Annotated in this window: 418 protein-coding genes, 4 tRNA genes, 3 rRNA genes, 6 pseudogenes and 1 riboswitch (2 of these 432 only partly in view); of the genes and pseudogenes, 290 read left to right on the top strand and 141 right to left on the bottom strand. The window is 60.5% G+C overall.

Annotation, left to right across the window (positions count from 1 at the left end; translation table 11 throughout):
* The 4 genes from FNU76_RS18710 to FNU76_RS18720 all read right to left on the bottom strand — a co-directional run.
* Positions 1–552 carry the 5' portion of a DEAD/DEAH box helicase family protein gene (locus FNU76_RS18710; protein WP_144279601.1) on the bottom strand. 114 nt of this gene lie to the left of the window's left edge, so 552 of the gene's 666 nt are visible here — the first part of the coding sequence; it begins with the start codon at positions 550–552; its stop codon lies off the left edge, out of view.
* Between the two features lie 9 nt (positions 553–561).
* Positions 562–1,059 carry a siphovirus Gp157 family protein gene (locus FNU76_RS18715; protein WP_144279602.1) on the bottom strand — a complete coding sequence of 166 codons (498 nt, stop codon included), beginning with the start codon at positions 1,057–1,059 and terminating at the stop codon, positions 562–564.
* A gap of 18 nt (positions 1,060–1,077) precedes the next feature.
* Positions 1,078–1,224: a hypothetical protein gene (locus FNU76_RS24175; protein ID WP_179958187.1), complete on the bottom strand. Its 147-nt coding sequence runs from the start codon at positions 1,222–1,224 to the stop codon at positions 1,078–1,080.
* Between the two features lie 145 nt (positions 1,225–1,369).
* Positions 1,370–1,609: a hypothetical protein gene (locus FNU76_RS18720; protein ID WP_144279603.1), complete on the bottom strand. Its 240-nt coding sequence runs from the start codon at positions 1,607–1,609 to the stop codon at positions 1,370–1,372.
* A 280-nt stretch (positions 1,610–1,889) separates the two neighbouring features.
* Here FNU76_RS18720 and FNU76_RS18725 point away from each other — a divergent pair, with 280 nt between their 5' ends.
* The gene (locus tag FNU76_RS18725) at positions 1,890–2,144 is read left to right on the top strand and encodes a hypothetical protein (RefSeq protein ID WP_144279604.1); all 255 of its coding nucleotides are present in this window, start codon (positions 1,890–1,892) and stop codon (positions 2,142–2,144) included.
* 316 nt (positions 2,145–2,460) lie between these two features.
* Here FNU76_RS18725 and FNU76_RS18730 read toward each other — a convergent pair whose 3' ends face one another.
* Positions 2,461–3,189 carry a LexA family transcriptional regulator gene (locus FNU76_RS18730; protein ID WP_144279605.1) on the bottom strand — a complete coding sequence of 243 codons (729 nt, stop codon included), beginning with the start codon at positions 3,187–3,189 and terminating at the stop codon, positions 2,461–2,463.
* Positions 3,190–3,550: 361 nt separating this feature from the next.
* Here FNU76_RS18730 and FNU76_RS18735 point away from each other — a divergent pair, with 361 nt between their 5' ends.
* The 10 genes from FNU76_RS18735 to FNU76_RS18780 are packed head-to-tail and all read left to right on the top strand — an operon-like array spanning position 3,551 to position 9,130.
* Positions 3,551–3,766, top strand: coding sequence for a hypothetical protein (locus FNU76_RS18735; protein ID WP_144279606.1), 216 nt, complete (start codon positions 3,551–3,553; stop codon positions 3,764–3,766).
* On the top strand, positions 3,763–4,593 hold the full coding sequence (locus FNU76_RS18740; protein WP_144279607.1) for a replication protein: 831 nt from the start codon (positions 3,763–3,765) through the stop codon (positions 4,591–4,593). Before FNU76_RS18735 ends, FNU76_RS18740 begins: the two co-directional genes overlap by 4 nt.
* Positions 4,594–4,598: 5 nt before the next feature.
* Complete coding sequence (gene dnaB, locus FNU76_RS18745) at positions 4,599–5,984, top strand: replicative DNA helicase (RefSeq protein WP_179958188.1); 1,386 nt, start codon at positions 4,599–4,601, stop codon at positions 5,982–5,984.
* Positions 5,981–6,913 (top strand): DnaB-like helicase C-terminal domain-containing protein, encoded by a 933-nt coding sequence (locus tag FNU76_RS18750; protein WP_144279609.1) that lies wholly within the window; start codon positions 5,981–5,983, stop codon positions 6,911–6,913. The genes dnaB (FNU76_RS18745) and FNU76_RS18750 overlap by 4 nt, the downstream gene beginning before the upstream one ends.
* Positions 6,910–7,341, top strand: coding sequence for a recombination protein NinB (locus FNU76_RS18755; protein ID WP_223879090.1), 432 nt, complete (start codon positions 6,910–6,912; stop codon positions 7,339–7,341). The genes FNU76_RS18750 and FNU76_RS18755 overlap by 4 nt, the downstream gene beginning before the upstream one ends.
* A complete protein-coding gene (locus tag FNU76_RS18760; RefSeq protein WP_144279610.1) occupies positions 7,338–7,646 on the top strand; it encodes a nuclease domain-containing protein in 309 nt (102 codons plus the stop codon). The genes FNU76_RS18755 and FNU76_RS18760 overlap by 4 nt, the downstream gene beginning before the upstream one ends.
* Positions 7,643–7,858, top strand: coding sequence for a hypothetical protein (locus FNU76_RS18765; protein WP_144279611.1), 216 nt, complete (start codon positions 7,643–7,645; stop codon positions 7,856–7,858). Before FNU76_RS18760 ends, FNU76_RS18765 begins: the two co-directional genes overlap by 4 nt.
* A gap of 23 nt (positions 7,859–7,881) precedes the next feature.
* Positions 7,882–8,322 carry a RusA family crossover junction endodeoxyribonuclease gene (locus tag FNU76_RS18770; protein WP_144279612.1) on the top strand — a complete coding sequence of 147 codons (441 nt, stop codon included), beginning with the start codon at positions 7,882–7,884 and terminating at the stop codon, positions 8,320–8,322.
* A complete protein-coding gene (locus FNU76_RS18775) occupies positions 8,319–8,522 on the top strand; it encodes a hypothetical protein (protein ID WP_144279613.1) in 204 nt (67 codons plus the stop codon). The genes FNU76_RS18770 and FNU76_RS18775 overlap by 4 nt, the downstream gene beginning before the upstream one ends.
* Positions 8,522–9,130: a hypothetical protein gene (locus FNU76_RS18780; RefSeq protein WP_144279614.1), complete on the top strand. Its 609-nt coding sequence runs from the start codon at positions 8,522–8,524 to the stop codon at positions 9,128–9,130. The genes FNU76_RS18775 and FNU76_RS18780 overlap by 1 nt, the downstream gene beginning before the upstream one ends.
* A 159-nt stretch (positions 9,131–9,289) precedes the next feature.
* Here the strand turns inward: FNU76_RS18780 and FNU76_RS18785 are convergent, their stop codons facing one another.
* The gene (locus FNU76_RS18785) at positions 9,290–10,990 is read right to left on the bottom strand and encodes a hypothetical protein (RefSeq protein WP_144279615.1); all 1,701 of its coding nucleotides are present in this window, start codon (positions 10,988–10,990) and stop codon (positions 9,290–9,292) included.
* Positions 10,991–11,575: 585 nt separating this feature from the next.
* Between FNU76_RS18785 and FNU76_RS18790 the strand changes: the two genes are divergently transcribed.
* Together FNU76_RS18790 and FNU76_RS18795 are read left to right on the top strand one after the other, a co-directional pair.
* Positions 11,576–13,012 (top strand): GGDEF domain-containing protein, encoded by a 1,437-nt coding sequence (locus FNU76_RS18790; protein ID WP_144279616.1) that lies wholly within the window; start codon positions 11,576–11,578, stop codon positions 13,010–13,012.
* Between the two features lie 386 nt (positions 13,013–13,398).
* Positions 13,399–13,758: a hypothetical protein gene (locus FNU76_RS18795; RefSeq protein ID WP_223879091.1), complete on the top strand. Its 360-nt coding sequence runs from the start codon at positions 13,399–13,401 to the stop codon at positions 13,756–13,758.
* Between the two features lie 278 nt (positions 13,759–14,036).
* Here FNU76_RS18795 and FNU76_RS18800 read toward each other — a convergent pair whose 3' ends face one another.
* Positions 14,037–14,501, bottom strand: a complete 465-nt coding sequence (locus FNU76_RS18800; protein WP_144279617.1) for a hypothetical protein — start codon at positions 14,499–14,501, stop codon at positions 14,037–14,039.
* Between the two features lie 494 nt (positions 14,502–14,995).
* Here FNU76_RS18800 and FNU76_RS18805 point away from each other — a divergent pair, with 494 nt between their 5' ends.
* Genes FNU76_RS18805 through FNU76_RS18830 form a run of 6 tightly spaced genes read left to right on the top strand, consistent with a single transcriptional unit; the run spans position 14,996 to position 20,517 of the window.
* Positions 14,996–15,532, top strand: coding sequence for a hypothetical protein (locus tag FNU76_RS18805; RefSeq protein WP_144279618.1), 537 nt, complete (start codon positions 14,996–14,998; stop codon positions 15,530–15,532).
* Positions 15,447–17,348, top strand: a complete 1,902-nt coding sequence (locus FNU76_RS18810) for a phage terminase large subunit family protein (RefSeq protein WP_144279619.1) — start codon at positions 15,447–15,449, stop codon at positions 17,346–17,348. Before FNU76_RS18805 ends, FNU76_RS18810 begins: the two co-directional genes overlap by 86 nt.
* Before the next feature lie 22 nt (positions 17,349–17,370).
* Positions 17,371–17,583, top strand: coding sequence for a phage head-tail joining protein (locus FNU76_RS18815; protein WP_144279620.1), 213 nt, complete (start codon positions 17,371–17,373; stop codon positions 17,581–17,583).
* Positions 17,584–17,609: 26 nt separating this feature from the next.
* Positions 17,610–19,052, top strand: coding sequence for a phage portal protein (locus FNU76_RS18820; protein ID WP_179958189.1), 1,443 nt, complete (start codon positions 17,610–17,612; stop codon positions 19,050–19,052).
* On the top strand, positions 19,049–20,170 hold the full coding sequence (locus FNU76_RS18825) for a head maturation protease, ClpP-related (protein WP_144279622.1): 1,122 nt from the start codon (positions 19,049–19,051) through the stop codon (positions 20,168–20,170). The genes FNU76_RS18820 and FNU76_RS18825 overlap by 4 nt, the downstream gene beginning before the upstream one ends.
* Positions 20,170–20,517 (top strand): head decoration protein, encoded by a 348-nt coding sequence (locus tag FNU76_RS18830; protein WP_144279623.1) that lies wholly within the window; start codon positions 20,170–20,172, stop codon positions 20,515–20,517. Before FNU76_RS18825 ends, FNU76_RS18830 begins: the two co-directional genes overlap by 1 nt.
* Before the next feature lie 67 nt (positions 20,518–20,584).
* Here FNU76_RS18830 and FNU76_RS18835 read toward each other — a convergent pair whose 3' ends face one another.
* Entirely contained in the window at positions 20,585–22,819 is a 2,235-nt protein-coding gene (locus tag FNU76_RS18835) for a hypothetical protein (protein WP_144279624.1), read from the bottom strand.
* Positions 22,820–22,890: 71 nt separating this feature from the next.
* Here FNU76_RS18835 and FNU76_RS18840 point away from each other — a divergent pair, with 71 nt between their 5' ends.
* The 14 genes from FNU76_RS18840 to FNU76_RS18905 all read left to right on the top strand — a co-directional run bounded on the left by FNU76_RS18840 (position 22,891) and on the right by FNU76_RS18905 (position 30,618).
* Entirely contained in the window at positions 22,891–23,886 is a 996-nt protein-coding gene (locus FNU76_RS18840; protein ID WP_144279625.1) for a major capsid protein, read from the top strand.
* A gap of 4 nt (positions 23,887–23,890) precedes the next feature.
* On the top strand, positions 23,891–24,190 hold the full coding sequence (locus tag FNU76_RS18845) for a head-tail joining protein (RefSeq protein WP_144279626.1): 300 nt from the start codon (positions 23,891–23,893) through the stop codon (positions 24,188–24,190).
* Entirely contained in the window at positions 24,187–24,735 is a 549-nt protein-coding gene (locus tag FNU76_RS18850; protein ID WP_144279627.1) for a phage tail protein, read from the top strand. Before FNU76_RS18845 ends, FNU76_RS18850 begins: the two co-directional genes overlap by 4 nt.
* Positions 24,722–25,282 (top strand): hypothetical protein, encoded by a 561-nt coding sequence (locus FNU76_RS18855; protein WP_144279628.1) that lies wholly within the window; start codon positions 24,722–24,724, stop codon positions 25,280–25,282. The genes FNU76_RS18850 and FNU76_RS18855 overlap by 14 nt, the downstream gene beginning before the upstream one ends.
* Complete coding sequence (locus FNU76_RS18860; protein ID WP_144279629.1) at positions 25,272–25,748, top strand: phage baseplate assembly protein V; 477 nt, start codon at positions 25,272–25,274, stop codon at positions 25,746–25,748. The genes FNU76_RS18855 and FNU76_RS18860 overlap by 11 nt, the downstream gene beginning before the upstream one ends.
* The gene (locus FNU76_RS18865) at positions 25,745–26,017 is read left to right on the top strand and encodes a PAAR domain-containing protein (protein ID WP_144279630.1); all 273 of its coding nucleotides are present in this window, start codon (positions 25,745–25,747) and stop codon (positions 26,015–26,017) included. Before FNU76_RS18860 ends, FNU76_RS18865 begins: the two co-directional genes overlap by 4 nt.
* Before the next feature lie 80 nt (positions 26,018–26,097).
* Positions 26,098–26,292, top strand: a complete 195-nt coding sequence (locus FNU76_RS18870) for a hypothetical protein (RefSeq protein ID WP_144279631.1) — start codon at positions 26,098–26,100, stop codon at positions 26,290–26,292.
* Entirely contained in the window at positions 26,292–26,657 is a 366-nt protein-coding gene (locus FNU76_RS18875) for a GPW/gp25 family protein (RefSeq protein WP_144279632.1), read from the top strand. Before FNU76_RS18870 ends, FNU76_RS18875 begins: the two co-directional genes overlap by 1 nt.
* Positions 26,654–27,547, top strand: coding sequence for a baseplate assembly protein (locus FNU76_RS18880; RefSeq protein ID WP_144279633.1), 894 nt, complete (start codon positions 26,654–26,656; stop codon positions 27,545–27,547). The genes FNU76_RS18875 and FNU76_RS18880 overlap by 4 nt, the downstream gene beginning before the upstream one ends.
* Positions 27,537–28,163, top strand: coding sequence for a phage tail protein I (locus tag FNU76_RS18885; RefSeq protein ID WP_144279634.1), 627 nt, complete (start codon positions 27,537–27,539; stop codon positions 28,161–28,163). Before FNU76_RS18880 ends, FNU76_RS18885 begins: the two co-directional genes overlap by 11 nt.
* Before the next feature lie 7 nt (positions 28,164–28,170).
* Positions 28,171–28,785: a phage tail protein gene (locus FNU76_RS18890; protein WP_144279635.1), complete on the top strand. Its 615-nt coding sequence runs from the start codon at positions 28,171–28,173 to the stop codon at positions 28,783–28,785.
* Between the two features lie 51 nt (positions 28,786–28,836).
* Positions 28,837–29,157 carry a hypothetical protein gene (locus FNU76_RS18895; protein ID WP_144279636.1) on the top strand — a complete coding sequence of 107 codons (321 nt, stop codon included), beginning with the start codon at positions 28,837–28,839 and terminating at the stop codon, positions 29,155–29,157.
* On the top strand, positions 29,157–30,071 hold the full coding sequence (locus tag FNU76_RS18900; protein ID WP_144279637.1) for a hypothetical protein: 915 nt from the start codon (positions 29,157–29,159) through the stop codon (positions 30,069–30,071). The genes FNU76_RS18895 and FNU76_RS18900 overlap by 1 nt, the downstream gene beginning before the upstream one ends.
* Before the next feature lie 4 nt (positions 30,072–30,075).
* Positions 30,076–30,618 (top strand): hypothetical protein, encoded by a 543-nt coding sequence (locus FNU76_RS18905; protein ID WP_144279638.1) that lies wholly within the window; start codon positions 30,076–30,078, stop codon positions 30,616–30,618.
* 45 nt (positions 30,619–30,663) lie between these two features.
* Here FNU76_RS18905 and FNU76_RS18910 read toward each other — a convergent pair whose 3' ends face one another.
* Entirely contained in the window at positions 30,664–30,981 is a 318-nt protein-coding gene (locus FNU76_RS18910) for a hypothetical protein (protein WP_144279639.1), read from the bottom strand.
* Between the two features lie 213 nt (positions 30,982–31,194).
* Here FNU76_RS18910 and FNU76_RS18915 point away from each other — a divergent pair, with 213 nt between their 5' ends.
* Both FNU76_RS18915 and FNU76_RS18920 read left to right on the top strand, forming a co-directional pair.
* Positions 31,195–32,364: a phage tail sheath C-terminal domain-containing protein gene (locus tag FNU76_RS18915; RefSeq protein WP_144279640.1), complete on the top strand. Its 1,170-nt coding sequence runs from the start codon at positions 31,195–31,197 to the stop codon at positions 32,362–32,364.
* 11 nt (positions 32,365–32,375) lie between these two features.
* Entirely contained in the window at positions 32,376–32,879 is a 504-nt protein-coding gene (locus tag FNU76_RS18920) for a phage major tail tube protein (RefSeq protein ID WP_144279641.1), read from the top strand.
* An 8-nt stretch (positions 32,880–32,887) separates the two neighbouring features.
* On the opposite strand, the gene FNU76_RS18925 is transcribed toward FNU76_RS18920, so the two are convergent.
* Positions 32,888–33,547, bottom strand: a complete 660-nt coding sequence (locus FNU76_RS18925; protein ID WP_144279642.1) for a hypothetical protein — start codon at positions 33,545–33,547, stop codon at positions 32,888–32,890.
* A 103-nt stretch (positions 33,548–33,650) separates the two neighbouring features.
* Between FNU76_RS18925 and FNU76_RS18930 the strand changes: the two genes are divergently transcribed.
* The 8 genes from FNU76_RS18930 (at position 33,651) to FNU76_RS18965 (ending at position 39,935) form a co-directional block, all read left to right on the top strand.
* Complete coding sequence (locus FNU76_RS18930; protein ID WP_144279643.1) at positions 33,651–33,977, top strand: phage tail assembly protein; 327 nt, start codon at positions 33,651–33,653, stop codon at positions 33,975–33,977.
* A gap of 93 nt (positions 33,978–34,070) precedes the next feature.
* Positions 34,071–36,461: a phage tail tape measure protein gene (locus FNU76_RS18935; RefSeq protein WP_144279644.1), complete on the top strand. Its 2,391-nt coding sequence runs from the start codon at positions 34,071–34,073 to the stop codon at positions 36,459–36,461.
* A gap of 9 nt (positions 36,462–36,470) precedes the next feature.
* Complete coding sequence (locus FNU76_RS18940) at positions 36,471–37,385, top strand: phage tail protein (RefSeq protein ID WP_223879092.1); 915 nt, start codon at positions 36,471–36,473, stop codon at positions 37,383–37,385.
* Positions 37,360–37,566, top strand: a complete 207-nt coding sequence (locus FNU76_RS18945; RefSeq protein WP_144279645.1) for a tail protein X — start codon at positions 37,360–37,362, stop codon at positions 37,564–37,566. Before FNU76_RS18940 ends, FNU76_RS18945 begins: the two co-directional genes overlap by 26 nt.
* Before the next feature lie 2 nt (positions 37,567–37,568).
* A complete protein-coding gene (locus FNU76_RS18950) occupies positions 37,569–38,612 on the top strand; it encodes a phage late control D family protein (RefSeq protein WP_144279646.1) in 1,044 nt (347 codons plus the stop codon).
* A gap of 69 nt (positions 38,613–38,681) precedes the next feature.
* Positions 38,682–38,930: a hypothetical protein gene (locus tag FNU76_RS18955; protein WP_144279647.1), complete on the top strand. Its 249-nt coding sequence runs from the start codon at positions 38,682–38,684 to the stop codon at positions 38,928–38,930.
* On the top strand, positions 38,927–39,448 hold the full coding sequence (locus FNU76_RS18960) for a lysozyme (protein WP_144279648.1): 522 nt from the start codon (positions 38,927–38,929) through the stop codon (positions 39,446–39,448). Before FNU76_RS18955 ends, FNU76_RS18960 begins: the two co-directional genes overlap by 4 nt.
* Positions 39,438–39,935: a hypothetical protein gene (locus FNU76_RS18965; RefSeq protein ID WP_144279649.1), complete on the top strand. Its 498-nt coding sequence runs from the start codon at positions 39,438–39,440 to the stop codon at positions 39,933–39,935. Before FNU76_RS18960 ends, FNU76_RS18965 begins: the two co-directional genes overlap by 11 nt.
* A 91-nt stretch (positions 39,936–40,026) precedes the next feature.
* On the opposite strand, the gene FNU76_RS18970 is transcribed toward FNU76_RS18965, so the two are convergent.
* The 4 genes and pseudogenes from FNU76_RS18970 to FNU76_RS18980 form a co-directional block, all read right to left on the bottom strand.
* Positions 40,027–42,036 (bottom strand): methyl-accepting chemotaxis protein, encoded by a 2,010-nt coding sequence (locus tag FNU76_RS18970; protein WP_144279650.1) that lies wholly within the window; start codon positions 42,034–42,036, stop codon positions 40,027–40,029.
* A 222-nt stretch (positions 42,037–42,258) separates the two neighbouring features.
* On the bottom strand, positions 42,259–48,099 hold the full coding sequence (locus tag FNU76_RS18975) for a calcium-binding protein (RefSeq protein ID WP_263405631.1): 5,841 nt from the start codon (positions 48,097–48,099) through the stop codon (positions 42,259–42,261).
* Positions 48,100–48,252: 153 nt separating this feature from the next.
* A pseudogene (locus tag FNU76_RS25315) lies at positions 48,253–49,218 on the bottom strand (zinc metalloprotease); the annotation flags it as partial.
* Positions 49,219–49,224: 6 nt separating this feature from the next.
* Positions 49,225–49,959 (bottom strand): hypothetical protein, encoded by a 735-nt coding sequence (locus FNU76_RS18980; RefSeq protein ID WP_144279652.1) that lies wholly within the window; start codon positions 49,957–49,959, stop codon positions 49,225–49,227.
* A 231-nt stretch (positions 49,960–50,190) separates the two neighbouring features.
* On the opposite strand from FNU76_RS18980, the gene FNU76_RS18985 reads away from it, so the two are divergent.
* Positions 50,191–50,853: an SOS response-associated peptidase gene (locus tag FNU76_RS18985; RefSeq protein ID WP_144279653.1), complete on the top strand. Its 663-nt coding sequence runs from the start codon at positions 50,191–50,193 to the stop codon at positions 50,851–50,853.
* A gap of 299 nt (positions 50,854–51,152) precedes the next feature.
* Here the strand turns inward: FNU76_RS18985 and FNU76_RS18990 are convergent, their stop codons facing one another.
* The 9 genes and pseudogenes from FNU76_RS18990 to FNU76_RS19025 all read right to left on the bottom strand — a co-directional run bounded on the left by FNU76_RS18990 (position 51,153) and on the right by FNU76_RS19025 (position 56,968).
* Positions 51,153–52,196, bottom strand: coding sequence for a tyrosine-type recombinase/integrase (locus FNU76_RS18990; protein ID WP_144279654.1), 1,044 nt, complete (start codon positions 52,194–52,196; stop codon positions 51,153–51,155).
* Positions 52,197–52,258: 62 nt separating this feature from the next.
* Positions 52,259–52,399 (bottom strand): annotated as a pseudogene (locus tag FNU76_RS25320) (helix-turn-helix domain-containing protein); the annotation flags it as partial.
* A 240-nt stretch (positions 52,400–52,639) separates the two neighbouring features.
* On the bottom strand, positions 52,640–52,876 hold the full coding sequence (locus FNU76_RS19000) for a hypothetical protein (RefSeq protein WP_144279656.1): 237 nt from the start codon (positions 52,874–52,876) through the stop codon (positions 52,640–52,642).
* Positions 52,877–53,056: 180 nt separating this feature from the next.
* On the bottom strand, positions 53,057–53,713 hold the full coding sequence (locus FNU76_RS19005) for a hypothetical protein (protein WP_144279600.1): 657 nt from the start codon (positions 53,711–53,713) through the stop codon (positions 53,057–53,059).
* Positions 53,714–53,733: 20 nt separating this feature from the next.
* Positions 53,734–54,399 (bottom strand): AAA family ATPase, encoded by a 666-nt coding sequence (locus FNU76_RS19010; protein ID WP_144279657.1) that lies wholly within the window; start codon positions 54,397–54,399, stop codon positions 53,734–53,736.
* A gap of 8 nt (positions 54,400–54,407) precedes the next feature.
* Positions 54,408–54,905 carry a siphovirus Gp157 family protein gene (locus tag FNU76_RS19015; protein ID WP_144279658.1) on the bottom strand — a complete coding sequence of 166 codons (498 nt, stop codon included), beginning with the start codon at positions 54,903–54,905 and terminating at the stop codon, positions 54,408–54,410.
* 18 nt (positions 54,906–54,923) lie between these two features.
* The gene (locus tag FNU76_RS24180) at positions 54,924–55,070 is read right to left on the bottom strand and encodes a hypothetical protein (RefSeq protein ID WP_179958193.1); all 147 of its coding nucleotides are present in this window, start codon (positions 55,068–55,070) and stop codon (positions 54,924–54,926) included.
* 145 nt (positions 55,071–55,215) lie between these two features.
* Entirely contained in the window at positions 55,216–55,455 is a 240-nt protein-coding gene (locus FNU76_RS19020; RefSeq protein WP_144279659.1) for a hypothetical protein, read from the bottom strand.
* 796 nt (positions 55,456–56,251) lie between these two features.
* On the bottom strand, positions 56,252–56,968 hold the full coding sequence (locus FNU76_RS19025; RefSeq protein ID WP_143856554.1) for a LexA family transcriptional regulator: 717 nt from the start codon (positions 56,966–56,968) through the stop codon (positions 56,252–56,254).
* Between the two features lie 81 nt (positions 56,969–57,049).
* Between FNU76_RS19025 and FNU76_RS25325 the strand changes: the two genes are divergently transcribed.
* The 12 genes from FNU76_RS25325 to mauJ all read left to right on the top strand — a co-directional run bounded on the left by FNU76_RS25325 (position 57,050) and on the right by mauJ (position 63,620).
* Entirely contained in the window at positions 57,050–57,244 is a 195-nt protein-coding gene (locus tag FNU76_RS25325) for a Cro/CI family transcriptional regulator (RefSeq protein WP_143856555.1), read from the top strand.
* A gap of 233 nt (positions 57,245–57,477) precedes the next feature.
* Positions 57,478–57,693 carry a hypothetical protein gene (locus FNU76_RS19035; RefSeq protein ID WP_143856556.1) on the top strand — a complete coding sequence of 72 codons (216 nt, stop codon included), beginning with the start codon at positions 57,478–57,480 and terminating at the stop codon, positions 57,691–57,693.
* Positions 57,690–58,520: a replication protein gene (locus FNU76_RS19040; RefSeq protein ID WP_144279660.1), complete on the top strand. Its 831-nt coding sequence runs from the start codon at positions 57,690–57,692 to the stop codon at positions 58,518–58,520. The genes FNU76_RS19035 and FNU76_RS19040 overlap by 4 nt, the downstream gene beginning before the upstream one ends.
* A gap of 5 nt (positions 58,521–58,525) precedes the next feature.
* A complete protein-coding gene (gene dnaB / locus FNU76_RS19045) occupies positions 58,526–59,911 on the top strand; it encodes a replicative DNA helicase (protein WP_179958194.1) in 1,386 nt (461 codons plus the stop codon).
* Complete coding sequence (locus tag FNU76_RS19050; RefSeq protein WP_223879093.1) at positions 59,908–60,339, top strand: recombination protein NinB; 432 nt, start codon at positions 59,908–59,910, stop codon at positions 60,337–60,339. Before dnaB (FNU76_RS19045) ends, FNU76_RS19050 begins: the two co-directional genes overlap by 4 nt.
* Positions 60,336–60,644: a nuclease domain-containing protein gene (locus tag FNU76_RS19055; RefSeq protein WP_144279662.1), complete on the top strand. Its 309-nt coding sequence runs from the start codon at positions 60,336–60,338 to the stop codon at positions 60,642–60,644. Before FNU76_RS19050 ends, FNU76_RS19055 begins: the two co-directional genes overlap by 4 nt.
* Positions 60,641–60,856, top strand: coding sequence for a hypothetical protein (locus FNU76_RS19060; RefSeq protein WP_144279663.1), 216 nt, complete (start codon positions 60,641–60,643; stop codon positions 60,854–60,856). Before FNU76_RS19055 ends, FNU76_RS19060 begins: the two co-directional genes overlap by 4 nt.
* Positions 60,857–60,879: 23 nt before the next feature.
* Positions 60,880–61,320, top strand: coding sequence for a RusA family crossover junction endodeoxyribonuclease (locus FNU76_RS19065; RefSeq protein ID WP_144279664.1), 441 nt, complete (start codon positions 60,880–60,882; stop codon positions 61,318–61,320).
* Complete coding sequence (locus FNU76_RS19070) at positions 61,317–61,532, top strand: hypothetical protein (RefSeq protein ID WP_144279665.1); 216 nt, start codon at positions 61,317–61,319, stop codon at positions 61,530–61,532. Before FNU76_RS19065 ends, FNU76_RS19070 begins: the two co-directional genes overlap by 4 nt.
* Positions 61,532–62,140 carry a hypothetical protein gene (locus FNU76_RS19075; protein WP_144279666.1) on the top strand — a complete coding sequence of 203 codons (609 nt, stop codon included), beginning with the start codon at positions 61,532–61,534 and terminating at the stop codon, positions 62,138–62,140. The genes FNU76_RS19070 and FNU76_RS19075 overlap by 1 nt, the downstream gene beginning before the upstream one ends.
* Before the next feature lie 116 nt (positions 62,141–62,256).
* Positions 62,257–62,640: a hypothetical protein gene (locus FNU76_RS19080; RefSeq protein ID WP_144279667.1), complete on the top strand. Its 384-nt coding sequence runs from the start codon at positions 62,257–62,259 to the stop codon at positions 62,638–62,640.
* Positions 62,637–63,620, top strand: coding sequence for a methylamine utilization protein MauJ (gene mauJ / locus FNU76_RS19085; protein ID WP_144279668.1), 984 nt, complete (start codon positions 62,637–62,639; stop codon positions 63,618–63,620). The genes FNU76_RS19080 and mauJ overlap by 4 nt, the downstream gene beginning before the upstream one ends.
* Before the next feature lie 430 nt (positions 63,621–64,050).
* Here the strand turns inward: mauJ and FNU76_RS24705 are convergent, their stop codons facing one another.
* Positions 64,051–64,947, bottom strand: coding sequence for a PEP-CTERM sorting domain-containing protein (locus tag FNU76_RS24705; protein ID WP_223879094.1), 897 nt, complete (start codon positions 64,945–64,947; stop codon positions 64,051–64,053).
* Here FNU76_RS24705 and FNU76_RS19095 point away from each other — a divergent pair.
* The gene (locus FNU76_RS19095; RefSeq protein ID WP_144279669.1) at positions 64,940–65,302 is read left to right on the top strand and encodes a hypothetical protein; all 363 of its coding nucleotides are present in this window, start codon (positions 64,940–64,942) and stop codon (positions 65,300–65,302) included. The genes FNU76_RS24705 and FNU76_RS19095 overlap by 8 nt on opposite strands.
* Before the next feature lie 163 nt (positions 65,303–65,465).
* On the opposite strand, the gene FNU76_RS19100 is transcribed toward FNU76_RS19095, so the two are convergent.
* The gene (locus FNU76_RS19100) at positions 65,466–66,413 is read right to left on the bottom strand and encodes a sensor domain-containing diguanylate cyclase (protein WP_179958195.1); all 948 of its coding nucleotides are present in this window, start codon (positions 66,411–66,413) and stop codon (positions 65,466–65,468) included.
* A gap of 258 nt (positions 66,414–66,671) precedes the next feature.
* Between FNU76_RS19100 and FNU76_RS19105 the strand changes: the two genes are divergently transcribed.
* From FNU76_RS19105 to FNU76_RS19115, 3 genes are all read left to right on the top strand, one after another.
* Complete coding sequence (locus FNU76_RS19105; protein ID WP_144279671.1) at positions 66,672–66,881, top strand: hypothetical protein; 210 nt, start codon at positions 66,672–66,674, stop codon at positions 66,879–66,881.
* 125 nt (positions 66,882–67,006) lie between these two features.
* Positions 67,007–67,366: a hypothetical protein gene (locus tag FNU76_RS19110; protein WP_223879095.1), complete on the top strand. Its 360-nt coding sequence runs from the start codon at positions 67,007–67,009 to the stop codon at positions 67,364–67,366.
* A 487-nt stretch (positions 67,367–67,853) separates the two neighbouring features.
* On the top strand, positions 67,854–68,273 hold the full coding sequence (locus FNU76_RS19115) for a hypothetical protein (RefSeq protein ID WP_144279672.1): 420 nt from the start codon (positions 67,854–67,856) through the stop codon (positions 68,271–68,273).
* A gap of 3 nt (positions 68,274–68,276) precedes the next feature.
* Here FNU76_RS19115 and FNU76_RS19120 read toward each other — a convergent pair whose 3' ends face one another.
* Positions 68,277–68,831: a hypothetical protein gene (locus tag FNU76_RS19120; protein ID WP_144279673.1), complete on the bottom strand. Its 555-nt coding sequence runs from the start codon at positions 68,829–68,831 to the stop codon at positions 68,277–68,279.
* A 406-nt stretch (positions 68,832–69,237) separates the two neighbouring features.
* Between FNU76_RS19120 and FNU76_RS19125 the strand changes: the two genes are divergently transcribed.
* The 23 genes from FNU76_RS19125 (at position 69,238) to FNU76_RS19235 (ending at position 85,014) form a co-directional block, all read left to right on the top strand.
* On the top strand, positions 69,238–69,774 hold the full coding sequence (locus FNU76_RS19125; protein WP_144279674.1) for a hypothetical protein: 537 nt from the start codon (positions 69,238–69,240) through the stop codon (positions 69,772–69,774).
* Positions 69,689–71,599 carry a phage terminase large subunit family protein gene (locus FNU76_RS19130; protein ID WP_144279675.1) on the top strand — a complete coding sequence of 637 codons (1,911 nt, stop codon included), beginning with the start codon at positions 69,689–69,691 and terminating at the stop codon, positions 71,597–71,599. Before FNU76_RS19125 ends, FNU76_RS19130 begins: the two co-directional genes overlap by 86 nt.
* Before the next feature lie 27 nt (positions 71,600–71,626).
* Entirely contained in the window at positions 71,627–71,839 is a 213-nt protein-coding gene (locus FNU76_RS19135; protein ID WP_144279676.1) for a phage head-tail joining protein, read from the top strand.
* Complete coding sequence (locus FNU76_RS19140; protein WP_144279677.1) at positions 71,836–73,311, top strand: phage portal protein; 1,476 nt, start codon at positions 71,836–71,838, stop codon at positions 73,309–73,311. Before FNU76_RS19135 ends, FNU76_RS19140 begins: the two co-directional genes overlap by 4 nt.
* Complete coding sequence (locus FNU76_RS19145; protein ID WP_144279678.1) at positions 73,308–74,429, top strand: head maturation protease, ClpP-related; 1,122 nt, start codon at positions 73,308–73,310, stop codon at positions 74,427–74,429. The genes FNU76_RS19140 and FNU76_RS19145 overlap by 4 nt, the downstream gene beginning before the upstream one ends.
* Complete coding sequence (locus FNU76_RS19150; protein ID WP_144279679.1) at positions 74,429–74,776, top strand: head decoration protein; 348 nt, start codon at positions 74,429–74,431, stop codon at positions 74,774–74,776. The genes FNU76_RS19145 and FNU76_RS19150 overlap by 1 nt, the downstream gene beginning before the upstream one ends.
* A gap of 100 nt (positions 74,777–74,876) precedes the next feature.
* On the top strand, positions 74,877–75,710 hold the full coding sequence (locus tag FNU76_RS19155; protein ID WP_144279680.1) for a hypothetical protein: 834 nt from the start codon (positions 74,877–74,879) through the stop codon (positions 75,708–75,710).
* A gap of 78 nt (positions 75,711–75,788) precedes the next feature.
* Positions 75,789–76,784 carry a major capsid protein gene (locus FNU76_RS19160; protein WP_144279681.1) on the top strand — a complete coding sequence of 332 codons (996 nt, stop codon included), beginning with the start codon at positions 75,789–75,791 and terminating at the stop codon, positions 76,782–76,784.
* A gap of 4 nt (positions 76,785–76,788) precedes the next feature.
* The gene (locus FNU76_RS19165; protein WP_144279682.1) at positions 76,789–77,085 is read left to right on the top strand and encodes a head-tail joining protein; all 297 of its coding nucleotides are present in this window, start codon (positions 76,789–76,791) and stop codon (positions 77,083–77,085) included.
* Between the two features lie 67 nt (positions 77,086–77,152).
* The gene (locus tag FNU76_RS19170; RefSeq protein ID WP_144279683.1) at positions 77,153–77,404 is read left to right on the top strand and encodes a hypothetical protein; all 252 of its coding nucleotides are present in this window, start codon (positions 77,153–77,155) and stop codon (positions 77,402–77,404) included.
* Positions 77,388–77,936, top strand: coding sequence for a phage tail protein (locus FNU76_RS19175; protein ID WP_308418571.1), 549 nt, complete (start codon positions 77,388–77,390; stop codon positions 77,934–77,936). Before FNU76_RS19170 ends, FNU76_RS19175 begins: the two co-directional genes overlap by 17 nt.
* Positions 77,923–78,483: a hypothetical protein gene (locus FNU76_RS19180; RefSeq protein ID WP_144279684.1), complete on the top strand. Its 561-nt coding sequence runs from the start codon at positions 77,923–77,925 to the stop codon at positions 78,481–78,483. Before FNU76_RS19175 ends, FNU76_RS19180 begins: the two co-directional genes overlap by 14 nt.
* The gene (locus FNU76_RS19185; protein ID WP_179958196.1) at positions 78,473–78,949 is read left to right on the top strand and encodes a phage baseplate assembly protein V; all 477 of its coding nucleotides are present in this window, start codon (positions 78,473–78,475) and stop codon (positions 78,947–78,949) included. Before FNU76_RS19180 ends, FNU76_RS19185 begins: the two co-directional genes overlap by 11 nt.
* Complete coding sequence (locus FNU76_RS19190; RefSeq protein ID WP_144279686.1) at positions 78,946–79,215, top strand: PAAR domain-containing protein; 270 nt, start codon at positions 78,946–78,948, stop codon at positions 79,213–79,215. Before FNU76_RS19185 ends, FNU76_RS19190 begins: the two co-directional genes overlap by 4 nt.
* 293 nt (positions 79,216–79,508) lie before the next feature.
* A complete protein-coding gene (locus FNU76_RS19195; protein WP_144279687.1) occupies positions 79,509–80,186 on the top strand; it encodes a hypothetical protein in 678 nt (225 codons plus the stop codon).
* A gap of 305 nt (positions 80,187–80,491) precedes the next feature.
* A complete protein-coding gene (locus FNU76_RS19200) occupies positions 80,492–80,689 on the top strand; it encodes a hypothetical protein (RefSeq protein WP_144279688.1) in 198 nt (65 codons plus the stop codon).
* On the top strand, positions 80,689–81,054 hold the full coding sequence (locus tag FNU76_RS19205) for a GPW/gp25 family protein (RefSeq protein WP_144279689.1): 366 nt from the start codon (positions 80,689–80,691) through the stop codon (positions 81,052–81,054). The genes FNU76_RS19200 and FNU76_RS19205 overlap by 1 nt, the downstream gene beginning before the upstream one ends.
* The gene (locus FNU76_RS19210) at positions 81,051–81,944 is read left to right on the top strand and encodes a baseplate assembly protein (RefSeq protein ID WP_144279690.1); all 894 of its coding nucleotides are present in this window, start codon (positions 81,051–81,053) and stop codon (positions 81,942–81,944) included. The genes FNU76_RS19205 and FNU76_RS19210 overlap by 4 nt, the downstream gene beginning before the upstream one ends.
* On the top strand, positions 81,934–82,560 hold the full coding sequence (locus FNU76_RS19215; RefSeq protein WP_144279691.1) for a phage tail protein I: 627 nt from the start codon (positions 81,934–81,936) through the stop codon (positions 82,558–82,560). The genes FNU76_RS19210 and FNU76_RS19215 overlap by 11 nt, the downstream gene beginning before the upstream one ends.
* A gap of 7 nt (positions 82,561–82,567) precedes the next feature.
* Complete coding sequence (locus FNU76_RS19220; RefSeq protein WP_144279692.1) at positions 82,568–83,182, top strand: phage tail protein; 615 nt, start codon at positions 82,568–82,570, stop codon at positions 83,180–83,182.
* 50 nt (positions 83,183–83,232) lie between these two features.
* On the top strand, positions 83,233–83,553 hold the full coding sequence (locus FNU76_RS19225) for a hypothetical protein (RefSeq protein ID WP_144279693.1): 321 nt from the start codon (positions 83,233–83,235) through the stop codon (positions 83,551–83,553).
* A complete protein-coding gene (locus FNU76_RS19230; RefSeq protein WP_144279694.1) occupies positions 83,553–84,467 on the top strand; it encodes a hypothetical protein in 915 nt (304 codons plus the stop codon). Before FNU76_RS19225 ends, FNU76_RS19230 begins: the two co-directional genes overlap by 1 nt.
* Positions 84,468–84,471: 4 nt before the next feature.
* Positions 84,472–85,014, top strand: coding sequence for a hypothetical protein (locus tag FNU76_RS19235; protein ID WP_144279695.1), 543 nt, complete (start codon positions 84,472–84,474; stop codon positions 85,012–85,014).
* On the opposite strand, the gene FNU76_RS19240 is transcribed toward FNU76_RS19235, so the two are convergent.
* Complete coding sequence (locus FNU76_RS19240; protein ID WP_144279696.1) at positions 85,011–85,316, bottom strand: hypothetical protein; 306 nt, start codon at positions 85,314–85,316, stop codon at positions 85,011–85,013. The genes FNU76_RS19235 and FNU76_RS19240 overlap by 4 nt on opposite strands.
* Before the next feature lie 261 nt (positions 85,317–85,577).
* Here FNU76_RS19240 and FNU76_RS19245 point away from each other — a divergent pair, with 261 nt between their 5' ends.
* Complete coding sequence (locus FNU76_RS19245; RefSeq protein ID WP_144279697.1) at positions 85,578–86,747, top strand: phage tail sheath C-terminal domain-containing protein; 1,170 nt, start codon at positions 85,578–85,580, stop codon at positions 86,745–86,747.
* An 11-nt stretch (positions 86,748–86,758) separates the two neighbouring features.
* Positions 86,759–87,262 carry a phage major tail tube protein gene (locus FNU76_RS19250; protein WP_144279698.1) on the top strand — a complete coding sequence of 168 codons (504 nt, stop codon included), beginning with the start codon at positions 86,759–86,761 and terminating at the stop codon, positions 87,260–87,262.
* Positions 87,263–87,279: 17 nt separating this feature from the next.
* Here the strand turns inward: FNU76_RS19250 and FNU76_RS19255 are convergent, their stop codons facing one another.
* Positions 87,280–87,939 (bottom strand): hypothetical protein, encoded by a 660-nt coding sequence (locus FNU76_RS19255; RefSeq protein WP_144279699.1) that lies wholly within the window; start codon positions 87,937–87,939, stop codon positions 87,280–87,282.
* A gap of 103 nt (positions 87,940–88,042) precedes the next feature.
* Here FNU76_RS19255 and FNU76_RS19260 point away from each other — a divergent pair, with 103 nt between their 5' ends.
* The 8 genes from FNU76_RS19260 (at position 88,043) to FNU76_RS24185 (ending at position 94,327) form a co-directional block, all read left to right on the top strand.
* Positions 88,043–88,369, top strand: coding sequence for a phage tail assembly protein (locus FNU76_RS19260; RefSeq protein WP_144279700.1), 327 nt, complete (start codon positions 88,043–88,045; stop codon positions 88,367–88,369).
* A 93-nt stretch (positions 88,370–88,462) separates the two neighbouring features.
* On the top strand, positions 88,463–90,853 hold the full coding sequence (locus FNU76_RS19265) for a phage tail tape measure protein (protein WP_144279701.1): 2,391 nt from the start codon (positions 88,463–88,465) through the stop codon (positions 90,851–90,853).
* A 9-nt stretch (positions 90,854–90,862) separates the two neighbouring features.
* The gene (locus FNU76_RS19270) at positions 90,863–91,777 is read left to right on the top strand and encodes a phage tail protein (RefSeq protein ID WP_223879096.1); all 915 of its coding nucleotides are present in this window, start codon (positions 90,863–90,865) and stop codon (positions 91,775–91,777) included.
* A complete protein-coding gene (locus tag FNU76_RS19275) occupies positions 91,752–91,958 on the top strand; it encodes a tail protein X (RefSeq protein WP_144279702.1) in 207 nt (68 codons plus the stop codon). The genes FNU76_RS19270 and FNU76_RS19275 overlap by 26 nt, the downstream gene beginning before the upstream one ends.
* Before the next feature lie 2 nt (positions 91,959–91,960).
* Positions 91,961–93,004 carry a phage late control D family protein gene (locus FNU76_RS19280; RefSeq protein WP_144279703.1) on the top strand — a complete coding sequence of 348 codons (1,044 nt, stop codon included), beginning with the start codon at positions 91,961–91,963 and terminating at the stop codon, positions 93,002–93,004.
* Positions 93,005–93,073: 69 nt separating this feature from the next.
* Positions 93,074–93,322 (top strand): hypothetical protein, encoded by a 249-nt coding sequence (locus tag FNU76_RS19285; protein WP_144279704.1) that lies wholly within the window; start codon positions 93,074–93,076, stop codon positions 93,320–93,322.
* Positions 93,319–93,840: a lysozyme gene (locus FNU76_RS19290; protein ID WP_144279705.1), complete on the top strand. Its 522-nt coding sequence runs from the start codon at positions 93,319–93,321 to the stop codon at positions 93,838–93,840. The genes FNU76_RS19285 and FNU76_RS19290 overlap by 4 nt, the downstream gene beginning before the upstream one ends.
* Positions 93,830–94,327 carry a hypothetical protein gene (locus tag FNU76_RS24185; RefSeq protein WP_179958197.1) on the top strand — a complete coding sequence of 166 codons (498 nt, stop codon included), beginning with the start codon at positions 93,830–93,832 and terminating at the stop codon, positions 94,325–94,327. Before FNU76_RS19290 ends, FNU76_RS24185 begins: the two co-directional genes overlap by 11 nt.
* 91 nt (positions 94,328–94,418) lie before the next feature.
* Here the strand turns inward: FNU76_RS24185 and FNU76_RS19305 are convergent, their stop codons facing one another.
* Positions 94,419–96,422, bottom strand: a complete 2,004-nt coding sequence (locus FNU76_RS19305) for a methyl-accepting chemotaxis protein (RefSeq protein WP_179958198.1) — start codon at positions 96,420–96,422, stop codon at positions 94,419–94,421.
* A gap of 228 nt (positions 96,423–96,650) precedes the next feature.
* Positions 96,651–97,736, bottom strand: a complete 1,086-nt coding sequence (locus tag FNU76_RS19310) for a calcium-binding protein (protein WP_223879097.1) — start codon at positions 97,734–97,736, stop codon at positions 96,651–96,653.
* A gap of 543 nt (positions 97,737–98,279) precedes the next feature.
* Here FNU76_RS19310 and FNU76_RS19315 point away from each other — a divergent pair.
* On the top strand, positions 98,280–98,882 hold the full coding sequence (locus FNU76_RS19315) for a Crp/Fnr family transcriptional regulator (protein ID WP_308418572.1): 603 nt from the start codon (positions 98,280–98,282) through the stop codon (positions 98,880–98,882).
* Between the two features lie 717 nt (positions 98,883–99,599).
* Here FNU76_RS19315 and FNU76_RS19325 read toward each other — a convergent pair.
* From FNU76_RS19325 to FNU76_RS19335, 3 genes are all read right to left on the bottom strand, one after another.
* Positions 99,600–100,445, bottom strand: a complete 846-nt coding sequence (locus FNU76_RS19325; protein ID WP_144279711.1) for a hypothetical protein — start codon at positions 100,443–100,445, stop codon at positions 99,600–99,602.
* Complete coding sequence (locus FNU76_RS19330) at positions 100,445–100,957, bottom strand: hypothetical protein (RefSeq protein ID WP_144279712.1); 513 nt, start codon at positions 100,955–100,957, stop codon at positions 100,445–100,447. Before FNU76_RS19330 ends, FNU76_RS19325 begins: the two co-directional genes overlap by 1 nt.
* Positions 100,958–101,323: 366 nt before the next feature.
* Positions 101,324–101,590: a hypothetical protein gene (locus FNU76_RS19335; protein ID WP_144279713.1), complete on the bottom strand. Its 267-nt coding sequence runs from the start codon at positions 101,588–101,590 to the stop codon at positions 101,324–101,326.
* A gap of 159 nt (positions 101,591–101,749) precedes the next feature.
* Here FNU76_RS19335 and FNU76_RS19340 point away from each other — a divergent pair, with 159 nt between their 5' ends.
* From FNU76_RS19340 to FNU76_RS19380, 9 genes are all read left to right on the top strand, one after another.
* Complete coding sequence (locus FNU76_RS19340; RefSeq protein WP_223879098.1) at positions 101,750–102,199, top strand: phage virion morphogenesis protein; 450 nt, start codon at positions 101,750–101,752, stop codon at positions 102,197–102,199.
* 46 nt (positions 102,200–102,245) lie between these two features.
* Entirely contained in the window at positions 102,246–102,602 is a 357-nt protein-coding gene (locus FNU76_RS19345) for a hypothetical protein (protein ID WP_144279715.1), read from the top strand.
* Positions 102,603–102,630: 28 nt separating this feature from the next.
* Positions 102,631–102,894 carry a hypothetical protein gene (locus tag FNU76_RS19350; protein WP_144279716.1) on the top strand — a complete coding sequence of 88 codons (264 nt, stop codon included), beginning with the start codon at positions 102,631–102,633 and terminating at the stop codon, positions 102,892–102,894.
* Between the two features lie 86 nt (positions 102,895–102,980).
* Positions 102,981–103,289 carry a phage baseplate assembly protein V gene (locus FNU76_RS19355; protein ID WP_144279717.1) on the top strand — a complete coding sequence of 103 codons (309 nt, stop codon included), beginning with the start codon at positions 102,981–102,983 and terminating at the stop codon, positions 103,287–103,289.
* 331 nt (positions 103,290–103,620) lie between these two features.
* Positions 103,621–103,863 (top strand): DUF4224 domain-containing protein, encoded by a 243-nt coding sequence (locus FNU76_RS25330; protein ID WP_144279718.1) that lies wholly within the window; start codon positions 103,621–103,623, stop codon positions 103,861–103,863.
* A 372-nt stretch (positions 103,864–104,235) separates the two neighbouring features.
* Positions 104,236–104,562 (top strand): DUF7709 family protein, encoded by a 327-nt coding sequence (locus FNU76_RS19365; protein WP_144279719.1) that lies wholly within the window; start codon positions 104,236–104,238, stop codon positions 104,560–104,562.
* A 140-nt stretch (positions 104,563–104,702) separates the two neighbouring features.
* The gene (locus FNU76_RS19370; RefSeq protein ID WP_144279720.1) at positions 104,703–105,308 is read left to right on the top strand and encodes a YfiR family protein; all 606 of its coding nucleotides are present in this window, start codon (positions 104,703–104,705) and stop codon (positions 105,306–105,308) included.
* A gap of 7 nt (positions 105,309–105,315) precedes the next feature.
* Positions 105,316–108,096 carry a response regulator gene (locus tag FNU76_RS19375; RefSeq protein ID WP_144279721.1) on the top strand — a complete coding sequence of 927 codons (2,781 nt, stop codon included), beginning with the start codon at positions 105,316–105,318 and terminating at the stop codon, positions 108,094–108,096.
* Between the two features lie 48 nt (positions 108,097–108,144).
* Positions 108,145–110,295: a TonB-dependent receptor plug domain-containing protein gene (locus FNU76_RS19380; RefSeq protein WP_144279722.1), complete on the top strand. Its 2,151-nt coding sequence runs from the start codon at positions 108,145–108,147 to the stop codon at positions 110,293–110,295.
* 397 nt (positions 110,296–110,692) lie between these two features.
* Here the strand turns inward: FNU76_RS19380 and FNU76_RS19385 are convergent, their stop codons facing one another.
* The gene (locus FNU76_RS19385; protein WP_144279723.1) at positions 110,693–110,914 is read right to left on the bottom strand and encodes a helix-turn-helix transcriptional regulator; all 222 of its coding nucleotides are present in this window, start codon (positions 110,912–110,914) and stop codon (positions 110,693–110,695) included.
* 106 nt (positions 110,915–111,020) lie between these two features.
* Positions 111,021–111,097, bottom strand: a tRNA-Ile gene (locus tag FNU76_RS19390).
* A gap of 325 nt (positions 111,098–111,422) precedes the next feature.
* On the opposite strand from FNU76_RS19390, the gene FNU76_RS19395 reads away from it, so the two are divergent.
* Positions 111,423–112,373: a hypothetical protein gene (locus FNU76_RS19395; protein WP_144279724.1), complete on the top strand. Its 951-nt coding sequence runs from the start codon at positions 111,423–111,425 to the stop codon at positions 112,371–112,373.
* Here the strand turns inward: FNU76_RS19395 and FNU76_RS19400 are convergent.
* Together FNU76_RS19400 and FNU76_RS19405 are read right to left on the bottom strand one after the other, a co-directional pair.
* Positions 112,354–112,701, bottom strand: coding sequence for a hypothetical protein (locus FNU76_RS19400; RefSeq protein WP_144279725.1), 348 nt, complete (start codon positions 112,699–112,701; stop codon positions 112,354–112,356). The two genes, FNU76_RS19395 and FNU76_RS19400, sit on opposite strands and share 20 nt — an antisense overlap.
* A gap of 76 nt (positions 112,702–112,777) precedes the next feature.
* Positions 112,778–113,302, bottom strand: coding sequence for a hypothetical protein (locus tag FNU76_RS19405; RefSeq protein WP_144279726.1), 525 nt, complete (start codon positions 113,300–113,302; stop codon positions 112,778–112,780).
* A gap of 237 nt (positions 113,303–113,539) precedes the next feature.
* Between FNU76_RS19405 and FNU76_RS19410 the strand changes: the two genes are divergently transcribed.
* Positions 113,540–113,782, top strand: a complete 243-nt coding sequence (locus FNU76_RS19410) for a site-specific integrase (RefSeq protein WP_223879099.1) — start codon at positions 113,540–113,542, stop codon at positions 113,780–113,782.
* 72 nt (positions 113,783–113,854) lie between these two features.
* Here FNU76_RS19410 and FNU76_RS19415 read toward each other — a convergent pair.
* From FNU76_RS19415 to FNU76_RS19450, 8 genes are all read right to left on the bottom strand, one after another.
* Positions 113,855–113,931, bottom strand: a tRNA-Ile gene (locus FNU76_RS19415).
* A gap of 8 nt (positions 113,932–113,939) precedes the next feature.
* Positions 113,940–115,877, bottom strand: coding sequence for an RNA polymerase sigma factor RpoD (gene rpoD, locus FNU76_RS19420; RefSeq protein WP_144279728.1), 1,938 nt, complete (start codon positions 115,875–115,877; stop codon positions 113,940–113,942).
* A 210-nt stretch (positions 115,878–116,087) separates the two neighbouring features.
* Positions 116,088–118,019, bottom strand: a complete 1,932-nt coding sequence (gene dnaG, locus FNU76_RS19425) for a DNA primase (RefSeq protein WP_144279729.1) — start codon at positions 118,017–118,019, stop codon at positions 116,088–116,090.
* A 28-nt stretch (positions 118,020–118,047) separates the two neighbouring features.
* Positions 118,048–118,488: a GatB/YqeY domain-containing protein gene (locus FNU76_RS19430; protein WP_144279730.1), complete on the bottom strand. Its 441-nt coding sequence runs from the start codon at positions 118,486–118,488 to the stop codon at positions 118,048–118,050.
* Positions 118,489–118,582: 94 nt separating this feature from the next.
* Positions 118,583–118,795, bottom strand: coding sequence for a 30S ribosomal protein S21 (rpsU, locus tag FNU76_RS19435; protein ID WP_144279731.1), 213 nt, complete (start codon positions 118,793–118,795; stop codon positions 118,583–118,585).
* A gap of 175 nt (positions 118,796–118,970) precedes the next feature.
* Entirely contained in the window at positions 118,971–119,846 is an 876-nt protein-coding gene (rsgA, locus tag FNU76_RS19440; RefSeq protein ID WP_144279732.1) for a ribosome small subunit-dependent GTPase A, read from the bottom strand.
* Between the two features lie 4 nt (positions 119,847–119,850).
* Positions 119,851–120,162, bottom strand: a complete 312-nt coding sequence (locus FNU76_RS19445) for a 4a-hydroxytetrahydrobiopterin dehydratase (protein ID WP_144279733.1) — start codon at positions 120,160–120,162, stop codon at positions 119,851–119,853.
* 39 nt (positions 120,163–120,201) lie between these two features.
* The gene (locus tag FNU76_RS19450) at positions 120,202–121,449 is read right to left on the bottom strand and encodes a M48 family metallopeptidase (protein WP_144279734.1); all 1,248 of its coding nucleotides are present in this window, start codon (positions 121,447–121,449) and stop codon (positions 120,202–120,204) included.
* A 94-nt stretch (positions 121,450–121,543) separates the two neighbouring features.
* Between FNU76_RS19450 and orn the strand changes: the two genes are divergently transcribed.
* The 10 genes and pseudogenes from orn to FNU76_RS19500 all read left to right on the top strand — a co-directional run bounded on the left by orn (position 121,544) and on the right by FNU76_RS19500 (position 137,608).
* On the top strand, positions 121,544–122,095 hold the full coding sequence (gene orn / locus FNU76_RS19455) for an oligoribonuclease (protein ID WP_144279735.1): 552 nt from the start codon (positions 121,544–121,546) through the stop codon (positions 122,093–122,095).
* On the top strand, positions 122,092–122,577 hold the full coding sequence (locus FNU76_RS19460) for a CinA family protein (RefSeq protein ID WP_144279736.1): 486 nt from the start codon (positions 122,092–122,094) through the stop codon (positions 122,575–122,577). Before orn ends, FNU76_RS19460 begins: the two co-directional genes overlap by 4 nt.
* Positions 122,574–123,155, top strand: coding sequence for an MFS transporter (locus FNU76_RS19465; protein ID WP_144279737.1), 582 nt, complete (start codon positions 122,574–122,576; stop codon positions 123,153–123,155). The genes FNU76_RS19460 and FNU76_RS19465 overlap by 4 nt, the downstream gene beginning before the upstream one ends.
* Positions 123,156–123,175: 20 nt before the next feature.
* Positions 123,176–124,051: an Hsp33 family molecular chaperone HslO gene (hslO, locus tag FNU76_RS19470; protein ID WP_144279738.1), complete on the top strand. Its 876-nt coding sequence runs from the start codon at positions 123,176–123,178 to the stop codon at positions 124,049–124,051.
* A gap of 161 nt (positions 124,052–124,212) precedes the next feature.
* Positions 124,213–124,719 carry a Spy/CpxP family protein refolding chaperone gene (locus tag FNU76_RS19475; protein WP_179958199.1) on the top strand — a complete coding sequence of 169 codons (507 nt, stop codon included), beginning with the start codon at positions 124,213–124,215 and terminating at the stop codon, positions 124,717–124,719.
* Positions 124,720–124,957: 238 nt separating this feature from the next.
* Positions 124,958–125,635, top strand: a complete 678-nt coding sequence (locus FNU76_RS19480; protein WP_144279740.1) for a hypothetical protein — start codon at positions 124,958–124,960, stop codon at positions 125,633–125,635.
* A complete protein-coding gene (locus FNU76_RS19485; RefSeq protein ID WP_144279741.1) occupies positions 125,619–126,353 on the top strand; it encodes a Fic/DOC family protein in 735 nt (244 codons plus the stop codon). Before FNU76_RS19480 ends, FNU76_RS19485 begins: the two co-directional genes overlap by 17 nt.
* A gap of 472 nt (positions 126,354–126,825) precedes the next feature.
* Positions 126,826–127,347 carry a hypothetical protein gene (locus tag FNU76_RS19490; RefSeq protein ID WP_144279742.1) on the top strand — a complete coding sequence of 174 codons (522 nt, stop codon included), beginning with the start codon at positions 126,826–126,828 and terminating at the stop codon, positions 127,345–127,347.
* A 158-nt stretch (positions 127,348–127,505) separates the two neighbouring features.
* Positions 127,506–127,874: pseudogene (locus tag FNU76_RS25440) on the top strand (M23 family metallopeptidase); the annotation flags it as partial.
* A gap of 182 nt (positions 127,875–128,056) precedes the next feature.
* Positions 128,057–137,608 (top strand): calcium-binding protein, encoded by a 9,552-nt coding sequence (locus FNU76_RS19500; protein ID WP_144279743.1) that lies wholly within the window; start codon positions 128,057–128,059, stop codon positions 137,606–137,608.
* A gap of 85 nt (positions 137,609–137,693) precedes the next feature.
* On the opposite strand, the gene FNU76_RS19505 is transcribed toward FNU76_RS19500, so the two are convergent.
* Positions 137,694–138,170 (bottom strand): outer membrane lipoprotein, encoded by a 477-nt coding sequence (locus tag FNU76_RS19505; RefSeq protein WP_144279744.1) that lies wholly within the window; start codon positions 138,168–138,170, stop codon positions 137,694–137,696.
* 220 nt (positions 138,171–138,390) lie between these two features.
* On the opposite strand from FNU76_RS19505, the gene surE reads away from it, so the two are divergent.
* The 5 genes from surE (at position 138,391) to FNU76_RS19530 (ending at position 142,862) form a co-directional block, all read left to right on the top strand.
* Positions 138,391–139,134, top strand: a complete 744-nt coding sequence (gene surE, locus FNU76_RS19510; protein WP_144279745.1) for a 5'/3'-nucleotidase SurE — start codon at positions 138,391–138,393, stop codon at positions 139,132–139,134.
* Complete coding sequence (locus FNU76_RS19515) at positions 139,131–139,787, top strand: protein-L-isoaspartate(D-aspartate) O-methyltransferase (protein ID WP_223879101.1); 657 nt, start codon at positions 139,131–139,133, stop codon at positions 139,785–139,787. Before surE ends, FNU76_RS19515 begins: the two co-directional genes overlap by 4 nt.
* A 232-nt stretch (positions 139,788–140,019) precedes the next feature.
* On the top strand, positions 140,020–140,928 hold the full coding sequence (locus FNU76_RS19520) for a peptidoglycan DD-metalloendopeptidase family protein (RefSeq protein WP_223879102.1): 909 nt from the start codon (positions 140,020–140,022) through the stop codon (positions 140,926–140,928).
* A 19-nt stretch (positions 140,929–140,947) separates the two neighbouring features.
* Positions 140,948–141,910 carry an RNA polymerase sigma factor RpoS gene (gene rpoS / locus FNU76_RS19525; protein WP_223879103.1) on the top strand — a complete coding sequence of 321 codons (963 nt, stop codon included), beginning with the start codon at positions 140,948–140,950 and terminating at the stop codon, positions 141,908–141,910.
* Between the two features lie 73 nt (positions 141,911–141,983).
* Positions 141,984–142,862: a substrate-binding periplasmic protein gene (locus FNU76_RS19530; protein WP_144279749.1), complete on the top strand. Its 879-nt coding sequence runs from the start codon at positions 141,984–141,986 to the stop codon at positions 142,860–142,862.
* A gap of 49 nt (positions 142,863–142,911) precedes the next feature.
* On the opposite strand, the gene FNU76_RS19535 is transcribed toward FNU76_RS19530, so the two are convergent.
* On the bottom strand, positions 142,912–143,706 hold the full coding sequence (locus tag FNU76_RS19535) for a transporter substrate-binding domain-containing protein (RefSeq protein WP_144279750.1): 795 nt from the start codon (positions 143,704–143,706) through the stop codon (positions 142,912–142,914).
* 261 nt (positions 143,707–143,967) lie between these two features.
* Here FNU76_RS19535 and cysS point away from each other — a divergent pair, with 261 nt between their 5' ends.
* On the top strand, positions 143,968–145,344 hold the full coding sequence (gene cysS / locus FNU76_RS19540; RefSeq protein WP_144279751.1) for a cysteine--tRNA ligase: 1,377 nt from the start codon (positions 143,968–143,970) through the stop codon (positions 145,342–145,344).
* 76 nt (positions 145,345–145,420) lie between these two features.
* Here cysS and FNU76_RS19545 read toward each other — a convergent pair whose 3' ends face one another.
* Together FNU76_RS19545 and FNU76_RS19550 are read right to left on the bottom strand one after the other, a co-directional pair.
* Entirely contained in the window at positions 145,421–147,088 is a 1,668-nt protein-coding gene (locus FNU76_RS19545; RefSeq protein ID WP_223879104.1) for a bifunctional metallophosphatase/5'-nucleotidase, read from the bottom strand.
* Between the two features lie 65 nt (positions 147,089–147,153).
* Complete coding sequence (locus tag FNU76_RS19550; RefSeq protein ID WP_144279752.1) at positions 147,154–149,280, bottom strand: AsmA family protein; 2,127 nt, start codon at positions 149,278–149,280, stop codon at positions 147,154–147,156.
* A gap of 183 nt (positions 149,281–149,463) precedes the next feature.
* On the opposite strand from FNU76_RS19550, the gene FNU76_RS19555 reads away from it, so the two are divergent.
* From FNU76_RS19555 to FNU76_RS19565, 3 genes are all read left to right on the top strand, one after another.
* Entirely contained in the window at positions 149,464–150,291 is an 828-nt protein-coding gene (locus FNU76_RS19555) for an SDR family NAD(P)-dependent oxidoreductase (RefSeq protein ID WP_144279753.1), read from the top strand.
* 112 nt (positions 150,292–150,403) lie between these two features.
* On the top strand, positions 150,404–150,922 hold the full coding sequence (locus FNU76_RS19560) for a helix-turn-helix domain-containing protein (protein WP_179958200.1): 519 nt from the start codon (positions 150,404–150,406) through the stop codon (positions 150,920–150,922).
* On the top strand, positions 150,915–151,631 hold the full coding sequence (locus FNU76_RS19565; protein WP_144279755.1) for a nucleotidyl transferase AbiEii/AbiGii toxin family protein: 717 nt from the start codon (positions 150,915–150,917) through the stop codon (positions 151,629–151,631). Before FNU76_RS19560 ends, FNU76_RS19565 begins: the two co-directional genes overlap by 8 nt.
* 111 nt (positions 151,632–151,742) lie before the next feature.
* Here FNU76_RS19565 and FNU76_RS19570 read toward each other — a convergent pair whose 3' ends face one another.
* From FNU76_RS19570 to FNU76_RS19585, 4 genes are all read right to left on the bottom strand, one after another.
* Positions 151,743–152,309, bottom strand: coding sequence for a hypothetical protein (locus FNU76_RS19570; RefSeq protein WP_144279756.1), 567 nt, complete (start codon positions 152,307–152,309; stop codon positions 151,743–151,745).
* 9 nt (positions 152,310–152,318) lie between these two features.
* On the bottom strand, positions 152,319–153,407 hold the full coding sequence (locus tag FNU76_RS19575) for an extracellular catalytic domain type 2 short-chain-length polyhydroxyalkanoate depolymerase (RefSeq protein WP_144279757.1): 1,089 nt from the start codon (positions 153,405–153,407) through the stop codon (positions 152,319–152,321).
* Between the two features lie 175 nt (positions 153,408–153,582).
* Positions 153,583–153,837, bottom strand: coding sequence for a response regulator transcription factor (locus FNU76_RS19580; RefSeq protein WP_308418649.1), 255 nt, complete (start codon positions 153,835–153,837; stop codon positions 153,583–153,585).
* A complete protein-coding gene (locus tag FNU76_RS19585) occupies positions 153,837–154,046 on the bottom strand; it encodes a response regulator transcription factor (RefSeq protein ID WP_144279759.1) in 210 nt (69 codons plus the stop codon). Before FNU76_RS19585 ends, FNU76_RS19580 begins: the two co-directional genes overlap by 1 nt.
* 641 nt (positions 154,047–154,687) lie before the next feature.
* Here FNU76_RS19585 and FNU76_RS19590 point away from each other — a divergent pair.
* The 8 genes from FNU76_RS19590 to FNU76_RS19625 all read left to right on the top strand — a co-directional run bounded on the left by FNU76_RS19590 (position 154,688) and on the right by FNU76_RS19625 (position 164,318).
* Positions 154,688–155,746 (top strand): hypothetical protein, encoded by a 1,059-nt coding sequence (locus tag FNU76_RS19590; RefSeq protein ID WP_144279760.1) that lies wholly within the window; start codon positions 154,688–154,690, stop codon positions 155,744–155,746.
* A gap of 221 nt (positions 155,747–155,967) precedes the next feature.
* On the top strand, positions 155,968–157,476 hold the full coding sequence (locus FNU76_RS19595; RefSeq protein ID WP_144279761.1) for a hypothetical protein: 1,509 nt from the start codon (positions 155,968–155,970) through the stop codon (positions 157,474–157,476).
* Positions 157,477–157,609: 133 nt separating this feature from the next.
* Positions 157,610–158,827, top strand: a complete 1,218-nt coding sequence (locus FNU76_RS19600) for a hypothetical protein (RefSeq protein WP_144279762.1) — start codon at positions 157,610–157,612, stop codon at positions 158,825–158,827.
* Between the two features lie 110 nt (positions 158,828–158,937).
* A complete protein-coding gene (locus FNU76_RS19605) occupies positions 158,938–159,963 on the top strand; it encodes a hypothetical protein (protein ID WP_144279763.1) in 1,026 nt (341 codons plus the stop codon).
* Positions 159,964–159,967: 4 nt separating this feature from the next.
* On the top strand, positions 159,968–160,807 hold the full coding sequence (locus FNU76_RS19610) for a bestrophin-like domain (RefSeq protein ID WP_144279764.1): 840 nt from the start codon (positions 159,968–159,970) through the stop codon (positions 160,805–160,807).
* Positions 160,804–161,346, top strand: a complete 543-nt coding sequence (locus FNU76_RS19615) for a glycoside hydrolase family 19 protein (RefSeq protein WP_144279765.1) — start codon at positions 160,804–160,806, stop codon at positions 161,344–161,346. The genes FNU76_RS19610 and FNU76_RS19615 overlap by 4 nt, the downstream gene beginning before the upstream one ends.
* Positions 161,347–161,458: 112 nt before the next feature.
* On the top strand, positions 161,459–162,814 hold the full coding sequence (gene rhlE1, locus FNU76_RS19620) for an RNA helicase RhlE1 (RefSeq protein WP_144279766.1): 1,356 nt from the start codon (positions 161,459–161,461) through the stop codon (positions 162,812–162,814).
* A 445-nt stretch (positions 162,815–163,259) separates the two neighbouring features.
* Positions 163,260–164,318, top strand: coding sequence for a hypothetical protein (locus FNU76_RS19625; RefSeq protein WP_144279767.1), 1,059 nt, complete (start codon positions 163,260–163,262; stop codon positions 164,316–164,318).
* Positions 164,319–164,412: 94 nt separating this feature from the next.
* Here the strand turns inward: FNU76_RS19625 and glnE are convergent, their stop codons facing one another.
* Entirely contained in the window at positions 164,413–167,088 is a 2,676-nt protein-coding gene (glnE, locus tag FNU76_RS19630; RefSeq protein ID WP_144279768.1) for a bifunctional [glutamate--ammonia ligase]-adenylyl-L-tyrosine phosphorylase/[glutamate--ammonia-ligase] adenylyltransferase, read from the bottom strand.
* A 110-nt stretch (positions 167,089–167,198) separates the two neighbouring features.
* On the opposite strand from glnE, the gene FNU76_RS19635 reads away from it, so the two are divergent.
* The 6 genes from FNU76_RS19635 to FNU76_RS19660 all read left to right on the top strand — a co-directional run bounded on the left by FNU76_RS19635 (position 167,199) and on the right by FNU76_RS19660 (position 175,476).
* Positions 167,199–171,026 (top strand): YhdP family protein, encoded by a 3,828-nt coding sequence (locus tag FNU76_RS19635; RefSeq protein WP_144279769.1) that lies wholly within the window; start codon positions 167,199–167,201, stop codon positions 171,024–171,026.
* A gap of 13 nt (positions 171,027–171,039) precedes the next feature.
* Positions 171,040–171,897, top strand: a complete 858-nt coding sequence (locus FNU76_RS19640; protein WP_144279770.1) for a carbon-nitrogen hydrolase family protein — start codon at positions 171,040–171,042, stop codon at positions 171,895–171,897.
* 170 nt (positions 171,898–172,067) lie between these two features.
* Complete coding sequence (tldD, locus tag FNU76_RS19645) at positions 172,068–173,519, top strand: metalloprotease TldD (RefSeq protein WP_144279771.1); 1,452 nt, start codon at positions 172,068–172,070, stop codon at positions 173,517–173,519.
* Positions 173,516–173,995 (top strand): GNAT family N-acetyltransferase, encoded by a 480-nt coding sequence (locus FNU76_RS19650; protein WP_144279772.1) that lies wholly within the window; start codon positions 173,516–173,518, stop codon positions 173,993–173,995. The genes tldD and FNU76_RS19650 overlap by 4 nt, the downstream gene beginning before the upstream one ends.
* A 113-nt stretch (positions 173,996–174,108) precedes the next feature.
* Entirely contained in the window at positions 174,109–174,783 is a 675-nt protein-coding gene (locus tag FNU76_RS19655) for a GNAT family N-acetyltransferase (RefSeq protein ID WP_144279773.1), read from the top strand.
* An 84-nt stretch (positions 174,784–174,867) separates the two neighbouring features.
* Positions 174,868–175,476 (top strand): GNAT family N-acetyltransferase, encoded by a 609-nt coding sequence (locus FNU76_RS19660; protein WP_144279774.1) that lies wholly within the window; start codon positions 174,868–174,870, stop codon positions 175,474–175,476.
* Positions 175,477–175,511: 35 nt separating this feature from the next.
* Here the strand turns inward: FNU76_RS19660 and FNU76_RS19665 are convergent, their stop codons facing one another.
* Entirely contained in the window at positions 175,512–175,802 is a 291-nt protein-coding gene (locus FNU76_RS19665; RefSeq protein WP_144279775.1) for a hypothetical protein, read from the bottom strand.
* Between the two features lie 128 nt (positions 175,803–175,930).
* Here FNU76_RS19665 and FNU76_RS19670 point away from each other — a divergent pair, with 128 nt between their 5' ends.
* Complete coding sequence (locus FNU76_RS19670) at positions 175,931–176,707, top strand: enoyl-CoA hydratase (protein WP_144279776.1); 777 nt, start codon at positions 175,931–175,933, stop codon at positions 176,705–176,707.
* Positions 176,708–176,717: 10 nt separating this feature from the next.
* On the top strand, positions 176,718–177,803 hold the full coding sequence (locus tag FNU76_RS19675) for an enoyl-CoA hydratase/isomerase family protein (protein ID WP_144279777.1): 1,086 nt from the start codon (positions 176,718–176,720) through the stop codon (positions 177,801–177,803).
* 44 nt (positions 177,804–177,847) lie between these two features.
* On the opposite strand, the gene FNU76_RS19680 is transcribed toward FNU76_RS19675, so the two are convergent.
* Complete coding sequence (locus FNU76_RS19680; protein ID WP_144279778.1) at positions 177,848–178,843, bottom strand: virulence RhuM family protein/type II toxin-antitoxin system death-on-curing family toxin; 996 nt, start codon at positions 178,841–178,843, stop codon at positions 177,848–177,850.
* Positions 178,844–179,101: 258 nt separating this feature from the next.
* Here FNU76_RS19680 and FNU76_RS19685 point away from each other — a divergent pair, with 258 nt between their 5' ends.
* From FNU76_RS19685 to FNU76_RS19700, 4 genes are all read left to right on the top strand, one after another.
* Entirely contained in the window at positions 179,102–179,878 is a 777-nt protein-coding gene (locus FNU76_RS19685) for a ferredoxin--NADP reductase (protein WP_144279779.1), read from the top strand.
* Positions 179,879–180,288: 410 nt separating this feature from the next.
* On the top strand, positions 180,289–181,413 hold the full coding sequence (locus FNU76_RS19690) for an aromatic ring-hydroxylating oxygenase subunit alpha (RefSeq protein ID WP_144279780.1): 1,125 nt from the start codon (positions 180,289–180,291) through the stop codon (positions 181,411–181,413).
* Between the two features lie 120 nt (positions 181,414–181,533).
* The gene (locus FNU76_RS19695; protein ID WP_144279781.1) at positions 181,534–182,136 is read left to right on the top strand and encodes a LysE family translocator; all 603 of its coding nucleotides are present in this window, start codon (positions 181,534–181,536) and stop codon (positions 182,134–182,136) included.
* A 64-nt stretch (positions 182,137–182,200) separates the two neighbouring features.
* The gene (locus FNU76_RS19700; RefSeq protein ID WP_144279782.1) at positions 182,201–183,385 is read left to right on the top strand and encodes an O-succinylhomoserine sulfhydrylase; all 1,185 of its coding nucleotides are present in this window, start codon (positions 182,201–182,203) and stop codon (positions 183,383–183,385) included.
* A gap of 58 nt (positions 183,386–183,443) precedes the next feature.
* On the opposite strand, the gene FNU76_RS19705 is transcribed toward FNU76_RS19700, so the two are convergent.
* The 5 genes from FNU76_RS19705 to FNU76_RS19725 all read right to left on the bottom strand — a co-directional run bounded on the left by FNU76_RS19705 (position 183,444) and on the right by FNU76_RS19725 (position 190,836).
* Complete coding sequence (locus tag FNU76_RS19705; RefSeq protein WP_144279783.1) at positions 183,444–184,391, bottom strand: DegV family protein; 948 nt, start codon at positions 184,389–184,391, stop codon at positions 183,444–183,446.
* 98 nt (positions 184,392–184,489) lie between these two features.
* Positions 184,490–186,223, bottom strand: coding sequence for an ABC transporter transmembrane domain-containing protein (locus FNU76_RS19710; protein WP_144279784.1), 1,734 nt, complete (start codon positions 186,221–186,223; stop codon positions 184,490–184,492).
* On the bottom strand, positions 186,220–188,106 hold the full coding sequence (locus FNU76_RS19715) for an MFS transporter (RefSeq protein ID WP_144279785.1): 1,887 nt from the start codon (positions 188,104–188,106) through the stop codon (positions 186,220–186,222). The genes FNU76_RS19710 and FNU76_RS19715 overlap by 4 nt, the downstream gene beginning before the upstream one ends.
* Before the next feature lie 146 nt (positions 188,107–188,252).
* Positions 188,253–188,732: a hypothetical protein gene (locus FNU76_RS19720; protein WP_144279786.1), complete on the bottom strand. Its 480-nt coding sequence runs from the start codon at positions 188,730–188,732 to the stop codon at positions 188,253–188,255.
* Between the two features lie 103 nt (positions 188,733–188,835).
* Positions 188,836–190,836, bottom strand: coding sequence for a methyl-accepting chemotaxis protein (locus tag FNU76_RS19725; RefSeq protein WP_179958202.1), 2,001 nt, complete (start codon positions 190,834–190,836; stop codon positions 188,836–188,838).
* A gap of 244 nt (positions 190,837–191,080) precedes the next feature.
* Between FNU76_RS19725 and FNU76_RS19730 the strand changes: the two genes are divergently transcribed.
* Entirely contained in the window at positions 191,081–192,283 is a 1,203-nt protein-coding gene (locus FNU76_RS19730; RefSeq protein WP_144279788.1) for a glycine C-acetyltransferase, read from the top strand.
* A 55-nt stretch (positions 192,284–192,338) separates the two neighbouring features.
* Entirely contained in the window at positions 192,339–193,370 is a 1,032-nt protein-coding gene (gene tdh, locus FNU76_RS19735; protein WP_144279789.1) for an L-threonine 3-dehydrogenase, read from the top strand.
* 88 nt (positions 193,371–193,458) lie between these two features.
* On the opposite strand, the gene FNU76_RS19740 is transcribed toward tdh, so the two are convergent.
* On the bottom strand, positions 193,459–194,289 hold the full coding sequence (locus FNU76_RS19740; protein WP_144279790.1) for a hypothetical protein: 831 nt from the start codon (positions 194,287–194,289) through the stop codon (positions 193,459–193,461).
* A 496-nt stretch (positions 194,290–194,785) separates the two neighbouring features.
* On the opposite strand from FNU76_RS19740, the gene cysM reads away from it, so the two are divergent.
* Complete coding sequence (cysM, locus tag FNU76_RS19745) at positions 194,786–195,673, top strand: cysteine synthase CysM (RefSeq protein ID WP_144279791.1); 888 nt, start codon at positions 194,786–194,788, stop codon at positions 195,671–195,673.
* 249 nt (positions 195,674–195,922) lie between these two features.
* On the top strand, positions 195,923–196,750 hold the full coding sequence (locus FNU76_RS19750; RefSeq protein ID WP_179958203.1) for a leucine-rich repeat domain-containing protein: 828 nt from the start codon (positions 195,923–195,925) through the stop codon (positions 196,748–196,750).
* A 33-nt stretch (positions 196,751–196,783) separates the two neighbouring features.
* On the opposite strand, the gene FNU76_RS19755 is transcribed toward FNU76_RS19750, so the two are convergent.
* The 4 genes from FNU76_RS19755 to upp form a co-directional block, all read right to left on the bottom strand.
* A complete protein-coding gene (locus FNU76_RS19755; RefSeq protein WP_144279793.1) occupies positions 196,784–197,992 on the bottom strand; it encodes a hypothetical protein in 1,209 nt (402 codons plus the stop codon).
* Positions 197,993–198,148: 156 nt separating this feature from the next.
* Positions 198,149–198,718 (bottom strand): TMEM165/GDT1 family protein, encoded by a 570-nt coding sequence (locus FNU76_RS19760; protein ID WP_144279794.1) that lies wholly within the window; start codon positions 198,716–198,718, stop codon positions 198,149–198,151.
* 14 nt (positions 198,719–198,732) lie between these two features.
* Positions 198,733–198,908: riboswitch (yybP-ykoY riboswitch) on the bottom strand.
* Between the two features lie 51 nt (positions 198,909–198,959).
* Positions 198,960–200,180 (bottom strand): uracil-xanthine permease family protein, encoded by a 1,221-nt coding sequence (locus FNU76_RS19765; protein WP_144279795.1) that lies wholly within the window; start codon positions 200,178–200,180, stop codon positions 198,960–198,962.
* Entirely contained in the window at positions 200,177–200,812 is a 636-nt protein-coding gene (upp, locus tag FNU76_RS19770; RefSeq protein ID WP_144279796.1) for a uracil phosphoribosyltransferase, read from the bottom strand. The genes FNU76_RS19765 and upp overlap by 4 nt, the downstream gene beginning before the upstream one ends.
* Positions 200,813–200,977: 165 nt before the next feature.
* Here upp and FNU76_RS19775 point away from each other — a divergent pair, with 165 nt between their 5' ends.
* Positions 200,978–201,529 (top strand): hypoxanthine-guanine phosphoribosyltransferase, encoded by a 552-nt coding sequence (locus tag FNU76_RS19775; protein ID WP_223879105.1) that lies wholly within the window; start codon positions 200,978–200,980, stop codon positions 201,527–201,529.
* A gap of 33 nt (positions 201,530–201,562) precedes the next feature.
* Here the strand turns inward: FNU76_RS19775 and FNU76_RS19780 are convergent, their stop codons facing one another.
* Positions 201,563–202,348, bottom strand: a complete 786-nt coding sequence (locus FNU76_RS19780) for a zinc ribbon domain-containing protein (RefSeq protein WP_144279798.1) — start codon at positions 202,346–202,348, stop codon at positions 201,563–201,565.
* Positions 202,349–202,484: 136 nt separating this feature from the next.
* Here FNU76_RS19780 and glyA point away from each other — a divergent pair, with 136 nt between their 5' ends.
* From glyA to FNU76_RS19800, 4 genes are all read left to right on the top strand, one after another.
* Positions 202,485–203,729, top strand: coding sequence for a serine hydroxymethyltransferase (glyA, locus tag FNU76_RS19785; RefSeq protein WP_144279799.1), 1,245 nt, complete (start codon positions 202,485–202,487; stop codon positions 203,727–203,729).
* Between the two features lie 219 nt (positions 203,730–203,948).
* Positions 203,949–205,268, top strand: a complete 1,320-nt coding sequence (locus FNU76_RS19790; protein ID WP_144279800.1) for a M16 family metallopeptidase — start codon at positions 203,949–203,951, stop codon at positions 205,266–205,268.
* A 2-nt stretch (positions 205,269–205,270) separates the two neighbouring features.
* The gene (locus tag FNU76_RS19795) at positions 205,271–206,659 is read left to right on the top strand and encodes a M16 family metallopeptidase (RefSeq protein ID WP_144279801.1); all 1,389 of its coding nucleotides are present in this window, start codon (positions 205,271–205,273) and stop codon (positions 206,657–206,659) included.
* Positions 206,660–206,713: 54 nt separating this feature from the next.
* The gene (locus FNU76_RS19800) at positions 206,714–206,917 is read left to right on the top strand and encodes a hypothetical protein (protein ID WP_144279802.1); all 204 of its coding nucleotides are present in this window, start codon (positions 206,714–206,716) and stop codon (positions 206,915–206,917) included.
* Positions 206,918–207,400: 483 nt separating this feature from the next.
* Here the strand turns inward: FNU76_RS19800 and FNU76_RS19805 are convergent, their stop codons facing one another.
* Both FNU76_RS19805 and FNU76_RS19810 read right to left on the bottom strand, forming a co-directional pair.
* Positions 207,401–208,939 (bottom strand): hypothetical protein, encoded by a 1,539-nt coding sequence (locus FNU76_RS19805; protein WP_144279803.1) that lies wholly within the window; start codon positions 208,937–208,939, stop codon positions 207,401–207,403.
* A 221-nt stretch (positions 208,940–209,160) separates the two neighbouring features.
* On the bottom strand, positions 209,161–211,647 hold the full coding sequence (locus tag FNU76_RS19810) for an esterase-like activity of phytase family protein (protein ID WP_144279804.1): 2,487 nt from the start codon (positions 211,645–211,647) through the stop codon (positions 209,161–209,163).
* Positions 211,648–211,903: 256 nt separating this feature from the next.
* Between FNU76_RS19810 and ycaO the strand changes: the two genes are divergently transcribed.
* The 13 genes from ycaO (at position 211,904) to FNU76_RS19875 (ending at position 224,085) form a co-directional block, all read left to right on the top strand.
* Positions 211,904–213,628: a 30S ribosomal protein S12 methylthiotransferase accessory factor YcaO gene (ycaO, locus tag FNU76_RS19815; protein WP_144279805.1), complete on the top strand. Its 1,725-nt coding sequence runs from the start codon at positions 211,904–211,906 to the stop codon at positions 213,626–213,628.
* Positions 213,629–213,731: 103 nt separating this feature from the next.
* A complete protein-coding gene (locus FNU76_RS19820; protein WP_144279806.1) occupies positions 213,732–214,904 on the top strand; it encodes a benzoate/H(+) symporter BenE family transporter in 1,173 nt (390 codons plus the stop codon).
* Positions 214,905–214,968: 64 nt separating this feature from the next.
* Entirely contained in the window at positions 214,969–216,063 is a 1,095-nt protein-coding gene (locus tag FNU76_RS19825) for an aminopeptidase (protein WP_144279807.1), read from the top strand.
* Between the two features lie 180 nt (positions 216,064–216,243).
* Positions 216,244–216,696 (top strand): transcriptional regulator NrdR, encoded by a 453-nt coding sequence (gene nrdR, locus FNU76_RS19830; RefSeq protein WP_144279808.1) that lies wholly within the window; start codon positions 216,244–216,246, stop codon positions 216,694–216,696.
* Positions 216,693–217,745: a DUF2157 domain-containing protein gene (locus FNU76_RS19835; RefSeq protein WP_144279809.1), complete on the top strand. Its 1,053-nt coding sequence runs from the start codon at positions 216,693–216,695 to the stop codon at positions 217,743–217,745. Before nrdR ends, FNU76_RS19835 begins: the two co-directional genes overlap by 4 nt.
* Positions 217,742–218,848: a bifunctional diaminohydroxyphosphoribosylaminopyrimidine deaminase/5-amino-6-(5-phosphoribosylamino)uracil reductase RibD gene (gene ribD, locus FNU76_RS19840; protein ID WP_144279810.1), complete on the top strand. Its 1,107-nt coding sequence runs from the start codon at positions 217,742–217,744 to the stop codon at positions 218,846–218,848. Before FNU76_RS19835 ends, ribD begins: the two co-directional genes overlap by 4 nt.
* Before the next feature lie 37 nt (positions 218,849–218,885).
* Entirely contained in the window at positions 218,886–219,635 is a 750-nt protein-coding gene (locus tag FNU76_RS19845) for a class I SAM-dependent methyltransferase (RefSeq protein WP_144279811.1), read from the top strand.
* Positions 219,636–219,687: 52 nt separating this feature from the next.
* Positions 219,688–220,326, top strand: a complete 639-nt coding sequence (locus tag FNU76_RS19850) for a riboflavin synthase (RefSeq protein ID WP_144279812.1) — start codon at positions 219,688–219,690, stop codon at positions 220,324–220,326.
* A 75-nt stretch (positions 220,327–220,401) separates the two neighbouring features.
* Positions 220,402–221,505 (top strand): bifunctional 3,4-dihydroxy-2-butanone-4-phosphate synthase/GTP cyclohydrolase II, encoded by a 1,104-nt coding sequence (gene ribBA / locus FNU76_RS19855; RefSeq protein ID WP_144279813.1) that lies wholly within the window; start codon positions 220,402–220,404, stop codon positions 221,503–221,505.
* A gap of 81 nt (positions 221,506–221,586) precedes the next feature.
* Positions 221,587–222,051, top strand: a complete 465-nt coding sequence (ribH, locus tag FNU76_RS19860; protein WP_144279814.1) for a 6,7-dimethyl-8-ribityllumazine synthase — start codon at positions 221,587–221,589, stop codon at positions 222,049–222,051.
* Positions 222,052–222,119: 68 nt separating this feature from the next.
* The gene (gene nusB / locus FNU76_RS19865; protein WP_144279815.1) at positions 222,120–222,596 is read left to right on the top strand and encodes a transcription antitermination factor NusB; all 477 of its coding nucleotides are present in this window, start codon (positions 222,120–222,122) and stop codon (positions 222,594–222,596) included.
* 31 nt (positions 222,597–222,627) lie between these two features.
* Entirely contained in the window at positions 222,628–223,590 is a 963-nt protein-coding gene (gene thiL, locus FNU76_RS19870; protein WP_179958204.1) for a thiamine-phosphate kinase, read from the top strand.
* A gap of 3 nt (positions 223,591–223,593) precedes the next feature.
* Entirely contained in the window at positions 223,594–224,085 is a 492-nt protein-coding gene (locus FNU76_RS19875) for a phosphatidylglycerophosphatase A family protein (protein ID WP_144279816.1), read from the top strand.
* Positions 224,086–224,104: 19 nt separating this feature from the next.
* Here the strand turns inward: FNU76_RS19875 and FNU76_RS19880 are convergent, their stop codons facing one another.
* Genes FNU76_RS19880 through FNU76_RS24190 form a run of 3 tightly spaced genes read right to left on the bottom strand, consistent with a single transcriptional unit; the run spans position 224,105 to position 225,689 of the window.
* Positions 224,105–225,103, bottom strand: a complete 999-nt coding sequence (locus FNU76_RS19880) for a DUF4238 domain-containing protein (RefSeq protein WP_144279817.1) — start codon at positions 225,101–225,103, stop codon at positions 224,105–224,107.
* Between the two features lie 47 nt (positions 225,104–225,150).
* Positions 225,151–225,531 (bottom strand): type II toxin-antitoxin system death-on-curing family toxin, encoded by a 381-nt coding sequence (locus FNU76_RS19885; protein WP_144279818.1) that lies wholly within the window; start codon positions 225,529–225,531, stop codon positions 225,151–225,153.
* Positions 225,528–225,689 (bottom strand): hypothetical protein, encoded by a 162-nt coding sequence (locus FNU76_RS24190; protein WP_179958205.1) that lies wholly within the window; start codon positions 225,687–225,689, stop codon positions 225,528–225,530. Before FNU76_RS24190 ends, FNU76_RS19885 begins: the two co-directional genes overlap by 4 nt.
* A 353-nt stretch (positions 225,690–226,042) precedes the next feature.
* On the opposite strand from FNU76_RS24190, the gene FNU76_RS24715 reads away from it, so the two are divergent.
* The 13 genes from FNU76_RS24715 to FNU76_RS19945 all read left to right on the top strand — a co-directional run bounded on the left by FNU76_RS24715 (position 226,043) and on the right by FNU76_RS19945 (position 242,243).
* Positions 226,043–227,686 carry a hypothetical protein gene (locus tag FNU76_RS24715; RefSeq protein ID WP_223879106.1) on the top strand — a complete coding sequence of 548 codons (1,644 nt, stop codon included), beginning with the start codon at positions 226,043–226,045 and terminating at the stop codon, positions 227,684–227,686.
* Between the two features lie 47 nt (positions 227,687–227,733).
* Positions 227,734–234,351, top strand: coding sequence for a SpvB/TcaC N-terminal domain-containing protein (locus FNU76_RS19890; protein ID WP_223879378.1), 6,618 nt, complete (start codon positions 227,734–227,736; stop codon positions 234,349–234,351).
* Positions 234,352–234,353: 2 nt separating this feature from the next.
* Positions 234,354–235,070 carry a hypothetical protein gene (locus FNU76_RS19895; protein WP_144279820.1) on the top strand — a complete coding sequence of 239 codons (717 nt, stop codon included), beginning with the start codon at positions 234,354–234,356 and terminating at the stop codon, positions 235,068–235,070.
* A gap of 256 nt (positions 235,071–235,326) precedes the next feature.
* On the top strand, positions 235,327–235,626 hold the full coding sequence (locus FNU76_RS19900) for a hypothetical protein (protein WP_223879107.1): 300 nt from the start codon (positions 235,327–235,329) through the stop codon (positions 235,624–235,626).
* 2 nt (positions 235,627–235,628) lie between these two features.
* Positions 235,629–236,333, top strand: a complete 705-nt coding sequence (locus FNU76_RS19905) for a hypothetical protein (RefSeq protein WP_144279822.1) — start codon at positions 235,629–235,631, stop codon at positions 236,331–236,333.
* A gap of 170 nt (positions 236,334–236,503) precedes the next feature.
* Complete coding sequence (locus tag FNU76_RS19910; RefSeq protein ID WP_444542088.1) at positions 236,504–237,130, top strand: immunity protein Imm33 domain-containing protein; 627 nt, start codon at positions 236,504–236,506, stop codon at positions 237,128–237,130.
* 401 nt (positions 237,131–237,531) lie between these two features.
* Positions 237,532–237,765, top strand: a complete 234-nt coding sequence (locus tag FNU76_RS19915; RefSeq protein WP_144279823.1) for a hypothetical protein — start codon at positions 237,532–237,534, stop codon at positions 237,763–237,765.
* Positions 237,766–238,028: 263 nt separating this feature from the next.
* Positions 238,029–238,523: a HEAT repeat domain-containing protein gene (locus tag FNU76_RS19920; RefSeq protein WP_144279824.1), complete on the top strand. Its 495-nt coding sequence runs from the start codon at positions 238,029–238,031 to the stop codon at positions 238,521–238,523.
* 471 nt (positions 238,524–238,994) lie between these two features.
* Positions 238,995–239,972, top strand: coding sequence for a PEP-CTERM sorting domain-containing protein (locus FNU76_RS24720; protein ID WP_223879109.1), 978 nt, complete (start codon positions 238,995–238,997; stop codon positions 239,970–239,972).
* A gap of 167 nt (positions 239,973–240,139) precedes the next feature.
* A complete protein-coding gene (locus tag FNU76_RS19930; RefSeq protein ID WP_144279825.1) occupies positions 240,140–240,838 on the top strand; it encodes a pirin family protein in 699 nt (232 codons plus the stop codon).
* A gap of 31 nt (positions 240,839–240,869) precedes the next feature.
* Positions 240,870–241,256, top strand: coding sequence for an OsmC family protein (locus tag FNU76_RS19935; RefSeq protein ID WP_144279826.1), 387 nt, complete (start codon positions 240,870–240,872; stop codon positions 241,254–241,256).
* A 15-nt stretch (positions 241,257–241,271) separates the two neighbouring features.
* Positions 241,272–241,838, top strand: a complete 567-nt coding sequence (locus FNU76_RS19940) for an NADPH-dependent FMN reductase (RefSeq protein ID WP_144279827.1) — start codon at positions 241,272–241,274, stop codon at positions 241,836–241,838.
* Positions 241,839–241,925: 87 nt separating this feature from the next.
* The gene (locus FNU76_RS19945) at positions 241,926–242,243 is read left to right on the top strand and encodes a hypothetical protein (RefSeq protein ID WP_144279828.1); all 318 of its coding nucleotides are present in this window, start codon (positions 241,926–241,928) and stop codon (positions 242,241–242,243) included.
* A gap of 8 nt (positions 242,244–242,251) precedes the next feature.
* Here FNU76_RS19945 and FNU76_RS19950 read toward each other — a convergent pair whose 3' ends face one another.
* Both FNU76_RS19950 and FNU76_RS19955 read right to left on the bottom strand, forming a co-directional pair.
* Positions 242,252–243,568, bottom strand: a complete 1,317-nt coding sequence (locus tag FNU76_RS19950) for a patatin-like phospholipase family protein (protein WP_373279704.1) — start codon at positions 243,566–243,568, stop codon at positions 242,252–242,254.
* A 116-nt stretch (positions 243,569–243,684) separates the two neighbouring features.
* Complete coding sequence (locus tag FNU76_RS19955) at positions 243,685–244,167, bottom strand: phasin family protein (protein ID WP_144279830.1); 483 nt, start codon at positions 244,165–244,167, stop codon at positions 243,685–243,687.
* Positions 244,168–244,504: 337 nt separating this feature from the next.
* Between FNU76_RS19955 and FNU76_RS19960 the strand changes: the two genes are divergently transcribed.
* Positions 244,505–245,173, top strand: a complete 669-nt coding sequence (locus FNU76_RS19960) for a DUF8198 family protein (RefSeq protein WP_144279831.1) — start codon at positions 244,505–244,507, stop codon at positions 245,171–245,173.
* Between the two features lie 93 nt (positions 245,174–245,266).
* A complete protein-coding gene (locus FNU76_RS19965; RefSeq protein ID WP_144279832.1) occupies positions 245,267–245,539 on the top strand; it encodes a polyhydroxyalkanoic acid system family protein in 273 nt (90 codons plus the stop codon).
* Between the two features lie 70 nt (positions 245,540–245,609).
* On the opposite strand, the gene FNU76_RS19970 is transcribed toward FNU76_RS19965, so the two are convergent.
* Entirely contained in the window at positions 245,610–247,604 is a 1,995-nt protein-coding gene (locus FNU76_RS19970; protein WP_144279833.1) for an SDR family oxidoreductase, read from the bottom strand.
* Positions 247,605–247,781: 177 nt separating this feature from the next.
* Between FNU76_RS19970 and FNU76_RS19975 the strand changes: the two genes are divergently transcribed.
* On the top strand, positions 247,782–249,272 hold the full coding sequence (locus tag FNU76_RS19975; RefSeq protein ID WP_144279834.1) for a WS/DGAT/MGAT family O-acyltransferase: 1,491 nt from the start codon (positions 247,782–247,784) through the stop codon (positions 249,270–249,272).
* Positions 249,273–249,391: 119 nt separating this feature from the next.
* Positions 249,392–250,537, top strand: coding sequence for an aminotransferase-like domain-containing protein (locus tag FNU76_RS19980; protein ID WP_144279835.1), 1,146 nt, complete (start codon positions 249,392–249,394; stop codon positions 250,535–250,537).
* Positions 250,538–250,573: 36 nt separating this feature from the next.
* Here FNU76_RS19980 and FNU76_RS19985 read toward each other — a convergent pair whose 3' ends face one another.
* Positions 250,574–251,362, bottom strand: coding sequence for a tetratricopeptide repeat protein (locus FNU76_RS19985; protein WP_179958207.1), 789 nt, complete (start codon positions 251,360–251,362; stop codon positions 250,574–250,576).
* Between the two features lie 265 nt (positions 251,363–251,627).
* Between FNU76_RS19985 and FNU76_RS19990 the strand changes: the two genes are divergently transcribed.
* The 3 genes from FNU76_RS19990 to FNU76_RS20000 are packed head-to-tail and all read left to right on the top strand — an operon-like array spanning position 251,628 to position 254,024.
* Positions 251,628–252,410, top strand: coding sequence for a TIGR04255 family protein (locus tag FNU76_RS19990; RefSeq protein WP_144279837.1), 783 nt, complete (start codon positions 251,628–251,630; stop codon positions 252,408–252,410).
* A complete protein-coding gene (locus FNU76_RS19995; protein ID WP_144279838.1) occupies positions 252,407–253,189 on the top strand; it encodes a hypothetical protein in 783 nt (260 codons plus the stop codon). The genes FNU76_RS19990 and FNU76_RS19995 overlap by 4 nt, the downstream gene beginning before the upstream one ends.
* 13 nt (positions 253,190–253,202) lie before the next feature.
* Entirely contained in the window at positions 253,203–254,024 is an 822-nt protein-coding gene (locus tag FNU76_RS20000; protein WP_144279839.1) for a hypothetical protein, read from the top strand.
* A gap of 63 nt (positions 254,025–254,087) precedes the next feature.
* On the opposite strand, the gene FNU76_RS20005 is transcribed toward FNU76_RS20000, so the two are convergent.
* Together FNU76_RS20005 and FNU76_RS20010 are read right to left on the bottom strand one after the other, a co-directional pair.
* Complete coding sequence (locus tag FNU76_RS20005; protein ID WP_144279840.1) at positions 254,088–256,100, bottom strand: M13 family metallopeptidase; 2,013 nt, start codon at positions 256,098–256,100, stop codon at positions 254,088–254,090.
* Positions 256,101–256,336: 236 nt separating this feature from the next.
* Positions 256,337–256,720, bottom strand: a complete 384-nt coding sequence (locus FNU76_RS20010; RefSeq protein ID WP_144279841.1) for a 50S ribosome-binding protein YggL — start codon at positions 256,718–256,720, stop codon at positions 256,337–256,339.
* 385 nt (positions 256,721–257,105) lie between these two features.
* On the opposite strand from FNU76_RS20010, the gene FNU76_RS20015 reads away from it, so the two are divergent.
* The 4 genes from FNU76_RS20015 (at position 257,106) to FNU76_RS20030 (ending at position 260,736) form a co-directional block, all read left to right on the top strand.
* Positions 257,106–258,635 carry a methyl-accepting chemotaxis protein gene (locus tag FNU76_RS20015; protein ID WP_179958208.1) on the top strand — a complete coding sequence of 510 codons (1,530 nt, stop codon included), beginning with the start codon at positions 257,106–257,108 and terminating at the stop codon, positions 258,633–258,635.
* Between the two features lie 17 nt (positions 258,636–258,652).
* A complete protein-coding gene (locus FNU76_RS20020) occupies positions 258,653–259,408 on the top strand; it encodes a substrate-binding periplasmic protein (RefSeq protein WP_144279843.1) in 756 nt (251 codons plus the stop codon).
* Positions 259,409–259,498: 90 nt separating this feature from the next.
* Complete coding sequence (locus FNU76_RS20025; protein WP_144279844.1) at positions 259,499–260,257, top strand: substrate-binding periplasmic protein; 759 nt, start codon at positions 259,499–259,501, stop codon at positions 260,255–260,257.
* 137 nt (positions 260,258–260,394) lie between these two features.
* On the top strand, positions 260,395–260,736 hold the full coding sequence (locus FNU76_RS20030) for a zinc ribbon domain-containing protein YjdM (RefSeq protein ID WP_144279845.1): 342 nt from the start codon (positions 260,395–260,397) through the stop codon (positions 260,734–260,736).
* 62 nt (positions 260,737–260,798) lie between these two features.
* On the opposite strand, the gene FNU76_RS20035 is transcribed toward FNU76_RS20030, so the two are convergent.
* Genes FNU76_RS20035 through FNU76_RS20045 form a run of 3 tightly spaced genes read right to left on the bottom strand, consistent with a single transcriptional unit; the run spans position 260,799 to position 266,641 of the window.
* Positions 260,799–262,214 (bottom strand): efflux transporter outer membrane subunit, encoded by a 1,416-nt coding sequence (locus FNU76_RS20035; protein ID WP_144279846.1) that lies wholly within the window; start codon positions 262,212–262,214, stop codon positions 260,799–260,801.
* Positions 262,204–265,383, bottom strand: a complete 3,180-nt coding sequence (locus FNU76_RS20040; protein WP_144279847.1) for an efflux RND transporter permease subunit — start codon at positions 265,381–265,383, stop codon at positions 262,204–262,206. The genes FNU76_RS20035 and FNU76_RS20040 overlap by 11 nt, the downstream gene beginning before the upstream one ends.
* A gap of 16 nt (positions 265,384–265,399) precedes the next feature.
* On the bottom strand, positions 265,400–266,641 hold the full coding sequence (locus tag FNU76_RS20045) for an efflux RND transporter periplasmic adaptor subunit (RefSeq protein WP_223879110.1): 1,242 nt from the start codon (positions 266,639–266,641) through the stop codon (positions 265,400–265,402).
* A 271-nt stretch (positions 266,642–266,912) separates the two neighbouring features.
* On the opposite strand from FNU76_RS20045, the gene FNU76_RS20050 reads away from it, so the two are divergent.
* The 3 genes from FNU76_RS20050 to FNU76_RS20060 all read left to right on the top strand — a co-directional run bounded on the left by FNU76_RS20050 (position 266,913) and on the right by FNU76_RS20060 (position 268,838).
* The gene (locus FNU76_RS20050) at positions 266,913–267,539 is read left to right on the top strand and encodes a TetR family transcriptional regulator (RefSeq protein WP_144279848.1); all 627 of its coding nucleotides are present in this window, start codon (positions 266,913–266,915) and stop codon (positions 267,537–267,539) included.
* 121 nt (positions 267,540–267,660) lie between these two features.
* Positions 267,661–268,077: a hypothetical protein gene (locus FNU76_RS20055; protein ID WP_144279849.1), complete on the top strand. Its 417-nt coding sequence runs from the start codon at positions 267,661–267,663 to the stop codon at positions 268,075–268,077.
* A complete protein-coding gene (locus FNU76_RS20060; protein ID WP_144279850.1) occupies positions 268,077–268,838 on the top strand; it encodes an ATPase in 762 nt (253 codons plus the stop codon). The genes FNU76_RS20055 and FNU76_RS20060 overlap by 1 nt, the downstream gene beginning before the upstream one ends.
* Positions 268,839–268,893: 55 nt before the next feature.
* Here the strand turns inward: FNU76_RS20060 and FNU76_RS20065 are convergent, their stop codons facing one another.
* Positions 268,894–269,994 (bottom strand): anhydro-N-acetylmuramic acid kinase, encoded by a 1,101-nt coding sequence (locus FNU76_RS20065; protein ID WP_144279851.1) that lies wholly within the window; start codon positions 269,992–269,994, stop codon positions 268,894–268,896.
* Positions 269,995–270,165: 171 nt separating this feature from the next.
* Between FNU76_RS20065 and tyrS the strand changes: the two genes are divergently transcribed.
* The 4 genes from tyrS to FNU76_RS20085 all read left to right on the top strand — a co-directional run bounded on the left by tyrS (position 270,166) and on the right by FNU76_RS20085 (position 274,303).
* Complete coding sequence (tyrS, locus tag FNU76_RS20070; protein ID WP_144279852.1) at positions 270,166–271,452, top strand: tyrosine--tRNA ligase; 1,287 nt, start codon at positions 270,166–270,168, stop codon at positions 271,450–271,452.
* Positions 271,453–271,595: 143 nt separating this feature from the next.
* Positions 271,596–273,173: a sensor histidine kinase gene (locus FNU76_RS20075; RefSeq protein ID WP_223879111.1), complete on the top strand. Its 1,578-nt coding sequence runs from the start codon at positions 271,596–271,598 to the stop codon at positions 273,171–273,173.
* Positions 273,174–273,525: 352 nt separating this feature from the next.
* Complete coding sequence (locus FNU76_RS20080; protein WP_144279854.1) at positions 273,526–273,720, top strand: hypothetical protein; 195 nt, start codon at positions 273,526–273,528, stop codon at positions 273,718–273,720.
* 283 nt (positions 273,721–274,003) lie between these two features.
* Entirely contained in the window at positions 274,004–274,303 is a 300-nt protein-coding gene (locus FNU76_RS20085; RefSeq protein ID WP_144279855.1) for a hypothetical protein, read from the top strand.
* Between the two features lie 370 nt (positions 274,304–274,673).
* Here FNU76_RS20085 and FNU76_RS24725 read toward each other — a convergent pair whose 3' ends face one another.
* Entirely contained in the window at positions 274,674–275,270 is a 597-nt protein-coding gene (locus tag FNU76_RS24725) for a PEPxxWA-CTERM sorting domain-containing protein (protein WP_223879112.1), read from the bottom strand.
* Positions 275,271–275,514: 244 nt separating this feature from the next.
* Here FNU76_RS24725 and FNU76_RS20095 point away from each other — a divergent pair, with 244 nt between their 5' ends.
* Positions 275,515–275,919 carry an RNA-binding protein gene (locus FNU76_RS20095; RefSeq protein WP_144279856.1) on the top strand — a complete coding sequence of 135 codons (405 nt, stop codon included), beginning with the start codon at positions 275,515–275,517 and terminating at the stop codon, positions 275,917–275,919.
* Positions 275,920–275,991: 72 nt separating this feature from the next.
* On the opposite strand, the gene FNU76_RS25075 is transcribed toward FNU76_RS20095, so the two are convergent.
* From FNU76_RS25075 to FNU76_RS20105, 3 genes and pseudogenes are all read right to left on the bottom strand, one after another.
* Complete coding sequence (locus FNU76_RS25075) at positions 275,992–276,399, bottom strand: siderophore-interacting protein (protein ID WP_308418573.1); 408 nt, start codon at positions 276,397–276,399, stop codon at positions 275,992–275,994.
* A 63-nt stretch (positions 276,400–276,462) separates the two neighbouring features.
* A pseudogene (locus tag FNU76_RS25080) lies at positions 276,463–276,806 on the bottom strand (siderophore-interacting protein); the annotation flags it as partial.
* A complete protein-coding gene (locus FNU76_RS20105; protein ID WP_144279857.1) occupies positions 276,799–277,500 on the bottom strand; it encodes a PadR family transcriptional regulator in 702 nt (233 codons plus the stop codon). The gene FNU76_RS20105 and the pseudogene FNU76_RS25080, both read right to left, overlap by 8 nt.
* 478 nt (positions 277,501–277,978) lie before the next feature.
* On the opposite strand from FNU76_RS20105, the gene FNU76_RS20110 reads away from it, so the two are divergent.
* On the top strand, positions 277,979–278,707 hold the full coding sequence (locus tag FNU76_RS20110) for a 3'-5' exonuclease (RefSeq protein WP_144279858.1): 729 nt from the start codon (positions 277,979–277,981) through the stop codon (positions 278,705–278,707).
* Positions 278,708–278,730: 23 nt separating this feature from the next.
* Positions 278,731–280,752, top strand: a complete 2,022-nt coding sequence (locus FNU76_RS20115) for a UvrD-helicase domain-containing protein (RefSeq protein ID WP_179958209.1) — start codon at positions 278,731–278,733, stop codon at positions 280,750–280,752.
* A gap of 50 nt (positions 280,753–280,802) precedes the next feature.
* Here the strand turns inward: FNU76_RS20115 and FNU76_RS20120 are convergent, their stop codons facing one another.
* The 8 genes from FNU76_RS20120 to FNU76_RS20155 form a co-directional block, all read right to left on the bottom strand.
* Positions 280,803–281,537 (bottom strand): hypothetical protein, encoded by a 735-nt coding sequence (locus FNU76_RS20120; RefSeq protein WP_144279860.1) that lies wholly within the window; start codon positions 281,535–281,537, stop codon positions 280,803–280,805.
* A gap of 308 nt (positions 281,538–281,845) precedes the next feature.
* The gene (locus FNU76_RS20125) at positions 281,846–283,240 is read right to left on the bottom strand and encodes an HlyD family type I secretion periplasmic adaptor subunit (RefSeq protein WP_144279861.1); all 1,395 of its coding nucleotides are present in this window, start codon (positions 283,238–283,240) and stop codon (positions 281,846–281,848) included.
* 28 nt (positions 283,241–283,268) lie between these two features.
* Positions 283,269–285,455 (bottom strand): peptidase domain-containing ABC transporter, encoded by a 2,187-nt coding sequence (locus FNU76_RS20130; protein WP_144279862.1) that lies wholly within the window; start codon positions 285,453–285,455, stop codon positions 283,269–283,271.
* Between the two features lie 90 nt (positions 285,456–285,545).
* Entirely contained in the window at positions 285,546–290,702 is a 5,157-nt protein-coding gene (locus FNU76_RS20135; protein ID WP_179958211.1) for a calcium-binding protein, read from the bottom strand.
* A 444-nt stretch (positions 290,703–291,146) separates the two neighbouring features.
* Positions 291,147–291,728, bottom strand: coding sequence for an ATP-dependent Clp protease proteolytic subunit (locus FNU76_RS20140; protein WP_144279864.1), 582 nt, complete (start codon positions 291,726–291,728; stop codon positions 291,147–291,149).
* Positions 291,729–291,787: 59 nt separating this feature from the next.
* On the bottom strand, positions 291,788–292,879 hold the full coding sequence (locus FNU76_RS20145; protein ID WP_144279865.1) for a lipocalin-like domain-containing protein: 1,092 nt from the start codon (positions 292,877–292,879) through the stop codon (positions 291,788–291,790).
* The gene (locus tag FNU76_RS20150) at positions 292,879–295,431 is read right to left on the bottom strand and encodes an FtsX-like permease family protein (RefSeq protein WP_144279866.1); all 2,553 of its coding nucleotides are present in this window, start codon (positions 295,429–295,431) and stop codon (positions 292,879–292,881) included. The genes FNU76_RS20145 and FNU76_RS20150 overlap by 1 nt, the downstream gene beginning before the upstream one ends.
* Positions 295,428–296,099 carry an ABC transporter ATP-binding protein gene (locus FNU76_RS20155; protein WP_144279867.1) on the bottom strand — a complete coding sequence of 224 codons (672 nt, stop codon included), beginning with the start codon at positions 296,097–296,099 and terminating at the stop codon, positions 295,428–295,430. Before FNU76_RS20155 ends, FNU76_RS20150 begins: the two co-directional genes overlap by 4 nt.
* A 215-nt stretch (positions 296,100–296,314) precedes the next feature.
* On the opposite strand from FNU76_RS20155, the gene FNU76_RS20160 reads away from it, so the two are divergent.
* Positions 296,315–297,139 carry a hypothetical protein gene (locus FNU76_RS20160; RefSeq protein ID WP_144279868.1) on the top strand — a complete coding sequence of 275 codons (825 nt, stop codon included), beginning with the start codon at positions 296,315–296,317 and terminating at the stop codon, positions 297,137–297,139.
* Positions 297,140–297,155: 16 nt separating this feature from the next.
* On the opposite strand, the gene FNU76_RS20165 is transcribed toward FNU76_RS20160, so the two are convergent.
* Positions 297,156–298,091, bottom strand: a complete 936-nt coding sequence (locus FNU76_RS20165) for an ATP-binding protein (protein ID WP_144279869.1) — start codon at positions 298,089–298,091, stop codon at positions 297,156–297,158.
* Between the two features lie 161 nt (positions 298,092–298,252).
* Between FNU76_RS20165 and FNU76_RS20170 the strand changes: the two are divergent.
* A pseudogene (locus FNU76_RS20170) lies at positions 298,253–298,399 on the top strand (transposase); the annotation flags it as partial.
* Between the two features lie 186 nt (positions 298,400–298,585).
* Here the strand turns inward: FNU76_RS20170 and FNU76_RS20175 are convergent.
* Positions 298,586–299,974: a hypothetical protein gene (locus tag FNU76_RS20175; RefSeq protein WP_144279870.1), complete on the bottom strand. Its 1,389-nt coding sequence runs from the start codon at positions 299,972–299,974 to the stop codon at positions 298,586–298,588.
* A 1,023-nt stretch (positions 299,975–300,997) separates the two neighbouring features.
* On the opposite strand from FNU76_RS20175, the gene FNU76_RS20180 reads away from it, so the two are divergent.
* On the top strand, positions 300,998–301,798 hold the full coding sequence (locus FNU76_RS20180) for a transporter substrate-binding domain-containing protein (RefSeq protein WP_144279871.1): 801 nt from the start codon (positions 300,998–301,000) through the stop codon (positions 301,796–301,798).
* A gap of 226 nt (positions 301,799–302,024) precedes the next feature.
* Positions 302,025–303,014, top strand: coding sequence for an Rpn family recombination-promoting nuclease/putative transposase (locus FNU76_RS20185; protein WP_179958212.1), 990 nt, complete (start codon positions 302,025–302,027; stop codon positions 303,012–303,014).
* Between the two features lie 233 nt (positions 303,015–303,247).
* Here the strand turns inward: FNU76_RS20185 and FNU76_RS20190 are convergent, their stop codons facing one another.
* Positions 303,248–304,522, bottom strand: coding sequence for an HAD family hydrolase (locus FNU76_RS20190; protein ID WP_144279873.1), 1,275 nt, complete (start codon positions 304,520–304,522; stop codon positions 303,248–303,250).
* A 135-nt stretch (positions 304,523–304,657) separates the two neighbouring features.
* Positions 304,658–305,764: a 3-deoxy-7-phosphoheptulonate synthase gene (locus tag FNU76_RS20195; protein WP_144279874.1), complete on the bottom strand. Its 1,107-nt coding sequence runs from the start codon at positions 305,762–305,764 to the stop codon at positions 304,658–304,660.
* Positions 305,765–306,062: 298 nt separating this feature from the next.
* Between FNU76_RS20195 and dhbC the strand changes: the two genes are divergently transcribed.
* From dhbC to FNU76_RS20315, 24 genes are all read left to right on the top strand, one after another.
* Positions 306,063–307,307 carry an isochorismate synthase DhbC gene (gene dhbC, locus FNU76_RS20200; protein WP_144279875.1) on the top strand — a complete coding sequence of 415 codons (1,245 nt, stop codon included), beginning with the start codon at positions 306,063–306,065 and terminating at the stop codon, positions 307,305–307,307.
* Entirely contained in the window at positions 307,304–308,929 is a 1,626-nt protein-coding gene (locus FNU76_RS20205) for a (2,3-dihydroxybenzoyl)adenylate synthase (RefSeq protein ID WP_144279876.1), read from the top strand. Before dhbC ends, FNU76_RS20205 begins: the two co-directional genes overlap by 4 nt.
* A 35-nt stretch (positions 308,930–308,964) precedes the next feature.
* Positions 308,965–309,849 carry an isochorismatase gene (locus tag FNU76_RS20210; RefSeq protein WP_179958213.1) on the top strand — a complete coding sequence of 295 codons (885 nt, stop codon included), beginning with the start codon at positions 308,965–308,967 and terminating at the stop codon, positions 309,847–309,849.
* Positions 309,850–309,852: 3 nt separating this feature from the next.
* Complete coding sequence (locus tag FNU76_RS20215; RefSeq protein ID WP_144279877.1) at positions 309,853–310,698, top strand: siderophore-interacting protein; 846 nt, start codon at positions 309,853–309,855, stop codon at positions 310,696–310,698.
* Positions 310,699–310,729: 31 nt separating this feature from the next.
* Positions 310,730–311,509, top strand: a complete 780-nt coding sequence (locus FNU76_RS20220; RefSeq protein ID WP_144279878.1) for a 2,3-dihydro-2,3-dihydroxybenzoate dehydrogenase — start codon at positions 310,730–310,732, stop codon at positions 311,507–311,509.
* A 222-nt stretch (positions 311,510–311,731) separates the two neighbouring features.
* Positions 311,732–312,715, top strand: coding sequence for a sigma-54 interaction domain-containing protein (locus FNU76_RS20225; RefSeq protein WP_144279879.1), 984 nt, complete (start codon positions 311,732–311,734; stop codon positions 312,713–312,715).
* Between the two features lie 79 nt (positions 312,716–312,794).
* Positions 312,795–313,028, top strand: coding sequence for a hypothetical protein (locus FNU76_RS20230; protein ID WP_144279880.1), 234 nt, complete (start codon positions 312,795–312,797; stop codon positions 313,026–313,028).
* Positions 313,029–313,585: 557 nt separating this feature from the next.
* On the top strand, positions 313,586–315,601 hold the full coding sequence (gene tssC, locus FNU76_RS20235; protein WP_144279881.1) for a type VI secretion system contractile sheath large subunit: 2,016 nt from the start codon (positions 313,586–313,588) through the stop codon (positions 315,599–315,601).
* A gap of 54 nt (positions 315,602–315,655) precedes the next feature.
* On the top strand, positions 315,656–316,261 hold the full coding sequence (locus FNU76_RS20240; RefSeq protein WP_144279882.1) for an Hcp family type VI secretion system effector: 606 nt from the start codon (positions 315,656–315,658) through the stop codon (positions 316,259–316,261).
* A 24-nt stretch (positions 316,262–316,285) separates the two neighbouring features.
* Positions 316,286–316,657, top strand: coding sequence for a GPW/gp25 family protein (locus tag FNU76_RS20245; protein WP_144279883.1), 372 nt, complete (start codon positions 316,286–316,288; stop codon positions 316,655–316,657).
* A gap of 33 nt (positions 316,658–316,690) precedes the next feature.
* Positions 316,691–318,508, top strand: a complete 1,818-nt coding sequence (gene tssF / locus FNU76_RS20250; RefSeq protein WP_144279884.1) for a type VI secretion system baseplate subunit TssF — start codon at positions 316,691–316,693, stop codon at positions 318,506–318,508.
* Entirely contained in the window at positions 318,472–319,536 is a 1,065-nt protein-coding gene (tssG, locus tag FNU76_RS20255; RefSeq protein ID WP_144279885.1) for a type VI secretion system baseplate subunit TssG, read from the top strand. The genes tssF and tssG overlap by 37 nt, the downstream gene beginning before the upstream one ends.
* A 65-nt stretch (positions 319,537–319,601) precedes the next feature.
* Positions 319,602–322,223, top strand: a complete 2,622-nt coding sequence (locus FNU76_RS20260) for a contractile injection system protein, VgrG/Pvc8 family (RefSeq protein WP_144279886.1) — start codon at positions 319,602–319,604, stop codon at positions 322,221–322,223.
* A gap of 7 nt (positions 322,224–322,230) precedes the next feature.
* Positions 322,231–324,873: a DUF2169 family type VI secretion system accessory protein gene (locus FNU76_RS20265; RefSeq protein ID WP_144279887.1), complete on the top strand. Its 2,643-nt coding sequence runs from the start codon at positions 322,231–322,233 to the stop codon at positions 324,871–324,873.
* A complete protein-coding gene (locus FNU76_RS20270) occupies positions 324,870–325,940 on the top strand; it encodes a pentapeptide repeat-containing protein (protein WP_144279888.1) in 1,071 nt (356 codons plus the stop codon). The genes FNU76_RS20265 and FNU76_RS20270 overlap by 4 nt, the downstream gene beginning before the upstream one ends.
* Positions 325,937–326,494, top strand: coding sequence for a DUF3540 domain-containing protein (locus FNU76_RS20275; protein WP_144279889.1), 558 nt, complete (start codon positions 325,937–325,939; stop codon positions 326,492–326,494). Before FNU76_RS20270 ends, FNU76_RS20275 begins: the two co-directional genes overlap by 4 nt.
* A gap of 8 nt (positions 326,495–326,502) precedes the next feature.
* Positions 326,503–326,889: a DUF4150 domain-containing protein gene (locus FNU76_RS20280; protein WP_144279890.1), complete on the top strand. Its 387-nt coding sequence runs from the start codon at positions 326,503–326,505 to the stop codon at positions 326,887–326,889.
* 5 nt (positions 326,890–326,894) lie between these two features.
* On the top strand, positions 326,895–327,395 hold the full coding sequence (locus tag FNU76_RS20285) for a hypothetical protein (RefSeq protein ID WP_144279891.1): 501 nt from the start codon (positions 326,895–326,897) through the stop codon (positions 327,393–327,395).
* A 9-nt stretch (positions 327,396–327,404) separates the two neighbouring features.
* A complete protein-coding gene (tssK, locus tag FNU76_RS20290) occupies positions 327,405–328,835 on the top strand; it encodes a type VI secretion system baseplate subunit TssK (RefSeq protein WP_144279892.1) in 1,431 nt (476 codons plus the stop codon).
* Entirely contained in the window at positions 328,828–329,607 is a 780-nt protein-coding gene (locus tag FNU76_RS20295) for a DotU family type IV/VI secretion system protein (RefSeq protein ID WP_144279893.1), read from the top strand. The genes tssK and FNU76_RS20295 overlap by 8 nt, the downstream gene beginning before the upstream one ends.
* The gene (locus FNU76_RS20300) at positions 329,604–333,557 is read left to right on the top strand and encodes a type VI secretion system protein (protein ID WP_144279894.1); all 3,954 of its coding nucleotides are present in this window, start codon (positions 329,604–329,606) and stop codon (positions 333,555–333,557) included. The genes FNU76_RS20295 and FNU76_RS20300 overlap by 4 nt, the downstream gene beginning before the upstream one ends.
* A gap of 13 nt (positions 333,558–333,570) precedes the next feature.
* A complete protein-coding gene (gene tssA / locus FNU76_RS20305; RefSeq protein WP_179958214.1) occupies positions 333,571–334,710 on the top strand; it encodes a type VI secretion system protein TssA in 1,140 nt (379 codons plus the stop codon).
* Positions 334,711–334,763: 53 nt separating this feature from the next.
* The gene (locus FNU76_RS20310) at positions 334,764–335,198 is read left to right on the top strand and encodes a hypothetical protein (RefSeq protein WP_144279896.1); all 435 of its coding nucleotides are present in this window, start codon (positions 334,764–334,766) and stop codon (positions 335,196–335,198) included.
* The gene (locus tag FNU76_RS20315; RefSeq protein WP_144279897.1) at positions 335,167–336,258 is read left to right on the top strand and encodes a GNAT family N-acetyltransferase; all 1,092 of its coding nucleotides are present in this window, start codon (positions 335,167–335,169) and stop codon (positions 336,256–336,258) included. The genes FNU76_RS20310 and FNU76_RS20315 overlap by 32 nt, the downstream gene beginning before the upstream one ends.
* Here FNU76_RS20315 and FNU76_RS20320 read toward each other — a convergent pair.
* Positions 336,227–336,700 (bottom strand): hypothetical protein, encoded by a 474-nt coding sequence (locus FNU76_RS20320; protein WP_144279898.1) that lies wholly within the window; start codon positions 336,698–336,700, stop codon positions 336,227–336,229. The two genes, FNU76_RS20315 and FNU76_RS20320, sit on opposite strands and share 32 nt — an antisense overlap.
* Before the next feature lie 149 nt (positions 336,701–336,849).
* Here FNU76_RS20320 and FNU76_RS20325 point away from each other — a divergent pair, with 149 nt between their 5' ends.
* Positions 336,850–337,851 carry a nucleoid-associated protein gene (locus tag FNU76_RS20325; protein WP_144279899.1) on the top strand — a complete coding sequence of 334 codons (1,002 nt, stop codon included), beginning with the start codon at positions 336,850–336,852 and terminating at the stop codon, positions 337,849–337,851.
* Here FNU76_RS20325 and FNU76_RS20330 read toward each other — a convergent pair.
* The 3 genes from FNU76_RS20330 to FNU76_RS20340 all read right to left on the bottom strand — a co-directional run bounded on the left by FNU76_RS20330 (position 337,848) and on the right by FNU76_RS20340 (position 340,646).
* The gene (locus FNU76_RS20330) at positions 337,848–338,108 is read right to left on the bottom strand and encodes a hypothetical protein (RefSeq protein WP_223879113.1); all 261 of its coding nucleotides are present in this window, start codon (positions 338,106–338,108) and stop codon (positions 337,848–337,850) included. The genes FNU76_RS20325 and FNU76_RS20330 overlap by 4 nt on opposite strands.
* Positions 338,109–338,179: 71 nt before the next feature.
* Positions 338,180–339,847: a M28 family peptidase gene (locus tag FNU76_RS20335; RefSeq protein ID WP_144279900.1), complete on the bottom strand. Its 1,668-nt coding sequence runs from the start codon at positions 339,845–339,847 to the stop codon at positions 338,180–338,182.
* Positions 339,848–339,962: 115 nt separating this feature from the next.
* On the bottom strand, positions 339,963–340,646 hold the full coding sequence (locus FNU76_RS20340) for an energy transducer TonB (RefSeq protein ID WP_144279901.1): 684 nt from the start codon (positions 340,644–340,646) through the stop codon (positions 339,963–339,965).
* 170 nt (positions 340,647–340,816) lie between these two features.
* On the opposite strand from FNU76_RS20340, the gene FNU76_RS20345 reads away from it, so the two are divergent.
* Positions 340,817–342,070, top strand: coding sequence for a glycoside hydrolase family 5 protein (locus tag FNU76_RS20345; protein ID WP_179958215.1), 1,254 nt, complete (start codon positions 340,817–340,819; stop codon positions 342,068–342,070).
* On the opposite strand, the gene FNU76_RS20350 is transcribed toward FNU76_RS20345, so the two are convergent.
* Entirely contained in the window at positions 342,067–345,249 is a 3,183-nt protein-coding gene (locus FNU76_RS20350; RefSeq protein WP_179958216.1) for a hybrid sensor histidine kinase/response regulator, read from the bottom strand. The two genes, FNU76_RS20345 and FNU76_RS20350, sit on opposite strands and share 4 nt — an antisense overlap.
* A 516-nt stretch (positions 345,250–345,765) precedes the next feature.
* Here FNU76_RS20350 and FNU76_RS24195 point away from each other — a divergent pair.
* The 7 genes from FNU76_RS24195 to rrf all read left to right on the top strand — a co-directional run bounded on the left by FNU76_RS24195 (position 345,766) and on the right by rrf (position 352,732).
* Positions 345,766–345,915: a hypothetical protein gene (locus FNU76_RS24195; RefSeq protein ID WP_179958217.1), complete on the top strand. Its 150-nt coding sequence runs from the start codon at positions 345,766–345,768 to the stop codon at positions 345,913–345,915.
* 118 nt (positions 345,916–346,033) lie between these two features.
* Positions 346,034–347,092, top strand: coding sequence for a SagB family peptide dehydrogenase (locus FNU76_RS20355; protein ID WP_179958218.1), 1,059 nt, complete (start codon positions 346,034–346,036; stop codon positions 347,090–347,092).
* A 440-nt stretch (positions 347,093–347,532) separates the two neighbouring features.
* Positions 347,533–349,068: ribosomal RNA gene (locus FNU76_RS20360) — 16S ribosomal RNA — on the top strand.
* A gap of 103 nt (positions 349,069–349,171) precedes the next feature.
* Positions 349,172–349,248, top strand: a tRNA-Ile gene (locus FNU76_RS20365).
* Positions 349,249–349,257: 9 nt separating this feature from the next.
* Positions 349,258–349,333, top strand: a tRNA-Ala gene (locus FNU76_RS20370).
* 252 nt (positions 349,334–349,585) lie between these two features.
* Positions 349,586–352,470: ribosomal RNA gene (locus FNU76_RS20375) — 23S ribosomal RNA — on the top strand.
* Between the two features lie 148 nt (positions 352,471–352,618).
* Positions 352,619–352,732, top strand: a 5S ribosomal RNA gene (rrf, locus tag FNU76_RS20380).
* The 16S, 23S and 5S rRNA genes sit together here with 2 tRNA genes alongside, the layout of an rRNA operon.
* A 100-nt stretch (positions 352,733–352,832) precedes the next feature.
* Here the strand turns inward: rrf and FNU76_RS20385 are convergent.
* On the bottom strand, positions 352,833–353,255 hold the full coding sequence (locus tag FNU76_RS20385) for a type II toxin-antitoxin system VapC family toxin (protein WP_144279904.1): 423 nt from the start codon (positions 353,253–353,255) through the stop codon (positions 352,833–352,835).
* Positions 353,256–353,492 carry a type II toxin-antitoxin system Phd/YefM family antitoxin gene (locus tag FNU76_RS20390; RefSeq protein WP_144279905.1) on the bottom strand — a complete coding sequence of 79 codons (237 nt, stop codon included), beginning with the start codon at positions 353,490–353,492 and terminating at the stop codon, positions 353,256–353,258.
* A gap of 498 nt (positions 353,493–353,990) precedes the next feature.
* Here FNU76_RS20390 and FNU76_RS20395 point away from each other — a divergent pair, with 498 nt between their 5' ends.
* Positions 353,991–359,201, top strand: a complete 5,211-nt coding sequence (locus FNU76_RS20395) for a leucine-rich repeat domain-containing protein (protein WP_179958219.1) — start codon at positions 353,991–353,993, stop codon at positions 359,199–359,201.
* Between the two features lie 14 nt (positions 359,202–359,215).
* On the opposite strand, the gene FNU76_RS20400 is transcribed toward FNU76_RS20395, so the two are convergent.
* Positions 359,216–359,980, bottom strand: coding sequence for a substrate-binding periplasmic protein (locus tag FNU76_RS20400; protein ID WP_144279907.1), 765 nt, complete (start codon positions 359,978–359,980; stop codon positions 359,216–359,218).
* Positions 359,981–360,112: 132 nt separating this feature from the next.
* Positions 360,113–361,591, bottom strand: a complete 1,479-nt coding sequence (locus FNU76_RS20405) for an inorganic phosphate transporter (protein WP_144279908.1) — start codon at positions 361,589–361,591, stop codon at positions 360,113–360,115.
* A 410-nt stretch (positions 361,592–362,001) separates the two neighbouring features.
* Here FNU76_RS20405 and FNU76_RS20410 point away from each other — a divergent pair, with 410 nt between their 5' ends.
* The 7 genes from FNU76_RS20410 to FNU76_RS20440 all read left to right on the top strand — a co-directional run bounded on the left by FNU76_RS20410 (position 362,002) and on the right by FNU76_RS20440 (position 367,268).
* Positions 362,002–364,287: a M9 family metallopeptidase gene (locus FNU76_RS20410; protein ID WP_144279909.1), complete on the top strand. Its 2,286-nt coding sequence runs from the start codon at positions 362,002–362,004 to the stop codon at positions 364,285–364,287.
* Between the two features lie 121 nt (positions 364,288–364,408).
* On the top strand, positions 364,409–365,164 hold the full coding sequence (locus FNU76_RS20415) for an AraC family transcriptional regulator (RefSeq protein WP_223879114.1): 756 nt from the start codon (positions 364,409–364,411) through the stop codon (positions 365,162–365,164).
* A gap of 200 nt (positions 365,165–365,364) precedes the next feature.
* Positions 365,365–365,775 carry a hypothetical protein gene (locus FNU76_RS20420; RefSeq protein WP_144279910.1) on the top strand — a complete coding sequence of 137 codons (411 nt, stop codon included), beginning with the start codon at positions 365,365–365,367 and terminating at the stop codon, positions 365,773–365,775.
* A 132-nt stretch (positions 365,776–365,907) separates the two neighbouring features.
* Complete coding sequence (locus tag FNU76_RS20425; RefSeq protein WP_144279911.1) at positions 365,908–366,198, top strand: CopG family ribbon-helix-helix protein; 291 nt, start codon at positions 365,908–365,910, stop codon at positions 366,196–366,198.
* Complete coding sequence (locus FNU76_RS20430) at positions 366,186–366,476, top strand: type II toxin-antitoxin system RelE/ParE family toxin (protein ID WP_144279912.1); 291 nt, start codon at positions 366,186–366,188, stop codon at positions 366,474–366,476. The genes FNU76_RS20425 and FNU76_RS20430 overlap by 13 nt, the downstream gene beginning before the upstream one ends.
* Positions 366,477–366,557: 81 nt before the next feature.
* Positions 366,558–366,860: a Dabb family protein gene (locus FNU76_RS20435; protein ID WP_144279913.1), complete on the top strand. Its 303-nt coding sequence runs from the start codon at positions 366,558–366,560 to the stop codon at positions 366,858–366,860.
* A gap of 78 nt (positions 366,861–366,938) precedes the next feature.
* Positions 366,939–367,268 (top strand): DUF2185 domain-containing protein, encoded by a 330-nt coding sequence (locus tag FNU76_RS20440; RefSeq protein ID WP_144279914.1) that lies wholly within the window; start codon positions 366,939–366,941, stop codon positions 367,266–367,268.
* A 6-nt stretch (positions 367,269–367,274) separates the two neighbouring features.
* Here FNU76_RS20440 and FNU76_RS20445 read toward each other — a convergent pair whose 3' ends face one another.
* The 4 genes from FNU76_RS20445 to FNU76_RS20460 all read right to left on the bottom strand — a co-directional run bounded on the left by FNU76_RS20445 (position 367,275) and on the right by FNU76_RS20460 (position 371,524).
* On the bottom strand, positions 367,275–367,703 hold the full coding sequence (locus tag FNU76_RS20445) for a BLUF domain-containing protein (protein WP_144279915.1): 429 nt from the start codon (positions 367,701–367,703) through the stop codon (positions 367,275–367,277).
* 12 nt (positions 367,704–367,715) lie between these two features.
* Positions 367,716–368,441, bottom strand: coding sequence for a GTP cyclohydrolase I (gene folE, locus FNU76_RS20450; RefSeq protein ID WP_223879115.1), 726 nt, complete (start codon positions 368,439–368,441; stop codon positions 367,716–367,718).
* An 80-nt stretch (positions 368,442–368,521) separates the two neighbouring features.
* Positions 368,522–369,160, bottom strand: coding sequence for a YceH family protein (locus FNU76_RS20455; RefSeq protein ID WP_144279917.1), 639 nt, complete (start codon positions 369,158–369,160; stop codon positions 368,522–368,524).
* Between the two features lie 84 nt (positions 369,161–369,244).
* A complete protein-coding gene (locus tag FNU76_RS20460) occupies positions 369,245–371,524 on the bottom strand; it encodes an Ig-like domain-containing protein (RefSeq protein ID WP_144279918.1) in 2,280 nt (759 codons plus the stop codon).
* Positions 371,525–371,757: 233 nt separating this feature from the next.
* On the opposite strand from FNU76_RS20460, the gene FNU76_RS20465 reads away from it, so the two are divergent.
* From FNU76_RS20465 to FNU76_RS20475, 3 genes are all read left to right on the top strand, one after another.
* Positions 371,758–372,123 (top strand): hypothetical protein, encoded by a 366-nt coding sequence (locus FNU76_RS20465; protein ID WP_144279919.1) that lies wholly within the window; start codon positions 371,758–371,760, stop codon positions 372,121–372,123.
* A 61-nt stretch (positions 372,124–372,184) separates the two neighbouring features.
* A complete protein-coding gene (locus tag FNU76_RS20470; protein ID WP_144280762.1) occupies positions 372,185–372,751 on the top strand; it encodes a DUF1415 domain-containing protein in 567 nt (188 codons plus the stop codon).
* Positions 372,752–372,935: 184 nt separating this feature from the next.
* Complete coding sequence (locus FNU76_RS20475) at positions 372,936–373,142, top strand: cold-shock protein (RefSeq protein ID WP_144279920.1); 207 nt, start codon at positions 372,936–372,938, stop codon at positions 373,140–373,142.
* A 127-nt stretch (positions 373,143–373,269) separates the two neighbouring features.
* Here FNU76_RS20475 and FNU76_RS24200 read toward each other — a convergent pair whose 3' ends face one another.
* The 4 genes from FNU76_RS24200 to rarD form a co-directional block, all read right to left on the bottom strand.
* Positions 373,270–373,443, bottom strand: coding sequence for a hypothetical protein (locus FNU76_RS24200; protein ID WP_179958220.1), 174 nt, complete (start codon positions 373,441–373,443; stop codon positions 373,270–373,272).
* A 12-nt stretch (positions 373,444–373,455) separates the two neighbouring features.
* Entirely contained in the window at positions 373,456–374,808 is a 1,353-nt protein-coding gene (locus FNU76_RS20480) for a DEAD/DEAH box helicase (RefSeq protein WP_144279921.1), read from the bottom strand.
* Between the two features lie 494 nt (positions 374,809–375,302).
* The gene (locus FNU76_RS20485; protein ID WP_144279922.1) at positions 375,303–375,788 is read right to left on the bottom strand and encodes an SRPBCC family protein; all 486 of its coding nucleotides are present in this window, start codon (positions 375,786–375,788) and stop codon (positions 375,303–375,305) included.
* Positions 375,789–375,855: 67 nt separating this feature from the next.
* Entirely contained in the window at positions 375,856–376,773 is a 918-nt protein-coding gene (gene rarD, locus FNU76_RS20490; protein ID WP_308418575.1) for an EamA family transporter RarD, read from the bottom strand.
* Positions 376,774–376,966: 193 nt separating this feature from the next.
* Here rarD and FNU76_RS20495 point away from each other — a divergent pair, with 193 nt between their 5' ends.
* Genes FNU76_RS20495 through FNU76_RS20505 form a run of 3 tightly spaced genes read left to right on the top strand, consistent with a single transcriptional unit; the run spans position 376,967 to position 380,096 of the window.
* Positions 376,967–377,818 (top strand): alpha/beta fold hydrolase, encoded by an 852-nt coding sequence (locus FNU76_RS20495; protein WP_223879116.1) that lies wholly within the window; start codon positions 376,967–376,969, stop codon positions 377,816–377,818.
* 25 nt (positions 377,819–377,843) lie between these two features.
* Positions 377,844–378,614: a substrate-binding periplasmic protein gene (locus FNU76_RS20500; protein ID WP_144279923.1), complete on the top strand. Its 771-nt coding sequence runs from the start codon at positions 377,844–377,846 to the stop codon at positions 378,612–378,614.
* A gap of 24 nt (positions 378,615–378,638) precedes the next feature.
* Entirely contained in the window at positions 378,639–380,096 is a 1,458-nt protein-coding gene (locus tag FNU76_RS20505) for a hypothetical protein (protein ID WP_144279924.1), read from the top strand.
* A 15-nt stretch (positions 380,097–380,111) separates the two neighbouring features.
* On the opposite strand, the gene FNU76_RS20510 is transcribed toward FNU76_RS20505, so the two are convergent.
* On the bottom strand, positions 380,112–380,732 hold the full coding sequence (locus tag FNU76_RS20510) for a tetratricopeptide repeat protein (RefSeq protein ID WP_144279925.1): 621 nt from the start codon (positions 380,730–380,732) through the stop codon (positions 380,112–380,114).
* A gap of 439 nt (positions 380,733–381,171) precedes the next feature.
* Positions 381,172–382,617: pseudogene (locus FNU76_RS20520) on the bottom strand (DEAD/DEAH box helicase); the annotation flags it as partial.
* 476 nt (positions 382,618–383,093) lie between these two features.
* Between FNU76_RS20520 and typA the strand changes: the two are divergent.
* The 3 genes from typA (at position 383,094) to FNU76_RS20535 (ending at position 385,569) form a co-directional block, all read left to right on the top strand.
* Positions 383,094–384,911, top strand: a complete 1,818-nt coding sequence (typA, locus tag FNU76_RS20525; protein ID WP_144279926.1) for a translational GTPase TypA — start codon at positions 383,094–383,096, stop codon at positions 384,909–384,911.
* 104 nt (positions 384,912–385,015) lie between these two features.
* Positions 385,016–385,402, top strand: coding sequence for a hypothetical protein (locus FNU76_RS20530; protein WP_144279927.1), 387 nt, complete (start codon positions 385,016–385,018; stop codon positions 385,400–385,402).
* Positions 385,399–385,569 (top strand): type II toxin-antitoxin system PrlF family antitoxin, encoded by a 171-nt coding sequence (locus FNU76_RS20535; protein WP_144279928.1) that lies wholly within the window; start codon positions 385,399–385,401, stop codon positions 385,567–385,569. The genes FNU76_RS20530 and FNU76_RS20535 overlap by 4 nt, the downstream gene beginning before the upstream one ends.
* A 32-nt stretch (positions 385,570–385,601) precedes the next feature.
* On the opposite strand, the gene FNU76_RS20540 is transcribed toward FNU76_RS20535, so the two are convergent.
* Positions 385,602–386,087, bottom strand: a complete 486-nt coding sequence (locus tag FNU76_RS20540; protein WP_144279929.1) for a GNAT family N-acetyltransferase — start codon at positions 386,085–386,087, stop codon at positions 385,602–385,604.
* A 315-nt stretch (positions 386,088–386,402) separates the two neighbouring features.
* Here FNU76_RS20540 and FNU76_RS20545 point away from each other — a divergent pair, with 315 nt between their 5' ends.
* The 8 genes from FNU76_RS20545 (at position 386,403) to FNU76_RS20580 (ending at position 397,979) form a co-directional block, all read left to right on the top strand.
* Entirely contained in the window at positions 386,403–387,074 is a 672-nt protein-coding gene (locus FNU76_RS20545; RefSeq protein WP_223879117.1) for a TetR/AcrR family transcriptional regulator, read from the top strand.
* 24 nt (positions 387,075–387,098) lie between these two features.
* Positions 387,099–389,549, top strand: coding sequence for an acyl-CoA dehydrogenase (locus FNU76_RS20550; RefSeq protein WP_144279930.1), 2,451 nt, complete (start codon positions 387,099–387,101; stop codon positions 389,547–389,549).
* A 159-nt stretch (positions 389,550–389,708) separates the two neighbouring features.
* Entirely contained in the window at positions 389,709–391,187 is a 1,479-nt protein-coding gene (locus tag FNU76_RS20555; RefSeq protein ID WP_144279931.1) for an OmpP1/FadL family transporter, read from the top strand.
* A 270-nt stretch (positions 391,188–391,457) separates the two neighbouring features.
* Positions 391,458–393,827: a 3-hydroxyacyl-CoA dehydrogenase/enoyl-CoA hydratase family protein gene (locus tag FNU76_RS20560; protein WP_144279932.1), complete on the top strand. Its 2,370-nt coding sequence runs from the start codon at positions 391,458–391,460 to the stop codon at positions 393,825–393,827.
* A 175-nt stretch (positions 393,828–394,002) separates the two neighbouring features.
* Positions 394,003–395,208, top strand: a complete 1,206-nt coding sequence (locus tag FNU76_RS20565; RefSeq protein WP_144279933.1) for an acetyl-CoA C-acyltransferase — start codon at positions 394,003–394,005, stop codon at positions 395,206–395,208.
* 127 nt (positions 395,209–395,335) lie between these two features.
* Positions 395,336–395,902, top strand: a complete 567-nt coding sequence (locus tag FNU76_RS20570) for a chalcone isomerase family protein (protein ID WP_179958222.1) — start codon at positions 395,336–395,338, stop codon at positions 395,900–395,902.
* 208 nt (positions 395,903–396,110) lie between these two features.
* Positions 396,111–397,400 (top strand): NCS2 family permease, encoded by a 1,290-nt coding sequence (locus tag FNU76_RS20575; protein ID WP_144279935.1) that lies wholly within the window; start codon positions 396,111–396,113, stop codon positions 397,398–397,400.
* Between the two features lie 36 nt (positions 397,401–397,436).
* Positions 397,437–397,979, top strand: coding sequence for an adenine phosphoribosyltransferase (locus tag FNU76_RS20580; RefSeq protein WP_144279936.1), 543 nt, complete (start codon positions 397,437–397,439; stop codon positions 397,977–397,979).
* Between the two features lie 47 nt (positions 397,980–398,026).
* Here the strand turns inward: FNU76_RS20580 and prmB are convergent, their stop codons facing one another.
* Positions 398,027–398,932 (bottom strand): 50S ribosomal protein L3 N(5)-glutamine methyltransferase, encoded by a 906-nt coding sequence (gene prmB / locus FNU76_RS20585; RefSeq protein WP_144279937.1) that lies wholly within the window; start codon positions 398,930–398,932, stop codon positions 398,027–398,029.
* 202 nt (positions 398,933–399,134) lie between these two features.
* On the opposite strand from prmB, the gene FNU76_RS20590 reads away from it, so the two are divergent.
* Genes FNU76_RS20590 through ccoS form a run of 5 tightly spaced genes read left to right on the top strand, consistent with a single transcriptional unit; the run spans position 399,135 to position 404,719 of the window.
* Positions 399,135–400,544 carry a DEAD/DEAH box helicase gene (locus FNU76_RS20590; protein ID WP_144279938.1) on the top strand — a complete coding sequence of 470 codons (1,410 nt, stop codon included), beginning with the start codon at positions 399,135–399,137 and terminating at the stop codon, positions 400,542–400,544.
* Between the two features lie 57 nt (positions 400,545–400,601).
* A complete protein-coding gene (locus tag FNU76_RS20595) occupies positions 400,602–401,054 on the top strand; it encodes a YiiD C-terminal domain-containing protein (protein ID WP_144279939.1) in 453 nt (150 codons plus the stop codon).
* 55 nt (positions 401,055–401,109) lie between these two features.
* A complete protein-coding gene (locus FNU76_RS20600; protein WP_144279940.1) occupies positions 401,110–402,030 on the top strand; it encodes a hypothetical protein in 921 nt (306 codons plus the stop codon).
* A 22-nt stretch (positions 402,031–402,052) separates the two neighbouring features.
* Positions 402,053–404,530, top strand: coding sequence for a heavy metal translocating P-type ATPase (locus tag FNU76_RS20605; RefSeq protein ID WP_144279941.1), 2,478 nt, complete (start codon positions 402,053–402,055; stop codon positions 404,528–404,530).
* A 3-nt stretch (positions 404,531–404,533) separates the two neighbouring features.
* The gene (gene ccoS, locus FNU76_RS20610) at positions 404,534–404,719 is read left to right on the top strand and encodes a cbb3-type cytochrome oxidase assembly protein CcoS (protein WP_144279942.1); all 186 of its coding nucleotides are present in this window, start codon (positions 404,534–404,536) and stop codon (positions 404,717–404,719) included.
* A gap of 84 nt (positions 404,720–404,803) precedes the next feature.
* Here the strand turns inward: ccoS and FNU76_RS20615 are convergent, their stop codons facing one another.
* The 4 genes from FNU76_RS20615 to FNU76_RS20630 form a co-directional block, all read right to left on the bottom strand.
* Complete coding sequence (locus FNU76_RS20615; protein ID WP_144279943.1) at positions 404,804–407,545, bottom strand: leucine-rich repeat domain-containing protein; 2,742 nt, start codon at positions 407,543–407,545, stop codon at positions 404,804–404,806.
* Positions 407,546–407,697: 152 nt separating this feature from the next.
* Positions 407,698–408,195, bottom strand: a complete 498-nt coding sequence (locus FNU76_RS20620; protein WP_144279944.1) for a DNA-deoxyinosine glycosylase — start codon at positions 408,193–408,195, stop codon at positions 407,698–407,700.
* Positions 408,192–409,247, bottom strand: coding sequence for a DNA polymerase IV (gene dinB, locus FNU76_RS20625; RefSeq protein WP_144279945.1), 1,056 nt, complete (start codon positions 409,245–409,247; stop codon positions 408,192–408,194). The genes FNU76_RS20620 and dinB overlap by 4 nt, the downstream gene beginning before the upstream one ends.
* 14 nt (positions 409,248–409,261) lie before the next feature.
* Complete coding sequence (locus FNU76_RS20630) at positions 409,262–410,113, bottom strand: AAA family ATPase (protein WP_144279946.1); 852 nt, start codon at positions 410,111–410,113, stop codon at positions 409,262–409,264.
* Between the two features lie 402 nt (positions 410,114–410,515).
* On the opposite strand from FNU76_RS20630, the gene FNU76_RS20635 reads away from it, so the two are divergent.
* A complete protein-coding gene (locus FNU76_RS20635) occupies positions 410,516–410,953 on the top strand; it encodes a hypothetical protein (protein WP_144279947.1) in 438 nt (145 codons plus the stop codon).
* Between the two features lie 92 nt (positions 410,954–411,045).
* Here FNU76_RS20635 and FNU76_RS20640 read toward each other — a convergent pair whose 3' ends face one another.
* Positions 411,046–411,462 (bottom strand): tellurite resistance TerB family protein, encoded by a 417-nt coding sequence (locus FNU76_RS20640; RefSeq protein WP_144279948.1) that lies wholly within the window; start codon positions 411,460–411,462, stop codon positions 411,046–411,048.
* Complete coding sequence (locus tag FNU76_RS20645; protein WP_144279949.1) at positions 411,459–411,899, bottom strand: acyl-CoA thioesterase; 441 nt, start codon at positions 411,897–411,899, stop codon at positions 411,459–411,461. Before FNU76_RS20645 ends, FNU76_RS20640 begins: the two co-directional genes overlap by 4 nt.
* Before the next feature lie 122 nt (positions 411,900–412,021).
* Between FNU76_RS20645 and FNU76_RS20650 the strand changes: the two genes are divergently transcribed.
* Both FNU76_RS20650 and FNU76_RS20655 read left to right on the top strand, forming a co-directional pair.
* A complete protein-coding gene (locus FNU76_RS20650; RefSeq protein WP_144279950.1) occupies positions 412,022–412,474 on the top strand; it encodes a universal stress protein in 453 nt (150 codons plus the stop codon).
* Positions 412,474–413,346, top strand: coding sequence for a radical SAM protein (locus FNU76_RS20655; protein ID WP_223879118.1), 873 nt, complete (start codon positions 412,474–412,476; stop codon positions 413,344–413,346). Before FNU76_RS20650 ends, FNU76_RS20655 begins: the two co-directional genes overlap by 1 nt.
* Positions 413,347–413,689: 343 nt before the next feature.
* On the opposite strand, the gene FNU76_RS20660 is transcribed toward FNU76_RS20655, so the two are convergent.
* Positions 413,690–414,019 (bottom strand): helix-turn-helix domain-containing protein, encoded by a 330-nt coding sequence (locus FNU76_RS20660; protein ID WP_144279951.1) that lies wholly within the window; start codon positions 414,017–414,019, stop codon positions 413,690–413,692.
* 527 nt (positions 414,020–414,546) lie between these two features.
* Here FNU76_RS20660 and FNU76_RS20665 point away from each other — a divergent pair.
* Positions 414,547–415,179, top strand: a complete 633-nt coding sequence (locus FNU76_RS20665; RefSeq protein WP_144279952.1) for a GntR family transcriptional regulator — start codon at positions 414,547–414,549, stop codon at positions 415,177–415,179.
* 29 nt (positions 415,180–415,208) lie between these two features.
* Here the strand turns inward: FNU76_RS20665 and FNU76_RS20670 are convergent, their stop codons facing one another.
* Both FNU76_RS20670 and FNU76_RS20675 read right to left on the bottom strand, forming a co-directional pair.
* Positions 415,209–417,254, bottom strand: a complete 2,046-nt coding sequence (locus FNU76_RS20670) for a methyl-accepting chemotaxis protein (protein ID WP_144279953.1) — start codon at positions 417,252–417,254, stop codon at positions 415,209–415,211.
* Positions 417,255–417,337: 83 nt separating this feature from the next.
* A complete protein-coding gene (locus tag FNU76_RS20675; protein ID WP_144279954.1) occupies positions 417,338–418,204 on the bottom strand; it encodes an MBL fold metallo-hydrolase in 867 nt (288 codons plus the stop codon).
* A 121-nt stretch (positions 418,205–418,325) separates the two neighbouring features.
* Here FNU76_RS20675 and FNU76_RS20680 point away from each other — a divergent pair, with 121 nt between their 5' ends.
* Positions 418,326–420,029, top strand: coding sequence for a SulP family inorganic anion transporter (locus FNU76_RS20680; RefSeq protein ID WP_144279955.1), 1,704 nt, complete (start codon positions 418,326–418,328; stop codon positions 420,027–420,029).
* Between the two features lie 6 nt (positions 420,030–420,035).
* On the opposite strand, the gene FNU76_RS20685 is transcribed toward FNU76_RS20680, so the two are convergent.
* From FNU76_RS20685 to FNU76_RS20695, 3 genes are all read right to left on the bottom strand, one after another.
* A complete protein-coding gene (locus FNU76_RS20685) occupies positions 420,036–420,980 on the bottom strand; it encodes a D-2-hydroxyacid dehydrogenase (RefSeq protein WP_144279956.1) in 945 nt (314 codons plus the stop codon).
* 13 nt (positions 420,981–420,993) lie between these two features.
* Positions 420,994–421,767 carry a DUF2189 domain-containing protein gene (locus FNU76_RS20690; protein ID WP_144279957.1) on the bottom strand — a complete coding sequence of 258 codons (774 nt, stop codon included), beginning with the start codon at positions 421,765–421,767 and terminating at the stop codon, positions 420,994–420,996.
* Positions 421,768–421,855: 88 nt separating this feature from the next.
* Entirely contained in the window at positions 421,856–422,185 is a 330-nt protein-coding gene (locus FNU76_RS20695; protein ID WP_144279958.1) for an FKBP-type peptidyl-prolyl cis-trans isomerase, read from the bottom strand.
* Positions 422,186–422,306: 121 nt separating this feature from the next.
* Between FNU76_RS20695 and FNU76_RS20700 the strand changes: the two genes are divergently transcribed.
* The 3 genes from FNU76_RS20700 (at position 422,307) to FNU76_RS20710 (ending at position 426,236) form a co-directional block, all read left to right on the top strand.
* On the top strand, positions 422,307–424,526 hold the full coding sequence (locus tag FNU76_RS20700; protein WP_223879119.1) for a PhoX family protein: 2,220 nt from the start codon (positions 422,307–422,309) through the stop codon (positions 424,524–424,526).
* Between the two features lie 205 nt (positions 424,527–424,731).
* Complete coding sequence (locus tag FNU76_RS20705; protein ID WP_223879120.1) at positions 424,732–425,037, top strand: helix-turn-helix domain-containing protein; 306 nt, start codon at positions 424,732–424,734, stop codon at positions 425,035–425,037.
* Positions 425,034–426,236 carry a type II toxin-antitoxin system HipA family toxin gene (locus FNU76_RS20710; RefSeq protein WP_144279959.1) on the top strand — a complete coding sequence of 401 codons (1,203 nt, stop codon included), beginning with the start codon at positions 425,034–425,036 and terminating at the stop codon, positions 426,234–426,236. Before FNU76_RS20705 ends, FNU76_RS20710 begins: the two co-directional genes overlap by 4 nt.
* A 98-nt stretch (positions 426,237–426,334) precedes the next feature.
* On the opposite strand, the gene FNU76_RS20715 is transcribed toward FNU76_RS20710, so the two are convergent.
* On the bottom strand, positions 426,335–426,664 hold the full coding sequence (locus tag FNU76_RS20715) for a DHCW motif cupin fold protein (protein WP_144279960.1): 330 nt from the start codon (positions 426,662–426,664) through the stop codon (positions 426,335–426,337).
* 284 nt (positions 426,665–426,948) lie between these two features.
* Here FNU76_RS20715 and FNU76_RS20720 point away from each other — a divergent pair, with 284 nt between their 5' ends.
* From FNU76_RS20720 to FNU76_RS20730, 3 genes are all read left to right on the top strand, one after another.
* Complete coding sequence (locus tag FNU76_RS20720; RefSeq protein WP_144279961.1) at positions 426,949–428,571, top strand: RCC1 domain-containing protein; 1,623 nt, start codon at positions 426,949–426,951, stop codon at positions 428,569–428,571.
* Positions 428,572–428,583: 12 nt separating this feature from the next.
* A complete protein-coding gene (locus FNU76_RS20725; protein ID WP_144279962.1) occupies positions 428,584–429,999 on the top strand; it encodes a S8 family peptidase in 1,416 nt (471 codons plus the stop codon).
* A gap of 142 nt (positions 430,000–430,141) precedes the next feature.
* Positions 430,142–432,748 carry a M1 family metallopeptidase gene (locus FNU76_RS20730; protein WP_144279963.1) on the top strand — a complete coding sequence of 869 codons (2,607 nt, stop codon included), beginning with the start codon at positions 430,142–430,144 and terminating at the stop codon, positions 432,746–432,748.
* A gap of 6 nt (positions 432,749–432,754) precedes the next feature.
* Here the strand turns inward: FNU76_RS20730 and FNU76_RS20735 are convergent, their stop codons facing one another.
* Positions 432,755–433,447 carry a DUF4197 domain-containing protein gene (locus FNU76_RS20735; protein ID WP_144279964.1) on the bottom strand — a complete coding sequence of 231 codons (693 nt, stop codon included), beginning with the start codon at positions 433,445–433,447 and terminating at the stop codon, positions 432,755–432,757.
* 131 nt (positions 433,448–433,578) lie between these two features.
* Between FNU76_RS20735 and corA the strand changes: the two genes are divergently transcribed.
* Positions 433,579–434,550: a magnesium/cobalt transporter CorA gene (corA, locus tag FNU76_RS20740; protein ID WP_144279965.1), complete on the top strand. Its 972-nt coding sequence runs from the start codon at positions 433,579–433,581 to the stop codon at positions 434,548–434,550.
* A gap of 51 nt (positions 434,551–434,601) precedes the next feature.
* Here corA and alaS read toward each other — a convergent pair whose 3' ends face one another.
* The gene (gene alaS, locus FNU76_RS20745; protein ID WP_144279966.1) at positions 434,602–437,220 is read right to left on the bottom strand and encodes an alanine--tRNA ligase; all 2,619 of its coding nucleotides are present in this window, start codon (positions 437,218–437,220) and stop codon (positions 434,602–434,604) included.
* A 193-nt stretch (positions 437,221–437,413) separates the two neighbouring features.
* Here alaS and FNU76_RS20750 point away from each other — a divergent pair, with 193 nt between their 5' ends.
* Complete coding sequence (locus FNU76_RS20750; RefSeq protein ID WP_144279967.1) at positions 437,414–437,881, top strand: nuclear transport factor 2 family protein; 468 nt, start codon at positions 437,414–437,416, stop codon at positions 437,879–437,881.
* 142 nt (positions 437,882–438,023) lie between these two features.
* On the opposite strand, the gene FNU76_RS20755 is transcribed toward FNU76_RS20750, so the two are convergent.
* The 5 genes from FNU76_RS20755 to FNU76_RS20775 form a co-directional block, all read right to left on the bottom strand.
* Positions 438,024–440,786 carry a KGGVGR-motif variant AAA ATPase gene (locus FNU76_RS20755; protein ID WP_144279968.1) on the bottom strand — a complete coding sequence of 921 codons (2,763 nt, stop codon included), beginning with the start codon at positions 440,784–440,786 and terminating at the stop codon, positions 438,024–438,026.
* A complete protein-coding gene (locus tag FNU76_RS20760; RefSeq protein WP_144279969.1) occupies positions 440,783–441,220 on the bottom strand; it encodes a hypothetical protein in 438 nt (145 codons plus the stop codon). Before FNU76_RS20760 ends, FNU76_RS20755 begins: the two co-directional genes overlap by 4 nt.
* 137 nt (positions 441,221–441,357) lie before the next feature.
* Positions 441,358–443,472, bottom strand: coding sequence for a response regulator (locus tag FNU76_RS24205; protein ID WP_179958223.1), 2,115 nt, complete (start codon positions 443,470–443,472; stop codon positions 441,358–441,360).
* A 228-nt stretch (positions 443,473–443,700) separates the two neighbouring features.
* A complete protein-coding gene (locus tag FNU76_RS20770) occupies positions 443,701–444,396 on the bottom strand; it encodes a hypothetical protein (protein WP_144279970.1) in 696 nt (231 codons plus the stop codon).
* 23 nt (positions 444,397–444,419) lie between these two features.
* Positions 444,420–445,097 carry a hypothetical protein gene (locus tag FNU76_RS20775; RefSeq protein WP_144279971.1) on the bottom strand — a complete coding sequence of 226 codons (678 nt, stop codon included), beginning with the start codon at positions 445,095–445,097 and terminating at the stop codon, positions 444,420–444,422.
* A gap of 98 nt (positions 445,098–445,195) precedes the next feature.
* Here FNU76_RS20775 and FNU76_RS20780 point away from each other — a divergent pair, with 98 nt between their 5' ends.
* Both FNU76_RS20780 and FNU76_RS20785 read left to right on the top strand, forming a co-directional pair.
* The gene (locus FNU76_RS20780) at positions 445,196–447,094 is read left to right on the top strand and encodes an ATP-binding cassette domain-containing protein (RefSeq protein ID WP_144279972.1); all 1,899 of its coding nucleotides are present in this window, start codon (positions 445,196–445,198) and stop codon (positions 447,092–447,094) included.
* A 78-nt stretch (positions 447,095–447,172) separates the two neighbouring features.
* Positions 447,173–448,318 carry an MFS transporter gene (locus tag FNU76_RS20785; RefSeq protein ID WP_144279973.1) on the top strand — a complete coding sequence of 382 codons (1,146 nt, stop codon included), beginning with the start codon at positions 447,173–447,175 and terminating at the stop codon, positions 448,316–448,318.
* A gap of 11 nt (positions 448,319–448,329) precedes the next feature.
* On the opposite strand, the gene FNU76_RS20790 is transcribed toward FNU76_RS20785, so the two are convergent.
* Positions 448,330–451,923: a leucine-rich repeat domain-containing protein gene (locus FNU76_RS20790; protein WP_144279974.1), complete on the bottom strand. Its 3,594-nt coding sequence runs from the start codon at positions 451,921–451,923 to the stop codon at positions 448,330–448,332.
* A gap of 131 nt (positions 451,924–452,054) precedes the next feature.
* Positions 452,055–453,041 carry a malate dehydrogenase gene (locus FNU76_RS20795; RefSeq protein WP_144279975.1) on the bottom strand — a complete coding sequence of 329 codons (987 nt, stop codon included), beginning with the start codon at positions 453,039–453,041 and terminating at the stop codon, positions 452,055–452,057.
* A gap of 263 nt (positions 453,042–453,304) precedes the next feature.
* Here FNU76_RS20795 and FNU76_RS20800 point away from each other — a divergent pair, with 263 nt between their 5' ends.
* From FNU76_RS20800 to FNU76_RS20835, 8 genes are all read left to right on the top strand, one after another.
* Complete coding sequence (locus tag FNU76_RS20800; RefSeq protein WP_179958224.1) at positions 453,305–454,033, top strand: GntR family transcriptional regulator; 729 nt, start codon at positions 453,305–453,307, stop codon at positions 454,031–454,033.
* A gap of 163 nt (positions 454,034–454,196) precedes the next feature.
* Positions 454,197–454,571 carry a succinate dehydrogenase, cytochrome b556 subunit gene (sdhC, locus tag FNU76_RS20805; RefSeq protein ID WP_144279977.1) on the top strand — a complete coding sequence of 125 codons (375 nt, stop codon included), beginning with the start codon at positions 454,197–454,199 and terminating at the stop codon, positions 454,569–454,571.
* On the top strand, positions 454,565–454,912 hold the full coding sequence (gene sdhD / locus FNU76_RS20810; RefSeq protein WP_144279978.1) for a succinate dehydrogenase, hydrophobic membrane anchor protein: 348 nt from the start codon (positions 454,565–454,567) through the stop codon (positions 454,910–454,912). Before sdhC ends, sdhD begins: the two co-directional genes overlap by 7 nt.
* Positions 454,912–456,681 carry a succinate dehydrogenase flavoprotein subunit gene (gene sdhA / locus FNU76_RS20815; protein ID WP_144279979.1) on the top strand — a complete coding sequence of 590 codons (1,770 nt, stop codon included), beginning with the start codon at positions 454,912–454,914 and terminating at the stop codon, positions 456,679–456,681. The genes sdhD and sdhA overlap by 1 nt, the downstream gene beginning before the upstream one ends.
* Positions 456,682–456,710: 29 nt before the next feature.
* Positions 456,711–457,406, top strand: coding sequence for a succinate dehydrogenase iron-sulfur subunit (locus FNU76_RS20820; RefSeq protein ID WP_308418650.1), 696 nt, complete (start codon positions 456,711–456,713; stop codon positions 457,404–457,406).
* Between the two features lie 3 nt (positions 457,407–457,409).
* Positions 457,410–457,679 carry an FAD assembly factor SdhE gene (locus FNU76_RS20825; protein WP_223879121.1) on the top strand — a complete coding sequence of 90 codons (270 nt, stop codon included), beginning with the start codon at positions 457,410–457,412 and terminating at the stop codon, positions 457,677–457,679.
* Positions 457,680–457,763: 84 nt separating this feature from the next.
* On the top strand, positions 457,764–459,056 hold the full coding sequence (gltA, locus tag FNU76_RS20830) for a citrate synthase (protein ID WP_144279981.1): 1,293 nt from the start codon (positions 457,764–457,766) through the stop codon (positions 459,054–459,056).
* A gap of 114 nt (positions 459,057–459,170) precedes the next feature.
* Positions 459,171–461,373, top strand: the 5' portion of a protein-coding gene (locus FNU76_RS20835; protein WP_144279982.1) for a 2-oxoglutarate dehydrogenase E1 component. Its footprint extends 620 nt past the window's final position; the window shows 2,203 of its 2,823 coding nt (coding positions 1–2,203); its start codon is at positions 459,171–459,173; the stop codon falls past the right edge of the window.

Genomic DNA, 461,373 nt, shown 5'->3' on the forward strand with positions numbered 1-461,373 from the left:
GACCGTGTCGCTACCGTTGTTGATCGTGCTGAACTGGAACCGGCGATCCGTCACCACGGTGCGCAGCACGATGGTGAACAAGCCTTCCAGGGTGATTTTGTCGTCCAGCAGCTTGCCGATGGTCTTCATCTTCACCCGGCCGTATTCGTCGTTTTGGGTATGGGCCAGGATGTAGACCCGCACGTCGTCGGGCAGGTTGTTGGCGACGGTGAGGATGTCCCAGGCATGCCGGCCGATCTCGGTGTACTTGTCGAACCCCCTCTCGTTGGATCGCCGCATAAACTCGTTCGCCAGCACATACTGGAAGTCGTCCAACACGATGATTTTGCGGCTGGTCTTCTGCATCAGGTTGATGATGCGAGCGCTGAAGTCGCTGACGAAGATATTGCCGGGTTGTTTCTTCTCTCTGTCCATGCGCGCCCAGCCCGTCGCTCGGAATGGCAAGGGCTTGCGCACGGCCTGGATCAACAGCGTTTGTGCGGAATCGAGGTTGCGCAGGCTATAGGTCTTACCCGTCCCGGATTCGCCCAGGACGATGGTGGCAATACTCATGGGCTTTCCTTATCGAATGTCGAGACGGGAGCCACGCACCAGGCGGGCGCCGGAGACTTCTTCGCCGGCATTGAGGGCCGCGGCGATGAGCTTCTTATCGGGCTGGGCCGGTGGGGGATCGGGTTGGCGCATAAACTTCGCCGGGATCTGGCTGGCGGTGTCGATCACCACGCTCTGTGGGTTGTCTCGAATGGCCATCTTGAAGTACGGGCTTTCGATCACCTTGATCTGCGTGGCCTGCATTGCGCCCTTGAGATAGTCGCGCAGGTTTTCAGCCCGGCTTTCCATCGCGCGGCGGCGCTCCGCCATTTGCTTCTCGGCACCCTTGATGGCTTCGACATTGGCTTCGAGGTTGCGGATGAACATGGCGACATTGGTCGCTTTATGCTCCAGGGCGCCGGCCAATCCTTCGAGGGTGTCAGCGACCATGTCTTGCGGTAGGTCTAAATCGGCCAGCTTTTCGGCGGTCAGACGGTATTCCTTGGCGAGTACGTATAAAGCGGTCATGCATCTCCTTTTAGAAAGTCACGGTTCAAGCCAGCCGACCAGGGCGGATAGGCCGACCCAGCTGACCAGCCATAGACAGGCCCAGGCAGCGATTTGCCAGGCTTGCGGTGTGGGCTCGACAGGGGAGGTTTCCAGCGCTGGCCGGCTGGTAGAGGGTGGGATCATTGAGGGGCTTTCTGGCGGGCTAGGTAGCCCGCGATGATGTCGGCGCTGCCGCAGTGGGCACAGTCGAGAAAACCGCACCCCTGGGCATCGCCTGTGTTGTGACAAACCGTGCAACAGTGGTACCAACATAGTTCAGCCCGGACATTCATGCAGCCATTCGCCAGCAGTCGCTGTCCTCGCGCTGGCCCAGCACCTGTTCGATTTCGAGGATCTGTTCCTCGTTCAGCAGCGGCAGGATGTTGACGTCGCCCGCCATGGCACGCGTAGTGATGTATTCCTCAGCGCAGCCGGGATAAAAGGCACTGCGTGCTTCTGGTGGTGCGTAGTCGTAGGTAACTTCCAGTTCGACGCCCCGGTAGAGGACAAAGCGGGTAAATGACAGCAAGCAGGGACTCCAAAAAAATCGCCGCGCACTGCAAACGCAGCGAGCGGCGAAAAACGCCTGCGTTACCAGGCGTCCGAGGCGAAGGGGGTGAGGGGCAAGCCCTCAAGTCCGGGAACTGGTCAGTGCTACTGCCACAAAGGCTTCCGACCAGACTGGCAGCCCAATTCCCGGACTTGAAGGCACCCGACTTTCCGGGTGGTCAGCAGCTTAAGCACATTCGCGGCTGCGTCGCGTTGCTCCCGCCTAACGGCGCCCCATGTGCCATGGTGGAGGGACTTCCATGAAACAAGCCAACCGACCAATCTTCAAAAGTTCTATCGGCTCGCTTGTGCGCTTATCGTGTGAAGCGCGGCACCCTCAGCCTTACGGTGGCTGGGCGACGCGTCCGGTGATCTCGCGCCACCGGCTGGCGCTTTCCGCGTGTCCGCTACCTCATCTGCGCGAAGGGCTTTATGCCCATCTGCCAGCCAGTCCGCTCTTGCGCTTCCGGCTGTGCATCGCATCGGTTTTGGACCGTGGCGTTGTTTCCTGCTGAGTTGTGTAAAGAGCTGTACGGTTGATGTGCCGTGGTGTGAACAAGACTGTACGTTAATGAGAACTACGCAGTCAATAAAAATGTACGCACTGGAGTTAGAAATTGTGAACTTCTGGAAGGAGGAGGAGATGTTGCGGGAGGACTGCGGGAGGACTGCGGGAGGACTGCGGGAGGACTGCGGGAGGACTGCGGGAGAAGACTGGGAGAAGACAGCTACGATGGGGTAAATATGCGAGGCCATTTACAGATGGCCCCCGGAGAATTCGTCAAAGAGCCTGTTGTGCCCCGGATGTTGGACACTGCCCGTCAAGCTCAATTACATGTCGTTTTGTACCTGTACGGCTCTACCTATGACCGATAGAGCGTCTGCATTCTCTTGCTTTATCACCCAATCCGGATGTCGGACTTTATCTGGATTGTCGGAGCTGGCTCGAATTGCCCCATCCGGCTCGACGAATAGCCGTTTGAAGTAGAACGCGCCTTGGTAATCGACGGCGTAGACATAGCCGCTTCGTGGTTTGACATCATCAGTATTGACGGTGACCGTGGCCCCGTCTTTTACCTCGGGGGACATGCTGTCGCCGTCCGCAAGGATAGTGGCTAGTTTGCTCGGCTCGAAACCCTTCCGATTGCACCAACTACGACTATATCGGAGTGTTTCGCTTGTATCTATTTCCCATTGAAGCCGGTTGGTACCGGCATGTAACGTCAAGGTCAATCTCCCTACTTCTACTTCATCATCATCTAATGGGTCACCTTCGTCGTACACACGGGTGGGACGTAGCTCAGTGACGATGTTCCCTGGGCCCGGAGGTGATATGCGCTCTTCTCCAGATGCCAGCCACAGCGGATCTACCCCCAAGTACGCCGCCGCGCGAGCGCCATACATTGCAGACAGGTTTTTGGATCGGCCACTGAACCATTGGTTTACCGTCGACCGAGGCACGCCGAGATGGCGTGCGAGGTCGGCCTGAGTAACGCCAGCTTGTTCAATGGCGTAGAGCAATCGTTCGGAGAGAGTACGCATATTCGTATTATTACGCATCTTTCGTACAAAGTGGTACGAAGATTGGTGTTGTGAATATGTACATAAATATGTACTATATGTTCACAACACAAAGGTGATAGTCATGAAACGATCATTTGTCATTTCACAATTTGGGACGCAGACCGCCGTAGCACGGGCTCTTGATACGGTGAAATCAACTGTGAACAGCTGGCCGGAAGCCCTTCCGGACGCAGCCATTGGCCGAATCGCTCGCCTCCGCCCAGATGTCCTAAGAGCGTGGTGGAAAGTACAGCAAGAGTCGATCCCCGCTGAATGACCAGGGGCAATGTGAAAAGCCCCGCAGGCGTTGGCGCGCCGGGTGCGGGGCTTGGTGTTCAGGCAAAGAACGAAGGGAATTATGAAACAACTGAAGAAATTGCACCAGCGCATTGCCGACTGGCTGCGTGAACGTCGTATCGAGCGCTTCCGGGCCCTGATGGCAGCCGCCTATACCGCTGGCGATATTGTGGCTGCTCGCCGCATACAAAGCCGCTTCCTGGGCGAAATCCGGGCGCGATCGCCTGAACAGCGTCAGCGCATGGCTGCGCATTGGGCAGAGCGGGTGGCGTCATGAGTAGCGTCGTTCGTCTGGTCGATTACCGTACTGCCGAGGCCGCTGAACCGGTGCAGGAGAGGCGTATGCAGCATGGCTTCGTCGCCATCCCCACCACGGTCGAGGATGCCCTGCTGCGCTCGCCTTTGAGCAAGCAGCAGGAGCGGGTTTTCCGCGCCATCCTGCGCAAGACTGTGGGCTACAACAAGGCCTCGGATTTCATCGCCACCACCCAGTTGGCCGAGATGGTCGCCATGGACGAAGGCGACGTTCGGCGTGCCCTGATGACCCTGGAATCCATGGGTTTGATCGTGCGCGGCCAACGTCGTGCCATTGGTACTGAAATCGCGCCAAACCTTGATATATCGGGCTGGAATCTCGTTCGTGGGGAATCGCCACGTTCTATCCAGAAATCCCCACGTTCGTGTGAAATTCCCACGTCTATTCGTGGTGAATTCCCCCCCACAATAGACAACTCCAAAAGACAAGAAGAACCCCCTGTAGTCCCCCCAGCGAAAAAAGCGCCACGGCAGAAGCGGACCGAGCAGACGATGCGTGCCTGGCTGGAGACGACGAAGGCTGCTGGCGAGACGCCGATTCCCGAAGGCGACTCGGTGTTCCAGTACGCCGAGCAGGCTGGCATCCCGAGAGACTTCCTGCGTCTCTGCTGGTGCGAATTCCGTGACCGTCACTTGGACGGCGTGAAGACCTACAAGGACTGGCGTGCTGCCTTCCGGCTGTGCGTTCGTGCTGACTGGTACCGGCTGTGGGCGGAAAACCAGCAGGGTGAGAAGTACCTGACCACCGCCGGCAAGCAAGCGGCTGCCGTGCATGGGGTGGGCGAATGAGCGACATGACCCTTCCCCCACTGCCGGTGCTGTTCAGCGAACACGCCGAGACCGCGCTGATCGCTGGCCTGCTGATCGACAGCTACGCCCTGGACAACCTTGCCGACCAGCTGCTGCCGCGCCACTTCTTCCTGCCGGAATGCGCCCTGGTCTACTCGGTCATGCTGGGCCTGTTCCATGCGAATCGCCCCATCGATGCGGTGACCGTCGCGGAGGTGCTCGAACAGCGTGGCCAACTGAACGACTTGGGCGGCCTGGCTTGGTTCTCCTCGCTGGTGAACAACTCGATTGGCTCGGCCAATGTGAAGCGCTACGCCGAGATCATCGTAGAGAAGGCGATGATGCGCGGTGGCATCTCGGCTGCCTCTTCGCTGATCGAACGGCTGGAAGCGGGCGACTGGGAGCATTCGCCGACCGAAGTGCTGCAAAGCGTGGCGGCACAGATCGAATCGCTGGCGGACACCGATGCCTGCGATGCCGACACCGTGACCGCCTCCCAGGTAGCGCACAGCGCCGTGCTGGAAATCCAGGCAACGCTGGAGGCTGGCGACACACCACGAGGCGTACAAACCGGCATTGCCGAGCTGGATGCCGCACTGGGTGGCGGTTTCCGCGACGGTGACTTGGTGATCGTGGCCGGCCGGCCCGGTATGGGCAAGACCGTGCTGGCGATGAACATCGCCGAGCGGCTGGCCGAACGTGCGCCAGTAGCGGTCTTCAGCATGGAGATGGGCCGCGAACAACTGGGCATGCGCCAGATCGCCAGCTTGGGCAGTGTGGACCTGGGTGGCCTAATGCGGGCCGAGCTGTCTGAAGATGATCAGCACTGCATGGTGGCCGCGCTGGGCAAGATCGACGCGCTGAAGCTGGAAATCGATTTCCGGCCAGCGCTGACAGTTGCACAGGTGCGCGCCAAGTGCCGCAAGTTGCGTCGCAAGAACGGTGGCCTAGGGCTGATCGTGGTGGACTACCTGCAATTGATGCAACACCCCTGTGCGGAAAACCGCGTCAACGAAATCACCAAGATTAGCGGCGGCCTCAAGGCCCTGGCCAAGGAGATGCAATGCCCGGTGATTGCCCTGTCCCAGCTGTCGCGCAAGGTGGAAGAGCGTATGGACAAGCATCCGCAGATGGCTGACCTCCGTGAGTCCGGCTCCATTGAACAAGACGCCGACACCATCCTGTTTGCCTATCGAGACGAGTACTACAACGTCGATTCCGCCTGGAAGGGCGTGGCCGAGATCGGTATCGCCAAGCAGCGCATGGGCGAGTCGGGCAAGTGGGTACGGGCCGTATTCGAGGGCCAATACAGCCGCTTCCGCAATCTGTCGCAGGACTGGACGGCACCGGTGGCACCCAAACCCACCGCGCGTAGAGGCGGGTTTGCATGAGCGATACGACCGCAGCATCAAAACAGCCCTACCAACAAGCCGGCACAACAGATGCCGACAAGCAATTTACCCAAGGAATTGAGAAGCGCATGACCCGAAATAACGAACTGCACACCCTGACAACGGGACTGACGGATTTGGACGCACTGCTGGGCGGTGGCCTGCAGCCGGGCCAGCTGGTTTTGGTCGATGGTCCGCCTGGCATCGGCAAGACGGGGCTGGGCGTGGGCATTGCGCTAGCCAATGCCCAGGCGGGCGTTGCTACTGCCTACCACAGCCTCGAAAGGTCGGCAGCTCAGCTGGGGGCGCGCTTCGTGGCATCCGCAAGCGGCGTGAGCCTTTCTCAGATCAAAAGCGCACGATTATCCGACGAGGAACTCAGCCGATACCTAGCTGCAGCCGAGCAACTGTCGCCCATGCCGATGTGGTTCGTAGATCGCACGCGCCGCACGGTTGCGCAACTCACCCGAGATGCCTGCAAGCTCAAACGCGAGCGAGGACTGTCGCTGCTGGTCGTCGATCATCTCCATCTGATCGCGGAAGATGGCGCCGGACTGGCCTTGTCCTTGGAGATGGCCATCTCCCGCTTGAAGCGCCTGGCTGTAGAGCTGGATATCTGCATCGTGCTGATGGGGCATTTGCACAAGCGGCCTGCACAGCTAGACGCTTACTCCCTCCCCAGCTTGACCGACCTGCGCTACTTGTCAGTCATTGAGCACTATCCGGATGTGGTCCTGTTACTCCACCGTTCGGGGTATTACGACCCGACTGTTGATCAAACGGCGGCGGACATTGTGTTGGCGAAGCATCGGATGGGAAAAACAGGCGTGGTACTGGCAGCTTGGCAGTCGGCGTGCGCCAGATTCGTGGATGCGTCACCTGCCCACTACACATCACCCGACCAACGCTACGCGGAGTCTGCATATTGAGCGAACGCATGGAATATCGCGTGCCGGCCGAACCTGCATTGCGCCCAATCATGCTGCGGGTGTGGCAGCAGGTGAAGGGCCTGGTCGATGCTGGCGTGGTGGCCCGCCTGCGAGTGGAAGCCGGCGACGCCCGCAGCAGCGAGCAGAACGAAAAGATGTGGGCCATGCTGGCCGACGTTGCTCGCCAGGTGGAGTGGTACGGCCAGTGGCTGACTGCCGAGGAGTGGAAGCACGTCTTTTCGGCAGCCCTGGAAAAGCAGCGTGTCGTGCCTGCCCTGGAGGGCGGCGGCTTCGTCGTCCTGGGCGTGTCAACCCGCCGGCAATCGAAACGTTGGTTCAGCGACATGTTCGAGCTGATGTATGCCTTCGGGTCGGAACGCAATGTGCGCTGGTCTGCGCCGGCCTGGATGGCGGAGGCTAGCCGATGAGCATCCACAGCAAGAAACTGCGCGGCAGTGCCCAGGGCGAAGACTGCACCTTCCAGATCGCAGGCGTATGCCAGGACCGGACCGACACCGTCGTGTTGTGCCATCTGCCGGATGAAAGCCACGGCATGGGACTGAAGGCGGACGACATCAGCGCCGCATTCGGGTGCTGGGCATGCCATGACGCCATCGACGGCCGCGTACGGCATACCTTCGCACCGGGCGAGAAGGACTGGTATCTGCGCCGCGCCCAAAGCCGGACCTTGCGCCGCTGGGTAGAGCTTGGCCTGGTCAAGGTGGCCGGATGAGCCCGGACTGCCGACGCTGCGCCGAGCTATCGGTCTTCGCCAACTGCGGCGCCATCCTGCATGGCCGGGTGCGCAAGGCGGATGGCACGCCCTATATGCCTGGCTCGCTCAGCGGCCCGCCTAATCCCACCGCCTGGGCAGCCAGATGCGGTGCCTTCACTGAAACCGGCTATGCGGTCAGCCTCCCGAAAATGGGGCCGCATTGGACATGAACCCGATAACAACAGAAAGCAATATGGATCTAAAGACACTCAGTTTTACCATTCCCGGCGAGCCGCAAGGCAAAGGCCGCGGTCGTATCGTGCGCTGGGGCAAAAAGGCCGGTATCAAGACGCCGGAGAAGACCGTCGCTTACGAGGGCTTGGTCGCGCATCGCGCTGCACAAGCGATGGATGGCGCTACACCGCTGGAGGGTGCCGTCGCCGTGACCATGCACATCACCGTCTCGGTACCGCGCTCCTGGTCCAAGCGTCGCCGCGAGCATGCCCTCGCTGGTCGAGTGCTGCCGACTACCAAGCCCGATATCGACAATATCGAAAAGGCCATCTTTGACGGCTTGAACGGCATGGTCTGGCGCGACGACGTGCAAGTGGTCGAGGTCCGCAAACAGAAGCGTTATGGCGAACTATCCGGTGTGTCCGTAGCTATTCGGTCGCTTGAGGGGGAGGCCGTATGAAGACACTACGCAGCAGTCTCGCCGGCCATGCCGCGACCGGCCCGGCAGACGATACCGAACTGAAGCAACTGCGCGCCGCCGCCTGGCACAAGCAAGGCGTGCTGGTGGTGCGATTGGACGATGTTCGCGACGACTGGGATCGCCTGCATCTGAGCAATATCGCAACTGAACTGTATGGACAACGTAAGGGGGCCCGCTAATGGCAATTTTTAAGAGCGTGCCGCAAGCACTGCATTTCGCCTACACCATCGAGGCCTACGAGATTGGCGCCGAAAGCGCCATGACTAAGGCACTGCGCCGCATCATGATGGATCTGGGCATCTGGGAAGAGCCTGGCACGACGAATACCTCGGTGGACTTCAGCGGCCTGGACCGCATAGAAGTCCGGGCCCAATGCGCCATGATTCGCCAGATGGTGGACGATCATCTGCCTTGGGAAGAGCGCTGCGCCATCGTGGCCCGCTATGAGCCCGCCGAGCGGGTCGAAGAAAACGGTAAACGCCGCTTCCTGTTTTCGCCGATTCGCTACGAGGCAATCCGGGCGCTATCGGAATATCTGGCACCTTCGTTCGGCCGCTACAACCGCGACACTATCGACCTGATCGTCGCGCGGGTGTCGGATCGTCGGGTGGTGGAAGGTGGCTACCGCGAAGTGGCGGCCAAGCTGGGCATGGCGCATACGACCTTTGCCGACGTGTACAAGCGGGTACGAGGGCGGGTCATCGAGCTGGAGAACCAGGCAGCGGACAGACTGCTTGTCCGGTTTTCGCCTGAACTCGTAGAAAGCGATACTTGCTTAACAAATTAAGCCTCATGCCCGGCATGGTGTTTTTATTGCTACCACTGAAGCGAATGGACTAAAAGGGAGGCCTTAATTTAATTAGCTAAATTTAGATTAGAAAAAATATTAGGCAGGTTGAGCTTCGGCTGCCTTGCTTACCATGTTGCCGGAGCCATGGCTTTAAATTCAGATTTCGTCGGCCACTATCGCACCATGGCTAGAGTCCTCAGGGCGCAGTAGGTCTAGATATATCTTTGTTGAATGCGTTAGGACCAAACGGCTTTCAGCTTCGTCGAAACTGAGGCGCCCAATTAAAACAGTTTCAGCTATTGCTGGGCTTTTTTGCCTTAGCTTAAGATAGTTTTCCTTTACCCATGAAATAGTAACTTTTTTTAGTGCGTGGGTTGATCGATCATTTTTATTAGTGGTGAAGCCAAGCTCGTTTAAACACAAGCCAAGGATTCGGGAGTCTTTAGGATTTGGCGCTTTAGCCAAAAAAGTGATCGAATCATACAAGAGACGTCGAACCTTCAGTCTTATTATCTTCCACGCAGCCCCTGGTTTTCCTAGCCCCCAAAGTGAACCCCACAAAAAACTGCGATTGAAATTTTCTTCAAGCCCTATTGATTTTCTTATACAGGAAAGTGTGAAAAATATCTCAAAAATCAATTCCGCCACATCATCAAGAATGCCATTTAAACGGGGGCGATTATTAACTCCATGAGATAGCACCGGGTGTAATTTTTGCGAACTTATTAAATTAACTGCCTTTTCGATAAAATTGGCAGCTACGACAAGCCTATGTAGTGTATCACCGCTATATGCCTTTAGCTCGTCCATATTTTTAATGTCATGAAATGCTTGTTGAATCCGCATGAACGTTAACGACACAGGGAGGGATCGTTGCAATTGAAGATCCATTGTCAAGCAATCTTCCAGCGTGTATAGGAAGGCAGTGTAGTACGCTTCCCATTGCGTGCTCTTCCATTTGTACTGTTCCTCGGGGCTAATATCAAATGCTGATATGGAGTAGGTAGCTAAACTTTCAATAAGATTGAAATCTCCGTACACGGCTTGACTAACTGGTTTTATATAACCCAACAGTCCCGAATTGAAACCTTCGGCCTCCTCGTAAAGGAAAGACTCTCCGTGTGCAATTGCTTCAATCGTTATATTTCGCGCAAAATGCCCTATTGGAATGTTGAATACCTTGGTATTGGACATTGCATTAAAAATTTCTTGCGCAGTAACTGGAGAGGCGCCAACGATTTGTCGGCAGAATTTGCGATTTGCTATAAGTAGCAAAATGCTGCCCGCATGCTTTCCTGTCTCTGTAACATTAGAAGTAGTTATGAGCGGTTTGTTCACATCGTGGTATGGATTCGGAATGCAGTACGATTTGGCTACCAAGGATTTCGCTGATAACGCAACTTCGTGTGCAATTATCTTAAGTTCATCCTCATCGCCACGTAAAATGTAGCGATAAAGTTCCATCCTATAACGTTCTGCATTGCGCTTTCCGAATATGGCCGGGTAAAGAAACGCATAATACATCCAGGTTAGAAATGTCCCTAAGAACAATAAGCCAAATATACCCTGCCAAATACTGAGAGTGAGCCACGTGGGGCTAAGAGTCCACCATTTTTCGTTTATCCAAACTTCCGTTAATAACGTTTGCAATCCAATTATTGTCATTACGGCAAACGTAGATTTATAGAGTGGCCCAGGGGCGACAGCAATTCGAAATTTATATCGGACGTCTGTTATTGTATAAACAATCGCTAACAAAGCAACTGCTGCAAGGAATTCTGAAAATCCGAATATCTTATTGGGAGGACTTCCAGAGGGAGGAGCAAAGCAGAATGCCCAGTAGCAAACTTCCTTCATCGTAAATATCTCGAAAAAATAGCGATGGCGCTGCCATTAACATAGCGTCTCGGATAAGAGAATGCATAAGAATTGGCGTCAATCTGGTCCGAGGCTTCCCAAATCCGTACAAATAAGGTATAGTCTTGCTACTTTCCAAAGGAAGGTACGTCCAAGCCCGCCAGTTAACGCTGAGCGGGCTTTTTCGTTTCCGTCGTTGGGGTATGAGAAGAGGCGGCCGGTGCCATTTTCGACAAAACCCGCACTCGCGGCGGCCCCATGAGTGCGATCGCTACAGGCCGAACTGCACCTTAGAGTGTCTCATCGCAACGGAATCGCTTTTCTCTATGTGCGCTGTCCCACCGACCAGTGCCTGACATGCTGTTACGGTGATCATGATGATCAACGGGACCTCCCAGCATCCGAACTGAAAAAACCCATGCATACGCTCAACTTCGCATTCAGTAGCATCACCTGCGACCGCTGCACCGTCGTTGGGCAGCGCGCGTCGGGCCAGCCGTCGTCAGGCTTCGAGATGCCGCGAAGGCTCGTCGGGAAAGGGATGTCGAACAGCTGCGGCCATGAGCGCGAAAATGGGAGGCGTTCATGAACGCCATCCTCGCCCCCAACGTCCCCTTTGCAGTTCGTCTCGACACCAATGGCCGGTCGCCGACCCAGGCAATCCGTTTCGTTACCGAGTCCTATGTCCGCATGGTCCTTGCCGGTTTTGCACTTGCGCCGGCCTCTCTGATTGCCTACCTGTTCTTCTTCCAGAACCCGGCTCTCAAGTTCGAGCACCACGCGTTCCATATCGTTGCGATCGCGGTGGCCACGTGGGCAGGCCTTTTTGTGACCTACGTGACGTGGCGCTGCTACCGTGCATCTGGAGAACCTTTGCTGCGCTGGATGACGCTCGGCTTTCTCGGCTTTGCGCTGATCTATGCACTGCACGGGGCGTTCACCGGGTTCGCGGACCACAACATCTGGCTGTTCATCCTGTATGGGCCGGCATCCCGCCTGGTCATGGCGCTCCTGTTGTTGGTGGCGCTGCTGTCGTACGGCAGCACGCCAGACGCCGTGGACCGGCGCACGAAGACCCGCCCGTGGTTGACATGGATAGGACTGTTCCTGCTGGTAGACGTGGTGGTAGCAGCCGCCGCACATTCACCCATCGTCAGCAATCCTGCGCTGCGCCTCTCGATGGAAGGTGGCGCCCTCGCTATTTCCGCACTGAACGTGACGATGCTGCTGCTGCGTCGTATCCGTTCGCCGCTGATGGTGATCTTCGCCATCTCGGTCACGGCGTTCGGGCTGGCGTCGCTCGCGTTCATCCTCGCGCGTCCGTGGAACCACATGTGGTGGCTCGCCCATGCGATCTTCGCCGCCGGCTTCTTCCTGTTGAGCTATGGGGTAGTGCAGGCGTTTCACACCACGAAATCGTTCTCGACGATTTACAGCCAAGAGGAACTGATGGCGCGGCTCGCCGACGAGACGGCGCGCACCGAGAGCGCACTGCGGGAACTTCAGCGCACAAATCAAATGCTCGAGCAACTGGCTGCGACCGATCCGCTGACCGGCGCGAGCAATCGACGGCGGTTCGTGGAGCAGGTCGAAGCCGAGATTCACCGGGTCAAACGCGGCGGGGCGCCGTTCTCGGTGCTGGCACTCGATCTGGATAAGTTCAAGTCCATCAACGACCGCTATGGGCACCAGGTCGGTGACGACGTCCTGAAGACATTCGTGAAGAAATGCGTCGCCGCGATCCGGCCGTTTGACGGTGTCGCCCGAGTGGGCGGGGAAGAGTTCATGATACTGCTGCCTCAGACTGCACTCGAAGCCGCGCGCATCATCGCCGAGCGCGTGCGGACCGTCATCGCGACGACATCATTCGAGAGCGGCACGCAGCGGCTAACTGCCACGGTGAGCATAGGCGCGTCGCAGTCCGGCCTTGATGGCGACGCCATCGACGAGATTCTGCGTGTGGCCGATAAACGCCTGTACAGCGCAAAACACCAAGGTCGCAACCGTGTGATTGCAGCATAGGCGGCCCCTGGGTGAAGATCATCATGAGGCAACATGGTTGCGCTCGATTGAAGCGATAGGGCTCCTGCGCTACGCCCCTCCCCGGAAAGACGAAGCTGCTTGGTCAGTGCAGCATCTCCAGGTACCCCCAGGCAGGTCTCTTCGCTGGCGAACCAGTCGAGAAACGCATTCCAGTTGCGGGGGGAGTCACGGCCTGCTTCTGGCGCTACGATGGCACAATTGATCAGCGGCACCGATCTACATGCCAGTCGCCTTGGTCGAACGGATGTTGCGAACAGCGTACTGCTGTCTGGTGACGTCGTGCTGGATCTGGTCCCTGCTTGGCCTCAGTAATATTGTTCCGGTGGACGTCTACGCTATAACAAGTCATTGAGGAGGAGCGTGCAATGGATCTGCAAGCAAAGTATGGTGACCAGCAGCTTGAACACATCATCGATCAAGCCATGATTTATCAGTGCGCCTGCCCGGCACAGGTCGCCAGGCTGATGCTGGCATTGCGTGAAGTGAACGCTTACGAACAAATGTGCCTGAGCCGGGACGATGCACCCTTGCGTGAAACCCACCACCTGATCGCGGATGCGACCGCAGAGGCGCACGCGAAATTGCAGGAATGCTTGGATTGCGTGATGGATTTGGAAGGGTGGGATAAATCATTGATGACGATGCCGGAAGCGTTACGCAAAATCCAGGGGCAGGAGCTTCGTCGCTGGCTAGATGGTCGTCGCAGTGGTAACGAAGGTAGATAGGAAACGTTCAGCGACTCGCTGCACAGTCGCAGGTGGTATGAATGCCGATAGGCAACGCAAGGCTGTCAACGCACCAGGGCGCCGCACGCTGATTGTCGATCCTTCGGGTTACAGCTATGGTCGGTATGTGGGATTCGCGGGGGAGTGATTCCCTGGGTGCCGCGCAACGTCGATGTGATCGTTGCGCGGGGGGCGTACATGGGATGCAAGTTGGCCCACTTGTCGAAGCTGGAGCATCACTGCACGTAAGTCGAATGCGTTAGGCCTCGGCTGGCACGTTATTGCTGTACCCAACGCTGCGCGACACGACTGAAGACCCACTCGCGCTCTTTGTCGGGTTGTCCGTCCGAAACCTTAATCCGTAAATTGAGCGCCCCGTCACAGATGGCAAGGTCACCGAAATTGATGCGCACGTAGAGTTCTAAATCCGGGGAAATTTGCGAAATGGCGAGCGACTTTGTTTTGCCCATGAGGAAGGGTTGCCCATTGGGGCCGAGCTTGCCGACGAGCATGCCCATCCTTGCGCCTGGTCCGCTATAGGGGAACCAGGTATTCCCTTCGACATTCTCAATATTGTACGCACCAGTGTTATTTCGCCCGCCATCCGCGTTGCGCATGCCGTATGGCCTGTCATCCGTTCGGCAACACCACTCTCCATCTGCATGCACGTTCACGTACACGCCGCTTTGCGCCCCCGGCTTGTACCCGGTATTCACCCAACCCTTAGCCGCTTCGATCTCCATAACGACATCTCCTTCTTCAACATGGTGTGAAAAAACGGTGTAGTGCCATGCCATGGGTGACTGACAGCCCGAAGCACCTATTCCAACGTGCTTGCATCGATTGCCGGACAGCAGCGTTTTCCGGCGGAAGCGAATGACTTGAAGACTTTGCACGGGAGTGGACCGGCAGAACAGCTACCAAATCTGGTGAGGATGGAAGCCATGAAGTTTGCGAGGATGATTAGGACCGTGTTTAAAGCGGAAAGGTCTGGGGTCCCTGGAGACCTGCGGCGCCTGCGGGTCGGCATACCCGCGCGATTCAGCTAGTTACCCAGTTTTTCGTCGGTTTCGTTTCCTATTGGCCTAGTTGTGCAGAGCATCCCGCCTCTATCCCCTCAAAGCCTTATGGCATAAGGCTTTCAGCAGTTTTTCCGGTTGCGCCAGCCGGTCCGGTAGCGTCCAGCCCAAACGAATTTACCCGTCAAACCGTTTCGTTTTGAAGCGTTTGGAGTCCCATGCCCACAGTTTCCGTCGATACCCTCGCCAAGTTGCTGGATATGACCCCGCGTCGGGTCCAGCAGCTGGTCAAGGAGAACATCCTCCCCAAGCCCGCCGCCCGGGGGCAATACGAACTCGTCGCCTGTGTAACCGGCTACATCCGCCATGTGAACGGCCAGCTCAATGGTGATGTGGGCGACCTCAATAGTGAGAAGACCCGTTTAACCCGTGCCCAGGCCATCAAGGTCGAGCGCGAGAACGCCTTGGCCGATGGCGTACTGATTCGGGCTGCCGATGCAGTGCAAGCCTGGACGGAAATGATCTCCGCCGCCAAATCCCAGCTACTCAATCTGCCGGGCCGGCTGGCACCGTCCTTACTCAACGCCCGAACCGCCAAGGAAGCCGAGCGAATCCTCACCGAAGCGGTAGACGAAGCCCTCGCCGAGCTAGCCGACTGGAAGCCCGCCGATGATCCCGAACCTGCAACAAGCCTTGCGCCTAGCCTCGAAGGTGTGGGCGCCGCCGAGGCGGATCACGGTCAGCCAGTGGGCTGACGAAGCGCTGTATCTCTCGCCCGAGGATAGTGCCGAGGCCGGTAAGTTCCGGACGGATCGCGCCCCGTATCAGCGCGGCATCATGGATGCCTTTCATGCGGAGGGCATCGAAGAAGTCGCCGTCATGGCTTCCTCTCAGGTCGGCAAGACGCTGATCTTCAAAGCCGTCATTGGCTGCTTTATCGCGGAAGACCCGTCGCCGATTCTGGTCGTGCAACCGACGGTCGAGATGGCCGAGGTGTTTTCCAAGGACCGCTTGGCCCCGATGATCCGCGACACGCCGGCCCTGCGCGGTAAGGTGCTGGAAGCCAAGAGCCGCGACAGCGGCAATACCATCCTCAAGAAGAACTTTCCCGGTGGCCATATCACCCTGATCGGCGCCAATGCCCCGGCCGGTCTGGCAAGCCGCCCCATCCGCATCGTGCTATTCGACGAAGTGGACCGTTACCCGGACTCGGCCGGTACGGAAGGCGACCCGGTCAACCTGGGCCGCAAGCGCACGATTACCTTCCGCTCCCGCAAGAAGATCGGGATGTTCAGTACGCCTGGCATCAAGGGCAAGAGCCGGATCGAGCGTGCTTGGCTACGCTCAGACCAGCGCCGCTATCACGTGCCGTGCCCCCAATGCAGCCATATGCACGTATTGAGCTGGACCAATATGCTGCTCGACCCGGCCCATCCCGAGCTGGCGCGGATGGTCTGTCCGCAAAATGGCTGTGTCATCACCGACGCCGACAAGCCGGCCATGTTGGCAAGCGGCCAATGGATCGCCGGCAACCCCGCCAGCCGCATCGCCGGCTTCCACTTGAACGAGTTGTACTCACCTTGGCGCCTGTTCGCTGAAGTTGTCGCCGAATACCTCAGTGCCCAGGGCAATCCCGAGGAGCTGAAGACGTGGTGGAACACCTCCATGGGTGAACCCTACGAAGAGGCGGGCGAGCAGGCCGACGCCGAGGGGCTGGCGAAGCGGCGCGAAAGCTACGATGCCCAGACCCTGCCGGCCGATGTGCTGGTGGTGACCGCTGGCGTCGATACCCATCCCGACCGCTTGGAAGTCGAGCTGGTCGGCTGGGGGATGGGCGAGGAATCCTGGGGGATCGAGCCCATCGTGCTGCACGGCCCCACTGTAGAGCCGGATGTCTGGCAACGGCTGGATGCATTGCTGGCAACCGTGCGTTGCCAAACCGAAGACGGCCGCACCCTGCGAATCATGGCGACTTGTATCGACTCGGGCGGCCATGCGGTGCAGCAGGTGTATGAGTTCTGTACGCCGCGCTCCGCCCGCAATATCTGGGCGATCAAGGGCCAAGGTGGCGCACGGCCGGTGTGGCCCAAGCGACACAGCAAGTCGAAGAAATATCGAGGCCATACCCTGCGCATGATCGGCGTGGATACCGCCAAGGATGCCATCTATGCCCGCTTCAAGATCGCCGAGCCGGGCAAGGCTGGCTATTGCCATTTCTCCCTGGCCTACGACGAGGACTGGTTCACCCAAGCCACCGTCGAAAAGCGCCTCACCAAGACCGACAAGCGCGGCCAAGAGGTCCGGATTTGGGAGAAACCGGCCGGCGCGCGCAATGAAGCGCTCGACTGCCGGGCCTACGCCTATGCCGCCCTCCAGGGCCTGAAGATCGAACGGCGCCTCGTGTTGGCCCGCCGCACCATCGTGCCGGCCTACGAAGCACCGGACCCCGTTGTCCCACTCACGCCACCACCGCCCACCCGACCCGTCGAAACGACCGTGCAGGCGCCTCGCGCCCCACCGAGTCGTCTCCCGGCGCGGCGGACGGTGCGCTCCGGCTATCTCAAGCGATAGCCGACTCACAAGAAAGGAACCCATGGCCTTTACCCAAGCCGATATCGATACCCTGGATCGGGCCATCGCCAAGGGCGTGCGGGTGGTCCAGTTCGCAGATCGCAAGATCGAATATGGCAGTTTCGCCGAGCTGCGCGCCGCCCGTGATGCCATCAAGGCCGAGCTAGCGAAGCAGACCAGTCCAGGTCGTGCCAGGCGGGTGCTGTTCTACCACGCCGGGAAAGGCCTCGAATGAGGCGCTCCCGACAAGGCACGCAAGGCATGCTAAAGCCTGATCGCCTTCAAGCGCTGGCGACACCCTACGAAGCAGGCGGCGAAGGACGACGGGCGCGCAACTGGCAACCGTCCGATGCCGGCCCCACCAGTTCGGTACTGGGCAATCTCGCCAGCCTGCGCAGCCGCTCGCGAGCCGCCTACCGCAACGATCCCTACGCCATCGCCAGCGTGGATCGGATCGTCAGCAATATGATTGGTACCGGCATCGCACCGAAGCCCAAGCATGCCGATCCCTTCATTCGGGCGCTGTTGCAAGAACTGTGGGACGACTGGGTGGAAGAGTCCGACGCCGATGACGCCACGGACTTCTACGGCCAGCAGATGCTGGCATGCCGCACGGTCGAGCTGGCCGGCGAGTGTTTTGTGCGGCTACGGGTGCGCAAGCTCAGCGATGGGCTGGCGGTCCCGCTTCAGCTGCAAGTACTGGAGCCAGAATTCGTGCCACACACCAAGCACGAGATCGCCGCGAACGGCAATGTGATCCGCGCCGGCATCGAATTCGACAGCATCGGCCGCAGGGTGGCGTACTGGATGTACCGCAGCCACCCTGGCGAAGGCTCCATGCCGACCAGCACCTACAACGACCTGGTCCGCGTTCCTGCCGAGCAGGTACTGCATATCCGCGAAGTGCAACGCGCCGGGCAGTTGCGCGGCGTACCGGGCTTGACCGCGATTCTGGTGCAGCTGAAGCATCTGAACGAATTCCAAGACGCCGTGCTGTTCCGACAGGAAGTCGCGAACCTGTTTGCCGGCTTTATCCGCAAACCGGCGCCGGATGACGTGCCGGTCGGCCCCGATGGTCTGCCGCTGGAGCAACTGGACGACTCCGCCCCGATGGTCGGGCTGGAGCCGGGGACGATGCAGGAGCTGTTGCCCGGCGAGGAAGTGGAATTCAGCACCCCACCCGATGCCGGCAACAACTACGGTGACTACATTCGCCAGCAGTTGCAGGCGGTCGCAGCGGCGCGCGGTCTTCCGTATGAGCTGCTGACCGGTGACTTGCGCGGTGTGAGCGACCGCGTCATTCGGGTTGTGCTGAACGAGTTTCAGCGCCGCATCGAGCAGATTCAAAACAGTCTTTACGTCCACCAGCTGTGCCGCCCTGTGCGGGCTGCTTGGCTGGATGCCGCTGTGTTGGCCGGCGCGATTTCCTTGCCCAACTATCCTGCGCAACGCCGTGCCTACCTGCGTACCCGCTGGGTGCCGCAGGCATGGAAGTATCTACACCCCTTGCAAGATGTCCAAACCCGCCAGGAAGAGGTCAAGGCAGGCTTCAAGTCGCGAGACGAGGTCGCCATGAGCCTGGGCTATGACACCGAAACCATCGATACCGAGAATGCTGCCTCGCTCCAGCGGGCGAAAAACTTGGGCCTGATCTACAGCACTGATCCCGTGATTCAACCCAAACCAACGAAAGAAGCTGCATGATTCCAATCCAGCGAGCCAGCGTGCCGCGCATCTATGCCAAGGCCGACAGCGGTGAAAGTGGCCGGCCCTGGTACAACATGGCGAAAGCCGAGACGGCTGGCCAGCCCATCGAAGTGATGATCTACGACGATATCGGCGGCTGGGGTCTAAGAGCTGCCGATTTCATCCGCGAGCTGAAGGCCCTGGATGACGGCAAGTCGGCGATTACCGTGGCCATCGATAGCGATGGCGGTGACGTATTCGATGGCTTCGCCATCTCCAATGCCCTGGCCCGCCTCGGTGACCGCTGCACGGTGCGGATCGATGGTCTAGCTGCCAGTGCCGCTAGCGTGATCGCCTGCGGCGCACACCGCGTGGTCATGGCCGAGAACACCATGATGATGATCCACAACCCATGGACCTGGGCATCGGGTGACGCGGAGGAACTGCGCAAGACCGCCGATGTGCTCGACAAGGTCACCGGCGGTCTGCTGGCAACCTATCGCGCCAAGGCGCCCAAGATGGATGCCGCCACCCTGAAAACCATGCTGGACGCGGAAACCTGGTTGTCTCCCTATGAGGCGGTCGCCCTGGGCCTGGCCGACGAAATCAGCGGCACGTCACCGGTGAAGGCACGGGCGTTGTCGCCCATCTTGGCCAAGTACCGGAAATTGCCGCAGGCGCTGATGGCGAAAGACAAGCCAGCTGACCCGGTGATTGAACCGGCGCCCAAGCCGATCCAGGAGCCTTCCCCCAACGTTGCCGCCCTGGCAGCCCGACTGACCCAAGCCTGCATCCAGGCCGGGCATCCCCAACTCGCCGAGGTATTGATCGTGTCCACTGCCCTCAAGGACGAGGCCACCGTGGCCGCTGAGGTCAGCCGCATTGAAGCGGTATCGGCCCTTTGCCTGACAGCCAAACTGCCGGAACTGGCAGCCGACTACCTCAAGGCTGGCCTGGGTGCCGACGCGGTGCGCGCCCGGTTGTTCGACAGACTGGTCGCCGACGACGTGGGCGAAATCAACAACCGCGAGCCGATGCCGAGTGAGGCCACGCCGCAGGCCAAGACGCCAAATCCCACCGATATCTACGCTGCCCGCAAGGGTAAGCCCAAGGCTGACACGAAAGGATGCAAGTAATGAGAAATATCAAAGTCGAAGGGAACCATACCGGCGAATATCTGCTGTCGGAGGGTGAAGGCAAGATTTCCAGGGAAGCGATTGTGGTCGCCGCCGGTCCTTTTCTGCCGGCTGGCCAGGTGCTGGGCATCAAGACGGTCGGCGGAGAGTATGTGCCCTACAACAATGCGGCCAACGATGGTAGCGAAGTGGCCGTGGGCATCCTGTATGCCCCCCTGCCGGAATTGAACGTGCCGCGTCGCGCCGTGGCGCACATTCGACTTTGTGAGGTGTCCGCCGACCGACTCACAGGGCTGGATGCTGCGGGGTGCGCAGACCTGAAGACCCGACATGTCATCATCCGCTGATACCGAGTCGACTACTGACACGGTTTTGTGAGGTGGCAACGCAGCGTAAAAGCTGGCTAGCAGCTCGCTATTTCCACCTTTGCGCGGACTTCGCCAAGCCCGTTTCTAATATTGCATTCATCACATCATGTACATGATAGCGTTTTGAGTGCGCGTATTCGTTCGCAAAATCTACAGGCGACAGACCTCTTTGGGCGGCGATACTCGCAGCCTCGTTTACCGCATGCAGATTGGGGTAGCGAACCCCTGGTGAAATTCTCCCATTCGTAAGGATAGCATCTGACTCATTCGAGTAAGCACTGATAGGTGATCCTGGTATTTTGGCAGGGCTCGATGATTGGGCACTGTTTAAAATGGAAGGATTCTTTCTAATTTTCGAAAGTTTATCCAAGCCGCTTGCAAGTTCAGGAAATAAATTCGCCACCATCTGATTGTAGCGGCAGTCAGGAAAGTAGTTAGAGCTTCGCTCTTGCACTTGACCGGCTACTTTATCTCGCCAAATTGCAGTGCGTTTTTTCTGGTCCGCATTCAAAGTTGGCATGTAGATTTTTATTGCCAGCAGATAGATAGAATGAAAGCATTGTGACTGTGGAGTGTCGGACCTTATGGTGTTAATAACCTGCCAGGCGGAGTTTAAATTGTAGCCTATAGCGCAATCGTATTTAATTGACAGGAGTCGATTAAGCATCGTTTGGAATCTGGGATTCCAGAATTGGTCGAGCGCACGGGGGGTGTGTAATTTTAAAGCTTCGATATGAGCGAGGACATCTTGACGAGCGCGTTCAACTACGAGTTCGGATGCATCGCCTGTATTTCTTCCACTGGCGATCTTTGCTTTTGCTACGGCTTCGGCATAGGTCATTGCTGCCAGCTGGATGCTGTGTGCCAAGTCTTTAAGCGACAACTGATTGATTTTTGAGCGAGCGTCGTTAAAAACCGTAGTGTCTACTTCAATTTGAGACCGTCTTTCTGCAAGGCGCGCTTGAGCGCGGCCTTCCAATATGCGTAAAGCAGGATGATGAATCCATGATTTTGCCTCGAGCTGGGAGACGAGCAAGTCAGTAAATGTTTCCAATGTCACAGCCCCCATCAAGCGACCTAAATCGATTTCCAGAGCAGGTATATCCAGCGCTGCGATTCGATCCCGCCTGGACGGAGTGATGGGATTGCTAACCGTTACCTCAATGATCAGTTGCCCGGCATCGAAAAGGGGGAAGGCGGAAAAGTTTACCAATAAATCGGGGCGCAACTGACCAAGCCGTTTTTCGAGAGTCGCCGACTTGATCCAAAGTTGAGTTGGTTCCAATTTTTCCGTTTCGGATAAAATGCTACCGTCACTCAGCGTTGCACTAACCGTTACTGAAAATGCTGGGAGTTGAATAAACTCACTCGTGCTCAGTATCTCCTTGGCTTTCAAATGTAGCAGTGTTTCGTAGCGTAAAGCATCCGGAATAGATGGGTCATGCTGTTTGAAGTCATACCAATCCAAAGCTGTTTCAGCCTTGCTCCGGGCAATTGCTTCGGCCTCCAACAATAAAGGGTCACTCCCACTGGTTCGGCACCATTGCACCCCGACTGTTAGTCGCTGTCGAATCTCCGACGGTGACATGCCAGCAATATCTGGGTCATCAGTAAGTAAAATGATGGTCGGAACCCCTGCATCTTCGAGGAACTCGTCGTCTGCATTGATGCTTGATATCAATTTCACCCGGATAAGGCGTCCGTCCTCCAGCTTGAGCAGTGCGGTATCGGTATCATGTATCGAGACGTTGCGGATGGTCACGTTCTCAGGCTGTTGTTCGGCCGACGCCTCATAAAGGGTTCCACTGAAACCGGCGAATTTCCCGCTGCGTATACGACCAGGAAGTTGAAAAAGCCCGTCGTGCCTGAGCAAATTTAGCGCGGCAATCCTTGCCGTGATAACGAGGCAGTTATTGGGGGTAGCGCCCCGTTGATGGGCAAAGTGTGGACGTTGTTGCCGAGAGCCGGACCACTGAATAGGGGGAGCGCCAGCCTTGACCGCAGAGAGAGGGTGACCACATCCGAAACAAACACAACCGCTCTTGTAGCCCCGACGATCCTTACCAAGCTCACCGATGTAGCGGGCCGCTTCGGTATCCATTTCCTTTGCCCAGGTCATCGTTGTAGTTGATGTGCGATACGCAGGCGATTGCGCGGGGACGAGGACGGTTTGAATTTCGTGAGCCATTTCCGTGTCAGCGGCCTTACTAATTTGTAAGGTCGCAACTGTAGCAAAGGCAAAGAGCGGCAAGGATAAATTTACCGTTCCTAACCATCGCAAGCCACCGATCTCCGCCAAACCCATCACAACCAGCCCAGCCCCGCGCTGGGTTTTTTCATTTCTGGAGCTGCATGGCAGAACTTTCCATCTTTGAAGATGACGCCTTTTCGGTGTCGTCGCTCACCGCCACCATTAACGACCAACCCACCGTCCCCAGCAAACTGGGCGATATGGGTCTGTTCGACGAGGAGGGCATTTCCACCACCACCGTCCAGATTGAAAAGGACGGCGATACTCTGTCACTGGTCCCCGCCGGTCAGCGCGGCCAGCCTGGTCTGGTCGTACATGGCAGTAAGCGTAAGCTGATTCCGTTCAACACCATTCACCTGCCGCAAACCGCCGCTATCACAGCGGACGAGGTCCAGGGCGTGCGCGCCTTCGGCAGCCAGACCGAGCTGGCCGCAATCAGCGCGGTGGTCGAGAAGCGCTTGCGCAAAATGCGCAAACAACTGGATGCCACTCATGAGTATCAACGCATCGGCGCGGTCAAAGGCCAAGTGCTCGATGCCGACGGCACAGCGGTGCTGTTGGACCTGTTCGAACGCTTCGGCATTCAGCAGCAAGTGATGCCCTTCGAGCTGAGCAAGGCGGATACCGATATCCGGCTGAAGTGCGGCGATTTGCAAGACTTGATCGAGGACACGCTGGGCAATCTCACTTTCTCGGGCGTGCGGGTGCAGTGTGGCAAGAATTTCTGGAATGCCATGATCTCCCATCGGTCCTTCCGCGAGACTTTCCTGGCGACCGAACTTGCTGCCAGCCTGCGCGGCGATCCGCGCGAAGCGTTCGACTTCGGTGGCGTGAAGTTCGAGCGCTATCGCGGTCGCCTGGGCGGGGTCGGCTTTGTCGGTGACGATGAAGCCTATGCCGTCCCAGAGGGCGTATCGGAGCTATTCATTACCCGCTTCGCCCCGGCCGACTATATGGAGACGGTAAACACGACCGGCGTGCCTTACTACGCCAAGCAGGAACCCATGCAATTCGGCAAGGGCGTGCAGTTGGAAGCCCAGTCCAACCCGCTGCACCTTTGCACCCGTCCTCGCGCCGTCATCAAGCTGATCAAGTAAGCCCATGGAGGATTTCCGCGAACTGAGTGCCGCCATGGATAGCGCCTTGCTCGATGTCCTGGGCGACGCGGTGCAAGTTGATGGCAAGCCGGCACGCGGCATGTTCGCTGCCCCCTGGTTGCAACCGCAGTTCGGCCGCCTGAAGACTGCCATCGTCGAGCCGCAGTTGTCGATGCGAGATGGCGACGCGGTGGGGATCGTCAAAGGCAGCGTCGTGGTGGTCGATGGTCTTTCCTACGAGGTGGTCAGCATCGAACCGGACGGTACCGGCTGGACAGCCCTCATCCTGCGGCCTGCTGCATGAGCGAGCCGCTGAAGGTCCAACTCGACACGCGGCAGGTAAACGATCTCCTGAACGGACTCCCGCCCGCCGCGATGCAAGCCGCCTGGCGCCGAACCCTGCGCAAGACCTCGACCTGGGTAAAAAGCCAGATCGCCAAGATCGTTGCCAAGGACACCAAGGTGCCGCAGAAGGTGCTGCGCCAACGGCTCTACTTCTTCTTGCGCTCCCGCGATGCCGGCAAGGTCTGGCTGGGCCTCAATCCCCTGCAAGCCAATCGACTCGGTACGCCTCGCCAAACCCGGCGCGGTGTCACCGTCGGGAAGCATCGCTTTGCCGGTGCCTGGACGATGGCGCAGCGGGCCCCGGCCGGGCCAGTGTTCCAACGAACAGGCAAAGGCCGCTATCCCATCGCCGAGGTCAAGCTTGAATGGGATGCCCCTGGCGAAGCGGCTTTCCGCCAAGTCGCCGCCCAGGTGGAAGCCCGGCTGCTGGTCGTGCTGCAACAGGAAGTGAACTACGAACTGCACAAGGCCCTTGGCCGGATAGGACGCCATGGGACTCGATAATCTGGGCCAGTTGCACGAGGCCATTGTGGTCGGCCTGCGTACCAAGCTGGGACCGGCAGCCAAGACCGTGGAGGCTTATCCCGATATCGGTCGCCGTATCGATATCCCGGCGGTGTTTGTGGAACTGTCGGAGTTCGAGGCCGGTACCGACCCGGGCACCGGCGAAACCGCCCTGGTTGTGCATATCCAGGCACGGGCCGTGGTCGATCCCAACCAGCGACAGGCTTACCTGCTGGTGCGAGAACTGGCAGCCCGTATTGCCGTGGCGATTCAGCACGAAAACTGGGGCTTGCCCATCGGCCTGGCGACTTTGCTGCAAGCCGGCGAGGACGCCATGAAGCCCGAACTCGATAGCTATCTGGTCTGGCTGGTGGAGTGGACCCACGAGATCCATCTCGGCAAAACCACCTGGCCCTATCCCGACGAAACCGGCCTGTCCCTGCTGCTCGGCATCTACCCCGAAACCGGCGCCGGTCGGGCTGACCGCTATTGGCCGGCCGGCGAAGCCCCACCCCCTGACTGGGGAGAAAGCCACCATGTCCAATAACTACGTCATCAACGAGATCGACCGCCGCCTTGCCGTGCTGCTGGCTGCCGGCACCGTCGAGGAAGTGCGCCATACCCCACCGGCCCGCGCCAGGGTCCGGATCGGCGACTGGGTGTCGGCCTGGTTGCCCTGGACCTCGCTGGCCGCCGGGCAGGTGCGCAAATGGCGGCCGCCCAGCAAGGGCGAGCAAGTCCTGATGCTGTCTCCTAGTGGCCTACCGGAAGGCGCCTTTATCCTGCCCGGTTTCAACACCAACCAGCATGCCCAGCCCGATCAGCGCCCGCATGCGACGGTCGAGCAGATGCCCGATGGTGCCAAGGTCGAATACGACTGGCAGGCGCATCAATACTTGGTGGAAGCCCCACCCAACGGCCGCATCGTGCTGCGGGTGGGCGCCACCGAGCTGGAGCTACGCAGCGATGGCGTCACCCTGCGCACGCCCAAGTTCGAGGGGGTGCAGGCATGAGCTATGGGATTGCCGTGGTGGGCCTGGATGCGGCGGGTGGCAGCCAATTGGGTGGCGGACAAAGCTGGTTCAGCGTAGACGGTGCGCCGGCCGTACTGCTCGGCGATGCCGTCGCTGGCCATGGTCTGCCGCCACATGGCCCGTCGCCCAGCATGGTGCAGGGCTCGTCCTGGCTGACCCTCGACGGCCAGCCGGTTTGCCGGGCTGGTCATGCCGCTTCCTGTGGACATGGGTCCAGCGGCCGCACCTGGTTCACGCTGCCCGACTGAGTTGCCCCTTTCTTCCGTCTCTTCCTTACTTCTTCCCTTCGCCCCGCCTTCGAGCGGGGCTTTTGCATTCTGGAGCCCCTATGGCCAAACCCCTCACAAGCGATGCGATTCCCGTCGCCCCGCGTACCTACCACGACAAGTCCTTTAAATCCCGCACCCTGGTCCTCGAAGACGGCCGCGCCTTTATGGTCGAGAAGTCCCGCATCGTTACCGATGTCCCCGAGCTGGTCGCCTATCTGGACCAACACGACGACTTCGAGAGCGTGACTGCCTGATGGTCGCCCAGCCCTTTATCGGCATGCACCGCGACACCGGCCAGCCGATTTCGGGCCGGGAAGCCATCGTGCAGGGCATCCACGACATTTTGACCACCCGCATCGGCAGCCGCCGCATGCGGCCCCGCTACGGCTCGCGCCTGCCCGAGATGGTCGATCTGCCGTTTAACGGTGGCCTTAAGTCCGCCATGCAGGCGGAGATCGCCGAAGCGCTCAATGCGCCGCATAACTGGAGCCCGTTGCTCACCGAACCGCTGATGCGGGTGAAGCGCGTGACCCTGCGCTCCATCGTCGATGGCCGCTTCGACTTCACCATCGACGCCGAAATCAATCGCGAGGCCGTTTTGATCGAGGTGGCGCTATGAACAAGCTCATCGACCTGGCCCGCCTACCGCCCCCGGCGGTGATCGAGGAGCTGGATTTCGAGACGATCTTCCAAGGCAAGCTGGCGCGCTTTCGCGGCCTGTACCCGCAGTTCAGCGCCATCTTGGAAACCGACCCGGTGATCAAGTTGCTGGAGCTGGCGACCTACGACGAGCTGACCCTTCGCGCCCGGATTAATGACGCCGCCCAGGCGGTGTTACTGCCCTTTGCCCGAGGTAGCGATCTGGAACAGCTGGCGGCATTGCTGGGGGTGTCGAGGTTGTTGCTCGATGCCGGCAATCCGACTTCGCAGCCGCCGGTACCGGCCACCTATGAAGACGACGAACGCCTACGGCTACGCGCCCAGATGGCCCTGGAAGGCGAGACGGTAGCGGGATCTCGGGATAGCTATGTCTTTCACGCCCTGAGCGCCGACGCCCACGTAGCCGACGTGGCGGTCGATAGCCCGGTGCCAGGCACGGTGCGTGTGACCGTGCTGTCGGTCGATGGCGATGGCTCACCCAGCGCGGGCTTGCTTGTCAGCGTGGCGGCCTATCTATCCGCCGAGGACCGCCGGCCGCTCAGCGATACCGTCCAAGTGCGCGCCGCCTCGCTACGACCCTTTGCCCTCCGCACCACCCTGTACCGGCGCCCTGGTCCCGATGGCGATCCCGCTGGAGCGGCCGCCCGTACTGGTTTGGCGGCCTATCTGGCCGACTGCCGCAAGATTGGCCGTGATGTGCCGCGCTCGGGTCTGTACGCCGCGCTGCATGTGCCGGGCATCCTGCGGGTGGATCTGCAGGAGCCTGCCCTCGATCTATTGATGGCCGGCAACGAGGTGGCACTCTGCACCGAGCTGGCGATACAGGTGGTGAACAGCGATGAGCGCTAAGTTACTCCCTAGCAACGCCACTGCCCTGGAGCGGGCCGTCGCTGACAGCACGGCTTCACCCCTTGATCCGTCTGTGCTGCGCACGCTGTGGTCGGCCGACCATTGCCCGGCGCCACTGTTGCCCTACCTGGCTTGGGCGATGTCGGTCGATGGCTGGGCCTATGCCCTGACCGATGCCCAGCGCCGGCAACTGATCCGCGAATCGCTGGCCCTCCATCGCAAGAAGGGTACGCCCTGGGCGATCCAGCGGGCGCTGGGGATTCTGGGTTTCGCCGAGGCTCGCCTCATCGAGCATCCGTCCGGTGCCCATTGGGCCGAGTTCGACGTGCAGTTGATGCTGCGCAACGCCGAGGATCAAGCCGCCGTGGGCAATGCCCTTAGCGTGATTGACCTGTGGAAGCCCCAGCGTTCGCACCTGCGCCGCCTGGCTGCCATCCAGCAGGTACCGGGCACTTTGAAAGTCGCCGCCGCTACCTGCCTGGGCGAGACGTCCCGCGTCATGCCTTACCAACTCCGCCGGCTTTCCGCGCCACCCCTGCCGCTCTACCTGGCTGCCACCACCACGCTTGTGGAAGTGCTGCGCATCCGGCCGCGCGGTGCCCCTTTATCCCGATAGGAGCCCTATGGCCGATGTACAAAACTGGTTCACCTTGCCGACCGAGGCCGGGTTAGCCCGGATCGCCCAAGCCCTGGCGAAACAACAAACCATCGAATTGACCCAGATGGCGGTGGGTGATGGCGGTGGGGTGCCGGTGATACCTGATGCCAAACAGACCCGCCTAGTACGTGAAACCTGGCGCGGTCCCATCAGCCTGGTTGCCATCGATGCGCAAAACGCCGGCTGGATCACCGCCAATATCGTGATTCCCATCGATGTGGGCGGTTTCACCATCCGCGAGATCGGCCTGTTTGATTCGACCGGCACTCTCATTGCCGTCGCCAACTGCGCCGACCGCTATAAGCCTGTGCTGAGCCAAGGCATGGGCGTCGATACGGTGATGGAGATGGTGGTCGCCCTGGGCAATGCCAGCGTGGTCAATCTCAGTATCGACCCCAGCAAGACCCTGGCTTCGCGCCAATGGGTGCTGCAAGTGATGGGTCAGCAGACCCAGCTGCCACTGGGCGGTTTGCCCAATCAGATCCTCGTCAAGAAAACCGCCGCCGCTGGCGATGCCGAATGGCGCGATGTGCGCAGTTTGTTCAGCCGTTCGGAACGGTTTTTCCACGCCCAGATTTAGCCGGCGCCACGGTGCCGCGTTCTTTCTATCTATTTATCCCTTGGAGACCCGATGCCGACCTTTGGCAAATTGTGTATTCCCCGTGCCGACACCTGGGAGCCGCTCTATACCGCCCAGGCCGGTGAGCAGCCGACAATCAATATTAATATGGTCAATTGCAGTACGAACACCGTGAACGTAGGCCTAGCCATTGGCGTCGGTGGCGTGGTCAACGGTGACCGGCTGGAATGGAAAACCCCGCTCGATCCGGAAGGCATGATTACCAATGTGCTGGAGCGCAGCGGCATCGCCATCTCGCCCGGCGAAACCGTCTATGTCCGTGCCAGTGCAGTAGGCGTGGTCGATGCGCGTGCCTTTGGATTCCCAACCTGATGGGCCGCCGTATCCTTTCTTCGACCTCGGGCAATGTGGCGGCCCGCTCGGTCTTTCCTTGGCCCGCCGCGATTCCTCGCCCCGCCGCCCAGGGCGATAACACCGGCGCCTCGGCCGGCTACCTGCCGGTGTCCTGGCTGACCGATGGCAGTGCGCTACAGGTTTTCTCGTTGCCGGGCTTTGCTCTGCTCAATCCTGCGGGCATGCCGATCTGGACCAAGGTACTCAGCGATTTTCCGACTATCACCGCCTTGGTGCGCGAATCGATCTACTTCGACGCGGTCGATCAAGCAATCTGGTGTATGACCTATTTCACCGGTACCACACCGGCCACGATGTACCTCAACAAGATTGTGCTAGCGAGTGGTGCTTTGACCGTGGTCGGCAGCTTTTCGGCGCAGACCAATAACGCCTTTGCCCATAACAACCACCTGTTGACCCGAGCCGTCGAGGGCGCCGGCAATCTGTCGCTCTACAGTGTGTCCGCCACCAACGGCAATGTGTACCGCACGACGTTCCATCCCACGACGGGCGCGGTTGTGACCAGCCCGACCGTGGTGACCTCGGCGAACGGCGTGCCTTTGAACAATACGGGTAACGGATTTGCCTATGTCAGTGCCGACGAATCCCTGGTGGTGTTGGCCAGCATGAGCGTGCAGTCGGGTTCCACCAACACCGATCCCATCGTGTTACCGCTGGCGCGCAACGGTCGGCAAGCCGCTGTTATGGCGAACCAGATCGGCTTCCCGGTCAGCATGGCCAGCAATGGCGCGACATCCTTGCTGCGCCACATTGGGGGCGGCAAGTACACGGTGTTTAGTCCTGCGGGCGGTCGGCGATTGACGGGTGGCGTGTATACGCGGATAGCCCTCGACAGCTGGTTGAACCAAGTCGCTACTTTGGCGGGGATATAAATAGATGAACAAACGTGTGCATTTCCCGATTCGAACCGACGCCTCGTCCGGATTAATTACCTATCCCGACCAGATTCGCTTCTTCGCCAATGCCGACTTGGCCGCCATGCCCGGCCATATCATCGCCGATTACAGCGGCAACCATGATCTACCCCTCTACGGTCTATCCAAGCCAGCTGTCCGCCCGCTCTTGGTGATTATCCAGGTCACCAGCGACCGACCCAATCAAACCACAGTAGCCCTGGATCGCCATGAGGTGATCTGCCCGCAGGGCGCCACGCTGAGCTTTACCGCCGAGCTGCGCGGCGAGGACGGCGCGGTACTGCCGTTGAGTGATAGCTTTCGATTGCCCATCCTCCAGCAGGGTGGCCGTGAAGGCTTGCTGCTGGCGACCATGGTCGAGGGCATCGTTACCGTGACCGCGCCGTTTACGGTCCCCGGTGACGATGGCGCCTGGCATGTCGATGAGGCGGCTATCAATGCAGGATTGCCGGAAGCCGCGCAGATGCGCTTTGCGGGGATGGTGGTCAGCGTGTTCCGGCGTTAGCCCGCCAGGCGCTGTCCGCCGCGACCCGCCATGCGCATGGATAAGCTAGTCCGTATTCGCTCCCTCGCGCGATGCGAGCCATTGCGTCGCCAAATCCTCCACCAAGCGCTGGAAGTTTTCGCTTTGCGGATCGTGCCGATTCGAATCGAAGAGGAAGTAAAGGGCCTCGCTGTCCATTTCGCAGGCTGCACACTTTACGGGTGCGACATGCTCGTAGGCGCTAACGCATTGGAACAGCCAATGGGCGTGCTGGGCCACGGAGCGGGCCTCTCCCGCAAGGGCGGCGATACCGTAAGCAAAAAAGGCGTCTGCTTTTTCTCGAATATTGTCCTTGGTTTGATAGATACGATGCTTGCCAGCCATGGTGCCTCCTTGTTTCCCCCGCGGAAGCTCAGTACTTCATAGAATATATTCTACATCATAAGGGTCTGCCGCTGTGTGGCGGCGATGACCGAACTCGCACACTAGACAATCGACTCGCGGCCCGCATCCTTCATTTGGACTAACGTCCTAACAAATTCACTCCGCCCATTTTTCTCTCGCTCGCCTCGTGTGGGCTTTTCCCTTTGGAGTCTCATGCCCAGCTTGAGTTTCTTTCACGGCGTAACCGTAACCCTGGTCGATACCGGGCCGCGCCCCATCGCCATTCCGTCCTCGTCCATCATTGGCCTGGTCGATACCTTTACCCCGGCCGAAGGACTGGCCGCACCGAATCAACCCATCCTGCTGACCAGCTACCGCGAGGCCGTCCTTAAATTTGGCGCTGGTAGCAATCTGGCCAAGGCTGCGCGAGGGATCTACGCCCAGGCCGCTGCCGTGATCGTGGCGGTCGGTGTACCCAGCGTGGCCGATGGTGCCGCGCTGACCAGTGCCGTGATCGGAGGGGTGACCCAGGCCGGCCTACGTACCGGCATGCAAGCGCTGCTGGATGGCAAAAGCCGCCACAACGCGCAGCCGCGGCTGATCGTTTGTCCCGGCCATTCGGCCAAGCAGCCGGTCGCGTCCGCCATGGATAGCCTGGCGTCCAAGTTGAAGGCGGTCGCCATTGTTGACGGTCCGAATACCGACGACGAAGCCGCCGTCGCCTACTTCACCAACTTTGGGAGCAAGCGCATTTACGCCGTTGATCCTGGGTTAAGGATCTGGGATACCACCACCAATGCCGAGGTGGTCGTGCCGGCCTCGCCCTATGCGGCCGGCCTGTTCGCGCGCACCGACAAGGAATACGGCTTTTGGGCCAGCCCATCCAATAAGGAATTCGTGGAAGTCACCGGTACCGGCCGCCCGGTCGAGTTTCTCGACGGCGACGAGACCTGCCGCGCCAACCTGCTCAATGCCGCCCATATCACCACCATTATCCGCGATGGTGGCTTCCGCCTTTGGGGTAACCGCACCTTGTCGGCTGACCCTAAGTGGTCGTTTGTCACCCGCGTGCGCACGCTCGATATCGTCATGGACGCCATCCTCTACGGCCACAAATGGGCGGTGGACCGCTCCATCACCAAGACCTACGTCAAGGACGTGACGGAAGGGCTGCAGGCCTTTATGCGTGACCTGAAGGCACAGGGTGCAATCATCAACTTCGAGGTGTATCCGGATCTGGAACTGAATACCGCCAGCCAGCTGGAGCAGGGCCGCGTCTATTGGAATATCCGCTTTACCGACGTTCCACCTGCAGAAAACCCCATTTTTCGCGTCGAAGTGACGAATCAATGGATTACCGAAGTCCTCAGCAACAATAAATAAAGGAAACTGTATTGGTCCCGCAAACGCTATACAACATGAACGCCTTTATCGACGGCAAGGGCTATGCCGGCCTGGCGATGTCGGTGACGCCACCGAAGCTGAAGCTCAAGACCGACGACCACCGCCCCGGTGGCTCCGATGCCGCCATCAAGATGGATATGGGCATGGAGACGCTGGAAGGTAGCTTTACTCTGTCCGGTCTGGATGCAGGCGCACTGAAGTTCTTCGGCCTGGCCGATCAGACCGCCTTCAATGGTAGCTTTCGCGGAGCCTTCAAGGACCAGAAAGGCGGCGTGGTCGCGGCGATTATCGGCATGCGCGGCATGCTGGAGGAATTGGATATGGGCGACTGGAAGCCCGGCGAAAAGGCCGAGAACAAGTTTGGCATAGCCCTCAGCTATTACAAGCTGGAGCTGGACGGTAAGGTGATGTACGAGATCGAACCGCTGGCGTGCAAGCGGGTAATCGATGGGGTGGATCAACTGGACAAGGTCCGCGAGGCCCTGGGCCTATAGCAAGCGCCCTACAGGGAAGGCAGCACGATGTGTTTGCGGTTCAAATAGGCGGTGAGTACCGACCAACTGTGGGAGTTATCCGTGGTGTCGAATTCCATCCGAAACGCGTGGCCATTCTCCGCCCACCATTGTGCGCCGCCTGGCAAGGCGACTAACTCCTGTAGTGTTCTGACGCGGCTGAATTGACCACCCATTAAGCTCACGCGCGCCCGAAGGTCGAAAGGGAGATTGGCAATAAAGCCGAATTTAATCCAGGCCAATTCGCTATCCATTTGATTGACGGACTCAATGCGGCCCGATGCGAACATGACAATTCTTTTGATGCCCATTGCCTTTGCCGCTAAAGCCTGCCGCGCGAAAATACGGGTGCCCAAGCCGCGTTTCTGATTTTCTGCTTTAATGCTGAGCCCACTATTTTCAATCCACAGCCGACCATTCTCGGATCGGATAATACGCTTGGCGTTACCTAATAGAATGGGATGGCTGATTAAAAACGTCGCGGCATTCGTGGTAATGCTTAAATCAATCTGCGCGCCATCCATTGCTCCCGTCAATTGCGCAGCCAGAGATGTATCGAAATAAAGACCCTCGAATACGCGATTGCCGCGATACAGGATTTGCACCTTGTCGTTGAAAAGCGACTTCGTCAGATCGTCACGATTTGCCATACTTTTTCCGTCGCTACGCCATCGATAGGAAATCGATTGATCACTTCTTTTTAGCAAAGAAACCCACTAGGAACACCTGGTTTTTCACCCAAGGAATTGCATTTTGAACCAAGCTCATCCGCAAAAACTAGCCACCAGCCAAATCACCGTCAAGCTGCGCCAAGCCACCACGTTCAACGGCGTGCTGCGTGACAGCCTGACGCTCCGCGCCCCGTTGGTGCGCGATATCCGCATGGCCCAGCGCCTGGCCTCTGATGAAACCGAACGCGAAATGCAGCTGTTCGCCTCCCTGGCAGAAGTCTCGGTGGCAGAGCTGGAAGGCATGGCCTGGCGCGATTACCGGCGTCTGCAGGAGGCGTATTTTCGCCTGGCAGCCGATGACGATGCTGCCGATGCCCCAAATACGCCAGCTCATGCAACGGCTGGCTAAAGAGTTGCATTTCCAGCCGTCCGAGATTGATCGCCTCACGCTCGACGAGGTGATGTGGTGGCTTAGCGGCGAGTCGTAAAACAAGGAGACAAGATGGCGAGAGAAATCGCGCTCGGCCTGGTCATCGGCGGCGCGGTCGGCGCCTCGTTGGGTAAGGCATTCGCGGAGACCAAGGGCAAGGTCGCGGATCTGCAACGGCGCACCCAGGATGCCAAGCTGTGGCACAAGGTGATCGGCGAAACCCGCCAGCTGCAGCAAGAGTTCAACACCCTGCACCGCACCGGTAGCGCGGCAGCTGAAGGCGTGCGGCGCAAGCTGGACGGCAATATCGCCACTTTGCGCCAGGCCGGCATCGAGGTGGACCGGCTGGAGCAACACTATCGCCGGCTGGGCCGTACGGCACGCGGCTTGGAACTACAGACCGCCGGCCGACAGCGAATCGGCGCAGGCATGGAAGCGGGTAAATCCGCGATGGCCGATGCGGGCAAGTTCGCCCTGGGCATGGCGGCCCCGGTCATGGTCAGTGCCGACTATCGCGCCATCGTTCGCGATATCGCCATCAAGGGCGGTATCGCCCGCACCGCCGAGGAAGAGGATCTGTCGCGCGGCATCGTCAGTGCCTCGGCCTCCAGTGGCATGGCCCGCAACGATGTCGCCCAGGCGGTGAATGTGATGGTGGGTGGCGGGATGACGCGGCAGCAAGCGTTGGATTTCGCCCCGGATGCGGCCAAGTTTTCCGTTGGCCAGGCGTCGGAGGGCACCGACACCGCCAAGCTGATCCAGGCGCTGGCGCAGAATGCCAAGATCGGCGACCCGGAAGGCATGCGCAAAGCGCTAAACAGCATCGCTTACCTGGGCAAGACTGGCTCGTTCGAATCCGCCGACATGGCGCGCTGGTTCCCCGAGCTGCTGGCGGAGATGCAAAAGGTCGGCATCGTCGGCCAGGAATCGGTTTCCAGTTTGGGTGCGCTTTTGCAGGTGCAAATGAAAACTGCCGGCAGCGCCGACCAAGCCGCCAACAATCTGAAGAACTGGTTTTCCAAGATCGGTTCCGAGGAAACGAAGAAGCAGTACAAGGACGCCGGCATCGATTACGAGGCCAAGATGCGCGAGGCCATCGGCAAGGGCTGGAACACCGTCGAAGCCTCGTTTGTCCTGGCCCGCGCCTATGTCGAGCGCATCGATCCGACCAAGGCCAAACAACTGGCCGAGGCGGCCAAGCAGATCGCACAGCAAGACCCCACCAAGCAGCAGGCCATGCTGCAGGCGTTCGCGGAGACCATGAAAACCGGCGATCTGTTCGCCGATATGCAGGTCAAGGCAGCCCTCACGGCGTACATGCAAAACAGCGCGCTCTACGCCAATCTCAAGCGCGACTCGAAGGCGGCCAGCAAGGATATCGAGAAGGATCTCGCAGACCGCCGCGCCGGCGCCAAGCAGCTATGGAGCGAAGTTGGCCAAGCCTGGGACGATGCGGTGCGCCGTGTCGGTGATGCGCTGCAACCACTGTCCGATACGGTGGGTAGGGCCTTGCGCGGGATTGGCCAAGGCATCGGTAAGGTTGCGAGCACTGTGCCACAAGCGACCGCCGCCTTGGCGGTGCTGGGCGCCTCGTTGATTGCCTGGAAGGGCATGAAAGCCGGCGCACAGATTGGCCGCGGTGCCTTCGATCTGGCGCGAGGTGGGCTGCTGGCTGGTCGTGGTCGTCTGCCTGGCCGGCTGGGGCAACTGGCCGAACGGGCTGGTAGCGCAGTCGGTGCTGCCAATGCCCAGGCGGTGTATGTCACCAATTGGCCAGCAGGTGGCTTAGGCGGTGGCGGCATCGATCTGCCCAATAGCCGCAGGCCAGCTGGTACCCCGCCTGTCGGTCGAATGGGGCGTGCCTGGCAAACAGTACGCGGTGTAGGGGAACGGATCGTCGGTGGTGGCCTGAATCTCCTGGGCAAAGCGGGCCGCCCTGGTCTGGCCCTCGCTTCGATGGGCAGCGTCGCCAGCATGGCACCCACCCTGGGTTCTATCGCAGGTAGCGGCTCGGCGGGGTTGATTGCCACCTCCGGCGGCATGGTCGCGGGTGCCGGTGCAGCCGGTTATGGTGTTGGCACGCTAATCAACAAGGGCGTGGGCAAGGTTACCGGCGGCGGCGATGGCTGGGCGGGCGGCGGGATGTTCAAGCAGCTGCACGGCGAGGAACTGCGCCAACTCAATGCGCCGATATCGCTGGCCGAGGTCAATGCCTTGCGCGCCAAGCAGGGCAAGCCACCGGTTACCAGCCTCTCCACGGCGCGGCCTGCACCGGCGCCCAAACCGGTACCGACCACCAACCAGCAACTCACCTTCGCGCCAAACCTCGCAATTACTGTCCAAGGCGACGTCAAAGACCCGCGCGCATTGGCTGCCGAGCTGATGCCCCATCTCAAGCGGCTGTTCGAGGACTACCGTGCCCAGGTCGCACGCGGCGCCTTGCATGATGCTGCACACGTTTAAGGAATCACGATGGCACTCGTTCAAGCAATCGGCCAGGCCGCAACACGCGCGGCAGCAGCGGCCGGGCGCGTCAGCCTGGTCGCAGCGAAGCTGGCGCAAGATCCTGGGCAGGGTGCGGCGATGCTGCAGTCGGTCGGTGGGCAAGCAGTAGCCGATATCCACGCTGCGACCTCGGGCTTGTCGCAAGTACGTGGTACCGGGCAAGCCATTGCCGACGCGGATCGGTCGGCCATGGGTCGCGCCTATGGCGCCCTGGGCAATGCCGTCGTGGCGATTCAAGACAAAGCCGGCCGTATTGCGTCTGCGGTCACCCAGGCTGGCAGCGTGACGAAGCAGATCGCCAAACAGTTGGCGGAAGCGGGCCAAGCCTTGAAGCAGGCCAACACCCGCGCCCAACAGCAGCATCCCTTGGCCGCCAGCCCGGTACCGACCGCTACACCGTCGCCGACTACGCAGCGCGCCACCGTCATCGCGCCCTTCACCGGCGCCACCGGCCCGGCATCCCACCTGCTGATTCTGAGCGCGCCGAGCGATACCTTCTATTTCGGCTTGCGCACGGCCGCGCACGACAGTGTGAAACGCCAGACCGCCTACAACGTCGCCAGCCAGGACCGGCTGACCCGCCGGCCTGCGTTGCAAGCGGTCAGCCAGGGCGGCGAAACCATCACCTTGTCCGGTGCCATCTTCACCGCCGCCGATTTCGGTACGGGCGCGCCGGGCATCGGCCAACTGAACCGCCTGCGCAAGATCGGCTATGCCCTGGAGCCGGTCACCCTGACCACCGGTTTCGGTGAAGTACTGGGCCGCTGGTATCTGACCAAGATCGACGAAGAGCAGGCCGGCCTGTTGGCGAATGGTGCCCCCCGTAAGCAAACCTTTACCTTGGAGTTCCAGCGCTATGGCGAGGACTATACGAACGGCTGAGGGCGATATCCTCGATACCCTGTGCCAACTGATCTACGGCTATCTGGAAGGGACGGTGGAAACCGTCCTGGCTGCTAACCCCGGCCTGGCCGCCCAGGCTCAGCCTTATCCGTCCGGCCTGCTGATCACGTTCCCGGATCTGCCTGCCCGCCGGCAGGACGCAATCCAGTTGTGGGCTTAGGCATGAAGCCCGACTTTCAAGTGCTGGCCGACGAGCATGACATTACCGCCCTGATCCGCGACCGATTGATCGAGATCCGCATAAGCGATAAACCTGGCCTGGATTCCGACAGCTGCGAGATCGAATTGGACGACCGCGACGGCAAGCTGCGCTTTCCGCGCAAGGGGGCGGTACTGTCGGTATCGCTGGGCTGGGTGGGTGAAGGCTTGAATCGCCTGGGGCGCTATCGCGTCGATGAGATCGAAGTGAAAGGCCCACCGGCCGCTATCCTGATCCGCTGCAAGGCGGCCGATGTGAGCGAGGACAGCAAGACGCACCGGCGTAACAGCTGGGAAGACACCAGCTTAGCCACCATCGTGGGCGATGTCGCCGGCCGGCAAGGCTGGCAGCCGGTGTGTGCGGTCCAAGCGGAGATTGTGCGGGCCGATCAGGTGGGCGAAAGCGATCTGCACTTTCTCACCCGGCTGGCACGTTTGCACAACGCGACAGCGACGGTGAAGGCCGGCAAGCTGCTGGTCCTGCCGCGTGATAGTGGGCAACAGGCCAGCGGTGGGAGTATGGCCGAGCTGACCATTTCACCGGCGCAATGCCATAGCTACTCGCTGGTATTCCCGGATCGGCCCGCGCACGCCAAGGTCCGGACGCAATGGCACGACCCGAAGGTTGGCCAGCCGGTCCCACTGATCCTGCCCAACCCATCCGCACCGCCTGGCGCGACTGCAATCCACATCGACCGCCATACCTACGCCAATCCGCATGCTGCCCGCGACGCGGCGGATAGCCGGCTGGGTGCCCTCAATCGTGCCACCGCCAGCGGCCATCTGGTCCTGGCGCGCGGCGATGCCCGCATATGTGCGGAGCGTAAAGTGCGTCTAAAGGGCTTTAAACCGCAGGTGGATGGCGTGTATTTGGCCGAAAACGTCGAACACGCCTATTCGCATAGCGGCTGGATCACCACGGTGCAATTAAACGCCGGCAATGCCGGCAAGGCCCAGGTCGGCCACGCCAGCCAAACGGATCTGCCTATCCCCGCTCCACCACAGTAACCCACAACCCCAGACAGTGTGCCCCGCCGCGTGCGGGGTTTTTTATTGCCGATGCCCTTGGAGGTACCTATGCAAAATCCCACTCCACCCGACCGCTGGCGCGAGCAGGTCGATCACAAGCTGGCCGAGCTATCGAACCAAATGCAGCAAAACACCGCCATCACCAGTGAGGTGCGCGAGATCCTCGACACCGTGCGTGGCGGCATGCGGGTGCTGGAAGTGCTGGGCACAATCGCAAAATGGGTAACACCCATCGTGATGCTGGTGACCGCCGTGCTGGCCTTTATCCATCAGCTGGGCTCGGGGGATAAGCCATGAGTACCCGGCTGCGCATCCTCACCGCCAGCACTGCCGCCGTGTTGGCCCTCGCCACGCCCTTCCTTATCCAGTGGGAAGGCAAGCGCAATCGGACCTATCTCGACGTCGCCGGCATTCCGACAGCCTGTATGGGCCAGACCGGTCCGCGCGTCAAAGTCGGTGCGACTTACACCGATGCCACCTGCGAGGCCTGGCTACGCGAAGAGCTGACCGAGACCTACGCCGCTGTCAGCCGCTGTGTGCCCGTTCCCAAGACGCCTAACCAGGCAGCTGCCTTCACCGCGTTTGCATACAACGTGGGTTCTGCTGGCGCCTGCCAATCCGCTGCCGCCCGCTATGCACGCCAGGGTGACTGGGTTAGTGCTTGCCGCGCGATCCAAGTCAACGATGCGGGCGAGCCGGTGTGGTCGTATGTGACTGACCGCAAGACCGGCAAGAAGGTATTCGTGAAGGGGCTCGCCAATCGCCGTGCTGATGAACGGGCGCTGTGCGAAGGGAGAGGGCGGCATGCTGCTTAGTTTACTGCCCTGGTACTGGCGCTGGGGGGCAGTGCTGGGTTTGAGCGCCTGCTTTTATGGGCTGGGGCGCATCCAGGGCCAGCGAGCCGAGCAAACCAAAGACATGGACGTCGAGCGGTCCGCCCTGGTTCGCGTGATTCGCATCGAGCGCAAACAAGCCGCGATCAGCCAGGCCGTTGCCGAACAACACGAATCCGGCCGAATCCGTGACCGGGTCATTTATCGAAACATCGAAAAGGAGGTGATCCGCTATGTGGCGAGCCCCCAGCATGCTGTGTGCCATTTGGATTATGAGTGGTTGCGCCTCCACAACGCCGCAGCACTGTCCATCGTTCCCGAGCCCGCCGACAGCGCTGATGCGGCCGCCGGCGAATTTACAAGCGATGACGCACTCCAAACCGTCACCACCAATTACCAAGCCTGCCAAGACAACGCCCGGCAACTAGCTGATTTACAGGCTTGGGTGCATCAGCAGTTGCATCACTAGCGCGACTACCCGTCCTGCTATTGCGCCGAGGATGGCGTACAAGCGAAGGGTCGGCAAAACGCAGGCGGCTGAACAAAGGGCAAGACCGTACTTACACGTTGAAGTGCTTCACTTCCTCTCGCATCGCGGTCGCCAGCACGGTCAATCCCTGTGCCGAGGCGGCAGTTGCGGAAGCAGCTGCAGTATTTTCTTCTGACATCTGCGCCACTTGCTCCACGCGGGAGGCAATTTGGGTGCTTGCCGTCGTTTGCTCTTTCAACGCTGTGTTAATCACGCCGACGGCATCCTCGACGACCGCTGCGCTCTTCGTGATTCGCTCTATCGCACTGCGCGCCTGTTCCGCAGACGCCACCACGCTGCCTACTTTCTCCACGGTAATATTCATCCCCGCCACCGACTCGGTGGTATGAGATCTGATCTGCTCTATCATTTGCGCAATTTCCTTGGTGGCCCCGCTGGTGCGCTCGGCCAATTTGCGTACCTCATCGGCCACAACGGCGAAGCCACGGCCATATTCCCCTGCACGGGCGGCTTCGATGGCTGCATTCAACGCCAATAGATTGGTTTGGTCCGCCACTTCGCGGATCACGGCAACGATGCCGCTGATATGCTTGGATTGCTCTCCTAGTTCGCTGATCGTCTTCGCCGTCGAGCGGATGCTCTGCGCAATATCGCGGATATCGGTTGCCGTCTGTTGGATAACCAGCGTGCCTTCCTGCGACAATTTCCCTGCGTTCACAGAAGCTCGCCCCGCATCGTCGGTGTTGTCGCTGACCTGGCTGATGCTGACCGTCAATTGCTCTACAACAGCTGCCATGGCCGCAGTCGTTTCACTTTGTTGGCTGGAGGCTTGGGATACCTGCGTGGAACTGGTCGCCAGTGCTTCAGCGGCATTCGCCAACTCATTTGCATGGTCGCGGGTACTGGTGATCGTCTTCTGCAAGGATTGCTGCATCAAGGCCAAAGCGTTCAGCATCTGGCCCGTTTCGCTTTTGCCCCCGGTTTCGATGGCATGAGTAAGATCACCGGCAGCCACGGCTTGTGCTGCGGCGAGCGCTTGGCGAACGGGCCGCAAGATGCTCGCCGCGACCAGCCAGCCGATGACGGCGGCAAGGCTTGCCATTGAGACAATCGCTGCGAACAGTAGATTGCGTGTACTGCGCTGATGGCTGATCCTCGCCGCGATCAGATCGTCGAGTTGTTGCATGGCGGCATGCGTAAGCTTGAACTCAACGTCGATGGACTGGGTAAAGAACGCGATGTAGTCGGGCGCGGGATAGTCAAGCGTATCGACAGCGGCAACCTTACTCCGAGCGAGTTCAGCGGCCTCTCGGGCATTTTTACTTCCCTCGACCACCAAGGCGCCGATTTTCGCTTGAAGGTCACCGTTCGCGGCAACGGCCTTCTTCAGCGTATTCTCCATCCGTTCCGTGCCTGAGCGGGCCGTTGACAGCAGGCCATACACGACGGCTTTGCCATTCTGATCGATCTGCTTGGTGGCAAGCAGGCCTGCTCCCTTTGCGCGCAACTGGCCCAAGTTCTCCGCGAGCGTAGGAAGGTCTACATAAACCGCGCGCATCAAATAATAGGTGTCGGCGTCCGGGTCCAAGGAAAGGCCGAATTGATCCGCGATCTGTTCGACGACCTTGAGCAGGTAGACACAAAGCGCGGTGTGTTGCTGATAACTTTGCGGCACGTCAATGCTGCGCGTCGCCACGCCGCCGCTCAATCCTTGCCAATCGGCCCGCACCTTTTGCAACTGCTCCTTGAGGTCACCGGATTGGTCTTTCAGCTGGGTTTCCAGCAGGGCGAGCGTTTTCTCGACTTCCTCCTGCTTCGCTTGTCGCTTATCGGCAAGTTGGCTAGCGCCAAGAAATGCCGCCGAGAGTCCACGATGCTGTTGAACCTGTTGCAATAGATTGAGCGCGGTTTTCCCCGGACCAATGCCGAGTTGTTCGTTCAAAGAGATGTCGATAACCGTGTTTGCGTGGCTGAAATACAGATAGATTGGCGGGAGCGCCAAGCCGACTCCGAGTACCGCCAGGATGATAAATTTCTGCCACATCATCAGCCTGTCAAGAAATGATCTCAGCATTGCCATTACCTCGCTTGTTGCCTACAAGCTAGGTATAGATAGATAGGCTCTTGTCCTCAAGACAGGATCAGGCGTGCCTTGCCTGCTAATCGACAACCTCGCACCTGCCGCGCATCCTTCTCCCGCGCCCAGCGAGTGAACGCTCCCACGTTTCTGAAGGGAATCCGCAGGGCGAAACGGCATTGAATAGTCGGGCCATCAAGGCCCGACTAGTGACGCAGGGAAATGCTACATCAAACGATTTGCCGTCAGCATCGGGGCGTAATGCTCATGCGCCGGGATGGACTGGTGCAGCAAGGCTGCATCCCCTGGCGCAAACGCCGCCATCGCGTTGACCAAGCTGCTCAACTGCTGATCGACTGAGATACTTTGGCGTGCAACCATGGGAGGGCGCGGCAGGACAATATCCGCCGATCCTTGCGCCAAATCCGCTTGCAGCTTGGCCGTGACCACCTTGGCTTGGATCTGGGTATTGTTCCAGACCACGTTATCGCTGAACTTGAACTGCTCGATCCGATAGGCCAGCGCATTGGTCGCGTCGAAGTAGTTTTCGACGGTCACTTGGTCGGTCGCGCCGTACTTCAGGACCAAGTTGACGCCTACCTTCTGTACTGCGCTGATCTCGGTCGATTTGACGTCCTTGAACTGGATGGCATCGACGTTGTTCGCGGTCGTGTCGAAATCGCGGATTACATCGGCGCCGCCGCCCTTGGCTAGGGCATAGGTATCGCTGCCCAAGCCACCGTCCAGGCGGTTGGCACCGTTGTTACCTGTCAGCACATTGTTCAAGGCATTGCCGGTGCCGTTGATAGCGGCGGTACCGGGGGCGAGCGTCAGGTTCTCCAGATTGGCGCCCAAGGTGTGCGTGACGCCAGTCACCACGGTATCGCTGCCCTCGTTGGCGTTCTCGACAATCACTTCGCGGCCGTTGCTGACGATGTAGAAGTCATGGCCCAGTCCACCTGTAAGGGTGTTGTCGCCGCCACCGCCATCGAGCAGGTCATTACCCGCTTCGCCGAACAGTTGGTCGTTGCCGTTTCCGCCGCGCAGGTTGTCGTCGCCGTCGCCACCATTGAGGCGGTCGTCGCCATCATCGCCGGACAAGGTGTCGTTGCCACCCAGACCATAGATCGTGTCGTTCCCTGCGCCACCCGCCAGGCTTTCGGCGGCAGCGGTGCCATTGAGGTTGTCGTTGCCGGTCGTGGGGGTATTAGGCGGGATCAGCCGGGCAATCTCGGCGGCCGATATCCCGTTGCCACTCATGGGTTGAACGTAGGCAATCGCCGACTCGCCGCCGTTGAAGTGATTCAGCACCCGTACGCTACGGCTGGCATCGCCAATGACACCCACCATCAGGTCCATGCCTTCGCGGCGGAAGCTGAATTGATTGCGCGCCACGTCGGTAAAGATCAGCCAATCCGTGCCGCCCCCCGCGTTGTAGACCAGGTCTTCGCCCCAGCTTCCCCGGAACACATACTTGTCATTGCCGGCGCCGCCTTCCAGCCGGTCGTTGCCGCCCAGGCCGTCGAGCTGGTCATCCCCGCCAAAACCGCGTAGCAGGTCGCGCGTGGCTTGGCCCCACAGCAGGTTGTTGCCGGCATCGCCTTCGAATAGCTGGTCGTAGCCGAGCTGATAATCACGGGCCGCTTGCTTGATCTGGTCCTTACCCCACACCACGCCATCGGCAAACTGAATGCCGGCAATGGTGGAGTAGTAGCCGGCCCGGTCGCTGTCGATAAACTTGAAGTAGCTACCAACCTTGAGCGTGTCGTTGCTGCCGATGACTTCCAGCAAGAGGTTCTTGGCATTGTTGGGATCGTCGATCCGAATGCGGATATCGGCGGCCCTCAGGTCGCGCAGTTTGACGATGCCACGCAAAAGCGTGTTGGTGGGACCGCCGCCGAAATAGCTGGCGTCAGTGTTGTTGATGATGTCCTGCCCATCGCCCCGACCGAACAGATAGGTATCTTCGCCACCATAGCCTTCAAGCACGTCATTGCCGCTACCGCCTTCCAGGGTGTCGTTGCCATAACCACCTTGGATCGTGTCATTGCCGGCCAGCCCCTGTAACAAGCGGTCGCTGTGGTCGAAGTTGGTCATCACGTCGTTGTTAGTACCATTGCGTAGCGCCAGGGTATAAATCGTCTCGGGCGAAATCTCGGTGCCGTCCCCTCGCCGGATCAGGCCACCTTTGACGACACTGGGGCTCTCGTAATACCAGTAGTCGCTCAGGTGGGCCAAGTCATCCGAGCCCTTATGGCCAATGTCCAACTGGTAGCGGAAATAGCCGCGCCGGAAAATCAAATCGTCCTGGCCGACGCCTTGCCAGAGCTGGAGGGTATCGCTGCCCTTGAAGTCTCGGAGGGTATCCACGCCGCCGCCGTCCAGGATAAACAGATCACTCCCGTCCCCGCCGCTGAGGTTGTCATGACCGGCGCCGCCGATGACCGTATCGTTGCCTTCCTGGCCATCGAGCGAGTCGTCGTCGGCATCACCGCGCAGCAGGTCGGCACCCTGCCCACCATTGATATAGTCATTGCCCCCCTTGCCCAGCAGCACATCATCCAGGGTGGTCCCGGTGATGAAGTCCTGCTGCTCGGTGGCAAGATTGGCGAAATAGGCGTCGTGCAGATTGCGCGACGTCAGGCTGCTGCCATCGGCAAAGCTTGCCATCACCAGATTGTTGTAGCTGCTGGCGGCAAAGAACCATTGCACTGTGACGGTATCGGGACGGTCCTTGAAACCGATGACCAGGTCGCCCGTTTCGGCGAGGCGGGTCAGGGTCAGCTGGCTTGCCAACAGGCCGGCACCAAACTGGATGCGATCCTGTGCCTGCGTCCACGTCCCCGCGATGGTGTCTTGACCAAAACCCACATCGAATTGATAGGCGTTGTTGCCCGCTCCCCCGCTGAGTAGGTCATTGCCTGCACCGCCGATCAGCGTGTCGTTGCCATCCTCGCCACGTAGATCATCGTCGCCGGCCAGGCCGTTGAGTACATCGTCACTGGCGCCACCGATCAGGGTGTCATTACCCGCCGTGGCGGAATCGGCCAGTAGCTTTTGCTGAATGGCTGCACGGTTCCAGACTTGGCCATCTGCAAAGCGCATCTCGCTGATGGTGCCCCTTACCCCGAAGTAGTTCTGGATGGTGAGGGCGTCGGTGTTGTTGATGAAACTCACCAGCAAATCGTTGCCGGCCTGCTTCAGGCGCATATCAGCCCGCACGATATTGGCGGCGAACAGCAGGGTGTTGCTTTCGCCGATGGCGCCCTGGTCATTGATGGTGTCGCGACCATCGCCCAGGGCGAAGCGATAGGTGTCCGTACCGTCGTAACCGGCCAAGCTATCATTGCCGGCCAGGCCATTCAGCGTGTCGTTGCCCAGGCTGCCATCCAGACTTTCGGCTGCGGCGGTACCGGTCAGGTTCAGCGGGCCGGTGCGCAGTCGTGACAGCAGGTAGCCTAGTGAGACGACATCGCCGCCGAACGCAAAGTGGTCAATCGCGCCATCCAGGCCGCCCTTGATTAGCACATCATCTTGGTCGTTCAGGCGCAGGGTCAGGTCGCGACCGTTGGCGCTGACGGTAATCTGGGATCGGGCGATCTCATATAGGTTGAGCGTATCGTCACCGCCCGCATCGACGATCTGGTCATGACCGTCACCGCGCAGGTAGTGGTAGCCGTCATTGCCCAGCCCGCCTTCCAATTGGTCGTTGCCTACTTCGCCGTACAAGCTGTCGTTGCCCTGGTCGCCGATCAGGATGTCGTTACCAGCCCGACCGCTGAGAGTATCGTTGCCGCTGTTACCGTCTAGCTTGTCCGCGTAGAGCGAGCCGGTCACATTGTCGTCGGCCCGGCCACCAATGAAGTCCTCCGCCTGCTCGCGGTCGCCGAATTCGAGATTGATCGCACCGGTAAAGGCCGCGTCCATCACCTCTTTAAACGACAGGTCCAATTCGATGGGGGCGGGGTCGGCTTCAACAGCTTGTGTTGAGTCGGCAGCGCCCACGCGATTTGCCGACATGGTGGGATCGGCAGAAAGCGCAGCGATGCGGAAATTGCCCTTCTTCATTCCCCCTTGGAGGATGAAGCCGTTGCCGCCTGCCGTGAACACCAAGTCTTTGTCCTGACGTCCGATACGCAGGTTCGCCAGGGTGGCGCCCAAGACAAGCTGGTTGGCGCCGCTGTTGTCGTTGACCACGGAACGGCTGAGGGCGCCCGCAATGGCATCCGCCATCTCATAGCGGTCATCGCCGCCGCCTCCCTGAAGCGTCACACTATCGGCGTAGGCGGCGAGTGTGTCGTTACCACCTCCGCCTACCAGCCTATCGTGGTCGCCACCGGCCAGCACATCGTTGCCTTCACCACCATCCAGGACGCTATTGCTGCTACCGGTGAGTTGGTCGTTACCCGCCCCGCCCAGCAGGGTATTGCCATCGTCGGCGCTGATCAGGATGTCATCGCCTTCGCCGCCGTCAACGTAGTCGCCGCTATCGGCCGTGATCGTGTCATTGCCTTCACCGCCGTAGAGGCCATCCTTGCCGGACCCGCCATCCAGCTTGTCGTTGCCTTTGCCACCATTCAGGACATCGTCGCCAGTCTGGCCGCTCAATTCGTCGTCACCGTCGTCACCGTCCAGCTGATCCTTACCTTCGCCACCATCCAGCGTGTCCCTGCCGACACCGCCATGAAGGCCGTCATCGCCTTCCTGGCCATTCAAGAGGTCGGCTCCCTCATCACCCCACATATCATCCATGCCTTCACCGCCGACCAGGGTATCGTTACCGTAGGAGCCCTGCACCGCGTCATCGCCACTGCCACCATCGACGTAACTGTCGCCTACTTGGGCGCGGTCGGCATTGGTCGTCGCGGCAAAGACCAGATCGTTGCCATCGCCGCCATAGACTTGATTGCTGCCTGAACCGCCGGACACCACATCGTTACCCGCGCCGCCATCGACGACATTGCTATCCGTGATGGCACCATCGCCGCCCCAGACGTTGTCGTCACCCTCGCCGCCGTAGAGCGAGTCGGACCCACTGTGGCCGCCGCTCATCGTGTCGTTGCCGTCGCCGCCGAACAGCATATCGTTGTCAACATCAGGCGCTTCGCCGCAAATGCCGCCATACAGGAAATCATCGCCCGCACCACCGAACATCACATCGTTGCCCGCGCCGCCGATGAGGGTATCCTTGTCGGCGCCGCCATCGAGCGTATCGTCGCCCTCGTCGGCGCGCAGCACGTCATCACCTGCGTCGCCGGATAGTTGGTCATCGCCGCGATTGCCCAGCACGCTATCGCTCCCTGTCCCGCCCATTAGGGTATCGGCGCCATTGCCGCCTTCTGCAAAGTCATTGCCGTCGCCGGCATCGGCCAGAAAGCCGCTGCTGTTCTGCGCTTTGAAGGAATCCATGCGCATATCGAGCACGGGCGGATTGCTATTGCGGGTGGGTGTACCGGTAATGCCCCAGCCCTGATCGAAGCGGATCACCACCACATGGCTTGCTTCGCCGTACCGTTGCCATTCGAAGCGGTCGTTGAAAATACTGTTCGGCGTATAAGCCAGCGTCCAGTCCCGATAGCGCGCCCACTCCGCTTCAGAAATCCGGTTATTGGCATCTTTGGAAACACGCGGTTTCAGTAGCCAGTTGCCCTGGATATGGTCATCGCCGCTGCCGCCGAGTACATGCTTGCCGCCGTTACCGGTGTAGATATAGTCGTTGCCCTCGCCACCATCGAGCAGGCCATTGCCATCGGGTGCCAGGATAAAGTCGTTACCACCGTTGCCGTAGAAATTGACGGTGCCAGACGTTGGCACATTGTCCGTGGTCGCGGCCGGTGACCAACGCAGCGCGCTGGCTTGGGCTTCGGAGTCGCCCAGGAAGCCCAGCATATCGTTGTTGGCACGGCCGACGGTGCCGGCGTTTCTAACGGGCGCTTTGATATCGTCGGTCAGCGTGATACCGAGTTGGCCGCTATTAAAATTATGAATGGTGACGGTTTGCTTGCTGGCGACATCCGTAATAACCAAGTCGTGATTGCCCGTTTCGGGAGACCAATCGTAGGTCACGCCAGAATCGGATTCGCTGACAAAGCTACCATTGCGGGCTTCACGCGTTCCACCACGCAATACCTTGCCTAGGAAATTTACATTCCCACTGGTTTCATTGTCCGTAATAACGTCATTGCCTTCGCCGGCTTTGATGATGTAAGTATCCGCGCCTGTACCGCCCTTGAGCGTATCATCACCTTTCCCGCCGTCGATGATATTATCAAATCCGTTTCCAGTAACATCATCAGCACCGCCGCTGCCAATGACATTGTAGATTTTACTGCCGGAAGAAACGAGAATGGACCGCGTCTGTTTAGCAGTCATTAGAATAGCGATTTCCCCCGCTGAACCGGGCATTACGGATAAGTCGATATTAATCCTGCTCGCCTGTCCTCCAGCATTTCCCAGCTGGCTAAAATCAATATGATTTTGACCGTAAGGGTCCCAGATGGCCTTTCTTGTGTTTATGGATATTTTGTTGTCGATATTCCCGGGTAAATCTCCATCCACAAATTGATAGGTGGTGTCACCCTGAAAGCCAGTGCGACTGATACCGTAATATTTCTGTAGAATCTGCAGATTAAGATCCAGCGGAGCTATCGCGTATGGTGAAACATCCGTCATGACCGAGACGATGGCAGATGAATTTTCATTAGACAATAATTTTATATGGTCGTCTGCTTCATTGGTATGCGACTCGCCTAGTGCATGAAGTATTTCATGGAGAACATTTGCCTTCCATAGTGGTTCAGTCCACGGTCGCTCGTAAGCACGATCATCCATGATGATGTTGTAATAGTCCCATCGTTCTTGCTTGTCGGCAAAGCCCGCTGACTTTAACATCGAGGCTCCCCATTCTTTGATAAAAAACCGGGGGCGTATCGTACCGAACCGAATACTGGCAGTGTTCGCATCAGATTTTTGCACAAAAGTGACATTCAGATACTTTGAAATCGTATTCAAAAGGTCGGTGACTATTGCTTGCTGCGCAGCCGTGAATGTTTGAAATTGGCTTGCCTGTGACCGTGTTAGCATGCCTGAATAAAAAGTGGGCAAGCTAGACATAAAGGCGTAGGAAATCCGTGCGCCCGGTTGAAAGAGTGGGTTTAATGTTTTTCGGGTGTAATCGATTGTCATGAGGAATTAGAGAGCGAATAATCTATGAGTTTTAAGATAGCGAGCCACGTACTTTTTGCAAGCCGAGGATGTATTTTTACCTTTTTGCTCTATAATTTCTTGTGCCACATTTTTTTGACCTTCCGCTGGGGTTATCCCGTCCCAATAGCTAACACTAAAGGGGAAAAACCCCACCTCTGTAAACTCACCAGAAAGCTGCAACAGACTCAGCTCCTTACGTTCCTCAAGGAAAAATACATTTTCCTTTTCAAAAAAAGGCATTAACCATTTTTCGCGCCCCGCAAAGTCAACGCCTTTAGGCTTGTCAAACCCCCATTTGCGCTCTAAATAAAATTCAGGGAAAGGCAGTTCAATAATAATCTCTTGCTTTGGCTTCATTGTGGATGATTTAAGCACATCATTAATTTCAAATGCACCATAAATCATTCTGAAGCCGCTAGTAATATTGCTGTTTTTTATATCCCTGCCTTCATAAAGGCTTGAGCCATGAAAGTAACGAACATTTTTTAATTTGGCTGAAACGATATGTTTCGAGCATGCAACCTGTTCGCGCAGACTTGGATGTACTTTTGCTTCCTCGCCCGACCACACATCTGTTTGAAATGGTGTTCCAATCTCGCTCACATCAGGCTTAACTGATGGCACTGAACTGGCAAGTGACGAACATATTGTCAGCCCAAACGCTGCACCGTATTGGAAAAGACGCGATGCGGCCATTGACGCAATTTTCCCTTTTAACAATTTTCTCTCCTGATTAGTTTTTTGCTGTCCAGCTGTGCACTTACCCAATCCAATGAGAAGGCCCGGGCATGATACCTGCTGTCGCCAACTAGGGAAATCCGCAATAGTTAAGAGTTTTCTAATTCTCACTGCAATAGCAGACCTTGTCTAACGTCTCGCGATGATGGGAGTAGTAAGGGGCGAACAGCCGTCCACCTAACGAATGGCCTCGACATACTCTATGGTCTAAGCATGTGCGGCCGCTACAACGTCATCGACAATCCTAACGTGCGCGAACTTTGTGCCACGCTGGGTATAAAGCTTTACCCAGACACAAGGAAAAATATCGCCCCAGGCGGACAGGGGCAGTTTGTCGTTCAACGAGATGGGGAGCGCCAACTTCTCGACGGCATCTGGTCAGCGTTGATTCAGCCCAAGCCGGAGGGTAGCGGCTATCGGCCCCACCCCGACTTCAAGACATTCAACGCTCGAAGTGACCGACTAGGCACTAGCAAGCTTTGGCGTAGGCTATACACCTCCCAACGCGCCATTATCCCAACCAGCGGTTGGCATGAATGGGTAGGGAAGCAGTGCTACGAACTGAAGCCACTGGATGGGGCGCTGGCCTTCGGTGGCTTGTATCAGGTGTATGCCTTTGGTGAAGAACTTGTCCCGGCATACACCATCATTACGTGTCCGCCGCATGCTGGGCTGTCGCATATCCACGACAAGAGCCTTCCGCTCATCCTGCAGCTGGCTGACTTTGACGCATGGCTGGACCCAACATGGAAGCATCCCGAGATCTTTCAGTCGCTGATGCTGCCTAAGCTGCATGCTGGTTTACAGATCACGCCGGTTGATTCACCAAAGGCGCTGGTGCCTGTCGGGCCAATGGAGGTCGTAGAGGCGGACTGACTGTCCAATTTCACATGTGACCGCATGTGTGGAGCCGCAAGCCGATTGAAGCCACTGAACTGCGGGATACTTTCACAGCTCACTGTTTTGCTGTCGTGTGGGTCGGTCTGAAGCCTCTGACAGAAACTCGTCATGAATAGGTTTGACTGAGGCCGTGCAGGGCAGATTTCAGCAGGAAATGAACGCGGCAAACGCCAAATCATATTTACAAATCAATAGCTTACGAACCAGATCTTGAAGCCCGTCGCGTTCGTAATGCGAAGGTCGTCAGTTCGATTCCGATCATCGGCACCAATAAATCAAAGACTTAGGCCACCTTTCCGGGTGGCCTTTTTCTCGGGTATGCTAAAACTATGCTGTAGCATGTCGTCGAGCTTCGCGGCATGTTCTGCTAAATGCTGTGGCGCCAGGTGAGCGTAGCGCCTGGCCATCTCTTGCGACTTCCATCCAAAAATCTCCTGTAGCGCATAAATCGGGGTGCCGTCCTGAACAAGCCACGATGCAGAAACATGGCGTAAGTCATGCCAACGGAAGTTGTCGATGCCAGCCCGCTTCAGTGCAGCACGCCACGCCTTCGTATTGGCTTGCTTGATGGGGTTCCCCCGCCAGCAAAACACATGGGTTTCATGTTGACCGGCCCGCGACCTCAACACTTGAATCGCTGTTTCGTTCAACGGAATGCCGTGGTTCTCGCCATTCTTGAACTCCTCACCATCTACCCAGGCAACGCGCCTGTCCAAGTCCACACGATCCCACCGCAAGCCTAAAACGTTGGCTTGACGTAAACCAGTTGCCAGCGCAAAGACAACATATGCGCGTTGATGCACCGGTAATTCTTTGATCAAGGCTTGCACGCGCTCCTTGGTCAGCCATCGCACACGTCCCTTTGGCACCGGGAAAAGCTTGACTGCAGGCGCCCTTTCAATCCAATCCCACTCTCGCTCGGCTTTCCGCAGCATTGCTCGTAAGATCGCAAGGTGCTTGTTCTTCGTGCCCGCCTTGCCGGTGTGCTTTTGAATCGACTCTTGGATGTACGAACTTTTGATGGCATGCAACGCCATCCCTTCAAAAAAAGGTCGCCACCATCGAATGATGATCTTGTCATCATTCAACGATTTTTTGTGCGCCTTCTCCTGTAGCCAACGGACAGCCGCGTCATCAAAAGAACGTATTGGCCTATCGCCAATCTGATGCACCCTCCATAACTCGGCCTTCAGCCGGTCGTGGTACTCACGCGCCTGCTTCTCGTCGGCTGAGCGAGCAGAGTGTCTAACGTAAGTGCCGTCTGGTGCGACAAACCTAATGTGCCAGTTTCCGGATTTCTTTTGCTTGTAAATCGACATGAAGGGGTATCCCTGTGTGCCGTCGCTTGCCGCGCGCCGGGAATGTAATCTCCCCGGAGATATGCTGCAAGGTCGGTCTCTAAAATAACGTAGGCACGGCCAACCTTACGGCCCGGCGCCTCGGATGCTTTGATTTTGTGCCGCAGGGTCTCTGGGTGGCATTGCGCCAGTGCTGCGGCCTGCTCAAGCGTGTAGGTCCGCATCGATGCCCCTCCCTCCTCTACGAAGGCTGTACCGGTCAGGCAAGCCGCGAATGGACTCAACGACGACCGTTCCCTCCGCTGTCATCGCCTGCAGCTCCACGACAACAGCCTTCATGTCGAGGCGCAGGCAATGCGCCAAGTCGGCGGCAGTCACGCTGCTCCCAATCTGCAATGCGGCAACTAAAAGTGGCCTGGTATTCGTTCTGTTCAATGGTTTCTCCGTGTTCATCGGCTACGTCGCTAGACCGTTACCATTTGGCGGAGTGCATCGGCAGCCACGACTGCTACCGGCGCCACGTCCGCGTTAGCAATGCGGCGTAGTGCGGCGATAGCGATTGCGGTATCGCGCTGAAGGGCTTTCAGGTGCATTTCGGCGATATCCGCCCGTACTGCCAGGTTGGCGTTATGGAATTCCAGATTGATCAAGGCGTCGTCGTCCGATTGACCACCGGACAGCGGGCTGAGGTCTATATACATGGGGTAGCTTCCTGATTTGGGTATCCCGACACCGGCACGCAATCTCGTCCGGGCAGGAAAAAGCCCCCAGCTTTTCGGGCTGTGGGGGCTTGGTGAAGGGAGATGACCAATCCGCCTACGCCGTAGTCCTTTTCAGGCTAATCGGCGAATTACGGACGGATTTCGGTCTTTGAGAGGGCGTCAGAATGGGATGTCATCTTCAAAATCATCAAAGCCACCGCCGCTAGCCGGACCGGCCTGGGGAGCATTGCTCTTGCCCACCGACAGCTTTTTGAGCGCCTTGTCCTTGAGCGAGGCCTTCATTCGATCAAGCATCTCGGCCTTGGGTGCCCGGCGCAGAATCTCGGAGGCCAGCATGCGGGTATCCGGGTTGAAGACGCTGTACAGATCTATCCGGTTGGCGACCTTAATTTCTTGCGCTTGATCAAGGTATTCCTCGGGCGCTAGTTGCAGCAGCAGGCCGATGCGCTTGCCGGCCAGGTCGGGATAGGTTTCCACATCCTTCGGCACCTTGGCGCCGGCCTTGTGATCGTATAGCTCGATTGTCTGCCGCGTGGCCTGGATGCCACGTAGGGATAGGCACGTCATGATGGCGTGCAGCACATTATTGCCTGTGAGCATTTCGCCACTGGCCTTGGCCGTCCACAGCGTAATGCGCGCCTCTTGCTTATCGGTATCCTCGAAATGCAGTTCGATACCTTCGGTACCGGTGCGGCTGGATTTGACCGCAATGGCGTATTTAAAGGCGCCGATATACTCGCCCGTGGTTTGGATGCGGCTGGATTTCGCATCGGCCTTTTCGGCGGCCTTGGTGTCGAGATTATAAGAACGGGTCATGCAGATTCCTTATTGGAGTATTAGGCAGCGGGTGCATGCGTGGTCGAAATGCCGTAGTAGTCGCATAGGCAGGTATCCACAGCAGCCAGGTCGTTGTCGATCAGTTGGTCGGGGAACATGTCGGGCGGCGCCTTGACCGTGTCGCTACCGTTGTTGATCGTGCTGAATTGGAAGCGGCGATCCGTCACCACGGTGCGCAGCACGATGGTGAACAAGCCTTCCAGGGTGATTTTGTCGTCCAGCAGCTTGCCGATGGTCTTCATCTTCACGCGGCCGTATTCGTCGTTTTGCGTATGAGCAAGGATGTAGACCCGGACGTCGTCGGGCAGGTTGTTCGCGACGGTGAGGATGTCCCAGGCGTGCCGGCCGATCTCGGTGTACTTGTCGAACCCCCTCTCGTTGGATCTCCGCATGAACTCGTTCGCCAGCACATATTGGAAGTCGTCCAGCACGATGATCTTGCGGCTGGTCTTCTGCATCAGGTTGATGATGCGAGCGCTGAAGTCGCTGACGAAGATATTGCCGGGTTGTTTCTTCTCTCTGTCCATGCGCGCCCAGCCCATCGCTCGGAATGGCAAGGGCTTGCGCACGGCCTGGATCAACAGCGTTTGTGCGGGATCAAGGTCGCGCAGGCTATAGGTCTTACCCGTCCCGGATTCGCCCAGGACGATGGTGGCAATACTCATGGGCTTCCTTATCGGATATCGAGGCGCTGACCGCGCGCCAGGTGGGCACCGGGCACATCGCGGCCGGCTTTGATGGCTTCGGCGATCAGCTTCTTGTCGGGCTGGGCCGGCGGGGGATCGGGTCGGCGCATAAACTCGGCCGGGATCTGGCTGGTGGCATCGATCACCACGCTTTCCGGATTGCTGCGGATCGCCACCTTGAAGTAGGGGCTTTCGATCACGCTGATTTGGGTCGCCTGCATCGCGCCCTTGAGATAGTCGCGCAGGTTCTCGGCCCGGCTTTCCATCGCGCGGCGGCGCTCCGCCATTTGTTTCTCGGCACCCTTGATGGCTTCGACATTGGCTTCGAGGTTGCGAATGAACATGGCGACGTTGGTCGCTTTGTGTTCCAGGGCGCCGGCTAAGCCTTCGAGGGTGTCGGCGATCATTTCCGGCGGTAGATCTAGGTCGGCGAGCTTCTCCGCCGCAGTGCGGTATTCCTTGGCTAGTACGTATAAAGCGGTCATGCATCTCCTTTTAGAAAGTCACGGTTCGAGCCAGCTGACCAGGGCGGATAAGCCGACCCAGCCGACCAACCATAGGCAGGCCCAGGCAGCGATTTGCCAGGCTTGCGGTGGGGGCTCGGCAGGGGAAGGTTCCAGCCCTGGGCGGCTGGTAGAGGGTGGGATCATTGAGGGGCTTTCTGGCGAGCCAGGTAGCCCGCAGTGATGTAGGCGCTGTCGCAATGGGTGCAGTCCAGATATCCGCGCCCCAGGGCATCGCCTATGTTGTTGCAAGCCGTGCAACGGCTGTACCAGCTTGGTTCATGCCTGGCGCTCATGCAGCCATCCGCCAGCAGTAATCGTCCTCGCGCTGGCCCAGCACCTGTTCGATTTCGAGGATCTGTTCCTCGTTCAGCAGCGGCAGGATGTTGACGTCGCCTGCCATGGCACGCGTGGTGATGTATTCCTCGGCACAACCGGGATAGAAGGCGCTGCGTGCTTCCGGTGGTGCGTAGTCGTAGGTAACTTCCAGTTCGACGCCCCGGTAGAGGACGAATCGGGTAAATGACAGCAAGCAAGGACTCCAAAAAAATCGCCGCGCACTGCAGGCGCAGCGGGCGGCGAAAAACGCCTGTGTTACCAGGCGTCCGAGGCAAAAGGTTGAGGGGCGGCCCTCAAGGCCGGGAACTGGCCAGCATTTACTGCCACACAAGGCTTCCGACCGGACGTGGCAGCCCAATTCCCGGGCTTGAAGGCACCCGACTTTCCGGGTGGTCAGCAGCTTAGGCACATTCGCGGCTGCGTCGCGTTTCTCCCGCCTAACGGCGCCCCATGTGCCATGGTGGAGGGACTTTTCCATGAAACAAGACAACCGACTATCTGGCAGTGATCCAATCGGTTCGCTTGTGCGCTTATCGTGTGAAGCGCGGCACCCTCAGCCTTACGGTGGCTGGGCGACACGTCCGGTGATCTCGCGCCACCGGCTGGCGCCTTCCACGTGTCTGCTACCTCATCTGCGCTAAGGGCGTGATACCCATCTACCCGCCGGCCCGCTCTTGCGCTTCCGGCTGTGCATCGCATCGGTTTGAGACCGTGGCGTGATTTCCTGCTGCGTTGTTAAAGATCGGGCGGCGCTGGGCCTCTGGAGCCGGTGACGTGGCGTGCATCGGCTCGACAGAGTGTACTGTAAGCGCACTTACATTTTGATGCAAGTGATTTGTAAGTTAGTGGTATAAGCGGTCTGTAAGTAAATATTGCCATGCCTAGGTACGCTGCCGACTGAGCTGAACGAGCAACAAAAAGCCCGCCAAAAGGGCGGGCTGCTGAGTTAGGAAGTGGGATCGTTGCCCGCCAAGATAGGCGGATGGGGGCTATATGTCGTTTTGCACCTGTACTGCTCGTCCGAGGATGCGCAATGCATCCCCGTTGCCTTTATTGACATGCCAGTCTGGATGTCGAATCTTGTCTGGATTGTCCGAACTGATTCGGACCGAGCCATCGGCTTCCATGAAGATGCGCTTGATATAGAACTGGCCCTGGTAATCGATGGCGTACACATTGCCATTCCGAGCATTGACATCGGCCGTATTGATGGTCACCGAGGCGCAGTCTTGCACTGCGGGCGACATGCTGTCCCCGTCTGCCATGATAGTGACCAACTTGGTTGGGTCAAAGCCCTTACGGTTACACCAGCCCTTACGGAACCGGTTGGGCGTGCCTTTGGTATCTATTTCCCACTGAAGCCGGCCACCGCCGGCAGAAGCTTTTAACGTCAATCTCGCTACTTCCACTTCGTCTTCTTCTAAAGGATCCCCGTCTTCAAAGGTACGGATGGGGCGTGGTTCCGTACTGATATTGCCTTGCCCATGTGGGGAGCGCTCCCCCTTGCCGGTCGCCAGCCAAATCGGGTGCACATTCAAGTGCATGGCGGCCTTCAGCAGGTTCTCCCCTTTGATGGACTTGGTTGCGCCTGTACACCAGCCATTGACTGCAACTGATGAGACGCCGATTCGTCGGGCTAACTCGGACTGGTCCAGCCCTGCGAGTAGCAGGGCTTCGGAAATCCGATCTTTAAGTAGAGTGCTCATATAAGCAAGCTTACCAAGTAATTTCAATTTTGTGCTTATACATACTTTGACTATACGTGTAAATTCACTTATAGTTACGTCATGAAAAAAGCATTCGTCTTCTCTCTCCTTGGTGGCGCCTCTCAAACAGCCCGGACCTTGGGCATCTCACAGCCTGCCGTGACGCAGTGGTCCGAAGACATCCCTGACTCGGCCATCGGGCGCATTGCCCGGCTACGACCTGACGTACTGCGCGGGTGGTGGAAAGCAGAGCGCAAGGTGCGTCAGGTCGCATAAGTCCGCGCACTTACTCTGGGGCCGGCTTTCGCCGCTCCAAGCCATACGCCGCAGTGTAGGGCGTACTCCCCAAACAAAATACGTTCGAGGTAACCCGCGCATGAACATTTAACGGTGCCGCCTTAGGTGAGCGGATTGAGGTGCTGCTGGTACGCAGCAGAAAAGGTAAAGCCCCGCAGGCGTTAGCGCGCCTAGGTGCGGGGCTTCATGTTCGAGCAAGAACGAAGGAAATTATGAATCAACTTAAGCAATTGCACCAGCGTATCGCCGACTGGCTGCGCGAACGCCGTATCGACCGCTTCCGTGCGTTGATGGCAGCCGCCTATACCGCTGGCGACATCGTGGCTGCTCGCCGCGTACAAAGCCGCTTCCTGGGCGAAATCCGGGCGCGCTCGCCTGAACAGCGTCAGCGCATGGCTGCGTTTTGGGCGGAAAGGATCGCACGATGAGCAGCGTTGTTCGCCTGGTCGATTACCGCGCTGCCAAGGCCGTTGTGCCGGTGGAGGAGACTCGCATTCAGCATAGCTTTGTCGCCATCCCGACTGCGGTCGAGGATGCCCTGTTGCGCTCGCCTTTGAGCAAGCAGCAGGAGCGGGTCTTCCGCGCCATCCTGCGCAAGACCGTGGGCTACAACAAGTCCTCGGACTTCATCGCCACCACCCAACTGGCCGAGATGGTCGCCATGGACGAGGGTGACGTTCGTCGCGCCCTGATGACCCTGGAATCCATGGGGATGATCGTGCGCGGCCAACGTCGTGCGATTGGTACCGAAATCGCGCCAAACCTTGATATATCGGGCTGGAATCTCGTTCGTGGTGAATCCCCACGTTCTACCCAGAAATCCCCACGTTCGTGTGAAATTCCCACGTCTATTCGTGGTGAATTCCCCCCCACAATAGACAACTCCAATAGACAAGTACTACCCCCTGTAGTCCCCCCAGCCAAAAAAGCGCCACGGCAGAAGCGAGCCGAGCAAACGATGCGTGCCTGGTTGGAGGCGACCAAGGCTGCTGGCGAGACGCCGATTCCTGAAGGCGACTCGGTGTTCCAGTACGCCGAGCAGGCTGGCATACCGAGAGATTTCCTGCGTCTCTGCTGGTGCGAATTCCGTGACCGTCACTCGGACGGCGTGAAGACCTACAAAGACTGGCGTGCTGCCTTCCGGCTGTGCGTTCGTGCTGACTGGTACCGGCTGTGGGCGGAAAACCAGCAGGGTGAGAAGTACCTGACCACCGCTGGCAAGCAAGCGGCTGCGGTGCATGGGGTGGGCGAATGAGCGACATGACCTTTCCCCCACTGCCGGTGCTGTACAGCGAGCACAGCGAACAGGCCTTGATTGCTGGTCTGCTGATCGACAGTTATGCCCTGGACCGCATTGCCGACCAACTGCTGCCGCGCCATTTCTTCGTGCCGGAATGCGCCCTGGTCTACACCGTGATGCTAGGCCTGTTCCACGACAACCGGCCCATCGATGTGGTGACCGTGGCGGAAGTGCTGGAACGGCGCGGCGAACTCGATGAGCTGGGCGGTCTGGCTTGGTTTTCCTCGCTGGTGCGCAACTCGGTGGGCTCGGCCAACGTGAAGCGCTACGCCGAGATCATCGTCGAAAAGGCCATGATGCGCGGTGGTATCTCGGCAGCCTCCTCACTGGTCGAACGGCTGGAAGCAGGCGACTGGGAGCATTCGCCGACCGAGGTACTGCAAAGCGTTGCGGCGCAGATCGAGTCGCTGGCGGATACCGATGCCTGCGATGCCGACACCCTGACAGCCGCTCAAGCGGCGCACAGCGCCATGCTGGAAATCCAGGCAACGCTGGAGGCTGGCGACACACCACGAGGCGTGCAAACCGGCATTGCCGAGCTGGATGCCGCACTGGGTGGCGGTTTCCGCGATGGCGACTTGGTGATCGTTGCCGGCCGGCCCGGTATGGGTAAGACCGTGCTGGCGATGAACATCGCCGAGCGGCTGGCCGAACGCGCCCCGGTGGTGGTCTTCAGCATGGAGATGGGCCGCGAACAATTGGGCATGCGGCAAATCGCCAGCCTGGGCAGCGTGAACCTGGGTGGGCTGATGCGCGCCGACCTGACCGAAGACGAGCGCTACGGCATGGTGGCCGCGCTGAGCAAGATCGATGCGCTGACGCTGGAAATCGATTTCCGCCCGGCGCTGACGGTTGCCCAGGTGCGTGCCAAGTGTCGCAAGTTGCGTCGCAAGAACGGCGGCCTAGGGCTGATCGTGGTGGATTACCTGCAATTGATGCAGCACCCCGGCACGGAGAACCGCGTCAACGAAATCACCAAGATCAGCGGCGGCCTTAAGGCGCTGGCCAAGGAGATGCGCTGCCCGGTGATTGCCCTGTCCCAGCTCTCGCGCAAGGTGGAAGAGCGCATGGACAAGCACCCGCAGATGGCCGACCTGCGCGAGTCGGGCTCCATCGAGCAGGACGCCGACACGATCCTGTTCGCCTACCGTGACGAGTACTACCAGCCGGATTCACCCTACAAGGGCGTGGCCGAGATCGGTATCGCCAAGCAGCGCATGGGCGAGTCGGGCAAGTGGGTGCGAGCAGTGTTCGAGGGCCAATACAGCCGCTTCCGCAATCTGTCGCCGGGTTGGACGGCCCCGGAGCAACCGAAGCCGGCAGCACGCAAAGGGGGCTTCGCATGAGCGATCGCATGGAATACCGCGTCCTGGCGGAAGTGGCTCTGCGCCCCGTCATGCTGCGGGTGTGGCAGCAGGTGAAGGGGCTGGTCGATGCTGGCGTGGTGGCCCGCCTGAGGGTGGAGGCCGGCGACGCCCGCAGCAGCGAGCAGAACGAAAAGATGTGGGCCATGTTGGCCGACATCGCTCGCCAGGTGGAGTGGTACGGCCAGTGGCTGACTGCCGAGGAGTGGAAGCACGTCTTTTCGTCGGCCTTGGAAAAGCAACGCGTGGTGCCCGCCCTGGAAGGCGGCGGCTTCGTCGTCCTAGGTGTGTCCACGCGGCGGCAATCGAAGCGCTGGTTCAGCGATATGTTCGAGTTGATGTACGCCTTCGGGTCAGAGCGCAATGTGCGCTGGTCCGCGCCGGCCTGGATGGTGGAGGCCGGCCGATGAGCATCCACAGCAAGAAACTGCGCAGCAGTGCCCAGGGCGAAGACTGCACCTTCCAGATCGCAGGCGTATGCCAGGGGCGTACCGACACGGTGGTGTTATGCCACCTGCCGGATGAAAGCCACGGGATGGGTTTGAAGGCGGATGACATCAGCGCTGCATTCGGCTGCTGGGAATGCCATGACGCCATCGACGGCCGGGCACGGCATGCCTTCGCACCGGGCGAAAAGGATTGGTATCTGCGCCGCGCCCAAAGCCGGACCTTGCGGCGGTGGGTGGCGTTGGGTCTGGTCAAGGTGGCCGGATGAGTCCGGATTGCCGCCGCTGCGCCGAGCTATCGGCCTTCGCCAATTGCGGCGCCATCCTGCGCGGCCGGGTGTGCAAAGCGGACGGCACGCCCTACCTGCCAGGCGCGCTCGCCGGGCCGCCCAATCCGACCGCCTGGGCAGTTCGGTGCGGTGCCTTCACAGAAACCGGCTATGCGGTCAGCCTCCCGAAAATGGGACCGCAATGGGCATGAACCCGACAACAATAGAAAGAACTATGGATTTGAAGACACTGAGTTTTACCGTTCCTGGCGAGCCACAAGGCAAGGGCCGCGGTCGTATCGTGCGGTGGGGCAAGAAGGCCGGCATCAAGACCCCGGAGAAGACCGTCGCGTATGAGGGCCTAGTCGCCCATTGCGCTTCGCAAGCAATGAATGGCGCGGCACCTATCGATGGGGCCGTCGCCGTGACCATACGCATTACAGTCTCGGTACCGCGCTCCTGGCCCAAGCGTCGCCGCGAGCATGCCCTCGCTGGTCACGTGCTGCCGACCACCAAGCCTGATATCGACAATGTCGAGAAGGCGATCTTTGACGGGCTCAACGGTGTGGCCTGGCGCGATGACGTGCAGGTGGTTGAAGTCCGCAAGCAGAAGCGTTACGGCGAGCTGCCTGGTGTGGCTGTGTCCATCCAGACGCTGGAAGTGGGGGCCGCATGAAGATCCCCCACAACTCTATCCGCAGCAGCCTGGCTAAGCACGCTACGACCGGCACGGCCGGCGATGCCGAACTGAAGCAACTACGCGCAGCTGCCTGGCACAAGCAAGGCGTGCTGGTGGTGCGACTGGACGATGTCCGCGACGACTGGGATCGCCTGTACCTAAGCAATATCGCAACTGAACTGTATGGACAACGTAAGGAGGCCCGCTAATGGCAATTTTTAAGAGCGTGCCGCAAGCACTGCATTTCGCCTACACCATCCAGGCTTATGAGATCGGCGCGGAAAGCGCCATGACCAAGGCACTGCGCCGCATCATGATGGAACTGGGTATCTGGGAAGAACCCGGCGCGACGAACACCTCGGTAGACTTCAGTGGCCTGGACCGCATTGAAGTCCGTGCTCAATGCGCCATGATTCGTCAGATGGTCGACGACCATTTGCCGTGGGCAGAGCGCTGCGCCATCGTGGCCCGCTATGAGCCTGCCGAGCGTGTCGAGGAAAACGGCAAGCGCCGCTTCCTGTTCTCACCGGTTCGATACCAGGCAATCCGGGCATTGTCGGACTACTTGGCGCCGTCGTTCGGCCGGTACAACCGCGACACCATCGACCTTATCGTCGCGCGCGTCTCAGATCGCCGTGTAGTGGAAGGCAGCTACCGCGAAGTGGCAGCCAAGCTTGGGATGGCGCATACAACCTTCGCAGATGTCTACAAACGGGTCCGAGGGCGGGTGGTGGAGTTGGAGAATCAGGCCATGGAGCGATTACTCGAACGGTTTATACCGGAAATAGTAGAAAATGAGGTCGCGTTTTCAATCTAGAAGTGAGTGCTGGGACCAAGGAGTCCCAGCTTCACTGAACCAGCGAGAATCTTGACAAAAAGACGAATTTGCTTAAAAAATGTGTTATCGCTCATCTGAAGTCATGAATATTTTCGATGCAACTATACACCCTAAAAGTTATAGAATCTGACCTTTCACATGGAGGGTTAACTCTATTCAGTCAGCATGTTCACCATGAAAAGTTTGTGAGTGCCAATCTTCGGCTTTGCGGTGAGAATGCAATGCCCTACATAAAATCAGAAGAGCTTGCAATTCAATTTTTGAATGCAATCCTCCCGGTTTTAGAAAAAAAATATGGCAGCGGCTTCAAAGTCGAAATTGAAGCTTTTACAATGTCTATGAATTCGTCGGTCGCAAGTAGGAAGATTCGCAAGAAAGCAGAAGATGACTCAGATTTAATTGAGCAGCGACTTATAGTGAATTATTTCACCCCCCGAAGATCACCTAAATTTCCGCCCCCAGGGGACGTGGTGCCGTGAGTAAAAAAACTATTCAAATTGACAGTATCTCAGCAGAAGATCTAGGCCCTCCCGGGGTGAAGGGTGAGTTGTGTATTCTTGGTCCGTTAGGTGGAGAGCAGAAAACAGAGGAAGAGCGGCTGAATGATCAAGCTATGCGTGCTTTTACCGTTGAAGGTCTACTTTCAAAATCGGCAAGGATGTTCGAAAACATAAGAAGTAATTTTGGCCCAGAGGATGGTGAGTCATATTTCTGTACATCCGATCTTGCAGTAGGCACAAAAATAGCTGTCCCGGCTGGGGAGGTTAAATTTAAAACAAATAGTAGGGGCGAAAAATCTTCGGTACATTTTAAATGCGATGCAACCCATGCAACTGAAGCTAGATGTAAGTTTCTAACTGCTGCTTTGCCATTTTTGGATTACTTAAGTTATATCGGAAATTGTCCAGTAGACTTTGGGGCATTAAAAATTCTTGATGTTAAAAACAATTGCACCACCATCATGTATGTTTCACCATATCGCAAGACTTTAGTCAGGCCTCACGCACGGCTCGTTCACATTGAAATGGAACCAATTTACGCAATGTATCGCGAGGCAAAAAATTCAAATAGCGATTTTTACAAATTCCTTTGCTATTACAAAATCCTTGAAGGGATTTTTAAAGTATTAGGGCCGGCTGCAAACAAGCAAGCGAAAGAGTTAAAAATTAATTTGAATCAAATTAACTGCGCGGTACCTGAAGCGGAAAATATGCCGGATGATTGTCTTCCGTATATCGGAAAATCAGTAAGAAGGTTTTTTGATGAGATACTAAGGGAGTACTTCAGGAATGATGTGGCGCATTTTGTAAAAGATGATGGGGCTATCCTTAATTTGAGTAACCCGGATCATATCGATAAATTCAGTTTAATATTACACACGTGTGAATTGTGCGCACGCTTGGAGATGGAGAATCACGAGAATATTCTTAGCCAGTTGCTTAAGAGTAAATCTATGTAGCCCCTCCCTCGGTTGGAATTTAGTGCTTCCACCGCCCGTACAAAGCTGGTATAGTTTTGCTACTTTCCGAAGGAAGCCACGCCTAGGCCCGCTCAGTTCACACTGTGCGGGCTTTTTCGTTTCCGTCTTCGGGGTATGAGAAGAGGCGGCCGGCGCCGTGCTGTAACACGATGCCGACCACTTCAACGCGCAAGCTACCTGCGGTCTTAGCCAAGGCCTCTCCCCTTCGCGAGGGGCGGCGAGCCTGGCACGACAAAAATGTTTGCTATCGCCTCAGATGGCTGCACGGATAGAGCTACTGATCGCCGAGCGGCCGCGCGTCATCAATCACACTGTGTGGGCCAAGCCGACTGGTAGCAGTCTGCGACAAGGTCGCGCAACGCAACGTGCCTTTGTTCCGCAGATTGAGCACATTTATCTTTGCTGAACATTACTTCGCGGCGGCCTTACGACGACGGGCAATAGCGCCAACCATGCCTAGGCCGCCCAGCAGCATGGCATAGCTTTCCGGCTCGGGTACAGGCGCCGATATGATGCGCTGGTCATTGAGGCCGTTGTTGTCGGAAATAACCATGTAGACGTGGCCACATTCCAATGTGCAGCCTTCCGGATCGCTCCAGCGAGCAAAGGAAGTCAGCGTGTAGCTGATATCGGCTGACTGGCCGTTGGCGAAAGTACCCAGATCCACCTGGCCGAAATAGTGATCCAGCGTGAATTCCGCATAGATGCTATTGGGCTCGGTTTGGACGACTGCATCTCCCACATCGAAACCCGATTTGATGACCGAGGCCACGCCTGCGTGGTAGGTGTAGGTCTGGGCCGAACGCCATACCGACACGCCGTTGACCAGCACATCCGCGACGAAGCCAGCCTGATGGTCTTGCCGATCCAGGTCTCGGGTCCAGCCGCCCATCACGGACCTCACACCCTCAAGCGCCAGGTTGAATTTGTAGTTCCGGCTGCTACCGCTATTGTTGACGAAACTATCACTCCAGCTTGCGCTGGTGGTGGCAATACCGCCAACGCGCAAGTCCCGGACGTTGGCGGTCAATTCGCTACGGTCGTTCGCAGTGGCCACTAAATTCATGTACTTGCTGTGAGGTAGCTCACGGCCAGGGAGCTGAACGGGCGGCAGACTGGTGGCATCGACGTAACTGGAGACTGGGCCGCTAGTGCTTACGCTGGCCGGGACCAGCAAGTCGGTGCGCTCCAGGCCGGCGGTATCGTAGGAAACAGTGGTGGATACATTGGCGGCGTGGGCTGTGCCTAATATCGTGACGAACAGGCTGCTAGCGGCTAGTTGTAAGGCAAGCTTGCTTGTGTTCATTGGTATTGACTCCCTGAATATGATTTTTATGCGTGCATGCTTGTATCAGCGCGTGTGCGACCAGAGCAATGGTGCATTTGGGCTATTGCGAAGCGTATGGGGTGCGAAGTTGCTGTTCAAACAGCCTACGTTGTCGGAGGAACAGGGCGGCGATACGGTGCTTGTTGATGTGCGGACTAGCGTGGCACGGCCGGCACCCGTCAACAAGCTCAGCGAAGCCGAACGCGTGCAATTGCTAGCTGTCGCCAACAGTCCAGAGTTCGCCAGCTTGCCACCCAGCCAGATCGTGTCAACGTTGACTGAGCACGACGGGGACGCGCGCACGCGTGACGATGCCGGCACCAGAACGTACTGACTCATGCGCCGGTCAGGGGCGAAGGCCGTCGCTCTGACGATAACGTTCTGCATATCGCTCATGGTTGCTCTCCTTCGCGTGTGCAAGTGCCACCCGAAAAGCGGCATGAGAGCAAGTTATGCACATCTGTGCATTCCGGGCTTGATCGCCATCAAACATCCTGCTACTCGTTTGTTCGAAGGCAATCGCCGTAGCGACGCCAACCATCGCGCCCGGCTTGCTTGGCGCGATACATGGCCTCGTCTGCATGCTCAAGGAGTTGTGTGGGGGTATCCCCGTCCTCGGGATACAGCGCAATGCCGATGCTTGCACCGATCTCCAGCGAGTGGTTGGCGAGGTGGTAGGGGCGACCGACCGAGGCGACCAGTTTTTCCGCCATCAAGGTAGCTGGCTCAGGCTGGGAGAGGCATTTCACGATGACGGTGAATTCATCGCCGCCCAGTCGCGCCACGATGTCGTCTTGTCGCACTGCGCTGCGCAGCCGTCTAGCTACCGCCTTGAGCAGCCTGTCGCCGACCGTATGGCCGTATTGGTCGTTGACTTCCTTGAAGTGATCGAGATCAATGAATAGCAGAGCCATGCGGCAATGATCATGCTGGCTTTGCGTCAGAGTTTCTTCAAGTTGTTCCATGAAACGCGGGCGATTGATCAGACCGGTCAGGCTGTCGTGATAGGCCAGGAATTGCTGGCGCTGGTTTCTTTCCCGTCGTTTGCCGAGGTCGTGCTGGAAGGCGATGAAGTGACTGATTTTGCCGTTGGCATCGTAAAGCGGAGTGATGATCTCCTCCACTGTATAAAACGTACCGTCCTTGCGCTTGTTCACGATCTCCTGGTGCCAGACCTTGCCGGACTGGATGGTCCGCCACAACCGACGATAGAAATATCCGTCCTGTCGGCCTGATTGCAGCAGCGAGGGGGAGTGACCGACAATATCTTGGGGCGCGTAGCCGCTAAGGCGGCAGAACGCCTCGTTGACCCAGATGACGCAACCCGTACTGTCAGTGATGAAGATCGCATTGGCGATCGATGTCAGCGCAAGAGCCAGCAACGTCTGGCCGTCGGTCGGTGTATTTGCGTCGGGAATCACGGAGTTCACCTTTGCAAAGCTCAAGGAGCAGTCTACCAAGCATGCTTGCGAAATGGTAAGCCTTTGATCGCGAACATTTAGCCTCAATCGTTACATTGCTTAAGCTCAGTAAGACACCAGCCGATTTCAAAGAAAAGGTTGATCTCATCCATCCCGCGCTAGGTGCCACGCTTCTGTTGGACTTCAATCAAACTGAAGGATAGTTCTCACGTCAGAGGGAGGGACTCCATATGGGCGGGGTTCCTGCCGACCTGCGTCGCCTGCAGGTGGGGACTAGTCGTAGTGGCCGAGACCCGCGAACTGACCGCAGCCGAGTACGACGACTTCGCCAGCTACCTGTTGGCTGATCGAGAATGGTTGCCCAGTCGCACCTGCCTAAACGTCGGCCAGCGACGTAAGGTGATGGCTGTCAACGCACCAGGGCGCCGCACGCCGATTGTCGATCCTTCCGGATACAACTACGGGCGGCATATGGGATTCTCGGTGGAGTGATCCATGAGTTCCGCGCAACGTCGTGTAGTCGTTGCGCGGGTGATCAAGCCCCGCCGCCCAACAGCATGGTGTGGCTCATCCGTTGTACGCATACGCTATAACAAGTCATCGAGGAGGAGCGTGCAATGGATCTGCGAGCAAAGTATGGTGACCAGCAGCTTGAACACATCATCGACCAAGCCATGATTTATCAGTGCGCCTGCCCGGCACAAGTCGCCAGGCTGATGCTGGCATTGCGTGAAGTAAACGCTTACGAGCAAATGTGCCTGAGCCGTGACGATGCCCCTTTGCGTGAGACCCACCACCTGATCGCGAATGCGACCGAGGAGGCGCACGCAAGATTGCAGGAATGCCTGGATTGCGTGATGGATTTGGAAGGGTGGGATAAATCACTGATGACGATGCCGGAAGTGTTACGCAAACTTCAGGGACAGGAGCTTCGTCGCTGGCTAGATGGTCGTCGCAGTGGTAACGAAGGTAAATAGAAAACGTTCAGCAACTGGCTGCCCAATCGCAGTGGCATGCATGCCGGTAGGCAACCCAAGGCGATGTCAGCGTACCTGGTCGCATCAGGCTGCTTGTCGATCCTTCGGGCTACAACTACGGCCGGTATGTGGGATTTGCAGTGGATTGATTCCATCTCCGCCGCACAACTCGATATGATCGCTGCGTGGGTTTAACCGGAGCCACAACATTGAGCTTAGCATTTATGCCAATGCTGCAAGTTCGGCGTTGTTAAGGCTGGGAATCCCTGGGTTCGACCGCTCGGTTTGCCGGGAGGAGGTCACCCGGCTGAGCAGTTGGCGGCCGTAGAGGCGTCGCGACCCAGCGCCAAAACTTCTGCCACCTAGCAACGCAACCTTCGTTCATGCTGTAACCGTGCTATCGATGCGGGACCAGGCGGGCAAACGCTTGCCACAACAAGTGATCTCGGCTTGGTCTCCTGGGATCAAGATTTGAAGGGTGAACGCCATGGAGCATCGTAGAGTCATTAAACGCCCACTCTGGAAAAGATCGGATATCGATCCCACCAAGGAATGTGTGCTCTTGCTAGTGGAGGATGACGACGGAAACCGGGAATTTGAACTACGCGAATTCGCGAAGAAGGATGACCTAGTCAAGGAGGCACGCCGCATCCATACCACCGCGAAGATTCCACTGGACCTCGTGATTTCGCGCTGCGTGGTGAGCATCGCGGAAAATGTCGTCCTCGAAAGCGGCGAAGGATTTATGTTCAACTCCAACGGGGCTTGGCTCACGCTGAATGAATTCGAGGCGTACAAGAAAGAATTCTTCGCCCGCCGCGAATCGGAGTTCTGGCTGATGCGTTTGCTCTCGCGCTTGCATTCCAAATTCCTAAGGAAGTTCTGCAAAAGCCGGGGCTGTCAGTAATTACTAAGCGCCCGTCCCCCAACTGTATAGCCCATAACAACTAGCTGTTTCGTAAACCAATTCGACATCATTCCATTCGTGCCGCAGGGTTAATCCGGAAACTATTTTTTCTCCGGGAAGCACGCTTCGAAAATCCGAGTCTGAATGTTTCCCGTCAACAAGCACTTCCATGTGAGATGGTCGAATATTCTCAATTCCCTTACGAAATTGATTAATTATTTCTTTGATTTGTGATGCGTCAAGCATTCGGGGTTTGTAAGTTTCAAATTCAGGAAGAAGCCATAAATTTATAATGTTCGACAGATCATCGTCTTTTAATTCGCGCCCCCACTCCTCAAGCCAGTGCAGCTCCAAATTGGCAAGAATGACAATAGCTTCCGCCCACGAAGATATCGATGTCTTCTTAACTTCGATTATGTAGGCAGAGCAGAGAAGTTCATCATTAGTACGAATCTCAAGTGTTGGGGCTTGGAGTGAAAGCGATTTGAGAATGGCCTCTTCAAGCAGTGGCCTATTAGCTTTCAAATCGTTTAGCGTAAATGTAGTACGCATCGTCAAGGGTAGACCTTATAAAGCGATTATGCAGACAGTCGCGTTAGTTTACTGTTTGTTTCCGTAGACTGCCAATTGTCGTTTGGCCAGGATGTGGTTGATGTAGTCAATATGCCGACAGCATAATTGTAAGATGGGGAATCTCTAATTTGAAAGCGCGGAAAGCCAGGGTCCCTGGCGATCTGCGTGCTCTGCGGGTCGGCATACCCGCGCGATTCAGCTAGTTACCAAGTTTTTCGTCGGTTTCGTTTCCTATCGGCCTAGTTGTGCAGACCATCCCCCACCGCTCCCCGCAAAGCCTTGTGGCGTAAGGCTTTCAGCAGTTTCCCCAGTTGCGTTAGGCGCTCCAGTAGCGTTCAACCCAAACGAATTTACCCGTCAAACCGTTTCGTTTTGAAGCGTTTGGAGTCCCATGCCCACAGTTTCCGTCGATACCCTCGCCAAGTTGCTGGATATGACCCCGCGCCGGGTCCAGCAGCTGGTCAAAGAGAACATCCTTCCCAAGCCCGCCGCCCGTGGGCAATACGAACTTGTCGCCTGCGTGACCGGCTATATCCGCCATGTGAATGGCCAGCTCAACGGCGATGTGGGCGACCTCAATAGCGAGAAGACCCGTTTAACCCGTGCCCAGGCCATCAAGGTCGAGCGCGAGAACGCCTTGGCCGATGGCGTACTGATTCGGGCTGCCGATGCAGTGCAAGCCTGGACGGAGATGATCTCTGCCGCCAAGTCCCAGCTGCTCAACCTGCCCGGCCGACTGGCACCCTCCTTACTCAACACCCGAACCGCCAAGGAAGCCGAGCGAATCCTCACCGAAGCGGTAGACGAAGCCCTCGCCGAGCTAGCCGACTGGAAGCCCGCCGATGATCCCGAACCTGCAACAAGCCTTGCGCCTAGCCTCGAAGGTGTGGGCGCCGCCGAGGCGGATCACGGTCAGCCAGTGGGCTGACGCCGAGCTATATCTCTCGCCCGAAGATAGCGCCGAGGCCGGTAAATTCCGTACGGATCGCGCCCCCTATCAGCGCGGCATCATGGATGCCTTCCACTCGGACGGCTTCCAAGAGGTGGTCATGATGGCGTCCTCGCAGGTGGGCAAGACGCTGATCTTCAAAGCCGTCATCGGGTGCTTTGTGGCTGAAGACCCGTCGCCGATCCTGATCGTGCAGCCTACGGTCGAAATGGCCGAGGTGTTTTCCAAGGACCGCTTGGCGCCGATGATCCGCGACACACCAGCCCTTCGCGGCAAGGTGCTGGAAGCCAAGAGCCGCGACAGCGGTAACACCATCCTCAAGAAGAATTTTCCGGGCGGCCATATCACCTTGATCGGCGCCAATGCGCCGGCCGGCTTGGCAAGCCGCCCCATCCGCATCGTGCTGTTCGACGAAGTGGACCGCTACCCGGACTCGGCTGGTACCGAAGGCGACCCGGTCAACCTGGGCCGTAAGCGCACGATTACCTTCCGCTCCCGCAAGAAGATCGGGATGTTCAGTACGCCCGGCATCAAGGGCAAGAGCCGTATCGAACGGGCCTGGCTGCGCTCAGATCAGCGCTGCTACCACTTGCCGTGCCCGCAATGCGGCCATATGCACGTGCTGAGCTGGACCAATATGCTGTTCGACCCGGCCCAGCCCGAGCTGGCACGGATGGTCTGTCCCCAAAATGGTTGCGCCATCACCGACGCCGATAAGCCGGCCATGTTGGCAAACGGCCAATGGATCGCCGGCAACCCCGCCAGTCGCATCGCGGGCTTCCATTTGAACGAGCTGTACTCCCCGTGGCGCCTATTCGCCGAGGTCGTCACCGAATTCCTCAGCGCCCAAGGCAATCCTGAGGAGCTGAAGACGTGGTGGAACACCTCCATGGGCGAGCCCTACGAGGAAGCGGGCGAGCAGGCCGATGCCGATGGTCTGGCGAAGCGGCGTGAAAGCTATGATGCCCAAACCCTGCCGGCGGACGTGCTGGTTGTCACCGCTGGCGTGGATACCCATCCCGACCGCTTGGAAGTCGAGCTGGTCGGCTGGGGCATGGGCGAGGAGTCATGGGGCATCGAGCCCATCGTGCTGCACGGCCCCACCGCCGAGCCGGACGTCTGGCAACGCCTGGATGCATTGCTGGCGACCGTGCGTTGCCAAACCGAAGACGGCCGAACGTTGCGCATCATGGCGACGTGTATCGACTCCGGCGGACATTCTGTGCAACAGGTGTACGAATTCTGTACTCCGCGCAGTGCTCGCAATATCTGGGCGATCAAGGGCCAAGGTGGTGCGCGGCCGGTGTGGCCTAAACGGCAGTCGAAGTCCAAGAAATACCAGGGCCATATCCTGCGAATGATCGGGGTGGACACGGCCAAGGACGCAATCTACGCCCGCTTCAACATCGCCGAACCGGGAGCTGGCTATTGCCACTTCTCAATGGCCTACGACGAGGAATGGTTCACCCAGGCCACCGTCGAAAAGCGCATCACCAAGACCGACAAGCGCGGCCAAGAGGTCCGGATTTGGGAGAAACCGGCCGGTGCCCGCAATGAGGCACTGGATTGCCGGGCTTATGCCTATGCCGCCCTCCAGGGCTTGAAGATCGAACGGCGCCTGGTGTTGGCCCGCCGCACGATTGTGCCGGTCTACGAAGCGCCGGACCGTGTTGTCCCACTCACGCCACCACCGCCCGTCCGACCCGTCGAAGCGACCGCACGAACACCCCGCGCCCCACCCACCAGTGGGGCGAGTCGCTTGCCGGCGCGGCGGACGGTGCGCTCCGGTTATCTCAAGCGGTAGCCGACCGATTCAAAAGAAAGGAACCCCATGGCCTTTACCCAAGCCGATATCGACACCCTGGATCGGGCCATTGCCAAGGGCGTGCGGGTGGTCCAGTTCGCTGATCGCAAGATCGAATACGGCAGCTTCAAGGAACTGCAGGCCGCCCGCGATGCCATCAAGACTGAGCTAACCAAGCAGGCGAACCGAGGGCGCGCCCGGCGGGTGCTGTTCTATCACGCGGGCAAGGGGATCGAATGAAGCGTGCCCGACATATGGCTCGCCAAGGCTTCCTGAAGCCTGATCGCCTCAAAGCGCTGGCGAACCCCTATGAAGCTGGCGGCGAAGGACGACGGGCACGCAATTGGCAACCCTCCGATTTAGGCCCTACCAGCTCGGTGCTGGGCAACCTCGCCAGCCTGCGCAGCCGCTCCAGGGCCGCTTACCGCAACGATCCCTATGCCATCGCCAGCGTGGATCGGATCGTCAGCAATATGATTGGTACCGGCATCGCGCCGAAGCCCAAGCATGCCGATCCTTTCATTCGGGCGCTGTTGCAGGAACTGTGGGACGACTGGGTAGAAGAGTCCGACGCTGATGACGCCACGGATTTCTACGGCCAGCAGATGCTGGCATGCCGCACGGTCGAGCTGGCCGGCGAGTGCTTTGTGCGGCTACGGGTGCGCAAGCTCAGCGATGGACTGGCGGTCCCGCTTCAGCTGCAAGTGCTGGAACCGGAATTCGTGCCCCACACCAAGCACGAAATTGCCGCGAACGGTAATGTCATCCGCGCCGGCATCGAGTTCGATAGCACCGGCCGCAGGGTGGCGTACTGGATGTATCGCAGCCACCCCGGCGAAGGTACGGTACCGACCAGCACCTACAACGATCTGGTCCGCGTCCCTGCCGATCAGATACTGCATATCCGCGAAGTGCAACGGGCCGGGCAGTTGCGTGGCGTGCCGGGCTTGACCGCGATTCTGGTCCAGTTGAAGCACCTGAACGAATTCCAAGACGCGGTGCTGTTCCGCCAGGAAGTCGCCAACCTGTTTGCCGGCTTTATCCGCAAACCGGCGCCGGATGATGTGCCGGTCGGCCCCGATGGCCTGCCGCTGGAGCAGCTTGACGACTCCGCCCCCATGGTCGGGCTGGAGCCCGGCACCATGCAAGAGCTGCTGCCCGGCGAGGAAGTGGAATTCAGCACCCCGCCCGATGCCGGCAACAACTATGGCGACTACATCCGCCAGCAGCTGCAAGCTGTCGCGGCAGCACGTGGCCTTCCATATGAGCTGCTGACCGGTGACCTGCGTGGTGTGAGCGACCGCGTCATTCGGGTTGTGCTGAACGAGTTTCAGCGCCGCATCGAACAGATCCAGACCAGTCTTTACGTCCACCAGCTGTGCCGCCCCGTACGGGCTGCGTGGCTGGATGCCGCTGTGTTGGCAGGCGCGATTGACTTACCCAACTACCCCGCGCAGCGCCGTGCTTACTTGCGTACCCGTTGGGTGCCGCAGGCATGGAAGTACCTGCACCCCCTGCAGGATGTCCAGACCCGGCAAGAAGAGGTCAAGGCCGGCTTCAAGTCGCGAGACGAAGTGGCCCTGTCCATGGGCTACGACACCGAAACGATTGACGCCGAGAACGCCGCCTCGCTCAAGCGGGCGCAAGGCTTAGGCCTGGTCTACAGCACCGACCCTGTCATCCAACCCAAAACAACGAAAGAAGCTGCATGACGCCAATCCAGAGGGCCAATGTGCCGCGTATCTATGCCAAGGCTGGCACCGGTAACGGTAGCCGGCCCTGGTACAACATGGCGAAATCTGAGACGGCCGGCCAGGCCATCGAAGTGATGATTTACGACGATATCGGCGGCTGGGGCCTGAGAGCCGCAGACTTTATTCGCGACTTGAAAGCCTTGGACGATGGCAAGTCGGCGATTACCGTGGCAATCGATAGTGATGGCGGCGATGTGTTTGACGGCTTTGCCATCTCCAATGCCCTGGCCCGCCTGGGTGACCGCTGCACGGTAAGGATCGATGGCCTGGCTGCCAGCGCCGCCAGCGTGATTGCCTGCGGCGCCCATCGCGTGGTGATGGCTGAGAACACCATGATGATGATCCACAACCCGTGGACTTGGGCATCGGGTGATGCAGAGGAATTGCGCAAGACCGCTGATGTCCTCGACAAGGTCACCGGCGGCCTGCTGGCAACCTACCGCGCCAAGGCGCCCAAGATGGACGCAGCCACCCTGAAAACCATGCTGGATGCGGAAACCTGGCTGTCTCCTTACGAGGCGGTCGCCCTGGGCCTGGCCGATGAAATCAGCGGGACGGTGCAAGTCAAGGCGCGGGCGTTGTCGCCCGTCCTGGCCAAGTATCGGAAATTGCCGCAGGCGCTCATGGAGAAAGACACGCCAGCCGATTCGGTAAACGAACCGGCGCCAAAGCCGCCGCAGGAACCCGCCCTCAATGTTGCCGCCCTGGCAGCCCGCCTAACCCAAGCCTGTATCCAGGCCGGGCATCCCCAACTCGCCGAGGTATTGATCGTGTCCACTGCCCTCAAGGACGAGGCCACCGTGGCCGCTGAAATCAGCCGCATCGAAGCCGTATCGGCCCTGTGCCTCACTGCCAAGTTGCCGGAACTGGCCGGCGACTACTTGGCCGCTGGGCTGGGTGCCGATGCCGTGCGTGCGCGGTTGCTCGACAAGCTGATCGCCGCCGATATGGACGAAATCGACAACCGCGAACCGGCACCGAGTGAGACCGCACTGCTGGCCAAGACGCCCAACGCCACCGACATCTATGCAGCCCGCAAGGGCAAGCCCAAGGCTGACACGAAAGGACGCAAGTAGTGAGAAATATCAAAGTAGAAGGAAACCATACCGGCGAATACCTGCTGTCGGAAGGCCAAGGCAATATCTCCAGGGAGGCGATTGTAGTCGCGGCTGGGCCTTTCCTACCTGCCGGCCAAGTGCTGGGGATCAAGACCGTGGGCGGGGAGTACGTGCCCTACAATAATGCGGCTAACGATGGTAGCGAAGTGGCTGTGGGCATCCTGTATGCGCCATTGCCAGAATCGATTGTGCCGCGTCGCGCGGTCGGACACGTCCGGCTTTGTGAGGTGTCTGCCGAACGCCTCACCGGCTTGGATGTGGCCGGGCGGGCCGATCTCAAGGCGCGAAATGTGATCGTTCGTTAGACGCAGCGCCGACCAAATACATATTGCTATGAACTAATCGCCAGTTTTCAGATCTAAGCTGGAGTCTACAATTGCGCGGTCTATTCAATTTACACCCAATATGCATATCGACCATATTGCTCCTCAATTTGTTGTGGCAAAGAGTTCGCTCAGGGATTTGCTAGTGCAGCGCATGGAAACCGAGGCGCTCCCGCCAGTTGTCCAAGAAGAACGCCTTGCGATGCTTCCGTCGCCGCTCGTGGATTCCGAAGCCTTTCTGGACAAGCGAACGGGCCTTTGGCGCTATGAATTCGGCGCGCCATACACCGTGAATGGCGAGCTATTCGGGCCGCACACGTGGCCTTTCGTGGACTACTTGCACATTGCTGTCCGAACTGCTTGTGTTCATGTGCCTGGGAAAAAGCGTGACGCCTATTTTTTTCGACTGAATGACCGCGTGAAACACTGGGAAACTCTGGCCGAGATGATGCCTGGAGCACGTCTCCATTCCGCAGCGGAGACAGACTTTGAAGTCGAGGGGCTAGGAACTGGTAATAAAACCATCGACTGGGCCATTCAAGCATCGGATCGTCGAATAATCCTTGACGTGAAAAGCCGATTCATCGACCTCCTTAAACAAATAGAACTAGGTGATGAGAACGGGCTGATGCTAAAGCCAACGCATTCCCCGTCGCTGCTCTTCCGAAGTGTGGAGGACAAATTCTTGGACGCAGATCCCGATACAGTACTTCAAGGGGCATGGATCACTACACACATCAAGCAGGACCGTGTTTTGCTCGCAAAGGCCTTCGAAGACATGTCGGATTTGAAAGTCCACTTTGTAATCCTAGGTGATTGGAAGGCAGACGTGACAATACTGGTTAGGCGCGAGCAAGATAAATCATTCCTGCTTAACACCTTCAGTGCTGTTCAATCGTCGCGCTTCTTTATCTAGACGAGTAAGGTATTACCATCACCGTCATCTGATAACGCAACCCAGCCCAGCGCTGGGTTTTTTAATTTCTGGAGCTGCATGGCAGAACTATCCATTTTTGAAGACGACGCTTTTTCGGTGTCGTCGCTCACCGCCACCATCAACGACCAACCCACTGTCCCCAGCAAGCTGGGTGATATGGGCCTGTTCGATGAGGAAGGCATTAGTACAACCACCGTCCAGATCGAGAAGGACGGCGATACCTTGTCGCTGGTTCCTGCCGGTCAGCGCGGCCAACCTGGCCTGGTTGTGCATGGCAGTAAGCGCAAGCTGATTCCGTTCAACACCATTCACCTGCCGCAAACCGCCGCCATCACGGCGGACGAGGTACAGGGCGTACGCGCCTTCGGCAGCCAGACCGAGCTGGCCGCAATCAGCACGGTGGTAGAGAAGCGTTTGCGCAAAATGCGCAAGCAACTGGATGCCACCCATGAGTATCAACGCATCGGCGCGGTCAAGGGCCAAGTGCTGGATGCCGACGGCACAGCGGTGCTGTTGGACCTGTTCGAGCGCTTCGGCATTCAGCAGCAGGTGTTTCCCTTCGAGCTGAGCAAGGCCGATACCGATATCCGGCTGAAGTGCGGCGATTTGCAGGATCTGATCGAAGACACCCTAGGCAATCTCACGTTCACCGGCGTGCGGGTGCAGTGCGGTAAGAATTTTTGGAATGCGTTCATCACCCATAGGTCCTTCCGCGAGACCTTCCTCGCGACGGAGCTGGCCGCCAGCTTGCGGGGCGATCCGCGTGAGGCCTTCGACTTTGGGGGCGTGAAGTTCGAGCGCTATCGCGGCCGCCTGGGTGGTGTCGGCTTTGTCGGTGACGATGAAGCCTATGCCGTCCCCGAGGGAGTATCGGATTTATTCATCACCCGCTTCGCCCCGGCCGACTACATGGAAACGGTCAATACCACCGGCGTACCGTACTACGCCAAGCAGGAGCCGATGCAATTCGGCAAGGGCGTGATGCTGGAAGCCCAGTCCAACCCGCTGCACCTCTGCACCCGTCCTCGTGCCGTCATTAAGCTGACCAAGTAAGCCCATGGATGATTTCTGCGAACTCAGTGGCGCCATGGATGGCGTCTTGCTCGATGTCCTGGGCGATGCGGCCCAGGTCGATGGCAAGCCAGCGCGCGGCATATTCGCCGCACCCTGGTTACAACCGCAGTTCGGTCGATTGAAGACCGCCATCGTCGAGCCGCAGTTGTCGATGCGCGATGCCGACGCGGTGGGGATCGTCAAAGGTGCCGCCGTGGTGGTCGATGGCCTGGCCTATGAGGTAGTCGGCATCGAACCTGATGGCACGGGTTGGATGCGTTTAATTCTGAGACCTTGCTAGGTTCGCCTCTAAAATTTACTAAAGTAGGTGCTCCTGCAGGGTTTTGTGAAAGTTACCGGAGACGGCTATGAGCTTTATTGGATATCGCGGATACGACATTTCGCCAAATGCAATCCAAGCAATTAAGGGCGAAAGAGCTGGCTTATGGCAAGGGTCCTTTAGAATATTTAAAGGGGGAGAGCGAATTCAAATGGCGGCTATCCCCGATTGGTTTTCTGATTCAATAAAAGCTGATTTAAATGCAGTTGACATAGCTAAAGTGCTTATTGACCAATTGGAAGAAGAGGCTGCTGCGACAAAGAATGATCGATCCGATTAATGTTGAACTCGATACCCGAAAGGTAGCCGATCTCTTTCGCGCACTACCGCCCTCCGCCATGCAGGCCGCCTGGCGCCGCACGCTGCGGAAGGTGTCCACCTGGGTAAAAGGCCAAGTCGCCAAGACCGTCGCCAAGAGTACCAACGTGCCGCAAAAAGTGCTGCGCCAGCGGCTCTACTTTTTCCTGCGCTCCCGCGACGTCGGCAAGGTCTGGCTAGGCCTCAATCCCCTGCAAGCCAATCGACTCGGTACGCCTCGCCAAACCCGGCGCGGCATCACCGCCGGTAAGCACCGCTTTGCCGGCGCCTGGACGATGGCACAGCGGGCACCGACCGGACCGGTGTTCCAGCGAACCGGCAAAGCACGCTATCCCATCGCCGAGGTCAAGCTCGAATGGGATGACCCTGGCGAGGCCGCTTTTCGGCAAATTGCCGCCCAGGTGGAAGCGCGCTTGCTGGTCGTGCTGCGCCAGGAGGTGAACTACGAACTGCAGAAGGCCATCGGCCGGATAGGAAGCCATGGGACTCGATAACCTGGGCCAATTGCATGAGGCCATTGTGGCCGGACTGCGTACCAAGCTCGGACCCGCTGCCAAGACGGTCGAAGCCTATCCCGATATCGGCCGGCGCATCGATATCCCGGCGGTGTTCCTGGAGCTGTCGGAATTCGAGGCCGGTACCGACCCCGGCACCAGCGAAACCGCCCTGGTCGTGCATATCCAGGCGCGGGTGGTGGTCGATCCTAACCAGCGCCAAGCCTATCTGCTGGTGCGCGAATTGGCTGCCCGTATTGCCGTGGCGATTCAGCACGAAAACTGGGGCTTGCCCATCGGTCTGGCGACCTTGCTGCAAGCCGGCGAGGACGCCATGAAGCCCGAGCTGGATAGTTATCTGGTCTGGCTGGTCGAGTGGACCCACGAAATCCACCTAGGCAAAACCACCTGGCCTTACCCCGATGAAACTGGCCTGTCCCTGCTGCTCGGCATCTACCCCGAAACCGGCGAAGGCCGCGCTGACCGCTATTGGCCGGCCGGTGACCCCCCGCCCCCTGACTGGGGAGAAAGCCACCATGTCCGATAACTACGCCGTCAACGAGATCGACCGCCGGCTGGCCGTGCTGCTGGCGGCCGGTGCCGTCGAAGAAGTCCGCCACACTCCGCCGGCCCGCGCCAGGGTTCGCATTGGCAACTGGGTGTCGGCCTGGTTGCCCTGGACGTCGTTCGCGGCCGGCCAGGTGCGCAAGTGGCGGCCGCCCAGCAAGGGCGAGCAAGTACTGATGTTGTCCCCCAGCGGCCTGCCGGAAGGCGGGTTCATTCTGCCCGGCTTCAATACCAACCAGCACGCCCAGCCCGATCAGCGCCCGCATGCGACGGTCGAGCAGATGCCCGATGGCGCCAGGGTCGAATATGACTGGCAGGCGCATCAATACTTGGTGGAAGCCCCACCCAACGGCCGCATTGTGCTGCGAGTCGGCGCCACCGAACTGGAGTTGCGCGGCGATGGCGTCACCCTTCGTACGCCCAAGTTCGAGGGGGTGCAGGCATGAGCTACGGCATTGCCGTGACTGGCCTGGATGCAGCCGGGGGTAACCAACTGGGCGGCGGACAAAGCTGGTTCAGTGTGGATGGCCAGCCGGCTGTGCTGATCGGCGATGCCGTCGCTGGCCATGGCCTGCCGCCGCACAGCCCGGTGCCATCGATGGTGCAGGGCTCATCCTGGCTGACCCTCGACGGCCAGCCGGTCTGTCGGGCCGGCGATGCAGCTTCCTGTGGTCACTTAGCTACTGGTCGGACTTGGTTCAGCGTTGCTTAATAAGCACTCGCTTATTGATGGGAAGGGCATTGCCCGCAGATCCTAATAGGCGTGCCCCTACGTAGCATCCTTCTCATGTTTAAAAATGCAATCGAGTGTTTTGCCCGAGAAATTTATTTTTTACATTTCCAAGTATTGCGCTTCCGTCGGTGATTTAGCTGGGGATATAAAATATCAGTGAAAGCAAGCAAAGTTATACTTAAGTATAATTGTAAATTACGTAATTTTGCCTAAGAATGAATTTAGCGCAAATTAATTGTTAATTTGCCAAAAAATTAGAAATGGAAAAGTATATGCCGGTCAGCACAAGGGGGATGGTGAATAAGCGCAAGCGTGAAGAGCCAGAACAGGATAAAAAGACAGGCCCTGCAAATATGGACCTTACTGGTAAATTTAAAATACTGCCTAAAAGCTGCATAGAATCAGCGTGTCACATAATTCAGAGTATTGCAGAGAATAAATACACGCCATGGAAAAATGAGGGCACCTCCATTACCCGTACGGCAGTGTGGGCTGTTTTTGGAAATAAGATGATTTGCGTTAGCAATGGCTCGGATTTACCTAGCAAATTTACAGGGGTTACAGAATACAGTGAATTTAAAGATAAAATCATGGAAAAGCCAATTGGGCGCGGATTCATTCTTGCAAATTCCCATACAAAAGACGCGATGAGTAATATGCACCTCGGGGCTATCCTGAAAGTAAACGACGGGGATTATCATTTTTCCGATATTTCGGAGGTGGAGGGAGAGGCAGTGCGCAATATACTTGTTACGCCTAAAAGCATATTGGTAGCGCAAGCTGATGGTTTAGTAGATAAGCTTAAGAAGGTAGGTTATAAGGCTAAAAAATTCGTTCCTGGACTGTTAATCCATGAGCAAGACCCAGGTTTTTCAGAAATAAAGGCACAATTCTCGAGCAAACAAATATTTGCAGAGGATGAGCCGAAAGCCAAAAAAGCACGTGCGTAAGTTACATCCATTCTCCTGATTATGTCCCTTGCTCAGGGAGCGAAAATTTCCCCTCAACCCCAAGCGCTTGAGCTGCCAGAAACACACGAAAACCCTCCGACGCAGGTCAAATGCGCGACGATTTTGAACGGTTCATCCCACGAAGCCTGGAGTGACTGAGCAAGGGACATAATCAGGTCCATTCTAATGGCTGGTAATGATAGTTTGCATACAGAAACTGCAAGCATGATTGGATGAATTTTCTCAACTTGCAACGATTTCATGACTCCGCCTAGGCGGGGTTTTCCCTTTTTAGAGTATCACTTATGACCAATAACCAGGCTGTAATCAGTTCTATCCCAACGATTCCCCGCGCCTATCTCGATGTCGCTTTTAAATCTCGCACCCTCATCCTAGAAGACGGTCGGGCCTTTTGGGTCGAAAAGTCCCGCATCGTCACCGACATCCCCGAACTAGTCGCCTATCTGGACCAGCACGACGACTTCGAAAGCGTGGCCGCCTGATGGTCGCCCAGCCCTTTATCGGCATGCACCGCGACACCGGCCAGCCGATCTCGGGCCGGGAGCTGATCGTGCAAGGCATCCACGACATTCTCACCACCCGCATCGGCAGCCGCCGCATGCGGCCGCGCTATGGCTCGCGCTTGCCCGAGATGGTCGATCTACCGTTTAACGGCGGCCTCAAGTCAGCCATGCAGGCCGAGATCGCCGAGGCGCTCAATGCACCGCACAACTGGAGCCCATTGCTCACCGAGCCGCTGGTGCGGGTAAAGCGGGTGACGCTGCGTTCCATCGTCGATGGCCGCTTTGATTTCCTGATCGATGCCGAAATCAATGGCGAGGCTGCTTTGATCGAGGTGGCGCTATGAACAACCTCATCGATTTGGCTCGCCTGCCGCCGCCGGCGGTGATCGAGGAACTGGATTTCGAGACGATCTTCCAGGGCAAGTTGGGTCGGTTCCGTACCCTGTATCCGCAGTTCAGCGCCGTCTTGGAAACCGACCCGGTGATCAAGCTGCTGGAGCTGGCGACCTATGACGAGCTGACCCTTCGCGCCCGGATCAACGATGCCGCCCAGGCGGTGTTACTGCCCTTTGCCCGAGGCAGTGATCTGGAGCAATTGGCCGCGCTGCTGGGGGTATCGCGGTTGCTGCTTGATGCCGGCAACCCCGCCGCGCAGCCGCCGGTACCGGCCACCTACGAGGATGACGAACGCCTGCGGCTGCGTGCCCAGATGGCCTTGGAGGGCGAGACGGTGGCGGGCTCGCGCGATAGCTACGTTTTTCATGCCCTGAGCGCCGACGCGCATGTCGCCGATGTGGCGGTGGATAGTCCGGTACCGGGCACGGTGCGGGTAACGGTACTTTCGGTCGATGGCGATGGGTCGCCCGGTGCAGGCTTGCTCAGTGCGGTGGCGGCCTATCTGTCTGCCGAGGATCGCCGACCGCTGAGCGACACGGTGCAGGTGCGGGCCGCCTCACTACGTCCCTTTGCCCTCCGCGCCACGTTGTACCGCCGCCCTGGTCCCGATGGCGATCCCGCCGAAGCGGCGGCCCGTGCTGCCTTGGCGGGCTATCTGGCCGACTGCCGCAGGATCGGTCGCGATGTCCCCCGCTCGGGTCTGTATGCCGCGCTGCATGTACCTGGCATCGTGCGAGTGGATCTGCAGGAGCCTGCCCTGGATCTCTTGATGGCCGGCAACGAGGTAGCGCTCTGCACCGAGCTGGCGATTCAGGTGGTGAATAGCGATGAGCGCTAAGTTACTCCCTAGCAACGCCACTGCCCTGGAGCGGGCCGTCGCGGACAGCACCGCCTCGCCACTCGATCCATCTGTGCTGCGCACGCTGTGGTCGGCCGACCACTGCCCGGCGCCGCTCTTGCCCTACTTGGCCTGGGCCATGTCGGTGGATGGCTGGGCCTACGCCCTGACCGATGCCCAGCGCCGGCAACTGATCCGCGAATCGCTGGCCCTGCATCGTAAGAAGGGCACGCCCTGGGCAATCCAGCGGGCGCTGGGGATTCTGGGTTTTGCCGAGGCGCGCCTCATCGAGCATCCGCCCGGTGCGCATTGGGCCGAGTTCGACGTGCAGCTGATGCTGCGCAACGCCGAGGATCAAGCCGCCGTGGGCAATGCCCTGAGCGTGATTGACCTGTGGAAGCCCCAGCGTTCGCACCTGCGCCGCCTGGCTGCCATCCAACAGGTGCCCGGCACCTTGAAAGTCGCCGCCGCCACCTGCCTGGGCGAGACGTCACGCGTCATGCCTTACCAACTCCGCCTGCTATCCGCTCCCTCCCTGCCGCTCACCCTGGCTGCCACCACCACGCTCGTGGAGGTGCTGCGCATACGGCCGCGCGGCGCCCCTTTATCCCGATAGGAGCCCTATGGCCGATGTACAAAACTGGTTCACCTTGCCGACCGAGGCCGGGTTAGCCCGAATCGCCCAAGCCCTGGCGAAACAACAGACCATTGAATTGACCCAGATGGCAGTGGGCGATGGGGGCGGGGTGCCGGTGGTGCCTGATGCCAAACAGACCCGCCTCGTGCGTGAAACCTGGCGCGGTCCCATTAGCCTGGTCGCCATCGACGCGCAAAACGCTGGCTGGATTACCGCCAATATCGTGATCCCCATCGATGTCGGCGGTTTCACCATCCGCGAAATCGGCTTGTTCGATTCCACTGGCACTCTCATTGCCGTCGCGAACTGCGCCGACCGCTACAAGCCTGTCCTGAGCCAAGGCATGGGCGTCGATACGGTGATGGAGATGGTGGTCGCCCTGGGCAATGCCAGCGTGGTCAACCTCAGTATCGACCCCAGCAAGACCTTGGCTTCGCGCCAATGGGTGCTGCAGGTAATGGGTCAGCAGACCCAGCTGCCGCTGGGCGGCTTGCCCAATCAGATCCTCGTCAAAAAGACCGCCGCTGCCGGCGATGCCGAATGGCGCGATGTGCGCAGCTTGTTTAGTCGGGCGGAACGGTTTTTCCACGGCCAGATTTAGCGGGCGCTGCGGTGCCGCTTTCTTTCTATCTACTTATCCCTTGGAGCCCTATGCCGACCTTTGGCAAATTGTGTATTCCCCGCGCCGACACCTGGGAGCCGCTCTATACCGCCCAGGCCGGCGAGCAGCCGACAATCAATATCAATATGGTCAATTGCAGTGCGAACACCGTGAATGTGGGCCTCGCCATTGGCGTCGGTGGCGTGGTCAACGGTGATAGGTTGGAGTGGAAAACCCCGCTCGATCCGGAAGGCATGATCAGTAATGTGCTGGAGCGCAGCGGCATTGCCATTTCTCCCGGCGAAACCGTCTATGTACGCGCCAGCGCGGTGGGCGTGGTCGATGCCCGTGCTTTTGGATTCCCGACCTGATGGGCCGCCGTATCCTTTCGTCCACGTCTGGCAATGTGGCAGCCCGCTCGGTCTTTCCGTGGCCTGCCGCGATTCCGCGCCCCGCCGCCCAGGGCGACAACACTGGCGCCTCGGCCGGCTATCTGCCCGTGTCCTGGCTGACCGATGGCAGCGCGCTACAGGTTTTCTCGTTGCCGGGGTTTGCCTTGCTTAACCCTGCCGGAATGCCGATCTGGACCAAAGTGCTGACCGACTTTCCGTCCATCACCGCCTTGGTGCGTGAATCGATCTATTTCGATGCGGTCGATCAAGCAATCTGGTGTATGACCTATTTCACGGGTACCACGCCTGCGACGATGTACCTCAACAAGATTGTGCTGGCGACCGGAGCGCTCACAGTAGTGGGAAGCTTTTCGGCGCAGGCCAACAATGCTTTTGCCCATAACAACCACCTGCTAACCCGACCCGTCGAGGGCGCCGGCAATTTATCGCTCTACAGCGTGTCCGCCACCAATGGCAATGTGTATCGCACGACGTTCCATCCCACTACCGGTGCGATTGTGACCGGCCCGACTGTGGTGACCTCGGCGAATGGCGTGCCATTGAACAACACCGGTAACGGATTTGCCTATGTCAGTGCCGACGAATCCCTGGTGGTGTTGGCCAGCGCGAGCGTGCAGTCGGGTTCCACCAACACCGATCCCATCGTGCTGCCCTTGGCACGGAACGGTCGGCAAGCCGCCGTCATGGCGAACCAGATCGGTTTCCCGGTCAGCATGGCCAGCAACGGTGCGACGGCCTTGCTTCGCCATATTGGTGGCGGCAAGTACACGGTGTTTAGTCCTGCGGGTGGTAGGCGATTGACGGGCGGGGTGTATACGCGGCTGGCACTCGATTCGTGGTTGAACCAAGTCGCCACATTGGCAGGGATTTAAAACCATGAACAAACGTGTGCATTTCCCTATACGAAGCGACGACTCATCCGGATTAATTGTGTATCCGGACCAGATTCGCTTCTTTGCCAATGCCGATCTGGCCGCCATGCCAGGCCATATCATCGCCGACTACAGCGGCAGCCTCGATCTGCCCCTCTATGGTCTACCCAGGCCAACCGTCCGCCCGCTACTGGTCATTACCCAGGTCACCAGCGACCGACCCAATCAAAGCACCGTAGCCCTGGATCGCCATGAGGTGATCTGCCCGCAGGGCGCAACGCTGAGCTTTACCGCAGAGTTGCGCGACGAGGCGGGGGCGGTGCTGCCGCTAAGCGACAGCTTTCGATTGCCGATCCGCCAGCACGGTGGCCGCGATGGCTTGCTGCTGGCGACCATGGCGGAAGGTGTCGTGACCGTGACCGCGCCGTTTACCGTGCCGGGTGACGATGGCGCCTGGCAGGTCGATGAGACGGCTATCAATGCCGGTTTGCCGGAAGCTGCACAGATGCGCTTTGCCGGTATTACGGTCAGCGTGTTCCGCGCCTAGGCCGCCCTGCGTTCCGCCAGGAAGCGGGTTTCACCAGCATCGATGTTCAGCAGCAGGAACTTGATACGAGGATCACCCGCCGGGTAGCGATTGGCATCGCGTAAGAAGTACAGATAGCCATGCCTAGGCACGGTTTGATAGCCCGGGATAATCATCATATGGTCGAAGCGCTCGGATATCCGTGTAATGGTCTCGATCAACGACATGGCTGTCACGCGGGAACCGGCCACGGCAACGATGCCGTGCTGTTGCAAGGCTGAGATGACATCGTCGGTTGCGTCATGGGCATCAAAGATCTGCATGGGGACTCCTCCTAGGTATGGGCGGGTCACTGCTAAGCCATCAAGCAAGAGAAACACGACAAGGTCATCCTGACTCGGACAGACATGCCTCTCCTTGTCGAACACAGCACCTTCATAAAATGCATTAGCAGAATCTAATGCAAAGCATTGTCCTGCGCATCACCCAGATGGAGGAAAGCGCACCCGTCCGCGCTTGAATCACCCATGCCGTCCCTTTAACCAGCCTGCCCGCCCACTGCGGGCTTTTTCAATTGGAACTTCATGCCCAGTCTGAGTTTTTTCCACGGGGTGACCGTGACCCTGGTCGATACAGGCCCGCGCCCCATCGCCATCCCGTCCTCGTCCATCATTGGCCTGGTCGATACCTTTACCCCCGCCGAGGGGCTGGCCGCCCCCAATCAACCGATCCTCCTGACCAGTTACCGCGAGGCGGTCCTCAAGTTTGGCGCCGGCAGTAATCTGGCGAAGGCCGCGCGAGGGATCTATGCCCAGGCGGCTGCCGTGATCGTGGCGGTCGGTGTGCCCAGTGTCGCCGATGGCGCCGCGCTGACTAGCGCAATCATCGGCGGGGTGACCCAGGCCGGCTTACGTACCGGCATGCAGGCGCTACTGGATGGCAAAAGCCGCCACAATGCGCAGCCACGGCTAATCGTTTGTCCCGGCCATTCGGCCAAGCAGCCGGTCGCGTCTGCCATGGATAGCCTGGCGGCCAAGTTGAAAGCGGTGGCTATCGTCGATGGGCCGAATACCGACGATGAAGCCGCCATCGCTTACTTCACCAACTTTGGTTCTAAACGCATCTATGCCGTCGATCCAGGGCTGAAGATCTGGGATACCACCGCGAATGCCGAGGTGGTGGTGCCGGCTTCTCCCTATGCAGCTGGCCTGTTCGCGCGGACCGACAAGGAATACGGCTTTTGGGCCAGCCCGTCGAATAAGGAGTTCGTCGAAGTGACCGGTACCGGCCGTCCCGTCGAGTTTCTCGATGGTGACGAGACCTGCCGCGCCAACCTGCTCAATGCCGCCCATATCACCACGATTATCCGCGACGGTGGCTTCCGGCTATGGGGCAACCGTACCCTGTCGGCCGACCCCAAGTGGTCGTTTGTGACCCGCGTGCGTACGCTCGATATCGTCATGGACGCCATTCTCTACGGCCACAAGTGGGCGGTGGACCGGAGTATCACTAAGACCTACGTCAAGGACGTCACGGAAGGGCTGCAGGCCTTTATGCGTGACCTGAAGGCCCAGGGCGCGATTATCAATTTCGAGGTCTATCCGGATCTGGAACTGAATACCGCCAGCCAGTTGGAACAAGGCAGGGTGTACTGGAATATCCGCTTTACCGATGTGCCACCGGCGGAAAACCCCATTTTTAGGGTCGAGGTGACCAATCAATGGATCACCGAAGTCCTCAACACCAATAAATAAGGGAGGACGCAATGATTCCGCAGACCTTGTACAACATGAATGCCTTTATCGACGGCAAGGGCTACGCCGGCCTGGCGATGTCGGTGACACCACCCAAGCTCAAGCTCAAGACCGACGACCACCGCCCCGGCGGCTCGGATGCTGCCATCAAGATGGATATGGGCATGGAGACGCTGGAAGGCAGCTTTACCCTATCCGGCCTGGATGCCGGCGCGCTGAAGTTCTTTGGCTTGGCCGATCAGACCGCCTTCAATGGCAGCTTCCGAGGTGCCTTCAAGGATCAGAAAGGCGCCGTGGTCGCCGCCATTATCAGCATGCGCGGCATGCTGGAAGAGCTGGATATGGGCGACTGGAAGCCGGGCGAGAAGTCGGAGAACAAGTTCGGCATTGCACTCAGCTATTACAAGCTGGAGCTGGATGGCAAGGTCATGTATGAGATCGAGCCACTGGCCTGCAAGCGCGTGATCGATGGGGTGGATCAATTGGAGCAGGTACGCGAAGCCCTGGGCATCTGATCCCTTCGCGATGTAATTCAATGTTCATAAAGGGTGATGTTTTTACGGTTCAAATAGGCGGTGAGCGTCGACCAGCTATATGAATTATCCGCAGTATCGAATTCCATGCGAAACGGATGACCATTTTCCGCCCACCATTGCGCCCCGCTGGGCAATGCGAATAATTGCTGTAAAGTTCGGACATTGCTAAACTCGCCTGCGCTAAAACCAATGCGGGCACGGATATCGAATGGTAGGGTGGAAATAAAGCCGAATTTTATCCAAACCAATTCGCTGTCCAATTGCTCGGCCCCCTGGATGCCGCCTGCTACAGGCATGACAATCCTTCTTGCGCCCAGCGCCTTGGCCGCTAACGCCTGCCGCGCAAATATACGGATACCCAGGCCGCATTTCCGCTTTTCTTTTTTAATACTGAGCCCATGGTTTTCCATCCAAAATCGTCCATTATCAAAATGGAGGATGCGCTCGGTTTTACTGAGTAGCACGGGATGGCTGATTAAAAATGAAGCGGCGGTGGCCGTGATACGTAAATCAATCCGTGATCCGTCCATTGCCCCGGTCAATTCCGCTGCGAGGGAGGTATCGATGTAGTGCCCTTCGAACATGTGGCTTCCATCGCACACTAATCCCACTTCGTTGTTAAAAAGCGACTTCGTCAGATTGTCACGATTGTCCATGATGTTTCTGCACTTGAGCCATCGAAAACAAATCGATTGATCCTTTAATTTCTAGCAAAACTTGCTTTTCAACGCCAGGTATTTTTACCCAAGGATCCGTAATATGAACCAAACTCATTCGCAACAAATAATTGCCGGCCATATCACGGTGCAATTACGCCAAGCCACCACCTTTAATGGCGTGCTGCGCGATAGCCTCACCCTACGCGCTCCGCTGGTACGCGATATCCGCAATGCCCAGCGCCTGACGAGCGACGAAACGGAGCGCGAGATGCAACTGTTCGCCTCCCTCGCCGAAGTGTCGGTCGCCGAGCTGGAGGGCATGGCCTGGCGCGATTACCGTCGCCTGCAGGAGGCGTATTTTCGCCTGGCAGCCGATGACGATACTGGCGCCGGACCAACTGCGCCGATTGCTGCAACGGCTGGCTAAGGAGCTGCATTTCCAGCCGTCCGAGATTGAGCGCCTGCCGCTCGATGACGTGCTGTGGTGGCTGGGCGGCGAGGCGTAAAACAAGGAGACAAGATGGCGAGAGAAATCGCGCTCGGCCTGGTCATCGGTGGCGCGGTCGGCGCCTCGCTGGGTAAGGCATTCGCAGAGACCAAGGGCAAGGTCGCCGATCTACAGCGGCGCACCCAGGATGCCAAGCTGTGGCACAAGGTGATCGGCGAGACGCGGCAGCTGCAACGGGAATTCAATACGCTGCATCGCACCGGTAGTGCGGCGGCCGAAGGCGTACGTCGCAAGCTGGACGGCAATATCGCCACCTTGCGCCAGGCCGGCATCGAGGTGGAACGGCTGGAACAACACTATCGCCGGCTGGGTCGCACTGCACGCGGCTTGGAACTACAGGCGGCTGGCCGACAGCGGATCGGCGCCGGCATGGAAGCGGGTAAATCTGCCATGGCCGATGCCGGCAAGTTCGCCCTGGGCATGGCGGCCCCGGTCATGGTCAGCGCCGACTATCGTGCCATCGTCCGCGATATCGCCATCAAGGGCGGCATTGCCCGTACCGCCGAAGAGGAGAAGCTGTCGCGCGGCATTGTCAGAGCATCGGCTGATAGCGGCATGGCCCGCAACGATGTCGCCCAGGCGGTGAACGTGATGGTGGGCGGCGGGATGACGCGGCAGCAAGCCTTGGCCTACGCGCCCGATGCGGCCAAGTTTTCGATTGGACAGGCATCGGAAGGGACCGACACCGCCAAGTTGATCCAGGCGCTGGCGCAGAATGCCAAGATCGGCGACCCGGAGGGGATGCGCAAAGCGCTGAACAGCATCGCCTACCTGGGTAAGGCCGGTTCGTTCGAGTCGAATGACATGGCCCGCTGGTTCCCCGAGCTGCTGGCCGAGATGCAGAAGGTCGGTATCGTCGGGCAGGAGTCCATCTCCAGCCTGGGCGCCATGCTGCAAGTCCAGATGAAGACTGCCGGCTCCGCCGACCAGGCCGCCAACAATCTGAAGAACTGGTTTTCCAAGATCGGTTCGGAAGAAACGAAGAAGCAGTACAAGGATGCCGGCATCGATTACGAGGCCAAGATGCGAGAAGCCATCGGCAAAGGCTGGAACACGGTCGAGGCCTCCTTCGTGTTGGCCCGCGCCTATGTCGAGCGGATCGACCCGACCAAGGCCAAGCAACTGGCCGAGGCAGCCAAGCAGATCGCGCAGCAAGACCCGTCCAATCAGCAGGCCATGCTGAAAGCCTTTGCCGAGACCATGAAAACCGGCGATCTGTTTGCGGACATGCAAGTGAAGGCAGCCCTCACGGCGTATATGCAAAACAGCGCGCTCTACGCCAATCTCAAGCGCGACTCAAAGGCTGCCAGCAAGGATATCGAGAAGGATCTCGCTGACCGCCGCGCCAGTGCCAAGCAACTATGGAGCGAGGTTGGCCAAGCCTGGGACGACGCCGTGCGCCGCGTGGGCGATGCGCTGCAACCGCTATCCGATACGGTGGGTAGGGCCTTACGCGGGATCGGGCAAGGCATCGGTACCTTCGCCAGTGCGGTGCCGCAGGCGACCGCCGCCTTGGCCGTGCTGGGCGCCTCGCTGATTGCCTGGAAGGGCATGAAGGCCGGCGCGCAGATCGGCCGCGGGGCCTTCGATCTGGCGCGCGGTGGGCTGCTGGCTGGTCGGGGTCGGCTACCTGGCCGGCTGGGTCAACTGGCCGAACGGGCGGGTAACGCGGTCGGTGCTGCCAATGCCCAGGCGGTGTATGTCACCAATTGGCCGGCAGGTGGCTTAGGCAGTGGTGGTATCGATCTGCCCAATCGCCACACGCCAGGTGGCACCCAGCCTGTCGGTCGAATGGGCCGCGCCTGGCAAGCGGTACGCGGTGCAGGGGAACGGATCGTCGGCGGCGGCCTGAATCTCCTGGGCAATGCGGGCCGCCCCGGTCTGGCCCTCGCTTCGATGGGCAGCGTCGCCAGCATGGCACCCACCCTGGGTTCTATCGCAGGTAGCGGCTCGGCTGGTTTGATTGCCACTTCCGGCGGCATGGTCGCGGGTGCTGGGGCTGCTGGCTATGGCGTCGGTACCCTAATCAACAAGGGCGTGGGCAAGGTCACTGGCGGCGGCGATGGCTGGGCAGGTGGAGGTCTATTTCAGCAGCTGCATGGCGAGGAACTGCGCCAACTCAATGCGCCGATATCGCTGGCCGAGGTCAATGCCTTGCGCGCCAAGCAGGGCAAGCCCGCAGTAACCAGTCTGTCCACGGCGCAGCCTGCATCGGCGACCAAGCCGGTACCGACCACGAACCAGCAACTCACCTTCGCCCCAAATCTGGCCATCACCGTCCAGGGCGACGTCAAAGACCCGCGCGCCCTGGCTGCCGAGCTGATGCCGCATCTCAAACGGATGTTCGAAGACTACCGCGCCCAGGTCGCACGCGGCGCCCTGCATGACGCCGCCCACGTTTAAGGAAACCACATGGCACTCGTTCAAGCAATCGGCCAAGCCGCCACACGCGCAGCGGCGGCCGCCGGCCGGGTCGGACTGGTCGCGGCGAAGCTGGCGCAAGATCCTGGGCAGGGTGCGGCGATGCTGCAATCGGTCGGTGGGCAAGCGGTGTCTGATATCCAGGCAGCCACCTCGGGCTTGTCCCAGCTGCGCGGTACCGAGCAAACGCTTGCCGATACCGATCGGTCGGCCATGGGCCGCGCGTATGGCGCCCTGGATAATGCTGTGGTGGCGATTCAGGACAAAGGCGGCCGCATTGTTGCTGCGGTCTCCCAGGCCAGCAGTGCGACCCAGCAGATTGCCAAGCAACTGGCGGAAGCGGGCCAAGCCCTGAAGCAGGCCAATACCCGCGCCCAACAGCAGCATCCCTTGGCCGCCGGCCCGGTACCGACCGCTACACCGTCGCCGACCACCCAGCGCGCGGCAACCACGTCGCCTTTCACCGGCGCCACCGGCCCCGCTTCGCACCTGCTGATCCTCACTGCGCCGAGCGGTACCTTCTATTTCAACCTCAGCACCGCCGCGCACGACAGTGTGAAGCGCCAGACGGCCTACAACGTCGCCAGCCAGGACCGGCTGACGCGCCGGCCTGCGTTGCAAGCGGTCAGCCAGGGCGGGGAAACCATCACCTTGTCCGGCGCCATCTTTACCGCTGCCAATTTCGGTACCGGCGCGCCGGGTATCGGGCAACTCAATCGGCTGCGCAAGATCGGCTACGCCCTGGAGCCCGTCACGCTGACCACCGGCTTCGGTGAAGTCCTGGGCCGCTGGTACCTGACCAAGATCGACGAAGAGCAGGCCGGCCTGCTGGCGAATGGTGCCCCTCGCAAGCAAACCTTTACCTTGGAGTTCCAGCGCTATGGCGAGGACTATACGAACGGCTGAGGGCGATATCCTCGATACCCTGTGCCAACTGATCTACGGCTATCTGGATGGGACGGTGGAAACCGTCCTGGCCGCTAACCCCGGCTTGGCGGCCCAGGCGCAGCCTTATCCGTCCGGCCTGCTGATCACGTTTCCGGATCTGCCTGCCCGCCGGCAGGATGCGATCCAGCTGTGGGCCTAGGCATGAAGCCCGACTTTCAAGTGCTGGCCGACGAACATGACATTACCGCCCTGATCCGCGACCGGCTGATCGAAATCCGCGTGACCGATAAACCCGGCCTGGATTCGGACAGCTGCGAGATCGAGCTGGATGACCGAGATGGGAAGCTGACGTTTCCGCGCAAGGGGGCGGTATTGGCGGTATCGTTGGGCTGGGTAGGCGAAGGCTTGAATCGCCTGGGCCGCTATCGGGTGGATGAGATCGAGGTGAAAGGCCCGCCGGCCGCCATCCTGATCCGTTGCAAAGCGGCTGATGTGAGCGAAGACAGCAAGACGCACCGGCGTAACAGCTGGGAGGACACCAGCCTATCCACCATCGTGGGCGATATCGCCGGCCGGCATGGCTGGCAACCGGTGTGTGCCGTGCAAGCGGAGATCGTGCGGGCCGATCAAGTGGGCGAAAGCGATCTGCACTTTCTGACGCGCTTGGCACGGCTGCACAACGCCACCGCCACTGTTAAAGCCGGCAAGTTGCTGGTCCTCACGCGTGATAGTAGGCAACAGGCCAGCGGCGGGAGCATGGCCGAGCTGGCCATTTCACCGGCGCAATGCCACAGCTATTCGCTGGTGTTTCCGGATCGACCCGCCCATGCCAAGGTTCGGACCCAGTGGCACGATCCCAAGTTAGGCCAGCCGGTACCGCTGGTCTTGCCTAACCCCTCTGCGCCACCAGGTGCGACAGCGATCCATATCGACCGCCATATCTACGCCAATCCGCAGGCAGCCCGCGACGCGGCCGATAGCCGGCTGGGTGCCCTCAATCGCGCCACCGCCAGCGGCCATCTGGTCCTGGCGCGTGGCGATGCCCGTGTATGTGCCGAGCGTAAAGTGCGTCTAAAGGGCTTTAAACCGCAGGTGGATGGTGTCTTTCTGGCCGAAAGTGTGGAACACGCCTATTCGCATACTGGCTGGATCACCACCGTGCAACTGAACGCCGGCAATGCCGGTAAGCCCCAGGTCGGCCGCACCAGCCAAACGGATCTGCCTATCCCCGCGCCGCCCCGCTAGCCCGCAATCCCAGACAGTGTGCCCCGCCGCGTGCGGGGTTTTTTATTGCCGATGCCCTTGGAGGTACCTTTGCAACATCCCATCCCACCCGATCGCTGGCGCGAGCAGGTCGATCACAAATTGGCCGATCTCTCGGCCCAAGTGCAGCAAAATACCGCCATCACCAGCGAGGTGCGCGAGATCCTCGATACCGTACGCGGCGGCATGCGCGTACTGGAAGTGCTGGGCACCGTCGCCAAGTGGGTGACGCCCATTGTGATGCTGGTGACCGCTGTGCTGGCCTTTATCCATCAGCTGGGCTCGGGAAATAAGCCATGAGTACCCGGCTGCGCATTCTCACTGCCAGCACCGCCGCCGTGCTGGCCCTCGCCACGCCCTTCGTCATCCAATGGGAAGGCAAGCGCAATCGAACCTATCTCGATGTTGCCGGTATCCCCACGGCCTGCATGGGCCAGACTGGCGAGCGGATCAAAATCGGTGCGACTTACAGCGATGCCACCTGCGAGGCCTGGCTCCGCGAGGAACTGACCGAGACCTACGCCGCTGTCAGCCGCTGCATTGCCGTTCCCATGACGCCAAATCAGGCCGCCGCGCTGACCGCCTTCGCATACAACGTCGGTTCTACAGGCGCCTGCCAATCCGCTGCTGCTCGCTATGCTCGACAGAGTGACTGGGGAAAGGCGTGCCGCGCGATCCAGATCAACGATGCCGGCCAGCCGGCCTGGTCGTATGTGACCGACGCAAAGATCGGCAATAAGGTCTACGTGCAAGGTTTGGCGAATCGTCGTGCGGCAGAGCGGGCGCTGTGCGAAGGCAGGGTACGGCATGCAGTTTAGTCTGTTGCCCTGGTACTGGCGTTGGGGTGCGATGTTGACCCTAGCCACCAGTCTTTACGCGCTGGGACGCCTTCATGGCCAGCAAGCCGAACACGCCCAAGACAACGATGCGGCACGAGCCGCCCTGGTTCGCGTGATTCGCATCCAGCGCAAGCAAGCGGCGATCAGCCAGATCGTTGCCGAGCAACACGAAACCGGCCGAACCCGTGACGGGGTCGTTTACCGAACCATTGAAAAGGAGGTGATTCGCTATGTGGCGAGTCCCGATCATGCTGTGTGCCATCTGGATCGCGAGTGGCTGCGCCTCCACGACGCCGCAGCCCTGTCCGTCCTTCCCCAGCCCACCGGCAGCGCTGATGCGGCCGCCAGCGACTCTACAAGCGATGACGCCCTTCAAACCATCACCGACAACTACCAAGCCTGCCAAGACAACGCGCGGCAACTAGCTGATTTACAGGCTTGGGTGCATCAGCAGTTGCATCACTAGCGCGACTACCCGTCATTCTATTGCGCCGAGGATGGCGTATAAGCGAAGGGTCGGCAAAACGCAGGCGGCTGAACAAAGGGCAAGACCGTACTTACACGTTGAAGTGCTTCACTTCCTCTCGCATGGCGGTCGCCAGCACGGTCAATCCCTGTGCCGAGGCAGCAGTTGCGGAAGCGGCGGCAGTATTTTCTTCTGACATCTGCGCCACTTGCTCCACGCGGGAGGCAATTTGGGTACTTGCTGTCGTTTGCTCTTTCAACGCCGTGTTAATCACGCCGACGGCATCCTCGACGACCGCTGCGCTCTTCGTGATTCGCTCTATCGCACTGCGTGCCTGTTCCGCAGACGCCACCACACTGCCTACTTTCTCCACGGTAATATTCATCCCCGCCACCGACTCGGTGGTATGAGATCTGATCTGCTCTATCATTTGCGCAATTTCCTTGGTGGCCCCGCTGGTGCGCTCGGCCAATTTACGTACCTCATCGGCCACAACGGCGAAGCCACGGCCATATTCCCCCGCACGGGCGGCTTCGATGGCCGCATTCAAAGCCAGTAGATTGGTTTGGTCCGCCACTTCGCGGATCACGGCAACGATGCCGCTGATATGCTTGGATTGCTCTCCTAGTTCGCTGATCGTCGTCGCCGTCGAGCGGATGCTCGCCGCAATATCGCGGATATCGGTTGCCGTCTGTTGGATAACCAGTGTGCCTTCCTGCGACAGTTTCCCTGCGTTCACAGAAGCTCGCCCCGCATCATCGGTGTTGTCGCTGACCTGGCTGATGCTGACCGTCAATTGTTCTACCACCGCCGCCATGGCCGCAGTCGTTTCACTTTGTTGGCTGGAGGCTTGAGATACCTGTGTTGAACTGGTCGCCAATGCATCTGCGGCATTCGCCAACTCATTCGCATGGTCGCGCGTACTGGTGATTGTTTTGTGCAAGGATTGCTGCATCAGGGCCAAAGCATTCAGCATCTGGCCCGTTTCGCTTTTACCTCCGGTTTCAATGGCATGAGTAAGATCACCGGCAGCCACGGCTTGCGCTGCCGCGAGCGCTTGGCGAACGGGCCGCAAGATGCTCGCCGCGACCAGCCAGCCGATGACGGCGGCAAGGCTTGCCATCACGGCTATCGCTGCGAAGAGGAGATTGCGGGTGCTGCGCTGATGGCTGATCCTCGCCGCGATGAGATCATCGAGTTGCTGCATGGCGGCATGCGTAAGCTTGAACTCTACGTCGATGGACTGGGTAAAGAACGCGATGTAGTCGGGCGCGGGATAGTCAAGCGTATCCATGCTGGCAACCTTGCTCCGAGCGAGTTCAGCGGCATCGCGGGCATTTTTACTTCCCTCGACCACCAAGGCACCCATCTTCGCTTGAAGGTCACTGTTCGCGGCAATAGCCTTCTTCAGCGTATTCTCCATCCGTTCCGTGCCGGAGCGGGCCGTTGATAGCAGGCCATACATGACGGCTTTGCCATTCTGATCGATCTGCTTGGTGGCAAGCAGGCCTGCTCCCTTTGCGCGCAACTGGCCCAAGTTCTCCGCGAGCGTAGGAAGGTCTACATAAACCGCGCGCATCAAATAATAGGTGTCGGCGTCCGGGTCTAAGGAAAGGCCGAATTGATCCGCGATCTGTTCGACGACCTTGAGCAGGTAGACACAAAGCGCGGTGTGTTGCTGATAACTTTGCGGCACGTCAATGCTGCGCGCCGCCACGCCGCCGCTCAATCCTTGCCAATCGGCCCGCACCTTTTGCAGCTGCTCCTTGAGGTCACCGGATTGGTCTTTCAGCTGGGTTTCCAGCAGGGCGAGCGTTTTTTCGACTTCTTCCTGCTTCGCTTGTCGCTTATCGGCAAGTTGGCTTGCACCAAGAAATGCAGCCGAGAGTCCACGGTGCTGTTGAACCTGTTGCAATAGATTGAGCGCGGTTTTCCCTGGGCCGATGCCGAGTTGCTCGTTCAAAGAGACATCGATGACAGTGTTTGCATGATTGAAATACAGATAGATCGGCGGGAGTGCCAAGCCGATCCCCAATGCCGCCAGGATGATAAATTTCTGCCACATCATCAGCCGGTCAAGAAATGTTCTCAGCATTGCCATTACCTCGCTTGTTGCCTACAAGCTAGGTATAGATAGGCAGACTCGTCTCCTCAAGACAGGATCAGGCGTGCCCTGCCTGCTAATCGACAACCTCGCACCTGCCGTGCATCCTTCTCCAGCGCCAAGCGAGTGAACGTTCCCACTTTTCTGAAGGGAATCCGCAGGGAGAAACGGCATTGAATAGTCGGGCCATCACGACCCGACTAGTGACGCAGGGAAATGCTACATCAAACGATTTGCCGTCAGCATCGGCGCGTAATGCTCATGCGCCGGGATGGACTGGTGCAGCAAGGCTGCATCCATCGGCGCAAACGTCGCCATGGCGCTGACCAAGCTGGCTAACTGCTGATCCACGGACGCGACCATCGGCGGACGGGGTAGCACTTCCAGGCTGTCGCCGCTGGCATCCGCCCACTTGGCCGTTACCGCTCTGGCTTGTATGTGGGTGTGATTCCACACCACGCTATCGCTGAACTTGAATTGCTCGAGGCGATAGGCCAGCGCATTGGTCGCGTCGAAGTAGTTCTCGACGGTCACTTGGTCGGCGGCGCCGTACTTCAGGACCAAGTTGACGCCCACCTTCTGCACCGCGCTGATCTCGGTTGATTTCACATCCTTGAACTGGATGGCATCGACGTTGTTGGCGGTCGTGTCGAAGTCGCGGATTATGTCAGCGCCGCCGCCCTTGGCCAGGGCATAGGTATCGCTGCCCAAGCCGCCATCCAGGCGATTGGCGCCGTTGTTGCCGGTCAGCACATTGTTCAGCGCATTGCCGGTGCCATTGATGGAAGCGGTGCCGGGGGCGAGGGTGAGGTTCTCCAGATTGGCACCCAGGGTGTGCGTGACGCCAGTCACCACCGTATCGCTGCCCTCGTTGGCGTTCTCGACAATCATTTCGCGACCATTGCTGACAATGTAGAAGTCATGGCCTAGGCCACCTGTGAGGGTGTTGTCGCCGCCACCGCCATCGAGCAGGTCGTTGCCGGCCTCGCCGAACAGTTGGTCGTTGCCATTCCCGCCGCGCAGGCTGTCGTCGCCACCGTTGAGACGGTCGTCGCCATCATCGCCGGCCAGGGTGTCGTTGCCACCTAGGCCATAGATTGTGTCGTTGCCGGCGCCGCCCGCCAGGCTTTCGGCGGCAGCGGTGCCATTGAGGTTGTCGTTGCCGGTCGTGGGGGTATTGGGCGGGATCAGCCGGGCAATCTCGGCGGCTGATATCCCGTTGCCACTCATGGGCTGAACATAGGCAATCGCCGACTCGCCGCCGTTGAAGTGATTCAGTACCCGCACGCTACGGCTGGCATCCACGATGCCGCAGCCCTGTCCATCATTCCCCAGTCCACCGGCAGCGCTGATGCGGCTGCCAGCGAGTTTACAAGCGATGACGCACTGGGCACCGTTACCGCCAACTATCAAGCCTGCCAGGACAACGCCAGGCAGTTAGCGGACCTGCAGAACTGGATTCGGCGGCAGGAGTCGGTATTCACAATGAGATAGGAGCAGCCTCGTAAGCATACGAGGACGCGAGCGGATGCGCCTGCAAAGCCTTTTTATGCAGCTGCCGCAAATAGTTTTGAGCGTTCCGACTGCAAAGAGGCCATTTTGGAGGCGTAAGAGGACCGCTTCCCTGTGTTTTTTCTTTCTAGGCGCAATACCCGCTGCCCTTGCGTAGTAGGGCCGGTACCCTACCAAATGTCGCACCGTTAGGCTGAAGAACGGTAAATACCCGCACCGGGTAGGGATGCATAGGTACGCTACCAGACATATAAGTAGCGTCAGGTGTGTATATCCTTGGCAGCAACGAGAAGGCTACCTGGATAGCCACCCCAGTATCAGTTCAGGAGGCGCACCATGATCGACCCGCCCAACCCCAGGGATAACCATCTGCTGGCAGCTTTACCCGACGCCGAATGGCTGCGCTTGTTGCCACAGCTGGAAGCGGTCGAACTGTCGCTAGGCCAGGTACTGTACGAATCCGGTAGCAGGATGAGCCATGTGTACTTTCCCACCACCGCCATCGTCTCCATGCTGTATGTGATGGAAAACGGCGCACCGGCAGAAATCGCGGTGGTCGGGAACGAGGGACTGGTGGGGGTTTCGCTCTTCATGGGAGGGGATTCCACCCCCAGCCGGGCGGTGGTGCAAAGCGCAGGCTTAGGGTTTCGGCTACGCGCCAAGGTCATGAAGGAAGAGTTCTACCGGGCCGGACCGGTAATGCATCTATTACTGCGCTATACCCAGGCGCTAATTACCCAGATGTCGCAAACCGCCGCTTGTAATCGGCATCACACGCTCGACCAGCAGCTATGCCGCTGGCTGCTGCTTAGCCTGGATCGCCTGCAGAGTGACGAATTGGTGATGACGCAGGAACTGATTGCTAACATGCTGGGGGTACGGCGGGGGAGCGTCACCGAAGCGGCACTCAATTTGCAGAGTGCCGGGCTGATCCGCTAAGCGCGCGGCCATATCTCGGTGCTGGATCGAATGGGGCTGGAAGCACGCAGCTGCGAGTGCTACGCGGTGGTCAAGAAAGAGTACAACCGCCTACTGCCAGCTGAATTGGCGGCGTAACGACTTATCTGCAAGCTGAACAGTAAGGACCCAGTCGCCTGCATTCCGATCATATTGGCTTTAAAGCATCAAAACGTGAAACCATGCTACTCAGAAAGCAGGGAACCGGTTGGTAACGTTTTACCGTAAAATATTTCCTCCAGAAAATTGATTTCCTTATTTGAATAGATAAACGATAGAACTACCTTCCGCAAAAAGATCAGATGATCCCGACGACCGACGACCGACGACCGACGACCGACGACCGACGACCGACGACCGACGACCGACGACCGACGACCGACGACCGACGACCGACGACCGACGACCGACGACCGACGACCAGCCGCCATCCTACGAGCCCAGTTATTGGGAGATTTGCAGCGATTCGGAGCCGCCGCCCTGGAGGGATGACGCCAACGAGCTAGAACCCCCACCTTATGAAGCGGGGTATTGGGAAGCCTGCGCCGATTCAGGCCCGCCGCCTTGGTTGAATGACCTGGGCGACGAGGAGTATTTCGACGGCGATGCCAATTTTGAGCGGTGCTATGACTGAACCATCATCATAGTAAATCCCAGCGCGGATTCCTCCTGCAATGGCTTTCTACTGAATGACGCAAATCAGCGCGGCATTACCAATTCAGTAACAGCCTTTTGGAATGATGTTCCAATTTTCTGCGTTGTACTATTTTCATAGTCAAGCCGATAAAGCTCTGCACTTTGGTTGCCGGATTTTACTGCCAAAGCGCCTACGCCTTCTATATCTGCCAAGATGTAGTAGTTTGCTTCAGGGAAGATAACCTCCCTAACTTTCGCTAGCCCATAAACTACAGCGGATGCAAGAGTAAGCCCCTCAGTCCGAGCAATAAGTTCCAGATAGTCCTGCGGCAGTTGCGCATCAACGCGGGCAATATATGCGGCCTGCTCCGACTGCGGCAACGGGGCGCGGAGGCTCTCTGTATCGGCCAAGGATCGGCCATCATTCAACAGCCACGCAGGCAGCATCGACTCATCTACAAACCCCGCTGGGCTTGGGCTCAGAGGGTCGAACCAGATTTTCACGTCAGCAATTTCAGGCTGTACCGTCTTCAAGTCTGAGCCTGCAAAGAACTGCTTAGGTGCCTTGTTAAATGCCAGGGAAAAGAGTCGGCCATTGGCTAACCAGACCTCAGCCTTTAGCTTTGCCTGCTTACCTGGCGCAATCAAATTGACGCTTGCGAGAAGCGCTTCTTCGCCAGTATTGGGAAAGCGAAGGCTCTCATCAAATGCCGGCTTCCCAAAGCGCATTTGATAAAGATTCACTTCTTTGCCGTCAGCCAATCGCTGTACCTTGTTGATTGCTTCCATTTGACGCTGCAACAGGGAGGCCGCGCGCTCGTTTAGACGAGCTTTGACCTCCTCTATAATGCGAGTCTCAAATGGGCAGAAATCTGCCCGGCCTAGCAGGAAGTTGAAGATTTTTTCCATTAGTCTGAATTCGTGGCAGCGCCTGCAACACCGATTGCTGCGCCTGCTGCTCCACCCTTATATACGTTAGGAATTCGGTTCCATTGCTGAATCACTGTATTCGGCATTGGATTAGCTTCTTTCCAAGTACGCGGCATAAATCTGTAGCGGTATGGGTCAGACAAAGCATGTTCAACCTTCGTTACATAATTGCCGTTCCAAAGCGAGCGAGGTCCACCTTTTCGGTTTGGTATCCAGTGCGAAAACTCTTTGCCCCAGCCTTTGGTACCGGCAGCTCTCCAGCCAGCAGCGCCACCAATGGCTGTACTCACTAACACGCCAGACACTTCTCCACCGGTATAGGACGCCGAGCATTTATCCACCGAGCCGTTTGTACCAAGTTGGTCACGGGCCATATCGGTCAAACCAAATGACAAGGTGTCACCAAAGCCAGCAGAGAAGTCTACGACAGGCTGTGGAATCGTCGGGATGTCTTCAATTCCAAACAATCCATACGGGTCGGAATAGTGCATCGGATTGCCATACACATAGGCATATATAGTTGGCCCTGACGCAAACCGTCGTACACGCTGCCCGCAAACCTAGGCCCCATGCGGCTTTACGCCATTTTTTCCTGCCGCAGATGTTCTAAAGAGCTAAATTTTTTCCAGGGGTGCATTTTTGCCCGCCTGCGCGCAATTCGCAAGGTATTAGAACCGAGCGGCTAAGGCGAAGGTCGAGCCGCCGGCATCGCGGCGCCCGCACGTTGCCGTCGGCTTGCGTGGCGTCATTCGGGGGGATGAAGCGGAAGCGGCCCGCTTAGCGCGGCGCGGGGCCAGGCAGAGCGAGCCGCAAGGCGGCGTGCTTGAATCAGCACGCCGGGGGATGGAGGGCCGAGCCTAGCCCTTCCAGTATGGGTAGCCCACCCGGTGGTAGTACTCGTAGGCCATGCTCCGCTCATCCGAGCCGTTGCTGCTGTAGCCATCTTTACGCGGGCTACTGGCCCAATTCATGATGCCGCACACATCAGCCACGAAGCCGCGCAACACGATTTCCGGCTCCGCCAGCGGCACGACTTCCACAGCACTTAGCCCATTATCCCGTAGCCAATTCTTGAGCTGGTAATTGCTGCCCGTTGCGCTGGCCCGGTCCGTGAGGATTTTCACGGTCTGGCCTTCGTTCAACCAGCCTTATACTCGCAGCAACATCGCGTTGATCGGTTCGCCAATGTCCCGCGGGGAACCGCCCTTGCATCCGCATGGCGACGTGATGCATTGGGAACTGTTTATCAAGGGAGCCAAGGTGGGTGAATGGGATGCGCAACCGTGAACGATCTACACGCCTTGACCGACTGGTGCGATGCCTTGCTTACGAAGCTGGAGCCCGCCCAGCGACGCCAGCTGGCGCGCGAGATTGCCCTGGCGCTACGCCGCGCCAATGCCCAGCGCATCGCGCAGCAAGTCACGCCGGAGGGTGAACCGTTCGCACCGCGCAAGACCGGCAACAGCCGCGACCAGCGCGGCAAGCTGCGGCGGCCGATGTTCGCCAAATTGCGCACCCTACGATTTCTGAAGACGCAAACGACGGATGAGGCAGCTACAGTGGGATTTGCTGGACGGATCGGGCGGATCGCCAAGGTTCACCAGTTCGGCCTACGTGACCGGGTAACACCGGGCGGACCGGCAGTCCTTTATCCGGCACGCCCGTTGCTGGGAGTCAATACGGATGACTTGGCGGTGCTGAAGTTGGCCATCTTGCAGCACCTGACGAGTTGACATCGAGAACACCACCCTGCCGTGGTAACGCAGGAGGCACCAAAGCGTGAAATATCAAATCGTCGAACTCAACCATGAACATAGCGGCGGCGAAATCTTCCTTTTCCTGTGCATCGATGCACCGCGTAGACCCCTGTGGCACTTTGGCCTGGCACTTGAGGGCGTGCAACTCACTAACGGGGGAGCCATACACCAGGTCAGCAGGGAGTTTGAAACGGAAGATTTGGCCATAACGCATATGACCACCCGACTGATCGATTTGGCGGTCCACCACGCCATGGCGATTGAAGAGCTGGAACCGACCCCATTGGCGGCGGCGCATGTCGTCGCGATCTGCCGCGCCTACCGTGAAGTGGAGCCATACGGATTTGTGCGCTCAAGGGAAGCGAAGGGGCTATCCTGAAGGGGTGTTGCCGACCCTGGGGAATGGCGTGTTCAAAGTCTACTTACGCGATGCGGATAAGCTCATCAGCGAAAAAACCCTGACGCTCGATGCGCAAGCCGCCTTGCGGGCCTTTGAAACGCTGGTCAATCGTGCCGAGCTGGACGGTCAAAATTTCTGGGCCGTGCTGTCCTTGGACGGCATACCGCTTGCGCAGCACAAGTTCGATACCTCCCCCAAAAGCGCGATGTATTTTTGGCGGGGCCGCATCAATCACCTCGCGCAAAACACCGCGCTAGCCGGGCACGCCTAGCACCTGCTCGTCACGCTCACGGGTAGCGACGCCCGGCACAACGTCCACCGCATGACCATTCCCCCTGTGCCCGGCATCCTGGGCGCATGGATACCGCCCCCGACCTCAACCGCCGTTTAGAAAGCCTCCTGCGTTTCGGCACCATCGCCGAAATCGATCACGACCGCGCCCTCTGCCGTGTGCAAACCGGCAAGCTCCTGACCGACTGGCTACCGTGGCTTAGCCCGCGCGCCGGCCAAACCCGCCAATGGAATCCGCCCACCAAGGGCGAGCAGGTGATGCTGCTTTCGCCGAGTGGCGATCCGGCCACCGGGGCCGTGCTGCCTGGCTTGTTTTCCGATACCCACAAAGCCCCCAGCAAACAACCCTCGCTCCACGTCACCGCCTACCCATGAGGTCTGGGCTCTATGTAGGTGCTGACCAGGGGCAATTTCACGTGTGACTAGCGTGTGAATACACAAGCCGTTTGAAGCCGCTCTAAGCCACCGGGTGATGGTCTGGAAACCGTGGAAACCTTGCAACTACGTGGTTTTGAGCGGTTTTGAGCGGTTTGGGGCGGTTTAGAGATGGCGCCTCCGACAGGAATCGAACCTGTGACGGCGCTCCCGGCACGAATGTCAAAAAGACATACCTGCAAAAGAACACGACAGACGCTACCAATCGCAGTGCAGAGTCTGAACTTCAGCCTATGCTGTACTTTCAACCAATCACGCCCCAAGGAAGCTTATGAACGAACCGCTCTTTCTGACCGCCGAAGAAGTAGTTGTGCTAACCGGCATTGCCACAGGCAGAGGCGGCCGGACCAGGGAGGAACTTCAGTGTGACTGGTTGCGGCTCAATGCCCTAGCCCACAAGGTCAATGCCCGTGGAGCACCCATTGTGTACCGCTCGCAATTCCTTAGTAGCCCCCCTCGGGTGAAAGAAGAAAAACCTCAGTGGGTGCCTGGTGTATTGAGGTCGGGCGCGTAGTAGTGACCAAAAAAGCACCCCTGCGAGGTATGCTAATTTCTTGCTATGCCCTGGTGAGATTCAGGCAGATTGTGGCTTAGCATGCTAGGAAATACAGCGCGGCAAGCACGGTATATCCAATAAAAACAGCCACTTACCATTGACTCTCACCATTCGTAATGCGAAGGTCGTCAGTTCGATTCCGATCATCGGCACCATAGAATCAAGGGCTTAGCTGCATGGCTAAGCCCTTTTCTTATGTGCGCTCAGGATGGCGCGGTAATGCTCCCGTCTCTCCCATCCGCTGCGCCTTAGCTGCTTATGCAAGCCGCGGCGCGGCATGACAGAATCGTGTCCCGCGCCGCGCGCGCAAGCCATTTGCGAGGATAGCCCATGTCGTTCACCACCCCGGAAACCAACGATCGCCTGGCTGGCGTCAACCAGAAGATCCTGGCGGAGGGCGAGACCTTGCCCGCCGTGACGCTCAAGGACGGCAGCAAGGTACAGACGGGTACCGTCGCCACCATGCTGCATAACGTCGGACTGTATAACGAGGGCGCGCGTGGCGAGGTTGAGCGTGAGTTGGAGCTTGCCGTGGCGACACTGTTCAAGGTGGGATTATTCGATCTCTTTTCGCCGGAGGAGTGGGTCGCCGGCGACAATCCCGGCCGCCGTTTCGTCGGACTGAAGGCGCAGGCCTACCAGGCGGGCCAACGCTAAAGCGACCGGGCGTCGTTGCGGGAAATCCAGCCACTTGCCGCGATTGCATGTCCCCCAGCCGAATGGCCCCCACGTGCTAAGGTTGGAAGGCGGCGGGGGCATGCACCCCGCGCCGCGGCACGACAGGAGGACGGCTTACGGTGGGGATCGCTGCGCGTATCGTCGATTGGGTTTCGCCGCTTGCCGGTATCCACGCCAGGCGGCAAGATCTGCGCCTGCCGACGGGGCTGTTTGCCTGCTTGGTGTATGGCGCCATGCTGCCCTCCGTGACCGCCGCCCCATCGGCCATGACGGCCGCCCAATTGAAGGCGGCCTTTATCTTCAATTTCAGCAAATATACGCAATGGCCGGAAGAGGCTGCCCGAACGGATACGCCTTTTTTTATTTGCCTGCTCAATGGCAAAAGCGAAACAGGCCTGGCCATACTGGGTATCGAAGGCAAACAGTCGCAGAGCCGCAAGCTGCAGGTGCAAGTCGTCAACGAAGCCGAGCAGCTTAAAACCTGCCACATCGTCTTTCTGGAAGGTGCGGCGGGCAAGCACAAAGCCATGCTGGATGGCTTGGGGGGCGCGCCGGTGCTGACTGTCGGCGACGGCGAAGGTTTTATCGGCCAAGGTGGGGTCATCGGCTTGGTGACCGCTGGCGGCAAGCTGGGTTTCGAGATCAATCTGGCGGTCGCCAAGCGGGCAAGACTGAGGCTCAACGCTCAGTTGCTGAGCTTGGCACGCACTGTTCAGGAGCTTTGAGCCGAGCATGCCTAGCCAATTACGACAACTCTCGCTGGGTCACAAGATCGTCGTTCTCATCGTGCTGTCGACCGGTATGGCCGTTTGCGCCGCCTTTGCGCTATTCGCCTTGCACCTGATCGCGGAAAGGCAGGGCGAGACCCGGGAGCAGCTGCACAATATTGCCCGCATTCTCAGTTTTGGCAGTGCGCCGGCCTTGGAGTTTCAAGATGACCAGGCGGCTCGCGCGATCCTCACCTCGCTGCGGGCCGACCCTCATATTGTCTCGGCGCAATTGGGCGACCGTAGCGGTAAGGTATTGGCTCGTTATGGCGAACTGTCGCCGGCGGTGGACGAGTCCGCGTGGCTGGCAACCCACCTTCGCCTGCGTGTGCCGGTGCTATCGGATCGGCAAGTCGTCGGGTATCTGGAGATAGTGGCCGACCTGGGCCATATGCGCGCCAGCCTGCGGGAGGATTTCCTTTACTTGCTGGGGGCCAGCGCCACCGCCTTGTTGGTGGCCGTTCTATTGGCTTGGCGATATACCCGGAGGGTACTGGCGCCGATAGAGGATCTGGCGCAAACAGTCGATCGAATCGCCCGGGGAAGGGACTATGCCTTGCGGGTAGCCTCGCGCAGCGCCAAGGACGAAGTGGGCCTGCTGATCGATCGCTTCAACGATATGCTTGGCCAGATACAAGGCCGCGATGAGGATCTGCGCGACCATCGCGACCATCTGGAAAGCCTGGTCGCGGCCCGGACCGGTGAGCTGCAATTGGCCAAGGAAGCCGCCGAGCAGGCCAATCGCGCCAAGAGCGATTTCCTCGCTACCATGAGCCATGAAATACGCACGCCGATGAATGGTGTGCTCGGCATGACCGAACTGCTGCTGCAGACCCCGCTTAGTCACCAGCAAGCCCGCTTTGTCGAGGTAGCCAAGCGCTCCGGCGAAGACCTGCTGTTGATCATCAATGACATCCTGGATTTTTCCAGGATCGAGGCAGGCAAGCTACGGCTCGACGAGGCTCCCCTATTGGTGGCCGATTTGATCGAAGATATCGGCGCGAGCTTCGCTGTCGGCGCCCATGCCAAAAAGCTGGAATTGATCTGCGATACCGGCAATCCGGCGCTCGCCGTGATGGGCGATGCGCCGCGCCTGCGGCAGGTGCTGACCAATCTGGTCGGCAATGCCATCAAGTTCACCGAGCAGGGCGAAGTGCTGATACGGGTGGAGGCGAGGGAGGAAACGGCGGAGGAGGTGGTGTTGCGATTTTCGGTGAGCGACACCGGCATCGGCTTGTCGCCGGCACAGCACGAACGTTTATTTCAGGCCTTCAGCCAGGCGGACAGCTCGACTACCCGGCGCTACGGCGGGACAGGACTCGGCCTGGCCATTTCGCAGCGCCTGATCGGCCTGATGGGAGGACATATTCAGGTCGAGAGCGAGTCAGGGCGAGGCTCGACCTTTTATTTTCAATTGCGTATGGGCAAGACCATGTTGCCGGCCGCCTGTGAGCTACCCGGACCCGCGCTGCCGGATCTGCATGTGCTGATCGTGGATGACAACGCAAGCAACCGCGAGATCCTGGAGTTGCAACTACACGGCTGGGGGCTGCGGCATGCCAGCGCGGTCGATGGCGCGGAAGGGCTGGGCATGCTGTACCGGGAAGCCTCGCAGCTGCATGCTTTTGATCTGTTGCTGTGCGATATGAGCATGCCGGAAATGAGTGGCTTGGATCTGGTTCGGCGCATCAGGAGCAATAGCCTGTTCGATCGTCTACGGGTGATTATGCTCAGTTCGGTCAACGAAAGCCTGCTGGATACCGAGTTCGACGATATCCAGATCGACCACTTTCTCACCAAGCCCGTACGTCAGGCCGAGCTGTATAGGGCCATCCTGACGCCGAAGGACGCGGCGCACGTATCGTCGCCAGCCTCCCCGGCCGTTGCGCCCGCACCCTTGGGCATCTCCACCCGAGATTGGCGCATCCTGGTGGCGGAGGATCATCTGGTGAACCAGGAGGTAGCCCTGAACATGCTGGCCAAGCTGGGGTGCCAGGCCGATCTGGCCAATGATGGCGCGGAGGCATTGCGCCTGTGGCGGTCCGGCGAATACGACTTGGTGTTGATGGACTGCTATATGCCTTTGGTGGATGGGTTTGCCGCGACGGCGGCCATTCGGGCCGAGGAGAAAAGCGGCGGACGCCAACACACGCCTATCGTGGCGCTGACCGCCAATGCCGTCAGTGGCGATAGCGAGCGCTGCCTGGCGGCCGGCATGGACGACTATCTCAGCAAACCCTATCGGCAGGAAGAGTTGAGCCGTGTGCTGGTACGTTGGCTGGATAGGCCTGGTCCGGCCTTCAGCCGTCCGGGCAGCGATGCGAATGGCCGAGCGCATGCGGGTGCACCGACGCTGCCCGACCAGGCAATCCTGGCCGGCTTGCGTGCGCTGCCGCCCCTGACGCCCGCCACGCCGCCGCCACGGGTCGCCAGGGTATTTCTCAGCAATATGCCGGCCCTGCTCGATAGTCTGGCCACGGCCCTGGCCGGTAACGAAACCGCGGGGGTGCTTGCCAGTGCTCAGGCGCTACGCGGTTGTGCCGCAGCGGTCGGTGCCCTGCCGCTGGCTGAACTTTGCCATCTGCTGGAAACCCTCGCGGGCGGCGGCATTCCCGCCGGGGTGCATGCCTTGCTACACGAGCTTGAGCAGGAGTTCCAGCGGGTACAGCGCGCCTTGCAGGCAGTCCAGACAGATGAGGGAGCCGGCGGCCAGAGCCATGCCGGCATGCCCCGCGATGGCGTTTGATTTGCTTGCCGGTAGGGAAGCTTGCAGCAGCTTCGTCAAGGAGAAGCCATGTCGCGCGCAATACCGATTTCCCTTTGCCTGGCGTGGGCGGTGACAGTACGGGCGAATGAAGGCGTGGATCTGTTCGATCTGGATTTGAAGACGCTGCTGGATGTTTCCATCAGTACCGCCTCGCGCGTTGCCGAGCCCCGCCGCAAGGTACCCGGAACGGTCTATATACTGACGCGTGCCGATATCCGGGCGCGCGGCTATCGGCATCTGGGCGAGCTGTTGCGCGATCTGCCGGGTGTGGATCGGCACCAGAACAGCAGCGGCAGTTTCTTCAACCGTTTTGGCCTGCGCGGCCTGGTCGGCAACAACAAGCTGGTGGTGCTGCAAGACGGCGTACGCATCGGTGCGCCGGCGGGGGAGCCGCTGGTACTGGCCGATAACTATCCCTTGTATGCGGTCGAGCGGGTTGAGGTGGCCATGGGACCGGGTTCGGCGCTCTATGGCGCCGATGCGGTCAGCGGAGTCGTGCAGATGTTTTCCCTCCGGGATGCGCCAGCGGTTTCGCTGGAAGCCGGCGATCAGGGCTTTCGGCGAACAGATGCCTACTTCAGCCATGAGGGCGATCTCCGACTGCGCTTGGGCGTACATCGCCAGATCGACGATCATGCCGATCTTGCCGCGAGCTATCCGGCCTTGTTCCGGCCAGGAGACCTGCTTGATTTTACCGGTAAGGTAGTGATTCCCGCCGACCGGCGGGCTGCTTTCCACGGCCGTACGGAAAGCGAGCAGGCCATTGCCGACGTAGCGTATGGCAATTGGCGGCTAGGCTGGATCCACCAAGGTTACCAGCACCCCACCGGCTCGGGCGACCTGCCGGAGATCGTGGATTACGGCGGCTTCGGGGCTTACCAGCTGGACCATCTCTACGGCGAGCGGCAGTGGTACAAGGACGGTGTCGCCGAGGGTAATCTGCGTCTGCAGTACAGCGACTATCGGATGGATACCGGCTCGGCCTTTATCAATCGCTTCAACGGCTTTACGCCCGGCTACAAATATGCCGCCAGCCAGCGATGGCGCATCGAAGGACAGTGGCTGTGGCAATTGGGCGAGCATCGCTTGATCCTGGGTGGCGATTGGTCACGGGTCAAAGCCATCCCCAAGACGCCGGATTTGACCAGGCGCTACGATCCCGGCCGGGCGACCGATCGGCAAGGTTTGTTCTATCCGGACACCGACAACAGCTTGCCTTTGCAGATTTTCGAGTTGTCCTACCGCGCCCATAGCCTATTTCTGCAGGACACGGTAGCGTTGACGCCCATGGTGGAGTTGAGCGGCGGCCTGCATTACGGGCACGACAGCAATTACGGCACCACCCTGACCCCGCGTCTGAATCTGAATTGGCAAGCCGCCGAGCGGTGGCGCGCGGGGCTGCTATTCGGCAAGGCGTTCCTGGCGCCGTCGCCGCATTTTTCCTACGAGCATTTCGGTTCCTTCACCGGCCAGCGCGACGCGCAAGACCGCTATATCGCCAACCTGATGTTCGTACCCAATCCGGCGCTCAAGCCCGAGCGTCTGGATAGCCTGGAACTCAATCTCAGTCATTACGGCGATCGCCAGGAGTGGCAATTCGCGCTTTATCACAATCGCCTGGATGGCTTGATCTTGCCCCAGCTCAGCCCGGTGCCTGTCAGTGATTTTGTGCCTGGCGGGGTAATTCGGGCCACTGGTCAGAATGCCAATGTCGGTGATGTCCGCGCCACTGGTCTTGATGTGTTCGGACGCTGGCGGCCCATGGAGCGCTTCGATCTTTGGCTGGCTTATGGTTACGCCGATGCCAGCCTGGATAGCGCCGGCATGACCAGCCATTTGCCCTATGTGGCGCGCCATAAGCTCAAAGCGGGCTTCAGCTGGCAGCTTGGCAGCAACTTGACGCTGTCCCCCACGCTGGAAGCATCGGGGCGTAGCTATCCTTTACCCCATGCGCGTGCGGACGGGGTGGATTCGGCGCCCGGCTATGGCCTGCTGCATTTGTTTGCCCGTTATCGGCTGAATTCACATGCCGAGCTGGAGCTGAGGGTTGAGAATGTCGCGGACCGTCGTTGGTTCAATGTGGGTAACAGTACCAACGCCGGCTTTGCGGCGACGCCGCAGGATGGTCGGCGTTTGGCGCTGGGGGGCGGTGGGTGTTTTAGCACCCTGCCGCCTTAAACCTCTTGCGAGCGGCAGAAATCGCGGCAAGTACTGCCTCCTCTGAAAAGTGGGGAGACGATTCGATTCCAGCAAATAGTTTCTTACGTTCTGGCAACATGGCAGGAACAGCACGTAAGCCGTGCTTCACCACCTCGTGCCATCCCTCGATTGCTGGGGTTTTGCTAGAGTTAAATTGGTCAAACTTATGTATTTTTGTCATATGACAAGTCACTCCCAATTCCGCTCGTGGCGTGAAGAATTTTATTTGCCAAGAATTTTATCGGCATTGCTCCATTCGAGTTGAAAGTAAAGAACAATGGCTTCGTGTCCACAAGCGCCCCTTTAACCAGATGGGGGGCAGACGCCGTAGGTTTGGAACCATGCATCGAGTTGATGGGGCATGGCTGTCACCTTCTTAAGGTAGATCCAGCCCGGTAAGAGCAAGTTCCACCCCAAGCGCTGCAATCACTTTTAATACGCTCTGCAACTGCACGGTCGGCTTGCCTGCTTCGAGATCAACAATAAAGCGCACACCGACACCAGCGGCGAGCGCCAGGTCGGGCTGGGTAAGTCCTAGCTGCTTGCGAGCCAGACGCAAGGCGGAACCAAGCTGGGCTGCGGATTGAATGGGCATCATGGGCTGAATAATTTACCGATCGGGAAGCCACGCTGAACGGTTGCCCATGTGCGCTTTTAAAATGGCAACGGCTCACTTGGGAAACCAAGTAAGCCGTTGATTTTTTTGGTGGGCCCGCACGGACTTGAACCGTGGACCAAAGGATTATGAGTCCTCTGCTCTAACCAACTGAGCTACAGGCCCTGATGATCCGTTCGAAACGTAGTGACAGTTTCGAGGAGCCGCATTGTGCTGATGGAAGGGAGGGGGCGTCAAGTGTGGCCGTGCGAAAAGGAACAATCTGATTGACGATATGCTCGCTAATGTGGCGAGTTCGCAAATTTTCAACAGCGTCGCGGTAACTCCGGCATCTAGCCGGCCTGTTAAAGTGAACGTTACTACACGAAGCGGTTAGCGCGACTGTCTGCGCTTTTTCAAAAGAACGGTTTAAAAAAGCTGATAACCTGAGCTTTGGGAAGAAGCTATGTGGCCAGCGGTTCAAGTTTTACATGAAGGAGGTATATTGGTTATGGATAGTTTTTATATGCGCTCTTCAGAAGCGCTCCCCTTTTATCCTGGGGTGATGTGGAAAGGTTATGCAGTCATTGTGGACAAGTCTGCTGGGAAGCCAGTTTTAGGACTGAATCATGGGTATAGTGGACATAAGGCGGATGAATTCGAGAAAGATATAAAAAAACTATTCCCTGTCATTAATTCGCTTGTGAAAATTAAAGGTGACAAGATCACTCGCTGGGAAATTGCCGCTCATTCGGAAAGTGAAGATTTAAAAAATGCGATAATATCTGCAATAAAGAGCATGGTGGAAAAAGCTGAGGAAGAAAAGGATGGCTTCTACGTGATTCGACGCGGGGGGGAGTCATTTGCAACAAAGCAACACGGTATTGATGCTTATGTGCATGGGTTTGACAAAAAAGTGCCTTCGCTATTTGAGTTGGCAAAGCGACAGGTAAAAGAACAAATGCATGAGGATAAATTTTATGCTGCCGAGGTCATCGAATCCATGCCTACTTATGTGCTGAGCCAGATGGGACCAATTGAAAAATTTGAAAATTCTGCCAATCGAGTTAAACTTGAGCGTATCTTGTCATTGCTGGGTAATCATAAATATATATTAGTTGGAAAAGGGAGGATTCATCAAGGGAAGGCGTATTCCGCTTCTGCGTATAACGTGCTGATGAAAATAAACGAACTGTTGGATGGTAAAATGATGATATCCAATCAAATACTTGATTCGATAAGGTGGGAAATAATCGATCAATTGGAAAGCAAAATCCAAAAAAAGGGATTCTTTGGTTTTGTGGCTGCTTGGCTAAGGCATGAGTCAACAGTAAATTTGTACAAGGAAATCGTAAGTATATTAACCGTAAATCTATGTGGCACGCCTTGTGCGAAGCTAGGGCGGGCTGATGGCGTGATAGGCATCAAGCCTGCAGAAGCCTTTATTGCCTACGTTGAATAAAAGAATAAGCGGATATCAAGGTGCTGGGGCCGCCGCTGGAGGTATGTCCCGATTTCCCTCGGCAATAGGACGAGCCAGCCTCCTCCGATGCTCGCCGCAGAATAGACGTCACCAGGGGGGCCGTGCTGCGGTAATTCGACTCTGCCCTATATTCCGCGACCTTGGACAGCGTCTCCGCCAATTCTTTTTTCTGGATGGAGGCCGCCATATAGCCATTAATTCCGACGATATCTCCATCAAGAAGAATCTCAAGGATATGAATAGCCTTCTCCGGATCTGAATTTTTTAGCGCCTTCAAGATGGCTAGTCTGGCTCTTGCATCCGCCATGGACTGTGTCTCCAAGGAGAACTCATGGAACTGGTGCATGACTGCAGAAATGCAAGCGTAGGCTTTAGAGCTGGGATTACGCCGATAAGGCAGGGTTTGTGAAGCTTTTTATTAAAATACATTTAAGTATTGACCATGTTAAGCCTTTGCGTAATTTCCATGGCTTAATTTCTATTTTAAATTCCTTTGCGCGGGGAGGGCTTGAGCCAGGTTCGGTTTCGTTAGGTAGCTGGCCCGTATAGATCCAGCCATTCATCTTCAAAAAAGCAAAGCTGTAAGGAACGGCATCGTTACTGCTCTCATATTGTTGCTTCACAATTTCCTTTATTAACGGTTTGCAGGATTCTTCAATTTCGTCTCCAAAGCACCGGCGTAATTTGTGTGATCCTTCATCGCAGAAGTATTGAAAATACCGAAACAGGAAGTAGAAGAATGCAATCCAAATGGCTGTAAACAGCACTGCGGGGTTTTGAAATTCGAAGTCAAAACCAACTGCGTTGTATTTTTTGAGGGCAGTAATTTCGCCAAATTTCATCATCCAAAGTAGGATGCTTGTAGTGATTAAATTTCGGCGCTGCCTTAATAAGCCTTCATTCATCATGGTCTACTTTTTAAGTGCTTCAGCTAAAATTTGAGGCGTTTGGATTGGTTTAGTATAGTGAATTTGCTTGAGATTTATGAAAAACTAGGTCGGGGTGTCATTCCCGGTGCTCTGCGGGATAAATCTAACTAGCTATGCGCGGAGTTTTTCCGACTGTCTTCTCTCAATCTGGGTTTCTGCGGCTGATTGTGGACCAGTTTCGTTTCTTCGACTTGGTGCGAGCGTAGTCTCAAGCTGTTGATCGACAATGACGGCACTCCGCTGACAAGCACTGCGCTGCGGTCGAAGTTCGACACTGCGCGCGAAAATGCGGGCAACCAAAAGTGGCAGCTGCGCGACTTGCGCGCGAAGGCGGGCACTGACAAGGACATGGCTGAAGGTATTCGCGCGTCACAGGATCTGCTGGGACACCGGACGGAAACGCGGACTGCCGACTATATCCGGCATCGAATCGGTAAGCGGACGACGCCGACGAAGTGAAATTTGCGGAGCAAGGCCATTTTTGCGGAGCAAAAAGAACGGGGCTTCCATCACTGGAAGCCCCGTCTTTACTGGTGGGCCCGCACGGACTTGAACCGTGGACCAAAGGATTATGAGTCCTCTGCTCTAACCAACTGAGCTACAGGCCCAAAACCGTTCAATTCTCTGCGGTCAGGCTGTCCAGGAAGCTCTTCAGCCGTTCCGAGCGAGTCGGGTGACGCAGTTTACGCAGCGCTTTGGCTTCGATCTGGCGGATACGTTCCCGCGTGACGTCGAATTGCTTGCCGACTTCTTCCAGCGTGTGGTCGGTGTTCATTTCGATACCAAAACGCATGCGCAGTACCTTGGCCTCGCGAGGGGTCAGGGTGTCGAGCACGTCGCGGGTGGCGTCGCGCAGGCTGGCATAGACGGCGGCATCGACCGGGGCCAGATTGTTCTGGTCCTCGATAAAGTCGCCCAGGTGCGAGTCGTCGTCGTCGCCGATCGGCGTCTCCATCGAAATCGGTTCCTTGGCGATCTTGAGGATCTTGCGAATCTTGTCCTCGGGCATGTCCATACGCTCGGCCAGCGTGGCCGGATCAGGCTCGAGACCACTCTCCTGCAGAATCTGGCGGGAGATGCGGTTCATCTTGTTGATCGTCTCGATCATGTGCACCGGGATACGGATGGTGCGTGCCTGGTCGGCGATCGAGCGCGTGATGGCCTGGCGAATCCACCAGGTGGCATAGGTCGAGAACTTGTAACCGCGGCGGTATTCGAACTTATCCACGGCCTTCATCAGGCCGATATTGCCTTCCTGGATCAGGTCGAGGAATTGCAGGCCGCGATTGGTGTATTTCTTGGCGATGGAGATCACCAGGCGCAGGTTGGCCTCGATCATTTCACGCTTGGCACGGCGGGCCTTGGCTTCGCCGGTGGACATCTGACGGTTGATTTCCTTCAGGTCCTTGATCGGCAGCATGGCGTTGGCCTGCAGCTCGGTCAGCTTGGACTGCCTTTCCATCACGGCATGCTGATAGCGCTCCAGGATGCCGGAATAGGATTTGCCCGAGTTGATCTCGTTCTTGACCCAGTCCAGATTGTCTTCGTTGCCGGGGAAGGTCTTGATGAAATGCTCGCGCGGCATCCGGACCTTCTGCACGCAGATGTCCATGATCTCGCGTTCGTGGCCGCGGATTTCGTCGACCATATTGCGCAGGCTGTCGCACAGGTTTTCCACCTGGCGGGCCGAGAAGCGGATTTTCAGGAACTCCGCGGCGACCAGCTCTTGCGCCTGGGTGTATTGCTTGCTGTGCGGACCATGCTTGGCCAGGGCCTTGAGCATCTTGTCGAACAGGTCGCGGATCACCACGAAGTGTTCGCGCGCCTTGTTCTTCAATTCTTCCAGGTTGGCGGCGGCGGCAGCGGCGGCGGCGCCTTCGCTGTCTTCCTCGTCATCGTCGGCACCATCCAGCGCGACATCTTCCTCGCTGTCCTCATCGCTCAGTTCCGGCGGCGCTGCGGCCGGTTCTTCAATGGCGTTGGGATCGATAAAGTCGTCCACCACCTCGTCGATGCGGATTTCATCGACCAGGGCCTTGTCCACCATGCCGATGATATGGCTGATGGTGGTGGGGCAGGCGGTGATCGCCTGGATCATGTGCTTGAGGCCGTCTTCGATGCGCTTGGCGATTTCGATTTCGCCTTCGCGGGTGAGCAGCTCAACCGTGCCCATCTCGCGCATATACATACGCACCGGGTCGGTGGTTCGGCCGAAGTCGGAGTCCACCGTGGACAAGGCGGCTTCGGCTTCTTCCGCGACATCGTCGTCGGCGACGGCGGCCGGGGCCGCGTCGGACATCAGCAACGACTCGGCGTCGGGCGCCTCGTCGTAGACTTGGATGCCCATATTGGTGATCATGCTGATAACGCCTTCGATCTGCTCGGCGTCCAACATGTCTTCAGGCAAATGGTCGTTGATCTCGGCGTAAGTCAGGTAACCCCGCTCTTTGCCGAGCACGATGAGGTTCTTGAAGCGCGCCTTGCGCACTTCATTGTCGATGCGAGGTTCCGCGTCGCGCTTATCTGACTTGTCGAGCTCTTGATCTGCCGCCATCTTGGGGTATCTCGAATTGGTACGGGGAAACCGCAAATTATACCACGGATAACACCGGAAGTAAGGTGATCCATGCCATTAACGCTCACCCGGTCTAAGGCGGGCGAGTCCTGTGCTGCAAAACGCAGTACCGCCCGATGGGCGTACTACGTTGATTTTAGTGGGCGGCGCATCGCTTTGCAGGGATTTTGTCCTGCGGCAGCCTGGCGCCTATTCACCTTTGCTCATATGACTTTGCTTGATCAGTCGCTTGTACTCCTCACGCTCGGCTTCGCTCAACGCGCTGAAACCACCGCTTCTTACCTTTTCATCCAGCTCGGCCTGCCGGCGCGTCGCCTTGGGCTTCTCTACCAGTGCCAGGTAGCGCTGCAGCGCGTGCTGCCATGCTTGCGCCAAAATGGCATCGTCACCTTCGCGGTAGTTCAGCCTGCTTTGGGTAAGTGCCCGGCCCAGCATGGCATGGCATGGATCGTCGCGCAGTGCTTCCAGTACGTGCGCTGTCGTGGGTGCTTGCGGCAGGTCGGCCACATAGTCGGCCAGCCGCGAAATGGCGCGTAGCGCCGGGCTTTGCGCGCCGCCCGGCAGCTCGTTCTGCGGCAGGTCCAGGGCATACTTGGGTGCGACTATCAGTAATTGCAATAGTTCGAAGCCCAAATCACCGGTATGGCGCGTCCCGTCCGGTGGTGGTGCGCCTTGTTCTTCACGGCCAAAGCCGCGCCATTTTCCACCGCCGGCACCGTCCTTGTTCCATTTCTTGCCGCTCCAGTCGTCGCGCTTGAATCCGCCGCGTCCTTCGGGCTTGCCTTGGGTGCGGCCAGGCTGGTTCGCGTATTGCGGCTGGGCTTGCGGCGTGCCGCCGAGCAACTGGGCAATTTCGACCCCGTCGAGTCCGGCCAGTTCCCCGAGTTTCTTGCGCAGCAGCACGCCCAGGGCCGGCGCCTTGATCTGCTCCACCAATGGCCTGGCCAGATGCAGTAGCTTGGCCTTGCCCTCGTCGCTGTCGAGATCGACCTGGCTGGCGAGTTCGCGGCACAGGAACGCCACCAGGCCCAGAGATTCGCGCTCGATCAAGGCTTCGAAGTTGTCCTTGCCGAATTCGCGGATATAACTGTCCGGGTCGTGTTCGGCCGGCAGGAACAGGAAGGACAGGATCTTGCCGTCGCTGGCCAGTGCCAGGCTGTTTTCCAGCGCGCGCCAGGCCGCCTTGCGGCCGGCTTTGTCGCCGTCGAAGCTGAAAACGACCTGGTCGGCCAGGCGGGTTAATTTCTTGACGTGTTCCGGGGTGCAGGCCGTGCCCAAGGTCGCGACCGCGTACTCGACACCTAGCTGAGCCAGTGCAACCACATCCATATATCCCTCGACCACCAGGACGCGATTGACCGCGCGGATGGATTGGCGGGCTTGCGGCAGGCCGTATAGCTCGAGGCCTTTCTGGAATAGCGGTGTTTCGGGCGAGTTCAGGTATTTCGGTTCGCCCTGGTCGATGATGCGGCCGCCGAAGCCGATGACCTGGCTCTTGCCGTCCATGATGGGGAAGACGATACGGTCGCGAAAACGATCATAGCGGCGGCCGGAGTCGGTGTGGTCGATGACCAGGCCGGCTTCGTTGAGTTGCGGGTTGGTGGCGTAGTCGCTAAAGCATTGGGCAAGCGGATGCCAGTTGTCCGGGGCGTAGCCGAGGCCGAAGCGGGCGGCTACCTGGCCGCTGAGGCCGCGCCGCTTGAGATAGTCGACCGCGCGCTCATTGTGCTTGAGCTGCTCGCGGTAGAAGTGCATGGCGCGGGTATTGAGATCCACCAGGCCGGTCTGCTGGACCCGGCGCGGCGCCTCGCTGGCGTGCCCCTCGCTGCGCGGCACCTGCATCCCGACGGACTCGGCCAGCTTCTCAACCGCATCGGGAAAGCCCAGGCCTTCGTGCTCCATCACGAAGCCGATGGCGGAACCATGCACGCCGCAACCAAAGCAATGGTAGAACTGCTTGGTCTGGCTGACCGTGAAGGACGGCGACTTTTCCTTGTGGAAAGGGCAGCAGGCAGAGTAGTTCTGGCCGGCCTTTTTCAGCGGCAGATAGCGTTCGACCACATCGACGATATCGAGGCGGTTGAGCAGGTCCTGGACGAAGTCTTCGGGGATGCGGGCCATGGGCGAGGGTCTTGCTGCGCCGACGATGCTACTGGATGCGCGCCTTGACCAGGGCGGATACCTTGCTCATATCGGCACGGCCGGCCAGCTTGGGCTTGAGGTCGGCCATGATCTTGCCCATGGCGGCCACGTTGCTGCCGTGCGCGGCAAAGGCGGCGTCCAGCAGGGTGGCAATTTCGGCTTCGTCGGCTTGTTGCGGCATATAGCCTTCCAGTACGAGCATCTCGGCCTTTTCGATATCGGCCAGATCCTGGCGGCCGGCGGCTTCGTACTGGCTGATCGAATCGCGACGCTGTTTCTGCATCTTGTCGATGATGGCGACGATCTGCTCGTCGCTCAGCTCGATGCGTTCGTCGACCTCCCTTTGCTTCATGGCGGCCAGCAGCAGGCGGATGGTGCCCAGCTTGGCGGTGTCCTTGGCGCGCATGGCGTTTTTCATGTCATCGGTGATGGTCAGCTTGAGGCTCATGAGGGTCTCGCGGAAGAAAGGGAAGGTGGAAAAACACAAGGCCGCCAAAGAAGCTGGCGGCCTTGAGCGCGTTAGTACGCGAAAAACGAGCTGCTTAGTAGTACTTCTTCGGCAGCATCTGGCTGCGAATACGCTTGTAATGGCGCTTCACAGCAGCAGCGAGCTTGCGCTTGCGCTCAGTGGTTGGCTTTTCGTAGAACTCGCGTGCGCGAAGTTCGGTGAGGAGGCCGGTCTTTTCCACTGCGCGCTTGAAGCGGCGCATGGCTACCTCAAACGGCTCGTTTTCCTTGAGGCGTACATTAGGCATGAAAATCAGTCCTACTTTCTAACTGAAAAGGGTTTATCGAATTGGGAGCAGGATTTTACCAGTTGAGCAAGTTAAATAAAAGCCTGATTTGCAACGGAGTCCGAAAAAACCGTCGCCCACATCGTAAGCATAGACCCAAGGCGCCCAAATGGAAGGTGGCGAAGTACTTCCTTCCCTAGTGGGTAGGCTTCTTGCATTCGGACTGCAGCTTGCGTAGCAGCTGCAAACGTTGCGGCAGAATGTCGCCGCGCGCTTCGGCTGCGATCAGGGCGCAGTCCGGCTCGCGCTGGTGCTTGCAATCCTGGAAGCGGCACTTGCCGGCATAGCCACGTAGCTCCGGGAATAGGCTGATCAGGCGGTCTTCACGCAGATGCCGCAAGCCGAATTCCTGCAGGCCCGGCGAGTCGATCAATTCGCCGCCGTTGGGCAGGCGATAGAGCGTGGCGTGGGTAGTGGTGTGCTTGCCGGAGTCGAGCGCTTCGGAAATTTCCCGGGTACGGACCCGCGCCTCGGGCAACAGGCCGTTGACCAGGGTGGACTTGCCCATGCCGCTCTGGCCGACAAAGACGGACAAGTGGTTCTCAAGATACGGCCACAGGGCTTCGACGTTTTCCGTGGCGGACAGTTCCAGCATGGGGTACCCCAGCTGGCGGTAGGGCTCCAGCGCCTTTCTGGCATTGGCGGTTTCCGGCAGATCGGCCTTGTTGAGCAGGATCAGCACGCGGATATCGTCATCTTCGGCGGCCACCAGGCAGCGGTTGAGCAATTCCTCGTAAAAGCTCGGCACCGCCGCCAGTACCACGACGATTTGGGTCACGTTGGCGGCGATCAGTTTTTCGCGCCACTCGTCGGACCGGTACAGCAGGCTGGTGCGGGGCAGGGCGCGTTCGATGACCGCCTGCTCCTCGTTCAGCAGGCCGACTTCGACCTGGTCGCCGACGGCGAAGTCGGTCTTCTTGCTGCGGGTGGTGGCCTTGTAACGACGGCCGGCAGGCAGTTCCACCAGGAAGGATTTGCCGTGTGCCTGGATGATGCGGGCGATTTCGTTCATCGCATCAGGTCAATGCATCTAGCTTGGCGGCGCAAACGAAATCGTTGCGGCTCAGCCCATCCACCGAGTGGGTATCGTAGGCAACCCGGCAGGCGTTATAGCTGACGTGCAATTCCGGGTGGTGATCCTCGCGGTGCGAAATAAAGGCCGATGCATTCACGAAGGCCAGGGTTTCGTAGTAATTGCCGAAGCGGAAGGTCTTGACCAGCTTGCCGGCCTCCACGTTCCAGTCGCGCAGCTCGGCCAGCAGTGCCTGGGTTTCGGTAGGAGTGAGCTTGGCGACGACGGCCGGGCAGTGTTCTTGAGCGAGTGGCATGGCGGATTCCTTATATAAGCGGTGACGGTGCCGACGGGGTCAATTCGCTGCGCGCAGTGCGGCAATACGCAGGGTGGCCGGTGGGTGCGAGTCATAGAATAGCGAATGCAGCGGGTCCGGCGTAAGCGTGGCGGCATTGTCGCGATAGAGCTTCACCAGGCCGGAAATCAGCGCGCCGGCGCTGCTGACCTGTGCTGCGTAATGGTCGGCTTCGTATTCGTGCTTGCGCGAGCCTCGGCTGGCGATCCAGGCAAAGGGAAAGGTGAAGACCGGCAGTGCCAGGAAGAACAATACCAGGGCCGTAGCCGTGGAGGGTGCGGCCACGCCCAGTCCGGCGTAGAACCAGTCGGCATCCTTCAGCAGGCCGAGTACCGCGAGGGTGACCAGGCCCAGGCCATACATGGTGACGAGGCGCTTGACGATATGGCGGCGCTTGTAGTGCCCCAGCTCGTGCGCCAGAACGGCTTCCACCTCCAGCGGCTCAAGGCGTTCCACCAGGGTGTCGAAGAATACGATGCGCTTGGTCTTGCCGAAGCCGGTGAAGTAGGCGTTGCCGTGGCTGGAGCGGCGGCTGCCGTCCATCACGAACACGCCGTTCGATTCAAAACCGCACTTCTGCAGGAGGGCGTCGATCCGATCTTTCAGCGCAACGTCTTCCAGGGGTGTGAATTTATTGAAAATCGGTGCGATAAAACTGGGGTAGATCGCCATCATGGCCAGGCCGAAGGCCACCCATGCTACCCAGGCGTAGAGCCACCACAGGCCGCCGGCTGCTGCCATCAGCCACAGTACCAGCGCGATCAGTGGCAGGCCCAGCGCGGCGCCCAGCAGCGTGGATTTGAGCAGGTCGATCAAGAAGAGCGCCGGGGTGGTCTTGTTGAAGCCGAAACGGGCTTCCAGCACAAAAGTCGAGTAAAGCGAGAAGGGTAGCGACAGCAAGCCGTTCAATATGCCCAGTCCGACCACCAGCAGCAGGCCGGCGACCAGCCCCGGGCCGGCGAGCTGATGGGCGATGGCGTCCAGCCAGCGGATGCCGCCGCCGAGGGTGAAGCCCAGCAGCAACAGCGCATCCCAGGCGACGCCCAGGCGGGCAAAGCGCATCTTGGCGGCGGTATAGTCGGCGGCCTTCTGATGCGCTGCCAAGTCGATCTGGCCGGCGAAGTCGGGCGGTACCGCGTCGCGATGGGCCAGTACATGGCGCAGGTGGCGGGTCTTGAGCCAAAGCTGCAAAGCCGTGGAAAAGATCAGGAAGGCCAGGAAGATAAGACTGAAAGCGTGGGATGTCATGCCGGCGTATGCGAAAATAAGGGGATTACTGAACTCACGCCCCACCGCGGCCAGGACCTCGCGCGGCATAGGGCAGAAAGAATAGCGGCTAAGTATGGCACAAGACCCCAACCGACTCATCTGGCTTGATATGGAAATGACCGGGCTGGACCCGGAGCGCGACCGCATCATCGAGCTGGCCGTCGTCATCACCGACGACAATCTCAACACCGTGGCGGAAGGCCCGGTCCTGGTGGTGCACCAGCCCGACAGCGTGCTGGACGGCATGGACGACTGGAACAAGAACACCCACGGCAAGTCCGGTCTGACCGACCGGGTTCGCGCTTCCACCCTCGACGAGGCGGCGGCGGCGCGGCAGCTGCTGGCCTTTATCGGCGAGCATGTCGCCCGCGGTGCATCGCCGATGTGCGGCAATACCATCCACCAGGACCGCCGCTTCATGGCCCGTTGGATGCCGGAACTTGAAAGTTGGTTCCACTACCGCAATCTGGATGTCAGCACCGTGAAGGAATTGTGCAAGCGCTGGCGGCCGGATGTGGCCAAGGGCCTGAAGAAGGCCGGCCGGCACGAGGCGCTGGCCGATGTTTACGAGTCCATTACCGAACTGCAGTATTACCGCGAACACTTTCTCAAGACCGAGCCATGAATCTGCCGTCGCTGGCCGAGCAACTGGGCCATGCCCTGCTGGCCCGCGGCTGGCGCGTCACCGCGGCCGAGTCGTGTACGGGTGGGGGTATCGCCAGTGCCATTACCGAGGTGGCCGGGTCGTCGGCCTGGTTCGATATGGCCTTCGTTACCTATTCCAATCCAGCCAAGCAAAAGCTGGTGGGGGTAGGCGAGGCGACCTTGGCCGCGAACGGCGCGGTGAGCGAAGCGGTCGCCGGCGAGATGGCTGCCGGCGCGCTGCGTGAAGCGGCGGCCGACTTGGCGGTGGCGGTCTCCGGTATTGCCGGGCCGACCGGCGGCACGGCGGACAAGCCGGTGGGGACCGTCTGTTTCGGTTGGGCCGGTGCAGCGGGTACCCAGACGGAAACCCGTCATTTTGCCGGGGATCGCGCAGCGGTCCGGCAGCAAACCGTTCACTATGCCCTGGCCGGTCTCCTGGCCAGGCTGCAGGAAAAGACATGACCACTATTGTATTGGTCCGCAAGGGCAATCAGGTCGCCATCGCGGCCGACACCCAGTCGACATTCGGCGATACCCGCCTGGGCCATCTGCACGATGCCCGGCCCGACAAGATTTTCGCCTCGCATGAGAGCTTGTTCGGTATCTGCGGGGCGGCGGCGCACGACCTGGTATTGCAGGCCGCGCTGGCCAAGGTGCGCAGCCTGGATTTCTCCAGCCGGCCGGCCATCTTCGACAGTTTTCGTAAGCTGCATCCCAAGTTCAAGGAAGACTATTTCCTGAAAACCGAGGAGGAGGAAGACGATCCCTACGAGTCCAGCCAGATGACCGTATTGATCGCCAATGCCCACGGCATCTTCGGGATGTACTCGATGCGGGAGGTATATGAGTATCGCCAGTTCTGGGCCATCGGCTCGGGCCGTGATTTCGCCATCGGCGCCATGCGCGCGGTATACGAACGCCCTGACTTCAGCGCCGCCGATATCGCCCGGGTCGGGGTCGAAACCGGTTGCGAGTTCGATGTGAATTCCTCCCTGCCCATGACTTTGCGCACGGTCGAAATGACCGATGCTTCGCAATGAATCCGTAAAGAACCCACGCCATGAGCCTAGATACCCTGCAACGTTTTCTGTTCGATGCCGCGCCCGTGCGCGGCGAAGCGGTCCTGTTGGACGAAACCTGGCGCGAGGTGTTTACCCGCCGCGCCTATCCCAAGGTCTTGCAGAAGATCATCGGCGAGCTGATGGCCGCCTCGGCCCTGTTGACCGCCATGTTGAAGTTCGACGGTTCCCTGGTCATGCAGTTGCACGGCAAGGGCCTGGTCAAACTGATCGTGATCGAATGCGAATCCGATCTGACCCTGCGCGCCACCGCCCGCTGGGACGAAGAGGCGGAATTGCCGGATGTGCCGCTGGGCGAATTGCTGGGCGACGGCAAATTCGTCATTACCCTGGACCCGCGCGAAGAGGGCCAGGCCTACCAGGGGGTGGTCAGTTTGATCGGCAATAGCGTGGCCGCCATCATCGAACACTATATGCAGACCTCCGAGCAGCTGGATACGCGGCTGTGGCTGGCCTGCGAGGACGGCAAGGCCGCGGGTGTCATGCTGCAGAAGCTGCCGGCGGGGCAGGGCGATCCAAACGCCTGGCAGCATCTCACTACCTTGGCGGAAACCATTACCCCTGTGGAATTGGTGTCGCTGGCGCCGCAACAATTGCTTTACCGTCTGTTCCATGATGACGGCGTGCGCGTGATGGCCGAAGAGCGTCCGCATTTCGGTTGCCGCTGCTCGTTGGAGAAAGTGAGCAATATGCTCAAGATGGTGGGGCGCGAGGAGGCGGATTCCATTCTGGCCGAGCGCGGCCAGGTGGAGGTCGATTGCGATTTCTGCAACCAGCACTATGCTTTCGACGCGGTCGATGTCGCCCAGTTGTTTGCCACCGATGTGCCGATCGCCGCGAGCGACTCGCAGCACTGACACAGCCAGGCGACACGGATTTTGTAAATATCGGTGTCGCTGGCCGGCGGCCCTTACAGTCGCTTACATTCGCGATGGGCGCGAAATCAATGGTTTACCTCATGGACTTAGAGTGGCATCCATGCGCTGCACCCTGCGGCGAGACCAAGGAGAGCCGAACCATGAAATTGTTGCCCAGATTGATGGCGATGTCCCTGCTGACCGTCATGGTCGCCACCCAAGCCGCGCAGGCCGGCGAGCCCGCCGATGCCGCACGGCACGCCAGGCACGCCGGAGCGCATGGCATGCATGGTGATGGCATGTTCAAGGCCTTGGCCCGCGTCAAGGCCGAGTTGAAGCTCTCGCCGGCGCAGAGCGGTTTGTGGGAAGAGGCCGATGCCGCTACTCGCGATGCCCGCCAGGCCATGCGGCAAAACCACGAGCAAATGCGCGCGGCCATGCAGGCCGAGCGCCAGAAGGATGTGCTGGACCTGGCCAAGCTCGATCAAGCGATGAGCAGCCAGCACGAACAGGCGCGGCAGGGGCGTGAGGCGGTCAAGAGCAAATGGCTCGCGGTCTATGCCAGCTTGAGCGTGGATCAGAAACGGGTGGTCAGCCAGCATATCAAGGACCGCTTCGCCCGCATGGAAAAATGGCATGAGCGTAGGCGTGCGCAAAAGGCGCAATAGTCCGACAATCTACCCAACCGAACGGATCTGCCACTGCCCACCGCCGACTCTTGCCGGTTGGTGGGCTTGTTCGTTTTCGTGCGGATGTACCCAGTGCGTCTCTAGCGTGCATTTTTGACAAATGATGCCGGCCTTCCGGCAAGAGATGCTGCCGTAAGTAATTGACATAAATTGTAAAAATTGAATTTTGAAGGGATGGTGGTTAAAATTAAACGATCAGATGTGCCAGGAGTTCACCATGAAGCTTGAAGATCGGATGCGTCGTTCAATCCAGCGTCGTTCAGGCAACCTTGTGTTTCGTTCAGACCTTGCAGCGTTGGGGAGTCCTACGCAGGTGACTCATGCCCTGGGCGCCTTGGTGCATGAGGGGGAGCTTCTGCGTCTGGGAATTGGCATCTATGCCAAGGCAAAGCGCGAAGCCTATGGAGGGCGGGTGCGGCCGCTAGCGAGTCTTGAGACGATCATTCGAGAGGCCGCCCAAAGATTGGGGCTGGGACCGCATGGATCGGTATCCTCCGTGGCCGCTGGTGGGACTGAAGAGGCAATGCTGGTGATCGAGACCGACATGCCGCGGATTTCGCGCAAGCTGGTCATCGACGGGAAGATCGTGCAGTTCCGCAGCGCTCGGCGCAAGCTTCGAGACGAAGGGAGGCCTCAGCCATTGACTATTCCGACCGTTGGGGTCGCCCGCTTTGTGCAGGACCTCGCACATCGATACCAAGTGGTCTACGCCATCAATTCCATGGATCAATGGGCGGATACCGTCACACGCTTGGCTGGGGACGAAGTCAGGTCAGATCCTACCGAGGATCTCCTGGTTGCGTTGAAGCGTGCCGGGAAACTCTCCAAGAAGGATGTCGCGACACTGGCGGTCAATTACTGGAGGGAGCGCAAGCACGGTGTTCGATCCGTTTAAGAATTTCGACCAGGCGGGCTACCTGCAGAACCGGTATGGCGAGAAAGATCCGGAGATTGTTCGCCAGCTGGAGCACACACTGTTTCGAGCGGGGCTGGACGATGCTCTGGCCCATGTGGCAAAGCGACGAACGCTGTATTACAACGACTTTCTAACTGTTCATCGTATTCTATTCTCTGAGTTCTATCCTTGGGCCGGCGACGACCGTGCGGTGACGGCCCCCGACATCGCCGTTAAAAAAGGCGACACGCTGTTTTGCCATCCACTCGATTCAAGGCGGGCCGTGGAGGAGGGGTTGCGCATAGGGCAAGATAAAGCCGCTCTGCAGCAGCACTCAGGCGAGGTAATGGGCTGGTTCGCCTATGGTCACCCGTTTCTCGATGGAAACGGTCGTACGATGCTGATTATCCACAGTGAGCTTTGCCATCGTGCAGGCTTCTGTATCGAATGGCAGCGTACGCGCAAGGCGGACTACTTGACGGCGTTGAGTGCTGAAATCTCCTCTCCTGGACGGGGTCATCTGGACCGCTATTTGCAGAACTTCATCGGGGCATCGCGCGATCGCTGTCAGTGGGGAGGAGCCATTGACGGCATTCAGGGATTGGATGGGAGCATTGTCCAGGACACGGTGGACGGAGAATATTCCGATGCAAGGGTGGTGCAGAAGTACCAGCAGTTCGAGATGAACCGGAACCACTCGATTTCTGGACGACGCTGACCACCAATCAGGGTTGCCTCTGTACCGCCGCGCCTAAGTGTAATTTTGTAGCGCCTTCACAAGTCAAGCCGCGCCGATCAGCATAATTACCATCCGCACCCTTCGTGGGCGGCAGATGATTTTGGTAATCAATTTTGCTACCATCTCTCCTTACAAAAATATGCGCACAACGCCCGACGAGGCGGATTGAACGCGCAAAATGGTCAAAAATAACAAGGAGTAGGAAAAAATGTCGCGAACCCCACAGATACGTCTCTGCCACGTCCCAGTAACATCCTGAAGCTACTCTTTCCTACCGCCCTGAATTTATTTTCAGCGACGTAGCGCAGCCAGCGCTGCGCCGTGCTGGTCGGTGCGCATCGAACCGTTTTTGCTGGCTGTCTTGATCAATTTCAGGATGGCGGCGCGCGGACGCATGCCGGATGCAAAGGGGGAGCGCTGAATCGCGCCGCCAGGCGCCAAGGTCCATGCCGTGGCCTTATTCAGTGTTGCGCCAATGTGTCTTTCCGATGAATCAATTGGAAGGAATGGCTTGGCTAACTTTAAAAAACTGATTGGCTGCTCCCTGCTATTGGCGAGTTTATTCGGCCAAGCTCAGCCTATCGAAACGGCGGTGGCGGATACTGCCGCTTCAATCAAAAAGACCCCTTGCCCAAAAGGGGAATTCAAAGATTTTCTGCGTGCCTATTCCGAGGATATCCGGGTTCAACAGGCTTTCACGCATTTCCCGCTACGGAAGCAGCGTCTGGACTTGATGGCCGAACCGGAGCCCAAGCCGGTGCTCGAATCGCTGCGTGCCGACCGGGTCAAGTACCCCATTTTTCCCACGACGGCCGAGCGAAGATCCAAGTCATTGAATTTACGTATCGATCGGCTCGATGCCAGTCACGTCAAGGTCTCGCTGACAAAGCCGGATACCGATTACCAGGTGGTCTATCGCTTCAGCAAGGCTGGCTGCTGGCGATTGAACGCCATTGAAGATTGGTCGCTGTAAGGCGCCATCGGCGAAGCCTCGCCTGAATCATGAATATAAGAACGCAATAGATCAGCAAACGTCCTGCCGGTTGGTAGGTGGGACGGAGGCTTGTCTCAAAACGTGGTTACGTCAATCTCCGGAGGAAAGTAATGCCTTTTAATAATACGATGAACACCATGCTGCCATCCCAAAATGGGGTGAATCCGCATGTCACCGGCAATTATGGTGAAAGCCGCAGCGGCGGTCCGCACGGCGGTACGGATTTCAACTACGTGGGTGGCCAGACCGGCACCAACCTTACCCATCCGACCATCAACGCGCCGATCGATGGGACAGTGACCTTCGTGGGCGGCCAGTACGGCACCATCAAGATCCGCGATGCCGACGGCAATAGCCACGAGATTCTCCATACCAATTCGCAAAACGTGAGCGTGGGCGACCAGGTCAGCGCCGGCAATGCGATCGGTACCATGGGCGGCAAGGGCCCCAATGGCGCGAATCAGTATGCCCAGCACGTCCACTATCAGATGAAGGATCCGCAGGGCCGCCGTATCAGCCCGCAGGAGTGGTGGGATAACCACGATAGCGGCACGGACGACGGTGCCGGCGGCGCCGGAAATGGCGAGGGCGCGCCGGGCGGACCCGGCAGCGCCGGTGGCGCGGCGGGGCGGGCGGCTGCGTTCCGCCGCGCCGCGACCCTTTGGTGTTCGACCTCGATGGTGACGGCGTGGAAACCACCAGCACGCGCGATGGCACGATCATCCTGTTCGACCATGATGGCGACGGAATCAAGACCGGCACCGGCTGGGTCAAGCCCGACGACGGCTGGCTGGTGCTGGACCGCGATGGCAACGGCGCCATCGATACCGGCCGCGAGCTATTCGGCGTCGATACCCGCAAGCAGGATGGGCAACTGGCCAAGGACGGTTTCGATGCGCTCAAGGATCTGGATGCCAACCGCGATAACAAGATCGATGGCGCGGACACCGTTTTCGCCAATCTGCGCATCTGGCGCGACCTGAACCAGGACGGCATCAGCCAGGCCAATGAGCTGAGCACGCTGGACGCCAACAGCATCGTCTCGGTCGGGGTCAACTCCACGACCGTACGTACCGACCTGGGCAACGGCAATATCCAGACCGCGGCTGGTACTTTCACCCGTAGCAACGGTACCACCGGTACCACCGGCGAAACGGATGCCACCGTTGCCAACCTCGACCTGCTGGTCAATACCTTCTACCGCCAATATACCGACCATATCGCCCTGAGCGAGCAGGCCAAGGCGCTGCCGGCCCTGCGTGGTTCCGGCCGGGTGCGCGACCTGAGCGAGGCCATCAGCCTGTCCGCCGAGCTGGGCAATTGGGTGCAAGGCTACACCCAGCAGACCACCCGGCAGGGCCAGCTCGACCAGCTCGACGGCTTTGTCGAGAAATGGGCCAATACCTCGGATCTGAAATCGCTGCAGGCGCAAGCCACGGCGCTGGCGGGCCAGGGTGTCACGCTGGAATACAAGCTGGCCGGGCTCACGGCCGGTACGCCGCAATTCACGGATTTCGTGCGCAAGCTCGGCATCGTGGAACGCTTTATGGGCTTCACCTATGGCGGCGTGAGCGGGCAGGCGCGCTTTACCGTTCTGGACGCAACTTCGGGCCGGCTCACCGTCACCTTGGCGGCCGAACAGATCGCCAATATTTCGCTGGCTTATGATCGGTTCAAAACCGATATCTACGAATCGCTGCTGCCGGCGACCCGGCTCAAGCCTTTCGTGGATAGCCTGGAAAGCGCCTTGATGGCGGATACCCTCAGCTTTACCGGTCTCGAAAGCCAGTTCAGCCAGGCCATTACCGCCCGGGGCCAGCAGGGTCTCATCGACCTGGTCGAATTCGTCAGTGCTTATGGCTACGATAGGCTGGCCGACCTGGGCTGGGATGCAAGCGGTTTCCTGCTCGGCCAAATAAGAAAGGCGCCCGAACTGGCTGCCTTCTCGGCGGAGCTGAGCAGCTGGACGGTACGCCTGGCCGGCGCCACCGAGCACAATCTCAGCGGTTCTTCACGCTCGGACCTGCTGGTCGGTACCCGTGATGCCGATACCCTGTATGGCCGGAACGGTAACGATCTTTTGCTGGGGGGCAACGGCAACGACCAGATCATGGGCGAGAACGGCGCCGATACGCTGGACGGCGGCACCGGGAACGACCACCTCAACGGCGGCAACGGTGCCGATACTTATCTGTTCGGCAAAGCCTCCGGCCAGGATGTGATCAACAATAACGACAGCGATGCGGCCGGTACCCAGCCCGACACCATCCTGCTGGGTGCGGGCATCGTCCCGGCCGGCGTGACCCTGACCCGTAGCGGCGACAGCCTCTTCCTCAGCCTGAACGGCAGCGACGACCGGCTGGAAGTACAGAGCTATTTCAACCAGGATGGCAATTCCGCCTACGCCTTGGATCGGATCAAGTTCGCCGACGGTACCAGCTGGGATGTCGCCACCATCAAGCGCATGGTGCTGCAGTCCACCGACGGCAACGACACGCTGACCGGCTATGCCGGCAACGACACCCTCGTCGGCGGCGACGGCAATGACACCCTCAATGGCATGGCCGGCGATGACCAGCTCAGCGGCAATAGCGGCGCCGACAACTTGCAGGGCGGCGACGGCAACGATACCGCCGAGGGCGGCGTGGGTGCCGACCTGCTGTATGGCGGCAGCGGTAACGATGTTCTGCGGGGCAACGAGCACAACGACAATCTGCAGGGCGATGCCGGCAATGACACGCTCGAGGGTGGCAGCGGCAACGACCACCTCAACGGCGGTGCGGGCGCCGATACCTATCGCTTCGATATCGGCGGTGGCCAGGACGTGATCGGCAACCACGATAGCGACGCCTTCGGTACCCAGATCGATACCCTAAGGATGGGCGAGGGCATCTCGCCGGCCGGTGTCACCCTGACCCGTGGCGGCGATAGCCTCTTCGTCAGTGTGAACGGCAGCGATGACAGGGTGGAAGTGCAGAGCTACTTCAACCAGGATGGCGGGGGCAGCTACGTACTCGACAAGATCGCGTTTGCCGATGGCACCAGCTGGGATATCGCCACGGTCAAGCGCATGGTGTTGCTGTCCACCGACGGCAACGATACCTTGGCGGGCTACAGCGGCAACGACACCATCGCCGGCGGTGACGGCAATGACGGCATCAACGGCATGGCCGGCGACGATCAGCTGGATGGCGGCGTGGGTGCCGACACCCTGCAGGGTGGCGAGGGCAACGATGCCGAGCAAGGTGGTGCCGGCGCCGACATGCTTTACGGCGGCATCGGCAACGACTTGCTGCTGGGCAACGAGCACAACGACAATCTGCAAGGCGATGCCGGCAATGACACGCTCGACGGCGGTAGCGGCAATGACAACCTCAACGGTGGCGCGGGCGCCGATACTTATCGCTTTGGTCTGGGCGCCGGGCAGGACACGGTCAACAACCACGACAGCGACGCCTTCGGTACCCAGCCCGACACCATCGAACTCGGTGCCGGCATCACCCCGGCCGGGGTGACCTTGACGCGCAGCGGCGACAACCTGATCCTCAGCCTGAACGGCAGCGACGACCGGCTGGAAGTGCAGAGCTACTTCAACCAGGATGCCGCCGGCCCTTACGCCGTGGACAAAATCAAGTTCGCGGACGGCAGCAGCTGGGATATTGCGACCGTCAAAACGATGGTACTGCAGTCCACCGTCGGCAACGATACGCTGGCTGGCTATATCGGCAACGACGCCATTACCGGCGACGACGGTAACGACAGCATCAATGGCATGGCCGGGAACGATGCGCTCAATGGCAATAGCGGTGCGGATACGCTTCAGGGCGGTGAGGGCGACGACACCGTAAAGGGTTGGAGCGGTGCCGACCAGCTGTACGGCGGTAACGGCAACGACCTGTTGTCGGGCGATGAGCACAACGACAATCTGCAAGGCGATGCCGGCCAAGACACGCTCGATGGCGGTAGCGGCAACGACAACCTCAATGGCGGCGCGGGCGCCGATACTTATCGCTTTGGCTTGGGCGGTGGCCAGGATTCGATCAACAATCACGATAGCGACACCATCGGGACCCTGCTCGACACCATCGAACTGGGCGCCGGCATCACCCCGGCTGGGGTGACGCTGACCCGCAGCGGCGACAGCCTGGTGCTCAGCCTGAACGGTAGCGACGACCGGCTGGAAGTGCAGAGCTATTTCAACCAGGATGCCGCCGGCCCCTACGCCGTGGACAAGATCAAGTTCGCGGACGGCAGCAGCTGGGATATTGCGACCGTCAAAACGCTGGTACTGCAATCCACTGCCGGCAACGATACGCTGACTGCTTATGCCGGCAGCGACACGCTTGCCGGTGGCGACGGCAATGACAGCATCAATGGCATGGCCGGCGATGACCGGCTCGATGGCGGCAGCGGTGCCGATACCCTGCAGGGCGGCGAGGGCAATGATGTCGACCAGGGTGGTACCGGTGCCGACCAACTGTACGGCGGCAACGGCAACGATGTTTTGTCGGGCAACGAGCACAACGACAACCTGCAAGGCGATGCCGGCAATGACACGCTCGACGGCGGCAGCGGCAATGACAACCTCAACGGCGGCGCGGGCGCGGATATCTATCGCTTCGGCCTGGGTTCCGGGCAGGACAGTCTCGGCAATCACGACTCCGATGCGGTGGGTACCCAAGCCGACACGATAGAACTGGGTGCCGGGATCACCCCGGCCGGGGTGACGCTGACCCGCAGCGGCGATAACCTGATCATCAGCCTGAACGGCAGCGACGACCGGCTGGAAGTGCAGAGCTACTTCAACCAGGATGGCAACGCCGTGTACGCGGTGGACAATATCAAGTTCGCCGACGGCGCCAACTGGGATATCGCCACCGTCAAACGCATGGTGCTGCAATCCACCGAGGGCAACGATACGATGATCGGTTACGCCGGCAACGACAGCATCGCCGGTGGCGACGGTAGCGATGCCCTCAATGGCATGGCCGGTGACGACCAGCTCGATGGCGGCGTGGGTGCCGATACCCTGCAGGGTGGCGAGGGCAACGATACCGAGCAAGGCGGTGCCGGAGCAGACCAGGTTTCCGGCGGCGCCGGCAACGACCTGCTGCGGGGCAACGAGCACAACGACAACCTGCAAGGCGATGCCGGCAACGACACGCTCGACGGCGGCAGCGGCAATGACAACCTCAACGGCGGCGCGGGCGCGGATATCTATCGCTTCGGCCTGGGTTCCGGGCAGGACAGTCTCGGCAATCACGACTCCGATGCGGTGGGTACCCAAGCCGACACGATAGAACTGGGCGCCGGGATCACCCCGGCCGGGGTGACGCTGACCCGCAGCGGCGATAACCTGATCATCAGCTTGAACGGCAGCGACGACCGGCTTGAGGTGCAGAGCTACTTCAACCAGGACGGCAACGCCGTGTACGCGGTGGACAATATCAAGTTCGCCGACGGCACCAACTGGGATATCGCCACCGTCAAACGCATGGTGCTGCAATCCACCGAGGGCAACGATACGCTGATCGGTTACGCCGGCAACGACAGCATCGCCGGCGGCGACGGCAACGATACCCTCAATGGCATGGCCGGTGACGACCAGCTCGATGGCGGCGTGGGTGCCGATACCCTGCAGGGTGGCGAGGGCAACGATACCGAGCAAGGCGGTGCCGGCGCCGACCAGGTTTCTGGCGGCAACGGCAACGACCTGCTGCGGGGCAACGAGCACAACGACAATCTGCAAGGCGAAGCCGGCAACGACACGCTCGACGGCGGCAGCGGCAACGATAACCTGACCGGCGGCAATGGTGCCGATACCTACTTGTTCGGCAAGGGCTCCGGCCAGGATAGCCTCAACAACCACGATAGCGACGCGATCGGTACGCAGGCCGACACCGTCCTGCTGGGCAGCGACATCACCCCGGCCGGCGTGACGCTGACCCGTACCGGCGACACCCTGGTCATCAGCCTGAACGGCACCGACGATAAGCTTGAAGTGGCGAACTACTTCAATGCGGATGGTGCGTCCGCCTACCGGGTCGATTTGATCAAGTTCGCCGACGGCACGTCTTGGGATTACGCCACTACCAAGAGCAAGGTCGTCCCTGTTACCCCGGCCGCCAGCATCACGATATCGGGCACGGCCGCCAATGAACTGCTGAATGGTGGTTTGGGCAACGATACCCTGTACGGTCAAGTCGGCAACGACACGCTGGATGGTGGCGCCGGTAATGACCATCTCGATGGCGGCGCCGGCAACGATACCTTCCTGTTCGGTCGCGGCGCAGGCAAGGATGTCGTCAATGCCCATGACAGTACCGTCGGCAAGCTGGATACCGTGGTGCTGGGTGCAGGCATCCTGGCCACCGACATTCTGCTGGTCCGTGAAGGCGATGCGCTGGTCCTCGGCATCAAGGGCACGTCCGACAGCCTGCGGGTCAACAACTACTTCAACCAGGACGCGGCAGGCGGCTACCAGGTCGATCGGATCAAGTTCGCCGACGGCAGCAGCTGGGATGTGGCGGCGGTCAAGGCCAAGGTGCTGGAGGCCAGCAGCGAGAACGACACGCTGTACGGTTATGCCGGTAACGACGCCTTGAATGGTCTGGCCGGTGACGACCAGATTTCCGGCAAGGCCGGCAACGACACGCTCGATGGCGGTAGCGGCGAGGATCGCTTGAACGGCGAAGACGGCGACGACCAGCTGTTGGGTGGTAGCCAGAACGACACCTTGGACGGCGGCAACGGCAACGACCAGTTGCTGGGCCAGATCGGCAACGACACCCTGTACGGCCAAGCCGGCAGCGACACGCTGGACGGTGGCGCCGGTAATGACCAGCTGGACGGCGGTGCCGGCAACGACACCTTCCTGTTTGGACGAGGCGCGGGCAAGGATGTGCTGAATGCCTATGACAGCATTGTCGGCAAGCTGGACACCATCGAACTGGGCAGCGGCATCACGGCTGCGGATATCCAGCTGGTGCGCGAAGGCGATGTGCTGGTCCTGAGCATCAAGGGCACCTCGGACAGCCTGCGGGTCAACAATTACTTCAACCAGGACGCGGCAGGCGGCTACCAGGTCGATCGGATCAAGTTCGCCGACGGCAGCAGCTGGGACGTAGCGGCGGTCAAGGCCAAGGTGCTGTTGGCCAGCAGCGAGAACGACACGCTGTACGGCTATGCCGGCAACGACGCCTTGAACGGTCTGGCCGGCGACGACCAGATTGCCGGCAAGGCCGGCAACGACACGCTCGATGGCGGCAGTGGCGAGGATCGTTTGAACGGCGAAGACGGCGACGACCAGTTGCTGGGCGGTAGCCAGAACGACACGCTGGACGGCGGCAACGGCAACGACCAGTTGCTGGGCCAGGTCGGTAACGACACGCTGTCCGGCCAAGCCGGCAACGACACGCTGGACGGTGGTGCCGGTAATGACCAGCTGGACGGCGGTGCCGGCAACGACACCTTCCTGTTCGGCCGCGGCGCAGGCAAGGATGTCGTCAATGCCCATGACAGTACCGTCGGCAAGCTGGATACCGTGGTGCTGGGTGCAGGCATCCTGGCCACCGACATTCTGCTGGTCCGTGAAGGCGATGCGCTGGTCCTCGGCATCAAGGGCACGTCCGACAGCCTGCGGGTCAACAACTACTTCAACCAGGACGCGGCAGGCGGCTACCAGGTCGATCGGATCAAGTTCGCCGACGGCAGCAGCTGGGATGTGGCGGCGGTCAAGGCCAAGGTGCTGGAGGCCAGCAGCGAGAACGACACGCTGTACGGTTATGCCGGTAACGACGCCTTGAATGGTCTGGCCGGTGACGACCAGATTTCCGGCAAGGCCGGCAACGACACGCTCGATGGCGGTAGCGGCGAGGATCGCTTGAACGGCGAAGACGGCGACGACCAGCTGTTGGGTGGTAGCCAGAACGACACCTTGGACGGCGGCAACGGCAACGACCAGTTGCTGGGCCAGATCGGCAACGACACCCTGTACGGCCAAGCCGGCAGCGACACGCTGGACGGTGGCGCCGGTAATGACCAGCTGGACGGCGGTGCCGGCAACGACACCTTCCTGTTTGGACGAGGCGCGGGCAAGGATGTGCTGAATGCCTATGACAGCATTGTCGGCAAGCTGGACACCATCGAACTGGGCAGCGGCATCACGACTGCGGATATCCAGCTGGTGCGCGAAGGCGATGTGCTGGTCCTGAGCATCAAGGGCACCTCGGACAGCCTGCGGGTCAACAATTACTTCAACCAGGACGCGGCAGGCGGCTACCAGGTCGATCGGATCAAGTTCGCCGACGGCAGCAGTTGGGATGTGGCGGCGGTCAAGGCCAAGGTGCTGTTGGCCAGCAGCGAGAACGACTCGCTGTACGGCTATGCCGGCAACGATGCACTGGCTGGTCTGGCCGGTGACGACCAGATTGCCGGCAAGGCCGGCAATGACACGCTCGATGGCGGCAGTGGCGAGGATCGCTTGAACGGCGAAGACGGCGACGACCAGTTGCTGGGCGGTAGCCAGAACGACACGCTGGACGGCGGCAACGGCAACGACCAGTTGCTGGGCCAGGTCGGTAACGACACGCTGTCCGGCCAAGCCGGCAACGACACGCTGGACGGTGGTGCCGGTAATGACCAGATGGACGGCGGTGCCGGCAACGACACCTTCCTGTTCGGCCGCGGCGCAGGCAAGGATGTCGTCAATGCCCATGACAGTACCGTCGGCAAGCTGGATACCGTGGTGCTGGGTGCAGGCATCCTGGCCACCGACATTCTGCTGGTCCGTGAAGGCGATGCGCTGGTCCTCGGCATCAAGGGCACGTCCGACAGCCTGCGGGTCAACAACTACTTCAACCAGGACGCGGCAGGCGGCTACCAGGTGGATCGAATCAAGTTCGCCGACGGCAGCAGCTGGGATGTGGCGGCGGTCAAGGCCAAGGTGCTGGAGGCCAGCAGCGAGAACGACACGCTGTACGGTTATGCCGGTAACGACGCCTTGAATGGTCTGGCCGGTGACGACCAGATTTCCGGCAAGGCCGGCAATGACACGCTCGATGGCGGCAGTGGCGAGGACAGGCTGAACGGCGAGGACGGCGATGACCGGCTTCTGGGCGGTAGCCAGAACGACACGCTGGACGGCGGTAATGGCCACGACCAGTTGCTGGGCCAGATCGGCAACGACACCCTGTCCGGCCAAGCCGGCAACGACACGCTGGATGGTGGCGCCGGTAATGACCAGCTGGACGGCGGTGCCGGCAACGACACCTTCCTGTTTGGACGAGGTGCGGGCAAGGATGTGGTCAATGCCTACGACAATACCGCCGGCAAGCTGGATACCATCGAACTGGGCAGCGGCATCGCGGCTGCGGATATCCAGCTGGTGCGCGAAGGCGATGTGCTGGTCCTGAGTATCAAGGGCACGTCCGACAGCCTGCGGGTCAACAGTTACTTCAACCAGGATGCCGCGGGCGGCTACCAGGTCGATCGGATCAAGTTCGCCGACGGCAGCAGCTGGGATGTGGCGGCGGTCAAGGCCAAGGTGCTGTTGGCCAGCAGCGAGAACGATACGCTGTACGGCTATGCCGGCAACGACGCCTTGAACGGTCTGGCCGGCGACGACCAGATCTCCGGCAAGGCTGGCAATGACACGCTCGATGGCGGTAGCGGCGAGGATCGCTTGAACGGCGAAGACGGCGACGACCAGTTGCTGGGCGGCAGCCAGAACGACACGCTGGACGGCGGTAATGGCCACGACTTGCTGCAAGGCCAGATCGGCAACGACACGCTGTCCGGTCAAGCCGGCAACGACACGCTGGATGGTGGCGCGGGTAACGACCAGCTGGATGGCGGTGCCGGCAACGACACTTACCTATTCGGCAAGGGTGCCAACGCCGATGCGCTCACCAACTACGACTCGACCGGTCTGGACAACGACAAGGTGGTGATCGGGGCGGGCGTCCGGGCCGACCAGGTCTGGCTGCAGCGCGTGGGTAACGATCTGCAGCTGATGCTGATCGAGACCAACGACAAGCTCAATCTGCGTAACTGGTATAGCGGATCGGCCTACCACGTCGATAGCATCGAACTGGCGAGCGGCCAGCGTCTGCTGGAAAGTCAGGTGGATGCCATGGTCTCGGCGATGGCGGCATTCGCGCCGCCTGCGCCGGGCGAAAGCGCCTTGCTGCCGGAGTACCAAGCGGTCTTGAACCCGCTGATTGCCGTCAACTGGAAGTAAGCTAGACGGTAATAACTGAGCCCCCGGTCAATCAGGCCGGGGGCTTTTTGTTGCATATCACCGATTCTGCTCGGCGATGTGCCACCTATATGGCAGGCACCACCCGGCTCACCCGGCCACGGGTAATGACCCGCACCTTCTGGCCTACCGCAAACGAAATATCCGCTTCCTGTACCACGGCGATCACTTCGCCGTTATCCAGCTTCAGTACCAGCTCCAGGCCGTCCTTGGTATTGACGTCCTTGCCCACCGCATTGCCGACGGCACCGCCGACCGTGGCGCCGAGCACGCCGCTGACCACCGCACCGTTGCCCTTGCCGATATTGCCGCTGGCCGCGATGCCGCCGATCACGGCGCCGATCAGGGAGCCCAACTCGCTATCGTCGGGCCGGATCTTTACCGGGCGGGCCGCTTCAACCGTACCGGCCCTGACCTTGGCTTCATTCATGGCTTCGGAAGGAGAGTAGTAGTTGGCCGTACGGCTGTTGGCACAACCACTCAGGGAAAGTGCCAGGCCAAGTACTGCGGCACCGATCAGGCGCGGGGAGGGCTGGATGTTCATGATGGAAGCCTTGTGCGGGTAGGGTGTCGGGATGCAGGGATTATCCGCCAGGCGGGCGGGACTGGGGAAGGTCACTATTGACGCAGCAAGCCGAGCGCTCTGCCATCACGGCGTGCTTTCCGGCGGGATGGCGGCAACGGTAGAATGCGTTCACACGGCGCGGCGCTGCAATTTCCATCGATAACAGGCTAAACCGCCTGAAGCCGCGCAAGGGAGATGCATGAAGTTCCTCTTGAGCAATGACGACGGCTATTTTGCGCCGGGACTGGCCGCGCTTGCCGCGGCGCTCGAACCCCTGGGTGAAGTCAGCGTGGTGGCTCCCGAGCGCGACCGTAGCGGTTCATCCAATTCGCTGACCCTGGATCGCCCCCTCAGCCTGAAGCGCGCGCCGTCGGGTTTCCATTATGTGAATGGTACGCCGACCGATTGCGTCCATCTGGCCGTCACCGGCTTGCTGGAGGCGGCTCGGCCGGACGTGGTGGTATCGGGTATCAACCACGGCGCCAATATGGGCGACGACACCATCTACTCCGGTACCGTGGCGGCCGCGACCGAGGCCTATCTGCTCGGCATTCCCGCTGTCGCCATTTCGCTGGCGAAGCACAATGCCGCCCATTTCGACACCGCGGCGCGGGTCGCTGTCGAGCTGGTCGCGCGCATGCAGCGCGATCCGGTGCGGGGTGCGGTATTGCTGAACGTCAATGTGCCCGATATTCCGTACGAGGAATTGCGCGGGTGGCGGGTCACCCGCCTGGGGCGCCGGCACAAGGCGGAACCGGTGATCAAATCGAACAATCCGCGCGGCGACACCATCTACTGGGTCGGCCCGGTGGGGACGGCCCAGGATGCGGCGGAAGACACCGATTTCTGGGCAGTCGCCAACGGCTATGTCTCCATCACGCCACTGCAGATCGATCTGACCGCGTACAAGCAGCTTGAATTCTTTTCCGCGTGGCTGAAATGAAACACGATTTTTCCGGCATAGGCATGACCTCGGCCCGCACCCGCGGGCGCCTGGTCGAACGGCTGCGGCAGCAAGGAATACGCAGCGAGGCCGTGCTGGCGGTGATGGGCAATACGCCGCGCCATATCTTTGTCGACGAGGCGCTGTCGCATCGTGCTTATGACGATGTGTCGCTACCCATCGGCTTGGGCCAGACCATTTCCCAGCCTTATATCGTGGCCCGCATGGTCGAATTGGCGGTGGGAGCGGCCCGCCGCGATAAGGTCCTGGAGATCGGTACGGGCTGCGGCTACCAAACGGTGGTTTTGGCGCAACTGTTCAAGACGGTTTATTCGGTGGAACGTCTGGCCCAGCTACTCGACAAAGCACGTACAAGATTGCGCGAGTTGCGCATAAGTAACACCCGTCTACGCCATGGCGACGGCTTCGTCGGCATCGCCGAAGCGGCCCCCTTCGACGCCATCATCATGGCTGCCGCCCCCACCTACGTACCCGAAGCCCTATTGGCCCAGCTGGCCATAGGCGGGCGGATGATTTTCCCTATCGGGAATGTCGATCAGGAATTACGAATAATTGAGCGCACCGAGGAAGCCTACATCGAGACAAAGCTGGAAAAAGTCCGCTTTGTGCCCATGCTTCCGGGCCTTGCTTAGCTTCAGTAAAACTGTCATCGTCGCGTTGTCGGCTCAGGGCCACTCGCTACAAGATTCCATATGAGGGAGTAACGAGTTGAACGTTCGTCGTACCACAGGTCTGGTCTCCGCCTTGCTATTAGCCGCTTGCGCGTCGGAGCCGGTTCGTTCCCCCGCTCCTGTTGTCGACCGGACCCGCCCGGGTTCCGCTGTTGTACGTCCCGCCCCTGTACAAACCACGGGCAGCAGACCGATGTCGAGCGCGCCCGATGCGCGCGGCAAGACCTATACCGTCAAAGCAGGCGACACGCTGTATAGCATCGCCCTGGAAAATGGCCTCGATTACAAGGAAGTGGCCAGCTGGAACCAGCTGGCCGACGTCAACCTGATCAAGATCGAACAGGTGTTGCGCCTGACCGATCCCAACGAAGCGGCCACGCCGGACGGCGCCCGCGAGCGTGATACCCCCGATGGCGTGGTGATCAAACCGCTGAAGCCGGAAGGCACGGGTTCGCTACCGACCCCGCTTCCCGCCCCGCTCCCTCCTCCGCCCAAGGTCGATGCGCCGGTCGCCATCGCCTCGGTTGCTTACCCCAAGGCACTCAAACTCTCCTATGGCGCCGATGCCGCGACGGTTGCCCGTCAGGCAGAAGGGCCATTGCAGTCTCCCGCCGCTGTGAAGCCGGCCGACATCAAACCGTTGGATAAACCCAAGCCGGAAGCCGATTCCAAGCATGAGGCTAAGGTTGATCCCAAGCCTGCCGATAACAAGGTCCTCAACCCCGCCACGGGAGAGGAAGAAATCAACTGGGCCTGGCCCACGGTAGGCAAGCTGGTCAGTGGTTTTTCCGACGCCAGCAAGGGTCTGGATATTGGTGGCAAGCAAGGCCAGCCGGTTGTCGCGGCTGGTTCGGGCAAGATCGTCTACGCCGGTTCCGGCCTGCGCGGCTACGGCAAGCTTGTCATCATCAAGCACAACAAGACCTATCTGTCGGCATATGCGCACAACAGTCAGTTGTTGGTGAAAGAGGGGGATAACGTGAAAAAGGGAGACAAGATTGCCGAAATGGGGAACACCGACGCAGAGCAGGTCAAGCTGCACTTCGAAATCCGGCGCTTTGGCAAGCCGGTTGATCCATCCAAATACCTAACGGCGGGGTAGGTGCTAAATGAACGACTCCATGGATACCATCGAAGAAGAGCTGGTTGACGAAGACCTCCTGGACAAGGAGGACGACGACGCCGCGGAAGAGGTTGAAGCCGAAGTAGACGATCCCAAGCAGGAAGAAACCGGTCGCTATCCGGTCGAATCCACCGGGGATGTAACTCAGATCTACCTCAACGATATTGGCCAGAATGCCCTGCTCACGCCCGATGAGGAGCGGCGGCTGGCCCGTTTGGTGGTATTGGGCGATTTCGATGCCCGGCAGAAGATGATCGAGCACAACCTGCGCCTGGTGGTCAACATTGCCAAGCACTACATCAACCGCGGCATGGCCCTGCTGGATCTGATCGAAGAAGGCAATATCGGCCTGATGCATGCCTTGGAGAAGTTCGACCCGGAACGTGGCTTCCGTTTTTCCACCTATGCCACCTGGTGGATACGCCAAAGCATCGAGCGGGCGATCATGAATCAATCCCGCACCATTCGCCTGCCGGTGCATGTGATCAAGGAATTGAACGTCTATTTGCGCGCGCAGCGCCATCTGGAAGCCCAGATGGGGCGCGATCCCACCATGGAGGAAATCGCCTACCAGGTCGATAAGCCGGTGGAGGATGTGCGGCGGGTAATGGGCCTGAACGAGCGTATGGCCTCCCTGGATGCTCCCCTGGATATCGACCCGATGTTGTCCATCGGCGAATCCATCCCGGATGAGCAGCAGGAAGGCCCGGAGATGGTGCTGCAGAACGCCGAGGTGCAGCGATACGTACGCGATTGGCTCAAGCAGTTGAACGATAAGCAGCGTATGGTGATAGAGCGGCGCTACGGTCTCAACGGCTACGATATCTGTACGCTGGAGGATCTGGCCGCGCATCTGCAGCTGACCCGGGAGCGGGTAAGGCAGATCCAGATCGAAGCCTTGGAGAGTCTACGTCGCCTGTTGCGGCGGCAAGGTGTGTCACGCGACGTGCTGCTGGGCTAGGCCAGGCCGCTGGACGGCGGCGACCGGCCCATGGCGGGCGGGTCGCCGTCTGATTTGTCGGCGGGAATGCGAAATGGCGATAGACCAGGGAATAAGGCTGCTCATCCTGTTATGCCTCTGCGGCGCCGGCTGGTCCGCACGCGCCGAAACGGTTCCCTATCCGTGGTCCGGCTCGGTGGGCGATACCCGCGATGTCTATCCGCTCAAGCTATTGCAATTGGCCTTGGACAAGGCTGGAACGACGCAGTATTCACTGCGCCCTACCGATATTCCCATGCTGCAAGGACGCGCCCTGGCCGAGCTGGCCCATGGCAGCAGGATACGCGTGGGCTGGGGCATGACGTCGATCGAGCGCGAGTCCGCACTGCTGCCGATTCGCGTTCCGATCTTCAAGGGCCTGGTCGGCTGGCGCTTGGCCTTGGTGCGCAAGGATAGGACCGATTCGTTGGCCGCCGTGCAGGATTTGACCAGCCTGCGCCGCTTTGTCGCCGGTCAGGGGCATGACTGGCCGGATACCGAGATTATGCGCAGCAACGGGGTGCGGGTGGTTGGCGTGCCCCTCTACGACAGCCTGTTTCGGATGCTGGCCTCGGCACGCTTCGACTATTTTCCCCGTTCCGTCCCCGAAATCTGGGCCGAAGCGGAGCAGTACCGCAAGCTCGGGATCGTGATCGACCCGCACTTGCTGGTTCGCTATCCCACCGCCTTCTATTTCTTCGTCAACAAGAACGATACCGCCTTGGCCGATACCCTCCGCAGCGGGCTGGAGCAGGCTGTTGCCGATGGCAGTTTCGATCGCTTGTTCTGTGCACATTACGGCCAGCTGATCGCCCAGGCGAGACTGGAGCACCGCCAGGTCGTCGAGTTGAACAACCCCATCCTGCCGCCGGAAACACCCTTGGCACGCAAGGAGCTGTGGTTCCGGATCGGCATGTGCGCCACCGGCAAATAAAAATGCCGGAGCATCTGCTCCGGCATTCTTCAGCACCTGACGGGACGGATCAGCGATTGATCTTGAATGAACGCGGGATCTGTACCGGCGAATTGGCGCCGAACCAGCGTTCGTAGATCTTGGCGGCCTCGCCGCTGCTTTCCGCATCGGCCAGCGCGTCGTTCACCATCTTCTGCAGGCGCTTTTCACCCTTGCGGATGCCCACGCCCAATGCTTCGGAAGCGACCGGTACGTCCGGTACTTCGAATTCGCCGCGGTTGGGCAGCTTGGACAGATTGCCCAGCAGGGTCGCCTCCGGCCCGGAGACGGCTTCGCAGCGGCCATCCTGCAGGGCAGCGAAGGACTCGGCATAGTCGGCCGGCGCCACGATCTTCACCTTCTGCGAAATATCCTGCAGGTAGCGGGCATTGGTGGTGCCCTTGGGGGCGCAGACGGTGAGCATGTCGAGCTGCAGCAGATCCTTGAACTTACCCTTCTTGGCCAGCAATTTCTGGGTGGAGACATAGTAGCCCACGCTGAAATCCACTTCCTTTTCCCGCTCGGCGGTCTTGGCCAGGGAGGCGAAGACCAGGTCCACGCGGCCTTCCTTCAGCGCCTTGATGCGGTCGGCCGGATCCACCGTCTTGAAGACGGGCTTGAGGCCGAGTTTGCGCGCAACGAAATTGGCGAAATCGATGTCGTAGCCGGACACGGTGCCCTTGGCCTTGTCGAAGAAGCCGAAGGGCGGCGAGCTGTCGCGTACGCCGATGACAACTTCGCCTTTTTCCTTGATCTTGTCGGCATCGTCGGCGACGACCGGGAGGGCGGCGACGGTGGCCAACAGGGCTGCGATAAATTTGTTCATTTTGCTCAGATCCTTGGGTAACTCGTTATATGTATTGCTCTTTTTGTCGTGCCATTGCTAATGCGAATGGCATCATGGATTGGTAATTCTAACTGTTTGGAATATCAGTTTCTACTGATTTATAAAATTATATTAGTTGATTGCCGATCCATATCACCGTTTCGAAGCATCGCCGGATTTCGCCTTGCCGGACTAGCTTGCTACAATCATCGGCCCGGTCGCGCCGACCTGGCGCCCGATTTATTCTTTGCGGAGTCCTGCATGCTCACCGTCTATAACACCCTCGCCCGCGAAAAGCAGGTATTCACACCCATCGAACCCGGCCGGGTGCGCATGTATGTGTGTGGCATGACGGTGTATGACCTCTGTCACGTAGGCCATGCGCGCATGCTGGCTGCTTTCGACATCATCTACCGCTGGTTGCATGCCTCCGGCTACGAGGTGACCTATGTCCGCAATATCACCGATATCGAGGACAAGATCATCAAGCGCGCGGCCGAGCAAGGCATCAGCGCCGAAGAACTGGTGGAACGCACCATCGCCGAAATGCATGCCGACCTGTCGCAGCTCTATCTGCTGCCGCCCACGCATGAACCCCGCGCCACCCATCATGTGGACGGCATGGTTGCCATGATCGGCAAGTTGATTGCCAACGATAAGGCCTATGCGGCGGCCAATGGCGACGTCTACTACGCCGTGCGCAATTTTGCCGGCTATGGCAAGTTGTCCGGCAAGTCCCTGGATGACCTGCAGGCCGGCCAGCGCGTAGAGGTGGACCCCCACAAGCGCGACCCTCTGGACTTCGTGTTGTGGAAGGCGGCCAAGCCAGGCGAGCCGTCCTGGGCGTCCCCATGGGGCAATGGCCGGCCTGGCTGGCATATCGAATGCTCGGTGATGTCCGAACATCATCTGGGCAGCCATTTCGATATTCATGGCGGGGGAGAGGATCTGCAATTCCCTCACCATGAGAACGAAATCGCCCAGAGCGAGGGCTGCCATGGCCATCAATACGTCAACTATTGGATGCACAATGGTTTTCTGCAGTTCGACGACAAAAAGATGTCCAAGTCGCTGAACAACTTCTTCTCCATCCGCGATGTATTGAAGGCCGTCGATGGCGAAGTGGTGCGCTTCCTGATCGTACGGGCGCATTACCGCAGTCCCCTGAACTATTCGGAAGAACTGCTGCGCGATGCCAAGGCCGGCCTGGATCGGCTCTACACCGCGCTCAAGGCCACGCCGCCGCAGGAACGGATCGCCATCGATTGGCAGAGCAACTATGCCCTGCGTTTCAAGACCGCGATGGACGACGACTTCAATACGGCCGATGCGGTGGCGGTACTGTTCGAGATGGCGGGCGAACTGAACCGCAACCACTCGGTGGCGCTGGCTGCTCAGTTGAAGGGTTTGGCGAATATTCTGGGCTTGTTGCAGCGTGAACCCACCGAATACCTGCAAGGTGGCCCGGTGGTGGCAGGGGATTATGGCGCTGAACAGATCGAAGCCTTGATCCAGGCCAGGCTGGCGGCTCGGGCGGCACGTAATTTCGCCGAGTCTGACCGTATTCGCGATGAATTGCTGCAGAACGGCGTAGTGCTGGAGGACAGCGCCCAAGGCACCACTTGGCGCCGGCAATAAACGCGGTACCTAATGAAAAACGCCATACCGGTCTTGGCCGGTATGGCGTTTTTTCTTGGCAGGCGCTAGCGGGACGCTAGTCCTCGCGCACGATGCCCTGTTCGCCCAAGGGCTTGCCGGCCTCGCCGGAGGCGATATAGTCGGCCAAGGAATCGAGATCGATCGGTCCGACATGGCGATCACGGCCGTGCGTCAGCATCTTCGCACCATCTCCGCCGTCGGCCAGGAAGGTGGGGACCGCAATGCGGTACAGCCGCTTGGCGTCCCATGCCGCGCCGTCGATGCGGAGGGAGGCCACATCCACCCGCTTCCCGGCGGGTCGCTTGGCTGACCAGCGATAGGCCACATTGCTGGAGAACTGCCAGGCGTACATCTCGCCCTTCGCATCGAATTGCTGCTCCAGCAGGCTGAGCAGTTCCTCGCCGGTCAAGCTCAAGGTAATCAGATTGTTATTGAAGGGCTGCACCGTGAAAAGCTGGCCGTAGCGGACTTGGCCCTGTGCATCGGGACGCAGGTCGGCGCGCAAGCCGCCCAGGTTGACCAGGCCGATCTCGGCTGCACCGTAGCGCGCATCGCGCATGGCGGCCAATTGTGCATTCGCCACCATCCGTCCCAGCGCCGTATTGCCCCCTGGCGTGGCTTCGCGGCTCATGGCGGCCGGCAATTTGCCGATTATCCGCTCCTCTAGCGGCTGGGTGAGGGCGGCGTATTTGGCGATCAGGTCCAGTTGCGCCTGGTCGGCCGGGCCATCGGCCCGTACCACCAGATTCTCGGCACGGTGCTTGATCACATCGCCGCTACTGCGATCCAGGCTCAGGTCGATCTCGGTCAGCACGCGGCCGAAGGAGTAGGCACTGGTGACCCGCTTGCCGGACAATTCACAGTTATAGGGCTGATGGGTGTGGCCGGTGACCACCACGTCGATTTCGGCATCCATGCGCTTGACGATATCGACGATTTCACCCGAAAAGCCCTTGCAATCGTTGATCCCCGCCCCCTCGGTCTGCGTGCCGCCCTCGTGCAGCAGGACGACGATGGCTTTTACGCCTTGCTCGCGCAAGACGGGCACCAGGGCATTGACGGTCTCCGCCTCGTCACGGAATTGCAGGCCGGCGACACCCTTGCGATTCACCACCGCCGGGGTTGCCTTGGTCGTCATGCCGACAAAGGCAACCGGAACGCCTTCGAAGCGGCGGATGGCATAGGCCGGCAGCAAGGGCTTGCCGGTTCGTTCGTCGATCACGTTGGCGGCCAGATAGCCGAAGCGTGCGCCCGTGAAGGGACCAGCCTGGCAACCATCCTGGGGATGGCAGCCGCCATGCTGCATACGCAACAATTCCGCACCGCCTTCGTCGAACTCGTGATTGCCCACGGCACTGAAATCCAGTCCCATTGCATCCAGGGCGGCGATGGTGGGCTCGTCATGGAAGAGCGCCGACAGCAAGGGGCTGGCGCCGATCAGATCACCGGCCGCCACCACCGCATGATTGGGGTTGGCGGCTTTCAGCCGCTTGATCAAGGCCGCCAGCTGGGCCGAGCCGCCCGCCGGGACATTGATCGTCTTGCCTGGCCGATTCGGGTCGGGCTGCTTGACACCGCTATTGGGGGTGCGCAGATTGCCGTGGAAGTCGTTGAACGCCAACAGCTTGACGGCCACGGTCGGCGAGGGGGGCGGCGTGGTGGCGCAGGCGGCCAGCAAGCAGGAAAGGAGCAGGGGCAGGGCAGGTTTCATCGGAATAGACATGGGCAGTTTGCAAGTTAAGCTGCCGGGCAAGCCCGGCAGGAAAGAGGTCGATGGCTGGCCTGAACTCACTTGAACAGATTGCCCAGACCCTTTTTCAGTTGGTCCACGGCTTTCTCGCGCAGGCTGGCCTTTTGCTCATCCAGTTTTGCGCCCGCATTCTCCTTGAGCGCGGCGGTGAGGTCGAGTGCGTAGCTGGGCTGGGCGAACGGGCCCGTGACCCGCACCGGCACGGTGAGCCCGCTCAAATCCGACCGCTCCTTGCCATCCTGGCCCTTGCTGGTATTCACCAGGCTGGCTTTGATCAGATAGTCCAGGGTTTCGTGCGGCAGATCGGCTTGGCCCTCGCCACCCACCCGCAGCAGCGGCGACTTGATGCTGAGGTCCTGGTTATGGGCAATGCCGTTGGCAAACTGCAAGGTGGCGCTTAATTCGGTGAAGTCGGTTTTCTCGGTCTGGCTGGCATTGACCGTTTGCTGGCCGCCCTGCAGATTGGCCAGGGTGGACTTGGCTTCGCGCAGGGTCTTGGCCAGATTGATGCCGCGCAGCGCGCCGTTTTGCACCTTGGCGCGCAGCGTGCCGTCCAGGCTGGCCTTCAAGGCATTGGCATCGCCACCCTGCATGGACAGTTCGGCGTTGACGAAACCACGGCCCTCCAGGCGGTCGAAATGCGCCAGCTGGCTCAGCGCGGCCTGGATATCGACGTTCTCCAGCCGTGGCCTGAGGGTGATGCGCGGGTTGGCCGTGGCGGTCGCGCTGGCGCTCGCCGTCACTTGGCCACCGAAAATCTTCATGCTGGCGCTGGGTATGGACAACAAGCCTTTGTTGGCATTCAGGCTGACTTGCAGATCGCGTATCTCGAAAGGCGCCTTCTTCAGGTAGGCAATGGCGAGCTTGCCGTCCAGATCGAGTGTACGTAAAGCGGACAGATCCAGCTTGGCGGCCGGGCCACCCTGGGCGGCAGCGGCTTTGGCGGGCGGAAAATAACGATCGAGATCGAGCTTGCCCGCACGCAAGTTGAATTTGACCGCTGTCGATCCGGCGCCCTTGGCGCCAGTCCTGGCGCTGGCGTCCAGCTTGAAATCCGCACCATCCACCTGGCCATGCAACACCGCGTCGGCGGTGCCCTGCTGTAGCGCGGCGGCAAGGTGGCCGCCCAACTCGAACGGCGCGTCCTTGGCCGCCCCGCCGCTCGCCTTGCCCCGCAGTTGCAGTTTGGGCAGCGAGACGGCCATCTGCCGTAGGTCCAAGGCCAGCGGGCTTTCCAGTTCCAGGCTGGTGGTCTGCGCACCCTGGCGTGCGTCCAGCTCCAGCTTCAGGCTCTTGGCGGCCAACTGTCTGGCATCGCCGCTCAAGCCGGCCAGTTTCAATTTGGCATTGAGCTTGCGGCCATCGCCGTCCAGCGTGGCGTTCAGGCTGACGGCTTCCATATCGGCGCGCTCACCCTCAAGGGCCAGGCGCGGGGCATCCAGATTCAAGCGCAAGGCCGATCCGGCCAGCTTGCCTTCAATGCTGGCCGCCAAATTGGCGAGCATATAGCGCTGCGCCTGCCGATTGAACTCTACCTTGCCCAGCTGGCTGCTGAGTTTGATATCCATGGCCGGCTGGGACGATTTGACGAATGTCGAGAAATCCAGCCGTTTGGCCCCTTGCGGATTCAAGCCGTCGGCGGCCAGGGCCAATTCGCTCAGCGTGATCTGGCGCTTGGTCAGTTTGTCGTCGAACGCCAGTTGCACATGCTTGACGCGGACGGTGGAGATATCGAAATCCACCGGCGCATCCACCTGTTCAGGATCTTTCTGCAGGAGGTCGGCGAAATTGAAGCGGCCCTGCTCATCACGCGCAAGACGGATATCGGCGCCATCCAGTTCCACCGTATCGACCACCACCCGCTTGTTCAGCAGCGGCCACAGCTGCAAGGCGACCCGGGCTTTCCCCACCGAGGCGAAGACGCGGTCGGATTGGTATTCGGATAGCGATAGATCCGACATCCGCGCACCCAGGCTGGGGAAGAATGACAGCGAGATCGGCCCGCCCAGCTTGAGCGTGCGTTGTTTCTTCTCTTTGACCAGGGCCTCGATCTGCGGCTTGAGCGCATTGGGATCGAAGGTGGCGGCCAGATAGGCCGCGCCGGCGCAGGTCAGCAGCACGACGCCGCCGAATCCCAGGAGAGTGTATTTGATTGCCTTTTGCATGACTGGCTTCGTCTTGTCGCGTGTATGAAGTGTGGTCGAGTGGTCTCGCCGAACAGGCCCGCATGGCAGCGAGTTCCGGGCATGGGCATAATCCGCCCTTGCCCAGTATATCGATGCCGCCGCCACCTGGCGTGTTCATGACCATGCGGCACCGCAACCGTTCCACTTTTGCAGGGCTTCACCATGTATTCACCCGTGGTACTGATCACCGGCGCCTCCACCGGCATCGGCCTGGCCAGCGCACAAGCCTTTGCCGCAGCGGGCTGGACGGTATTGGCCGCTAGCCGCACGCCCGAGCGGCTGGCAGCGGCCGCAGGTATCCGCGCCGTCCTGCTGGATCCCTGCTCAGCCAGCCAGCGGGCCGAAATGGTCGCGTTGCTGCAGCAGGAATACGGTGGGCGGCTCGATTGCCTGGTCAACAACGCCGGCTATGCGCAAAGCGGACCGGTGGAGTTGCTCGATGAGCAGGGCTGGCGCGCACAGATGGAAGTCAACCTGATCGCCCCCGCGCTACTGACGGCCGCGCTGCTACCGGCCTTGCGCCTGGCGCGCGGCAGCGTGATCAATATTTCGTCGATACTGGGTCGCAGCGGCTACGCCTGGCAAGGCGCCTATTGCGCGTCCAAGTTCGGCCTGGAAGGCTGGAGCGAGGCCTTGATGCTGGAGACGCAGGGGCAGGGCGTGCGGGTACATCTGATCGAACCGGGTTCCACCGCCAGTGATTTTGATGGCCATATGCAGCGCATCGCCAGTTTGCCTCCCCTGTACCAAGCCGCGGGTACGCGCTTCGCCAGCTTGCGCCTGCGGCTGGCCGGCCGTGCCCAGCCGGCCGGCAAGGTAGCCGCCGTGATCGTGCGCACCGCCACACGGCGGCGCGCGCCGTTCCGGCAACAGGTCGGCCTCGATGCCCGCGCGGCCGGCTGGTTGATGGCTTGCCTGCCGGCTAGCTGGTACAACGGGCTGAACCGGTTGCTGGCGCGGCGCTTGTTTGGGTTGGGTGGCGAGCGTTAAGGCCGATACTTGATAAATGCAATCCAATTGGCACGTATAAGCTTCAATCATGGATATATGCGAGTATATTCTCCATAAGAATGCATGTATGCAATATTGAATGAGATCTCCCATGCGTACGAAAGCGAAAGACGATATCCCCCACGTAGCCCAGGACGCGCTGAAGCAACTAGGAGCAAAGCTTCGGGAGGCGCGTATTCAGCGAGGCTGGACGCAGCGAGAGTTCGCACAGCGTGTTGGGGTGCACGAGTCGACGCTGGTGCGTCTGGAAGCAGGCGACGCAGGGGTAACGACAGCCGTGCTCGCCTGTGCGCTGAACGCGTTGGGTGGACTGCAGGGTTTTTGCGAGCCCCAGCTACACCCCAAGGTGGGGGGCGCGCTTATCGAGACGGCCATACCCCGCCGCCGAGTTGGGGGCGTGCGCATTCCTCGCCGCCTGAATCTTGAGGCTTATCCCCAATTGAAACAGCTTGCGTGGAACCGTACGACCAAGGACATCGATGCGGAGGATGCGCTGTCGCTTTACGAGCGCAACTGGCGGTTTGTTGATGTCGACGCATTGAGTGACAAGGAAGCGAAGCTAATCGATCGCCTGAAGAAGAAATTCGGGCATGGAGTTCTGAATGTATAAGCGCACACATCATCAGCGTATTGAACGAGTGCTCGCCTCGATGAATGCCGAGTTTCTGGCAAATGCACGATGCTATTTTGGTGGAGGGACCGCTATTGCGCTGCAGCTGGACGAATACCGGGAGTCCGTGGATATCGATTTCCTATGCGCCGACCAAGGTGGATATCGCAGCATCCGGGAAGCCATATTCGGCGATCCACACCTGAAGACCTTATTCAGGCAACCCATCAATCTGCTTCGAGAGCCTCGAACCGACCAGGATGGGGTACGTACCGTACTCGAAATGGACGGGGCCCCTATCAAGTTCGAGATAGTGCGGGAATCGCGGATACTTTTGGATGGGGTGGCCGTGCCTGGTATCCCGGTATTGTGCCTGACCCGGTCGGATTCCTTTGCCGAGAAGCTGCTGGCCAACGCCGACCGGTACTACGACCGAAGCGTGATGAACCGGGACATCATCGACCTGCTGGTGATGGAACTGCATTGGGGAAGTATCCCCGATAGCGCTTGGCACAAGGCGGAGGCGGCCTATGGCAAGACCATTCGAAGTGCCTATGACGCTGCGAAACAGAGGATAGGTGATACCAAATACCTGCTCAGTTGCGCCAGTACGATGGGGATGTCACAGGACGTAGTGGATGCAGTGGTTGATGCCTTGCTTATCCCGGATTCAGATCCAGACGACGAGCCACGGGGACTCAGGCCATAGACTGCGCGACGTAGGAGCGCACACGCGCCGGCCCCGCCGAGATAGCACCCGGCTGTGCCGGGTGCGGAGTGGAAGCGCCAGTCCTCTCGGACGATAGCGCCCGTAACCCGATCAAGCTTGCTTCGCCGAAGCCTCCTTTCCCTTTGCCGGCGCCGGTGCTTCGGCCAGGCTTCTCTGCAGCCAGCGCAGCAGGGCAGGGCCCAGTTCACCCAGTGCTGCCGCTGTCTGGCCGAGCGATTGTTTGGTGATGGCGTCGGCGGCAGTGCAATACGCTAGCGCGGCCAGGCCAAGATCGTTCTTGTCTCTCGCCTTTGCCAGAGTATCGAGCAGCAGCGTGGCGGCTTCGCCCAGATCCCGCAGCTGTTGCAGATTGCTCTCCCACAGGGCGTCCGCCATATCAGCCTGCAGGTGCAGCAGCTGCTTGCCGCTTTGTCCCACGGATGCCAAGTCGAGGGCGTCGCGCTGTGTGCACCATTGTTTATTGCCCATTGCCGTCTTCGCATCGCTGAAGTCGGTGAACAATCGCAGCATTTCCCGCCCGCTGGTCTTCCAGCCCGTCGGCGCGAATCCGGTGCATGCCTGGCCGGCGAACTGTTCCGCCGTCGCCGTTGCCGAGGCCAGGCAGGCCGAGGCGATACCTTGCATGGTTTCGTACTGTGCTTTGTACAGGTTTTGCATGGTGGCTCCTTAGAGAGTGGGACGATTGCTTGTGCGTGCCGCGCCCAGGCGCTTCACCATTTGCATGACCGCGGCCTGCTGGGGAGCCTTGCGCGAATAGAAGTCGGGATAGCGTGGGTCATCCTGCGAGGTATAACCCCAGAAGTCCCAGCAGCCTTTCGGGTTGCGCACCGAATCCGCGACCTGGGGATAGAGGACGATCAGATTGTTGGTGTCGGCCAGCTCGTTGTAACCGGTGGTGCGCGCATAGCGATCGCCCATGCGGCGTTCGCCCTGATGGCAACCATGGAACACCACGTGCACGCGGCACTGTTTGGTGGTGCAGGCATTCGGTACGTAGGCATATCCGATCGGCCCCAGCGTTGCCTTGCCTTGTGGATCGAAGCGCGACTGGTCGAATGCCAGCAACCGGCCGCCGGCCGTCACGCTGGGGGGATTGAGCGGTCCATAGATCCATTTGAGGATATCGTGGGACTGCAGGAAGCCGCAGTTGTTGATATAGGGATCCTTGGACCAGGCGCAGGGTACATCGGCGGGGTTATTGGTCAGAATGGCGTGCCCGGCTGCCAGATTGCTGACGTACTTGAGATTGGCCGGGGCTACGCCGGCCTGGGAAAAGAACTGGGCGGTCTGATCGACGACGCGCTGCGTGACGGTCTTGTCCATGGTGCCGCCGAATACATAGACACGCTGGCGTGCCAAGCCCTTCAGCGCATCGATCTTGCCTTTGTCCGCAAAGCTGCGGGCGATGGCCAGGGCATCGGCGGCGAGCGGGCCGCTGTCGCCGAGCGGACTCATACATTCGGTGACGGCCGCCACGGCGGGTAAGGTCGGTGCGAACAGCCCCGCGCAATAGAATGGCCCGCCCGCGATGATGCCGGCACCGACCAGCTCGCTGGAGAAGGCCACGTCGAACTGCACCGCCATAAAGGCACCGGACGAGAGGCCCGACACCGATGTCTGCTTCAGGTCGGCGCCATAGGCACCCAGGGCGGCCAAGCCTTCAGCATGCGCCGGATTGCGCGGCAGCAGCGCGAAGCAAAGCGCACCCGCCAGCAGATGCTTGAGTAGCTGTGTTCGATTCGACAAATTGGTCATTTCATTCCTCCCAGCGGGCCAAGGCCAAGCGGCCGCCCGCTACACCAGTAAAGGAAGGCCGGTGCACCGGCCCGTTGGCCATGGCCCTCGCCATTGCCTGCCTCGCTCCGATAAGCCGGATGCGACAGCGCCGATTCTTGGCGTGGCGGGCGAGTCCCGCCATTCGGCAAATGCGTCATGGCCGTGCCTGGCGTTCCGGTTCGGGTAGCGGCTGTAGCGGCGGGGGCGTCAACCAGTCCGATGTAAAGGCTTCGAACAGCAGTGCGCAGACGTTGCCGACGCCGGTCTTGTCGAGAAGATGGGAGCGATGCTTGCGGGCGGTCTGGTCGCTGATGCCGAGGTGGCGGCCGATCTGCTTGTCGCTCATGCCTTGGGCAAGCAGTTGGAGGACGTCCATCTCACGGGGCGAGATGGCGAGGTCGATGGGTATTAATGGGTTTTTTTAAGCGCAACGCCGTAAATGGCGAAGTATTGAATGACGAGTCGGGTGGATTTGCCGGCGTGAAACTTCAGCAAAAGATTTTCGCGATGCTTGCGGGCGGTGGAGAGTGAGAATGAAAGTCGTTCGGCTATATCGCGATCGGTATGGCCGCGCGCAATTAGGGCGAGCACGGTCTGCTCACGAGGGGTGAGATGCATTGTTTACTCCTGCGATGATTGAGTTATCTCGCTCTATCGCAGGATGGGTATCGACACATCTCTACTGGATCGTTTTTTTAGCCTCCGTAGCAATGCACGTGTTTGAACCTGCGACAGAAACAAGTCACACGGGGTCCGGCTTTTTAAACAGATGCTTTATTTCGGCTGCACGATGACGGAACCGTGCCGGCGTCGATCCGCCAAGGCACGGTAAGCCCGACCGTGTTCGAACCACACGGCCAAGCGCCCTGTTGCTGAAAATGGGAAAGAAGTTACTGGGGCGTAGTGAGGCTACTTTATTTGGTTCCGATAATCGTCATTCAAATGGGGGACGTGTACCTTTTTTGCTGTGCTTTTAATAGGCGAATTGAAAAGTCATATGCTGGATCCGGGTTTTATTCGGTACGGCCGTCCTATTGCGGGTGGAATATAAAATCGTGATGCACGCGTGGGTGTACTGCATTTGCCGAATGGCTAGTCGCGCGGCCGGGCAACAAAATGGCCTTGCCAATTCCGGTCTCTGCCGCCTTCACCGAGGTGTATGGGACGGTACGTGGCACCCACTCGAGTTTATCAACGCGGTGCCCTAACCGGTCCGCCGGCGGACTCGGTCGCCCAATCAAAATGCAAGGAACGGAATCATGAACTGGAATCGCGCATTCACGGATCGTATACGCAATGGCCGGCCCTCCTATTGGGGTAACTGGACGCTGAACCCCAAGCTGAAGACCGGGGCGGTCGGCTTCGTCTCGCCCGACAGCGGCGAATTTACCCTGGTGAACGAAACCACGCCGGAACTGAGAATCAGTCACCGCGATGTGCCGAATCAATGGAGTCTCTACTCCAATAATGTGCACCGCACCGAAGTCAATGCCGCGCTGGACGGCTCGGCCATGGATCCCGACACCGGCGCCAAGATCACCGCCGGTGTCGAGGTCAAATGGGAGTTCTCCGCGGCCGGGGCGATCGCTTCCGAGTTCAGCATTTCCCTGGAGGAGTTCGTCAGCGATTTAACGACCTTGTCCAAGCCGGAAGTGTTCAATTGGTTGGCCGCGCATGCCAAGCACATCAATATGGGGACGGATACGCAGATCTCGCAGGGCTTCGGCGTCGTCACCAGCGTGATCTATGCGCGTAGCGGGCTGAATGTCGGCTCGGAGGAAAGTGGCTCGTCCTTCTCGCTGACCGGCTCGGCCGGCGCCGTCCAGGACATGCTCGGTGGGGTGCAGGGCAAGGGCGCGTTCCTTTCCACTCGCCACAATAAAAACATCGACCAGCATCTATGGCCCCACCAGGCCGGTGCGCGGGTAAAAGGCGTCGTACCTATCGCCTATACGTTCGCTTCGTATGACGGCAACTTGCTGATCCCGAATTGGACCGGCCGTTTGGGCGCGTTCGAAATCCTGTTCAATAACAAGCTCGGATGCAGCTACATCACCCATATTCAGCTTCGCTACGATACGCCGCAGGGTGCTTACAACGAGGCATTTACCCTCACCGGCGGCTTGTCCAAAACAGTCGGAAACATCCCCTTGAACGCAAGCAATATCCATGTCGAGGTGAAATTCCAGGGTGTCGCGAATAGCGATAAATACAGCTTCCACTGGCCCACCCCGCTAGGCCAGTGGCTGACCGGGCGCCGTGAATTGGAATTGAGCGGCGTGTGGCCAATGAAAACGCAGGCCAGGGAAATCGGTTGAGCGGTGCATTTTGTTCCGGTGCATTTGTTCTTTATTGCGGCGGTGAGCATGGTGCTCACCGCCTTTTTTTTGCTGCTGCAAAGCCATCGCACCACTACCGCATTTGCCGAATGGTTTGTGGGGAGGCCGAATTTCAGAATGACCTTGCCGACGTTCTTTATGCAACCGGGCGCCGGCGAAACGGTTATTCCCGCCCTCCTCAGCACACCAAAGGAAATGCCATGGCTACCTCCATCCCCTACGATCCTTCCCTGGTCCTGGGCAATATCGTCCATCCCGAAGCGATGAAGATATTGCTGCAGATTGCCGATGCACAAGCGCCGATCGATGCGGCGCAAGATGAGTTGAACTCGCTGATCGCAATGAAGCGCAGCCTGGATATGACCACCCAGGAACTGCTGAATATGCATATCGACCCCGGTTCGCTGCAAAAGGAAATCGGCACGGTCGGCCAGCAGATCTCCAAGGCTGCGACCGATTACGCCAAGGTCCGCATCGACCAGGAAAAAACCATCAAGGGCCTCAAGAGCAAGCAAAGTGCGGTGCATGAGGATATCGAGAGTCCGATCGATTATGTGCGTACCCAGATCAAGAAGATGCCCTTGTCGTCCGATTCGCTGAAGATGGATGCACAGTACTTCTCATTCGACGAGAACAAGCAAAGCGCCCAGAACACCATTGCGTCGATCAAGGCCTTCGTATCCGAGTCCACCAGCTTTCTCGGCGACTCCTATTCCATGCAGGCCAGTACGGCGGCCTCGACCCAAGTCAGCAAGCAGGTGGAAAACCACAATATCGAAGGTACCTTGGTGATCACCGCCTCGTGTACCCACAAGGATGCGGCCTTGCTGGCGCCCTTCGTGCTGGACGTGGACAAAGCCATCCGTGTGTGGAACTCGGTGTTTCCCTCGGACAACGACAAGATCAAGGTCAACGATCCGTCGAAGCTGGCCAAGATCGCCCTGGAGGAGGGCACCGGCAAGGAAGTGTTCCTGCCCATCCTGTCCGGCGCGACCTATGGCTCCAGCTTTGTCGGCATGGTCCACGTGCTGCGTTCGGAAACCACCAAGTCCAGCCAGCAGATGTCCTCGGTCGCCGCCAGCCTGCAAGGGCAGTTCGAGGTCGGCTGCTGGTTCGCCAACGAGTCGGGCGGCTTCGGGGTCGATACCAATTTCGCCAACGACATCAAGAACCTGCTCAGCACGCAAGCCGTCAGCTCGCACGTGTCGGTCATCGCGATGGGCGCCATTCCTTCGATCAAATCCAACCAGGTCCAGATCGGCGTCAAGCAATTCGCCGATTTCGATCCGGCCAAGATGATGGGCAACCTGGCAACGCTCGCCAATAGCAACAGCAGCGACAAGACTTCGGTCGGCGCTTCCGCTGCTGCGGCGCGCACCGGTAAGCAGATGATGGCGATCCAGGGATCGACCGTCACCAACGTCATGCTCGGCTTGTCCCAGATCGATGACGGCTCCAACAAGATGCTCGACGTCAATTCCTTGATGACGGCCTTCGAAGACTATGTCACCCGGGCGATCGCCGGCGATATCGGCGTGCCTATCAACTACTACGTCAAAAACCTCAGCCGCGCGCAGTTGGCGCAGATGTGGGTGGCGAAGTACTTCCCCGATCGCTACCTGACCATTTCCGGTGACGACACCGGCGCGGGCGGCGGCAAGAGCGGCGCCGCCGCCCAGCCTGCGCCCGCGCAGGCCGATCCGGGCTGATCGCCTGATCAGTCCTTGCGCGTGACCACGGACCGGCCGGCACGCCGACCGGTCCGTGCCCAAGCACGCCTTACGCATCCCCATCCCCGTTGGCACGTCCCCTTACCGAATCTACGTCATCCGGAGCAAAGTCATGAGCAACTACAACAAAGTCCAGTTTATCTCCTGGGAAATCCACACCGGCCCCTTTCGCGACCACGCCAAGAACCTGAGCCGTTACAGCGGCATCGAAGGCGCTACGGCCAAGGATCTACGCCTCGATGTGAGCAACCAGTGCATCGATATCAACGCGCGCCTGGCCTTCACCGCCGATGCCATGAGCAAGGCCTTGGCGAAGGCCGACCCCGCGCCCACCACCCTGAAGCTGTTCATGGCGCCGGAATTCCTGTTTCGCGGCGCCGGCGGCGCGTACCTGCATGACCTGATCAATGGCTGGAGCGGCGACGCACCGGCTGCCTTTGGCCTGGCGGCGCCATATAACCGCAATTGGGGTGGCCTGTTCGGCGGCCTGCAGACCTTGGCGGCCAACGCAAAGTTCGAGAACTGGCTGTTCGTCTTCGGTACCGCCATCAGTGCCTCCTTTCCCACCGCCAAGGCGGTCAATGGCAAGTACCTGCTCGACCCGCGCCAGGCCGGTGAAATCTATAACACGGCGCTGATACAGCGCGGTGGGGCGCATCGCAACGACAACTACGCCTCGCGCAAGCACTACAAATCGGGCATCGATTTCCTCGACTGGAACCTCGGTACCAGGGCACACCGCGACGACAGGGTGGAACCGCTCGATCCCGCCACCCTGATTCCGAACGACGCACGCGGCGTGTCCGAGGGTAGCGCGCTTTTCCAGATCCCCGGCGTGTGCGATGGCGCCGGCAAGCTGATCGATTTCGGCATCGAAATCTGCGTGGACCATAGCTACAGCGGCGGTAACTGGGCAAACAAGTTTGGCCGGATACGCACCGCCAATAAGCACGTCAAGGTGCAACTCATCCCCTCGGGCGGGATGAACCTGAAAGCGGACTCCATCCGTTTGTTGCCGGCTGCCGGCCCGACCCCGCGCGCCTACGCCTTCAACTGCGATGGCCTGGCAAAGCTGGACGCCAACGGTGAGTGCGCCGGTATCGGTAGCCATACGCAGGTCTGGAATGGCGCCAACGGTGCGCCGGTCCCGGCGGCGAATCGGCTGCTGGAAGCCTGTAGCGGCGAGATCAAGCCCGGCACGGACGTCGTCGCTGTTGCGGCGCTGTTGCCTGTCGCCGGCCGCCAGGTCGATGCAGCGGAGCTTTGGAACAGCGGCACCGCTGTTCGCGGTGCAGGCCATGTGCGGATCCTCAAGGCGCGTGATCTATAAGCCGGCTCGATTCGCTACCCAGTCCTCCCGTCGTTCCCGGTGGGTTCCGGCCTGTGCCCGGACGACGGGGGTTTTCCAAGGCTTCAGGCTCGATCGGAAGGCGGCTTGCCATGTATATCCCACCAATTTTCAGCAATCGATCCAGGCGGACGGGCCTGGGCTCGCTCGACTTTACCGAACCGATGCCAAGCGGGCGGCGGCCGCTCGGCGAGCAACTTCGGATCGAATGCGAAGCCATGGCGCGTTATGCCTTGCGCCAGGGGCTCGGCGTACCGCCCGAGCAGCTCGCCCGCGTTGCTACCCTGCTTTCGCCGGCCGATTCCGCGCCGGCGGTCGCCGAATACGGCGAATTGGCAGCCCTGCACCGCAAGCTTGCCGATGCCGTCGCACCGGCTACGCCCCAAGGCATCACGCTGCTCGATCAGGACAGGCTGCGCGGTCAGCGCTGGGCTTGGCTGGGGCCGGTTCCGCTGATTCGCATGCTGACGCTGGCGGCCATTTTTTTTCAGCTGGGCGTATTGGTTACGGGGCTATCCGACGAGGTCACGGTCGAGAATGTTTCCTTGAGCTGGCTCGACGCTTCCGGCACCTCCTTGCTGATCAATATGCTGTTCCTCCTGTTCTGCGCCGGGCTGGGTGCCTCGTTCGCCACGCTGTTCCAAGCCCATCGCTATATCGCCAACTCCAGTTACGACCCCAAGTACGACGCTTCCTATGGGGCGCGCTTGATCCTTGGCGTTATCGCCGGCCTGATCCTGGTCGAGATGCTACCGGCGGAATTACTCAGCGACGCCGGCATGGGCAGTTTCGGCAAACCGACCCTGGCCATGCTGGGGGGATTCTCCGCCACCGCCGTGCATCGCTTGTTGCAGCGCATGGTCGAGACGCTGGAAACCCTGGTGCGCGGCGACGGGTCGGCGCGGATCAAGCATTCGATCGACATGCACAAGGTGCATGCCGCCAGCGAACGCACGCAATCGAAGCACGACCTGGTGGCGGAACTGCTGGCGCTGCAACAGTCGCTCGATAGCGATACCCCGCCCGAGGTGGTGCGCCAGCGGCTGGCCGAATTGACGCGCGCCATGCTGTCGCCGCAATCGGGCAGCGCCGGCACCACGGCCGAGCGCAAGGAGTAAAGCGATGACGCTGTTTCTCTACAACATGCCCATCGCTTGCATGGGACTGATCGTGGTGGGCTTGACCCTGTTATCGGTGCTGCTGGGCTACGCTGGCGTCACCCGGTTCAAGCTGATCCGCATCGACGCCGAACAGCGCGCCATGGCCTTGGGCATGGTGTCCATCATCACGACCATCAATTCGCTGCTGGTGGCCTTCGCAGCGGTCAGCGTATGGGATGCCTACAACGATGCCGACCGCACCGTGGCGGCCGAAGCCACCTGCGCCGATGGCTTGGCGCGCAATCTCGCTGTCTTCGGCAGTCCCGCCGCCGAGGCGACCGGACGGGCTTTGCGCGCCTACTTGCAGGATGTGGTGGAACGCGAATGGCCGGCGATGCAACAGGCGCTGCTGCCCGATCGGCAGACCGCACTGCGATTCGATGCGATGTTCGCCCTGGCCAACCGCATCGACCCGGCTACCCCTCGGCAGGTGGTCTTGCTGGGCGAAATCCTGTCGCGTACCAACGAGATGGTTGCGTACCGCCAGCAGCGGTTGATGACTTTGCAAGTCACCATGCCCGGCACCTTGTGGGCGGTCATGATCATCGTCAGCTGGCTGTCGTTCGCACTGCTGTACGTGCTGCCGCCCACGCCGTTCTATGTGGCGCTGATCGCCACCTGGGCGGCCACGCTGGGCCTGACCTTCTTCTTTATCCTGGCCGTCGACCGCCCCTATGCCGGCGAGGTAAGCGTCAGCGCGGCACCGCTCCGAAAAGCCCTCGATGCACTGACGGCCGGCCAGGCTCGGCCGGCAGAAGCACCGCGCGCAATGCTTTCCACAGCCAAAGGAGTATCACCATGACACGAGATGATTTTGCATTGGCGGCAAGCCTGTCGGAAAAAATGGCCGAGCGCTGGTATGCGCCGCTATGCGCGGCCATGGCGCGCTTCGAAATCGATGACCCGGTCCGCATCGCGGCCTTTATCGCCCAGACCGGGCACGAAACGCTGGGCTTCACCCATACCCAGGAGATCTGGGGCCCCACCCCGGCGCAGCAGGCGTATGAGCCGCCAGCGAAAAAAGCCGCCCAGCTCGGCAATGTCGCCGCGGGTGACGGCCATCGCTTTCGTGGCCGCGGCCTGATCCAGATCACTGGTCGCAGCAACTACCGGCAATGCGGCGAGGCACTGGGATTGGATTTGCTTGACCAGCCGGAGCTGCTGGCCGGCGATGAATGCGCGGCGCTGTCGGCGGCTTGGTGGTGGAGCCAGCATGGCTGCAATTCACTGGCCGACGGCGGCGATTTCACTGCGCTGACCAAGCGCATCAATGGCGGTACCAACGGTATCGACGATAGGCTGCGACGTTGGGAGATCGCCAAGACCCACCTTGGGGTTTGACCATGTTGCGTGGCAGTGTGCGGACACGATGGGCAAAACGTGCGGCCAAGGGATTTCGCCCCCGACGCCAATATGTCCTTAAACTACGCGTTTTGCCCTTCACTGTCCGCTCATGACCTTCGCTTCGCTCGGCCTTATCGATCCCTTGCTCCTTGTCCTGGAGCAGCTTGCCTATCACACGCCCACGCCGGTTCAACAGCAGGCTATCCCGGCGGTGCTGGCAGGGCGCGACCTGATGGCGGCGGCGCAGACCGGTACCGGCAAAACCGCCGGTTTTGCCTTGCCCTTGCTGCAACGGCTGGCGGCCGCGAACCAGCCGGTGGCGGCCAATTCGATCCGCGTGCTGGTGCTGGTGCCTACCCGCGAACTGGCCGAACAGGTATACGAAAGTTTTCGCGGCTATGGCCAGCACCTGCCTTTACGCAGTTACGCGGTCTATGGCGGGGTGAGCATCAATCCGCAGATGATGAAGCTGCGCAAGGGTATCGATGTGCTGGTCGCCACGCCGGGCCGCTTGCTCGATCTGTATCGGCAGAATGCCGTCAAGTTCAACCAGTTGCAGACGCTGGTGCTGGACGAGGCCGACCGTATGCTGGACCTGGGATTTTCACGCGAGCTGGATGCGGTGTTCGCCGCCCTGCCCAAACGGCGGCAAACCCTGCTGTTTTCCGCCACCTTCTCGGCGGAAATCCGCAGTATGGCGGGGGCCATGCTGGTCGATCCCGTCAGCATTGAAATCAGCCGGCCCAACACTACCGCCAAGGCAGTGCGCCAATGGGTAGTGCCGGTGGACAAGAAGCGCAAGACCGAGTTGTTTGGCGAACTGCTGCGGGAAAACCGCTGGGGCCAGGTGCTGGTGTTCGTCAAGACCCGCAAGGGCGTCGAGCAATTGCTGGCGATCTTGCAGGCGCAGGGGATTCGGGCCGACTCCATCCATGGCGACAAATCCCAGCCTAGCCGCTTGCGCGCACTGGAGCGGTTCAAAGCGCTGGAAGTACAGATCCTGGTGGCGACCGATGTCGCCGCGCGCGGCCTGGATATCGACGACCTGCCGGTGGTGGTGAATTTCGATCTGCCCATCGTGGCCGAGGACTATGTCCACCGTATTGGCCGTACGGGGCGCGCGGGCGCTTCGGGCGAGGCGATTTCGCTGGTTTGTGCCGATGAGGCACCGTTGCTGGCGGCGATCGAAGCGATGACCGGACAGTCCCTGCGCCGTGACGAGCAGCCCGGATTCGAGCCCGAGCACCGCGTACCCCAGACCGATGGGCGCGGGCAGTTACTGAAAAAGCCGAAAAAACCGAAAAAACCGAAAAAGCCGAAAAAGCCGAAAAAGCCGAAACCGGCCCTGCCCACTGCCGGGGGCAAGGCGGTTGCAAGCGGACGGGGAGCCGGCAAGGCTACACCGTCCACCAAGCCAAAATCGCCGCGCCTGGCGGCCAGGAAGCCGGCGGGCAAGCCGGGTTAGTAGCTGGACCCTTACCCGTAAGCGCGGCCATCGTTGTCAGCCCCGTGTGGGGCAGCCAATCACACACCGAAGCCCACGAATAAAGTCTGCGCGGTCCTGGCCAGGCGGCTCAACGCCGCCTGGCCAGGACCGGTGCGTTGATGTCTGCCTGCTATCGCCGGGTAGAGATATATATTAATTATGGGTTTTTCTGGCTTGGCAATATTGCTTGAAAGGGGCGGCGCTTACCTGTGCTGCTCTTCGTAGCGGGGAAAGCAGAAGATGATGAAATTTTTCGAGATACATGAATTTAAGTTGTAGATAAAATGAAAAAGCTGATTTATTAGTTGCGCGACAAACCGCTGGTATCGTTTGATGTGGTGGTTTGCGTTGAATGGATTATTTTCATTGATTGTGAAGGATGTTCTGAATTATGGAAATGAGTGTGCAGAATAGGGCGGCGAATATGAGTCCGCAGGGCACGGAAACGGGTTCGCAGCATGTGGGAGTTTTCGTTGGTGGTGGTGCTTCTCTTGTTGGGTTGGCTTGTGGTGCGGAAAAACAAAATCCTCCGAGCAGACTGGATCGATTTGCTTCAAATCTTAAAAAAAAATGGGAGGAAAGTGTTCCAGGTCTCTCCCGGGCCTCAGCGCCTAAAGTGGAAAGAAGGGTGGAGCTATTCGCACCGGGTGATAATGGCCAAGCTGCGCTTGGTGAGCCTCGTAAGGATAAATCAGAAGAAGATTTGGCGGCTCGGGTCGAGCGAGACTCTTTAGCCTTGGAGAAATATCAATTCGCCGAGGAGTTGAGTGGGCCTGGGCATCTCAACGACCTTCTGCGCCTGAAGCGCGATAAATGGGTTGAGGAGGGAAAGGCTGGGGCTTATCTCGTCAGGCATATTGATAAAAATAAAACTCCCGGATTCAGGGTGATGGTACTTAAAGTTACTTATACGCCCTATGTGCCAATCGAAGGGCTGGCCGGAAATGCGAATGCAACAATGACCGATCGCTTGCTGAGTGAATGGCAATCATTTTCTGCTAAAGCCAATTATTATAAAGAGAGCGTTGCTGAAATTGATGCGGTAAAATCAAATCCGGCGGTGAGGGAGCTGTTGGTTCAGTATGAAGTAATGACGGAGGGCGTTGCAATAACGGATGCGGAGTTGAGGGTGGCATTGGTCAAGGCGAAGACGGATGCTGGATTTCATCGGAAGTTGGAAGAAATTTTAAAGAAAATGAAAGTGACGTGTCCGCCTAGGGAAGTGGATGTGATTAGTCGTTGTATCTCACCTAACAGGCTGAAGCAGGTTATGGATATCGACAAGCTGGGCGATTGCCTTGCGGTGGTGGGAAAGTATGGCGAGAATAAATTAGAAAAAGCGATGAAGTCATTCGATGAGCAATTTAAAGTTGAGCAATTGGCACCCCTGGGGGATGAAGGTTGCGAACGGCATGTCAAAGATATGATGAACAATTTTTATGGACCATTCAATCCATTCCAGAACCTCAGGGTATTGAACTGACGCTTGAGTATGCACACAATATTATTGTGTCCCTAGCCGCACTTCCCTGGCCCACCCTGCGTGCTTACGCCAAATGGTGGGCTAGGGGCGGCCACTATCCCATCACCAACCGCCACAAACTCCGCACCGCCTCGCAATACGGATCCAGCTCGGCCAGCGCCGCGTCGCTGGGCGGGTTGCCGTCAAGTCGCTGCTTGTGTTGCAACTCTCTTAGCCGGCGGTAGGCCGTTTGCGCGCCTTCGGCCAAGGGAGGCGCGATCAGTCCGGCCGCCGCAGCCACGCCCAGCAGGGCGATATTGCCGCTATTGGCCAGCAGGGCCGGCAGGCGTTCCGCATCGTTCAAGATCAGATACTGGACGATAAATTCCACATCGACCAGGCCGCCCCGCCGATGTTTGACATCGTCGGGGTTGGCGGGGTGGGTCAGCAGCATCTTGTCGCGCATGCCGGCTACTTCCTCGACCAGCCGCGCGGTTTCGCGGCGGCGGCTGAGGATGGCGCGGCGTACCGCTTCGAATTGCTGTCCTACCGCCGGGTCGCCGGCGGCGAAGCGGGCGCGTGTCAGGGCCTGGTGTTCCCAGACCCAGGCGTTTTCCCGCTGGTACTGCTCGAAGGCCGCCACGCTGGATACCATCAGGCCGGAGGCGCCATTGGGCCGCAGCCGCAGGTCCACCTCGTACAGGGCGCCGGCCGCCGTGGTGGTGGACAACCAGGTCATCATCCGCCTGGCCAGCTTGGCGTATAGCTCGGCGGCATCGGGATGGTCGTCGTCGTAGAGGAAAATGATATCCAGGTCCGAACCGTAGCCGAGCTCCTTGCCGCCCAGCTTGCCGTAGCCGATTGCCGCGAAGGCCGCCTGCTCGCGGTGGCGGCCCGGCAGTTCGGCCCAGGCGCGCTCCAGGGTCACCGCCAGGATCAGGTCGGCCAGGTCGGATAGATGATCGGACAGGGTGGTCAGGGAATACTGGCCGGCCAAGTCCTGCGCGCATAGCCGGAATACCTGCTGGTGCTGGAAATGGCGCAGCACATCCATCTCCGCTTCGGTATCGCCCAGGTGCAGCGCCAGTTCGGCCCGCAACTGCGCCCCGAGGACCGGCCAATCGGGCGGGCTATAGAGCAGGCGCGCATCCAGTAGCTCATCGAGCAGGATAGGGTGTTGGTGCAGATAATCGGCCACCCAGGCGCTGGCGCTATGCAGCGCGGCCAGCCGCGACAGGGTCTGCGGATGTTCGGCCAGCAGCGCCAGGTAGGATTCGCGCCGGGCGATGGCGTCGAGAAAGCGCAGGATGCGGCTGAGCGCGGCATCCGGGTTGGCCTGGCGGGCGCATACCTCGACCATGGGCGGAATCAGCGCATCCAGCCGGCGGCGGCTTTTGTCGGCCAGGGTCTGGTAGCGGTTGCCCTGGGCGATGGCGGCCAGCAGCCTCTCCATCTCGGCGGCGTCGCGGTAGCCAAGGGCGGCCAGCTTGACCTGGCCGGATTGGCCATCGGCGATGCCCAGCCAAACCCCCGCCAGCGGGTGGACGGCATCCCCTTCGGCTTGGGGGAGGGCAAAGACCTGCTCGAAATGCCGCGCCACCGTGGCGCGGTGGCTGTCCAGGCCGCTCATGAAAGCCGGCCAGTCGCGATAGCCCATATTGCAGGCAATCAAGGCCCGGTCGGTTTCATTGCTCGGCAACATCTGGGTCTGGCCATCGTCCAGGTATTGCAAGCGGTGCTCCAGGTTGCGCAGAAACACATAGGCGGCGGTCAGCTCGGTCACCGTCAAGGCCTCGAGCTGGCCCATGCCGGCCAGTTCGCGCAGGACCTCGCGGGTAGGGCGGATGCGCAGGGCGGGACGGCGGCCTCCCCGTATCAGCTGAAAGACCTGGGCAATAAATTCCACCTCACGGATGCCGCCCGGCCCCAGCTTGATATTGTCGGCCATATCGCGGCGCGCCACTTCGCGCTGGATCTGGCCGTGCAGATCGCGCATGGAAGCGTAGGCGCCGTAATCGAGGTACTTGCGGTAAACGAAGGGCGTAACCAATTGCATCAGGCCGGCCGCTTCGGCGCCCAAGCCTTCGCCGGCCGTGATCGGGCGGCCCTTGATCCAGGCATAGCGTTCCCATTCGCGGCCCTGGGTCAGCAGATAGTTCTCCAGCGCGGCAAAACTGGCCACCAGCGGACCGCTGTCGCCAAACGGCCGCAGCCGCATATCGACCCGGAATACGAAGCCGTCCGCGCTGACATCGTGGATCAGCGCGATCAGCCGCTTGCCGGCCCGCGCGAACCATTCGTGATTGGAAATCACCCGCGGACCGTCGGTTTCGCCGTCTTCCGGATAGACAAAGATCAAGTCGATATCGCTCGATACATTCAGCTCGCGCCCGCCCAGCTTGCCCATGCCCACCACGATCAGCTGCTGGGGCTGGCCGGACTCCTCGCCTATCGGCCGGCCATGGCGGGCATCGGGACGGGTGACGCAATCCAGCGCCGCCAGGATGGCGACTTCGGCCAGGTCGCTGACCGTGGCGATCACTTCATCCAGCTGGGCCAACCCCAGCAGGTCGCGGCAGAAGATCCGCGCCATCACCGCTTGGCGCAATTTGCGCAAGGCCGGCTTGAGCACAGCGTCGTCGGCATCGGGTGGCAGCATGGCCTGCATGGCCTCGCGTCCGAACGGCTGTTGCAATTGTGCTTCGGTGTCGGTCTGCAAGGCCGGTTGCGCGGCGAACAACCGCTGCAGGTAGCGGCTGTGGGCAATGGCGGGGGCGAGGGGAGAAGTCATGTCGTAATTTGGGCAGCTGGAATAATCGCGCAAGACGCGGGGGGGCGAGACGGCTAAAATTGTATTCCACCATTCTAGTCGCCTGCCCGGGCGTTGATTCGCTGTTGCACATGTCCCGTCATCCGTTGTACGCCCGTCTGGTCTGGTTACGCCGTAAAATTTTCCGTCTCGTTCACTGGCACGGTCGTGTCCTTGTCTGGCTGATGGCCCTGGCTGTCTTGGCTGCCGGTGGCGCCGCCGCCTGGTTGCAGTGGTGGTTTTTCCCACATCTGGAAGACTATCGGCCGCGCGTACGCGCTGAATTGAGCCAGCGCATCGGCCGGCCCGTGGAGATCGGCCGCATCGATGGCGGCTGGCGCGCCGGTCTGCCCTATCTGGATTTCCGCCAAGTGGCGCTGCACCAGGCCGATGGCCGCTTGGCGCTCAAGCTGGACCAGGTGGAGGCGACCCTGTCCTGGTGGCCACTGCTGATAGGCGACTTGCGCTTCGACCGCCTGACGCTACGACGACCCGATCTGCAATTGGTACGGGCTGCCGACGGCACCATCAGCCTGGCTGGATTGGCGCTGAATCATGGTAGCGGCGACGGCGCCCTGGGCAATTGGATCCTGCGCCAGCACGATATCGCCATCGTCGATGGCCGGGTCGGCTGGCGTGACGATATGCGCAAGGCCCCCTTGCTGGTGCTGGACCATGTCGATTTCAAATTGGAAAACCTGCTGTTCGGTCGCCATGCCACCCAGTTGTCGGCGACGCCGCCGGCCAGCCTGGCTAAACCTTTCAATCTGAGCGTTACCTGGCAAGGCGACGAAGTCGCGCATTTTTCCGATTGGCGCGGCAGTCTGAAGACCGATCTCCACGTGATCGATCTGGTTCGCTGGCGTGACTGGCTGCCGTACCCGGTCGAGGTACGGCAAGGCAACGGCCAACTTGAGCTGGCATTGGACTTTCACGGCGCCCAGCTGACCGAAGTGGATGCCACCCTGGCATTGCGGGATACCAGCTTGCGCCTGGCGCCCGAGCTGGCCTGGCTGGACGTGGACGGTCTGTCGGGCCGCTTGCGCTGGAGCGACCGGGAAGGGGAGCGGGAGCTGAACCTGGGCGATCTGAAGTTGAGCGCCGAGGGCGGCAAATTGTTGGATGGCAGCCAGGCCAGCCTGCTGCTCCATCGCGGCGGTGGCGGCCAGCTCGACGTCAGCGGCTTGACCTTGCCCGCCCTGGCCGGCCTGCCGCCGGCCTTGCCTATGCCCAATGCGGTACGCCAGGCGCTGCAAGGCATGCAGCCTTCCGGCCGCATCGACCGGCTCAGCGCGGCGTGGCAGGGCGATTGGCGCGAACCCCGTAGCTATACCGGCCGGGTCGCGTTTACCGGCCTGGGCTTGCGGGCGCCGGCGCCTTGGCCGACCGTGGGCCCCCTGGATGGCGAATTGGGCCTGGACGAGAAGGGCGGGCGGCTGGCCGTACGGGGCCAGCGCTTCCAGCTGGTGTCGGACGAGTTGTTCGAGCAGCCCTTGGCACTGGACCGGATACGCCTGGCTGCCGATTGGCGACGCGAGGGCGCCGCCTGGGTGGTGAACCTGCGCGATTTCGCGGCCGGCAATGCCGATCTGGAAGCCAATGCCACCGCGACCTGGCGCTGGCCTGGCCATGGCTTGGGCAATCTGCAACTGGCGGCGCAGGTGCCGCGCCTGACGGCGGGCAAGGTGGCGGCCTACCTACCCAATGCCATCGGTGCCGAAACCCGCCATTGGCTGCGCGACAGCCTGACCGCGGGCGAGGCGCGCGATGCCCGCTTCACCTTGAACGGGCCGTTGGCGGATTTTCCCTTCGTCGATGGCAAGACCGGTAACTGGGAAGTCGTCACCCAAGCGCATGCCGTCACGCTCGACTATGCGCCCGACTGGCCGGGCGTACGCGAACTGAACGGGCAGGTGCGCATCAAGGGCGGCCGCTTGACCATCGCCGCCGCCGGTAAAATCCTGGATACCTCGGTCGAACGGGCCGATGCCGTGATCGACGATCTGGAGACCAGTACCGCTATCCGCATCAATGGCGCGGTCAGCGGCCCGAGCGCCGAATTTTTCCGCTTTATCGCGCAGAGTCCCCTGGATGCGACCTTGGACGGATTGGGCAAGGCGGCCCGCGCCAGCGGTAACGGCCAGCTTGACCTGAAACTGGATATTCCCTTCGAGAATGCCGATGCCACCCGTGTGACGGGTCGTTACCGCTTTACCGGTAACCGGCTGCAAATCGGCGAAGCCATGCCCGAGTTGAGCGAGCTGAATGGCGAGCTTGGTTTCAGCGAGCAAGGCATCTCCGGGCGCGGCTTGCAGGCAAAGGCGCTGGGCGGGTCGCTGCGGGCCGATGTGGGTAGCGGCGTGGACGGCGCCGTGCAGATCCTTGCCAATGGCCGGGCCGATAGCGGGGCAGCCGCGCGCCGCTACGGGCTGCCGCTGGCCGAGCGGATCAGCGGCAGCACCGATTTCCGCGTGCAGCTCGATTTACCCAAGCACGGCTGGCAAATGAATCTGGAGGCCCCGCTGCGGGAAACCCGCATCGATCTGCCCGCGCCATTCGGAAAACCGACAGGCGAGCCCCGTCCGCTGAAGCTGATGCTGGATGCAGGCGATAGCCTGGAGACGTGGCAGGTGAGTTTGGGTAACGTGCTCAATGTGGATCTCAGCCGCACGCCAGGACCTGCCGGCTGGCGTATCGAACGAGGCGGTATCCATATCGGCAGCGGCAAGCCCACGCCCGCCGGCCATGGCTTATGGCTGACGGCCAATCTGCCCGAGCTGGCCCTGGATCCCTGGCTGGATCTGTTGCAGGAGGGCGGCATGGGCGGCGCGGCTACCGGAGGCACCGCGCCGCTACTGACGGGCGTGGAACTGCGTACCGACCGTTTGACGATGGCCGGCAATCAATTGGACGATCTATCGCTGCGCGCCGTGCCGCAAGCCGACGGCGCCTGGCAATTGAGCGCGGTCAGCAAGCAGGTGGAAGGCAGGGCCGATTGGTCGCCGGCCGGCAAGGGACGTCTACATGCGCGCCTGGGACGGCTGGTGCTGCCGCTGCCCGAAGTCGCCGGCGCCGCGGCCACCGCCGGCAAGCGCGAGCGGCAGTTGCCGGCGCTCGATGTGGTGGCGGAGGATTTTCGTTATCGCGATCATGCCTTGGGCCGACTTGACGTAAAAGCGCAACAGCAGCGGGAGAATTGGCTGATAGACAGCCTGACCCTGGTCAATCCCGACGGACGGTTGAATATGCAGGGCGTGTGGCAGGCCGGCGGCGAGGCCGGGGTAACGCGCGTCAAGCTGGATATAGCTTCCGACAATGTCGGCAAGCTGCTGGGCCGATTCGGCTATCCGGAAACGATGCGGCGCGGCGGGGGAGCCTTGCGAGGCGAACTGGTCTGGCGCGGCTCGCCGCTGGCGCCCGACTATCCCAGCATGAGCGGTAATTTCAACCTGAAGGCCAGTAATGGCCAGTTCGCCAAGATCGAACCGGGCGTCGGCCGGCTTTTGGGCATTCTCAGCCTGCAATCGCTGCAGCGGCGCCTGAGCCTGGATTTCCGCGATGTGTTCAGCGAGGGCTTTGCCTTCGATCGCATCGAGGGCGATAGTAAGATCAGCAAGGGCGTGGTCTCGACCGACAATCTGGTCATCGTCGGACCGGCCGCCCAAGTCCTGTTTCGCGGCGAAGCGGATATCGCGCGCGAAACCCAGAAGCTAAGGGTGCGCATCGTCCCTACCGTGGGTGACAGCCTGGCGGTCGGCGCCGGGCTGGCTTTGGCCAATCCGGTGGTCGGGGTCGGCGCATTCCTGTTGCAGCGCGTACTGAAGGACCCGCTTGGCCAGTTGATCGCCTACGAGTACGACATCACAGGCCAATGGGACGACCCACAGGTGACGCGAGTAGGCGCGACGCCGACAAAATAAGAAAGGATTCGCCATGTCCACCCGTGCGCATTCGACACAACAGGCAGCCGCCCGGGCCGCCACTGAAGGCGGCCTGCGCGTCGCCGCCGTCCAGATGGCTTCCGGACCCACGGTCAGCGCCAATCTGACGGAAGCCGAGGTACTGATCCGGCTGGCGGCGCGGCAAGGCGCCCGGCTGGTGGTCTTGCCCGAGTATTTCGCCATCCTCGGCCTGCGCGATAGCGACAAGGTGGCGGTGCGCGAGCAGCCCGGCCACGGTCCGATACAGGATTTCCTGTCGCGCACCGCCAAGAAGCTGGGCATCTGGCTGGTGGGCGGCTCGGTGCCGCTCTGGACCGAGGATCCGGTCAAAGTCCGCAATACCACCCTGGTCTTCGACGACAAGGGCCAGTTGGCGGCCCGCTATGACAAGATCCACCTGTTCGGATTCGAGATGGGCGGCGAAACCTACCGCGAGGAAGCCACCATCACCGCCGGCGACGAAATCGTGGTGTTCGACTCGCCGTTCGGCCGGGTCGGCCTGGGCATCTGCTATGACCTGCGCTTCCCCGAGCTGTTTCGGCGCATGCAGGCCGTCGATGTGCTGGTGGTGCCCGCCGCCTTTACCGAGACCACCGGGCGGGCGCACTGGGAGACCCTGGTCAGGGCGCGCGCCATCGAGAACCTGGCCTATGTGATTGCCTCGGCCCAGGGCGGTTTTCATCGCAACGGACGCGAAACCCATGGCGACAGCATGATCGTCGATCCCTGGGGCATCGTCCTGGACCGGTTGCCGCGCGGCTCCGGCGTGGTGGTGGCCGAGATCGACCGCGACTACCAGGCCCGCCTGCGGCAAAGCCTGCCTGCCTTGTCGCATAGAGTATTCAGTTGAAGCAGCCGGGTAGGGGCTGAACAAAACGATCTGCCTTCACACGGGTTAAGTGCTCTTCGTGTAAAAAAAGTGTGGGTGCGGCGTGACAGTGGCACACTCGTACGGCTCCCTACCGCTTTTCGGCCGGTGCCCGCCAGGGCGGCCGGCCCGCAACCAAGACGGAAATCCTTATGACTGCTGCCAACTCATCGGCCATTGCTACCGCCGATCAATATCTGCTGAGCCCTTACACACTGGATGATGCCGCGCTGGACCGGGTGTTCGGCGAGATCATGACCCACCAGGTCGATTATGCCGATCTCTACTTCCAGTACAGCCGGGCCGAAGGCTGGAGCCTGGAGGAGGGCATGGTCAAATCCGGCAGCTTCAATATCGATCAGGGAGTCGGGGTGCGGGTGGTCAGCGGCGAGAAGACCGCGTTCGCCTATTCGGACGATATCAGCCTGGCCGCTCTGCAATCCGCCGCCCATGCCACGCGCGCCATCGGCCGGCAGGGTGGGCAAGGCACCAGCCGCGCCGTGCAAGCCGTGCCTGGCCGGCAGCTCTATGCACCCATCGACCCCTTGGGCAGCTTGGACGAAGCGGGCAAGGTCGCCTTGCTGGAACGCCTGGAAAGCTATACGCGCAGCCTGGATCCACGCGTGAGCCAGGTCATGGCCAGCCTCTCGGGTGAATACGAGGTGGTCTATATCGCCCGCCACGACGGCCACCGCGCCGCCGATGTGCGCCCCCTGGTACGGGTCGGCGTGCAGGTGATCGTGGAACAGAACGGGCGGCGCGAATCGGCCCATGTCGGCGGGGGTGGTCGGTTCGACTACGCCTATTTCAGCGACGAAGTGCTGCAAGGCTATGCCCGCGAGGCGGTGCGGCAAGCCCTGGTCAACCTGGATGCGCGGCCGGCGCCGGCCGGCGAGATGACGGTGGTGCTGGGGAGCGGCTGGCCGGGCATCCTGCTGCACGAAGCCATCGGCCACGGCCTGGAAGGGGATTTCAACCGCAAGGGCAGTTCGGCGTTCGCCGGCAAGGTGGGCCAGCGGGTGGCGGCCAAGGGTGTGACCGTGGTGGACGACGGCACCATCCAGGATAGGCGCGGCTCGCTCAATGTCGATGACGAAGGCACGCCGACCCAGCGCACGGTCCTGATCGAGGACGGCGTGTTGCAGGGCTATCTGCAGGACAGCCTGAATGCCCGCCTGATGGGCGTGGCGTCCACCGGCAACGGCCGGCGCGAGAGCTATGCCCATCTGACCATGCCGCGCATGACCAACACCGTGATGATGAACGGCGATACCTCGCCGGAAGAAATCATCGCTTCGATCAAGCGCGGTTTGTACGCGGTGCAGTTCGCCGGGGGCCAGGTGGATATCACCAGCGGCAAGTTTGTCTTTTCCGCCAGCGAAGCCTACTGGGTGGAAGACGGCAAGATTCAATACCCGGTCAAGGGCGCGACCCTGATAGGCAACGGCCCCGACGTGCTGACCCGGGTCGGGATGATAGGCAACGATCTGCGGATGGATGCCGGCGTGGGCACCTGCGGCAAGGATGGCCAGAGCGTGCCGGTCGGCGTCGGCCAGCCCACCATCCGCATCGATGGTGGTTTGACGGTGGGCGGCACGGCATGAGCATCAGCCTGAGGCGGATGACGGCCTCGCGTTATGCCGACTTCTACCGGTTGAGCCTGGACGGCTATGTGGCGAGCAATATCCGCTCCGGCCGCTGGGACGCGGCCGACGCGCCCGCCAAGGCCGCCGAACAGATGGCCAAGCTGCTGCCGCAGGGGCTGGCCACGCCCGAGCATCACTTCTTCGACGTCATCTCCGACGAAGGCGAAGCGGTGGGAGTGGTGTGGTTCGCCCTGAACCGGCATGGCGCGGGTAAGCAGGCCTGGCTGTACGATATCCTGATCGACGAGGCCCATCGCGGCCAGGGCCTGGGCCGCGCCGCCATGCAAGCCTTCGAGGCGGAAGCCATCCGCCTGGGCGCCGCCAGCCTGGGGTTGAATGTGTTCGCCTATAACGACGCGGCAGCCGCCTTGTACCGCAGCCTGGGCTTTCAGCCTACCTCCCAGCAGATGAGCAAGCCGCTGCCGGCAGCCTGACCCCCCGGCACAGCCTGCAAAAAACCGGAACTCCCGGTACAGAACAACCAGCAAGCCGTGTCGGCCTATGTAGGTTTAATCCTTCCTATCGATTGATCTCAGGATGGACATCCATGCATATTTTACCGAGCGCGCAAATTAGCTTCGTCGAGCGCGACCGCCTCACCGTCAAGATCCGTACCGAGCGACTCGAACTCGAGTCGCTTCCCGAGCCGCTGGTCCCTGATTATTGCCGCCTGTTCGGCAATCCTGCGGCAATGGAAAAATACCGCGATGGCCAGCCTTGGGCGGTGGAGCGAACAGGGGCGCGGCTCGACATCTGGCAGACGCGCTGGCGTGAGCACGACCCCTTCAGCTCGCTGGCCGTGAGGAAGCGTGGCGATAATCAATTTATCGGCCAGGTCGTGCTCGGCCACGGCGAAAGACCGGGCCAATCCGAACTGGCTTACGTCTTTGAGCCATCGGCCTGGGGACAGCACTACGGTACGGAAGCGGTTACGGCCGTGGTGAACGATTACGCGCCGGAATTGGCGACGCGCGAATGCTTCAGATACAAACTGGAAGGCGCGCCTTTTGAATCCATCGTGGCGACGTCCCGGCTGGATAATTGGGCGTCGGTCAAGATTCTGACCGGCCTGGGGATGCGCGAGATCGGCGAGGAGCAGGTGGACGGCGGGCATATCCGGCGGAAATACACCATCGCCACGGCAACACTGAAAGATCGCCTCACCGAAGCGGGTGCGGCTCCCTGGTCGAAAAGGGTTGCATTTAGCTGCCGGCGGGCATAAAAAGGAAATGGTGCAATGCACAAAGCCAGAATGGCCACATTGCGCAGGAGACGACACGGCACCTGATCACCACAGGAGTCCGTTATGCCCAATTCCGAAGCAAACTTGGTCTGCCGCCTGCAACTAGCTGATCTGCCAGCCATCCAGGCGCATCTGCTGGCGCTGGACGGGACCGACCGCTTACAGCGCTTCTCCAGTCCGGCGAGTGACGAAACCATCGTCGCCTATGTTCGGCGTCTGGATTTTACGCAGGATGCGCTGTTTGGCGTTTGGCGTGAAATCGACTGCCGGCTGGTGCTGGCAGGCTTGACCCATCTGGCCATCGACCCCGCCAATCGAATGGCGGAGCTGGGCGTCAGCGTCGCGACTGACCAGCGCCGGCGCGGCATCGCCGGCCGCATGTTGCAACGGGCCATCCTGCACGCCCGCAATGTCGGGGTGGAGGAGGTGGCGATGTATTTCCTGCCCTACAACACCGAGCTGATCGAACTAGCCAAGACGCTGTCGATGAAACTGAGCGCGGGAGAGGGGCAGGGCACTGCCAAGCTACGTCCGGCGACGGCGGATTTCGTATCCTTCGCCGGCGAGATGGTCGAGTCCTGGTCCGAGCTGGCAGGCCGTAGTCTGCGCGACTGGTCGGGCGGCACCCTGGCCGCCAGCGAGACGCTGAAGCGGCTGGGTAGTCCACCCTAGCCAGTCATTTCCCGATCATGGGATTGATAGCTTGATCAATTCCCGGCCAAAGCATTCATCTGCTTGGCGTATTCGTTGTATTCCTTGATGGCGGCATTGCCGGCATCGGCGGCGGCCTTGGCGATCTGGTTCTGGGCATCGACGAACTGCTTGATGCATTCGCCGTAGGTCTTGTTGGCCTTGTTGAAGGACTTCTGCTGGCTTTCGCTGGCCAGATTGCCTGGATGTTCGGGCGCGGTGCAGCTGTGCTTGGCGGGTGCGGCGGGTTCGGCGGCAAAGACGCTGGAGGCCAACAGGGTGGCGGCAATCAGGGCAAGGGCTTTCATGGGTTCATTCCTATGGTCGTGGAAAATGCGCGAGTGTGGCGATAAGTTGACGCGTGCGTCAATCAAGACAAGGCGCGGTGTTGGGTTGGCGCTATAGTAGGCGGCGATTACTCACCCAGGAGCCACCCATGAGCGACCAACTCCAACTTGAGCGTATCGGCCATACCGCCTTGCTCACCATCAATAACCCACCCGCCAATACCTGGACGGAAACCAGCCTGCCGGCATTGAAGGCCATGGTCGAGCAATTGAATGCCGACCGCGACATCTATGCCTTGGTGATCACCGGGCAGGGGCCGAAATTCTTCAGCGCGGGCGCCGACCTGAATGTATTCGCCGGTGGCGACAAGGCGCGGGCACGGCAGATGATCGCTTTCTTCGGCCAGGCTTTCGAGACCTTGGCCCAGTTCCGCGGCGTCAGCATCGCCGCCATCAATGGCTATGCCATGGGCGGCGGGCTGGAAGCCGCGCTGGCTTGCGATATCCGGATCGCCGAGGAACATGCCATGCTGGCCCTGCCGGAGGCCAGCGTCGGCTTGCTGCCCGCCGGTCTGGGTAGCCAGCACCTGCCTTGGCTGGTGGGCGAGGGCTGGGCCAAGCGCATGATTCTTTGCGGCGAACGTGTCGACGCGCAGACCGCCTTGCGCATCGGCTTGGTGGAAGAGGTGGTGGTGAGTGGCACCGCCAAGCAAAAAGCCCTGGAGCTGGCCGAAAAGGCCGCCCGCCAGAGCCCGACCGCGGTGGCGTCCTGCAAGAAACTGATCCAGGCGGCCCGTCGCCAGCCGATGTGGACCGCCTTGCCGATGGAGCGGGAGTTGTTCGTCGATCTGTTCGATACCCAGGATCAGCAGGAGGGCGTCAATGCCTTCCTGGAGAAGCGCACCCCCGTCTGGAAGAATGCCTGAGGGGCGCGCCATGACCGAACCTGTCCTGTTTGAGCTGCATCCCACCGAAAACGGCCGCCGGATCGCGGTAGCCACCCTCAATGCCGAGAAATCGCATAACGCGCTTTCCCTGGCGATGATCCGCTTGCTGGCGCCCAAGCTGGCGGAATGGCGCGAAGACCCCGACGTGGTCTGCGTGGTACTGCAAGGCGCCGGCGAAAAGGCCTTCTGTGCCGGCGGCGATGTGGTCGCGGTCCACCATGCCATCCGCGCCGGCGATTTTGCCGCCACCGATGCCTTCTTCCGCGAGGAATACGCGCTCGACTATGCCATCCATAGCTTTAACAAGCCCTTCCTGGTGTGGGCGCAGGGCATCGTGATGGGCGGCGGCGTCGGGCTATTGGCCGGCGCCAGCCACCGGGTGGTGACCGAGCGTTCGCGTATCGCCATGCCGGAAATCAGCATCGGCTTGTATCCCGATGTCGGCGGCTCCTGGTTCCTGAGCCGCTTGCCGGGGCGGCTGGGCATCTATCTCGGCTTGACCGGCGCGTCCTTCAATGCCGCCGACGCGCTTTATACCGGCATGGCCGACCATGTACTGCCGTCCGGCTTGCGGCCCGATCTGCTGCCGGAGTTGGCCCGCTTGCCCTGGCAAGGGACGGAACGCGCCGACAAGCGCTTGTTGTCGGGCCACTTGCGCGAGCTGGGGCGCAGTGCCTCGCTGGAGCTGGCGCCATCGGCCATCCGCGCCCACTACGACGCCATCCAGTCGCTCACCGATTACGATACGGTGGACGATATGGTTGCCGCCATCACCGGCTACAACGGCGCGGACGAATGGCTGCGCGGTGGGGCGCACAAGCTGATGGCCGGCTCGCCCACTTCGATGCGCCTGATCGTGGAGGCCCAGCACCGCGCCCGGCTTCTGTCGCTCAAGGAAGTCTTCGAGATGGAGCTGACCCTATCGCGCCAATGCTGTCGCCATCCCGATTTCGCCGAGGGCGTGCGGGCGCTGCTGATCGACAAGGATGGGGCGGCACATTGGTCGCCGGCTTCGCTGGCTGAAGTGGATGAGGCCTTGGTGGCATCGTTCTTCGAGCCGCCTTCGTTGGATTGACTGGGTTCGGTGGGGGGGCGTGTACTTCCCTTGACTCGGCAAGCTTATTGCACCTCTCCTTCCACTGATCCGGCCAGCATGTTCATGATGAGCCGGATCAGCACCTCTTTCTGCGTCGGGGCGGATTCGGCTACCAGCAGTGTGAGTGCGGCCAAACCGATGTCATTGATAACCGGCGTACCTGCTGCATCCAGCAGACGACCATTGCGGTGCAGGAAATCGACAAACAAAAAAGCGCCGCCGCGTTTGTTGCCGTCGGCAAACGGGTGGTTCTTAACGACGAAATACAGCAAATGTGCGGCCTTGGCTTCGATGCTGGGGTAAGCGGGTTGGCCAAAGGTGCTCTGATCGAGGTTGCCCAGCAGGGCGGCAAGGCCGTCGTCTCGCTCGCGGGCAAACAGCTCGCTGGCTTCGTTGCGGGCCTTTAATTCGGTCTTGAGCGAGGCCAGCGCTGCGCGTGCCTCGACCGGGCTGGGCAGGCTGCCACCGGGCTGGGTGGCTGGTTCGGTCAGCAGGCCCTCGTCGTAGCGTTGCAGCAGCAAAAAGGTCTGGGCGTAACGGCTGACGATATCGACTAGGCCGCGCCCGGCATCGAGCCCCAGTCCGGGCGAGCGGGCGGTGTTGCGGATGAGCGCTAGTGCTGCCCCCAGCTCGCTGGCGTTGGCTTCGAAGCGTTGCCGGTTGAGCGTATAGCCGCGCGTGAGGTGCTCGCGCAGGATGCCAGTGGCCCATTGGCGAAAGTGGGTGGCTTTGGTCGAATTGACGCGGTAGCCGACACTGATGATGGCGTCGAGGCTGTAGTAGTCGCGCTGGCGCCGCACGCTGCGGCCACCCTCGGTTTGAACTGTTTCCATTTTGGAAACAGTTGCCCCGGCGTCCAGCTCGCCATCGGTGAAGATATTGCGCAGGTGCTTGGAAATACCCGGCTTCTGCACTCCGAACAGTTCGGCAATCTGCGGCAACGTCAGCCACAGAGTTTCCGAGCGGAAACGCACCTCGAGTGCCATTTCGCCGGTTGCGTAAATTTCGATTTCACTCATTCGGACAAGATCTCCAGCACCTTCATCATATAGGCCCAGACGGCGTTCAGTCCTTCATCGATGGCGTGCCAAGTGAAGAGGCGCCGACTTCTCCAGAAGTGTGCTGGCCTATGCGATACCTAATAAATTTGTCCGCTATGGCCGAGAAGCGGCGGCATTATGCCATTTCGGTGCCAGCTAAATACCCCGATGGCTGGAGGAAAACGCCCATACTTTGCTAAAATCGCCAACTTGCCTAATCACTAGTCATTCTCATCTATGTCCACCATCGCCACCGAACGCGTTCTCAGTGTCCACCACTGGAACGACACCCTGTTCAGCTTTACCACCACGCGCGACCCGGCCTTGCGATTCGAGAATGGCCACTTCGTGATGATAGGCTTGCAGGTGGGGGAGCGGCCGCTGATGCGTGCCTACTCGATCGCCAGCGCCAACTACGAAGAGCATCTGGAATTCTTCAGCATCAAGGTGCCGAATGGCCCGCTGACCTCGCGTCTGCAGCACCTGAAGGTGGGCGACGAGTTGCTGGTCAGCCGCAAGCCGACCGGTACCCTGGTGATCCATGACCTCAAGCCGGGCAAGAACCTGTTCCTGTTCGGTACGGGCACCGGCTTGGCGCCTTTTATGTCCATCATCAAGGATCCGGAAACCTACGAACACTTCGACAAGGTCATCCTGTTCCACGGCGTGCGTACCGTCAGCGAGCTGGCTTACGCCGACTATATCCAGGAAGAGCTGCCGAAAAACGAATTCTTCGGTGAAATCATCCGCGAGAAATTGATTTACTACCCCAGCGTGACGCGCGAGGCATTCCGCAACCAGGGCCGGCTTACCGACCTGATCGAGAGCGGCAAACTGTGCGAGGACCTGGGCCTGCCGCCGCTGAATCCGGAGACCGACCGCGCCATGATGTGCGGCAGCCCCAGCATGCTGAAGGACACCGCGGCCCTGCTCGATGCGCGCGGTTTTCATGTGTCGCCGCGTATCGGCGTGCCGGGCGACTATGTGATCGAACGGGCCTTCGTCGAGAAGTAAAGGCGGTATATACGGGCGGCATCCGTCGCCGCCCGTCGCAAGCGTTTTCTATGCTGTTGACCGCCAAGGCAAAAAAGCCGAAAAACGACCCGAAAATGGTTGCCCCGGACGGCGATTTCCGCCACAATCCCGCCTCTTTTTTAGCGTCGCGGCACCTCGCCCGATGCGGGTATTGAGGTGTCGAAGACACTTCGGTGCTTGCCCAAAGGGCCATGAGGCTAGGGAGCAGGCACTACCCGCTCCGGATACCCGCAAGGCGTACCCGACTCGCAATCCATCAAGGCAAGATGTAATCAGACCTACGGACGTGGGAAACCTTCGGGTGTTTGGGGTATCGCTACAACCAACTTGGGTGTTCTATCCACTCGGGCGTTGCGGTTCCCGATCCCGGCTACTTGGGGGTGTGGGATATGTCCAACCTGGCATCAGCCAATCTGCTTGACGCGGCGCAAGCGCAACTACCGATCTCGGTGTATTTCGATGAGGAATTCTACCGGCTCGAACAAGAAATCCTCTTTGCCAAAGGCCCGAAGTACGTCGGCCATGAGTTGATGGTGCCCAATCGGGGCGACTATCAGGTGCTGGAGATGTACGACCGCTCGCGCCTGCTCAAGCGTACCGACACGGGCGTCAAGCTGCTGTCCAATATCTGCCGTCACCGCCAGGCCGTGATGCTGGATGGGCGCGGCAACAACAATCATATCGTCTGTCCGCTGCATCGCTGGACCTATGACAACCAGGGCATGCTGCAAGGCGCCCCGCATTTTCCGGAAAAGCCCTGCCTGAACCTGCCGGAAACCCGCTTGCAGTCCTGGAACGGCATGTTGTTCGAGCTGGGTACCGGTGGCCGCGATATCGAGGCCGATCTAAAGGACCTGGGCGTGGCGCGCGAGCTGGACTTCAGCAACTACATGCTGCAGGACGTGCAGGTCGATAGTTATGAAGGCAACTGGAAGACCTTTATCGAGGTCTATCTGGAGGACTACCACGTCGAACCGTTCCATCCGGGCCTGGGCCGCTTTGTGGCCTGCGATGATTTGAAGTGGGAGTTCGCCGACTGGTACTCGGTACAGACCGTGGGTATCAACAATGGCCTGGCCCGCGCCGGTTCCAAGTCCTATGCCGAATGGCACAAGCAGGTGCGCGACTATTACCGCGGCGAGCTTCCGGCGCATGGCGCGATCTGGCTGACCTACTATCCGAACGTGATGGTGGAGTGGTATCCGCATACCCTGGTGATTTCCACCTTGCTGCCGGATGGTCCGCGCCGCTACAAGAGTATCGTCGAGTTCTACTATCCCGAGGAAATCGCCCTGTTCGAGCCCGAGTTCATGGCGGCCGAGCAGGCGGCGTACCAGGAGACGGCGGTGGAAGATGCCGAAATCATCCGGCGCATGGAAGAAGGGCGCCAGCGCCTGTTCCGGGAAGGCCGCGATGAGTTCGGGCCTTACCAAAGCCCGATGGAAGACGGCATGCTGCATTTTCATGAGTTCATGCGGCGCGAGATGGGCAGCCATATGCCCCGTCGTCGTTAAACCATATGCCATGAGGCTTTGAATCGCCGGTCGGGTGGTTATAAACAGGACATCTTCGGGTGTCCTGTTTGCATTTGCCTAGGCTAAACTGCTGGGCCACGCCTGAAAGAACTCCGCGCCATGCCCGGTATCATTGATTTCCCCACCTTCCTGGTCGCCTCCACGCTGCTGATCCTGTCGCCCGGCCCCGGTACGCTGGCCATCCTGGGTTCCGCCACCGGCTCGCGCCGGGCCGGCTTTGCCGCGCTGGCCGGCACCAGCGCCGGCGATGCCCTGCTGCTGGCCGCCGCGGCCATCGGCGCCGCCGGTATCCTCGCGGCCAATCCCATGGCTTTCGATCTGCTCAAGTATGGCGGCGGCGCTTACCTGGTCTGGCTGGGCATCAAGGGCCTGTTGTCGCGCGAACAGGGGATCGCCCTCAGCCAGGCGGAACAGGGTAGCCCGTTCAAGCGCAGTCTGTTCGTGACCCTGCTCAATCCCAAGGCCATCATCTTCTTCATGGCCTTCTTCCCGCAGTTCGTCAGCCCCGGCGCCAGCGGCTGGACCTTTGCCGTGCTGGGGGGGATTTTTATCGCGCTCAACTGTCTATACCAGACCCTGCTGATCATCGGCGCCGGTTTTATCCTGCGCCATCTCGATTCGGCGCCGCATTACGCCCTGTGGGTGAATCGCCTGCTGGGCGCGGTCTTTATCCTGTTCGGCCTGCGCCTGGCCCTCGGTTGAGGGGCATCGAGGCGAGCCACCTCCCATTATTTCTGCAATCCAACCGATAACGGAATCGCCCGCCATGATCGATGAGCACGACTACCACCTGGATACCCTGGCCGTACGGGCCGGTCAGGAACGCAGCCAGTATGGCGAACACGCCGAAGCGCTTTATCTCACCTCCAGCTTTGTCGCGGACAATGCGGCCCAGGCGGCCGCCCGCTTTGTCGGCGAAGAGCCCGGCTATATCTATTCCCGTTTCACCAACCCCACGGTCAGCCTGTTCCAGACCCGCCTGGCCGCCCTGGAAGGCGCCGAAGCGGCCGTGGCCACCGCCAGCGGCATGTCGGCCATCCTGGCGCTGTGCATGGGGCATTTGAAGGCGGGTGACCATATCGTCGCCTCGGCCAGCCTGTTCGGCGCCAGCATCCAGCTGTTCAATACCTGGCTGGGCAAATTCGGCGTCACGGTCAGCTATGTATCGGCGACCGACCCCGCCGCCTGGGACGCGGCGGTACAGGCCCAGACCCGCCTGTTCTTTCTGGAAACCCCTTCCAACCCCTTGACCGAGGTGGCGGATATTGCCGCCATTGCCGCCATCGCCCACGCGCATGGCGCCCTGCTGGCGGTGGACAATTGCTTCTGCTCGCCCGCCCTGCAGCAACCGCTCAGCCTGGGCGCCGATCTGGTGATCCACTCGGCGACCAAGTATATCGATGGTCAAGGCCGGGTCCTGGGGGGCGCGGTGGTCGGCAGCCAGGCCTTGATCGAACCGATCTACCTGTTCCTGCGCACCGCCGGCCCCACCTTGTCGGCCTTTAACGCCTGGGTGCTGCTCAAAGGCCTGGAAACCCTGGGCCTGCGCATGAAGGCGCATTGCGCCAATGCACTGCTATTGGCGCAATGGCTGGAAACGCGGCCGGAAGTCGGCCGGGTCTATTATCCGGGCCTGCCGTCCCATCCGCAGCACGCCCTTGCCATGCGGCAGCAATCGGGCGGAGGCGGGATCGTCTCCTTCGAACTGGTCGGTGGCAAGGCCGCAGCCTGGCATCTGATCGACCAGGTGCAATTGATGAGCCGCACCGCCAACCTGGGGGACGTCAAGACCACCATCACCCATCCTTATACCACCACGCACGGGCGAGTCACGCCGGCGGCCAAGGCAGCGGCCGGCATTGGCGAGGGGCTGGTGCGGATATCGGTGGGATTGGAGCATATCGACGACCTGAAGCGCGATTTGCTGCGCGGGTTGCCGGACGCGACTTAACGGCTATTTCCGTCAAATAGTGGTAAACGGCCCGCTGGCGTCCACCAGCGGGCCGTTTTCAATCGAAAGTCGTTTCCCGTTCCGAAGCAAACGCCACCGACAAACCGCCCACGCCGATATTGACGCAGGCGGTGCTGCTCATTTCCGACAGATGGACGGCGATGCCGCGTGGCCGGGCATCGGCCAGGAGCGCCTGATAGCCCGCCATTTTTTCCACTTCGGCGGTGTCGCCGCCGTAGCTGACGTTGACGAGGGGGGCCAGCAGCTGGCCGTCGCGGATCTGGCTGCGGGCGGCGTCGAACAGTTTATTGCAGCCGACTTCATAGCCGCGCACCTTGCCGATGGGGTGGGTGTCGCCGCGATAGGCGCGCAGGATGGGCTTGATATCGAGCGCCGAACCCAGCGCATAGGTCAGGAAACCCACACTCTTGTCGCCCCGCCGGCGGGCCTGGCTGCGCAGTTGGCCCAGATCGGCCGGCATCAGGAAAGCCTGGGTATGCTGGGTCAGCCTTTCGATCTGGCGGATGATATCCAGCGTGGAGGTGTCCAGCGCCACCAGCCTCGCTACCTCGCCTACCACCAGGCCCTGGCCGGTGGCTACCGTGGCGCTGTCGAACACGCGCAGGGAGAAGGGCGCCTTGATATCGGCCGCCTCGCGGATGGGGCGGTAGTCGCTCAGAATGCGCAGCGAAGCATGGCTGGCGTTCTCGAAGATCAGGCTGCGGGTCTTCATCACGGTAATACAGAAAACGTAGTCGAATTCCAACACCAGCCGGCTGAGGAACAGATCGCGGATCTCGTCCGGGCTGAAGGGCCGGGTGGAAAACTCGGCATCGGGGTTTTGCGCCACCGAGCGGTAGAAGGCCAGGGTCTCGGCCGGTTCCCGATTATCGACGAACTCGCCCTGGGGGCCTTTGATGGACACCGGCAGGATGACGATCTTGTGTTTGTCGAGAAACTGGCGGGGCAGGTCGCAGGCCGAGTCTGTGGCGATACCGATACGCATTGCGTGTCTCCGTGGCGTTGAGGACAAACCGTCTGCGCGGTTTCAGCTACAGGCTAGCAGAACGAGCAAGCGCTAGGGAAGCCACATGGGCGTACGTGTCAAGCTTGCAACTGTAGGCTGGCCAGACCTTGGTACAGGGGACTGTCGCGCAGCAGTTCCGCATGGCTGCCCAGTCCCACGATGCGGCCGCCGTCGATCACCGCGATGCGGTCGGCATGCTGCACGGTGGAGAGCCGGTGGGCGATGATCAAGGTCGTGCGGCCCTGCATCAGGGTCTCCAGCGCTTGCTGCACCATGCGTTCGCTGTGCGAGTCGAGTGCGCTGGTCGCTTCGTCCAGCAGCAGGATGGGACGGTCGGCCAGGATGGCGCGGGCAATGGCGATACGCTGGCGTTGCCCGCCGGACAGCTTGACGCCGCGCTCGCCCAGGTCGGTGGCATAGCCTTCCGGCAGCTGCTCGATGAACTCGCTGGCAAAGGCCGCCCGGCAAGCCGCTTTCACCTGCGCTTCGCTGGCGTCCGGCCGGCCATAGCGGACATTGTCGAGAACGTTCATGGCGAACACCACCGCGTCCTGCGAGACCAGGGCGATACGGCCGCGCAGATCGGCGATGCGGGCTTCGCGCAGGTCGATGCCATCGATGGCGATGCTGCCTTGGCGAGGATCGTAGAAACGCAGCAGCAACTGGAAGACCGTGCTCTTGCCGGCGCCGGACGGGCCGACCAGCGCCAGCTTCTCGCCCGGCGCCACGGTCAGGTCGAAGGCGCTCAGGGCCGCCTGCTGCGGGCGGCTGGGATAATGGAATTCGACCTGCCGGAAGCATACTTCGCCGCGTGGCGGTTCGGGCAGCGGGCGCGGCTCGGTGGGTTCGGCCACATCGGGCCGGGTGGCCAGCAATTCCAGTAAACGTTCCAGCGCGCCGGCTGCCCTTTGCACATCGCCTATCACCTCGGACAAGGTGGCGACCGCGCCGGCCACCATCGCGGCATAGAAGACAAAGGCCGACAGCTGCCCGGCGCTGATACGGCCGGCCAGCACATCGTGGCCGCCGACCCAGAGAATGGCTGCGACCGCACCGAAGACCAGCAGCATCACCGCCACGATCAGCAAGGCGCGCTGGCGGATGCGGCGTTTACCGGTAGCGAAGGTCGCCTCCACCCGTGCATCGAATGCCGCCTGGTCGGCGGCCTCGTGGCTATAGGCCTGCACGGTGCGGATTTCGTGCACGGTCTCGTCGATCTGCGCACCGATATCGGCCACCCTGTCCTGGCTGGCGCGCGACAGCTTGCGCACCCGCCGGCCGAACAACAGGATGGGGACCACCACCAGCGGTACGCAGACCAGCACCAGCAGGGTCAGCTTGAGGCTGGTCACCGCCAGCATGGCCAGGCCACCCACCAGAAGCAGCAGGTTGCGGATGGCCATCGATGCCGACGAGCCGATGACCGTCTCGATCTGGCTGGTGTCGTTGGTCAGGCGGGAAATCACTTCACCGGTACGGCCGCTTTCGAAGAAGGAGGGCGGCAGGGTCAGCAGATGCTTGAATACCAGACTGCGCAGATCCGCGCTGACCCGCTCGCCCAGCCAGGACACCGTGTAGAAACGGGCGTAGGTGGCCACCGCCATCAGCCCGATCAGGCCAAACAGCGCCAGCAGGGCTTGATCGAGCAGGGCCGCATCGCTGGCGACAAAGCCCCGGTCGATGACCGCCCGCAGACCCTGGCCGACCAGCAACATACAGGCCGCCGCCACCAACAGGGCAATGGCCGCGACGATCATGCGCGACCGGTAGGGCGCCAGCAGGCGGCGAAGCACCGGCCAGCCGGCGGTCATGGGGCGGGCTGGTCCAATAGCGCTTGCACGCGCTGCTGCAGGTCGGCGGCAGTGACTTGCCCGGCCGGCACCGGCTTGCCGGCGACCAGATCGACCTTCGACCAGGCACGGCGGGGAAACTTGAGCATGGCCGCGCCATCCTTGCGGCTGAAGAAGCTGCCCCACAGCCCGCGCAGCGCCATGGGCACCACCGGTACCGGCGAGCGGGCGATGATTTCCTCGATGCCGGCCTTGAACGGATTCATCTGGCCATCCGCGGTCAGCCGGCCTTCCGGAAAGATGCAAACCAGCTCGCCATTGGCCAGGTACTCCTCGACCTTATAGAAGGCGCGTTCCTTCATGGCCGCGTCTTCCTTGGCGCTGGCAATGGGAATGGCGCCGGCGGTGCGGAAGATGAAGTTGAGCACGGGTACCTTGAAGATACGGTGATCCATGACGAAGCGCACGGGCCGGCGCACCGCCCCGCCGATCACCAAGGCATCCATGAAGCTGACGTGATTGCAGACCAGCACACAGGCGCCTTCGTCGGGGATGTGGTCCAGTTCGATATGTTTGACGCGGTACATGGTATGGGTCGCCAGCCACACCAGGAAACGCATCAGGAATTCCGGCTGCAGCAGGTAGACATAGGTTGCCACCGCGATATTCATGATGGCCACGATCAACAGCAGCTGCGGAATGCTGGCGCCGGCCTTGAGTATCAGGATACTGGCTGCCGCCGCCACCACCATAAAGCAGGAGTTGAGGATATTGTTGGCGGCGATCACGCGCGAGCGATATTCCGGTTCGCTCTTGAGCTGGATCAAAGCGTACAGGGGCACGATAAAGAAGCCGCCGAACACGCCGATCAAGGTGATATCCGCCATCAAGCGCCAATGGACCGGGTCGCTGATAAAGGGGAGGAAACCGATGGCCGCACCGGCGGCGTGGCTGGGCGTGGCGAAGAACAGGTCGATACCGAACAGGCTCAGGCCGATGGAACCGAACGGCACCAGGCCGATCTCCACCTTGCGGCCGGACAGCCGCTCGCACAGCATCGAACCGCTGCCGACGCCGACCGAGAACAAGGCGATCAGCAGGATATAGACATCCGCCGTGCCGCCCAGGACGTCCTTGGCATAGATGGGTAGCTGGGTCAGGTAAACGGCGCCGAAGAACCAGAACCACGATATCCCCATCAGGGAATGGAACACCGTGCGATTACCGCGGGCATGGGCAATGATGCGCCAGGTTTCGGTGAAGATATTCCAGTTGATGGTCAGCTTGCCGGCCGTTGGCGGCGCGGCCGGCATGGCGCGGCTGGCGAAGTAGCCCAGTACGGCGACCAGGATGCAAGCGACCGAAATCACCCAGGCGCCGCCTTCGACTTTTTCCATGATCAGCGTACCGCCGATCTGGCCAAGCAGGATGGCGACGAAGGTGCCCATTTCGATCAAGCCGTTGCCGCCCAGCAGCTCGCGCTCGTTCAGATACTGCGGCAGGATGGAATACTTGAGCGGGCCGAACAGGGCCGAATGCACGCCCATCAGGAATAGGCAGCACAGCAGCAGCAAGGCGTTGCCGCCCAGGAATCCCACCGCCGCGATCAGCATGATGGCGATTTCGAGGATCTTGATGCGGCGGGCCAGCACCGCCTTGTCCATCGCTTCGGCCAACTGGCCGGAGGTGGCGGAAAACAGGAAAAACGGCAGGATGAAAATACCGGCCGCCGCATTCACCAGGGTGTGCGAATCCATCCCCCCGACGCGCAATCCCGAAAAGGTGATCAGCGCGATCATGGCGAACTTGAACAGATTGTCGTTGAAGGCCCCCAGGAACTGTGTGCCGAAAAGGGGAAGAAAGCGGCGGGTCTTAAGCAGGTCGAACTGGCTGGCGTGGCTCATCGTCGGCGACTTATAGGGTAACGCGTTGCAGCGTAGCAGGCTGACCGGCGATTGCCTACATGACAAAGTGTCGCTATGTCGATCTCAGGGCGTGGTTGTAGGCGCTTCAGCGCCGTACAGCCACGGCCCTTGCGGCTATTGGCGGCTTAGGACCAATGACCGCGCGCAGTTTGGTAGTCGAAGCCCGTTGCGTGCCTACAAGTACGAGGCTGTGTGACGACGGTGAGTAAATTGAGCGCTACTGTGACAAAACCAAATACACATCCAATCGCCGCATCAGCTGTTTTTTTGAACTCTTCCTGCTCCGCATCCAGCGAGGCCTGATCGGAAAGCGGCGAATTATTATTATCCGGCGTTTTATCTTCAGCTGGTAGATTGCGTTCAATCTCATTTGTTGTTGAAATGCTCACTGCTTTATTCGATACATTGCTCTTTGTATTATCAGAAACTCCAAAAAAATAATCCCACAATGATCTGATGAATCTTTTAATAAAATTCCCTTCGCAAGATGACTCTACGGTAATTGGACCGCTCGGGGTTTCAAGTGTTGCAGTTTTGCCAACATCCTGCTGGGTGGCGAGGTTACTGGGCAACCCTGATTTAGGAATTATAGAATCGGTTTCCATAACTTAACCTTTTAAAGAAATAAGTGTGTCTTTAAGGTAGACAATAGGATCATGCTACGTTTCAACAAGCTGCTCTATCGTATTTTCACATCGCTTATATAAGTTAAACGGTAAACCGCTGCGCCGTTTCCGCCAATTGGCTGGACAAGGTATGCAACTCGCGTGCCGCGGCCGCGCCTTGGCTGGCCGAATTCGCATTCGATTCGCTCATGGCGGCGATAGCCTCGATATGCTGCGCCAGCTGCTGGCTGGCGCTGCGTTGCTCGCCCAGATCTTCGGCAATGGCCTGGATGGCCTGCACCATGCCATCGGTTGCCGTGTGGATATGGCCGATCGCATCGCTGGCCGCGTCGGCGTCGGTGCGGCCGGATTCCACTGCCCGTACCGTGGCCTGCATGCGCACCACCGCTTCATCGGCGGCCGTGCGGATGGTGCCGGCGAAGTTGGCGATTTCGCTGCTGGCATTGGCCGAACGGCCCGCCAGCTTGCGTACCTCGTCGGCCACCACGGCAAACCCCCGGCCGGCCTCGCCGGCGCGGGCGGCTTCGATAGCGGCATTGAGGGCCAGCAGATTGGTCTGGTCGGCGACGTCGCGGATCACGTTCACCACCGTCGAGATGGCGGACGATTGCTGGCCCAGTGTTTCGATGGTGCGCGCCGCCATCTCTACATCTTTCGCGATATCGCCCATATTGCCGATGGACTGCCGGATCACCTTGCCGCCATCGCTGGCGGCATTGCTGCTGTTGTCGCCTTGGCGGCGTGCATCGTCGGCGGTATTCGCGCCGTGCATGATCGAGGTGCTCAATTGCTCTATGGCGGCTGCGGCGGCAGCGACCGCATCGCTTTGGGCGGTGCTGGCGTGGGCGACCTGTCCGACGTTGTCGGCCAATTGCCGGGCTGCCTTGGCGGACAGATCGGACAGGCGCAACATGTCCGTCACCATTGCCCGCAGCTTGTCCCGCATCAGCACGATGGTAGCCAGCAGGCTGCTGTCGTCGCCGGCTTGCACATCGATTTGGGTATCGAGCCGGCCGTCGGCGATGCGCTTGACGATGCCTTCGACATAGAACGGCTCGCCGCCCAATTGGCGGGTGATGGAGCGGTACAGGGCGACGAACAGCAGCAACACCGCCAGGATGGCGCCGGCGCTGGCGGCCACATAGGTATTCCGTTGCAGGGCAATGCGTTGGAGCCTGGCGGACAGCAAGCCATCCAGCTCCACCCGGGATGCCATGGTCAATGCGATGGCTTGGGACAGGGCCGTCATGCCTTGCCGCGCGGCGGCGGCGGGCTCGGCATCGAGCTGGTTGCCCAGCAGCTTGTCCACGCCATCGGCCACCGCCTTCATGGCGGGCACCATGGGGTCCAGCTTGTCTTTCAGCTTGCCCGCCAGTTCCTTGTTGTAGGCAAAGCTCTTATCGAGATCGCCGCGCAGGCCCGCATGCGCATCGAAGACCAGGGGCCGCAGCTCGACCAGGCGGGTTCGGATAACGTCATCCAGCGCCTTGTCGCCCAGCGCCTGCAGCTGCAGGGCCGTCTGTTCGCCCAGGCGCGCGGCCAGGGAGGGCAGTTTGACGCACACCGCATCCATCAGATAGTAGGAATCGATATCCGGATCCAGGGTCAGATTGGAATTGTCGCAGGCGGTGATCAAGAGGCCGAGCGATTGCTCGATGGCGCCGTTATGGCGGACGATGCGCTCGGTGACGGGGGCCTTGTCGCTCGCGCGGGCCGCCTCCCAGACGGTTTTGAGCGTGGCGAAGCCCTTGGCGGTCCCCAATTCCGCACCCACGGTCTGCTCGATAGTCGCCGCCTTGGCCAGAGCGGCGTCCACCTTGCCGGAGACGGCGCCCATCCGGGCGGGGCCGTCCGGCTCGGCGGCCACATTGCGGGCTTCCAGCAAAGCGGCCAGGACGTGCACGGCACTATCCAGATACAGCACGCCCAGCCTTTCCTTGGCCGAGAAGTCGACGTTGTCCTGATTGGTGCGATACAGGCCGTATCCCAGATAAATCAGGGCCAGGGTAGCCACGGCGCCGATCAGGCCGAAGCGGACCGGGTAACTGAGCCGGCGCATGAGTGTGGCAATCCAGTTGATCATGTTCTTCTCCCGCGAAGGCATGTCAATAGCATATATGTGAATATGAATGATTTGTACCAATACTATGTCAAAGCGAGAAGATATATATATTCTTTCGTGCTGCGAATAGTTGGACTCATTGGTCAAAGGAGACGAGCGTGCTCGCTGCCGGACTACCCTGCTAGCGTGTAAAATCCCCGCCTATCGATTTCGCCATTGTCCATCCGGCAATCCCATCGGCTCACGAGGCCACCCGAGGAGACTCATGAATTCCGCATTTCTGACGCATCTCGAAAACGAGTTGGCCGGCATCAAGCAAGCCGGCTTCTTCAAGCCCGAACGCGTGATTGCCAGTCACCAGCGCGCCGACATCCGCCTGCGCGACGGCAGCGAAGTGCTCAACTTCTGCGCCAACAACTATCTGGGATTGGCCGATGATCCGCGCCTGATCGCGGCGGCGAAAAAGGGCGTGGACGACTACGGCTACGGCGTGGCCTCGGTACGCTTTATCTGCGGCACCCAGTCGGTGCACAAGGATCTGGAAGCGGCGATCTCGGGCTTTTTGGGTACCGACGATACGATCCTCTACTCCAGCTGCTTCGATGCCAATGGCGGTGTGTTCGAGACCTTGCTGGGCGAGCAGGATGCGGTGATCTCCGATGAGCTGAACCACGCCTCCATCATCGATGGCGTGCGCCTGTGCAAGGCGGCGCGCTATCGCTACAAGAACAGCGATATGGCCGATCTGGAAGCGCAGCTGCAGGCCGCCAAGGCAGCCGGCGCGCGCTTCACCTTGATCGTCACCGACGGCGTGTTCTCGATGGACGGCTATATCGCCGACCTGAAATCGGTCTGCGACCTGGCCGACCGCTACGGCGCCCTGGTCATGGTGGACGACTCGCATGCGGTCGGCTTTATCGGCGAGAACGGTCGCGGTACGCCCGAGTATTGCGGTGTGGCCGAGCGTGTCGATATCTATACCGGCACGCTGGGCAAAGCCCTGGGCGGTGCTTCCGGCGGTTATGTGGCCGGTCGCCGGGCCATTATCGACCTGCTGCGCCAGCGTTCGCGCCCCTATCTGTTCTCCAACTCGCTGGCGCCTTCGATCACGGCGGCCAGCCTGGAGGTGTTCCGTATCCTGGAAAGCGACGGCGCCCGCTTGCGGGCCAAGCTCAAGGCCAATGCCGAGCTGTTCCGCAGCAAGATGAGCGCCGCCGGCTTTACCCTGCTGCCGGGCGAACATGCCATCGTGCCGGTGATGCTGGGCGACGCCCGCCTGGCCGGCGAGATGGCCGCCAAGCTGCTGGATCATGGCGTCTATGTGATCGGCTTTTCCTTCCCGGTCGTGCCCAAGGGCAAGGCGCGCATCCGCACCCAGATGAGCGCGGCGCATTCGACCGAGCATATCGAACGGGTCGTCGCCGCGTTTATCGCGGTGGGCCGCGAGCTCGGCGTGCTGGCGAACTAAATCGGTACCAGGATCGGGCCGTCTTGGCCCGCTCCCATTTTCAGGACAAGCGAATATGAAAGCACTCGTCAAAGCCCAAGCCGCGCCCGGCCTGAGCTTGCAACGTGTCAAGAAACCCGAGGTAGGTCACAACGACCTGCTGATCAAGATCCGCAAGACCGCCATCTGCGGCACCGATATCCATATCTGGAAATGGGACGAGTGGGCGGCCAAGACCATTCCCATCGGCATGCATGTGGGTCACGAGTATGTCGGCGAAGTGGTGGGCATGGGCTCGGAAGTAAAGGGTTACCAACTGGGTGACCGAGTCTCCGGCGAAGGCCATATCACCTGCGGCTACTGCCGCAACTGCCGTGCCGGCCGGGTTCATTTGTGCCGCAATACAACCGGGGTGGGCGTGAACCGCGACGGCGCTTTCGCCGAATACCTGGTCATCCCCGCCTTCAATGCCTTCAAGATTCCGGACGATATTCCCGACGATATCGCCGCCATTCTCGATCCCTTCGGCAATGCCACCCATACTGCCTTGAGCTTCGACCTGGTGGGCGAGGACGTGCTGATCACCGGCGCCGGCCCCATCGGCATCATGGCAGCCGCCATTGCCCGGCATGTCGGCGCCCGCCACGTGGTGATCACCGATGTAAACGAATACCGGCTGGAACTGGCGCTGAAGATGGGCGCCACCCGTGCCGTCAACGTCGCCAAGCAGGATCTGCGCACGGTGATGGGCGAGTTGGGCATGACCGAGGGCTTCGACGTGGGCCTGGAAATGTCGGGCAACCCCAGTGCCTTCCGCGGCATGCTGGATACCATCAACCACGGCGGCAAGATCGCCCTGTTGGGCATCCCGCCAGGCGATATGGCCATCGATTGGAACCAGGTCATCTTCAAGGGCCTGGTCATCAAGGGCATTTATGGCCGCGAGATGTTCGAGACCTGGTACAAGATGGCCGCCATGCTGCAGTCCGGGCTGGATCTATCGCCCATGATCACCCATCGCTTCAATGTGGATGATTATGTGACCGGCTTCGAAACGATGCTGTCGGGACAGTCGGGCAAGGTTGTTCTGGATTGGGCGGAGGCTTGAGCTGACGGGTTGCCGGGGCGGGATTTGCCAATTGCTGGCGAATCCTGCCTATTGGTGGAAATGGTCGGGGGGGCGGTGCTTTTGATGTTTAGGCCCAAAATTTCCACCATGATGTTTTTGGATTTGGGCATGCATATATTGCATTAACTTTATCCTTGATGCCGATATGCAAATGGTCACCTTTTTTTACTGAGAGTTCAAAGAACGCCAGCTCAGGTTGTTCGCCTTCCGGATTGCTGCTTACTGTGAGTGGCGAGTTACGGTGCTTGGGATTTTCTACTTTGACTTGGACTTCTCCGTAGTAAAAACCCATACAACGCACTTGGCCTTGTGCGTTCGTATACCACCCAGCGGTGGCGAAAGGCGGGAGATTTAAAGCAGTTTTGGTTTTAATTTCATCAAGTGTTGGTTTGATTATTGTGTCAAATGCTTCCGTGGAAGTCCAATTGCGCTGTTCGGCTATCTTAAGCGTATTTTTTAAAACCACTGTGGGGATCAGCGCAGTTTGTTCCGGAGTGAGTTTGTCATCTTTGAGTTTGTAATTGTCCAATACCGTAATTAGCTCGTAGGGGCACTTGGCCGATACCAAGTATGGCATGGCTCTCGTGTCTGCTGTCTGTTCATAAGTAATTTTGCCGGGTTTGCAATTGCTGGTTTGTTGCGTCTTATTCCAGTGCCTTGCAAGCAGGTCAGAGTCAATATAATGTATTAAATTTGATCCTGGCAAAGTCGGGTTTTGTGCAAACGTAACGCTGTGCGCTATGGCATCCTCGACCGCTTTTTTGGCAGTAAGCGCTTCAGTAATTTTACTGGCGCGGGTGGTAAAGCTACATCCTCGCTCAAAAAAATCGTTAATTCCGGATATAAAGCGCTCTGATCGAGAGGGGGCTGGTCTGGAGGGCCGTAGTAGCGTGTGCACTTAAAACTGTCGCTAGATTTTTCCACGTTATAGAAGTTTCCCTCGAATTCTACCAGTCTGCTAGCCTCCTGAAGGCTGCCGACTTTGTCGTAACAATCAAGAAGGGTGATTTGCTGAGCTTCTGAAAGAACGTTGGGTTTTTTTGTATGGAACATATGTAAAATACCTGATTGTGTAAAGTTGATATTGATTTAGGTGCTTATTTACAAGCATTGTCATTTGCTTTTCTACCGAAAAAATTCAGAAGTTGTCGATATAAATTGCATGGATGAAGCACGACCGCATCCAGCAAAGCCGTCCACCCATTCCCCATCCGTCGGCAGGCCCGTACGCAGCACCTATCATTCAATCCATGCGCCGCCGACCGTATCGCCCCGCTTGCCCACCGGTCCGGACAGTCCCGCGGCGTCGTCCCGGCAACATATGCAAATAGCCAGATGCGCTTTTTTGCCCCGCCGGCCGCACGGTTACAATGCCTGCTTCCCCGGAGAGCCGCATGTATCCCACGCTAGAAGACTTTATCGGCAACACCCCACTGGTGCGCCTCAAGCGCCTGCCTGGTGCCGGCAGCAACATCGTGCTGGCCAAGTTGGAAGGCAATAATCCGGCCGGCTCGGTCAAGGACCGGCCGGCGTTGAGCATGATCCGGCGGGCGCAGCAGCGCGGGGACATCCGGCCGGGCGACACCCTGATCGAAGCCACCAGCGGCAATACCGGCATCGCCCTGGCCATGGCGGCGGCGGTGATGGGTTACAAGATGGTGTTGATCATGCCCGAGCATCTGAGCATCGAGCGGCGCCAGACCATGAAGGCGCTTGGCGCCGAGATCGTGCTGGTCAGCCAGAAGGCGGGCATGGAGGGCGCCCGCGATCTGGCGGAAAGCATGCGCGACGAAGGTCGCGGCATCATCCTCGACCAATTCGCCAATCCCGACAATCCGCTGGCGCACTACGAAACGACCGGCCCGGAAATCTGGCGCGATACCGGCGGGCGGATCACCCATTTCGTTTCCAGCATGGGCACCACCGGTACCATCATGGGGGTGGGGCGCTATCTGCGCGAACGGAATCCCGCTATCCAGATCATCGGGGTGCAGCCGGTGGACGGCGCGCAAATCCCCGGTATCCGCAAGTGGCCGGTCGAATACGTGCCCGCCATCTGCGATTTCAGCAAGATCGACCGCATCATGGAGGTCGGCCAGGACGAAGCCGAGCGGATGACCCGGCGCTTGGCGGCCGAGGAAGGCATCTTCGCCGGCATCAGTTCCGGCGGCGCCATGGCAGCCACCCTGAAGCTTGCGCAAGAGCTGGAAAATGCCACCATCGTCAGCATCGTCTGCGACCGGGGCGATCGCTATCTCTCCACCGGGGTGTTTCCGGACTGAAGCCTTCGGCGGCGCTGTCTTCTCTCCTTGGCACCGCCGCTGGCTGGCGGCTTTGCAAGCGACCGCCGAAACAGAAGGACGGCCGATATTTCGACAGAGCGTTAAAAAGAACCTGGGCACATTGTCATCAGTGTGCTCCTTCCCTATGTGGCGTCGGTTTTTTGGGCGGGAGCTTCTTGAAAACCAGACGCTTATATCGGGAGGCACGATATGGATAGGTGTTCAATACCCTCTGCGATTTATATGGACGTGGCGAGTTCCGCCGTGATCGGCGAAGCGAAGGTCGTGCACACGCGTGCGGCAGGAGAAGCAATTGTCCGCCTGCGCGACAATGACCCGCAGTTGAACGATCTTTGGCTGGTGGGGAGCGGCATCAACGATGCCATCGCGCAGGGGCTGTCCGATGCGCTGCGGGCGAACAGGCATCTAAGCAGCCTGCAGCTGGACAACAACGATATCGGCCCGGTCGGCGCGCAGGCTTTGGCCGAGGCACTGCGCGAGAATACCGGCCTGGTTAAGCTCAGCCTACAGTTCAATCCGCTTGGCGATGAAGGGATATCGGCCTTGGCCAAGTCCCTGCAACACAATACCAGCCTGCGCTCGCTCGATCTTTTCCACACCGGGCTCGGCATCGCCGGCGTTGCGGCCTTGGCCGAGGCCTTGCAAGGCCAGACCGCGCTGACGTCGATTTGCCTGGGTGGCAATAAATTGGCAAGCCCGTGCGTTGCCGTGTTGGCCGATGCCTTGGCGCACAATGCCAGCCTGGTACGCCTCAGTCTGCCGGCCAACCTGTTCTGCAATGCCGACGCGGAAGTACTGGCCGAAGTGCTGGCGCGCAATATTGGACTGGCGGAACTCAACCTGATCGGCAATCCGATCAGCGAGCAGGGTTTGTGGGCCTTGGCCGTCGGGATCCGAGAGAACACCCATATGACCTTGCTGCAATTGACGGGACGCAAGCACTGCGCCGCCCTGGCGGTGATCCATAGCATTACGGCGCGCAATCGCTTGCTTGTTGGCTTACCGCCTGTACCGCCAGGAGGCGAAATGCCCCTGATTTCAGCCTGGTGCGCTTAACCGCCCCGGGTGCGGAACCGAGGCGCGCGTAGCTTATGGGCAGGTACCGCTCTTGGCACCAGCGAATTGTCCGCCGCCGCTCATCATGGTGTAGGCCCAAGTACCGTTGATGGTGCAGGTCGCACCAATCGTGCCGGTGTAGTTTGAAGCGCCCGCCACACCGCTGGCCGTTGCGGTCAGGCTCAGGCGGCCATCCGGGGTGACTTGGCCGACGGTGCCGAAGCGGAGCTGAAAGGTATTCGAATATCCGCCCCCGGTCACTCTGCCCAAGGTATCGATATTCACATCGAAAGTGCCAAGCTCCGAGCCGCTGAAGGTGCCGGTGTAGCGGCCTGGGATGGAGGCCGATACGGCATTTGCGCGGGCGCGGCACTCATAGCCGGCGGGCAGGCCGCCAAAGGCGAAGCGCTGCACCGCTACGGTCGGCACATTGCCATACTGCACTTGGCCGACGCAGGGGTCGCCAAAGCGCATCACATACTGGCCTTGGCTCACCGGCAAGGTAGGCGTGCGATAGTTGCCGGACAGGCTCTGGCCGCCGGAGTAGGTATCGAAGCTGCTGCTCAGGGTGCCGCTGCCGATATCGCCCTGCACTACGTTCCAGGTGGGCGAGCCGTCGCTGTTGTAGTGGAACATGGCCATGAAGACCCGATTGTTCTGTACCTCGACCGCATAGCCACGACCGCCTTCGGCCGGGTTCCAGAACCAGCCTACCTCGGGCTGGCTGGCGCCCGCCGGTTTGCTCAGGTCGGAGAAATTGAAGCGTACCGCCTCCATGGTCCGCCCCGGGAATTGCACATGGGCCTGGTTGGCTGCGGAAAAGGTGATTTGCACATTGCCCACCGAGGTAGCGGTGGGCGAGGTGTATTGGGTAGACGATGCCGGCTGGCCGCCCTGATAGCGTTGCAGGGTGCCGCTAAAGCCGTAGCCGCCGTTGCCGTTGGCGGTGAACGGGCCGGAAACCACATACCACACCGGTTTGCCGCTGGACTCGTCATACATGAAGAAGCCGGCAAATCCATTATTGCCCTGCGCTTCGAACAAAAAACCGGTGCCCGCTTCGGCCGGGTTCCAATACCAACCATTGCCATCGAAGCCGGTCTGCGAGGCGGCTGTGCGTTTTAGCTGCGTGGCCTTGCCGTCGATCCGGGTGCTCCCCGCGGCTTGGGCGGATCCAACGGCGGATCCGGCGAGCAACAGCGAAAGCGCGATAGTGCGCAATATTGCTTTGGTATGCATCATGACCCTTATCGAAGGAATTAAATTGGGCCAAATCATAGCCGGCTTCGATTCCGGCGCGCTGTGAACAAATGCCGATTTAATACGGAGACTGCTTAATAGGTGATTGGCAGTTCGCACATTCATTATTTCTACTATTTGAATATATTGACCATTAGTTCAGCCGCCCACGCCTAATAGGGCCAATATGCCCATCACGGCAAAAAGACCGGCCGCAAGACGATGCACCAATTTCACCGGGAGCGCCTGGGCGGCACGGTTGCCTATCCAGACCACCGGCGCATTGGCCAGCATCATGCCGGCGGTGGTGCCGGCAATGACCCACCAATAGTCGTCGGCGTAGCGGGCGGCGATGGCAACGGTGGCAAATTGGGTCTTGTCACCCATCTCGGCCAGGAAGAAGGCGAGCACGGTCGCGCCGAATACGCCCAAGCCTTCATGGAAGCGGGTGTCGTCCTGGTCCAGTTGGTCGGGGATCAGGATCCAGCCGGCCATGGCGAGAAAGGAGACGCCCAGTATCCAGCGCATCCATTGCGGCCCGATCACTGCCATCAGCCAGCTGCCGACAGCGCCGGCCAGCGCATGGTTGAGCAGGGTGGCCAGCAGGATGCCGAGCACGATAGGGACCGGCTTGCGGAACTTGGCGGCGAGCAGCAGGGCGAGCAGTTGGGTTTTGTCGCCGATTTCGGCGAGCGCGACGATGCCGGTGGAGACGAAGAAAGCTTGCATGGTATTTCCCAGGGGCTGGCGGCAACCGATAGACGCAAATAGCGCGGCCCCTTGGCCGCTACTTGCGTCTATGGTCTTGCCAGGCGGGATCGGGCGATCTCGCTATCCATACCATGTCGTCGCAACGACAAGTATGTTGATATGGACTTCCGCCGGGGCGGCGGAACGGCTACTCCCCAAAGACGGGTGCGAGTTTACTACGGGTGGGGCCGGCGCGACAACTCACCGGCTCCGGTCCTGGCTATGCCGACCGATGCGACCTGGGCAACAGCAGATTCAGCAGGATGGCCAGGATGCCGCACAGGCTCACCCCGGAAAAACCAAAGCTGGCGCTGAAGTTCACCGCCAAGCCACCGATGCCGCTGACCAGTACCACCGAGACGATACAAAGATTGCGTGGATCGGCCAGGTCGACCTTGCCCTCCAGCAAGGTCTTGAGGCCAATGCTGGCAATCGACCCGAACAGCAGCAACATGATCCCGCCCATCACGGGCAGGGGAATGGAGTGGAGCAGGGCGCCGAATTTGGCGACAAAGGCCAACAGGATGGCGAAGCAGGCCGCCCAGGTCATGACCACCGGATTGAAGTTGCGCGTCAGCATGACCGCGCCGGTGACTTCGCCATAGGTGGTGACCGGCGGGCCGCCGAACAAGCCTACCACGCTGACGGCCAGTCCGTCGCCCAGGAGGGTACGGTGCAGACCGGGTGATGCGGTGTAGTCGCGGCCCGTGACCGAGCCGATGGCCAGGATGCCGCCCACATGCTCGACGATGGGGGCGATTGCGACCGGAATCATGAACAGGATCGCAGCCCAGTTGAATTCGGCGTGGCCGAAGGTTGGGAGCGCCAGCCAAGGCGCCGCCAGCACGGGCCCGAAATCGACCACGCCCATGAAGATGGCGCAGACGTAGCCCACCGCCACACCGGCCAGGATAGGCACCAGCTTGATCATGCCGCGTGCCTTGATGGCAACCAGCATGGTGGTCAACAGCGAAATGCCGGCCAGCAGCAAGGCGGTGTCGTTGGCCATGATCTGGTTGGTACCGGCCTTGCCGCTGGCCATGCCCACGGCGACCGGCGCCAGGCCCAGTCCGATGACCATCACCACGGGACCGATGACGACCGGCGGCAAGATGCGATGGATAAACTCCACGCCGCGCCACTTCACCATGCCGGCCGCCAGGTAGTAGAAGAAGCTGGCGGATGCCAGCGCACCCAGGGTGGCGGGCATGCCCCAGGTTTGCACCGAATAGATGACCGGCGCGATAAAGGCAAAGCTGGAGCCGAGGTAGATGGGCACCTGGCGCTTGGTTACCCATTGAAACAGCAGGGTGCCGATGCCGGCGCCCAGCAAGGCCAGGCTGGGGTTGAGGCCGGTGAGTAGCGGTACCAGCACGGTGGCGCCAAAGGCGACAAACAGGATCTGCGCACCGCCGATGGCGGTCTTGAGCGTGTCGTTCATGCGCTGGCCTTGGTCCCGAAGATCTTGTCGCCGGCATCGCCCAGACCGGGAATGATGTAGCCGTGCTCATTCAGGTGGCTGTCGATGGCGGCGGTATAGATTTCGACGTCGGGATGCTTGTCCTGCATCAATTGCAAGCCTTCCGGCGCGGCGACCAGGACCAGCGCCTTGATATGGCGGCAGCCGGCCCGCTTCAGCATATCGACGGTGGCTACCATGGAGCCGCCGGTCGCCAGCATGGGATCGATGATCAGTGCGGTGCGCTCGGCCAGGTCGCCGACGAATTTCTCGAAGTACGGTACCGGTTGCAGGGTTTCCTCGTTGCGGGCCAGGCCCACCACGCTGATCTTGGCATTGGGAATCATATCCAGTACGCCGTCCAGCATGCCGATGCCCGCGCGCAGGATGGGCACCACGGTGACCTTCTTGCCCTTTATCTGTTCGATCTCCACCGGACCGCACCACCCGGCTATGGTCACCTTTTCCAAGGGGAAGTCCTGGCAGGCCTCATAGGCCAGCAAGCGGCCGATCTCGGCGGTCAGTTCGCGGAATTTCTTGGTGCTGGTATCGGCTTCGCGGGCCAGGCCGATCTTGTGGCGTACCAGGGGGTGATGGATTTCATGAACTGCCATGGGATAACCCTTATTTAAATAACTGGGACGGCGCGAAGCTTAGGCGATGCTCGGCTGGCCTGCACATCCAATTCGTCTATGCTGCTTGCAAGCCCTTGAAAATGTGCGTCTATATCGATACCCTTCGCGCCTTTTCAAGTTTTGGGTGGGATGCGGGAGATGGATATGAACCGGGACGAGATGGTAAAGGTAATGCAGGAGGCCGACTGCCTGCACGACGACGCCGAGGTATCCGCCGCGCTCGATCAGATGGCGCAAGCCATCACCGCGGACCTGTGCGACAAGAATCCATTGGTCTACGTGGTGCTCAATGGCGGCATTATCGCCGCCGGCCAACTGCTGCCACGGTTGCGTTTCCCGCTGGAGGTCAGCTATCTGCATGCCACCCGCTACGGCGACAAGACCCAGGGCGGCCGGCTGAACTGGAAAGTAAAGCCCACCGAGGACATGAATGGCCGCACCGTGCTGATCATCGACGATATCCTGGATGAAGGTAATACCCTGGTGGCCGTCCTCGAATATTGCCGCGCCCAGGGTGCCAGCGAGGTGCTGACCGCCGTGGTGGTCAACAAGCGCCACGACCGCAAGGCGATCCCCGGCATGACCGGCGACTATGTCGGCATCGATGTCGAAGACCGCTTCCTGTTTGGCTGCGGCATGGATTACAAGGGTTTCTGGCGCAATACCCTGGGCATCTATGCAGTAAAAGGTCTTTAAGCCGGAGATGGGGGCGCACGTCGCCCCCGCGCACTAGCTTTTCGATTCCAGGAACTGCTGGCGGCCCTGCCAGAGCAGATACAGGCCCCAGATCCAGGACAGCAAGATCAGCATCGATCCCAGGCCGTGCGCCAGGATCGCCAGGGCATTGTCCCAGTGCAGCATGCCCAGGGGTTCCAGGATATTGTGCCAGTCATGGCGCAGGATGCGCGATTCCACGATCTCGTCGCTCCACTCTCCGATCAAGCTCAGCTGCATGGTGCTTGCATCGCCGATATAGGGTGCGAGATCGATCATATTCTGACCCAGCCACCACAGGCAGACCGATCCGCCGAAGGGATTGTGTTCGCGCCAGACGAAGACCACGCCCAGCATCAGGGGCACCAGGCATTGGAAGAGGCTGCCCCCCAGAAAGGTCATCCACTGGCCGAAGGGTATGAACAACACATGGCCGAATTCATGGAAGGGCAGGTCGACCAGGTGCAAAAAGGACTGGTTGGCATCGGCTTGGCGCCAGCCGCCGGCAATAAAGCTCAGTCCCCAGATCAATAGCACAAGTTGCGCAAGGGACTGGACGCCCAGCGTGAGGGCGGTCGTCCGTGCCGGGGGGGCGCACAGGTAGCTGCCCAGCGTGGCCAGCCAGCCATCGATTCCGTCTCGTACGGTGACATCGGGCAGGGGTGGCAGACCGGCGGCCTGGTCGGCAAGATATTGCGCGTATTTGGCGAATACGATACCGCAATGCAGGCAGGCGCTACCGTCGGCGGGGTCGTGGGCTCGGCGGGTGTAACCGCATTTTGGGCAAACTGGGCGTTCCATATGCGGCAGTTTAAGCGAGCTGATCTATATGCGGGTAACCATATATGCTCATGCATTCCATTCACCTGGCCTGGCACGCGCGTCGTGGTAAAATCCGCGCCCTCACTCCCCCCACGTTCCTTCGGAAGCCTCCGCCATGTTCAAGCCGCTCACCATCGCCGAATTCGATCCCGAATTGTCCGCCGCCATGCAAGGCGAAGTTGTTCGCCAGCACGAGCACATCGAACTGATCGCCTCGGAAAACTACACCAGCCCGGCTGTGATGGAGGCGCAGGGATCGCAGCTCACCAACAAGTACGCCGAGGGCTATCCCGGCAAGCGTTTCTACGGTGGTTGCGAGTTTGTCGATGTGGTGGAGCAGTTGGCGATCGACCGGGTCAAGCAGCTGTTCGGCGCCGAGTATGCCAATGTGCAGCCGCATTCCGGTTCGCAAGCCAACCAGGCGGTGTATTTCAGCATCCTCAAGCCGGGCGATACTGTGATGGGCATGAATCTGGGCCATGGCGGCCACTTGACCCATGGATCGCCGGCCAATCTGTCCGGCAAGTTGTTCAATATCGTGCCTTACGGTCTGAATGCGCAAGAAGAGATCGATTATGACGAGATGGAACGCATCGCCATCGAGACCAAGCCCAAGCTGATCATTGGCGGTGCTTCCGCCTTTGCCCTGCGTTTCGACTTCGCCCGCATGGCCGCCATCGCCAAGCAGGTCGGCGCCTATTTCATGGTGGATATGGCCCATTACGCCGGCCTGATCGCCGCCGGTGTCTACCCCAATCCGGTACCGCACGCCGACTTCGTTACCTCGACCACCCACAAGACCCTGCGCGGTCCCCGTGGCGGCCTGATCCTGGCCAAGGCCGAGTTCGAAAAGAGCCTGAACAGCAATGTCTTCCCCACCCTGCAAGGCGGTCCGCTGGAGCATGTGATCGCGGCCAAGGCCATTGCCTTCAAGGAAGCCTTGCAACCCGAGTTCAAGGTCTACCAGCAACAGGTGCTGGACAACGCCGCCATCATGGCCAAGACCTTGGCCGAGCGTGGCTTGCGGATTATTTCAGGCCGCACCGAATCGCATATGTTCCTGGTCGATCTGCGCCCCAAGGGCCTGACCGGCAAGGCCGCCGATGCCGCCCTGGGCCTGGCGCATATCACCGTCAACAAGAACGCCATTCCAAACGACCCGGAAAGCCCGTTCGTGACTTCCGGCATCCGTATCGGCGCACCGGCCATCACCACCCGTGGCTTCAAGCAGGCCGAAGCGATCGAAGTGGCCAACCTGGTTGCCGACGTGCTGGAAAAGCCGGCCGATGAAGCCAATATCGCTGCCGTCAAAACGCGGGTCCATGCCCTGACCAGCCGCTTCCCGGTGTACGCCAGGTAAGTTCCTGGTTCTACCCGTGCAAGCCAGGCGGCGGCGCAATCGGTAACGATGCGCCGCCGTTTTCTTTTGTGTGCGGTTGCCGCCCCGGGTGCTCCCGCCGGGGCCGCCGGCAAAACAACAACAGTGCCGGCGCTGTCATTCGCCCAGTCCGCCCGCAGCTGGCATCATGCCCGCCTGTCGCCCGCGACAAGAATGAACCATCCCGAGAGGACCCATCCCATGAAGTGGAAAACAATGCTTGCCGCCGGCAGCCTGCTGTTCGGCATGGCCGGGCAGGCACAGGCGGTCGCGCCTGAGCAGGTAAAGACCTTTACCTTGCCGAATGGCATGAAATTTCTGGTGCTGGAAAACAGCAACATTCCCAATGCCAATATGTATACCTTCTGGAAGGTCGGATCGCGCAATGAAGCGCCCGGCATTACCGGCTTGTCGCATTTCTTCGAACATATGATGTTCAACGGCGCCAAGAAATTCGGTCCCAAGGAATTCGACCGGGTGATGGAAGCCAAGGGCGGCTCCAACAACGCCTATACCAGCTCGGACGTGACGGTGTACCAGGACTGGTTCCCCGCCTCCTCGCTGGAAACGATATTCGAACTGGAAGGCGACCGGATCGCCAGCCTGAATATCGATCCCAAGATCGTGGAAAGCGAACGCGGCGTCGTGGCCTCCGAGCGGTCGACCGGCTTGGAGAATTCCAATTCCCGCGTGCTGGACGAGGCCGTGCTCGCCGCCGCTTTCAGCGCCCACCCGTATTCCTGGCCGGTGATCGGGCATGAATCCGATATCCGCGCCTGGACGCAGGAAGATCTGCGCCGCTATTTCGACACCTATTACGCGCCCAACAATGCGCTGACGGTGGTGGTGGGCGACATCAAGTTCGACGAAGTGAAGCGCCTGGCCGAACAATATCTGGGTGCCATCCCGGCGCGCGCCACGCCGCCGGCGGTGCGGACGGTGGAGCCCGAGCAGACCGGCGAGCGGCGCGTCTTCGTGCGCAAGGAATCGGTTACCACCCCCAATCTGATGATCGCCTACAAGGTTCCCGCGACCCAACACGCCGACTTCTACGCCCTGGATGTGTTGCAGAGCCTGCTTACTGGCGGGAATACCTCGCGTTTGTACCGCGCCCTGGTCGATAAGCGGCTAGCCAGCGAGGTCGAAGCCTTCCGCAGCGAGACCTTTGATCCCGGCGTGCTCCAGTTCTACGCGGTGGCCGCCGACGGTGTGTCGGCCGCCAGGCTGGAAAAAGCCCTGCTGGCCGAGCTGGACCGGCTGGTGCGCGACGGCGTGAGCGAGCAGGAGTTGCAGAAGGTCAAGAACCAAAAGCTGATCGGCTTGTATCGCGAGCAGGAAACCATCAACGGCCAGGCCTCGCAGCTGGGCCAGTACGAGGTGTTCTTCGGCGACTACCGCAAGCTGTTCGATGCCCCGGCCGCCTACCGCAAGTTGACCGTGGCCGATATCCGCACCGTGGCGGCCAACTATTTGAAGAAGGCGCATCGCACCGTGGGTGTGCTGGCCGCGAAGGAGGATTGAGCATGAAACGACTCTTGCTAAGCAGCCTGCTGGGGCTGATCGGCACGGTATATGCGGCGGATTTTCGCCTGCCGGCCTATGAGACCAGCAAACTGCCCAATGGCCTGACCATCCAGTTGATGGAACGGCATGAAGTGCCGCTGATCGCCGTACGCGCGGTGGTCAAGGCCGGTTCGGTGTGGGACGGCAAGCAGGCCGGCCTGGCCAACCTCACTGCCGAGGCCTTGCTGCTGGGCAGCCAGCGCTATGGCAAGAAGGCGCTGGAAGAAGCCTTCGACTTCCGTGGTGCCAATATCGGCAGTGTAAGCGGCGCGGAACAAGCCATCCTGACGGCCGACTTTGCCCGCGACGATACCGCCGCGCTGCTGCCCATCCTGGCCGAGGTGCTGCAACACCCCAGCTTCGATGCCGGCGAATTGAACAAGCTCCGGGCGCGTAGCGTCGATGGCCTGAAGCAGGCCAAGGAAAGCCCGCGCAATGTGGTGCAGAGCTATTACCGCAGCATGCTGTTCGGCGAAGGCGCCTATGGCAATCCGGCCGAAGGCACGGTAGGCAGCGTCGGCGCCCTCAAGCGCGCCGATGTGCAGGCCTTCCACCAGCGCTACTACCGGCCGGACAATGCCACCCTGGTGGTGGTCGGCGATTTCAAGGCGGCCGAACTGCGCCAGCAGCTGGAAAAACTGTTCGGCAACTGGCAGGCCAAGGGCGAAGCGCCAAAGGAACTGGCCTACGGCACGGTGCGCGCCGACAAGGCGCGGGTCTGGTTGATCAACAAGCCCGACTCGGTGGAAACCACCTTTATGTTCGGTGGGGCCGGCATCGCCCGCAACGATCCCGACTATATTCCCTTGCAGGTGGTCAATACCATCCTGGGTGGCCGATTCACCTCCTGGCTGAACGACGAATTGCGGGTCAATTCCGGGCTGACCTATGGCGCCCGCAGCGAGTTCAGCAGCTTGTCGCAGACCGGCACCTTCCTGGTATCGAGCTTCACGGCCCTGGACAAGACCGAAGCAGCCTTGGCGCTGGCCAGCAAGACCTATCAGCGGCTATGGGATAAGGGCATAGACGAAGCCACCCTGGAATCGGCCAAGGCCTATGTCAAAGGCCAGTATCCACCCCGCTTCGAAACCAACGAGCAGTTGGCGGGCTTGCTGGGCGATATGTTCGCCTACCGGCTTGAGCGGGCGCAGCTGGACAGCTTTATGCAAAGCGTGGACCAGCTGACCACCGCCAGCGCCAAGCAGTTGGTGGAAAAGCATTTCCCCCGCGACAAGCTGCAGATGGTGCTGATCGGCAAGGCCGAGACCATCCGCCCGATCGCCGCCAAGTATGGCGAAGTGACCGAGCTGGATATCAAGGCGGACGGGTTCGCGCCCTTGGTGCGGTAAAGAGCGGGACAGATGCATCCCGGCTGTTGGAGGAGGGGCGGCCGGGTATGTGGCATGCCCTTGCTTCCCCAGCTGCAACGGCTTGGCCTGGCGGATCAGGACGGACTCGCTATCGTCCGGCTGCTTGCTGCCCATATGGCAGCTTGCGCTGAACGGATGGTTGTTGTCGTCCATGATGCCCACCGTTTGCGGGTCGATAACGGCGATGTTCTCGATGGTGTTGAACGGCATCGTCTGCAACTGTCGGACTTGGGGTGAAATTTCCCCATTTCCGTCGGCACGAGAAAACATTTCGCCGGCTTTGGGCCTGAAGCATCAAATTCAAAGGGCCGTACCACGGGCCTTTTTAGACAGCTGATTTGATCGGGGTGTCTTTGGGCGTAGTTCCGGATTTAATAATATTTTCCAATTTAAGTACGTATAGCTATTTTTTTCAACTGTTTCAATGTATGCGATTTTTTCTTCAAAAATTGCAACTCTGTTTTTTTGAGCAGCAGCGGATTCTTTATCCCCTTTGCTCTCGAAACGCGCTGCTCGAGCAGAAGTAGCTAGTTGAGAAGCTACCAGATTGGATTTCTGCCGACTGAGTTCGGTGACTACTGATTTCTTGTGCTCTTCGAATAACGTATCGAGTTCACCATCGCCCCCTTTATTGGCAATGTATCGACTGATTTCAGTTTTTATTTCTTTTAATATGTCGGCTCTTTTACTATTAAATTCTCCTCTTTTTTCCTCGTAATTTTATTTATTTTCGTCGGCTTTTTTGTATTTAATATAGTAGGGGCGGAGGAGGGCGGTTAGGTGAAAATATTCACATTTATTTTCTTTGTACTGATTGAGTAAGGTGTCGATTTTTTCTAAAATTTTCTTTTGCTGATCCGCTAATGTAGGCGTGGGAGCCGTGCTGACGGAAGTGAGAGTTTCAGGAGTGACTCCATTTGTTACCGGTGCGCTGGGGGCAAGGGTGGGTTTAACGCTATCCGGGGAGAGGCTCGCTGGGAGCAATACCGAAGCTACGAGGGAGGGCGCTGGGTCATCCTTTTGAAATTGTTTGTCAGGGGAGGGGGCAACTTCTGCGGGGACTACACTTGGGCGCAGTTTCGGGGCTAATGATATTTTCCAATTTGAGAACGTAGTGTCATTGTTTTCAAATGATGCGATTTGTTCATCAAAAATTGCAATTTTCTTTTTTTTAGCGGCAGCGAATGCTTTATCCCCTTCTATCTCGGGATGCTCCGCTTGAGCAGCTAGTTTAGAAGCCATCAGGCTGGATTTCTGCCGATTGCGCTCGGTGGCTACTGAATTTTTGTACTTGTCGAATAACGTATCGAGTTTGCTATCGTCCCATCGTTGGAAGTAGTATCGAGTGGCCTCATTTTTTAAGTTTTCATAAATGATGTCTAATTCACCTAGAAGATAGTCTTTCTTAGCCTCAAGACTTGATTGCTTTTCGTCGGCTTCTTGGTGTTTCGTATAGTAGGGGAGGAGACTGGTGTTTAGTTGAAAATAGGCAAATTTAAGTTCCTTGTACTTATCGAGTAAAGCATCAATTTTTTCTAAGCTTTCCTTTTGCTGACCCACTGATGCAGGCGTGGGAGCCGTGCTGACGGAAGTGAGAGTTTTAGGGGTGACTTCGTTTGTTACCGTTGTGCTGGGGGCAGGGGCGGCGTTAACGATTTCTTTGGGAACTACTTGCGTGTGAGAAGCGGGGGACTCTGCATGTATTGCTGCCTCGCTATCAGTATTATTTTGGATGTTCCGTGTGTTTATGGATGAAGAGTTATTTTTAAGTGAGTTTCCCTGTTCGGTGTGCCCGCTAGCTCCGGCAATATTTGTTTTTGATGGAGTGTGGCTAGTTTGCACGGACTCTGATAACTCGAGGCTATAGGCGAGCTGACCCGATGGATGCGTTACCAAATCTTCGGGGGAAGGCGCAGGCCCAGCCTTGAGGGGATTTCCGTTAACGCAGGTGCCGGCTCCTGAAGGGGGGGGATCTTTTTTGTTAACCGCTAGTTTTTCGTTGGCCTCAAAAGAATAGGGGGCTTGATTTTCTACTCTCCACTTGTTTAGAGGCGCACTATTTTTATTTGTAGTGGTAAAAAAGTTACACAGCCACTGCCAGAACCGTTTGAAGCGGCTGGGGGTGCTGACTTTGTTTGCTTCTATTAGAGGATTGATTTTCGAAACCGCAGAATCTTTAATCCGGCCGGATTCTTGAGGTGAGTTTTTAACAACGCCGCAGTTGTGTTGCGAGGGGGATTGGGCTTTTATTTGATCCATATGGGGAATATGCTTCAAATGGTATCTGGAAGATTAGAGTGTATGTAAAACTCAACCTGACGCCTTTTGTATTAATCGAATACTTTCGAAAAATGCACTCAGCGTATATTGCCGCTCTATACCCGCCGTATCGACAGCATGAACCGCCCCCGCCATACCTGCCGGACAGCGATGGCGGCCTACCCGGCGGCGATTGAGCCGCCGCCAGGTGCACTACACCCCTACTTCCCCAACCGCAAAGGCTTGGCCAGGCGGATCAACACAAATTCGCTATCGTCCGGCCGCTTGCTGCCCATATGCCGACCTACGCTGAACGGGTAATTGTTGTCATCCATGACCCCCAACGTCTGCGGGTCGATAACCACGACGTTCTCGATGGTGTTGAATGGCATGGCGAACGGGTTGCCCAGGCCGATATCGCCGTTGGCGGCTTGCCCGCCGATCAGGTCGGGGTTGTGGATGGCCAGCAGGTTGGCCAGTTCGGACTTGCCCACGTATTCGCCGGCTGCACCCAGGGTGATCTGGAATAGCTTCTTGAAGCCTTGCAGATCGCCCTGCGAACCATCGCGCTCGATAACGATGCCTTCCGTGCCGTTGAACAGCACGAAATCGCCGATATTGCTGCCTTTGTCGTCCAGGCGGTACTTGAACTGCTTGCCGGTGTAGCGGCGGCCGGCGATATCGAATTCGCTGATCAGCAGGGTTTTGCCGTCATGGTCCGCCAGCGGCTGTTCCAGCATGGGGTAAAGCTTGCCGCCATCGGCCGAAAGGGCCATGCCCTCGAAGCCGCCCGATCGTTTGGCACGGAAGGGTTGAGTGGTGACCGTGCTGCGATAGGGCCAGTACAAGCCGGCCATCCAGGGGGTGTTGCGGCCGCCTTCGTCCTGCATATTGGTGCCGTCGTCGCTGGCGGGATCGGCATAGATGGGGAAATCGCCGAATAGATAGACGGTGCGGATAGCCGGAAATTTTTCCTGGACCCGCAGCAGGCTGCGAAAGTCGAAGCTCTGGATATCGGCACGCTCCGCCATGCCGTTGCTGACGATCAAACCGGCCAGGGTGTCGGCCATTTGTTCGAAGCCGACGGTGCGGTCGCGGTAGATATTGCCATGGCTATCCTTGTCGCTGCGCGGATTGAGCTTGGTCTCGATATTGAAACGGACCCGCCGGGCATTCGCCACCCGTTTGGCCGCTTCCGGGTGGGCGCTGCCGGCACCGCTGCCGTAGTAGTCGATATAGGCGGTGACCAGGTCGAACAGATCCTGCGCCCGTGGCACCACGTAGGGACTTTGATAACCCTTGGCCAGGGCCAGCTTGGCCGATACCGGCGATAGGGCGGGGTCGTTGCGCTGTTCGGGATCGCGGAATAGTTTGTCGCAGATAAAGTTGGCCTGGATCTGCGCGGCGCTCAGGCGGCTGATCAACTGTTCATCGGCGACGGCGTAGGGCTGGCCATCGGCACGGCGGCATTTCTGCGCCTCGATATAGGGGTCGTGCTTGAGCATGGCGATGCCGTCCTGGCTGATGCCGGAGTCGGTTTCCAGCGTGGTCATCAGGTTGTCCAGCGCCACTTCGAAGGCCGGCAGGGTGTTCTCCGGGCGCAGGTTGCGGCCGCCGCGATGGCCTTGGGCGTCGAAACGGGCAATATCGATCAGACCGTCGGCGCCCAGCAGGTCGCCGGGCCGGCCATTGCCGTCGGCGTCGAATTCGCGCACCGCTTGCAGCAGCAGGTCCGGTCGATCGGAAATGATGCCGCTGACTCCTGCCTTCATCAGTTCCAGCATGCGCGGCTTGTCATTGACGGTCCAGGTCACCAGCGGGTAGCCGGCGGCTTTCAGGGAGGCGACGTCGAATACCTCGCTGGTGGCCGGCGTCAGGCCCGGCTGGGCATGGGTGCCGCGGGCATAGTGGGCGTCGGGGCTGGATTTCACGCCATTGACGTCGTACTTCAGCATCACGTTATAGGGCGAGAACACCGGCGTGCGCTTGCCGCCGTATGACTGCGCGTGGGCACGCACCGCATTCATGATGCGCACGGCGCTGGCTTCTTCGTTGTAGGGATTCTGCGGGGAACGGATCTGTTTACCGGGGTGTTCCAGGTCCGGCAGGGGGATAGGCGCTTCAAGCAAGGTGCCGCCGGCATCGGTATGCAGCAGGAAGGGACCGAATTCGTCGCCGAACCAGAGGGTGCCATCCGGGGCGCGTTGCATGGACTCGATATCGAAATCGGCACCGGTCAATACCCGTTCGGCGCTGAAGTGGTTGGTAATGGCGAAGGGGATGAGCTTGTTCGGGTCCTTCAACTGGATATGGCCTTCCACCTTGATGCCGCCATCGCCGCCGGTACGGGTCTGGAAGGTCGGGCGAATGGTATAGGCGCGCAAGTTGAAGTCGGCCGAATTCTCCAGGGTGCCGTAGCCGTTGTCGGCCATGGCCAGGTAGCTGCCGTCGCCGTTCTTCAGGGTGGCGGAAAATCCCTGGATCGGTTGGCTGGCGAATGGCGCGGCCTGGCCGTTCAGGTCGCCGCCCAGGTAGTTGCCCGAGCGGGGACCATCGGCGAAGCTGGCGGCCGGCAGCACGGCCCGGCCAATGACGGTCGGATCGCTCCAGCCGGCTTCATCGCTCTCGCTGCAGGCGCCAAGCGCCAGCAGTCCGGCTGCCAGCAAGGTCAGCCGCAGTGGGGTGGGGTTGAAGGGAAGGGAATGCATTACCGCCTCGTATGCTGTTGGTATGGAAGGGCGCACGATATCGTCGCTGCATGAAAGCCTGGTGACAGCCAGCACCGGGGCGCCATGCAAGGGAGCCGCTAAGGGTGCGCAGCAATGGGCGCAGTTCATTTTCTTGTCCAGTTTTGTTACAGCGAATGGCGATACGCCAAAGGGCAAAGCGAAAAATGCAACAACCCCTTGCACCTTCAACGTGTACATTGCGGCCACGCCTATTCCGATAAAAAGTAAAGAGCCCATGCATAGCGCAGCACAAACCGAAAGTTTCATTCCCGGCAAGGATGCCTCGCTGGAGTCCTCCATCCGAACCCTCACCGACAAGCTGGCGGCGCGGGGCTTCCAGATGGATGAAACGCTCTGGCTCAATCCGGTCGAGGGAATCTGGTCGGTCCATGTGCGGGACCGCGAGTGCCCCATGCTGTTCGCCAACGGCAAGGGGGCCACTGAATTGGCCGCCCGTGCCAGCGCGCTGGGCGAGTTCAGCGAGCGGCTGGGCACGCATTATTTCTGGACCCACTTCCACCTGGGCGAGACCCGGGCCGAGCGGGCTTTCGTGCATTACCCGCAGGAGCGCTGGTTCGCGCCGACGGCGGATGGCAGTTGGCCGGCCGAATTGCTCAATCCCGAATTGCAGGCCTTCTACAACCCGGACGAAGAGATCGACTGCGAGGTCCTGGTCGATCTCAATTCCGGCAATGTCGAGCGCGGCATCTGCGCCTTGCCCTATACCCGTCTACGCGACCAGCAGCTGAGTTATTTCCCGGTCAATATCATCGGCAACCTGTATGTCAGCAATGGCATGTCGGCCGGCAACACCCTGATGGAAGCGCGCAGCCAGGCCTTGTCGGAAATCCTCGAGCGGCATATCAAGTACCGCATCATCAGCGAAGGCCTGTGCCTGCCCGAAGTACCCGACGCGGTGCTGGCCCGTTTCCCGCGCATCGCCGCCGGGGTCGAAGCGTTGCGGGCCGCCGGTTTCGGCATCCTGGTCAAGGATGCTTCGCTGGGTGGCTGCTACCCGGTGATGAATGTGACGCTGCTGCATCCGGAAGACCAAGGCTGCTTCGCCAGCTTTGGCGCCCATCCGCGTTTCGAAATCGCGCTGGAGCGGGCCTTGACCGAGCTGCTGCAAGGCCGTGCGCTGTCCTCGCTGGCCGGCTTCCCCGAACCCGGCTTCGATATGGACGAAATCACCGCGGTGGCCAATCTGGAAATCCACTTTGTCGATTCCAGCGGGGTGGTCAGCTGGAATTTCCTGGGCGACCAGCCGGACTACGATTTCGTCGATTGGAATTTCAGTACCACCACCGAGCAGGACTATGCCTGGCTGTGCGAGTGCATCCATGCCGAGGGCAAGGATATCTACGTCGCCGACTTCGCCGAGCAGGGCGTCTATACCTGCCGCATCCTGGTGCCGGGCATGTCCGAGATCTATCCGGTCGAGGACCTGGAGTGGGAAAACAATAGCGTGGGCAACGATATCCGCCCGGCCATGGTGGACCTGCCCAATCTCGACGACGACGAATGCGCCGAATTGCTGGCCGATCTGCAGACGCTGAACCTGGGCGACGAGCGGCCGCTGTGGGAGATCCTGGGCCTGGCCGTGCCCTTGGGCACCGCCTGGAAGGAGTTGCGCATCGGTGAACTGAAGACGCTGCTGGCGCTGGCCATCGGCGATCAGGACGCCATCCGCGAAGGCTGTGACTGGATCCACCACTACAAGCAGCTGAATCCGGCCCGCCGCCTGGTCTACCGCTGTATCGAAAGCCTGTTGAACCTGGATGACCGCGAGAATTATCGGCGCGCGCTGGCGAGCTTGTATGGCGCCGGCACGCTGCGCCAAGCCGAAGCCCTGCTGGACCGTAGCGAGCGCTTCTTCGGCCTGTGCACCCTTGGCCGCGATATGGAAGGCAGCGAGATGCACCAAAATCTGCTGCTGGCGTACGACAAGCTGTTCGCTTGAAGCGGTCCCGTACGGCGGTGTGCCGGCCATAGGCTGACAGCTGTACCGGGTTGGGGTGGGCCAGGGCGGTTATCGTCCTGGCACCTTCTTACAGGTGTATCCCATGTCACGCATGATTCCACTTCCCGCCCTCGCCGCCGGTTTCATCACGGTACTGGTGGGCTATACCAGCTCGGCCGCCATCATCTTCCAGGCGGCCAAGAGCGCTGGCGCTACGCCGGCCGAACTGGCCTCCTGGCTGATGGCGCTGGGCTTTGCGATGGGGATCAGCTGCATCGGCTTGTCCTTGCGCTATCGCATGCCCATCTCCACCGCCTGGTCCACGCCTGGCGCCGCCTTGCTGGTCACCAGCCTGGCCGGCTACAGCATGGCGGAGGCGATCGGCGCCTTCGTATTCTCGGCCGTGCTGATCCTGCTCAGCGGCGTGACCGGCTGGTTCGAACGCGCCATGCGCCATATTCCGCTTTCCATCGCGGCGGCCATGCTGGCAGGGGTATTGCTGAAGTTCGGCATGAATGTCTTTACCGCCATGCAGACGCAGTTCGGCCTGGTGCTGGCCATGTTTCTCACTTACCTATTGTTCAAACGCTACTTGCCGCGCTATGCGGTGGTGGCGGTGTTGCTGGTCGGCAGCGGGCTGGCCGCCTGGCTGGGCCTGATCCGGTTCGAGGCGCTGAGCTTGACCGTCGCCACGCCGGTCTGGACCACGCCGGTATTCAACTGGAAGGCGCTGGTCGGGGTGGGCCTGCCGCTGTTTATCGTCACCATGGCGTCGCAGAATATTCCGGGCGTGGCGGTGCTGCGTTCCTCCGGCTATACCCCACCGGTGTCGGCCCTGGTCAGTTGGACCGGCCTGCTCAATCTGCTGCTGGCCCCCTTCGGCTGCTTCGCCTTGAACCTGGCGGCGATCACCGCCGCCATCTGTGCCGGCCGCGAGGCGCACGAAGACCCGGCCCAGCGCTATCGGGCCAGCGTGGCCGCGGGTGGCTTCTATCTGCTGCTGGGACTATTGGGTGGTTCGGTGGGGGCACTGTTTGCAGCCTTTCCCGCCGCGCTGGTACTGGCCATCGCCGGCATTGCCCTGTTCGGCGCCATCAGCAGCGGCCTGGCCTTGGCCATGCGCGAGGAAAACCAGCGCGAAGCGGCGCTGATCACCTTGCTGGTCACCGCCTCGGGCATCAGCCTGGCGGGGATAGGTTCGGCTTTCTGGGGGCTGCTGGCGGGTGGCTTGGCGTTTTGGCTGCTGGGTGCGGGCGGACAACGCACGAAATCGTAGGCGCGCGGATTGCTGAGGATAGTGCCAAAGTGAAAGGAAGGGCGTCGGCCATCCGGGGGAGACGATGATGCGGACCATGCTGTTGGTGGGAGTCGCCATGGGCCTGTCGGCCTGTAGCAGCGTGCGCTACGTCGGTCAGGCGGCCGGCGGCCAGGCCGAGGTGATGAGCAAAGCCAGGCCCATTGCCGAGTTGCTCGCCGATCCTGCCACCCCGGCCGAACTCGCCGACAAGCTGAAGCTTGCGCAGACCTTGCGCGCCTTCGCGGTGAAGGAACTGAAGCTGCCCGACAACAGCAGCTATACCCAGTATGCCGACTTGGGCCGGCCTTACGCCTTGTGGAATGTGGTCAGCACGCCGGCACTGTCTCTGCGGCCGGTCGAAAGCTGCTTTCCGGTGGCGGGTTGCCTGGCCTATCGCGGCTATTACGCCGAAGGCGATGCCGCCAATTATGCCGAGCAGCGGCGCAAGCTGGGTGAGGATGTCTATCTCTATGGCATTCCCGCTTATTCCACCCTGGGCTGGTTCGCCGATCCCTTGCTTAATACCACCATCCGTTACGACAACGCTGCCTTGGCGCGGCTGATCTTTCACGAGCTGGCGCACCAGGTGATCTATGTGCGCGACGACAGCGCCTTCAATGAGGCCTTCGCCACCACGGTGGAGTTGGAAGGTTATGAGCGTTGGCTGAGCATTCGCGGCGAGGCTGCGGCGATGGTGGCCTACCGCACCGCCGAACGACGCCGGACGGCGTTTCGCCAACTGATGGCGAGCGGGCGGGCGCGGCTGGAAACGGTCTACGGCGGTGAAGGAAGCGAAGCGGAACAACAGGCCGCCAAGGCGGCCATCCTGGCTGAGGTAGCCGCGAACTACTGGCTGCTCAAGGCGGAATGGGGCGGTTATATCGGTTACGACGAGTGGTTCGCCCCGGTGCCGAATAATGCCCATTTTGCCTCGGTGGCGACCTATCACGATAAGGTACCGGCCTTGCGCGCCTTGTTTCGGCAGCAGGGTAGCGACTTCAAGGCCTTCTACCGGGCGGCGCAGGCGCTGGCGGAAAAAAATCGGGCCGCCCGTGATGCATCATTGGCGGCCCTGACAAGCGCTGTTGTTTCAGGGGAGAAACAGCGCGGAGCAACAAATTCTGTGGATACGCCGTAGCGTTGGGCGGTCTTTCGTCCCGGAACGACCACCTTGTCTGCTCATGACGAAATCATGCCGCGCCGATCTATCCGAAAATATTGGCGCTTTCCATAATCGGGAACACCGTATTGCAATTGCGGCGTGATTATGTCCCGTGCCGGGTAGAATGCTGGCTGTTCACGCAGTAGGAGAGGCACGATGAAATGCCCGTTCTGCGGGTCGGCCGACACCCAGGTCGTCGATACCCGTCTATCCGAGGAAGGCGACAGCATTCGCCGGCGGCGCAAGTGCGCGGCTTGCGACAAGCGCTTCACTACCTTCGAAACCGCCGAGATCCGCTCGCCGCAGGTGGTCAAGGTCAACGGCAATCGCGCCGATTTCGATCGGGAAAAGGTGCGGGTGAGCTTCCAGCGCGCGCTGCACAAGCGGCCGGTGCCGACCGCCCTGGTGGATGAGGCCATCGCCCGCATCGACCAGCGGGTACTCAGCCAGGGTGAACGCGAGATCGATTCGCGCCGTATCGGCGAGATGGTGATGGCCGAATTGGCCAAGTTGGACAAGGTGGCTTATATCCGTTTTGCCTCGGTCTATCGAAGCTTCCAGGATGTCGATGATTTCCGCGATGCGATCCGTGAAGTGAGCAAGGCATGAAATTGCATCCCGCCGATCTAAGCCGCGCCGAAACCGCCGGCGTGCTGCAAGCGGGCCAGGCCGATGCGCTATGGCGATTCCTGGCGGCCGAAGCCGCCGCCCACCCCTCGTTCCGTTTTGCCCACGTCCTCTATTACCTGGGTGGCATGATCGCGATCGCGGCCATGACCTTGTTCATGTCGGTCGGTTACCAAACCTGGGGGCCGATGGTATTGACTGTCTTCTCCGTCTGCTACGGCTTTCTTGCCTGGCGTTTGGGGGTGTTTTTCCTGGGCAGGCAATTGATCATTCCAGCCGGTATCCTGTTTACATTGTCGATCGCGTTGGTGCCTTTGGCGGTCTACGGTATTGAAGCGGCCCTGGGGCATTGGGAAGTAGGCGGGCGCTACAGTGATTACCATCATTATGTCGACTGGCGCTGGTTGAGCATGGAGCTGGCTACCCTGCTGGCCGGCTCCGTGATGTTGTGGCGGTATCGCTTGCCCTTCATGGTGATGCCGGTGGCGGTCACGCTTTGGTACTTGAGCATGGATATGGCCGATTGGCTGTTGACCGGCCTGAGCGTCGATGACTGGGGGGACGATTGGCTGCTACGGAAATGGGTTTCCGTCGTCGTCGGCTTGATGATGTTGGCACTGGCCTTGCGGGTGGATCTGAAAAGCCAGCATACGCGTGGGGACTACGCCTTCTGGCTGTACCTGTTTGGTTTGCTCGCATTTTGGGGTGGTTTGAGTTCGATGAACTCGGGCAGCGAGCTGGGCAAAGCCATTTACTGCGCCATCAATGTAGGCCTGATCCTGATCGGCGCCGTGCTGGCACGGCGCGCCTTCGCCGTGTTTGGCGGCCTGGGCGTCACCGCCTATCTGGGTCACCTGGCCTACGGCCTGTTCAAGGATAGCCTGCTGTTCGCTTTTGCCTTGTCCTTGATCGGGCTGGCCATCGTGTTTGCCGGTGTCTGGTGGAACAAGCATGGCGAAGCCTTGGGCGCGCGCTGGCGGCGAGCGATTTCGCCTAAGCTGGCCGCCTTGATCGGCTCGCGTCAGCCATGAGTTTCTCCGCCGAGGATCATTTATATATGGCACAGGCCTTGCGCCTGGCCGAGTCGGGACGCTGCCTGACCACGCCCAACCCGGCCGTCGGATGCGTGCTGGTGCGACAAGGCCGGGTGATAGGGCAGGGCCATACCCAGCCGGTTGGCGGCCCGCACGCCGAAGTCATGGCCATGCGTGACGCCGTCGAGCAGGGCGAGGATATACGCGGCGCAACCGCCTATGTCACGCTCGAACCCTGCTCGCACCATGGCCGCACGCCGCCCTGCGCCAACGGTCTGATCGAGGCCGGCATCGCCCGGGTGGTGGCCGCCATGGTCGATCCGCATCCCTTGGTGGCCGGCCGAGGCCTGGCCATGTTGCGCGAGGCCGGTATCGTGGTGGAGGCGGGCTTGCTGGCCGGCGAGGCGCGCGAATCGCTGGTGGGTTTTCTGTCGCGGATCGAGCGTGGCCGGCCTTGGTTCCGCCTCAAGATCGCCGCCAGCCTGGACGGCCGTACCGCGCTGGCCAACGGCGAAAGCCAATGGATCACCGGGCCGGCGGCACGAGCCGACGTACAGCGCTTGCGGGCACGCTCCTGCGCCATGCTGACGGGCAGCGGCACGGTTTTGAAGGATGACCCCCTGTTGACGGTGCGGGACCTGGATATCGGCCGCCAGCCGCTGCGGGTGGTGTTGGACAGCCGCGCGCAAATGCCGGTTACCGCCAAAATGCTGGCGGCTCCCGGCCGCACCCTGGTGGTGGTGGCGAAGGCGCAAGCCGCCCATATCGCAGCCTTGGAAGGCGCCGGGGCCGAAGTGATCGCGCTGCCGGATGCGCAGGGGCGCGTCGATCTCGCGGGCTTGCTGGCCGAGCTGGGGCGGCGTGGCATCAATGAACTGACGGCAGAGGCGGGCGCCCGTCTCAACGGCGCCTGTCTGCACAGTGGCCTGGTGGACGAAGTGGTGCTCTACCAGGCGCCGGTCTTGTTGGGCAACGCGGCCAGCGGCATGGCCGATTTCAGTCTGGGCAGCCTGGCCGACAAATTGGCGCCCAGGGTAGCGGAGGTGCGCCAGGTGGGCGCCGATACCCGCTACTGTCTGCGCTTTGACGGTAAGTCTTAGTTCATACCCGCGAATCGATCGCTACAAGAGGGCAGGCATGCGTTTTCAGGATCATTTCTCCCGCCAGGCCAGCACTTACGCACAGTATCGGCCCAGTTATCCGGAAGACTTGTTCGACTGGTTGGCCTGCCAAGCGAGCCGGCGTGGACTGGCCTGGGATGTCGCGACCGGCAGCGGCCAGTCGGCGGTGGCGTTGGCGCAGCGATTTACCGAGGTGATCGCCACCGAGCCCTCGGCCGCCCAGCTTGCAAACGCCGCACGCCGGCCCAATATCAACTACCGGCAGGAACCGGCCGAGCGCGCGTCCCTGGCGGATGGCAGCGCCGATCTGATCACCGTGGCGCAAGCCCTGCACTGGTTCGATCTGCCGGCATTCCTGACTGAAGCGGCGCGGGTGTTGCGGCCGGGAGGCGTGCTGGCGGTCTGGTGCTATGAGCTGTTCAGTGTCGACGCCGATATCGATGCCATCGTCGCGGACTATTATCACGGCACGGTCGGTCCCTATTGGCCGCCGGAGCGGCGCTGGCTGGAACAGGGCTATGCCGGCCTGGCACTGCCCTACGCCAGCCTGGCCACGCCTGCCTTCACCATGGCGCTGGATTGGAACCTGGACATGCTGCTGGGCTATCTCGCCAGCTGGTCCGCCACTCAGCGTTACCGGGACGAAAGGCAGCACGATCCACTGCCGGAGATACGGAACCGCCTGGCCGCCGCCTGGGGCGAGCCCGCCCACACCCGGCGGATCAATTGGCCGTTGACGGTGCAGGCCTGCCGCAAACCGGCCTGAATAATTGCAGCGCAGCCGCGAACCGCGGCTGCCTTGGGGAAAAGAGGATCTTATGTTTACCGGCATTATCGAAGCCACCGGCAAAATCGCCACCGTCGCACCATTGGAAGGCGAAGGATTGCGCGTGATGGTGGTCAGTGAAAATCTGAAATTGAACGATGTCGTCCTCGGCGACAGCATCGCGGTGAGCGGCGCCTGCATGACCGTGGTGGCCAAGACCGAACATAGTTTCAAGTTCGATATCTCGGCCGAATCGTTGCGCTGTACCGTGGGGCTGGACGATCCGGGCCGCGAGGTCAATCTGGAGAAGGCCCTGCGCATGGGCGACCGGCTGGGCGGCCACCTGGTATCGGGCCATGTCGATGGCCTGGGCGAGGTGCTGAAGTTCGCCGAGGTCGGCGAAAGCTGGCAGTTGGTGGTGCAGGCCGAGAAGGCTTTGGCCAAATTCATCGCCATCAAGGGTTCGGTGGTGATCAACGGGGTATCGCTCACCACCAACCAGGTCAAGGATGTCAACGACCGCTGTATTTTTTCGGTCAACCTGATTCCGCACACCGTGGCGGTGACCACGCTCCGACACTTGAAGGTCGGCGACCAGGTCAACCTGGAAATCGACCTGATCGCCCGCTACCTGGAGCGCATGCTGCCGGAAGCGGACCCGTTCGAGGCGCTGAAGAAGCGCAAGGGTTAAAGCGCCGGCCTCCGCGTATAATCGCCGGACACCCTGTCGTGCTCGAATAGCCTCACCACGGATCTTCCCCCCGCCATGACCATTTCCCCCATTCCCGACCTGATCGCCGAACTCGCCGCTGGCCGCATGATTGTCCTGATGGACGACGAGGACAGAGAAAACGAGGGCGATCTTTTGATGGCCGCCGAGCATGTCACGCCGGAAGCCATCAATTTCATGGCCAAGCATGCGCGCGGTCTGATCTGTCTGACCCTGACCGAGCAACGCTGCCGCCAGCTCAACCTGCCCCTGATGGTGAGCAAGAACGGCGCATCGCACGGTACCAATTTCACCATGAGCATCGAAGCGGCCGAAGGCGTCAGTACCGGCATCTCGGCGGCCGACCGTGCCCGTACGGTATTGGCCGCGGTGGCGCGCGAGGCCGTGCCCGCCGATATCGTCCAGCCCGGCCATATCTTTCCGTTGATGGCCCGCGAGGGTGGCGTGCTGGCCCGGGCCGGCCATACCGAGGCGGGCTGTGACCTGGCGCGGATGGCCGGGTGTCTGCCGGCTTCGGTGATCTGCGAAGTCATGAACGACGACGGCAGCATGGCGCGCCTGCCGGAGCTGCTGCCCTTTGCCGCCCAGCACGGCCTGAAGATCGGCACCATCGCCGACCTGATCCAATACCGCAGCCGTACCGAGTCCCTGGTGGAGCGGGTTGGCGAGCGGCAGATCACCACGCCGGCCGGCGAGTTCCAATTGGTGGCCTTTCGCGAGCAAGGTTGCACGGCCACCCATCTGGCCTTGGTCCTGGGCGATTTCGGGCCGGAAGACGAAGTGCTGGTGCGGGTGCACGAGCCCTTGTCGGTGCTGGATTGGATGGATGCCGGCCAAACCCGCCATTCATGGGGTATCTACGAAAGCCTGGCAGCCATCAGGGAAGCCGGTCGCGGCGTGGCGGTCCTGTTGCACCGTAGCGAGGGCGGCGAGGATCTGCTGGCTCGCGCCCTGCCCGAACTGAAGCTCAATACACCGACCAAATGGGATCTGCGCACCTATGGTGTGGGCGCACAGATGCTCAAGTCGCTGGGCGTGGGACGGATGAAGCTGCTATCGCCTTCGCGCAAGATGCCTAGCATGGCCGGCTTCGGTCTGGAAGTGACCGGTTTCGTCGAGCCTTTGACCGCGCCGACTTAAATCACTAGAATTTCGCCCTTTTTTCAATGATCTAGCGCTTACCGGCGCGCCGCCGAGGTCCGTCATGCCCGCTTTGCATCCATCCCCGAAATCGAATCCAACCTTGATGGCGCGGGTCTGCGTATCGGCATCGTTACCGCGCGCTTCAACAGCGATATCTGCGACGGCTTGCTGACCGCCTGTCGCGAAGCCTTGCAAGCGCTGGGCGTGGCCGATGCCGATCTGCTATTGAGCAGTGTGCCGGGCGCGCTGGAAATCCCCCTGGTATTGCAGTCCATGGCGAAATCGGGCCGTTTCGACGCGCTGATCGCCTTGGGCGCCATCGTCCGCGGCGAGACCTACCACTTCGAACTGGTTTCCAACGAATCCGGTTCGGGCGTGACCCAGGTGGGCCTGGATTTCGGCATTCCCATCGCCAATGCCATCCTGACCACCGAGAACGACGAACAAGCCCTGGTGCGCATGCGGGAAAAGGGTGGCGATGCTGCCCGTGTCGCGGTGGAAATGGCCCGATTGCAACAGGCGCTGCGGCAGCTGGCACGCTGATCCGCCCGGCCGATTCGAACAATCCCCGCGCGGCCCCCGGCCGCGCTTGCTCTTTAATAGGAACCCCAATGAACCAGACCCCCGAAGCCAAGAAGACCCCGCAGAAATCCTCGCGCCGCAGAGCGCGCGAATTCGCGGTGCAGGGCCTCTACCAATGGCAGTTGACCGGCGACGGCGTGGCCAATATCGAGCGCTTCCTGCGCGACAGCAGTACCAGCTTCGTGCGGGCCGACGAGGCACTGTTCCGCGAGATTTTCTATAACGCCCTGCGCGATGCCGAGCCCTTGAAAGTCGCCCTGGCGCCGCATCTGGACCGCGACGAGATCGATGTCTGCCCGGTTGAACGCGCCATCCTGCTGGTCGGCGCATTCGAGCTGCTGCATAAGCCGGAAACGCCCTACGCCGTGATCATCAACGAAGCGATCGAGATCGCCAAGACCTTCGGCGGCACCGATGGCCACCGTTTCGTCAACGGCGTGCTGGACAAGCTGGCGCTGGAAGTCCGCGCCGACGAAGTGGCCGCCGGCCGCAACAAGCGGCGCTGACCCGGGATCCGCCGCTTGGACCGGGACTAGCATGGCATTGGACGAATTCGCGCTGATCAGCCGATTCTTTAGTCGTCCCACCCCAAACAGTGTTTTGGGCGTGGGTGACGATGCCGCCTTGATCGCACCGACCGCCGGCATGCAGATCGCGGTCTCGGCCGACACCCTGGTGGAAGGCCGCCATTTTTTTGCCGATGTGGACCCCGTCGCCTTGGGCTGGAAAAGCCTGGCCGTCAATCTCTCCGATATGGCCGCCATGGGGGCCATTCCACGCTGGTTCACGCTTTGCCTCAGCTTGCCCCGCGCCGACGCCGCCTGGCTGGAAGCGTTCGCCGAAGGACTGTTCGCGCTGGCCGAGCAGCACGGCGTCGAACTGATCGGCGGCGACACCACCTCCGGGCCCTTGACCATCTCCATCCAGATACTCGGCGAAGTCGCGCCAGGCAAGGCGCTGCGTCGCGATAGCGCATGCGACGGCGACGATATCTGGCTGTCCGGACCCACCGGTGCCGCCGCGATGGCGGTGTGCCACCGCTACGGCAAATTACGCCTGGACGAGGACGACCTGGCCTATTGCGCCGAACGGCTGGATAGACCGCAACCGCAGATCGCCCTCGGCCATGCCCTGGTCGGCTTGGCCCATGCCGCCATCGACGTCTCCGATGGCCTATTGGCCGACCTGGGCCATATCGCCCAGCGTTCCGGCCTGGCCGCCACCGTCAAGTTGGCCGATCTGCCGCTGCCGCCCTTGAGCGACGAAGCCTGCGCCCTGCCGCAATTCGACCACTGCCTGCTGGCCGGCGGCGACGACTACCAACTTTGTTTCACCGCACCGGTCCAAGCCCGTCCGGCCATAGTCGCGCTGGGTGCGCGCCTGGCCCTGCCCTTGGCGCGTATCGGCAACTTTTCGACGGGCCGGGGTGTCCACTTGCTGGATGCCAATGGCCAAGCCTTGCGGCTGGCCAGTGCCGGTTTCAACCATTTCAACGATTGAGCCATGCCCGCCATCCGCCAACCCGACCTGCGCCTGCTGCTGTCCCATCCGGCCCACTTTCTATCGCTGGGCTTCGGCAGCGGCCTTGCACCCAAGGCGCCCGGCACCTTCGGCTCCCTGGCGGCCATGCCTTTCTATGCCTTGCTGTCGCTCGGCTTGTCGCCAACCGCCATCGCCTTGCTGGCGCTGCCGCTGTTCGGTTTGGGCATCTGGGCCTGTGGCAAGACCGGGCGTGCGCTGGGCGTATCCGACCACGGCGCCATCGTCTGGGACGAAATCGTTGCCATGCTGCCCTTGTTGGCATTGGCTCCCCCGACGGTGCTGGGATGGACTGCCGCCTTTGCCCTGTTTCGCCTCTTCGATATCTGGAAGCCCTGGCCCATCAGCTGGTTCGATGCGCGCATCAAGGGTGGTGTGGGGGTGATGCTGGACGATGCCTTGGCGGCGATTCCGGCGGCTGCTTTGCTGTTCTGGCTTAGGCCTTACTTCGAGTGAGGAAAAAGGCTGAAGCGGCTTATTGCGCCTGCATCTTTGGCTGCCATTTCTTGCCGGAGAGAGCCAGATTCTCGACCAGCGAGCGCAACAGCGCTTCGTCGCGCCCTACGATATAGCTCTTGCACTGGCTAGCGACTCTCAGATTGAGTAGCCGAACGGCATCGGTATTTGCAGGCACCCAATTCAGATTGCCTCCATTTCCACGCATGACGAGCATGCAGGATTCCGTCAGGGGAAATAGAATGATCGCCTTGGCGCTGCCATAACCAACGTCGCAGAAGCCATTTGCCGATGCACCTTCGGAGATGAGGACCACTGGCGCATCCGAGGTAATGAAGGACTTCTTATCACTTTCCCGAACGAAGACTATCCAGTCGCGACTCTTGAGAAGAGGGGCAACATTGAAGGCCGTATCGATGGCCTTTTTTACAGTCCAGTTTTTATTGACCCCGACCTCCAAGCCATCGTTCTGGGCCATCTGGACCATGAGCTTAGCGTCTTCATGAATGTCTTTGTCAGACAAATCGGCGAATTGCGGATTTTTACGTAAAGTGGCAGCTACTGCATCCACTTCGGCGTAGAGCTGCTTCGTAATGTCGAGAATCCTAGCTTCCCTGAAAAGCTCCAGGGAGTTAAAGAAGTCGGGGGTACGCATTGCGGCGAGTGCGACGAATATGGCCAGGTTTGCGCGCTCATTGTCATCGATTTGCTTTTGGGCAACCAATTTCCCAATTATCGGGGCGGCCTTGCTTTCGAAGGCGGAGAGCATCGCTTCGACCTCGTACCGAGGCCGGTCGTCGGCATCCCGCACCGTATAGAACTGCGTCTCGACCGCTGTGTTTTTCGGCTGCTCTAGCCGGAACTTGTTTTGCTTACGGTCGTATACCGCCAGCCGCCCGTCGCTTGTAAACCCTTCCAGGTAAAACTGGGGCAGGAAGTGCTGCCGCTTCGGCCCGACCAATAGTGGGCGGTGGACATCTTCACCAGCGGAGGAGTGTGCTTGCTTTGGTGTAATCATCGCGATTGGTCGCCCGACTAGCCGAACGGGCCTGCTTGATGCCCTTTTTAAGACGCTATCGAATACAGCAAGACGGTCAGCTCGTCGTGATCCAATTCGCCTGAAGCGACATCGACCATGATGTCCTCAAGCACCTCCGAGCGAGGCATATCGACCCCCTGAAGTGACAAATAAGTCAGTGCCATGACGAGTGCGGTTCGCTTGTTCGCATCATTGAACACATGGCCCCTGGCCAGCGCGACTGCATACATCGCGGCGATCTCGAACACATCGTCGAGCGCTTCGTATTCGATACGATTCTCCACTCGGGCAAGGGCGCCTTCCAAGGGTCCGATGCCATGGTCGCCTTGTAGTCCTGGCTCGGTTGCCAAGATCAAATCATGAATCTCGGCTACCTTGCTGGCGGTGATGAGTGCCTTCGCATTCATCGCTTCGCCAAGGCTTTGAGTACTTTTTCGTGCGTCGAGATAACTCGTTTGGCTGCACCCAATACTACTCGCGAGCCCTCTGTTACGCCCAAGTCCATCGGAACCGGCTTGATTTGCTCGGTGCGTTGTTTGATGGCCACGCCGTAGGTCTTTTTCACTTGGCATGCTCCCTGAGTGTTGCGTAGTTGGATGGCTCCATTATTCCACGGTTTGCTTACATTGGCTGCAGTGGGACGGGTGGCCGGTGGTTTTTTGGGAATGCGCGAAGCCGCTAGGATTGGGCTGACAATCTCCGCTTTAACGCTGACACATACTGCGTTTTTTTTCGGTGTAAACCCAGTCTGCAGGCCGTTTCTGCCGCATTGATATCTTGTAACAGTATGCTGCGCCGCAATAATCCACTTGCCCACCCCAATCCCGCTCGTATATATTCCGCGCCCCGGCGCTTGGCCGGGCGTGCCGTCGTCCCCGTTGTGCGCGTTATCACATTGATTTATCGAAAAGAACCAAAATGCGCAAAGCAGGCGTGGCACATCGTTTGGCGGTACTGGGCAACACACGTGGTACGGATTGGCTGGCACGTTTAGGTGCCTTGCTGGTGGGCGTCACGGTCCTGGCTGCCCCGCCGACCATCAATGTGCAGCGCAGCCCCGCGACGATGATCGTCGGGCAGGCGTACACCTCCAGCTGGTCCACCACCCATGCCACCGCGGTGTCCTTGACCTGTACCGCCAGCGGCACCGGCTTCGCCATCAGCAACCTGGCCTTGGCCACCAGCGGCAGCGCACCCGGTACGGCCAGCGCCGCCTGGGTGGGCTACCCCTCGCGTTGCACCTGGACCGCTATCGGTCCCGAGGGCAGCACCTCCACGGTGGAGAACCTCACCACCATCAATCCGCCCCCGGCCCCCACGATCACCCCGCAACTCCAGCCCGCGACCATGGTGGCGGGGCAGCCGTATACCGCCAGCTGGTCCACCACCAATGCGACCGCCGTATCACTGAGCTGTACCGCCAGCGGTAGCGGCTACACCGTCAGCAATCTGGCCTTGGCCACCAGCGGCAGCGCGCCGGGTACCGCCAGCGCCGCCTGGGTCGGCTATCCGTCAAGCTGCACCTGGACCGCTACCGGTCCGGGCGGTTCCAGCAGCAGAGTAGAAACGCTGACCACGGTCAATCCACCGGCACCCACCATCACGGTACAGCGCAACCCCACCACCATGACGGCGGGGCAGGCGTATACCTCCAGCTGGTCTACCACCAACGCCACCGCCGTGTCGTTAACCTGTACCGCCAGCGGTACCGGCTATACCGTCAGCAACCTGGCCTTGGCGACCAGTGGCACAAGTCCCGGCACCGCCAGCGCGGCCTGGGTCAATTACCCCTCGCGCTGCACCTGGACCGCTACGGGCCTCGGCGGTTCGACCAGCAGTGTCGAAATCCTCAACACGGTGGCCGGCGTCAATCCGGCCCTGCCCACCGCCACGCTTAGCGCCAGTCCCAGCAATGTCCGGATTGTGGCCGGCCAGACCGCCGCCATCACCTTGACCGGCAGCGGCGCCGATGTCGGTGGCCAAGTGGCCAAGCTGGAACTGCTGCTCGATAGCGGCAGCGGCTATAGCGCCACCCCCCTCAAGACCGTGCCGGGTACGACGCCCACCGCCAGCTTGAGCCATGTCCATAATCTGCCGGCCGGTTTCTACCGCTTCAAGCTGCGCGCCACCGACAACCAGGGCGCCAGCACCGACTCCACGCCGTTCCCGGTCAATATCACCACCAGCCCGCTATTGGGCAGCCTGAGCGGCATTCGCAGCAGTGCCGACGGCAAGGCGCAACTGGTGGGCTGGACCTGCCAGGCCGGCACGGCGCAAGCCATGAGCTACCAGGTCTTTCTGAACGCCCCACCCAAGCCCTGGGCGGCACGCCGATCGGCACCGCCCAGGCCAACCTCAGCGACGAGCTGGACAACGCCGCCGTGCAAGCCGCCTGCGGCACCCCCGGCGTCGGCCACAGCCTGCGCTTTGATCTCAGCCCCTATACCAGCAGCTACGCCGGCAGCCCGATCTTCGTGCAGGCCACCGCCCCCAGCGGCAGCCTGGTACTGCCTTGCGAGGACCGCAACTGCACCATGCCGGGCAGCCTGCGCATTGCCCTGACCACCCCGGCCGATGGGGCGGTGTACAAGGGCGTGTCCGATATCTTTATGCGGATCAAGCTGAGCAATGGCACGGGGAGTTGCGACGATGTGTCCTTCCTGTTCGACGGGGCATGGCTGGGTAAGGCGCAAGGCGTCACGGCCGATAGTGAAGCGGGTACCTGCTATGTCACCAAGCGCGGGGTCGCCCCTCGTGCGGCACCGTATCTGATCGCTGCGCGTATCCAGCAAGGCAATACCACGCTGTATGCGGCCCATCGCAACGTGCAGGTCATCTCTGATACGACTATCAGCCTGAGCAGCCCGGAAGCCGGCAAGACCCTGACGGCACCGGCCAGCATCACCTTGAATGCCACGGCCACCGTGGGCAGCGGCAGCATTACCCGTGTCGAGTTCTACAACGGCTCCACCAAGCTGGGCGAAGACAGTAGCGCCCCTTACAGCTACAGCTGGATGGCGGTGCCGGTGGGTAACTATGCCAATCTGACGGCCAAGTTGGTGGATAGCCTGGGTGGCGTGACCACCAGTGCGCCGGTTGCGGTGACCGTTACGGCCAGCCAGGGTGGCGGTGGCGATACGCCCGTCAAGATCAGCTTCGCTTCCAGCTATGTAGATAGTCTGATCACTGGCGGGGTGGATGCCGGCAGCCTGCCAGGCGAATTCGGTGTCGGCGCCGACGGCGCGGCCAGCTATAGCCTGCCGATTGCGGTTCCGCCGGGCACGGCAGGAATGGTACCCAGCCTGAGCCTCCAATACAGTAGTCGGGCCGGCAATAGTCTGATTGGTTTGGGCTGGCGCTTGAACGGCTTCTCCAACATCCATCGTTGCGCTAAGACCATCATCCAGGATGGTGAACCGGGCGCCATGCGCTTCAACCAAGCCGACCGCCTATGTCTGGACGGACAGCGTCTAGTCCTGGTCAACCTGCCGCTCAGTGATGCGAACTACTGGGCAGACACCGCCGAGTACCGGACCGAAATCGACAGCTTCAGGCGCATCACGGCGCTGGTCAGCAATGGCAAGCGCGGCTTCAAGGTGCAAGAGAAAGAAGGCCGGACCTTGTACTACGGCGATAGCGCCGATAGCTACGTCGAAGGCCAGGGTCGGCCGGATGGGCTCGCGCATGCTTGGATGCTGCGCCGAAGCGAAGACCGCGCCGGGAATGCCATTGATTACCAATACAGCGAGAACGCTGTCACCGGTGAACATTTGCCCGCGACCATTCGCTGGGGCGGCAATGCTGCTGCCAACCAAGCGCATTACGCCAAAGTGGTGTTCGCCTACGGTACCGACAGCGATGGCAATGCTGAACGGCCGGACGCCGATATCCGCTACTTGGCCGGTAGCCGCATCGATCTTCGTAAACGCTTAGCGAGCATCCAGACCTTTACCGACACAGCCGCCGATGGCAGTGGCGGCGTGCCGGCGCAGGCGCTCAAGCTGCAGTACGACCTTAGCCCTTCCTCTGGACGCAGCCTGCTGAAGTCGGTTCAAGCCTGTGCGGCCGGTCAATGCTTGCCGGCTACGCGCTTTACCTGGGGAGAAGCGCCCACGAATGCGCCAAGTTTTGTCAGCCAGGGACAAGGTCAAGGACCAGCCATTGCCACGTCCACAACCGGACTGACGCCGTACGATCCAGCTAGTTGGGCACGAGTCGTGGTAGCTGACTTCAATGGTGATGGAAAAAGCGATCTGCTGGGGGACGATGGCGTATATCTCGCCCAGGGCAATGGATTTAACCGCCTGCCCTATGCACCAAGTGCCATCAAACTACCTAAGAATGGCGCATGGGAGGTGCCGCATCAGCTGATTCATGGCGACTTCGATGGTAGCGGTAGAACAGCCTTTATCGATTTGCGCCAAGATGCGGGCAGCAAGCTCTATTTCGGCAAGTTGTGCCGGGTCACCAATAACCAAGTCGTCTGTGCGGCCGAATTCAACTTGGGTACCAATCCTGCCCTGACAGGTCTGGTGGCCGATGTGGATGGACGTGGCCGCGACGAAGTATTGACCAAGGAGGGCAATGGCAAGCGCTGTGCCGTATCGGACCAAGGATTGAATTGCCGCCCATACAATGGCGTGGCGACGCTGCTGGATCTCGATGCCGTCGAAATCGACCCGCTCAGCAGCGTGATTCCGAGCGGCAGCGACCTGGCGACGACCGGTGGCGACGTAGATGGTGATGGGATCAGGGACTACATCATGTCCGATGGCACCATCTGTCTCAGCCAACCGACTGGCTTCCAGTGCGATGGGCAAGCGATTGCGACCCGATTCCCCGGTGTATTCAAAATCGTTGTACTCAGCCGGGGGGATCACTTCGGCGGCCGGGTGGGCGACCTGAATGGTGATGGTTATGCCGATTTCGCCGTGATGACACTCGATAGCGTTGGTAAGGCGCGCTATGCCCTCTGCTATGGCACCGGATTGGTTGGCCGCGTCGATTGCAGCGACGTTTCGACCCTGCCGGGTCTGGCTAATATCGTCGATCTGGAGGGAGAGAAGCAGCCTAAGCTACTGACTAAGTCCACTAGCGGACAATTGGCAAGCTGCATACTCCGCAACCGCGCGCTCAATTGCCGGCCTGTCGCCGCCCCGGAAAATTGGCATGGGCCAGATCTGCCTACCTTGGCCAATAACTACCTCTATGGCGATTTCGATGGTGATGGCCGGAGCGATATCGTTACCTACCGGGGTGCCGGCACGCCGAATTGGGAACGTTACACGGTTCAGGCACCGCAGGGCATTGATCGCATCATCCGGGTTAGCAATGACGTAGTGCCTCTTGCCGAGGTGGAGTATGCCGCGCAAAACGACAGGGCGGTTTATTCCGTTAGCGCCGATCCGGTCGTTTATCCAAACACCCGTGTGAATGGCGTCGGCCAGCTGGTCCAAGTGTCCCGGCAAAGTACCGGCCAAGGCAATTGGAAGGAAAGCCGCTACACCTACACCGACGCAGCTTCCGACCTGCTTGGCCGCGGATTTCTAGGCTTCACCAGTCAGACGGTGAACGACCCGGCAGTTGGTATCGGCACGACCCAAATTTTCAGCCAAGCTTGGCCGACCATTGGTCGTCCCTATGCCAGAAGCAGCCTGACCGCCAATGGCAACGCGCTGTCCCGCGCGACCTTCAGCATGAGTGCGTTGACGCTGCGACAGCCCAATGGGCAGAGCACGGTCTTCCCCTACCTACAAAAGTCCGACATGGTGCGCCGCGATCTGGACTGGAGCGACCTCGGTAGTAGCACGATCGTCAACGTCTACGACAACTGGGGCAATCTGAAACAAGCCGACAGCACGAACAGCGGCAACGGCACGACCTTCCGCAGCCTGACCGTCAATACTTACCAGGCCGCTAATGCCAGTGATGCCCCTTGGATGCAAGGCCTGCTTGCCCGCACAGTCACGACCAAGACCGACGCCTACGGCCAGACGCTGAGCCGCACCATTGCCTATGGCTACGACGCCAAGGGTCTGCCGGCCAGTGAAACCGTTGAACCCGATGACGCCAGCCTCAAGTTCAAACTGTTGACCACCTTCGACCGCAGTGGCAACGCCTATGGTCTAGTCACCAGAAAGAGCCAGACCTGGCGTGACCCAGTCAGTAATACCGACCGCAGCCGCACACTCGAAGCGACGCAATACGACACCAAGGGCCGCTTCGCCGAGACCGTCAAGAACGCGCTTGGGCATGCGGAGAAGCAGGCGTTCGATCCACGCACAGGGAAGCAAACCGGCCTGACTGACGCAAATCAGTTGGTCACCCTTTGGATCGTGGACGGCTTCGGACGTCAAAGGGTCGAACGGCATCCCGACGGCACCGAAACCCGTAGCTACCTCAAACAATGCAACGGCGGCTGCCCGATTTCCAATGCCACGCAGGTCGCCATCACCGAACACTATAAGGGCGCCGACCGCATTGCCGTGCCGACGCTGGTCTATAGCGACAGCGCCGGCCATGTGCTGCGTACTCAGACCTGGGGTTTCGGTGGCGACGTTATCGTCACCGATAACCGCTATGACAGCCGCGGGCGGCTGCAACAGAGTGATCAACCGACCTATCTCGGCAACGTCGCTAAGCTCGCCAGCCGTTACGTTTACGACGATCTGGACCGAGTGACGCTGGTCGCCACTTTGAATGAAGGCAGTGGGCCTGGCAGGGACGTGGAACAGTTCAGTACGACGACTTACCAAGGCCTGCAAACCGTCCTGGAAAACGCCAACAAGCAACGCAAGACCGATATCCGCGATGTGCTGGGCCGGTTAGTGGTCAGCAAGGATGCCAAGGTCGGTATCACCGAGTTCGCCTATGATCCTTTCGGCAATCTCAAGCAGACCATCGACCCGGGCAAGAATATCGTTCGCATCACATACGACAGTTTGGGTCGTAGGACCGACCTGAACGACCTCGATATCGGCACCATCCACTACGACGTGGATCCGCTCGGCCGGGTCTGGAAACAGACCGACGCCAAACAGCAGGTCACTCGCTCGACTTACGACGATCTCGACCGGCTGACCAGCCGCAGCGAACCGAGCCTGGAAAGCCGCTGGGTCTACGACACGGCGGTCTACGGCATCGGCCAACTCGCCGAAGCCTATACGCTGCGTGACAACAAGCGCGACTACCAACGCACGCATGTCTACGACGACAAGGGACGGCTCAAGACCACCACACTGCAGCTCGACAAGGCTTATACCAGCACGACCACCTATGACGACTGGGGCCGGCTGCAATCCCAGGTTCACCAGCGTGATACCGACGTCAGCAAGGCCAAGCGCTTTGATCAGCGCTACAACCAGTACGGTTACCTCAGCCGGATTGAGCGGCAGGGCGTAGCGCTATGGGAGGCCACCAAGCAGGACGCCGCCAATCGTGTCATCGAAGCCAAGCTGGGTAATGGCCTGAAGGTGACCCAGACCTACAACGCTTATACCGGCCGGTTGAGTGAAAGCGATCTGACAAGCCCGCAGCACGGCATGCAGTTGCGTGAGAGCTATTTTTACGAAAAATTGGGCAACATCGAGCAGCGCAGTCAGTTTTGGGCGGACAGCAGCTTGACGGAAACGTTTAAATACGACGAGTTGAACCGCCTGATCAAGGCCACCATCGGTCCGTCTGCACAGGACTTCAGCTACGACGCCATCGGCAATATGCTCAGCAAAACCGGCGCGGGTACCTACACCTACCCGCCGCAAGGCCAGGCCGTGCGCGCCGCCAATAGCGGTGGCCCGCACGCGGTCAGCAGCATCAGCAGCCTGGGCGCCTTCCGCTACGACGCCAATGGCAACCTGGTCGAAGGTGCTGGCCGCAAGCTCAGTTGGACCAGCTTCGATATGCCGCACTGCATCACCACGGGCAGCCTGAACGCCGACGGTCGTTGCGGTAGCGGCACGTCCAGCGAATTTGCCTACGGCACCGAGCACCAGCGCGCCAAGCAGATCAAGAGCGACGGCACCACGATCTACTACGCCGGCGCAATCGAAGCAGAAACCATCGGCAGCACGGTCAAATCCATCAAGACCTATTGGCCGAATGGCTTGGGCGTGGAAATCGACAAGGGCAGCAGCACCGAGCAGCACTGGACCCATGTGGACCGGCTCGGTAGCGTGGTGGCCATCAGCGACCAGACCGGCGCGCTCAAGGAAAGGCTGAGCTACGACGTTTGGGGCAAACGCCGTAACCTGAATGGTAGCGCCAACAACGTGGACGGGGTGATCGACAACAAGGGATTTACCGGTCACGAGATGCTGGACGGCTTGGACCTGGTGCATATGAACGGCCGGGTCTATGACCCGCTGGTGGCGCGCTTTATGAGCGCCGACCCCATCATCCAGGATCCTGAGCATAGCCAGAGCTATAACCGTTACAGCTATGTCTGGAACAATCCGACCAATCTGACCGATCCGACTGGGTTTAGGGGTCAGAAAGATGAGTCGAGCTCGCTCACCGCCAATGGTGGTGGAGACTGGGTAACGGTCTACTGTGCCGAAGATTGCGGTAGCGGATCGAGTACGAATCACGAGGCTACCGGTGGCGGTGAAAGTGGGGGCGAGTCTGGCGCGGAAGGCAGCAAAAACGGCGCAGGCCAAGTAGAACGCACATGGGGTAGCTACTTGCCGGGTACAACGGCAGGGGACAGTGCGGCTCAGTGGTACGCCGATAAGTACCTTGAGACGGGCAGCCCGCTATACTACGCAGGTGGAGTCGTAGCGTCACTTTGGACGCCGGATACTGCTGCAGAGACAACGATTAACCTTGCGGGCGGCGGGATCGCTGCAGGCGCGAAGGCAGGTTTTACCTATGCCAGTTCTAAGATCATTGGCAACGCGCAAAGCACCGGAACGGTTGGGCATGCCACAGTCTCGAAAATCGTGGCATATGCGTATGCTTTAAATCCCAATGTGGAAAGGGTAACGTTGGACTTGGGTTATCGTCGCCTACTTGAAGGCGTGCGGGAAATGACCCTTAAATACGGGCCCCGGCCTGATGTTGGAGCGCTGTATAAAAATACATCTGTCAAGATTACGGAGATCGCATCAAAGACGGATGTGCCGCAGGAGCTTATTAGGAGAAATGCAGTTAAAATGTCTCGTGAGGGTATTAACGGTTCTGTCTCCGTTAATAATTGGGCTGTGTGGATAAATAAAGTGTTCGGTAACTAACCATGTTCTTCTCCAAAAGAAAACCGCCGGTTTGCGTAACGAAGTTGTACTTCGATTGCCCTTTGGGTGAAGAGGTAGATTTTTCGGTTGTGAAAAGCGCCCTTGGTGAGCTTGCAGAGCCCGCAGTACGGTATGCAATTAATTTTGCTCAATTTCAGCCTATGTCAACACTGCATAGTTCGAACGCTCAAATGAAATATGAGGATTTAGAAGACCTGGATATTGTGGGGCAGGATGGTAAATCCATTCTGTCACTGGGCAGAGCAGGGAAGGCATTTCGCGCAGATACATTGTATGAATGCGTGCTGGTTGATTCGCAAGTCGACACAGGTGCATCAAAGAATTTGTTTGAGCGGCTGTTGAGCCTTTTTGATGTGAAGTATGGCTACAGCAGGTTTCTAGGGGGGGATTTTTTACCCGCTACAGAGGAGAAAATGAAAACAGGCCTATTTTCTTCAGTATCGATACGGGTAGGCATGGTGGAAGATGCTTGGATGGTAAGTCCCGGAGAAATGGACTCGGGAGCCATTAAGGGACTTTATCCGATAAATTTCTGGAATAAAAAAGCAGAAACGAAAATAAAAGAAATAGGGTTGATTTTGCCTGAAAGTTGTGGTGAGTTATCAGGAGTTGTGGCATTTTCTGCACAGGAGCAGAAACAGATTATTGCAAGCAATAGTAAGAAATTTGGTCGTCATATCCATTTCGGAACGGATTAGTGATTCGCGGAGCTTTGCTAAGTTGGCACTCTGGTAAGTAATATAGCGTCAATTCGGTTTTTTGGCACAGGAGCGTGTGGTTCCACGGACATCCAACATGATGAAGCTTATAACTGAGCTACGTGAGTTACCTCTTCTCCGCGCTAGGCGTTCCCGCAATTTGCTTTTTATTGGTCTAGTTTAGTTCGTAGCAAGGCTCAAAATTGGCATCACCGTCGAAATGGTCCCTGTTGCCCTGGTCAGCACCGATGCGGCCATGCTCAAGCGCCTGCATGTGGCGGAGGATCAGGTTGCGTTTCCATACCCGGCCGTCTTGGGATATCGTCGCCTTATGGCCGGGGTAAAAGAAATGCTGCATCCACACGGCCCTCGTCCAGACGTGGGCGTGAGATTTAAAAATGGCTCGGTAAAAGTCATCGAAGGTGCGTCGAAAACGGAAAACCCAGCCCGGCTCGCGTCCAGGAATTTGGATAAAATGCATCTGGAAAAAATGACTGATGCCTCGGTAAAAGTGAACAACTGGGCTGTTTGGATAAATCGAATTTTTGGTAACTGACAATGATATTTAAGAAAGCACTCCCTCAAAATTTAACCAAGCTTTATCTGGCAATCGATCCGACATCCAAAGTCGATTTCCAGTGGCTTGCTGATAGCATATTCGAATGCCTGGCAAGCAAGCCTGTTGCGTATGCGGTTAACTATGGGGCTGATAAGAACATTTCAAAATTCCAGGGAGCAATCAGCGCAGGTGGGGTTGAATATCTAGAGGTGCTGGATACGACCGGGGCCCTTTTACTGACGATCGGGAAATGGGCGATTGGAAAAAATGAACCTGATCTGTATCAGTGCATGGTGGTTGGAAGGCTTGATGAACACTATGTCAGCGAGCTGAAGATCATGAAGCGCTTCGCAATTGACCAGGATTTGGTGTATGGATATTCCCGAGAGCTTCGCAGTGACTACAATCCCGCTAGTGAGACGAGGATCAAACGAGGTTTCTTTTCGACGGAGACGAAATCTGAGAGCTCAAATGTTTGGATGTTTAATTCTCAAGAGATGTTAGCTGGTTCGGTGAAAGGCGTTTATCCCGTAAATTATTGGCGCACGCTAGCGATTGAGAAATTGCAAAACGTTGGCTTTTCGCTACCTAAGACTATAGCCGGAGAGGGTGTCTATTTATTTAATGCCGCTCAGCAGCAAGAGATCGCGAGGGAAAACCAGCAGTTCTTAAATTTTGTGCGATTTGATGGGCACGGAACGTGATGTTGCATTTAGGGTGGAGTCAATGGGTTGCGCTCTTGGCTAGACAACTCCATTCTAATAGAGCTGCGTGAGATGCTTGGGCATTAAGAGCCACCAATAAAACCAAGTGAAACAGATTGGCAAGTAAGAGTTGAGAAATATCGCCAAGGTGGAGGTGTAATTTGAGTATTGTGATATCCGTGCTTAACGAAGGCTTGACGTGCCAAACGGCAGGCCTTTTGGATCAAACCGGCTACGAAATCAGTGCGACGGTTGATAACCCTTTGCTGTTGAGTGAGTGCAAGGAGCTTGTTCAGTTCCTTGGAGACTACGTAGCTGCTGGCAATGCAATTCAATCCGGCGAAATCGTTAAATATGGGTATTGGCTTGTCAAAGTTAATTTAGATGACCGTAGGCGGCTAGTATTCTGGGAGTACAACCCCGAAGCAACGGATTTTGTTTTGGGGGTGAGTAGCACTGTTTCCCATTGGCGCGACCAGCATCAGATCTGCCAAAAGGTAGATGCTGTGTTTTCCCCACCGCGCTTAGACCAGTTAGTCGTTATTTCAGACGGAGTGTATGAAGGCGACGAAGTGGAAGGTGTTCGATATCCATCGCCCGATCACATGTCAGGTTGGTGGCTCACCACGGATCGTTTCAATGGTGACACCAGCACGCTGAAAACTGTGCATGCTCACCACGTCAGCGCTAGAAGGCCCGATCTTGCCAAATTCTTGGCTTTGCCTTTCGGCTACCGCTTTTTTTCGCCCCAAAGCGACGTATGGTTCGATCGAAAGGTAGCTGATGCAGAAAGCTAGTAAGCGTCCCCATCTATAGCCTGTTCGTTATGCGACGGGTCTTTTCCGCTACGCCCTCCAAGCTCACCGCATTCCGTACTAACCCGCGGCTATAGGCTGAATTTGGAGTTGGCGATCCCTCATAACCAACTCTTCGGGTCAGATACATGTAAGCAGCTTTTGACGTTCAGGGCGCAGCGTCCCTTTCGGTGGCACATACCGATACAACTTCTGCCGAGTAATCCCGTTCAAATGAATGAGCAGGGGCAGCAGGTACTCGATCGAATTACTAATTCTCCTAACGCTCGAATCGAACCTGGCAATCGATTCGGTGGCGTCGATGTTTACCATCAAAATGGGACGGGGCGCGATTCGATGCAGGTGGAACCTTCCGTGGATTCTTAGAACCTCCGAGGTAATTTATGACGAATACAGTAAAAATTCAGGTGTGCAGTGATACGGACTTTGAGCAACTCATCGCCGAGATATATATCGACGATAAGTTCGTTGCGCTTGTAAGCCAGGATGAGGGCGTTGACAATCTGCGGGTTGAATTCCCTGGATCCGACCAGAATGAGTCCACCATTACGCGCAAAGTGGATTTCGAGGTTTTGTGTCATGCGCTGAGCAATGCACGAAGGGAGTTGGTCGGTTAGTCGGTACAAAGAGCGGGGAAGAGTCAAAAGAGGATAAGAATCAGGATGAAAAGCTGAGCAAGACCGGCGTGGGTAGCTACAGCTATCCGCCGCAAGGCCAGACCTGAATGAAGATAAAGGTGCCAAGGAGGCCGGGAGAGAAATCATTGGAGGGGAGTTTGCAAAATCCCAACCTAAGCAATGCAGTTCGTTCTGAAATAAACAATGCATTGAGGCTAGATCAGCCGTCTTGCAAATGCGCAATACACTAGGAGGAAAATAAGATGGATTTGCTGGAGCTGAAGAATCAGTCAGATGTAGGGGATATTATTGATGCACTCTATGCGCTAGGCGCGAAGGGAAAAAATGCTGCTTCTCCACAGTTGATTCAAGTTCTGAAGGGATTGGCAAAGCATGAAGATCCTGCTGTGCGAGAAGAGGTCGCTGCGTGCGCGGGGATTCGCTTGAGACTGGCGGAGTTGTATCCTGTATTTTTGGATCGCCTTCGTGACGAAGAGGACGATGTAAGTGTACTTCCTCCATTGATCGACGCTGTTGTTGCCCTAGGTATTCACGGGGCTGGGACGTGCGCAGAAATCACAAAAATATTGTCTGATTATGTTTTTGATGAAAAAGAAGATGATGAGGTAAGAGGCGTGGCTTACCTTGGGGTGCTTAAGCTGTGGGGTAAAATTTCCCCAAGAGAGTATGCGGTCGCACCTCGTGTTTTAAGCGAAATGTCTTGGGACGCGAAGCTAATACGTGATCTAGTGGATTAAATATAGCGGAGATAAGGGACGACAAGGCATTGGTTGCTGCGCCAAACCCATCAGCGTGGCAGCGATGCGAGCAAGGCCAAGCGATTTGAGCAGCGTTACAACCAGTACGGCTATCCGAGCGGATCGAACGACAAGGCCTGGCGCTTTGGCAGGCGAGCAAGCAGGACGCCGCCAATCGCGTACTGGAAGCCAAGCTGGGTAACGGCCTGAAGGTTGAACGGGGCTACCACGTTTATACCGGCCGGCTGAGCGATGGGGAACTGACGAGTCCGCAGACCGGCTTGCAATGGTGAATAATATAATTCTGCAAGAATTTCGCTTCACAAATTTGCGGGAAAGCACGGGCGAACTATTCAGGACCGGCGATTCCGGATGTTGAGAAATGCGATTTTCTTCTTTGGAAACAATGCATTGATTGATTTGTAGTACTACAGTACAATCCCTGCGCTTTAAAAATTCAGGGAACAAGAAATGAAAAAAACGATCGTCCTGGCACTGGGCCTGGCTTTCGCCTCGCAAGCCGCATTTGCCTCTAATTCAGCCACCGTCCAACTCGGCTATTTCGAGGACGGCAACCAAGAAAACGCCTTCGACACGCGCAGCAATGTAACCGCTTCCGCCACCGCGCATTCCTCCCTCAGCATCGCAGGTGCCGGTATCCAGCGCGATGCGTCCGCAAGCGCCACGTTCGATCCGACTACCACTACCTTCAAGGGCAGTACCCAGGCAACGCTGGGCAATGCCACCTCTGATCGTCGTTTTGTGTTCGCCAGTTCCCAGGCCTTTGTCAATGACGGACTGCGCGTGAACTCCTCGGCTGCGACCGCGCAGCTGAAGTTTACGGTGAAGTATGATTCGGTCTTCAATACCGATGCGCTTTCCGTCAACCCTGGCCTCTATAGCTCGCCTCAGCGTATTCGTGAGAACTTCTCCTCTTTCCAGATCGATCTGACCCAAGTGCATCGTCCGTCGCCAGGCGGCTTTGGCCCTACCTGGACCGAAAGATTGGGTGGTCAACGCGGCGATTCCTTGCACTTTGCCGAGTTCGTGCGGCCGGAGCGCGAAGGTGCTTCGAATATCAGGTACACCAATTACGAGGCATATGAAGGCAAGGGTCGCCAAGAAATATTGCCCGACCAATCCAACGCCGCCAACTGGAACGGCATGATCAGCTTTACGCTGAATGTGCAGACAAATACGAACCTGGATCTAGCGGCGAGATTCGGTGTTGATTCGTTCTGCGCACAGGCCTATCTGTGCAATTCGACCGTTGGCGCCCACTCCTTCCAGCTGGGGCTGGAAGCCATTGGTGGCGAGTTGGTATCGAGTAACGGCTACGGCTATACCATGGGCGCATCTGTGCCGGAACCCGAGTCCTACGCGATGCTGCTGGCAGGACTGGGTCTGTTGGGCTTTGTTGCTCGCCGCAAGGCACGCAACGCCGCTTGATCGACGCCGCTGCCAAGAAAGCCGCCATCCGCAAGGAAAGGCGGTTTTTTTGTATGCGCCTACAATATTCAAAAAATACGAATGTTTAGCTCAGATATCTTCGCTATATAGGACGGTGTGCAGTAATTAGTATGCCTGTGTCGCTTCAAAATATTTGAAAGATACTCATGCTCACCCTACGCCGCAGTGCCGATCGTGGCTATGCCAACCACGGTTGGCTCAAATCCTTCCACAGCTTCTCCTTCGCCGAGTACTACGATCCGGTCCATATGGGCTTCGGCGCGCTGCGGGTGATCAACGAGGACCGCGTTGCCGCCGGCGCCGGTTTTGGCACCCATTCGCATCGCGATATGGAGATCCTCAGCTACGTGCTGGCGGGCGGCCTGGCGCACCGCGATAGCATGGGCAACGGCTCGGTGCTGAAGCCAGGCGATGTACAGCGGATGAGTGCGGGACGCGGGGTGATGCATTCCGAGTACAACGGCTCGCAGGACGACGCGGTACATTTCTTGCAGATATGGTTACAGCCGAACGTCACCGGTATCGCCCCCGGGTATGAGGAAAAGCACTTCGATGCCGCCGGCAAGCGCGGCCGGCTGCAGATGATCGCCAATGCCGACGGGAGTGAGGGGGCCATGCTGGTGCATCAGGATGTCCGCTTGTACGCAGGTCTGTTCGACGATGCGGAGGCGGCCCATCTGTCGCTGGCGATCGGCCGGCGTGCCTATGTCCACCTGGTGCGCGGTTTGATCAAGGTCAACGGGCAAACCCTGGAGGCCGGCGATGCCGCTATGCTGGTGAACGAAAGCGACGTGCACATTACCGAAGGCAGGGAAGCCGAGGTTCTGGTGTTCGATCTGGCTTAAAGCCTACAACATACTTACAAGAGAGCTAACCATGTCCGTTACCGCACGCAAGGCCGAGCACGGCCATTTCCTGACCCGTCTGCAAGCCGGCGAAGCAGCCTGGCTGGCCGATGCGGGCCCCGAGAACGGCGGCCTGGCCAGTGCACCCGATCCGCACCAGTTGCTCAATGCGGCGCTGGCCGCCTGTACCGCCATCACCGTGCGTATGTACGCCGAACGCAAAAGCATCGCTTTGCTCGACGTGCAGGTGAATATCGAGCATGTGGAAGAGGGGGGTGTCTACCGGATCCAGCAGCAGATCACCTTGCAAGGCGATCTTAGCCTGGAGCAGCGGGCCAAGCTGATTGAAATCGCCGGCAAATGCCCTATCCACAAAGCCCTGACCGGCCGCTTCGAAATCGCGACCGAAGCCCTGTAGTCCGAGGAGTCATCGATGAGTACACGTATCCTGGTATTTGCCGGCAGCGCCCGGCGCGATTCGCTCAACAAACGCCTGGCCGCTGCGCTTGCCGCCGCGCTATCCGATGCCGGCGCCGAGGTCAGCCTGATCGACCTGGCGGATTTCGAGATGCCGCTTTATCACGGCGACTGGGAGAGCGCGCATGGCGTGCCGGAGGCGGCCACGCGGCTGAACACGCTGATGCTAAGCCACGATGCCTTGGCGCTGGCTTCGCCGGAGAATAATGCCTCGATTTCGGCGCTGATGAAGAATACGCTGGACTGGTTGTCCCGCATCAAGGGCGGCGAGGGGTTTGCCGGCAAGACTGCGCTGCTCACGGCGGCTTCGCCGGGGGCGCTGGGCGGCTTGCGTGGCTTGAACCATCTGCGCGACATCCTGCATAGTCTGGGGGTGGGCACGCTGCCGCAGACGCTGGCGGTGAGTCGCGCCCATGAGGCATTTACCGACGAAGGTGGCTTATCCAACGAGCGGCAACAAGGGCAATTGGTGCAATTGGCGACGCGCTTGGTGGCCGTGGCCTCGGCACTGAAAGCCGCTTGAAAAGCCGCCTCGGCCGTTGGTCGCGGACTGGGCACTTAACCGTTCCGGCGAGGTCCACCAAGCAGGTTCATCAGAGGAGCTTTGATCATGCGCCGTATGCTGTTGCTTGTTTTGTCGGCCCTGCTGGCCGCTTGCGCGACGCTGCCGCCGCCGGTATCGGTGGACGAGGCGGTGAGCTTGAGCAAGCAAGGGGTGACGCCGGATGCGCTGATCGCCATGATGCGCGAGAGCCGTTCGACCTATCAATTGTCCGCCAGCGATATCCTCCGGCTGAATCAGGATGGTCTGCCCGGTCCGGTGCTGGACTATATGCAGCAGACCCAGCTGGACGCGGTGCGCAAGGAAGAGCGCATGAACGAATGGTCCTCGCGCCCCCGCTTCTGGTTCGGTTGGCGCCGCTGGTAGGTGGCAGTTCAGCGGTCCTTGGCCAGCCAGTGGTCGAGCTGGTCGAGCGTGTCGTGCAGCTTGTCGATGGGGTTGTTCGGCCGAGGCTGGTCGTCCAGCTTGCGGAAATAGCGCGCGTGCGCCTTGTGCGATAGCCAGCGGTCTTCCTCCAGCGCTTCGCGATTCAGCCGCACGCCGTGGCGGGCCAGGATGGGCTCCAGTTCATCCGCCCGGCGGCGCAGGTCTTCGCGGGTGTGCTGGTAGGCGTGCTCGCACATATTCTCCCGGTCCGAATAGCTGAACACATTCGAGAAGAAAATTTCCTCGTCGCCGTGGCTGGGTTCGAATAGCACCACGTCGGCGCCTTCATAGGTGTTGGCGTAGCGCTGCATGCCCACGCGCATGCGCGAGTGGATGATGGACCGGAAAGTCTGCGACAACACCGCCGGCAAGCCGCCCCGGATCAAGCGGTCGCGATTGTTGGGATGGCCCTTCGGCGCCAGGCGTGCATCGAAAGGCACGATGGGATTGACGCAAATGACCAGCGCCGCTTCTTCGTCCAGGCTGATGGAGGTGTGCAGGGTCTTCTTCAGGGCGCCATCGACATAGTGGTCGCCGTCGATCTCGACCGGCGGAAACAGCCCCGGCAACGCGGCCGAAGCCTGCACCGCCTTGGAGATCGGCACATGGTCGTGGCCGGGCCCACCGAACTTGATCGAGCGGCCGGTATCCAGGTCGGTGGCGACGATATACAACTTGTTCTTGAGGGCGCGGAAATCATTGGTCCGCTTGCCGCTACTGAACACGCGAGCCAGGAAACGGTCGATTTCGCTATTGTCGAACAGGCCGGTGGGAATGGCGTGCGACAACTGCATAAAGGCGCCGGTCAGGCCCACTTCGCGCGGGTGGGTGAGAAACTGCGTGAAGGCATCGACCAGCAGCGCCGGGATGGCCAGGGTGCGATTCAGGTATTCGCGGTAGGCGGGTCGCAGGAATTGGTCCGGCTCGAATGGGGTCTCCGCCGAATCATTGGTGATAAAGATGCGATACATCTCGCGCGGCGAGATGCGATTGGCCAGGGCGGCGGCGATAAAGCTGCCGGCGCTGACGCCGACGTAGACATCCAGGTCGGTGAGGTCCATGCCGACCAGGGCTTCGTCCAGCGCGCACAGGGCGCCGACCTCGTAGATCGCGCCGAGCGGACCGCCGGCAGCCAGGTTCAGGCCAATCTGCGAGGGAGGGGAGGAAGGGGCGACGCGAGGCATCGGGAACGACTCCGGAAGGCGGGGCGGGGATTGTAGAGCAAATGCTCGCTTGGCGACGATGGGGACTTTCCGCCGGCCCATGAAAGCCGGACCGGCCGCCTGGCGAGCACCGTAGCCTGCCGACAACGGCAGCGGGGCGGGCGTTGACCGCGCCGCCCCGCTACTTGACTAACAGTACAGCTGATCAGACGCGCTTATCAGGCCTTGGCAACCGGCTTGACTTCGGCTTTTGGATCGGCCGCCTTGGCGATCACGGCCTTGGCTTCTGCCTTGGGCTCGTCGGACTTGGCGGCTGCCGGCTTGGCGGTCTGCTTCTTCAGCAGTTCCTGGACGCTCTTGTTCAGTTCGTCGATGCGCTTGTTCAGGTCGGCGACATCCTTGTTGCTGGGCACGCCCAGGGTGTTCAGGGCGCGGGCTACGCGGTCCTGGAACACTTGCTCCAATTTGTCCCAGGTCTCGGTTGCTTTGCTGGTCACGGCCACAACTTTCTCCTCAGCCGACTTGCGGCTCTTCTCTTCGACTTGCTTGCCGGCTTCGACCAGGTGATCGAAGGCTTTTACGCCCTCGCCCTGGGCCTTGGCGAAAGCACCGAGGCCGGCCAGCCAGATCTGGTTGGCGGATTCAAGGATAACGTGCGCGTACTGCTTTTCTTCGGTCGCTTTCTTCAGTGCTTTTGCCATGGTGGACTCCTGGGTTCGAAAATGACAAGTTCAAATGGGCATGACGCCCGGATTCTTAACTCCCGCGTGCCACTCAGCCCGGTGGCTCTTTATAATCAAGCGCTCCTGCATGGCAATAGCGGCTTGTCTTGGAGCCAATTATCCGGATGGAGTTGCGCTAAGTGCCAGTTTTTTATCGCTATTTTGTTTTCGCTACTGGTGGCTACGCCACACTGTTGTTCTGCCGCAACGTCGTACTTTCGCCCACGGAAGCCGTGGATGCCCGATAGGGCGCGGTCCAAGCCGATGCGGCCACGCCACGCTGTAGGATTTTCGCCAATCACTTTTATGCCACAGCATGCTTGCTTCGCTTGACGACACCATTACCCAAAGCGGGCTTTCCCGCCCGCGCTACCTGCTGGCTCATTGGCAGACGCAGCGTCTGGCGCGCAGCTATGCCGACCTGGCTGCGAGCGAGCGCTATGCACCCGCCACCGAATTCTTCCTGGCCGATCTGTACGCACCCCGGGATTTTTCCCGGCGCGACCAGGATGGCGAGCGGGTGGTTGCCAAGATGCGCGCGCTATTGCCGGCACGCGCCATGGCGGCCATCCAGAGCGCCTTGCACCTGAACCGCTTGAGCCAGCAGCTGGATATCGGCATGGCCGATATGCTGTTTGGCGAGATGGGTGTAGCGGATATCGACGAGGTCAACTACGCCGAGGCCTATCGGCGCTGCAAGCAGTTCGCTGCCCGGCGCGAACAGATCGTCCTGGTCGATGCCTTGGGCCATGAGTTGGACGCGGTGGTAAAGAAGCCGCTCGTGCAGCTGGCGCTCAAGCTGGCCCACGGTCCCGCCCATCTGGCCGGTTTGGGCGAATTGCAGGATTTTTTGGAGCGCGGCGTGGCGGCATTTCTACATATGCGCGGCGCCGAGGTATTCCTCGCCACCGTGCGTGAACGGGAAAGCAGCATACTTGCCCGTATCGAAGCAGGAGAGCCGCAGCCGTTCCGATTGGACGGCTAGGGAAGTGCCGCAAGATAGCGGCAACGCCTTTGCAGTAGCCGGCACCATGGCCGATAGTGAAACCAACCACAGACTTTGAACGGAGCAATTTTGATGTCCATCCAGATCCGACACAGCCACAACAAATCCCAGGAAGAAGCTCGCAAGCTGGCCGAGCAAGTGGCGGAGCAAATGAAAAACGAGTTCGCCATGGAATACCGTTGGGACGGCGACGTATTGAACTTCCAGCGCCCCGGCGTTTCGGGTCAATTGATGCTGCCACCGGGTGAAGTCGTGATGGATGTGAAGCTGGGCTTTTTGCTGTCCGCGATGAAGCCGCGTATCGAAGGCGAAGTGAGGAAATTCCTGACGCAGCAATTCGGTTAAGGCGAGCTGCGCGAATCGGGATGATGGGCAGCAAAAAGGCGCGTCCTCAGGGACGCGCCTTTTCTGTTTCTTAGAGGTGGATGCCTTTCATGATCTGCATAAAGGCCAATTGATCGGCACTCAGTTCCTGCGCCCGGCTTGCTTCCTTGCTGCCTTGGGAGGCGGTCGAATCGGGGAACATGCGGTAGGCGGTATTCATGATGATCTGGGCCACGCGCGGCGCCAGGGCGTGGATGATCTGGCCGAAAATGCCCAGGCCGGAGGCGACGCGGACCGGTTTATAGATGACGGCTTGCGCCACCATATCGGCCGCTTCGTCCGGGCTGATGATAAAGGGCATGTTCTTGTAGATATCGGTCGGCGCGATCATCGGCGTGCGCACCAGCGGCATATTGATGGTGGTGAAGTAGATGCCGCGGTCCGAGTATTCGCTGGCGGCGCAGCGGGTGAAAGCGTCCAGCGCCGCCTTCGAGGCCACGTAGGCCGAGAAGCGCGGTGAATTGGTCAACACCCCGATGGACGAAATATTGATGATCTGACCGGCCTTGCGCGCGCTCATGGTGGGCAGTAGCGCCAGGGTGAGGCGCAGGCTGCCGAAATAATTGAGCTGCATGGTGCGCTCGAAGTCGTGGAAGCGGTCGTAGCTGTTCTCCACCGCGCGGCGGATGGAGCGGCCGGCATTATTGATCAGCACATCGACATGGCCATGGTCGGCCAGCACCTGCTTGGCCAATTCATCGATGGCCTCCAGGCTGGACAGGTCGCAGGAGTAGATCCAGCACTTGCCTCCCTCTGCTTCAATCTCTTGCTTGGTCGCTTCCAGCTTTTCCCTGTCGCGCGCGACGATGATGACTTTGGCGCCGGCACCCGCCAGCTTGAGCGCGCTGGCCTGGCCGATACCGGACGAGCCGCCGGTGATCAGCACGGTCTTGCCGCGCGCCATGCCCGACAGGGTGCGGTCGATAAACAAATCCGGGTCGAGATGGCGCTCCCAATAATCCCACAGCTTCCAGGCATAGTCTTCCAGCGGCGGCAGCTTGATATCGCTACCGGCCAATAGCTTTTGGGTCTGGCGGCTGTCGAAGCGGGTGGGGTAGGAGACAAAATTCATGATGTCGGACGGCAAGCCCAGGTCCTTCATCACTGCATCGCGCACTCGTCGCACCGGCGTCAGCGAGGAGATAGCCTGCCTGATCATGGATGGCACGAAGCCAAAAATCGCCGGATTGAGCCGTACCGTGAGCTTCGGTGCATGGGCAGCTTCGGCGAAGATGGCCAAGACTTCGCCGACCCGCTTGGCATCCGGATCGGTCAGGTGGAAGCACTCGCCATTGTGGCCGGCAAGGTGGGCGATATGGTCCATCGCTTCCACCACGTAATCGACCGGCACGATATTGATGCGGCCTCCGTCGATGCCGATGGCCGGCATCCAGGGCGGCAGGATCTTGCGCATCTTCTGCAGGACTTTGAAGAAGTAGTAGGGACCGTCGATCTTGTCGATTTCGCCGGTCTTGGAGCTACCCACCACGATACCCGGTCGGTAGACCCGCCACGGCCGCTTGCATTCCTTGCGGACGATGGCTTCGGAGTCATGCTTGGTGCGGAAATAGGGGTGGTTGAGCTTACCGGCTTCCTCGAACATATCTTCCGAGAAGACACCTTCATACAGGCCGGCCGAGGCGATGGAACTGGTGTGGTGGAAGATGCCTGCCTCGACCGCTTCGGCGAGCTGCACGGCATGGCGGGTGCCGTTCACATTGGCTTCCAATTGCTGCTCGGCGGTGGCGGTCAGGTCGTACAGCGCGGCCAGGTGGAAGAAGTGCTTGATCTTGCCCTTGAGCTCGGCGATATCCTTGGCGGAGATGCCTAGCTTGGGCTTGCCCAGTTCGCCGACCACCGCGATGACCCGGTCCGCATCCTTGCCCCAGCGGGCCTTGATCGTGTCGAATTTTTCCAATGACTCCTTGCGGACCAGCGCATAGATCTTGCCCTTGCGCTTTTGCAGCAGGGTCTGCACCAGATTGTTGCCGATAAAACCGGTGGCGCCGGTCACGAAATAGGTCATTGGGGTGTGCTCCTCACATGGTCATGCTGTCTGATATGCTTTTTCGAACCGCTGTATACCGCGCCAGTGCTGGCGTTCAGCGACAAGCTGTGTTCTATAATCGTCCGCAGAGTCAGTCAAGCGGGGGGGCGCTCCGCACTTGTTCAACGACCAGAATCCATACACAGGGTGGGAAATATGCTGATGAATCTATTCGGTTCCGGCCGCGAGTCCATGTCCGCAGTTGACACGGCCTGGCTGCGCATGGATAGGCCGACCAACCTGATGGTGATCACCGGCATGATGTTTTTCGAAGGCGAGATCGACTTCGAGCGTTTGCGTGTGGTGATGGAGCAACGCTTGCTCAAGCATGCGCGCTTCAAGCAGAAGGTCGTGCGTACCGGCACCAATGCCGCCTGGGAAGACGACCCGGATTTCGATATCGCCAACCATCTGCACCGGGTGGCCTTGCCCGGCAAGGCCGGCAAGCCCGAGCTGGAAACAATGGTGAACGATCTGATATCGGTGCCCATGGATTTTTCCAAGCCGGTCTGGCAGTTCTATGTGGTGGAAAACTATCAAGGCGGCAGCGTATTGGTGGCGCGCATCCATCACTGTATCGCCGATGGTATTGCGCTGATCCAGGTCCTATTGGGTTTGACCGATAAGGAAGAGGAGCCTCACCAAAAGGCCGCGCCCAAGAAGAGTAAGTTCCTGGCCGATGAGCGGGAGCCCGATGATCCCTTCATGCGCTTGTACCGCCCCGTCGCCAAGATGTATGCCGGCGTGCTCAAGAGCTATGGCAAGTTGCTGGGTACCAGCTATGGGCTGATGGCCAACCCCGGCAAGCTGGCCGAATACACCCAGACCGGCCTGGGCCTGGGCCAGGGGATTGCCCGGTTGGCGGCAATGCCGGCCGATCCGCGCACCAAGTTCAAGGGCAAGCTGTCCACCGTCAAGCGCATCGCCTGGTCCGAATCGCTACCCCTGCCGGAGGTTAAGCATGTCGGCAAGGCCCTGGGCTGCTCCATCAACGATGTGCTGCTGTCCTGCGTGGCCGGCGCCCTGCGTGGCTATTTGATCGAGCGGGGCCAGCAGGTGGACGGTTTGACCATTCGCGCCTCGGTGCCGGTCAACCTGCGCCCGGAAAGCAAGCTGGACAAGCTGGGCAATTATTTTGGCCTGGTCTTTCTGCCGCTGCCCATCGGCGTGGCCAACCCGATCGAGCGGGTGTATGAAGTCAAGCGCCGCATGGAGGAGATCAAGGGTGGTTACGATGCCATCATCACCCTGGGCCTGTTGTCCGTGGTCGGCTCCCTGCCCAATATGATCGAACAGCCGGCCATCGAGTATTTCAGTACCAAGTCCACCGCGGTGATGACCAATGTGCCGGGGCCGCGCGAACCCATCTACCTGGCCGGCGCCAAGGTGCACGACCTGCAGTTCTGGGTGCCGCAGTCGGGCGAGATCGGCATGGGCGTGTCCATCCTGTCTTACAACGACAGGGTCAATTTCGGAGTGATGACCGATAAGAAGCTGGTGCCCGATCCATCACGCATCATCGAGGGCTTCGGCGCGGAATTCGAGAAACTGGTGCTGGCTACGCTATTGAGTGTGCTTGATTGCCCACCCGATCCTGAGATGGCCGAGCTGCATCTGGCGGTCTTGCGCATGCAGTCGGCGTCTTAAAGCAGGGGCCCCGCCGGTACGGTTGGGCGCAAGCCATGCTGCACCGTCCCTTGTCGCGGGGACGGTTTTGCTTCAGGGTTGCATGCTTTCCCCCTCCTTATCCTTTTACGGAACATCCCATGTTTTCCGAACGCATCGATCGTCTACAGGGTTCGCTGGTGCGCGAAATCCTGGCCGTCGCCAATCAGCCCGACGTGATTTCCTTTGCCGGTGGCCTGCCCGCAGCCGAAGCCATGCCTAAGCTGGATTTTTCCGATCTACCTGCCGGCCTCAGCCAATATGGCCCCAGCGAAGGCGAAAAATGGCTGCGCGAAGCGGTCGCCGCCGAAATGAGCAAGAACGGCGTACCGGTGGGCAGCGATGACATTCTGATACTGACCGGATCGCAACAAGGCCTGGACCTGGCCGCCAAGCTGTTTGTCGACAAGGGCACGCCGGTACTGGTGGAGGCACCGACCTTCCTGGCCGCCGTGCAATGCTTCAGCTTGTTCGGTGCCCGTTATGTGGAAGTCGGCCTGACGCCGAACGGTCCGGACCTGGTCGAACTGGAGCGCAAGCTGATCGCCGAAAAGCCGCGCTTCGCCTATCTGATCCCTACCTTCCAGAATCCGTCCGGTGTCTGCTACGACGAAGCTACCCGGCAACGTGTCGCCGATCTGTTCGACGAACACAATGTGGTCTTGCTGGAAGACGAGCCGTACCGCGAACTGGTCTATGACGAATGCGACCGGGCGCCAATCTGCGCCCGCCTGAAAAAGGCGCAGTGGATACACTTCGGTACCTTCTCCAAGACCGCCATTCCAGGTCTGCGCGTCGCTTACCTGGCCTGCTCGCCCGGCCTGATGCCGCATCTGTACAAGCTCAAGCAAGCCGCCGACCTGCATACCAACCGGCAAGGCCAGTGGGCCATGCACAAACTGCTGACCTCGCCCGATTACCCGGCCCATATCGCCCGTCTGCGCGGTTTCTACCACCAGAAGCGCGACATGATGTCGGCGGCACTGGACAAGCATTTCCATGACCTGGCCGACTGGACCATTCCGCCTGGCGGCTTGTTCTTCTGGCTGAAGCTGAAGGCGAATATCGACAGCTACGCGCTGCTGCAGCCAGCACTGGAACGCAAGGTCGCCTTTATGCCAGGCAAGCCTTTCTATGCCACCGAAAGGGTATCGAACGAATTACGGCTCAATTTCAGCCACGCCGCGCCGGAAAAGATCGAAGAGGGCGTCAAGGTGCTGTCGGAAGTGATTCGCGCGCACCTGTAACCTGGCATGCCTTAGCGACAAACCTGAACAAGCCGCCTACGGGCGGCTTGTTGTTGGGGTGTTGGAAACGGTTTGACTGCCTTGGCGACGCGAAGACAAGTAGCTATCCAGGGCCTTGAGGAGGTTCCGGGGTGCTTGCATCTCGCGCGCAAGGGCTTCGGCCGACTTGATATGGGCCGCTGTCATGGTTTGCGCCAGGGTCGTCATGGCCTTCTTGGCCGCATCTTGATGGGGTGCAGCGAGGATAAACAGCGCATATGGCACGATTAAGCGCTTTGGTCCTTTGAGATGCTTATCGTCGGAATAAACGAGGCCGAGCGTGAGCAGTGCTTTGTCAAAGCCTTGCTCAGCCGATTTGCGGAGCCATATCAGCGCCTGCCGTGGGTCGGCGCCGACGCCCTCGCCATTCAAGTAGGCCAATCCGATGAAGTATTGCGCGAATGCATCGCCTCGGTCGGCCGCTTTGCGGATCCAGGTATAGGCGAGCTGGGCATCCTCCGGTACACCATCGCCAAGGGCGTAGATCACGCCCAAGTTGACGTGGGCATTTACATGGTTCTGTTCAGCAGCTTTTTCGAATAACTCGCGGGCGCGCTGATTGTCTTTTGTAGTCCCCAGGCCTTTCCAATAGATAAGGCCAAGATTGTTCTGTGCGTCGGCATTTCCTTGGTCCGCCAGTGCCTGGAAGATTGGCGCAGCGACCTGGTAGTCCTTTGCCTTGTAGGCGGCAAGGCCGTCTTCCAGGGTGGCGGCGTGGCTGCATAGCGCCGACAGTAGCAAGAGGCTGGCGAGGAGATGCTTGTGAGCAGTGGATAAGCTGAGCATGGCGTTGAGTTTTTCGAGGTGTGTGCAGGGGGCTGGTGCACCGACTATGGCTTGGTACACCGGCTCTTTGCAAGGCTGGTCTTCGATGCAAGAAATACGCGTGTGAATTTCGGTTGTTTCTCCGGCGTGGGGCGCGTGAGATCGGACGTCCCTGGTGCGCGGAACCTTTCCTTGCATGGAGGTGTCAACTAATCTGTAAACTAATCAGGTGAGGGCTCCTTGCGCCTTCGACTGAAAACCTTACCGTTCCCACCAGGAGATAGCAATGGCCACCAATACGCTCGGCACGTGGCGCAAGCCGCCACTGGCCTATGTCGTAGCCGAGTTGGTTATTTCTCCCTACTACACCCTGGCCTCCAAGATTCCAGGCCTGCAAGACCAGCTGCGGAGTGTTTTTCCGAAGACTATCGAGGCTACTGAACTGGTTGTAGAGAGTAAGACACCCTCGTCGCAGCAATTATGGCAACTTCTTTCTGCTGATCAGCACCTGGGTGTTCAGTTCGGGACCAGGGCGATATCACTGCATGCGACTACCTATCTACACTCCAAGGACTTCCTGTCTCGTTTGGCTGAGGTGCTGGATGCGATAGCTTCTGCTGACCTTGGCGCATTCGTGGAGAGAGTAGGGCTCAGATATATCGATCTCATCGTTCCAAATAGTGACAGGCTCCCAACGGAGTACCTCGTAAGCCAACTTCATGGGGTTACGCCAGCTAGCGCCCAAGCTAATGGATCGATGTGGCAAGCGGCGTTTCGGTTCGATAGTGCTTTGGTGAACCTCCGCGTAATGGCGCCTGCCCCGCAAGGCATTGTCTTACCCCCCGACTTTTCTGCCATGCCACTCAAAAAGCCTGCAATCATGGTGGATGCAGAAGAAAGTTCAAAAGACGATAGACCCATCGGCTTTATAGACACTGACTGCCTTAAAGAGATCGGTCGCGTTTTCGACGCCGCCGAGCTAGTCGGTATCTACACTGAATTGCAGAAACTCGCGTCCGAGACATTCCGGGCAGCATTGTCGGATCATGCAAGGAGGGAGTGGCAATGAGTGAATTTATTGTGCCGAGCCGCTACCGAACCGGCTTGGCTGTGCCACACGGTCAATCTGGCGGCCTCATCGATGCTGTAAAAAGCCGAGACCAGGAACGTATAGCACTCAATGTATCGCACATTTATCAACCTGAGTTTTTCGGTGGGGGGGGGATTTCCACTGCTGGTGGCTTAAGCACAAAAGGTATTGTTAACACCACTACCAGCCTGCCTCGTAGGGTTATTGAGCAGTGCAGAAGGCCAACGGCTGCAGTCCAAACTCCTCAAGAGAGGGTGGGGCGAGACGATTTCTGGTGGATTGGCATCACCAAGGCGGCCTTCCAGCAAGCTCAAACACCGGCGCGGCATGTGCCGACTGCTGCAGCTCGGCTTCGAGTCGAGCGATTAGCTTCGATCCAAGCTGTTTTCTGCCTTTCAACCCAGGAAATGGCTAACGTGCTCCGTGTCTCTCGGCAGGGTTATTACAAGTGGCTCGACGCAGCGAATGTCGTGAAGTTACAGGAGGCCAATAGGGAGCGTTTGACTACGGTTGAGCGAATCGCAGCTCACTGGCGGCAACTATCCAATATTCCGCTAAGCGGTGTGGCATATGAGCCATTGTCTGGCGGACGTACCTTGCTTTCGTTGATCACTGGCGAATTATTGGACGAAGTATCAATTCGCCAGGCTCTTGAGGAATTGTTCGCCAAACTCGGAGACAGGCCAAAGACACGTAGCCAAGAAATGGCAGAGGCAGGATTCACACGCCGAAATCGTTCGCTCCCTTCCGACGACTGACGGAGGAAAAGCCTTGTCGTTCGGAGAGGGGATTGGACAGCAGGGATGGTGCGCAGGCGCAGTGGTGCCTGCAGACATGCTGCCGGCCATCGCTAATGACCTCACCCTCCCGGGCCAGCCTAGTCCACAAATTGATCCGGCCGATTGGCTCGTCGTAGTTTCCCAAACATGCGACGTTGTTGCCGCCAAGCTTGAGCAGGAGCCGTTGGTGGAGCTTCTCCACTGCCAACCTATTGCAAAGCTGCGCAAAGGGACTAAGGAATTACGATCGACACGTCATTTGGATTTCAAACCTAATCGGCAAACCCACCCTGATCTTTGCCTAACTGCACATGCGGTCGCCAATCGCTACCACGTGCCGAGACAGGTGCTACTCGGTTTTGGTGCCGATCCCGACAAGAAGCTTAGTGATCTTTCAATAGATAGGATCTTGGCGTGGTACGCCCTGCGGTATGGGCGCCCATCATGGCCGAATAATTTCGTAGACAGGATCAGTGGGGGACGGCAAGCGCTTGAAGATGCTTTGGAATCGCTCGCGGATGATATCGCGCAGGTTAGGGTGGGCATTGCCGAAAAGGACGATGAGCTTCCCGATGGCCAGAGCTACCATATTGCAGTGAATTTTGTGATTGATGAAGGCGTCTGGAATGGACTACTTGATGCACGAACTACAATTTACGAAGCCTACGCGGATTTTGTGTCTGTGCTCAACGACTGTATTGGCGTTGAAGTAAATCAACGATTCAGTGGGGTGGTGTCCGGTGCCAAATTCTCTTGGCAAGAGATGCAGAGCACCGATGAATGGAATTTCGCGAATCTTACCCATCGTGAGTAGTGCGTAGTCCAAGGGAATAGCGATTAGCAAGAAACCGCCCGAAGGCGGTTTCTTGTCGTTCACTTACCAGATACGGATACGCTCACTCTCGCGCTTATACATACCGTCGCCCGGCTTGGTGCCAAAGGTGGCATGGAAGGCGTCGCTGTTGACGGCGGCGCCAATGGCGCGGAAGCGGGACGGCGAATGCGGATCGGCGACCAATCCTTGCAGGACTGCTTCGTCGCGCGCTTTATCGCGCCAGACCTGGGCGAAGCCGATAAAGAAGCGCTGGTCGCCCTTATAACCATCCAGTTCCGGTGCGGGCTGACCGCCCAGCGACAGGTGATAGGCCTTGTAGGCGATCTGCAGGCCGGACAAGTCGGCAATGTTCTCACCCAGGGTGAGCTTGCCGTTGATGCGGCGGTCCTTCAGCGGCGAGTAGGCGTTGTACTGGTTTACCAGTTTGCCGGTCAGGCCGGCGAAGGCCTTGCGATCCTTGGCTTGCCACCATTCGCGCAGGTTGCCGTTGCCGTCGAAGCGGCTGCCTTCATCGTCGAAGCCATGGCTGATCTCATGGCCGATGACCGCGCCGATGCCACCGTAGTTGACCGCATCCTCGGCAGTGGCGTCAAAGAACGGCGGCTGCAGGATGGCGGCAGGGAAGACGATTTCGTTCATGCTGGGGTTGTAGTACGCATTCACGGTCTGTGGCGTCATGCCCCATTCGGACCGGTCCACCGGCTTGCCCAGATGGGCCAGGTCAAAGCGGTAGGCGAACTCGGTGCCGCGATCGACATTGCCCAGCAGGTCGTCGGCCTTGACCACCAGGCCGCTATAGTCGCGCCACTTGCTGGGATAGCCGATCTTGACCACATATTTGCCCAGCTTGTCCTTGGCTTGGGCCTTGGTGGCCGGGCTCATCCAGCTCAGCTTGTCGATGCTCTGCGCGTAGGCTTTCAGCAGGTTGCCGACCAGGGTATCCATCTTGGCCTTGGCTTCGGCCGGGAAATAGCGGGCCACGTATTGCTTGCCCACATCTTCGCCCAGGTTCTTTTCCACCAGGGCGATACCACGTTTCCAGCGCGGCTTGATCTGCTTGGCGCCGGCGATGGCTTGCTGATGGAAGCGGAAGTGCGCGTCGACGAAGGCTTGCGGCAGCACCGGTGCATAGCGGTCCAGCACGCGGGCGGTCAGATAGTCGCGCCATACCGAGACAGGTTCGCCGTTGATCAGCTTGGCGGCGGCACGGACGTAGGATGGCTGGTTCAAATCCAGTTCGCCGACCGTCGCGTCGGCACCGGCCAGAAAGACCGACCAGTCGAAACCGGGCGTGGTCTTGCGCAGGCCGTCCAGGCTGAGCTTATTGTAGGTCTTTTGCGCGTCGCGGTTGGCCACGCTGCTCCATTGCAGCTTGGCCAGCCTGGTCTCCAGCGCCATCACGGCGGCAGCCTTGTCGCGCGCTTGCGTCTCGTCGGCACCGGCCAGTTGGAATAATTGCTTCAGGTAGTCGGTGTAGGCGGTGCGGGCCTTGACCATGCGGTCATCGGCTTGCAGGTAGTAATCGCGATTCGGCATGCCCAGTCCCGATTGCTCCGCTTCCAGCAGGTAGCGGCTGGAATCCTTGGCGTCCACACCCACGCCGATATTGATCGGCAGGCTGACCGCATGCTTTTGCAGCAGGCCGAACTCGCGGGTCAGGGCAGTGACGTCGTTGATTCCGGCAATATGGTCGAGCAGGGGACGCAGCGGTGCCAGGCCCGCTTTTTCCACGGCGGGTTCATCCATGAAGCTCTGATAGAAGTCGGCGATGCGGCGCGCTTCCACATCGGCCGCACCGTTCTGGCCTGCCTGCTCGACAATCTCCCGCACCCGCGACTCGGACAGGTCGCGCAGCTCGCCGAATGCGCCCCACCAGGTCTTATCGGCCGGAATCTCGGTCTGTTTGTTCCAGTTGCCATTCACGGCCATATAGAGGTCGTCCTGGATACGGACGGTGGGGTCGAAATTGCGTTGGACAATACCGGAGCCGGGGGCGGCCAGTGTAGCTAGCGGCAAAGCTAGGGTCAGTGCGAGGGCGAGGCGGTTGAGCTGCATGAAATGTTTGATCCCGAATGATGTATTGGCGCGCCGCCCTGAGGGTTGACGGAGCCGGCGCGGCTTTATGCCAGAGCCTGAAGCCGGAGGCCAGCCTGACGCGACGAATCGTAACAGGCTCAGATGAATGGTGGAAAACCCGCATGGCGAGGGATGTGCTTGCATCGGCCTTGCAGCCTGCGCGGCCAGCGTTGCCGGCCGGGCAGGTGTTGTGTTGCCGACCTTAAGTTCAAGCCTTATTCGCCGTCCGTGTCCGCATACCAGCCGTCCACCAATTCCCCGGCCTTCGCTTCGGCTACCAAGGGGTAAGCCTGCACGAACGCCAGCAAGCCATCGCGCTGCTCGGTGCTGGTGGAACCCCGCTCCGCTGCCACGAAGCCTTCGGTAGTGTCCTTGTCCGGACCCACGCCAAAACCACCGACCAATAAGTTCAGCCCTTCCGCCGCCACACATAGATCGTTGATCCACTGATCCTGCTCGGTCTCGGCGAGCATGTGCCTGAAGCGCACGGTCAGGCCAAAGCCCAGTTCCTGGAATTCGGCCAGGTGGTATTTCTTGCGCTGGCGGCTGTTCAGGCGGCGAATGCGGGTGGTCGAGTTGCGGTTGATCCAGCTGGGCATGGCGGTCTTTCGCGGTTGTTGGAAGCGCGATTGTAGGGGAAGCGGGAGTGGGAGGCGCGATGATTCGCCAGTTCAAATTTCCTCGGCCGGTTCAACTACTTGCAGATCGGCGGCTTTAGAAATGACGCCCCTCGGTCAAGGTGACAAGGGACGTTTCGACCATGCAATGATCAAAGTGCGACTTGACTCACGGTATCGAGGTCCGACTCGTTGAGTCCGGTGAAGCCCTGGCACGGCGATCTGCTCCCGCCGTTGGACAACCGCCCACATTTGCCTTTTGCCTCCGGCCTACTAAGCTCAGAGCGCTGCTGCTGCACACCGCATAGGGACTACGCCGGCGGATCGGGAAAACACTCGGGGGTGATGAATGACTGGGAACCGGATTATGAACTTTACCCGGAGCATCAGCGGGCGACTCAACATCCTCTTCGTCGTTATCGTCTCCGTGGTCCTGGCGGGGCTCGGCGCCTTCAACTACGTCTCCAGCAAAAACCATCTGGAGGAAGGGTTGAAGGAGCAGGCCGATGCCTTGTCGGTCCGCCTGCAGCTCAGCCTGCCGGCCGCCATCTGGAATTTCGACAAGACCCAGTTGGGCCAGGTATTGGAGGCCGAGATGGTTTCCAAGACCTTCAACGGTATCCGCCTCCAGAACGGCAAGGACTATCTGACAGGCCTGATGCGTGGTCCTGACGGCAAGACCACGGCAGCCGGCGCGGACGCCAAGATAAAAGGCGTATTGCGCGAGGTGCAGTTGCAATTCGATGACAACGGCCAGAAAAAGAATGTTGCCGTCGCCCAGATCTATATCGCCCACGATTCGGTGGACGCGGCCCTGCGCGAGAACCTGGTCGTGCTGCTGGTGCAGATCGTCATCGTCGACGTGACCTTGCTGGTGGCATTGTCGATGAGCCTGTCCGCGGTGGTGTTGCGGCCGCTCAATCGGCTCAATACCGCGCTAAAGGAAATCGCCTCGGGAGAGGCGGATCTGACCCGCCGGTTGAGAATCAATGGCAAGGACGAATTCGCCGAGGTCTCGCAGTGGTTCAACGTGTTCGTCGAGCGGCTGCAAGGGGTGATGCGCCATGTGTCGGATACCGCGCCGCAATTGGCCGCGGCGGCCGAGCAGACCAGTCGCATCATGGAACACAGCAGCGCCGGCATTCAGCTGCAGCAGCAGGAGAGCGAGGCCGTGGTGGCCGCCGTCGCTGAATTGAGCCGCCAGGTACATGAGATTTCGGTCAACACCGGTGCGGCTTCCGAGGCGGCGAACTACGCCGATATCGAGGCGGAAAAGGGCCAGTCGGTGGTAGGCGATGCCATCACGACCATCGGTGAAGCCACCACCGAAGTGGATAACGCAGCCAAGGTGATCGCCGAGCTGGCCAAGAACAGCGAAAAGATCGGCAGCGTGCTGTCGGTCATCAACGGTATCGCCAAGCAGACCAACCTGCTGGCGCTCAATGCCGCCATCGAAGCAGCCCGGGCGGGCGAGGCCGGCCGCGGTTTCGCGGTGGTGGCCGACGAGGTGCGCACGCTGGCCAATCGTACCCATGATTCGACCACCGAGATCCAGCAGGTGATCACCGAGCTGCAGCAGGGTACGACCCGCGCCGTCACGGTGATGAGCAGCAGCAAGGAAAAAGCCGACCTGGGCCTCAAGCGCGCCCGCGAGGCCGGCGTGACCATCCAGCACCTGGCCGAATCGGCCCGCAAGATCGCCGAGCTGAACGAAGAGATCGCCGCCGCCTCCAGCCAGCAGGAGCAGGTGGTGGAGGGGGTGACCGACAGTATCCGGGAGATCCAGCGGGTCGTCAGCGAGGCGGCCAGCGGCTCCCGCCAGACGTCCATCGCCAGCGAGGAGGTCGCCCGGCTCGCGGTGCAGCTGCAGACCACGGTCGAGCAGTTCAAGGTTTGATTATCGAGGGAGTCACTATGTTTCGACGCAAGTTCATTCTGTCCCTATGCGCCTTGGGCGGTACGTTTTTACTTGGTACCGCGCAGGCGGACAGCAAGACCATCGTGCTGGCTTCGCTGGATTGGCCGCCGTATACCGGCGCCAAATTGCCCGACCAGGGCGCCAGCGTGGCAGTCGCCAAGGCGGCATTCAAGGCGATGGGCTATGACTTGAAGGTCGAGTTCTACCCGTGGAGCCGCGCCGTGCAGTTGGGTAAGGCCGACCCGGGTTATGCCGGCTACTTTCCCGAGTACGACTCGGCCGATGTGCGCAAGGATTTCACCCTGTCCGACCCGATGGGGACCGGTCCGCTGGGGCTGGCCCAGCGTATCGATGCGCCCGTTACCTGGAACAGTATTGCCGATCTCGCCAACAAGAAGGTCGGCGTGGTGCAGGACTACGTGAATACCGCCGAATTCGACGCGCGCGTGGCGGCCAAGCAGCAGCGGGTGGATGTGGCCATGGACGACGGCAAGAACCTGCTCAAGCTCGGCAGTGGCCGCTCCGACCTGGCGGTGGTGGACAGCAATGTGTTCACATACCTGATGAAGACCGATGCGGAATTGAAGCCCTATGTGGGCAAGCTGGCGATGAATGCCAAGGTGCTGGAGAACAAGAAGCTCTACATCTGCTTCAAGAAGGATGCGGAAGGCCAGCGCATCGCCAAGATTTTCAACGAGGGTGTGAAGAAGATCGATGTGAACGCCATCATGGCCAAGCATCTGGGCGGTTGACGCGCCTGGATGGTACGTCCGCTCCCTTTCGTTCAATTACATTCCGCCTGGCCCGGATGAGTCGGTCCAGCCATTCGAAGGAGGTAAGGCATGCGTTTGTTCCCACTGATTTTCGCCGCGGCGGCGCTGACGGTATCGGCTGCGGATAAGCCGGCCAGCATCAAGCTGTGCTACGACAATGTCGAGGTCTACCCCTGGGCGGTGGAAGGACGCGACGGCCTCAATATCGTCCAGTTGAAGATGGCGGCCCAGAAGCTGGGCACCAAGCTGGAGTTCGTGAAGATTCCCTGGGCGCGTTGCCTGGACGAATTGCGCCAAGGCAATATGGATGGCGCCTTTGCCGCCAGCTTCAAGCCCGACCGTTTGGCCATGGGCAGTTATCCGGGGGGCGGCGACAAGCCCGACACCAGCAAGTACATGATGATGGATGGCTATTCGCTCTATCGCCTCAAGGGGAGCAATGTCGGCTACGACGGCAAGGCGATCAGCAATGTGACCGGCGCGGTAGGGGCGCAGCAGGGTTTTTCCATAGTCGATCAATTGAAAGGCATGGGCGTGCGGGTGGATGACGGTACCCGTAGCGCCGACGATAGCTTGCGCAAATTGACGGCCGGCCGCTTGCAGGCGGTTGCCTTGCAGACACTGGAAGGCGATAACTCCATCCAACAGGCCGAGTTCGCCGGCAAGGTAGAAAAAGTCAGCCCACCCTTGGTGGAAAAGCCCTATTACCTGATGCTGTCAAAGCAATTTATCGGTAAATACGGCGACTTTTCCAAGGAAGTCTGGAACACCGTGGCGGCAGTACGCGATTCGGCGGAATACAAGAAGGCGGCAGGGGCATTCAAGTAGTCTCTCCGCTATTTTCCAGTAGTAGAAACGGGCATTCCGGTGGCGGGATGCCCGTTTTTCATATATATCGCACGTGCTGAAAATGTCGTGGCAGCACGCCAGGTCATTCCGCACCCAACACCCAGACAGGTAAGAACGTGACGACCCTACCCCCATGCCCCCAATGCAGTTCCGATTTGACCTATGACGATGGGGCGAACTTTGTTTGTCCTGAGTGTGCCCATGAATGGTCGCGCAATGCGGAGACCGAAACCGCGGCGGCCGGCAGGATTGTGCGGGATGCCAATGGCAATGTCCTGCAGGACGGCGATACCGTCGTCGTGATCAAGGATCTGAAAGTGAAGGGGTCATCCTCGGCCTTGAAGGTCGGCACCAAGGTCAAGAACATTCGGCTGGTCGAAGGCGATCACGATATAGATTGCAAGATCGACGGGTTCGGCGCGATGCAGCTGAAGTCGGAGTTCGTGAAAAAAGCGTAATTGCGGGTCCGGTAAGGACCGGTGCCGTCCACGCAGGCGCGTGGACGGCGTCTTTCACTTGCTTACTCGGCTTTTACCAGCGTTGCCGTGCTCCAGCCGCCGCCGAGCGACTGGTAGACGGTGACGAGGGCGGCCAGGCGGTTCTGCAAGGCGCTGACCCGGTCCCGTTCGGCGCCAAGGCGGTCCCGCTCCGCGTTGAGCAGATCCAGATAGCTGCTGGCGCCGGCCTTGTAGCGCAGCTCGGTCAATTGCTTGACCTTGTTCTGGCTATCGACGCGGGTCTGGGTCGCGATCAAGGCTTCGCGGGCGGCACGATGGCCGGCCAGTGCGCTGCGCGCATCGCCATAGGCGGCGCGGGCGGCCTGGGCGTAGGCCAGTTCGGCCTGGTTGCGGCTGGCCTTGGCTGCTTCCACCTGGGCATCGATCCTGGCCAGGCCTACCAGCGGCTGCAGCAAGGCGGCCCCGACGTTCCAGGTGCGGGCCGGTGCATCCAGCAGATTGCTCAGCTTGAGGCTTTCGCCGCCGAAGAAGCCGGTCAGCGACAGGCTGGGGAAGTAGCGGCGGCGGGTCTCGCCCAGGCTGGCTTCGGCCACGGCCAGTTGCGCCTCGGCCCGGCGGACATCAGGCCGGCGGGTCAGCAGGTCGGCCGGTAGGCCGGCCGGGATTTCCGGTGCCTTGGCCAATATTTCCAGACCCTTGCCCCGTTCTACCCGTCCTTCAATGACTTCCTTGGGGCTGCGTCCCAGCAGCACGGCCAGGGCCGCTTCGGCCTGTTCGCGGGCGGCCACGGCCTGCGGCAGGGCGGCTGCCACGCTGGAGCGCTCCACCTCGGCCAGCTTCAGCTCATAGTCGCTGGCGGCGCCCAGGTCGAAGCGCTTCTGTTGCAGCTTGAAGGCTTCGTCGCGGGTGGTCATCGACTGGCTGAGCAGGGCGACGTTGGCGTCCAGTGCCAACAGCGTGAAGTAGCTCTGGGCGGTCTGGGCGGCCACTGCGCTGCGAGTGGCTTCGCGGGCGTACTGGCTGGCCAGGACATTGGCCAGCGCGGCGTCCTTGGCCTTCCATACCCGACCCCATAGATCCAGCTCGTAAGAGACCGAGAGCCCGCCGTTGTAGACCGTCGAGGTCCCGGTCTGGCCCGGTTGGCCGGTCTCGTTGCTGGGATTGCGGCGGTTGGCGTTCAGGCCGAGGTTGACGTCGGGCAGCAAGGCCACCCGCGCCTGCGTCAGGGTGGAGCGCGACTGCTCCACGCTTTGCATGGCGGTCATGACCTCGGCATTGTGGCTCAGCGCTTCCTCGATCAAGCTCTTGAGGGTGGCGTCATCGAAGCTGGTCCACCAGGCCGATAGTTCGGCCGGGGCGGTTTCGCTCTGGTGGGCCGGCAGCGCGAAGCTGGGCGGCGGCGCGGTGCCGGCGCAACCGGCCAGGCCGGCAGCGACCAGCAGTGCCAGCAGGCTGCTTTGCATGGGCTTACTTTTCATCGTGGATATCTCCTGCAACGATGCCGTATTCGCTTTCGGCTTTCGGCGTCAGCAATTCTTCCGGCTTGGTCTTGAGCTTCTTGTCCGTGATCAGCTTGAAGAACAGCGGGACGAAAAAGATTGCCAGGAAGGTGGCCGCCATCATGCCGCCCACCACCCCGGTGCCGACCGAAGTCCGCGCACCGGCGCCGGCGCCGGACGAGATCGCCAGCGGCAGCACGCCGAGGATAAAGGCCAGCGAGGTCATGATGATGGGCCTGAAGCGCAGGCGAGCCGCTTCGATCGCCGCGGCAGCCGGCGGATAGCCTTCGTGGTGCTTCATCACCGCGAACTCGACGATCAGGATGGCGTTCTTGGCAGCCAGTCCCAGCAGCGTGACCAGACCGATCTGGAAATACACGTCGTTGGAATATGCGCGCAGTTTCACCGCCACCAGGGCGCCGAAGATACCGAACGGCATGGCCAGCAGCACGGAGAAGGGTAGGGACCACTTCTCGTACTGCGCCGCCAGGATCAGGAACACCATCACGGCGGCCAGCACCAAGGCGATGATGGAAGCGCTGGAAACCTTCTTTTCCTGGAAGGCGGCGCCGGTCCATTCATAACCTACATCGCTTGGCAGTACCTGTTTGGCGGTTTGCTCGAAGGCGGCAATGGCTTCGCCGGACGAGTGGCCCACCGTGGGTCCGCCCAGCAGTTTTACCGCCGGCAGATTGTTGTAGCGATCCACCGTATCGGGGCCGGTGCTGTAGCTGACCTTGGCAAAGGCCGACAGGGGCACCATCTCGCCGCGCTGGCTACGTACATACAGGTTGCCGATATCCTCCGGCCGCTTGCGGTACTGCGCATCGGCGCTCATCAAGACCTGCCATGCGCGACCGTACTTATTGAAGTCGTTGACATAGTAGGTACCCAGCGTGCCTGCCAGGGTGTTGAAGGCGTCGGTCAGCGGAATGCCCAGCGACTTCGCCCGTTCGCGGTCCACGTCCACGTACAGCTGTGGCGCATTGGCCTTCCACAGCGTTTGCACGCCATGGCGGTCGCCGCCGCTCAGCACCGGGTTCTGCATGGTGGCGCCTATCATCGCACCCACCGAAGGGGCCAATGCCTTGGCACCGCCTTCGCCGCGGTTCTGCAGGTAGACCGTGAAGCCGCCGGTGTTGTCCAGGCCGAAGATGGCCGGTGGCGCGAACGCCATGACCAGCGCTTCCTTGATGGCCCCGGTCTTCATAAAGAACTCGCCCACCAATTCATTGGTGTTCATCGTGCGTTCGTCCCAATGCTTCTGGGTGACGAAGATGGTGGCTGCATTGTTCTTGAAGCCGCCGCCGATAAAGTCCATGCCGGCAAAGGCGATCACATGCTCATTGGCCGGGTTGGACTGGATCGCGCCCACTACCTGCTTCAGCACTGCGTCGGTACGTTGCAGCGAGGCGCCATCGGGCAGGAATACCGCGCCGATGTAATAGCCCTGGTCTTCGTCCGGCACCAGGGAGCTGGGCGTGAACTTGAACAGGCCGGCGGTGACCACCAGCATGCCGACGAATAGCGCGATACCCAGCAGCGAACGCTTCATCATGAATGTCACGCCGCCGACATAGCGGTCGGTGACGCGATGGAAGAAGTCGTTGAACCACAGGAAGAAGCGGGCGGTCTGCTTGTGCTCGCGCTTGAGCATCAGCACGCACAGGGCCGGCGTCATGGTCAGCGCCACGATGCCCGACAACACCACGGCAATCGAGATGGTGACCGCGAACTGGCGATACAGCTCACCGGTCAGGCCGCCAAGGAAGGCGATCGGCACGAACACCGCGCACAGCACCAGCACGATGGCGATAACCGGACCGGTCACTTCCTTCATGGCCAGCAGGGCTGCCTCGCGGGCAGGCAGATGCTGCTCGTGCATGATCCGTTCGACGTTCTCCAACACCACAATGGCATCGTCCACCACGATACCGATGGCCAGCACCATGCCGAACAGGGTCAAGGTGTTGATCGAATAACCCAGCATATGCAGGCCGGCAAAGGTACCGATCAGCGATACCGGCACGGCCAGCGTGGGGATCAGGGTCGCGCGCCAGTTTTGCAGGAACAGGAACACCACCGCGAACACCAGGACCATGGCTTCGGCCAGGGTCTTGATCACCTCGTGGATAGAGACTTCCACAAAGCGCGTAGTATCGTACGGCACTGCATAGCTCAGGCCTTTCGGAAACTGCGCGGCCAGACCGGTCATTGTCGCTTTGACTTCGCTGGCGACATCCAGGGCATTGGCGCCGGGCTGCAGGAAAATACCCATCAGCACAGCGGGCTTGCCGTTGTATGTACCATTGAAGTCATTGTCCTTCGAGCCCAGTTCGATCCGGGCGATATCCTTCAGGCGCAGCTTGGCGCCGTCCGGATTGGAGCGGACGATGATGTTCTCGAACTCTTCCGGCGAATTGAGCCGGCCCTTGGCGGTGATGGTGTAGACCATCTCCTGCTGGCCGCCGTTGGGCGACTGGCCGATCTTGCCGGCGGCGAACTGTGCGTTCTGCTCGGCAATGGCGGCCGCCACTTCAGGCACGGTCACCCGCAGCTGGGCCATGCGATCCGGCTTGAGCCAGATGCGCATGGCGTAGTCCTTGGCACCGAAGATCTGCACATTGGTCGTGCCGGGAATCTTCTTGATGCTGTCCAGCACGTTCAAGGTGACGTAGTTCGAGGTGAACAGGTCGGTGTACTTGTCTTCCGGCGAATAGAAGGCCAGCACCTGGAGGAAGGCCGAGGAGCCTTTCTCCACCGATACACCCTGGCGGCGGACTTCTTCCGGCAGGCGGGCATCGGCTTGCTTGACCCGGTTGTTGACGTTGACCGCGGCCTTGTCCACGTCGGTGCCGATCTCGAAGGTGGCGGTGATTTCCACCGCACCGTTGGAGGTCGAAGTGGACGACATATACATCATGCCTTCCAGGCCGGTAATGGCGTTTTCCAGCGGGGCCGCTACGGTCTCGGCAATGGTCTCCGCCGAGGCGCCGGGGTAGAAGGCGCGAACCTGCACCACCGGCGGCGAGATTTCAGGGTACTGCGCGATGGGCAGGATACGCATCGACGCCAGACCCGCGATCACGATAAAGATCGAGATCACGAAGGCGAAGATGGGCCTGTCGATAAAGAAGCGTGAAAACATGTATGGTCGCCCCTGGTTAAGACTTGGCAGCCGGAGCACCGGCCGGCGGCTGCTGGGCAGCCTTGGCGGCTTCCTCGGCCGTTAGCGGCGATACGGGCTGGTACGGGTAGAAGATGCGGGCCATGCCGTCGACGATGACCTTGTCGCCGGCCTTGAGCCCTTTCTTGATCAGCCAGCCATTGGGTTCGTCCGCGCCCAGCCTGACCCAGTCGCCCACCACCACGGGGGCGGGCACGGCGGCCGGCTTGCCATCCTTGCCGGCACCGACCACGTAGACGAACTTGCCGTTCGCATCGTCGAGCACGGCGCGTTGCGGCACGGCGATACTGTTCGGCCGTTTGGCGCCGGACAGCACGACCCGGACGAACTGGCCCGGCGAAAGCTCGCCGCGTGGATTGGCGAACTGGGCGCGGCTGGCAAAGGCGCCGGTGTTGGCGTCGGCCTTGTAGTCGCTGAAGTTCAACTTGCCGGTTTCCTTCAGCCAGTGGCCATCGCTGCTTTTGAGCCTGACCGCATAGCCGCTCTCCGGCAGCTTGAGCGTGCCGTTGGCGACTTCGCCCTGGACACGGCCGCGATCGGATTCCGACAGGGCGAAGTTCACGTCCATGGGGTCGGTCTGCGCCATGGTGGCCAGCAGGCTGTCGCCCTGGGCATTGGCCAGGCTGCCTTCAACCTTGAGCGCCCGCCCTACCACGCCGGTGATCGGCGCGCGTACGTCGGTGTAGCCCAGGTCGATGCCGGTGGACTTGCTTTGTGCCTGGGCGGCCTTCAGGCCGGCGCGGGCGATATCCAGTGCCGACGCGGCGGTATCGAATTCCTGTTGGCTGATGGCCTTGGCCTCGATCAGCGGCTTGAGGCGGGTGAACTCGCGCTCGGCCTGCTTGAGGCGGGCCTCGGCGGTGGTCACATTGGCATCGGCGGCGGCGGCGGCGGCGGCCAAGGGCGCTGGATCAAGCCGGAACAAGGTCTGGCCGGCCTTGACCTGGCTGCCTTCCTCGAACAGGCGCTTATCCACGATACCGGTCACCCGCGCGCGAATTTCCACTTCACGGGAACCATTTGTCTGGCCCGGGTATTCAAAGTCGATAGGAATGTCGCGAATGCTGACGGCTTCGTAGGTCACCATCGGTGGCGGCATGCCGCCACCGCCGTCTTGTGGCTGGCCCTTGCCGCAGGCGGCCAGAAGCGCGGTAATTATCAGGGCCGGTGCCAGGCGCAATGCGTAGGCGCGGGGAGGGGTGAGGCGTGAGGCGTGCATGGGTGAGTCCTCGCGATACTGAAGAAGTGGAGCGATAAGGTAGAGCGGATACGGGCGCCGTTTCGGCTGACACCAAACTGACAGCATAGGAAGTGCCGGAGCAAGCCGCCAGTTTGGCGTTTTGTCATGACAAACAAGCATTTGCCAAACCGCGGGCTTGCTTTGGGTTTGACGATGTGCCAGATTTTAGATACATACACGTATGTTTGTAAACACTGATGACGCCGTGGTTATTAAGACATCCACGTCGTTAGCAATATAAAATCGCGATATGGCTAGAAAAACTAAGGAACAAGCGGCGGAAACCCGCGAACTGCTGCTAGATGCAGCAGAGCGGGTCTTCCATGCAAAAGGGGTAAGCCGCGCCGCATTGGACGATATCGCCCGCGATGCGGGTATGACGCGCGGGGCAATTTATTGGCATTTTGCCAATAAGGCTGCCATCTTCACCGCCATGTGCGACCGGGTGTCACTGCCCATGCAGGCGATGCTGAACACCCTGGTGGCCGATCCGGGCGACGACCCGCTTGGCCGCTTGGTACAGGACGGCGCCGACATCCTACGCCAAGTTGCCAACGACCCGCGCACATTGCGGGTGTTCGAGATCATCCTGTTCAAGACCGAGCTGAGCGAAGTGGTGGCCGAGGTCATGGCCGAAGAAGCCGAGCGGGCCGCCAGTTGCCGCCGGCAAATGGCCATCGTGCTGCAGGCCGCCCAGCGCCTGGGCCAACTGCCCGCCCATGTCGATTGCTACCTGGCCGCCTTCGCCCTCAACAGCTTTCTGATCGGCTGTATCCGCGAATGGCTGGAATTACGTGAATTCGACCTGGCGGAGAAGGCCGATTGGTTGATGCATACTTTCTATGCGGGCTTGCGGCATGCGCCGATGCGAACATGAACCATGCGCCCTTGGTAGTGAATCGTTGAACAAACACGGAATTGAATGGTCTGTTCGGTATCCAGTGGCCTGTAAAGAAGCGTAGTCTTACTTCCGATGTTGGCTTTGCGAGGATTCGCACATGAGCTTGAAAACAAAGAAGCAAATTGATCCCAGCTTTACGACTTCCGAGAAGGCGCGCATACCTCAGGGAGGAGCCTACAGGCGTTCGATGATCGTACGTCTGTGGAAGGAGATTGGCACTGACCGCAAAATCCGCGAAGCAGAAGGCGCCAACGTAAGGAGGCTGACTTTCGGTTCGGTTATCGTTGAAGTATCCGCTCTCGACCGGGCAGAGATCCAACGTAATGTCAAAGTGGGTCAAGCTGCGCTAGCACGTGCCAAAAACACAATCGTCCAAGCCGGTGTTGATTTGCCGGAACAGGAGGGGGTGCCGCTGTTTCATGCCGATCCTAACCGCCCAGGTAAACTGGTCCGCGAACTGGATGGCAAGCGCGAGATTGGCTCGTTTGTGAACGGCATCTTTCTGGTGGGCTGATGACCACGCCGGATAAAGCCGTGGATGCTTTCCTCAAAACGGCCGTGGATGCTGTCCTTGATGCGCAGCGTCAATCTGAAAAGCCTTTGGCGATTGTTCTTGCCGGCCACAACGGGTCTGGTAAATCGACAATGTGGTACCTGCAGTTGGCCGACAAGCTGCAAGTACCGCTCGTCAATGCCGATCGTATGATGCTGTCCATTCTCCCGGAAGTTAATCAAAACCAACACCTTCCAGCTTGGGCTGCCAGGCTGCGGGACAACGACACCAGCTGGATGAAAGTCGCTCAAATGGGTGTCGAGGCTTTTGTTGCCCAGGCCATGCTGCACGGGATCCCATTTGCCATGGAGACTGTATTTTCCCATTGGCGCCGACAGGAAGACGGTTCATTTGAATCCAAGATTCGGAAGATCGAAGAGATGCAGGAAGCTGGATACTTTGTGCTGCTGTTTTTTGTTGGACTCTCAGACGAACAGCTCTCGATAGCTCGAGTTTCCACGCGGGTTATCGCGGGCGGCCACAATGTAGATGTCGAGAAACTTGTCCAACGTTTCCCGCGAACCCAAAAGGCGATTCGGCAAGCCGTTAAAGTAGCCGATGCGGCTATCCTTACGGACAATAGCCGTGAACGGAGCGACGCATTTACGGTTTGCCGCATTCAAATGCGTGACAAGGTGGTCTATGACCGACGAATTTCGGAAACGGATACACCGAAAGTTATACGGAATTGGCTCGATATCGTGTGTCCACTCCCAACCTAAGTCCATCCCTTAACGGGCTGGAGAGAAACTCCCAACTCATGTCGTAGTGCGGATATCAGGCAGAATAAATCGCCCCCAAAACCCGAGCACCGGCGGCACCGGTAACCGCCGGCAGATTGCCTGGCTGTCCAGCCAGGCATTGCTTGGCGAGCCAGGCAAAGGCGACCGCTTCGACCCAGTCAGGATGCAGACCCAGCGCTTCGGTGCTGCTCACCAGGCGCGGCGCCAGCAGCGCGGCCAGCCAGCGCATCATTGCGCCGTTGCGGGCGCCGCCGCCGCAGATATAGATCGCCTCTGCCTCACCGGCCTCTTGCTCGATTTCGTTGGCGATGCTGCGGGCGGTGAACTCCAGCAAGGTGGCTTGCACATCCACCGGCGCCAGGCCCGGGAGCCCGGCCAGATGTTGGTCCAGCCAGCCGAGGTGGAATAGATCGCGGCCGGTGCTCTTCGGCGGCGCCAGGTCGAAATATTCGTCGGCCAATAATCGTTCCAACAGTTCGTTCACGCTATTGCCCGCGGCCGCCCAGGCGCCGTCGGCATCGTAGGGCTGGCCATGGTGGCGGGCGTTCCAGCCGTCCAGCAGCACATTGCCCGGCCCGCAATCCCAGCCGCGCACGGCACCCTTGGCGGGCAGGTCGGTGATATTGGCGATGCCGCCGATATTGACGACCGCACGGTGCCGCTTGCCGCCGAATACGCCCCGATGGAAGGCCGGCACCAGCGGGGCGCCTTGGCCGCCGGCCGCCACGTCGCGGCTGCGGAAGTCGGCTACTACGCGGATACCGCTACGTTCCGCCAGCAGCGCCGCGTTGCCTATCTGCACGGTAAACCCAAGTTCGGGCCGATGCCGCAAGGTCTGGCCATGCATGCCGATGGCCGCTACCTGGTCGGGTGCGACGCCGGCTTCGGCCAGTACGGCCGCCACGCTGGCGGCATAGGCCTCGGCCAGCGCGTTGGCCGCCAGTGCCACCCGTTGCAGTTCGTTGTCGCCGGGCGTCTGCAAGGCCAGCAATTCGGCATGCAAGCCAGCCTCGAAGGGGCGAAGAGCCGTACCCAGCAAACGCGGATTGCCGCTGGAGAAATCGACCAGGGCGCAATCGATGCCGTCCAGGCTGGTGCCGGACATCAGGCCGATATAAAGAGTGGATTCAGACATGACACGGCGCTGATAAGGGGGAGTGGGGCTAGCCTATGGCGGCGCCCAGGTGAATGCAAGCAGGTTTTTCAGAAGCCAGCAAAATCCTGGGAGGATGGCCGTATAGGTTAAAATCGGCGGTTTCGAATCTCGCGGCGTGTCTGGCACGCCGGCTCAGTGGAGAGTTTCAGCATGCCCCAATCCGCCCTTTTCCAGGATCTGCAAGATCGTGGCCTGATCGCCCAGGCGACCGATGCCGCTGCGCTCGATGAACTGCTGGCCAAGGAAGCGGTGACCCTCTATTGCGGTTTCGACCCGACCGCAGACAGCCTGCATATCGGCAGCCTGGTGCCTATCCTGGTGCTCAAACGTTTCCAGGATGCGGGCCACAAGCCCATCGCGCTGGTGGGTGGCGCCACCGGCATGATCGGCGATCCCAGTTTCAAGGCCAATGAGCGCAAGCTCAATACCCCCGATGTGATCGAGGGCTGGGTGCGGAAGATCCGCGACCAGGTCGCGCCATTCCTGCGCTTCGAGGGCGACAATGCCGCCGTGATGGCCAATAACCACGACTGGTTCGGTGGCATGGGCGTGCTCGATTTCCTGCGCGATATCGGCAAGCACTTCTCGGTCAACGCCATGATCAAGAAGGAGTCGGTGCAGCAGCGTATCAGCCGCGACGATCAAGGCATTTCGTTCACCGAATTCTCCTACAGCCTGTTGCAAGGCTATGACTTCAGCGAGTTGAATCGCCGCCATGGCTGCAAACTGCAGATCGGCGGTTCCGACCAATGGGGCAATATCACCGCCGGTACCGATTTGACCCGCCGCCTTAACCAGCAACAGGTGTTCGGCCTGACCTTGCCGCTGGTGACCAAGTCGGATGGCACCAAGTTCGGCAAGACCGAGTCGGGTACGATCTGGCTGGACGCGAAAAAGACATCGCCCTACGCCTTCTACCAGTTCTGGTTGGGCACGGCCGATGCGGACGTCTACAAATTCCTGCGTTTCTTCACTTTCCTGACACCGGCCGAGATCGACGCCATCGAAGCGGCGGACAAGGCGCGCGAAGCCAAGCCGGAAGCCCAGCGCATCCTGGCCGAGCAGATCACCGCCGTGGTGCATGGCCAGGACGCGGTGGTGGCGGCGCAGCGGATCAGCCAGAGCCTGTTTACCGACAGCCTCGCCGCATTGACCGAGGCCGATTTCGAACAGCTGGCCCAGGACGGCATGCCGGGCATCGTGCTGGACCCCGCCAGCGGCGGTCTGGTCGAAGCCTTGGTGGCGGCCGGCCTGGCCAAGTCCAAGACCGAAGCGCGTACCTTTATCCAGAGCGGCGCAGTCAGCGTCAACGGCCAGAAGGCCACCGTGCTGGAACACGCCTTTGACGATGCCGAGCGCTTGTACGGCCGTTTTACCTTGCTCAAGCGGGGCAAGAAAAACTATGGCCTGATCAGTTGGGTAGCCGAGGCGACCTAAAGCGCCCGCGCTACCCAGTCGTCGACCGAACAAGGGCGGTGCAATCGAGCACCGCCCTTGTTCGTGGTGCGCCTGGAATTCGCCGTTGCCTGCATGCCCCTTGGCCTATATTCAATGGGCCGAGCATGCTTCAAGGACGTCTGGTGCACGAACCCACCTCCGCCTCTCCCGACTTTCTCTCCACTCTGCCTGCCGGGCCGCGCGAGCGGCGGTTGGCGCGGGCGGTGGTCGGCGTTTCCTTGCTTTTCTTCCTCTTGGCGGTGCCCTTTGCCAAGGTGCCGCTACCGAAAGTCTGGGCCTTCATCCCAATCTATCAAGCGTCGCTGGTGATCAATGACCTGATTACCGTGGTGCTGCTGCTGGGGCAGTACGCCATGTTGCGTACCCGCTCCCTGCTGGTACTGGCCTGCGCCTATCTTTTTACCGGGGCGATCGCCGTGCTCCATGGCCTGACCTTTCCCGGCCTGTTTGCGCCGGACGGGCTGCTGGGTGCGGGGAAGCAGAGCACCGCTTGGCTGTATATGTTTTGGCACGGCGGTTTTCCGTTTTTCATCATCGCCTATGTCCTGCTGAAAGATCGTGAGCGCGAGGGTAGGCAGCTCGACGAAGCGGTGTATCGGTCCATCGCCTTCGGCGCGTTGGCAACGCTGGGCCTGGTGGCCGCCTGCGGCATGCTTGCCACCCTGGGTAAGGCATTCTTCCCCGATTTACTGGTGGCCGGCCGCTATACGCCCGCCATGCATGCGGTGATCACCGCGGTCTGGTTGCTCAGCCTGGTCGCCTTGGCTGCGCTGTGGTTTCGGCGTCCCCATGCCCTGCTGGATGAGTGGCTGATCGTGGTGATGTATGCCTGGCTATTCGATATCGGGCTTTCCGCGGTTTTCAATGCCGGCCGCTTCGATCTCGGTTTCTATGCGGGCAGGGCGTATGGCTTATTGGCGGCGAGTTTTGTCCTGATGGTGCTCTTGCTGGAGAACGGCATGCTTTATGCTCGTCTCTTGGGCATGCATGCGCGCGAGCAGAAGAACCTGGCCGAATTGCGCGCGGCTAACCAGGAGCTTGAAAGCTTTTCCTATTCGGTTTCGCACGATCTGCGTTCACCGCTGCGCGCGGTGGATGGCTATGCCTGTATGTTGGAGCGGCGGGTAGCCGATCGATTCGACGCCGAGGAGCGGCGGCTTTTAGGGGTGATCCGTGGCAATGCCAAACAAATGGGCACGCTGATCGATGATCTGCTGGCTTTTTCGCGACTGGGGCGGCAGCAGCTATCCACCCAGTCGGTAGCGCTCAACACCCTGGTGGCACCATTGGTTGCACAGCTGCAGAGCGAGTGCCATGGCCGTAATGTCGAGTTTGTCGTCGGTGAATTGGGCTGCGCATTGGCGGATCCGGGCCTGCTGCGGCAGGTGCTGGCCAACTTGCTGGGCAACGCCGTCAAGTTCACCCGCCAAGTCGAGTCCGCCCGTATCGAGGTGGGTTGCCGAACACTGGCCGGTGGTACCGCCGTCTACCATGTGTCGGACAATGGTGCCGGTTTCGATATGCGCTTTGCCGACAAGCTGTTCCGGGTGTTCGAGCGCTTGCATGACGGTGCCGACTACGAGGGAAGTGGCATCGGCCTATCCATAGTCCAGCGCATCGTCCAGCGGCATGGCGGACGAATCTGGGCGGAATCCGAGCCGGGCGGGGGGGCGACGTTCTACTTTACGCTGGCGCCTTGAGCGGACCGCTGAGCAGCTTTGAGAAGTAACTTGCAATGCACGACAGGGACAAGGACGGATTCGGCGCAAAGTAGCAGGAGCTGGCCGTCAGGCGGATTTGTTCGCGCAGCCGGGATTCGGGGCTCAGACTGTGGCGCATACGCCACGCTCGTCCAGCCACCTGGCGCGTGATCTTGCTGTGTACGCTTCGCTGGCGGCATATCATCCGAGAGCAGGGCTTGCACTACCCGTAGTTCCTGACTCGCGTAGGGGCTGAACGTGTAGGGTTTGAACAGCAGGGTGCCAACCGGAGCCCTGCTTGGCTGGAGCGGTCTTGCCAACAGGGGCCGCCGAATTGGGAAGAGGAGCAGGCATGAGCAATGCACGCACTTTGAGAAGAAGCATCCGCTTATTTGGCGAACCAGATGCAGAAACGGCGCTGAGCAAACTGATGCAGGAAAAACCGACCACCCGTGAACAACATCTGGAGGCCCTGCTCAAGCGCGGCGACACCCGTCGGCGGGTAGAAGATCACCTGTTGACGAAAGCGTCCCTGGATTTATGGTAAGGGATAGCGCTATCATGTGCTGCCCTGCGGTTTTCTCTATACTAGAAAATCCCAATCGCTGGTCCATCTGAACTTCCTCTCAAGCGGTGCCTCTTAAGAAACCGCGGTAACCATTTGGATCTGGATTCCGCCGGGCTGGCCACCAGTCCGGCAACGATTGCCCCGTTTGCTAAAGGCCTAATCCGTGGCTACCACCGCGCGGTCTTGCTGGCGACCCTGGGCTGAATTAGCGCGCCGCGTAAATTCTTTTCCCACTTCCAAAATTGAATAGTTAAAAGAAAGCATGAAAACTAGAAACGCCAATAACCTCGATGCAGCGCAAGCACGTGCAGCGCTTGAAGCACTATTCGGCGGACCGGCCCCTTCGTCCGAACCGGCGGCGGAACAAGTACTTGAAGGCCACGCCCTGATCGCCCGTAAGGCGGCCAATGCCAATGCCCTCTCTTCCAAGGTTGATTTGTTGCGACGCAAGCGTGAAGCCATGACCGCCGTGCAGCAAGCGGCCGCTTCATTGGGTTTTTCGATAGAAGAGTTGCGCCAGGCGGTTGCAGAACCGGCTTCGGCGAATACGTCTTCCTACTGAATCCAGTAGATGTAAAAGCTTTTTATCGTTGCCGGAGGTTCGGCACGTTTGGGCTGACGCTAGCTTAAAACCCACATATGCCAAGTGGATAATCGCGGATTCTAAATTCCCGCGCCGCCTTTGTGCTCCCCGTTGATATGTCTATTGCGTAATTACGCTCTTGAGTCGGCTTGTCCGAAAAGCGGCTTAATTGCTTGGGCTATTAGAATTGGTAGGCTAGCTTATTTGATAGTCTGATTAGCGGATGAGAAGCGCAGGAGACGGAAAGAAAAGAGCCCCGCGAACATTGTCGGCGAGGCTCTTGGCCGTGCTCCCCAAGCCTTGCCATTGCAGCAAGGCATCTACGGAGCAGGCTTGGGTAAAACCCGGTTTATTTGCCGCGACGGCGACGCGCGGTGAAGCCGATCAAGCCCAGGCCGGCCAGCAGCATGGCATAGGTTTCCGGCTCGGGTACGGCGCCGGTGATCTTGATCGAATCGATCTCTTCCCAGGCGTTCAGGTCGTGATCGGTATTGGTATAGATCTTGAGGCCCTTGACCGCGAAAGCGGTCTGGGCCCAGGTGATGGCAAAGTCGACCGGGGTACCGGCCTGGCTGGTGTCGGTGCCCGACCAGACATTGTGCAGGCTGCCGTCGAGGCCGATGGCATCGACCTGGTAGACGAAGCCGTTACCATAGGTTTCGCGGATGGTTGCACCCGTGGCAAACACCGCCTGGTCGAAGGTGACCGATACCCATTCCAGGCTGCCGTTCCTCGGGCTAGGCGCCCAGGCGGTGCTGATGTCGCCATAGGAGAAGGTGTTGGAAGCGCCCAGGACTTGCGAGGCGGACCAGCTACCGCTGCTCCACTGCGAGCTGAAGCCGGCGAGGCCGCTGGCGAATTGGTCAATCGAGGGGGCTGCTTGAGCAACGCTCATCATCAGGCCGGCGGCCAGTGCGGATAGGGCGAACAGAGGGCTTTTCTTCATAGGTTTCTCCAGGTTGAAATCAGGCTGGGCACCCGGTGAAGCCATGGTCTGCCCGGGGAGCATGCTGTGGCATGCGGGCGGTGCTGGCAATAGTCCAAACGACTTACTAAAAGCAGGCAGTTTGGACTGCCTATGGGGCATTGCGTGCTTCTCGTGAGTAATAGGGTGAGCATTGGCCGCCACAGGCACGTTTCCTGCTGCCTTCCCCGGTAGATAGAAGCCATCCACTCCGAGGGAAGCCGCCATGAAACCATTCCTGTTACAGCCGAAAATGCTGTCGCTCTTCAATGTCTTCTACCCGACCGGCTATATCTTTGCCATGTTCCCCACCCTCGAACACGCGGTGGAGGCTGAGCGGGCCTTGGTCGCTTGCGGCCTGTCGGAGCAGGACATCCTGTTCGTCGAACCCGGCGCCATCCTGTCCGAGATTGCCGCGACCATCGACGATGAGAAGGACTCGCTTCCCTCGGTAGGTACCGAAAGCGAATACATCCGCCTATACCGTGATTTAGCCCGGCAAGGGCATTGCGCCTTGATGATTCCGGCCGCCTCGGGCGGCGAAACGGAATTGGCGATGACACAGTTAAGGCGATTCCCCTTGTCCGATGCCCGTCGTTATCACCTGTTGGCGATCGAGGCGCTGACGTAGGGCATTCGTGAGACGGAACCGTCATGGAGAGTGCGAACGCCATGACGGCAACGGGGGCGCGCTGTCGGCCGGTTAGTCGTCCAAGGTTTCATGTACCGCCGTTGCGCCTTGCTTCCAGTAACTGGCGGCGCGTATGCGCGATTTATCCATGCCGTGTGTGCCCACCAATTGCTTGCGTACCGCCTGGATGGCGGCCGATTCGCCTGCCGCCCAGGCATACCCCTCGCCGGTTGGCAGCGATAGTTGCGCTACCGCATCCGCCAGGCGGCTTAAGCCGGTCTCGTCGCCATGTTGCCGGTGCAGCCATTGCAAATTCAGCGTGGCGGCACTGGACAGGTCCAACTCGGCGGAGGCATCGGCGACTTCGATAAGCACGATCGCCTGCTTGCCGGCCGGCAGCTGTTCCAGGCAACGCGCGATGGCGGGCAGGGCGGTTTCATCGCCCAACAGCAGGTACCAGTCGAAGCCGGTAGGAATCACGAAGGATCCGCGTGGACCGCCGATGCCCAGGTATTGGCCCGGCTGGGCTTGAGCCGCCCAACTGGCGGCAGGCCCCTCGCCGTGCAGGACGAATTCAATGTCCAGTTCCCCGCGCGCCAGGTCAAAGCGCCGGGCGTGTAGTCGCGAGCAACGCTGCGGGGCTTGTGCTCGCTGAACACCGGTCCGTTCGGACCTGCTTCCGGCAGGGTCGGCAGCTGCTCGCCAGGTGCCGGGAAAAACACTTTGATATGGTCGTCGAAAGAGTCGGAGACGAAATCGCTTAGCTCGTCGCCTTGCAAGGTGACGCGCAACAATCCGGGAGTGACACGGTGGGTATGGCTGACCCGTAGCAGGCGGAACTTGAGGGCATGGCGGACGCGTTGGACTTGCAGATCGGGTCTAGTCATGGTGGCCGGTTTCCTTCTTGGCGGAGTGAGGGGTAGGGGACGCCGGCTCGCCGAGGATCTCGGCGGTGGCGCGGGCCAGGATGGCGGCGATACGCTGTTGCTCTTCGCTGGAGGCGTGGCCGCATTGCGACAAGGCTTGCTTCAGCGCAAGGCGGGCTTGCCGGTACCCGGATTGGCCGGCGCCTTCGTCGTCGCCGTCGGTTTCACCGGAAAATGCGCGCCGGATCCTGTCCATCTTGCCGGCGATATGGGCCAGTTTGGCGAGCATGGCATCCACGCGGGGCCGGTTTTCGTGCAGGTAGGTCCGGCCGGCTTCGGTCAGGTGGTAGCACTTCTTATTACCACCCGCTTCAATCGTGGCATAGCCGAGTTCTTCCAGATAGGTCAGGGCCGGGTAAACCATGCCGGGACTTGGACTATAGAAGCCGTTACTACGGGCTTGCAGCAGTTTGATCAATTCATAGCCGTGGCTGGCTTGCTCCTCCAGCAAGGCCAGCAGCAGCAGTTGGAGGTCGTCGGAGCTGAATTTGCGGCCGCGATTGAAGCCATCGCCTTCGCCGAATCCGCCTGTACCGCTGCCGAAGGACGCGCCGCCGTGGCTATGGCCATGGCGGCCCATGGCGCGCTGGCCGATAAGATGGGAAAGACGGGCGATCAGGTGGCCGAAGCGGGCTTGGGTGTGGTGATGTCGCATGGGGTGCTCCATTTATATCGTAAGATTCATCTTAAGACATATCGTAAGATATATAAGAGACAAGGGCGGGTCAAGGATTCCTTGTTCGCCAGGGTGTTTTGCGATAAAAACGGGCGGTAAAAATATGACCAATGGATATATTATTGGCTTGATCATAAAAATCGCTTTGTTTCATCCCCCAAATGGGGGATACTGCAGCCTTCCTCCTCCTCTGGCCGCCAAGTTTTTTCAGGCGGCCGTTTTTTTGCCTGTAGCAAACGCAGCGTGGCCTGCCTGAGCCTACTGCGATAAATGACAGGAATGCCCTAGGGGCGGGAGGCGCGCGCTACTGATACCATGCGGCTTGTGTGAAACCCGTATTGCGCAGAATGCCAATGACTTCCCCTGAATCGCTCAATTTCCTGGCCCGCTCAGCTTGCCCCTTGCAAGCGCGGGATATGTCGGCGCAGCCACGGCTAGATCCAGCGGCGGGCCGAAAATGACCGGTCTGCAAAATGTGCTCAAGCAGCTGTCGCGCTTACCTGGTCGTTTGTTGGCGGCCGTTTCGGGCGGCAAGGGTGTCGCCGGACCGACCATTCCCGTGCTCAGCAGTCCCCCTCGCCATATCGACAAGGCCGCGATCCTGGCCATGCCGCCGTTCGCCGGCTTGCCGCTGGCCGCCATCGAGGTGGTGCAGACGAGCGAGGCGGCGGAGCGGGCCTGCAAGGTGTTGGCCCAGGCCGGCACCATCGGTTTCGATACCGAATCCAAGCCCACCTTTCAAAAGGGCGAGCAGTCGCAGGGGCCGCATCTGATACAGCTGAGTACCGCGACGCAGGCCTTTCTGTTTCCCGTTCTGGACGGCAGCATCGCTGCGCCCTTGCGGGCCTTGCTGGAGTCGGAGCAGGTCGTCAAGGTCGGATTCGACCTGCGTTCCGACAAGGCGCAGATGGCGGCCAACCTGGCGTTGCGCTGCCAAGGGGTGCAGGATCTTGTGCCGTTGTTCCGCAAGGCCGGCTACCGCAATACCGTGGGCGCGGTACAGGCCGTCGCCTTGCTGTTCGGCCAGCATTACGCCAAGTCCAAGAGCGTGAAGATGTCCAATTGGGCGACTGCTTCCTTGAGCGTCAAGCAGCAGCGCTATGCCGCCAATGATGCTTATGTCGCCTTGCGCGCCTACCTCGCCCTGGCCAACGGGCATGGCGCGGGGAGCCGCCGCCGCTCATAGCGGGTCCCCTAATGCGCGACATCATGTCATTCCTGCTGGACCCCGCCGCGCTATCGAGCGAGCAAGCCGCCATCGTCGGCGATATGGCGCAGTCGCAGCGCGTCTATGCCACGGCCGGCAGCGGCAAGACGACCTTGCTGGCCCATGCAGCCTTGGCGCGCCGGATGGCCGGGGTGCCGGTCGAGCAGATCAAGCTGCTCACCTTTACCCGTACCGCTACCGAGCATCTGCGGCAATACCTGGCCGCCATGGCTTCCCAGCATCGCATCGATCTGCCTGAACCACGCACCATCCTGTCCTATGCCGGCCAATTGCTGCAGCGCCTGACACGTGCCGGCTATGGCCTGGCCGGCTCGCGTGCGCTGGGCATCAACGATCCGCAGTTGCGGGAAGCCTTGAGCGGCGCTATCCACCAGGGGGCCTTGGCCCTGCGGGACCACGACGACGAATTCGATATCCCGCAGGACAATCCGGCCAATCTGGCTACCCTGCATGCCCTGTTCACCCGTATCAAGGGCGAGCGGCGTTTTGACCTGCGAACCTTGCTGGACAGCGACGACGCCATCGAATTGGATGTGCTGGCCGAACAGGCCAGGCAGCCGGTCGCGGTCATGGCCTTCCTGGTGGCGTTCGAGCGTATCCGCGAGCGGAAGAGCTTTATGACCTTCGCCGACGTGCTGACTCAGCCATTGGATCTGCTGGCGCAATTTTCCGATGCCTACCAGGTGGTCAAGGAAGCCGAATGGGTCTTGCTGGACGAAGCCAATGACTTGAATAGCGCGCAGCTGCAGGTCGCGCTGGCCGGCCGTCTGCGCAGCGCCAAGGTTATCGCGGTCGGCGACGAGAACCAGTGTGTGCTGACCAGCCTGGGTGCGCATCCCGAGGTCATGGCGCGGGAATTTCCCGCGCGGGTTCCCGGCGCGGTCGATGTCACCCTGGCCGGCGCGCGCCGCTTCGGCGGTGGATTGGCCAAGCGTATTCAGCGCACCGTGCGGCAACAGTCCGCGGCGGCCAGCCAATGCCACTCGGTGGCCGCGCATGTCACCAAGGTCCAGGCGGTATCCTGCGATATCCCATCCCGGACGGTAGCCCTGCTGGCCGAGCATCTAGCGGCCGACGCCACGGGCACGGCGGCGGTGCTGAGCCGAGAGCGCCACTTGCTGGTGGATATCGAAGTGGCCTTGGTGGAGAGCAAGATCGCCTACGAGCTGGACCTGGGCCAGCCTTTTTTCTTCGATCCCACCGTCACCGCCTTGCTGGGATTGTTGGCGGCCGGCGGCAACCGTTTGGCGAAGCTGGGCAAGGTCGTGGTGGCGCCCGCCTTCCGCGCCGATATGATCGTCGAGTTGGCTGGCCTGCTGTTTCCGGAGTATCCCATCGAGGAACGCGAGCGCGCGCGTGCCGATCTACTGGCCATTACCGACGGCAGCGGCAGTTTTCTGCGCTATGCCGTCGAACAGGCCCACCGCCTGTCCGGCCAGCTTGCCACGCGCGATCAAAGGCTGGCGCGCTTCAATACCCATTGGGACTACCTGGTAGCGATCGAGGCCGATGCGCCGGCGGCAGAGGTGCTGGCAGAATTGGGGCAACGTTTTGCCTTGCGCGAACAACTGCATGGCCAGATTCTCGACCCGATCGAACGCCGCGCTGTCCTGGGCATGTTCGAACGGCTGCAGACCCTGGCCAGCCGCCGTGCCTTGAGCGTGAATGCCTTGCTGGTCGAGATCAACCGCTTGCGCACGGCTTATCGCGCCATTGGCCGGCCTGGCGTGAAGGGCTGGGCGCCGCGCGTCAGCCTTTCCACCTTTCTCAAGGCCAAGGGGCGTGAATTCGACCTGGTGATCCTGACTCATCTGGATGCGGATATCAGCCCGCAACCCTTCCCCCGCCAGGACACCTTGAACGATCCCGGCGAACACGCCATCGCCGAACGGCGCCTGTTCTACGTCGCCGCGACACGGGCCAGGCATGTGCTGCGGCTGCTGAGCAGCGAAAAGGGCCAGGTGAGTCCCTTTGTTCTGGAAATGCTGGACAAGGCAGCCTGATAGGCGAGGAAGGATGACCGCCACGCGGGCGTGACGGTCATCGAAAGGCCTTACTGGTTTAGACGAATCTGGTAGTCGAGTACATTGCCCCAGATCGGGCGATAGTTACAATTGGTGGGCTGCAACTGCCAGGACAGGATGGAACGCGCCACGCGGGTCTGGCCGGACATCGGCTGCAAGAGGCCGATATTGGTATTGGCGGCCGCGATGACGTTGAATTGCCAAGGCGGATTGGCGCCGAGGAATTCATTCGACAAATGCACGCTGTCCACCCCCACGGGCACGAAGATGGCGCCGCTGCGCACGCAGTTGAGCACATATTCGCGACTTCCCGGCAGCGGTGCGCCGCCAAAGCCGTAGGTCTGCTTGACGCTGACCGGGCAGCTGAACATGCGGCGTTGTGGATCATAGCCGCAGCAGGTCATCTGCTCGTACCAGGTGCTGCCCTGGTAGGAAGTCTTGCCGCAGTAAGCTGGATCAGGCGCCAGGATATCGTCCACTTGCGAGCAGGACTGGTACTTGTCATAGATCGCGGCTTCGAAGCGAAGTCGCTGGTCCTCGGGCATCTTCTCCCAGCCGGACTGGGTGAACTCCTTGACGATGGCTTCCTTGACATCGGGACTACAGGACGGCCCGGCGGCTTGCGCGGTACCGATCAGTATCACTGCGCCGAAAAGCATGGCCAATCTGGAATACAAATACATGGTGGTTTCCTCCTGCGGGATGATGGGGAGAACCATGGTGGCGAGCAGGACCGTCCCTCGCTGCGCCTGGAGAGTGGACAAAGTCCCCACCCCGCCGGACGTATATCGACGTCGATCACTTATTGATTGCTCGTATGCGGCTAAAGGCTAGACCGCCCGCCATGGCTGTACGATGCACGAAAATGGGTGCCAAGCACGTTCCGGCAAGTACGGTGGGAATGGTCCCGGCCGTAAAGCACGGGAGGCAACTGTGTGCCTTTCCATCTAGGCCGAAGCGGCCGGTACTTGCTAAAGGGGGAACGCGTACAAGAAAACTACGCCAGATCGGAGGGGTTTACCCAAGTGTGCGACAGGCGGATTCGAAGGGAACCCAGGTTCTCCCGCAATCCTCAGCGCTCCCGCGCGGCTTCTTGTACGGTCTGTTGCAGCGGGGATAACAGGTATTCCAGCACGGTACGCTTGCCAAGGTGGATTTCGGCGGTCAACTGCATGCCGGGCGCCAGTGCCAGTTTGCCGCCCAGATTCTGGCGATCCAGGGCGATGCGTGCACGGTAGACTGAAATGCCGGTGGCTTGCGCAGGAGAGCTCTCGGCGAGCAGCGACGAAGACGGTCTGCCCGAGTCGCTGGCGTCGGCACTGATACGCATGACCTTGGCCTTCAGCATGCCGTATTTCTGGAAAGGGTAGGCACTCAGCTTGACCTGAGCCTGCTGGCCTACGTGCACAAAGCCGACATCCTCGTTCTTGATGGCTACGTCGGCATACAGCTGCTCCCCCTGCGGTACCAGCGTCATGACCACGGCGCCGGCCTGTACCACCGCGCCCACCGTGGTGGTGGCCAGTTCCTTCACGACGCCGTTCTGCGGCGCACGCAAATCCATCAGGCCTTCCTGGTAGGCGCTCCTTGTCAGTCCAGGCGCCAACTGGGTGATCCGGTTGCGCAAGTCGGCCAGTTCTTTTTCGAGCTCGGACCGATAGCTGCTGCGCAACTGGCTCAGCTTCTGCTGCTGCGCGGCGATGGTAGCGTGCAATGCATCGACGGTGGCCCGCTGTGCTTCCAGATCGCGGCGGCGTTCGATGGCTTCGCGCCGTTTGTCGTGGCTGGCCAGCTTGCTGAGAAAGCCATTCTGCTCCAGGCGTGCATAGGAGTCGGCGGCTTCCTCGAAAGTCGGCAGGGTTTGCTCGAGCTTGGCCAGCACTTGTAGCGCGCTCTTGCGTTCATATTCGGCTTTCAGCAGCAAGGATTGCGCTTGTTCCTCGCTGTCGTGAAAAGCCCTGCGCTGCGCGATATCCTGGCTTTGCACCTGGGCAAACAGCAGGGAATCGTCGCCGGCCCGCTTCTGCATAGGCGTGTTGCGCAAGCCGGCTTCGATCCGTCGCACCTGCATCTGCGCCGTGTCCATGGCGTTTCGCTGCCCACCATGCTCAGCTTGTGCCAGCGTGGTGTCCAGCCGTGCCAGCAACTGCCCGGCCTTGACCTGATCGCCTTCCGCCACCAGCAATTGCTTGACGATGCCGGCCTCGGCAGGCTGCACCACCTTGAGCAAGGTTTGGGAGCTAAGGGTGCCTTCCGCCGTCGCGACAATGTCGAGCTTGCCGAACGCCGCCCAGATCAACAGTATCGACACCAGTACGCAGATCGACCAGAGGACGACGCGGCTAGCTTGGCCTGGCGTCTCGTTCTCGATCAACTTGAGCGGGTCGTGCCAGCGTGACGGCGGGCGTAATGGCGTGACCTGGGTATCGGTCTGGCTGGCTTGCGACATGCGTGCTGGTATCTTCATGGGGTGGGTAGCTAAATGGCGTACCAGGTCAGCCAGGCATATTTTCTGGTGCTGGTGCTGGTGCTGGTGCTGGTGCTGGTGCTGGTGCTCGCGCGGCGGCATGGGCCTGCAAGCGGGCGCCCTGTTTATCCAGGCGGAACACCGCGTCGACCTGGAGCCCTTGCGGTAGCCCGTGGGTAATAAAGAGCATGGTGACCTTGCCCTTGAGCGCATTGACGGTCTGGGCGAAATGCTCGGCGGTGGGGCCGTCCAAGGCACTGGTGGCTTCATCGAACACCAGGATGCGAGGGCGTTTCAGCAGGGCGCGTGCGATTGCGATGCGCTGGCGCTGTCCGCCGGATAGTCCGGCACCCCGCTCGCCGATCTCGGTACGGTAGCCTTGCGGCAGTGCTTCTATCACCTCATGGATCTCGGCCATCCGGCACGCCTGGGTAATCTGCTCGAAGGTGGCGTCGGGGCTGGCCATGCGTAGATTGTCGTAGATGGTGCCGGAGAACAGTACCGTCTCTTGCGGCACCACGCCGAAGTAGCTGCGCAGTTCGTTCGCGGACAGATACCGGATATCCACCCCATCGATCAGGATGCGGCCCGCACTGGGCTGGTAGAAGCCTTGCAGCAATTTGGCCAGCGTGCTTTTGCCGCAGCCGGATGGCCCCATCAAGCCGATGGTCTGGCCGGCTTCCACCCGCATGCTTAGATTCTCGTATACGTTGGCGAGGTGAGGCTCATAGCGGAAGGCCACTCGATCGATCTCGATGCGGCCTTCGCGCTTGCCGCTGCGGGAAGGCAGCACGGAGTAAGGTTCGGTGGGCGCATTCATCAAGTCGCCGAGCCGCGCCACGGACAGGCGTGCCTGCTGGAATTGCTGCCACAATCCCACCAGGCGCAGCATAGGTTGCGAGAGCCGGCCGGCGAACATCTGGAAGGCCACCAGCATGCCGATGGTGAACTGGCTGTTGTGCATCACGGTGTAGGCACCGATGGTCAGTATCAGCAAGCTCATGATCTGTTCCAGCAGATTGGAGGCAGCGTTATAGGTATTCGCCAGTTGCTTGGTGGCGAAACTCGCCTGCAAATAGCTGGCCAGGTAAGCACCGTAACGATTGTTCAGTTGCGGCTCCATCTGTAGGGACTTCACGGTTTCCAAACCGACGATGTATTCCGTCAGGAAAGCCTGGTTGCGCGCCCCCAGCAGGAACTGCTCTTGCAGCCTGGCCTGGAACAAGGGAGCCACGACCAGGCTCATGCCGACGATGACGGCCAGGATCGCCAGCACGATCAGGGTCAAGGGCACGCTGTAAAAGAACATGATGCCGACGAAGATCAGCAGGAAGGGCATGTCCAATACCAGCGTCACGGCGGCGCTGGCGATGAATTCGCGGATGGTCTCCACGCCGTGTAGCCGGGCGGCGATCACGCCGGTGGAACGCTGCTGGAAGTACATGGGCGGCAGCTTGAACAAGTGGGCGAAGACCGATGATCCCAGTACGGCATCGACGCGGTTGCCGGTGTGCAGGATCAGGTATTGGCGCAACCAGCTCAAGCCGGCCGTGAACAGGATAAAGACGGTCATGCCGATGGCGATGACGATCAAGGTGCTCTGTGTGTGATGCACGACCACCTTGTCGATGATCGCCTGGGTGAACAGCGGCGTGGCCAGCGCGATCAACTGGATCACCAGCGAGGCCAGCAAGACCTCCTGCCAGAGGCGCTTGTGCTTGAGCAGCTCGGGGACAAACCAGCGGAATCCAAAGGGCCGGCGTGGACCTTGCGGCTGCGGATTTTCATCGTCGGCCACTGTTTCGGCGCAAGGCGCAACGCGGGTGGCCTGTCCGGTGTAGCGCTGCGTGAATTCCGCCAGCGGCACGGTGCGCGGCTCGGCGTCCGCTGCCTCGATCAACAGCACCTGCTGCTTATCGGCCATCAGCACGATAGCCGGTTCGATGCCCGCCCCTGCGTCCGTCGAGGCGGTGGCGGTCGCGGGTGCCAGCCATGCCAACAGGGGAAACGCTTCGCGGTGCAGCTTGCCCGCTGCGATCTCGTGCGTCGTGGCTGCGAAACCATGGTCGCCGGCGGCATCGAGCAGGGATGAAGTGGTGTGGGGCGCGGCGTATTGCTGACGAGCCAGGTCGGCGGCATACGGGCGCTGATGCAGTATGCAAATGCCCTCTAATACCCAATGGAATAGGGCTGGGGTGATGGCCGAATTGTTCATGTCTCAGGAAGATAAGGTGGGCGGAACGGCTCCGCCGGCGCCGTGGGCGGCCGGCGGAGCGAGGTGCCGAAAGACGCCTCCTGCGTTGCCTCAGGATGTGGCGGCAAGCGCTTTGCCCTTGTTACGAAGCAGTTCGTCGGAGCCGGGCACGGCTGCGTGCCCCGCTCCGATCAGGCTGGCGGTAGCAGCGTCACCGCCCTGCAGCTCGGCCAAACCTTGCGCTGCGTTCTCCATGCTGTTCAGGTGGAAATCGAGCTTGGCTGCAGTCAGCGACCAACCATTCAGACGGTGGACCTCGTCGCCCTGCTGCGACGGCACTTTCGGGGCGGGAGTAGCGCTTGCTTTCGCCTGGATCGTTTTCGATTTCACCGTGGCGAAATCCCACACCGTATTGTCGGCGAACTTGATCTGCTCCATCGCGTAGGGGCCGGCGCCGTCCTGATAGAAGTACGACTTGATGCGCAGTACATTGCTGGCGCCGGTAATGGTCAGCAGCAGATCGTTGCCGGTGCCGTCACGCTTGACGATGACATCGGTCGCCTTGATACCGGCATCGAGCAGCAAGGTGTCGGTATTGGCGGCGGTGTCATAACTCTGGTCGATGATGTCATTGCCCGAGTTCTTGCCGAACTTGTAGGTATCGTTGCCGCCGCGACCATCGAGCCAGTCGTTGCCGGTGCCGCCGTCCAGGACGTCGGTGCTGCCGTAGCCGACGATGGTGTCGTTGCCGGCCGTGCCTTGGATGACCTTGGCCTTGACGGTAGCGACATCCCACACGGTGTTGTCGGCGAACTTGATCTGCTCCATCGCATAGGGACCGACGCCGTCCTGATAGAAATACGACTTGATGCGCAGCACATTGCTGGCGCCGGCAATGGTCAGCAGCAGATCGTTACCGGTGCCGTCACGCTTGACGGTGACATCGGTCGCCTTGATACCGGCATCGAGCAGCAAGGTGTCGGTATTGGCAGCGGTGTCATAACTCTGGTCGATGATGTCATTGCCCGAGTTCTTGCCGAACTTGTAGGTATCGTTGCCGCCGCGACCATCGAGCCAGTCATTGCCGGCGCCGCCGTCCAGGACGTCGGTGCTGCCGTAGCCGACGATGGTGTCGTTACCGGCCGTGCCTTGGATGACCTTGGCCTTGACGGTAGCGACATCCCACACGGTGTTGTCGGCGAACTTGATCTGCTCCAGCGCGTACGGGCCGGCACCGTCCTGATAGAAATACGACTTGATGCGCAGCACATTGCTGGCGCCGGCAATGGTCAGCAGCAGGTCGTCGCCGGTACCGTCACGCCTGACGGTGACATCGGTCGCCTTGATGCCGGCATCGAGCAGCAAGGTGTCGGTATTGGCGGCGGTGTCATAACTCTGGTCGATGATGTCATTGCCCGAGTTCTTGCCGAACTTGTAGGTATCGTTGCCGCCGCGACCATCGAGCCAGTCATTGCCGGCGCCGCCGTCCAGGACGTCGGTGCTGCCGTAGCCGACGATGGTGTCGTTGCCGGCCGTGCCTTGGATGACCTTGGCCTTGACGGTAGCGATGTCCCATACGGTGTTGTCGGCGAACTTGATCTGCTCCAGCGCGTAGGGGCCGGCGCCATCCTGATAGAAATACGACTTGATGCGCAGCACATTGCTGGCGCCGGCAATGGTCAGCAGCAGGTCGTCGCCGGTACCGTCACGCCTGACGGTGACATCGGTCGCCTTGATGCCGGCATCGAGCAGCAAGGTGTCGGTATTGGCGGCGGTGTCATAACTCTGGTCGATGATGTCATTGCCCGAGTTCTTGCCGAACTTGTAGGTATCGTTGCCGCCGCGACCATCGAGCCAGTCATTGCCGGCGCCGCCGTCCAGGACGTCGGTGCTGCCGTAGCCGACGATGGTGTCGTTGCCGGCCGTGCCTTGGATGACCTTGGCCTTGACGGTAGCGATGTCCCATACGGTGTTGTCGGCGAACTTGATCTGCTCCAGCGCGTAGGGGCCGGCGCCGTCCTGATAGAAATACGACTTGATGCGCAGCACATTGCTGGCGCCGGCAATGGTCAGCAGCAGATCGTCGCCGGTACCGTCGCGCCTGACGGTGACATCAGTCGCCTTGATACCGGCATCGAGCAGCAAGGTGTCGATATTGGCGGCGGTGTCATAACTCTGGTCGATGATGTCATTGCCAGAGTTCTTGCCGAACTTGTAGGTATCGTTGCCGCCACGGCCATCGAGCCAGTCATTGCCGGCACCGCCATCCAGGACGTCGGCACTGCCGTAGCCGACGATGGTGTCGTTACCGGCCGTGCCTTGGATGACCTTGGCCTTGACGGTGGCGATGTCCCATACGGTGTTGTCGGCGAACTTGATCTGCTCCAGCGCGTAGGGGCCGGCGCCGTCCTGATAGAAGTACGACTTGATGCGCAGTACATTGCTGGCGCCGGCAATGGTCAGCAGCAGGTCGTCGCCGGTACCGTCACGCTTGACAGTGACATCCGCCGGCGCGATGCCGGCATCGAGCAGCAAGGTGTCGGTATTGACGGTGGTGTCATAACCTTGGTCGATGATGTCATTGCCCGAGTTCTTGCCGAACTTGTAGGTATCGTTGCCGCCGCGACCATCGAGCCAGTCATTGCCGGCACCGCCGTCCAGGACGTCGGCACCGCCGTAGCCGACGATGGTGTCTTTACCGGCCGTGCCTTGGATGACCGTGGCCTTGATGATCTCGGCATTCCATGCATTTCCGTTTGCAAAGCGGATCTGTTCCAGGGAATAGGGGCCGATGGCATCCGAGTGGAAGTAGGATTTAATGCGCAGTACATTGCTGGCGCCGGCAATGGTCAGCAGCAGGTCGTCACCGGTACCGTCGCGCTTGACGGTCACATCGGCCTCCTTGATGCCGGCATCGAGCAGCAAGGTGTCGGTATTGGCGGCGGTGTCATAACTTTGGTCGATGACGTCATTGCCGCTGGATTTGCCAAATCGATAGGTGTCGGAGCCAGTGCCGCCGTCTACCGTGTCGTTACCCGCACCGCCATCGAGGTAGTCGTTCCCCTCGCTGCCCCGGAGGGTGTCGTTGCCGGCGCCGCCAAATAGAAAATCGTTGCCTGCGCCGCCGCCGACGGTCTCCGCGGCCGTACCGCCGAGCACGACATTATCGGCCGCATTGCCTGTGGTGGTCGCGCCATAGCGGCCTCCCACCAGGATGCCCAGCTGCGTATACAGTGCCTGCAACTCGGGGGTGGCGGCCTGATTGCGCAGGATGTCTTCCATTACGCTGTAACCGGTCCAGCCACGGTTGCCAAAATGGTCGCCGGCATATTTATTCAGCTCGATCAGGTCGCTGAGGCCTTGGCTTGGCGATTGCACGACCTTGTTGCGCAGCAGCTGTTCCGTAGCCGAAAAGTCGAAAGCGTAACCATCATCCCCGATGCTGACCGTTGCGCTCAGCAAATACGGTTTCAGGCGCGTTTGCAGGGCCAGGTTCGCGTAGACGGATTCACGCAAGGCGGAGTAAGCCTGGTCGAGTAGCGACAGTTGCTGCGTACTGTAGGTGATGGACAGGGTAGGGATGGGCGTTCCACCCATGCCGCCACCCCCGCCGCCGTTCTGGCCGGAGACCATGGTGATGCCGCTGGCGGCACCGCCACCTGCCTGGGTTTGTTCCGGCAGGTTAAAGAAGTATCTGCCGTTGAATGCTTCCAGGATATGCAGCTTCTGGTTCCAGGCACCGATCAACTGCCGGTAGTTGGCGCTAAGTTGGGTATTGTCCACATCCCTTGGCGTGGCGGGGGTCATGCCTCCGCCACCTTGCGAGCCACCGCCACCCATGCCGGGGCCGGTGTTGGCAATGATGTTGGCCGAGCGCAGGACATCGCCGATGCGGTCGTAGCGCACGATGAAATGATCCGGGTCGCGATCATCCAGCGATTCCGCCATGCCGGAGGTATCGGCCCAGGCGTCCAGCAGTTGGTCCACCAGGGCCAGTTGTGCTTGCTGCGTGGTAGCCGCGGCAAACTGTTCGACCAGGCCTTTCAACCGCGAGGATTGGGTGGCCGCTTCCTTCAGGTCGCGAACCTTGCCCGAGCCGGTCAATTCCGGCAGCGATGCAAACTCGGTCGGGATCGGCAGCGTATCGGAGAATTCGCGGTGGAAGGTATCTTCCGAAAAATTCAGGTTGGCAGCGTCGCCCAGGGTGGCAGCGGTCTGGACGGTACCGCCGCGCACAAAGGTGCCGGTGCGGTGGATCTGATTCCCGTCGGCCAGCGTGTTGTTGACTTCGGTATTGGCCAGATTGACGGCGGTGATATTCAGCGCCGCCAGCGTTTTCAGTTCATTCGCCTGGCTGATCCCGTCCTGGTTGGCATCCTGCCACATGCGCAGCCGGCCCCAGCGCGCGTCGGCGGCGTCGATCTTGCCGTCGTTATTGCTGTCTTCCTTGGCGAGCGCCGCAAAGCCATTGGCGGCGATACCGCCCTGTGTGTCCATGCTGCCGTTGCCGTTCAGCGGCGTGGCGTCGCCGAATAGTTCGCGGCCATCGTCAATGGTGCCGTTTCCATTGCGGTCGAGTACCAGGAAGCCGTCGTCAGCGCGGGTCCAGCCGGTTTTGGTCTTGATGCCGTCGGCGTCATGGTCGAAAAGCACCAAGCTGTTCGCGACGCCCACGGTTTCTACTCCATCGCCATCGATATCGAGCACCAGCGGGTCACGTCGTTGCGGGACCTTCTGGCCCTCCTTGAACAAGTCCGCGACCAGGTCCGAAATCTTCGTCAGCAGTGGATCGAAATCTCCGCCCAGGTACTTGGACAGCAAGGTCAAGCCGGCACCGATCACGATCATGGCCGGGTTTTGCACCATGATCCCGGAAGTCAGGATGATGGCGCCGGCCTTGCCCAGTGCATCGAAACTGGTCTTGGCCACATTTTCCAGGTTCTGATGGGTAGGGTTGAAGGCATAGTTATCCATGCTGGACGCCATATCCGTCACGGAATGCGAATACTCTTGCCACTGCTGGTACTGCCTGAGTTGGGAGGCAAGCGGACTGACGACTTCCTTGGGGAATAAAGGATCTCTTCCGATGAGTTCCAGGGACGAATTAATGCCGTGCGCCAGGTGGATGAAAGCGGTCGATGCTTCCACATAGTCGCCCCAACCCGGATCGGTGTTGTCGAATGTGGTCAGCCTCTCCCAGGCAATGGTGTAACTTCTTTGTGCCGAATACAAATGTCCTGATTGTTCAGAAAGCTTTTGAATATTCATCGCGTAACCATCGCCTGGAGAGTTAAATGGGGGTGTCAGGGTCAGCAAATACGGGGGGCGCCTGCCGGGGTGCCGAATCTGACGATTTAGGTGAAGCGCGCTCCGCCGGATTCGGACCATACAGGATAGGCGTGGGTTTTTGTATATATTGTGGCTGCGTGATTATGGTCTTTGTTTTCTATTTTTCTTTTTTAAATCATATACATGCAGATTGTTCCGGCGGAGCTTTGGTAATCCTGCCAAGTCATTACTAATAATAGAATGAATTACTGATTTTCTATCGTCAGTGCCAAGCGAAGGATATTAACGCAAGCTGTATGGACTAATAACTTCAATGTAATGCGCACCCATTTTAAAGCGGGCGATGAAAACCGCAGCGTTGCTTCGTCATGCCGGCAAACGCAGGCATGACGATACTTCAGCGTAGCTTTGCAGTACGGACCCTCAAGCGTCCAACTCGCGCTGGTTGACGATGACCTTGCCCACCAAGCCGTACTCGGTGGCTTCGGCGGCCGACATCCAGAAATCGCGATCGATATCGTTCAGCACCTTTTCCAGGGGCTGGCCGGATTCCCGGGCGATCAACTTGGCGATGCGTTCCCTGACCTTGACGATCTCGCGCGCATGGATGGCGATATCCGAGGCCTGGCCACCGACGCCGCCGCTGGGCTGGTGGATCAGGAAGCGGGTGTTGGTCAGGCAGAAGCGGGCGGACTTCGGCACCGACAGGAACACATTCACGGCGGCACTGCCCACCCAGCCGGTACCGACTACGCGCACCGGTGCATCGATATAACGCACCACGTCATGGATCACGTCGCCGGATTCGACATGGCCGCCCGGCGAGGAGACCAATAGCGTGATGGGGTCGTTCGACTCCGCCGACAGCGCGATCAGGCGCTTGGCCACATCGGCCGCCAGCGTATCGTTGATGGTGCCGAATACCAGCACGGTACGCGACTTGAAGGCCTTTTCCTCCAGGAACGGGCTGCGCGGTGTTTCGTGGTTTTCAACTGGTTCTGCCATGGTGATTCCTCCTGATTGCGTTGAATTAAAGGCAGGGCGGCTTTTATGCAAGCTCCCCGCTACATCCGTAGGGGCTGGCCGTAGCCGGTCAGTTCCAGGTAACCCTGGCCGGCCTGTTGGCCGTTCTTTCCGGCCCGGACCGCGCCTTCCCAATACATATTGCCGGTACTGTGCCGGGCATCGAGCTCCTGGTCCGGCAGCAGCGGCTGCAATAGCCATTCCTCGTTTACCGTACCCGACAGCTTGATCGCCATGGTGGTCGGATAGCGAATCTTGCTGCGCGGCGAAGTCCAATGCCGTCGCGGCGTGAAGCTGACCTCGGCCGGGGCCAGTATCTTCACGCTGCCGTCGGCGTAGCGACGGCTGCCACCGGTCCAGCGGGTCCGGCCCTTGCTGTCGCGTAGCTGGAACGCCGTCACGCTGCCACCGTCGGCGAGATTGATGCCGGCCCAGTCCCAGCCCACCGTTTCGTCGTCCAAAACCTGGCTGGACCACTCGTGATCCAGCCAGGCTTCGCCGCTGACGGTGATTTGCCGGCCCTGACGGGTCAGCACGCCGTCCACCTTGAGATGGGGTCGACTGTAGTAATAACTAGCCTGGCCAGGACGGGGACCTTTGCGGCTGAATCCGCCGTCGCCCTGCAGCAATATCGTTTGACTGGGTTGCAGACGCAAGCGGTACTGAAATTCCTTGGCTGCCACGGTGGCGATATAGCTGTCGTCGCTTTGCCTGCGTAGCGACCAATCGCCGATGGCAGCATCGGTATTGCCGCTTGCGGTTTGCGCCAAGCCCAATCCACCCCGCGCCAGTCGCTGGTCGTGCAGCATGCGGGCGTTGGCGGGGTCGCTGAGGGCGGCGTGGCCGAACAGCAGCTGTTTGGGGGCAAAGCCGCTGGGGTTGTCCGCCGCCAGACCGGTGGCGGTGCGAAAGAAAGTCAGTTGGAAACCGGCGGGTTTACCATCCGGCAGGCGCAACCAGCCGGTCAAATACCACCATTCGGTGCGAAACGATGGATGGGCGCCATGATCGGCAGGGAATCGCAATACGGCGCCGGGCTTGACGGTGGCGAACTCGCCAGCCCAGGCCGGAGTCAGCAGCAGCGCAAGCACAAGACAAAGGAGCCGGCCCAGCCGGTGCGGGAATAAAGCCATTACCAGTCCTCCTTGACCGCCCGCACCGCGCCCACCGCCAGCGCCTTGCGTCCGGCCAGCACGGCGGTCAGCGCCGCCAATATGATCAGCGCCAGCGATACCCCGCCCAATACCGGCCAGGGGATATGGGTCTGCATGGTCCAATGGAACGACTGCGGATTGATGACATCGATCAGGATGCGGCTGATCAGAAAGCCCACCGCCAGACCGGCCAAGACGCCGATCCCGGCCAGTAGCGCCCCTTCCAGTGCCAGCAGGCGGTCGATATCCGTTTGCCGGTAGCCAATATGGCGCAGCATGCCGAATTCACGCAGCCGCGCCAGCGCCTGGCCGCCGAAACTGACGCCTATGCCCAGCAAGCCGACCAGGATCGCCACCGCTTCCAGTAGATAGGTCACCGCGAAACTACGGTCGAAGATCGCCAGGCTGATACGCCGCAATGCGCTCCGCTCGGCGAAGTCCAAGCGCTCGCCGTGCGCGACTGCCGCCCGTAGGCGCTGTTGCAAGGCGGCGCTGCTACTGCCTTCCGACAACCACATCGCCACATCGTTGACGCGCAAATCGCCGGTCAGGCGCTGATAGTCCGCCAGCGCCAGCATGATGGAGCCATGCTGGCGGGCGTAATCGCGCCAGACACCGGCCACCACCACGGCGACCTGTTTGCCTTGCAGTGGCAGCAGCATCGGACTGCCGGGCCGGACACCATATAAATCCACTACGGCTTCGCTCACCCATACCGGTGTCCGATCCGCCGGCACAGCGAAGTTCGGCCCCACCAGCGGCAGCTTGGCGGCCGCGTCGGCGCGGTCCATGGTGCGGGCAATCACTGCCACGCCGGGTCTGGCGGGATCGAGGATGACACCCTGCAGGCGCATGAGTTCATAGCGGGCGATACCTGCGGTGGCGGCCACCCTCGCTTGCTCGGCGGGCGAGAGGTAGGCGGTCTCGCCGGCGGCGGCCGCGCGCAGATAGAGGTCGGCCGGCATCAGCTGGTCCAGCCAGCTGACCACCGACACGCGAAAACTGGCCACCATGATGACCATGGCAACCATCAGGCTGAAGCTGGCCAGGATGCCGGCCAGGCCGATGCCGGCGTAACCGGGCGCCTCTTTCAGCTGGGTAAGGGCTAGTCCCAACACCGGGCCGCGCCGCCAGGCGGCCGGCACGGCGCCCAGCAAGCGCGCGCTGAGCCAGGGCATCAGCCACAGCGCGCCGATCAGCAGGCAGGCGATGGCCAGGTAGCCGGGCAGGGGCAGGTCGCCGATCGGACCCAGCATCAGCAAGGGCGCGGCCGCCATCATCAGCGCCAGGCCGGGCCACGGCGAGCGGATACGGTCCAGTGCGCTTTCCTCATCGCCGGCCTTGAGCGCCCGCGCCGGCACCGCGCGGGCCGCCTCCCTGGCCGGGATCAGGCTACCGATCAAGGTAGCGGCCAAACCCAACAGGAAAAAGCCCGCCATGGCCCAAGGTTCGATATGCAGCTGCGGGCTGATGCCATTGAAAAAACCGCTGCCCAGGTCGCCGCCCAGCACGTGCAATGCGCCGGCCGCCACGCCCAGCCCGGCTACGATGCCCAGGCCGGAACCCGTCACGCCCAGCGCGGTTGCCTCCAACAATATCAAGCCCATCAGCTCGGCACGGGTAAGACCGAGTACCCGCAACAGCGCCAACTGGCTACGGCGTCGCAACAAGGACAACACCTGGGTGGAAAAGACCAGGAAACAGCCGGTAAACAGGGCGACCAGGCCCAGCACCGCCAGGTTGACGCGGTAGGCGCGCGAGATATCGGCAGTGCGCTGCTCGGTACCGGCGGCGGTATCGATGCGGCTGCCGGCCGGCAAGGCGGCTTGCCAGCGTTGGGTGAATGCGCCGGCATTGCTGCCCGGCCTGAGCTTGATATCGATGCGGCTCAATTCGCCCAGGCGGCCCAGTTTCCACTGCGCCGCGCCGATATCCATGACGCCAAGCCGCTGACCGGCGCCGGCGGCCGGCAGACTACCCGCCACGCGCAACACCAGGTCTTGCATGCCAAATTGCACTGTCAGCTTTGCCCCCACCGCCAGCCGCAAGCTCGCCATGGCGGCAGGGGACAAAAATACCGTGTCCTGTTCCAGCAGTACCAGCCCGGCCGGTCCGCCGCCCGTGTCGCCAGCCGGCATATCGGCCTGGCCGAGCAATTGCGGCGCTACCGCCCCGACCCGCAAGGCGTCCACGCCCAGCAGCAACAGGGGTTCGCGCTGGCCCGGCAGTTGGGCGCGCACCTCCAGCACCGGGCTGGCGGCCGCCACGTCGCGATCTTGCGCCAAGCGTGCATAGAGCGAATCCGACAGGGCGCCGCGCACACTCAGATCGGCGCTGCCGCTCAACGAGGTAGCGGCCTGGCTGAATTCGCTGACGGCCGAGTGGTTGATCAGGTGGATGGCATAGCCCAAGGCCACCCCCACCAGGATCGCCAGCAGGCAAGCCAGGCTACGGCCCGGCTGAGCCAGCAGGCCGGACCAGGCCAGGGACGGCAGCAAGCGCCGGTGCATGCGGCGTAGCGGTCCGCTCATGGATTCACCGGCTGCAAACCGGTCGGCGTCAGCCGCAGTATCCGGTCGGCGCTGGCCGCCGCCACCATGGAGTGGGTCACCAGGATGCCCGCCGCGCCGGTATCGCGCAGGCGGCTTTTCAGCAAAGCCAGGATGGTGGCTGCCGTGGTCGGGTCGAGATTGCCGGTCGGTTCATCGGCCAGCAGCAGGGAAGGGCGGTGGATCAAGGCGCGGGCGATGGATACCCGCTGCATCTCGCCGCCCGACAGCTCGCGCGGCTTGCGCCCGGCCTTATCGGCCAGCCCCACCGCCGCCAGCATGGGCAGTACCGCATCCTCGGGCAGCCCGTTCAGCGCCAGCGGCAGGCGTACATTCTGATAGACCGACAACTGCGGCAAGACATGGAACGCCTGGAAAACAAAGCCGATGCGTTGCCGCCGCAGCAGGGTGGCGGCATTGTCGTCCTGCTCGGATAGGCGTCTTCCTTCGAACACCACCTCCCCCTCGTCCGCTTGATCCAGCCCCGCCATCAGATTGAGCAGGGTGGACTTGCCCACGCCGGATTCGCCTATCACCGCGATATATTCGCCGGCCGCCAATTCCAGTTCCAGGCCACGCAGCACAAACCGGCCCTGCGACCCCGGGTAGGCTTTACCGACTTGGCTCATGGTCAATACGGACGGCGGCATGCTGATATTCCCGTGCGGCTATGTCTAGAGGAGGGAGCCCAGGCGGAATAAGGCCTGGTACCGGTTGGAGCGGCCGTCATGATCGCATCTCGGCGGGCGGCATGCAGCGAAAACCTTTCCTCTGCGGCCTATTCGCGACCGGTTTCGTTCGGCGTATCCTTACAGCCATTACGTCGCGGAGGCGCGGCGTCCGCCATCGAAATCAGGAATACACAATGAAGCAAGTAAAACTCGTTTGGGCATCCAATAGCGCCGAATGGGAGGACGTCAGCTGCAAGGCGGATCGCGTCAGCATCGCCGATCAGATCGTGCGGGTGGAATACTCCGGCGCTACCGACGACGAAGGGCGCTACCAGGGCGTGGTTGAACTGGAACTGCGGGAAGGCATGCAGACCGTCGAAGGCGAATACACGGTCTTGCCGGCCAAGACGGCCAGCGAACAGTTCGCCCAGGTGGTCGGTTTCGGCCTGACCGGCCAGATCAAGCCGCTTGAAGAAGGTGGCTATTATTTCAGCGGTATCTGGGATGAGGGCGGCATCGCGCAGGCTTTCCAGATATTTCCGTTGCCCATGTCGGCGGCCTCGGACGAAGCACGCCAAGCCTCGTCGTTCAAGGTGGACGAGCTGGCGATCCGCTCGGTACCCAATGCCCTGCAGGATCACGTCAAAGCGCTGCGCCGCTTCGAGCGGGCGATGCAGCCGTATCGCGGCTTGCTGGATGGGGTAGCGGCATTTGCCGAATTCGGTGTGCTGTTCGGCGCGTTCGACCAGGTGCTGAATGCCGCCAAGACCCGCATGGATCGCCATCTGGCCGACGATCTCGACGGGGAGGCCTTGCTGGAATACTTGCGCGACGAGGCTTCGCTGGCTTTGGAAGCGCTGCTCGATCAAGGCACGGGACTACGCGTGCCGCAAGCTTGCCTAGCCGAGACGGCCGAGTTTGTCCGCGATATGGAGGGGCTGGCGAAAAACCTGCACGATGCCATCCTGCGGGAAGGTTACGAACTGTGCCGGGTATGGTTGGGCATGGTGCCGGAGTAGGCTAGTCCTCGGTCGCTCAATTTGCGTTGGCCGGCACGACCAGGTTTGCCGTGACGGCCGGCTGCTGCTTGGGTAGGCAGATGCGGAAGCGGCTGCCTTTGCCCACCTCGCTCTCGAGCTCGATGCGGCCACCATGCTTCTGCACGATGCCGTAGGACAGCGACAAACCCAGGCCGGTGCCCTTGCCGACCGGTTTGGTGGTGAAGAAGGGGTCGAAGATACGCATGCGGTTTTCCGGCGAGATGCCGCTGCCGTTGTCCTCGAATTCCACCCAGGCTTGCTTCTCGTCCTGGCCCGTGCGTATCCAGATCGTGCCGAAGTTCTGCATCGCATGGCTGGCGTTGACCAGCATATTCATGAATACCTGGTTCAGCTGCGACGGCAGGCAGACGATTTCCGGCAGGTCACCGTATTCCTTGATGACCTTCGCCCGGTACTTGATTTCGCTGTGGACGATATTCAGCGTGCTATCGAGGCAATGGTGCAGGTCGGCCACTTCCCATGTGTCGTTCGCATCCAGGCGCGAAAAGTCTTTCAGGTCCTGCACGATCTTCTTGACCCGGAGGATGCCCTCCTTGGATTCGTTCAGCAGCGCGCCCAGGTCGTCGCGAAGGAATTGCACATCGATTTGCTGCTTGGCCAAACGTAGTTCGCCGTCCCGCACCGTTGCCGGCAGATGCTCTTCCAATTGTTCGTAGCGGTTCAGCAGCTTGAACAGATCGTCGATATAGGCTTGTAGGGTGTTGAGATTGGAATTGACATAGCCGATGGGATTATTGATCTCATGCGCCACGCCGGCGGCAAGCTGGCCGATCGAGGCCATTTTTTCCGATTGCAGCAACTGGCTTTGCATTTGTGCCAGGCGTTGATTCAGCAACAGCACGGCCTCGTTCGGGCTCGTTGGATCAATACTGGGATTGCTTTCGCCCAACGACATGTCCTGGCTATTCATTGTGGTCTCCCCGCTGCTATCAGGGTAGTCGGGCTTGCGGCAAAAGCGAAGGTCCAGGGATGCACTGATTTGATGCGCTAACGAGCGTGGGGTGCGTGGTTGTTGCCCCTCTAGGGCTTACAACCTTAGCCCGGGCGGCCACTGCCTACTCCGCGCACCGCCTCAACGGTGTGTTGTTTGTGCTCACCTCCGGCATCCCGTGGGAGGATTGGCCTCAGGAACCGGGTTTCGACAGCGGCATGACCTGCTGGCGGCGTCTGCGCGACTGGCAATCCCCCAGTACCTGGGATCGTCTGCATCTGGCTTTGCGTCACTAAAGCAAATCTATAACTCGCATGCTTCGCAAAAAGCGGCCCGGCCATGGGAGACTGGGCTGGATTTGACCGGGAAAAATGCGACGCAGCGGAAATTATCCAAATTCAATGCCTGGAAGGCGCATAAATTCAGAAAATGGACTGCGCGTGAAGAATAGAAGCGACCGGAATATATCAAGCTTACTTCGGTATATCAATACTTAGGACCGTCAAGTCGTCGCCTACGCATTCCATTACTTCAGCTTTTCTATTGCGCAGGAATTGCTCGTTCGTCAGATTGTCGGCGAATTCTGCAGCCTTTGAAGTGCTGAAATTTGCATTTTCGGGTAGCGGAATCTGCTTATGTGTAGTGACCAGAGTACTGCCATTTTTTTTCGTACTTCGCTCGGGATGTTCCTTGGTAAAGAGCCCGTCGGTAGCCAGCGTTAGCTTAAGGTCGCCTTCTTCCATTTTTATATCATTGAATGAGAGTAGTTCCTTGGCGACTACGGCCAATGAGAGTTTTTCCTCGCCGCGCTTCAGGCCGGAAAATGCATCCCGTGTTGCAGGGAAGGGCAGGGGGCGGAACACGGGCTGAAGGGTTTTTTCGTCATAAATACAGAGATTTTTCGCTTCCAGCAGCGTCTTTGTCCGTTCGCCTTGTATTATCGCTATGGTGTCGCCGGTCCCGAAACCCACCGCGTGAATTTCCGGGGCTTCTCCCTTTTTTGCGGCTTGATTGTAGAAGCCAACGGCAGAGAATGATGCTGTTGACGCGATTGCGCCTTCTAGCAGGGCGTTGACGCGTTCAAAAGCGGGCTCCACGACCAGCTGCTTGATTTCTGCGGGCGTTCTATTTTTTCCTTCACAGAATTGAATGACGTGGTTCAGAATAATCATGGCGAATGTACCTATATATTCAACCTCGGCATGCTGGGCTGTCACGCCGCACCCATCCAATATGACAGCCATGGGGTAATTATTTTTGTTCTTCCCTCCCAGCACACAGTCGGCACTATGGGTTTTCCTCGCGGCTTGGCTTGCATCTGGCTTGGGGTTTCGAAAAGTACTGCCCGTCGTGTAATGGATCGACGTGGCAAGCGTCCCGGTCTGAAATTTCTCGGCGAAGCCTGGTGTACTGGACTGATTGTCGTTCGTTACAAGCGGAACGGCCGCTGACGCCTCTATGCGGATTAACCATTCGGGAGGCTTGCGATCCCGTTTTTTTTGTGCGTCGCCTAGGCAAGCGTCAACGACCTGTTTGGCATCCTTGAGCGTGTTGGCATCCTTGAGCGTGTCGAATCTATGCGCAAGCTTATGTGCGCACGTATTGCCGCTGAAGCCGCGGCTAAAAAAATCGTACACACCTGCGAAAAAATTCCCTGCCTTCGATTTTCTAATACTGCTTTCGTTTTCAAGATATCGTGTACTGGAAAAGGAGCCGTTGTCGGCTTTTTGAATCAAATATTCGCGATTTTCATCTTCAAGATGCAGAATATAGCTTTCTCCTTGTTCTAGTAAATCAGCCATGTTTTCATATAGCGTCGTGGAAACTGAGTTGTAATTTTGGCAGAGTATTGTGGTATGCATGGAAATTCTTTCTAAATGCGATCAGCTATGATGATTTTATATGCCTGGCAATAATGTTCTTATTTTTTTATGATAAGGTTGTGGGAATTAGACAAGATGATAAGGCTTGGCAGGGCTTTGCACCCGAGTGTCACGAAAGGTTGAGGTTCAGCCGATTGATGCGGATGTCATTATTTCAGTCGGCGTGCTTACGCTTTTTACTTGGCTCTACCTTGTAAGTGGTTGGTGGCGGATTGAGAGTATCGTGAGACGCCTTGCCGCGCTGCAGTACCAGAAAACGGCGTAACCACGCTTACTTACAGCACGCTCGTATGGCGATATAGCGGCAAGTCTTCGCGATGAGCCGTTGTGCATCAAATCGGTTGAAGTCCATAAGCAGTTCTCCCGGCGCCGTGGCAGTTCTCTGCCATGCATATCGCCCACAGCCAAGAGCGGCTAACAGAATCTTTCCGGCCTTGTCGCGCGAGCTTGCCATACCCAAGTACTGGCTGCGCTTGCAGGCCGGAGCCACTTCGCTGTTTTTGTTAGCGGCTCTAAACTAAGCGAGGGAACGGTTCATTTGCCACGGACCTTGAACACCCAGCGGTGCGGAGCCGTTGCCCCGCAAGGGCTTACCACCCTTGCCCGGGCGGCTCCTGCCTTCTTCTTGCGGGGATTGCCGGGTGGTGAACCGAAGTTTGAGTACGCGCAACATTTCCGTGCGTCCCCGGTAGGCGTTGCAAATGTGTGAATACGGCGCGAGCCCCGCGTCTTGCCGGCCGATGGCGGTAGATCAAGGCTTTCTCGTGCATGGCGCTCGTTTTCACCTGCCATGCAAGGCGGGGAGGGTCGCCCGGACGTGGCTGAAACAGCACGGTTCGCCTGCGCCGATAACGCCTCGGGCCTTGAAAATGCTAAAGTCTTGCCTGTGTGATCAGGCTTTGGCCAGAATGGATTCGCGCTTACCGAAACCCTGAAAACAGGCGGCAATCGGATCGAGCTCGACTCTCCGCTTTACACTTCTTCAATTCATAGGTGGGCAGAATGAAATTACTGAAATCGGCCATGCGTGGCTTTGCGCTGATGGGCTTGCTGGCGGCGGTAAATGCCCAGGCGGATAGCGTGGATGCCATCAAGAGCCGTGGCGTGCTGACGGTAGGCGTAGTGATCGATCCGCCGTTCGGCATCAAGAACAAGGATGGTTCCATATCCGGCTACGACGTCGACTTCGCCTTCGCCATCGCGAAGAAGCTGGGCGTCAAGCCGGTCGTACTGGAACTGGAGGCGGAAGACCGCGTGGCCGCCTTGAACAATCGCAAGATCGATATCCTGACCGCCTTCACCAAAACCTTCGAACGCGAAAAATTGGTGAGTTTCAGCAATGGCTATTTCGTTACCGGCCAGAAGTTCGTCGCCAAGATCGGCAAGATCAAGGAAATGAACGACGCCAAAGCCCTTTCCATCGGCGCGGTGCGTGGCACCACGGCGGAAAAGACCATCAAACAAGAATTGCCGACCACGTCCGTCATCAGCTTTGTCGATATCGATGAAGCCTTCAAGTTCCTGCAGCAGGGCAAGATCGATGCGGTGACCTATGACGAGCCCATCCTGGCAGGTAAATTGAGCCAGATGCCGGGCAAGCAGCAATACGAGATCAGCCCGGTCTCGGTGTCGGTCAAGGCCTATGGCATCGCCGTATTCAAGGGCGAAAAACGCCTGGTGAATGTGATCAACGATACCTTGGGTGAAATGGAGCGGGCCGGTGATGCCGAGCGCATCTTCAATCGCTGGTTCGGTCCCACCACCACCTCGCCGCTGCCGCGGGTCTTCAAGATTCAAAGCTGAGCGAACACGTTCCGGAAATGAAGAAAGGCACCCAGGGAACCTCACCCAAGGTGCCTTTCTTGTTTCTGGATTCTGCGATCAGCCTCTGCGTTGCATGGCCGTGGCAAAGAAGCATCGCAGGCATGGATATCTAACCGAACAGCATTTGAAGACTTGCCACTGCCGTATATCGATTCAGGCAAAGGCCGTATTTCCAGCCCGGTGTGGTACTGGCAGTCTTTTAAAGATGCTAGATAACGATGCCGCCTACAAGTGCCTGTTCTCCTATCCGCACTCGGTCGAGAAGCTGCTGCGTGAGTTTATCCGCGAGGACTGGGTAAAACAGCTGGATTTCGCCTCTCTGGAGCGCATCAACGGCAGCTTTGTCAGCGACCGCTGGCGCCGGCAGATGAGCGATGTGGTCTGGAAGGTGCGGCTGGCGGATCAGGATCTTTACGTCTGCCTGCTATTGGAATTCCAATCCTCGATCGATCCCATCATGGCGCTGCGGGTAGCCAGCTACGTGCTGCAGTTGTATCTGGACCTTTGCAAGGACTCGAAGCCACTGCCCCTGACCGCCAGCGGCAAGCTCCCGCCGGTCCTCCCAATCGTTCTGTACAACGGCGAGCCGCGCTGGAGCGCGCCACTTGAACTGGACGAACTGATCGAAGCCGGCCCTGGCTGCTTACCGGATTACAGGCCTCACATGCGTCATTTTCTATTGGACCAGGGCGCCTATCGGGAGCAAGATTTCACGGAGCTGGATAACGTCGCGGTGGCTATCTTTCGGCTGGAAAATGCGAAACGTCCGGATGCCATGGTCGGCATTCTATGCGGGCTTCTGCGCTATTTGGCGGCACCGGAGCATGCAGGGCTGCGGCGGGCCCTGACAAATTGGCTCACCCGGGTATTGATACCCACCAAATTCAAGCAATTGGATTGGTCGGTGGCACAGTTGAACGAGGTAAGCGATTTGCAAGGAGTAGAAACGATGTTGGCGAACGATGTAGAGCGCTGGATGGAAGAATGGGTACAGAAGGGGAAGGCGGAAGGCCTGGAAGAGGGGCTGGAAAAGGGCGAGGCTAAACTGCTGCGCCGTCAGCTCCTGCGCAAATTCGACCCGCTACCGGATTGGGTGGAAGAGCGGCTGAGCGGCGCAAGCACCGAGCAATTGGAAAGCTGGGGTGACCAGATTTTGACCGCCAGCAGTGTTGATGAGGTGTTCGCGCCGCATTGATCGGCAGTTCTTGCAAAATTTGCCCCTACTAGCTTGCCTCAAGGTCCGCCTCTTGGAAGATCGCTACCATCAGCGTGTGTTCCGGCCCTTGCTCTGGCCGCAAATTTGGCACACCAGGCCAAGAGTGACATCACCTCCCGGACGGCGAGACGGAAGAGCATAAACTGTTTTTTTAAGCCAGAAAAAAGCGCCCAAGATGTGATCAAGGGCGCTTCTTTTTTGGCCGGAACCGTTTACGCGAGCAACTTGGCTTCGGTCTTGCCGTACTTCAGGGTCTTTTCGTCCGGCAGGAACAGGCCGGTATGCTCGTTGCGGCCCTGCAGGATAAAGCGTGCATGCGCCTGGCCAATGGTGGCGGCGGCTTTTTGGCTGTTCGCACCGATCTCGCCCTTCTTCAGGCGGTTCACGATCACGCCCAGCTTGGTGTCGGCGAAATCGCGCATCATCCAGGCATCGCCGTCGCTGTCGCCCGCCACCAACAAGGGGCCATAGCCCTTGGCCTTCACCAGCACATTCTGGATGCCGGTCGTCTTGCCCGGACCCCAGTTGAAGTGGTAGCCCTTCTTGTAGACGTTGTCGTACTTGCCGTCCTTGATTTCGAGCTGCAGGCCGATCACGTTTTCCGGCGGCACATGGTAGCCGTACTTGGTGTTGCCCGCGAACACGCGCACCACGTCGTCGATCGAGGCGGTCGAGACATACACGTCGATGCCATTGGCCCGTAGCGTGGTCATCAGATTAAGCATCTCTTCATGGATGCGGATGCCGCTGGAGTGATTGATGGCGACCACGCCGGCCTTGCCCGGCAGCTGCTCGGAGCTGGTCAGCTTGATCTTGCGCAGGGCGTCGCCCAGGCTGTAGTCGTTCGATGCCTCGGCCATCGCCTGCAGTTCCGCGCGGCTGAAATTCTTATAGAAATAGATGATCCATTTGTAGCCGATCTCGATGGGATGGCTGTCGCAGATGGCGTCATACATAAAGAACATCTTGGCGCGGAAATCCTTGAACTGCTCGGTCTGCTGGATCTGCTCCAGCGACATGCTGCCGGCCAAGCCCTGGAAGTTGGCGTGCAGCCAGCGGTAGTCTTCTTCCACGTCGGCGGCGATGTCTTCCTGCTTGACCGTCTTGCCGTCCACCGTCAGATAGTCCTTGCCGTACGGGCCGTTGGGGACATCCTGGCGAACCACCTGGGCGAACTCGGCCGGTGTCATCTTGTAGGCCAGATGATTGATCTGATAGATCATCAAGGCCTCTTCGCAATCGTTCATGATGCAGGTGTTGTCCCAGTCGAACACCGCGTAAGGCTTCTTCTTGGGATTGTAGCGCGGGCTATGCTTGCCCACGGCCTGCAACAGCTGGTTGACGGTGTCACGATTGAACGCGGACCAACGAGCCGGATCAAGCTGCTGGGCGGTCTTGCCGGCGCCTGGCTTGGCTGCCTCGGCGACAATTGGCGCGGCCATGACCGTGCCGGCTCCCATGACCTTCAGTAGCGTGCGACGTTGCATTTTCTCTCCTGGGATGAATGCGATTGACAAGGCTTATGAGCATAGAAGAATAAGCCGCACCATGCCGAAATGGACAGATCGAAGCGCGGCGCGGGCTGGAAGTGTTGCGGACGTGTCTACTGGCCAAGGACAGTGTCATGCCGACAGGGTCTGGCGGCCCTTTTCGGCGTTCTTGCCAGCCAGCAAGGTGGCATGCGCTTCCCGCAATAAAGCTTCGGTGGCGGACCATCCCAGGCAAGCATCGGTGACCGAACAACCATAGCGCAATTGCGAGAGATCGGTTGGGATGGCTTGATTGCCGTCTTCCAGAAAACTTTCCAGCATTACGCCGGCAATGGATTGATTGCCATGTCCCAATTGCTGCAGCACATCGCGCAGCACGGTGCCCTGTAGCGCGTGGTTCTTATAGGAGTTGCCGTGCGAGCAGTCGATGATGATGTTGTTGGCCAGGCCGGCCTTCTGCAAGGCCTTGCCGGCCAGCGCCACGCTGACGCTGTCGTAGTTCGGCCGATCGCTGCCGCCGCGCAGGACCAGATGGGAGTAGGGATTGCCACGGGTACGCAGCACCGCTGCGCGGCCCGAGGGATCGACCCCTAGGAAGGCGTGCGGGTGGCTGGCGGACAGGATGGCATTGACGGCGGTCTGCGTGCCGCCGTCGGTACCGTTCTTGAATCCCACCGGCATGGCCAGGCCGGAAGACATCTCGCGGTGGGTCTGCGATTCGGTGGTGCGGGCGCCGATGGCCACCCAGCTGAGCAGCTCGGCCAGATATTGCGGTGAAATGGGGTCCAGGGCCTCGCTGGCGACAGGCAGCCCCAGCTCATTGATGTCCAGCAGAAAGCGCCGCGCCAGATGCATACCGTCGGCGATGCGGAAAGAGTCATCCATGCCGGGGTCGTTGATCAGGCCTTTCCAGCCGGTACTGGTCCGTGGTTTCTCGAAATAGACCCGCATCACCAGGCAGAGTGTCTCGGACACTTCGTCGGCCAGCCGCCGCAAGCGCCGAGCGTACTCCAGGCCAGCGACAGGATCGTGCAGGGAGCAGGGGCCGACGATCACCAGCAAGCGCGGGTCGCGGCCGTCGAGCCGGTCGCGAATCGCCCGGCGGCCGGCCGCCACGGTGCGGGCCGCCATGTCGCTGAAGGGCAAGGCGGCCCGCAATTCGACTGGCGACGGCATGGGGTCGATCGCCGCCAGGTGGGCGTGGTGGCCTTCGACGGCGCTGGGAAGGTCTCTTTTCATACCTGTTCATCCTGTCTGTTCGCGGGCGTTCGCAACGCTTTGCCCGTCTCGTCCTGCGGAAGGCCAATACCTGAAACTCTTGGAATCTTCTTTTGAAAATTTACCGATAGCGCATAATGCCGGCTATCAAAGATGAGAGTCAATATCATTATCATTTGTATTTCGATCTCGTTTTGCATTAGCATCCTGCCGCCCCACCCGGTTGGCACGCCCGGTGCCGCTACCGAGTGATGCTAAATAACCCGCCGTCAACCGACACGATCGGAACCACGCGGCACCGCTCGATAGGACCTAAGCCATGAACGACAGACTCCGAGAAACCCAGACCACCCCCATCGGTCTGGCCGAACTGCTGGCGCAATATCAGCCCGGTTCCACCTTGTTCGCTTCACCGCGCCGCAGCCTGCTGGCGCACGGTATCGAGGCGGTGCTGCCGGCATGTCGCAAGGACCAACTCGCGGCGCGGGCCGCCGCCATGCTGGAGGAGGCGCGCAAACATAGTTGGCACTTGCCGGTGTTGATGGGGGCGGTGCCTTTTCAGGCCGATGCGCCGGCGCGGCTGGTCTTGCCTGGCCAGGTCTACCTGGGGGCGGGTGCGGCGGGGCAAGTGCTGCAGACGGTGGCGATGCCGGTTTCCGCCAAGGGCATGCCGGCCGTGCTGCGAATGGAGCCGACGCCGGATGAATATCGCCGCAACGTGGCGCTGGCGCTGAGCCGCATTGCCGAAAACGATATGGAGAAGGTGGTGCTGTCACGTTCGCTGACGCTTGCCGCCAGCGTGGATGTGGCAACCCTGCTCCAACGCCTGGCCAGCCGCAACGCCCACGGCTATACCTTTGCCGTCGATCTCCCCGGTATGGCCGGCGAACGCCGCACCCTGCTGGGCGCCAGTCCGGAACTGCTGCTGGCGCGCCATGGCCGCGAGGTGTCTTCGCATCCCTTGGCCGGTTCCATTCCCCGCAGCGCCGATCCGGTCGAAGATCAGCGCCGGGCCCAGGGCCTGTTGCAATCGGAAAAAGACCTGCATGAACACGCCCTGGTGGTGGATGCGGTAGCCGACGCGCTGCGGCCCTATTGCCGTGGCCTGCACGTGCCGGCCGCGCCCAGCCTGGTCGCCACGCCCACCATGTGGCACCTGGGCACCGAAGTGCGCGGCGAACTGGACGATCCGGCCACGAGCTCGCTGACCCTGGCCCTGGCCTTGCACCCCACGCCGGCCGTTTGCGGTCACCCGACCCAAGCCGCGCATCGCTTTATCGACGAGCAGGAAGGATTCGACCGGAGTTTCTTTACCGGCCTGGTGGGCTGGTGCGATGCCAATGGCGACGGCGAATGGGCGGTGACCATACGCTGCGCCGAAGTCGGCGAGCAGACCGCTACGCTGTATGCCGGTGCCGGCGTGGTAGCCGGCTCCGACCCGGAGCTGGAATTGCGCGAAACCGCCGGTAAGCTGCGGACCATGCTCAATGCCATGGGTTTGGAAATGATCGAGCTGGACAAGAACCTGGGCGACCTGGTCGGCGCAGTGGAGCAAGGCGCATGAGCAACTCGCACCTGCATGGATTCACCCCCTGGCCGGCCGACTTCGCCGAACGTTACCGCGCTGCCGGCTACTGGCAGGGCCAGACCTTGGGCGGCATGTTGCGCGAGCAGGCGGCTGCCCGGCCGGAACGGCTGGCCCTGGTCTGTGGTACCCGGCGCTGGAGCTATGCCGAGCTGGATAGGCGCAGCGATCAATTGGCGGCCGGCTTTGCCCGACTGGGACTCGGGCCGCAGGACCGGGTGGTGGTGCAACTGCCCAATATGGCCGAGTTTTTCGCGGTTTGCTTTGCCTTGTTCCGACTGGGCGCCATTCCGGTTTTCGCCTTGCCTGCCCACCGTCGCGCCGAGTTGAGCCACTTCTGCTCCTTTGCCGCCGCCCGCGCCTATGTGATCGCCGACCAGGACGGTGGCTTCGATTACCGTGGCCTGGCCCGCGAGATCCGGGCCGAGCAGCCCGAGCTACAGGTGGTGGTCGTCGGCGATGCGGCCGAGTTCACCGCGCTGGACTCGCTCTACGGTACGCCGCGCGCACTGCCCGAGCCGGATGCCGGGCAGGTGGCATTCCTGCAGTTGTCGGGCGGCAGTACCGGCCTGCCCAAGCTGATTCCCCGGACCCATGACGACTATCTATACAGCGTACGGGCCAGTGCCGATATCTGCGGTTTGAGCGAGCAGAGTGTCTATCTGTGCGCGTTGCCGGTGGCGCACAACTTTCCGCTGAGTTCGCCCGGCAGCCTGGGCGTCTTTTATGCCGGCGGTTGCGTGGTGCTGGCACGCCGGCCCAGCCCGGACGATGTGTTTCCGCTGATCGCGGCCGAGCGGGTCACCCTGACCGCCCTGGTGCCACCCTTGGCCATGGTCTGGCTGGACGCCGCCGCCAGCCGCCGTTTCGATCTGAGCAGCCTGAGCTTGCTGCAGGTCGGTGGCGCCCGACTGAGCGACGAAGCCGCCGCCCGGGTCCGGCCTATCCTGGGCTGTGCCTTGCAGCAGGTATTCGGCATGGCCGAAGGCCTGGTCAATTACACCCGCGACGACGATCCGGACGCGCTGGTGGTCGGTAGCCAAGGCCGGCCCATCTCGCCGGACGATGAAGTGCGGGTGGTCGATGACGAAGACCTGCCGGTGCCGGCCGGGGAGGTGGGACACCTGCTGACGCGCGGACCCTACACCATCCGTGGCTACTATCTGGCGGAGGAACACAACGCCCGCGCCTTTACCAGCGATGGTTTCTACCGCACCGGCGATATGGTGCGGCAATTGCCCACGGGCCACCTGGTGGTGGAAGGCCGCGCCAAGGACCAGATCAACCGTGGCGGCGACAAGGTGGCGGCCGAGGAAGTGGAAAACCACCTGTTGGCCCACCCGGCTGTCCACGACGTCGCCTTGGTCGCCATGCCGGATGCCTATCTCGGTGAACGCAGCTGCGCCTTCGTGATCGCCCGTGGCCAGCCGGTCCGCGCTCCCGAGTTACTGCGCTTCCTGCGCGAGCGTGGCTTGGCCCAGTACAAGATTCCGGACCGGATCGAATATATCGACCGTTTCCCGCAGACCAGCGTCGGCAAGGTCAACAAGCGGGCGCTGCGTGAGCATATTGCCGGTCTGTTGCAGGCGCAGCCGGTCTGATCGACCTTCAATCATTCAAGACGAACACGACACCCATGAGCATCCCAAGAATCGCCAGCTACCCCATGCCGCTCGCCTCGGCCATGCCCGCCAACCGCGTGAACTGGCGGCCCGACCCGGCCCGCGCCGTCCTGCTGATCCACGATATGCAGGACTATTTCCTGGATTTCTACGCCGTCGATGCGGCGCCGATCCCGCAACTGCTGGACCATATCGGCCAATTGCGCGCCGCCTGCGACAGCGTGGGCGTACCGGTGGTGTACACCGCCCAGCCCGCCGAGCAGTCCTTGGCCGACCGTGGCCTGCTGACCGACTGGTGGGGCCCCGGCCTCACCGCGCGGCCCGAGCGCGCCTCGGTGGCGAGCGTGCTGGCGCCCCGGCCGCAGGATACCGTGCTGACCAAATGGCGTTACAGCGCCTTTGTCCGGAGCGACTTGTTGCAGCGTATGCAGGCGCAAGGCCGCGACCAGTTGATCGTCTGCGGCGTATACGCCCACATCGGTTGCATGCTGACGGCGGCCGATGCCTTTATGAACGATATCCAGCCATTCTTCGCGGGCGATGCCCTGGCCGATTTCTCGCCCGAGCAGCATGCCATGGCGCTGGACTACGTTGCCCAGCGTTGCGGCGTGGTGGACAGTAGCGCTGCGCTGATCGAATCGTTGCGCCCGGCGCCGCGCCTGCCCGCCAGCCAGGCGGCCCTGCAAGCCGAAGTCGCGGCGATACTGCAGGTGCCGGTAGGCGATCTGATGGCCGACGACAACCTGATGTATTGCGGCCTGGATTCGATCCGCCTGATGAGCTTGGTGGAACGCTGGCGCCGTGCCGGTGCCACGGCCACCTTCGTCGAACTGGCCGAACGTCCGACCCTGGCGGATTGGTGGGAGCTGCTCGCACCCGCGCTGCGGGGCCAGGAGTAGGCGGTGGCGAATACTTCCCGTGTCCGTCCCCGCCCGCATTTGCTGCGGGTCCGCCGCATTCGCCAGCTCAGTCCGCAAATGCGCCGTATTACCCTGGTAGGCGAGGGCTTGGCCGGTTTTCCGGCGGACTGCGAAGGCGCCCATATCAAGCTGATGCTGGCCCGCCCGCACCAGGCCGATCCGCTGCTGCCCGTGCCGGGGCCGGAAGGCCTGGTCTGGCCGGCAGCGGAGGACAAACCCATCACCCGCACCTATACGGTGGCCCGTTTCGACAGCTTGACCGGCGAAATGGATGTGGATTTCGTACTGCATGGCGATGATGGACCCGCCTCGCGCTGGGCCAGCGCGGCCCAGGCCGGCGACAGTATCGGCCTGGCCGGTCCCAGCGGCCCGGCCCGCTATCGGCCGGGCGCCGCCTGGTACCTGCTGCTGGGCGATCCCAGCTCCCTGGCCGCCGTCGCGGCGGTGTTGCGCGCCTTGCCGGAGGATGCGGTCGGCCATGCCCTGATCGAGGTGCCGGCAGCCTCGGAAATCCAGCCGCTCACGCGGCCGCCGGGGATTAGCTTGCAGTGGCTGTCGCGCGATGGCGCGGCGGCCGCCTCCAGCACCTTGCTACTGACGGCGCTGCGGCAACTCGATTGGCTCGATGGCATGCCCTCGGTCACCCTGGCCGGCGAAAGCAAGCAGGTGGTGGCCTTGCACGCCCATCTGCTGACCAAGGGCGTACCGCGCACTGCCATGTATGCGGTGCCTTACTGGAAGGAACGCTGCGCCGAAGAGGCCTATCAGGAAGAGCGTTACCAGATCATGGACGAGATGGACGAGGCAGCCGACGCCGTGCGGGTCTAGGCCAGCGGCTGGTCGTTTCAAGGAGCAAAAAATGGAATTTCAAGGCAAGGTCGCGCTGGTTACCGGTGCGGCGCAAGGCATAGGCGCCTCGGTAGCCATGGCATTGGCACGCGGCGGCGCGGCGGTCGCGGTATTGGACCTGCAGGCCGAGGCGGTGGCGGGCACGGCCGCCGCCTTGCGCGATCTGGGCCGCCCCGCGCTGGGCTTGGCAGTGGATGTTGCGCGGACCGACGCGGTCGAAGCGGCGGTGGCCCAGGTCGAACAAGAGCTGGGTGCGATCGATATCCTGGTCAATGTCGCCGGCTTGCTGCGCATGGGCAACATCCTGACCCTGAGCGACGAGGATTGGGACCGCACTTTCGCGGTCAATGTCGGCGGCGTGTTCCGCGTCAGCCGCGCGGTGGCGAACCGTATGGCGCCGCGCAAACGCGGCGCCATCGTGACGGTCGGCTCGAACGCCTCGGCTGTGCCGCGCCAGCAGATGGCCGCCTATGCGGCCTCGAAAGCCGCTTCGGCACACTTCAGCCGCTGCCTTGCGCTGGAAATGGCGCAGCATGGCATACGCTGCAATGTCGTCTCGCCCGGCTCGACCGACACCGCCATGCAAAGACAGTTGTGGACCAGTCCGGCCAGCGAACAAGCGGTCATTGCCGGCTCGCTGGACAGCTATCGGCTGGGTATCCCGCTGGGCCGCATCGCCGCGCCGGACGATATCGCCGAGGCGGTGTGCTTTCTTGCCTCCGACCGGGCCCGCCATATCACCATGCAGGATCTTTGCGTGGATGGGGGCGCAACCCTGGGCGCCAGATAGCGGCTCGCCATATCCCCTCCATGCCGCCGGCCAAAAGCCGGCGGCATTATTTTTGCTCCGCGCGTTTGACAGCGGCCCATAAATGTCCTTTAAAAAACAGGGCATTGCTATTGGTCTGAGCCAGGGTACGCCTTGCCGGCTTCGAGCCGGTCAGGTCGTCTACAAAAAAGTACGGTGCGGAGCCCCAAGCCGCTCACGCCCCGTCAGCGGTATGGAGGAAGTATGGAAGGAATGTCACGCCTGAACCTGGTGGGCTCTTCACCGGCTTTCCAGCAGGTATTGCGCAGCCTGCACCGCTTGGCGGAAGTGGATGCCACCGTACTGATCGGCGGCGAAACCGGCACAGGCAAGGAGTTGGCGGCACGCGCCTTGCATTACATCGGCCCGCGCAGCGGCCGGCCATTTATTCCGGTCAATTGCGGCGGCCTGTCGGACAACCTGCTGGAAAGCGAGCTGTTCGGGCACGAACGCGGCGCCTTTACCGACGCGCGCCGCAGCAATGCCGGCCTGGTCAGCGAAGCGCAAGGCGGCACGCTGTTCCTGGACGAAATCGATACACTCAGCCCCCGTGGCCAAGGCAGCCTGTTGCGGTTCCTGCAGGACAAGAGTTATCGTCGCGTGGGCGCCAGCAGCCAGAATTACGCCGATGTGCGGGTGGTGGTGGCCAGCAATGCCGATCTGCAAGCCATGGCGCAGGACAGGCAATTCCGCAAGGACCTCCTGTACCGCCTCAATGTGCTGCATATCCAGATGCCGCCGCTGCGCGAGCGTCCCGGCGATGCCGTCGAATTGGCCCGCCTGTTTCTGGTGCGACTGTGCAGCCGCTACCAAAAGCCCGACAAATATCTCCACGAGGATGCCTTGAGCTTTATTCAGCGCTACGACTGGCCCGGCAATGTGCGCGAACTGGAGAACCTGATCCATCGCGACTTCCTGCTGTGCGACGGCGATGCCCTGCGTTGCATCGACGCTTGCCGGCAGTTGCTCCCGCAAGCATTGAACGGTGCCGATCGCAGTTGCTTCAGCGAGGCCAAGGCCGATGCCATCGCCGACTTCGAACGGCGCTTTGTGCGCGAGCTGCTGGCACAAGCCGGCGGCAGTATCACCCAAGCGGCCCGGCTCGCCGGCAAGGACAGAAGCGCATTCGGCAAACTGGTGCGCAAGTACGGCATTGCCGAACCATTGAACGGGCTGTCGCTGGGTTGAGGCGCCACCGTTCTGCCTCCCTCCCACGGCGCCCGGACGGCTCGCCTGCACGGTTGCTCATCCGGTTGGAACCGGCCCGATGAGCGACGACGCCCTGATACAAACCCTGGCGGACGCCATCAGGCGCTATGTGCGGTTGCGGCCCCATGCCGCCGATACGGTCGAGGGCATCCACCGCTGGTGGATGGACTGGGACGACGGCGAGCAAGCCTGCGAATCGACCGAGCTGGCCTTGCAATGGCTGGCTGCCCAGGGCGAGATGGAATGTGTTGTGATGGGTGGGCGGGAGATTTGGCGAGCCACGTCGCGTTGAGCATGCCTGACTTCCGAGGGACTGAAGTCCCCGTAACTTTTCTTCCTCTCTAGCTGCATTCCTGTTTTCCGACCTACGCCCCTTCGGCTGATCCCCAATCGTATACGTAGTCCAACACGTCTTGCGAGAGCCGGATCGTCAGCGCGACCGGCTGCGCGGTAGATATTCGAGATTGCCCCGAGGCAGCGGCAAGCGGATGGGTAGGAAATCACCCGCGCGCGGCCCGATTCTCCCCACCCCCCAGCACCTTGCCTGGTGCGGTTCCGTAGTACCTCGTGCGGAAACCAGGCCTTTTCGACGGGTGTTTATTGTCCCGCCCTACCTACTTGGTAAATAGAAATAATCAAATAAATCAACGATATGCGATTGCGTAGCAACTGGCATGCCTCTTGTATACATCACCCCGGTCGCAAGCCTGCCCACGCCCTTACGGTCGCTTGCTTGCACAGCGTGGTACGGCCGCTTCGTGCGGTATGGCCACCTTTACCAGTCTGGCGCGCCCGTTATGGCCGCGTCGCGCGTGATGTGATGTTTCAGTAAACGGGAGCGGAGAAACCATGTTGGGAAGCATCCAGGACAAGTTGCTGCGGGTTCGTCCACCGCGTGTACGTATTACCTACGACGTCGAGACGGGTGGTGCGCTGGAGAAGAAGGAGCTGCCATTCATCGTCGGCATCCTGGCCGATCTGTGCGGCGACTTTCTGGCCGAACCCCTGCCGGTGCTGAAGGAGCGGAAGCTGATCGAGATCGACCGCGACAACTTCAACAAGGTGCTGGAAGGCATTGCGCCGCAGGTGAAGGTGGGAACCTTGCCGAATGTACTGCCGGGCGGTACGGGCAATCTCAGCGGCATGCTGGTATTCCAGAAGATGGACGATTTCAGTCCGGTGCAGGTGATCCAGCAGGTCGCGCCGATGCGGGCCTTGTATGAAGGCCGCGCCCGCATCCGCTTCCTGCAATCGAAGGCGGAAATCGCCGACCGGCTGGCCAAGTACCTGGACCTGGTGGTCGATCTGGGGCCGGAAGGTACGGCCGCCCGCACCGAGTTGGTGGGCCTGTTCGACCCGGCCGTGGACGACCCCGCCAAATGGGGCCAGGTAGCGCCCACGGGTGCCTTGGCCGAGCTGATCGGACCGGAGGGTCTTAATCTGGACCCGGAAGCCAGCGCGACCCTGCTGGAACTGATGGGCCAGTTCGCCGTGGATGTCGCCGCGCCGCTCAGCGAAGCCCAAATGAAGGGTGCTGCCGCCCTGATCGATACCCGGGTGGCCGATATCGACCGCGCCCTGGGCCTGCAATTGGATGTGATCATGCACTCGGCCGCTTTTCAGCGGCTGGAGGCGACCTGGCGTGGCCTGCATTACCTGGTGTCGCGGACCGAGACGGGTGCGCTGCTCAAGCTGCGGGTGTTGAATGCCTCCAAGAAGGATCTGCTCGACGACCTGACCAAGGCGGTCGAATTCGACCAGAGCGGTCTGTTCAAGATGATCTACGAGGCCGAGTACGGCACCTATGGCGGCCAGCCCTTCAGCATGCTGGTGGGCGACTACGAGTTCGGCCGCCATCCGGAGGATATGCTGCTGCTGGCCAAGCTTGCCGAAGTGGCGGCTGCCGGCCACGCGCCTTTTATCGCCTCGGCCTATGCCAAGCTGTTCGACCTGGACAATTTCGAGAGCCTGGCCAAGCCGCGCGATCTGCAGAAGATTTTCGAGAGTGTCGAACTGGAAAACTGGCGAGCCTTTCGCCAAAGCGAAGATTCACGTTATGTGACATTGGCCTTGCCGCGTGTATTGATCCGGCTCCCTTATGGCCGCGATACCTTGTCCTGCGAGGGTGTCAATTACGAGGAAAACGTCGGCCGGATCGATCCCAGCCAGGCTGGCGACGATGCCCGTCTGATCGCCCCTGCGTCCGGCCATTTCCTGTGGGGGAATGCCGCGCTGATCCTGGCGGAACGGATTACCAATGCCTTCTCGCTCTACGGCTGGACCGCCGCCATTCGCGGGGTGGAGGGCGGTGGCCTGGTGGCGGGACTGCCGGTCTACACCTACAAGAGCGACGACGGCGATGTCGAGATGATCTGTCCCACCCAGGTGGCCATCACCGACCGGCGCGAGAAGGAATTGAACGACCTGGGCTTTATGGCCATCTGCCATTGCAAGGGCACCAGCAAGGCGGCCTTCTTCGGTGGCCAAAGCACCAATCTACCGAAGAAATACCTGTCCGATGTCGCCAATAGCAACGCCCAGATATCGGCCATGCTGCCCTACATACTGGCCGCGTCGCGCTTCGCCCACTACGTCAAGGTGATCATGCGCGAGAAAGTGGGTTCCTTTATGACCCGGGGCAATGTGGAAGCCTTCCTGAACGGCTGGATCGGCCAGTACGTGCTGCTGGACGAAAACGCCGCGCAAGAGGTGAAGGCCGCCTATCCGCTCAGCGCCGCCAAGATCAGCGTGACCGAAGTGCCCGGCAAGCCCGGCAGCTACAAGGCCACGCTATTCCTGCGGCCGCACTTCCAATTGGAAGAGCTGACTACCTCGATCCGCCTGGTGGCCGAATTACCGGCATAGGCCGGACCCGACGCTGAACGGCATGAACCACCCAGTTTATAAAGGACACCCATCATGGATTTAATCCTGTTGCAACCCGGCGACCCCTCCCTTTTCTCCAAGGGCGCCGATCCCAATAGCTGGGATAAGGGCGGCAGTTTGATCGATGTATCCGCCTGGAAAGAGGTCGGCGGCGAAGTGGACGACACCCTGAAAGGCCTCAATGGCACCCTGGCGATCGAGCTGGTATCGGTACACCAGGGCATCAAGCAGCAGATGACCACCGATGTATCGAATTCGGCGCGGACCTCCGGCCGTCCGGTCGTGACCGAGTTCACCTGCGTCAAGTATGTGGACAAGCTGTCGGTGAAATTCTTCGACCTGTGTCTGCGGGCCAAGCCCATGGGTGCCGGCAAGGAACAGCCCACCATGATCCATATCATGCGCAATTCCGGCGACAAGACCGCGAATATCCTCACCATGGCCTTGCGTGACGCCATGATCAGCGAGATCCAGTTCCAGTCCAATCCGGACGATATGCCCACCGAGCAGTTCAAGCTCAATTTCACCGAAATCCTGTGGAAATACACCGTCCAGCGGGCCGATACCGTGACCGCCGGGGTGGTGCCGGCCGGCTGGAGTATCGCCCGCAACCGGCCTATCGGTGGGTTCACCGATTAACGCAAGGCAAGCCGGTGAAAGCATATGGCTTTTCTGTTCGAGCGCCTGGCGGCCAACGGCCGGGACGACATCGATCTGCGCCAGGCGGTGCTGGACCAGCTGGATTGGCTGGTCGGTAGCCGCGAATGGCTGGCCGAGCAGAGCGGCCAGGCCCTGATCGATATCGTCATGCCGGAGCCGCCCGGGCTGGCGGCCAACGGTACCGACCTGGCCCGCTATGCCCAAAGGCTGCGGCGCTTGATCGCGCTGCACGAGCCACGGCTGCGGAATATGCAGTTGCGGCTGGAACCGACCGGGCGTGCCATGTCGCCGTTCCGGGTGGTGGTCAGCGGCAACCTGGCGACGGATGGGCCTGAGCAGATGCTGTATTTCGAGCGCGACGCGGGACCTAGATAGGCTAGGCGGGCGTACGCGACAGGGGGGAGTGGCATGCGTGCGGCAAGCGATTTCCGCGATTATTTCGAAGCGGAACTGATGCAGTTGCGTGAACAGGCGGTGGCGTTCGGAGAAGACAATCCGGCCGCCGCCCATGCCCTGGCTTTAGGGCAGGGCCGCTCCGGCGATCCGCATATCGAATTGCTGATGCAGTCCTTTGCCTTTTTGACCGGCCGGCTGCGCCACCAGCTGGACCGCGACAAGGCGCTGTTGCCCAATGCCTTGATGGCACAGCTTTACCCGCACCTGGCCGCGCCCATCCCCAGCCTGACGGTGGCCGAGCTGGCGGTACGGGCCGATGCCGCCAATTTCACCGCGCCGGTGGTGCTGGAGCGGGGCCGCGAGTTTCATGCCCTGGCCAAGGATGACGATGGCCGTGCCGTGCGCTGCCGCTTGCGCAGCTGCTTCAGCACGCCGCTGGTGCCGCTGGAGGTGGTCGAATTGGGCATGGTCTCCACCACCGCCTATGACCTGGGCGATGCGCCGGAAGTGCATTCGGTGCTGAAGCTACGCCTGCGTGCCATCGGCCCGGAGCCTATGTCGGCACTGGACTTGTCGCGTCTGCGTTTCTACCTCGATATCGAGAATCCCCAGGTCTGGCGGCTGTATGAATTGCTGGCGGTCCACCTGGCCGGCTTGGCCACCCTGCCGGCCGGTGGCGGCGGCAAGCCGTGCCGCAAGCCGGCCGGCGCACTGCGCTGGCTGGGTTTCGGCGAGGACGAGGCGGCCCTGGATACCGACCTGGTTACCCATCCCGGCTATCGGCTGGTGCAGGAGTATTTCGCCTTCCCGGAAAAATTCCTGTTCTTCGAGCTGGATGAGCTGGATTTCAGCGCTGCCGGAGCGGAGGCCGAGGTGCTGTTTCTGCTGCGCAGCAGCGTGGACAAGACCCTGGACCCCGGCCAAAGCGCCATGCGTCTTAACTGCGTACCGCTGATCAATCTGTTTATGCAGCGGCTGGAGCCGGTGGCGCTGGACCATCGCCATTACGAGTACCGGCTGAGCGGCGACCATGCCCATCACCGCTATACGGAGATCTATCGGGTCGAGTCCCTGCAAGCGATCCGGCCCGGCGAGGCAGCCCGTCCCATCGCGCCGTATTTCGCACTGGATGGTTTCGGCAAATTGGAGCGGCAGGACTACTTCTACGTGGTCCGCCGGGTCGAAAGCCTGTTGCGCGGCGTGCCGGGTACCGAGTGCTACGTGTCCTTCCTGGATATGGGTTTCGAAACCCGCCGTCCGGCCGACGAGACGCTGGGTGGCCGGGCGCTGTGTACCAACCGGCGCCTGGCCGAGCAGCTGCGCTTGGGAGACCGGCTGCAGCTGGAGGGGCCGGGTCCCGTCCAGGCCGCCACCGTGGCGGCCAAACCCACGCCGCACCAGACGCCCGCGCTGCTGGGCGGCCAGCCTTGGGCGCTGATCTCGCAATTGCTGCTGAACCACCTGTCGCTAAGCGGCGGCGCCGAGGCGATGAATGCGCTCAAAAGCATGCTGGGCCTGCATCTGGGCCGCGCCAGCCTGGTGGGCGCCAAGCAGATCGACAGTTTGAGCGGCCTGCGCACCCGTCCCATGGTCAAGGACCTGTACCGCGACGGCCGGCATGTGCTGGTCGAAGGTTTGGCCATCACGCTGAAGATCGATAGACAGCGCTTCGAAGGCGGTAGCCCGGTGTTGTTCGCCGATCTGTTGCGGCGGTTTTTCGCGCTGTACGCCAGCGTCAACACCCTGATCGAAGTCAGCCTTGAAACGCAGGATGTCAAAGGGAAGCTCAAGACATGGCCAGCCATGGTTGGCGCACAAACCGTCCTCTGACCCGCGAATTGCGCGAGGACTGCGCCGGATTCGATTTCTATCAGCTGGTACGCCTGCTGCTGCACGAGCGGGGCGCCGGGGGCGACCCGTTGGGCGCCGCGCTGGATGCGCAGCTGTGCTTTCGCGCCAATCTGGAACAGGGTTTTCCCGGCCAGGAGGTGCGCAATGTCAGCGAACCGGGCGGTTCGGCCGGGCGGCTGCGCATAGAAACCGGCAATTATGCGCTGGCCGGCTACCTCGGCCCGCTGCCGGAAGCACTGGTCGAACAGATGCTGGCGCGCATGCGGGCAGGCAGCCACGCCATGCCGCGCTTTCTCGATCTGTTCAACCACCGCCTGAATGCCTTGCGCTACCAGCTCAAGGCGGCGCCACGGCTGGGCTTGAATCTGCTGCGGCCGGAGCGCACCGAACTGGCCGCCATGCTGGCCGCCCTGATGGGCATGGCGGCGCCCGGCCTGGCCGAACAGATGCCCTTGCCGCGCCGGGTCTGGCTGGGCTTGGCCGGCTTGCTCGCCGATCCGCGCCGCAGCGCGCCGGCGCTGACCCGGGTGGTCGCCCGCTTTATCGGCGCGCCGGTTGAATTGGAGTCGCTGCTGGGCGCCTGGCGTGACCGTTGCGATGAAGATGCCACCCGCTTGGGCCGCGCCTGCCACGGTCTGGGCAGCCAGACGCGGCTGGGCCGGCAAGCCTGGCTGCCGACGGCGCGGATCAGGCTGACCTTGGGCCCGTTGGATTACACCCGCTACTGCTGCCTGTTGCCCAAGTCGCGCAGCAACAGCAGCGATGTGCACCCGCAGCTGTGCGGACTGCTGCGCTTCCTGCTGGAACGGCGGCAGGATTGCTGGATACGGCTGCGGCTGGCGCCCGGCCAGGCGCCGGCCGCCACGCTGACCGCGCGCGAACGGCGGCTGGACCCCGCTTGCGGCATCTATTACGGCCTGCGCCTGGGGCAGACCGCCTGGCTGGCGGGCCCAACGGATGGCGAGCGGACGGCGGAGTTCCTGGTCCCCGCGTATGGAGAAACCTGAATGCGGCAGGCAGCAACGGCACCCACGGGATCTTGGCCCGTAGCAACGATTAAGAGGATAGTCACATGAACGCGCCCTTGGATACGACGGGCATCACCCGCATCGAAGTGGTCGACGCACCCGCGCTGTTCCTGCATCTGGCGATCTTTATCGACAATCGCCAGCTGATCGGCGACGAGACGTTTCGCCTGGTCAGCTTCACCGGCAACGAAAGCGTGTCCGAGCCGTTCGAGTATCAATTGGAACTGCACGGCAACGACCAATGGCAGGCCGACCCGCAGCGCAAGGCACGGATCGAAACCCTGCGCTTCGATAGCCTGATCGGCAAGCCGGTCACCTTTGCCGTGGGTCTGCCGGATATCAGCGACGATCCGCCCACCACCGCCATCATGCGCTCCAGCCTGCGCTTCCAGGCCGCGCTCACGGGCGGTTCGACCGCCGGCCTGTCGCTGTTCAACGGCATGGTGGCGGCCTTTGCCATGGCGGGCCCCGGGGTCTATCACCTGACCGTGCGACCGGCCTTGTGGCGGCTGACCCTGGCCAATCGCTACGAAATCTATGACGACCGCAGCGTGGCGCAGGCGGTGGTCGATGTGCTGGCCTATCACCATATCGTGCCCGACATGGCGGCGGTGGATGGGCTGGCGACCGCGCGCAGCCAGGATTGGCTGCAGGCCGGCGAGTCGGACTATGAGTTCCTGCGCCGGCTGATGGGCAAGGCGCATCTGTATTTCTATTTTCGCCATGGTGCGCGTGGCCATGAACTGGTGTTCGCCAATCGGCCCGATTATCCCGACCAGGTGCTGCCGGGCCAGCCGCTGCGCTACACCTTTACCGATACCGACGCCAACGGCCTCGGCCAGTTCGATGTGATCGGCGATTACCGCTACCAGCAAAGCCTGGGCATCAGCGCCGTGCATACCGTCTTCACCCGCCAGTACCAGGCCTGGCAGGTGGACGGGGTACCGCCCATTCTGCAGTTCGATGCGCCGCCGCATAGCGCCGAGGCGGGCGACCAGGTGTTCATGCAGCACAAGGTCTATCAGTACGGCAACGACAAGCTGGCCGCCGAGCATTTCGCCCGCATGACCATGCAAGCCAGCAGCACGGCGGCTAGCCAGTTGAGCGGCGGAAGTTTTTGCGCCCTGTTCCGCGCCGGCTTCCGCTTTTGCATGAGCGAGGCCGATCGAGCCGATTGCCAGCCTTCGCCGGTTCGGCCCAGCCTGGAAGGACGGCCTTTCGTGCTGACCCGGGTCGAGCACGAGGCCAGCCAGGACGGCGGCTACCGCAATAAATTCGAAGCAACCGAAGCCAGTGGCCTGGTGGCGGCATTTTCACTGGCCGATACGCAGCAGGGTTCGGTGCTGGCGGTGGTGGTCGAGCACGCCAGCGAACGGGTGCCCAAGAGCTGGAAATACTACGAAAAGGGCGACTTCGATCCGCAGACGCAAAGCTATCTGGATAGCGCCAGCGACCAACGCCAGGTCAAGGCGCAAGGCGTCTACGTGCGACTGGCCACCGATGCACCCGCCACCCGCCGCTGGGTCAAGCTGGCAGCGCATATGCAGACCGCACCCGAGATCGGTGCGCAGGTCATCGTCAGCCGCGCCAACGACGAATCCGAGCTGCCCGAACTCCAGCAAGTGGTGCAGGCCGGCGGCAACAAGGTGGTGACGCCCTCGACCTGGACCGCCGATACCCGGGTGGGCAGCGGCTACAGCACCCGCTACGGCGATGGCATCAGCCTGGGTTTCGGCGCCGGTTCGGTCGCCGACCTGGGCAAGGCCGTGAACATCGCCAGCGGCGCCTACGAGACCGGTCGCTTCCGCGATGCCGGTTACAACCAGGGCGCCAATTATGGCTTCTCCACCTCGGAAAGCACGGCCGCTTCCGCCAGCCAGGACCTGGCCGCGACCTACGGACCCTACCAGTCGCACGCCGACGATCTGTTGTCGGTCAACGAGTCCTTCGGCTCCAGCTTCAGCCGCAGCGTGGGCCAGGTGCAATCCGGCATCGCCCAGCACGATATCAGCTACAACGACAGCCATTTCGGCCAGACCGAAAGCCTGACCAAGGTGGATCGCACCGCCCGCTCGTCCTCTACCCATGGCGGCGACGTCAGCAACCGTACCGTGATGCAGGCCGACAGCTACAACTTTACCCAGGTGGACGGCAAGTCCACCTCCGAGACCACCCATAACGGCAAGCTCAGCAGTACTACCACGGTCAATGCCGATACCTCCAACCGCACCGAGCATTTCGGCAATGTCGACAACTTCACCCGTATCAGCCAGGTCAGCACCTCGCGCAATGAAATCGGCGTGCAGAGCAATAGCAGCGCCATCGGCGTAAGCAACAGCAACGACGTCATCGGCGCCAGCGTCAACGTCAACCTGACCGGCGCCAGCAGCCAGACCGGCATGACCGGTATCAGCAGTTCGACCCACCTGGTCGGCGTCAGCGACAGCACCAGCCTGACCGGCGTCACGGATGCCTGCAATATCACCGGCGTATCGACCCAGCTATCGCTTACCGGCGTGGAAGACAAACTCAATCTCTACGGCATTTCGTCGGAGATTTCGCTGGGCGTGATCGGCTACAGATACCAGGACGAACTGCTCAAACCCAAGATGGAGCAAGAAGGTCCCACGCTCAAGCTCCTGTCGGCCTTGTTGATTATCCTGTGAGGCCGGCATGAAGATCGTCAAACCCGCCAGTCTAGGCCTGCTGCAACGACCCTACCGCTACCAGGGGCAGGATAGGCTGGCCATCGCGGCACTGGGATTTTTCCCGCTGGGCCGGCCGACCCTGCGTTTCCTGGACGAGGCGGCGCAATGGCGGGCGGTATTGGCCGCCTTGCCGCCCGGCAAGCCCATCGATGAATTGTTCGCCATGCCGAACGGCCAGTTGCTGCTGGCCGGGGCCGCCTATGCCCCCGGCGGCGTGCCGGTGGAAAGCCTGCAGGTCCGCGTCGGCATGGGCGGGGTGGACAAGCGTTTGACCGTGCTGGGCGAGCGGCGCTGGTTTTATGGTCCCTGGTATCGGCAGACCGCACCGCAGGCCTTTGTCCGCATGCCGCTGGACGAAGCGCATGCCTATGGCGGGCCTGGCCATCCGCAAAACCCATTGGGCCGGGGTTATACCGGCAACCCCCTGGCAGGCTGGCTAGGCCGCAATGAGGGCGAGCTACCCAATGTGGAGGACCTGCAGCGACCGGTACGGGGCCATGTGCGGCCCCTGCCGCCGGCCGGCTTCGGACCGCTGGATCCCAGCCGGCAGCCGCGCCTGGGCTGGGCCGGCCAATACGACCGGGCCTGGCTGCTGGATGAGGCGCCCGGTCTGGCGCGCGACCTCGATCCACGCTTTTTCCAGACCGCGCCGGCGGACCAGTGGCAGGACGGACCTTGGCGCGGCGATGAGCATTACCGCCTGGAAAACCTCCATGCCGACCACCCGTTGATAGAAGGCCAACTGCCCGGTTTCGCCGCTCGCGCCTTTGTCCGCGACCAGGCCGACGGTCAGGTACGCGAAGCAGGCATGCGGCTGGATACGGTCTGGTTCCTGCCCGATGCGCTGCTGGGCGTCGCCGTCTTTCACGGCGAGCTGGCGATTACGCATATCGATGGCCTCGACCTGGATGCCGTGATGGTCGGCTATGAACCGCTGGATGCGCCGCGCGAGCCGGCGCACTACCAGGCGGTATTGCAACTGCGGACCGCGCTGGATAGTGCCATTCACCAAGTACTGCGCGAGGATCAGCTGGCGCCTGCCTGGCCGGAGGACATCAAGCAGGAGCGGGCCGCGCAGTCGGCCGCGCGCCTGGCTGCCCGGCGCGAACGGCGCCAGGCACTGCGCGACGAGTATCTGGCCGAAGCGCAGGCGCAGGCGGGTGTGCAACCGCAGCCGGCCCTGCCGCCGCTATTGGCGGAATTGGCCGAACTGGAGATCGATTTCGAGGCGATCGCCACTGGTGAAGCCGACACGGCGGCCTTTATCGCCCAGGCCACCGAGCTGGCGGAACGCGCCAAGCGGGAAGGCGAGGCGCGCTTGGCCGAGCAGGCTGCCCAGCAAGCGCCGCCGGCCCCGCTTGATCCGGAAGAGGAACGGCGGCGTCGCTACGCACGTGCCGCGGAACCGGCCTGGGACCTACTGGGCGAGCCGGCACCGCCCGGTCCCTTGAATGCCCAACTGGATCATGCGCTGGGGCAGGGGGCGCTGACGCCGCGGCAGCACGCCGCCGCACTGGCCGGCCAGGCCAGGCTGCCGGCCTTGCGGCGGCAGGGGCGCTGCATGCGCTTGCACGCCGCCGAGCCGGCGCCCTCGCCGGAACTCGCCGCCTGGCTGGGTGGCCAGGTACGGCAATGGCGCTTGGCCGGCGTGCCCTTGGTGGGCCGCGACCTGGCTGGCGCCGACCTGGCCGGCATGGATCTGCGCGGCGCCGATTTGCGCGAAGCCTGCTTTGAGCGGGCCGATCTACGGGGTGCCCAGCTGGCCGGCGCCGACCTGCGCGCGGCAGGGTTCGCCGGTGCGCAACTACAGGCGGCCGATCTGCGCGGCTGCCGCCTGCAAGGGGCCAATTTCAGCGACTGCGAGGCGGCGGATGCCTGCTTCGACGATGCCGACCTGAGCCGGGCACTGGGCCTGGGCGGGGATTTCGGCGGCGCCAGCTTTCGGCGGGCCAAGCTGGACGATGCCTTATTCCGCCAGGCCAACTTGACGGCGGCGTCGCTATGCGGTGCTTCCCTGGTCCGCACCTTGCTGGCCGAAATCCGTGCCGATGCCAGCCAGTGGCAGGGCGCCAAGCTGGTGCAGGCCATTCTGATGCAGGCGCAACTGGCTGGCGCCGATTTCAGCGGAGCCGAACTGCAGCGGGTGGTGCTGCTTGACGCTGTCCTGGATGGCGGCTGCTGGGAAGCCAGCGGCCTGGACCGTTGCGTTGCCCTGGGCGCCAGCGCGGTGGGTTTGCGCGCGGCCGGCATGCAGGCGCGCGGCTGCGGCTGGCGGAAAGTGAACTGGCAAGCGGCCGATCTGCGTGCGGTTCGCTTCGTCGATTGCGATCTGGGCGAGGGTGATTTCAGTGGCGCGATACTGGCGCACGGCCTGTTCGCCCGCTGCCTCTTGCACGGTGCGTGCCTGCAGGACTGCCAGGCACAAGCGGCCAATTTTCTGCAGGCAATGTGCCGGGGCGCGGATTTCCGCCGGGCCGATCTGCGCGATGCCAGCTTGCGCCAGGCGGTCATGGATGGCGCCGATCTGCGCGGCGCGCAACTGGCTGGCAGCCTGTTGGATGCCGTCGTGGTGCAACGACTGAACCACCGTTCGGAGGCGATCGCATGAGCACCCTGTGGGACGATATTGCCCGCGCGCGGCGGCTGTGCCGGCCCCTGCAGCACTTGCATCTGCAGGGCTGGCAGGCGCGGGGCCGCAAGCTGGCAGACCTGGCGCTGCAAAAATGCGATTGCGCCGATGCCGATCTGCGAGAAGCCGATCTGGCCAGCAGCCAATGGATAGAGTGCGATCTGCGCGGCGCCGACCTGCGGGGCGCCCGGCTCAAGGCAACCCACTTCGTCCGCTGCCGCCTGGAAGGCGCACGCTTCGACGGCATCGTCAGCGATCACGCCGGTTGGATCGATTGCGATCTGGCGGATAGTAGCTGGCAAGCGGTCGAGCTTAGCCAGGCAAGCTGGATGCAGTGCCGCTTGCATGGCGCCGACTTCAGTCGCAGCCAGCTAACGCGCTGTGCCTTCGCGGCCAGCGAGGCCCCGGCGCTGGACCTGTCCCATGCGCGCTTGCGGCAAAGCGCGCTGAACGGCCTGGACCTGAGCGCGGCCCGCTTGCAAGGCCTGGCCGCCGATACCGTGCTGTTCATGGCCTGCATCCTGCGGGACCGTGATCTGGCTGGCTTGCAACTGCCGCGCTGCAATTTCGACGGCGTGGATTTTGGTGCGGCCAATCTGCGGGGCGCCGAGCTGAGCAGTGCCAATCTGCATGCCAGCCGCTTCGATGGCGCCTGCCTGGAGCAGCTCAACGCGCCCAACGCGCTTTTCCTGGAGGCCGATCTACGCGCTTGCAATCTGACCGGCGCGCGACTGGACGGCGCGCTGTTTGTGCGCGCCCGGCTGAGTGATTGCGATTTCCATGGGGCAAGCATGTGCCAATCGGTTTGGGACCACGGCCGGCTAAGCCGCCTGGATTGGCGCGAGGTGCTGTTCGACCATGCCCGCTTCGACCATGTCCGCGCCATCGGCGTGGATGCCCGTGGCGCGCGTTTCGACCACGCCAGCCTGCACGACGCCCAGTTCGACGACAGCGACTTCACCGGCGCGCGGCTACGGCACGCGCGTTCCACCGACCGCGACCTGCTCGCGGCACAGCAAACCCTTTTGAGTCTGGAGTCGACATGATGACCGCTACCCGTCCCCATCGCCTGCCCGTGGCGCCTATCCTCCCCATCCTGCAGGAAGCCGGCGTGGCGCTGGCCCTGGGCGAAGGCAGACTGTTGCTGGATGACGGCGGGCAAGCCAGGCAGGCGCTGAGCTGCCTGGTCCGGACCGAGCCGGGCGACCGGGTGTTGTGGCTGGCTGGCCGCGATGGCGAACGTTATGTGCTGCATGTTTTGGCAAGACCTTCCGGCAGCAGCCTGCATATCGAACCGGCCGATGGCGGCGACCTGACCGTGGCCGCCGTCGGGCTCACGCTGCAAGCCAGCCGGCAGTTGTCGATGACCAGCCTGCAGGATGCCGAGCTGAGCGCGGCCGGCGGCCGCCTGACCCTGGCGGGGCGCGACGTGAGCCTGAATGTGCTGGAAAGCCTGCTGAGCAGCGCCCGCAATATGGTGGGACGCTGCGAGAACTGGTTGATGACGGCCAAGGGTCTGGGACGCCTGCATGCCAGACAGACGATGGTGACGGCGGACGAGGACATCCGTGCCGACGCCGAACGCATCAGCCTGGGTTGAGGCGCGCCATGTTCGCCAATACCAATCTCGGCGTGCTCAACCTGGGCTTTCCCGACGTTTGCCTGACGCCGCCGCTGGCGGTGCCGGTGCCTTACCCCAATCTGACATTCTCGGTCACGCATGTCCCATCGCAATTCAACATCCTGATCGGCGGGGGGCTGGCCGAGAACCTGCTGACCCAGGGCACCGTCAGCCTGGGCGATCTGGCCGGGGTATTGACCGGCGTGGCTTCGGGCACCGTTGCCGGGCCGGACCGCCCCGTCCTCGGCAGTATCAAGGTGCTGTTCGGTGCAGCCTTCGCCACCCGCCTCACCACCCTGACCATACAGAACAGTACCAATACCGTCGGGGTATCGCTGACGCCGGCGCAAATCTGCGTCTTGCTGCTGAGCTGACCGCCATGAAGCCATCCATCGCACTTCGCCAGCATCCCTTCTACCAGCGCCTGGCCGGCTCGCTGCTCTGCCTGGTGCTGGCCGCCTGCGGCACCGTGGCCGGCTGGATGGGCTGGGATGGACCGCCCAAGGCCCAGCTGCGCCAGCTGCGCGTGGTAGCCGAAGCGGACGCCAACCAGGACAGTGCCATCCGCCTGGACCTGGTGCTGGTCTACCAGCAAGGTGCGCTGTCCATGCTGCCGGATACCGCGCCGGCCTGGTTCGAGCGCAAGCAGGCCTTGCTGGACGGCATGCCGGCCGGCATCGAGGTGCTGCAGCTGGAACTGCCGCCGGCCACCTTGATCGAGCGGGTGGCGTTGCCGGCCGGGATCAAGCGCGCCTTGCATGTGCGTGTCTACGCCGACCACCGCAATCCGAAAGGCCAGCACGTGGTCGAGCTGGGCACCAGCCGCTCGGTCGAATTGCGGCTGCGGGCCGACGATATGCGCTTCCAACCCTTGCCCTGAGTGACCGCCATGGACATCTCCGCCCCGTTGCCCGAAGCCATCCAGTGGTCCGAAGGCATGCTGCTGTCGCCACAGCATCTGCAACAGAACGATATTTATTGGCAAAACCAGCTGCGCCATCAATTGATGGCGGTACAGCCGTATTACTGGGGCCTGGTCGCCTTCGACTATGACGAAAGCGCGCTGGCCGCCGGCCGGGTACGCATCGAGCGGCTGCACGCGGTGATGCCGGACGGCCTGGTGGTGCAATACCCCGGCAGCGACGGCCAGCAGACCCTGGTGCTGGATCTGAAGCAGACCGACTGGAGTGGAGAAGCACCGCTACGCGTCTATCTGGCCGTACCGGTGCGCGACAAGGGTGCCGCCAGTGTCGGCAGCCCCATCCAGCGCTTCGAAGCGGTGCCCGGCATGCTGGAGGTGGACGACAACACCCTGGAGAACCGTCTGGCGGTGGGCCGCTTGCGGCCGCTGCTGTCCCTGCAGGCCGGTAGCCGCATTCCGCCCCGCTATGTGCTTTGCCCGCTCCTGGAAATCGTCCGCGATGCCGGCGGCCATGACCGGCTGGGACCCTATCAACCGCCGCTGCTGCGCATGTGTGCCGGCGCCTTCCTGGGCGAAGATTGGCTGGACCGGCGCATGTGCCGGCTGGTGGACGCATTGCGCGCCAAGATCCGGGATCTGGTGGGCGGCCGGCGGGTGGACGATCCCCTGGCCGGCCTGGATCAGGAATCGCGCCAGCAGCTGTTCGTCGCGCGCCATCTGGCTGCCATGCTGCCGTTGTTCGAACTGCGCCTGCGCAGCGGCGTGGCCCACCCGCACGATATCTACCTGGCACTGGCGGCCATGGTGGGACAGCTGGCGGCGCTGGGTACCAATCCATCGCCGCCGGTGCTGGATGCCTACCGGCACGAGGATAGCCGCGCGGGTTTCCTGGCCGCGCTGGACTTTATCGAAGCGCGCTTGGGGCTGATCAGCCCGCCTTTCGAAGCGATGTCGTTCGAACGGGTATCGCCCGGCTGCTTCCGCCGCTCGCTGCCGGCCGATATGCGCACCGACCGGCTGATCATCGAATTGCGGCCACGCCAGGACCAGGCCCAGAGCGCCTTGCGGCAATGGATGGCGCAAGCACGGGTGGGCAGCGAGACGCTGATGCCGGTGCTGGCACAACGGCGCCTGCCGGGCGCCAGGCTGGTGCTGCTGGATCCTCGCCGGGCCGGTGGCCTGAACGTCTCGGATGGCGCATTGCTGTACGAATTGATCAACCAGCCGCTCGATCACCAGGACCGGCGGGTGGATGTGATGCAGGCAGGCCAGCCGCTGATGATCCAGGGTCCCGCCGACGGGGGAGGCCCGCGCGAAATCGTACTGCATCGCGATCGCGCCACACCTGCCGGGCCACCACTCCTCACACCCGAGCAGGAGATAGACGCGAATGCATGACGCCAACTGGTCGAACGGCCTGCTGATCGCCCGCTTCGCCGAATTCTACGAGGAGGTGGCCCTGTGCAAGCAGGCGATCGCCGACGGCCGGCTGGCACTGCTGTTCGGGGGGGCACTGCCTGCCCAGGCCAATGCCCACGACCTGGCCACCCTGGTCAGCGGCCGGCTGGCGCAAAAACTGCAGGCGCAGAGCCGGGAGGTGCAGGCCACCGGCACCGAGGCGGAGCAGCGCGCCTATCGGGTGGCGCAATTCACCATGGCTGCCCTGGCCGACGAGATATTCATCCTGGAAGTGAACTGGCCGGCCGGTGAGCACTGGCTGTCGCATCTGCTCGAACAAGCGCTGTTTCGCCGCCACCAGGCCGGCCGGATGTTTTTCGAACTGCTGGCCGATTTGCTGCGCGGGCGCGGGCGCGGCCAATTGCAACTGGAGCTGGCGGCGGTGTTCCTGCTGGCATTGCAGCTGGGCTTCAAAGGCGAGTATCGCGGCCGGCTGGGCCAGTCGGCCCTGGCCGAATACCGCCAGCGCCTGCTGCGCTTTATCGCCGCCCGCCGGCCGTCGGAAGAGCTGGCCGCACCGGCCTTTCCGCAGGCCGCCGCCTACACCCTGAGCGATGCGGACGATCGCCGCCTGGCGCCGCTGACGCCCTGGTACAAGGCGGTGGGCCTAGGTTTGCTGGCCTATCTGCTGATATCCAGCGCGGTCTGGTTCAAAGCCCTCTTGCCGCTTACCGCCCTGCTGGGCACCTTGATGGGGAGTCCGCCGGGATGAACCTGAGTTTCGATTCGACCGCGCCGGCCGGCCTGGACGGGCTGCTGTCGCCCCTATTGCTGCTGGCCGTCGCCGCCTTGCTGGTGGTGCTGGCCGGCTGGCTGCTGCTGCGGGCCCGCCGGCCGGTCATCCTGCGCGCGGCGCCAGCGGCGGCGGCGCCGGCCGCATCCCGGGCGGAAACCGCCGCGAAGACCGGTCCGGGTGGGCCCTTGCGCTGGCTGGACAGTGCCATGCAGGCATTGCGCTATCTGAGTACGCGGCGCGAATGGCGCTACCACAGCCCCTGGGTACTGCTGCTGGGGCAAACGGGCGCCGGCAAGTCCAGCCTGGCCCTGTCCCTGCAGGATGGTCGCCGGGAGGCCATGTTGCTGCGCGAGCGGCAATTGCCCCTGGCCGGTACCCACTGGCATTTCTGTAGCGGCGGCGTGGTGATCGATCCACAGGGCAGCCTGCTGGAGGCCGAGCCGGACAGCGCCGAGGGCAAACGCTGGCAGGGTATCCTGGCCGCCATCGATGGACGCCGGCCGGAACGGCCGGTGGATGCCGTGGTCCTGACCATAGCAGCCGACTACTTGTTGAGCGCTGACGCCGTCGCGCTGCAAGCCCTGGCCGAACGCTGCTATCGGCAACTGTGGCAATTGCAGAAGCGTTTCGAATTTGTCCTGCCGGTCTACCTGGCCATCAGCCGCTGCGACATGATCACCGGCTATACGGCGTTCTGGCGGGCCCAGCCGGCCGAGCGGCGGCAGGTTTTATGGGGCTGGTCCAATCCCTCGCTGAATGACCACGAAGAAGCCGATACCCTGGCCAGGCTCGTATTCGAGGAAATGGCCACCTGCCTGCGCCAGTTGCAGCTCGAAGCTGCGGCCGGCAGCGAGCAGATTGCCGAAGCGGACGATTTCTTCCTGTTTCCGCAGCGCTTCGGCCAGTTGCGCCGGCCCCTGGCAGGCCTGCTGGCGGTGTTGCTCAAACCCAGCAGCTACCACGCCAGCGTCTATTTCCGGGGCGTCTATTTCAGCGGCAGCCTGGCCGCCGCCGGCACGCCGTCCGGCGCGCCGACCGAGCAGGTGGACTTTGCCAACAACTTGTTCGTCGACAAGATCTTCCGCGAGCGCGGACTGGCCCGGCCGGTACGGCAAAGCATCTGGTCGCGCAACCGCCTGATCAAGCGCGTGCAATTGGGGGCCGTCGCGACCTTTCTGCTGCTGTTTGCCGCCCTGGCCTGGAGTACCGTGCGGCTGGAGGATCAGGCCGAACAACTGCAGAGCGCCGTCGCCACGGTCGCGACCGTCAGCCGCCAGAGCCATGCCAGCGGCCGTTGCGTCTCGCGCGCCGCGGTATCGCAGGTGTTGGAGAAAATCAGCGCGATCCGCACCAATATGACCTACCCGGCCGTACCGGCTTCCTGGTTCGACTCGCGCGTGGTGCAGCAGGAAGGCCAATGGTTGGCGAAAAAAGCCTTTCGCGATGTCCTGATGCCCGGCCTGGCTTGCCGACTGGAAGAAGAGGCCCGCCTACTGGCTGCCTACGATCCGGCCCAACAGAGCGATACCTTGCTGACCAGCAACTCGGTCGGCGCCGCCCGCGGCGCCTTTCGCAGCTACGTATTGCGGGTGGTGGAGCTCGAGCGGCAGATCGCTGCCTTCAATGAGCTGGCACGGCTTGGCGAGGATGACGACGCGCAGCGACAGGCGCTCGAATTCGATGCGCTGCTGCTGTACGCCTACCAGACTCCACCGCCGGCCGCACTGCGGCATCGCGACAGCATCTATTACACCGCCATCATCCATGTCGAATACGACAAGCCGCTGGATCTGCCCGATGATTTCAAGCATGCGGTGTCGGCGCGGATACTGCAGATCGCCACGGGCATGCAGAAGCAGTTGCTGAGCCGCATCGAGCTGGGTGGCACGCTGCTGGCCGAGCTGGATCGCGGCAACATCGAAACCGCCGACGGCGTGGCCGGCTTCCAGGACTGGCTGGGCTGGATGCGGGCAAACTGGCTGGAAGGTGCCAAAAGCGGCAATCCCTGCCACAGCATCGGCAGCCACCTGGGCGTACAGATACGCCGCCTGCGCGAACGGCATGGCTACCCCGTCGATCTGGAGCGGGCCGCCGAAGAATTCGACGATCGCCGCTGCTACCAGCCGGCCCGCAGCCGCATCGAAGCCTTGCGGCTGGCGCCCAAGGGCACCTTGTTCACGGCGCGCGGCAGCGCCTACGAGCTGAATCCGGCCGTGCATGCCGATATCTCCGGCTTCTCCGTGCTGCAGCAACTGCCCATCATGCGCATCCGGCCGCGCCGGACCTTCAATTGCCAGGTCGCGCTGGCCGGTTGGCGCGATGAGCAATTGGGCCAGGCCAGCACCTATCTGCGCGAATACCAGCAATTCTCCCTGACCCGTAAATTGAACCGCGAAGATGCCGCGCCGCTCTACGACCGTTTGGCGCGGCGGCAATTGCAGGCTGTCCTCGATGACACCCTGGTCGAGGCGCAACGCACCGCCACCACCGGCGGCGAAACCGATGCCGAAGCGCTGGTGGCCGAGCGCAGCGCCGCCTTCGGCCGCCAGATCGATCCGCTGTTGAAGCTTGGCGAACAATTGCAGGGCATAGGTTATGCCGACGGCGCCAATCGTTTCAGCCGCTGCGGACGGGACTATGCGGGCGATATGCTGGCGCGGATCGATACCCTGGCCGATGCCAGCCGGCTCTACCAGGCGGCACCGGTACCAGCCCCCGCAGCGGGCATGGCCGAGCCGGGCGGCGTACGCAAGCTCTACCAGATCGGCGACCAGGCCGAGGTGCGCGACTATCTACAGAACCAGCGCGACCGTACGGCCGTACTGGCCAATTACGCCGATCCCTTTGTGCGCTTTCTGGAACGAAGCGGGACGCTGGCGGCGGTCGACCGTCCCGTCGGCGCGGGACCGGGCTACTGGCGCGGTACCTTGAGTGAACTGAAGCGCCTGAACGAGGGCAAGGACGGCACGGCCGCGCTGGGAGAATTGGAAGGCTTCTTCGGCAAGACCCTGGCCGTGCTCGACTATGACAACTGCGCCGCCCTGCTGGGCAAGGCCGCATCGGCCGGCAACGGCCTGGATCTATTCAGCCAGCGCCGCCGCGCGCTGGCCGGGCAGAGCCAATGGCGCTGCCAGGATCGCCGCGAGGCGGAGGCGTATGAGCGCTACCGCGTGCTGGCCAACCGCTTCAACCGCGACCTGGCCGGGCGTTATCCCTTTGCCGATCTTGCCGCCCGCGATCTGGACCTGACTGTGGCACGCCAGTTCTTCCGCGACTATGCCGACGAGCGCGCGCCGCTGCACCAGGCCATTGCCGGACTGAAGCCGGCCCGCTGGAGCGAGATCCGCCAGTTCCTCGACCGGCTCGACAAGGCTGCCGACTTCTTCGCCCCCAGCCTGGCCGCCGCCGATGCCAGCCGGCCATTGCGCCTGGAGGCCGGCTTCCGCGTCCTGCCCAAGCTGGAGCGGGGCGCCGAACAGCTGATCAACTGGCGGCTGGCCGCCGGCGCCGGACAGCTGGATTATCCAGGCAAAGGCCGCCAGTTGGATTGGCCATGGGGCGAAGCCATCGTGCTCGACCTGGCCTGGGCCAGCCAATCCGCCTGGCGGCCTCGCGCCCTGTCGCGCCAGGCCGACCTGCAGGTGGACGGCGTCAGCGCCAGCTTCCCGGCCATGGGCCAATGGGGTGCGCTGCGGCTGATTGCCGCCCACCGGCCGCAACAAGCGCCCGCGCAGGACCCGCTCGACCCCAGCCGCAATATCCTGGAATTCGTCGTGCCGCTCAGTGACGGCGGCAACCCGCCACAGTCCACCGAGGCACGGGTCTATCTCGCACTCGGTCTTTCCGTGCTCGACCCACGCAACCAGCAGGCGCAAGCCCTGGTCGTGCCGCGCGAATGGCCACGCGCCGCGCCGCTGTATTGGTAACAGGATGGAACCCATGCGTCCCGAACTTCTTCAGCAAGCGCAGCAATTCTTCCAGCGCCGGCTTGGCATTCCGCTGGAAGAGCTGCTGCTGCCCATAGACAGCGAACGTCCCAGCGGCAAGTCGGTCCGCGGCAATGGCGTCTACACCGCCATCCGCGAAGCCCGCCGCGAAGATGATGCCAGCCTGCCGCTGGGTGCCTGGGCCTACGAGCTGAAGCAGGCCGATTGGGACAAGGTCAGCGACCTGGCCGCGCATGCACTGGTCAGCAAGAGCAAGGATCTGCAACTGGCTGCCTGGCTGCTGGAAGCGCAAATCGCCATTGCCGGCTTCGAAGCCATTCCGGCCGGCATGCTGCTGATGCAGTCGCTGTGCGAACGCTACTGGGACACCCTCTATCCCCGGATCGATGAGGGCGACCAGGAATACCGCGCGAATATCCTGCGCTGGGTCAACGAAAAGCTGTTGCCGCAGATACGGCTGCTGCCCATCAGCAGCAGCGGACGCGGTTCGCGCGAGTATGGCTGGGCCGACTACGAACAGGCCAAGCGCAATGAGCAGATCCGCGCCAAGGGCCGGCATGGGCAGCACGAAATCGAAGGCGTGACGGTGCAGGAGTTCCAGGCGGCCATGTCGGCCACCCCCACCGAGGCCCATGGTGCGCAATATCGTCTGCTGGTCGATGCGCTGGAAGGCATCGAGGCATTGGCCGCCAGCCTGGACCGGCTGTGGGGAGAAGAAGCCCCCAGCCTGAACGGGCTGGCCGGTCTGCTTGAACAGATCCAGGCGCTTACCGCCGGCGAGCTATACAAGCGTGGCGTGCGCCTGGGCGCCACGCGGCGAGACGAGAAACCGGCCGCCGACATCATCTCGGCAGCAGCCGGCGCGGAAAGCGGCAGCGGTGATGGTGGTGGTGGCGGCGGCGCAGCGCCGGGCGGCCCCCTCCGCAACCGTGCCGAGGCATACCAGCAGCTGGCGGTGATCGCCGACTACCTGGCCAGCTTGGAGCCCCATAGCCCGGTGCCCTATCTGGTCATGCGCGCGGTGGAGTGGGGAAATATGAACACCGCCGAGCTGTACCACGAACTTTTCCTTAAATCGGGCGGGCAGCTGAATGTATTCGAATTGCTGGGATTGGAAACCGAGCAGAAATAGGCCGTGGCGACAGTGGACCAGCCGGCCATGGAAAATCAATGGGAGAAACGCGCATGAGAAGATATGCAAATGCAAGATCAGTGGCCAACCTGAGCACTTTCTCCTTTACCGGGCGGCGCGGCTACCGCGCCAGCGTCGACAACAACGGTGCCGTCAGCTTGCTCGAGTCTACCTCCGCCGAAGCGCAACAGCTGGGGCTGCCACTAAGTGCGGTCAACAAACATATCGTCACCTCGCACGAGCCGTTGTCCCCAGTTCAGCAGCATAGCGCCTCCCTGCAAGCCTCCCTGCTACGCAACCCGGTGAAGACCAACACGGTAGGGTTTGTCGATATGACCAATCCGAGTACCGCCCAACCGCAGGGCAATGGATTGAGCCTGCCGGTGGAAAGCGTGTTCGATGTCAGCGGCGGAAAAGTCAATCCCAGGCAGGGCAACAGCATGAAATTCACCTCCAATGGCAAACATTTCACCAATATCGGCAAATAGCCTGCCGCCGCCCCTGCTGGCCGTAGCGGCCTTGGCCTCGCCCGGGCAATTGGCGAGCCTGCTGGCCTTGGCCGATTACGATCCGCGTTTGCTGGCTGCCTTGCCGGCCGATCTCGGCCGACAAGTCGACGGCTGGAGTGTCGAACTGCTGGCGGATTGGCGCGAGGCATTGAGGCAGACCTGGGCGAAGCTGCCGACCGGCGAGGAGCATGCCCACCTGGCGCTACGACTGGCCGACCTGGCCTGGCTGATCGAGGACTGGGGCCTGCTGCGACTAGCCTTGCAACTGGCCATGGCGGAGTTCGACGAAATGCCGGACTGGCTATATGGCATGGCCGTGGCCGAAGCGGCCTGCGGTCGCCTGGCGCAGGCCATGGACTGCCTGCTGCGGGCGCGGCAGCTGCAAGCCGACCATGCCGGCGTGGCAGCCTTATACGCACAACTGTTGCCGCGCCATGCCGCCCAGGCAGCCCTGGCTGTGCAGCCGCGTGCGGTCCATACGGGTTGGCTGCGTCTTGAAACGCTGCATCCTGACCACTCGGCGGCATTTCTATGGCAGTTCCGCGACCCGGCGATCTCCGCCATGGCCGATATGCCGGCCATGGCGGAGATCGCCGAGGTGGAAAACTGGATCAAGGACGTGGAGGCCGGACAGCGCGACTTCGCCGTGCTGCACAGTGAGCATGGCCTGGTCGGCGTCTTCAGCTACAACCACGATCAAGCCGGCCATGCCTTTGTCAGTTTCTGGGTGGGTTGCGACCACCAGGGCCGAGGCTATGCCGGGGCGGCCCTGGCGATGTTGCTGGAGCAGGCACGCGCTGAAGGCATCGTGGCGCTGTACACATCGATCTATCCGAACAATATCCGCTCACGCCGTACCCTGGAGCGGGCCGGCTTCCTGCCGCTGGCGCGGCCTCGCTTGCGGGGGGCGGATGACCAGCTGCTGTTCTATGCGAGCCCTGCCCACGGCGCCGGCTGGCCCGAATTGCGCGCACTCTGTCGTGTGCTGGGCCAACCCTTGCGGCCGATCAAGCCTTACCGGGAGATGGCTTGCCCTTAGTGGCACGGAGAGAGTGAGGGCCGGTATCGGCTATCCCGGACCTTGCCCCTCGCTGCGGGCCGCCCAGCGGTTCCAGCCCGGCCGTCAGCACGGGATGTTGCGGCCCCAGGTGTATCCGCCCCTTTACCCCGGACACCTGTTCATGGCGGCCCACCGCCTGGGCGACGAAACCGCTGCGCAAGCTGTGCCGCAGGTCTTCGTTCAGGCGGGCGGACAACGCCACCTGATGGCGGCGGGGAAGGGGCTGGTCCACCGTGGCCGCCATCGCGCGGCGCGGCGAGGCTTGGTCCATGCCCCATTGCTCCAGGATATGGTGGCGAGGGTTCATATCGGCCGAATAGGCCATGCCCAGCACATTGCGGACGCGACCGCCGTGATCGCTCCTTATCAGCCCCACCATATGGCGATGCTGGCGCAAGCCAAGCTGGAAGGGCAGGGGCATGACAGGCTCCAGGCCGGGGGGATAGACCAGTTTGGTACGGATGGCCGTACAAGGCAAGGAGACTGCCAGGCAGGACCGTATCCCCCACCTGACGACCCCGTGGCATGGGACAATGCCGCCTGTTCCCTTCCTGCCCGCGTCGTCCGCCCATGCTCCAGCACACCATCTCCGATCTTGTCGTTCATAAACTGATCAAGGACCAGCACGGTCCGGCCAGCGTCGAACTACGTGCCGGCACCATGCCGGTGACCGCCTCGGCGCAGCGGCTGATCGATTATCTATGCCACTATTACGCCGAGCGGCTGGGCAAGGGCTACGGCAAGTTCGAAGACGACGAAGACAACTTCCCCATGCCGCGCTTTATCCGCCAGCATGTGATCGAACAGAGCATCGATTTCGCCACCCTGGCGCAATTGATGGTGCAGCATCTCCAGGTTCGGGCGGAACAGGAGCAGCTGGCCAGCGGCGGCTTCGTGCTGTTCGCCCGCGTGCACAACGGTGCGGCGGACTGCCTGATGGTGGCCTTGATCACCGAGGTGGTGGGTACCGCGATTACCAATGGCCTCGATATCGTCGACAGCCTGCACCTGGACATGGGCAATCTGCGGGTGGCCGGCCGGGTCGATCTGACAGCCTGGCAACATGGCGCCGAACGCTATATCAGCTTCCTCAAAGGCCGGGGAGAGGTGGCCAACTACTTCAAGCTGTTTCTCGGCTGCAATGATGTGGTGATCGCCCTGAAAGAGACCCAGAAACTGGTTCAGGGCCTGGGTCAGTTTGCCGAACGGCAGCAACTGCCGCCGGAAGTGCGCGACCAACTGTTGCAGCGCGCCCATGGCTACCTGGACGAGTTGGGCGGCGAAGGTCAGCCGCTCAGTATCGACGCCGTTGCCCGCCAGGTCTGGCCGGAAGCGCCCGAGCGGCTGGAGGCGGCGCTCAACGACGAGAGTCTGGCGCTGTCCACCGGTTTCGTGCCGGACCGCCGGGCGATCAAGCCGCTGGTGCGCTTCAAGGCCAACGCGCCGCAATGGAAACTGGAATTCGACCGTAGCAGCTTACGTTCCGGCGCGGTGATCTATGACAAGCATGCCGATACCCTGGTGCTGTCGAATGTGCCCGAACACCTTAAAAAGGCCCTATTGGAAGGCTAACGTTTGGGTTTGGCTGGCTTTACCGGCTTGGCCGCGGTTTTGGGCTTAGTCGACGCCGCCGGCTTATGCTTTTCGAACAGGGTCTTGGCATCCAGTTTGGCGCGCGACTGCGTACGCATGGCGGCGACATCGTCGTGTTCGATAAAGTAGCCCTCGCTCTGGGCGCGCACCACCAGCTTGATGGCTGCATCGTCCGACAGCTCGTAAAGCTCGACGATCAAGGTTGTTACTTCATCCAGGTATTCTTCGTACGTCATTTTCGATCTGATCCGTCAGGCATGCCAAGCCCGCATTGTAGCGGCACATGGCATGCCCACGGCGGATTCGCTCAACGCGCTTTCAGCAAACTATCCTGCTGCGGCCTGAACTCCGATCCGCTCGCAAAGCGGGGCCAGTTATTGCCGTTCGCCAGGCCACGGCCGAGCAGATAGAGCAAGGCCATGTCCTGCGCCCCACCGGCCAGGTTCCAGTCCGGTTTGATGACGTCGCTGGGTTTGTGATAATCGTTGGCAACGTACTCGTCGAACTTTTGCTTGGCGAACTGAGCCGAACGGCCCTGGAAATCGTTGCCGCTGCTGGTATTCAGGACCGGAATGCCGACGCGGGCGAATTCGAAGTGGTCGCCACGGAAATAGCTACCGGTTTCGGGCCTGGCTTCTGCCACGACTCGGCGTCCCTGCTTGGCGGCTGCCTGGCTCAAGCGCGCTTCCAAATCCGATTGGCCGGCGCCGACCAGGGTGATATCGCGGGTAGGACCGAAGTTGTTGATGCCGTCGATATTGATATTGGCCACCGTGCGGGCCAGCGGATAGAGCGGTTGCCGGACGTAGTGACGGGCCCCGAGCAGGCCGCTCTCTTCGGCGGTGGTTGCCAGGAACAATACGCTGCGTGCCGGCCCGCGACCGGCCTTGGCGTCCTGTTTGAACGCGCGGGCGATTTCCAGCAGGCTGGCCACGCCGGCGGCATTGTCGGCGGCCCCATGGTAGATCTGGTCGCCCTGGCGTCCCAGGTGATCCCAATGCGCGCTATAGATCAGCCAGTCGCGCTTGCGGTGCGGATCGGCGCCCTCCAGCCTGGCCACCACATTCTGCGAGTCGATGGGCCGCAGGATCTGATCCAGCTTGAAGGCAGCGCTGCCGGCCAGTTCCAGCGGTTTGAAGTCGCGCCGCAGGGCCGCCTGCTTCAGCTCGTCGAAATCCTCCCCGCAGGCTTTGAAAAGCGCCTGTGCGGATTCCCGCTGCAGCCAGGATTGCACCGGTACATTGCCGCTGTTGCCGTCGTTCGTCCGCAGGGTGAAATTTTCCTTGTACCAGCTGCTGACCACCACCGGGAAGCCATAACCGGCCGGGCCGGTCTCATGCACGATGATGGCGCCGGCCGCGCCTTTGGCGGCGGCGATCTCGAATTTGTATGTCCAGCGGCCGTAATAGGTCATGGCCCGTCCCCTGAACATGTGCTCGTCGAGCTTGCCGGGATCGGCCGGATCGGGCAGGGGCGGATCGCCCACCAGCATCAGCAGGATCTTGCCGCGTACATCCACACCTTTGTAATCGTCCCAGCCGTATTCCGGCGCCTGGATGCCATAGCCGACAAAAACCAGCGGCGAATCGGCAACCGCCACCTGCTCGCGCGCCAGGCTGGAGGTGGCGACGAAGTCGGCGGGTGTTTGCAGCCTGAGGCCGGCGGCACAGCCGCCAAAAGTCAGCGCCGGCTGGCTGCTGATGCCCAGCAAGGGCACCTTCTGCACGTAGCTGCCGTCCGGATTGCCAGGTTGCAGGCCCAGGGCCTTGAATTGATCGGTCAGGTATCGCACCGTCGCGATTTCACCTGCGCTGCCTGGCGCGCGACCTTCGAAGGCGTCGGAACTGAGTACGGTGGTATGGGCCAGCAGCCGGGCCGGGCTGATCTTGCCGGCACTGGGCAGCGCCTGGGCAATTAGTGGAAGGACGGCACAGGCGAGGGCAAGCTGCCAGGGCAGACGGTGGGATGATCGCATAGGGCATTCCAGGGGAAGTGAGCGGAGAGAACTTCAGACCACCGCTTACCATAGTGGAAATACCGCGACCCGGCATGGTGAGGCCGACGCGCCTTCTGTTTTTCGAATACCTGGCTCAATCCTGCAACCGAAACGAAAACGGCACCAGCAACTGTATCGGCCGGCCCTGGCCGATACACTGCAATCGCCGGGCGGCGCCACGCGCCAGGCTGGCGGCCGCCGGATGGGTGCTGGCCTTGATCGTGACGCTCTCCACCTGGCCATCCGCCGCCAGATTGAGCAGGACGGTGACCTCGGCCGTCTGTATCCCTTCCTCATCGGCCAGGGTAGAGAACTTATCGCCCAAGCCGACCTTGATGGCATCGAAATTCGAACAGACCACGCCTACCTTGGTGCTGACAGGCACTACCGGCGCCACGGGGGCGGCGACCACTACCGGCGCCGGCGGCGCGGGTGGGGCAGGGGGCGGCGCCGGGGTGTCGGGTTTGACCGTGGTCACGGTGGTAATGGCCGTAGTGACCGGCGGTGGATTCGCGCGGATTTCAGGCGGCGGTACGTAAGCGGGCGGCGGCGGGGTACGCAAGGCCGGCGTAGGCAGCAAGATTTCCTCAACCGGCGGCGGCGGTGGCTTGGGCGCTTCGATGATGCGTGTCTCGATGGGCAGCAGCAACACTTCGGCGGCGCGCTTGGCCAGGCCATTGAATAGGGCATGGATGGCCGCGGCATGGATCAGCACGGCGATCAGCAAACCGGAAAAACGCTTGAACGGTTTATCTGCCTCGCGTGCGAAATCCATCATGCGCTCCTGCCGGCCTGCCACTTTCTAATTAGGTATAGCTTGCTTCGACGCGGTGGCGGAAAGGTAATAATGGAGACGCGGCGGAAAGGGGCTGAACGGGAACTTCCAGGCGCATGCCGCGCCCAAGCGTCCCGGCGAGTATCCAGGCCGCCTGAAAAGAAGCAGACTCCATGAACGATACGATTCCTTACCCGCATGCGCCTGGCGCGCCCTGGCGCCGCGCCTTGCTGGCCGCCGGCCTGGCCCTGGCAACGATGGGCAATGCGCTCGCGGCCGACCTGATCACCTTTTGGGACCAGCCTCGGCGCGGCGGGAATAGCTTTAACCGATTGCCGCCCGACCAGGTCTATTTCGATGCACTTGGCGGCTATGGCGCCGATTGGGTCCGCCTGGCCTACGACAAATGGCGGCCGGAACAACGCGATTTCCTGTTGGGGGATGCCGATCATTACGCCGGCCTTGCCCAGGACGATCTGCGAACGCTAAAGGCGGCACTCGATCGTGCCCACCGGGCCGGTCTCAAGGTCGTTATCGCGCCGCTGTCGCTGCCCTATATGCGCTGGTCGCAGAACAATGGCGGCAAGTTCGACGGCCGCCTCTGGCAGGACCGCAAGCACTGGCCGGCGGCGGTCGCCTTCTGGCGTGATCTGGCCGAGGAATTGAAAGCGCATCCGGCGGTCGCTGCCTACAACCTGGTCAACGAGCCGGCCCCCGAGAAGCAGGCCGGCCTGGTGGAGCACGGCAAGCCGGCGGCAATGCAGGCGTGGTACCAGGCCCATCGGGGCGGCGCGCGCGACTTGCCCGCCTTCTATCAACAAGTTATCGACGCCATCCGCTCAGTCGATCCGGCGACCCCCGTCATGGTCGATGCCGGCTGGTATGGCGCGGCGGACGCCTTCAGCTATTGGCCGGCACGGCTACCCGACGACAAGGTGCTGTACAGCTTTCATATGTACGAGCCCTATGCCGCCACCAGCGGACCGAACCTGAAGCGGGCCAAGCCCTACCGCTATCCGGGCAAGGTGCCGTTCGCGGACGGTCAGCCCCCCGAGTATTGGGACGGTAAACGCGTCGCCGCCTATCTGCAGCCGGTGTTCGACTGGGCCAGGGCGAAAGGGGTGCCGCCCAGCCGAATGGTGGCAGGCGAATTCGGCTGCATCCGCAAACTTGCCGGCTGCAAGACTTACCTCGAGGATGTATTGGCGGTACTTGATCGCGAAAAGACCCACTGGGCCTTCTACAGCTTTCGCGAAGACAGCTGGGACGCCATGGATTACGAGCTGGGCGGCAGCAATGTGCCTTGGCAGTATTGGGAGGCGATGGAAAAAGGCCTGCCCGACCCGGTCAAGCGCAGCGCGACACCGCAATTCGAGCCCATTCGCAAGCGCTTGTCGCGGAACATACCTGCCGTTCCTGCGCCCTAGACGGTTTTGAAATGTCCTTCGACCTGCGCCAAGGCCCGTGCCAGGCAATGATCGAAATCCTGCAACAGCACCTCGTCCTCACTGCCCTCGTGCAGCGCATATTCCAGCTTGCGCGCGACCGCTTCCAACTCAACCGCGCCGACATTGGCGGCCACGCCGACGGTCGTATGCGCCAGCCGTTCGGCGGTGGTCCTGTCCTGGCGGGAGAGTGCATCGTGCAATTTGGCCGGCGTGTCGCCCAGGGTGCTCGGGATCTTGGCCAGCATCCGGTAATAGAATCCCAGCCGGCCGCCCATGCGGTGCAAGGCGGCCACCGTATCGAAGCCTTCCAGCAGCATGACGGACTCCGGTTCCGCCCCTGCCGCTGCCGCACTTTCTACCGTCGTGCCGGCGCGCGTTGTATCGACCGGCGGAAGCCACTGCGCGATGATGCGGAACATCTGTTCCGGCTCCAGCGGCTTGGTAATGCAATCCAACATGCCTTCGCGCAGGCAGCGCTCGCGCTCCTCCAACATCGCATGAGCGGTCAGTGCGATGATGGGGAGCTGCGCGTGCTGCGGCATGCCACGGATAAGCTGGGTGGCTTCGTGGCCATCCATTTCAGGCATCTGGATATCCATCAATACCAACTGGTAATAACCGGCCGGCTGCGCCTGCAGGTTCGCCAGGGCTTCCTTGCCGTTGGTGGCTACATCCACCTGGAAGCCTTCCAGCTGTAGGAATTCGATAGCGATCTGCTGGTTGATTTCATTGTCCTCCGCCAGCAGGACGCGGCAACCTTGCCAGCGCACGGCGCTGCTTTGCGGCAAAATCGGCAGGCTGGCGGGGCGGCTTGATTCGAATAGCGGCAGTAACACGCTCAGCAGGCTGGACTGCATGATGGGCTTCACCAGGAAGCCGTCGATAGCGGTTGCGCCGGTCTGGTGGCGGACTTCCTCGCCGCCGAAGGCCGTCACCAGGATAAATTTCGGGGGTTGGCGCAAGCCGGCCATCCGCAGGCTGGCGGCCACTTCCATGCCATCCAGGACCGGCATTTTCCAATCGCAGAACACCAGATCGTAGGGTCTGCCACGGTCAGCCAGCTTGATCTTGGCTAGCGCTTCCGTTTCGCGGCTCAGCATATCGGTTTCCATACCCATGTCCTGCAGTATCAGGGCCAGGACTTCGCAGGCGATCACACTGTCGTCTATCACCAGTGCCCGCAGTTTGCTTAGCGCGGCCATTCCTTGCAGCGGGGCAACTTCGCTGACCGTGCCGAAGCTGGCGGTGAAATGGAAGACGGAGCCGCGACCGGGTTCGCTCTCCATACCGATTTCGCCGTCCATCATATTGACCAGCCGTTTGCTGATGGTCAGCCCCAGGCCGGTGCCGCCGTATTTGCGCGTGGTCGAGCCATCGGCCTGCGTAAAGGGCTGGAATAGCTGGGCCGCCTGCTCCCGGGTCATGCCTATGCCGGAGTCGCGCACGCTGAATTCCAGCCTGATCCTGTCGGCGTCCTGCGTTACCCGTTTGCAAGCCAGGCAGATATGGCCGTGCTCGGTGAACTTGATGGCATTGTTGGTGAGGTTGATCAAAACCTGGCCCAGCCGGAGCGGATCGCCCACGAGATGGCGGGGGATATCGGCGGGTACCTGGAACAGGTACTCAAGCTGCTTGTCCTGCGCCTTCTGGCTGGTCATGCCGGCGACGTGGGCAAGGACTTCATCGAGGGTGAACTCGATATGCTCGATTTCCAGCTTGTCGGCCTCGATCTTGGTGAAGTCGAGCACATCGTTGATCACCGCCAGCAACAGATTGCCGGCCTTGTAGATCTTGCTGACGTAGTCGCGCTGCTTACTGCTCAAGTCTGTCTTGAGGGCCAGATAGGCCATACCGATGACGGCATTCATCGGCGTACGGATCTCGTGGCTCATATTGGCCAGGAATTCGCTTTTCAGGCGCGAGGCATTTTCGGCGATCCGGGTTGCCCGGCTGAGCGCCTGTTCATGGGCACGCAACTGCGCATTTGCTTCGCTCAGCTCCTGGGTCCGCCGCGCGACCCGCTCCTCCAGCAGGCGTTCGGAAGACTGCAGGTTTTCCATCAGCTGTTTGCTGGCCAAGAGCAGGCTGAGGAAGAACATCAGCGGCAGCCACATGCTCTGCAATTGGGCAAACCAGCTACCTGGCGCCGCGAAGTCGGGCAAGAGCGAACCCATGCCCTGCTGTGACAGGTTCATCAGCATGAGCAGGAAGTGGAAAGCGGCCTGGGGCAGGATGGAGAACAGCAGCAAGGCACAACCCGGCGCATCCCGCCGCCAGCCGGTCCATGCCGCCGATAAGGCAATGACTTCCAGCGGGAATAGTAGCGATTCCGACCAGGCCAACAGTTGCGACCGCTCTTCCGGCGGCGACAGGAAGGTGTGGAGCGCCAGCAAGGGAAACAGCAAGGCGAATCCCACCAGTACCCGGCTGCGCCAAGGACTGTGGCGGTTGAAGTAGCCGATTCGGATGGACAAAATGGCCGTCAAGGAACCACTGGCGAAATTGGAGTAGGAATGCATCCAAAGTACCGCCGGCCAATAGTCGAAGGCCGAGTAGGCGCCGCGCGAGACGACGAAATAGCAGGCCTGCGACAGCGCCCAGACACTGACCAGCAGGTGATCCTGCTGCCTTAGGGCCAAACCCAGGCAAGTGGTGAAGGCCGCGATGGCGATCAGGAACAGCACCGCCACCATGTCTTGCCCCTGCTCGCGCTGCGCCCGCTTGGTCGCGGCAATCACATCTTCCTGATGAAAGCGCACATAGGTGGGGTAGATCGTATCGGGTACCAGTTCGATCCGGACATATAGGGGCAGGGGAGAGGCAAAGGCCGTGGCAAAGCTCACCAGGTTGCCGATGGTGACCGCCTTGTGATTGTCGCCGGTGCGCATGGCGGCGGCCAATTGGCGACCGTGCGCGTCGAACAACACCATATTGGACTTGGCGTTGTAGACGGATAGGGCGCTGAGGTCCTCGCCGGGCGGGTTTGGCAGCTTGTCCCGGATGCGTACCCAACAGGTGGATTCCGGTAAAACCAGCAGACGCCCTTGGGGTGCCGCTATCCAGGCGGTATGACGGGGAGTGCCGTTCAGAAAGAGGGGAGCCTGCCCACAGGCATAATCGATCGGCAACGGTACGGCATAGCTGTGAGTCGACAGCAACCAACAGCATAGGACTACCGCGAACCTTAGGGCGCGGCTAGCCGAAATATGGACTTGCAATCCCCGCATGAGTTGATTTCTTTGTTTTCGCTTACCTGTCGGTATTGCGGCCCGACCGGCTTGGGCCGGTCCGATGGCTGGGCTGTATTTCTTGGGAATAGCCTACTTGGAAGAGAAATACGAAGAAATCCACTGCTGGCGCCCGTCAGCGATGCGGCGACTGTCAAAGCCATGTTAGTCAGCACGGCGATAGCGCGCCGGCTTTTCGAGTAGTCGTTCGCACACTTCGGCGAGTGCGGGCAGGATTTCCTGCACAATCCGATGAACGGTCATTGCCCCGCAAATGGCGTGTATTAGCCATTCCTACTACAGCTTTTGGCCATATCTCCGGCTTGCCTTGCTGCCAGGGGCTTCCAGGGCATTGCATATTTTTTTCAGTCCCTTAATACTGAAATCACTCGCACGGCACTAAGCCGGTGGGATCCGCAACTCTACGCTCACTACTCCGGAGGCATCATGGAAAACATGCAAGCTCTTATGGAAACCGAACTCTTGGAAGTTGCACTGAAGACCGCTACGCAACAAAAGCCCGATCTTCAGCTGAAGATCGTCAAGTCCAATAAGGAAGCGATGGCATCGCATTCGCATGATATCGACGCCAACTGATATCCACTGATCCGGATAGTAGTGTGATTCAAGCAGCTCGCTGATTCAGCGGGCTGTTTTACTATTGAAAATGGGAATGCGAATAGTTAAAAATATCAATAATCCCGGAGGCGGAATCATGCGGTTCAAAAGAGCAGGGACACTTGTCGTCTATTGGCAGGATGAGCAACTGGTTTTTCATAACTATGCCCAACGTTCCACGGTGCAGGCCAGTTTCGTCACCATGGAGATACTGAATTTTTTCAACGATTGGCAAACCACCGAGGCTGCGGCAGCATTTTTCGACGGTTACTCCGCCGCCAGCATCGCCGGCGCGGTCGCGGAACTGCTCGATGGCGGGCTGTTGATTGCAGAAGCGACACCGGCCGCGCTGCAGGACCAGGCGATCGGCCGGGACTGGGCGCCCTGGCTGCCCGAAGCCAGCTTCCACTTTTCATCCAAGGATGCCGCCTATGTTCATCGCGACTCCCCGCCGGAATTGAAGCAATCCAGTCTTCCCATTACCCCGCCGCCACCATTTTTCAAGTCCATCGCCGGCGCCACCGCCATTGCCTTGCCCACGCCGGCCATGCCTTTGCAGGATTTCGGCGAGGTCTTGTTGCGGCGGCGGACCCACCGCAAATTCTCCGCCCAAGCGGTGGCCTTGGCCGACATTGCCCAGCTGCTCTCCATGGTATGGGGCGTCAAGGGCTATATCGATACCCCGACCTTCGGCAAGCTGCCGCTCAAGACCAGTCCATCGGGCGGGGCGCGGCATCCTGGCGAGGTGTATCTGATGGCATTGCGCGTCGAAGGGCTGGCCCCCGGCATCTACCACTACCATCCGGTGGACCATACCTTGTCCCTGGTAAACGGCCAAGTCAGTCCCGAGCGGGCGGCCAGCTATTGTGCGGACCAGCGCTACGTGGGCGATGCCGCCGCGCTTTTCCTGATGACGGCGATGTTTCCCCGCACCATGTGGAAGTATCACAAGCCCCGCGCCTACCGGGTGGTACTGCTCGATACCGGCCATCTGGGCCAGACCTTCTGCCTGCTGGCAACGGCCTTGGGCCTGGCGCCGTTCGGCACGGCGGCGTTGAAGGACACGTTGATCGAGCACGACCTTGGTATCGACGGCGTCAACGAGTCGGCCATGTACGTGACCGGCGTAGGGCACCGCAGGACGAATGCGGCATAAGTGGGCGCCACATATATTAGATAGATTTGTAACGCCGCCTCGACCGGCCCGAAGCGCATTTGCGGCTTACCAGCGTCCCAATTACAAAAGGTGCGCGACTGTTCCGCGAAGCGCTGGCGGTTTGCATAGGATGGTGTTTTTGCTAAGTCTTTGTATTTCTTGAAGTGCAATCGAAGACTAAAGGAGAGACTAAAGAATTTTGCAGAAGGGTGTTGACGCACGGTGCGGCTAACCGTATAGTTCGCCTCCTGCTGCTGACGCAGACAAATAAACGAAGCGAAACACTCGATGTTAGCCAAGTTAGTCTGAACAAGCAAACGCTCTTTAACAAGATACAACCGATAAGCGTAGGCACTTGGCTTTAGGCTAAAGGCTTACGAGATTTGACGGCTTAGGCTGTTGAATCAAGCAATGCCAGTTTTGTTTCAAAAACAGAGATTGAACTCAAGAGTTTGATCCTGGCTCAGATTGAACGCTGGCGGCATGCTTTACACATGCAAGTCGAACGGATTTGAGGGGCTTGCTCCTCAAGTTAGTGGCGAACGGGTGAGTAATGCATCGGAACGTACCGTGTAGTGGGGGATAACTATCCGAAAGGATAGCTAATACCGCATACGATCTACGGATGAAAGCGGGGGCTCGCAAGACCTCGCGCTATACGAGCGGCCGATGTCGGATTAGCTAGTTGGTGGGGTAAAGGCTCACCAAGGCAACGATCCGTAGCGGGTCTGAGAGGATGATCCGCCACACTGGGACTGAGACACGGCCCAGACTCCTACGGGAGGCAGCAGTGGGGAATTTTGGACAATGGACGAAAGTCTGATCCAGCCATGCCGCGTGAGTGAAGAAGGCCTTCGGGTTGTAAAGCTCTTTTGTCCGGGAGCAAATCCTGCCTGCTAATACTAGGTGGGGATGAGAGTACCGGAAGAATAAGGACCGGCTAACTACGTGCCAGCAGCCGCGGTAATACGTAGGGTCCAAGCGTTAATCGGAATTACTGGGCGTAAAGGGTGCGCAGGTGGTTGTGCAAGCCAGATGTGAAATCCCCGGGCTTAACCTGGGAACTGCATTTGGGACTGCACGGCTAGAGTGTGGCAGAGGGGGGTGGAATTCCGCGTGTAGCAGTGAAATGCGTAGAGATGCGGAGGAACACCAATGGCGAAGGCAACCCCCTGGGTTAACACTGACACTCATGCACGAAAGCGTGGGGAGCAAACAGGATTAGATACCCTGGTAGTCCACGCCCTAAACGATGTCTACTAGTTGTTGGAGCAGCAATGCTTTAGTAACGCAGCTAACGCGTGAAGTAGACCGCCTGGGGAGTACGATCGCAAGATTAAAACTCAAAGGAATTGACGGGGGCCCGCACAAGCGGTGGATGATGTGGATTAATTCGATGCAACGCGAAAAACCTTACCTACCCTTGACATGTAACGAACCTCGCAGAGACGTGAGGGTGCCCGAAAGGGAGCGTTAACACAGGTGCTGCATGGCTGTCGTCAGCTCGTGTCGTGAGATGTTGGGTTAAGTCCCGCAACGAGCGCAACCCTTGTCCTTAGTTGCTACCATTCAGTTGAGCACTTTAAGGAGACTGCCGGTGACAAACCGGAGGAAGGTGGGGATGACGTCAAGTCCTCATGGCCCTTATGGGTAGGGCTTCACACGTCATACAATGGTCGGTACAGAGGGTCGCTAACCCGCGAGGGGGTGCCAATCTCAGAAAGCCGATCGTAGTCCGGATTGTAGTCTGCAACTCGACTACATGAAGTCGGAATCGCTAGTAATCGCGGATCAGCATGTCGCGGTGAATACGTTCCCGGGCCTTGTACACACCGCCCGTCACACCATGGGAGTGGGTTCTACCAGAAGTTGCTAGGCTAACCTTCGGGAGGCCGGTTACCACGGTAGGGTTCATGACTGGGGTGAAGTCGTAACAAGGTAGCCGTAGGGGAACCTGCGGCTGGATCACCTCCTTTCTAGAGAAAGGCCGACAGGCCAAGTGTCTACACTTATCGGTTGTGTGTTGAGAAGTACGGAGTGCTGTTCGGGGAACCGGACAGAGACTTCAAAGAGAAAGCTGGGTCAGTAGCTCAGTCGGTTAGAGCACCGTCTTGATAAGGCGGGGGTCATAGGTTCGATTCCTATCTGACCCACCAGTCGTTATAGGGGGTTTAGCTCAGCTGGGAGAGCACCTGCTTTGCAAGCAGGGGGTCGTCGGTTCGATCCCGTCAACCTCCACCATTCTTTTTGAAGGTAAGGAAACAAACAACAGCGAATTCGAGCATCCTGGGTAGGTAGAGGAGGGTTTGAGTTTCTTGTTGCTTGGCTTCTTTAGCCAATCTGTACTTTGCTCTTTAACAAGATAGAAGAAGTAATCAATGTAGTTCTAGTAAAGAACTGCAATGGGTTGATTGTATCGAAACTGGATTCATGACTAGTCGCATGGATCCGGGCAAACGCAAAAGACCGATAACCAGGCATTTTTGGTTATAGGATCAAGCGAATAAGTGCATCTGGTGGATGCCTTGGCGATGATAGGCGATGAAGGACGTGTAAGCCTGCGAAAAGCTTCGGGGAGCTGGCAATTGAGCTTTGATCCGGAGATGTCCGAATGGGGAAACCCACCCGCAAGGGTATCCCAGCCTGAATACATAGGGCTGTGGAGGCGAACTCGGCGAACTGAAACATCTAAGTAGCCGAAGGAAAAGAAATCAACCGAGATTCCGTAAGTAGTGGCGAGCGAACGCGGAAGAGCCTGTACGTGATAATTCAATGCTTAGTAGAACGGAATGGAAAGTCCGGCCATAGTGGGTGATAGCCCCGTATACGAAAAGCACTGGGTGGTACTAAGCGTACGACAAGTAGGGCGGGACACGAGAAATCCTGTCTGAAGATGGGGGGACCATCCTCCAAGGCTAAATACTCATCATCGACCGATAGTGAACCAGTACCGTGAGGGAAAGGCGAAAAGAACCCCGGGAGGGGAGTGAAATAGATCCTGAAACCGGATGCATACAAACAGTGGGAGCGGACTTGTTCCGTGACTGCGTACCTTTTGTATAATGGGTCAGCGACTTACATTCAGTAGCGAGCTTAACCGAGTAGGGGAGGCGTAGCGAAAGCGAGTCCGAATAGGGCGTTCAGTTGCTGGGTGTAGACCCGAAACCAAGTGATCTATCCATGGCCAGGTTGAAGGTGCGGTAACACGCACTGGAGGACCGAACCCACTAGTGTTGCAAAACTAGGGGATGAGCTGTGGATAGGGGTGAAAGGCTAAACAAACTTGGAAATAGCTGGTTCTCCTCGAAAACTATTTAGGTAGTGCCTCATGTATCACTGACGGGGGTAGAGCACTGTTATGGCTAGGGGGTCATCGAGACTTACCAAACCATGGCAAACTCCGAATACCGTCAAGTGCGAGCATGGGAGACAGACATCGGGTGCTAACGTCCGGTGTCGAAAGGGAAACAACCCAGACCCTCAGCTAAGGTCCCAAATGATCAGTTAAGTGGAAAACGAAGTGGGAAGGCATAGACAGCCAGGATGTTGGCTTAGAAGCAGCCATCATTTAAAGAAAGCGTAATAGCTCACTGGTCGAGTCGTCCTGCGCGGAAGATGTAACGGGGCTCAAACTGATAACCGAAGCTAGGGATATGTACTTTGTACATATGGTAGAGGAGCGTTCCGTAGGTCTGTGAAGGTGGCTTGTGAAGGCTGCTGGAGATATCGGAAGTGCGAATGCTGACATGAGTAGCGATAAACAGGGTGAAATTCCTTGTCACCGAAAACCCAAGGTTTCCTGCGCAACGTTCATCGGCGCAGGGTGAGTCGGCCCCTAAGGCGAGGCAGAAATGCGTAGTCGATGGGAAACGGTTTAATATTACCGTACCTTATTGCAATGCGATGCGGGGACGGAGAAAGCTAGGCCAGCCGGGTGTTGGATGTCCCGGTTTAAGCGTGTAGGCGTACTCTCTAGGCAAATCCGGAGAGATTAGCTGAGGCGTGATGACGAGCGAATTTATTCGCGAAGTGGTTGATGCTCTGCTTCCAGGAAAAGCCGCTAAGCTTCAGTTGCAATAAGACCGTACCGCAAACCGACACAGGTGGGTAGGATGAGAATTCTAAGGTGCTTGAGAGAACTCGGGTGAAGGAACTCGGCAAATTGACACCGTAACTTCGGGAGAAGGTGTGCCCCGGTAGTGTGTAGCGACTTGCTCGCGAAGCACGATGGGGTTGCAGTGAAAAGGTGGCTGCGACTGTTTATTAAAAACACAGCACTGTGCCAACACGAAAGTGGACGTATACGGTGTGACGCCTGCCCGGTGCCGGAAGGTTAATTGATGGGGTGCAAGCTCTTGATCGAAGCCCCGGTAAACGGCGGCCGTAACTATAACGGTCCTAAGGTAGCGAAATTCCTTGTCGGGTAAGTTCCGACCCGCACGAATGGCGTAACGATGGCCACACTGTCTCCACCCGAGACTCAGCGAAGTTGAAATGTTTGTGAAGATGCAATCTCCCCGCTGCTAGACGGAAAGACCCCGTGCACCTTTACTGTAGCTTTGCATTGGACTTTGAACAGACTTGTGTAGGATAGCTGGGAGGCTTTGAAGCGGGGACGCTAGTTCTCGTGGAGCCGACGTTGAAATACCAGCCTGGTGTGTTTGAGGTTCTAACCTAGGTCCCTAATCGGGATCGGGGACCGTGCATGGTAGGCAGTTTGACTGGGGCGGTCTCCTCCCAAAGTGTAACGGAGGAGCTCGAAGGTATCCTAGGTACGGTCGGAAATCGTACTGATAGTGCAATGGCATAAGGATGCTTGACTGCGAGACTGACAAGTCGAGCAGGTGCGAAAGCAGGACATAGTGATCCGGTGGTTCTGTATGGAAGGGCCATCGCTCAACGGATAAAAGGTACGCCGGGGATAACAGGCTGATTCCTCCCAAGAGTTCACATCGACGGGGGAGTTTGGCACCTCGATGTCGGCTCATCACATCCTGGGGCTGTAGCCGGTCCCAAGGGTATGGCTGTTCGCCATTTAAAGTGGTACGTGAGCTGGGTTTAAAACGTCGTGAGACAGTTTGGTCCCTATCTGCAGTGGGCGTTGGAAGTTTGAAGGGGGCTGCTCCTAGTACGAGAGGACCGGAGTGGACGAACCTCTGGTGTACCGGTTATGACGCCAGTCGTATCGCCGGGTAGCTAAGTTCGGAAGAGATAACCGCTGAAAGCATCTAAGCGGGAAACTTGCCTTAAGATGAGACTTCCCTAGGAACTTGATTCCTCTGAAGGGTCGTTCAAGACCAGGACGTTGATAGGTCAGGTGTGGAAGCGCAGTAATGCGTTAAGCTAACTGATACTAATTGCCCGTGAGGCTTGATCCTATAACCCAAGATGCCTGAGCATCGGGTTTGCGGGTACAACCAACCCAAAAGATTACTTCTTCTATCGAATGGTTTGCGACGCTTAAGTGCGAAGCGAGCCACAGAAATGCTAGAACGATGTGCAAACACATTGTTCGCCCCAGTTTTGCTTGGCGGCAATAGCGCGTTGGACCCACGCCTTCCCATCTCGAACAGGACCGTGAAACGACGTTGCGCCGATGATAGTGCGGACTACCCGTGTGAAAGTAGGTCACCGCCAGGCTCCCCATAGAAAACCCCGAACTCGTTGAGTTCGGGGTTTTTGCTTTGGGCGGCACTTAAAAATAAAAATGGTTATTTATCCGAAAGAAGATTCTGCGCTTCTAAGCGAGTAATTGAACAGGAATGCCTAGCATCGCACCGGCAGAGGCCATGCCTCGGTCAAACGTAAACACTGTTGCCTCATGAGCCGCGGCAATCGCCAGATGCAGCCCATCGCTGGCACGAAGCGTTGTTCTCCAGCCCTCGAGCAAGATGACCGCCTGACGATGATCGGCATCATCCACATCGATTCTGTGTAGATGCGGAGAAACGATGCGGCTATAGGTATCGACTACGTCATGCGCAGAAACTTTGCTCAATTGCCGGGTACGAATCTTGACGCCAAGCGCGGACAGAAGTTCGACCTCAGTCCAGCTGCTTATAGCTAGCGGTTCACCAGAACTTACCATGAATGTCTCGGCAGCAAGACTTCCAGCTTCTGGTGTTAGATAGGCAAGCAAGACGCTCGTATCGACGTATCGCATTTAGTAACGGTCACCTTCACGAACGATGCGCATGAAGTCGCCGGCCGGTTGGCTTTGCTGGGGCAGTTTGGCGCGAAACTCGGCTAGGCTCGGTAGTTGCTGCCGTGGCGGGAGGCTGGCAACCAAGCGGACAACGGCACGGCCGCGCTTGGTAATCGTCACCTCCTCGCCCGCCTCGACTAGTTCGATCAAGTGGCTAAGATGCGCTTTGGCGTCCGCTAACTTAAAGGTATGCATGTTGGCTTTGTGACTATCTAGATGGTCTTTTCATGGTAGCAGGAGGAAAAGGCAGGAGCCATCCTACCCAACTCCGTATGCAGAAAGATACGGAAGATTACGACAGCCCGTCCCTGCATGCCAAGCCAGCTTATCCGTTGTGATGGTCATTCCTCAAATGGAGAGCCCGTGCAAATCGTTCCATTGGCCTTACCCTCTGGCCAATCCCAGTGGGTGCAGGCTGAGCCTGCCGGCAGTGAAAACTGTGCTGAAACCAGTGCCCTTCTTAAATACCTCGGGCGCCTTGCGGCTTGGTCCGATTGGGATCTCAGCGGCAGATTACGCGAAGATGCTTGCTTTGAATTGATTGACCGCTTGCCCACGATGCTAAGTGGTCCATCCACGAGCGCCATCCACTCGCTCAGGCTTGCCCGCAACCGCATCGATCCAGTCCGGGCGGTCACGCTAAACACAACGCTTGATAGACTTTCATTTTACGGCTGTCTGGATTGCCTGGATTTGAGTAGCAACCAACTGGGAGACGAGGGCCTGGCGATCTTGATCAAGACGCTTTGCTTACTCAAATTGGCGGAGCTGGATCTAAGCAATAACGGCATCACCGATAACGGTATCTACCTATTGCTGAATGCCTTGGAGGGCGGCCCGCCTGTCCTATGTGCCATGCGCGGCATCGAGAAAATCTACCTGGATGACAATAGGATTACCGCGCAAGGTATCAAACCATTTTCCGATGCGCTCAACGGCGAGACGGCCAGGAAAGAACGCACGCAAATCGAGAATTTGCAATCCGAGAGGCTCTACAACAAAAAATACGCCCATCCATTCACCAGTCTCGGCAAGTTGGGTTTAGCAGGCAACATTGCCGTTGCCCCCAACGATAGAGGCGGTCAAAAGGAATTGGATACAGCTCTTGCTCTTATCGAGCGTGCCTTATCCAGGAATCGCGTCCCGTTCGAAGTCTCGGCGCAGCCCCGCTTGCCGCCAAACCCGGGCGAGCTACCCGCCGGACAGATCGGCGTACGCCGCAAACAGCTAAACGCCGGGTACGATTGTCGAGCCCGGCTGTTTCGCCGGACCCATAGGCATATAGCCGCCTATCATGCCGAAAAGCACAAGCACCGTCCCCATCCAGGCACCGTTGCCAGCTTGCAAACCTCGGCACAATACTGTGCGTGGACGAAGGCCGCGTTAGCCAGTTGCAAGCAGTTGGCCAAGCAAGGCGACTCGGACCGGGAGCAGTTGTTCCATGCCTTGCTGAATGCCCTGTGCCGTTTGCCACGGATACGTCAGCGACGACCCTGCTGCTTTCTTCCCTGTTCAAGTGGCTTCTCCCTGATACCTGAGGCACTGGGCCGCCTGGAAGCCGACTTGGGCAAGCTCGGCGCCCGGGTCGTAAGTGGCGACCCCGCGTCCGAGCGCTATTTATGGCGGAAAATGTGTCAGAGCCACGCCATTCTCTGGGTTGATGGCTGGTGTACTACCCAACTGTCACACTGGCAAGATATCTCCCCCGCCAGTATGGTGATTCCATTGGGGGAGGGGGTGCAAATCGAGTCTTGGCCGGATTCGGCCACCCGTCCACTCGATATCGAAGCGGGCGAGCCCTACCAGCGAGCCTGGCTGCAAGCGGGCGGCTTGATCGAACGCATCTTTCAGCCGGGCGACGATCCCGCCTATCGCACGCTATTGGCAAGGTATCAGCGCGGTCTTGCCTGGCTCGACTGGGTGGCGGGGCAAGTCCGGGATATCGCCGAGAGCGAGTTGCAGGCTTCGCAGGCCCTCCGTCCCGCGGAAGCGGCCGCGCTGCCGATGGCATTTCAGGCGACGCTCGATGAGCTGGCCGACCTGCTTCGCGCCCGGGCATGGCAAGCACCGTGTTGTTATCTGCTGCTGGCGCCCAATGCAAAGCTCCCGCCGCAACTGCGCGGCAATCTCAATACGCTGGGTATCGAACTTTCCAAGCTGCCCGAGGACACTGGCGCACCAGGCTCGTTGAACCAGGCCGATTTCATTTTATGGGTCAGCACGCCGGCCAGGACAGCCGATGAGACATACCTGAAAGCATGCGAATACGCATGCGAACGCATGCGGCAATACCCCGGCACACTTCTGCCCTTGCTGGTGGCGGACGAGGCGCAGACCAGCCTTCAATCCAGCGATTTCGGCGATGCCTACCCGGAAGCCGTCCGTGCCAGCTGCTGGATCTACGATTTCCGCGATGGAGCGGCTTACTATCGCAAGCTGCTGCAAAACGGGCTGCAAGTCGGTTTGATTCCTGTATTGACCGGCATGCGGACCTACGACGAAGATTACCTGGCCCTGCTGCAGGACTGGGAAACCAAGGAACGGCTGGCTTATGCCGCCAGGCTCGCACCCTGGCCGGCTTGGTACCAGTTCGATGGGCCGGCCGGCCATGCCAGCGCGACGGCATTGAGTCTGCCGCCGATCGCCGGCGAAACCGTCGCCATTTCCATCCCCTCCGTCAAGACCGGACCCGTCATTGACAACATTCCAAATGACTTGAAGGAGGTAATAGCCCAAGTCGCGACCCACCCGATGCTGCATGAGCTGGACTTGAATAGTTGGTCATTCGGTCCGACGGCATTCAGCCTTCTGGTCCAGGCACTGCTTCGGCACCGCGAGCTGCATAGTTTGAAACTCAGGCTCAGCAAGCTCGATGAGACGAGTGCCGGTATGCTGGCGCTTGTTTTGGCGCGCATGAAGTTGCTGACCCGCCTGGATCTGGCTATTGCCCAGCAAGCAGCTTTCTCGCACCACCTGCCCGTTGATTCCCTACTGCCGCAGCAATGCGAAGATATCTTGTCCACGCTGGGGCGAGCCTCTTTGCAGCATCTCGGCCTTTCTTTGCCAGGCGTGCTATTGGCAGGCAATGATATGCGGCCAATCCGGTATCTATTCGACCAGAAGCACTTGAAGTCGCTTTCCTTGAAGATAAGCGGCGAACCGTCAGTTCAACTCAACGTCCGTTTGCTGCGTGCCGTGCCAGGCACGCTCGAAACCCTGCACCTGTCCGACATTCCACTTTCGGCCATGGTGGCCGCCGAGCTACGCGAAACGCTGAAAAGGCTGTCGCGACTGAGCTCTCTCTCGCTCAGCCATTGCATACGACCGACCGATGAGCCAGCCATGCCTGCCGACCAAGCGGTAAGCGGTGTCATCACCGGATGGCTGTCGGCACTGGGTGAAAATGCGCGAATCCAGCGCCTCGAACTTATCGGCAACACGCTGGACTTGGTGCATTGCCGGGATTTGCAGGTCTTGCTGCCACACATGACCGGCCTAAGCCAACTCAGCCTGAGCAATAACCTGCTAGCCGGCGAGGGCGTGGAAGTACTGGCCAAGATGTTGGCCAATATGCAGCATCTGGTTTACCTCGACATTTCCCACAACAAAACCATCTCTACCAGCGCTGACATTTCTACCAGCGCCGACCCGGCATCCGATACGTGCAAATTTGGAGAAAACGCCGTAGCTGCGTTGCTGGAGAATACGCATTTGGCGGCTACGCTAAGCCATCTCGACCTGAGCTGGTATCCACTTGGTCATCTCATTGAACCATTGACGAAGTTGCTGGCGCGCTTGCGGGCCTTAAGCACGCTCCAGCTCAACAGCAATCTATTGGATGACGATGACTGTGGGGCCGTGATGAGTGCGCTGCCTGCTTCGATTGAAGTGCTCAGTCTTGCCGGCAATAGGCTGCGCATATACCTCGATGGCATAAGCAATCGGCCCGCAGAGGCGTGGCTGATTTCCCCCGCAACCCTGCGAAGCAGCCTGGACAACTTATCCCGGCTGGCCGATCTCGATCTATCGGCGAATAGGCTAAACGACGCGGCCGCGGAGATGTTGGCCGAGGTATTACCGCAACTGAACGGCCGCCTGAAGCAGCTGACCCTCAGCCACAACAAAATCAGCGACGTTGGCGCTTCCGCGCTCCAGCAGGCGCTGTCGGGCATGACCCCACTGCCCAAACTTAACTTGGACGGTAACGCGATATTGTTACCACCCCGGACTTTAAACGCGCTGTTCAATGGCTGGAAACAGCGGCGAGCCCTTGAAAAAGCCCGAGCGCATTTTCTGAGTCGCCACGATGCGCCACAGCAACAGGGTGTGTTGACAGCGTTTCGTTATCTTGAAGCACTCGAGCGGAAGTACGACAGCAACGCGGTTGTCGAGCAGATCAAAATCTGGAAATCCGAAATGCACGCCGAGATGGCGTTGATTTACCGGCGACAAACGCAGATAGGCGATCGCCATTGGCGACAACTACGTTTTGCGCCCGCCACTTTCGCCTATCAACAAGCAGCGGAAGTCGCACGCGAAGTCGCACCCCAGGCGGTAGCGGAGTTGGAAAAGCGAATTGCGCGAGCAGACGCGTATCATGACCAGCTGATCCGGTGCCAGCAAATACGGTGGTCGGTACATCTGAACGATTTCCTTGCCGCCACCGGTCGCCTGCTGCGTCGGCGTTACCTGTCCGAACGCTGCTGCATCGTCTGGCAAGCCGAAACAGGCGACCCGGTGGCTGGCGCGGCGCAGCAAGAACGGTTAGCGGAGCTGTGTCGGCTCCTGCAAAAGCTGCAGATCAGATTCATGGTCAACCTTGCCGGTACCCATGTCCCCACCGTCCATATCGACGGGCATATCGCGCGGGCGGATAGTCTTGTCCTGCTCGGTTTGCCGGCGGGTGGCCGAACGACGCCAAACAGCGATGGCGCCCGGCGCAAGAATAGGCAGGATAAGGAAAACGCCGCCATCCAACAGCGCTTGCTGGATAAGCCGGGCACGGTCATTGCCCTGCGCTGGGGGGAGGCGGGGGAGGCGCCGCGGGCAGGGGATTTTCCCATGATGTTCGCCGATGGTCTTGGACGGACACGGCCCCTTGTCCTTCCCGCACAGCACGACTATGGCGTGGCTATAGGCCAGACCTATATCGACTTGGTGACCGGAATAAGCGGGCTCGATCCACACGACCCGGACTATGCCGCGATCGTCGAAACGTTCCGTAGAAAGCGGTGCGTCCAGCACTGGCGCTTTCTACAGGGCACCCGCTTGGACGAAAGCGCCTTGGCGATACCCGTGCCGGCAGGTGTCCCCGCATCGGACGACACCTTCGAGCGATTTATCCAACGGCTGGCACCCATCCTGCGAGGCCGAAAAAAGCCGAGTTGCTATCTCAGTTTTGTCGCCGAGCCGGACAACTCCGCCTTGCGAAAGCGGGTTACAACGCTCCATCGGCATCTGAGCGCCCTGGGCATTGCCGTTGGCCGGTATGGCGACAATAACATCCCGCTGGAGCAGGCCGACCATGTGCTGCTGCTGGGCAGCACCGCATGGGAGGCGCAGCTTGCCGACTCCCATTCGCACATCAGCAAGGAGTTGGCGCTCGCCCTTTCGATCGACCAACAAAGACCGGGCGCCATGATTCCCTTGCGACTGGAAGGAGCGCAGCCTTTTCCTGATGAAGTGGGAGGTGCGGAACGGATACATGGTTGCGACTGCGATGACACTTATCGGCTGGCTTTCGCTTCGCCCTATCATCCCATGGGTATCATCCCCATTATTTTCGGGCTCGATGAGCAAGACGACGATTACCGCGAGCTGTACCAGGAGTTCGAATCGATCGCCAATATCAATCTAATGAAAACGATCATCCAGGCGCAGACCAAGGAAGCACCTGTCGCTTAGCCGCCGGCTGGGACTCAATTCTTCCCCCCGGTTCTTGGCGCCTTACGATTGCTCCAGCGCTGGATGATCTGCTCCAGCGTGCCATCGGCACGTAATTTCGCCAGGCTCTTGGCAAAACGCTCGGCCATGGCCTCGCCACCTTGGCGAAAACCCACGTAGCGCGGTTGGATGGAAAGCGGTGTATCCAGGAACTCGATCTTGTTCTGCAGGCCTTGCTGCAGCGCAAGCGCCTGCAGTAGCAGCTGATCGCCGACGATCAGGTCCACCCGTCCGACGGCAAGCATCGCGGGTAACATGTCCGAGCGGGTGGCGGTGTTGTCCACCGTCAATCCGGCTTGCTCGAATTCGCTGCCATAGGCATAGCCGAACACGGTGGCGATCCGATAGGGCTTGAGGTCGGCTAGCTGCTTGAAGGGAATACGGCAGCCCTTGCGACAGGCGAATACCAATTTACCTTCCCGGAAAGGGCCAACCAGCAGATAGCGGGCCCGCCGCTCCGGCGTGTCGAGAAACTGAAAAGCCAAATCGACCTGGCCGGCATCGAGCAGCCGTTTCAGCCGTTCCCACGGCACCATCTTGAGTTCGTATTCAACCTTGGCATCGTTGAGGATGGTGGTGACCAATTCCACATCCAGGCCGGTAGGGCGTCCATTGCTCGGATCGGTGTAGTTGTAGGGTGGATAGCCTTCCTCGGAGGCGATGCGCCAGACCTCGGCGGCTGCCGGCAAGGTGGCCAGCAGGGAGCCGACAAGGGCGGCGAAGATTGCTAGGCGACGCATGAAGGTTCCCCGGAGCGCGGCAACCTGCCGACATCTGGAGAGTAGGCCATCCCGGCCGGTTTCTGAAGGCGGGATAAATGGGCCGAAAAAAGGCCACCTTCGCAGGCGGCCTTTGGGGGGAGCCGGGTTGGATCAAACAAACAACTTGGTCGCCAACCAGAACAAGCCACCCGCCATGGCGATGGAGGCAGGTAAGGTGAGTACCCACGCGATCAGGATATTGCGCACCGTACTGCCTTGCAGACCGCTGCGGTTGGCCACCATGGTGCCGGCAACGCCGGACGACAGTACGTGGGTGGTGGAAACCGGCAGGCTGAACACATTGGCCATGCCGATGGCGCCCACGGCAATGATCTGGGCGCTCATGCCCTGGGCGTAGGTCATGCCCTGGCGGCCGATCTTCTCGCCCACGGTTTCGACAACCCGTTTCCAACCCACCATGGTGCCGAGGCCAAGCGCCAGGGCAACCGCGATCACCACCCAGGTGGGCGCATATTCGGTGGTGGTGGTCAGATCCTTGCGCAGCTTGTCCAGGTCGGCCTTGTCGCGCTTGGAGAGATCGGGCAGCTTGGAAATCTTCTTGGCGGTATCGTCCAGGCACAGCAGCGAGCGCCGGACCTGGGAGCGGGTGTCGGGCGCCAGGTCGTGATAGTCGCGCACATTACCGACAACCAGCAGCAATTTGCCGATGGTCTGCTGCGTTTCGGCCGGGTCGCACTTGAACTTGGGCGGCATTTCACTGACGTTATTGCCTGGCTTGCTGGCGGGGAACTGCTGCGCCAGCTTGGCTTCATTGCTTTGGTAGAAATGCTGCAGATAGATGGCCGCATCGCGCGTGCGCTCGATCTGATAGGTGGTGGCGTCCACATCCAGGGCGAACTGGGTCGGCACAATGCCGATCAACACCAGCATCATCAGGCCGATGCCCTTCTGGCCGTCATTGGAACCGTGCACAAAGCTGACACCCATGGCCGATAGCACCAGGGTCAGACGGCTCCAGAAGGGCGGGTGCTTCTTACCGTCCAGCGCGCGGCGGGTTTCCGGCGTCTTGTGCATTTTGGAAAGCGGCAACATGCGCAGGAAGAAAGTCAGCAATAGCGCGGCCAGCAAAAAGCCCAGGGTGGGCGAGACCACCAGCGACAGGGCGATGTCCATGGCCTTCTTCCAGTTGATGCCTTCCGCCAAGGGGATGCCGGTAATCAGGGCGTTGGCGATACCCACGCCCAGGATGGAGCCGATCAGGGTATGCGAACTGGACGCGGGAATGCCGAAATACCAGGTCCCCAGGTTCCATAGAATCGCTGCGCTCAGCAGCGAGAACACCATGGCCAGGCCGTGGCCGGTATTGACGTTGATCAGGAGTTCCACCGGTAGCAGGTGGACGATGGCATAGGCCACGCCCACGCCGCCCAGCAGGACGCCCAGACAGTTGAAGATGCCAGACATGACAACCGCCTGCTTGGGCGGCATGGCCTTGGTATAAATCACCGTGGCGACGGCATTGGCGGTGTCGTGAAAGCCATTGATGAATTCAAAGGCCATCACAAAACCAAAAGCGAGTACGAGGCTGGCGGCAATCCAGAAATCCAGCCCGGCGAAGAAGTCGAACATAAGTATTTATATGGTTTTTGAGGATAGCCCGAGATTATCGCAGCAAAGTCCCCTTCCTTGCGCAAAACCGCACGGTGCCTTTGCATGCCATGCCCGGAGCATATTGTTGGCAGCGCTTGCGCGCGGCGGACGGTTCCAGTCCCCAGGCCATTCATCGCATTCGGCTGCAGCTTGTTCCACAAGCTGGGCAAGAGAACAAGCTACCGAAATTGGCAAATCTCACCGTGCAAATGCAGACCCTTCACAAGATCGCAATAGGGGGTTTGCCGCATAGTTCTTCCACGCAACACACCGGTTTGCCATGGCGTGGGTGGTACCGATGCCAACGGTGGGTATGCGGTCCTTGCTTGGGGGCACAGGCTGTTCTGTGCGGCGAAGCATTGGCTCAATAAAAACTGGAGACAACTCAAATGGCATCACCGATTAGAAGGCGCAGCCTGGTCGCGCTACTGACAAGCTGCTTTGCCACGTTTAGCTATGGCGCCGCATTGCCCGATCAGCACCCCGTGCCCTTGGCCAAGCAAGCGGCGCATAGCCATGCCGGCGCCGAGCCGCAAGCTCCCCGCTTCCGCCAAACGCTGCCACCTAGCGCGGAACAGGCACTGTATGACTTGCCGGAGTCGAAGAAGCCGCGCCGCGATCTATTGGATCCAAGCGTCCGCCAAACACTGGCAAAGGGCAACGCGACGGCCATGGCCGCACCGGTGGAATGCCAGGACATGGAACGCCTGATCAGCCACAGTGGCAACGAACTGGCCAACTATATCGTCAATCTGCCCGACTACGAATGCCACTACGGCCTCTTTTCCTTGAACGCCCAACAGGCGGCCAGGGCGTATTCGCCGGCCAATCTCAATGCCGTAGCCAGCCGCTTCGTGCAAGAAGCGAATGGCTACGACGCCAGCAATCGTGCCCTGGTGAATCTGCTGATCTACCTGCGGGCAGGCTATTACCTGGCAAGCTCCGATGTAGTGGCCGAACCGCCGGCCTCGCTGCTGGGTGTGATGCGGCCCGCCATCAAGGGCTTGCTGGATGGCCGCACCCTGTTCAAGGCCAATGCGCAAGGGAGAAGTACGGCGGGTGAAACGCTCAAGCTGATCACCAATATGCACGACGAGGCTTATTACCTGCCCAGCGTGCGTAGCCTGGTGTTGCGCTATACCAATAGCGCCACCCGTCCGAACGCCGTGGAAGGATTGCGGGAATACACGGCCGGCGCAGGCTTTACCGGCGTATTGACCGTATTCTACTACGCCAACGGCCGTCCTGAAGGCAAGGCCATCCTGTCCAACGACCCCAACTACGCTACCGCGCTGTATACCTTTATCAAGAATAACAAGACCGCATTACTGGGCACCAACGACGCATTCCAGCTCAGTGACGCGGCGCGCGAAACCTTCCGCTTCTTCCAGTACCCAACGCTCAGGGGCACGGTCAAGCCCATGGTGCAGGCCACGTTGGCCAGTTCCACCATGACCGGCAACGATATGGAGCTATGGTTGGCGGCGGCGGAAGCGGTCAAGTACTACGACGAAGCGAATTGCAGCGAGTACGGCACCTGTAATTACGAGACGCGTCTCGCCGATGCGGTACTGCGGTTTACCCATACCTGTAGCCCGAGTCTCCGTATCCGGGCACAGGAAATGACGCCCGAGCAGATGCAGGCGTCCTGCTCGCTGCTGGAGGGCGGGGAAACCTACTTCCATCGGATGATGAAGACCAACAAGGTGCCGGTGCGCGACGACAACAACACTTCCCTGGAAGTGGTGGTGTTCGACGATTACAGCAATTACAACAAATTCGCCGGCGTGATCTTCGGTATCAGCACCAATAACGGCGGCATGTATCTGGAGGGGGATCCTTCCTACAGCAACAACCAGGCGCGCTTTATCGCGCATGAGGCATCCTGGCTGCGGCCGACCTTCAAGGTATGGAATCTGGAACATGAATACATCCACTACCTTGATGGCCGTTTCGATATGCATGGGGATTTCGGCGATGGCACCGTCAAGCCGACGGTCTGGTGGATAGAAGGCATCGCCGAGTATCTGTCGCTGAAGAACAACAACCAGGCATCCATCGACGCGGCAAGGACGGGCAGGTACCGGCTTAGCCAGATCTTCGGCAATACGTACTCCATGTCGGACTACACGGCACGTGCGTATCGCTGGGGTTATATGGCGGCGCGCTTTATGATGGAACGCCATCGTAGCGACGTGGATGCGGCCATCGCCAAGTTCCGTGTCGGCGACTATGTTGGCTATCAGACACAGATGGACCAGATCGGCACCCGTTACGACAACGAGTTCGCCAGCTGGGTGCAAACCGCCAGTACCACGGGCGAGCCACCGCTACCGGGCAACCCCAAGTTGCCGGCCTGCAGCTCGAACAACTACCTGGGTAAGGGTTGTGCCCTGGTCAATTTGTCGGCAAGCGACCGCAAGTATGGTTATATTCTGCTGCCTGCCGGGGCGAAAAACCTCAAGCTATGGACCGATGGCAATTCCGGCGATGTCGATCTCTACGTGGGGCTGGACCGTTATCCCACCCCGACCTCCTACGATGTGGCCTCATCCAGCGTAGGTAACGACGAAAGCGTATCGATTGCATTGCCCACCAGCGGAAAGTGGTATTACATTCTGTTGAATGCAAGGCAGCCGTTTACTGGCGTAGCCATCAACGCCAGCTACGATTGATGTGACGGGTTCCCGGCGGCGACGCCGGGGAACAGCAAGTCCATGAAGCCACTGACCTGGGTCGGTGGTTTCTGCTTTGCAGACTGCGGATAACCGGTGCGAATGTGGAGTCTTCCCTATCATGTCTGTGGGTAATCGACGAACCGTTTACGACCGCTATATCGTATCTGATCTGAATGACACACTTTTTGTCGAGTCCCTGTTCGATAGGCTGCCCGATGTGGTGTTTTCGGTGAAGGATACGCAAGGGCGTTACGTAGCCATGAGCGGCGCCTGCGTGCCCCGCTGCAGCCTGCGCGACAAGCGCGATGCCATCGGCAAGACCGCCTATGACCTTTTTCCCAACCATATGGCGGACCGTTACAGCGTGCAGGATGCCGCCGTGTTCTGCCGTGGCCGGCCGGTGGTCGATAATCTGGACCTGACCGTCTACAACGACAAGCGCACCGGCTGGTGCCTGTCGAACAAGCAATCCGTCTACGACAAGCAGGGTAAGTTGCTGGGCTTGATCTGCATTTCCAAGGACCTTACCGAGTTGACGCGCGAGGGCTTGATCAACGAACGCTTCGCCCAGACGGTCGACTTTATCCAGGCCAATTACCATCGGCAGCTATGCCTGCAGGAGCTGGCCGAGGTGGCCGATCTCTCGGTAGCCCAGCTCGATCGGCGCATGAAGCGGGTGTTTCATATCAGCACCGGCGAGTTCGTCCGGCAGACCCGCCTGGATGCGGCCATCCATGCCATGGTGAGTACCCAGCGTGCCTTGGCCGATATCGCCGTGGAATGCGGTTTCTTTGACCAAAGCGCGTTTCATCGGCAATGCCGCCAATCGGTGGGCATGAGTCCGCGCGCGTTGCGCATGCAGGCCAAGGGCTAGGGCGGCCGAGTCGCCTCGCCGTTCTCATCCATCCGTGTTTTCCGCATTTCATGCATCTCCCGGTGCTTTGTGTCGCGCCGGTCTCGTGGCCCACCGTTGCGCCGACTAATCTCTGCCCTGTCGAACCCCGCCACCTGTCGCGTCGCCAATAGGACGACCCGCATGGAGAGGGACATCATCACACCAGGGAGAAACAGCTCATGTCCAGCACCGAATATATAAGCAATATCAGCAAGGAAGCTACGGTCATCCGCAAGCCACGCCGTGGCGGCGGCTGGTTCAGAAGCCTGCTGCTGCTGGCTTTATTGTCCCTGCTGGCCGCCTTCGCGCTGGTCGCCGCCAGCCACGGCAATATCGTGGTGGATATCAACGGCGAGCCACTGAGCCAGCTGGAGATCGTCACGGCCAGTGCGGGCGGGATATTTGTCGCCGCGCTGGCCATCGCCCTTGCCGTGCTGCTGGTCCTGGCCTCCATGGCCGGCGTGGCCGTGGTGCTGATTCTGATCATGGCCGCACTGTTTGTGACCATGGTGCTGGCCTTGTCGCCGGTCTGGCTGCCCGTGGTGGCGTTGATCGGCGTGGGCTGCTGGATGTTGGGGCGCAGCCGGTAGAGGTGCGGTTGCGCTGAGTTTGCATGCCGGTCCGGCTGGGGGCTTTCAAGGATGCCGACTATGTGGCTCCGTATAGAACTTCGATTTCTGGTATGTTAAGGTAATACCTTAACCTACTTCAAAGAGGCCGCCATGACTGCTACTGTCATTCGCCCGGTGGCGATCAAGATTGACGAGGACATCAAAGCACGTGTGAAGCGTTTGGCCGAAGCTCGCCATCGCACGGCCCACTGGCTGATGCGTGAGGCGATCACCCAGTACGTCGAACGCGAAGAGAAGCGAGAAGCCTTTCGGCAAGATACGCTCAAGGCGTGGGAAGAGTACCGCAGCACTGGACTGCATGTAACGGCCGATGAGGCCGATGCTTGGCTGGCCGAGCTCGAACAAGGCAATGACATCGAGCCGCCGGAATGTCACGTCTGATCTGGTCGCGACAGGCGCTGCTCGATGTGCAGCTGCTCTATCGCTTCCTCGCCGGCAAGAACATCGATGCTGCTAAGCGCGCCGTCAAAGCTGTGCGGCAAGGAGTGATAGTGCTGGGGCACCAGCCAGGTGTCGGCCGCCCCATCGAGGATATGCCAGAGGAGTTCCGGGAGTGGGTGATCGATTTCGGTGACAGCGGCTATGTGGCGCGCTACCGCATCGACCCGGATGCCGTCACGATTCTCGCCGTGCGGCACCAAAAGGAGGTGGGCTTCTGATGGGCTCGGTAACAACACTCGTTGGCATACCGGCTTACATGATGTAAGAATCCCCTTCCTCTACCACTCGAGCCCTGGTCCATGCCGAACAAACCACTGCGTCACCTCGTCCTCTTCGCTTTCAAGCCACAGGCGCCGGTCGCCGAACTGGTGGCGGCGCTTTATGCGCTTCCGGCCGCGATCGAGGAGGTACTTAGCCTGGAAGGCGGCGAAGACGTCAGCCCCGAGAATCTGGCCCAGGGCTATACCCATGCGTTTCTGCTGACCTTTGCCGATCCGGCGGCACGTGACCGCTATCTGGTTCACCCTGCCCACGTCCAATTCGTACAGATGGTCCAGGAATGGGCCGCCCAGGTGCTGGTGTTCGACTATTTCGCGGAATAGCGCCAAGGACCAAGACGGGACGTCCGGCTTTGCGTATGCTGACGGGCTGTTTTTAGATTGCCGACCAGGCGGGTGAGCATGAAGCATTACAAACTCGACAAGCACCAGATTCGACCCTTGGCGCTTGGCCATGGCTTGGCCATGGTGACCGATATGATCACGGTGGAGGGCTATCCGGTCAGCTATATGTATCGCGATGAGCCGGAAGATGCCGAGGATAGCGGCTGGCGTTTCTTCGCCGGCAACGAAAGCGATGCCTACCTGGACAATCCCAAGCATTTCAGCTTGCTGGACGTGAATATCATCGCCAATTACGACGAAACCATCATCCCCTTGCTTGGCTCGCCGGTAGGCGCCGCCTTCGACAAGGGTGAAGAAGGCGATACCTTTTACGACGTCAGCGAGTAATCCGGTTTAACCGCACTTGCCGACGACGGCTGCGGTAGCGATCAACTCTTCCAGCAAGGCGAGCGACATGCGCCCGCCGATGGCGAAGGGGTCCAGGCCTGGCTTTTCCGCGTACTTGAGCAGGGTGGATGGATTGACCTTGCTCAGGTTCACCTGGCCCATGGTCCAGCTGGAAAACAGCCGCTCGGAAATCTCCTCGAAATACAGCAGCTCGATATCGCAGTGGCGAGGGTCGCGGGCGATCCGGTGGTAGAGCGCCGATACTTCCCGGCGCCCGCCTTCCAGTACCTGCAGGAAGATATCGCCGCTGAAACAAAGAACGCCGGTGATGCCATGCTCGGGGTTGTGCTTGCGCGACTCGGTCAGGATCGATTCCATCGACTCGGCGCAATGTGGCTTGCTGGCGTGGCTGGCGTAGAGCAGGCGTACGAGCATGTTATGGCTTCCTCAGGATTTCTTGTTGGGCAGCAGGGCAAGGAATTCGCGGCGTAGGCTGGAATCCTTCAGGAAGGAACCGCGCATCACGCTGTTGATCATTTTTGCTTCCATATCCTTGACGCCGCGCCAGTGCATGCAGAAGTGATCGGCCTCCATGACGATGGCCAAGCCGTCTGGATTCATCTTGTCCATCAGTAGATCGGCGATCTGGGTGACGGCTTCCTCCTGGATCTGCGGGCGGCTCATGATCCATTCCGCCAGGCGGGCATATTTGGACAGTCCGATAAGGTTGGAGTGCTGGTTCGGCATGACGCCTATCCACAATTTGCCGACGATGGGGCAGAAGTGGTGCGAGCAGGCGCTGCGCACGGTGATGGGGCCGACGATCATCAGCTCGTTCAGGTACTCGACGTTGGGAAACTCGGTGACGGCCGGCTGTGCCTGGTAGCGGCCCTTGAATACTTCGTTCAGGTACATCTTCGCCACGCGGCGGGCGGTATCCTGGGTGTTGTGGTCGCTTTCGGTATCGATGACCAGGCTATCGAGCACGGTCTTGAGGCCGGCTTGTACTTCCTCCAGCAACAAATCCATTTCACCGGGTTCGATAAAGGCCGAGATATTGTCGTTGGCGTGAAAACGCTGCTGTGCCGCTTTGATGCGCGCACGGATGCGGGCGGAGACCGGTTGCTGTGGCGCCGGGTCCGCGCTTGGGTGGGTGGGGGCGTCGCTGTTCACGCGTTTCTTCCTGTTCTTGGCTAACGGCTGGTGCGGCATGATGAGATAGCTTTGGCGTACATATTGCGGCGGGGCGGTGCTCAGCCGCCCGTGAGTTGGGCCACGGTGGCGCGAAGTTCCGCCAGCTCGGCTTCCAGGCGGCTTACCCTGGCTTCGAGGCCCGACGCCGGCGTGCCAATGCCAACCGGGCTGGCCGGCGATTCGATTGCCGGTTCGCCCGCAAGCAGCTGGGCCCAGCGATTTTCGCGCGAGCCGGGTTGGCGTGGTAATTCGCGTACCAGGCCGCCGTCCGGCCGTTCGGCAAGTTCCTGCAGAAAACCTTCCACCGTCGAGATATCGGCAAACTTATGCAAGCGCTCGCAGTTGATGCGCAATTCGCCGGCGGTTTGCGGGCCACGCAGCATCAATACCGTCAGGATAGCGGCGGATTGGCTGGGAATGCCAAGGACGCGTTCGAAATTATGGGCATACCGGGTGACCCGCCCGCCGCTGCTTTCCATCACCAGGCTGTGGTGCCTGAGCGTGGCGATGGCTTCGGCAATATCGGCTTCGCTGGCGTCCATGACCGGATCGCGGCTGGTCTTCTGGTTGCAGGCCGCCGCCAGCGCATTGAGCGAGAGCGGATAGGTGTCGGGCACGGTACGCTGCTTTTCGACCAGGGCGCCGAGCACGCGGGTCTCCAGCGCGGATAGGGTGGGGAAGGCGTGGGAAGGGGGCATCTTGCTTGTCCGCGATCAATCGAAGTACGGATTATGCCCGTCCCGATGGCATGGCGCGCGGTACACCGCGCGCCATGCCTTGGCTCAAGGATCGATCAGGGTGACCGTGGCGGTGGACAAGCCGCCCTTGCCGTCGCTGATGGTGTAAGTGAAGGTGTCCTGCAAAAAGGTATGCGCCGGGACGAAGTAGATGTTCTTGCCGCTGATGCTGACGGTACCGCTACCTCCGACCGGTTGGGTAAGGCTGACGATATCGGTGGTGTCGCCGTCCGGATCGCTATCGTTCTCCATGACCGCGATAAAGCGAGGGAAAACCCCGCTGACCGAATAGCTGTCGTCGCGCGCCATGGGCGCGGCATTGGCGCTGCTCAGTACCAACACCCGCACGGTGGCACTGGTCTGGCCGCCACGGCCATCGCTGACGGTGTAGCTGAAGCTGTCTTCGCCGACAAAGTCGGTGGCCGGCGTGTAGCGTACCTGGTTGCCTTGTACCTGCGCGCTGCCATGGGCGGGCGTGGCGACCGTCAGCGTAAGGGCGTCGCCGTCGGCATCGCTGTCATTCGCCAGTACGGCGATATCGACCGGCTGGTTGCGTCCCGTGGTGGCGTTGTCATTGCCGGCCTGCGGGGCACGGTTGGGGCCGCTTTGACCCGCGCCGATACGGACCGTGACATTCCCGGTGGCCGTGGCGCCGTGGCTGTCTTCCACGGTGTAGCTGAAGGCGACTTCGCCATTGAAGGCGGCCGGCGCCTGGTAGACCAAACGATTGCCGTCCAGGCTCACCTGGCCCTGGCTGGGCGCGCTGACCGAAACCAGCTTGAGCGTGTCGCCGCTATCCGGATCGACGTCATTGCCGAGTACAGCGAATGCGGTAGTGCTGCCCGCCAGCACGTCATAGCTATCGGCCACCGCCTGCGGTGCGCGATTGGTCCAGCTGCGGCTGCGGCTTTCCGTGCGGGTTTCTTCCTTGCTGCGATAGACGTCCACCGTGCGCTTATGCGTTGCCGGTGTGCGCAGGGCCAGGCGCAACCACACCGGCTCCTGCTCGACGACTTCGCGGCGGTAGCTGAGCGGTGCTTCTTCGGCCAGCAGTGTCTGCGCAGGCACGGTGATTTCTTCGTCCTTTTCCAGCACGCTGACGAATTCCAACTCTACGCGGCGGTTCTTTTCGCGCGTAGCGGCTTCCGCCGGATACTTGGGTTCGCGTTCGCCCTTGCCTTCCAGAACCACCACGTCGGCCGGTACAGCGCCGTTGGCGAGCAGGTATTCGCGCACCGCCTCGGCCCGCTTGATGGAAAGCTTCATATTGACGGCGTCGCTACCCAGGTCGCAGGTATGGCCGACGATATGGATATTGCCCTCGCGGCCGCCGTTCTTGAGCAGCGCGGCAACCTTGTCCAGCTCGCTGCGCGCGACATCGGTCAGGGTGGTGCTGCCCAGCAGGAAGAATGCATCGCTGCGCATACTGGCCGTGGTCTTGACCAGCTTGTGTTCGGTACGGGCCGGAATCACCTTGGGCGCCGCGACGGGCCGCGTTTCGGCGACCATGCGGTAGAGCCGTTCAGGCTGGGAGTTGGGTTTGCCGAAGCTATAGCGGTAGCTCAGCACGGCCCGGTTATCGTTGCGCTTGATTTCCGCTGCGCCGGTCTTGCGGCTGTGTTCCAGCTGCAGCGCGATGCTATGCGGCGTGCCGATAAAGAATTTCTCCGCCGCGACGGACAGGCTGCTCTGGCGCGCATCCTGGCGGCCCCACTCGTAATCGAAGCCGCTGGTGATACGCAGGCCGTTGTCGGCGAAATAGTGGCCGACCCGCAAACCCAGACCATACTCGTAGGCCCGTTCGAATAGCTTGGTCGTGGTGGTGGTGGTCACGGTATCCAGGTAGGGCCGGCCCGCTACGTTGCCGGCTTGCTCCGTCACCGTACTGATACTGGCTTGCTCCAGCAGGCGCTTGCCGCTCAAGCCATGGCTGAGATAGAGGTTGCCGAACCAATCGGCTTGCTCCAGGCCGGTACCGACGGTCAACTTGCGGTCATGCTTTTGATTCTGGTCGAGGGCGATAAAGTACTTGCGCACTTCATCGTTGACCGAGCGGTGGTAGCTGAGCTGCAAACCGCCGGCGGATTGCGAAAACCAGCCCTCACCCAGCCAGGCGCTGTCGCTGCCTTCATGCAACACACCCATCAATTCGCCCTGGAAATGGCCGCCACGGGCATAGCCCACGGAGATGCGCGCCGTTTCGCCGATGAGCTGCAGGGCGCCTTCGCCCTGCGTGGCGGGTGGCGTATCGGCCAGGGCGGCAAGGGGCGCGAGGAGGGCGGTCAGCAGCAGGGGGAGACGGGGGCGGATCGTACGGGTGAGCATGGTCGTCGGATGTTTTTTATAGTGTTGGCCCGCGTGCGGGGCGAAAGGCCCGCATCTTACCAAAGTAAATTCGCGTTTAGCGTGAACTTATATGCCAACTGCAAACCTTTGCAGGTTACGGATCGCTCGCGCGGGTCTTGTGTTCAGCCTTTCCGCCGAACGGCCATGCAAACTCCTTTGGCGTGAGCCATTTTGATAGGGAGAGGACCCTAGCCACGCAGAGGAGACGCATCGTGCAGACCCACTCCATCTCCGCCGCCGATTCCGAAACCCTGAGCAAGCTGCTCTACCTGTACATCTGGCCGTTCTGGATGTTCAAGGACGTCAGCCAGGGCAATCTGCTGGAGCAGGCCGCCGCCTACCGCTACAACCGCGAGCACCGGATCTACCTGCCGGCCTATATCGTCAAGTGGGCGCTGATATTCGTGCTGCTGCTGGCGACGATCTTCATGCTGGAGGCCTTGGGGCATGCCGGGGTGATGTTGCCGGCCGCATCCAGCCTGCTGGCGGGGGCAACCGGCATGGTCGCCAGCGCGGCCTTGGTGGTGACCATGCAGATTACGGTGGCCTACTTGTTCCTGTGTCACTGGCGATACTGATCGCGCCGCCGGGAGAGGGCTTGGCGTTAGAATGCCGGCACTTACCTTGCCCCTGGATGTCATGAAAATCGATAACGACGCTGTAATCAATGCAACCCGGTTCTGGCTGGAACAAGCCGTTATCGGCCTCAATCTCTGCCCCTTCGCCAAGGCGGTCTACGTCAAGAACCAGGTCCGCTTCGTGGTCAGCCAGGCACGCAATCTCGATGCCTTGCTGGACGATCTGGATCGCGAGCTGGACCTGCTGGCCGAGGCGGATGCCGAGCAGATCGATACCACACTGTTGATTCATCCCTTTATCCTGACCGACTTTCTCGACTACAACGACTTTCTCGATGTTGCCGACGGTGTCGTGGCCGAGCACCAGCTGGAAGGCGTGATCCAGGTCGCCAGCTTCCATCCCGACTACCAGTTCGAGGATACGGAAGCGGACGACATCACCAATTTCAGCAACCGTTCGCCTTACCCGACCTTGCATCTCTTGCGGGAAGCGAGCATAGACCGTGCTGTTGTCGCATTTCCGGAAGCGGCCGATATCTATGAGAGAAACATCGAGACACTGCGCCAGCTTGGGCAGGAAGGATGGGCGAAGCTTGGTCTCGCCAAGGGGAGGCTGGATCAGGCGTAAGCCGTTCGGCGGGAAAATGCAGAAAGGTCTTGCTAAAACGGATTGCTTCGCGTAAAAAGTCTGCTGCAGGCATTTCAAGTAGTAGGTTTACGGCAGTTTTCGTACCCTAGCGGTATCCCGATTCGCCCCTCCTTTGTTTGATAGTCCGCACTTTTTTTATTTATTTCCAACAAGGAAAAGCATCATGGCAACCGGTACCGTTAAGTGGTTCAATGACTCCAAGGGCTTCGGCTTCATCACCCCTGACGAAGGCGGCGACGATCTGTTCGCGCACTTCTCGCAAATTCAATCGAACGGCTTCAAGACCCTGGCTGAAAACCAGCGCGTCTCGTTCGACGTGACCAATGGTCCTAAGGGCAAGCAAGCTTCGAACATCCAACCGGTCGCCTAATCGACCCCTTGGTGTTAGAGAAAAACCCAGCTTCGGCTGGGTTTTTTTACGCCTATCGATCGCCTATCGAATATGAAAAAAGCACCCGATGGTTTCTTCGGGTGCTTTTTGCCGACAAAGCCTTGCTTCAGCTCTTGATGCCCTTGCGCAGCAAGGCGCCCATCAGTCCTTTGGGCTGAACAGGCTGGCCATCTGCGTCCAGGCCGGTGGAGGCCTTGCCGAAGCGATCCGGCACCGTGCTCTTGGCCAGCTTTTCGTTGATCTTCAGGCCGCGCAATTTTTCCAGGTCGGTTTTTTTCATATCGAGGCTCGCTTAGTGATGGCGTCCGGTCGGACGACGCCCGCCGGCTGGGCTGCGGCTATTGTGATTGCCGGCTTGCGCGGCCGGTTGGCGCGATTGGGTTCGGCCACCCTGGCCGGCGCCGGCGCCGCTGGAACCACTTCGGGGTGCGCCGCGACCTTGCCCTTGCCGTCCACCGCCGCCGCCGGAGCGCTGCTGGATCGGTTCTGGCTTGGCATTGGGATCAGGCTCGAAGCCGGGTACGACCTCGGACGGAATCTGGCGCTTCATGACCCGCTCGATGTCGGCCAGCAGTTTCTTCTCATCCACGCAAACCAACGATACCGCTTCGCCGACGGCGCCGGCCCGGCCGGTGCGGCCGATGCGATGCACGTAATCTTCCGGCACATTCGGCAGCTCGTAATTCACCACGTGCGGCAGTTGATCGATATCGATGCCGCGCGCGGCGATATCGGTGGCGACCAGCACTTGCAGCGTGCCCTCCTTGAATTCGGCCAATGCGCGAGTGCGCGCACCCTGGCTCTTGTTGCCGTGGATGGCCAGCGCACTGATGCCGTCCTTGTCCAACTGCTCGGCCAGGCGATTGGCGCCGTGCTTGGTGCGGGTAAAGACCAGGACCTGGAACCAGTTGTTCTGCTTGATCAGGTGGGCCAGCAGCTGGCGCTTCTGGTCGCGGTCCACCGGATGGATCTTCTGCGAGATGGTTTCCGCCGCGGCATTGCGGCGGGCCACTTCGATCAACTCGGGGGACTTCAGCAGGCTATCCGCCAGCAGCTTGATCTCGTCCGAGAAGGTGGCGGAAAACAGCAGGTTCTGCCTGTCCTTGGGGAGGAGGGCCAGGATCTTCTTGATGTCGCGGATAAAGCCCATGTCCAGCATGCGGTCGGCTTCGTCCAGTACCAGGATTTCCACCTGGGACAAGTCCAGCGTGCCTTGCTGGATATGATCGAGCAGCCGGCCCGGGGTGGCGACCAGGATATCGACGCGGCTACGCAGCTGTTTGATCTGCGGATTGATGCTGACGCCGCCGAACATGGTCATGGACGTAAGCTTCAGATATTTGCCGTAATTGCGGACGGATTCTTCAACCTGGGCCGCCAACTCGCGGGTGGGTGTCAGTACCAGTGCACGTACCGGCGGACGGCCGGTGGAAGGGCCCTTCACGCTGCGGTCGCTCAGGCGTTGCAGAATCGGCAAGGTAAAGCCGGCGGTCTTGCCGGTGCCGGTCTGGGCGCCGCCCATCAGGTCGCGGCCGCTAAGCACCACGGGAATGGCTTGCGTTTGAATGGGGGTGGGTTCGGTGTAGCCGAGTTCGGTCACGGCGCGAACGATATCGTCCGACAGGCCGAGAGAGGCGAAAGACATGGGTGAAGCTCCTGCGGGCATCGGCCCTGCCCACGAGGAGCACCAGTCTGTGGCGGATGACGAATCAATGATGAAAAAAAACGGCAACGGGCGCGAAGACTGGAGCACGCCGCGAACTGCGTATTGTACAGTAGTTAGCAACTATACTTTGTCGCAATGCAATAATGCTGTATAATTAATAAGTTACGATGAGAGATCGTGACAAAGCGCGGTGCCATCGGGGCGTCGCGGGCCGGAGCGGGCAGGGAAACACATTAGCTATGTGCCTGTGGCCGGTGGTTGTCATTGAAATAAGGCAAGGGTTGCAACCGCCCGCGTACAGCTAAAGTCACGGCCACAAGCCGATGACGGATGCCGAAAGTAAAAGGAGCGTTCAAATGGGCTGGCTCATCTACCTGTTCCGACGTTGAAGCAGTATCCCGCCATTAGCGGGACCATAAAAAAAGCCGCGACGGCATTGGCCGCGCGGCTTTTTCTTGGGCGATGCCCGGGACTTAGTCCCCCAGCTCGCCAGTTTCGGCCAGTTCCCGTATCCAGCGGACGGCATCCACGTCGGTACTGCGGTAAGCGGCTTTGACATAGCCGGCGTACTTGGCGTCATCTTCTTCGCTGTCCGTCTGGCTGGTTTCCGGAAGCAGGGTCTGATAGCGGAAGCGCACGAACAATTCTCCCTGCGAAGGCTCCTCGATCCGCATGGTAAAACTGCCGCCCTGGTGCTGCTCGCTGGGCGAAGTCAGGAAATGTATCTGCACTTCCGGCTCGAAGCTGACATGGTCTTCCACCCGCAGCGCGCCCAACAGCATTTCGCGCTTCAGCCAGCCTTCGCCCCGCGCCACGATGGCGACATGCTCGACGCCGACCAGGAACTCCTGCGGCTGTTCAACCCGGCGCATCAATCCGCGCCAGAGTTGCGCGCGGCTGATGGGCTCCAGCAAAGGGCTATTCGGGTCGTTGATCTGGATCAGGTGTTCGTAGAGCATGGCGGGCACTTATTCAGTCGATACATTTGGCCTGCGATTATAAAGCTTTAGGCCCACCCGGGTGATATCAAGCCACCGCCGTGCGAACGCGCCGGCCGGCCCAGAATCCTTCCAGCGTATAGAGCAGCAAGGCCGACCAGATCAAGGCGAAGCCGATCAGCTTGGTCTGGTTGAACGGCTCATGCCACAGAAATACGCCCAAGCCCATCTGCAAGGTCGGTCCGATGTACTGCAACATGCCCAGCAAGGTCATCGGTATGCGGCGCGCGCCGGCGGCGAACAACAATAGCGGGATCGCGGTGATAGGGCCGGCCAGCAGTAGCAGCGTTTGTGTTTGCCCATCGCCGGCCACGAATTCGCTCTGGCCATGGAAGACCAGCCAGCCGATGTAGGCGGCCGCGAAAGGCGTAAGCAGCATGGTTTCCAATGCCAGGCCTTCCAGCGCGCCCAGTGGCGCGGTTTTGCGCAGCAGGCCATAGCTGCCGAAGGAGGCGGCCAGCAGCAGTCCTATCCACGGCAGCTGGCCGGCCTGTACGGTAAGCCAGACCACGCCCAATGCGGCCACGCCGATAGCGACCCATTGCCCGCCGCGCAGCCTTTCCTTCAGCAGGAAGTAGCCGAACAGGACATTGACCAGCGGGTTGATAAAGTAGCCCAGGCTGGCGTCCACCACCCGTCCGTCATTGACGGCCCAGATATAGATAAACCAATTGATCGAGAGGACGGCGGCGCTGGCGGCAAAAAATCCGACGACCCGTGGATTGCGCAGCGCCGGCCCCAGCCAGCGCCATTGTTGCCGCACCACCAGCACGACCGATAGGAACACCAGCGACCAGACCATGCGGTGGGTCAGGATCTCCAGTGCCGGCACATGCTTGAGGGCCTTGAAGTAGAGCGGGATCAAGCCCCAGATGAAATACGCGGAGCAGGCATACAGAATGCCGGTTTGCATGAAGGTGGCCTGGTCGGTGGAAGCAGGCATCATCCGCCTTTGCAGGCGATTCTACCCGTTACACGTATCGCGACTGCGGGACCTCTGTACCGGTAGCCGAACTGGACGCGGCAGGCGCTACCGCCTGGCCGGAGCAAGATTCATGCGCGGCAACGGACCGATAAAGCCGATCCCGCCCCTGCGCAAGGGGCTATAAACAGGATAGTCCCCACCCTCGGAGCGCTTTATGACGACCCCTCGCCTTGCCCATGTCCTGGTCGGCCGAGACAGCGGCGTGTATCGCATGGCCTATCGCGAGTGGGGTGATCCGGGCAATGGCCACGTACTGGTCTGCGCGCATGGCTTGACCCGCAACGGTCGCGACTTTGAATACCTGGCGTCGTGCCTGGCCCGGGACTATCGCGTGGTGGCGCCCGATATCGTTGGCCGTGGCGAAAGCGATTGGCTGCATGAGCCGGGCGGCTACCAGTTGCCGCTCTATGTGCAGGATATGCTGGTGTTGATCGCCCGCCTGAACACCGCCGATGTGTCCTGGCTGGGAACATCGATGGGCGGTTTGATCGGCATGCTGCTGGCCGCCTTGCCCGGTACCCCCATTCGCAAGTTGATATTGAATGATGTGGGACCGGTATTGTCCGCCGGCGCGCTGGCGCGGATCGGCGAATATGTCGGCAAGGCGCCGCTGTTTGCCAGCCGCGAAGCGGCGGAGGCCTATATCCGTGCGGTGTCCGCTCCCTTCGGGCCGCATGACGACGCCCAATGGGCATTTCTGACCGATGTCATGCTGCGCGCGGATGCAAATGGCTGGCGACTGAATTATGATCCTGGCATAGCCGTGCCTTTCCAGTCCGCCGTGACGGGAGAGGACATGAACCTCTGGCCGTATTACCAGCGTATCGCCTGCCCGGTATTGCTGACGCGCGGCGCGCAATCGGATTTGTTGAGCGTGGAAACCGCCTGCGCCATGAGCGAGCAGGGCCCGCAGGCGAACTGGGTGGATTTCGAGGGAGTAGGGCATGCGCCTACTTTTCTGCATGCCGGCCAGGTAGCGGCGGTGGACGATTTTCTGCGGATATGAACTGATCCCGGATGGGTTTGAAGCAATGCGCCGCTTGTTGATCCTGCTGGCACTTTTCCCCGGCTTGCTTGCCGCGGCCGAGCCGGACAAATTGGTGTTCGCCCTGCGGCCCTTGCCACCCTATATGGAAGTGACGCCAAACGGCTATGGCGGCTCGCATGTCGAGATAGTGCAGCGCTTGGCGGATCGCCTGAAAGTCAGGCTGGAAATCGTGGAGTGCCCGCTCGTGCGTTGCCTGCGCATGCTGCAGGACGGCAGTGTGGATATCACCATGGGCTTGGCGCCCACGGAGGAGCGATCGGCTTTTTTACTATTTCTGCAGCCACCGTACGCGGCTGGTTCGCCCACCTACTTTTATCTGCGCAGCAGCGAGACCCGCCGGCTGCGCGGTTACCAGGATTTGGCCGGTTTTCGGATCGGTACCATTCGCGGCTTGCGCTATTTCGACGAATTCGACACCGATACGCAATTGAACAAGGAAGAAGTGCCGGATCTGGAAACCAACTTCCGCAAACTGGTCGCCGGGCGTATCGACGTGGTGCCGGTGGGCGCCAATGTGGCGGCCGCCATGCTGCAGGACGGCCAATTCATCGGCCGGGTCAAGCCGGCCGAGTGGGTACGGCCCAATAAGATCATGCGCTATATGTCGCTCGCGCGCGGGTCGCCCTGGGTAGCCAAGGTGGCGCAATTGGAAGCTGCATTGGCGGCCATGGTCGATGCGGGGGAGACGCGAACTATTCTTGAGCGTTACGAGTCTGCCTTCGACGCTGCCTGCCGCAAGGCGAACCGCTGTTGATGGATTCTGCTGAGGTTTTTTTTCATGTTTGATCGTATTTTACCCGTATTCCACTCCGACACCCCGGTCAAGGCGGTGCGCGCGGTGATCGACAGGCTGGCCGGCCAGCCCATGATTACTGCTTTGGACGCCCTGTACGCGGCTTTGCGGGAGGGCTTGGCGGGTTCGCCGACGGCATCCGCGGCGCGGCGCTTGATCGATGTCGTGGCCCCCGCCGCGCTGGAGTGGGCCGACCGTGCCTTGGCCGAACTGGCCACCGGCACCGACAACCCGGTACGGCGCGATATGAACGGCAAGCGCCTGGCGCTGCTGGCCGATCAGCTGGCGAATGCCTGCTATATCGAGGCATTGCGCGAGTCCGCCTTATTGCAAAAAGGCGGCGGACGGACGGGTGATCTGGCCGAATGGGCCAGCCTGCACTTCCGTTGGCTGGGATACGCGCACACCGCGCATGCCCTGCTGGATAGCCGGCGCGCCCATATCCAGTGGGAAGTCCCGGTCAGCCTGTTCCTTGCCTTGGTGCGCCACGGCGTGTTGCCGGCGGAGGAGCAGACCACCGCCGCCGAGCCGGCGCTGTCGCTGGCGTATCTACTGCTGAGCCACGATGCTTTTCCGGCCGTCGAGCCCAAGGAGGTGGCGGTGGTGGCGCGCAGTTGCCGGGAACTGGCTTCGTCGCTGCGGCTGGCGGCGGATTTTCACCGGGACACGCCGCTGGTCATGGACGCCGAGGCGAACGAGGCCAGCCGCATAGTGGGCTGGGGTGGGCCTGGGCGCGCCGCGCCGGCCCTTTGTTATGGCCTGGATGAGCCGGCACGCTTGGCGCGCCTGAGGGCGGCGGGTATCGATGCGGAGGATCTGCCGCCTCCGATGCTGCCCAAGCCGCCAACGGCCGATCAGCTGGAACGGTTGGCGGCGAACTGGCTGGAGCGGCGCGGCCGCTGCCGCAACCCGGTGGCCGTCCGCCTGGGCAGTGCCCGCGCGGCCTTCGATTTCCTCCGCATTCGCGGTTTATTGGGACAAAAGAGCGAACGCCTTCCCACCAACGATCCCTATATGCGCCAGGCGCAGATCGAAGATGTCGATGAGTCGGGCGTCAGTATGTTGTTGCCCGGCGATAGCCAGCCCTTGCTGGCTTCCGGCCTGGTGGCGCTCAATTTCGCCGAGCGCGGCTGGTGGCTGGCAAAGCCCGTCCGCTTACTGCCGGAACCCGACGGCCGGCTTTTCATGACCGCGCGCTGGCTGGGGCAGGAAGCGGAAGCGATACGCTTGACGCCGACCACCGGCGACGGCCAGCGCGCGCTATATCTGAAGCCGGGACCGGCCAACGATTACCAGGCGGGCGTGCTGCTCGACCATGCCTGGCTGGCCGCCGGACTGGCTTGCCGCGCCGATCTGGATGAGGTATCGCTGACCTTGGTCCCCGGCGAGCCCGAGCAGCTGGGGCCGGCGTTGTGGTGCTACCGCTGCCGGCAGGTACAGTAGTAGCGGGCTGCATGCTCAGGGCTGCCGGGCGAGTGCTTCGGCTTTCAGTTTCGCCACCGCATCCCCTTGCCGCGCCGCTGCGATATACCAGCTCAAGGCTTGAGCGCGGTTGGCGGCAACACCGTCGCCGTGTTCGTACATGGAGGCAATCAGGTATTGCGCCGCCATATCGCCGCCCTCCGCGGCCTTTTCATACCATTTGGCGGCCAGCCGGAAATCCTTGGCGATGCCCCTGCCTAAAAAATACTGCGTGCCCAGCGACAGCTGCGCCTGGGTGTGTCCCTGCTCGGCCGCGACCTGAAACCAGTGGGTGGCGAGGGGCTGCGAGGTGGGCGTACCTTCGCCGTGCTCATAAGCCAGCCCCAGCGCGTAGGCTGCATTCATCACCTTGCCGGCAGCGGCTTTTTCCAGCCATGGCAGCCAATCGACGTCATCCTCGCCGGCCTCGCCCCGTTTCAGCATCATGGCGTAGTTGAATTGCGCCAAAGCGTTGCCGCGCTCGGCCAGCGCACGGTATTCGCGCAGCGCCCGGGGATGGTCGCCTTTGCCGTAGGCGGCAAAGGCGCCGTCAAGATCGCTGGCTTGCGAGGCGCATAGGCACAGTGCCAGGACAATGTGGGGGAGGCGCAGGGGCATGTTCAGGGCTTCGCTGGTGGAGATGACCCTTGGTCGTGCGGCACTGGCTAATTCTTGCGTTGCGCGTACGACCCAGACTTCAGCTTAGACCTTTTGAAAGCCGTGAAAAGCGCATAAAAAAACCGCTCACGAGGAGCGGTTTTCCAATCAAGCGCGGCTGGACGCTTTATTCAAAATCACGGTTGCTGAACGACGGGCGACCGGTGGGGCGCTTGGCGCCGGCGCTGGTGTTGCCGCGGTTGTCGCCGCCGCCGGTGCCACGGCTGAAGCGCTGGCCATTGCCGTTGGCATTACCTTGTGGCGGACGGTTGCCACCTGGCTTGCGATTGCCGTTGTCGAACGGGCTATGCAAGGTCAGGCGCGGCTGTTCGGCGTAGACGGTAGCGTCCGATTCCAGGCCCTTGAAGTTGCCGTTGCGCTCTTGGCGCGGTGCTGCCGGACGGTCGCCATAAGGCTTGCGATCGGCACCGAAGCTGCCGGCAGGCTTGCGGTCGGCGTAGGCAGGACGATCGTTCGAATAGGCTGGGCGATCATTCGAATAGGCCGGACGATCGTTCGAGTAAGCAGGGCGGTCGCCGCCGGTGCGGTCGCCGAAAGGCTTGCGGTCGCCGTAGCTGCCGGCCGGCTTGCGTTCGTCGAAGCGCTTGCTGTCGCGCGGCTTGTCGCCGAACTTGCGGCCACCGTCACGCTTGTCGCCGAAGCGGCTGGCGCCACCACCGTGACCGGCGCGTGGTTCGAAGCGGGCTTCCAGGCCTTCCAGGTGGGAAGAGACCAGCTTGCGGCCGATGAACTTCTCGATGCGGCGCAGGGCTGGCACTTCATGCTTGGCGGCGAAGGAGATGGCGATGCCATCGCGACCGGCACGGCCGGTACGGCCGATACGGTGCACATAGTCTTCGGCGAACTTGGGCAGGTCGAAGTTCACCACGTGGGTGATGCCGGCCACGTCGATACCGCGAGCGGCGACGTCGGTGGCGACCAGCACATCGACTTCGCCGGTCTTCAGGCGGGCCAGGGTGCGGGTGCGCTCACGCTGCGGCATGTCGCCATGCAGCGCGGCAGCGCGCTTGCCTTGACCCAGCAGGCGGTCGGCCAGATCGGCGGCGTCCAGCTTGGTGGCGATAAAGATAATGGCTTGGCCGACGGCTTCGTCTTCCAGGATGCGGTCCAGCAGCTTGGCCTTGTGGGTGATGTCGTCGGCGTAGTGCAGCTTTTCGGCAATCTGTTCCTGGCGACGGGCCGGTGCGGCGATCTCGATGCGCTCCGGGTTGGTCAGCAGCGATTGCGCGATGGTGGCGATATCGCCATCCAGCGTGGCCGAGAACAGCGCGGTAACGCGTTCCTTCGGCAGCTTGGTCGCGATATGGGCGATATCGTCACGGAAGCCCAGGTCCAGCATGCGGTCGGCTTCGTCCAGGACCAGCATTTCAAGGCGACCCAGATCGATACGGCCGCGATTCATCAGGTCGATCAGGCGGCCAGGGGTGGCGACCAGGATTTCTACCGGGCTCGACAGCAGTTTGATCTGCAGCGGGTAAGGCATGCCGCCGACAACGCTGACGACCTTGGCGTGGCGCAGTTGCTTACCATAGGTTTCGGCGGCGGCCTTGATCTGGGCGGCCAGTTCACGGGTAGGGGACAACACCAGGATGCGGGGGCCGCGGCCTGGCTTTTCGGTTTTTTCGGTCAGGAAGTTCAGGGCCGGCAGCATAAAGGCGGCGGTCTTGCCGGTACCGGTGGCGGCCGAAGCCATGACGTCGCGGCGGGCCATCAGCAGGGGAATGGCGGCGGCTTGAATCGGGGTCGGCGAGGTGTAGCCGGAGGTGATCAGCGTGTCGAGAATAGGCTGAGCAAGGCCGAGATCGGCGAAAGTGACTTGTGTCAAAACGGTTTCCTAGGTGGGTGCCGTCCGGATAGCTGCTATCAGGATGGGCGAACGAACCCGAGCGTGCCGCCATGACTAACAAAGCCCCGTAAAACTGGGCCGACAGGCAGTCCCGCAGCCGAATAAACGGATGGCGGGAAGCTTGCGACAGGCGAACCTGTACAGCGCGGCGAGCGCGGATTTCGTCTTTTGGTGCGCCCGAATCATTCGGGCAATAAATGCTGAGATCGGCAAGGCCTGCAAAGCGGGCTGGATATGCGGATCGGCAGCGCCACATCGACGCTAACCGAAAGTGCGCCAAGACGTTGTAACTGCAACGGCGCGAGAGGTCAGGTATCGATGACGTTGTGCCTGCGACAACACAACGGCGCGCATTATGCTGAATACAAAAGAAAAACACAAAGACTTTATGCGGTACGCCTGTGACGGCGTGCTAAAATCGGTGGTTTCCAGAATCGAACTGACAGGTTTTTACCATGAGCCGCGCTCTACGCAATATCGCCATCATCGCCCACGTTGACCATGGCAAGACTACCCTGGTTGACCAACTGCTGCGCCAATCCGGCACTTTCCGCGACAACCAGCAAGTGGATGAGCGCGTGATGGATAGCAACGATCTTGAAAAAGAACGCGGCATTACCATTCTGGCCAAGAACACCGCCATCGACTTCGAAGGCACCCATATCAATATCGTCGATACCCCCGGCCACGCCGACTTCGGCGGTGAAGTAGAGCGGGTGCTGGGCATGGTTGACGGCGTGCTGCTGCTGGTGGATGCCGTCGAAGGCCCCATGCCGCAAACGCGTTTCGTGACCAAGAAGGCACTGGCGCTGGGCCTGCGTCCTATCGTCGTGATCAACAAGATCGACCGTCCGGGCGCGCGTCCGGATTGGGTGCTGGACCAGACTTTCGATCTGTTCGACAAGCTGGGCGCGTCCGACGAGCAGCTCGATTTCCACGTTATCTATGCTTCGGGCCTGAACGGCTTCGCCAAGCTGGATCTGGCGGAAGAGTCGGACAATATGCGTCCGCTGTTCGAAACCGTGCTCAAGCACGTGCCTTCCCCTCCCGGCAACCCCGATGCGCCGCTGCAATTGCAACTGGCCGCACTCGATTACTCGACCTATACCGGTCGCCTGGGCGTCGGCAAGGTGCTGAACGGCCGTATCAAGCCGGGCCAGCAAGTGGTGGTGATGAACCACGCCGACCAGGTGGCCAGCGGCCGTATCAACCAGGTGCTGGGCTTCCAGGGTCTGGAGCGGGTGCCTGTCGATGAGGCGGTTGCCGGCGATATCATCATTATTTCCGGTCTGGAAGACATCGGTATCGGCGTCACGATCTGCGACAAGGATGCCCCGGTCGGTCTGCCGGTGCTGGGTGTGGACGAGCCGACGTTGACCATGGACTTTATGGTGAACAGCTCGCCGCTGGCCGGTACCGAAGGCAAGTTCGTCACCAGCCGCCAGATCCGCGATCGCCTGACCAAGGAATTGCTGACCAACGTGGCGCTGCGCGTGGACGAAACCGAAGATTCGGACATCTTCCGCGTGTCGGGCCGTGGCGAACTGCACCTGACCATCCTGCTGGAAAGCATGCGCCGTGAAGGCTTCGAAATGGCCGTGGCCAAGCCGCGCGTGGTTTACAAGGAAATCAACGGCCAGAAGTGCGAGCCGTATGAAAACCTGACCATCGACCTGGAAGATGCCCACCAGGGCGGCGTGATGGAAGAAATCGGCCGCCGTCGTGGCGAGCTGACCAATATGGAATCGGACGGCCGTGGCCGTACCCGCCTGGAATACCATATCCCGGCCCGTGGCCTGATCGGCTTCCAGTCCGATTTCATGACCATGACCCGCGGTACCGGCCTGATGAGCCACGTGTTCGACGACTACGCCCCGGCCAAGCCCGATATGCCCGGCCGCCACAATGGCGTGCTGGTCTCGCAGGACAACGGCGAAGCCGTGGCCTACGCCCTTTGGAAGCTGGAAGATCGCGGCCGTATGTTCGTTTCGCCAGGCGACAAGCTGTACGAAGGCATGATCATCGGTATCCACAGCCGCGACAACGACCTGATCGTGAACCCGATCAAGGGTAAGCAGCTGACCAACGTGCGCGCCTCCGGCACCGACGAAGCCGTGCGCCTGACCGCACCGATCAAGCTGACCCTGGAATCGGCCGTGGAATTCATCGACGACGACGAACTGGTCGAAATCACCCCGGTCAGCATCCGTATCCGCAAGCGTCACCTGAACGAACATGATCGTAAGCGTGCGATGCGTTCTACCGAGTCCTGATCCTGGTTTGACGGGATTCGATAGGAAGTAAGCAAAAACGGCAGCCGATGGGCTGCCGTTTTTGTTATACATGGACAATTCGATGGATGGAGGTGCGTAACATCATGACAGCACTTAAATCCAATACGAGAGCCAAGGTTGTTCTGGTCAATGTGGCGCGGGTAGGGCTTGCGCGTACCAAGCGGCAGGATGTGAAGAGCCTGGCCCTGGGTGTTTGGCACAAAGGTTACACCCCCGATTTGAAGGCGCTAGAAGGCGACTATCTGAAGGATGTCGGCTATTTACTGGACAGGTTGGCGCGGTTCAATGTGCTTCCGCCTCAGCGTAAGCTGAAGTTGTTTCGCGCTGTTGCCAAGCTGAAGCCTGGAAAGCAGGCGGATCAGGGGCGAAAATTTCGTGATCGGCTGGCAAGCGAGTGGGGTGCGTCAACGGATTATTCCGCTTTCAAGGACGATTTGCTCCCGCTGCAGACCAGGCATTTCAAACCATGAGCTATGGATTGCCTCTTCAGGGCTTTTTGGATGTCCTGGCCCAAGACATCGCCAACCATCCCGAGCGGCTACATGTGGTGGACGGCACCTTGCTGCGGCGGATTGAGGCCCTGGTTGGTGGCGTTGATCTTGATCTTGATGCTCCGCTATCGCCAGACGACGAGTAAATGGAGCGCATTGTCCCCTTTGACCGTCCGCTTTAGTTTGAGGTCGTTTGCTTCAAGCGCTTTTGCATCGGTACGCAATCCATCGCGAATCCGCGCGGAGAATGGAATTGGGCGACTTCATGGCCAATAAAGCCCTGGCTTCGGTAAAACGATGCCGCATTCAGCGTGGCCTCAAGATGTAGTACTTCCAGTCCTTGGTCGCCGGCCAGCTTCTCCAGGAAGGCGAGCATCGCTTTTCCTATGCCCTTGCGCGTGTGGCGCGGGCAAACAAAGATGGCATCGATCTTGCCGTCTGTCGGATCGATGGTGCCGGATGCAACAACCTCCCCATCCAATTCAGCGATATAAAAACGCGCGGCTATCCATTGGCAAAACTGATCGGATGGCGTCTCGCCCTTTGTCCAAAGATCGATAATCTCGGTGGTGTAGTGTCCAGCCGACTCGTTCCGAATGGCTGCGTTCCGTAGCGTAAAAATAGCCTGGGCGTCGTCCCGCGCGGCCTTGCGTATCAAGTACATAAGTACATATTCCCGGTGGTGGGGGAGAGGCGGTCCTGTCCCTGCGCCGTGAACGATATGAGCGGGGCGCAGCCTATGTTACCCATGCCCGCGAAACCATTGGTCAATTTCCCTGTTGTTTTGCCGCCCCAGCCCAGCCGCAAGCCAGTCGCCATCAAAGCCACATGCTGCGTCGCACAATCGAGCGCTTGCTTGACTTTGTATTCACTGAGACGTATGTTTCAAACAACCGTTTGATCGAATCGGCTATGCTTACGGAAGTCCAACCAAAAGCAACGCCCTTCGATGGCGGCGCAGAACAACACGGCAGAGTCAATGAACGGTATGGGAGAAGTCCGACAGCTCGATACGGCCACCCGCATTCTCGATGCGGCCGAAGAGCTATTCGTGGAGCACGGTTTCGAGGCCACTTCGATGCGCATGATCACCCAGCGCGCCGAAGTGAATCTGGCGGCCGTGAATTACCACTTCGGTAGCAAGGACGCGCTGTTCAAAGGCGTCTTTACCCGCCGGCTGACGCCCCTGACGCAACTGGCGGTCCAGAATCTGGACGGCCTGGAAGCGGAGGCGGGCGAACGGCCCTTGGCGGTGGAGCGCATTATGCAGGCCTTTATGGATGCAGCACTGGATATCGCCTACGACCCGAAGCGGGGCGGGGTGATCTTCGTGCGTTTGCTCAGCCGCACTTTTATCGAAACCCACCCGGTATTGCGCGAAAGCCTGCCCAGACATTATGAAGAGCTGGTGGCGCGCTATGCCCAGGCAACAGCCAAGGCGCTACCCGAATTGGATGCCATCGAATTGCAGTGGCGTCTGAATTTTGCTTTTTCCGCCATCTTCAACGCCTTTGCCGGCAACAATATTCTGCGCCTGTTCGTAACCGATCCGGTGGTCAATGCGCGCGACCCGCGCCTGATCGCCACTTACCTCGTGCCCTTCGTCGTGGCCGGCCTGACCGCGCCTGCCACCGCAAAGGGCACTGTTTAATCGCTTCTTGGGAAGGAAGACCTCATGGCACTCACCATCCTGATCGTCGTATTGGCGATTCTCGCGCTCGGATATCTCCGTGCGCCGCTTATTGTGTGGACCATTGCTGCGCTGGCCGGCATCGCCTATGGCGTGTTCGGCCATGGCTGCGCCCTGGGCTGGCTGATCGCCGCCGGCGTTGTTGCACTGGTGTTCAATCTCGCCCCGCTGCGCCGGATGCTGATTACCGGCCCCATTTTCCGCGTCTTCAAGCGGATCACGCCGGCCATGTCGCAAACCGAGCAGGAAGCCATCAATGCCGGTACGGTGTGGTGGGATGCCGAGCTGTTTTCCGGCAAGCCTGACTTCGACAAGCTGCATAGCTTCCCCGCGCCGTCGCTGACCGCGGAAGAGCAGGCCTTCCTTGACGGTCCGACCGAAGAGCTGTGCCGCATGGTGGACGATTGGAAGATCACCCATGAGCTGAAGGATCTGCCGCCGCATGTCTGGCAGTTCATCAAGGACAACGGCTTCCTGGGCATGATCATCAAGAAGAAGTATGGCGGCGTGGAGTTCTCCAATACCGCGCATGCCCGCGTGGTTACCAAGATCGCTACCCGTGGCGGTACGGCCGCCGTGACCGTGATGGTGCCCAATTCGCTCGGACCGGGCGAGTTGCTGCAGCACTACGGCACCGAAGCGCAGAAGGACTACTATCTGCCGCGCCTGGCCAAGGGCCTGGAAATTCCTTGCTTCGCACTGACCAGCCCCTATGCCGGTTCCGATGCGGGCGCCATTCCCGACTTCGGCGTGGTTTGCAAGGGCAGCTACACCGATCCGCGTACCGGCGAGCGCCATGAGAACGTGGTCGGTATCCGCCTGAGCTGGGAAAAGCGCTGGATCACCCTGGCGCCGGTCGCCACCATCCTGGGCATGGCCTTCAAGCTGTATGACCCTGAGCACCTGATCGGCGAAAAGGAAGATATCGGTATCACCTGCGCCCTGATCCCGACCAACCATGAAGGCGTCGATATCGGCCGCCGCCACTTGCCGCCGGGTTCGGTCTTCATGAATGGCCCGACCATGGGCAAGGATGTGTTCATTCCGCTGGACTGGATCATCGGCGGCAAGGACTACGCGGGCCAAGGCTGGCGCATGCTGGTCGAGTGCCTGTCGGTTGGACGCGCCATCTCGCTGCCGGCCATGTCGGTCGCCTCCGGCAAGTTCGCCAGCTTCGTCACCGGCGCCTATGCCCGCATCCGCGAACAGTTCGGCCTGTCCATCGGCAAGTTCGAAGGCGTGGATGAAGCATTGGCCCGTATCGGTGGTTACACCTACCAGATGGATTCGGCCCAGCGCCTGGCGCTGGTCGGTCTGGACAGCGGCGAGAAGCCGTCGGTGATTTCTGCCATCCTGAAGTACCACAACACCGAGCGCATGCGTTATGTGCTGAACGACGCGATGGACATCCATGGCGGCAAGGCCGTGGTACTGGGACCGCGCAACTACCTGGGCAATGCCTACCAGACCATTCCGGTCGGCATCACCGTGGAAGGCGCCAATATCCTGACCCGCTCCATGATCATCTACGGTCAGGGCGCGATCCGTTGCCATCCTTTCGTGCTGCGCGAAATGAAGGCGGCCATGGCCAACGACGGTGTGGAATTCGACAAGGCCTTCAGCGGCCACCTGGGCTTCGTGCTCGACAACGCCATCCGCAGCTTCGTGCTGGGCGTGACCGGCTCCAAGATTGCCAGCGCACCCGTGGGCGGCGACCTTGCCCAGTACTACAAGGATATCGAGCGTTTGTCGGCCGCGTTCGCGCTGATGTCCGATATGGCCATGTTCAGCATGGGCGGTTCGCTCAAGTTCCGCGAAAAGATCTCCGCTCGCTTGGGTGATGTGCTGTCCAACCTGTATATCGCCACCTCGGCCCTGAAGCGCTTCGCCGATGACGGCCGTCCGAAGGAAGATCTGCCGCTGCTGAAGTGGGCGGTATTGCAGGCACTGCATGATGCGCAGGAAGCCATGACGGGCTTCCTGGCCAATCTGCCGAATCGTCCGCTGGCGTTCGTGCTGAACTGGATCGTCTTTCCGCTGGGCCGCCACTTCACCACGCCGCGCGACCGTCTGGGCACCAAGATCGCCCGTCTGTTGATGCAGCCTGGCGAAGCGCGCGATCGCCTGACCCGCGATGTGTTTGTACCGGAATCGGAAACCGATGCGGTCGGCGTGCTCAACCATGCGCTCAATGCCCATATCGAAGCGGAATCGACCGAAGGCAAGCTGCGCCGCGCCCAGCGCGACGGCAAGCTGAAGTCGCTCAATGCCAAGGGCCGTCTGGACGAGGCGCTTGGCAGCGGCTTGGTGACGCAGGCCGAATTCGATATCGTGACCCGTGCCCGCCGCCTCAAGCGCGAAGTGATCATGGTGGACGATTTCGACACCATGCTGGAACAGCACGATACGGAAATCAGCAAGCGCGAACCTGTGTAACAAAAGCAACAGAAAACTGTCGTGAGAAAGCCGCGCTGGTGCAAGCCAGTGCGGCTTTTCAACAAATAGGGGCGAATCGCTATGCTATCCTCGGCTGCATCATCGGCCGAGCGCTTGAATGGTCAGAGATTACTGATTCACCCCTAGGAGAGACAATAAATGACAATGCATGCACTTCGCGTTACTGCGCTTCTGGTCGGCGCCGCCTTTGCCCAGCAAGCTCTCGCTTCCGGTTATCACTTCGGTACCCAATCGGTTAGCGCACAGGGCACCGCAAATGCCTCCGGCGCCGCGGTCGAAGATGCCTCGACGCTGTTCTACAACCCGGCGGGCCTGACTTCACTGCCTGGTACCAATCTATCCGGCGTGCTCGATTTGGTGGTGCCGCATGGTGAATACACCGATACCGGCAGCCATACCTCCGGCGTGATCCATCCAGGGACTGGCGTGGCACTCGTGCCTGGCGCCCGCACCAAGGGCAATGACGGCGGTACTTTCGTCAAGGCCACGGCCGTACCGCACGCCTTTTTCTCGCACCAGCTGAACGACAAGGCCACCGTCGGTTTCGGCGTGTTCGTTCCCTTCGGTTCCAAGACCAAGTACGACGACAATTGGGTCGGCCGCTATAACGTCATTGAAACCGAACTGAAGACCATCGCCCTGAACCCCTCGTTCGCCTTCAAGATCAGCGACAAGGTGTCCATCGGTGGCGGTCTCACGGCCCAATTCATCGAAGGCAAGCTGGTCAAGGCCGCCGACTTCGGCAGCGGCGCCGTCGGTTCGGTACTGCAAAGCGGCCAGATCACCGGCGCGCAAGCCAGCGCCATGCTGACCGCCGTCGGCGGTAATCCAGCCTATTCCGGCGACGTGCATATCAAGGGTGACGACTGGGGTTTCGGTTGGAATCTGGGGGTGATGTTCAATATCGATCCGACCGCCCGTATCGGCTTCGCCTATCGCTCCAAGATCAAGCATGAGCTGTCCGGCGAGGCCGATTGGACCGTGCCGCAGACCTTCGCCGGTTCGCCGGTGTTCGGTCCCGCCGGCGCCGTCGTGCAGGCCGGCCTGAATGGCCGCTACGTGGATAGCGCCGCCACCCTGAAGGTGGATACGCCCGAATCGTTCTCCTTGTCCGGCTTCAAGCAGGTCAACGACAAGCTGGCGCTGATGGCCGATATCACCCGTACCCGCCACTCGCGTTTCAAGGAACTGCGTGTCGATTTCGCCAGCAGCCTGCCTGATTCGGTTACCCCGGAAAACTGGGACGACACCACCAAGGTTTCCTTCGGCGGCAGCTACCAGCTGAACGACAAGATGAAGCTGCGTGCCGGTGTGGCCTACGACGAATCGCCGGTTGACGATGCCAATCGCACCCCGTCCATCCCCGACGGCGACCGCAAGTGGTTCTCGCTGGGCATGAACTACGGCCTGACCAAGCACAGCTCGGTGGACGTGGCCTACTCCTTTGTCCAGGTCGGCAAGCCCAACATCAACAACTTCGACAATGGCGGCGTGAAGACGGCAGGCGGTGCAGCCACCTGTAACCAGGCCCTCAATACCTCCAGCTGCGCCACCATCGTGGGTCAGTACAAGGTGTACTCGCATATCATCGGTCTGCAGTACAACACGCGCTTCTAGGCGTGTAGCGTTCCGGACCCGTTCGGGCCCGGCGTTGGAACCAGCCCCGGTTCGGCCTGTCAGGCTGGATCGGGGTTTGGAACGTTTATATACTCACGAGTCGTACGCGTAGGCTGGGAAAATCCAATTCGCTTGGGTGAAGTGGCGGTTTACGCACATTATTCAAGCAAGCGCTTGGCATAAACGAACGTTTGCTTTAGTGTCTACACTATTCGCATCGCAGTTGAATTTTGCGAGCCCCCCGATCGACTCCCCACATCGAGGAACACCATGTCCCAATCCAAATTCATCGTCCGCAAGGTGGCCGTGCTCGGCGCCGGCGTGATGGGTGCTCAGATCGCTGCCCACCTGGCCAATGCCAATGTGGAAGCCATCCTGTTTGACCTGCCGGCCAAGGAAGGCCCCAAGAACGGTATCGCGCTGAAGGCGATCGAAGCGCTGAAGAAGCAGAATCCCGCGCCGCTGTCCGCCAAGGCTCGCGCCGAATTCATCACGCCGGCCAACTATGACGAGCACCTGCACCTGCTGAAGGATTGCGACCTGGTGATCGAAGCCATCGCCGAGCGCATGGACTGGAAGCTGGGCCTGTACGAAAAAGTTGCGCCGCACCTGGGCGCACAAACCATTTTCGCCACCAATACCTCCGGCCTGTCGATCAACAAGCTGGCCGAAGGCTGCCCGGCCTCGATGCGTGCGCGCTTCTGCGGCATCCATTTCTTCAATCCGCCCCGCTATATGCACCTGGTGGAAATCATCCCTTGCGTGACCAGCGATGCGGAAATGCTGGACCAGCTGGAAGCCTTCCTGGCCACCACCCTGGGCAAAGGCGTGATCCGCGCCAAGGACACCCCGAATTTCGTGGCCAACCGCATCGGCGTCTACTCGATGCTGGCAGCGATCCACAATGCCGAAAAGTTCGGTATCCGCTTCGACGTGGTCGATGACCTGACCGGCCCGCGCCTGGGCCGCCCCAAGTCGGCGACCTTCCGTACCGCCGACGTGGTGGGCCTGGATACGTTCGCCCACGTGGTGAAAACCATGCAGGACACGCTGCCCGACGATCCGTGGCATGCGCTGTTCCAATCGCCGCAATGGCTGGCCAAGCTGATCGAAGCCGGCGCCCTGGGCGCCAAGAGCAAGGTCGGTATCTACAAGCGCGAAGGCAAGACCAAGCTGGTGCTCGATCCGACCGCCGGCAGCTATGTCGAAGCCAATCAAAAGGGCGACGACGCGGTCAAGGAACTGATGAAGATCAAGGATCCCGGCAAGCGTCTGCTCAAGCTGCGCGAGTCGGCCAATCCGGAAGCCCAGTTCCTGTGGGCCTGCTTCCGCGACGTGTTCCATTACATCGCCGTCCATCTCGACACCGTGGCGGACAACGCCCGTGACGTCGACCTGGCCATCCGCTGGGGCTTCGGCTGGAACGAAGGTCCGTTCGAAACCTGGCAGGCCGCCGGCTGGAAGCAAGTGGCCGAGTGGGTCAAGGCCGATATCGAGGCAGGCAAGACCATTGTCGCCACGCCGCTGCCGGCCTGGGTGTTCGAACGCGAAGGCGTGCACGAAGCCGCCGGCTCCTACAGCGCCAGCAAGAACGCCCTGGTACCGCGCTCCACCCTGGACGTCTACCAGCGCCAGCTGTTCCCGGCGCAACTGGTGGGCGAAGCCGCACCGGTTTACGGCGAGACCGTGTTCGAGAACGAAGGCCTGCGCGCCTGGACTTCGGGCGATGGCGTCCTGGTCCTGTCCATCCTCAGCAAGGCCCACGCAATCGGCCCGGCCGTGCTGGAAGGCATCAACAAGTCGCTGGACATTGCCGAAGCGCGCTTCAAGGGCGTGGTGATCTGGAGCCCGGACGACGTGTTCTCGGTCGGCGCCGATCTGTCGTCCATGCTGCCCGCCTTCATGGCCGGCGACTGGGCCAGTATCGAAAACATGATCGAGCAGTTCCAGAAGGGTTCCATGCGCCTGCGTTACAGCCAGGTGCCGACGGTAGCGGCCACCCGTGGCTACACCTTCGGCGGCGGCTGCGAACTGGCCATGCACTGCGACCGCGTGGTTGCCCACCTGGAAAGCTATGTCGGCTTGGTGGAAGTGGGCGTCGGCCTGCTGCCGGGCGGCGGCGGCTGCAAGGAATTCGCCCTGCGCGCCGCACAGGAAGCCCGTGGCGATGTATTCGCCGCGCTGAAGGATCGCTATATGGCGATCGCCACCGCCAATGTGGCCAAGAGCGCCGAAGAAGCCCGCGAGATCGGCTTCTTCCGGGACGCCGACGTGATCGTATTCAACCAGTACGAACTGCTGCACGTCGCCAAGCAGCAAGCCTTGGCGCTGGCGGAATCGGGCTACCGGGCACCGCTCAAGGTCAAGGGTTTCCAGGTTGCCGGCCGTGCCGGTGCAGCGTCGATCAAGGGCCAGCTGGTCAACATGATGGAAGGCGGCTTTATTTCCAAGCACGACTTCCATATCGGCGCGCTGATCGCCGATGTGATCACCGGCGGCGATGTCGAAGCCGGCACCCTGGTCGATGAAGACTGGATCCTCGCCTTGGAGCGCAAGGGCTTTATGTCGCTGCTCAAGAACGAGAAGACCCAGGAACGCATCGCCTACATGCTGCAGAACAACAAGCCGCTGCGTAACTGATCGCCAGCGCCGCAACCGTGCGCCGACCCGGCCGGATAGGGCAGGGCGGCGTTGGCCGGCGTGATCGAGCCTTTAGATGAAACAATGAATCAAGGTGGGCAAGCCGGGCTTGTCCACCACATCTCCGGCCGATGCGGGCAATCGCCCCGTCCGCCCTACGTAATGGAGAATTGAAATGACCAAGCAAGTTCAAGAAGCCTACATCGTCGCCGCCACGCGCACGCCGGTGGGTAAAGCCCCGCGCGGCATGATGCGCTTTATCCGCCCGGACGATATGCTGGCCCATGTCATCCGCGAAGCCATGGCCCAGGTGCCGACCCTGGACCCGGCCCTGGTGGAAGACGTGATCGCCGGCTGTGCCTTCCCGGAAGCCGAGCAAGGCTTGAACATGGCCCGTATCTCGGCCCTGTTGGCCGGCCTGCCGCACACTACCGGCGGCCTGACCATCAATCGCTACTGCTCCTCGGGCATCAATGCCGTGCAGGTCGCGGCCGACCGTATCCGTACCGGTGAAGCCGATGTCATGATCGCCGGCGGTGCCGAGTCGATGTCGCTGGTGCCCATGATGGGCAACAAGGTTTCGCTGAATCCCGAAATCTTCGCCAAGGACGAAAACGTCGGCATCGCTTACGGCATGGGCCTGACCGCCGAGAAGGTCGCCCAGCAATGGGGTGTGTCGCGCGAAGACCAGGATGCGTTCGCGGTGGAATCCAACCGCCGCGCCATCGCAGCCATCGAAGGCGGCGAGTTCAAGCAGGAAATCAGCCCGCTGGAAGCGCTCTACCGTACGCCCAACCTGGCGACCGGCGAAGTCGATATCATCAAGAAGCTGCTGGATACCGACGAAGGCCCTCGCGCCGGCACCAGCATGGAAGGCCTGGCCAAGCTCAAGACGGTATTCGCCGCCAAGGGTTCGGTTACCGCCGGTAACTCCTCGCAGATGTCCGACGGCGCCGGCGCCGTGGTGATCGTGTCCGAGAAGATCCTCAAGCAATTCAACCTGGTGCCTTTGGCGCGCTACGTCGGCTTTGCCGTCAAGGGCGTGCCGCCGGAAATCATGGGGATCGGCCCGAAGGAAGCGATTCCGGCCGCGCTGAAGGCAGCGGGCCTGACCCTGGCCGATATCGCCTGGATGGAACTGAATGAAGCGTTCGCCGCACAGGCGCTGGCGGTTATTCGCGATCTGGGCCTGGATACCAAGCTGGTCAACCCATTGGGCGGCGCCATCGCCCTGGGCCACCCCTTGGGCGCAACCGGCGCCATCCGTACCGCCACCCTGGTACACGGCATGCGCCGCCATGGCATGCAGGGCAAGCACGGCATGGTGACGATGTGTATCGGCACCGGTATGGGCGCCGCTGGTATCATTCAGTCGCTGTAAAGTCAGCCCAGCCCAGTATGCAGGCCGGCCGGCAGATTATTGCCCGCCGGCCTTTTATCGAATGGCGTTTGCCATTCGCTGCATCATTCGCGGCAGCGTCCGCGTAACCCGAGAAGGACGGAGACAAATGAAAAAATCCCTCGTAATCCTGCTGGCTTGCGGCAGTCTGTTTGCCGGCGCCGCCGAAATCGGCGGGGTAAAGCTGGATGACACCGCCAAGGTGTCCGGTCAGGATCTGGTTTTCAACGGTGGCGGCATCCGTACCAAGTACGGCATCGCCAAGGTCTATGTGGCCGGTTTGTACGCGGCGCAGAAGACCAATAACGCCGATGCCGTCGTCAATGCCGTCACGCCGCGCCGCGTGGTGCTCTCCATGCTGCGCAAGGTCGAGGCGGAAAAGCTGCACGAATCGCTGCTGGATGGCCTGGAAGAAAACACCACGGAAGCGGAATTCGCTGCCCTGCAACCGCGCCTCAAGGAAATGAACGCCATATTCCAGGGTGTGAAGGAAGTAAAGGAAGGCGATCTGATCGCGCTGGACTTCCTGCCTGGTAAGGGCACCCAGATCACCGTGCGCGGCCAGATCCGGGACGTGATCGGCGGCGATGACTTCTCGCGCGCCTTGCTGCGGGTCTGGCTGGGCAAGAAGCCGGTCAGCGACAGCCTCAAGTCGGGCATGTTGGGCGGCAAGTAGTCCAGCTTATGTCCGAGTGTCGGGCAGTGGGCGTTGGAAATCCCGATTGACGCAATCTCAAAAAGGCCGCTTTTAATTGAGCGGCCTTTTTGTTTTCTTGCCGCCTTGTTCTCTCGATGAAAACACCTTAAGCGATTGATTTCGTTATGACGTAGTGCTACATTGCGCGCCCTTTTCGGAATCTGGCAAACCCTGCCGGGAGTTTCAAATGCTTGAGGCGCTGTTCAAACTGCGTGAGCACGGCACCGATGTAAAAACCGAGGTCATCGCGGGTATCACTACCTTCCTGACCATGGCCTACATCATCATCGTCAACCCGGCCATCCTGTCGGAAACCGGCATGGATTTTCATGCGGTTTTTGTCGCCACCTGTATCGCGGCAGCCTTGGGCTCGGCGGTCATGGGGCTGGTGGCGAACTATCCGATCGCCTTGGCGCCCGGCATGGGCTTGAACGCCTACTTCACCTTTTCGGTGGTCAAGGGGATGGGCGTAAGCTGGCAGGTGGCCTTGGGCGCGGTATTCCTCTCCGGTGTGATCTTCCTGGTGGTCAGCCTGTTCAAAGTGCGGGAGGCCATCGTCAATGCCATTCCCCATTCGCTCAAGCTGTCGATTTCGGCCGGTGTCGGCATGTTCCTGGCTATCATCGCGCTGAAGAACGCCGGGGTAGTGGTGGCGCATCCGGCCACCCTGGTGACCTTGGGCAATATGCATGACCCCAAGGTACTACTGGCTATCCTGGGTTTTCTGCTGATCGTGGCGCTGGAATATCGCAGGGTTACCGGTGGCGTGATCATCGGCATCCTCACGGTAACCGTACTGGCCATCCTGTCCGGTCTACAGACCTTCAACGGCGTATTCTCGGCGCCGCCCAGCATCACGCCCACCTTGATGCAGATGGATTTGCAGGGCGCCATGTCGGCCGGCCTGCTGGGGGTGGTGTTTGTATTCTTCTTCGTGGACCTGTTCGACACGACCGGTACTTTGATCGGTGTATCGCATAGGGCCGGCCTGCTGGATCGCGATGGCAAGCTGCCGCGCTTGAAGCGCGCCTTGCTGGCCGACTCCACCGCCATCGTGGCCGGTGCGGCGCTGGGTACCTCCAGCTGCACGGCCTATATCGAATCGGCCGCCGGGACGGCGGTGGGTGGGCGCACCGGTCTTACTGCCGTGGTGGTGGCCATCCTGTTCCTGGCAGCCCTGTTCCTGTCGCCCTTGGCAAGCGCGGTGCCGGCATACGCTACCGCGCCGGCACTCTGCTACGTGGCGGTATTGATGGCTCGAGGCCTGGCCGAGATCAATTGGGACGACCTGACCGAAGCAGCACCGGCCGTGATCACCGCCCTGGCGATGCCGTTCACCTTCTCGATCGCCGACGGCATTGCCTTCGGTTTTATCAGCTATACCGGACTTAAACTGCTGTCGGGGCGCTTCCGCGATCTGACACCGGCGGTGGTGGTGATCGCCGCCTTGTGGATCATGAAGTTCGCACTGTTCTAAACCATGGCGTTACCGAACTCATAATAAGGAATCAGAATGCTGATCGATCCAGGCTATATCCGTGACCGTATCCGTACCGTAGCGGATTGGCCTATCGCGGGCGTACAGTTCCGCGATATCACGCCTTTGCTCCAGGACCCCAAAACCTTCCGGGTACTGGTGGACTGTTTTGTCCATCGCTATATGGATATGAATGTCGATGTCGTGGCCGGTGTGGACGCGCGGGGTTTTATCCTGGGCGCCGTGGTGGCCTATGAACTCAATCGCGGTTTTGTCCCGGTGCGCAAGAAGGGCAAGTTGCCTTTCCATACCGTCGCGGAGGAATACGAGCTGGAATATGGTTCGGCCACGGTCGAGCTGCATTCGGATGCCATCGTGCCGGGCCAGCGCGTGCTGCTGATCGACGATCTGGTCGCTACCGGCGGCACCATGATCGCTGCCGCCAAGTTGATCCGCAAGCTGGGCGGGGAAGTATTCGAAGCGGCTGCCATCGTCGATCTGCCCGAGCTGGGCGGCTCGAAGCTGGTGCGGGAGCAGGGCATACCATTGTTCACGGTGTGCGACTTCAGCGGGCATTGATCGCCCGGATGGAAAGGCCGGCAGCCAGGCTGCCGGCCCATGTGTCCTCAATAGCCGGCTTCCACCAACTCTTCGCGGGTGACCAGGAATACAAAGCCATCGCCGCTATTGGTTTCCAGCCAGGTGAAGGCCAGCTCCGGGTACTGGGGTTCCAGTACTTCGCGGTTATGACCGATCTCCACGACCAATACCCCCATGGGATTGAGGAAGCGGCTGGCGTTTTCCAGGATCAGGCGGGTAGCGTCCAGACCGTCCTCGCCGCTACCCAGCGCCAGTTCCGGTTCGTGTAGATATTCGTCCGGCAGGGCGGCGACCGAGGGCGCGTCCACATAGGGTGGGTTGGAAACGATCAGGTCGTAGCACTCGCCCTCGACGGCTGCGAACAAGTCGGATTCGAGAAGGCGTACACGCTCTTGCAAGCCGTATTCGTCCACGTTGATGGCGGCCACCGCCAAGGCGTCGGGCGACAGATCCACGGCATCGACCTCGGCGTCCGGGTAGTGTTCGGCCATCAGGATGGCCAGGCAGCCGGAGCCGGTGCAGAGATCCAGCGCGCGATGGACCAGTTCCGGGTACTCGATCCAATTGTCCAGCGCATGCGGTAGCAGTTCGGCAATAAAGGAGCGCGGTACGATGACCCGCTCATCCACGTAAAAGCGATACGGCCCCAACCAGGCTTCGCCGGTCAGGTAGGCGGCCGGCTTGCGGCTGACGACCCGTGCTTCGATCTGCGTCAGGACCGCGTCGATTTCGCTCGGCGTCAGGCGGGCGTCGAGAAAGGGGTCGAGATTGTCCAGCGGCAGTTTCAAGGTGTGCAAGGTCAGATAGGCGGCTTCATCCCAGGCGCTGGCATTGCCATGGCCGAAGTGGAGGCGGGCTTCGTTGAAGCGAGAGACGGCAAAGCGCAATAGGTCGCGGATGGTAAAAAGATGGGTGCGGGCGGAGGTATACATTGGCAGCCGAGGGTGGCGTAAAAGCCGCATTCTACGCGAGCCTGGGCCCCGGAATGACCGACTGTGCGACGAAAGGTCGGTTTTTCCTTTGTAATTCGTGGCTTAGCGGTTTTCATTCGGCTGGCTAGCGCGTATAGTTCGGCGCTCACGGGTGCAAGGTGTTTAGCCTTGGCCCGCTTTTGTCTTTGGAGATTCCCCCGCAATGTCATTTGACAGCCTCGGCTTGCATGCCGAGATCCTTCGTGCCGTACTCGATTCCGGCTACACCGTGCCCACACCGGTGCAAGCCCATGCCATCCCCGTCATATTGAGTGGCCGCGACGTAATGGCCGGCGCCCAGACCGGTACCGGCAAGACCGCCGCGTTTACCTTGCCTCTGCTCAATAAATTGCAGCCCTATGCCAATACCAGTGCCTCGCCGGCTCGCCACCCGGTTCGGGCGCTGATCCTGACGCCTACCCGCGAGTTATGCGACCAGGTATTCGACAGCGTTCAGACCTACAGCAAGTACATGCCTGTCCGCGCTACCGCGGTATTCGGCGGCGTGGATATGAAGCCGCAGATCGAAGCGCTGCGCAAGGGTTCGGAAATCGTCGTGGCCACGCCCGGCCGCCTGCTGGACCATGTGCAGAACAAGACCATCAATCTGTCGCAGGTCGAAATCCTGGTACTGGATGAAGCGGACCGTATGCTGGATATGGGGTTTATCCTCGATATCCGCAAGATTCTCAGCCTCTTGCCCGCGCACCGCCAGACCCTGCTGTTCTCCGCCACCTTCGCGCCGGAGATCAAGAAGCTGTCCGAAGACTTCATGCGCAATCCGGAAGTCATCGAAGTGGCGCGTCGCAACGCCACCAATGAGTCGGTGGTGCTGCATATGCACGCCACGGAACCGGTCAACAAGCGCCGGGTACTGGCGCAGTTGATCCGCCATCATGACATGCAGCAAGTCATCGTCTTTACCCGCACCAAACTGATGGCCGACCGCCTGGCGCGCGAACTGAAGCGCGATGGCTTTGATTGCGAGGCCATCCATGGCGACCGCACCCAGCAGTCCCGGCTCGACACCATGGCCTCTTTCAAGGACAACAAGCTGCGTGTTTTGGTTGCTACCGATGTGGCCGCACGTGGGCTGGACATCAACGAGTTGCCTTTTGTCGTCAATTTCGAGCTGCCGACCAATCCGGAAGACTTCGTCCATCGCATCGGCCGAACCGGCCGTGCCGGCGCCACCGGTATCGCGATCTCCCTGGTGGGGCCGGACGAGGACAAATCCTTGATGCTGATTCGCAAGCTGATCGGCAAGCCCCTGGAAATCACCCCGGCACCGGGCGGCGATCTACCGCGCGAAAGCCGCGAGCGTCCGCCGCGCGAATATCGCGAAAGCCGCGAGCCGCGCGCCGAACGGGAGCCGCGCACGCCACGCGTGGGTGGGCGCCGTAGCGATATCATGCAGATCGAGACGCCGCTGGTGGACCGTCGTAACAAGGTGCACGCCGCTGCCCTGGGTGGCCACGTCGCCACCGCCATCCAGCACTTCCAGCAAGCGCGCCATATGGCACGCGAGTTGCCGGCATTGCTGCTGCCACCCCGTTATACCGTCTCCAAATAAAATGCCGTATGGCGGGGAGTGCCGGTGAGAGCCGGCCCCGCCCAGGCTGCTCCCTCTATGTCCCGAGACTGGCAATCCCTGATCTATAACGGCATACCGCTCGCCCGAGCCATGCAGGTGGCGTTTCGGTCGCTGCCGGATGGCCGGGTAAGCCTGGACGCACCCTTGGCGCCCAACGTCAATGACAAGGGCACCGGCTTTGGCGGCAGCATTGCCGCGCTCGCCACCTTGGCGGGCTGGGTAGAGACCCAGCGGCAGCTGGATCTTGCCGGGCTGGAAAGCGCGGTCGAGATCGTCGTGCAGCGGGGCGAAACCACCTATTTACTACCCGTTTCCGGCGCTTTTTCCGCCACCGCGCGATGCCCGGATGAGTCGGAGCGGGAACGATTCCTGCGGATATTCCGTCGCAAGGGTACGGCGCGTCTGGCCGTCACGGTCGAGCTGTGCTGCGAGGCGCGTGTCGTCGCCCGCTTCAGCGGCGAATACGTGGCGCGCCGCACGGACGCTTGATCGCATCCTTGCGGACTTGTCGCCGCAGCCCAGTCCAATAGGAGGTCGTCGCACAATGTTGCGCCTGATGTTCCGCTTGCTCCTTGCCTGCCTGGCACTTGGCACCCTGGCCGAGCCGCTGCGGCTGTCCTATCTGCCGGCCCAGAATCCCAACGACAAGCGCTACCAATACTATTGGGATTTGCTGAGCGCGGCCTTGCGTGCCAACGAAAGCCAGTACGGCTCGTTTGCCCTGCAGGCCGGACCCGAGGTGATGAGCCCGCCCCGCGCGGCCGTGGAGATTGCCCGCGGCGACGGCGGTATCAATGTCATGGTGCGGACCACTTCGGCGGAGTTGGAAAAGCAACTGCTGCCAATCCGGATTCCGCTGGATAAAGGCCTGACCGGTTACCGGCTATTCCTGATTCGCCCGCAGACGCAAGCCAAACTGGAAAAGGTGCGCACCCTATCCGAGCTGGCCAGGTTCGGCATCGGCCAGGACCGGCAATGGGTGGACACCCAGATCCTGCGCGCGGCCGGTTTGCAGGTGGTGGAGGGCGAGGGGTATGCCGGACTGTTCCGGATGCTGCAGGCGGATCGATTCCCGCTGTTTTCGCGTGGCGTCAACGAGATAGGCGACGAATACAAGGTACAGCGCCAGGGTGGCGCGGATGTGGCAATCGAACAGGCCTTGCTGCTCTACTATCCGCTGCCGCGTTATTTTTTCGTGGCGCGCACGCCGGAAGGGGAGTTGCTCGCCAAGCGGATCGAAAATGGCCTGCATAAGCTGATCCAGACCGGCGAGTTCGAGCGCCGCTACCTGGACTACAAGCGGCTGGTACTGGATGGCTTGCAGCTTTCGGGGCGACGTGTATTCCGGATTGCCAATCCAACGCTGTCGGCCGATACCCCATTGGCCAGGACGGCCTGGTGGGATGAGCTCGGCCCCGAACTGCACGGCGAGAAAAAGCCTTTAGCCGTGGGCGCGTCCCGCTGATGGGGTCGGTACAATAGCGGCCATGCAGCACGATACCTGTTTCCATTGCGGTCTTGCCGTCGCCGAGACCGACCGCGATCCGCCCCGTTTTCCCGTCCACTACCGACAGACCGTGCAGGCCACTTGCTGTGCCGGCTGCCAGGCCGTGGCCGAAACGATTCTACGATCCGGACTGGACTACTACTACGAGCAGCGCGAGCAAAAGGCGGAGCGCGTAGGCGCCATGCCCGCTGAATTGCTGGAGCAGTTGCGGCTATACGATTCGGTGGCCTTGCAGGCCAGCTTTGTCCGGCAGGAGTCGGAGCACGTGCGCGAGGCGGCCTTGCTGCTGGAGGGCATCAGCTGTGCCGCCTGTATCTGGCTGAACGAACGCCATCTGCTGGGCATGCCCGGCGTGCTGGAAGCCAGCGTCAACTACACCACCCACCGCGCCAGGGTCCGGTGGGACGAGCGCCGGGTGCAGTTGTCGCAGATCCTCGCCGCTGTCGCCGCCATCGGCTATCGCGCCCATCCCTACGATCCGGGTCGCCAGGAAAGTTTGCGCCAACGCGAGCGCAAACAAGCGCTGGCGCGATTGTGGATCGCCGGATTGTCGATGATGCAGGTGATGATGTATGCCGTGCCGGTCTATCTGGCGGCGCCGGGCGACATCTCGCCCGCCATGTTGGGGTTGATGCAGTGGGCCAGCCTGATCCTGACCCTGCCGGTGCTGCTGTATTCCTGCCTACCCTTTTACCAGGGCGTATGGCGGGACCTCAAACTGCGGCGGGTCGGCATGGATGCACCGGTGCTGATCGGTGTGTGGGCGTCGTTCCTGGCCAGTGCCCAGGCGACCGTGCTTGAGCAGGGTGCGGTGTATTTCGATTCGGTATCCATGTTTGTGTTCCTGTTGCTAGGCGGGCGCTATCTCGAAGGCATGGCCAGGCGCAAGGCAGGCGAGGCGGCGGAGTCGCTGGTTAAACTGGTGCCTGCTTTCGCCCATCGTTTGGCCAATTGGCCAGCCAATCACGCAAGCATGGAAGTGCCGGTGGCCGAACTGGTGGTTGACGATGTCTTGCTGGTCAAGCCGGGCGAACATTATCCGGCTGATGCACTGGTGTTGGAGGGCGAAGGCAGTGCCGACGAAGCACTGCTGACCGGCGAGTCGCGCCCGGTGCCCAAGCGGGTGTCCGATACGGTCATCGGCGGCGCGGTCAATCTGGATGGGCCGATGATCGTGCAGGTAAAGCGGGTAGGGCAGGAAACCCAGCTGGCCGGCATTGTCAGGCTGCTGGACCGCGCCCTGGCGGAAAAGCCCCGCCTGGCCCAGATGGCTGACCGCCTGGCAGGGAGCTTCGTGACGGCCCTATTGCTGGTGGCGGCCTTGGCCTGGTATGGGTGGCATCTGTATGACCCGGCGCAAGCATTGCCTATTACCGTGGCCGTATTGGTGATTTCCTGCCCGTGTGCGCTTTCTCTGGCTACACCGGCGGCAATGACCGCCGCCACCGGCCGGTTGGCGCGGGCGGGCCTGCTGCTTACCCGCGGGCATGCGCTGGAGACGCTGGCCACGGTCACCGATATCGTGTTCGACAAAACCGGCACCTTGACCCATGGACGGCCCAGGCTGCTGGAAGTGTTGCCGCTGGGCCTGACGGCGCAGTCCGGGCATGCCTTGGCGGCCTTGCTGGAACAGGCCTCCGAGCACCCCATCGCAATGGCGCTGCGCGCGGATATCGCGCCGGCCGACGCCGCGCCGGCCGACGCCGCCCCGGCCGACGCGGAGGTAGGCGACTACCGCAATCATCCCGGCGGTGGTGTGGAAGCCGTGGTCGCCGGCAAGTCGCTGAGGCTGGGGCGGCCGGATTTCGTCGCCAGCTTTTGCCGAGCGGCCCCGCCCGACGCGCTATTGGCTTGGCATCAGGAAGATACGGTGGTTTGCCTGGCCAGCGAGGATGAATGGCTGGCGGCCTTCGCGCTGGGCGATACGGTCAGGCCGGAAGCGGCAGCCATGCTGGCGGGCTGGCAGGGTGTGCGCAGCCATCTGCTGAGTGGCGATGCCGAAGGCCCCACCGGCCGCCTGGCCAGGCAGTTGGCGATACCCTGCTATCGTGCCGCTGCCTTGCCGGCCGATAAACTCGCCTATGTGCAAGCCTTGCAGGCGCAGGGCAGGCGCGTGCTTATGGTTGGCGATGGCGTGAACGATGCGCCGGTGTTGGCAGCAGCCGATGCATCGGTCGCCATGGGCGGCGGGGCAGAATCGGCGCAAGCTGCGGGCGACATGGTGCTGGTCGGCTCCCTTGTGGCCCTGGCGGAAGGGCGCCGGCTGGCCCGGTTTACCCAGCGTATCATCAGGCAAAATCTGTGGTGGGCCTTGCTCTACAATCTGATCGCCCTGCCTGTCGCTTTGCTGGGCTGGGTAACACCGTGGCTTGCCAGCCTGGGCATGGCGGCAAGTTCCTTATTGGTGGTTTGCAATGCGCTGAGGTTGACCGCCCAATCCAGCGCCGGGAAACGCTAAGCCATGGATAGTTTGTATTTGCTTGTCCCCCTTTCCGTGCTGGTTGCCGTCGGCGGGGGGCTGCTGTTCTGGTGGGCTACGCGCAGTGGCCAGTTCGACGACCTGGAGGGGCCAGCCCACCGGATTCTGCAGGACGACGATAGCGCAAGCGGCAAAGGTCGATCCGACGAAAGTACCCGGCAGGAATAGACCTCCCCCGGTTTCCAACGGGCTGGCGCCTGCCTGAATATCCCGCTTCGTGTCATCCAGGTGGGCATGGATCGCGGGGGCGGATCAATTGCCTCCTTGTGGCTGGCTGGAGACAGCTGATTGGCGCAGCCTGCCGGCGGCAGCATTTACTTGCTCCGTGAAGAAATCCGCTTTTTTCTGTTTTGCCAGTTCAAGCGCGTGCATATAGGTTTGACGTTTGACAGGATCACTTTTTTCCAAGCCACGCGCCATCCTCCAGGACACGATGGCTTCATCGAAATGTCCCCCGCTAAGCCACATCTCTGCTTGCTGATTCAAATACTCAGCCTTGAGGTGGGTAACGGCGCGGTTGCGGGACAGTTTCGCGGCGATCAATTCCCTGACGGGTGCATGAGCGGAAATAGCGGGGTTGTCGCGCACGTCCAAGCTGGTGAGATGGGTGTTGCCTGCCAGCCCTTCCATCAGGATGCCGAGCTTGCTGTCGTCAAGGCCGCAGCCGCATAGCTGGAGTGCGGCCAATGATGAGTTCGCCAAAAGGCCCGACACAAGTTGGTACACGGCGCGGGTGGAGAGTGGATTGCCGTCAAGCCGGAGCGTGATCGGGGGAGCCGCTATCACGATGTCGGACAAGGATGAAAGGGCTTCCGAATCAAATGCATTGCGGCTGAGGTCGAGTACTTCGAGCATTTCCAGCTCGGGCAGGAGCGTTGCCAGTGCCTTGACCCCCTTGTGGCCGATACGATTGCCGGACAAATCGATCTCCGTCACGGGGGATTTGTTGCCTCGCATGACAGCAACCACCATTTCTACCTCTTCATCGCTTAAATTCAAGCCGTCGAGACGCAATCGGGTAAGAGCAGGGTCTGCCTGTTTCAAGCGGGTATAGGGAAGCCATAGTTTGGGGTGGCTGGGAAAGGGTGCTTCGGCTGGATGGGACACGCGCAGGGGCGAGTCGCCGAAATCCACCGTTTCAGCTGATTGAAAGGCATGCCTGCTGTCCCGCATGTCCGGATGATCCGCGCATAGGGTTTTGGCCATCGCGATCAGCTCATTTGCAAGCAGGGTCTGTCCCTTCTCAAGCTGTGCCAGCGCTTGGCGCTGAAGCCAGCCGGATTCTGCGACGTTGTCCTCGTACCGATGCCGGAGGGTGCGGAGCATCGCGAGATTCTCCGGGGCCGTTTCAAGCGCTTGCGCGCGTAGCGTGAGCAAGCGGGCCTGCTCCGAATGTCCCGCTGCCGCCAGTGCAGCGGCGTAATCCATCATGATCCGCGCATGGTTGCGGGCAAGCAGGCGGTTTCGTTCCAATGAAGCGGTAATTTCGGCGGATGATTGCTGGTCATCGATCGGGTTGCCATCCAGATCGAGCAAGACAAGACGCCGGTTGCACTTCAGCGCCGCGGCCAAGGCCTTTGCCCCGGTATTGCCGATTCGGTTGCCGGCGAGCTTGATCGTCCTCAGATCGATATTGCAGTACAGCAAGGTGGCCAGGTAGTCGGCGCCGCTATTGTCTATTTCGCTGTTCGACAGATCGAGTTCGGTCAAGTGGGTGTTATGGCGCAACGCCGCCGCAATCGCCTGGACGTCGGCGGCGGCGACTGGCTTGCCGCTTGCCATGCGGGTGAGCGAGCCATCATCCTCGATCAGTCCGGCCAGTTGGTCCATAAAAGAGTGGGTTTCTCCCGGTACCGATGCGGGCTTTCGGTTGAACAGTGTCGATAGCCAAGTGGGTTGGGGTGGCAAGGTCTTGGTTTTCTTCAAATCCTCCAATACCTCGGGCGATTTGCACAGGGCCAGCGACAGCGCCCAGGCCGCCCTGGCACTGGCGCAATCGCCACTTCGCCAACTACTGCGGCCGGCCTCGGCCAGGACCTGGGCTTGGGCGAGTTTCGCGCGGGCATAGTGGAGCAAGGCTTCCAGCTCCTTGCCGAGCACGGAGCCTTCCTCCCACGCTTCCCTTGCCAATTCAATCGCGCGTATGCCGATTTGTGGCTGGCGTTGCGCCACATGGGATTGGACGCGCGAGGCCAGCATCTCCCTGTAGATGAAGGGCCGCCCACGATTGCGGGCCAGCAGGTCCGCCAAGGCGATCTTGGCGCCATAGCCGATATCTGCGTTATCGCGAAGGTCCAGCTCGGTAAGACGGGTGTTGAGCTGCATTATCTGGGACAAGTACTCCGCACCTTGATCCGTGATCTGGTTGTCTGCCAGCCTGAGCGTGACGAGGGTGTCGTTGCCTGCGAGTGCCATACACACGATAAGCGCGTTTGTATCGTCCAACTGGCAGCCGTTCAGCTTGAGGGTGAGGATGGATTGGTTGCTGGCGAGATCGGTGGGTTTGCCGTGGGGGTCCGTGGCAACGGTTTCTGCAATTTGCTCCATCCACGCCGATATCACGTCCTTCGCGCCGTCAGGAAGGTCGTCTTGAGACTCCAGCTCGTTCAGTTCCCCCATCTGCTCCTGCAGAAATTCCTGATTGGTACTGTCACTGTCGCCAGGGCATTGGATGGCGAAAACACTGAATAAGCCCATGGCGAATTTTTGGCTGATCTCGATGCCGCTCAGGTCCAGTTCCGTCAGGCAGCGATTGCAACGCAAGGCTGCGCAGAGCCCGAGCGCGTCCATGTCTTCCAGCGCGGAAACCCCGAGCGTCAGGGAACGCAGTGTGGGATCCTGGCGAAATAGCCGGAGCAAGGGGCCGACCAGGCTGCGGTCGCACACGGCTTCGGCAATATCGACACGCTGGCCATTGACGGTGACCGTGGTATCGGTCTCCCGTGGCCCTGCGTCGTGCTGGGTGGGATGAAGTCTGGATATAGGATCGAACATTTGTTATCCCCTCTGGGCTGGCGAGAAGCCACTGCGTCAGAGCGGAAGGAATGCGGACCTGGGTGGTCATGCTGTTGCAATTTCAGGCCGTTTTTGGCTTTTTCATGCACGGGCTCGCCAGATCCGGGATTTTGCGAGTAGGGCACGCCAAGTCAGATCAGGTATTGCCGCAGCACGGACCAAGCCGCGTATTTTTGCTCGAAGGGCAGGGTAAAGGCGGGGCTGGAAGAGGGAAGGGGATGCAAGGCGTAGCGCGTTGCCTGCTCGTCCAGTTGCCTCTGCCCGATGCGGGCGGCGGTACCACCGTTGAAGGCGATTGCAGCCAGCTGCGGCAGCCCTCTCACCAGGCTGGCCAGGTCGTTTTCCACCCGTTCGCGGATATTGCTGTCGAGGCTGCCCTCGCGCTTGGCGGCCGCCACGACATCCCACAGGCCCAGGCCGCCATCCAGTAGTGCCTGCAAGCGCTCCGGGTAGCGCAATGCCGTTAGGTCGCGCTCGATAAGGCGGCCGGTCAGTCGCCAGAAGCGATTTTGCGGATGGCCGTAATATTGGCCGTGCGCCAGGGAGGCTTCGCCAGGCAGGCTACCCAGGATCAGGACGCGGGTATGGGCATCGACGACCGGCGCGAAGCAGTACTTGGTTTCACTCATGGCGTGAACAGGGTGAGTTGGCGCACTTCCGCTCTTTCTTCCTCGAAGCGTACGCCGACGCCGAGCAGCCGCACCGGCAGCGAGCGGCGTGCAAACCCCTCGGCCAGCAGGCGGGCCCAGGTGTCCGGGCCGGGCGCGGTGCTGAGGCATTCCACCGTGGTATGGCTGAAGTCGCTGAAACGAATCTTCACATAAGCCTTGTAGGGAAGCGGGACGTCGTGCGCGCGTTCCAGGCGCGCCTTCAAATCGGTGATCAACACGTGCATTTCGTCCAGGCAACTGGCCAGGTCGGGCAGGTCGTGCACATAGGTGGTCTCCACCGACAGCGATTTGCGCGGCTGCTCATTGCTGACCGGGCGCTCATCCACGCCCCGGCACAGTTCGTACAAGCGATGGCCGAAGCGGCCGAAATGCTGGATCAGCTTGGGCAGGGGCCAGTCGCGCAAATCGCCGCAGCTGCGTGCGCCCAATTCGTTCAGGCGGGCTGCCGTCACCTTGCCCACGCCGAACAGTTTTCCCACCGGCAGGGCCGCGACAAACGTATCGGCATCGCGCGGGTGGACCACGAACTGGCCATCCGGCTTGTTCCAGTCGCTGGCTACCTTGGCAATGAATTTGTTGGCGGCGATGCCGGCGGAGGCGGTGATGCCCACTTCGCTGCGGATACGGTCGCGGATGGCGCCGGCGATCCGCGTTGCGCTGCCCTGGCAGTGTGGGGAGTCACTGACATCCAGATAGGCCTCGTCCAGCGAGAGGGGTTCGACCAGGCTCGCGAAGTCGGCGTAGATGCCATGGATCTGGCGGGATACCGCCCGGTACACCTCGAAGCGCGGCGGCAGCAGCACGAGGTCCGGGCAGCGTTTGAGCGCCTGGCTGCTGGCCATGGCCGAATGGAGCCCGAACTTGCGGGCGGCATAGTTGCAAGTGGAGAGCACCCCGCGGCTTTCCGGCCGCCCGCCCACCGCCACAGGGCGCTCGCGCAGGCTGGGATCGTCGCGCATCTCCACCGCGGCATAGAAGCAATCGCAATCGATATGAATGATCTTGCGCACGGGCGAGATGCCGCTCAGTTGCCTTGCTTGGCGCGCACCATCTTGACCAGGCGCTCGAACAGATTGCTGTCCTGCTCATTCTTCAGCAGGGCGCCGGCCAGCGGCGGCAAGCCCTCGCCGGCCCTGAGCGCGGCCGGCGGCACCTTGTCGGCCAACAGCAGCTTGAGCCAGTCCAGCAATTCCGAGGTGGACGGCTTCTTCTTCAGGCCGGGCAGCTCGCGTAGGGCGTAGAACAGTTCGAGCGCTTCGCGCAATAGCGCTTCATGCAGGCCTGGGAAGTGGACGTCCACGATGCGGCGCATGGTGTCCTTGTCCGGGAAGCGGATGTAATGGAAGAAGCAGCGGCGCAGGAAGGCATCCGGCAATTCTTTTTCGTTGTTGCTGGTAATGATGATGATGGGGCGGTGGCGGGCGCTGATTGTCTGGCGCGTTTCGTAGACATCGAAGGCCATGCGGTCCAGTTCGCGCAAGAGATCGTTCGGGAACTCGATATCGGCCTTGTCGATTTCATCGATCAGCAACACGGCTTGCCGCTCGCTTTCGAATGCCTCCCATAGCTTGCCAGGCACGATGTAGTTAGCGATCTCGTTGACACGCGGATCGCCCAGCTGCCCGTCCCGCAGGCGCGATACCGCGTCGTATTCATATAGGCCCTGCTGCGCCTTGGTGGTGGATTTGATATGCCAGCTGATCAGCGGTGCATCCAGCCCACGGGCAATTTCTTCCGCCAGCAAGGTTTTACCGGTGCCGGGCTCGCCCTTGATCAGCAGTGGGCGCTGCAGGGTGATGGCGGCATTCACGGCCAGCATCAGGTCCGGTGTCGCGATGTAGTTTGAAGTGCCGGTGAAATGGGTGGGTGAGGTCATGCGGGCATCCTTGTTGAATCTCCGGATTGTATGGGAGGCGGAAGATGACGGGAATGGCGCCGGCATGTGCGCTAGGGAATTACCGCGCAAAGAATATTGAACAGTTGTTCAATATATGATCGTTGATCAAGTGGGGCAGTTGTTATCAATAGGGCGATGATGCCGGCTGGCACAGGAAAAAATTGAACAAATGTTCAGTTTTTAGCTGCTCACATGGGCATTTGTTGCGTTGTCCGGCACAAAATGAGGGAATTTTTCACATAAAGTTACATTTGCCGGCCAACCGCGGATCAAAATCCGATACGCTTCGCCCGGGCGAGTTATGCGCAGCGCATGGAAGCCGCGCACCGTCGTGGGCTCGACCAAAACCTAAAATTAAATCTATCGCTTGAGGATCTATCAATGAAACTGCAAAAACTGCTGGTTGCCCTGGGTTTTGCCGGCCTGTCCGCCCTGGCTAGCGCCACCACCCTGAACGGCACCTGCTACTACACCGCGACGGTTGATCCAACTTCGATCTCCGTTTCGAACGGCAACACCGTTTCGCTGCAGGCCAGCTTCACCACCAGCCGCGCCATGTGGAATACCTCCGGTTGCGGTACCTTCGGCAATGTTGATGTCAAGATCGTTGAGCGCAAGACCGGCCGCGTGCTGGTAAACACTCAGCTGAACAACACCAACGACCCCAACATGACCTACGGCGGCCGTTGGATCACCCCGCGTGTCAACTACACCGTGTCCGGCTTCACGCCTGGCAACTACGAAGTGGTTGCCTATGTCGGCTTCAACGGCTGGTATCACGATACCAACCCGACCGTGACCTCGATGCGCGTCAACTGATAGGTCTGCGCGGCAACTTGCCCATACGGGCAAGATGCCGCGTATTTCACCGGGGTGCGGCCTGCGCCTCGCCGCGGTGAATACTTGAAACTCTACCGGGCGTACGCTGCTTCGATATCGTCCAGCGTCAGGTGCCAGCGCTCCAGCATATGGCTGTATACAGCCAGCTCCGGATCGGAAATGGACCGGTCGGCCTTTGCCATGTCGAGCGACAGGGTGGCCAGCAGCAATTGTTTCTTCGGTTCGGTCACGGTGTCGAGCAGGTCTTCGATACGCTGCCTATCGACCAGCTGGATGCGGCCTTGCTCATCCGCTTCGTCGCTCAAATCGTTGCAATAGGCGTGCAATACCTCGATAAAGCGGGTCCGGCTGATGCCCAGTGCTTCATAGATATGCAGGGTTTCCAGGCTGTCTATCTCGCGCGGGTCGAAATTGCCATCGCTCATCATCAGCATGACCAGCAGGCGGGCCATGGCTTCCGGGCTATTGGCGGGATATTTCTTCATCATGCTGTGTGCTCCTGCATACCGAGTTTATTGATAAATTCCACCGGCACCCTGGCCGGCTTCTTGGTGGTGTAATCAAAAAACACCATGCCTGTTTTGGCGTGCAGCACATCGCCCCCATCGGTTTGCCGACGAAAACGGTAAAGTAGGTCGCAACCGTATTTGTTGAAGTCTTCCACGGCCACTTCCGCGACCAGTATCTCGCCCCAGAATGCCTCGGCTTTGTAGAGCACGACCGCATCGCTCAGGATCAAGCCTCGCCCGCCGATGTCCAATTCAGTCAGCCCCAGCGATTTCAGGAACCGCAGGCGTGCCTCGTGAATCAGCGTAAGCGCCGAATCGTTGCCCAGATGGCCGCCATAGTTGATATGGCCGATGCCGATTTCGATCGGGCAGGAAAACGGAAAGTGATCGGGTAGAACGAGTTTGACGCGAGCCATTTGCCGGATGAATTCCTGAACGTAACCGAGTTTAAGCCCCGTAGCTGCCGGCCGGCAACCCGCCGACTATAGTATGGGCAAAGGTGGTGGTCCGACCGCATCATGGAGAGAGGAAGATTATCATGTACCAACGCATACTTATTCCGGTGGACGACAGCGAAACTTCACGCCAGGCACTCCACCAGGCTACCCGCTTTTGCAGCGATCAGCACGCCAGGACAAGGCTGGTGCACGTGATCGACCTGGCCCAGTTTACCTGGGGTGGGGCGGAGTTCGTCGATGTCGGCGAGCTCCAGGTCAATCTGCGCGAAACTGGGCGCAAGGTGTTGGCCAGCGCGCAGGAGTTGTTGCGCGAAAGCCGAGTGGAAGTGGAGGCGGCCCTGATCGAGATATGGGGAGGCTCCATTTCGGCGGCGATCATCGAGGACGCCGGAACCTGGCCTGCTGATATCATTGCCATGGGTTCCCATGGCTGGACCGGCTTGGACCATCTGTTGATGGGCAGCGTGGCGGAGGGTGTTGTCCGGCATGCCCCGGTTCCCGTACTTATATTTCCGATCAAGCGTAAGAAATAGTGTCCGAAACTCCACTCAAGACTGTTGTGCCCTTGCTTGTTACCGATCATCGCCGCGATATCCTCGGCTTCAGGTACATCTATCCGGTCGTATCGCGACGCGCGGGCGGGGTGTCGGTCGGCATCAACCTCAACCCCAACAATGCCTGCAACTGGCGCTGCATCTATTGCCAGGTGCCGGACCTGGTACGCGGCAATGCACCGCAGCTGGATCTGGCCGTGCTGGAAGCCGAACTGGCGGCCATGCTGGACGATATCGTCCATGGCGATTTCATGCAGCGCAATGTGCCGGAAGATGTGCGGCGGCTCAATGACCTGGCTTTATCCGGCAACGGCGAGCCGACCTCGAGCCGGCAGTTCGGCGACGTCGTGACGGTGTTGGGCAGGCAGTTGGCGCACTTTGGCCTGCTGGGCAAAATCAAGCTGGTGCTGATCACCAACGGCAGCCAGCTCTACAAGCCCATGGTGCAGGAAGCGCTGACGCGCATGCGCGAGATGAATGGCGAAGTGTGGTTCAAATACGACCGGGCGCCGCAGGAAGGCGTCAGTTTCGTCAACCAGGTCGCCCTGACGCCGGCCCAGATCAAGCGGCACCTGATCCTGGCAAGCACCCGCTGCCCCACCTGGTTGCAGACCTGCATGTTCGCGGTGGATGGCGAGCCGCCGGCCGAAACGGAGCTAGGCGCCTGGCTGGGATTGCTGCGGGAGGCCATCGATGCCGGGGCTCGCCCGGAAGGTGTGTTGCTGTACGGCCTGGCGCGCCCATCCACGCAGCCGGAAGCGCCGCGCCTGACGCGGCTGCCGGAAACGTGGATGCGGGATTTTGCCGGACGAATCGAGCAAATGGGCTTGCCGGTGAAATTGAGTCTCTGAGAGCGGACGGCCGCTTGCGCCAGAGTAGGGTTCGGCCGTAACGCTTCCGTTCCGCCGGGATGGCGGAGTCGGAAAGGACGGCCTGTTCCTGCTGCCTAGGGAAGCTCTGCAAAAGTATCAAACTGAATCTGCACCGCAGCACCCGGCAATACCCGCAAGGGGTAGGCCGTGGTTGTACGGTGCTAACGCACCAACAACCACGCACAGCCGGGCGTTAACGGGCAGTATGTATATCAACGACGTTTCGCTGATTGATCCCACTCCCCCTTACCCGGGCGGCCCCGCCCTCGCCGCCGCGAGGGAGCCTCGCTTACGCTCGTAAGTGGACTTTTGCAGAGGCTCCCTAGCGGGGAATGGTGGCGGTGTCGTCTTCGGCCGTGCCGGTTTCATGGCGCGTCTTGACCGCTTTCTGCAGGCTCTTGTACAGGTCGGGGTGGTTTTCCTTGAGGTAGTCGATGATCTCGAAGTCCTCGCGGCGGACGCGGCTCAAGTCCACCTGCTCGACGTGCACCAAGCGCAGCAGCTCACGCACCGGTTTGGGCATGTTGCGGCCGCTCTCGTAACGGGAGCCACCGCTTTGGGTGACGCCGATCTTGGTCCAGAACTCCTGTTGGTTCAGGCCAAGTTTGCGACGTACGTCGCGGGGGTTAAATAATTTGTCAAATAGTTTCATGGCGGCTTCCCGCTAGGGGCTGTCCTGTTATCGGTCTGTCATGACGGCCGTGTCGGCCGATATGTCTAATGCTGAAGTAGCGCTTACCACATCTCTGATGTTGCGTCTTTCACAAAGTTCATATGGGCCGGTTCGACTGCCGAAGGGCCTAGCTTGCATACCTAATCTTACTGCGACTGTAGACTATGCGCGAGGCATGTTGCGTTGCGTAATGATTTATGCCAAGCAAGGAATTGTCAAAATTCTTTGTGTGTAGTGTACAAGACTGGATTTTTTGCTGGTTTTCCCGGATTATATTTAATGTTGTACTGGACGATACAGGGGTAAGTTCGCCTGTTCGCGGGGTGTTTTTTTTTCCTCCCTGGTGCCGTGTGGACGGCGCGGGCCGCGCATCTTAACGTGTTCCTAAAAATCCTGCCCAATTAGGGTAATCCCTAGGTCTTTAGGGAGTTAAAATACCGGCGCGTTTGTTAGACTCGAACGCTTTTGAACCATACCTAGCCTTGTTAAGGCCTGAGCTGAACGCAATGAGCACACTAGTAGAAAAGATAGCCCAAGCGATCCGGGAGGATATTTTTCGGGGTGCGCTTGCCCCTGGCGAGCCGCTCAAGCAGGTTGAACTGGCCAATCGTTACGGTGTAAGCCCTATACCGTTGCGGGAAGCCTTACAGCGCCTGCAGGTCGAGGGCCTGGTCGAGTACTTCGCCTACCGCGGCGCCATCGTGGCCCGCATGAAGCGCGGTGAGGCCGCCGATATCGCCGACGTGCGCAATGCCTTGGAGGCATTGGCATTCCAGATCGCCTTGCCCAAGCTGGACGACGAGCAGATCGACACCCTGGCGGCCATTACCGAGGAGCTGGAGTCGCCACGCGGCATGGAAGCCAGTTTCTTCATGGAACGATTGAATCACTACTACGAGGTGCTGCTGTCCAGATCGGATAGACCGCTCCTGTTGGAAATGATTCAAACGAACCTCAAGCGCGCGACTCGCTATTACGCCGAAGTGGTCCGGCTCAGCCAAGGCCGCCTGACGGACGCGCCGTCGCGCAGGACCTACGTGGAAGCGATGCGGGCCCGGGACATGACCATGCTCACCGACAATATGCAGGCGTTGCATGCCGCGTACGTCCGCTTTATCGAGGCGAATTTCGAGGATTGAGGCTAGCGGCGCCGGACAGCGCCGCGCGTTTATGTCCTGAAGCGCCGCACCAGCCTCTCCAGCTCGTCGGCCAAGGTGGCCAAGTGCTGGCTGGTTTGCGAGGCCTGTTGCAGGGCGATATCGTTTTCGCCGATGGCGGTGGTGATCTGTTCGACGCTGCTGGCGATATGGTTGGACGCCTCCGATTGCTCGCGGGTGGCCACGGCGATATCGCGCATGCCCAGTGCCGTCAGGCGGGTACTGTCGGCGATGCGGTTGATCCGTTCGGCGGCCGAGCGCGAGCGCGATACGCCGGCGCCCACCTGTTCCAACGCCATGCCGATGCCACTGACGGCTTCATCGGTGTCCTGCTGCATGGAAGCGATGGTGCTGCCAATTTCGCGGGTGGCGGCCGAGGTTCGCTCCGCCAATTTCCTGACCTCGTCGGCCACCACGGCAAAGCCGCGGCCCTGCTCACCGGCGCGGGCGGCTTCGATGGCGGCATTGAGCGCCAGCAGATTGGTCTGGTCGGCGATTTCGTGGATGACGTTGATCACGCTGCCGATCGCCTGCGCGCGCCCGGCCAGTAGTCCCATGGCGTCGGCCTGTTTACGTACGGTGGAGTCGATGCGATTGATCTCATCGGCCGTGCTGCTGATTTCGCCGACGGCGTCCCTGGCGCCCTTTTCCGCCTGTTCACTGGTCTCGCCCGCCTGGATCGCGTTCTGCGCGATCAGGCTGATGCTGGTCGACATCTGCTCCAGGGCCGCCGCCGAGGCGCCGGCCGCATCGGACTGCTGGGCCGAGCTGGCGGAGATCTGGCGGGTGTGGCCGGCCAGTTCGTTGATGCGGCTATTGAGATCGACCGCGTTATCCTTGACCGCCGCGACGATGCTGGCGAGGGAGTCGATAAAGCGATTGAAAGCTTGCGAGGTCTGGCCGATCTCATCCTGGCTGTGCACCTGCAGGCGCCGGGTCAGGTCCGCCTCGCCGCCGGCCAGCTCGGTCATGGCATCGCGCAGCCGGCGCAGCGGTTGCGATACCTTGCCGATGGCCAAGCCCAATACGATCGCCAGCAGGGCCAGGGCCGTGACGCCCAGCAGCAGATTGACCGCGAGCATGCGCTGGGTGGGCGCCATGATCTGCGCGATCGGGATATTGACGACCAGGACCCAGGGTGTGCTGGTGGCGCCCAAGCGTACCGGTACCAGGAAGCGGGCGAATTCATCCTGTTCGATCAGGCCCGCTTTGCCGGCCTTGGCCGCCTGAAGGTGTTCCGCCGGGATTTCGCCGGCTTCCACCGGCTTGCCCAGTCTGGTTTTATCCGGATGGCTGGCGTAGACGCCCGCGTGGCTGATCAAGCTCAGGTAGCCGCTACCATAAGGCTTTTCCGCTTCAAGTGTTTGCTGTAGATCGCGCATGGGCACATCCGACCCGATGACGCCGATAAACTGGCCATCAACCAGGACGGGGGCGACATAGGACATCATCAGTACCTTGGTATCGGTGTCGAAGTAGGGCTCTACCGCCGCGTCGCGCTTGCTGGCCTTGGATTCCAGATAGTAGGGTTGGTTGTAGTAGTCAGCCTCCCACTTCTGCTGGTCCTCCGGGCTCAGATTCATGCCCGCATGGTTGTATTCGAAGAACTTGATCGCCTGCGGTTGCTTGGCATCGGGGCGGAGCAACCAGGGCGCGTAGGCCCCTGTGGCGTAATAAAGCTTATTGCCCTGGAACTCGGCGTCGCGGCCGTCCAGGGCATTGTGGTCGAAGATGACCCACATATCGTAGAGCCGCTCCTGGCTGCGGAAAGTGCTCTCCAATATGCCGTCCAGTACGGCGCGGTCAGGGGCGCCATGCTTTTTCAAACCGGCGAAGACCCCGGCCATGGTGCGGGCCGTATCGGCGGGTTCACCGAAAACGCCGGCCGCGTAGGATGCGTAGTAGTTGGCTAATTGCTGGGCGCTGGCATAAGCCTGCTCACGGGTCAGGCTGCGGGTCTGCAACGATACCGCCGACAGTACGGCGGCCATCGCCAGGGTGGCGCAGAGCAGGGCGACGATCAGGATCTTGGCGCGGAAACTGAGAGATGTGCGCATGCGGCTCCTCGTGAAGGGAATGTATTCGCCTTTGCGGTATAGCACGGGCGAGGTGCCGTCACATCCTGCGGGCTTCCACCCTCTTAAAAGACATCCAGCGGGATTTTCAGATAACGCTTGCCATTGGCTTCGGCCGGCGGCATTTGACCGGCGCGGATATTGACCTGGATGGCCGGCAGGATCAGCGTCGGCATGGCGAGGCCGCTGTCCCTGGCTTGGCGCATCGCCACGAACGCGGCTTGGTTTATTCCCGCGTGGATATGGATATTGTGTCTGCGCTGCTCGCCAACGGTGCTCTCCCATGCCGCGCACCTGCCGCCGGGCGGATAGTCGTGGCACATGAACAAGCGGGTGGCGTCCGGCAGCGACAACAAGCTTTGCACCGATTGATAGAGCGTGGCAGCATCACCCCCCGGAAAATCGCAGCGGGCGGTGCCGACATCGGGCATGAACAAGGTATCGCCGACGAAAACGGCATCACCTATCCGATAAGCCAGGTCGGCGGGTGTATGGCCGGGTACGAATAGCGCATGGCAGGCCAGTCCGCCTATGCTGAAGCTTTCGTCGGCGCGGAACAGGTGGTCGAACTGGCTGCCGTCCGTTTGAAAGTCCGGTTCCAGATGAAAGAGTTCGCGAAAGGTGCTTTGTACCGTGCTGATATGCTCGCCGATGGCGATACGGCCACCCAGTTGGCGCTGTAGATAAGGCGCGGCGGATAGGTGGTCGGCATGCGCATGGGTCTCCAGGATCCAGTCCACCTGCAAATCCTGGCCGCGCACGAAGGCGACCATACGATCCGCATTGACGGTGGTGGTGCGGCCAGAGCGGATATCGAAATCGAGAACCGGGTCGATCAGGGCGGCATGTCCGCCTTGCCGTTCGTAGGCCACATAGCTGACGGTGCCGGTGGCAGGGTCAAAAAAAGCTTCAACCTGGGGGATGTCGTGCATGCTGGTCAGTCCGTTTTTTTCACTAGGCTCGCGCCCATCATATTCATATATGGCGGCGGTTCAAGAACCATAGGCCGTGCTCGCCCACTTTCTCCATTCCTGCCCTTGTTCGTGAGGATGCATGCCTAGCTGGCTGAAGAATTATCGCCGTTCCGATCTACCCCATGATCTTGTCGCCAGTCTCACCCTGCTGGTACTGCTGATTCCACAAGGACTGGCGTATGCCTTGCTGGCCGGTCTGCCGCCGCAGGCCGGCCTGTATGCCAGCATCGTTCCCGTGCTGGTCTATGCGCTGCTGGGTTCCAGCGCCACGCTGTCGGTCGGGCCGGCCGCCTTGCCGTCCCTGATGACGGCCACGGCCTTGGCGGGCATGGCCCTGCCGGGGGGCGGCGACTACATCGCGCTGGCCGCGTTGGTAGCGTTGTTATCGGGCCTGCTGCGCTTGCTGCTGGGCCTCCTGCGCTTTGGTTTTGTCGCCAATTTCCTCTCTCAATCGGTGGTGGGCGGTTTTGTCAGTGGTTCGGCCATGCTGATCGTGCTCAGCCAGCTGCCGCAGCTCTTCGGTGTGACGGCGCATGGCAGTACGGCTTGGGAGATCGGCGGCAAGCTATTGGCCGCACTGCCCGATACCAACCGCTCGTCATTGAGCCTGTCGCTGGCGGCATTGTTCCTGCTATTCGCCGGCAAGCGCTGGAGCAAACCCTTGCTGTACAAGATCGGCTTGAGCGAGCAGCGTGCCGATCTGTTGGCCAAGGCCTTCCCCATCGTGGTGGTGGCCTTGGGCGGCGCCGCAGTGGCGCTGCTGGACCTGCCGGTGCGGGTGGTGGGGCAACTGCCGGCCGGACTGCCGCCGCTGGCCATGCCCACCCTGAGCCTCGCCGGCTTGCCGGCCTTGTTGCCCGCCGTGCTGGCCATTGCCCTGGTGGGCTTTGTCGATAGTTTTTCCATTGCCCAGAGCTTGGCATTGAAGCGGCGCGAATCGGTCGATCCCGATCGTGAGCTTTTGGCGCTGGGGCTGGCCAATACCGCCGCCGGGCTGACCGGCGGCTTCCCGGTCTCGGCCAGTTTTGGCCGCTCCGCCGCCAATGAATTGGCAGGTGCGCGCAGCCAGCTGGCGGGTGTACTGGCGGCGGCCTGGATCGCCCTGGTGCTGGTCGCCTGTACGGGTTTGTTTGCCAGCCTGCCATTGGCCGTGCTGTCCGCCACCATCGTGATGGCGGTAAGCCAGATGATGGACCTGTCCATCCTCCGCTTGGCCTGGCGCTACGACCGCCGGGACGTCGCGGTCTATCTTGCCACTTGGCTGGGCGTACTTTTGCTGGGCGTGGTCGATGCCATCCTGCTGGGTGTGGGCATGTCGCTGGCCCTGTTTATCTGGCGTACCAGCCAGCCCCATATGGCGGTGCTGGGCCGGGTGGCGGGGACCGAGCATTACCGTAATATCCTTCGCTATGAAGCCGAGACGGACCCGAAGGTGCTGGCGGTGCGGGTGGACGAGAGCCTCTATTTCGCCAATATCCGCTTTGTCCGCAGCCGCTTGGTGGGGCTGTTGAGCACCCGGCCGCAGACCCGCAGCCTGCTGCTGGTACTGTCGGCCGTCAACGCCATCGATGTGTCCGCCCTGCAAGGCTTGCGCGAGCTGAATCGCGGCTTGCGCGAGCAGGGCGTGCAACTCCATCTGGCGGTGGTCAAGGGACCGGTGATGGATTTGCTCAAGCAGAGCGGCTTCCTGGAGGAACTGTCCGGCGCGGTGCATCTCTCCACGCATGCGGCCATGCAGGCGCTGAAGACGATCGCGATGGAAGTACCCGACTACGCGATCTGATCGTCTTTACAGCAGATTGCGCGGCTCGCCGGCCATCCATGCCTCGATATTGCCGATCAGTTGCGCCGCCAAGCTGCTCATGGCCTCGAAACTCGCCCAGCCGATATGGGGGGTGATCAGGAGATTCGGCAGCTCAGCCGTCAACAGTGGATTCCCCCGTCGCGGCGGTTCCTCATGCAGTACATCCATTCCAGCGCCACCAAGGCGGCCTTCCTGCAAGGCCGTCAATAGGGCGGCCTCATCCACCAAGCCGCCTCGCGCGGTATTGATCAGGACGGCGTCGGACTTCATGGCCGCCAATTCGGCAGGCCCGATCAGATTGCGGGTTTGTTCGTTCAAGGGACAGTGCAGGCTGATGACATCGGCTTTGGCCAACCCATCCGCGAACGGCACATAGCCCGCACGGCAATCGCTATGGCCCTTATGTTCGGCGAACTGGATCTGCATGCCGAAGGCGCGGGCCAGCGTGGCGGTGCGTTGACCCAGCGCGCCGCCACCGACGATCAATAGCGTCCGACCATGCAGGTCGCGCACCGGCGCGCCGAAATGGCAGAAGTAGGGCGAGCGTTGCCAAGCGCCTGCGGCTAGATCGCGCTGATAAGCCGGCAGGCTGCGCAGCAGCGTCAGCATCAGCATCAAGGCATGCTCGGGCACGCTGATTTCGGCATACGCGCGGATATTGCACACCGCGATACCCTGGCTTGCCGCCGCCGCGAGATCCACATTGTTGACGCCGGTTGCCGCCACCGCGATCAGCTTGAGCCTGGGCAGGGCTTTGAGCGTTGCGGCATCCAGCATCACCTTATTGCTGATCACGATATCGGCATCGGCGCAGCGTTCGAGCAATTGCGCCGGATCGGTGGAGGGATACTCCGTCCACCGGTGTGCCGGCGCCAGGGGCGGCAGCGGTACAGGCAGGCTGGCGCGGTCCAGAAAGACAATATTGAGCATGGGACTGAATGACCTATTCGATAAGTGCGCGGTAGGCGTGCCAGGTGGCGTGCCCCACCAAGGGTGCGGTCACGATGATACCCACGCCCCATAGGGCAAAGCCAGCCAGGACCAGCAGCACGATCAGCAGGCTCCAGGTCAGCATGCAGGCCGGGTTGGCCAATACCACCCGGACGCTGGCGAAAATGGCGGTGAAGGTGTCGGTGTCGCGATCCAGCATGACCGGGATGGAGACCACCGACAGGGCGAAGGCCAGGCTGGCGAACAGGGCGCCCGAGCCTAGCCAGATAATGAGAAACAGCAGGTTTTCTTCGCTGAGAAAGCTGAATGAAAATAGCAGGCTCAACTTGGGCAGGTTTTCGGTGAAGAACAGCGCGAAGATGACCACCGAAACCCGCATCCAACCGGCCACCAGCAAGGCCAGCAGCAGCGAGAACAAGCCGATGCCGGCGACATTGTGGCGAAAGGCGGTAAAGGTGGGCAGCAACTGGACGCGCTCGACCGTCTCGTGCAAGCGGCTGATCTCGTAAAGGCCCAGGCAGGTAAAGGGGCCAGCCAGTAAAAAACCGGTGACCAAGGTAATGGTTTCTTCCGGCGCGTGGGCGAACAGCAGCTTGAAGCTCCAGCCCATGGCGACGAAGGCCACGCCATAGAACAGGCTACCGTGCGGCATGGCGCGCATATCGCGCCAGCCCAGCCCCAGCCAGGCGAAGGGGGTATACCAGGGCAGGTCGCGGACGCGTGGATTGAGCGCGGCCGGCGCAAGCTCTTCGAACATTTCCGCCATGGATGTCTCCTCGTATTATTTTGGGCGGTGGTACGAATGGTGAGCGCTGTGATCGACTGGCGGCCCCGGGCCGCCAGGGAGGCCGCTATCAGGCCAAGCCGAGCAGTTCCACTTCGAATACCAGGACGGCATTCGCGGGAATCACGCCGCCGGCGCCGCGTGCGCCGTAGCCCATGGCCGGCGGAATGGTCAGCTTGCGCTTACCGCCGATTTTCATGCCTTGCACGCCCTGGTCCCAGCCCTTGATGACATGTCCGGCGCCCAGGGGGAACGAGAAGGGGATGCCGCGATCCTTGCTGGAGTCGAACTTGGTGCCGTCGGTCAGCCAGCCGGTGTAGTGCACCGAAACGTCCTGGCCGGCCGTGGCTTCGGCGCCGTCGCCGACGATCAGGTCTTCGATGATAAGGGTATCGGTCATGCGTGTTTCCTTGTTGGTTAATCGCGAAAACCCGCAATTTAACCTGATCGTCAGCAAGGTGTAATACAAAGCAGCTAACTTGCGCTCGCTTTCTTATAAACCCACCCCAAGGTGCAACAAAATGAGCGAATTGCAAGTGCATGGCGAAGCGATGATCGATCCCGACGACATCGGCCATAACCCCAGCAACAATGCCGATTTCGGCAGCGTGCTGGATGCCCGCCTGAGCCGGCGCGGCATACTGCGCGGCGGCATGGGGGGCGCGGCGGCCATGCTGTTCGGCGGACTGGGTGTGATGGGCATGTCGGCCTGCTCCAGCAGCAGCGACCCGCAACCGCCGACCGTACCGGTGGAGCCGCCGCCGGCACCCAAATTCAATTTCAATGCGGTGGCCAAGAACGTCCTGGACGCGCTGACCCTGCCGGCCGGCTACGGCTATACCGTGCTGTTCGCGCTTGGCGACCCCATCAATAACGCCACGCCAGCCTATCGCAACGACGGCAGCGATACCGGCTTCGATTTCCGCGCTGGCGATCACCATGACGGCATGAACTACTTCGGCCTCAATGCCGCGGGTACAGCAGCCGACGTGAATGGCAGCGAGCGCGCTTTGCTGGCCATGAACCACGAAAACATCACCGGCAATTTCCTGCACGTCGCCGGCGCTACCAGCAGTGGCGGCGTGCGGCCGCAAGCCGAAGTAGACAAGGAAATCGCCGCCCACGGGGTATCCGTGATCGAAATCCAGAAGCTCGCCGGCCGTTTCCAGCTGAACCGCGCTTCCGCCTACAACCGCCGCATCACCGGCCAGACCGCACTGGAACTGGCCGGTCCGGCCAAGGGTAGCGCGCATATGCGCACCGCCTATTCCGTGGACGGCAGCAAGGCGCGCGGCACCATCAACAATTGCGCCACGGGCGATACGCCGTGGGGCACCTTTCTTACCTGCGAAGAAAACTGGGCCGGCTATTTCGCCCGTGCCACTGGCGACAATGCCAAACGCACCGCCAATGAAGTGGCTTCGTTCAAGCGCTACGGCATCAGCGAAGGCAGTAGCGCGCTGGGCTGGCATACCCTCGCCGGCGAGCAGTACCAGCGCTGGAATGCCTCCAAGGTAGGTGTGGGCGCGGATGGCAGCGACGACTTCCGCAATGAGGCGAACACCTTTGGCTATGTGGTGGAAATCGACCCCTACCATCCAGGCGCCGTGGTGAAGAAGCGCACCCATCTGGGTCGTTTCGCCCACGAATGCGCGGTTTACGCCAAGCCGGTGGTGGGCAAGCCGGTGGTGTTCTATATGGGTGACGATTCGCGCAATGAATACATCTACAAATATGTATCGAAGGCCGTGTGGGATGCCGCCGATGCCAGCCGCGGCATCAGCGCCGGCGACAAGTACCTGGACGAAGGCACCCTCTATGTGGCCCGGTTCAAGGAAGATGGTTCGGGCGAATGGCTGGCCTTGACCATGGCGAACGCGGCGATTTCCGGCAGCACCGCTTACAACTTCACCAGCCTGGCCGATATCTGCGTCCATACCCGTTTGGCCGCCGATGCCGTGGGCGCCACCAAGATGGACAGGCCGGAGTGGTGTTCGGTCAACCCGAAGAACGGCGAGGTCTATTTCACCCTCACCAACAACTCCAACCGGGTTGTGGCTGCACCCGGCGGCAGCAAGCTGCTGCCGGACGCCGCCAACCCGCGTGCCTATGAAGACGCCAAGGGCAGCAGCACCAGCACCAGCAAGGGCAATGTCAACGGCCATATCATCCGTACCGCCGAAGTCGGTGGCGATCCGGCTGCATTGAGCTTCAAGTGGGACATCTATCTGTTCGCCGCGGAAGCCGGCGCCGATGCCGCCATCAATCTATCCAGCCTGACCGCCGACAACGATATGTCCAGCCCGGACGGTATCTGGTTCAGCAAGCGCAATGGCCTGCTCTGGGTGCAGACCGACGACGGCGCTTACTCCGACGTCACCAACTGCATGATGCTGGCAGCCATGCCGGGCCAGGTCGGTGACGGTGCCGCTCATAAGGTCGCCAACAAGATCGGTGGCGCCAGCCTGGAGGTGACGACGCAAAAGGGCAAGAACCCCAGCAACGACACCCTGCGCCGTTTCCTGGTAGGTCCGAAGGGCTGTGAAATCACCGGTATCGCCGAAACGCCGGACGGCAAGGCGCTGTTCGTCAATATCCAGCACCCGGGTGAGGAGACCAGCGTGGCCGACCTGGCCGATCCTGGCCGCTTCCAAAGCCATTGGCCCGACGGCGGCAATGCCCGCGCCCGTTCGGCTACCGTGGTGATTACGCGTAATGATGGCGGCAGTATCGGTATCTAAGATAGGGTCGGATTTCCTCCCGCCTGCACAAATGGGGCGGGAGGATATTTTTTCCAGCACCAACCGGCCCGGGGGGGGGCCTATCTTTCCTTTCCGTCGTGCTCACCGACTTCATGGCGCCCATCCCGTGGGTTCGGCGCTTGCCATGTTTTGTTGTAGATACTATAGTAGCTACTAAAGCCTAAATTTTGCTTTAATGGATACTATGGTAACCTTTGACATGGTCACGCCTCAGGAGATGCTCCTTGAACTCGCCGAGAAGTTGCGAGCGAAGAGGCTTTCGTTGAATTTGAGTCAGCAGACTTTATCTGCAAAGTCCGGTGTCAGTTATGGTGTTTTAAAGAAATTTGAACGAACGGGCCAAATATCGCTTGAGTCGCTACTTAAGCTGGCCTTTGCAGTAAACTCATTGGATGATTTTAAGAATGTATTTGAACTTCCCAAGCCTGAGGAAGCTTTCTCATTAGATGAATTGATGCAGGAAAATAAAAGAAAACGGGGCCGGAAATGAGCTATGTTCCGCAAAATCTTGTTTACGTTTATTATCATGGTTTGGAAGGAGAAATTCTAGTCGGGCGCTTGCTGAGAAAAGGCAGAAAACTATACTTTGAATACGATGTCGATTTTTTAAGGCTCGGTCTTGAATTGTCACCCTTTAAGCTGCCTCTTAAATCCGGTGTTATCCTACCCAATGATTGGACTTTCGAAGGGTTGTTTGGTGTTTTTAACGACAGTTTGCCAGATGGCTGGGGACGCTTGCTGCTGGATCGAAAATTGATGGGTCTAGGCATCAATCCAGGAGATCTTTCTCCTCTCGACCGCCTTTGTTTCGTAGGTTCAAACGGCATGGGTGCCTTATCTTATCAGCCGGAAAATACAAGCTCATTCACCCCATTGCTCAGCGACTTGGACGAAATTGATCATGAAATTCAAAACTACCAAGCCCAAGAAGATGGTAGCTACGTTGATGACTTACTTGCCCTGGGGGGATCGTCTTCCGGGGCGCGCCCGAAAATATTATTGCATATTGACAAGGATGAATGGCTTGTCAAGTTCAGATCCAGCCTGGACCCTAAAGATATCGGCGCTATTGAGTATGCATATCATTTGATGGCCATTGATGCCGGTCTTAATGTGCCGGAAGCCAAATTCTTTCCATCCAGAAAGGGTGGCGGGTTTTTTGGTGTAAAACGATTTGATCGAGAAGGAAGACGGCGCATTCACATGCATACCATTGCCGGACTCTTGCATGCGGATCATAGAGAGCCATCTCTCGATTATGAAGCCGTCATGAAGGTAAGCAAGTACTTGACTCGTGATTCGAGGGAGTGCGAGGTGCAATTTAGAAATGCTGTTTTCAATGTGCTCAGCCATAATCGTGATGACCACTCGAAAAACTTTTCGTTCCTAATGACCGGCAACGGTACATGGAGTGTGTCACCAGCCTATGACTTGACCTTTTCTTCAGGTCCTTCTGGTGAGCACACAACCATGGTAATGGGGGCGGGGAAATATCCTAAGCGAGAGCACTTGCTAAAGCTCGCCGCGGTGGGTGGCATAAAAAATGATAAAGCGCTTGAAATAACTGATCAAGTATTCAGCGCGGTGAAGAAGTGGAAGGTTTTCGCGAGAGATACAGATGTTTCAAAACTACAGGCAACTCGAATTGCCGAAACCCTGGACCTTATTGCGAAAGACATTCTTAATTGATAGCTGACCCTTGTCTGCACTCGCAGGCCGGTTTCCCGCCGGCTGCTCGAGCATTTCGAAAGTGAAGTCAGCATTGTGTTATGCCGCCGAATCCAAGATCAATCGACAATAAACAGCGTAGCACCCCCCACGCTTGACGACCGATGCGGTTCTGCCTCATCGGCCACCTGATAGCTCATACCCGCACGTAAATCGAAGCGGCGTCCATCCGCCAGTTCGGTATGCAGTTCGCCGGACAGGCACAGCAGGATATGTCCTTTGCTGCACCAGTGGTCGGCCAGGTAGCCCGGCGTGTACTCGACCATGCGAACCCGTATATCGCCAAACCGGCGGGTACGCCAATAGGCCGTGCCTGTTTCGCCCTGGTGCTCGGTGGGCTCGATGGCGGACCAGTCGGTAGTGCCGAAGGGGAGGTCGGAAATACGCATGGCGGGCCTTTGGATGGAAAGCGTTCAGCGTGGCTTAAACGGCGACGAATTGTCGATTGGCGGTGCATTTGCGGCCACCGCACAGACGGCAAGCGCAACATGCTTGTTGCATAAATGTTGCATCCGCACGCGATGGAATCGAATCCGCTGGTGCCTTCCGCAGGCAAGCCGGAGTATTCCTGCCTCCCCGCCCCCTGATTTCTCCCAGTGGATCCGCGGCCGGCGGGCGTGATATTCGGCCCGTCCGCGCGCGGGTTGTTCCTGTCGATGCGAGTGCCCGTCCTATGAAGCCATCCCGCCTGATACTAGCCCTGCCGCCGCTGTTGGCCTTGTCCGCCTGTCTTGACGGCGGCGACGAACCTCGACCGGCGGTACGAATGGAAATGTATGGCGCCCGGGGGGATACCTTGGTAGCCGTGGTGGAGCGGCACGATTGCGAGCGGGAAGCCGAGGTGGTTTGGACCGATGGGGCCGGTGTGGTACTGGGACGGGGCGATAGCCTGCAAGATCCCATCCCGGAACAGCCTGTCACCGCCACCGCCAGCTGCGACGGGGCCAAGCAAAGCCGCGTTTTGGATCGGCGCCGGGTCTATGCGACCAGCAGTGCATTTGCCATCTTGCGCGAAGACAGTAGCGTGGTGGCATGGGGGCATCCGTATTGGGGTGGCGATCCGGCCAAGGCGTCCGCGTCACTGACCGGCGTTGCCAGGATTGCCGCCAGCGAGCGGGCTTTCGCCGCGCTCAAGGACGATGGCAGCGTGGTGACCTGGGGTTCCAGCCTGGCTGGCGGCGATGCAACGGAAGCCGGCGCCGAGCTGAGCGATGTGGTCGATATTCTGCCGGGACGCCTGGCCTTCCTGGCCCGTAAGCGCGATGGCAGCAGTACCAGCTGGGGTAGCGCCCGGGTGTTGTTCGACGGTGACGGCGCAACGTTTTCTGCCTCCAGCGGCATGAGCGCGGAATTGGTTGGCCAGGTTCGCCAGGTGCGCGACTGGGTCAGCAATGACAGCGCCTTCGCGGTACTCGATAGCACCGGCAATGTGCAGACTTGGGGCGACCAGGATGTGGTCGGCGACGTGGACTTGACGCAACTGACGGGGGTGCGCCAGTTGGTGGGCAACCGCACCGACTTTGCCGTTCTGCACGCCGATGGGACCGCCTATGCCTGGGGAGCTGGCTTCGGGGGCTATCCGGACAAGTCGGTAAGCGAGAACCTGACCGATATCAAAAAGCTCTATGCCGGCGGCCTGGCCTTTGCCGCGCTCAAGCACGACGGCACGGTATTCAGCTGGGGCGCCGACGGTATCGCCGACTACGGCAACGATGCCGGTGCGGCGGCGGAAGAGTTGACCCAAGTACGTACCATCTATACCAACCAGGTTGCGTTCGCCGCGCTTAAACAGGACGGCAGCGTGGTGAGCTGGGGCGATGCCGGGCGTGGCGATAGCGGCTATCTCGCCATCAAGTCCCAGCTGACGAAGATCCGCAGCGTGGCTGCCACCGAAACGGCCTTTGCCGCCCTGCGCCAGGACGGCAGCGTGTTGAGCTGGGGCGAGGCGGAGCGGGGCGGGGATAGCAGCAAGGTGGCCGAGCGCCTGACCGGGGTGGTGGCGCTCTATGCCAATGACCACGCATTCGCCGCCTTGAAGCGCGACGGTAGCGTGGTGAGCTGGGGTGTGCCGGCAGAGGGAGGCGATAGTTCGGCCGTGGCCGCGCAGCTGGCCGATATCAGAGCCATCTATAGCAGTGCCTATGGCGGCTTCCTGGCGGTGCGCCGCGACGGTAGCTATGTCAGCTGGGGAGGCCGCTATGCCGGCGGCGACAGCGGTGCGGTGGCCGGTAAGCTCAAACGAATTCCCTTCTATAAGACATCGAAAGCCGGCGAACCGCGTTCGCCCGCTTTCTGAGGAGTGCTTCCCTTGCCGCCATCCATCCGTACCATTAGTCTGGGCTTGTCCCTCTTCGGCTTAGTGCTGGCCCAGTCCGCCACGGCCGGGGAGCGGCGCCCGTCCGCTGCCGCTCAGCTGCGCTCCGCCGCCATACCCGGATTGATCATCAAATTCCGCACCCCGCCAATGGCCGGCCGGGTCACGCCAGGCGAAATACGGCAGCAAGGCGCGGAGCGGGTGCAGCGCTTGGCGGCGCCTGCCGCCCGGGCAGGCTTGACGCTCCAGTTTTCCCGCCGCCTCGCCACCGGGGCCGATCTATTCAAGTTAAGCCGGCCGCTGAGCAGTGCGGCCGCTTTCCGCTTGGCCCGGAGCATGCAAAGGCAGCATCCGGATATCGAATACGCCGAGCCGGACGTCATCAATAAGGTCATGGGGGTGGGCAGTGCGGCCGGCCGGCCCAACGACGCCTCTTTCCCTGCCCAATGGGATCTGCATGAAGCGGCCGGCGGCATGAATGTGCCGCCGGCCTGGCTGCTCGGTCGCGGCCGGGGTGTCGTGGTGGCGGTGCTGGATACGGGTGTGCGGCCACATGCCGATCTGCAGGCCAATCTCTTGCCTGGCTATGACTTTGTCAGCGACATGGCGGCCAGCAATGACGAGGATGGCCGCGACGACGATGCCAGCGATCCTGGCGACGACTGCGGCCTGGGCAATACCTGGCACGGCACCCATGTGGCCGGCACGGTCGCGGCGGTGGCGGATAACGGTATCGGCATCAGCGGCGTGGCGCCGGAAGCCAAGGTCGTACCCGTGCGGGTGTTGGGTATGTGCGGCGGACGCAGTTCCGATATTGTCGATGGCATGGTCTGGGCTGCCGGCGGCGAGGTCGAAGGCGTGCCGGCCAATGCGAACCCGGCCCGTATCCTGAACTTGTCGCTGGGCAGCGCCATTCCTTGCCTGAACAGCTATCGCGAGGCGGTCAACCGGGTGGTGGCGCTAGGCGGCCTGGTAGTCGCCGCTGCCGGCAACGAGAGCCAGAATGTCCGCAGCGACCAACCGGCCAGCTGTCCCGGTGCTTTCGCCGTCTCGGCCGTCAATCGGGAAGGCGGCCGTGCCTATTACTCCAATTATGGCGCCATGGTTGGAATCGCCGCGCCAGGCGGTGAACTCTATACCCATGAGGACGGGATTCTTTCCACGTTGAATGACGGTGTGAGCGAGTTGGGCAACGATAGCTACGACTACTACCAAGGCACGTCGATGGCGGCGCCCCATATCGCCGGCCTGGCGGCGCTGATGTGGTCGGTCAATCCTCGCCTGAGTGCGGCACAGATACGTAGCCTGATCATGTCGACCGCGCGGCCCTTTCCGGCGGCCTGCGCGAGCTGCGGCGCCGGTATTGCCGACGCGGAGGCCGCCGTCAAAGCGGCCAAGGCACTGCGCTGAGATGATGGTTTTGGCACAGGCATGAATGCTAGAGGCTGACTATCGACGTTGGCCTTGTTATAGTTCCGCGCTTATAGGCAGGGAGCCGGCAGCCTGTTTCTTGCTCGTCTACCGGCACTAGCCGGACACCGGAGGAAATTCAATGAAGCGGCTGACCCGCCTGGTCTTATCGTGCTTGCTCGCCCTGCCTGCCTGGGCTGCCAAAACCGAACTGCCGATGCGGCTGCCCGATGTGGCCAGCCCGCGCGCCTATCAACTGTCCATCAAGCTGGATCCCGATCAGCCTCGTCACAGCGGCGAGGTGCTGATCGAACTGGATATCAAGCGGCCCAGCCGCACCTTGCGCCTCAATGCCACCGGTATCGCGGTGCAATCGGCCTTGCTGGAGGTGGCAGGCCAATCCGCCCCTCTCGACGGCCGCGCCCGTATACGCGATGGCGACTTGCTCGATATCGATTTCAAGCAGGACCTGCCTGTCGGCCCCGCCAAGCTGAAGGTGCACTTCAGCGGGCGCTTGCAGGACAAGGATGTCGCCGGCCTGTTCCGCCAGAAAGAGGGCGGCGATTGGTATGCGTTTACCCAGTTCGAAGCGACCGACGCGCGCATGGCTTTTCCCTGTTTCGATGAGCCGGGCTGGAAGGTGCCTTGGACGCTGTCCCTGACCGTACCGGCCAAGCTGACCGCGGTGGCGAATACGCCGCAACGTAGCGAAACCCTCTTGCCGGGCGGGTGGAAGCGGGTCGATTTCCAGACCAGCAAACCGCTGCCCAGCTATCTGGTGGCCTTCGGCGTCGGCCCTTTCGATATCCTCGATGGCGGCCGTAGCGGCGATACCGCGATACGTTTTATCACGCCGCGAGGCCGTGCCGCCGAAGCGCGCTACGCCGCCAGCATGACCCCCGCGCTGGTCAGCCGCCTGGAAAGCTACTTCGGCATGAAGTACCCGTACGAGAAGCTGGATATGATGGCATTGCCGCTGACCGTCGGTTTCGGCGCCATGGAGAATGCCGGCTTGATCACCTTCGCCTCGAAGCTGATGTTGGCCAAACCCGGCGAGGAAACCGACAAGTTCAAGCGCGACTACGTTGCCATCGGCGCGCATGAGCTGGCTCACCAATGGTTCGGCAATTACGTGACCATGGCCTGGTGGGACGATCTATGGCTGAACGAATCGTTTGCCTCCTGGATGGGCGACAAGATCACCGACCAGGTGGTGCCGGAATGGCATTGGCAGACCAGCGTGCAGCAGGCGCGTAGTAAGGCGATGTGGCTGGATAGATTGCACACTACCCGCCGTATCCACCAGAACGTGCTGGTCCGGCAGGATCTGGGAGGCGCCTTCGATCACATCACCTACCAGAAGGGCCATGCCATGCTGGGCATGTTCGAGACCTGGCTGGGGGCCGAGCGTTTCCAGGCCGGCGTACGCCGCTATATGGACCGCCATGCCTGGGGCAATGCCACCGGCGGAGATTTCATGGCCGCCATGAGCGATGGCGATGCCCAGCTGGTGGAAGCCTTCCGCAGCTTTACCGAACAACCCGGCATACCGCGTCTGGCGCTACAGCTGCGCTGCGACGGCAAGCCTCGCCTGCTGCTGTCGCAACAGCGCTTCCTGCCCCGTGGCTCGGCCGCTTCGGCGGCGGCGATGTGGCAGCTGCCGGTGACGGTGCGTACGCCGGCAGGCCGGGCGCAGTTGGTGTTGACGCAAGCCGGGGGGGAGTTGCCTTTGCCGGGCGAGCAATGTCCGGACTGGGTGGACGCGAATGTGGACGGCGCCGGTTATTACCGTCCGGTTTATGCCCCGGGCCAATTGTTGAACCTGATGAGCCGGGCCGATCTCGGCGTCAACGCGCTATTGGCTAATCTGGACGATGCCAAGGCACTGACCGAGTCCGGTGACCTCCCTTTGGCCGACGCCCTGACACTGGCCGAGCGTTTTGCCAGCCACTCCCGGCGTGAGGTGGTGGATAGCGTGCGCGCTGTCCTGCTCCAGGTCGAACCGCTGTTGAGCGACGCTGACCGGCCCGCCTACGCCGCGTGGTGGCAGCGTCTGTTCGGAGAGCGCGCCCACCGCTTGGGCTTTATCGGTGCGGCAGGCGAGGGGGAGGAGGACCGCTTGTTGCGGAATAGCTTGGTGGCGCCATTTGCGGACCACGGCCGCGATGCAGGCTTGCGCCACGACGCCGACCGCCTGGCCCGCGCCTGGCTGCGCGATCCGGGCACGCTGGATGCCGCCGTACGCGCCAGTGTGTTGAAGACCGCCGCGCTGGACGGCGACCGCAGCCTGTTCGACGGCTATGTACGGCAAGCGCTCAAGACCACCAGCCGTAGCGAACGGAGCGATCTTTACCGGGCGCTGGGCAACTTCCGCCAGCCGCAATTGGCCGAAGCCGCCCGGATGCTGCTACTGCGGCCGGAGCACGATATTCGCGAATCGGAAGCTTTGCTGACTACCCAGAACGGCAATCAAGCCTTGAGGGAAGGATCCTTGCGCTTTGTCATGCGCAATTTCAAGCCACTGGCTGCGCGCCTGTCCAAGGAGGGGCCGGGCCGCCTGCCGGAGATGTTCAGCAATTTCTGCAGCCTTGCCGAAGCCGATCGGGTGGAGCGCTTCTTCTCCCCGCTGATGGCGCGCTACCAAGGCGGCCCCAACACCCTCAAGCAGGCGTTGGAGACCATCCGCTTATGCGCCGCCTATCGGGAGGCACAGGCGGAACCCTTGCGGGCCGCGCTGAAAGTGCATTGAGCTGGGTTATTTTCCGTCCGCCGCGCCGAACACCTTGCGCAGCAGTTTGCTGGCTTGGCCCATGGGGTCGGCGCGGATGGATTTCTCCTGTTGGCCGATGACCAGGAAGAGGCCGTCGATGGTCTTGCGGGTGACGTAGTCGTCGATATTGGCGTCTTCCGCCTTGATCAAGCCCAGCTGGGCAGCCTGGCCGGCATAGGCATTGTATTTTTCCGCCAATCGGACCCGCTTGGTGGACTGGCTGACTATGGGCCGGAAGCGGGCGCCGAGGCTGTCGCTGGTGGTACGGCGAAAGTATTCGGTGGCAGCGGTTTCTCCACCGCTCAGTATTCCCTTGGCGTCCTGCCAGCTCATTTTGCGGATCGAGTCGACCAGGATGGGTTTGGCTTGCTGCACCGCACCCTCGGCCGCGCGATTCATGCTGGTGACCAGATCGTCGGCCTGCTGGCCCAGACCCATGCTACGGAGCAGGCGTTCACCTTTACGCAGGCTGTCCGGCAAGGGGATCTTCACCTGGCTATCGCTCAGGAAGCCGTCGGTCTTGCCCAGTTGGCCGACCGCTACGCCGGCGGCCTGGATCAAGGCTTCCTTCAGGCCGGCGGCGGCATCCTTGCCGGCAAGCTGGTCAAGCTCGCCGGCTTGGCAGCTCAGGCCCAGCAGCAAGGCGATCAGGGGTGGAATCAGGCGGGATGGGAGCATGGCAATCTCGGCAGGGTAGAGGGGGGTGGGAAGCGCGTCGGTCAGGCTTGTCGCGGAGGCCTGCTAGGCGGCAGTATAGCGATCCTGCGGCCCGCCTGGCGGGCCAGGATAGTGTTGTCTATGGAGATGTCATGCTGATCAATTGCGCGGCTTATCAAGCCGGTAAGAAAATTGCCGACCTGACGGTGGAAGCCATCAGCGACTACGTCATGCACTCCGACTGCTTCGTGTGGGTGGCGCTCAAGGATGCCTCCCCGGAAGAATTGGAAACGATGCAGCTGGAATTCGGCCTGCACGACCTGGCCGTCGAGGATGCTCGCAATGGCCACCAGCGACCCAAGCTGGAGGAGTACGACCACATGCTGTTCTGCGTACTGCATGTGCTGGATATCGATAAGGAAGGGCGCTTGCAGCAGGGCGAGTTGGCGGTCTTTGTCGGCAGCAATTTCGTGCTGTCCATCCGCAATCGCTCGCGCATCGGTTTTCTCAATGTGCGCGAGCGCTGCGAACGCGAGCCGCAATTGCTGCAGCACGGCGCCGGTTTTGTCTTGTATGCGCTGATGGATGCGGTGGTGGACCGGTATTTCGAGGTCGTGCACCATCTGGAAGGCGAGCTGGAGGCGATCGAGGAAAGGATGTTCTCGCGCAGCGGTTCCGCCCGTACCAATATCGAGGAACTCTATAGCCTCAAACGAAAGCTGGTGACGGTCAGCCATGCCGCCGTGCCCCTGCTGGAAGCCATTGCCCATTTGCATGGCGGCCGGGTACCCGGCGTTTGTGTGGGGATGAGCGATTATTTTCGCGACGTGTATGACCACCTGGAGCGCATCGTCAAATCGGTGGAGTCGGTGCGGGATATGCTCAGCGCCGCCGTCCAGGTCAATCTGGCCATGATCTCGCTGGACGATTCGGCGGTCAGCAAGAAGCTGGCGGCCTATGCCGCCCTGTTCGCCATTCCCACCATGATTGCCGGCGTCTACGGTATGAATTTTGAAAATATGCCGGAGTTGAAGATAGCGTGGGCCTACCCGCTTACGCTGGCGACCATGTTTACACTGGATCTGGTGCTGTGGCGGCGGTTCAAGAAGGTGGGCTGGCTGTAAGCCCAGGCGCCGCTGGATACGGGCAGCCTGTCCAGGCTGCCCGTATCCAACTTACTTGGCGCCGACCCAGCCGGCCACGGCGGCCAGCGCCGCCGGCAGGCCGGCAGGGTTGGTGCCGCCGGCCATGGCCATGTCCGGCCGGCCACCGCCCTTGCCACCCACCTGCTGGGCGACGAAATTGACCAGCTCGCCGGCCTTGACCGTGCCGGTCAGGTCGGCGGTTACGCCGGCCACCAGGGCGACCTTGCCGTCACCGACCGAGGCCAGCACGATGGCGGCGCGGCCCAGTTTGTCCTTGAGCTTGTCCACCATCTCGCGCAGGGCATTGTTGTCGGCGCCTTCCACCGTGGCGGCCAGCACCTTGATGCCGTTTACCTCGACCGCTTGCTCCTGCAGGCTGTTGCCGGCGCTGGCGGCCAATTTGCCGCGCAACTTGGCCAGTTCCTTTTCCAGGGCTTTTTGTTCGGCGTGCAGTTTTTCCAGCTTGCCGACCAGGTCGCCCGGCTGAGCCTGCACCAAGTGGGTGGCGGCACGGATTTCCTGTTCCATATGCTGCACATGGGCCAGGGCGCCTTCGCCGGTCAGGGCTTCCACCCGGCGAATCCCGGCCGCCACGCCGCCCTCGGCGACAATCTTGAAGAAGCCGATATCGCCGGTGCGCTGGACGTGCGTGCCGCCACACAGTTCGGTGGAAAACTCACCCATCTTCAATACGCGTACTTCGTCGCCATACTTCTCGCCGAACAGCGCCATGGCGCCGGCCTGCAAGGCTTCATCCTGCTTCATGATGCTGGCGCCGACCGGATGGTTGGCAACGATCTGCTGGTTGACCAGGGCTTCGATACGGACGATTTCCTCGGCCGTCACCGCCTGATTGTGGGCAAAGTCGAAACGGGTACGTTCGTGATTGACCAGCGAACCCTTTTGTTGCACATGGGTGCCCAGGATCTGGCGCAACGCGGCATGCAGCAAATGGGTGGCCGAGTGGTTACGCGCCGTCGCCAGGCGTTTGCCGCTGTCGATACGGGCGCTGACCGCATCGCCCAGCTTCAGCGTGCCGCTGGCCAGCGTACCGACATGGCCGAATACCGCCGACTTCACCTTGCGGGTGTCGCTGACTTCAAACCGTGCCGAAGCACCGCAGAGTTGACCGCTATCGCCGATCTGGCCGCCGCCTTCGGCATAGAAGGCGGTGTTGTCCAGCACGACCATGCCGGCATCGCCGGCTTGCAGGCTGTCCACCGCTACGCCGTCCTTGTACAGGGCCAGTACGCGGGCCTCTGCCTCGCTGTGCTCATAGCCATCGAAGGTAGTATCGTCGCCGTTGTATTCAACCTGCGTTACAGCGCCGAAGGTACCGGCGGCGCGGCCGCGGGCTTGTTCCTCGGCCAGTTCGCGCTCATAACCGGCCATATCCAGCTCGACCTCGCGTTCGCGGCAGATATCGGCGGTCAGATCGACCGGGAAGCCATAGGTGCTGTGCAGGGCGAACGCGGTCTTGCCTTCCAGCCGGCGCTTGCCGCCTTCCAGCGACTTTTCCAACAGCGCCATGCCATTGTCCAGCGTACGGGCGAACTGCTCTTCCTCGGTCTTCAGGGCCGCCATGATAAAGGCCTGGCCTTCCAGCAGGTCGGGGTAGGCTTCGCCCATCAAGCGGGCCAGGTCGGGGACCAGTTTGTGGAAGAACAAACCCTTCTGGCCCAGCTTGTAGCCGTGTCTGACGGCACGGCGCACGATGCGACGCAGCACATAGCCACGGCCTTCATTGGAAGGCAGCACGCCGTCGGCGATCAGGAAGGTACAGGCGCGGATATGGTCGGCGATCACCTTGAGCGAAGGGGTTTCCTGGTTATAAGGCACGCCGGTTTCGCGGGCGGTCGCCTGTAGCAGATCGACGAAGAGATCGGTTTCGTAATTGGTGTGGACGTGCTGCAACACCGCCGACAGCCGCTCCAGGCCCATGCCGGTATCGACCGAAGGCTTGGGCAGGGGATGCAGCGTGCCGCTTTCGTCGCGGTTGAACTGCATGAACACATTGTTCCAGATCTCGACGTAGCGGTCGCCATCCTCATCGGGCGAGCCGGGAGGGCCGCCGGCGACGTCGGGACCGTGGTCGTAGAAGATCTCGGTGCAAGGGCCGCAGGGACCGGTGTCGCCCATGGTCCAGAAATTATCGGAGGCATAGGGCGCGCCCTTGTTGTCGCCGATGCGAACGATGCGTTCGGACGGGATGCCGACTTCCTTGTTCCAGATCTCGAAAGCTTCGTCGTCCGTGGCGTAGACGGTGACCATCAGTTTTTCTTGCGGCAGGCCCAGCCAGGCCGGGCTGGTGAGGAATTCCCAGGCGTAGTGGAGGGCATCGCGCTTGAAATAGTCGCCGAAGCTGAAATTACCCAGCATCTCGAAGAAAGTGTGATGGCGAGCGGTATAGCCGACATTTTCCAGGTCGTTGTGCTTGCCGCCGGCCCGCAGGCATTTCTGGCTGGTGACGGCACGGCTGTAATTGCGCCGCTCGTTGCCCAGGAACACATCCTTGAATTGCACCATGCCGGCCACGGTGAACATGATGGTCGGGTCATTGCCCGGCACCAGCGGGCTGGAGTTGACGATCTGGTGGCCCTTGCTCTCGAAGAAGCTGAGGAATTTCTGGCGGATTTCGGCGGTACGCATAAGGTGGATATCCGTGCGGGAAGTCTGGAAAAATAGCCGCCAATTATGCCCGAAACCGGCCGACTGGCGGAGCCGGACGACTTAGGTGGTCCCGGCGAGACACGATGCGGGATAAATGCAACGGCGACCAAGCCGCCATTGCGATGAAACGCCCGTGCGGTACATGATGCCTGTCCTATGCCGGAGACTCGCGATGCACCCCAATGCGCAATTGATCGAACGCTTTTACCAGGCCTTCCAGCAGCTGGATGGTGCGGCCATGGCTGCTTGCTACCACCCCGAGGTGGTGTTCGACGATCCGGTCTTTATCGGCTTGCGCGGCGAAGAAGCCGGCGATATGTGGAAGATGCTGTGTGCCCGGGCCAAGCGCTTCTCGCTCGAATTCGACGAAGTACGAGCGGACGAGCAGGGTGGGAGCGCCCATTGGGTGGCCACTTACGAATTCAGCAAGACCGGCAATATGGTGGTCAATGATATCCGCGCCACCTTTGAATTCCGCGACGGCAAGATCGTCCGCCATCGCGACGTCTTCGATCTATGGCGCTGGTCGCGCCAGGCCTTGGGATTGAAAGGCGTGCTGCTGGGCTGGCTGCCGCCGGTACAGGCCTCGATCCGCAAGCAGGCGAGGGCGTCGTTGGAGGCGTATCGACGTCGAGCCTAAGCTGTCGTTTTCGGAAAACATCCTCACGAAACTTCCATGGACCGAGCAGGCACTGAGTGATGACCGCTCAGGACCAAATGGTGAGCTTTGGGCATCGTTTCTTTCGTGGGCATCTTATGCAGACATCTGGGATGTTCGTACTTCAAAGGGGAATGAACCCAATGTTTTTCTTCAGTAGGTACTGCGTACGTGGGCGCCCCCCTGCCGAGGTTTCGAAGCCCAGCCCATATCGGTAGATTTCGGGAAGGAACAACCTCTCCTCACCCAAGTTCCCCTCGATATCTTCATAGATCACGCCGATCTCTTGCAATCTACCAAGGAGCTTCGAATCAAGCTGTGCCTGCTCCATGCTGAACGGTACTCTGAGCTTGCGAATACCATTCGCATCCATCAAGTCCGTCCAGTTTTTTAATGGCGCAATCTCCGACTTGGCCTCGCGCACTTTCTCGGCGCTACAACTGGAAATGGCCTTACGCATGGATTCTGGTGTAAGAAGACGATCTGGCCACGTTTGCCCTGTTCGTGTTGACTCCAACTCCGCAACGAACTTGAGGAAGCGCACCAAGTCACGTGCCTGTACATTTCCCTTGAGGTCACACAATGCGGCATATACCCATCGTGCGGAATGAGCCTCCTTAGACTTTTCGCCGCCGAGCTTTTTCCCCCAAAGGCGTTCCAACTCGAACTTCAGCTCTTCGATACGCAGAGACTCCGCCGACTTTTTTCCACTCGAAAGGATGTCGGCTTGGCAACTCAGCATATAGGCAAGACGCAAGAAACTCTCGGGATTCCATTGCAGATGAAACGGTTGAAAGCGTTGCAGCCATTGGCCCAGATTCTGGCGGACTGTTGCTTGCACATAATCCGCCCGAACAAACACGATGGCACCCATGTGTCGGTTTTCCAGTTCTCCCACGCGATTGGGCAAGCGGAGCAGGGCATGGATAGCCTCAGCGGCTCGGTCGTCATTGGCGTCCTTAAACATATCTTCAATGCCGTCGAACACAAATACAACTCGTGTAGAATGAGCTGCCAGAGATTGATTCAAGGCTCGCAGCCCACCCTCTGAGACGCCGAACTGGCGAGCGATAAAATCGTCCCAGAAGTCCTCCCAGTGATCAGGTGTTGACTTGAGTGCATCTTCAATCGTCCGTCGCACCGTACTGGCACTAAGCAACAGCCCTTTATCGCCTTGCATCAAGTCAATTGTGCGTACCTGCCTTAACTTGATTTCACCGTTTGGCGTGTCCGGGATGTTGTCTGACCATAGTACCGGAAACACTTCCGCGTCGATCGTACTCGATGGTTCAAACCCCAACTTGCTCAAGAAACCCTGCCACGTGCCTAAGCCCACCAACTGGCGAAAGGTGAATGTCTTGCCCGCGCCCTTAGCACCGGTCATTAACAGGTTGGGTAACTCATTTGCGAAATGCTTGCCGAGATTGAGCAGAGGTTCCGTGGCGAGTATGGCGTTTGTAGTACTGCTATCAGCAAACTGTGCGGCCTCGCAGACTTCATATAACCTCTTTGCTTGCTCTTGCCTTGACGAGCTTATTGCACCGATATCGCCGGTAGGCAGAGCCGCCAGTGCCGCCTCAGGCGTAGCGTAGAGAGCTTTTGCCCATTCACTCGCGCTTGCAAACAAGCGGTTGGACTGGGGCAGGGCTTCTAACGCCTCGCGCACCGATCCGATGGACATCAGGCTATTCAAAAACTCTGCCTCTAGCCACTGCACTCCGGAATTCAGCGCATCGTCTGTAGGATAAGCCTCGCCCAACGTCTTCAAAGCGTGTTCGTAGTGTGCTCCATCCCGTAATTCCTTAGTCAGCAGACTTAGCACCACCGTGGGGCGTGCATCCCTTTCCTGGGCTGCTGGTAATTGACAATTGAAGGTGTATAGGCGACGCATCACTTCGGCCATACCTTGCACCGATTGCGGTGCCACCGTGCTGACGAAGAAGTGATCCACCCGCGGGTCGAATAGGATGGGGCTGGCTAGTTCACTCAAACCAGCACGTAGATCGATAAACACGGCGTCCACACCTAAGCGGTGGCCCAAGGCATGCAAGTGATCCGACAGCTGCCAGGGGTTGGCCGGGTTGCGGGCTAAGTGCTCGGGCGTCACCGGCATATCCTGAATTTCTGCCAAGTCCAAGGCCGCCGGCAACACAAACAATTCATGCTGTCGCACCCCTACGTTGAGTGAAGTCTTCCGCAGCTCTTGCGCGAAGAAGTCCAGGGTGGCCTCTACTAGCCCGGCAGGCGGGTAGTGCAGGGCTTCCAGCAATTGCAAGAAAGACACCGTAGGCCGGTTGACGTCATCCAGCCAGAAGCTGACACCAGGAGCCTCCATGTCCGCATCTACTACTAGGATTTTCTTGGGGCCTGAGCTGGGCTCCCGCATGCATGCCGCCACATAGGTCATGAGAGTGGTGGTGCGCCCAACGCCGCCTTTGAAGGAATGGAAGGAGACTAAATCAGGGCCATTTGCCCAATCCATCGGGGCATTTGCCAAGTGCTTTATGCGAGATTGCGCGCAAGTGTCAACCTCGGCGGCTTCTTCGACGGGTAAGTAGGTAACATCGCGCCACAGCGGGTAGTTTTGCCCTGCGGGGAGCATTTCAGCGTCCGCTTCCTGTATGAATTCCACCGGATAATTGGTCTCGCCGATGCGCAAAGAGATTGCTCTTGACTCGCGCCGGTATGCCTGGCCGAAAACTAGGCTTAGCCATTCATCTATCTTCTCCGTCTCGGAAAAATAACGGACCTCCATGCCGCTTGCGAAGCAATCCACGCTTTGCACCCCTGGGGGTAGTTGAGTCCACAACACCGTGCACCGTTTAAGCATGCGCTCAATGTCCAGCCAGGTTAGCAGACGCTCGGCTGCCTCCGTTTGCAGTCTCATTTGAGTTCTCCTTGAATCCACTTCAATACTTGTTCCAACTGAGTTTCGCATTCGTTGTCGGTGGGGGTGATGCAACTTCCGCCATAACGCCATGCTTGATGCAGAATACTGACGTCTCCATTGCGAGGTTCTTGTGCGCCGTTGCGCGTAATCGGACTAAGTTGCAAATTTTCAGGCAGTGACAAGTTCGTCCCTACTTTCAATTCTTTAAGCACTTGTCGCAGATTGTGACCGGATTTGTCGATGTCCTCGCGGTCGAATAGGTCGCGGTTTCGGCGTTTGAGCCAAACAGCCTTTAGACCACATTCCACGGCATAGAACAACAGCAAACGGTGTGGGTTCTTACGCGTATTGGCAGCCGCTACCGTGGCGATGGTGGAGAGTTCGCGCCAAGCATTCCTTAGTTCGCGGTAGGTGAAAGGGATCGCGCTCATTTACCGAGGTCCTGTGACGAACAGATCCTACGCGTGCTACACCGATCTTCTCAACGTGTCTTCGCAGAAGGCGCTCTGAAGGGCGTCAAATCGAGGACCTTGGCTTACAACACGCAAGCCAAGGTGTGCCACAGACCCTAAGACGCCACCTGCGCCGGCAACCATCGCTGCAAGGCATCGAACAACTGCTGCGGTTCGATGGGCTTGGCGAGGTGGTCGCTGATGCCCGCTTCCAGGCAGCGCTCGCGGTCGCCCTGGATGGCGTTGGCGGTCAGGGCGATGATGGGGAGGTTGGCCAGCCGTGGCTGGGCGCGGATATGGCGGGTGGCGGTCAGGCCATCCATCACCGGCATCTGCATATCCATCAGCACGATGTCGTAGTCCTTGGCGGCCAGCATATCCAATGCCATCTTGCCGTCTACGGCCTGGTCCACCAGTAGGCCGGCCCGCTTCAGCAGGTAGGCGCCGATTTCCAGATTGATTTCGTTGTCGTCCACCAGCAAGGCTTGCGCACCGTGGAATTGGGTCAGTTCCACTTGCGCGGCGGCGACCGGCAGGGGGGCGGGGGTAGGGCGCTTTTGTGGGGCCAGGCCCAGGCGGGCGGTAAACCAGAAGCAACTACCTTGTCCCAGTACGCTGCGTACGCCGATTTCACCGCCCATCAGCTGAGCCAATTCCTTTGAAATCGCCAGGCCCAGGCCGGTGCCGCCGTATTTGCGGGTGGTGCTGATGTCGGCCTGTTGGAAAGGTTGGAACAGCAGGGCTTGCTGGTCGGCATCCATGCCGATGCCGCTGTCCTTCACTTCGAAATGCACCAGCAACTCATCATCGCCTGATTGCAGGCAGTAGGCGACGACCCGCACTTCGCCATTTTCGGTGAACTTGATGGCGTTATTGGCGAAGTTGACCAGAATCTGTCCCAGCCTGGTCGGGTCGCCCTGTAGCGTGCGATCCAAGGAAGGATCGATATCGAAGACCAGGGTCAGGCCCTTCTTGATGCATTGTTCGCCGATCAGGTCGGTGAGGTTGTCCAACACGCTCTGCAGGTCGAATTCCACCCGCTCCAGTGCCAGCTTGCCGGCCTCGACCTTGGAAAAATCCAGGATGTCGTTGATGATGCCCAGCAGGTGCCGGGCCGAGCGCTGGATCTTCTCCACATAGTCGCGCTGGCGGACATTGAGTTCGGTGCTGAGCGCCAGGTACGACATGCCCAGTACCGCGTTCATCGGCGTACGGATTTCATGGCTCATATTGGCCAGGAACATCGACTTCATCTGAGAAGCCTGCTCGGCCTGCTTGCGTGCCGCTTCCAGCTCCCGTTCGTGCAGGCGCAGGGTGGCGTTGGCGTCGGCAAGTTCGCGCGTGCGTTCGACCACGCGTGCTTCCAGTACCTCTTCATTGCGTTCCAGTGCGTGCAAGAGCCTGGCCTTTTCGCTGGCCCGCCCGCTGATGGCACCGCTCATTTCATTGAAAGCCCGTGCCAGGCTGGCGAATTCGTCTTCGCCGACTACCGGTACGCGCGCTTGGTAGTCGCCCTTGGCGACCTGGTCGACCGCGCGGGCGAGCTTGTGCAAGGGCGTGGTCAGGATCCGCGCCAGCCAGGTCGAGCCCAGGATGCCCACGACAAAGATCAGCAGGCCGATGCCGAGGGATTGTTGCAAAGCCTTGTTCAATTCGGCTTGCACATAACTGATTTCCACATCGGCGCCCACCACCACATTGCGGCCGTCGGCACGGGGGATGGCCTGGAACACCGAGCGGAAATAACCGAAACGGTCGCGGTATTCGGCGAAGTGGGTCTTGCCGGTGCGCAGGGTGGCGACAATGGCGGGATGCGGTGCTATCTCATAAAGCTGGTAGAAGCGGCCGAAATTGCCGCTGCTGATTTCCGCTTCGTCGGCGGTATCGGCCAGATAGACCAGCTTGCCTTCGACCTCGCTGAATACATAGAGGTAGCGCAGGCCGGTCCGGTGGCAATAGTCGTTCAGCAGCCGGACGAGATCGATATAGGTCGAGTCATCGATCGCTCGTGGTCCGGTGGCGCGGCGCAGGTAGTCCTGGCCTATCATCTTGGGCGCGGCACTGACGCCGGCTATCAGCCTGGCATCGATCGCTTCGCGTACGCCGGTTGATTTCAGATCCCAGATATAGAGCGTATACGCTGCGGTGGTCAGCAGATTGACCACCAGGAATACCCATAGGATCTTTGTCCGGGCCGTCTTTGGTCTGAGCCGGTCGAATAATTTTTTCAAAACATGCACCTCAAATGGGCCTGTGGCCGGGCAGTGCCTAACCGGGGCCGGTCGAGGGAGACGGCCATGCCGGAAAATATTCGGTCGTGCGAAAGTGGGCGATTATGCAGCAAAAACGGAGGCGGCTCGGCGTCCAGGCGGGTTTGCCGCCGCAACTGTTGTACGCCCGCCCCGGAAGCCGGCGGACGGGCGCCGTCTTCCCGGCTGCCGGGGCGCTGGGTGGTGGGATCAAGTACTCATCATGCCTTGCAGTTCGGCGGTGCCGATCTGCTTTTGCAGCTTGCCGGCGGCATCGGGATCGTGGGCCAGGAAGTAGAAGAATTCGCGCGCCAGGCTGACGAATACATGCCAGCGCTCCTGGTGCGGGCATAGGCTCAATACCTGGTCCACGCCGGTGCGGTAGCTATCGGTATTCTGGGTGACGTCGCGAATGGTAAACAGCAGTAGTTTGATCAATTTCAGGCGGGCCTGGATATTGGCATCGTCAAGCCCGGCTTTTTTTAGTTCTTCGGCATAGCGGTGCATGCTTTTGAGCTGATGGGCCTGACGTTCCAGCTGGATCAGCGTGGTGTGGGCCCAGGGATCGGCGTTCATGCGTACCAGCGCATTTTGCAAGGCGCTTTGTTCGGCGGTGTTGCCGGTGGGGATGGCCGCGCGCAGCGTGGTGGTATCGGGCGCCTCGCCATTCCAATGCGGAAAGAAGTCGCGGATCAGCTCGACGAAATGCGCGTCTTCGGGAAAATTGCGCAAAGTCAGTTCCGCCGCCTTGCGATAGCCCAGGCCGTCTTGCGGCAGGTCGCGCAGGGTGGATAGCAGATGCCGCAGAAAGTGCCGCGCCAGGGTGAGTTGCTTGTGGGCGACGCCACGTTGCTTCAATTCGCTGAAGTACTGCTCTAGGGCCTGGTCGGGTGGTGGTCGGCTCATGGCGATAGGGGCTCGGCGTTGGGCTAGGCGGCGTGAGCGAGCGTGGTCTGCTCGCCGTGATTGAATCCATTCCAGAAGTAAAAGAATTCCCGCGCCATCTCGATGAACAGGCGGCGCGTATCTTCCTTGCTGAATAAGGTCAGCATGGCATCCACCCCGGCACGATAGGCGGTAGGCGTGGCCTCGGCATGCCGGATGACGTATAGCAGCAACAGCAGGAGGCGTTCGCGGATATCCATCACCGCGTCCTGGGTGCCTAGCTCGGCCATGCGCGCAATATAGGCTTGCAGGCAGTGTTGCTCGGAACGCGACCAGGGGTCGGCGTCCAGGCGCTCGAACATATCGACCAGGCTGCCGCGCAGATCGACCGGCGAGTGTTCCAGCGACAGGGCATCGGCGGCGTTCAGCCGGGCGATGGTTTTCAGGTCGCCGATCCAGAAAGGGTAGAACTCGCGGGAGGTGGTGATGATCTCTATCTGCTGATCGTCGGGGAATTTATGGACTATGCCGTCTACCGCTCGTCGATATCCTGCATCGTCGTCGGTAATATGACTGTCGGCCTGCGTTTCCAAAGCGGACAGCAGATGGCGCAGGAAATGCTTGCGGCGGGTGATGATGCCGGTAGCCGCGCCCTTGTTTTTCAACAGGTTAAGGTAGGCCGCCAGGGCGGTTTCGGCGTATTGGCTGTCAAAGGCTGGCATGGTGGCGGGGCCGGAATACCGTTCGAGTGCAGTTCAAAATCATTCTAGTCGATTTCATCCACTGGGGAGGGTTCGCCAGCCTCTGGTAAAATTGCGCCATGATTCGTCTCTCCTCCCTTACTTTACGTCGCGGCACCAAGGTGCTGCTCGATCGCGTCGATCTTATCCTCCACCGTGGCCAGCGGGTCGGCATCGTCGGCCCCAACGGGGCGGGCAAGTCCAGCTTCTTTGGCCTGCTACGCGGCGAGCTGTCGCCCGATGGCGGCGATATCGACTATCCCTCCAATCTCGTGGTCGCCTCGGTGCGCCAGGAAACCCCCGCGCTCAGCAGCAGTGCACTGGATTACGTGCTCGATGGCGATGCGGAACTGCGTCATATCCAGCGCCAGCTCGAGAATCCCGAACATGACGGCAATGTCCACGCCGAATGGCTGGGTCAATTCGAGGCCGTCGATGGCTATGCGGCGGAGGCGCGCGCCAGCAAGCTGCTGTATGGCTTGAGTTTCAGCGCGGCCGATCTGTCGCGGCCGGTCGCCAGTTTTTCCGGCGGCTGGCGTATGCGTTTGAATCTGGCACAGGCCTTGATGTGCCGGTCCGATCTATTGCTGCTGGACGAGCCGACCAATCACCTGGATCTCGATGCCGTGATCTGGATGGAAAATTGGCTGGCCAGCTATCCCGGCACCTTGTTGCTGATTTCGCACGATCGCGACTTCCTCGATGCCACGGTCAATGCCATCGCCCACCTGGCCAATGGCAAGATCGATCTTTACACCGGCAATTACGCCGAATTCGAAGCGCAGAAGGCGGAAAAGCTGGCGCAGCAGCAACAGGCTTTCGATAAGCAACAGCGCGAAGCCGCCCACCTGCAGAAATACATCGACCGTTTCCGCGCCCAAGCCACCAAGGCGCGCCAGGCGCAAAGCCGTATCAAGGCCTTGGAGCGGATGGAGATGATCTCGGCGGCGCACGTGGATTCGCCGTTCGACTTCAGCTTCCGCGAGCCGGTTTCCAGCCCCAATCCCTTGCTGCGTATCGAGCATGGCGCGGCCGGCTATGGCGGCAACCGCTTGCTGGACAATGTCGAAATCAGCGTGGAAGCAGGCGCCCGCATCGGCCTGCTGGGCCGTAACGGCGCCGGCAAATCGACCCTGGTGAAGTTGCTGGCCGGCGATTTGCCGCTGGTGACGGGGCAGCGGGTCGAGGGGCGCGGCTTGCAGATAGGCTATTTTGCCCAGCATCAGCTGGAACATTTGCGCATGGACGAAAGTCCACTCTGGCATCTGCAGAAGCTCAGTCCCAATGTACGCGAACAGGAACTGCTCAATTTCCTCGGCGGCTTCGATTTCCGCGGCGATATGGCGCGCGGCCCCGTGGCGCCTTTCTCCGGCGGAGAAAAAGCCCGGCTGGCTTTGGCGATGATCGTCTGGCAGCGGCCCAACCTGCTGTTGCTGGACGAACCGACCAACCATTTGGACCTGGAAATGCGCCACGCACTGACCCTGGCCCTGCAGGACTACGTCGGCGCCATGATCGTGGTATCGCACGACCGTCATTTGCTGCGCGCCACCACCGACAGTTTCTGGCTGGTGGAGGGCGGCAAGGTCAGCTATTTCGACGGCGACCTGGACGACTACAAGCGCTTCCGCGACACCGGCGCGCCTTTGCCGATCGCTGCTTCGGACGAGCCGGCAGCACCGGTGCTGGATCGCAAGGCACAGAAGCGGCAGGAAGCGGAAGCGCGCCAGCGCCTATCCGCTTTGCGTAAACCGCTGGAGAAGGAGCAGGCCCGTCTGGATGCGCAACTGGCCGGCTTGTCCGACCGCAAGACAGCCGTGGCGGCCGAGTTGGCCAAGGACGCCATGTATGCCGACGATGCCAAGGACAAGCTCAAGGAGTTGCTGCGGCAACAGGCGGAGATCGAGGTCAATATCGCCAAGGTCGAGTCGCAATGGCTGGAAGTGCAGGATCGGATCGAGGGAATGACCGCAGACTGAGGCGTAGCCCGGCGCGGCCTGGTCCAAACCGGGCCGCGTTTTTTCCCGAACTGAAAACTCTTTTGCCGGTTTATCCCGATGACCACCGAAATTGTCCCGCAACCGGGCAGCCGCCTGCGCCGTGCCGCCATCCCCGCCCTATTTATGTTGCTTGGGATGATCTACGCCAGTTGGGCTGCACGCCTGCCGGCCATACGCGATGCCTTGGCACTGGACCCGGCCACCCTGGGGACGGTGTTGTTGGGCAGCGGGATTGGTGCGGTTACTTCCTTTCCCTTGGCGGCGTGGTTGGTTGGGCATTATGGCGCCCGCCATACTTCCCTGATTTCGGGTGTTGCGCTGCTGTGCTGCCTGCCCTTGCTGGGCTTGATTTCCAGCTGGCCTTTGTTGATGGGGGCAACCTTTCTGCTGGGCGCGGCCATCAGTTGCTTCGATGTGGCGATCAATGCCTTGGGTGCCGAGGAGGAGCGGGATGCTGGCCGGTCCATCATGTCGCTGCTGCATGCCTGGTTTTGCGTGGGGACCTTCGGCGGCGCGCTGCTCGGTAGCGCGGCGGCCGGCTTGGAGCTGGCGCCTTGGCTGCATTTCGTGCTGATCAGCCTGGCCTTGGCGGTGCCTTTGCTGCTGGCCTACCGGGTGCTGCCTTGCGATGCCCCCGATCCCGAACTGGGCCGCAAACATTTTGCCCTGCCGCATGGGGCCCTGGTCTGGCTGGGTATGATCGCCTTCCTGGGCGCCTTGTCCGAGGGCTCCTTGACCAACTGGATTTCGCTATACCTGCGCGATCACCTGCATGCCAGCGAAGCAATGGCGCCGCTGGGCTATGCCGCCTTCGCAGGCGCCATGCTGCTGGCGCGCCTGGTGGGCGATCGCCTGAAGGAGCACTATGGCGCGCATCGCCTGTTGGCCTACAGTGGCGGTTTGGCGGCACTGGGGATCTGCGTCGCGATCGCGGCGCCGACGGTGCCGGTAGCCGTGGTGGGTTTCGCCCTGACCGGCTTGGGCGTGGCGGCGGTGTTTCCCTGCATCTTCAGCGCGGCAGGGCGCGAAGGCTCCACCGCCCTGGCTGGCGTGGCTACCATGGGTTACAGCGGATCGCTGCTCGGTCCGCCGGTGATGGGCTATGTAGCGCATGGTTTTGGATTGCAGGCAGGGCTGGGTCTGCTGGCCCTGGCCTGTGTCGGCACCGCGGTGGCGGCCTTTCACACCCGCCTACTCCGCTAGTGCAGGCGGAGCTAGTGGTCGTTCGCCGAGGCAAGCGCCTGCCAGCGTGATTGCGATGCCGCCGGGTGGGTGGGGCAGCACGCCAGTGCCATGTTGAACGAGTCGATTGCTGCGTAGAATCGCGACGCGTTGAGGTGGGCCACGCCATTTTCATAGTGCGCATCGGCACGCCTCAGCTTTATGGCGGCGATGCGTAATTGATGCAGCATGGCCCCCCGCGACGAAGGGTTGATGTCGCCACGGACCAGTGCCTGCTCGAATTCAACGCAGGCTTCCCGGTAATCGCCCTTGGAAATCGCTATCCAGCCCCATGCAACATGGATGGCGGCTCGGTGGCGGGCCTTGGTCCGGTTGGCCGCCAGGACCTGGTGGATGGATCGCAGCGCGACCCGGGTAGGCTTGCTTTGGAATAGATCGGAGTAGGCATTGAATCGGTTGTTATCCAATTGTAGATTTGTCAATTTGGTATTGGCGTACAGCGCCTGCCGCAATTGCAGCAGGCCTGGTTCGTCCAGCTCATTGCGATCCAGTCGCAACGAAGCCAAGGGCGGATTTTCACCCAGGATAGCGGCCAGAAAGCCGGCGCCCCGGTCACCGATCTGGTTACAGGATAGGTCCAGGCTGATCAGTTCCTTGCGCAGCAAGGGGAGCAAGGTTTTCGCGGCCTCGCAGTCGATGCGGTTGCCGGCCAGCGTCAGCCGCTTCAAGCTGTTGTTGTCCTTCAGGGCGGCGACCAAGGCGGCGATGTCTGCCTGATCCAGCCGGTTGCCGGTCAGATCCAGATCGTTCAAGAAATTGTTGTGTTGGAGCGCTTGCGCCAGGCATATCGCCGACTCTCCGTGCAAGTCCATGCCGCTCAAGTCCAGCGACTTCATCATGGGGGAGTTGCGCGCCAGGCGTATCAATGTTGCGCGTAGGGTGGGGGCGGCGAAATTCGTGCTGGCGAGCCGGGCGACGGTCTCCTGCACAGGAGCAGGGTCTTCGGGCAGGCGGAGGCAGGGCTCCCAGTCGCCGAAACTACGCAGGGCGAAGGCGGCGATCCCGGGAGGGAGAATTTCCCGTGCCGCTTTCAGGCGCTCGTCCCAGCGAGGCGCTTCATCCAGTTCGACCTCAAGCCGCCCCTCGGTGCGGGCAAGGGCAAAGAGCAGTGCGTTGCGATTTTTGTCGCTGACCGGAATGGCGCGTAGGCTGATAGTGTCCATGCTCTCGTTCTTCCGCAGCGCTTCGCATAATGCCGAGATCCCTTCATCGCCCAGCGGATTTCCGTCAAGGTAGAGCTTGTTGAGGCAGGGATGCCGGGCGATCAGGCGGGTCAATATCTTCGCCGCCTCGTCGTCGATCCGGTTGGCATCGAGACAGAGCCGGGAAAGGCTGGAATTGGTCTCCAATGCCGGTACCAGAAGCACCATGGCTTGGGCGCCCAGCTTGTTGCCCGCCAGATCCAGTACGCCCAGGCTCGGATGCTTGCCCAGCACCTCGGCCAGCCGCTTGATACTTTCCTGGCTGGGTTCGACCCGGGCCAAGCCCAGTGCGCGAAGCACGGAATTTTGCCGCAGGGCCTGTTCCAGCCCGCGGATACCCTGTTCTCCTATCGGGTTGCCGCCTATATCCAACTCTCGCAACATGGGGTGCTCTTCCATGGCGTTGGCCAATGCCAGCGTACCGTTGTGGCCGATCCGGTTGCCATCCAGATGAAGCGCGCTGAGCGGGAGCTTGGCCAACATTGCGGCCAAGGCCTTCGCACCCGTGTCGCCGATGAGATTCGAGCCAAGATCGAGTAAGGCCACGCCTGGGTGGCTGGCCAGCGCGGTCGCGAGGGCTTGTGCACCCTTATTTCCCAGTCCGGTAGCCCGCAAACGGAGCACTTGCAGCCGTGGTAGCTGAACGAGGGCGTCCGCCAGCGCCGTCACGCCCGCGTCGCCCAGCGTCATGCCGCTCAGATCAAGCACGGTAAGACAGGGTACTTGCGAAATCGCTTCGATAAAGACCAGTACCGCGAATTGGTCGATGTGGTATAGCGTCTCGCGGATCGATTCCCTCGCCCGGATGCCATGGTGTGACAAGGGGCGGTCGCCGCACACGCTGAGCCAGAGCAGGGAGCGATTGACCGCGAGTGCCAAGCTCAGCTCCTTGATCGCGGCGCCGGCGAGTTGATCGCCTGGCAGGAAAAGTCTGGTAAGCGTCGGATCATTTCGCGATAGGCGAGTCAGTTGCGCCACCAGCAAGCCCTGTTTGGCGGCTAGCTGGTCGCTGCTATTGTGGAGTGCATGCGTGAATGCCGTTGCCGCATCCTCGTATTCCCCGCCGGTCAAATCCGCTTCGCCCCGGCGCGTATACACCATGGCCTGGTGATGCTGGCGCCGGGCGATACGCAGCTGTTCCCTGATCACATCCCGCGAGACCGGCAATGCGTGGCCGGCGTCTTGCGGTATGCCTGCGGTACGCGGGTTTCCGCCATAGATAAGCTGTGCAAGATGCGGCTCGAACAGCTGTTGCTCCTGGGTCCTTATGCCGATAAGCAGGGCGCGCGCGAGTCGCTGCTGGGCGATGTCGAACTTGCACCGCCGGTAGGCCTGCATGCCCTCGTGGAATGCGGTTTCCGCCTGTTCGCCTGCCCGTGCGGCATACCGCGGCGACGTCACCTCGAATGGCTTCAGGCACGCGCGGGCGGATGGGGGGAAGCGGGTGGTCAGTGTCAGTCTTACCTGTCCGCTATGGAGAATTGCGCTGGTCAATGCCGTCAGACCGTCTTGGCCAATGCGATTGTTGGCCAGATCCAGCCGGGTCAGCCCGAACGGCCGGTGCAACTGCTCGGCGATAGCACGGGCGCCCATATCGCCGATCTGGTTATGCGCCAGGCCCAGGTATCCCAACTGCCTTGTCTTCGCCAAATAGCTTGCCAACGACTTTGCGCCGCCCGTGCCGATGCCGTTGTCGGCCAGCTTGAGGACTTGCAAGCCCGTTAGCTGTTGCAAAGCGTCGGTCAGCAGCGCCACGCCATGGTCGCCCAGCAAGTTGCGGCTGAGGTTCAGCAGGTACAGGCTCGACAATCGCTTCAAGGCCGGCACGAGCATGGTCATTTCGGCCTTGGCAAGCTGAATGCCGCTCAGATGGAGTCGGATAAGGCAGGCGGGCCTGGCCAGTGCTTCGGTCAATGCGCCGGCTATTCGGGTGTCGGGTGGACAAGGGTTCAGGTAGATGCCGGCTGTGTCCTGGTCGCAGGCTTGCAGCTGATGGAGATTTTCCGGGACGGCCTGCGTGAAGCTTGCCGTGCGGCTGGCGCCTTGCTTGCCCTGCTGCAAATCCTGTTCGAACGCCCAATTCTTTTCGGGTGCAGACTGGCAAGTTTGCTTGCCTGGCGGGAATTGGCGCCAGGCCGCGCCTTGCGACCTTGCCTGGTTCGAACGTTTGGCCTGTTGCGGGGAATTGGGCGGGCTCACGCTCAGCGTGCCTTGGTCGCCGAACACCTTGTGCAAGGGGGAGGAGGGGCTCGGGTCGGGCACAGACTCGGCGAAGTGGGTGGGCGCCCCCTGTTTTTGTGGGATGGGTATGGGGGCGCTGTGCTGATGCGTACCCTTGGCTAGATGCGGTAGGCTCAAATCCATGGAAACATAAGATCTGGTACCGGGGTAGGCCGGCGCTTTTGAAATCGCACACTGATTTCAGGTATCTACCTCATCGGACAGGAAAAGAAAGGGCGGACCGAAGTCCGCCCTTCTTCGTACTACCGTGTCGCTCAGCCCAGCAGGTGTGCAACGCCGGTGCGTTCTTCTTCCAGCTCGGCCAGGGTGAAATCCATCCGTTCGCGCGCGAATGCGTCGACTTCCAGGTTTTCCACGCGGCGGTATTCGCCATTGGCGCAAATGACCGGCACGCCGTACATCACGCCTTCGGGGATGCCGTAGGAGCCATCGGATGGAATGCCCATGGTGACCCACTTGTCGTTGCTGCCCAGCACCCAGTCACGGATATGGTCGATGGCGGCATTGGCGGCCGATGCGGCCGAGGAGAGGCCGCGCGCTTCGATGATGGCGGCGCCGCGCTTGCCGACCTTGGGGATGAAGGTGTCCTTGTTCCAGGCTTCATCGTTGATCCTGGTCTTGAGCGATTCGCCGTTGACCGTGGCAAAGCGGTAGTCGGGGTACATGGTCGGGCTGTGGTTGCCCCATACCACCAGGTTTTCGATATCGGCCACCGCCACGCCGGCCTTGCCAGCCAGCTGGCTGAGGGCGCGGTTGTGGTCCAGGCGCAGCATCGCGGTGAAATTCTTGGCCGGCAGGTCGGGGGCCGACTTCATGGCGATGTAGGCATTGGTGTTGGCGGGGTTGCCGACCACCAGCACCTTGACGTCACGGCTGGCGACCTTGTTCAGGGCAGCGCCCTGGGCGGTGAAGATCTTGGCGTTTTCCAGCAGCAGATCCTTGCGCTCCATGCCGGGGCCACGCGGACGGGCGCCGACCAGCAGGGCGATATCGACATCCTTGAAGGCCACTTCGGCATCGTCGGTGCCGACCATGCCGGCCAGCAGCGGGAAGGCGCAGTCTTCCAGCTCCATCATCACGCCCTTGAGCGCGGCCTGGGCCTTTTCCATCGGCAGTTCAAGCATTTGCAGGATGACGGGTTGATCCTTGCCCAGCATTTCGCCGGAGGCGATACGGAACAAGAGGCTGTAACCGATCTGGCCGGCTGCGCCGGTAACGGCAACGCGAACGGGGTTCTTCATCGTGAGGCTCCTGGAGTCTTCAAGGGGGAAGGGTCGAGGCCGACTGTAGGCCGCATGGCGCGCTGCGCTTGCAACGCGATGCACATATGCCGCAGTACAGCAATCGCCGGAAGTCTAGCATTACAACCCCCTGAAATCACCCGTATTTAGCGTTTGGCCGGCGAATGCTGCATTGCGATCTTGTGTCTTATATAAGACTGGATTGGACAGTTTGGCGACGGTGGCGTATAAAGCGCACAATTCCGCCAAGCCAGATCGTCGCCATGTCCGCCTCAAGCAGCCGTCCCGCGGCTGAACTCCCCGGTCGTCAACCGCTGTATGCCCAGGTGCGCGAGCGCATCGTGCAGGGTATCGAGCAGGGTGAATGGGACGCCGGCGAGGCATTGCCCAGCGAATTTGAACTGGCTGACCGTTTCGGCGTCAGTCAAGGCACCGTACGCAAGGGGCTCGATAGTTTGGTGGGCGAAGGCGTATTGCTGCGGCGGCAAGGCCTCGGCACCTTTATTGCCCAGGTGGACGACGATTGGGGGAAAGCCGAATTGCCCGGCGTTGAACGCGCACTCGATACTTCGCTGGAATTGCTCGCCTGCGCGCGCGGCAATGCCGGCGAGGAAGCGGCCGCGGCGCTGGGTCTGCGGCGCGGTATGGCACTGTTGACGGTCAAGCGCTTGGTGCGGGTGGGCGGGGAGCCCTTCGCGGTAATCGAAAGTTATGTGGCGGCCGACCGTTTCGACGGTTTGGACGCCAGGCGAATCAAGCAGGCCAATTGCAATCTGCGCACCGTGTGGTGGCGCGAGTTCGGTTTACGCGTGGTGTCCAGTTCGCCGCAGTTCCGGGCGGGCGTGGCCGGGCGCGAGGAAGCGAGACTGCTGGGGGTGGATGTCGATAGCCCCCTGTTGGAAGTGGCAAGGATTGCCGGCGGGTTGACCAGCGCGCCGGTGGAGTGGTCGGTGCTGCGCTGCCGTACCGATCGCTACGTGTATCGCGTCTGAGCCGCCGGTTCGGCGTCGCGAGGACGGTTTGAGCAGGGTGGGCCGGACGGTGTGGGCGGATTCATTTGCTACAATCGAAAGGCTTTTGCCCGGCCCCTGTGGAGAAGCGGTTTCAGGGGTGTAGTACCGTACTGTTGGATCAAACAAAAAAAGGAAACGCGTCATGGAGAAAGCAAGGCCCAAGCACCTTGATCTGCCGAAGATCAGGTTGCCTATCCCGGGCATCATCTCAATCCTGCATCGCATCAGCGGTGCGGTGATGTTCCTCGCCATACCGGTCGTGCTCTGGCTGCTGAATGGCTCACTCTCCAGCGAAGCGCAATTCGACGCGTTCCGGGCCTTTGTCGGACACCCGTTGGTCAAGCTGGGCCTGATCGGCTTGCTGTGGGCCTATCTGCACCACGCCTGCGCCGGCATCCGCTTCCTGTTCCTCGATATTCACAAGGGCCTCGAACTCGAAACGGCCCGCTATACCGCCAAGGCCGTGCTGGTCGTCAGCCTTATGCTTACCGCGATTATCGGAGGTGTCCTGTGGTAAATCGCCATGTCATCGGCGCGCACTATGGTTTGCGCGACTGGTTGCTGCAACGTGTCACCGCCGTGGTGATGCTGGTCTATACGGTCGGCCTGGTCGCCTTCCTGGTGCTGGCGGCGGGTGCCGGCTACGAAGGCTGGAAAGCCCTGTTCGGCTGCGGCTGGGTGAGGGTATTGACGACCGTGACCGTGCTGGCCTTGCTGCTGCACGCCTGGGTCGGTATCCGCGATATCTGGATGGATTACGTCCAGCCGCTGAGTATCCGGCTGACCTTGCACGTACTGACGATCCTGTGGCTGGTCGGCAGCTTTGTTTACGCGGTTAAAGTGGTGTGGGGTGTGTAATGGCGAATGTCGCTAAACGTCAATTCGATGCGGTGATCGTCGGTGCCGGCGGCGCCGGTATGCGTGCCGCGCTGCAGCTGTCCGAAGCCGGCCTGAAGACGGCCGTGCTGTCCAAGGTGTTCCCCACCCGCTCCCATACCGTGGCGGCGCAAGGGGGTATTTCCGCTTCGCTGGGCAATGTCCAGGAAGACAAGTGGGAATGGCATATGTACGACACGGTCAAGGGCTCCGACTGGCTCGGCGACCAGGACGCGATCGAATTCATGTGCAAGACCGCGCCGGAAGCCGTGATCGAGCTGGAACACTTCGGCATGCCATTCGACCGGGTCGAATCGGGCCGCATCTACCAGCGCCCCTTCGGTGGCCATACCGCCAATTTCGGCGAAAAGCCGGTTCAGCGCGCCTGTGCCGCCGCCGACCGGACCGGCCATGCCCTGTTGCATACGCTGTACCAGCGTAATGTGCGCGCCAACACCCAATTCTTCGTCGAATGGATGGCGCTGGACCTGATCCGCGATGCCGACGGCGACGTGGTGGGCGTGACCGCGCTGGAAATGGAAACCGGCGAAGTCTATGTGCTGCACGCCAAGGCAGTGTTGTTCGCCACCGGTGGCGCCGGCCGTATCTATGCCGCTTCGACCAATGCCTTTATCAATACCGGAGACGGCCTGGGCATGTGCGCCCGTGCCGGCATTCCGCTGGAAGACATGGAATTCTGGCAGTTCCACCCGACCGGCGTGGCCGGTGCCGGTGTGCTGATCACCGAAGGCGTGCGCGGCGAGGGCGGCATCCTGCTGAACGGCAACGGCGAGCGCTTCATGGAACGTTATGCGCCGACCCTGAAGGACCTGGCCCCGCGTGACTTCGTGTCGCGCTGCATGGCCCTGGAAGTGCTGGAAGGCCGTGGCGCCGGCAAGAACAAGGACCATGTCCTGCTCAAGCTCGACCATCTTGGCCCGGAGGTGATCAATCACCGCCTGCCGTCGATCCGCGAAATCGCCATCAAGTTCGCCGGCGTGGACCCGATCAAGGAACCGATCCCGGTCATCCCCACCACGCACTACCAGATGGGTGGTATTCCCACCAATTACCTGGGCGAGGTGATGGTGCCCAAGGGCGATAACCCGGAAGTACGCATCAACGGCTTCTACGCCGCCGGCGAATGCGCCTGCGCCTCGGTGCACGGCGCCAATCGCCTGGGCACCAATTCCCTGTTGGACCTGGTGGTATTCGGCAAGTCGGCCGGCGACAGCATGATCGACTTTATCCGGCGCGAGCGTCCTAGCCACAAGCCGCTGCCGGAGAACGCCGCCGACTTCAGCCTGTCACGCATTGCCCGTCTGGACAACCAGACCAAGGGCGAGGAAGTGAACGATGTGCGCAGCGCCATGCAAAAGACCATCCAGTTGCGTGCGGGTGTGTTCCGCAACAGCGCCAATATGGCCCTGGGTGTGAAGGAAATCGCCGAAGTGGCGGAACGGGCGCGCTTTACCCAGATCAAGGACAAGTCCAAGGTCTGGAATACCGCCCGGGTCGAAGCCCTGGAAATGGACAATCTGATCGAGGTGGCCGTGGCCACCATGATGGCGGCCGAAGCGCGGCACGAGTCGCGTGGTGCGCATTCGCACGACGACTTCGAAAAGCGCGACGACGACAACTGGATGAAGCACTCGCTGTTCTTCAACCACGACCGTCGCCTCGAATACAAGCCGGTGCATACCAAGCCGCTGACCGTTGATTACATTCCGCCGAAGGAACGTACGTTCTGATCGAACGTGCTGGAGCCCAGACCATGAATATGAAATTCAAGATCTACCGCTACAACCCGGATGTCGATGCGAAGCCGTATATGCAGGACATCGAGGTTGAGCTGGAACCGAGCGACAAGAAGCTGCTCGACGCCCTGGTCCGCCTGAAGGTGGTGGACGACAGCCTGTCGTTCCGCCGCTCCTGCCGCGAAGGCGTTTGCGGTTCGGACGCCATGAACATCAACGGCAAGAACGGCCTGGCCTGCGTGACCGATATCGTCGGCCTGAAGCAGCCGGTCGAAATCCGTCCCTTGCCCGGCCTGCCGGTGATCCGCGACCTGATCGTGGACATGACGCAGTTCTTCAAGCAATACAACTCGATCAAGCCGTATGTGATCAACGACACGCCGCCGCCCTCGCATGAACGGCTGCAAAGCCCCAAGGACCGCGAGGAACTGGATGGCCTGTACGAGTGCATCCTGTGCGCCTGCTGCTCGACCTCCTGCCCGTCGTTCTGGTGGAACCCGGACAAGTTCGTCGGCCCGGCCGGCTTGCTGGCCGCCTACCGCTTTATCGCCGATACCCGCGATACCGCCATCAACGAACGGCTGGACAATCTGGAAGATCCGTACCGGCTGTTCCGCTGCCATTCCATCATGAACTGCGTGGACGTTTGCCCCAAGCACCTGAACCCGACCAAGGCAATCGGCAAGATCAAAGAGCTGATGGTCAAGCGGATCGCCTGACCCATGGCCGAGATGTATACCCAAGCGGACAAGAACCGACTCCGCTGGCGTTCGCGGCGGGGCTTGCTGGAGCTCGATCTGGTGTTCGAACTGTTTCTCGAACACGATTTCGACCGGCTGAGCGCCGCCGAGCTGGACGTCTACCAAGACTTGTTGATGTTGCCGGACATCGATCTGCTAGAACTGGTGGATGGCAAAACCGACACCACGGACATGCGTCTCGCCCCTATCCTGGCGCAGCTGCGGCATTGGCAAGTCGTAAAAAAACAGTAATCCAAGTATCAAGGTTCGCGAACGCGGCCGGCGTTGCCAAGGTGCCGTCCGCTGTTCACCCGAAATTTATTCAGGAGCAATTCCATGGCTGAAGCTTCCAAAGTTACGCTCTCTTATAACGACGGCCAGAACAGCATCGAGCTGCCGGTTCTGAAGGGCTCGCTTGGCCCGGATGTCGTTGATATCCGCACCCTCGGCAAGACCGGCATGTTCACCTATGACCCCGGTTTCCTGGCCACTGCCAGCTGCGAGTCGAGCATCACCTTTATCGATGGCGACCTCGGTCAGTTGTACTACCGCGGCTACCCCATCGAACAGCTGGCCGAGCACAGCGACTACCTGGAAGTTTGCTACCTGCTGCTGAATGGCGAACTGCCCACCCCGGAACAGAAGAAGCATTTCGACTACACGGTGATGCGGCACAATATGCTGCACGACCAGATCCACAACTTCTTCCGTGGCTTCCGCCGCGATGCGCACCCGATGGCCGTGATGGTCGCGGTGGTGGGCGCCTTGTCGGCCTTCTACTCCGATTCGCTCGATATCAACGATCCGCGCCACCGCGAAGTGGCGGCCTTCCGCCTGATCGCCAAGCTGCCGACCATCGCTGCCCAGGCCTATCGCTACAACCGTGGCTTGCCGCTGTCCTACCCCAAGGCCGGCCTGACCTATGCGGAGAATTTCCTGCATATGATGTTCTCGACCCCGGTCGAGGAATACAAGGTCAACCCGATCACCGCCCGCGCGCTGGATCGCATCTTCACCCTGCACGCCGACCACGAGCAGAACGCCTCGACTTCGACGGTGCGCCTGTCGGGTTCGTCCGGTGCCAATCCGTTCGCCTGTATCGCTGCCGGTATCGCCTGCCTGTGGGGCCCGTCGCATGGCGGCGCCAACGAAGCCGTGCTGAAGATGCTGGACGAGATCGGCGACGTCAGCAAGGTGGCCGACTTCATGCAAGGCGTGAAGGACAAGCGCTACAAGCTGATGGGCTTCGGCCATCGCGTATACAAGAACATGGATCCGCGCGCGGCCATCATGCGCGACACCTGCCATGAAGTGCTGAACGACCTGGGCCTGCATGACGATCCGAAGTTCAAGCTGGCCATGGCGCTGGAAAAGATCGCCCTGGAAGACCCGTACTTCATCGAACGCAAGCTGTATCCGAACGTGGACTTCTACTCCGGCATCGTGTTGTCCGCCGTGGGTATCCCCGTCTCGATGTTCACGCCTATCTTCGCCCTGGCCCGTACCGTCGGCTGGATCTCGCACTGGAGCGAGATGATCGGCGATCCAACCATGAAGATCGGCCGTCCGCGCCAGCTGTACACCGGTGCGCCACGTCGCGATTACGTGGCTATCGATAAGCGCAAGTAAGCAGTAGAGGCGCCCGGCTACGGCCGGGCGTCTGTCGTACCGAACCCGTTTCCACAGTTTGTCGTAATCGTCTCGCCCAAGCGCAGCGCTAAAAAAGCACATAAGGCCATCAACATGATGCAAACCTTCCAGAGCCAGTCCTATTTGTTCGGCGGCAATGCCCCGTTCATCGAAGAGCTCTACGAGCAATACCTCGCCGACCCGCAAACGGTGTCGCAAGAATGGCGGGACTATTTCGACAAACTGCAGCAGTTGCCCGGCAATACCGACCGGGATATCCCGCGCGCCTCCATCGAGGAATCGTTTGTCCAGATGGCCAAGCAGCCCCGCGTCGGCGGCCGCAGCGAAGCCGCCGAGAAGGAGGCCATGAAGAAGCAGGTGGCCGTACTCCGGCTGATTTCGGCCTACCGGGTAATGGGTGTGCGCTACGCCACCCTGGACCCGCTCAAGCGCCTGGACCAGCAGCCCCTGGTGGAGCTGGACCCGGCCACCCATGGCCTGACCGATGCCGATATGGCCCGCACCTTCGATTGCGGCAATCTGGCCGGTCCCGAGCGCGATACCCTGGCAAATATCCTGGCCCGCCTCAAGCAGACCTTCTGCGGCAATATCGGCCTGGAATACATGCACATCACCGATTCGGCGCAGCGTCACTGGGTTCAGACGCGCTTCGAGGAATCGCGTTCGGTGCCCAGCTTCAATCGCGACAAGAAGCTGCGCATCCTCAAGCAGATCACCGCCGCCGAAACCCTGGAGCGCTATCTGCACACCAAGTATGTCGGCCAGAAGCGCTTCTCGCTGGAAGGCGGCGAAAGCATGATCGCGGCGCTGGATCACCTGGTGCAGGCATCGGGCGAGAACGGCGTGCAGGAAATGGTCATCGGCATGGCCCACCGTGGCCGTCTGAACGTGCTGGTCAATACCCTGGGCAAGCGCCCGGCCGACCTGTTCTCCGAGTTCGAGGGCAAGTACAGCTACGACCTGCCGTCCGGCGACGTGAAGTACCACATGGGTTTCAGCTCGGACATCCCGACCCCTGGCGGTGCGGTGCACGTTTCGCTGGCCTTCAATCCTTCCCACCTGGAAATCGTCAATCCGGTGGTGGTCGGCTCCGCTCGTGCGCGCCAACAGCGCCGCGGCGACCGCGTCGGCGACCAGGTGATGCCGGTGCTGCTGCACGGCGACTCGGCCTTTATCGGCCTGGGGACCAACCAGGGCACCTTCAACCTGTCGCAGACCCGTGGCTACGGCGTCGGCGGTACCATGCACATCGTCATCAACAACCAGATCGGCTTCACGACCTCGGACACCCGCGATACCCGCTCGTCCCTGTACTGTACCGATATCGCCAAGATGATCGAGGCGCCGATCTTCCACGTGAACGGCGACGATCCGGAAGCCGTCTGCTTCGTGATGCAGGCCGCCATCGACTATCGCCGCAAGTTCCGCCGCGACGTGGTGATCGACCTGGTCTGCTTCCGCAAGCTGGGCCACAACGAGGGCGACGATCCGATGTTGACCCAGCCGATGATGTACAAGCGCATCGCCAAGCACCCCGGCGCGCGCAAGATGTACGCCGACCGGCTGGTGATGGAAGGCCTGCTCAGCGCCGACGAAGCCGATGCGCTGATCAAGGACTACCGTGCCGCGCTTGACAAGGGCGAGCACGTCGAACAAACCACCCTGACCGATTTCAAGCGCAGCTTCGCCATCGATTTCGGCGCTTTCAAGGGCACCCACTGGGCCCACCCGACCGATACCACCCTGAGCGCGGCCGAACTGGGCCGCCTGGCGGAGAAGGTCAACAAGGTGCCGGATGGCTTCAAGCTGCACCCGACCGTGGACAAGGTGCTGGCGGCTCGCCGCGAAATGGGTGCCGGCCGGCAGAACATCGACTGGGGCATGTCGGAAATCCTCGCCTACGGTTCGCTGCTGGAAAAAGGCTATGGCGTGCGCATTTCGGGTGAAGACTCGGGTCGCGGCACCTTCAGCCACCGGCATGCGGTGCTGCACGACCAGAACCGCGAGAAGTGGGATGCCGGCGCGGCCGTGCCGCTACGTAACCTGAGCGAAAACCAGGGCAATTTCCTGGTGATCGACTCCATTCTCAATGAAGAAGCAGTGCTGGCCTTCGAGTACGGCTACAGCTCGTCCGCACCGGACGAACTGGTGATCTGGGAAGCCCAGTTCGGCGACTTCGCCAACGGCGCCCAGGTGGTGATCGACCAGTTCATCACTTCCGGCGAGACCAAGTGGGGCCGTTATTGCGGCCTGACCATGATGCTGCCGCACGGTTACGACGGCCAAGGCCCCGAAC

It is taken from the genome of Chitinimonas arctica, assembly GCF_007431345.1.
Lineage (GTDB): Bacteria > Pseudomonadota > Gammaproteobacteria > Burkholderiales > Chitinimonadaceae > Chitinimonas > Chitinimonas arctica.

Bases quoted from the DNA above. Each gene is read 5' to 3' on its own strand.
- FNU76_RS24715 (WP_223879106.1), top strand. From the start codon at position 226,043: ATGCGCAAAGCAGGCGTGGCACATCGTTTGGCGGTACTGGGCAACACA.
- FNU76_RS20260 (WP_144279886.1), top strand. From the start codon at position 319,602: ATGAACGCGCCCTTGGATACGACGGGCATCACCCGCATCGAAGTGGTC.
- FNU76_RS18950 (WP_144279646.1), top strand. From the start codon at position 37,569: ATGAAGCCCGACTTTCAAGTGCTGGCCGACGAGCATGACATTACCGCC.
- FNU76_RS20310 (WP_144279896.1), top strand. From the start codon at position 334,764: ATGAGAAGATATGCAAATGCAAGATCAGTGGCCAACCTGAGCACTTTC.
- FNU76_RS20510 (WP_144279925.1), bottom strand. From the start codon at position 380,732: ATGCCCCTGCGCCTCCCCCACATTGTCCTGGCACTGTGCCTATGCGCC.
- FNU76_RS19315 (WP_308418572.1), top strand. From the start codon at position 98,280: ATGATCGACCCGCCCAACCCCAGGGATAACCATCTGCTGGCAGCTTTA.
- FNU76_RS19400 (WP_144279725.1), bottom strand. From the start codon at position 112,701: ATGGCGGATGCAAGAGCCAGACTAGCCATCTTGAAGGCGCTAAAAAAT.
- FNU76_RS20175 (WP_144279870.1), bottom strand. From the start codon at position 299,974: ATGCATACCACAATACTCTGCCAAAATTACAACTCAGTTTCCACGACG.
- FNU76_RS20565 (WP_144279933.1), top strand. From the start codon at position 394,003: ATGACCAAGCAAGTTCAAGAAGCCTACATCGTCGCCGCCACGCGCACG.
- FNU76_RS20505 (WP_144279924.1), top strand. From the start codon at position 378,639: ATGTTTGATCGTATTTTACCCGTATTCCACTCCGACACCCCGGTCAAG.
- glyA (WP_144279799.1), top strand. From the start codon at position 202,485: ATGTTCAAGCCGCTCACCATCGCCGAATTCGATCCCGAATTGTCCGCC.
- FNU76_RS19720 (WP_144279786.1), bottom strand. From the start codon at position 188,732: ATGGAAACCGATTCTATAATTCCTAAATCAGGGTTGCCCAGTAACCTC.
- rarD (WP_308418575.1), bottom strand. From the start codon at position 376,773: ATGATGCCTGCTTCCACCGACCAGGCCACCTTCATGCAAACCGGCATT.
- FNU76_RS20080 (WP_144279854.1), top strand. From the start codon at position 273,526: ATGAGCAATGCACGCACTTTGAGAAGAAGCATCCGCTTATTTGGCGAA.
- FNU76_RS19680 (WP_144279778.1), bottom strand. From the start codon at position 178,843: ATGAGTGAAATCGAAATTTACGCAACCGGCGAAATGGCACTCGAGGTG.
- FNU76_RS19955 (WP_144279830.1), bottom strand. From the start codon at position 244,167: ATGGCAAAAGCACTGAAGAAAGCGACCGAAGAAAAGCAGTACGCGCAC.
- FNU76_RS20440 (WP_144279914.1), top strand. From the start codon at position 366,939: ATGAAGCATTACAAACTCGACAAGCACCAGATTCGACCCTTGGCGCTT.
- FNU76_RS19070 (WP_144279665.1), top strand. From the start codon at position 61,317: ATGAAGATCCCCCACAACTCTATCCGCAGCAGCCTGGCTAAGCACGCT.
- FNU76_RS18740 (WP_144279607.1), top strand. From the start codon at position 3,763: ATGAGTAGCGTCGTTCGTCTGGTCGATTACCGTACTGCCGAGGCCGCT.
- FNU76_RS20715 (WP_144279960.1), bottom strand. From the start codon at position 426,664: ATGCGTATTTCCGACCTCCCCTTCGGCACTACCGACTGGTCCGCCATC.
- FNU76_RS19950 (WP_373279704.1), bottom strand. From the start codon at position 243,568: ATGGGCCGGCGGAAAGTCCCCATCGTCGCCAAGCGAGCATTTGCTCTA.
- FNU76_RS19650 (WP_144279772.1), top strand. From the start codon at position 173,516: ATGAGCATCAGCCTGAGGCGGATGACGGCCTCGCGTTATGCCGACTTC.
- FNU76_RS19115 (WP_144279672.1), top strand. From the start codon at position 67,854: ATGGAGCATCGTAGAGTCATTAAACGCCCACTCTGGAAAAGATCGGAT.
- FNU76_RS19290 (WP_144279705.1), top strand. From the start codon at position 93,319: ATGAGTACCCGGCTGCGCATTCTCACTGCCAGCACCGCCGCCGTGCTG.
- orn (WP_144279735.1), top strand. From the start codon at position 121,544: ATGGCACAAGACCCCAACCGACTCATCTGGCTTGATATGGAAATGACC.
- FNU76_RS19530 (WP_144279749.1), top strand. From the start codon at position 141,984: ATGGCGATAGACCAGGGAATAAGGCTGCTCATCCTGTTATGCCTCTGC.
- FNU76_RS20105 (WP_144279857.1), bottom strand. From the start codon at position 277,500: ATGCGACATCACCACACCCAAGCCCGCTTCGGCCACCTGATCGCCCGT.
- FNU76_RS19255 (WP_144279699.1), bottom strand. From the start codon at position 87,939: ATGGACAATCGTGACAATCTGACGAAGTCGCTTTTTAACAACGAAGTG.
- rpoD (WP_144279728.1), bottom strand. From the start codon at position 115,877: ATGGCGGCAGATCAAGAGCTCGACAAGTCAGATAAGCGCGACGCGGAA.
- FNU76_RS19185 (WP_179958196.1), top strand. From the start codon at position 78,473: ATGTCCGATAACTACGCCGTCAACGAGATCGACCGCCGGCTGGCCGTG.
- FNU76_RS20295 (WP_144279893.1), top strand. From the start codon at position 328,828: ATGCATGACGCCAACTGGTCGAACGGCCTGCTGATCGCCCGCTTCGCC.
- FNU76_RS19215 (WP_144279691.1), top strand. From the start codon at position 81,934: ATGAGCGCTAAGTTACTCCCTAGCAACGCCACTGCCCTGGAGCGGGCC.
- FNU76_RS18825 (WP_144279622.1), top strand. From the start codon at position 19,049: ATGATTCCAATCCAGCGAGCCAGCGTGCCGCGCATCTATGCCAAGGCC.
- FNU76_RS19545 (WP_223879104.1), bottom strand. From the start codon at position 147,088: ATGTCTATTCCGATGAAACCTGCCCTGCCCCTGCTCCTTTCCTGCTTG.
- FNU76_RS24180 (WP_179958193.1), bottom strand. From the start codon at position 55,070: ATGATCCCACCCTCTACCAGCCGCCCAGGGCTGGAACCTTCCCCTGCC.
- FNU76_RS19050 (WP_223879093.1), top strand. From the start codon at position 59,908: ATGAGCGATCGCATGGAATACCGCGTCCTGGCGGAAGTGGCTCTGCGC.
- FNU76_RS19655 (WP_144279773.1), top strand. From the start codon at position 174,109: ATGCATATTTTACCGAGCGCGCAAATTAGCTTCGTCGAGCGCGACCGC.
- tyrS (WP_144279852.1), top strand. From the start codon at position 270,166: ATGCCCCAATCCGCCCTTTTCCAGGATCTGCAAGATCGTGGCCTGATC.
- FNU76_RS19145 (WP_144279678.1), top strand. From the start codon at position 73,308: ATGACGCCAATCCAGAGGGCCAATGTGCCGCGTATCTATGCCAAGGCT.
- FNU76_RS20025 (WP_144279844.1), top strand. From the start codon at position 259,499: ATGCGTTTGTTCCCACTGATTTTCGCCGCGGCGGCGCTGACGGTATCG.
- FNU76_RS20535 (WP_144279928.1), top strand. From the start codon at position 385,399: ATGAGCTATGGATTGCCTCTTCAGGGCTTTTTGGATGTCCTGGCCCAA.
- FNU76_RS20010 (WP_144279841.1), bottom strand. From the start codon at position 256,720: ATGCCCAGCTGGATCAACCGCAACTCGACCACCCGCATTCGCCGCCTG.
- FNU76_RS19445 (WP_144279733.1), bottom strand. From the start codon at position 120,162: ATGCCACTCGCTCAAGAACACTGCCCGGCCGTCGTCGCCAAGCTCACT.
- FNU76_RS20095 (WP_144279856.1), top strand. From the start codon at position 275,515: ATGAAACCATTCCTGTTACAGCCGAAAATGCTGTCGCTCTTCAATGTC.
- FNU76_RS19755 (WP_144279793.1), bottom strand. From the start codon at position 197,992: ATGATGCATACCAAAGCAATATTGCGCACTATCGCGCTTTCGCTGTTG.
- FNU76_RS18855 (WP_144279628.1), top strand. From the start codon at position 24,722: ATGGGACTCGATAATCTGGGCCAGTTGCACGAGGCCATTGTGGTCGGC.
- FNU76_RS18845 (WP_144279626.1), top strand. From the start codon at position 23,891: ATGGAGGATTTCCGCGAACTGAGTGCCGCCATGGATAGCGCCTTGCTC.
- FNU76_RS19585 (WP_144279759.1), bottom strand. From the start codon at position 154,046: ATGCATCTCACCCCTCGTGAGCAGACCGTGCTCGCCCTAATTGCGCGC.
- ccoS (WP_144279942.1), top strand. From the start codon at position 404,534: ATGGATAGTTTGTATTTGCTTGTCCCCCTTTCCGTGCTGGTTGCCGTC.
- FNU76_RS19875 (WP_144279816.1), top strand. From the start codon at position 223,594: ATGCCCGCCATCCGCCAACCCGACCTGCGCCTGCTGCTGTCCCATCCG.
- FNU76_RS20665 (WP_144279952.1), top strand. From the start codon at position 414,547: ATGAGCACACTAGTAGAAAAGATAGCCCAAGCGATCCGGGAGGATATT.
- FNU76_RS18860 (WP_144279629.1), top strand. From the start codon at position 25,272: ATGTCCAATAACTACGTCATCAACGAGATCGACCGCCGCCTTGCCGTG.
- FNU76_RS18815 (WP_144279620.1), top strand. From the start codon at position 17,371: ATGGCCTTTACCCAAGCCGATATCGATACCCTGGATCGGGCCATCGCC.
- FNU76_RS19035 (WP_143856556.1), top strand. From the start codon at position 57,478: ATGAATCAACTTAAGCAATTGCACCAGCGTATCGCCGACTGGCTGCGC.
- tssK (WP_144279892.1), top strand. From the start codon at position 327,405: ATGGACATCTCCGCCCCGTTGCCCGAAGCCATCCAGTGGTCCGAAGGC.
- FNU76_RS18780 (WP_144279614.1), top strand. From the start codon at position 8,522: ATGGCAATTTTTAAGAGCGTGCCGCAAGCACTGCATTTCGCCTACACC.
- FNU76_RS20495 (WP_223879116.1), top strand. From the start codon at position 376,967: ATGACGACCCCTCGCCTTGCCCATGTCCTGGTCGGCCGAGACAGCGGC.
- FNU76_RS20355 (WP_179958218.1), top strand. From the start codon at position 346,034: ATGCGGTTCAAAAGAGCAGGGACACTTGTCGTCTATTGGCAGGATGAG.
- FNU76_RS19175 (WP_308418571.1), top strand. From the start codon at position 77,388: ATGATCGATCCGATTAATGTTGAACTCGATACCCGAAAGGTAGCCGAT.
- FNU76_RS19605 (WP_144279763.1), top strand. From the start codon at position 158,938: ATGTATATCCCACCAATTTTCAGCAATCGATCCAGGCGGACGGGCCTG.
- FNU76_RS19610 (WP_144279764.1), top strand. From the start codon at position 159,968: ATGACGCTGTTTCTCTACAACATGCCCATCGCTTGCATGGGACTGATC.
- FNU76_RS20770 (WP_144279970.1), bottom strand. From the start codon at position 444,396: ATGAGCCGACCACCACCCGACCAGGCCCTAGAGCAGTACTTCAGCGAA.
- FNU76_RS19200 (WP_144279688.1), top strand. From the start codon at position 80,492: ATGACCAATAACCAGGCTGTAATCAGTTCTATCCCAACGATTCCCCGC.
- FNU76_RS20730 (WP_144279963.1), top strand. From the start codon at position 430,142: ATGAAGCGGCTGACCCGCCTGGTCTTATCGTGCTTGCTCGCCCTGCCT.
- FNU76_RS19395 (WP_144279724.1), top strand. From the start codon at position 111,423: ATGGATAGTTTTTATATGCGCTCTTCAGAAGCGCTCCCCTTTTATCCT.
- FNU76_RS19980 (WP_144279835.1), top strand. From the start codon at position 249,392: ATGTTTTCCGAACGCATCGATCGTCTACAGGGTTCGCTGGTGCGCGAA.
- FNU76_RS19890 (WP_223879378.1), top strand. From the start codon at position 227,734: ATGCGGATCAAGCTGAGCAATGGCACGGGGAGTTGCGACGATGTGTCC.
- FNU76_RS19760 (WP_144279794.1), bottom strand. From the start codon at position 198,718: ATGCAAGCTTTCTTCGTCTCCACCGGCATCGTCGCGCTCGCCGAAATC.
- FNU76_RS18865 (WP_144279630.1), top strand. From the start codon at position 25,745: ATGAGCTATGGGATTGCCGTGGTGGGCCTGGATGCGGCGGGTGGCAGC.
- FNU76_RS19450 (WP_144279734.1), bottom strand. From the start codon at position 121,449: ATGACATCCCACGCTTTCAGTCTTATCTTCCTGGCCTTCCTGATCTTT.
- FNU76_RS19365 (WP_144279719.1), top strand. From the start codon at position 104,236: ATGTCGTTCACCACCCCGGAAACCAACGATCGCCTGGCTGGCGTCAAC.
- FNU76_RS20600 (WP_144279940.1), top strand. From the start codon at position 401,110: ATGTTGCGCCTGATGTTCCGCTTGCTCCTTGCCTGCCTGGCACTTGGC.
- FNU76_RS19635 (WP_144279769.1), top strand. From the start codon at position 167,199: ATGTCCCGTCATCCGTTGTACGCCCGTCTGGTCTGGTTACGCCGTAAA.
- FNU76_RS19475 (WP_179958199.1), top strand. From the start codon at position 124,213: ATGAAATTGTTGCCCAGATTGATGGCGATGTCCCTGCTGACCGTCATG.
- FNU76_RS18910 (WP_144279639.1), bottom strand. From the start codon at position 30,981: ATGGCTGGCAAGCATCGTATCTATCAAACCAAGGACAATATTCGAGAA.
- FNU76_RS20640 (WP_144279948.1), bottom strand. From the start codon at position 411,462: ATGATGAAGAAATATCCCGCCAATAGCCCGGAAGCCATGGCCCGCCTG.
- FNU76_RS19765 (WP_144279795.1), bottom strand. From the start codon at position 200,180: ATGAACGACACGCTCAAGACCGCCATCGGCGGTGCGCAGATCCTGTTT.
- FNU76_RS19725 (WP_179958202.1), bottom strand. From the start codon at position 190,836: ATGATCAACTGGATTGCCACACTCATGCGCCGGCTCAGTTACCCGGTC.
- rpsU (WP_144279731.1), bottom strand. From the start codon at position 118,795: ATGCCTAATGTACGCCTCAAGGAAAACGAGCCGTTTGAGGTAGCCATG.
- FNU76_RS18890 (WP_144279635.1), top strand. From the start codon at position 28,171: ATGGCCGATGTACAAAACTGGTTCACCTTGCCGACCGAGGCCGGGTTA.
- FNU76_RS19780 (WP_144279798.1), bottom strand. From the start codon at position 202,348: ATGGAACGCCCAGTTTGCCCAAAATGCGGTTACACCCGCCGAGCCCAC.
- FNU76_RS18810 (WP_144279619.1), top strand. From the start codon at position 15,447: ATGATCCCGAACCTGCAACAAGCCTTGCGCCTAGCCTCGAAGGTGTGG.
- FNU76_RS18985 (WP_144279653.1), top strand. From the start codon at position 50,191: ATGTGCGGCCGCTACAACGTCATCGACAATCCTAACGTGCGCGAACTT.
- FNU76_RS19700 (WP_144279782.1), top strand. From the start codon at position 182,201: ATGATCGATGAGCACGACTACCACCTGGATACCCTGGCCGTACGGGCC.
- dhbC (WP_144279875.1), top strand. From the start codon at position 306,063: ATGAACGACAGACTCCGAGAAACCCAGACCACCCCCATCGGTCTGGCC.
- FNU76_RS20825 (WP_223879121.1), top strand. From the start codon at position 457,410: ATGGCCGAGATGTATACCCAAGCGGACAAGAACCGACTCCGCTGGCGT.
- dnaB (WP_179958194.1), top strand. From the start codon at position 58,526: ATGACCTTTCCCCCACTGCCGGTGCTGTACAGCGAGCACAGCGAACAG.
- FNU76_RS19995 (WP_144279838.1), top strand. From the start codon at position 252,407: ATGAGTGAATTTATTGTGCCGAGCCGCTACCGAACCGGCTTGGCTGTG.
- FNU76_RS20630 (WP_144279946.1), bottom strand. From the start codon at position 410,113: ATGACCTCACCCACCCATTTCACCGGCACTTCAAACTACATCGCGACA.
- dnaB (WP_179958188.1), top strand. From the start codon at position 4,599: ATGACCCTTCCCCCACTGCCGGTGCTGTTCAGCGAACACGCCGAGACC.
- FNU76_RS19520 (WP_223879102.1), top strand. From the start codon at position 140,020: ATGTCGAGCGCGCCCGATGCGCGCGGCAAGACCTATACCGTCAAAGCA.
- FNU76_RS18895 (WP_144279636.1), top strand. From the start codon at position 28,837: ATGCCGACCTTTGGCAAATTGTGTATTCCCCGTGCCGACACCTGGGAG.
- FNU76_RS20455 (WP_144279917.1), bottom strand. From the start codon at position 369,160: ATGCCCCCTTCCCACGCCTTCCCCACCCTATCCGCGCTGGAGACCCGC.
- FNU76_RS19535 (WP_144279750.1), bottom strand. From the start codon at position 143,706: ATGAACAAATTTATCGCAGCCCTGTTGGCCACCGTCGCCGCCCTCCCG.
- rpoS (WP_223879103.1), top strand. From the start codon at position 140,948: ATGGATACCATCGAAGAAGAGCTGGTTGACGAAGACCTCCTGGACAAG.
- FNU76_RS18785 (WP_144279615.1), bottom strand. From the start codon at position 10,990: ATGAAGGAAGTTTGCTACTGGGCATTCTGCTTTGCTCCTCCCTCTGGA.
- FNU76_RS19055 (WP_144279662.1), top strand. From the start codon at position 60,336: ATGAGCATCCACAGCAAGAAACTGCGCAGCAGTGCCCAGGGCGAAGAC.
- FNU76_RS20685 (WP_144279956.1), bottom strand. From the start codon at position 420,980: ATGCTCAATATTGTCTTTCTGGACCGCGCCAGCCTGCCTGTACCGCTG.
- FNU76_RS20620 (WP_144279944.1), bottom strand. From the start codon at position 408,195: ATGAGTGAAACCAAGTACTGCTTCGCGCCGGTCGTCGATGCCCATACC.
- FNU76_RS20230 (WP_144279880.1), top strand. From the start codon at position 312,795: ATGAGCGACGACGCCCTGATACAAACCCTGGCGGACGCCATCAGGCGC.
- FNU76_RS20040 (WP_144279847.1), bottom strand. From the start codon at position 265,383: ATGTTTTCACGCTTCTTTATCGACAGGCCCATCTTCGCCTTCGTGATC.
- FNU76_RS19930 (WP_144279825.1), top strand. From the start codon at position 240,140: ATGCTCACCCTACGCCGCAGTGCCGATCGTGGCTATGCCAACCACGGT.
- FNU76_RS19355 (WP_144279717.1), top strand. From the start codon at position 102,981: ATGGATACCGCCCCCGACCTCAACCGCCGTTTAGAAAGCCTCCTGCGT.
- FNU76_RS19180 (WP_144279684.1), top strand. From the start codon at position 77,923: ATGGGACTCGATAACCTGGGCCAATTGCATGAGGCCATTGTGGCCGGA.
- FNU76_RS19010 (WP_144279657.1), bottom strand. From the start codon at position 54,399: ATGAGTATTGCCACCATCGTCCTGGGCGAATCCGGGACGGGTAAGACC.
- FNU76_RS20020 (WP_144279843.1), top strand. From the start codon at position 258,653: ATGTTTCGACGCAAGTTCATTCTGTCCCTATGCGCCTTGGGCGGTACG.
- FNU76_RS19155 (WP_144279680.1), top strand. From the start codon at position 74,877: ATGCATATCGACCATATTGCTCCTCAATTTGTTGTGGCAAAGAGTTCG.
- FNU76_RS25325 (WP_143856555.1), top strand. From the start codon at position 57,050: ATGAAAAAAGCATTCGTCTTCTCTCTCCTTGGTGGCGCCTCTCAAACA.
- FNU76_RS20145 (WP_144279865.1), bottom strand. From the start codon at position 292,879: ATGGCTTTATTCCCGCACCGGCTGGGCCGGCTCCTTTGTCTTGTGCTT.
- FNU76_RS19805 (WP_144279803.1), bottom strand. From the start codon at position 208,939: ATGGATCAAATAAAAGCCCAATCCCCCTCGCAACACAACTGCGGCGTT.
- FNU76_RS20245 (WP_144279883.1), top strand. From the start codon at position 316,286: ATGGCTTTTCTGTTCGAGCGCCTGGCGGCCAACGGCCGGGACGACATC.
- FNU76_RS19885 (WP_144279818.1), bottom strand. From the start codon at position 225,531: ATGAATGCGAAGGCACTCATCACCGCCAGCAAGGTAGCCGAGATTCAT.
- FNU76_RS18945 (WP_144279645.1), top strand. From the start codon at position 37,360: ATGGCGAGGACTATACGAACGGCTGAGGGCGATATCCTCGATACCCTG.
- FNU76_RS19715 (WP_144279785.1), bottom strand. From the start codon at position 188,106: ATGAGCCACGCCAGCCAGTTCGACCTGCTTAAGACCCGCCGCTTTCTT.
- FNU76_RS20675 (WP_144279954.1), bottom strand. From the start codon at position 418,204: ATGCACGACATCCCCCAGGTTGAAGCTTTTTTTGACCCTGCCACCGGC.
- FNU76_RS19125 (WP_144279674.1), top strand. From the start codon at position 69,238: ATGCCCACAGTTTCCGTCGATACCCTCGCCAAGTTGCTGGATATGACC.
- FNU76_RS24720 (WP_223879109.1), top strand. From the start codon at position 238,995: ATGAAAAAAACGATCGTCCTGGCACTGGGCCTGGCTTTCGCCTCGCAA.
- nrdR (WP_144279808.1), top strand. From the start codon at position 216,244: ATGAAATGCCCGTTCTGCGGGTCGGCCGACACCCAGGTCGTCGATACC.
- FNU76_RS19920 (WP_144279824.1), top strand. From the start codon at position 238,029: ATGGATTTGCTGGAGCTGAAGAATCAGTCAGATGTAGGGGATATTATT.
- FNU76_RS19670 (WP_144279776.1), top strand. From the start codon at position 175,931: ATGAGCGACCAACTCCAACTTGAGCGTATCGGCCATACCGCCTTGCTC.
- FNU76_RS18805 (WP_144279618.1), top strand. From the start codon at position 14,996: ATGCCCACAGTTTCCGTCGATACCCTCGCCAAGTTGCTGGATATGACC.
- FNU76_RS19110 (WP_223879095.1), top strand. From the start codon at position 67,007: ATGGATCTGCGAGCAAAGTATGGTGACCAGCAGCTTGAACACATCATC.
- FNU76_RS18775 (WP_144279613.1), top strand. From the start codon at position 8,319: ATGAAGACACTACGCAGCAGTCTCGCCGGCCATGCCGCGACCGGCCCG.
- FNU76_RS24185 (WP_179958197.1), top strand. From the start codon at position 93,830: ATGCAGTTTAGTCTGTTGCCCTGGTACTGGCGTTGGGGTGCGATGTTG.
- FNU76_RS18735 (WP_144279606.1), top strand. From the start codon at position 3,551: ATGAAACAACTGAAGAAATTGCACCAGCGCATTGCCGACTGGCTGCGT.
- FNU76_RS19550 (WP_144279752.1), bottom strand. From the start codon at position 149,280: ATGCAAAAGGCAATCAAATACACTCTCCTGGGATTCGGCGGCGTCGTG.
- FNU76_RS20580 (WP_144279936.1), top strand. From the start codon at position 397,437: ATGCTGATCGATCCAGGCTATATCCGTGACCGTATCCGTACCGTAGCG.
- FNU76_RS20060 (WP_144279850.1), top strand. From the start codon at position 268,077: ATGACCACGCCGGATAAAGCCGTGGATGCTTTCCTCAAAACGGCCGTG.
- FNU76_RS19915 (WP_144279823.1), top strand. From the start codon at position 237,532: ATGACGAATACAGTAAAAATTCAGGTGTGCAGTGATACGGACTTTGAG.
- FNU76_RS20385 (WP_144279904.1), bottom strand. From the start codon at position 353,255: ATGCGATACGTCGATACGAGCGTCTTGCTTGCCTATCTAACACCAGAA.
- FNU76_RS18795 (WP_223879091.1), top strand. From the start codon at position 13,399: ATGGATCTGCAAGCAAAGTATGGTGACCAGCAGCTTGAACACATCATC.
- FNU76_RS18955 (WP_144279647.1), top strand. From the start codon at position 38,682: ATGCAAAATCCCACTCCACCCGACCGCTGGCGCGAGCAGGTCGATCAC.
- FNU76_RS19060 (WP_144279663.1), top strand. From the start codon at position 60,641: ATGAGTCCGGATTGCCGCCGCTGCGCCGAGCTATCGGCCTTCGCCAAT.
- FNU76_RS20750 (WP_144279967.1), top strand. From the start codon at position 437,414: ATGCACCCCAATGCGCAATTGATCGAACGCTTTTACCAGGCCTTCCAG.
- FNU76_RS19250 (WP_144279698.1), top strand. From the start codon at position 86,759: ATGATTCCGCAGACCTTGTACAACATGAATGCCTTTATCGACGGCAAG.
- FNU76_RS20710 (WP_144279959.1), top strand. From the start codon at position 425,034: ATGAGCTATGTTCCGCAAAATCTTGTTTACGTTTATTATCATGGTTTG.
- FNU76_RS20500 (WP_144279923.1), top strand. From the start codon at position 377,844: ATGCGCCGCTTGTTGATCCTGCTGGCACTTTTCCCCGGCTTGCTTGCC.
- FNU76_RS18725 (WP_144279604.1), top strand. From the start codon at position 1,890: ATGAAACAAGCCAACCGACCAATCTTCAAAAGTTCTATCGGCTCGCTT.
- FNU76_RS20055 (WP_144279849.1), top strand. From the start codon at position 267,661: ATGAGCTTGAAAACAAAGAAGCAAATTGATCCCAGCTTTACGACTTCC.
- FNU76_RS19945 (WP_144279828.1), top strand. From the start codon at position 241,926: ATGCGCCGTATGCTGTTGCTTGTTTTGTCGGCCCTGCTGGCCGCTTGC.
- FNU76_RS19845 (WP_144279811.1), top strand. From the start codon at position 218,886: ATGCGTTTTCAGGATCATTTCTCCCGCCAGGCCAGCACTTACGCACAG.
- FNU76_RS20340 (WP_144279901.1), bottom strand. From the start codon at position 340,646: ATGATGGATTTCGCACGCGAGGCAGATAAACCGTTCAAGCGTTTTTCC.
- FNU76_RS20735 (WP_144279964.1), bottom strand. From the start codon at position 433,447: ATGCTCCCATCCCGCCTGATTCCACCCCTGATCGCCTTGCTGCTGGGC.
- FNU76_RS19480 (WP_144279740.1), top strand. From the start codon at position 124,958: ATGAAGCTTGAAGATCGGATGCGTCGTTCAATCCAGCGTCGTTCAGGC.
- FNU76_RS25330 (WP_144279718.1), top strand. From the start codon at position 103,621: ATGAACGAACCGCTCTTTCTGACCGCCGAAGAAGTAGTTGTGCTAACC.
- FNU76_RS19970 (WP_144279833.1), bottom strand. From the start codon at position 247,604: ATGACCTATTTCGTGACCGGCGCCACCGGTTTTATCGGCAACAATCTG.
- FNU76_RS19225 (WP_144279693.1), top strand. From the start codon at position 83,233: ATGCCGACCTTTGGCAAATTGTGTATTCCCCGCGCCGACACCTGGGAG.
- FNU76_RS19245 (WP_144279697.1), top strand. From the start codon at position 85,578: ATGCCCAGTCTGAGTTTTTTCCACGGGGTGACCGTGACCCTGGTCGAT.
- FNU76_RS19615 (WP_144279765.1), top strand. From the start codon at position 160,804: ATGACACGAGATGATTTTGCATTGGCGGCAAGCCTGTCGGAAAAAATG.
- FNU76_RS20265 (WP_144279887.1), top strand. From the start codon at position 322,231: ATGAAGATCGTCAAACCCGCCAGTCTAGGCCTGCTGCAACGACCCTAC.
- FNU76_RS19075 (WP_144279666.1), top strand. From the start codon at position 61,532: ATGGCAATTTTTAAGAGCGTGCCGCAAGCACTGCATTTCGCCTACACC.
- FNU76_RS19565 (WP_144279755.1), top strand. From the start codon at position 150,915: ATGTATAAGCGCACACATCATCAGCGTATTGAACGAGTGCTCGCCTCG.
- FNU76_RS20300 (WP_144279894.1), top strand. From the start codon at position 329,604: ATGAACCTGAGTTTCGATTCGACCGCGCCGGCCGGCCTGGACGGGCTG.
- FNU76_RS18940 (WP_223879092.1), top strand. From the start codon at position 36,471: ATGGCACTCGTTCAAGCAATCGGCCAGGCCGCAACACGCGCGGCAGCA.
- FNU76_RS19220 (WP_144279692.1), top strand. From the start codon at position 82,568: ATGGCCGATGTACAAAACTGGTTCACCTTGCCGACCGAGGCCGGGTTA.
- FNU76_RS20720 (WP_144279961.1), top strand. From the start codon at position 426,949: ATGAAGCCATCCCGCCTGATACTAGCCCTGCCGCCGCTGTTGGCCTTG.
- sdhA (WP_144279979.1), top strand. From the start codon at position 454,912: ATGGCGAATGTCGCTAAACGTCAATTCGATGCGGTGATCGTCGGTGCC.
- cysM (WP_144279791.1), top strand. From the start codon at position 194,786: ATGTATCCCACGCTAGAAGACTTTATCGGCAACACCCCACTGGTGCGC.
- FNU76_RS18925 (WP_144279642.1), bottom strand. From the start codon at position 33,547: ATGGCAAATCGTGACGATCTGACGAAGTCGCTTTTCAACGACAAGGTG.
- FNU76_RS18715 (WP_144279602.1), bottom strand. From the start codon at position 1,059: ATGACCGCTTTATACGTACTCGCCAAGGAATACCGTCTGACCGCCGAA.
- FNU76_RS19730 (WP_144279788.1), top strand. From the start codon at position 191,081: ATGAATTCCGCATTTCTGACGCATCTCGAAAACGAGTTGGCCGGCATC.
- FNU76_RS20420 (WP_144279910.1), top strand. From the start codon at position 365,365: ATGTCCAGCACCGAATATATAAGCAATATCAGCAAGGAAGCTACGGTC.
- FNU76_RS20595 (WP_144279939.1), top strand. From the start codon at position 400,602: ATGTCCCGAGACTGGCAATCCCTGATCTATAACGGCATACCGCTCGCC.
- FNU76_RS20545 (WP_223879117.1), top strand. From the start codon at position 386,403: ATGAACGGTATGGGAGAAGTCCGACAGCTCGATACGGCCACCCGCATT.
- FNU76_RS20210 (WP_179958213.1), top strand. From the start codon at position 308,965: ATGAGCATCCCAAGAATCGCCAGCTACCCCATGCCGCTCGCCTCGGCC.
- FNU76_RS19570 (WP_144279756.1), bottom strand. From the start codon at position 152,309: ATGCAAAACCTGTACAAAGCACAGTACGAAACCATGCAAGGTATCGCC.
- gltA (WP_144279981.1), top strand. From the start codon at position 457,764: ATGGCTGAAGCTTCCAAAGTTACGCTCTCTTATAACGACGGCCAGAAC.
- FNU76_RS18960 (WP_144279648.1), top strand. From the start codon at position 38,927: ATGAGTACCCGGCTGCGCATCCTCACCGCCAGCACTGCCGCCGTGTTG.
- FNU76_RS19710 (WP_144279784.1), bottom strand. From the start codon at position 186,223: ATGACCGCCGGCTGGCCGGTGCTTCGCCGCCTGCTGGCGCCCTACCGG.
- FNU76_RS19880 (WP_144279817.1), bottom strand. From the start codon at position 225,103: ATGATTACACCAAAGCAAGCACACTCCTCCGCTGGTGAAGATGTCCAC.
- FNU76_RS19515 (WP_223879101.1), top strand. From the start codon at position 139,131: ATGAAACACGATTTTTCCGGCATAGGCATGACCTCGGCCCGCACCCGC.
- FNU76_RS19825 (WP_144279807.1), top strand. From the start codon at position 214,969: ATGATGCGGACCATGCTGTTGGTGGGAGTCGCCATGGGCCTGTCGGCC.
- FNU76_RS20320 (WP_144279898.1), bottom strand. From the start codon at position 336,700: ATGCCCCTGCCCTTCCAGCTTGGCTTGCGCCAGCATCGCCATATGGTG.
- thiL (WP_179958204.1), top strand. From the start codon at position 222,628: ATGGCATTGGACGAATTCGCGCTGATCAGCCGATTCTTTAGTCGTCCC.
- FNU76_RS20670 (WP_144279953.1), bottom strand. From the start codon at position 417,254: ATGCGCACATCTCTCAGTTTCCGCGCCAAGATCCTGATCGTCGCCCTG.
- FNU76_RS24705 (WP_223879094.1), bottom strand. From the start codon at position 64,947: ATGAACACAAGCAAGCTTGCCTTACAACTAGCCGCTAGCAGCCTGTTC.
- FNU76_RS20190 (WP_144279873.1), bottom strand. From the start codon at position 304,522: ATGCAACGTCGCACGCTACTGAAGGTCATGGGAGCCGGCACGGTCATG.
- FNU76_RS20800 (WP_179958224.1), top strand. From the start codon at position 453,305: ATGTCCGCCTCAAGCAGCCGTCCCGCGGCTGAACTCCCCGGTCGTCAA.
- FNU76_RS19330 (WP_144279712.1), bottom strand. From the start codon at position 100,957: ATGCACTATTCCGACCCGTATGGATTGTTTGGAATTGAAGACATCCCG.
- FNU76_RS19205 (WP_144279689.1), top strand. From the start codon at position 80,689: ATGGTCGCCCAGCCCTTTATCGGCATGCACCGCGACACCGGCCAGCCG.
- dnaG (WP_144279729.1), bottom strand. From the start codon at position 118,019: ATGGCCCGCATCCCCGAAGACTTCGTCCAGGACCTGCTCAACCGCCTC.
- FNU76_RS18875 (WP_144279632.1), top strand. From the start codon at position 26,292: ATGGTCGCCCAGCCCTTTATCGGCATGCACCGCGACACCGGCCAGCCG.
- FNU76_RS18790 (WP_144279616.1), top strand. From the start codon at position 11,576: ATGAACGCCATCCTCGCCCCCAACGTCCCCTTTGCAGTTCGTCTCGAC.
- FNU76_RS19800 (WP_144279802.1), top strand. From the start codon at position 206,714: ATGCCCTTGCTTCCCCAGCTGCAACGGCTTGGCCTGGCGGATCAGGAC.
- FNU76_RS18830 (WP_144279623.1), top strand. From the start codon at position 20,170: ATGAGAAATATCAAAGTCGAAGGGAACCATACCGGCGAATATCTGCTG.
- FNU76_RS19375 (WP_144279721.1), top strand. From the start codon at position 105,316: ATGCCTAGCCAATTACGACAACTCTCGCTGGGTCACAAGATCGTCGTT.
- FNU76_RS20330 (WP_223879113.1), bottom strand. From the start codon at position 338,108: ATGACGTACGAAGAATACCTGGATGAAGTAACAACCTTGATCGTCGAG.
- FNU76_RS19575 (WP_144279757.1), bottom strand. From the start codon at position 153,407: ATGACCAATTTGTCGAATCGAACACAGCTACTCAAGCATCTGCTGGCG.
- FNU76_RS20345 (WP_179958215.1), top strand. From the start codon at position 340,817: ATGAACGATACGATTCCTTACCCGCATGCGCCTGGCGCGCCCTGGCGC.
- upp (WP_144279796.1), bottom strand. From the start codon at position 200,812: ATGGCAGTTCATGAAATCCATCACCCCCTGGTACGCCACAAGATCGGC.
- FNU76_RS20035 (WP_144279846.1), bottom strand. From the start codon at position 262,214: ATGAAAAGTAAGCCCATGCAAAGCAGCCTGCTGGCACTGCTGGTCGCT.
- FNU76_RS19460 (WP_144279736.1), top strand. From the start codon at position 122,092: ATGAATCTGCCGTCGCTGGCCGAGCAACTGGGCCATGCCCTGCTGGCC.
- FNU76_RS18905 (WP_144279638.1), top strand. From the start codon at position 30,076: ATGAACAAACGTGTGCATTTCCCGATTCGAACCGACGCCTCGTCCGGA.
- FNU76_RS20460 (WP_144279918.1), bottom strand. From the start codon at position 371,524: ATGCTCACCCGTACGATCCGCCCCCGTCTCCCCCTGCTGCTGACCGCC.
- FNU76_RS20335 (WP_144279900.1), bottom strand. From the start codon at position 339,847: ATGCGATCATCCCACCGTCTGCCCTGGCAGCTTGCCCTCGCCTGTGCC.
- FNU76_RS19835 (WP_144279809.1), top strand. From the start codon at position 216,693: ATGAAATTGCATCCCGCCGATCTAAGCCGCGCCGAAACCGCCGGCGTG.
- FNU76_RS20125 (WP_144279861.1), bottom strand. From the start codon at position 283,240: ATGAAGATACCAGCACGCATGTCGCAAGCCAGCCAGACCGATACCCAG.
- FNU76_RS19975 (WP_144279834.1), top strand. From the start codon at position 247,782: ATGCTGATGAATCTATTCGGTTCCGGCCGCGAGTCCATGTCCGCAGTT.
- FNU76_RS19160 (WP_144279681.1), top strand. From the start codon at position 75,789: ATGGCAGAACTATCCATTTTTGAAGACGACGCTTTTTCGGTGTCGTCG.
- FNU76_RS19015 (WP_144279658.1), bottom strand. From the start codon at position 54,905: ATGACCGCTTTATACGTACTAGCCAAGGAATACCGCACTGCGGCGGAG.
- FNU76_RS20605 (WP_144279941.1), top strand. From the start codon at position 402,053: ATGCAGCACGATACCTGTTTCCATTGCGGTCTTGCCGTCGCCGAGACC.
- FNU76_RS19895 (WP_144279820.1), top strand. From the start codon at position 234,354: ATGTTCTTCTCCAAAAGAAAACCGCCGGTTTGCGTAACGAAGTTGTAC.
- FNU76_RS18935 (WP_144279644.1), top strand. From the start codon at position 34,071: ATGGCGAGAGAAATCGCGCTCGGCCTGGTCATCGGCGGCGCGGTCGGC.
- FNU76_RS20185 (WP_179958212.1), top strand. From the start codon at position 302,025: ATGCTAGATAACGATGCCGCCTACAAGTGCCTGTTCTCCTATCCGCAC.
- FNU76_RS20485 (WP_144279922.1), bottom strand. From the start codon at position 375,788: ATGCTCTACGAACACCTGATCCAGATCAACGACCCGAATAGCCCTTTG.
- FNU76_RS20775 (WP_144279971.1), bottom strand. From the start codon at position 445,097: ATGCCAGCCTTTGACAGCCAATACGCCGAAACCGCCCTGGCGGCCTAC.
- FNU76_RS19235 (WP_144279695.1), top strand. From the start codon at position 84,472: ATGAACAAACGTGTGCATTTCCCTATACGAAGCGACGACTCATCCGGA.
- FNU76_RS20755 (WP_144279968.1), bottom strand. From the start codon at position 440,786: ATGAGACTGCAAACGGAGGCAGCCGAGCGTCTGCTAACCTGGCTGGAC.
- FNU76_RS20115 (WP_179958209.1), top strand. From the start codon at position 278,731: ATGTCATTCCTGCTGGACCCCGCCGCGCTATCGAGCGAGCAAGCCGCC.
- FNU76_RS19965 (WP_144279832.1), top strand. From the start codon at position 245,267: ATGTCCATCCAGATCCGACACAGCCACAACAAATCCCAGGAAGAAGCT.
- rsgA (WP_144279732.1), bottom strand. From the start codon at position 119,846: ATGAACGAAATCGCCCGCATCATCCAGGCACACGGCAAATCCTTCCTG.
- FNU76_RS20555 (WP_144279931.1), top strand. From the start codon at position 389,709: ATGACAATGCATGCACTTCGCGTTACTGCGCTTCTGGTCGGCGCCGCC.
- FNU76_RS19560 (WP_179958200.1), top strand. From the start codon at position 150,404: ATGCGTACGAAAGCGAAAGACGATATCCCCCACGTAGCCCAGGACGCG.
- FNU76_RS19505 (WP_144279744.1), bottom strand. From the start codon at position 138,170: ATGAACATCCAGCCCTCCCCGCGCCTGATCGGTGCCGCAGTACTTGGC.
- FNU76_RS19810 (WP_144279804.1), bottom strand. From the start codon at position 211,647: ATGCATTCCCTTCCCTTCAACCCCACCCCACTGCGGCTGACCTTGCTG.
- FNU76_RS20050 (WP_144279848.1), top strand. From the start codon at position 266,913: ATGGCTAGAAAAACTAAGGAACAAGCGGCGGAAACCCGCGAACTGCTG.
- FNU76_RS19305 (WP_179958198.1), bottom strand. From the start codon at position 96,422: ATGCTGAGAACATTTCTTGACCGGCTGATGATGTGGCAGAAATTTATC.
- FNU76_RS18915 (WP_144279640.1), top strand. From the start codon at position 31,195: ATGCCCAGCTTGAGTTTCTTTCACGGCGTAACCGTAACCCTGGTCGAT.
- corA (WP_144279965.1), top strand. From the start codon at position 433,579: ATGCTGATCAATTGCGCGGCTTATCAAGCCGGTAAGAAAATTGCCGAC.
- FNU76_RS20695 (WP_144279958.1), bottom strand. From the start codon at position 422,185: ATGACCGATACCCTTATCATCGAAGACCTGATCGTCGGCGACGGCGCC.
- FNU76_RS18750 (WP_144279609.1), top strand. From the start codon at position 5,981: ATGAGCGATACGACCGCAGCATCAAAACAGCCCTACCAACAAGCCGGC.
- FNU76_RS20635 (WP_144279947.1), top strand. From the start codon at position 410,516: ATGAAACTGCAAAAACTGCTGGTTGCCCTGGGTTTTGCCGGCCTGTCC.
- FNU76_RS20130 (WP_144279862.1), bottom strand. From the start codon at position 285,455: ATGAACAATTCGGCCATCACCCCAGCCCTATTCCATTGGGTATTAGAG.
- FNU76_RS19380 (WP_144279722.1), top strand. From the start codon at position 108,145: ATGTCGCGCGCAATACCGATTTCCCTTTGCCTGGCGTGGGCGGTGACA.
- FNU76_RS19140 (WP_144279677.1), top strand. From the start codon at position 71,836: ATGAAGCGTGCCCGACATATGGCTCGCCAAGGCTTCCTGAAGCCTGAT.
- FNU76_RS19590 (WP_144279760.1), top strand. From the start codon at position 154,688: ATGAACTGGAATCGCGCATTCACGGATCGTATACGCAATGGCCGGCCC.
- FNU76_RS19025 (WP_143856554.1), bottom strand. From the start codon at position 56,968: ATGAGCACTCTACTTAAAGATCGGATTTCCGAAGCCCTGCTACTCGCA.
- FNU76_RS20445 (WP_144279915.1), bottom strand. From the start codon at position 367,703: ATGCTCGTACGCCTGCTCTACGCCAGCCACGCCAGCAAGCCACATTGC.
- FNU76_RS20785 (WP_144279973.1), top strand. From the start codon at position 447,173: ATGACCACCGAAATTGTCCCGCAACCGGGCAGCCGCCTGCGCCGTGCC.
- FNU76_RS19190 (WP_144279686.1), top strand. From the start codon at position 78,946: ATGAGCTACGGCATTGCCGTGACTGGCCTGGATGCAGCCGGGGGTAAC.
- cysS (WP_144279751.1), top strand. From the start codon at position 143,968: ATGCTCACCGTCTATAACACCCTCGCCCGCGAAAAGCAGGTATTCACA.
- FNU76_RS19270 (WP_223879096.1), top strand. From the start codon at position 90,863: ATGGCACTCGTTCAAGCAATCGGCCAAGCCGCCACACGCGCAGCGGCG.
- FNU76_RS19325 (WP_144279711.1), bottom strand. From the start codon at position 100,445: ATGGAAAAAATCTTCAACTTCCTGCTAGGCCGGGCAGATTTCTGCCCA.
- FNU76_RS19690 (WP_144279780.1), top strand. From the start codon at position 180,289: ATGTCCAACCTGGCATCAGCCAATCTGCTTGACGCGGCGCAAGCGCAA.
- FNU76_RS18730 (WP_144279605.1), bottom strand. From the start codon at position 3,189: ATGCGTAATAATACGAATATGCGTACTCTCTCCGAACGATTGCTCTAC.
- FNU76_RS20560 (WP_144279932.1), top strand. From the start codon at position 391,458: ATGTCCCAATCCAAATTCATCGTCCGCAAGGTGGCCGTGCTCGGCGCC.
- FNU76_RS20590 (WP_144279938.1), top strand. From the start codon at position 399,135: ATGTCATTTGACAGCCTCGGCTTGCATGCCGAGATCCTTCGTGCCGTA.
- FNU76_RS20405 (WP_144279908.1), bottom strand. From the start codon at position 361,591: ATGTTCGACTTCTTCGCCGGGCTGGATTTCTGGATTGCCGCCAGCCTC.
- ribBA (WP_144279813.1), top strand. From the start codon at position 220,402: ATGACCATTTCCCCCATTCCCGACCTGATCGCCGAACTCGCCGCTGGC.
- tdh (WP_144279789.1), top strand. From the start codon at position 192,339: ATGAAAGCACTCGTCAAAGCCCAAGCCGCGCCCGGCCTGAGCTTGCAA.
- FNU76_RS20110 (WP_144279858.1), top strand. From the start codon at position 277,979: ATGACCGGTCTGCAAAATGTGCTCAAGCAGCTGTCGCGCTTACCTGGT.
- FNU76_RS19130 (WP_144279675.1), top strand. From the start codon at position 69,689: ATGATCCCGAACCTGCAACAAGCCTTGCGCCTAGCCTCGAAGGTGTGG.
- FNU76_RS19940 (WP_144279827.1), top strand. From the start codon at position 241,272: ATGAGTACACGTATCCTGGTATTTGCCGGCAGCGCCCGGCGCGATTCG.
- FNU76_RS19705 (WP_144279783.1), bottom strand. From the start codon at position 184,391: ATGCGTATCGGTATCGCCACAGACTCGGCCTGCGACCTGCCCCGCCAG.
- sdhC (WP_144279977.1), top strand. From the start codon at position 454,197: ATGGAGAAAGCAAGGCCCAAGCACCTTGATCTGCCGAAGATCAGGTTG.
- FNU76_RS20425 (WP_144279911.1), top strand. From the start codon at position 365,908: ATGACTGCTACTGTCATTCGCCCGGTGGCGATCAAGATTGACGAGGAC.
- tldD (WP_144279771.1), top strand. From the start codon at position 172,068: ATGACTGCTGCCAACTCATCGGCCATTGCTACCGCCGATCAATATCTG.
- FNU76_RS19170 (WP_144279683.1), top strand. From the start codon at position 77,153: ATGAGCTTTATTGGATATCGCGGATACGACATTTCGCCAAATGCAATC.
- FNU76_RS20195 (WP_144279874.1), bottom strand. From the start codon at position 305,764: ATGAAAAGAGACCTTCCCAGCGCCGTCGAAGGCCACCACGCCCACCTG.
- FNU76_RS18800 (WP_144279617.1), bottom strand. From the start codon at position 14,501: ATGGAGATCGAAGCGGCTAAGGGTTGGGTGAATACCGGGTACAAGCCG.
- FNU76_RS19080 (WP_144279667.1), top strand. From the start codon at position 62,257: ATGCAACTATACACCCTAAAAGTTATAGAATCTGACCTTTCACATGGA.
- FNU76_RS19210 (WP_144279690.1), top strand. From the start codon at position 81,051: ATGAACAACCTCATCGATTTGGCTCGCCTGCCGCCGCCGGCGGTGATC.
- rhlE1 (WP_144279766.1), top strand. From the start codon at position 161,459: ATGACCTTCGCTTCGCTCGGCCTTATCGATCCCTTGCTCCTTGTCCTG.
- FNU76_RS18840 (WP_144279625.1), top strand. From the start codon at position 22,891: ATGGCAGAACTTTCCATCTTTGAAGATGACGCCTTTTCGGTGTCGTCG.
- FNU76_RS20005 (WP_144279840.1), bottom strand. From the start codon at position 256,100: ATGCAGCTCAACCGCCTCGCCCTCGCACTGACCCTAGCTTTGCCGCTA.
- FNU76_RS18885 (WP_144279634.1), top strand. From the start codon at position 27,537: ATGAGCGCTAAGTTACTCCCTAGCAACGCCACTGCCCTGGAGCGGGCC.
- FNU76_RS18820 (WP_179958189.1), top strand. From the start codon at position 17,610: ATGCTAAAGCCTGATCGCCTTCAAGCGCTGGCGACACCCTACGAAGCA.
- FNU76_RS20165 (WP_144279869.1), bottom strand. From the start codon at position 298,091: ATGAATAGCCAGGACATGTCGTTGGGCGAAAGCAATCCCAGTATTGAT.
- FNU76_RS20135 (WP_179958211.1), bottom strand. From the start codon at position 290,702: ATGAATATTCAAAAGCTTTCTGAACAATCAGGACATTTGTATTCGGCA.
- FNU76_RS20285 (WP_144279891.1), top strand. From the start codon at position 326,895: ATGAAGCCATCCATCGCACTTCGCCAGCATCCCTTCTACCAGCGCCTG.
- nusB (WP_144279815.1), top strand. From the start codon at position 222,120: ATGAACCAGACCCCCGAAGCCAAGAAGACCCCGCAGAAATCCTCGCGC.
- FNU76_RS24195 (WP_179958217.1), top strand. From the start codon at position 345,766: ATGGAAAACATGCAAGCTCTTATGGAAACCGAACTCTTGGAAGTTGCA.
- FNU76_RS20315 (WP_144279897.1), top strand. From the start codon at position 335,167: ATGGCAAACATTTCACCAATATCGGCAAATAGCCTGCCGCCGCCCCTG.
- FNU76_RS19905 (WP_144279822.1), top strand. From the start codon at position 235,629: ATGATATTTAAGAAAGCACTCCCTCAAAATTTAACCAAGCTTTATCTG.
- FNU76_RS19775 (WP_223879105.1), top strand. From the start codon at position 200,978: ATGAACCGGGACGAGATGGTAAAGGTAATGCAGGAGGCCGACTGCCTG.
- FNU76_RS20325 (WP_144279899.1), top strand. From the start codon at position 336,850: ATGCTCCAGCACACCATCTCCGATCTTGTCGTTCATAAACTGATCAAG.
- FNU76_RS19555 (WP_144279753.1), top strand. From the start codon at position 149,464: ATGTATTCACCCGTGGTACTGATCACCGGCGCCTCCACCGGCATCGGC.
- FNU76_RS20415 (WP_223879114.1), top strand. From the start codon at position 364,409: ATGTCTGTGGGTAATCGACGAACCGTTTACGACCGCTATATCGTATCT.
- FNU76_RS20220 (WP_144279878.1), top strand. From the start codon at position 310,730: ATGGAATTTCAAGGCAAGGTCGCGCTGGTTACCGGTGCGGCGCAAGGC.
- FNU76_RS19935 (WP_144279826.1), top strand. From the start codon at position 240,870: ATGTCCGTTACCGCACGCAAGGCCGAGCACGGCCATTTCCTGACCCGT.
- FNU76_RS18965 (WP_144279649.1), top strand. From the start codon at position 39,438: ATGCTGCTTAGTTTACTGCCCTGGTACTGGCGCTGGGGGGCAGTGCTG.
- FNU76_RS19065 (WP_144279664.1), top strand. From the start codon at position 60,880: ATGGATTTGAAGACACTGAGTTTTACCGTTCCTGGCGAGCCACAAGGC.
- FNU76_RS20760 (WP_144279969.1), bottom strand. From the start codon at position 441,220: ATGAGCGCGATCCCTTTCACCTACCGCGAACTAAGGAATGCTTGGCGC.
- typA (WP_144279926.1), top strand. From the start codon at position 383,094: ATGAGCCGCGCTCTACGCAATATCGCCATCATCGCCCACGTTGACCAT.
- FNU76_RS20270 (WP_144279888.1), top strand. From the start codon at position 324,870: ATGAGCACCCTGTGGGACGATATTGCCCGCGCGCGGCGGCTGTGCCGG.
- FNU76_RS20780 (WP_144279972.1), top strand. From the start codon at position 445,196: ATGATTCGTCTCTCCTCCCTTACTTTACGTCGCGGCACCAAGGTGCTG.
- FNU76_RS19595 (WP_144279761.1), top strand. From the start codon at position 155,968: ATGGCTACCTCCATCCCCTACGATCCTTCCCTGGTCCTGGGCAATATC.
- tssC (WP_144279881.1), top strand. From the start codon at position 313,586: ATGTTGGGAAGCATCCAGGACAAGTTGCTGCGGGTTCGTCCACCGCGT.
- FNU76_RS19790 (WP_144279800.1), top strand. From the start codon at position 203,949: ATGAAGTGGAAAACAATGCTTGCCGCCGGCAGCCTGCTGTTCGGCATG.
- FNU76_RS19900 (WP_223879107.1), top strand. From the start codon at position 235,327: ATGCTCAAGCGCCTGCATGTGGCGGAGGATCAGGTTGCGTTTCCATAC.
- alaS (WP_144279966.1), bottom strand. From the start codon at position 437,220: ATGCGTACCGCCGAAATCCGCCAGAAATTCCTCAGCTTCTTCGAGAGC.
- FNU76_RS18880 (WP_144279633.1), top strand. From the start codon at position 26,654: ATGAACAAGCTCATCGACCTGGCCCGCCTACCGCCCCCGGCGGTGATC.
- FNU76_RS19040 (WP_144279660.1), top strand. From the start codon at position 57,690: ATGAGCAGCGTTGTTCGCCTGGTCGATTACCGCGCTGCCAAGGCCGTT.
- FNU76_RS20240 (WP_144279882.1), top strand. From the start codon at position 315,656: ATGGATTTAATCCTGTTGCAACCCGGCGACCCCTCCCTTTTCTCCAAG.
- FNU76_RS18870 (WP_144279631.1), top strand. From the start codon at position 26,098: ATGGCCAAACCCCTCACAAGCGATGCGATTCCCGTCGCCCCGCGTACC.
- FNU76_RS19985 (WP_179958207.1), bottom strand. From the start codon at position 251,362: ATGCTCAGCTTATCCACTGCTCACAAGCATCTCCTCGCCAGCCTCTTG.
- FNU76_RS24725 (WP_223879112.1), bottom strand. From the start codon at position 275,270: ATGAAGAAAAGCCCTCTGTTCGCCCTATCCGCACTGGCCGCCGGCCTG.
- tssG (WP_144279885.1), top strand. From the start codon at position 318,472: ATGGCCAGCCATGGTTGGCGCACAAACCGTCCTCTGACCCGCGAATTG.
- FNU76_RS19695 (WP_144279781.1), top strand. From the start codon at position 181,534: ATGCCCGGTATCATTGATTTCCCCACCTTCCTGGTCGCCTCCACGCTG.
- FNU76_RS18770 (WP_144279612.1), top strand. From the start codon at position 7,882: ATGGATCTAAAGACACTCAGTTTTACCATTCCCGGCGAGCCGCAAGGC.
- FNU76_RS20400 (WP_144279907.1), bottom strand. From the start codon at position 359,980: ATGCGTCGCCTAGCAATCTTCGCCGCCCTTGTCGGCTCCCTGCTGGCC.
- FNU76_RS20045 (WP_223879110.1), bottom strand. From the start codon at position 266,641: ATGCACGCCTCACGCCTCACCCCTCCCCGCGCCTACGCATTGCGCCTG.
- FNU76_RS20410 (WP_144279909.1), top strand. From the start codon at position 362,002: ATGGCATCACCGATTAGAAGGCGCAGCCTGGTCGCGCTACTGACAAGC.
- FNU76_RS18760 (WP_144279610.1), top strand. From the start codon at position 7,338: ATGAGCATCCACAGCAAGAAACTGCGCGGCAGTGCCCAGGGCGAAGAC.
- FNU76_RS19685 (WP_144279779.1), top strand. From the start codon at position 179,102: ATGTCCACCATCGCCACCGAACGCGTTCTCAGTGTCCACCACTGGAAC.
- FNU76_RS20150 (WP_144279866.1), bottom strand. From the start codon at position 295,431: ATGAGCGGACCGCTACGCCGCATGCACCGGCGCTTGCTGCCGTCCCTG.
- FNU76_RS19165 (WP_144279682.1), top strand. From the start codon at position 76,789: ATGGATGATTTCTGCGAACTCAGTGGCGCCATGGATGGCGTCTTGCTC.
- FNU76_RS19005 (WP_144279600.1), bottom strand. From the start codon at position 53,713: ATGACCCGTTCTTATAATCTCGACACCAAGGCCGCCGAAAAGGCCGAT.
- FNU76_RS20480 (WP_144279921.1), bottom strand. From the start codon at position 374,808: ATGTCTTTCGCCTCTCTCGGCCTGTCGGACGATATCGTTCGCGCCGTG.
- FNU76_RS20180 (WP_144279871.1), top strand. From the start codon at position 300,998: ATGAAATTACTGAAATCGGCCATGCGTGGCTTTGCGCTGATGGGCTTG.
- FNU76_RS20575 (WP_144279935.1), top strand. From the start codon at position 396,111: ATGCTTGAGGCGCTGTTCAAACTGCGTGAGCACGGCACCGATGTAAAA.
- prmB (WP_144279937.1), bottom strand. From the start codon at position 398,932: ATGTATACCTCCGCCCGCACCCATCTTTTTACCATCCGCGACCTATTG.
- FNU76_RS20140 (WP_144279864.1), bottom strand. From the start codon at position 291,728: ATGGCAGAACCAGTTGAAAACCACGAAACACCGCGCAGCCCGTTCCTG.
- FNU76_RS19280 (WP_144279703.1), top strand. From the start codon at position 91,961: ATGAAGCCCGACTTTCAAGTGCTGGCCGACGAACATGACATTACCGCC.
- FNU76_RS20430 (WP_144279912.1), top strand. From the start codon at position 366,186: ATGTCACGTCTGATCTGGTCGCGACAGGCGCTGCTCGATGTGCAGCTG.
- FNU76_RS19240 (WP_144279696.1), bottom strand. From the start codon at position 85,316: ATGCAGATCTTTGATGCCCATGACGCAACCGACGATGTCATCTCAGCC.
- ribD (WP_144279810.1), top strand. From the start codon at position 217,742: ATGAGTTTCTCCGCCGAGGATCATTTATATATGGCACAGGCCTTGCGC.
- FNU76_RS19665 (WP_144279775.1), bottom strand. From the start codon at position 175,802: ATGAAAGCCCTTGCCCTGATTGCCGCCACCCTGTTGGCCTCCAGCGTC.
- FNU76_RS19000 (WP_144279656.1), bottom strand. From the start codon at position 52,876: ATGTATATAGACCTCAGCCCGCTGTCCGGTGGTCAATCGGACGACGAC.
- FNU76_RS19430 (WP_144279730.1), bottom strand. From the start codon at position 118,488: ATGAGCCTCAAGCTGACCATCACCGATGACATGAAAAACGCCATGCGC.
- FNU76_RS19660 (WP_144279774.1), top strand. From the start codon at position 174,868: ATGCCCAATTCCGAAGCAAACTTGGTCTGCCGCCTGCAACTAGCTGAT.
- FNU76_RS20435 (WP_144279913.1), top strand. From the start codon at position 366,558: ATGCCGAACAAACCACTGCGTCACCTCGTCCTCTTCGCTTTCAAGCCA.
- FNU76_RS20065 (WP_144279851.1), bottom strand. From the start codon at position 269,994: ATGTCTGAATCCACTCTTTATATCGGCCTGATGTCCGGCACCAGCCTG.
- FNU76_RS19640 (WP_144279770.1), top strand. From the start codon at position 171,040: ATGTCCACCCGTGCGCATTCGACACAACAGGCAGCCGCCCGGGCCGCC.
- FNU76_RS20160 (WP_144279868.1), top strand. From the start codon at position 296,315: ATGAAGCAAGTAAAACTCGTTTGGGCATCCAATAGCGCCGAATGGGAG.
- FNU76_RS18850 (WP_144279627.1), top strand. From the start codon at position 24,187: ATGAGCGAGCCGCTGAAGGTCCAACTCGACACGCGGCAGGTAAACGAT.
- FNU76_RS20700 (WP_223879119.1), top strand. From the start codon at position 422,307: ATGAGCGAATTGCAAGTGCATGGCGAAGCGATGATCGATCCCGACGAC.
- FNU76_RS20660 (WP_144279951.1), bottom strand. From the start codon at position 414,019: ATGAAACTATTTGACAAATTATTTAACCCCCGCGACGTACGTCGCAAA.
- FNU76_RS19260 (WP_144279700.1), top strand. From the start codon at position 88,043: ATGAACCAAACTCATTCGCAACAAATAATTGCCGGCCATATCACGGTG.
- FNU76_RS20680 (WP_144279955.1), top strand. From the start codon at position 418,326: ATGCCTAGCTGGCTGAAGAATTATCGCCGTTCCGATCTACCCCATGAT.
- FNU76_RS19795 (WP_144279801.1), top strand. From the start codon at position 205,271: ATGAAACGACTCTTGCTAAGCAGCCTGCTGGGGCTGATCGGCACGGTA.
- FNU76_RS18990 (WP_144279654.1), bottom strand. From the start codon at position 52,196: ATGTCGATTTACAAGCAAAAGAAATCCGGAAACTGGCACATTAGGTTT.
- FNU76_RS20615 (WP_144279943.1), bottom strand. From the start codon at position 407,545: ATGTTCGATCCTATATCCAGACTTCATCCCACCCAGCACGACGCAGGG.
- FNU76_RS20085 (WP_144279855.1), top strand. From the start codon at position 274,004: ATGAAAACTAGAAACGCCAATAACCTCGATGCAGCGCAAGCACGTGCA.
- FNU76_RS20275 (WP_144279889.1), top strand. From the start codon at position 325,937: ATGATGACCGCTACCCGTCCCCATCGCCTGCCCGTGGCGCCTATCCTC.
- FNU76_RS20540 (WP_144279929.1), bottom strand. From the start codon at position 386,087: ATGTACTTGATACGCAAGGCCGCGCGGGACGACGCCCAGGCTATTTTT.
- FNU76_RS19625 (WP_144279767.1), top strand. From the start codon at position 163,260: ATGAGTCCGCAGGGCACGGAAACGGGTTCGCAGCATGTGGGAGTTTTC.
- FNU76_RS20225 (WP_144279879.1), top strand. From the start codon at position 311,732: ATGGAAGGAATGTCACGCCTGAACCTGGTGGGCTCTTCACCGGCTTTC.
- FNU76_RS18765 (WP_144279611.1), top strand. From the start codon at position 7,643: ATGAGCCCGGACTGCCGACGCTGCGCCGAGCTATCGGTCTTCGCCAAC.
- FNU76_RS19135 (WP_144279676.1), top strand. From the start codon at position 71,627: ATGGCCTTTACCCAAGCCGATATCGACACCCTGGATCGGGCCATTGCC.
- FNU76_RS20790 (WP_144279974.1), bottom strand. From the start codon at position 451,923: ATGGATTTGAGCCTACCGCATCTAGCCAAGGGTACGCATCAGCACAGC.
- FNU76_RS19600 (WP_144279762.1), top strand. From the start codon at position 157,610: ATGAGCAACTACAACAAAGTCCAGTTTATCTCCTGGGAAATCCACACC.
- FNU76_RS19275 (WP_144279702.1), top strand. From the start codon at position 91,752: ATGGCGAGGACTATACGAACGGCTGAGGGCGATATCCTCGATACCCTG.
- FNU76_RS20015 (WP_179958208.1), top strand. From the start codon at position 257,106: ATGAACTTTACCCGGAGCATCAGCGGGCGACTCAACATCCTCTTCGTC.
- FNU76_RS20280 (WP_144279890.1), top strand. From the start codon at position 326,503: ATGTTCGCCAATACCAATCTCGGCGTGCTCAACCTGGGCTTTCCCGAC.
- FNU76_RS20530 (WP_144279927.1), top strand. From the start codon at position 385,016: ATGACAGCACTTAAATCCAATACGAGAGCCAAGGTTGTTCTGGTCAAT.
- FNU76_RS20645 (WP_144279949.1), bottom strand. From the start codon at position 411,899: ATGGCTCGCGTCAAACTCGTTCTACCCGATCACTTTCCGTTTTCCTGC.
- FNU76_RS19195 (WP_144279687.1), top strand. From the start codon at position 79,509: ATGCCGGTCAGCACAAGGGGGATGGTGAATAAGCGCAAGCGTGAAGAG.
- FNU76_RS20475 (WP_144279920.1), top strand. From the start codon at position 372,936: ATGGCAACCGGTACCGTTAAGTGGTTCAATGACTCCAAGGGCTTCGGC.
- FNU76_RS20705 (WP_223879120.1), top strand. From the start codon at position 424,732: ATGGTAACCTTTGACATGGTCACGCCTCAGGAGATGCTCCTTGAACTC.
- FNU76_RS19230 (WP_144279694.1), top strand. From the start codon at position 83,553: ATGGGCCGCCGTATCCTTTCGTCCACGTCTGGCAATGTGGCAGCCCGC.
- FNU76_RS24175 (WP_179958187.1), bottom strand. From the start codon at position 1,224: ATGATCCCACCCTCTACCAGCCGGCCAGCGCTGGAAACCTCCCCTGTC.
- FNU76_RS20205 (WP_144279876.1), top strand. From the start codon at position 307,304: ATGAGCAACTCGCACCTGCATGGATTCACCCCCTGGCCGGCCGACTTC.
- FNU76_RS19820 (WP_144279806.1), top strand. From the start codon at position 213,732: ATGTCACGCATGATTCCACTTCCCGCCCTCGCCGCCGGTTTCATCACG.
- FNU76_RS20650 (WP_144279950.1), top strand. From the start codon at position 412,022: ATGTACCAACGCATACTTATTCCGGTGGACGACAGCGAAACTTCACGC.
- FNU76_RS24200 (WP_179958220.1), bottom strand. From the start codon at position 373,443: ATGAAAAAAACCGACCTGGAAAAATTGCGCGGCCTGAAGATCAACGAA.
- FNU76_RS19990 (WP_144279837.1), top strand. From the start codon at position 251,628: ATGGCCACCAATACGCTCGGCACGTGGCGCAAGCCGCCACTGGCCTAT.
- FNU76_RS19675 (WP_144279777.1), top strand. From the start codon at position 176,718: ATGACCGAACCTGTCCTGTTTGAGCTGCATCCCACCGAAAACGGCCGC.
- FNU76_RS18900 (WP_144279637.1), top strand. From the start codon at position 29,157: ATGGGCCGCCGTATCCTTTCTTCGACCTCGGGCAATGTGGCGGCCCGC.
- FNU76_RS20795 (WP_144279975.1), bottom strand. From the start codon at position 453,041: ATGAAGAACCCCGTTCGCGTTGCCGTTACCGGCGCAGCCGGCCAGATC.
- FNU76_RS20550 (WP_144279930.1), top strand. From the start codon at position 387,099: ATGGCACTCACCATCCTGATCGTCGTATTGGCGATTCTCGCGCTCGGA.
- FNU76_RS20690 (WP_144279957.1), bottom strand. From the start codon at position 421,767: ATGGCGGAAATGTTCGAAGAGCTTGCGCCGGCCGCGCTCAATCCACGC.
- FNU76_RS20570 (WP_179958222.1), top strand. From the start codon at position 395,336: ATGAAAAAATCCCTCGTAATCCTGCTGGCTTGCGGCAGTCTGTTTGCC.
- tssA (WP_179958214.1), top strand. From the start codon at position 333,571: ATGCGTCCCGAACTTCTTCAGCAAGCGCAGCAATTCTTCCAGCGCCGG.
- FNU76_RS19385 (WP_144279723.1), bottom strand. From the start codon at position 110,914: ATGATGCCCATTCAATCCGCAGCCCAGCTTGGTTCCGCCTTGCGTCTG.
- ycaO (WP_144279805.1), top strand. From the start codon at position 211,904: ATGCATAGCGCAGCACAAACCGAAAGTTTCATTCCCGGCAAGGATGCC.
- FNU76_RS19265 (WP_144279701.1), top strand. From the start codon at position 88,463: ATGGCGAGAGAAATCGCGCTCGGCCTGGTCATCGGTGGCGCGGTCGGC.
- FNU76_RS19405 (WP_144279726.1), bottom strand. From the start codon at position 113,302: ATGATGAATGAAGGCTTATTAAGGCAGCGCCGAAATTTAATCACTACA.
- FNU76_RS19465 (WP_144279737.1), top strand. From the start codon at position 122,574: ATGACCACTATTGTATTGGTCCGCAAGGGCAATCAGGTCGCCATCGCG.
- glnE (WP_144279768.1), bottom strand. From the start codon at position 167,088: ATGACTTCTCCCCTCGCCCCCGCCATTGCCCACAGCCGCTACCTGCAG.
- surE (WP_144279745.1), top strand. From the start codon at position 138,391: ATGAAGTTCCTCTTGAGCAATGACGACGGCTATTTTGCGCCGGGACTG.
- FNU76_RS18970 (WP_144279650.1), bottom strand. From the start codon at position 42,036: ATGGCAATGCTGAGATCATTTCTTGACAGGCTGATGATGTGGCAGAAA.
- FNU76_RS20390 (WP_144279905.1), bottom strand. From the start codon at position 353,492: ATGCATACCTTTAAGTTAGCGGACGCCAAAGCGCATCTTAGCCACTTG.
- FNU76_RS19960 (WP_144279831.1), top strand. From the start codon at position 244,505: ATGCTTGCTTCGCTTGACGACACCATTACCCAAAGCGGGCTTTCCCGC.
- tssF (WP_144279884.1), top strand. From the start codon at position 316,691: ATGCGTGCGGCAAGCGATTTCCGCGATTATTTCGAAGCGGAACTGATG.
- FNU76_RS20820 (WP_308418650.1), top strand. From the start codon at position 456,711: ATGAAATTCAAGATCTACCGCTACAACCCGGATGTCGATGCGAAGCCG.
- FNU76_RS20470 (WP_144280762.1), top strand. From the start codon at position 372,185: ATGAAAATCGATAACGACGCTGTAATCAATGCAACCCGGTTCTGGCTG.
- hslO (WP_144279738.1), top strand. From the start codon at position 123,176: ATGAGCCTAGATACCCTGCAACGTTTTCTGTTCGATGCCGCGCCCGTG.
- FNU76_RS19850 (WP_144279812.1), top strand. From the start codon at position 219,688: ATGTTTACCGGCATTATCGAAGCCACCGGCAAAATCGCCACCGTCGCA.
- FNU76_RS20155 (WP_144279867.1), bottom strand. From the start codon at position 296,099: ATGCCGCCGTCCGTATTGACCATGAGCCAAGTCGGTAAAGCCTACCCG.